A 461373-nucleotide genomic window follows, 5' to 3' on the forward strand; every position below is an offset into this window, starting at 1 on the left:
TTATGATGGACATTGCCGCCTGATAGTACACATTGATGTGTCCACTTCCAGGGGTTCACGCCCGGGAGTTCTCGGGGTGAATCTGCCCTGGTGGGCCTGTGCCCTCAGCGCCTGGGTGGTCGTCGGGGTCCTGGGGCTGAACCGGGTGGATCTGTCGATCAAAGTCCTGGGCGTGGTCGTCACGGCCGAGTTCCTGGTGGTCGTGGTCTACGACGTGATCGGCCTGGGGGCGGCACCCGAGGGGATCACGGCAGACGGGCTCCTGCCGGGTCAGCTCTTCGCGACTGGCGTGGGTGCTGCTCTCGTGTTCTCGATCGCAGCCTTCATGGGGTTCGAGTCGGGCGCGATCTACAACGAGGAGGTCAAGGACCCTCGCACGACGGCCGGGCGAGCGACGCTCATCGCGATCGTGCTGATCGGAGCCTTCTATGCATTCTCGGCCTGGGCCATGACCATGGCGGAGGGCCCTGGGAACGTCGTCGAGCAGGCGCAGCTCCACGGACCCGATCTGATGTTCGTCTTCCTCGCGCAGCACGTCCCGATCTGGTTCGTGGACCTGGCCAACATCTTGTTCATGACCAGCCTGGTCGCTGCTCTGCTGGCCTTCCACAACATCGTCGCTCGTTACTTCTTCGCCCTGGGGCGCGAGCGGATCCTGCCGGCTGCTGTCGCTCGGACCTCCAAGCGAACGGGCGCACCGATCGCGGGCTCGATGACACAGTCAGTGCTGGCCCTCGTCGTCATCGGGGTCTTTGCGCTGGCGGAGCCCCCCGATGCAGGACCGCTCTACCCCGTGGTCACGCTGTTCACGTGGCTCACGAACATGGGCGCCTTCGGACTGGTGCTGCTGATGGCCATGACGTCGCTGGCTGTCACGAGCTTCCTGCGCAATTTCGCCGGCGAGTACTCGGTGTGGACGCGACTCATCGCCCCCGGCCTTGCGGCTGCCGGACTGATCGGTCTTTTCGTACTGGTCATCGTCAACTTCTCCGTGCTGATCGGTGCCACCGGCCCCAATGTCCTGACCTGGCTGCTCCCGGCGATCGTGGTGCTGCCCGGTGCGTTCGGAACAGCGTGGGCCTAGTGGCTGCGGGCGCACCGTCCCGGCGTGTACGAACGCATCGCCACCGGAGGCGAGCTGACCTGACATCCCACGAGCTCCCTGTCACCCCTCCGTTCTGACCCGACCCCGCCCGTCCTGATGATGGGCCCCGCCCCCTCTGCCGAGGGCCAAGAAAGGACATCCCATGAATACGACGACCGGCTCCGCCCCCTCCCAGGCGTGTGCAGACCTCCTCCGCGCCGTTCAGGCGCCCGAGGGACAGGGAGCGGAGATCCACGATCCCGCCACTGGAGAGCTGCTCGGCCGCGCTCCGCAGTCGAGCACGTCCGATCTGGATGCTGCCGTGGAGCATGCACGCGCAGCGCAGATCGATTGGGCGGAGCAGCCCGACGAGCAGCGCCGTGATGTCCTGAGCCGTGTCGCGGACGCGATCGACGCGAACGCCGAGGCCCTCGCAGAGCTGCTGTCGCGCGAACAGGGCAAACCGGTGAAGAACGGCCCCAATGCGGCCTTCGAGGTCGGCGGCTGCTCGGCCTGGACCCGATCCGCTGCCTCCCTGGAGCTTGAGCCGGAGACGGTCGTGGACGACGAATCCGGTCATGCCGAGCTGCACTGGGCTCCGATCGGGGTCGTGGGGGCGATCGGTCCGTGGAACTGGCCCATGATGATCTCGGTATGGCAGATCGCGCCGGCCCTCCGTATGGGCAACTCGATCATCCTCAAGCCCAGCGAGCAGACGCCACTGTCGGTGCTGGCCCTGGTGCACGTCATGAACGAGGTGCTGCCCGAGGGCGTGCTGCAGGTGTTGGCCGGCGATGGGGAGCTCGGACGCGCCCTCACGTCCCATGCCGGGATCGACAAGATCACCTTCACCGGCTCGATCGAGACCGGCAAGGCGATCATGCGGGGGGCTGCTGATGACCTGAAGCGCCTGACCCTGGAGCTCGGCGGCAATGATGCGGGGATCGTCCTCGACGACGCGGATCCTCAGGCCATTGCGGAGGGCCTGTTCTGGGGCGCGTTCATCAACACGGGGCAGACCTGCGCTGCTCTCAAGCGCCTCTACGTCCCGGATTCGCTGTACGACGAGGTGTGCGACGCGCTCGTGGAGGTCGCCCGGCGCATGCCGATGGGCGTGGGGGTCGAGGAGCAGAACGTGCTCGGCCCGCTGCAGAACAAGGCGCAGTACGACATCGTGGCCAGCCTCGTCGAGGCGGCGCGCGAGGGTGGCGGCCGGGTCCTGCTGGGGGGTGATCCTGAGGAGGATCAGCCCGGTTTCTTCTACCCGACGACGCTCGTGGCCGATCTGGACAACGACAACCCGCTCGTGGCGCAGGAGCAGTTCGGCCCTGCGCTGCCGATCATCCGGTACTCGGATCTGGACCAGGCGATCGAGTGGGCGAACGGTCTCGAGGTCGGCCTGGGTGCCTCGGTGTGGGGCTCGGACATCGAGCAGGCGAGGGCGGTGGCCCGGCGCATCGAGGCCGGCACGGTCTGGATCAACAAGCACGGTGCCATCGATCCCCGCATCCCGTTCGGAGGGGTGAAGCAGTCCGGCTTCGGTCTGGAGTTCGGTGTCGAGGGCCTGAAGCACATGGCCCTGCCCAAGGTGATCGCAGGCTGAGCTCCTCGATCGGCAGGATCGAGCGGCCGGCACCTTCCATGACCAGGAAGGGGCCGGCCGCATCACGATGCACAGCTCGGTCGCGCGGCTCGGTCTCGGCGCTCAGAAGAGCATCCCGATGGGGATCAGGGCTGCCGCCGCACCTCAGCGGGCTCGGGCGGCGCCGTCCTCCGGCTGCCCGGACAGCGGCCAGGTCTTGGCCACGAGGGTCAGCACGTCGTACTGGGCGACGATCTCGTCGTGCTGGTTGTGCAGCACGGCGTCCCAGCGGACCTCGCCGTAGTCGTCGGTGACCCGCGGGGTGATCTGCTTGGCGGTCAGCGTGACGCGGATGGCGTCGTCGTAGGTGACCGGGGTGATGAAGCGCAGGTTCTCCAGGCCGTAGTTCGCCAGCACGGGGCCCGGTGCCGGCTCGACGAACAGGCCGGCGGCCCACGAGACGAGCAGGTAGCCGTGGGCCACCCGGCGGGGGAAGAACGGGTTGGCGGTCGCGGCCTCCTCGTCCGTGTGGGCGTAGAAGGTGTCGCCGGTCTCGGTTGCGAAGTCGTCGATGTCCTGGAGGGTCACGGTGCGCAGCTCGGAGGCGAACTGATCGCCGATGCACAGGGTCTCGAGCGACTTGCGGAACGGGTGGACGGCCTCGCCGGCCTCGACCGCGGCGCGGGTGGCCGTGTTCGCCCGGGCGCCCTGGTGCCACACGCCGGTGATGCCGGTCAGCAGATCGGGGCTGCCCTGGATGGCGGTGCGCTGCATGTAGTGCTTGACCGCGCGGACGCCGCCGAGCTCCTCGCCGCCGCCCGCGCGGCCCGGGCCGCCGTGGATCAGGTGGGGGACGGGGGATCCGTGGCCGGTCGAGGTCCTCGCGTCGTCGCGGTCGAGGAACAGCGTGCGGCCGTGGTGGGCGGCGATGCCCGCCGCGAAGCGCCCGGCGATCTGCGGATCGTGCGTGCAGACGGTGGCCACCAGGGAGCCCCCGCCCAGGGCCGCCAGGCGGACGGCGTCGTCGACGTCGTCGTAGCCGAGCACGGAGGTGACCGGGCCGAAGGCCTCGACCGCGTGGAGCTCGGGGGTCTCGGCGTCGTCGAAGGACAGGACGGTCACGGGGTAATAGGCCCCGGTCCCCGGGCGCGGAGCGTCCGGGCCGCCCACGCGGACCGTGCCGCCGGCGGCCACCAGCCGCAAGACGGCGCCGTCGACCTCCTGCTGCTGCTCGAGCGAGGCCAGCGCCCCCACGCCGGTGGCCTCGTCGCGGGGATCGCCCAGGACCCCCTTCTCGGCGATGCGCGCCGCCAGCGCCTCGATCACGGCCTCGCGGTGCTGCGAGGGCACGATCGTGCGGCGGATCGCGGTGCACTTCTGCCCGGCCTTCGCGGTGATCTCGAGGACCACGGACCGGATGAAGGCGTCGAACTCCGGTGTCTCCGGACCGGCGTCGGGGCCCAGGATCGCGGCGTTGAGCGAGTCCGTCTCGGCGGTGAACCGGATGCCGCGCTCCATCACGCCGGGGTGACGGCGCAGGGCGCGGGCGGTGTCGGCCGAGCCCGTGAAGGCCACGTGGTCGCGGTGATCGAGGTGATCGAGCAGATCGCGTGCCGAGCCCGAGACGAGCTGGAGGGAGCCCTCGGGCAGGATCCCGGAGTCGAGCATCAGACGCACGCACGCCTCGGTCACGTAGCCGGTGGGTGTCGCCGGCTTGACGATCGAGGGGACGCCGGCGATGAACGCCGGGGCGAACTTCTCGAGCATGCCCCACACGGGGAAGTTGAACGCGTTGATCTGCACGGCGACGCCGGGCAGGCGGGTGTGGATGTGCTCGCCCAGGAAGGAGCCGTCCTTCGAGAGCTGCTCGGGCGCGCCGTCGAGGATGACCTCCGAGTTGGGCAGCTCGCGCCGGCCCTTGGAGGAGAACGTGAACAGCGTGGAGATGCCGCCGTCCGTGTCGACGTAGTGGTCGCGCTGCGTGGCGCCCGTGCGGAACGACAGCTCGTAGAGCTCCTGCTTGTGCTCCGTGAGGTGCAGCGCGAGCTCCTTGAGCTTGAGGGCGCGCTCGTGCAGGGTCAGCTCGCCGAGCCCGCGCTGCCCGGCCGTCCGGGCGTGCTCGACGGCCCCGGCCAGATCGATGCCGTCGGTGCTCACCCGGGTGACGAGCTCGCCGGTCACGGCGTCCAGGACCTCCGCGACCCGCTGCGGGTCCTGCGGCGTCCACCACTGCCCCTGGAGATAGCTGGGCAGGACGGCGGCAGCGGACTGGCTCATGACGGGTTCCCTCCGGTCGCATGCAGTTTCCCGACTGTTCGGTCAGTTATTCTGACTATAACGTGGGCGTGAGTCGTGCGCCACAGTCCCGACGATCGCGAGGAGCCCCGCATGCCGCATCCGGAGCAGCCCGACAGGCCGTCCGCCGAGCCGCCGCCGCAGCCCCGGCCGTGGACGATCGAGCTCGGGGAGCTCGACCGCCGCATGGGGGTCGAGGTGCACGAGCAGTCGCCGCAGCGCGTGGTGATCTCGATGCCGGTCGAGGGCAACCGCCAGTCCTTCGGGCTGCTGCACGGCGGGGCCATGGTCGCGATGGCCGAGGCGGCGGGATCGTGGGCCGCGGTGATCCACGGCTCCCTGCTCGGCAAGGTCGCGGTGGGCCTGGACATCAACGCCACGCACCACCGCTCGAGCCGGCAGGGCCGGGTGGTGGCGACCGCCACGGCGATCCACCTGGGGTCGTCGACGACGACCCACGAGGTGATCGTCGAGCACGAGGACGGCGCCCGGCTGTGCACGGCGCGGATCACGAACTTCCTGAAGGACGCGCCGGCCGGGCCGCCGACGTCCTGACGCCCCGGCTGCGTCCGCCGGGCGCGGGTGCCGGGCGGTCGGCTCAGCGGCGCAGCCGACGCGGGTACTGGATGTCCTCGAAGATCAGGTGCGTCTGGGTCTCCAGCACGTACGGCAGCGGCTGGAGGTGCTCGAAGACGACGTCGCGCAGCTCCTGGGAGTCCCGGGCGCGCACCAGGACCATGACGTCGAACTGCCCGCCCACGAGCGCCACGTGCTCGACGGCGGGGACCTCGGAAAGGGCCTCCTCGAGCTCGCGCCACGCGTTCTGCCGCAGCTTGAGGGTCACGAACGCCGAGGCCTTGAGCCCGGCGCGACTGGGGTCGACGATCGCCGTGAAGCCGCGCAGGACGCGCGCCTCCCGCAGGCGCGCCAGACGCTCGTAGGCCTGCGCTCGGGAGATGTGGACCGTCCCGGCCAGGGCGGTCACGGACTGCCGCCCGTCGCGGGACATCTCGTCCAGGAGCGCCTGGTCCACGGCATCGGGCCGGAAGGCCTCCGTCGGCTCGGCGGTCTGCTTGGGGGTGCGGGTGACGGTCATGCGAGGGCTCTCCGGTCTCGTGGGCGGTCGCGTCGACGATGGACGCTTCGATATGTCTCATATCACACCATGGCGGATCGTCCGTGACGAGACCTTCTGCGCGATCGTTCGTCCTGCGATCGGCGGATCTGTGGAGACGGAGTGGCCTCCAGCTCCACACTGAACGGACATCTTGAACCCCGACCGCAGGAGGGCGCAGTGTCCGAGTCCATCGACACCCCCGCAGGCCCGCCGGTGCCGCCGATCGCCGAGCAGCTCACGCCGATCGAGCGCGTCAGCGCCCAGGTCGGCATCCGGCCCGAGGACTACATGCTCCCGGCTGAGCACGAGATCCGGATGCTCGCTCCCGACGGGACCCTGATCCCGGTCGAGGAGCAGGGCACCGGCCCCGGCCACGAGTACCCGCTGCCGCCGGACGACGTGCTGCTCGAGGCCTACGAGCGACTGGTCACCGGCCGGCGCATCAATGACCAGAACGCCGCGCTCGTCCGCCAGGGGCGACTGGCCGTCTACCCGTCGAGCCACGGCCAGGAGGCCTGCCAGGTCGCCGCCGCGCAGTGCCTGGGCGAGCAGGACTGGCTGTTCCCGACCTATCGCGACACCGTCGCGGTGATCTCGCGCGAGGTCGATCCCCTCGAGGTCATGGTCTCCTTCCGGGGGGACTGGCACTGCGGCTACGACCCGCTCGAGCACCGGGTGGCCGCGCAGGCCACGCCGCTGACCACCCAGCTACTGCACGCCGTGGGGGCGGCCCATGCCGCGGTGCTGCGGGGCGAGGACACCGTCGTGCTCGCGATGTGCGGCGACGGCGCCACCTCGGAGGGGGACTTCCACGAGGCGCTGAACTTCGCGGCCGTCTTCCGCCTGCCCGTCGTGTTCTTCGTGCAGAACAACGGCTACGCGATCTCGGTCCCCCTGACTCGCCAGTCGGCCGCGCCCACGCTGGCGCACAAGGCCGTCGGCTACGGCATGGCCGGCGAGCGCGTGGACGGCAACGACCTGGTCGCGCTGCTGGCCGCGCTGCGCCGGGCCGTCGAGCTCGCGCGCACCGAGCGCGTCCCGCTGCTCGTCGAGGCGCACACGTACCGCATGCAGGCCCACACCAATGCCGACGACGACACCCGCTACCGCGAGCGCGAGGAGGTCCGCGAGTGGGCCGACAAGGACCCGCTCGTGCGGATGGAGGCGTACATGCGCGGCACCGGCCTGCTGACCGACGAGGTCGCCCAGCGCATCCGGGACCGCTCGGAGGAGGTGGCCGCCGCGCTGCGCGAGGCCATGAACGCCGATGTCTCGCCGGACCCGCTCGAGCTGTTCGAGCACGTGTACGCGCGTCGGACGCCCCAGCTGGCCCAGCAGCGGCGACGACTCGAGCAGGAGCTGGCGGCCGAGGCCGACGCACAGGCCGCGGAGCCGGCCGGCGGAGCAGACAGGAGCGGACGATGACCGAGACGGCCCAGCAGACGACCGGAGCCGAGCAGCAGGAGCAGCCCGCGGCGCCCGCGCCCCGGCCGAAGGCGCTGACCTTCGGCGGCGCCCTCAACGCGGCCCTGGCCCATGCGCTCGAGGACACCCGCGAGGTCGTGATCTTCGGCGAGGACGTGGGGACCCTGGGCGGCGTCTTCCGCGTGACCGACGGCCTCGCGGCCGCCTACGGCCCCGAGCGCTGCTTCGACACCCCTCTGGCGGAGTCCGGGATCGTGGGCACTGCCGTGGGCATGGCCATGAACGGCCTGCGCCCCGTGGTCGAGATGCAGTTCGACGCCTTCGCCTACCCGGCCTTCGAGCAGGTCGCCTCCCACCTGGCCAAGCAGCGCAACCGGACCCGCGGATGCGTGAGCATGCCCGTCACGGTCCGCATCCCATACGGGGGCGGCGTGGGCGGCGTCGAGCACCACTGCGACTCCTCGGAGGGCTACTACGCCCACACCCCGGGCCTGAAGGTCTACACCCCGGGCACGGTCGAGGACGCCTACCTGATGCTGCGCGAGGCGATCGACAGCGACGACCCCGTCATCTTCTTCGAGCCCAAGAAGCTGTACTGGGCCAAGTCGGAGCTCACCGCGGACGAGCTGCGCTCCCGGTACGAGGCGGAGCGCATCCGCGAGGGGCGCGCGGCCGTGATCCGCGAGGGCGAGGACCTCACGCTGGTCACCTACGGTCCCTCCCTGCCGACCGCCCTCGAGGCGGCCGAGGCCGCGGCCGAGGACGGCACGAGCATCGAGGTCGTCGACCTGCGCACGATCGTGCCCCTCGACGACGAGACGATCCGCGCCTCCGTCGAGCGCACCGGCCGCGCCCTGGTGGTCGCCGAGGCCCAGGGCTTCGCCTCGGTGGCCTCGGAGCTCGCGGCGCGGATCCAGGAGCAGTGCTTCCACTCCCTGGCCTCGCCCGTGCTGCGCGTGACGGGATTCGACATCCCGTACGCCGCTCCCAAGCTCGAGAAGCATCACCTGCCCTCGGTGGACCGGATCCTGGACGCCGTCGACGACCTGCAGTGGGAGGACTGAGACCATGACCCGCACCTTCATGCTCCCGGATCTGGGGGAGGGCCTGACCGAGGCAGACCTGATCCGCTGGACGGTCGCCGAGGGCGATCGCGTGGAGATCGACCAGGTCGTCGCCGAGGTCGAGACCGCCAAGTCCGCCGTCGAGGTCCCGTGCCCGTGGGCCGGGACGGTCGTGACCCTGCACGGGCGCCCCGGCGAGGTCCTCGCCGTGGACGCGCCGCTGATCACGGTCGACACGGGGGAGGGCCCGTCCGAGCCCGACGGCTCCGCCGATGCCGCCGCCGGGCAGGAGCACGCGCAGTCCTATCGCGAGGAGGAGCGCGCCGGCGCCGTGCCCAGCGAGAGCGAGGACCCGGCGCAGGAGGGCTCGGGCAACGTCCTGATCGGCTACGGGACCTCGGCCTCGTCGGGGTCGCGCCGGCGCCGCGGTCGCCGGACCGCGGCCGACGCTGCGCAGCGGGGGGCCGCCTCGGCTCAGCAGGCCCACGACGCCCTGAACGAGGCGCCGAGGCTGGCGCCCAAGGTCACCTCGCCGCTCGTGCGCCGCCTGGCGCGGGAGCACGGCGTGGAGATCGGGAGCCTCCAGGGCTCCGGCGACGGCGGCCTGATCATGCGCCGCGACGTCCTGGCCGCGATCGAGGCGGCCGCGCCGGCCGGGGCTGGGGCGGCGTCGGCTCCGCCCCCCGCCGCCCCGGCGGGCGACGCCGCGGGCTCGGCTGCGCAGCCGGCCACGGGCGATCACGACGACCGCACCGGGCTGCGCGTGGCCGAGCGGACGCCGCTGGCGGGCATCCGCCGCACGATCGCCCAGGCCATGGTGGCCTCGCGCACCGAGATCCCCGAGGCCACGGTGTGGGTGGACGTGGACGTCACCGAGCTGATGAGCCTGCGCGAGCGGCTCAAGGCCAAGCGGGGCGCGGCTCCGGGGCTCATGGCCTTCGCCGCCCGCAGCGCGCTGGCCGGCCTGCGCCGGCACCCGGAGCTCAACGTGCGCGTGGACGACAGCGGCGGGCGCCAGGAGATCGTGCGCTTCGACGGGGTCAATCTGGGCTTCGCCGCCCAGACCGACCGCGGGCTCGTGGTGCCGGTGGTGCGCGATGCCCACCTCCTGGACGCCGAGGGCCTCCAGCGCAGCTTCCGCTCGCTGACCGAAGCGGTGCGCTCCGGGTCGAACGACCCGTCCGAGATCTCCGGATCGACCTTCACGATCAACAACTACGGGGTCTTCGGCACCGACGGCGCCACGCCGATCATCAACCACCCGGAGGCCGCGATCCTGGGCATGGGGCGGGTCATCGCCAAGCCGTGGGTCGTCGACGGCGAGCTGGCGGTGCGCCAGGTCATGGTGCTCACGCTGGCCTTCGACCACCGCGTGTGCGACGGCGGCACCGCCGGCGGCTTCCTGCGCTTCGTGGCCGACTGCCTCGAGGACCCGGAGGCCGCGCTGATCGGGTTCTGAGGCACCTGGGCAGCGGCAGCCCCGCTCGAGCCGGCCTCTGCGGGCTCGAGCGGGGCTGCGTCATGTCGCGCGGACGCTGGACGATCGCCGCGCGGGGTTGGTGACAGGAATGCGCCCCATCAGCGCTGATGGGGTGCATTCCTGTCACCAGCTCGCCGGGAGCCTGCTGGCCAGACGATGGGCGTCGGGGGGGGGGGGTCAGTCGTAGGTGTAGAAGCCCTGGCCGGTCTTGCGGCCCAGGTGGCCGCGCTCGACCATCTCGCGCATGAGCTGCGGGGGCGCGAAGCGCGGTCCGAGCTCGTGTTCGAGGTATTCGGCGATGCCCAGGCGCACGTCGAGGCCGACGATGTCGGTCAGGGCCAGGGGGCCGATGGGGAACCTGTAGCCCAGGACCATGGCGCTGTCGATGTCCTCGGCGGAGGCGACGCCGTCCTCGACCATGCGGATGGCCTCCAGGGCGATGGCCACGCCCAGGCGGGAGGAGGCGAAGCCGGGGGCATCGGCCACGGTCACGGCGGTCTTGCCGAGCCCTGCGACCCACTGCCCTGCCAGGGTCCTGAGCTGATCGCCGGTCCGGTCGCCGATGACGACCTCGACGAGCTTGGAGGCGGGCACGGGGTTGAAGAAGTGCAGTCCGCAGAACCGCTCGGGGCGCTTGAGCTGCTCGGCCAGTCCGTCGATGGACAGCGAGGACGTGTTGGTGGCCAGCCACCCGGTGGCGGGCAGCCCGGCTTCGAGGCGCTGCAGCGAGGAGATCTTCAGGTCCCAGTCCTCGGGCACGGCTTCGATGGCGAGCTCGCACTCGGCCAGGGCGGTGTCCTGGGCCGTGGTGGTCAGCCGGCTGGTCCACTGCGCGAGCTCGCCGGAGATCTTCCCGCGCTCGATCGAGGCGGTCAGATCGGTCTCGATGCGCCGGCGAGCGGCCTCGGCGGCGTCGTCGTCGATCTCGATCACGGTGACGCGGGAGCCGGAGGTCAGGAAGGCGTGGGCGATGCCGGCGCCCATGCGCCCGCCGCCGAGCACGGCCACGGCCGTGGGGACGCTGCTGGTGGTGGTCTCGGTGCTCATCGATCGGTCTCCTGCTCGGACGGCGTCTGGTCAGTCTGTGACTGGGCTGCCTTCTTCTCGCGGGCGGTGCGGCGCTTGTCGAGGAAGGCCTGCATGCGCTCGGTCTTGGCCTCGGATTCGAAGAGGATCGCCTGGGCGAGCTCGTCGACGTGGGGGTGGGCCTCGCGGGGCATGTGGAACACGCGCTTGGTGATCCGTGTGGCCAGGGGGTCCTGGGCGGTGATGCGATCGGCCAGGGCATCGGCGGCGGCCAGCAGCTGGTCGGGCTCGTGGATCTCGGTGATCAGCCGGGCGGCCAGGGCCTCCTGGGCATCGAGGGTGCGCCCGGCCAGCAGGATCTCCTTGGCCAGGGGCTCGCCGGCCAGCTCCTTGAGCCGCCACAGGGCGCCGGCGGCGGCGATGATGCCCAGCCCGGTCTCGGGCTGGCCGATCTTCACGGCGGGGGTCCCGATGCGGAAGTCGGCGGCCCAGGCCAGTTCCGCGCCGCCGCCGAGGGCGTAGCCGTCCAGGGCGGCGATCACGGGCATCGGCAGGCGGGCGATGCGCTCGAAGAGCTGGGAGTTGACCCCGCGCAGGGCGTCGTCGCGGCGTCGTTCGCGCAGCTGGGCGATGTCGGCCCCGGAGGCGAAGACGCCCTTGCCGTTCACGGCGGTGCCGGAGAGGATCAGGATCTTCGGGTCGTGCTCGAGGTCTCGGCAGAGCTCGTGCAGCTCATCGACCATCGCGGCGTCGATCGCGTTGCGCACGGCGGGGCGATCGAGCACGGCATGGACCCGGTCGGCGCCCCGTTCGATCCGCAGCGCGCTCGCGGTGCTGTCCTGGCTGCTCATGCCGATCACGCCCTCTCCAGCAGCAGGGCCGCGCCCTGCCCGACCCCGATGCACATGGTGGCCAGGCCGCGCGCGGCCTGCTCCTGCTCCATGCGGTTCATCAGGGTGATGGTGATCCGGGAGCCGGAGGAGCCCAGCGGGTGGCCCAGCGCGATCGCACCGCCCCAGCGGTTGACGATCTCCGGGTCCAGGTCCAGACGGCGGATCGTGCCCAGGGACTGGGATGCGAAGGCCTCGTTGAGCTCGACGGCGCCCAGGTCCTCGATCGCCCAGCCGGCGCGTCCCAGGGCCTTCTGCGTGGCCGGGACCGGGCCCAGGCCCATGATCTCCGGGGCGATGCCCGCGGCGGCGCCCAGCACGACCCGGGCCCGCGGGGTCAGGCCGTGCTTCTCGATCGCGGCCTCCGAGGCCACGATCACGGCGGAGGCCCCGTCGTTGAGCGAGGACGAGTTGCCGGCGGTCACCACGGAGCCGCCCTTCACGACCGGACGCAGCTGCGCCAGGACGTCGGGGGTCGAGCCCTCGCGGGGGCCCTCGTCGGTGTCCACGACGGACTCGCGGCCCTTGCGGCCCCTCACGGTGACCGGGACGATCTCGGAGTCGAAGCGGCCGTCGGCGACGGCCTTCAGCGCGAGCTCGTGCGAGCGGGCCGCGAAGGCATCGCAGTCCTCGCGGGAGATCGAGTCCACGCGCGCGACCTCCTCGGCGGTCTCCGGCATGGACAGCGTCATCTTCCCGTCGCGGGCGAGCTCGCCCTCCTGGAAGGCGGGGTTCACGAAGCGCCAGCCGATCGAGGTGTCGAACTGCTCGCCGGGCTTGGCGAAGGCGGTGGTCGGCTTGGCCTGGACCCAGGGGGCCCGGGACATGGACTCGACGCCGCCGGCCACCACGAGGTCCGCGGCCCCGGAGGCCACCATCTGCTGGGCCATGGTGATCGCGGACATGCCGGAGGCGCACAGCCGGTTGACGGTGATGCCCGGGACGGTGTCCGGGTAGCCGTTCAGCAGCCACGCCATGCGGGCCACGTTGCGGTTCTCCTCGCCGGCGCCGTTGGCATTGCCCAGGATCACCTCGTCGACGGCGGCCGGGTCCAGCCCCGAGGCCTCGATCTCCCGGCGGATCACCAGGGCGGCGAGGTCGTCGGGCCGCACCGAGGACAGGGCGCCGCCGTAGCGGCCGACCGGGGTGCGCGATCCGCCGACCAGGAAGGCCTGCGGGGCGGTGGGCGAGGTCGTCGGCATGGGGTCTCCTGGGTGGTGGTGTCGATGCGGCGGCCGCGGCGGCCGGTCCGGTCCGTGCCCGACGGACGTGGATTACTGACCGAGCGTTCTGCAAATCTACAGTGGCACGGCCCGGGGTGAAGATCAATGCTCGCCCGGCCTGGGGATGGGGGCGGGGCGAGCTCGGAGGGGCGAGGAGCCCCCCCCCGGGCTCGCGGGACGGGCCGACGGCCCGCGGGAGCGCCGAGGGCGCGCGCTCAGCGCCCGGGGCGCTCGATGATCGACGGGTCCCCGCCGCTGTTCTCGAGCAGGTGCTGGGCGTCCGTGGGGTGCTGCTCGACGAACTCGGGGTGCTGCTCGAGGTACTCCTCGTGCACCTCGGCCACGTGCAGGTCGGAGTCCTGATCCGACCGGCGCACGAAGGAGACCGCGATGAGCGAGACCAGGCAGATCCCGGCGATGTAGAGGCCGATCACCCAGCCCTGGCCCGTGCGGTTGAGCAGCAGCTGGGCGATCATCGGCGCGAAGGCCCCGCCGATGATCGAGCCGAAGGCGTAGCCGATCGAGACGCCCGAGAAGCGGACGCGGGCCGGGAACATCTCGGCGTACATGGCCGACTGCGGGCCGTAGGACGGGCCCAGCCCGATCGTCAGGACGAAGATCGCCAGGGCGAACAGCGGCAGGGAGGCGGTGTCCAGCAGGAACCACAGGGGGACCGCCCACAGGATGCAGATCGCGTAGCCCAGCTGGAAGGTCCGCACGCGTCCGAGGCGGTCCGAGATCCAGCCGCCGAGCATCGTGAAGACGAGCCAGCCGATGCCGCCGACCAGCGTGGCCACGAGGGTGTCCGCCCGCGACATGCCCAGCACCTTGGTGCCGTAGGAGGCGAAGAACGCGATCACCATGTACCCGGCCGCGTTGTTGCCCGCGAAGATCAGCGCGGCCAGGGCGACCTCGCGCTTGTTGGAGCGCAGCAGGCGGCCCAGCGGGGCCGAGGACTCCGCCCGGCGCAGCTGCATCTCCTGGAAGACCGGCGACTCGTCCACGCTGCGGCGGATGGCGAACCCGACGACGATCAGCACGACCGAGGACAGGAACGGGACGCGCCAGCCCCACGCCTCGAACTGCTCCGGGCTCAGCGCGGAGGTCATGGCGAACATGAACAGGGTGGCCAGCAGCATGCCCAGCGGGACGCCGATCTGCGGGAAGGCTCCGAAGAAGCCGCGCTTGCCGCGCGGGGCGTGCTCGACCGCCATCAGGGCCGCGCCGCCCCACTCGCCTCCGGCGGAGAATCCCTGCAGGACGCGCAGCAGGACCAGGAGGATCGGCGCCCAGATGCCGATCGCGGCGTAGGTCGGCAGCAGGCCGATGAGCGCGGTGGCTCCGCCCATGCCCACGAGCGTCATCACGAGCACGGCCTTGCGCCCGAGCTTGTCGCCCAGGTGCCCTGCCACGACCGCCCCGAGCGGTCGGAACAGGAAGCTGATGCCCAGGGAGGCCCAGGACACGACCTGCGCGAGCGCGGCGGACTCCTCGCCCAGGGGATTGAAGAAGTGCGTGGCCAGGATGAACCCGGCCGCCTGCGCATAGATGAAGAAGTCGTACCACTCGATGGTGGTGCCGATGAGGGTGCCGGCCAGGACCTTCTTCTCCTCGCGGGAGACGGTGCGGTCCGGCGTGGGCGCGGTGGTGGCCATGGGATCTCCCGGGGTGGGGCGGGGCCCGGCGCCGGAGTGCGCTGCGAGCCGACGGACGGCCGACCACTCCTGCTGAACGATCGGTCAGTAATCCGAGGATGCGCTGAGTGTAGGTGATCCAGGTCACTATGACGACGGCCCGCTCCCATGTTGCGGGAGCGGGCCGTCGTGCGGCGCGGTCAGGGCTCAGGCGCGCAGGAAGCTGCGCCCCAGGAACTCGCTGAGCTCGTCGGTGGCGTCGAGCGGCAGGACCGCCGCGACGTACATGTCGGGGCGCACGACCACGATGGCGCCGTCGCGGCTGATCTGGCGCTGCTCGAAGATGTCCTCCTCCTGGGAGAGCGTCGCGTAGACGTTCTCCCAGTAGTCGAGCTCGAAGCGACCGACCACCGGCCTGAAGGCGCGCGGCACGTCCGTGATCTCGAACTCGGTGTAGCGCTGCTGGTAGATCACGTCGATGTCGAACAGGCGGTTCTCGTCCTCGCCCTCGCGGCGGAAGGCGTTCACCGGCGAGTCGGGGTCCTGGTGCAGCCACTGCCCCAGGCGCTCGACGCCCGAGTCCTCGCCCGGGGCCGGGCGATCGGCGAACACGTGGATGCGCCAGCGGCCGTCCGCGACGAACTCGTGGCCCAGGTGGCGGTCCGTGGCGTCGCAGACCCGCTTCACGCGCGCCGAGCGGAAGCGCTTGCCCAGCGGATAGCCCGCCGCCAGGTCCTGGTGCTCGGCGCCGGCGGTGATCTGGGACGGCTGGTACTCCGTCATGAAGCCTGCCGGGAACTCCGCAGTGCGGACGTAGAAGTCCTCGAGGTAGCTCGGATCCGGCAGCTGGTCCTGCGGGGTGGCCATGAGGGTCGACCACTCGCGGTCGAAGTCGATGAGGTTCTTGGCCACGACCTGGCGCTCGGCGGAGTACGTGTCGAGCAGCGACTCCGGGGCCCGCCCGGAGACGACGGCCCCCAGCTTCCAGGCGAGGTTGAAGCCGTCCTGCATCGAGACGTTCATGCCCTGCCCGGCCTTGGCGGAGTGTGTGTGGCAGGCGTCGCCGGTGATGAACACGCGGGGGCAGACCCGGCCGCGCTGCTCGTCGTCGATGTCGTCGAAGTGATCGGTGAGGCGGTGGCCGACCTCGTACACCGAGGACCAGGCCACGGACTTCACGTCCACCGAGTACGGGCGGATGATCTCGTTGGCCCGGCGGATGATCTCCTCGACGGGGGTCTGGCGCACCTTGCCGGCGTCGTCCTTGGCCACGTCGCCCAGGTCCACGTACATGCGGAACAGGTGGCCGCCCTCGCGCGGGATGAGCAGGATCGAGCCGCGGCGGGAGTTGATCGCGCACTTGGTGCGGATGTCGGGGAAGTCGGTGTTGGCCAGCACGTCCATGACGCCCCAGGCGTGGTCCGCGCCCTTGCCCTCGAGCCTGCGCCCGATCGACCTGCGCACCCCCGAGCGGGCGCCGTCGCAGCCCACGACGTACTTGGCGCGCACGGTGCGCTCCTGGCCCTCGCGCTCGCCGCCGGTGTAGCGCAGATCCACCTTGACGGGGTGCTCGCCGGAGTCCTCGACCTCGAGGCCCAGGAACTCGACGCCGTAGTCCGGGGTGATCTTGGCCGGGGCCAGCTGGGCGGCCTCGAGGAAGTAGTCGAGCACGCGGGCCTGGTTCACGATCAGGTGCGGGAACTCCGAGATGTCGTGCGGGTCGTCGAGCGGGCGGCCGGTGCGCACGATGTGATCGGGGTTCTGCGGATCCGGGTTCCAGAAGCAGGTCTCGGTGATCTGGTAGGCCTCGTCCTCGATCTGGTGCGCGAAGCCGAAGGCCTGGAAGGTCTCGACCGAGCGTGCCTGGATGCCGTCGGCCTGGCCGATGATCAGCCGCTCCGGACGGCGCTCGATGATCCGGGTGCTCACCTCGGGGAAGCGCGCGAGCTGCGCCGCCGCGATCGCCCCGGCGGGCCCGGTCCCCACGATGAGCACGTCCATGGTGTCGGGGAGATCCTCCGGGCGGTCGATGCCGTACCCGGCGGGCTCGGTGACGCGCGGATCGGTCGAGACGTAGCCGTCTGTGTGGAAGTGCATCTCATCTCCTGGAGGCTGGGGCGGTGATCGCGCCGCCGCGCACGCGGCCGCGGCGGGAGGGGAGCGGGTGCGTCGGGCCCTGGGCCCTCAGGAGGGGCCCGACGAGGGGTGGCCTGTCCATGATCGTATATAATCCCCGCTCACTGTGACAAGGATCTCATGATATCGCGCGGCGGGCTCGCGGCCAGCAGGGGAAGGGGGTTCTCGGCGCAGCTCCGGCTCGTCGTCGAGGGCCGTTGCGGCCGCGTCCCATGACCCTTGTGCTCTTCGTCACTGACCATATACGATCTGGGTAGACGAGCATCAGGCCGATTCCTCTCGAGGAGGCAGCATGACGGAGACCCCCGACGACGAGACCCCGCGCGAGGCGCCGCTCCAGGCGCAGCCCGTTCCCGTGGCCCCCGGCAAGATCATCGCCGTGCACCTGGCCTACGAGTCCCGGGCGGCCCAGCGGGGCCGCCGGCCCGAGGCGCCCTCGTACTTCCTCAAGCCCGCGAGCTCGCTGGCCGGCTCGGGCGGCGAGGCCGTGCGCCCGGCGGGCACCGAGCTGCTGGCCTTCGAGGGGGAGATCGCCCTGGTCATCGGCCGGCCCGCGCGCGGTGTCGCGCAGTCCGGGGCCTGGGAGCACGTGGCCTCCGTGACCGCGGCCAACGACCTGGGCCTCTACGACCTGCGTGCTGCGGACAAGGGCTCCAACCTGCGCAACAAGGGCCGCGACGGCTACACCCCGCTCGGCCCGTCGCTGATCGACGCCCGCACGGTGCGCCCCGATCAGCTGCGCGTGCGCACGTGGGTCAACGGCGAGCCGGCCCAGGAGGACACCACCGCGGCGCAGGCCATGATCTTCCCCCTCGAGCAGCTCGTCGCCGACCTCTCCCAGCACGTGACCCTCGAGGAGGGCGATGTCATCCTCACGGGCACGCCGGCGGGGTCCTCCGTCGTGCAGCCCGGCGATGTCATGGAGGTCGAGGTCGATGCCCCGCAGGCCGACGGCTCGCCGTCCTCCGGGCGCCTGGTCACCCGCGCGGTCCAGGGCGAGCAGGGCTTCGACCCCGCCCTGGGATCGGTCCCGGCCGTCGACGACACCCAGCGCGAGGAGGCCTGGGGCTCCCGGGAGCTCGCGGGTCTGCCCGCCGAGGACGCGGAGGGCCGGGACGGCGCGCTGCCCTCCGGTCTGCTGGCGAAGCTGCGCCGAGCGCCGACCGCGGGCCTGTCGGCCGAGCTGCGCCGGCGGGGCCTGGACAACGTGGTGATCGAGGGCGTGCACCCGCAGCGCCGCGGCACCCGGATGGTCGGGCCCGCCCGGACCCTGCGCTTCGTGCCCAACCGCGAGGACCTCTTCAAGGCCCACGGCGGCGGGTTCAACGCGCAGAAGCAGGTCTTCGACACCGTCGGCGCCGGCGAGGTCATCGTGATCGAGGCCCGCGGCGAGTCCGGCTCCGGCACGCTGGGCGACATCCTCGCCCTGCGCGCTCGCAGCCGCGGTGCCGCCGGGGTGGTCACCGACGGCGGCGTCCGCGACGACGCCGCGGTCGAGGAGATCGGGCTGCCGGTCTTCTCGCAGACCGCCCACCCGGCCGTGCTGGGCCGGCGCCATGTGCCCTGGGAGGGCGATGTGGCGGTCGCCTGCGGCAATGCCACGGTCCTGCCCGGCGACATCGTCGTGGGCGACGACGACGGCGTCATCGTGATCCCCCGCGGGATCGCGGAGGAGGTCGCCGACGAGGCCCTGGCCAAGGAGCACCAGGACGAGTGGGTCGCCGCGCGCGTGGGCGAGGGCCATCCGATCGACGGCCTCTTCCCGCCCACGGGGCGCTGGAAGGAGGAGTACGAGCGGTGGGCCCAGGACAATCCGCCCGACGTACGCTGACGGGGCCCTGTGACATGCGCCCGAGAGAACGCGAGGCCCCCCATGGTCCAGTCCGGCCCGTCCCCCGCGGCAGCACCGGCGATCCCCGAGCACGTGAGCAAGGCGGACTTCGCCCACTCGTGGCTCGAGCAGCGGATCCGCAGCCAGGAGTACGCACCCGGGCACCGGCTGGTCCTGGCGGGCATCGCCTCGAGCCTGGGGATGTCGGTGGTCCCCGTGCGGGAGGCCATCCGCCGGCTCGAGGCGCAGGGCCTCGTGACGTTCCAGCGCAACGTCGGGGCCCAGGTGGCCATGATCGAGCCCGACGAGTACCGCAGCACGATGGAGGTGCTCGGGCTGCTCGAGGGCAAGGCGACCGCGGTCTCGGCCGCGCGTCTGGGCCCCCGCGAGCTGGAGCGCGCGCGGTCGATCAACCAGGAGATGGAGGCGCTGGCCGACGACCTCGACCCGGCGCTGTTCACCGAGCTGAACCACGAGTTCCACCGCACGCTGACCTGCCGGTGCGACAACGCGCGGCTGAGCGCGCTCGTGGAGGCCGAGTGGGTGCGCCTGGGACAGCTGCGGATGTCGACCTTCGCGTTCATCCCCGGCAGGGCCCGGGAGTCCGTCCAGGAGCACGCCCGGATCCTCGGGCTCATCGAGGCGCGCGCCTCCTCCGACGAGATCGAGCGGGCCTGCCGCGCGCATCGCCTCGCCACCGTGACCAGCTACCTCAGATCGCAGTCCGCGGGCTGAGCGGCCCGCAGCCGCCCGCGACGGGACTGCCGATCACGACGCATCAGACGGCGGGCCGGAGGCACCGGCCCGCGACGATCCGGAAGTGGAGATCATGACCGACAACACCGCAGCCCGTCCCCAGGACCTCCCCGACGTCCTCCGCCACTACATCGACGGCCAGTGGGTCGACTCGATCGACGGCGACACGTTCGAGGTCATCGACCCGGTGACCAACGAGCCGTACATCCGGGCCGCCTCCGGCAAGAAGGCCGATGTCGAGGCCGCCGTCGCCGCGGCCAGGAAGGCCTTCCAGGAGGGCCCCTGGCCCAGGATGCTCCCGCGCGAGCGCGCCCGGGTGCTCTACTCGATCGCCGACCAGGTCGAGGACCGCGGCGACGAGCTGGCCGCCATGGAGTCCTACGACTCCGGCCTGCCGATCACGCAGGCGCTGGGCCAGGCCCGCCGCGCGGCCGAGAACTTCCGCTTCTTCGCGGACCTGATCGTGGCCCAGACCGACGACGCCTTCAAGGTGCCGGGCCGCCAGGCCAACTACGTCAATCGCAAGCCGATCGGCGTCGCGGGTCTGATCACGCCGTGGAACACCCCGTTCATGCTCGAGTCGTGGAAGCTCGCCCCGGCGATCGCCACGGGCAACACCGTGGTGCTCAAGCCGGCCGAGTTCACGCCGCTGTCGGCATCGCTGTGGGCCGGGATCTTCGAGCAGGCCGGCCTGCCGCAGGGCGTGTTCAACCTGGTCAACGGCTACGGCGAGGAGGGCTACGCGGGCGATTCGCTGGTCAAGCACCCGGACGTCCCGCTGATCTCGTTCACGGGCGAGTCGCGCACCGGGCAGCTGATCTTCGCCAACGCCGCGCCGTGGCTCAAGGGCCTGTCCATGGAGCTGGGCGGGAAGTCGCCGGCCGTCGTCTTCGACGACGCCGACCTGGAGGCGGCGATCAACGCCACGGTCTTCGGCGTCTTCTCCCTCAACGGCGAGCGCTGCACCGCCGGCTCGCGCATCCTGGTCCAGCGCGGCATCTACGACGAGTTCGTCGAGCGCTACGCCGCGCAGGCGAAGCGGGTGAAGGTCGGCCTGCCGTCCGATCCCGCGACCGAGGTCGGCGCGCTGGTGCACCCGGAGCACTACGAGAAGGTCATGTCCTACGTCGAGATCGGCAAGGAGGAGGGCCGCCTGGTCGCCGGCGGCGGGCGCCCCGAGGGCTTCGAGACGGGCAACTACGTCCAGCCCACGGTCTTCGCCGACGTCGCCCCGGAGGCCCGGATCTTCCAGGAGGAGATCTTCGGCCCCGTCGTCGCCATCACCCCGTTCGACACGGACGAGGAGGCGCTCGAGCTGGCCAACAACACCAAGTACGGCCTGGCGGCGTACATCTGGACCAGCGATCTCAAGCGCGCCCACAACTTCTCCCAGTCCGTCGAGGCCGGGATGGTCTGGCTGAACTCCAACAACGTCCGGGACCTGCGCACGCCCTTCGGCGGCGTGAAGGCCTCGGGCCTGGGCCACGAGGGCGGCTACCGCTCGATCGACTTCTACACCGATCAGCAGGCCGTGCACATCAACCTCGACGAGGTCCACAACCCCGTGTTCGGCAAGCAGGAGGACGACGCGGCGCAGAAGGTCGACGCCTGAGCGGCGGCCGTCCCACCACCTCGGAAGGAACCAGGAGAGCATCATGAGCGAGACCACGCCGCAGCGTCCCGACGCCGCTGATCCGCAGCCGCAGCAGGGCGACCGCCCGGTCGCCCCGACCGAGCCCATCGCCGCCCCGTCGGCGCCCGCGCCGGACATCCTGCGCTGCGCCTACATGGAGCTGATCGTCACCGACCTCGCGAAGTCGCGGGAGTTCTACGTCGACCTGCTCGGCCTGGTGGTGACCGAGGAGGACGACGAGGCGATCTACCTCCGCTCCATGGAGGAGTTCATCCACCACAACCTCGTCCTCCGCAAGGGCCCCGTCGCGGCCGTGCGGGCATTCTCCTACCGCGTGCGCACGCCCGAGGACGTGGACCGCGCGGAGGCCTGGTACCGGGAGCTGGGCTGCCGGGTCGAGCGCCGGAAGGACGGCTTCGTCAAGGGCATCGGGGACTCGGTGCGCGTCGAGGACCCCCTGGGCTTCCCGTACGAGTTCTTCCACGAGGTCGAGCACGTCGAGCGGCTGGCCTGGCGCTACGACCTCTACGGCGCCGGCGCCCTCGTGCGCCTGGACCACTTCAACCAGGTCACCCCGGACGTCCCGCGGGCCTGCCGGTACATGGAGGGCCTGGGCTTCCGGATCACCGAGGATATCTCGGACCAGGAGGGAACGGAGTACGCGGCCTGGATGCGGCGCAAGGCCACCGTGCACGACACCGCCATGACCGGCGGCGATGGACCGCGGATGCATCACGTGGCGTTCTCGACCCACGAGAAGCACAACATCCTCTACATCTGCGACAAGATGGGCGCCCTGCGCATCTCGGACCGGATCGAGCGCGGCCCCGGGCGCCACGGCGTCTCCAACGCGTTCTACCTCTACATCCTGGATCCGGACGACCATCGGGTCGAGATCTACACGCAGGACTACTACACGGGCGACCCGGACAACCCGGTCGTGCACTGGGACGTCCACGACAACCAGCGCCGCGACTGGTGGGGCAACCCCGTCGTCCCGTCCTGGTACACGGAGGCCTCCCTGGTCCTGGACCTCGACGGCGATCCGCAGGAGGTGCGCCGGCGCGCGGACAAGTCCGAGATGGACGTGACCATCGGCGCCGACGGCTTCTCCTACACCCGCTCCGACGACGAGCAGGGCACCTATCGCGGCGAGGCCGCCAAGGGCTTCAAGCTGGGCCACCAGCTCTGATCCGCAGCAGCCGCCGGCGCGGGCCCTGCTGCGACCGTCTGCAGGCGGGGCGGCAGGGCCCGTGCCTCTCCCGCGAGCCGCGGCTCGCGGCCGGGGAACCGCCACGAGGAACGAGGAGCACATGCTGGACAAGGAGCGCGTGAGCGCGATCGCCGACGAGCTGGCCGAGGCCGAGCGCAGCCGGGGCATGATCCCGCTGCTGACGGCGCGCGATCCGGAGATGACCGTCGAGGACGCCTACGCCGTGCAGAACGAGTGGCGCCGCCGCGGCCAGGAGGCCGGGCGCCGCCTGGCCGGGCGCAAGATCGGCCTGACCTCCAAGGTCATGCAGGAGGCCACCGGCATCACCGAGCCGGACTACGGCGCGATCTTCGCCGATCAGATGCACGAGACCGGGGCGGTGATCGAGCACTCGCAGTACTCCTCGGTGCGCATCGAGATGGAGCTCGCCTTCGTGCTGAAGGAGACGCTGCGCGGGCCCGACGTCACGATCTTCGACGTCCTGCGCGCGACCGAGTGCGTCGTCCCGGCCCTCGAGATCCTGTCCTCGCGCATCGAGATGGAGGGCCGCACGATCGTGGACACGATCAGCGACAACGCGGCCCTGGGCGGCGTCGTCCACGGCGGCCGGCCGGTCGCACCGGACGCCCTCGACCTGCGCTGGGTCAGCGCCCTGCTCTACCGCAACGAGACGATCGAGGACTCCGGAGTGGCCGCCGCGGTGCTCGACCACCCCGCCCGCGGCGTGGCCTGGCTGGCCAACCGGCTGGCGGGGCACGACGACGCCTTGGAGGCCGGCGAGTTCATCCTGGCCGGCTCCTTCACCAAGCCCATGTGGGTCCATCCCGGTGACACCGTGCACGCCGACTACGGAGAGCTGGGGGTCGTCACATGTCGCTTCGCGTGAGGGAGCTGATGCGCGCAGAGCCGGCCGAGGGCGGGAGGCTGCCCGGGCTTCCGCCGAGCCTGCGCGACCTCATGGCCGTCGCCGGCCGCGCCGACGGGGACGGCTCGGAGCAGACTGCCCCCGAGACGAGCCCCGTCGTCGGGATGTTCGTGTCCTCCGGCGACCCGACGGCCGCGGAGATCTGCGCCGGCGCAGGATTCGACTACCTGCTGATCGACGGCGAGCACTCCCCGCTGTCGCTCGAGGCGATCCTGGCCCAGCTGCGGGCGATCGCGGCCTATCCGACGCTGCCCGTGGTCCGGGTGCCCGACAACGACGAGGCCCTCATCAAGCAGTACCTGGACCTGGGGGCGCAGTCGCTGATCGTGCCCATGGTCGACTCCGCCGAGGACGCCCGGCGGGCCGCCCGCGCGGTGTCCTATCCGGGGGAGGGCGTGCGCGGCGTGGGAGCGGCGCTGGCCCGCTCGGCGCGCTGGGGCAGGGTCCCCGACTACCTGCCGCAGGCGCGCCGCTCGATCTCCCTGATCGTGCAGGCCGAGTCGGCGGCGGCCGTGGAGAGCATCGGATCGATCGCGGCGGTCGACGGGGTCGACGGGATCTTCATCGGCCCGTCGGACCTCTCCGCGTCGATGGGGCTGCTCGGTCAGCAGACCCATCCCGACGTGGTGGCCGCGGTCGAGCACGTGATCGAGGCGGCGCATGCCGCCGGCCGGTTCGCGGGCGTCAACGCGTTCGCCCCCGAGCAGGCCCGGCGGTACGTGGAGGCCGGGGCCGATTTCGTGAACGTCGGCGCCGACGTTGCGCTGCTGGCCCGGGCGGCCGAGGAGCAGGCGTCGTCGTGGGGTCTGCGCCGCTGATCCGCTGCTCGCCGCCCACACGTGCGCCCCTGCCCCGGCGCGAACGGGCGATCTCATGCCCTGCAGCGACCTGCAGGGCATGAGATCGCCCGTTCGTCGGGGAGAGGGAGGGGTCAGAAGAGGCGGTCCGAGGCGATGCGGGCGCCCTCGGCGAGGGACTCGAGCTTGGCCGCCGCGATCTGCGGGTGGATGCGCCCGCCCAGCCCGCAGTCGGTCGAGGCCAGGACGCGCTCGCGTCCGACGACGGAGGCGAAGCGCTCGATGCGCTCGGCCACCAGCTCGGGATGCTCGACCACGTTGGTCGCGTGGGAGACGATGCCCGGGATGATGATCCGGTCCTCGGGCAGTGCGACGTCCTCCCACACGCGCCACTCGTGCTCGTGGCGGGCGTTGGCGGCCTCGAAGGAGAAGGCCCCCGCCTCGATCTGCAGCATCGTGCGCACCAGGTGCTCGAACTCGAGATCCGTGGTGTGCGGGCCGTGCCAGGATCCCCAGCACAGGTGGAAGCGCACCTGCTCGGCGGGGATGCCCTCGAGCGCGTAGTTGATGGCTTCGACGCGCTTCTGCGTGAACGCGAGGTAGTCCTCGACGGAGGGCTCGGGGTTGATCTGATCCCAGTTCTCGGCGATCGAGGGGTCGTCGATCTGCACGATCAGCCCGGCGTCGGTGATCGCGCGGTACTCCTCGCGCATGGCCTCGGCGCAGGCCTGGAGCAGCTCGTCCTCGTCGCCGTAGTGCTTGTCCTCGAGGCGGGCGCACGACCCCGGCGACAGCGACGCCAGGTATCCCTCGCTCGCGCCCGTCGTCTCGAGCGCGCGCTTCAGGTTGGCGATGTCGCGGGCCACGGCCTCCTGCCCGGCGTAGCGCACGGGCCCCACGAACTCGGGGAACGGCGGCTGCCTGCCGGTGGAGATGCCGCTGGCGGGATCGGAGTAGGCCTCGCGGAAGCGCTCCCGGTCGCGCCGGTCGCCGAAGCTCGTGAGCTTCACCTCGCCCGGTTCGGAGCGCACGGCCGGCTGCTCCCACAGCCCCACCGTGCCCTCGCCCAGGCCCTCGAGGCGGTCGAAGATGTAGTGCCACCACGCGCCGTAGTCCGTGTCCTCGGCCATGGCGTGGCCGTACTCGCCGTCGTTGACGACGTCGATGCCCGCGTCGCGCTGGCGCCGGACGACGTCGACGACGGACTCGCTGAGGAGCTGGTCGTAGTCCTCGCCGCCGGTGCGGGCGCGGTTGGCCTCGATGAGCTGGTCGGTGCGCGGCAGGGAGCCGGCATGGGTGGTCAGGATCCGGTGCTCGGAGCGCTGCATGGAGGGGTCCGTCCTGTCAGTGATGATGCGGGTGGGTGGCGCAGAAGGCGCGGACGGGCGATCTCATGCGCTGCAGGTCGCCGCAGGGCATGAGATGGCCCGCTCGGCGGGGCGGGGAGGGGTCAGAAGAGGCGGTCCGAGGCGATGCGGGCGCCCTCGGCGAGCGACTCGAGCTTGGCCAGGGCGATCTGCGGGTGCAGCCGCCCGCCCAGACCGCAGTCGGTCGAGGCGATCACGCGCTCCGGCCCGACGACGGAGGCGAAGCGCTCGATGCGCTCGGCCACCAGCTCCGGGTGCTCGACCACGTTGGTCGAGTGCGAGACGACGCCCGGGATGATGACCCGGTCCTCGGGCAGCGCGGCGTCGGCCCACTCGCGCCACTCGTGGCCGTGGCGCGCGGAGGCGGCCTCGAACGAATAGCCGCCGGCCTCGATCTGCAGCATCGGCTCGATCAGGTGCCGCAGCTCCAGATCGGTGGTGTGGGGGCCGTGCCAGGAGCCCCAGCACAGGTGGAAGCGGATCTGCTCCCGGGGCAGGCCGCGCAGGGCGTGGTTCAGGGCCTCGATCCGCAGCTGGATGAAAGAGCGGTAGTCCTCGAGGGAGGGCTCGGGATTGATCTGGTCCCAGGACTCCGCGATCGAGGGGTCGTCGATCTGCACGATGAGCCCGGCGTCGACGATCGCGCGGTACTCCTCGCGCATGGCATCCGCGCACGCGTAGACGAGCTCCTCGTCGCTCGCGTAGTGCTCGTTGCCCACGCGGGCGCATGAGCCGGGCGACAGCGCGGCCAGGAAGCCCTCCTGCGCGCCCGTCGCCTCCATCGCGGCCCGCAGGTTGTCGATGTCGGCCTGCACGGCGTCGTGGCCCGTGTAGGTCAGGGGCCCCGTGATCCTGGGCTGGGCCACCCGCTTGCGGGCGGTGAGGATCCCGGAGGACTCGTCCGCGTAGGCCTCGCGGAACCGCTGCCGGTCCCGGCGGTCGGCGAAGGACGTCAGGACGATGTTCCCGGGCGAGGAGCGGCGGGCGCCCGCCTCGGGATCCCAGCGGTCCTCGTCGGAGGGGCTCAGCCCGCCCAGCCGGGAGAACGAGTAGTTCCACCACGCGCCGTAGTCGACGGAGCTGGACATGGTGTGCCCGTACTCGCCGTCGTTGACGACGTCGATGCCGATCTGCCGCTGGGCGGCGACGATGTCCCGGACGCCCTGCTGCATGGTCGTCACGAGCTCCTCCCACGAGAGGTCCCCCGCCTGGTGCGCCTCGTTGGCGGCCAGCAGCTCGGGGGTGCGGGGCAGGGAGCCCACATGGGTGGTGCGGATGCGGTCGGAGTTCAGCATGCCGTCGGCACGTCCTTTCCATCGGTCCTGGCGGGAGCACCTCTGCGCGGGGGATCGAGCCCTGCATGGTTGCTGCGACGTCTTCGAGCCAAGGTCTCTCGGTCGCTCTTGATGGTGACGCGGCTCATCATGCCACGGATCACGGCGCGGACGTCAAACGGCGTCGGGCGGCGCGCGACGGCGGAGAGCGCACGACGGCGGAGGGGCTCCCGGGCGCATCGCCCGGGAGCCCCTCCGTCCAGCGGCAGCTCGTCAGTCCTGCTGCGTGGGCCGCGGCTCGGCGCCCTCGGCGAACTCCTCAGGGGAGCGGAAGCGGGTCACGCCGCGCCGCTTGGCGAGCACGGCGCCGATGACCCACAGCACCGCGAACAGCGCCGCGGTCAGCAGGATCTGCTGGCGCACGCCCGGCACGGTCATGCCCAGGACCACGACGGCGATCATGCCGGCCAGGGCCACGTAGGACAGCCACGGATAGCCCCAGGCCTTCAGCGGCAGCTCGCGCCCCTCGGCCTCGGCCCGGCGGCGCAGCACCAGGTGGGAGATGATCGTCATGGTCCAGATGACGATCAGGGTGGAGCCCACGATGTTGAGCAGGATGCCGAGGATCTCCTCGGCCCAGACGTAGTTCAGGGCCACCGTCACGAAGCCGAAGGCCACGGAGGCCAGCACCGCCATGACGGGCACGCCGCGGGCGTTCGTCGAGCTCAGCGCGGCCGGGGCCAGCGTCCGGTTCGACAGCGAGAAGATCATCCGCGAGGCGCCGTAGAGGTTGGCGTTGAGCGAGGACAGCAGCGCGACGGTCACGACGATCGCCATGATCGAGGCGACGGCCGGCAGGCCCGCGGTGTTGAGCACGGCCACGAAGGGCGAGGCGAGCAGGTTCTCGTCGTTCCAGGGCATGGCCAGGACCATGATCGCCACGGAGCCCATGTAGAAGATCAGGATGCGCCACACGATGGTGCGGATCGCGCGGCCCACGTTCTTCTCGGGATCCTCGGTCTCGGCGGCGGCCACGGCCACGATCTCGATGCCGCCGAAGGCGAAGGCCACGATCAGCAGACCTGCCGCGACGCCGGCGATGCCGTTGGGCATGAACCCGCCGTGGGCCGTGAGATTGCTCAGGCCCGGCGCCTCGGCGGTGGGCAGCAGGCCGAGCACGAACAGGCCGCCGATGACCAGGAAGACCACCACGGCCGCGACCTTGAGCAGGGAGAACCAGAACTCGAACTCGCCGAACTGCCCCACGCCGAACAGGTTGATCGCGGTGAACAGGATCATGAAGATCAGCGCGAGCAGCCACTGCGGGGCCACGGGCCAGGCGGAGACCAGGATCTGGGCGGCGGCCGTGGCCTCGGCGGCGATCACGATGATGAGCTGGACCCACCACAGCCAGCCGACGGCGAAGCCGGCAGCGGGGCTCACGGCGCGTCCCGCGTAGACGGAGAACGCTCCCGAGGTGGGGTGATCGGCGACCATCTCGCCGAGCATGCGCATGATCAGGATGATCAGCACGCCGGCCACGACGTAGGAGACGAGCACGGCCGGGCCCGCGGCGGCGATGCCGGCGCCGGAGCCCACGAACAGGCCGGCGCCGATGGCCGAGCCGAGGCTCATCATCACGAGGTGGCGGCCCTTCATGTGGGCCTTCAGGCTCGAGTCCTGCGGGTCGCCGTGCCCCTGGGGGGTCGCGCCCGGTGCGCTTCGAGGATGATGTTCGCTGCTGGTCGCTGGCGAGGATCCAGAACCCATTCGGGGCCTCCCGGTCTAGTGGGCGCTGCCCGCTCCTGCGGGGCGTCCGACGGCACCTGTGGTGCGCATCACAGATTGATGGCGCCACAGTAGAGCACAGGAGGCGCGGCGATCCGGCATCGGAGCGAACCGATCACAGAGGCGGACGAAATCCGCCGCACGGGCCCGCCGCAGCGCCGGCTGTCCGGGCGGGGGCGCGTCGGCGGCGCAGGCCGTCCGCCGCCGACGCGGATGTGACCTCAGATCGTCTCGGGGCCCTCGGAGCCGGCCGGGTACTCCTGGAGCGGGACCCGGCCCTCGGCCAGGGCGTCGATGGCCGGCTGGACGATGCGCCAGCTGTGCTCGGAGGCCTCGGCGCTGACGCTGAAGGACCGGTCGCCGTCGAGCATGCGGCGCACGACCGATCCGTAGGCGGCCAGCGGCGACTCGGGAGTGGCCGAGGACAGCGTCACGCGCGACGTGCCGCGGGGATCGAACGGCCCGGCAGTGCTGAGCTCGAGGGAGATCTCGCCGGTGGACAGATCCACGCGCAGGATGTCGCCGGCCGGGCTGCCGAACTCCTCGCCGCCGGCGGGGACGGGGCGGAAGCGCACCAGCACCTCCTGATGCGGGGAGCCGATGGCCTTGCCGGAGCGCAGGTGGACGGGCACGCCCTGCCAGCGCCAGCTGTCGACCGCGACCGTCAGCCGCGCCCAGGTCTCGGTGCCGTGGGCCGGGTCCACGCCCTCCTCGTCCGCGTACGACGGCAGGCGGCGGCCGTCGATGCTGCCGGCCGTGTAGCGGCCCGCGGCCATGCTCTCCTCGACCGGGCCGATCACGCTGGTGCGCGCGAGCACCTGCGCCACGAGATCCGGGATCTCCCCGTCCTCGATCGACGACGGCGGGTCCATCATGAGCACGCCCATCACCTGGAGCAGGTGGGACTGGTGCATGTCGCGGATCGCGCCGTTGGCGTCGTAGAACGCGGCGCGGCCCTCGAGGCCCAGCGTCTCGTCGAAGGTGATGCTGATGCTCTCGACCAGCTCGCGGTTCAGCAGCGGCTCGATGATCCGGTTGGCCAGGCGCAGCCCCACCAGATCGAGCACGGCCGGCTCTCCCAGGAAGTGATCGACCCGCAGGATCCGCGAGGCGGGGGCCAGGTGATCGGCCAGCCGGTTGAGCTCGCGGGCCGACTGCTCGTCCGTGCCGATCGGCTTCTCGAGGGCCAGCCAGAGGTCCTCGGGCAGCTCGATCTCCCGCAGGGCCTGCAGCGAAGCGGCCGTCACCGAGGGGGACAGCGCGAAGTAGAGGATCACGCGGCCGTCGTCGGCCTGATCGAGCAGGCGCGCCATGTCCTCGGGCGAGGAGGCGTCGGCCGTGACCCAGGCGGTCGATTCCAGGGTGCGCTCGACCGCAGGGCCCTCGGCCCCCGTCCCCCGGAAGGCCTCGGCGACCGTCCCCCTCCAGTCGTCCATCTCGGAGCGGGCGCTGCCCACGAGCGTGACCTGCCGCTGCGGCTCGAGGGCCAGGACGTCGCCCAGCCCGGGCAGCAGCAGGCGCGAGGTCAGATCGCCGGAGGCGCCCAGGATGATCAGGGTCACCGGATCGGCGCCCGAGGGCAGGGGAGAGGTCGTGTCGCTCATGGCTCCAGCCTAGACAGCCCCCCGCCCCCGGGGCCTGGCCCTTCAGCTCTCGGCCGAGGGCGCTCGCCGCCGGCTCCGAGGTGACGGGGGCGGAGGCGTCTGCTGGAATGAGCCCATGGCTTCCGATTCCGACCGCCCCGCCTCCACGCCCCTCGAGGACTACGCGCTGCTCTCCGACCTGCGCACCGCGCCGCTCGTCTCCCGGGAGGGCAGCGTCGACTGGCTGTGCTTCCCGTCCGTGGACTCCAGCGCCGTGTTCAGCGCGCTGCTGGGGGAGCCCGACGACGGCCGCTGGAAGATGAGCATCGCCGACGGCACCGTCGTCTCCCGGCGCTATCGCCCCGGGACCTTCGTGCTGGAGACGCAGTGGGAGTCGCCCACGGGGCGGGCCACCGTCGTGGATCTGCTGCCCACGGAGGACGACCGCGCGAACCTGGTGCGGGAGGTGACCTGCACCGAGGGGACGGTCAGGGTCGAGCACGATCTGCGCATCCGCCCCGACTACAACCGCTCCGCGCCCTGGGTGCACCTGCGGGAGCTGCCCGAGGGAGGCAGCGGGATCGCGGCGATCGCGGGCCCGGACATGCTCGTGCTGCGCGGCCCGCAGCTGTCGATCCGCGAGGACGGCGAGGCCCATCACGATCCCAGCGCCGAGGGAGAGGTCGGGCGGTGGCTCGGCGGCTCCTTCGAGCTCGGCGAGGGGGAGTCCCGGTCGTGGGTGCTGACCTGGTGCGAGTCCTGGGAGCCCGTCCCGCAGCCCGTCGACATCGAGGCCGCCATGGCCCGCACGGCGCGGTACTGGAGCGACTGGAAGGATGCTGTCTGCTCCCGGGGGCGGCTGAGCGAGGGCCGGGTCCGCTCGCTGCTCGTGTTGCGGGCGCTCACCAACGGCCTGACCGGCGGCATCGTGGCCGCTCCCACCGCGAGCCTGCCCGAGGACTTCGGGGGCGTGCGCAACTGGGACTACCGCTACACCTGGCTGCGCGACGCGTCGCTGACCATCGAGGCCATGGTGGATCACGGCTACACCGAGGGCGCCCGCGACTGGCGCGACTGGCTGCTGCGCGCGGTCGCGGGGGATCCGGACCGGGTCCAGATCATGTACGGGATCGACGGCCGCCGTCGGCTTCCCGAGCACGAGCTCGACCACCTCTCCGGCTACGAGGGCTCGCGGCCCGTGCGCATCGGCAACGGCGCCGTGGACCAGTACCAGGCCGACGTCGTGGGCGAGGTCATGCTCGCCCTGGGCGCCCTGCGCGATGCGGGCGAGCCCGAGGACCGCTGGTCGTGGGGCCTGCAGAAGAACCTCCTGCGCTACTGCGTGCGCAGGATCGACGATCCCGATCACGGCCTGTGGGAGATGCGCGGCGAGGCCGCGTTCTTCACCCACGGCCGCGTCATGATGTGGGCCGCCTTCAACGAGGGGCTGCGCGCGGTGCGAGAGCACGGCGCGATCCGCGGCGAGACCGGCCGGCACGACGGATGGCCCGACGGGGACGACCAGGACGCCGACAGCGAGCTCTCGGACGGCACGACGGCGGAGGACCGGGCGGGCACCGCCGTGCTGGCCACCCCGGGCGAGGTCCGCCTGTGGACCGAGCTGCGCGACCGCCTGCACGACGAGATCATGGAGCGGGGCTGGAACGAGGAGCTGGGCAGCTTCACGCAGACCTACGCCCCGGGCCACGGCAGCCAGGAGGTGGATGCCTCGCTGCTGCAGCTGACCCACACCGGGTTCATCGACGCCGACGATCCCAAGATGCTCAGCACGGTCGCGCGGATCGAGCGGGACCTGGTGGACGAGCACGGCTTCGTGGCCCGCTACCGCACCGCCTCCGGCTCCGACGGGCTGGAGGGCGACGAGTACCCGTTCCTGCTCTGCCTGGCCTGGCTGGCCGAGCAGTACGCCCGCTCGGGGCGGGTCGACGACGCCCGGGAGGCCCTGGACCGCCTGGAGTCCTGCGCCAACGACCTGGGCCTGCTGGCGGAGGAGTACTCGCCGGAGCACGGGCGCCTGGCGGGGAACTTCCCGCAGGCCTTCAGCCATCTGGGGCACCTGCGCGCCGCCCAGGCGGTCGAGCGCGCCGAGGGCGCCGGCCCGGAGAGCGATCGGGCCGGAAGCTGCCGCGCCCCGGATGCCCCGTCCGCCGACGGCCCCGCCGCCGACGGAGCGGCCGGGGATCAGGCGAACAGCCCCGCGTAGGCCGTCTCGAAGCGCTCGGCGACCCGGTCCCAGTGCTCGCGATGCTCCGGGGTCGGCTCGAAGGTGCGGGCATAGGGCGGGTCGACGGGCTCGATCTGCGGCGAGAGGACCTCGGAGGCCAGCATGGCCGTGCCGCGCAGGGTCGAGCGCTTGAAGGTCGCCTGCACCGCCGAGCGGTCCAGCAGGTCCGCGAGCTGCTGCTGCAGCGCCGGGACCGTCTGGGTCATGCCGCCTGCGGCGACCAGCCGCTCGACCTCGCCGGAGGCCTCGCCGAGCTGCCGTGCCACGCGGCCGTAGGCGGCCACCACGCCCTCCATCACGCCGCGGAGCAGGTCCTCGGGGCCGGTGGCCGCGGAGATCCCGAGCATCGCGGCGCGGGCGTCGCCCACCCAGCCGGTCGAGCGCTCGCCGGTGAGGAAGGGCAGGACCAGCGGAGTCGAGTCGTCGACGGGGCGCTGGGCCACGTCCTCCGCCGAGACGCCGTCGGGCAGCCGGAAGACGTCCTCGGCCCAGCCGATCGCGCGGCTGGCGTCGTTGATCGCGCCGCCGAGCAGGCAGCGGGTGTCGTCGATGCGATAGCACCACAGGCCCGACGGGATGCGCTCGGGCTGCTCGTGCAGCAGCACGCGCATGGCTCCCGAGGTGGCCATGGAGGTGACCATGGTGGTGGCGTCGCGCCCGCCGGAGCCCACGTTGGCGCTGAGGCCGTCGGCCACGGGCGGGAACCACTTGGCACGCGCCAGGGCCGGCCAGCGATCGGCGACCGCGGGCGGCACCTCGCGGATCGGCTGGTTGGGGCGGGCGATCAGCGACAGCGACTCGCGCTCGAGCTGGGCGAGCTCGAGCATCCGGTCCGACCAGTCGCCCGTGCGCCGGTCCAGCAGGCCGGTCCAGGCGGCCGACGACGTGCCGATCCGCGCCTTGCCCAGCAGCCGCAGGTGGAAGTACTCGCCCAGGGACAGCCAGCGGGTGGTCGCGGCGACGGCCTCCGGCTGGGTCTCGCGCAGCCACCGGAAGCGGGGGGTCAGGTACGAGGTGTGCAGGCGCGCGCCGGTCAGCTGCTGGATCTCGGCCTCGTCGGCCTCCTCCCGCAGGGCCGCCAGATGGGCGCTCGAGCGCGAGTCCGCGTAGGTGAAGCACACGGTCGTGGCGCGGCGCTTGGCGTCCGTGCCCACGAGCGAGGCGGCGAAGGTGTCGAGCGCGACCCCGCCGACCCGCCCGATCAGCTCGTGCCGCGTGCCGATGATGAGATCCAGCAGACGGCACAGCTCCTCGACGACCTGATCGGGATCGATCGTGCTCGTGCCGTCGGCGGCCGTCGTGAACTGGTGCGGGATCTTGCCGCGGTATCCCCGCACGGGAGTGCCCGTGGCGTCGTGGATGCTGCCGCGCGTGGCGGTCGAGCCGACGTCGAGGGCGAGGACCAGGGGGTCGACGGCGTCGTGCAGGGGGACCGCGAAGTCCACGTCGTCGTCGGTCTTGGGCGGACGGGGTGCGGACTTTGCCACGTGCGGGTCCTTCGACAGGGGTCACGATGCGATGCGCGTGCCGGGCACGGCCCGCGCGCCGTGGACTCATCGTATCCCCGCCGGCTCAGGGCACGGGAGGCGTCAGGGCCGCCGGGGGCGCCCCCCCCGGTGCCGCGCCGGGAGGGCGCGAGCCCGCCGGCGGGGTCGGGGCCCGCCGGCGGGCGGGGATCAGCCCCGGCTCTTCGAGGCGGTGACCCGGTTCACGATGATCAGGATGAGGCCGAGCAGGAACAGCAGGCCGCCGAGCGTGCCCAGCCCGATCGACGCCAGCGTCCCGCCGACCATGCCGCCGACGCCGGCGTCCGAGATGCGCATCTCGTCGTCCGCGACATAGGGCATGCAGCTGACGCGGTACTGGCCCTCCTCCTCCGTGGTGAAGGACCCGAGCATCCGGAAGGTCTGGTCGTCGTCCGTCATGGTCTGGCCCGAGTCGTCGGAGAGCTCGAGCTCCATCGAGTCGTAGCCCGGGGTGTAGACCGTGCACCGATCCACCGGGTCCGTGCCCGTGGAGTACACGTAGTACCGGGTCCCGTCGTCGAGCACCTGCTGGGTTCCCGACGGCGCGTTCGCGATGCTGCCGACCGAGCCGACGACGCTGGCGAAGAACACGATGATCGCGATCAGGCCGAGGGTCAGGCCGAGCAGCAGCGACGTCAGTCCGACCCACAGCGGCGGCCGTCCCCTGCCCTTCCGGCCGGTGCCGCCCTGCTGGTGGCCGCCGTACTGCGTGCCGTACTGGCCCCCGGCGGGGGTGTACTGCGGGGTGCCGCCGCCGGCGGGGCGGTACTGGGGCGCGCCGGAGCTCTGGGCCTGCTGGCCGTACCGGTCCTGCTGGCCGGAGGCCCCCGACGGGGAGCCCCCGAAGGACGGAGCGCCGTACGACGGGGCCGCCGACGAGCCGGTGCCGCCGTTCTGATCCTGCTGCCAGCCGCCGAAGTCCGGGGCGGAGTGCTGCGAGCCGGCGCCCGAGCCGGACCCGGCGGCGCGGCCGTCGTGCGGATCGTGGGGGGAGCCGTTGATGGGTGAGCTCACGGGAGGGGCCTTTCGCGACGATGCCGATGAATGCGTCGGTGATTCGCGATAGAAAATACTCTGCTTCCGGGCCCCGGCAAGAGTGAGTCGGAAGATTTCTGCCCCGGGCCGTGTTGACGAGAGAATCGGAGGCCGAGCGGGTCGCCAGCGCCCGCTCCCGTTCGCATCCATCGTCCCGTCGCCGCCCCGACGACGGCACCAGAGGAGACACCCGTGCCGCAGCTTCGTTCCGCCACCTCCACCACCGGCCGCAACATGTCCGGTGCCCGTGCCCTGTGGCGGGCCACGGGCATGGGCAGCGAGGACTTCGGCAAGCCGATCGTGGCGATCGCCAACTCGTTCACCCAGTTCGTCCCGGGCCACGTGCACCTCAAGGACATGGGCCAGCTCGTGGCCCGCGCGGTCGAGCAGGCCGGCGGCGTGGCCAAGGAGTTCAACACGATCGCCGTCGACGACGGCATCGCCATGGGCCACGACGGCATGCTGTACTCCCTGCCCAGCCGCGACATCATCGCGGACTCGGTCGAGTACATGGTCAATGCGCACTGCGCCGACGCCCTCGTGTGCATCTCCAACTGCGACAAGATCACCCCGGGCATGCTCATGGCCGCGATGCGCCTGAACATCCCCACGATCTTCGTCTCGGGCGGGCCCATGGAGTCCGGCGAGGGGGTCGAGGGGGTCATCGAGCACCGCGTGGACCTGGTGGACGCCATGGCCCTGGCGGCGGACGAGTCGGTGACCGACGATCAGCTCGCCCTGATCGAGGAGTCGGCCTGCCCCACGTGCGGCTCGTGCTCCGGGATGTTCACCGCCAACTCGATGAACTGCCTGACCGAGGCCCTGGGCCTGTCCCTCCCGGGCAACGGCACCACCCTGGCGACGCACATCAACCGCAAGCGGCTGTTCGAGGAGGCCGGGGCGCGGATCGTGGCCTCCGCCAAGCGCTACTACGAGGACGACGACGAGTCCGTGCTGCCCCGCTCGATCGCCACCCCGGAGGCCTTCGCCAATGCGATGACCCTGGACGTGGCCATGGGCGGATCGACCAACACCGTGCTGCACATCCTGGCCGCCGCGCAGGAGGCCGAGGTCGACTTCACGATGTCGGACATCGACGCGATCTCGCGCCGCGTCCCCTGCCTGTGCAAGGTCGCGCCGAACTCCACGCAGTACCACATCGAGCACGTCCACCGCGCCGGCGGCATCCCCGCGATCCTGGGCGAGCTGCGCCGCGGCGGGCTGCTGGACGAGAACGTGCACACCGTGCACGCGGCCACCATGGGCGAGTGGCTCGACGAGTGGGACATCCGCTCGGGGAAGGCCACCGACCAGGCCAAGCACCACTTCCTGGCCGCCCCCGGTGGGGTGCGGACCACGCAGGCGTTCTCGCAGGCCAACGAGTACGAGGACCACGACCTCGACGCCCAGGACGGCTGCATCCGCTCGGTCGAGGCCGCCTACACCAAGGAGGGCGGGCTCTGCGTGCTCTTCGGCAACATCGCCGAGGACGGCGCGATCATCAAGACCGCGGGCATCGACGAGTCTCTGTTCCACTTCAAGGGCTCGGCCTTCGTCGTGGAGTCCCAGGACGAGGCCGTCTTCGAGATCCTGTCCAAGAACGTGACCCCCGGCGACATCGTGGTCATCCAGTACGAGGGCCCCAAGGGCGGGCCGGGCATGCAGGAGATGCTGTACCCGACCTCGTACCTCAAGGGCCTGGGCCTGGGGAAGGAGTGCGCGCTGATCACCGACGGCCGCTTCTCCGGCGGCACCTCGGGTCTGTCGATCGGGCACATCTCCCCGGAGGCCGCCGCCGGCGGCGCCGTGGGCCTGATCGAGCAGGGCGACGAGATCGAGATCGATGTGGAGAACCGCATCCTGCGCGTGAACGTGGACGACGCCGAGCTCGCGCTCCGCCGCTCGGAGAAGGGCGAGGCGCCCTGGATACCGACCCGGCCGCGCGAGCGGAGGGTCTCCAAGGCCCTGCGGGCCTATGCGGCCATGGTGACCTCGGCCGACAAGGGCGCGGTGCGGGTGGTCGAGGACTGAGCCTCCTCCGCTCGAGCGCCGCAGGCGGCGGGTGACACGGCAGCCGGGCCCCGGACGGGGCCCGGCTGTTGTACATTGCTCCGACTGCTGGGAACGGCCTGGGATCGCTCCGGCAGGTTCCTAGGAGAATCGGAGTGGACATGGAGCAGCTCACCGCGCTCGTCGGCGACATCGGCAACTTCATCTGGAGCTGGATCGTCTTCATCATCCTGGTCGGCACGGGCCTCTACCTGACGATCCGCACCAGGGCCGTCCAGTGGCGGTCCGTCCCGGAGATGTTCCGGGTGCTGGGGGATCCCCCGGGCGAGGACCCCGACGGCAAGAAGTCGATCTCCTCGTTCCGCGCCTTCACCGTCTCGGCGGCCTCGCGCGTGGGCACCGGCAACATCGCCGGCGTGGCCATCGCGATCAGCGTGGGCGGGCCCGGCGCCGTCTTCTGGATGTGGGTCATCGCCGCGATCGGCGGCGCGAGCGCTTTCGTCGAGTCCCTGCTGGGCCAGCTCTACAAGCGCAAGGGCCACACCGGCTACTACGGCGGCCCCGCCTACTACATGACCCACGGGCTCAAGAAGCACTGGATGGGCGTCCTGTTCGCCGTCATCATCACGGTCACCTACGGCTTCGTGTTCAACTCCGTGCAGTCCAACGCGATCGTCGATGCGCTGTCGAGCTCCCTCGAGATCGACCCCTCGGCCGCCGGCGCCATGCCGTTCAAGCTCATCGTCGGCGCCCTCGTGGTCGCGCTGACCGGCGTCATCATCTTCGGCGGCGCGCGCCGCATCTCGGCCGTGACGCAGGCCGTCGTGCCGTTCATGGCGATCCTCTACGTGCTGCTCGGCCTGCTGGTCGTCATCATGAACATCGGGGAGGTCCCCGGCATGATCGCCGACATCGTCCTGGGGGCCTTCGGCATCCGCGAGTTCGTGGTGGGCGGCTTCATGGCCGTCTTCGTCCAGGGCCTGCGCCGCGGCCTGTTCTCCAACGAGGCCGGCATGGGCTCGGCGCCCAACGCCGGCGCCTCCGCCTCGGTCTCCCACCCGGCCAAGCAGGGCTATGTGCAGTCCCTCGGCGTCTACTTCGACACCTGGCTGGTCTGCTCGGTCACCGCGTTCATCGTGCTGCTGTCGAACCCGACCTTCGGCGACTCCGCCCAGGGCGCGGCCCTGACCCAGACCGCCCTCGGCGAGCAGCTGGGCACCTGGGCGGTCCACTTCCTGACCATTGCGATCTTCCTCTTCGCCTTCACCTCGGTGATCGGCAACTACTTCTACGGCGAGGCGAACATCATGTTCCTCACCGGGTCGCGCACGGCCATGAACGTCTACCGCCTCCTGGTGCTGGTCTCGGTGATGATCGGCGCGGTCGTGGCGCTGGACCTGGTCTGGGCCCTGGCCGACGTGTTCATGGCGATCATGGCCACGATCAACCTCATCGCCCTGCTGCTCCTGGCGCCCGTGGCCGTCAAGGTGCTGCGCCACTACGAGGCCCAGCGCCGCCGCGGCGAGGAGCCCACGTTCCACGCCTCGGACATCCCCGGCATCACGGGACTGGATGCCTGGGACGGCACCGACGTGATCACGACCGGCGCGTTCTGGACCCAGCAGATGAAGCGGGTCTCGCAGCGCTGACCGCCTGGCCGGCGACGCCCCTCGACGAGAGCCCGCCTCCCAGCCCTGTCGGGTCGGGAGGCGGGCTCTGCGCGCGGGTCGGGCGCGGCCGCCCGGAGCCGGGCACTCCTCGGCGCTGTCAGGCGGTCAGCACCAGGATCTGCGGCAGCAGGCCCAGGATGACGGCCGCCATGAGCGTGAGCAGGTGCAGGATCAGGAAGACCGTCGCGGCAGTCCTGGTCCCCGAGGACGGGAAGAGCTCCTTGGGCATCCGGACGCGGGGGAACATGGCCAGGAAGGCCCCGAGGATCGCGGGCAGGCCCAGGGGCGCGAAGGCCAGGAGCATCGCGACGACGAGATCGCCCGTCCCGCTGAAGTCGGGCTCGTTCACGAGGGAGGCCGATGCGGCCGAGAAGATCAGCGTGAGCGGCGAGGCCAGCACCGCAAGGACGAAGACGACGATCGACAGCGCGAGGGCCGTCACGGCGGTGCCCGGCGTCGGCACCTGCTGGACCGGCCAGGGCGCGGCCTGCTGATAGGAGGGGACGGCGTACGGCTGGGCCTGGGGGATGTAGGGATGCATCGCGGGCTCCTGAGTCGTGCGGGAGAAGGAGTTGCTGATGCAAATCTACGACGATCCCGCATGATTTGCAAGTGTGAATACCGATCCGCGGTCGGCACCGCACCGGCCCTGGCTGCCGACGGTCCGGAGGGCGCTGCCTGAGATGCGGCATGCGGGCGCGACGACGGGCGTCAGACGGTTCTCGCCAGCAGCCACAGCGCCAGCAGGCCCGTGATCATCAGCCCCGCGCCGTTCAGGACGAGCGCCGCGATGCCGAGCGTCTTCAGGCCGGTCGACGACGGCCAGCGCAGCCCGAGCGCCGCGCTGAGCGTGCTCGCTGCGGCAGGTGCCGCCGAGAGCACCCCGAACAGGGTCGCCGTGAGTCGGCCGACCCCGGCGGCCAGCGATGCCTCCGAGGTCAGGATGAGGGCCAGGAGCCCGAAGGCCGCGGCCGCCGGCAGGAGCAGCGCCTGGAGGCCGGTGATCAGCCACGAGCAGGTGATCCACAGCGCGGCCGGGGACGGCGGCGGGGGAGCGGTCCGAGGTGCTGCGCCCGGGGGCAGGGCGGCGCTCATGACGTGGCCTCCAGCGAGGCCCGGGCCATCGCCGCGAGCCCGGAGGTCACGGACAGCACGAGCATCCCGGTGTGGCACCAGAGCAGGACGTCCCCCGCCCGTGCTGCCGGAGCCGAGCCGGCCGCACGGGCCGCAGCCCGGCCGTAGCGCGCGAAGAGCGCGCCGAACGAGGCCGGCACCCCGATCGGCAGGCACCACCACAGCAGGATCAGCCCGATGACCGTCTTCGGGGTGCCCGGCGTGACCAGGAGCGAGCCTCCGTCCGCCGGCGGCTCCGTCAGGATCCCCCACGTGGCGGCCCCGGTGAGCAGTGCGCCCAGCAGCGCGAACGGGAGCAGCAGGCCCGCGACGGTCAGCCCCAGGGCGATCTGGCGCGAGGGGTCGGGGGTCCGTCCGGTCGCGGGCATGGCGGCCTCCGAGGCAGGGCGACGATGTGCTCCTGCAAACCTACCGGATGGGCGGGCCCGCTGGCAGACCCGGATTCAGCGCCGCTGGCCGCGCAGATGCTCCCGGGCCACGGCGGACAGGTTCTCGAGCGGCAGCCCGGCCGGGCAGACCTCCGTGCAGTCGCCCAGGGTCGAGCACGGGCCGAAGCTCTCCTCCGCAGCGTCGAGCACCTTTCCGGAGCGGGCGCGGCGGTCGTCGTCGTCCTTCGTCAGCGGAGGCAGCTCGGTGAGCAGCGAGCCGACGAAGAGCTGTCCCGAGCCGTTCGGGCACGCCGCGACGCAGGCCCCGCAGCTGATGCACCCGGCCTCGGTCAGGGCCTTCATGCCCACCGGGCCGCCGGCGGCCTTGACCACGCTGCGCAGGGCCGACTTCTTGTCCACGGACAGGTCGCGGGTCACGGGGAAGGCCTCGGCGCGCAGCGGCTCGATCCGCACGCGCTCGCCGTCGGCGAAAGCCGCGACGTGCTGGAGGCAGGAGGCCTGGTTGAGCTCGGGGCCGTGGGCGATGCCGTCGACCGTGACGCCGCACTTGCCGCACCTGCCCTCGCGGCAGCCGTCGTCGTAGGCCACCGGCTCCTCGCCGGCGGGCAGCTGATCATTGAGCAGGTCGAGCAGCTCCAGGACGGTGGTCTCGGGTGTCACCCCGCTGACGCTGTGGGTCTCGAACCAGCCGTCGGACGCGTCGGCGGGCTGCCGCCAGACCTCGACCTGGAGGGTGCGGGTGATGCGCATGGTGCTCCTTCGATGCGAGCGCGCGTGCTCAGCGCACGAGCCGCAGGGTCACGGCCACGGGGATGGAGGCGTTGCCCAGGGCCACGCCGGTGCCGAGGATCCGCCCGGCGAGCTCGAAGCGCTCGCGCGTGCTGCGCTCGGCGGACAGGCCGGTGTCGTTGCCGATCTGGACCAGGCCCTGGGAGGTGTGGGCCGCCAGCGCGAGCATGGCGGCCAGGTAGAGGGCGGCCGCGGGCGGGCGGCGCAGCGAGGCCACGAGGTTGTCGTAGGCCGCGCCCGGAACGTGCCGGGCCGCAGCGGGCCGGGCGCCGAGCGTGAGATCGGCGACGTGGAAGGCCGTGAAGAGCCCCAGCACCGTGCCGGTCGAGCGCATGGAGCGCCGCAGGGTCTGCCAGGGCGTGCGGCGCCTGCCCCGGGGACGGGGCCGCGGCCGGGCGGCAGGACGGCGCGCCGCCTGCTGCGCCCGCACGGTCAGCACGGCCGCGCAGCTCAGATGCGTCACGGCGTCGGCGGCCAGCACGGCGCGGAAGGCCCACAGCAGCGCGCGCGGCGGCAGGATCGGGGCCCCCAGCGTCCGCAGGCCGTGCGCATAGGAGTCGAAGCGCCGTCGGCCCAGGTAGACCTGGAGGTTCCCGAGCATGTGGACCACGGTGTAGCCGGAGAGCACGGCTCCGCTCGAGGCCATGGCCAGCTTGAGGTCCGGGGTGGCGGGGAAGCGCTCGGCGGCCCGTTCGGCCTGCGTCCGCGCCGCGTCGACGACGGCGGCGACGCGGCCGGTCCGGGTGCCCGGGGCCTCGTCCTGTGCGATCTCGGTCATGGTGGGACAGCCTATGCGGGTGGGTGGTGCCGGGACGGCCGGGCCGTGACGCCGCGTTACCCGGCGGCGGGATCCGGGCAGTCGAGCAGGGTGATGCGGAAGCGGGTGCCGGTGTCCCTGTCGGTCACCGTGCAGCCGTTCTTGGACAGATTGCTCAGCACGGCCTCGTGATAGCCGTTCTTCTTGTTCGAGACCACCGCCGTGGGCCCGACCGTGTCGATCTCCCACGATTCGTAGCCGGGGCGGTTGAGGCCGTAGAGGTTGTCCGCGCTGACGCGGTCCTTCTGGAGCATGGGGTCGGCGATCTCGTGCTCCGGCGGGTACGCGATCAGCACCGCGCGGGCGGCCCGGTCCATGAAGATCGCGGTGTCGGCCTGTTCCACGAGCTCGGCGGCGTCCTGGTAGTTGTCGGCCCTCTTCGCGTCGTAGGTGTTCTGCCCGAGCAGCGACGGCAGCGACAGCAGCAGCACGGCGGCCGTCAGGAGCACGATCGCCGGGAGCCATCGGACGGCGGCCAGGGACAGCGCCAGGGCCAGCACCAGGAACGGGAGGGCGTAGGTGAAGTAGCGCTCCTGGAACAGCTGCATGCCCAGCAGCTGGGCCACGAGCACGGAGGCCAGGGGGAAGACCGGGAAGGCCAGGGTCCACAGGATCGCTCGACGACCCGGCCCGCGCACCAGTCCCGCCGCGAGGATCAGCACGATCAGGACCATGAGCCAGGGCGCGAGCTCGGCGGCCACCGCGCCCATGGGGCCGCCGCGATTGACCGGGCTGATCGGGACGGTGCTCAGCAGCCCTCGCTCCACGACCTCGCGCACCGTCAGATCGATCCAGCCGACCTGCTTGCTCTGCGACATCGCGAGCAGGCCCAGCGGGATCACCGCGACGGCGATCGCGGCCGCCGCCGCCAGGACCTGCAGGAAGGGCCGGCGGCCCCAGGTCGCGGCGCGCACGACGTACAGCACGACGGCGGAGGCGGCGTAGAGCGAGAACCCGATGGCGCAGGCCTGCAGCAGCGCGAAGCCGACAAGGTTCCCCGGGCCGCCCTTCTCGCGGAAGCGCTCGAAGAACCACAGCGCGGCGACGGAGGCGAACACCGCCATCGCGTAGCCCCGGGCCTCCTGGCCGCTCCACGAGATGCCGGGCAGCACCGCGAAGACGAGACCCGCGCTGAGCCCGGTCGCCACGATCCGCTGCGGGAACCAGCGCCGGGCATAGGCCATGGCCACCCGCGTGAGCAGCAGGGCGGCGAAGGTCAGGGCGAGGGCCGACGGCGCCCGCATGGCGGTCTCGGAGACCCCGAACACGGCCACCCAGGGCTGCATCACGATGTAGTAGAGCGCGTGGACGGCGTCGACGTCCCGGAGCAGGCGCAGCAGCGAGCCGAACGGACGGTCCGTCGCGGAGACGGTCGCGGCCTCGTCGAACCAGTACTGGGGGACGGAGATGCCCCAGAAGGCGACCGCCCCCGTCACCGCGGCGGCCAGCACCGCAGGCCACCACGGCAGGGGGCGGGAGGCTGCAGGCGCCTCCGCGGCGGCAGAGCCGCTCCGTGGGGCAGGGGCGGGATCGCCCTGCACGGCGCGAGCGCTCTGAGCTGCCATCTGACTCCTCGATGATCCCGGGCTGCGGGCGGCGGGAACGATGCTGGGGGGTCAGCTCGTCGTCGGCCGTCCGCGACATGTCGGCCCCCAGGCTATCCCGGGGAAGCCGCCGGCAGCGGCGGGTCGACTCGGCCGGGTCCGGGCTCCGACCGGGCCGGGCCCTCAGACCCAGCCGGCCTCGCGGGCTCGCAGGGCGAGCTGGAAGCGGTTGCAGGCTCCGAGCTCGGCACCGAGCTCCATGAGGATCTGCCGGAGCTCGGCCAGCTCGACGCCCAGGCGGCGGGCGGCCATCTCGTCGTCGGAGCCCTCCGCGAGCAGCCGCAGCAGCTCGATCCGGCGCTCGTCGGGGGCCGGGTCCTGCCACTCGTCGTCGAGCGGCTCCTGCGGATGCTCTGCCTGCCGGCGGACGCGATGCAGCTGCGCCGTGGTGATCGACACGACGACCTCGTCCTTCTGCGTCCTCCTCCCGTTGGAGGGATGCAGGTCACGCGACAGGGGAGTCATGCCTCACATGATGGACCGAGCGGGGGCCGAATGCCATCTCGATGACGAGGGGCTCACCGCTGCTGGTCCCGGTGCAGCCAGAACTCGGCCTCCGTGCCTCCCGCATCGACGCGCGCGAAGCCGTGGCGCTGCAGGAAGGGGCCCAGGGCGGCCTGGTCCTCCGGGACGGAGGCGCGGATCGCGCGGACGCTCGGGTTCTGGAGGCCCAGGGCCACGAGATGCGGCAGGACCTCGGTCGCGTAGCCGCGCCCCGTGCGCGAGGGCACCAGGAAGCCCTCGATCTCGAGGGCGTCGTCGATGGGCGGCGCCGACCACCCGGCGATGCCGATGATCAGTCCGCTCTCGCGCTCCATGCAGGCCAGCGGCGAGTACACGGACTCGGTGAAGAAGAACTCCCCGGAGGCCCGGACCTCCTGCAGGACGTCGAAGGCGTCCGGGGTGGGGAAGTCGGCGTGGAACTGCGGACGGGTCTCCTGATGGCAGGCGGCGTCGAGCTCGTCGCGGGTCAGCGGGCGCAGCTCGAGCCGCTCGGTCGTGATGCTTCGGGCATCCAGCAGATGCGGGGACACATCGGTCACGGGGGGCTGCCTCCGTTTCGTCCGGCGGTTCGTGCAGGCCGATCCGAGAGCCCCGGCCCCGTGCGGGGCCCGACGGCTGGGGCGCCGGAAGCGGCGCGGCCCGGAAAGGTTGACTGGGCATGAGTCTACGTCAGGGGTCCGGCGGATCGGCGTCCCGGGCCCGGGCCCGGGACGCACGGCGACGGGCCGCCCTGGCCGGGGCGGCCCGTCGCGCGGAGGGCATCTGGGGCTCGGAAGGATCAGCCGAAGTGCCGCGGCAGCGTGGACTCGTGCGCCTCGCGCAGGCGCTCGAGCGGGATCTGCGCGTGCCCCATGAGGTCCAGGGCCTTCGACTCCGCGTCCACGACGCCGATGCGGGCGAACTCGTAGCGCCGCATGGTGCACATGTCCTTGAAGCGCACCTCCTCGGTGCGCGGCACGGCCACGACGGCGCGGCCCTGCGACTCCGAGAACAGGCACGTGAAGGCATCCAGCCCGTCGCGCTCGCAGACCTCGCCGAGCCCGATGCGCGCTCCCGTGCCGAAGCGCAGGCACATCTCGGACAGCGTCGCGGCCAGGCCGCCCTCGGAGACGTCGTGGGCGGAGTCGACCATGCCGTCGCGCGACATGTTGACGAGCAGCTCGCCGAGCAGCCGCTCGCGCGCGAGGTCGACGGCCGGGGGCAGACCGCCCAGGTGGCCGCGCACGCGCGCCCACTCGGAGCCGTCGAGCTCGTCGGCGGTCGTGCCCAGCAGGTAGATCGCCTGGCCGTCGGCGGTGTCGTCCCAGCCCGACGGGGTGCGCCGGCGGACGTCGTCGAGCACGCCCATCATGGCGACCACGGGCGTCGGGTGGATGGCCTCGGTGCCCGTCTGGTTGTAGAGCGAGACGTTGCCGCCGGTGACGGGCACGCCCATCTCCAGGCAGCCATCGGCCAGCCCGCGCACGGCCTCGGCGAACTGCCACATGACCTCGGGGTCCTCGGGGGAGCCGAAGTTCAGGCAGTCGGAGACGGCCACGGGCCGCGCGCCCGCGGTCGAGACGTTGCGGTAGGCCTCCGCCAGCGCCAGCTGCGCGCCGCGGTACGGGTCCAGGTAGGCGTAGCGGCCGTTGCAGTCCGTGGACAGGGCCACGCCCAGGCCGGTGCGCTCGTCGACGCGGACGACGCCGGCGTCGTCGGGCATGGCCATGGCGGTGTTGCCCTGGACGTAGCGGTCGTACTGGTCCGTGACCCACGCCGTCGAGGCCAGGTTCGGGGAGCTCATCAGCTCGAGCACGGCCTCGCCGAGCGCCTCGCCCTCCGGGCGGCCCGTGTCGGCGGACGAGCCCGCGAAGCGGTCGGCCTGCACGGCATCCGTGCGGGCGGGGCGGCGCATGGGGCGCTCGTAGACCGGGCCCTCGTGGGCCACGGTGCGCGGATCGACGTCGACGATGACCTCGCCCTGCCAGTCGATGACGAGCCGGCCGGTGTCGGTGACCTCGCCGATCCAGGAGAACTCGACCTCCCAGCGCTCGAGCACCTCCTCGAAGGCCGCGGCCTTCTCCGGGGTCACGACCGCCATCATGCGCTCCTGCGACTCCGACATCAGGATCTCGCCCGGGGTCAGGGAGGGATCGCGCAGCAGGACCGAGGAGAGGTCGACGTGCATGCCGCCGTCGCCGTTCGAGGCCAGCTCGGAGGTCGCGCAGGAGATGCCCGCCGCGCCCAGGTCCTGGATGCCCTCGACCAGCCCGTCGCGGAACAGCTCGAGGCAGCACTCGATGAGCACCTTCTCGGCGAACGGGTCGCCGACCTGCACGGCGGGGCGCTTGGAGGGCTTGGAGTCGTCGAAGGCCTCGGAGGCCAGCACCGAGGCGCCGCCGATGCCGTCGCCGCCGGTGCGGGCGCCGAAGAGCACCACGCGGTTGCCGGTGCCGGAGGCATTGGCCAGGCGCAGGTCCTCGTGGCGCATGACGCCCACGGCCAGCGCGTTGACCAGCGGGTTCGCCTGGTAGCAGGCGTCGAACTCGACCTCGCCGCCGATGTTCGGCAGGCCCAGCGAGTTGCCGTAGCCGCCCACGCCGGAGACGATCCCGTGCACCACGCGCTGGGTGTCCGGGTGGTCGATCGCGCCGAAGCGCAGCGGGTCCATGACCGCGACCGGGCGGGCGCCCATCGAGATGATGTCGCGCACGATGCCGCCCACGCCCGTGGCCGCGCCCTGATAGGGCTCGACGTACGACGGGTGGTTGTGCGACTCGATCTTGAAGGTGACGGCCCAGCCGTCGCCGATGTCGGTCACGCCGGCGTTCTCGCCCATGCCGACCATCAGGTTCCGGGACATCTCCTCGGAGACCTTCTCGCCGAACTGGCGCAGGTGGACCTTGGAGGACTTGTAGGAGCAGTGCTCGGACCACATGACCGAGTACATGGCCAGCTCGGCCGCGGTCGGGCGCCGGCCCAGGATCTCGACCACGCGGTCGAACTCGTCCTGCTTCAGCCCGAGCTCGGCCCAGGGCAGCTCGGTGTCGGGGGTCGAGGCGGCGTGCTCGACGGTGTCCAGGTGGAACTGCTGCTCGCTCATGCGCGGGCGCCTCCGTTCACGATCGAGGTCAGGGCGGAGACGAAGATGGCCAGGCCGTCGGTGCCCTCGCGCATGGCGACGGGCCCGGCGGCCGAGGAGTCCGGGCCGAAGCCGGGCTCGATCGCGTGCTCCGGGTGCGGCATCAGGCCGACGACGTTGCCGGCGGCATTGCGGACGCCGGCGATGTCGTGGCGCGAGCCGTTGGGGTTGCCCCCCAGGTACCGGAAGACGACGCGGCCCTCCTCCTCGAGCATGCGCAGGGTGTCGTCGTCGCAGACGTACTGGCCGTCCTGGTTCTTCAGGGGGACGACGATCTCCTCGCGGGTCCGGTACATCGAGGTCCACGGGGTGGTCGTGCTCTCGACGCGCAGGCGCTGGTCGCGGCACACGAACCTGAGGTGGTCGTTGCGGATCATGGAGCCCGGCAGCAGGTGGGCCTCGGTGAGGATCTGGAAGCCGTTGCAGATCCCGAGCACCGGCAGCCCGCCCTGCGCGGCGTCGATCAGCCGCGTCATCAGCGGCGCGAAGCGCGAGATGGCGCCGGAGCGCAGGTAGTCGCCGTAGGAGAAGCCGCCCGGCAGGATCACGGCGTCGACCCCCTGGAGGTCGTCGTCGGCGTGCCACAGGCGCACGGGGGAGCCGCCGGCGATCTCGACGGCGCGCATGGCGTCGCGGTCGTCGAGCGTCCCGGGGAAGGTGATGACGCCCACGCGGACGTCGCGCAGGCGCTGGTCGGGCATGGTCTGGCCGAGATCGGCCACCAGCGGGGTCTCGAAGGTGTTCGCGGTCATCGGGTCAGTTCTCCTCGTCCACGACGGCCACGTCCACGACGTCCTCGATCACCGGGTTGGAGAGCATGGTGGCTGCGGCGCGGCGGGCGGTCTCGAGCAGCTCGGGGGTCACCTCGCCGTCCACCTCCAGCTCGAAGCGCTTGCCCTGGCGGACCCCCGCGAAGCCCTGGATGTCCTGGTGGGCGAAGGCCCGGACGATCGCCTTGCCCTGGGGGTCCAGGATCTCCGGCTTGGGCATGACGTCGACAACGATGCGGGCCACGGGCACTCCTCGTGATGCGGGGCTGATGTGCGATGCGGCAGCTGGGGGCGTCGGCCGTGCTGGCCCCGATCGGACGGGGTGCGGCGACGGCTGCCGGAACGGCTCCGAGTCTATCGCCGCACCGCCCGTCCCCGCGCCGCGTCCCGGGAGCGGCCCGGCGCGTCCGGGCGCTGCGGGAAGCGCGCAGGATCAGCCGATCGGATCCCACATCCGCCACTGGGCGGGGTCCTCGATCTCGATCCAGCCGTCGACGATCTCGTGCGCCACTCGCTCGAGGTCCTTGGCGGGATCGCGAGGGGCCTCGCGGCCGGCGGCCAGAGCCAGGCGCGAGCCCGTGAACGTGCCGTCGGGCTCGAAGGTCCAGTAGTGGCTGGGGCACTCGAAGGTCTCCGCCGTGCCCGAGGACTCGCGGCACACCGTCGACTGCTGGTGCGGGCACGTGTTGACCAGGACGTGGAAGCCGTCGGCGTCGCGGGTCACGAGCAGCGGCATCCCCGAGGGGCGCAGCGTGACGAAGGCGCCGGGCTGCGGGAGGGCAGCGGTCTCGACGAGCCGGATGCGGGTCATGGGCGGGCTCCTTGGGCAGCGGCGGGTTCATCGGCGGCGGTCTCGGTCTCGGGCGGGCGCTGATGCGCCAGCAGGGTCGAGGTGACCTCGAGCAGCCGCTCCCGCAGCGGCTGGGCGCGCCGGGCGAAGGAGCGCTGGCGGCGCACGTACTCCGCCTTGCCCTCCGGGGTCTCCACGGCCACTGCGCCGTAGCCCCACTCCGAGAGGTCGTAGGGGGAGGCCTCCATGTCGGTGGCCCGGACCTCCAGGGCGAGCTCGAAGCAGTCGGCGATCAGCTCGGAGGGCACGGCCGGGGCGAGCTTGTAGGCCCACTTGTAGAGATCCATGGTCGCGTGCAGGCAGCCGGGCTGCTCGAGATCGCGCTGGGTCTCGCGCGTGGGCTCGAGCTCGTTGAGCGGGGCGGCCTCGGGGGCGAAGAAGCGGAAGGCATCGATGTGGGTGCACCGCAGCCGCTCGGCCTCCACGACCGCGTCCGTGCCCTCGGCGCCCAGGCGGAGGGGCAGCTGCTCGTGGCGCACGCCGTGCACCCGGGCGTTGTAGGCCATGGCCCACTCGTGCAGTCCGAAGCACCCGAACTGCGCCGGCCTGGCGGCCGTGCGCCGCACCAGCATGTCCACGAAGCCGACCGCGCTGCCGCGGGCGGCCAGGAATGCGGGCACATCGACGGTCGCGGCGCGGTCGTCGTCGCTCAGCCCGAGGGCTCGGGCCTCGTCGCCGACGACGGGGCGCCAGTGCCGCTGCCGGGCCCGGTCCGCGGCGTCGACGAGCACCGTCCCGGGTCCCGGGTGCCAGCGCTCCAGGCGGCCGGGGGAGTGGGAGTAGTACGTGAACAGGAAGTCGTTCACCGGGTGCCGCAGGTGCTGCGCGCGACGGGCGCGGAACGGCTCCGTCCACTCGCGCACCCGCTGCGCGTGCGCGGCCTCCCGCGCCCGCCACTGCTCGGGGTCCAGGACCTCCGGCACGGGCCTCAGCGGCCGGTGCCGCCGTAGACGGCGGCGTCCTGGCTGGAGTCCAGTCCGAAGGCCGAGTGCACGGCGCGCACGGCCTCGTCCAGGCGGTCGGCGGCGGTGACCACCGAGATCCGCACCTCGGAGGTGGAGATCATGTCGATGTTGATGTCGTGCTCGGCCAGGGCGTCGAAGAACGTGAAGGAGACGCCGGGGTTGGACTTCATGCCCGCGCCCACCAGGGAGAGCTTGCCGACCTGGTCGTTGTACTCGAGGCTCGCGTAGCCGATCTTCTGATCCGCCGCGCGCAGCAGCGACATGGCCAGATCGCCCTGGGCCTCCGGGATGGTCACCGACAGGTCGGTGGTCTTCTCATCGGCCACGGACACGTTCTGCACGATCATGTCGACGTTGACCTTGGCATCGGCGAGCAGGCGGAAGATCCCGGAGGCGATGCCCGGGCGGTCGGGGACGCCGACCACGGTGATCTTGGCCTGGGTGCGGTCGTGGGCGATTCCTGCGATCAGCGGCTGTTCCAAGGGGATCTCCTGGGTGTGCACTGGGACGGTCGTGTCATCGGGGCTGGGGATGACCCAGGTGCCCTCGTGGTGGGTGAAGGACGAGCGCACGTGCAGCTTCACACCGAAGCGGCGCGCGTACTCGACGCAGCGCAGGTGCAGGATCTTGGCGCCGTTGGCGGCCATCTCCAGCATCTCCTCGGAGGAGATCTCCTCGAGCTTGCGCGCCTTGGCAGCGATGCGCGGATCGGCCGTGAACACGCCGTCCACGTCCGAGTAGATCTCGCAGACGTCGGCGTCCAGGGCCGCCGCCAGGGCGACGGCCGTGGTGTCCGAGCCGCCGCGGCCCAGAGTCGTGATGTCCTTCGTGGCCCGGTGCACGCCCTGGAAGCCGGCGACGATCGCGATGTTGCCCTCGTCCAGGGACTCGCGGATGCGCTCGGGATTGACCTCCACCAGGGAGGCCGCACCGTGGTCGCCGTCGGTGATCATGCCGGCCTGGGAGCCGGTGAAGGACTGGGCGGGGGCGCCGTAGCCGCTGACCGCCATGGCCAGCAGCGACATCGAGATCCGCTCGCCGGAGGTCAGCAGCATGTCCAGCTCGCGCGCCGGGGGCTTCTGGGCGACCTGGTCGGCCAGATCGATCAGCTCATCGGTCGTGTCGCCCATGGCGGAGACCACGACGACGACGTCGTGCCCGGCATCCCGCGTCTCCACGATGCGGCGTGCGACGCGGCGGATGCTGGCCGCATCCGCGACCGACGATCCGCCGAACTTCTGCACGATCAGGCTCATCTGTTCAGGCACTCCCGGCTCGTTCCGACTGCTGCCCCGCCGAGGACCCCGCGAGGCATTCGCCTCATCCTACCGGCGCGCTCAGCTGACCGTCGTCCGGCCCTCGAAGGCCCGGCCCAGGGTGACCTCGTCGGCGTACTCGAGATCGCCGCCCACCGGCAGCCCCGAGGCCAGCCGGGTCACCGTGATGCCCAGGGTGCGCAGCATGCGCGCCAGGTAGGTCGCGGTGGCCTCGCCCTCCAGGTTCGGGTCTGTCGCCAGCACGACCTCCTGGACGGTCTCGTCCGAGAGCCGGGTCATCAGCTCCCGGATGCGCAGCTGGTCCGGCCCGACGCCGCCGATCGGATTGATGGAGCCTCCGAGCACGTGGTACAGCCCGCGGAAGGCGCGGGTGCGCTCGATGGCCATGACGTCCTTGGACTCCTCGACGACGCAGATCACCGAGCGGTCGCGGCGCGGGTCGCGGCAGATCCCGCACTGCTCCTGCTCGGAGACGTTGCCGCAGACCTCGCAGTGCTGGACCCGCTCCTTGACGGCCACGAGCGCATCGGCCAGGGACTGGACGTCGGCGCGTTCGGCGTCGAGCAGGAAGAAGGCGATGCGCTGGGCCGACTTGGGCCCCACTCCGGGCAGGCGACCGAGCTCGTCGATCAGGTCCTGGACTGCGCCTTCGTACACGGATCACTCGTTTCGGTGGGGAGGTCTGGGGACCGGGGCTCCCGCGCTCGCGGGGTCAGGCCCCGGGCTGGTGGGGGATCTCCTCCACGAGGCGGCCCCCCAGGACGCGCTCGATCAGCGCCCGGGTGCTCTGGTCGGTGTTCTCGACGGCCTCGTCGTCCTCGCTGGGGGAGAAGGTCGACTCCGAGTCTAGGTCCGGCGCCGACGACGCAGCGGCCGCCTCGGGGGCTGCCGCGCTGCGGGCCGCCGCGAAGTGCGCGGCATGGCGCTCGCGGAAGCTCTGCTTCCTGGGGGCGCCGCCTGCTCCGGCGGTGCTGGTCTCGGCGGGCGCCTGCTGCGGCGCCGGTGCGCCGGCGGCGCCGCCCGGAGGCGCGCCGCGGCCGGCCGGTGCCGAGGGACGCCACTGCTCCGGCGGGGCCTCGTCGGGATCGGAGGGCGCCGGGGGACCGGAGGGGCTGACGGAGGCGGTGGAGGCCCGGTCCGCCCCGGAGGCCGGTGCGCCGACGCCCTCCCCGGCGAGGTTCGGGGCCCCGGTGCCAGGGGCGGGGCCTGTGCCGCGAGCCGTGCTCGGGGACGGTCCGCCGGCCGGGCGGGGGACGTCAGATCGGGGCGGGCCGCCGCCGTAGCCGGGGTCCTCGAACGGGGGCTCGTCCTCGGGCGGCGGCTCGTCCGACCAGGGGATGTCGTCGTACGGGCTGGCGGGGATCACCGGATCCGGCGAGGGGTCCTCGCCGCTGCCCCGCGATGCGGGGCGCGGGCCGTCCTCCCGGGGGCCGCGCGCAGCGCCGCTGTCGTCAGTGCTGGAGTCCTGATCCCGAGGTCGCTGCTGGGACCGACCGGACGCGTTCCGCTCCGCCGGGGCAGAGGCCCCGGGCTCGGTGCTGTGCTCGGCGGGCGGCGCTCCGAGCGAGTCCGCCGACTCCGTCGTCTCCGCTGCGCCTGGCGCCGGATGCGACGGGGCGGCCTCATCGGCATGGCCCGCAGCCGCCGCGGACGCGGATTCCGCGGTGCTCTCGGAATCGGGCCCCGAGGGGGCGGAGGCCATCGGGTCCGAGTCGGGGATCGCGGCGACCTCCCAGGTGGTCACCTCCTCGGAGTCCTCCGGCGCGGCCTCGTCGCGGGCGGGCCTGCGCGGGGCGAGCGCGCGACGACCGGGCTGCGCTCGGTCATCGGGGCCCGGGAACGCCCGAGGGCCGGTCTCCCGGCCCCCGTCCCGCTGGTCCCCGCTCCGGCCGCGCTCCGGCGGCGCGTCCGTGGAGCGGCCGTCGTCGTGCGGGTGCCCGCCGGGCCTGCCGCCGCTCGGCGGATCGCCCCGTTCGGGAGCCGCTGCTCGAGGGGCCCGGTCCTGGCCGCGGCCGGCCGGCGCGCTGCCGGGCTCGCCGGCGCCCAGGCTGCCGCGGTCGGCCCCGGGGGTGTTCGAGCGCCCGGACGAGCCGGGGCCGCCCGGACCGCCGGGGCCCGCGCCCCGGCCGCCCCGGCCGTCGCGCGGACCGCCCCCGCGGGAGCCGCCGCCGGGCCCGCCCCGGGAGCCTCCCCCGGGGCCCACGGCCTCCACCCGGCACGAGACTCCGATGACCTGCTGGATCGCCTGGACGAGATTGCCCTCGAAGCGGGGGAAGTTCTTGCGGTCGCCCTCGCCCTCGAACATCAGCTGCAGCACGGAGCCGTCGAAGGCGACCGGCGTTCCGCGCATGACGGTCATCCACGAGACGCGGTGGATGTCGGCCAGGGCGGAGATCACCTCGGTCCAGGAGCTGCGGATCATGTCGATCTCGCCGCCGCTGGCCGGCCCCTGCGCCGCCGATTCGTCGGCGTGCGGAGGGCGCTCCGGGGTCTGATCGGGCGTGCGGACGCCCGGACGGGCGGCCCCGGCCGCGTCCGACGGGCCCTGCGGACGCGCCGGCCCGCCGGCCGGCGGCTGCCCGGGCCGCGAGGGGCCGGGCCCGGAGTCGACGGGTCCGGGTGCGGGCTGCTGGGGGCCGCGCCCGCGGAACTTCCCGAAGCCGCCCTCGACGGCGGCCAGCGGATCCTCGTCCTGCGCCGCGGCCTGGACGCCCGGGCCGGTCTCCTGCGCTCCGCCGTCCTGTCCTTCCGCCCCCGACTCCGTCTGCTCCGGCGCGGCAGGCCCGTGCGCGGCCTGCTCGTGCGCCGGCTGGTGATCGCGGTCCGGGGCTGCGGTGGCCTGCGAGGATTCCTGCTCACCCGAGGCGCGCCCCTGCACGGGCTGCTCGCCCGCTGCCTGCTCGGCGGAGCGATGCCCGGCGGCGCGGTCCTGCGCATCGTCCTGCGGTGCGGCCTGGCCCCGTGGCTGCGCTTCGTCGGCTTCGCGGCCGACGGGCTGCGCCGGCTGCTCGGCGGGGAGGTCCAGCAGCGGCCCGGTGGGGGCTCCCGTGCGCCCGATGCTGAGGCGGCGCTCCAGCCGATCCACCCGCACGCCCACGCCCCGCACCGTGTTCTCGGCCGACGGCAGCAGGAGCCGGGCGCACAGCAGCTCCAAGTGCAGCTGCGGCGAGGTCGCCCCGACCATCTCGGTCAGCGCCTCGTTGGTGATGTCGGCGGCGCGCGAGAGCTCGGCGGCGCCCATCAGCTGCGATTGATTGCGCAGCCGTGCGATCTGGTCCTCCGGCGTGCCGTGGAGGATGTTGCCCGCGCTGTCCGGGACGGCGTCGACGATCACGAGATCGCGGAAGCGCTCGAGCAGGTCCTCCACGAACCTGCGCGGGTCCTGGCCGGTCTGGATGACGCGGTCGACGGCGCGGAAGACCGTGGCGGCATCGCCGGAGGCGAAGGCGTCGACGACGTCGTCGAGCAGCGCGCCGTGCGTGTAGCCGAGCAGCGAGCTGGCCAGGTCGTAGCTGATCGCATCGTCGTCCGAGCCCGCCATCAGCTGGTCGAGCACCGAGAGGGAGTCGCGGACCGAGCCGCCGCCGGCGCGGACCACCATGGCCTGCACGCCGGGCTCCACCTGCACGCCCTCCTGCTCGCACAGCGCGCCCAGGTAGTCCATGAGCGGCTCGGGCGGGACCAGGCGGAACGGGTAGTGATGCGTGCGCGAGCGGATGGTCGGCAGGACCTTGTTCGGCTCGGTCGTGGCGAAGATGAACTTGATGTGCTCCGGGGGCTCCTCGACGATCTTCAGCAGCGCGTTGAAGCCGTCGCGCGTCACCATGTGGGCCTCGTCGATGATGAAGATCTTGTACCGGTCGCGGACCGGGGCGAAGGTCGCGCGCTCGCGCAGCTGGCGGGCGTCGTCCACGCCGCCGTGGGAGGCGGCGTCCATCTCGATGACGTCGAGCGAGCCGGCGCCCTCGCGGGCCAGGTCCCGGCAGGACTCGCACTGCCCGCACGGCGTGGGGGTGGGGCCCTGGGCGCAGTTGAGGCAGCGAGCCAGGATGCGCGCCGAGGTGGTCTTCCCGCATCCGCGCGGACCGGAGAACAGGTAGGCGTGGCTGACCTTGTTCTTGCGCAGCGCGGTCATCAGCGGCTCGGTCACATGGGACTGGCCGATGACGTCCTGGAACGTCTCGGGGCGGTAGCGGCGGTACAGGGCGGTCGTCACACGGACACCTTAGCGAGGGAGGGAGACGGCCCACGGCCGGTCTCCGGGCGGTGGATCGACGGGCGGGAGGGCATGAGAAGACCCCCCGTGCACCCGCCAGAGCTCAAGTACCCTTGCTGCCTTCCGGCCCTGGGGGAGTTCCTCAAGATGACGCCGCACGAGGGGCTGGGATCGAGTGTATCGGACCGGCCCGGGCCCGTGAAACCGGCGCCTGCCGGCCCCCGATTTCCGCACCCTTGCCGCATGGTCTACGATGGTCCCTGCACGTTCGCGCCCTGCGGTGCGAGCACGTGCCCGAGGAGGATTCGCCTAGCGGCCTATGGCGCACGCCTGGAACGCGTGTTGGGTTAACGCCCTCGGGGGTTCAAATCCCCCATCCTCCGCCGCACCGAAGGCCCCCGACCAGATGGTCGGGGGCCTTCGTCGTATCCGTCGGCGGATGCGTCTCGGCCGGTGAAGGTTAACGGAGTCTTTCTGTATACCCTGTTCTGCATGAACAGCAAGACTCCGCCCGGTGACGCCGCGGCCCCGCGCGTGCGCTGGACGGCTGTCGCGGGCTGCCTCCTCGTCATGGTCGTCGCCTCCGCGCTGTGCGCGTTCCTGCTCCAGGCATCCATCCGAGGGGACGAGGACACCTTCGGCGCCCTCCTCCAGCAGACCTCCCCGATCGACGTGCTGCTGATCTTCGTCGTGATGTCGTTCGTCTGGCTGGTCCTGGGGAGGTTCTGGGCCTCGGTGGGACTGGTCGCGGTGGCGATGGCGATCCTGGCGGTGGCCAGCCGGGAGAAGCTCGGCATGCGGCAGGAGCCCGTGTTCCCGAGCGACCTCGACTTCCTGGGCCAGGCCGGGTTCCTGCTCTCGATGGTCAGCGCGAGCACGATCGCGGGGCTCGTCGTCGCGCTGCTCGTGATCGTCGTCGCGATCCTGGCCATCGGCCGGCTGGCCGCCCGTCGCTTCCCCCGCCCCCGGCTGCACCGCCCCGAGGGCGGGCTCAACGGGCGGTTCCTCGGGCTGCGGGTGGTCGGCGTCGTCGTCACGGGGGCGCTGCTCGTGCACGCCACGAGCTTCAACGCGACCTCCAACCTCTGGCGATCCCTCTACGACGCCCGCAGCTCCGACTGGGCGAACTCCAGCCAGCTCTACAACTACCGCGTCCACGGGTTCATGGGCGGGTTCCTCTACAACATGCCCACCGAGCCCATGGCGCAGCCGGCGGGCTACGACGAGGCCGCCATGGACGAGGTGACGCAGCGCTACGAGGACCGCGCGCAGCAGATCAGCGCCGGGCGCGACGGATCCCTCGACGACACGAACGTGGTGGTCCTGCTCTCGGAGTCCTTCTCCGATCCGACGCAGATGGACGGCGTCGCCCTGGCGGAGGACCCCATCCCGGCCACCCGGCAGACCATGGCGGAGACGCTGTCGGGGACCATGTACTCGAACTCCTACGGCGGCGGCACCTCCACCATGGAGTTCGAGTCCCTCACGGGGCAGCCCGTGGGGCTCTTCGAGCCGCAGGCCAGCACCCCGTACCAGAACTTCGTCGCCGACGCCCACGGCTACCCCTCGGCCGTCGGGGCCTTCGAGGAGATGGGCCACGCCTCCGTGGCGATCCACCCGTACAACCTGCACATGTACAAGCGCCCGCAGGTCTACGAGAACCTGGGCTTCGACACCGTGATCGACGAGGAGAGCATCCAGGAGGACGCGCACATCGAGGGCAGCCCGTACATCAGCGACGCCTCCGCCTTCGACGAGGTGCTGCACCAGATGGATGCCGCGGATCAGCCGCTGTTCACGAACCTCGTCACGATGCAGAACCACGGCCCGTACCTGGGCTACTACGACGACCCGATCGACGTCGAGGTGGCCGACGGCTCCGACGACGGCCAGCTGGGCGATTACGCCCGGGGGCTGAGCCACACGGACGCCGCGCTGCAGGACTTCCTCCAGGACCTGCGCGAGCGCGACGAGGAGACGGTCGTCGTCTTCTACGGAGACCACCTGCCCGGCGTCTACTCGGACGCGACCCGCGCGCAGAGCGATCCCCTCACGAGCCTGCAGACCCCGTACTTCGTGTGGAGCAGCGAGACGAACGAGGCGGTCGAGGGCGGAGCGGCCACCCCCGCCATGTTCCTGCCCAAGATCTACGAGGTCGCCGACGCCCCGGTCCCGCCGTACATCGCCCTGCTCGACGAGGTCAGCCGCACCGCCCCGGTGATCCAGCAGGAGCTGCTCCTGGACCCGCAGGGGCGGCCCCTCGACCGGGACCACCTGGATGATGCGACCCGCGGGCTGCTCGAGGACCTGCAGCTCGTGCAGTACGACTTCTCCATCGGCGATCGGTACTCCGTCGACGAGATGTGGCCGGGGGCTGTGCAGATCGAGTGAGCCGGGACCGACCGGGCGCCCCGGACCGCAGCGGCGGACCGGGGCGCCCGCGTGCTGGCGGATGACTCGGCATGGAGGGAGCGCTCTTGGGCCCACATGCTCTCCCGCTCCCCGCAGGGGCATATCGCCCCAGGTCAGCGTCTTGTAGGTTCTGTCGCGGCATTGTTCAGCCGATTCCCAGCCGCTGCTCTGCGTCCCTGCCCGGACGCGAAAGGGGTGCCCCTCGTGCCGCACATCCGACATCGCCCGCGCCATCGTGCGGGTGTCCCGAGCCGCCGCGTCCTGTCTGCGGTCCGTCGGCTCGCCGCCGGGGCCGCCGCCGCGGCCATCGCTCTCACCGGGGCGGGGCTCGCCGCCCCGGGGGCCGCCGCCCAGACCGTCGCCACGCGCGACGCCTCCGGCCCCGGCAAGGTGGCCTATCTGCACGGCAACCAGCAGTCCCAGATCATGTGCCGGGGCGGTGCCCTGGTCGGTGCGGTCGACACCGTGGTCGTCGACCCCATCACCGCGTCCGGCAACCTGCCCGCCGGCTCCTGCAATCTCGCCGACATGCGGGCCGCCAACCCCGGTGTGAAGTTCTACGCGTACCTGGACATCGGCGGCATCTCCGAGTCCTCGTCCTGGACCCGGGATCCCTTCCACTCGACCTGCACCTCGCTCAACCGCGACGGGGCGGACCACACGGTGAAGCCGGGGAATCCGCGGGTGGCGACGGACTCCCAGGGACGGGCGGTCTACCCGAGGTTCTCGTTCATGCGCGTCGCGGACCTGTCCAGCGGCTACAACACCTCGTGCGCGGACCGCGCGGCCGACATCGTCACGACCGATTCGGTGCGCGGCGTGACGGGGGCCGCACCCACGCAGTTCGACGGGGTCTTCCTCGACGACATGGCGATGCCCCCTGCGCACGGGCAGAACATGCGCGACGTGGGAGCCTGGGGGCCGTGGGGATCGGACGACGGCTACGGTCGCGCGATGCTGCGCACGGTGGGGGCCATCGACGACGAGATCGCCCGCCGCGACGGCGGTGCGCGAGTGGCCGGGAATCTCGGGGTCTATTCGGACTATCCGAATCAGCAGGCCCTGGCCAAGGAGCTCGGCGCCTCCAGGGATCTCGACTGGATCTTCCGGGAATCGACCATCGGGGGCTCGGACGGCAGCCCCATGGGGCCCTGGTACGTGACCCAGCAGAACGGCGCGCTCATGAATGACGTGGCCGCCGCCGGAACCTCGGTGGTCATGCACAACTTCGCGGTCAATGCGACGACCACGCCCGCGCGCAGCGGCCCCGTCGGCGGCAGCTGCCTCCTGGACGGGACCTGGGGTGCCGCGGACCTCCAGGCCCGCGTCGATGATCGTCGCGCGCACGACATGTCGATGGTCCTGGCGACCACGCTGATGTCCCGCGAGGCCGGCAGCCACATGCAGACGGCCGTCGCCGAGGCCGAGCCGACCTGCCGCGAGACGCGGGACTCCGGCAAGCAGCTCCGGGAGACGGTCCTCCGATACTCGCTCGACGAGGACCGTCCCGAGACGGCCGACCTGCGCTATGCGGTGAACTGGAAGAGCCTGCACGCGGTGGGCGAGCCGCAGTTCTTCCATGACCGCCAGGTCCACGCGCGCAAGCTCAGCGACGGGCGCTGGGTCTGGATCAACTTCCTGGATCGCGACGTGACCGTCAACGGGCACCGCCTGCCCGCCCGCACGGGCCTGATGACCGGCTGAGCGGCCTCTGACGGAGCCGCAGCGCAACCGCCTCGTCGTCGACGGGGCGGGTCAGCCGGCCAGGCTCAGCGCGGGGGCCGGCTCGGCGAGGCGCACCGGGGCGCCGTCCTCGTCGAAGCGCGCGCCGAGCCCGCGCAGCACGAAGGTCACGGTGGCCCGGACATGGCGCTCATGGGCCGCGCGGTCCTCGTCGGACTGGGCCTCCCGATCGGCGGTCGATGCCAGGGAGCCGTGCACCAGCCGCCCCATCTCCTCGAGGTCGCCGTCGGGCAGCCAGCCGTCGGCCACGGCCTCGCGCAGGATCTCGATGAGCAGCAGGCGCAGCGATCCCACGTGCGCGCCCAGCTTCTCGAAGTCCTCGGGCGACAGCACGGTGCGCATGGCGGGGCCCGGCGGGATGTGGCGGCGGGAGAGGTCGTCGAGCTGGGCGCGGACGTAGAGCCCGAGCTTGTCCACGGGGTTGTCGACGTGCGCGAGCTCGGCCTTGAGCTCGGTCATGAAGCGGTCGGTCTCGGCCATGGTGAAGGCGATGAGCAGCTCGCCCATGTCGGCGAAGTAGTTGTAGACGGCCGTGCGGCCGATCCCGGCATTGCGGGCGACATGGGTCATGGTGAGTCCGGTGAGGCCCTGCTGGTACAGGAGCCGGCCGAAGGAGTCGAGGATGGCGCGCTTGGTGTGCTCGCGCTGCTCGGCGTTCGTGGCCGCTTGGATCTTGGGCATGATGACACCTTACTCGTGGATGTCGACAAGAGCCGCTGGATGAGGCGGCACTCACCCAGAGCTTCCTGGGCATGAGCTGAATGCGCCGCGCCCCGCCTGCTCGGGGAGCGGGCGGGGCGCGGCGCGTCGGGTGACGCTTCCGGTCAGCTCAGCCGGCGGGCGATCTCCCGGTTGAAGGCCTCGAGATCCTGGGGGCTGCGCGAGGTGATGAGGTTGCCGTCCACGACGACCTCCTCGTCGACCCAGTCGGCGCCGGCGTTCTTCAGGTCCACGGCGGTGGCCGCGAACGACGTCAGGCGACGTCCCTCGGCCACCCCGGCCTGGGCCAGGATCCACGGGGCGTGGCAGATCGCGGCCACAGGCTTGTCCGCGGCGAAGAACGCCTTGACCAGCTCGACCGAGTCCTCGTCCAGGCGCAGGGCATCGGCATTGAGCGTGCCGCCGGGCAGCACGAGCATGTCGAAGTCCTCGGCGCGGGCCTGGCCGACCGGGAGGTCGACGTCGAAGACGTCGCCGTGCTCCCAGTCGCTCTGCATGGCCTGCAGGGTGCCGTCGGAGGGCGAGACGAGCGTCGTGGTGGCGCCGGCCTCATCGAGCGCCTGGCGGGGGCTGGTCAGCTCGACCTGCTCCACGCCGCGGGTCAGCAGGAAGGCCACCTTCTTGTCGGAGACTGCCATGTCGTGCTCCTCTCATCGGGTTCGTCCGGCGCGCGGGATGCGGATCGTCTGCTCCCGCGCCGCTTCATCCGCGCATAACCGAAAAGCGTGCTGAGCGTATTCCCGCCTGCTGCGGTCCGTCAGGTGCGGTCGGCCGCCAGCCCGCCCTGCCACAGGGCGTCGAACGGGGCGTGGGAGCCCACGCGGTGGCGGATGCCCGCGGAGACGAACTCCTTGGCCGCACGGGCGGCCTCCAGCGGAGCGAGGCCCTTGGCGAGCTCGGCGGTGACCGCGGCGGCCAGGGTGCACCCGGCGCCCGCGACGGCGACCTCGCCGACCTTCGGGGCGGAGAGGATCTCGGTCGTGGTGCCGTCGTGGAACACGTCCACGGCGTCCGGGCCGGCCAGGCGCACGCCGCCCTTGGCCAGCACGGCCGCGCCGGAGCGCTCGTGGATGCGCTTGGCCGCCTCCTCGAGCTGCTCGACGGTCGTGATGTCGTCCATGCCGGCCAGGGACATCGACTCGAAGTGGTTGGGCGTCACGAACGTGGCCTTCGGCAGGATCCGGGAGGTCAGGGCCTTGTCGGTGTCCAGGGCCGCGCCGGGCTCCTGGCCCTTGCAGATCAGGACCGGGTCCAGCACGACGTGCTCGCTCGAGATGCCCTCGAGGGCGTCGGCGACGACGTCGATGGTCTGCGGGGTGCCGAGCATCCCGATCTTGATCGCGCTGAGGTCGTAGGCGCTCGAGGCCGCGTCGAGCTGATCGGCGATCACCTGCGGGTCCACGGGCGTGAAGCGGTGGCCCCAGTCGTTCCGGGGGTCGAAGGCCACGATGCAGGTCAGCGCGAGCGAGCCGAAGACGCCGAGCTCCTGGAACGTCTTGAGATCGGCCTGGGCTCCGGCGCCGCCGGTGGCCTCGTTGCCGGCGATCGTGAGGGCGAACGGGGGAGTCTGGGCTGCGGGTGCGGTAGTCATGGCTCGATTCTGCTCCTGCGAGCGGAGTCGCTCCAACACCGGGGCCGCGGGAGGTCGCACAGCGCCCGGCGGCGAGCCCGGGAGGGGCGCCGCGTCCGACGCCGACGGCAGCCGGGGTGCCTGTATCCTGGCGCGGTCGAGAGGGCCGACGCGCTGGGTGGCAGGCAGCGCGTCCCGGCCCCGCGGGTCCCGGAGGACCGGGCCCGCGCTCGTCGCATCGCGCGCAGGGCGCCCCCGGCCGCCCGGCGCCGCCGTCGTCCCCTCTTCAGGAGCCCTGCCCCATGTCCAGCGACACCTCCGGCGAGACCGGTGCGCGCGCGGCGCGTCCGCAGACCGCGCTGCAGTACGCCCGCCGCCCCCGCAGCCTGTTCGACCTCTTCGTGGCCGCCACGGCCGTCGTGCTCGTGCTGTCGAACATCGGCGCGACCAAGGGCGTGCAGATCGGCCCGATCATCACGGACGGCGGCTTCTTCCTCTTCCCCCTGGCCTATGTGCTGGGCGACGTCGTCTCCGAGGTCTGGGGCTTCCGCGCCGCTCGCCGCTCGACGCTCATGGCCTTCGCGGCCGGCGCGTTCGCGAGCCTGTGCTTCTGGATCGTGATCGCCCTGCCGGCGGCGCCGTTCTACGAGGGGCAGGAGGCGTTCGCCCAGGTGCTCGGGCCGGTCCCACAGATCGTGCTCGCCTCCCTGCTGGGCTTCCTGGTGGGACAGCTGCTCAATGCGTTCGTGCTGGTCAGGGTCAAGGCCCGCACCAGGGAGCGGCACCTGTGGGCGCGCCTGCTCGCCTCGACGCTCGTGGGCGAGCTCGTGGACACGATCGTCTTCTGCGCGATCGCGGCCCCCGTGATCGGCATCGAGACCCCCGGGCAGTTCGTGAACTACGTGGTGGTCGGCTACCTGTGGAAGTGCCTGATCGAGGTCGTCATGCTCCCGGTCACCTACGCGGTCGTGCGCCGGGTCAAGAAGGCCGAGGACTACGGGGTCGTCGAGGCCTGAGGCCCTCCTGCCGGGCATCCCGCGGGCGGGGCCCGGTCCCTCGAGCGCTCAGGGCCGGCTCAGGTGATCGAGCTGCGCTTCGATCGAGCGCTGCGCGGCGGGCCGGACCTCCTCCGGCACCTCCGGGTAGATGCGCCGGGCCAGCTCCTCGGCCGAGGCATCGGCGGCATCCGCGCCGAGCTCGGCCAGGGCCGCGCGGACCTCGTCCAGCCGCTCGTGCCGGTGGGCGCGCAGCTCGCGGCAGACTGCCGCCAGATCGGGCAGCGGCTCGCCGTGGGCCGGCAGCCCGGGGGCGCCGTCGGCCGCCGCCTCGAGCCGATCGAGCGAGTCGAGGTAGTCGCTCAGGGTCCCGTCGGGGTGGTCGAGCATGGTCGTGCCGCGGCCCAGGACGGTGTCGCCGGTCAGGATCGGGGAGACGGGCTGCCCGCTGCCGCCCGAGCCCTCCGGGGCCGGGGTCTCGTCGTCGAGCACGCGGAAGCTCAGCGAGTCCGACGTGTGCCCCGGGGTGGCCAGGACCTCGATCCCGACTCCCGCTGCGGTGATGCGCTGCCCGTCGATCAGGGGCGGGGCGTCCCGGCAGTGCTCGGGCAGCGCCGCGCGCACGGGGGCGCCGGTCAGCGCGTGCAGGGCGTCGATCGCATCGGTGTGATCGCCGTGGCGGTGCGTGATCAGCACCAGCTCCACGGGCCCCGCCGCTGCCAGGGCCCGCACGTGCTCGTCCAGATCGGGCCCCGGATCCACGACGACGACGCCGTCCGCCCCCGGTGCGCGCAGCAGCCAGGAGTTGGTGCCCTCGAGCGTCATGGGGCTCGGGTTCTCGGCCCGCAGGACCGAGGCCAGCCGGGTGATGCGGCGGATCTGCGGGCTCATCGGGGCTCCTCGGGGTCCAGCAGGGCGCGCAGGCGATCGAGCGAGGACTCCCAGGCGCCCTTGGCGGTCGGGTGCACGTCCTCGGGCAGCGGCCCCTGCCGCAGCTCGATCCGGGTCCCGCCGCCCACGGGCACGAGCTCGATGCGCAGCAGGATCAGATGCTCGGTCGGCTCGCCGTCGGGGCCGGGCAGGGCCTCGTGGATCTCGACCATCTCGTCCGGGACGACCGCGGCGTGCCGGCCGTGGAACGGGGCGCCCATCTCCGGGTCGTCGTCCATGATCATGGCGAAGCGGCGGATGCCGCCCGGGCGGGCGTCGAGCTCGATGGACTCGGGGTGCACGGTCCAGCCGTGCGGCCCGTACCAGCGCTGCAGCACGTCCGGGTCCATGAGGGCCCGGAAGATCGCCGGCGCCGTGTGCGGCAGGATCCGCTGCAGGCGCCAGCTCTGATCGTCGGGGACCCGGTCCAGGTCGGAGCGGGGTCGGTCGCCGGGCGTCTCGGTCATGTTCTCGTCCTCCGTGCGATGTGCTGCGGCGATGGGGTGATCCCCGGCGCCGTGCTCTGCGGTGCCGTGCTCACGGCCGGTCGCCGCTGTAGTAGTCGGCCAGGGTCGCATTGCGGTACTCGAGGTAGCTCCCGTCCTCCATGGCCTCGCGGGCCCGGTCCACGAGCCGCACCGTGAACCGCTCGTTGTGGATCGAGGCCAGGGTGGCGGCGATCCGCTCCTTGGCCCGGACCAGATGATGCACGTAGGCCCGCGAGTAGTGCGCGCATGTGTAGCAGTCGCAGTCCTCGTCGATCGGGCGGAAGTCGCGCTTGAAGCGGGCCGCCGTGATGTTGTACCGCCCCTTGGGGTGGTAGACGGCGCCGGTGCGGGCCACCCGGGTGGGCGAGACGCAGTCGAAGGTGTCGGCACCGGCCTCCAGGGCCACGAAGATGTCGTCCGGCTCGGAGATCCCCAGCAGGTGCCGGGGGTGGTCCTCGGGCAGCTCCTCCGAGCACCAGCCGACGATCGTGCCGAGGTTCTTCTTCTCGAGCGCGCCGCCGATGCCGTAGCCGTCGAAGTCCATGGCGCCCAGGTCGCGGCTGGCCTGCCGGCGCAGGTCCTCGTACTGGGCGCCCTGGATCACGCCGAACAGCGCCTGGTACGGGCGATGCTCCCGGGCCCGGGTCAGCCGGTCGTGCTCCTCGAGGCATCGCAGCGCCCACCGGCGGGTGCGCTCGAGGGCGCGCTCCTGGTAGCCGCGGGAGTTGTGCAGGGTGGTCAGCTCGTCGAAGGCGAACATGATGTCGGCGCCGATCCCGTGCTGGACCTGCATCGAGACCTCGGGCGTGAACCGGTGTCGGTCGCCGTTGAGATGGGAGATGAACGTGACGCCGTCGTCGTCGACGTCGGCCAGGCGCTCCTTGCCCTCGGCCACGTCGTCGTCGCCCACGGGCCCCTTGGGGGAGGGCCCGTCCATGTCGATCACCTTCTTGAACCCCGATCCCAGGGACATGACCTGGAATCCGCCCGAGTCGGTGAAGGTGGGCCCGTCCCAGTTCATGAAGCGGCCGAGACCCCCGGCTTCGTCGAGCAGGTCGTGCCCCGGGCGCAGGTACAGGTGATACGCGTTGGCCAGCAGCGCCTGGGCGCCGAGCTCCGCCATGGCCTCCGGCAGGACGGCCTTGACCGTGGCCGCGGTGGCCACGGGGATGAAGGCGGGGGTGCGGATGGTCCCGTGCGGCGTGGTGATCTCCCCGGTGCGTCCCAGCCACGGCGGGCGGGGGTCCCCGTGCGGATCGGTCTGCGGGGGCTGCTCGACCGTCTCCGAGAGCCGGGTGCGCACCCGGAACGAGAAGCTCTCGCGGCCCGAGCGGGGATGGGGCGCGCGCTGCTCGGGCGCCGGGGGCCGGTCTGCGGGGGAGTCCATCCGTCCATTGTGTCCGACGAGCCGCGGTGTTCCCGCACTCACACGGACGACCCCGGGGCTGCGGGCGCCTGCGGGGATAGCATCGCTGCGACGGGTCCGCCCCGCGCCCTCCGCGCCGCCGCCCCCGTCGCCAGATCCCCACCAGCACCGCCGGGCCCCGTCGCGCCCGCGAGAAGGAGGCCGTGTGCCCGCATCGTCGACCGTCAGAGGACTGTTCGAGGTGGGCCCTGCCCGGCGGGACCACGTGCCGGCCCTGCGGATCGCCCTGGCCGTGGGTCTGCCGCTCGTGCTGCTGATGGCCCTGGGCCGCCCCGATCTGACGATCTACGCGGCCTTCGGCGCCTTCACCTCGATCTACGCCCGGCACGAGCCCCTGCGCGAGCGCCTGACGCACGAGGTCCAGGCCGGCGCCCTCGTGACGGCCGCAGTGGGGATCGGAGCGGTGCTCTCGGCGCTCGACGCCCCGGAGCCGGCGGTCCTGGCGATCACCGCGATGGTCGCGGCGGTCGGAGCAGTGCTCGCGGCCGCCTGGAACCTGAAGCCGGCGGGATCCGTGTTCTTCATCTTCGCCACGGGCGCGATCGGCTCCCTGGGTCCCGACGCGGTCGCGCATCCGCTGGCGGCCATCGGGATCGCCGCCGGATCAGCGGCGCTCTCCGTGCTGCTGGCCTGGGCGTGGAGCCTGGTGGGCGAGGGGCACCCGGAGAAGTCTCCGGCCCCCGCGCCGCCGGCCGCGCGGCTCACCCGCGGGCAGCTCGCCGCCCACGGCGGGCGGTTCCTGGCGGCCACCGGGCTGGCCGCCGTCGTCGCCCTGGCCGTCGCGGAGGCCGCGGGGCTCTCGCACGTGTACTGGGCGCAGGTGGCCGCCGCCGCCCCGATCGCGGCCCCCACCCACCTGGCCCGCCTGCAGCGCGGCATCCACCGCATGGTCGGGACCCTGGGCGGGGTCGGCGTGGCCGCGTTCGTGCTGGCCTTCGAGCTCGGCCCCTGGCAGATGCTCTTCCTGGTGATCGTCTTCCAGCTGCTGGCCGAGCTGTTCGTGGGGCGCAACTACTCGATCGCGCTGCTGTTCATCACGCCGCTGGCCCTGCTGATGACCCAGCTCGCCCACCCGGTCCCCTCCGCGCCGCTGCTCGAGGCCCGTGCGGTGGAGACCGTGGTCGGCGCCCTGTGCGGCATGCTCGTCATCTACTTCTGGCGCAGCGACGAGGAGCGCCGCGCCGATACGCAGGCCATGCCGGTGATCCTCCAGCGCGAGGAGGGCGACGCCGGCCGCGCAGGCTGAGCCGCAGGGCGGCGGGGCTCAGCGCCCCCAGCCCACGTGGGCCAGCGCCTGCTCGATGAGCCGCCCGCGGCCGCCGGCGAACTCCGCCTGGATGTCGGCGCTGAGGGCCTCCTCGGGGGTGACCCACGACAGCTGCAGCGCATCGGCGCGCGGCTGGCACTCGCCGCGCACCGGCACGACGTAGTTCAGCGACACGGCGTGCTGGCGGTTGTCGGTGAAGCCGGTCTCCGACGGGTCCGGGAAGTACTCGGTGACCGAGAACGGGACGGTCGAGGCCGGCACCATGGGCATGGCGATCGGGCCGAGGTCCTTCTCGAGGTGGCGCAGCAGGGCCGCGCGGATGGTCTCCCGGTAGAGCACGCGCCCGGAGACCACGGCCCGCTCGAGCTCGCCGATCTCGTTGGGCTGCAGGAGCAGGCCGACCTCCGTGACGCAGCCCAGGGGATCGAGCTGCACGGGCACCGCCTGGACGTAGACGATGGGCAGGCGGCTGCGGGCCTCTCGGAGGTCGTCCTCGGAGAGCCAGCCGGGGTTCGGGTCCGGTGTGCGTACGGAGCTCATGGGGTCTGTCTACCTCAGGGCCTCGGGGTCGGCATAGATCGCGCCCGGCGTTCCGCGATCAGCGGATGCTGCGCTCCAGGCGGGCCGCGGCCTCCAGGACGGTCCAGGCCTGCACCTGCGTGGACAGGTCGACGGGCGCACCCACGCGGTGGGTGCGATCGGCCGGCTGCAGCGGGTCGGAGGAGAAGATCGCGCGGACGCGCCGCGGCTCCGGGCGGGCGTTCGGATCGTGGGGATCCAGCCCGGGGTCGAACTCGCGACGGCCGTCCCACAGGGCATCGGCGGTGTCGAGCACGAGGCGTCGAGCGGCGGCGCGGGCGCGCTCGGGGAGCTGGTCGTCCTCGGCGGCCTGGGCCAGGTGCCGCGCCAGGATGCCGGTGAAGAGCCCGGCATCGCCGCCGCCGTGCGTGCACAGGGTGCGGCGCTGCGCGCCGGACTCGGCCCGGGAGTCCCGTCCGAACTGCGCGTCCGCTCCGTCGATGATCTGCTCGGCCCACTCGAGCCACGGCTCGGCCCGCTCCCGCGGCAGCGCCGCGGCGAGCTCGAGGCAGGCGGTCAGGACGGGCCCGGAGTTGTAGCTGTAGACCGCGTCGTCGCGCTGGACGGTCTCCTTCCCGGAGCCGGCGGCCAGCAGCTTCACTCCGTCCAGGAGGACTCCCCGCTGGTCATCCCACAGGTGCTCGCGCAGCCAGCCGAGCAGCCGGGCCGAGGAGTCGTCGGACGAGGTGCGAGCGGCGATCAGGGCTCCGGGCCCGGTCGTGGCGGTGTTCTTGTAGGTGCGATCGCGGTTCCAGTACATGCCGCCGCCCATGTCCTCGGTGTGCGCCGAGCGCAGCTGGGCGAGCAGCAGCCGCCCCGCGCGCAGCACATCGGGCCCCTCGGCGCCGCAGACCCGGTCCAGGTCGCGCAGCCGTCCCAGGGCGAGCATGAGCCAGGCCATGTCGTCGTAGAAGTCGTTGAGCACGACCGCTCCGCCCGAGCGCAGGGCCATGCCGCGCAGGAGCTGGTGGGCGCGCCGGCGGCTCAGCTCCGGATCGCCCCCCGAGGCGGCCTCGCGCAGGGCCGCATCCACCAGGGCGTCGAGCAGGTGGGCCTGCCACCAGTAGTGCCAGGTCATCGAGGTCCGGGGCGGGGCGGGGAAGGCCACCGCCCCCAGCCAGGTCCCGGGGATGCCGAGGGCGCGGGAGCCGAAGAGCTCCTGGACCGAGCGGGCTGCCAGGGCCGCGCGGACGGCCCGATCGCCGGCGGCGTCGGTCAGGATCGAGGCGGCGGGGTCGTGGATCATGGATCTCCTGGACGGGGCGGCGCCGCGCCCGCCGGGGCGGGGGCGGCAGGGCGAATGGGCCTCAGCGTAGCGAGCGCTCCGGACGATGCGAGCGAGGCGGGCGACTCCGGCCGGTGCTGCTCGCCCGGGCGAGGAGGAGCCGGCGCGATGCGATGCTCCGCCCGGGCCGGGGCCTCCGAGCGGCGCGCTCCGGCCCGCCGCTGCTCATCCGCCGAGGTCGGACGCGGGTTCGGACCGGGGCCCAGGCAGGGTCTCGAGGCGCCGCCGGCTCTCGATCTCGATCGCTCGGCCGGTCACGGGGTGCTCGAGCCGCAGGCGGCGGGCCAGCAGCTGGAGCGGGCGCGTCACGTCGCCGGGATCGCGCGGCAGGACCTCGGGATACAGCGGATCCCAGCGGATCGGGGCGCCGAGAGCGGCCAGGTGCACGCGCAGCTGATGGGTCTGCCCGGTCCTCGGACGCAGCCCGAGGTGCGCCCAGCGGCCCTCGTCGTCCTCGAACGCGCCCAGCGGGTCCAGCGCCGTCACCGCGTTCGGCTGCCCCTCGACCTCGGCGGACTGCAGGATGCCGCGGGTCTTGACCAGACGGCTCGAGCGCTCGCGGGGCAGGTCCTCGAGGCGGCGCCGTCCGAGGCGGGCGACGGCCTCGTAGGCCTTCTCCACGGTGCGGTGCTCGAACTGGCGCTGGACGGCGGCGCGCATGGCCGGATCGCGGATCAGCAGCAGGACGCCCGCGGTGTCGCGGTCCAGGCGGTGGGCCGCCGCGAGGTCGTCCTCCCCGCGGGTCCGGCGCAGGACGGCGAGGGCGGTCTGGGCGATGAACCCGCCGCGCGGAGTGCTCGGCAGCCCGTGCGGCTTGTCGACGGCCAGCAGCCACTCGTCCTCGTGCAGCACCGGCAGATCCTGCGGCAGCGGCGGCTCGTCCGGCAGCTCGCGGTGGTACCAGACGCGCTGCCCCGTGCAGGGGGCAGCTGCGCGCACGACCTCGCCGTCGTCGTCGACGACGCCGTCGCGGGCGAAGAGGCCCTCGAGATCGGCGCGGGAGGCGGGGAAGCGGGCCAGGAGATGCTCGCCGACTCCGGTCGACGGCTCGTCCGGGAGCCGGACCGAGACCGGATCCACTCCCTCGTACAGGGGCAGGGGCCGGGAGCGGGTGCGGCGGCGGGACATGCGGGCATCCTGGCAGAATCATCCGGAGAGCGCCCGCCGGGGCCGTCCGTCGGGCCTGCCCCCGTCACCTTGGCGCCGCAGCCGGGACCCGGTGACGCCTCGACCGCGGCGTCGCCGAGGAAGGACCGCCATGACCGCCTCCCCGCACCCGGAGCACGTCGTGCTGCTCGACGAGGACCGCACACCGATCGGGAGCGAGCTCAAGTCCGCGGTCCACCACGAGCGGACTCCGCTGCACCTGGCCTTCTCGTGCTGGGTCCTGGACGACGACGGGCGGACGCTGCTCACCCGCCGGGCCCTCGGCAAGCGGACCTGGCCCGGGGTGTGGACGAATGCGTTCTGCGGCCATCCGGGCCCGGGGGAGGAGATGAGCCGGGCCGTCCGCCGCCGCGCCGATCAGGAGCTCGGCCTGGAGCTGGCCGAGCTGCAGGAGGTCGTCCCCGATTTCGCCTACCGGGCCGCGGATGCCTCGGGCGTCGTGGAGAACGAGTTCTGCCCGGTGTGGACGGCCCGCGCGGTCTCGCGTCCGGCGCCGCGGCCCGACGAGGTCATGGACCTGGCATGGGTGAGGCCTGCCGACCTGGTGCGGGCGGCCGAGGCGGTGCCGCAGCTGCTCAGCCCGTGGCTGGTCGAGGAGCTCGCGCAGCCGCGGCTGCGCACGGCGCTGGGCTGCTGACGCGCGACGACGAGCCGCGGCGGGTCCCGACGCGCGCCCGATCCGCCGACCGCCCGGTCCCGAGCGCCGCCGGGGTCCTCAGCGCTGGCAGCGCGGGCACCGGAAGAGGGGCCGCTGCCGGGCGGGCGCGGGCAGCCCGCTGCGGGGATCGCGCTCGCCGACGGCGTCGTCCCAGGTCCGCCTCACGATGGCCGTTCCGCAGCGCCGGCACGGCCGGTGCTCGCGACCGTAGACCCACAGCCGGCGCCCGGGGCGCGGATCGCCCGTGGTGATGCGCGGGCCCCGATCGCGGTTGCGCACCAGCAGGTCGCGGGCATCCTCGACGACGGCTGCCGGATCCGGCACCGAGCCCACGGGCGTCTGCGGGGCCAGGCGGTGCCGGAACAGCAGCTCGCAGCGGTAGATGCTGCCGATGCCGGCCAGGCAGGTCTGATCCATGAGCGCCGCGGCGACGGGGCGACCGGGCCGTTCGAGCAGCCGCCGCAGGGCCTCGTCCAGATGCCCGGGGGACCACTGCGGGTCGAGCAGATCGGGGCCCAGATGCCCCACCAGCCGGTCCTCGCGGGGTGTGGGCACCAGCGCGAGCTGCTGGACCGAGTGCCCGACGGCCCGATGCGCGGCCGTCTCCAGCACGGCGCGGACGGCATGCGGCGGGCTGGAGCGCCTGGCGCCCCTTCCGCTCGGAGCCCCGTCGCCGGCGGGTCCGCCGCCGAGCTCCGTCAGCTCCCAGCGCCCCTCCATCCCCAGGTGCGAGTGCAGCGTCACGGGCTCCGAGCCGGTGCGCGGATCGGGGCCCAGCCGAAGCAGCAGGTGCTTGCCGCGCGAGACCGACCCCTCGACGCGGCGCCCCGACAGATCGACGGCGGCCAGGGCGGGGACCCGGAGGTCGGTGCGGGTCAGCGACTGCCCGGCCAGGGCCCGATGCAGGGCCGCGGCCGCGCGGAAGACGGAGTCGCCCTCAGGCACGGCGTATCCTCAGGCCCTTGGGGGTGGTGGAGAATCCCGCGGCCACCAGCGCCTCGCGCACGGCGGTCTCGAGCGCGCCGTGGCCGAGGACGGGACGGCCGTTGGCCTTCTCGACCGTGAGCCGCTCGGCCGCCCCGGCCCGCACGACCTCGGCGATCGCGGGGCCGAGCATCCGCAGGCGATCGGCGTCGTCGTCGAAGACGAGCGCGGTGCGCCCGCCGCGCTCGAGGTACAGCACCGGGGCCCCGTCCACGAGGCCGACGATCGCGCCGGCTCGCCTGCCTGGTCGATGCCGACTCGCCGCCGGCCCGGGGTGCTCGGCGGCGGGAGCCCCCGCCTCCGAGGCTGCCGCGAGGTCGGGCCAGGGCAGGGCAGCGCCATAGGGGTTGGCAGGATCCGTGGCGGCCAGCGCCATGACCGCGGGGTCGCGCGGCGCGGTGCGCGCCTGCTCGTCGTCGGCGAAGCTGCGCAGCCGATCCACGGTCCCCGACTGCGCGAACTGCGCGGCTCCCAGGCCCTCGATGAAGTAGCCGCGCCGCGCATGACCGGCGTCCTCGACGGCCGCCAGCACCTTGTAGACGCCGGAGAACCCGCCGGGGACGTCCTCGGCCTCGACCGCGCCGCGGGTCACCACCCCGTAGCGGTCCAGCAGCAGCTCGGCCGAGGCGGTGGCCCGGAGCGCGGGCTCGAGCGGCTCGGGATCCAGCCGCGACCACCGCCCCGACAGGGCGGCGGGATCGTCCGCGCCGGTGGTCGCCACCCCGGGGGTCGCGGTGCGGCCTGCGCCCCGGGAGTGAGCGGACAGGGCGGCGTCGCGGGCCCGCAGACGGGCTGCGCCTCGGCGCCCGGCCGAGCGGCCCCGGGGCGTGCGGGGCTTCTGCCGATGCGCGGCAGCCCCGCCCGCGACGAGGGAGCGGATGGGGGCGAAGGTGTCGTTGGTGATGAGCCCCGCCCAGACGAGCTCCCACAGGGCCCGCGTGAGGGTCGGCGTGTCGAGGCCGGTGATGCCCGAACGGTTGTTCTGCTCGAGCACGGCAGTGCGCAACTGGTGGCCGAAGCGCGCGCCGCCGTCGCCCATGACCGAGAGCAGGGCGGCCTGCACGGCGTCGTCCACGCCGGCGGCCCTGGCCCGCAGATCGGCGCGCGGGGGCAGGGACAGCTCCTGGGACTCGGCCAGGTGGAGGCTGATCCAGCCGTCGTCGCCGGCCAGGGAGCCCGCCCCGGACCAGAGGACCTCCCCGGAGGCCAGCAGCTCGTCGAGCAGCGCGGGGCGGTAGTCCTCGATCCGCTGGCGCAGCACGAGCGGCTCGAGGGCCGAGGCGGGCACGGCCAGCCCGGCGAGCTGATCCACGACGGTGAGCAGCCCGTCGGCGCCCCGCAGCCGGCTGCCCGGTCCGGCCGACTGCCACGACGGCAGGAACCGGGCGTAGACCTCGGGGGCCACCGGCTCGACCTGCTGGCGCAGCGCGGCCAGGGACCGGCGGCGGATGCGATGCAGGACGTCCTTGTCGCACCACTCGGAGCGCGGCCCGGCCGGGGCCTCTCCGTCGGCGGCCTCCGGGCGGAACTCGCCCTCGACCACGCGCCGGTCGGCCGCCAGGCGCTCGAGGGCGCCCGCCACGACCGCCGGGCCCAGGCCGGTGGCGCGGGAGGCCTCCTGCACGGTGAAGGGCCCGTGGGTCCTGGCGAAGCGCGAGACCAGGTCCTCGACGGGGTGCTCGACCGGGTCCAGGAAGACGACCGGGACCCCGTGCGGGATCGGGGCGCCCACGGCGTCGCGCAGCCTGGCCGCGTCCTCGACCCCGGCAAGCACATCGGCCCCGTCGCGGCGGATCCAGAAGGCCCGGCGGTCCCGGACGAGCTCCTCCGCCCAGGTCGCCGCGGTCCCCGGATCCACGCGGGGTTCGTCGGCATCCTCCCCGGCGGGCCCGGTCGCCTCCTGCGGCCGCAGGCGGGCGGCGGCCTCGTCGACCCCCAGCGGCCCCAGCAGCCGCAGCAGGTCCGCGAGGCCCTCGCGCCCCTTGAGGCGGCGGCTCGGAGCCAGGTGCTGCAGCTGCGCCTCGGTGCGGGCGATGACCTCGGGGTCGAGCAGCTCGCGCAGCTGCGCCCGGCCCAGCAGCTCGGAGAGCAGCGTCGTGTCCAGCGAGAGGATCGCGGCCTTGCGCTCGGCCAGCGGGGAGTCGCCCTCGTAGATGAACTGCCCCAGGTAGCCGAACAGCAGGGTGCGGGCGAAGGGCGACGGCGTCTCGGTGGTGACCTCGACCACCCGCAGGCTGCGGCGCTCGATCTGCCGGTGCAGCTCCTGCAGCGCGGGGAGGTCGTAGACGTCCTGGAGGCACTCGCGCACGGTCTCCAGCACGATCGGGAACTGCGGGTGCTTGCGGGCCACGTCGAGCAGCTGCGCGGAGCGCTGACGCTGCTGCCACAGCGGCGTGCGGCGTCCCGGATCCCGGCGCGGCAGCAGCAGCGCGCGGGCCGCGCACTCGCGGAAGCGGGAGGCGAACAGCGCGGAGGAGCCCACGCGCTCGGTCACGATCTGCTCGAGCTCCTCCGGATCGAAGAGGAAGAGCTCCGCCCCCGGGGGCTGGTCGTCGGAGGCGGGGATGCGCAGCACGATCCCGTCGTCGGAGGCCTGGGCGGAGCCGTCCAGGCCCCAGCGCTCCTCGATCCGCGCCCCGACCGCCAGGGCCCACGGGGCGTGCACCGGCAGCCCGTAGGGGGAGTGCAGGACCACGCGCCAGTCGCCGAGCTCGTCGTGGAAGCGCTCGACGACCAGCGTGCGGTCCGACGGGACGTGCCCGACGGCCTCGCGCATCTCCACGAGGTACCGGTGCAGGTTGTCCTGCGCCCACTCGTCCAGGCCGTCGGCGGCCAGCCGGGAGCGCAGCTCGGCCTCGGGGGCGCCGGAGGCCTCGCGCAGGAACCTCCCCTGCGCCCGCCCGAGCTCGACCGGGCGCCCGATGCCGTCGCCGTGCCAGAACGGCAGCTTGCCGGCCTGGCCCGGGGCGGGGGTGACGAGCACGCGGTCGTGCGTGATCTCGGAGATGCGCCACGACGAGGCCCCCAGGGCGATGACGTCGCCGGTGCGCGATTCGTAGACCATCTCCTCGTCGAGCTCGCCCACGCGCTTGGGGGAGGAGTCCTCGGCCTGCCCGGCCAGGTGGACGGGGAACAGGCCGCGGTCCGGGATCGTGCCCCCGGAGGTCACGGCCAGGCGCTGGGCACCGGGACGGCCGGCGAGGGTCCCCTCCTCGCGGTCCCAGACCACCCGGGGGCGCAGCTCCGCGAACTCGTCCGACGGGTAGCGCCCCGAGACCAGATCCAGCACGGACTCGAACGCGCTGCGCGGCAGGCCCAGGAAGGGCGCGCTGCGGCGCACGGTGTCCCACCAGTCCTCGACCGGCACCGTCTCCGTCGCGCACACGGCCACGGTCTGCTGGGCCAGGACGTCCAGCGGGTTCGACGGGATGTGCAGGGGCTCGACCCGGCCGGCGAGCATCTGCTCGACCGTGACCGCGGCATCCAGCAGGTCGCCGCGGTGCTTGGGGAACATCCGCCCGATCGAGACCTCGCCCACCTGGTGGCCCGCCCGGCCCACGCGCTGCAGGCCCGAGGCCGCCGACGGGGGCGACTCGATCTGCACCACGAGGTCGACGTGCCCCATGTCGATCCCGAGCTCGAGCGAGCTCGTGGCCACGACGCAGCGCAGCGTCCCGCTCTTGAGGTCCTCCTCGATCAGCGAGCGCTGGTCCTTGGAGACGGAGCCGTGGTGGGCCCGGGCCAGAAGGGGCGCGGCGCCCTCGTACCGGTTGTGCTGCCGGTCGATGCCGCTGGGCTGAGCGGGCGCCGCCGGGGACCCCCCGCCGGCGGCGTCCGGGCCCGCGCCGTCGGGAGCCGGGGCCGCGGCGTGCTCGAGCCGGAACGCGTGGATCTCGTTGAGCCGGGCGGTGAGCTTCTCCGCGAGGCCGCGGGAGTTGGCGAAGACGATCGTGGAGCGGTGCGCCTCGACCAGGTCGACCACCCGCTCCTCGACGTGCGGCCAGATCGAGGCCGCGTTCGCCGGCTCCTCCGGGTCGCGGTCCGATTCCAGCAGGGAGCTCGAGGCCGCCGGACCGCCCAGCACGGTCATGTCCGGGAGGGGCACGCTGACCTCCAGGTCCCAGCGCTTGGCGGACTCCGGGCGCACGACGGCCACGGGCTCCCGCCCGCCGAGGAACCGGGTCACGGTCTCGACCGGCTCGACGGTCGCGGACAGCCCGATGCGCTGGGCGGGGCGCTCGAGCAGGTCGTCGAGGCGCTCCAGGGACACCGACAGATGCGCTCCGCGCTTGGTCCCGGCCACCGCGTGGACCTCGTCGAGGATGACGGTCTCCACGCCGCGCAGGCTCTCCCGCGCCTTGGAGGTCAGCATCAGGTACAGCGACTCGGGCGTGGTGATCAGGATGTCCGGGGGTGAGGCGAGCAGGGCCCGGCGCACCGCCTGGGGGGTGTCCCCGGAGCGCACGCCGGTGGAGACCTCCGGGGGCTCGAGCCCCATGCGCCGCGCCGTCTGGGCGATGCCGATCAGCGGGGAGCGCAGATTGCGCTCGACGTCCACGCCCAGCGCCTTGAGCGGCGAGATGTAGAGGACACGGGTCCGGCCGCTCCGGGACGAGGCCGCGGCCTTCTTCCGCAGGTCGGGCCCGGGGCGGTCATCCGACGATGCCGATGCCTGCCCAGGTCTCGCTGCCGATGCCGGGGGGGCCGGGCCGTCGGATCCCGCGCCGGGTCCCTGGGACATCAGCCGGTCGATGGCCCACAGGAAGGCCGCCAGCGTCTTCCCGGAGCCCGTGGGCGCGACGACCAGGGCGTGCTCGCCCCCGGCGATGGCCCGCCACGCGCCCTCCTGCGCTGCCGTGGGGGCCGTGAACGCCCCGGTGAACCACGTGCGGGCCGCCGGGGAGAACGCGTCGAGGACCGAGTCGTCGACCGGGTCAGGCACCGAAGCCCTTCACGGCGAGCTGGCTGATCTTGGGGTTGCCGCAGGCCTGGGCGGGGTGGGCGATGGTCAGCGCCTCGGTGCTCTCGGGCGGGTGGACGAGCAGCGCGGCGGCCTCGTGCGGGTTGCAGACCTGACCGTGGCCCGTCGCGCCGGTCTCCCGCAGGCCGGCGGAGGCCGACTGCCCCGGCGCCACGGTCATGGGGGATCCGACCCCCGGCGCGTGCGCCGCGGGGACCCCGATGGGCTGCCCCGAGGCGTCGAGGTAGGAGACGCCCGGGTACCCGGCGAGCACGCACGGCCGGGTGCCCGTGTTCGTCAGGACCAGGTCGTAGTACGTCGAGCCCATCCCGGCGCTCGAGGGCACCAGCGAGCCGCTCAGCGAGGCCGCATCGCAGACAGCGGGGCCGGCCGCCGGGGCGGCGGGAGCGGCGGCGCCGGCGGTTCCTGCGGGGGGCGCCATCTCCTGGACGGCGCTCGGAGCGCCGGGCCGGGCCTCGGCCCGGCCCGCGGCCGGATCCGAGGCTGCCGGCGCCGAGCTCTGCCCCGGGGCCGCGGCGTCCGCGGACCCGGCATCGGACGCGCCGGGAGCTGCCGCCGCCGGCGCGGCATCGGCGGGAGCCTGAGCGGGGGGTGCGGCGGGCCCAGGGGCCGCACCGGGCTCCGCTGCCCCGGATCCTGCGTCCTGCCGGGTCTCCGCGGCCTCCGGGGCCCCTGCGGCCGGTGCCTCGGCGGCCGGTGCCTCGGCGGCGGGCTGCCCGTCGCCTCCGGTCTGCCCGGAGGGATCGCCGCCTGCGGCCGCGGAGGCCTCGGCATCAGGGGCGTCCGAGCCGGTGCTCGCCGCGTCGTCGGCCGAGGGCTCGGAGGACGACGATCCGGCGGACTCCGAGCCCGTGGGCTCCTGGGACGCGGACTCCGGGGAGGCGGACGCCGACGACGCGGAGTCCGAGCTCGCTGCGGCGTCGTCCGCGGGGTCCTGGCCGTCCCCGGAGCCGCAGGCGCTCAGAGCGAGCAGGGCGGTGAGGGACAGCGCGCTCAGCGCGAGGGAGCGGGTGCGCAACGACATGAGGGCCTCCTGGCGAGGTGTCGCGGGTCCGAGCCGACGGTGGTCCGGGCCTCCAGGATCATCGTAGGACGGGGTCCGACAGCACAGCGTCGGGTGGCCGCCAGGGCGCGCGGACGTGATGGGACCGAGACCTCGCGTCCGCGTCGTGCTCAGCGATCCTCGGGCAGCGCCGAGCGCATGATCTCCGCCAGGGTCCTGCCCTCGGCGTCGGTGCCCTCGCGGATCTGGGTGCGGCAGGAGAAGCCGTCGGCCACCACGAGCGGGTCGTCGCCGGCCGCGCGGATCCGGGGGAACAGCTCGCGCTCGCCCAGCGCCCGGGAGACCTCCAGATGCCCGGGCTCGAAGCCGTAGTTGCCGGCCAGCCCGCAGCAGCCGCCGCCCACGACCTCCGCGTCCACGCCCAGGCGCTCCAGCACGGCGAGCTCGGCGTCGTAGCCGATCATCGACTTCTGATGGCAGTGCACCTGGCAGACGGCTTCGCGCGGTGCCTCGTCGTCGCTCGGCGTCGCGAACGGCCACGGGCCGCCCTCCGCCAGGTGGGCTGCCGCGAACTGCCCGAGCGTGACGGTGCGCTGCGCGAGCGTGCGCGCCCGGGGGTCGTCCGGCAGCAGCTCGGTGATCTCGTCCTGGAGCATCACGGTGCAGGACGGCTCGAGCCCGATCACGGGATACCCCGCCTCGAGCAGGGGCTCCATGACCCCCAGCGTGCGGGTGACCTCGCGCTTCAGGGTCTCGAGCTGGCCGGTCGAGTGCCAGGTCAGGCCGCAGCAGACGTCGCCGGCGGGCATCAGGACCCGGTAGCCCATGGCCTCCAGGACCTCGACGGCGGCTCTGCCGGGGCCGTCGGCCATGAAGTTCGTCCAGGAGTCCGGCCACAGCACCACCGACGGGCGCCCGTCCGGGTCCTCGCCGGGGCGCTGGGCGAACCAGCGCGTGAGCGGGCGGTCGGCGAAGCGGATCATGTCCCGCCGGGTCTCGACGCCGCCCAGGCGCATGACCGCCTTCTGCAGCGGCCGCACCCGCATGGCCGCATTGACCAGGCTCGGCATCCCCGGGGCGATGTTCATCAGCCGCGCGAGCACGGGAAGCCAGCCCATGGTCAGATGCGCCATGGGGCGGCGGCGCCGGCCCACGAAGCTGCGCAGGCCCTCGCCGTAGTGGTGGTGCAGGAACTCCGACTTGTAGGTCGCCACGTCCACGTTGACCGGGCACTCCGCGACGCAGGCTTTGCAGGACAGGCAGCCGTCGAGCGCCTCGAGGGTCTCCTGCGCCTGCCAGCCGTCCCGGAGGTGCTCGCCGCGCAGCATCTCGGCCAGCGAGCGCATGCGCCCGCGGGTCGAGTGCACCTCGTCGCGGGTGGCCTGGAACGACGGGCACATGGCCCCGGCGTCCGAGCGGCAGGCGCCCACGCCGACGCAGCGGTTGACCGCCCCGGCGAACGAGCCGCCGTCGCGGCTGAAGGCGTGCACGGGTCGGAGGTCGAAGGTCCGGGCGCCGGGGCCGGGCCGGATGCCGCGGTCGATCGGCTCGGGGTCCACGAGCACGCCGGGGTTGAAGAAGCCGTCCGGGTCGAACGCGCGCTTGAACTGCGCGAACGCCCGCAGGGCCTCGGGGGAGTAGATGATCCCGAGCAGCTCGGAGCGCGCGCGTCCGTCGCCGTGCTCGCCGGAGACCGAGCCGCCGTAGCGCCGCACGAGGCGCGACGCGCGCTCGATGAACTCGCGGTAGCGGGCCACCCCCTCCTCGGTCGCGAAGTCGAACGAGATGCGGATGTGCACGCAGCCCTCGCCGAAGTGCCCGAACGGGATGCCGCGCAGCCCGAGCTCGTCGAGCAGGGCGTAGAGATCGCGCAGGTAGTCGCCGAGGTGCTCGGCGGGCACGGCGGAGTCCTCCCAGCCCGGCCAGGCCTCGCCGCCGTCGGGCAGGCGGGTCACGATGCCCGCCGAGGCCTCCCGGATCCGCCACAGCCGCCGGGTCAGCTCCGGGTCCACGACGACGATGCCGTCCTGCACCGTCGCCCGCCCCGAGGCCGCCACGATCCCGGCGAGCTCCTGGGCGCGGGCCTGCGCTGCCTCGACGGTCTCGCCGCCGACCTCGCAGTACAGCCAGCCGCCGCCGGGCGGCAGCTCGGAGCCGGCGGTCTCCTCGCCGGGACGGGAGCGCAGCGCGTCGAGCAGGTCGCCGCCCATGCCCTCGACGGTCGTCACGTCGCGGACCCGCAGGGCCGGGGCGGCATGGGCGGCGGCGATCGCGTCCTCGAAGCCGAGCACCGCCAGGGCGGTGGCCGCGGGCTTGCGCACGAGCTTCACGGTCAGCCGCGTGATGATCCCGCACGTGCCCTCCGTCCCGGCGAAGGCCTTGGCGACGTCGACGCCGTTCTCCTCGAGGAGATAGTGCAGCCCGTAGCCGGAGACCTGGCGCGGGAACTGCCCGAGCTCGGTGCGCAGGAGGGCCCGGTGCTCGTCGCGGATGGCGCTCAGCGCGCGGGTCAGGGCCGGCTCGGACGTGCCGCCGGCGCGCAGCTCGACCTCGCGCCCGTCGGCGAGCATGACCGTCACCGCCACCAGGTTCTCGGCCGCCGTCCCCCAGGCCACCGAGTGGGAGCCGCAGGCGTTGTTGCCGACCATGCCGCCCACGGTGCAGCGGGCGTGAGTGGAGGGGTCGGGGCCGTAGGTGAGGCCGTGCTCGGCGGCCGCCGCGCGCAGGTCGTCGCAGATCACCCCGGGCTCGATGTCCGCGGTCCCGGCCTCCGGGTCGATGGACAGCACTCGATCGAAGTGCCGCGACGTGTCGATCACGAGCCCGTCGCCGATGGCGTTGCCGGCCACCGACGTGCCGCCGCCGCGGCTGACCACGGACCAGCCGCGCTCGTGCGCCAGCGCGAGCAGGTCGCGGATCTCGTCGACCGTGCGGGGCTCGGCGACCGCGGCCGGGAGCCGGCGGTAGATCGAGGCGTCGGAGACGTAGGCGGCCCGGGTCGTGAGGTCTTCGCGCAGCAGGGCCTCTGCGCGGCTGGTCCGGTGCTCGGCGGCGGTGGTCACGGGATCGGCTCCATCGTGGGATGCGGCGAGGACGCGCTCGTCGTGCGCTGCCCTCCGGGGTGCCCGCAAGGCGGATGCGCCTGTGGCGCGATCGCCGTGCGATCGCGCCACAGGCCCGCGGGCGGTCATGCTCCGGTGCGGGTCACCACTCCGGGGCGATGGTGATCTCGGCGCCCTGGAGGTCCTCCGACCACTCGACCTGGCAGGTCAGGCGGGAGTCCTCGTGGCGGGTGTCGTCGAGCATGTCGAGCAGGTCCTCCTCCTCGTCGCCGATCGGGGAGTTCTCCTGCGAGGCCGCGAACGCCCCGTCGAGGTAGCTGTGGCACGTCGAGCACGACGCGTTGCCGCCGCACGTGGCGAGGATGGGGAACTTGTGGCGCGTCAGCGCCTCCATCAGGGACTCGTGGGACTTCCACTCGACGCCCTCGGTGCGGACGCCCTCGCGGTCGGTCACGTTCACGGTGATGCTGCTCACGGCTCTTCTCCTGGCGGCACGACGGGCCGCGGGTCGGTCTCGGGGACTGCCCGCCCAGTCTAGGCGCGGCCCCCGACGACTCCGCCGCACGTGCCCGGAGACGGCCGAAGGGCCCTGCTTCCCCGGTCTCCCGGGGAAGCAGGGCCCTTCGGCTCTGCGCGGTGGCGGAGGGATTTGAACCCTCGTTGGCTTTTACACCAAACATCATTTCGAGTGATGCACCTTCGGCCGCTCGGACACGCCACCAAGGACAAAAGCATAGCGACGGGTGGCCGGGACGCAAAATCGGGGTGACCGGCAGCCTCGGATCACCCTCGCAGCGGGCGGAAGAATCCCGTCAGCAGGGCCGAGCACTCGTCGGCGAGCACCTGCCCGTGCACCTCGGTCCAGTGATTGAGCTGCGGGTGGCGCACCACGTCCATGACCGAGCCGCACGCCCCGGCCTTCGGATCCCACGCGCCGAGCACGATGCGGGGGATGCGGGCCAGCACGGCGGCGCCGGCGCACATCGCGCACGGCTCGAGGGTGACCACCAGGGTGCAGTCGTCCAGGCGCCGGCGGCCCAGGGCCGCGGCGGCCTCGCGCAGCGCCAGGACCTCGGCGTGGGCGGTGGGGTCCCCGGTCGCCTCCCGCTCGTTGCGCCCGCGGCCGACGACGGCTCCGCCCGGGCCCACGACGACGGCCCCGATCGGCACGTCGCCCGTGGCGGGGGCCTCCCGGGCCGTCTCGAGGGCCAGGCGCATCCACGCCTCGTGCCGGCGTGCGAGCTCCATGGGGGGCAGTGCCACGATCCACCGTCCTTCCCGGTGCCGCGCACCTGCCGGGGCGTCCTCTGTGTCGGCCGCCGATGCTAATTTTGCGCCATGCGCGTCACAGTCCTCGACCACCCCCTGGTCTCCCACAAGCTCACCGTCCTGCGCGACCGGAGCACCTCGTCGCCGGTGTTCCGCCAGCTCGTGGAGGAGCTCGTCACGCTGATCGCCTATGAGGCCACCCGCGGGGTCCGCGTGGAGCCCACCGAGGTCCGCACCCCCGTGGCGACGGCGGCCGGCACGGCGCTGAGCGCTCCGCAGCCCCTGGTCGTGCCCATCCTGCGCGCCGGCCTGGGCATGCTCGAGGGCATGACCCGCCTGGTCCCCACGGCGGAGGTCGGCTTCCTGGGCATGGCCCGCAACGAGGAGACGCTGGACATCGTCACCTACGCCGAGCGGCTGCCCGACGATCTCACGGGCCGCCAGGTCTACGTCCTCGATCCCATGCTCGCCACGGGCGGCACCCTCATCGAGGCGATCCGCTTCCTCCGCCGCCGCGGGGCGCAGGAGATCACCTGCCTGTGCGTGCTCGGGGCTCCGGAGGGCATCCGGGCCATGGAGGAGGCTCTGGGCGACGACGAGGTGCACGTGGTGCTCGCGGCGGTCGACGAGGGCCTCGACGAGAACTCGTACATCGTCCCCGGTCTGGGGGACGCTGGCGATCGCCTGTACGGCGTCGTCGGCTGAGCCCGCCGCGCTGAACGCGGCCGCACCTGCGGCGACGCGTCCCGGCCCCTCGATGCTCGGCATCGAGGGGTTTTCTCATGATGTGAGACGGTTGCCGGGCCGCGACAAGACTGCTTGACATTCAAAGTCAGTTCTGAACCGTTTTACCACTCGGTAATGGATGCGGAAGTCGCGGCAGGTCGGGGCGCATCGTCGCGCTCCGGATGAGGATCGCGGCCTCCGCGGGATTGCAGATGCATATAGGTGAGTTTACAAGTTATTCATCTCGCATCCTGAGACAGAAGGCGGTATGTGTCTTGCATCAAGCTTGGAACTGGCTGAGTATGGGGTCCTCGCATGACGTGCGCGACCTCACTCGCCGGAGCCTCCGGCGGCAGAGCCGAGCAAGGGGAGAGAGCCTCTCGGCGTGGGGATGCGGCGGCTCGCGGGCAGCGGGATCGACCTCCGATCCGGCAGCGGCTCCTGGCAGGGCCGTTTCAGAGCATGAGGAGCAGTCATGGCCGGAGCACCCGGGTATGTGCACATCTCGCAGAGGGCGCGCGCCGCGGCGGCGACCCAGATGGCGGCCGGCGCCGAGGGGATGCCCCTGCAGCGGCGCGGGGCCCGCCGGCCCGCGGGCCACGAGGCCGAGGGCGCACCCCAGCAGGTCCGCGCGGATCGCCGGCTCAACCCCCAGGAGCAGGGCGGCGTGAGCACCGAGGCGCGGGGCTTCGTGCTCTACGTCGGGCTCGACGAGTCCAAGGCCGCGGCCAACGGCACCACGCTGGTCGAGGTCGTCCAGCAGCTGCGCCGGGCGGTCGAGCGGATCGCCCCGGAGTCCGAGAGCTACGCCGCCGTGGCCCTGGCCCAGGCCGGCGCGGTCGGCAGCGACCTCCAGGTCGTGCGCAACGCGCTCGGCGATCCCACGGCCGCCGAGGCCCGCACGGAGGCCGCGGCCCCCATGGCCCTGCGCGAGCCGCGCTCCCCGCAGGCCGCCGCAGGCGTGCTGATCGACCTCTCCCGCCGGGAGGTCATGCTGGACGGCGCGGTCCTGAACCTGACCTACAAGGAGTTCGAGCTGCTGAACTACCTCGTGGAGAACGGCAGCCGCACCGTCGGGCGCAGCGAGCTGATCTCGAGCCTGTGGTCGGATGCCGATGAGACCCCCAACGAGCGCACGATCGACGTCCACATCCGCCGCCTGCGCTCCAAGCTGGGCCGCCTGGCCAACACCGTGCGCACCGTCCGGGGACAGGGCTACCGGTTCTACGACCACCCCGAGGTCGTCGTCTGGGCCGCCCCCGAGTACTCCATCTGATCGATCCGCCCGGCCGGGCGCCGCGTGAGACCATGGCGCCATGACGACGACCGACAGAGCCGGCGGCCGGGACGAGCGGACCCTGATCCTCATGCGTCACGCCCAGGCGGATGCCGGGTGGGGGGTGCAGGACTTCGACCGCCCGCTCGGCCGGCAGGGCACGGCCGAGGCCCCGGAGGCGGGTCGGTGGCTGCTCGAGTCGGGGATCCTGCCGGAGATGGTCCTGTGCTCGTCGGCGCTGCGCACGCGGCAGACCTGCACGTGGGTCTCGAGCGCCCTCGGGGACCGAGCCCCCACGGCGAGCCTGTCGGATCGGCTGTACGAGGCCTCCGACCGCGAGGTCCTCGCCGAGATCTGCGCGACCCCCGAGCGGGTGCGCAGCCTCCTGGTGATCTGCCATCAGCCGGCGGTCCAGGAGCTCGCCATGCGCCTGAGCGCCCCGGACTCCGACATGGATGCGGTGATGGACCTCTCGGCGGGCTTCCCCACCGCGGGCATCGCGGTCTTCCGCCTCGGCGGCGCCTGGGCCGAGCTCGACGGCGCCGACGCCCGGCTGACGCGCTTCCGCGCCCCGCGCGGCTGAGGGATCCCGGCAGCCGGGCCGTCTGCGGCTCAGTCCTCGGCGGCGCCGCTCTCCGGCGGGTAGGTGACCACGCCGTCGTCGGAGACCTCCGCGGCCGCACCCCACATGCCCAGCTCGTGGAGACGCGGCTCGGCCGTGGTGGACAGATGCCAGACGGTCCAGCCGCGTGCGGCGAGCGTGTTGGCGATCAGGGTGCGGTGGCAGCGCCACGGCATGGGCTCCCCGCACATCACCACGGTGCGCTTCCGCGTCGCCAGCTCGGTGAGCTCGCTCAGGCCCTTCTCGTAGTCCGGCGTCAGGGTGTGATCGGCGTAGTTCTTGAAGCTGCGGTTCTGCCAGCCCGCGTTGATCTCGGGCGGGACGTCGTGCTGCCGGCGCCGCCGCCCCGTCAGCTGATGGAGGTGGTGGTACTCGATCCCGGCCTCGCCCAGCCACCCGGGCATCGCGTCCCGGTCGAACTGCGGGCTGCGTCGCGAGCCGGGCTGGGCGCGCACGTCCGCGAGGGCTCGGATGCCGACGCTGTCCAGGGCCTCCAGGAACACGCCCTGCTCGCACACCCAGTGCCCGATGGTCCAGATCTCGCCCGCCTCGCTCATGCCTCGATCCTAGAACCGGGCTCGGACCCGGCGGGCCTGCGGCGGCCGGCGGTTGAGCCGGTCCGATGCGGGCGCCGCGCCCCCTCCTGGGTCCCGCAGCGCCACGGGCACGACGTAGCGTGTCCCACGACGAGCGCCGTCGTCGTGCTGCGGCCGGCGGCGGTCCGCCCACGGACGAGAAGAGGACGAGCCTGCGACAGGTGAGCTTCCCCGCGACCGGCGATCAGGTGGGCGCCGTGGGCTTCGGGGCCATGGGCATGAGCTGGGTCTACGACCGGCAGGGCCTGACCGAGCGGACGAAGCGGGACGTGCTGCGCGCCTCGGTGGATGCCGGGATGGACTTCATCGACACCGCGACGCTCTACGGCGGAGGCGCCAACGAGGAGCTCGTCGGCGCGGCCCTGAGGGACCGGCGCGACGAGATCTTCCTGTGCTCCAAGGCGGGGCTCGTCGCCGAGCAGCTGGATCCGCCGCGCACGGGCCGCTGCGGCCGACCCGAGCACCTCCGCGAGGCGATCGACGACAGCCTGCGCCGCCTGCGCACCGATGCCGTCGACCTCTACTACATCCACCGCCTGGACCCGGAGGTGCCCCTGGAGGACACGTGGGGCGCGATGGCCGAGATCGTGCAGGCCGGCAAGGCCCGCTCGATCGGGATGTCGGAGGTCTCGGTCGAGCAGCTGGAGCGGGCCCGGGCGATCCATCCGGTGGCCGCGGTCCAGTCCGAGTACTCGCTGTGGACCCGCGATCCCGACGGCTCCGGGACGACCTCCGACGGCGACGAGACCGGCGACGTGATCACGTGGTGCCGCGACCACGACGCCGCGTTCGTCCCTTTCTCCCCGGTGGGTCGCGGCTACCTCTCCGGGCGCCTGGCGGGGCGCAGCTTCTCGGACGGCGACTTCCGCAGCGGCAATCCCCGCTTCACCCCGGAGGCCCGGGCCGCCAACGATCGGCGGATCCTGCCGGTGCTGGAGCAGGTCGCGCGCAAGCACGGCGCGGCCGAGGCCGCCGTCGCGATCGCGTGGACCCTGCTGCCCGAGCGCCGGGGCGGCAGCGTCATCACGATCCCGGGCACCACGGATCTCGAGCACCTGAGGGAGAACGCGCGCGCTGCGGACCTGCAGCTCGACGACGAGGACGTCGCCGCGCTCGACGGGATGCCCGCCCCGGAGCAGCCTCGCTACTGAGGCCGCGCCGCACCGGCTCGGCGCACCCGCATCCGATCCGGCGGCGGGGCAGGCCGCGCGGTCAGGGGCAGGGCGGACAGCGAAGAGCCCGGGCCGCGAGATCGATGATCTCGCGGCCCGGGCTGCTGGTGCGCCAGGAGGGATTCGAACCCCCAACCTTCTGATCCGTAGTCAGATGCTCTATCCGTTGAGCCACTGGCGCCCGGTCTCTTCGGACCGCCGTCCGCTCGGACTCGCCGCGCGAACGAGGTATGAATATACGCCCCCGGGGAGCCGGCATGCAAATCAGCGGCGATCAGCTCTCCGCGCGGCCCCGTCGCCAGTAGCCCATGAAGGTCACCGCGTCCTTGGGGCAGCCCGCGGCCTCCACGGCGAGTCGGCGCCAGGCCTTGACGGAGGAGGCCTCGCCGGCCAGGAACACGTAGGTCCCTCCCCGGCCGGCGGAGTCCGCGAGCGTCCACAGCAGGCCGGTGTCCGTGTCATCCGCGGCGGGATCGGCAGAGCCGGCGGGGTCGGCTGCGCCGGTGGGCCTGTCCGGACCGGTCGCGACGCCGGCGAGGGACGACGGCCGCCGGCCCGCCATGACCTCGTCGACCGCGCCCGCCGGGACGCCCAGGGTCTCGGCCAGCCGGGTCGCCGCGAGCCGCCCCCGGTCCTCGTCCCGGCCTCGGGCCAGCACGTGCAGCCGCAGCCCGGCATCGCGGCGGGGCCGCTCCCGGGGGAGGCGGGCCGGGGGATAGGCCTCCGCGTCGGCGTCGTCGGGGACCTCGATGATCACGTCGGCCGGCCGCCCGGGGCGCTGCGCCTGCAGCTGCTCGGCGATCGACAGCAGCGCGGGCGCGGCCGTCTCGTCGCCGACCGCGACGACCCGCTCGGCCTGTCCCGGCGCCCAGGAGGCCCAGATCGGCTCGTCGGCGCCCGGCACGAGGAGGAAGGCGCTCGAGCCGACCCCCGCCGTGGCGAACCAGCGTCCGCCGGGGCCCTCGTCGGCGGCGTGCAGCGCGACGTCGACCGCGATCTCGGGCACCCTGCGCCCGTCGTGGTCGATCCAGCGGCAGCTGCGCGCGGTGTAGGTGCGCAGCCAGCCGCGCTGCTCGACGGGCAGGGCGAACCAGGCCGGCAGCCCGGCCTCGAGGTCCGGGCGCTGCGGCTCGCCCCCGGGCGGCGGGATCACGAGCTTGAGGTAGGCGTCGGAGCAGGTGATCTCCGGCCCGTCGCCGATCAGGCCGGGGGAGGCCTCCAGCAGGTCGGGCCCGGCCAGGCGGACGCGGCGGAAGGTCGGGGAGAGGTCCTCGATCGCCGTCACGCTCACGAGCGCCGCGATGGTCCGGGGGCCCCGTGCGGATGGGCGGGTCATGATCGCTCCTGGGGAGGGTCGGGGGGTGCGGGGGATGCGGCCGCCGGGCCGTCGGCGCGGGCGCGGGGCAGGATCACGGGATGCCCCTCCGCGGGGTCGGCGATCACCTCGGCCCGCAGATCGAAGATCTCCCGGAGCCGGTCCGGGGTGAGGACCTCCTCCGGGGTCCCGGTCGCCACGACCCGGCCGTCGGCCATCGCGACCACCCGATCGGCCACGCGGGCCGCGAGATTGAGCTCGTGCAGCACCGCGACCACGGTGGTGCGGGTGCCGTCGGGGCGGCGCAGGCCGTGGAGCAGATCGAGCAGATCGACCTGGTGCGCCAGATCGAGAGCCGCGGTCGGCTCGTCGAGCAGCATCACGGGGGTGTCCTGGGCCAGGACCAGTGCGATCCAGGCGCGCTGGCGCTGGCCGCCGGAGAGCTCGTCGACGCGGCGCTGCGCGACGTCCTCGAGCCGCAGCAGCCGCAGGGCGCGGGCCACGGCCTCGTCGTCGCCGGGGGCGGGGGAGCCCCACCACTGCCGGTGCGGGTGGCGGCCGCGAGCCACGAGCTCGGTCACCGTGAGCCCCTCGGGGACCACGGGCGTCTGGGGCAGCAGGGCCACCTCGCGGGCATAGGGCTTCGCGCGCAGGCGGGCGAGCACCTCGCCGCGGAAGGCGATGGACCCGGCGCTGGGCGCCATCTGACGGGACAGGCCCCGCAGCAGCGTGGACTTGCCGCAGCCGTTGGCGCCGATCAGCACGGTGGTCTCGTGCGGGCGGATCCGCAGGTCGACGTCGCGGACGGCCGCATGCCGGCCGTAGGACAGGCCGAGACCCTGCAGGTCGAAGACGGGATCGGTCACGACCGGGCTCCTCTCCGCTGCCGGATCAGCAGCCACAGCATGACGGGCGCGCCGACCGCGCCCGTGACGACTCCGGCGGGCAGGCGGGCGTCGCCCAGCAGCTCGGCCCCGATCATGTCCGCGCCGACGACGATCAGCGCCCCCACCGCCGCACTGGCCGGGAGGGACACGCGGCCGCCGCGCAGGGCGGCCGCGATCGGCGTCGAGAGCAGGGCGACGAAGGCCAGAGGCCCGCTCGCGGCGGTCGCCACGGCCGCCAGTACGACGCCCAGCCCCAGGGCGGCGGCGCTCGTGAGGGCCGGGCGGGACCCCAGGGCGGAGGCCAGCTCGGCGCCGAGCTCCGCGGGCTCCAGGGCCCGGTGCGCGGCCAGGGCGGCCGGCACGCCCAGGACCAGCACGACCGCGACCAGCAGGACCCGGTCCCACGTCGCGAGGTTCAGCGAGCCCGTGGTCCACACGGCGGCGTCCTGCGCGCTCTGCGCGGACAGGCGGGTCATCACGAACGAGACGACGGCGCCGCCGAGGGCCGCGACGCCGATCCCCGCCAGGAGGAAGCGCTCGCCCACGATGCCCGCGGCCCCGCCGCCGCGCCCCAGGGAGGTCGAGGCCACGGTGATCAGGGCCGCCGCGGCGAAGGCCCCGATCAGCGCGGTGACCACCATGCCGGCGCCGCGCATGCCCAGGAAGGCCATGCCCAGCACGGCTCCGGCCGCGGCGCCGTGGGAGATGCCCAGGATGTCGGGGCTGGCCAGCGGGTTGCGCAGCACCCGTCGGAACAGAGCGCCGGACAGGCCGAAGCACATGCCCACGCCCGCCCCGAGCAGAGCCCGGGGGAGCTTGTCGTGCAGGACGATGAAGGAGGCCCCGGGGATCGTCTGCCCGCCGAGGATGCGCAGGAGATCCGGGATGGTGACGGTGTAGTCGCCCAGCAGGACGCGGACCGCCAGCATGACGAGCACGGCCAGGAACAGCAGCGACACCAGGCGCAGGGCCCGCCGCGACTCCCGCCGGCGCGCGGCGGCGACGTCGACGCTCACAGCGAGACCTCCCTCCCGCGGCGCAGCAGCACGAGCAGCACGGGCACGCCCAGCACCACGGTCATGATGCCCACGTAGACCTCCTGGGGCGGGGCGATGACCCGGCCCAGGGCATCGGCCAGCAGCAGCAGCGCCGGCCCGAGCAGCAGGCACAGGACCACGATCCAGCGGTAGTCGCCGCCGACGAGGCGGCGGATCGCATGCGGGATCAGCAGCCCGACGAAGGAGATGGGCCCCGCTGCGGCGGTGGCCGCCCCGACCAGCAGGACGACGCCCGCGAAGACGATCAGCCGCTGGACCCGCAGGTCCACGCCGAGCCCGTGCGCGAGGTCATCTCCCAGGGCCAGGGCGTTGAGCCCCGAGCAGCCGAGGACCACGAGGGCCAGCCCCGCTGGGACGAGGGGCAGCGCGGCCGCGAGATCGGAGGCGTCGGCGCGCGTGACGGAGCCGACGTTCCAGTAGCGGAACCGGTCGAGGACCTCCGGGCGGGTCAGGACGATCGACGACGTCACGGCGACGCATCCGGCGTTGACGGCGGCCCCCGACAGCGTCAGCCCCACCGGGGTGGGACTGCCGCCGAGCTGGCTGAGCCCGAACACGAGCGCGGCCGCGACCAGGGTCCCGGCCAGGGCGGCCAGGCCCATCGCCCAGCTGGTGGCCGCGCCGAGCCAGCCCAGCCCGATCACCACTCCGGCGGCGGCGCCCGAGCTGAGCCCGAGCAGCCCGGGATCGCCCAGGGGATTGCGGCTCACGCCCTGCAGCCCGGCACCGGCCACGGCCAGGGCCGCACCCACCAGGATCGCGGTGATCGTGCGGGGGACGCGGCTGAGCACGACGGCGGTCTCGATGTCCTCGGCGCCCCCGGGGTCCGAGCCCAGCAGCATGCCGGGGACGCGCAGGAGGACCTCGGAGACGACGGCCGGGTCCACGGAGCGGCTGCCCAGGAACAGCGAGGCCGCCGCCGCCCCCGTCACGAGGACGAGGGACAGGGCCAGGGCCGTCCAGGGCGTCGCCGCGGCGACCCGATGGCCGGTTCCGGCGCTGCTCATGCGCTCGATGACTCTGCTCCCTGCCCGCCCTCGAGGGTCGAGACGATCTGCGGGACGACCCGCTCCAGGGCCCACGGCAGGCTCAGCGGCGAGATCGCCGAGACCGAGAGGGTCTCCTGGCCGTCGGTCTGCAGCAGCAGGCGGTCCGCGGCCACGGCCGGGATCCTGCGCAGCAGGCCGTCCGAGCCGATGGCCTCGCGGGTCGACTCGTCCGTCGCCCAGGAGATGAGGATGTCGGAGTCGAGCTCGTCGGCGCGCTCGGGCGACCAGGTCATGAAGAAGCTCTCCGGCTCCTCGCCCTCCTCCCGGGCCACGGCGGGAGCCTGCTCCATCTCCAGGGCGGACAGGAAGCGGGGCCGGTTGTCGATCGAGGTGTAGATCGAGATCTCGTCCTCGGCCTCCGGGTCGACGGTGCCGTAGACGAACGTCTTCCCCGACAGGACGGGGTTCTGCTCGACGGTCTCGGCCAGCCTCGCCTCGAGCTCGCCGACGATCTCCTCGGCCGCGTCGTCCAGGCCCAGGGCCGCGCCGACGCCGCGGGTGGTGTCCTGCCACGACGTGCCGAACGCCATGGTGCCCTCGGGATAGGCGACGGTCGGCGCGATCTCGGAGAGGCGGTCGTAGTCCTCCTGCGTCAGCCCGGAGTACACGCCCAGGATCACATCGGGGGTCAGCGCCGCGATCGCCTCGAAGTCGATGCCGTCGGTCTCCGAGTACTGCTCGGGGGCCTCGCCGCCGAGCTCGGCCAGCTTCTCGTCGAACCAGTCGGTCGAGCCGCTGTCGTTGCCGCCGAAGTCGACGGTCGGCATGCCGACGGGCACGACGCCCAGGGCGAGGGCCGCATCCTGATTGGCCCAGGACACGGTGGCCACGCGCTGCGGGGCCTGCTCGATCGTCGTCTCCCCGAAGGCGTGGGCGACGGTGCGGGGGAACTCGCCGCGCTCGCCGGTCTGCGCCGAGGGATCCTGGCTCGCGGAGTCCCCGGAGCCGGTCCGGCAGCCGGCCAGGGCGAGGGCGCCCGCGGCGGCCAGTCCGCTCAGCGCGGCGCGGCGGTCGAAGGACCGGCCGGCGAGGCCGGGGCGGCGGAGGGGATGCTGATCGGGCACGGTGCTGCTCCTGATGCTGGACGCGGCCGGAGGCGGGGCGGGCCCGTCGCCGGGAGCCGACCCGGCTCCCGTCGGGGGCCGGGCGCGGCAGTTGTTTAGGCAAGCCTAAGCTGCCAGCCGTTCACCCTAGGGTCCGCCGGGTGCCCGTGCAAGGCGGCCGGGCCTCCGGCGGCGGGCCGGGCGAGGCGGCGCCGACCGTCGCCGCGCCGCGCCGGTCCGGCCCGCAAGACACCGCGTGACCCGTCGCACTGCGTGACTCACATCGCGTTGCGTAGACTGGGGGCATACAGGAAGCGGCCGCCCCCGCACGCACGCCGACGACGACGGGCGCGCACCTCGACGACGAGGTCCCCGGGGCGGAGCGCACAGCACACGGCCTCAACGAGGAGACACGTCCATGGCTCAGCAGCCGACCGAGAACACCGCCGGGCTCACGGCCGAGACCCGGGCCGCCCTGGATTCCGCCCCCACCACCCACGAGCGACTCGTCTCCTGGGTCCGGGAGATCGCGGAGCTGACCACCCCGGACCGCATCCACTGGGCGGACGGCTCCGAGCAGGAGTGGAAGCAGCTCACCGACCAGATGGTCGAGGGCGGGACCCTCGTCCGCCTGGACGAGACCAAGTTCCCCAACTCCTTCGCCGCCTTCTCGGATCCCGACGACGTCGCCCGGGTCGAGGAGCGGACGTTCATCTGCACCGAGACCGAGTCGGGCGCCGGCCCGACCAACAACTGGCGCGATCCGGATGACATGAAGGAGGTCCTGCGCGGGCGGTTCTCCGGGGCCATGAAGGGCCGGACGCTGTATGTCATCCCCTTCGTGATGGGCCACCTGGACGCCGAGCAGCCGATGTTCGGCGTCGAGATCACGGACTCGCCCTACGTCGTGTGCTCCATGCGCATCATGGCGACCATCGGCACCGACGTCCTGCGCCGGATGGAGCAGACCCAGTCCGGCTTCGTGGAGTGCCTGCACTCGCTGGGCGCCCCGCTGGCCGAGGGCCAGGAGGACGTGCCCTGGCCGTGCAACCCGGACAAGTACATCGTCCACTTCCCCGAGGACCGAGCGATCTGGTCCTTCGGCTCCGGCTACGGCGGCAACGCGCTGCTGGGCAAGAAGTGCTACGCCCTGCGCATCGCCTCGGCCATCGCGCACGACCACGGCTGGCTGGCCGAGCACATGCTGATCCTCAAGATCACGGACCCGCAGCAGAACACCAAGTACATCTCCGCGGCGTTCCCCTCGGCCTGCGGCAAGACGAACTTCGCCATGCTCGAGCCCTCCATCCCGGGCTGGAAGGCGGAGATGGTCGGCGACGACATCGCCTGGATCCGGTTCAAGGACGATCAGGCGCGGGTGATCAACCCCGAGGCCGGGCTCTTCGGCGTCGCCCCGGGCACGGGCTGGTCCACCAACCCCAATGCCATGCGGGCGGTCGCGGCCGGCAACACGATCTTCACCAACGTCGCCCTGACCGACGACGGCGGCGTGTGGTGGGAGGGCATGACCGACGAGGTCCCCGAGCACCTGACCGACTGGAAGGGCAACGACTGGACCCCGGACTCCGGGCGCCCCGCCGCGCACCCGAACTCCCGCTTCTGCACGCCGATCAAGCAGGTCGACATGCTCGCCCCGGAGTACGACGACCCGGAGGGCGTCCCCCTCGATGCGATCGTCTTCGGCGGGCGCCGCAAGACCACCGTGCCGCTGGTCTCGGAGTCCTTCGGCTGGGAGCACGCCGTGTTCCAGGGGGCCACGCTGTCCTCGGAGACCACCGCGGCCGCCAAGGGCGCCGTGGGCGTGGTGCGCCGCGATCCCATGGCCATGCTCCCGTTCATCGGCTACAACGCCAACGAGTACCTGCAGCACTGGCTCAACGTGGGCGAGCGCCACGGCTCGGAGAACATGCCCCGCGTGTTCTACGTCAACTGGTTCCGCCGCACCCCGGACGGCGGCTTCGCCTGGCCCGGCTTCGGCGAGAACTCGCGCGTGGTCAAGTGGATCTGCGAGCGCATCGACGGCCGCGCCGAGGGCCAGGAGACCCCCGTGGGCATCGTGCCCACCCGCGATGACCTCGATCTCGACGGCCTCGAGTACAGCGAGGAGGACATCGACCACTCGCTGTCGGTCGACGTCCACGAGTGGGAGGACGAGCTGCCCAGCATCGACGCCTGGTTCGAGCGCCTGGGCCGGGTCCCGGAGGTCCTCGTCGAGCAGTCCGAGGGGCTCCGGGCGCGCCTGGAGGAGGCCCGCTGAGCCGGCTCCGGCCCGCCGGGCTCGGGCCCCGCTGAGGGCCGGCAGGCCGGACCGGGACGATGAACGACGGCCCCGCGGCCGCCCGGAAGGGGCGGGCGCGGGGGCGCCGGCCAAGACCGGGGGGCGGCAAGGGGCGGGCAGGGGGGACGGGAACGATGAACGAGGGCCCCGGGGCCGCCGGGAGGGGGGGCCCGCGGGGCCGTCGTCATGCGCCGGGCGGCGCGATCGGGCGGATCAGGCGCGCACGACGCCCAGCACGCGATCGCGCAGCTGCTGCATGACCGCCTCGTCGTGGGCCTCGACGTTCAGGCGGAGGAACGGCTCGGTGTTGGACGGGCGCAGGTTGAACCACCAGGTGCCGTCGGCGGCGGAGAACGTGGTGCCATCCGTGTCCTCGACCTCGACGTCCTCGCCGGCGAAGGCCTCCCGGACGCGGTCCACGGCCGCCGCCTTGTCCTCGATCTCGGAGTTGATCTCCCCGGAGGCGGAGTACGGGTCGTAGCTGGCCATGAGCTCGGACAGGGGGCGGTCCTGCTCGCCGAGGGCGGCGAGCACGTGCATGGCCGCGAGCATGCCGGTGTCGGCGTTGAAGAAGTCGCGGAAGTAGTAGTGCGCGGAGTGCTCGCCGCCGAAGACGGCCGACTCCCGGGCCATCACGGCCTTGATGAAGGAATGGCCCACGCGGGTGCGCACGGGGCGCCCGCCGCGCGCGGCGACCAGCTCGGGGACGGCGCGGGACGTGATGAGGTTGTAGATCACGACCGGGCTCTGCTCCCCCGCCTCGCGGGCCCGGGCGATCTCCCGCTCGGCGACGATCGCGGCGATCGCCGAGGGAGTGACCGCCTCGCCCCGCTCGTCGATCACGAAGCAGCGGTCGGCGTCGCCGTCGAAGGCCAGGCCGATGTCGGCGCCGTGCTCGCGCACGGCCTGCTGCAGGTCCATGAGGTTCGCGGGCTCGAGCGGGTTCGCGGGGTGGTTCGGGAAGGTGCCGTCGAGCTCGAAGTACAGCGGGACGATCTCCAGGGGCAGCCCGGCGAGCACGGTGTCGCCGAGCACGGCCGGGGTCGTCAGCCCGCCCATGCCGTTGCCGGCGTCCACGACGACCTTGAGCGGGCGGATGCCGCCGAGGTCCACGAGTCCCCGCAGGAACTCGGCGTAGTCCTTCAGGACGTCGCGCTCGGTCGCCCCTCCCCGGCGCTCGCCCGCGGGGACGCCGTCGGCCAGGTAGGTCTGAGCGCGGTCGCGGATCTCGTACAGGCCGGTCTCCGAGGAGACGGGCACGGCCCCCGGCAGCGCCATCTTCATGCCGTTGTACTGGGCGGGGTTGTGGCTCGCGGTGAACGTCACGCCGGCCGCGTCGAGCACGCCGCACGCGAAGTAGAGCTCGTCCGTGGAGATCAGGCCGATCTTGACGACGTCCGCGCCGCGGGCGGTCGCGCCGTCGGCGAAGGCGTCGATGAACTCGGGGGACGACGGGCGCATGTCGCCGCCCACCAGCACGGTCGAGCCGGCCAGCTCGAGGACGTCGACGAAGGCCGCGCCGGTGGCCCGGACGGTCTCGGCGGTGATGGTGTCGCCCACGATGCCGCGGACGTCGTAGGCCTTGAAGGACTGGGAGAGGTCGATGGTCATGCCCGGAACTCTAGTGGAGCGGGATCGCCGCCCCCGGTGCCCATCGGCCGTGCCGCCCGGATCCTGCCGCCCCGGGGCCCGAGAGGGGACAGCGGGGCCCCCGGCGCGGCGGGCCCCTGTGATTACATGGGCCCATGCCGGAGATCTTCGAGATGATCGACCCCATCCAGAACTACTCGTGGGGCTCGCACACCGTCCTGGCCTCCCTGCAGGGGCGCCCGTCGCCGTCGGAGCAGCCCGAGGCCGAGCTGTGGATCGGGTCGCACTCCGGGGGATCGTCGCAGCTGGTCCTGGAGGACGGGGCGCGCTCCCTCGACGAGCTGCTCCGGGAGGACCCGGAGCGCTTCGTGCGCGGCGGGGCGCAGGCCGTGTCCGAGGACGGCTCCCTGCCCTTCCTCCTGAAGATCCTGGCGATCGATGCCCCGCTGTCCATCCAGGTGCACCCCTCGATCGAGCAGGCCCGGGAGGGCTTCGAGCGCGAGGAGTCCCAGGGGATCCCGCTCGGCGCACCGCACCGCAGCTACAAGGACCGCAGCGACAAGCCCGAGACCGTCGTGGCGCTGTCGCGGCTGCAGATCCTCACCGGCATCCGCGACCGGGCGGAGCTCGCGCTGCTGGCCGAGAGCCTCGATCAGCAGTGGCTGCGCGATGCCCTGGAATCCCCCGAGCCGGTCCTGCGCACCGTCCTGGGCCTGTCCGAGGACCGGGCGGCCGAGGCCCTCGCGGAGCTCGAGTCCGCGGCGCGTCGGCTCCCCCCGGGCGATGAGCTCGGGGCCCTGCTGGGCTACGTCTCGGAATCCCACCCGGGGGACCGGGGGCTGCTCGTGGCGGCGTGCATGAACCACTTCGTCCTCGAGCCGGGGGAGTCCATGTTCACCCCCGCCGGGCAGGTGCACGCCTACCTCCAGGGCACCGCCGTGGAGATCATGGCGTGCTCGGACAACGTGCTGCGCGCGGGCCTGACGCCCAAGCACGTGGACGTCCCGGAGCTGCTGCGCGTCGTCACCGACGACCAGGACCCGGGCGAGCCCCAGGAGTCCTCGGCCGGCGCCGACGGCCTGCGCCGGATCCCGCTGTGGGACGACCGCCTGAGCCTGGTCTCGGGGAAGGCGACCCCGGCGCGCGACCTCTCGCTGGAGCCCGGGGTCTGCACGGTCCTGTGTGTCGAGGGCACGATCACCCTCTCCGTGCCCGGGACCGACCCCGTCCGGATCACCGCCGGCAGCTCCGCCTGGGTGCGCGCCGACGACGCCCGGATCACGGTCAGCGGACAGGGCGAGCTCTATGCCGTCGGCCTGAGCGCGTGAGCGACCGGGCGCCCGTCGGACCGGGATCGCACGAGCGGATCCGGATCCGCGGCGCGAACCTGCACAACCTGCGCGGGGTCGACGTGGACATCCCCCGGGAGCGGCTCGTGGCGTTCACCGGCGTCTCCGGCTCCGGCAAGTCCTCGCTGGCCTTCGGCACGCTGCACGGCGAGGCGCAGCGCCGCTACCTGGAGTCGGTGGCCCCGTTCGCCCGCCGGCTGATCGCCGGAGCGGTCGATCCCCAGGTCCGCTCCGTGAGCGGGCTGCCGCCCACGGTCGCGCTGGGACAGCAGCGCGGCGGCGGGACGGCCCGGTCGTCGGTGGCGACCATCACCGCGCTGTCGAACACCGTCCGCCTGCTGTACTCGCGGGCCGGGGACCACCCCGAGGGCCTCGAGCTCGATGAGCACGGGCGGCTGGACTCCGACGCCTTCTCCCCCAACACCCCCGTCGGCATGTGCCCGGCCTGCCACGGCCTCGGAGTGCAGCACGTGCCCACCGAGGCCTCCATGGTCCCCGACGACTCCCTGAGCATCGCCGAGGGCGCCATCGCCTCCTGGCCAGGGGCCTGGAACGGCAGGAACCTGCGCGACATCTGCCTCGAGCTGGGGATCGACATCGACGCCCCGTGGCGCGAGCTGCCCCGGCGGACCAGGGACTGGGTGCTGTTCACCGACGAGCACCCGGTCGTCACGGTCAAGCCCAAGCGCGGCGCGCATCAGGTCCAGCGGGAGTACCGGGGGACGTTCTCCTCGGCCCGCGCCCTGCTGCTGCGCACGCTCGCCGAGACCGGCAGCGCGAGCATGCGCGCCCGCGCCCTGCGGTTCGTCGAGACCCGGCCGTGCCCCGAGTGCGACGGCCGCCGCCTGACCCGGGCCGCTCTGTCCGTGACGTGGGCGGGGGAGCCGATCGATCGCCTCCAGGCCCGGCCGCTCGACGAGCTGCTGCCCCTGCTCGAGCACCGGCGCGCGCTGCTCGCGCGGCAGGTCGATGGCGGTGCCGAGCTGAGCCCCCGGGAGGAGGCCGAGCACCTCCTGCTCGAGGACGCCTGCTCGACCCTGCGCTCGGTCGTCGACCTGGGTCTCGGCCACCTGAGCCTGGACCGCAGCAGCCTGAGCATCTCCCCGGGGGAGATGCAGCGCCTGCGCCTGGCGGTGCAGCTGCGCTCGGGGCTCTTCGGCGTCGTCTACGTCCTGGACGAGCCGTCGGCGGGGCTGCGCCCCTCGGAGGCGCAGCAGCTGCTGGGCGTCCTGCGCCGGCTCGTGGCGGCGGGCAGCACCGTGTGCCTGGTCGAGCACGACATGGAGCTGGTGCGCCGCTGCGACTGGGTGGTCGACGTGGGCCCGGGGGCGGGCTCGCACGGCGGGGCGGTGCTGCACTCGGGGCCCGTCGACGAGCTCGAGCACGTCCCGGACTCGGTCACGGGCCGCTTCCTGCACGACTCGACCCCTCCCGAGCGGATCCGGGGGCGCGGACCCCGGACCCCGGCCGGCCGCCTCGCCCTGCACGGCGTGCGGCGCCACACGATCGACGGGCTCGACGTCGAGCTGCCCCTCGGCGCGCTCACCGCCGTCACCGGCGTCTCCGGGTCCGGCAAGTCGAGCCTGCTCGACGCCCTGGCCGAGGTCGTCTCCCGGCGCCTCCAGGGTGCGGGCGTCGTCGATCTCGACGACGGCGACGACCCGGACGAGCACGAGGACAGCGCGGCGGCCGAGGCCGGGGAGCCCGGCGCGGCATCGGCCGAGGGGCTCGAGGGCCTGCGCCGCCTGGTGCGCATCACCCAGAAGCCGATCGGACGCACGCCGCGCTCGAACCTGGCCACCTACACGGGGCTCTTCGACCACGTGAGGGCGCTGTTCGCCGCGACCGACGAGGCCCGGCGGCGGAGCTGGAGCGCCGGCCGGTTCTCCTTCAACACCACGCCGGGGCGGTGCGCGCACTGCCAGGGGCAGGGCCAGGTCGAGGTCGAGCTGGTCTTCCTGCCCGGCTCCTGGGCCGTGTGCCCCGTGTGCCGCGGGACCCGCTACGACGACGAGACGCTCTCCGTGCGCTGGGAGGGGCGCACGATCGCCGAGGTCCTCGACCTGACGGTCGATCAGGCGATCGAGGCCTTCGCGGAGCAGCCGCCGACCGCGGCCTCGGCGGAGCCGGCGGATGCCGCCGCGTCGCCGCGGGACGATGCGCGGATTCCGCAGCGCTCGGTCGCCGAGCGCCGACGGGTCGCCTCGATCCGCCGCCCGCTCGAGGCCATGGCGGCCCTCGGGCTGGGCTATCTGCGGCTGGGGCAGCCCGCCACGGAGCTCTCGGGCGGCGAGGCCCAGCGGATCAAGCTGGCCTCCGAGCTGCACCGCACCGGGCGGGCGGAGACGCTGTACCTGCTGGACGAGCCCAGCACGGGGCTGCATCCCGCCGATGCGCAGCGGCTGCTGCGCGTGCTGCACGACCTGGCCGATGCCGGGGCGACCGTCGTGATCGCCGAGCACCGCCCGGCGGCGATCCGCACGGCCGATCACGTGATCGACATGGGCCCCGGCGCCGGAAGCCAGGGCGGGACCGTCGTGGCCGCTGGAGCGCCCGAGCAGGTGGCCGCCGATCCGGCCTCCGTGACAGGCCCCTGGCTGCGGGGCTGACGGCGGCCGTCGCACTCGCGCCGCGGCAGCGGCCGACCGCCTCGGCTCCGGATCCGTAGGATGGGGCACCGACGCCCAGGCGGGCCCTGGCCCGCACCCCGCCCGATCTCCGAGCACACGCCCCGCGCTGCGCCGGCCGCAGGAGGATCCATGACCGCCGCCGTCCCCCGTCCGAGGACGCGAGCGCGCCCGGTCGCGGCCCTGAGCTGCATCGGCGCCCTCGGGCTCCTGCTGAGCGGGTGCGGGCAGGCCGAGCCGGAGCCCGAGGTCCCCGAGATGGCGGAGCCGCCGAACCGGGAGCTCGAGGGTCCGCGGCTGGTGGCCGGAGCGCAGATGCCCGTCTGGGGCCTGAGCGCGGCCTGCGACGAGCCGCGCCCGCAGCCGGACGAGGACGGGCTGCGGGTGCCCGCGCCGGCGCCCGACGAGGAGCACGTCGTGTTCTTCGTGCCCCCGGTCGAGGCGACCCTGTGCGCGATGCCCGCAGTGGCCTCGGCATCGCTGGCCGGCTCCTACACCGAGGACGGCGGCCGCGAGGGGGAGGCGGACCTGGGCCTGGTCTTCGCACCGGGCGCGGCGGCCGAGCAGATGGAGGCCGCCTGGAGCACGGGTGCCGCGGAGGCGCAGGCCCAGCTGGACGGCACCGGGATCGCGCTCGCGGACTCCACCCTGTTGCTCGACGACGGCTCGCTGATCACGGGCCCCACGGCGGATCCGGCCGCGCCGGCGGCCCCGGCCGATCCCTCGACGCCCGGGGCCTCGATCCCGCAGGCGATCTCGCTGCTCACGCAGCTGCGGGCGGCCTCGCCCATCCCGGAGGAGGAGCCGGGCACCGAGGAGACCGCGGCAGGCGCCGAGCCGACGTCCTCGGCATCCGGGACCCCCGGGGCGGAGCCGGGGGAGCAGGTGACGGGGGAGCCGGCGCCGGAGGAGCAGGAGCCCGTTCCGCGCTGGCGGATCGAGACGGGGCGCGGCCTCGAGGTCACCGCGGTGTACACGGGCGACCTCTCCGCCGAGGGCGCCCTCGAGGAGATGGCCGGGGTCCTGAAGGACACCCAGGACGTGCGGGGGGAGGACGCCGGAGCCGCCCGCACGGATGCGGTGAGCGTGATCGACGGCCGCCTGCAGCTCACCGTCGAGGCCCCGCGGCTCGAGCTGCTGAGCGAGGACCTCGCCCAGGACCTCGATGCGCTGGGGCTGGTCCCCGATCTGGAGGCGACCGCGCGGCTCGGGACCGGAGAGGACGGCCGGCCCGTGCTGAGCGTGCGCTCCCACCGCCTGCCGGAGTACTCCCAGCCGCAGTACGAGCAGGCCGCCGAGGAGCTCGAGGTCAGTGCCGCGGAGGCCGGGGTGGTCCTGGACCACCGCCTCGACGGCGAGCCGCTGCCGCTCGAGGAGCAGTGACCGGGCTGGGCGCTCGCGTCCGCTGATCAAGGCCGCTCGAGGGACGCCGGACGGGCTCAGCGCGGCCCGGGGGCCGGGTGCCGCTCGGCGGCCTCCTGGCGGCGGCGCAGCCGCAGGGCCATGCCGAGCCCCGTCACGGCGACGGCCGTCATGAGGCCGCCCAGGATCATGAGCAGGGGATCGGAGATCACGGCCCCCACGACGACGACGATCAGGCCCAGGACGACGAGTCCGAGCTGGAACGGGATCAGCATCTGCATGGACGAGCTCCTTCGAGGGGCGGGCGCCGGTGCACCGGGTCGGACCGCACGGGCATCCCGCGGCGCGGCGGTCCAGGCTATCGCGGCCGTCCGAGCGCACCCGTAGTCTGGGGCGGTGATCGCACACCGCGCGGCGCGTCGACGCCGCCCGACCCCGGGAGCTCCATGAACCCCTTCGCACCCGCACATCGGCGCGCGGCGGCCCTGCTGGCAGCCGGTGCGCTGCTGCTCACGGGCTGCCAGCAGTCGTCGGGAGAGCAGGACGGCGAGAGCCCGTCGGACGGGCAGTCGCAGCCCAGCGCGGCCAGTGCCGAGCAGTCCGAGCACATCGACCAGGCCGTCGAGCAGGGGTATGCGCTGAACGCCGCGGGCGAGGATCTCCCCGTCGTCACGATGTACACGGACTACGAGTGCCCGGCCTGCGGGGCCTTCCACCCGGCCGTCGAGGAGGCGGCCGATCAGCTCGACGGCGAGGTCACGGTCCGCGTCAAGAACTTCCCGCTGCCCATGCACGACGGCGCCCGTCCGGCGGCCCTGGCCGTCGAGGCCGCCGCCATGCAGGACGCCGGCGGCGAGTACGCGGATCGCGTGTACGGCGACGTCGAGCAGTGGTCGGAGCTGCCGGACGGCGAGCTCCAGGACCGCTTCGTCGAGCTCGCGGGTGAGCAGGGGCTGGACCAGGAGCGGTTCCGCGAGGACATGGGATCGGAGGCGGCCCGGCAGATCGTCGGCGAGCACGAGGCGCAGGCCGAGCAGCTCGAGCTGCAGGGCACCCCCAGCTTCGTGGCCGACGGGCGGGTCATCGATCTCGGCGACGTCCGGGGCCCCGAGGACCTCGTGGACGCCTTCCGGGAGGCGGCCGAGGGCGCCGGCGGCGCGCCGCAGGAGGGGACCGCCGTATGAGGCCCGGCGCACCCCGGACCTCGCGCCCCGGCCGGACCGCACGCCGCGGGCAGAGGCGGCGGGGACGGCGCGGCCGCGCCCCGGAGACGACGAGCCGACGGACAGCACCTTCGGAGAAGGAGACGAGATTGGACACGAGCGAGCAGCTGCGGGCCACCGCGATCGTGCACGGCACGGTGCAGGGGGTGGGATTCCGCTACTGGACCTGGAAGCAGGCGGAGAAGCTGGGGCTCGTCGGCTCCGCGCAGAACCTCGACGACGGGTCCGTGCGGGTCGTCGCCGAGGGCCCGCGCTGGGCCGTGCGGGATCTGCTCCAGCAGATCCAGGGCACCGACGCCCCGGGCGCGGTGCTCCGGGTGGACGCGCACTACGAGGACGCCGTCGGCGATCTGCGCGGGTTCACCACGTCCTGAGCCGTCACCGCCCCCGGTCCCCCTCGCGCAGCCAGTCCTCGAGCCCCATGCGGTCGAGGACCGCGGCCGGATGCGGCCCGGCTGCGCGCAGGGCCTCCAGATGCCCGCGGGGCAGGGGGGTCGGCGATCCGAGCAGGATCAGATTGCCGGCGCGGCCCCGGTCCAGCATCGTGGCGTCGGCCAGGCACCACAGATCCGCGAAGGCCGGGGCGTCGTGCTCGTCGCAGGCGGCGAGCACGCGCTCGGCCTGCTCGGCGAAGAAACCGAGACCCGGGTCGTCGCCCACATTGACGGCCAGTGCTCCGTCCGGGGCGAGCAGCGCCGCGATCTCCTCGTAGAACGACCGTTCGCGCAGATGCGGCGGCGCGTCGTCGCCGGCGAAGACGTCGAGCACCACGAGCTCGAACGGCGGCGCTCCCTCGGCGCGCAGGGCCGCGAGCTGCTCGCGGGCGTCGCCGATCAGCAGCCGGGGCTCATCGGGGCCGGGCCAGGGGAGGTGCTCGAGCACGAAGCCCGGCAGCTCGCGGGCCAGCTCGACGATCGTCTGCTGCGAGCCCGGCCGCGTCGCGCGCAGGTAGCGCGGGAGGGTCATGGCCCCGCCGCCCAGGTGCAGCGCGCGCACGGGCCGGCCCGCCGGGCGCAGCACGTCGGCCGCCCGGGCGATCCGGGCCAGGTACTCGTAGAAGACCCGGCTCGGGTCCGCGAGGTCGACGTGGGACTGCTCGGCGCCGCCGATGCTGAGGATCCACCCCCGGGTGAGCTCGTCCCAGGCGATCTCAGCGCCGGCGTCGAGGGCGGGCAGGAAGCGGGTGCGCGATGCGGCGTGCGGCATGGGCAGGATCGTCTCACCGATCCGGGGCCGGTGCGGGGCGATCTGCTCGTGCGATGAGCTCCCGCGATCCCGGAGCCGCGCCAGGTCGCGCCGGTCTTTTCCCAGACTCCGTGCAGTGATCGGACAGACAGGGGGCTGATCGCCTTCGGTAGGCTGTCCGTCGAAGTTCCGAGGACACCCACCCCCACGAGGAGACACCGTGGCGTTCAATCCCCTGAAGCACGCATTCGACGACGACGGCAAGCCGACCCCGGCTCTCAACAGCTTCCTCGACAACGCGCTCAAGGTGCAGCGGCCCGTCGTGCTGCACTGGGTCAAGAAGATGCGAGCCGAGCATCCCGACGAGACCCCCGACCAGATCGCCAAGCGGCTCGAGCGCATGTACATCCGCGCGAACACCGCCACCGGCGGCGTGGCCGGCGGGGCCGCCATGATCCCGGGCATCGGCACGCTCGCCTCCCTGGGAGTCTCGACCGTCTCCGTGGGCGGCTACCTGGAGATGACGGCTCTCTACGCCCAGGCCATCGCGGAGCTGCACGGCGTGCAGACGGAGGACCCCGAGCGGACCCGGGCCATGGTCATGGCGCTGATGCTGGGAGAGGACGGCGGCGACCTGATGAAGCAGGTCCTGGCCACCGGCTCCAAGTCCCGCGGCCTCACCAACCGGTGGGGTCTGGCCATGGGGAAGGGCGCCGACGACTCCGGGCGCCTGGACGTCGGCAAGAAGCTGCGGAACATGTTCGTCCGCCGCTTCATCCGCAAGCAGGGCACCGCCGCCCTGGGCCGTGCGCTGCCCTTCGGCATCGGCGCCGTGGTCGGCGGCGGCGCCAACCTGGCGATGTCGCGCAGCGTCGTGCAGAACACCCATGAGGCCTTCGGGCAGCTGCCGGCGAGCTTCCCGCCCGAGCTGGCGGAGGTCGACCGCGCCCCCAAGCTCTCGAAGGACGCCCGCGACCACTCGAAGAAGAGGAAGAAGGGCTCCGGGGACGAGGCGCCGGCGGAGATCGCCTCCGACGGCAAGGGCTCCGACTCCTGAGCTGAGCGAGCCGCTCCCGCGGCGCCGGCCGGCGCGGCAGACCCCGACGCAGACCCCGCGGGGCCTGAGGAAGGGGTTCACCGCGCCGGCCGGTCGCGTTCCCCGGGCGTTCACGGCCCGCTCCTACCGTCGGAAGCACTCGTGCTGCGCGCCGCCCGCCTCCCGGGCCGCGTCGCGGCTGCCGGAGACCGACCCGTCGGAGGCCGTGCTTGCGTCCCAGGATCATCGCCCACCGCGGCTCGAGCCGCGCGTTCCCCGAGCACACCCGAGCCGCCTACGTCCAGGCGCTGCTCGACGGGGCCGACGGCGTCGAGTGCGATGTCCACCTGAGCGCGGACGGCCACCTGGTGCTGCACCACGACGCCCAGCTGGGGCGCACGAGCACCGGGCGGGGCCCCGTGGGCGCCCACACCCTCGCGCAGCTGCGGCGGCTCGACTTCGTGAGCTGGAAGGGCGTCGAGATCCCGACGACCCACGGCGGCCCGGACGAGCAGCTGCTGACCCTGCCCGAGCTGCTCGAGCTGCTGCGCGGATGCGGGCGGCGGATCGGGCTGGCCATCGAGACCAAGCACCCGTCGCGGCAGGGGCATCGCCTCGAGGAGGCGGTGCTCACCGTCCTGATGAGGGCCGGCTGGGACCCGGAGTCCGGCAGGCTCGGGAACCTCCAGATCTCGATCATGAGCTTCCACCCGGATGCCGTGCGCTACGTCCTGCAGACCGTCGCGGCGCGGCACGTCTGCCAGCTCATCGAGGACGCGACCCCCGAATCCGTCGGGGCGGCCCTGATGGTCCCGCGCACGACGGCGCGGCTGCTCCACGCGAGCATGCGCTGGGTCGTGCCGCCCGCCGAGCCCGTCATCAGCCGTGGCCTGTGCGAGCTCGCCGGTCCCGGGATCCGCTTCGTGCGCGATCATCCCGGCCTGGTGCGCACCTGGCTGGCCCAGGGCTCGATCCTGCGGGTGTGGACGGTCGACAGCCGGGCGGATCTGGAGCTGTGCCTCGCGCTGGGGGTCCAGCAGATCACCACGAACCGCCCGGCGCAGCTGCCCGAGTGGATGGGCGCCCCCGGTGCGACGAGGGCCGTCGCCGCATCCGGCCCGGCTCTCGGGTGAGCTCGCCGCACCCCACCCGACCGTGAGGGGCGGATTATGCATGAAACGCCATCGTTCCAGGCCGGGTAGCCGGAAGTTTTTCGCACCAGGGCCTTGTGCCGCGATTACCGACTGGTAACGTTTCAGCTGTGCCGATGGCCCCCCAGCCTCCCCTCCTCGGCATCGTGCGCCGGCGTCGATCCGCACCGGCCCTCATCCGGTCCGGGCGCTCCGTCCCGCCCCACCCCCCCCCTCACGAGGTCCCGTCATGACCATGCCCCCCAGGCTCTGCCGCAGCGCCCCCGCGCTCGGCGCCCCGGACCCCATCCGCGCGATCGATCCCCTGACGCGCATGATCGCGGCGAGCATCGCCGATGAGGTCCTGGCCGACCTGTCGCGGGCCCTGAGCACCGAGCGCCCTGAGGCCGAGCTCCCGCTGCTGCTGGCCCGCAGCGCCGAGCACGACGTCTCCGCGCAGGTCTCGCCCGCCCTGGCCTCGATCATCTCGGCGGCTCGCCGCGCCCAGGCGATCTCGAGCGGCTGGTACCGCCCGATCCGGGTCGCACCGGGTCGGGGGGACGCGCCCGCGGTCGACCTCGACCCCGAGGCCCGGCGTGTGGTCCTGCCCCGCGGTACTCGCGCCGACCTGTGGGACATCGGCTGCGCGTGGGCCGCGGACCGCATCATGGCCCGCGTCCAGGAGACGGACCCGTTCGCCTCGCTGGCCGTCGTCGTGGGGCCGGCTGTCGTGGCCGTGGGGGCGGCCTGGGAGATCTCGGAGGCGCTCGACGGCGAGCACACGGTGCTCGACCCGGCGCTGCAGCGCGGAGCCCGCGCCTTCGCCGTGCTCACCGATCAGCGCGCCTCGGCCGGAGCGGAGGTCTGGGACTCGGTGATCGTCTCCGCCGACGACGCGGTCTCGGCCATGGCCTTCGCCGGCTCCGCCGAGGACCTGGGCCGCCTGGCCCCCGAGTGGACGGAGACCGTCGGGGCCCAGGCCGAGCTGCGTCCGGCGCGCCCGTCCCGGCTGTTCGGCCGCCGCCGCGTGCGCACCTCCGCCTGGGCTGCCAAGGGTCTGTGATCCGGCCGACGTCCGGTGCCGAGCGGCCCCGGACGTCGGCGCTCAGCGCCCGAGGTGCTCGACGAGCCGCGGGGCGATGCCGATGTAGGTCTGCGGCGTGAGCTCGGCCAGGCGCGCGGAGGCGGCCTCCGAGAGACCCAGCCCGGCCACGAACTCCTGCAGGCGCTGCTGATCCACGCGGTGACCGCGGGTCAGCTCCTTGAGGCGCTCGTACGGGTTGTCCATGCCGGGCGTCCCGGCGATGGCCTCGGCGCGCATGACCGTCTGGATCGCCTCGCCCAGGACCTCCCAGTTGGCGTCGAGATCCGCCGCGAGCACGTCGTGCGCCACGTCCAGGCGCTCCAGGCCCTTGGCGACGTTCGACACGGCCAGCAGCGAATGCCCCAGGGCCGTGCCGATGTTGCGCTGCGAGGACGAGTCCGTGAGGTCCCGCTGCCAGCGCGAGGTCACGAGCGTGGCTCCCAGCGTGTCCAGCAGGGAGCACGAGATCTCCAGATTGGCCTCGGCGTTCTCGAAGCGGATCGGATTGACCTTGTGCGGCATGGTCGAGGAGCCCGTGGCGCCCTCGACCGGGACCTGGCGGAAGACGCCGATCGAGATGTAGGACCAGACGTCCGTGCAGAGGTTGTGCAGGATCCGGTTGAAGCGCGCCGCGTCCGAGTAGAGCTCGGCCTGCCAGTCGTGGGACTCGATCTGGGTGGTCAGGGGGTTCCAGCTCAGCCCCAGGCCCTCGACGAAGGTCCGGGAGATCTCCTGCCAGTCCGCATCGGGCGCGGCCGTGACGTGCGCGGCATAGGTGCCCGTGGCCCCGTTGATCTTGCCCAGGAACGCGGTCGAGCGGATCCGCTCGAGCTGGCGGCCGAGCCGATGGGCGAAGACCGCGAGCTCCTTGCCCAGGGTGGTGGGGGTGGCCGGCTGGCCGTGGGTGCGCGAGAGCATGGGGGCCTGTGCGGCGTCCTGGGCCATCCGGGCGATCTGCTCCACGAGCGACTGCGCGGCCGGCGCCCAGACCTGCTCGACGGCGTCGCGGATCCCCACGGCGTAGGCGAGGTTGTTGATGTCCTCGGACGTGCAGGCGAAGTGCACGAGGGGCGTCAGGTGCCGCAGTCCCAGATCGGGCAGGCGGCGGCCGATGAAGTACTCGACCGCCTTGACGTCGTGGACCGTGACGGCCTCGATCTCGGCCAGCTCGGCGATCTCCTCGGCGCCGAAGCCCTCGACGATGCCGCGCAGACCGCGGCGCTGCTGCTCATCCAGCGGCTCGAGGCCCGGCAGGGCCCGGCGATCGCACAGGTGGATGAACCACTCGACCTCGACGTGCAGGCGATTGCGGTTCAGCGCCGCCTCCGAGAGATGGTCGATCAGCGGCGCGACGGCGGAGCGGTAGCGCCCGTCCAGGGCCCCGAGGGCGATGGGCGGCTCGACGCCGCCGAGCGGGACGCGGGCCGAGGGGGCGTCGGATGAGGGTGCGGATGACTGAGCCATGCGGACATTCTTCCATCATGGGACGGCCGCGGCGGGCCGCTCGCTCCGGGGCAGGGCGCCGGGGCGCCGTTCCGTCCGGAAGAGGGCGGGAGCCCGGCGCCTGCGACACGGCCCCGGCCTACAGTGGGACGCATGTCCGCCGTCACACCCCGCGCCGCCCTGTCCGCCCTCCCCGCCTACGCCGCGGGCAAGCCCCCGCAGCCCGTCGAGGGGCTCGAGGCCTTCAAGCTGTCCTCCAACGAGAACCCCTGGGGGCCCGTCCCCGCCGCGCGCGATGCCATCGCCGAGGCCGCGGGGCGGATGCACCGGTACCCCGACCCCACCGCCTCGGCCCTGCGCGAGCGCATCGGAGCGCACCTGTCGGTGCCCGCCGAGGACGTCGTGACCGGCGCCGGCAGCCTGGGCGCCCTGACCCAGATCATCGCGGCCTTCGCGGGGACGGCCTCCGACGGGCGGGGCGACGAGGTGATCTACGCCTGGCGCTCGTTCGAGGCGTACCCGATCGTCGTGGGCACCGCCGGCGCCACCGGCGTGCAGATCCCCAACCGGGCCGACGGCTCCCATGACCTCGAGGCCATGCTCGCGGCGATCACGCCGCGGACCCGGGTGATCCTGCTGTGCACCCCCAACAACCCCACCGGCCCGTCGCTGCGCCAGGACGAGACCGACCGGTTCCTCGAGCAGGTCCCGGAGCACATCCTGGTCGTGATCGACGAGGCCTACCAGGAGTTCCAGGGGGATCCGGAGCTGGTCGACGGGGTGCGGACCTGTCGCCGCCGCCCCAACGTCGTGGCGCTGCGGACCTTCTCCAAGGCTCACGGCCTGGCCGGGCTGCGCGTGGGCTACTCCGTCTCCCAGCCGGAGATCACGGCCTCGCTGCGCAAGGTCGCGACCACCTTCGCGGTCACGGACATCGCGCAGGCCGCCGCGATCGCCTCGCTCGATCACCTGGATCAGGTCGAGGAGCGCGTGGGCCGCATCGTGGCCGAGCGCGAGCGGATCCTGGAGCGGCTGGGCGAACTGGGCTGGGACGTGCCCCAGACGCGGGCGAACTTCGTGTGGCTGCCGCTGGGCGACGACGCCCGGCGCTTCGCGGAGATCTGCGCCGGGCAGGCCCTGTCCGTGCGGGCCTTCGACGGGGACGGGGTCCGCGTGAGCGTCGATGTGCCCGAGGCCAACGACAGGTTTTTGGAGATCTGCTCCAACTTCTCACCGGCGCCGCGTCACGTAGGCTCATGAGGCAGCCGCGCCCTCTCCGACGCGCTCGCGTCCGCTGAGGCGGGCGGGGCACGGAGCCGGTGCTCCGGGGTCCGGGCCGGGTGCGCAGACCGATCGCGTGACCACACCTGGAGGTGTCCCATGGCGCAGCCCGAACGGGCCTCCGAGCAGCAGACCTCCGAGCACCGGGCCCCCGAGCAGCAGGCCCGGGAGCAGGGCGGGGGAGCCGGCGAGGTCGGCGCCGGGGCCGCCGCCGACGTGGCCCCCGCCGAGGACGCGCCGGCCCAGGGGACCGCGGGCACGCCTCCGGCGTCCCCGGCCGGGGACGCCGCGCAGGCCGCGGCTCCGGAGGCCGCCGACGCCGAGGTCACGGCCCCCGACCCCCGCGATGCTCGCGCGACGGCGGGCACGGGCGCCCATCCGGCGGCCGTGGCCGCGGCGGTCCCGCTGGTGCAGCTGCTCGACGAGGACGGCGTCCGACACGACGACGAGCGGTTCTCCGCATGGGTCGAGGACATCGACGCCGCCGCCCTGCAGGACATCCACCGCTCGATGGTGCGGGCTCGGCGCCTCGATGAGATGGCCACGTCCCTCCAGCGCCAGGGGCAGCTCGCGCTGTGGCCGCCGCTGCGCGGGCAGGAGGCGGCCCAGGTGGGCTCCGCGCGCGCGATGGGCGAGCACGACCGCGTCTTCCCCTCCTACCGCGAGCACGCGGTCGTGCTGGAGCGCGGCGTCCCCGCGGATCAGGTGATGCTGCAGTTCCGCGGTCATGCCGCCTCCGGCTGGAAGCCCTCCGAGACCGGGACGCACGTGTACTCGCTCGTGCTGGCCTCCCAGGTCCCGCACGCCGTGGGGTATGCGATGGGCATCGATCAGGATCGCCGCCTGGCCGCGGCCGCGGGCGATCCGCTGCCGGAGCGCGGCGCCGTGACGGTCTACTTCGGCGACGGCTCATCGACCGAGGGCGAGGTCCACGAGTCCATGGTCTTCGCCGCCGCCTACGACGCTCCCGTCGTCTTCTTCGTGCAGAACAACCAGTGGGCGATCTCGGTCCCGTTCTCGACGCAGTCCCGCGTCCCCCTGGCGGCCCGGGCCGCCGGCTACGGGTTCGAGGGCGTGCGCGTGGACGGCAACGATCCGCTGGCCGTGCTGGCCGTGACGCGCTGGGCGACGGCCGAGGCCCGCGCGGGGCGCGGCCCGGTGCTCGTCGAGGCGGAGACCTACCGCCTGGGGGCCCACACGACGGCCGATGATCCGACCAAGTACCGGCTCTCGGCGGAGGAGTCCGAGTGGGCGCAGCGCGAGCCGCTGCTGCGCACCCGGGCGCTGCTCGAGCGGGAGCACGGCGTCGAGGCGGCGTGGTTCGAGCAGCTCGAGGAGGAGACCGCCCGGTGGCTGTCCGGGGTCCGCTCCGATCTGCTCGAGTCCGAGCCGGGCGATCTCGATCAGCGCTTCGATGTGGTGTACGCGCAGCACCACCCGCTGGTCGAGGAGGAGCGGGCCTGGTACCGCGACTACCGCGACTCCTTCCTGGACGAGGACGAGCCCGCCGACGCGGACGAGGCGACCGGAGCGCGCAGCGGCGACGAGGGGGAGAGGGCATGAGCGAGCAGCCGCGATCGGACGGGCCGAGCACCATCACCACCACCCTGGCCAAGGCCCTCACGATGGGGATGCGCCGGGCCATGGAGGACGACCCCCGGGTCATGCTCATGGGCGAGGACATCGGATCCCTGGGCGGGGTGTACCGCGTGACCGAGGGGCTCAAGGGGGACTTCGGCTCCCACCGCGTCCTGGACACCCCTCTGGGGGAGGCCGGGATCGTCGGCACCGCGATCGGGCTGGCCATGCGCGGCCACCGGCCGGTCTGCGAGATCCAGTTCGACGGGTTCACGTTCCCCGCCTACAACCAGATGACCACGCAGCTGGCCAAGATGCATGCGCGCACCGACGGCGACGTCGACGTGCCCGTGACGATCCGCATCCCGTACGGCGGGCTCGTGGGCTCGATCGAGCACCACTCGGAATCGCCCGAGGCCCAGTTCTCCCACGTCGCCGGGCTGCGCATCGTCTCGCCGTCGTCCCCTCAGGACGCGTACTGGATGATCCAGCAATCCATCGCCTGCCAGGATCCGGTGATCTTCTTCGAGCCCAAGCGCCGCTACTGGCTCAAGGGCGCCGTGGACCTCGAGCGGCCCAGCACCGAGGACCCGTTCAGCGCTCAGATCCTGCGCCAGGGCTCCGAGCTGACCCTGGTCGCCTGGGGGCCCCTGGTCCCGGTGGCCATGGCCGCGGCCGAGGCCGCCGGGCAGGAGGGCCGCTCGGTCGAGGTGATCGACCTGCGCTCGCTCTCGCCGATCGACACGACCGCGCTGGAGGCCTCCGTGCAGCGCACCGGGCGCATGGTGGTGGCCCATGAGGCGCCGGTGTTCTCCGGGCTCGGCGCCGAGATCGCCGCTCGCATCACGGAGCGCTGCTTCTACAGCCTCGAGGCACCCGTCATCCGCGTGGGCGGCTATCACATGCCGTACCCTCCGGCCGGTGTGGAGGCCTCCCACGTCCCCGATCTCGACCGCGTCCTCGACGGGATCGACCGGGCCTTCGCCTACTAGCCCGTCCCGCGGGCAGGTGCGCGCCGCTCTCCGGCCGCCCCGCCCCTCCGGCACCGCCGCCGACGCAGCACACCGACGAGCGGGTCCCTGCGCACCAGGTCCCGCTCCCGCCCCCAGAAGGATTCGCTCATGGCACAGATCTTCCGCCTCCCCGATGTCGGGGAGGGCCTCACCGAAGCAGAGATCGTCGCGTGGAAGGTCCGCGTGGGCGACGAGGTCGCCGTGGACCAGGCCCTCGTCGAGATCGAGACGGCCAAGTCCCTGGTCGAGCTGCCCTCGCCCTGGGCCGGCACCGTGACCGACCTGCTGGCCCACGAGGGGCAGACCATCGAGGTCGGGGCGGGGCTCGTGTCGATCGGCGAGTCTGCCGAGACCCCGGGCTCCCAGCCCGATCCGGGCTACTCCGCCGGGTCCTCCGGGCGCAGCCGGGTCCGTGCCGATCGCGGCGAGGACGCGGACCCCTCCGTGGCCGCATCCGCCGTCGGCGCCGGCAGCGCCGCGGACGACGCCGAGCCGAGCGGCGGCGAGGGGGAGGAGCCCGAGCAGAAGCCCCTGGTGGGCTCCGGGCCCGCAGCGGATCCGGTCGTGCGCCGCCGGCGCGCGCGCCGTCCCGAGCGGCCCGCGCCGGCGCCGCAGGCCGGCGCCGGGGCCTCGGACGAGGGCGCCGGCGAGCGACCGGTGGCCGAGCCGTCGGGCGGCGGACGGTCCTCGTTCGGCGACGGGATCGCGGACCTCCTCTCGCGCGCGGGGCTGGGGCAGGGCTCCGGGGGACTCGCCGATCGGCTCGCCCGTCAGCCGGGCAGCGGCTCGCGGTCCTCGTCCGGAGCGGCCTCCGACCGGGCCCGGGAGGCCGGGGCGGGCGGGCGCGCAGAGGCGCGGCCGGCGCTGGCCAAGCCGCCGGTGCGCAAGGCCGCCAAGGACATGGGCATCGATCTGCGCGAGGTCGCCGGCACGGGCGAGGCCGGGCAGGTGACCAAGCGCGACCTGCTGGCCTTCGCCGCGCACCTGCGGGAGGTCCCCGACGGCCCCGACGACTTCTGGGTCTCCTCCGGGTCGCCCGGCGCCGGCGACCGGACGCAGCGGATCCCCGTCCGGGGCGTCCGCAAGATCACCGCGCAGAACATGGTCAAGTCCGCCTTCTCGGCGCCCCACGTGTCGATCTTCGTGGATGTCGACGCCTCCCGGACCATGGAGTTCGTGAAGCGGCTCAAGGCGGCCGACCACTTCGAGGGCGTCAAGGTCACGCCCCTGCTGATCCTGGCGAAGGCCGTCATCTGGGCCGCGGCCCGCAATCCGCAGGTCAATGCGACCTGGACGGACCGCGAGATCGTCATCAAGCGCTACATGAACCTGGGCATCGCCGCGGCGACGCCGCGCGGCCTCATGGTCCCCAACATCAAGGACGCGCAGGACATGAGCCTGCGCGAGCTCGCGATCGCCCTCGACGAGCTGACCGCCACCGCACGGGCCGGGCGCACCCAGCCCGGGGACATGCAGAACGGCACGCTGTCGATCACCAACATCGGCTCGCTCGGCATCGACACCGGCACGCCCATCATCAACCCGGGCGAGGTCGCGATCGTCGCCTTCGGCACGATCAAGCAGAAGCCCTGGGTCGTGGACGGGGAGATCATCCCGCGCTGGATCACGACGCTCGGCGGCTCGTTCGACCACCGCGTGGTCGACGGCGATCTCTCGGCTCGGTTCATGGCCGACGTGGCGCGCATCCTGGAGGAGCCCGCCCTGCTGCTCGACTGAGGTCCGGGCAGCCGGGCGGCTGCCGGTCGGCAGCGGCGCCGGCGCTCACGGGTCAGCCGTCTGGCCGGCCTGCAGGCGCCCGGATTCATCCGCGGAAGCAGCCGGGCACGTGCGCCGGCGCCTGCCCCGTCCGCGCCAGCAGCCGCGCCGCGGTTCCGGGGCCCGCGTGGACGATCCCGTGCTGCCGCAGCCGGTGCACGACCGCCTGGACGTGGGCGGGGGAGCCGGGCTCGTCCACCGCGGCGACCACCTCCGCCCAGTCGGCCTCCTCCCATGACCCCACGGCCCTCGCGGCCAGCACCACGGCGGTGAGCTTGGCGCGGTTGCGGATCAGGCCGCGCTCCAGCAGCAGCTCGTCGACGGCCTCGTCGTCGAGCTGGGCCGCGGCGACCGGGTCGAAGCCGGCGAACGCCGCCTCCAGGGAGGCCAGGCGCGACACCGCGGCGCCGGGCGCCAGGCCCGCCTGGAGCAGCTCCAGGGTCAGCGCTCGGAACCACGCACGCACCGAGTCCGGCACGCGGCCCCACTGGTCGTCGTGGTCGGCGAGGACCGCCGCGCTGCTCAGCGCCCACGGGCAGCGGCTCCTGCCGTCGGCGCACCGCACCGCGGACTCGAGCACGGCCGCCGCGCTCTCGGCGGGTGGGCAGGGGCCGGGGCCTCCGGGTGCTCCGGGGCGCCGGCTGCTCTCGTCCGCGGGGGTGCTGAGGGTCTCCATGCCCGGGAGGCTAGGCCGCGGCGGGGCACGCCCCCGATCGGCGGCGGGGGCCTGTGGAGACCTGCGCCTCCCGGGCCCGACGGCCTCGCACTGTGGAGCCGGCTGCCGGGGCGCGAGCGAGCGGCTGCGGCCGCCTGCGTCCGCGACGCGCCCGGCGCCGCCTCAGAACTCGGAGACCTCGCCCGTGCCCTGCGCGATCTCGAGGGCGACGGCATCGTCGTCCTCATGGCCCGGATCATGGACGATCAGCACCGCGGTGGGGTCATCGGCCGTGAAGGCGCGGATCGTGACCGAGCCCGCCTGCGCGGCGTCGAGCACCGCGGCGGCCTGCTCCCCCACGATCCGCAGGATGCGCTGGGGCAGGACCGAGCCGCGCTCGTCGAGGATGTCGACCGAGACGCCGCGCTCGCGGGCTCGCCGGGTCGCCTCGAGCAGCTCGGGCGAGGCGATCGAGCGGCCGCGGATCGAATCGCGCAGCTGGGCCTCCACGAGGCGGAAGCGGGTGACCTCCTCCGGCTCGATGGGCGCCGAGTCGTAGGCGATGCGCTCGAGATGACCGCCGGCGAGCCTCCTGACCTCGTGCACGCGCCGGATCGAGGCGCTGACAGTGTCCTGCTCGGCGTCGTCGTCGGTCCGGGCCGATGCCCCGAGTGCCCGGGCCTCCCGGCGCCGGTCGAGCAGCCGCTCGACCTCGGCGATGAGGATGACGCCGATGACCAGGACCGCCGCGACGGTCGCCAGCGGGGCGGCCCCCATGAGCGGGCCGAGCTCCGAGCGGGCGCCGTGCGTCGCGGCGAGGGCCCCGGTGATGCACAGGAATCCCCAGGCCCAGGCGGTGCGCTGCCGCAGCGCGAGGACGACGACGAAGACATGGAGGCCCTGGAAGGACCAGTGCTCCGAGAGCACGCGGTAGCGGGCGGGATCCGCTTCCCGGGCGAGCGCGAGGCACACGGCCATCGCGAGCACCGAAGCGATCGTCGGCAGCTCGTCCAGGCGGCGCCGCCCGGGCCCGAGCACCAGCACCACGGCGATCAGATAGGCGAAGGAGGACAGCAGGAGGACCTCCGGGGACTCGACCCGCAGCCGCTCGGGCAGCTCGATGAGCAGCGACGGCAGCAGGAACGCCACGACCGCGCCGAGGCGCGCCGCGCTCGTCCTCGCGCGGCTGTCGTGCGACAGCCGCCGGGCGCCCTGGGCCCCGGCCGCGAGCAGCCGCCCGCGGATGCCGCCTCCGGCCTCCGCGCGGTATCGGGCGCCGCCGCGCCTAGTCCGCATGATGGGCATCGCGCGGCCAGACGATCCGGATCCGGGTGCCGCGGCCCGGCGACGACGAGATCTCGACGCGGCCGCCGGCGTTCTCCACATTGCCGATGATGGAGACCCGCACGCCGAGCCGCCGGGAGTCCATCGAGCGCATCTGGAAGCCCCGTCCCCGGTCCTCGATCTCGAAGACCAGGTAGAACCCGAAGGGGTTCAGCGCGGTCGGCGGGCAGGTCCCGCCGTCCATCGAGACGTACGTCGTCGGGGCCCCCGAGTGCCGGGCGCTGTTGGACACGGCCTCGGTCACGGCGTGGATCAGCGCCTCGGAGGTGTCCGAGGGCAGGAACGCCCGCGGATGTCCCATGGGCTGGATCTCGTGCACGAGGAAGCTGAAGCGCACGCGGGAGCGCCAGGGGGTGAGGGCGTCGAGCAGATCGTCCATGAGGGTGTGGACGTACGTCGTGGCGGTGCCCGTGGCGCGCTTCTCCTCGAACTCGAGGACGCTCAGCGCCCGCAGCGACAGCTCGCGGGTCCGCTTGGAGGCCGGACCCGGAGCGCGCGAGGCGTCGAGCAGCGCGGCCATGACGTTGTCGTGGATCAGCCGGTCCAGGCGCTCCTGCTCGTCGGACTGCGTGCGCGAGCGGCGCAGCGCCGTGGCATGGGCGATGGCCGTGCTGTAGTCCGTGTCCGCGTCGTCGGCGGTGCGCAGGATCAGCCTGATGGCCGCGATCAGCAGCAGTGCGTACACGATGTCGATCGCGGCCTGGGCGAGCTCGGCCTGCAGCGGCGGAGTCATCGGCATCCGGAGCACATAGACCCCTGCGGCCAGCACGGCCGCGGTCACCACCGCGATCGCGGTCCCGCTGCTCCACGTGAGCGCGGCGATGGCCGCCGCGATGATGAGGAAGACGGACAGCCAAGGGGGCATGATCTCCCCGGCGGGCCCCCAGACCGGGGCGAGCAGGGCGCAGCAGACCAGGGTCAGGGCTGCGGACAGCGTGGAGGGCCACAGCGCGGCGCGGCGGCGGGCCCCGAAGTAGAAGAGCAGGCCCGCGCAGAGCAGCTGGAGGGCCAGGAACAGCCCGCTCACGAGCAGGGGTGCGCCCGTGAGCGCGCGCATCGAGGGAAGCGCCGAGAGGCAGCCGGCGAAGAGCATCGCCGCCATGCACAGCTGCCCGGTCCAGTGCAGACGGTAGACATTGGGCCCCATGGCCCCGGCGGAGACCGGGGACGGCAGGCGGGAGCGCAGGGACGTCCTGCGGTAGCGCCTGAAGGTCTGCGGAGAGGACCCTGCGGGGTGGCTCATGAGGACGGCCCCGTCCCCCGTGATGGGGCGGATGCGCTGGTCAGCGACGGATCTCCACGTTGTTCACATCCGCCTCGGGATGGACCAGCCCGTCCTCGATCGCGCGGATGCGCAGATCGATCTTGGTCGGCGCCGGGCGGCCGATGCGCGCGTACTTCTCGCGGATCCGGTCGATGTTCGTCTTCACCGCGGACTGCTTGATGCCCATGCGGCGGGCGACCTGCACCTGGGCGAAGCCCGAGGCGTACAGGCGCAGGGTCTCCTGCTCGCGGGGGGAGAGGTTGGCGCGCGCGAACTCGGTGTCGCCGTCGATCGCGGCCGCGAGCTCCTTGGTGATCACCGGCTTGCCGTCGGCGATGTTGCGGGCCTCCTCGATCGCGTGCTCGAGGGGCTCGGACTTGCGCACGAGGCCGAGGGCGCCGGCGCGCAGGGCCTCGCGGATCAGCGCCGCGTTCTCGCCGATCGAGAAGATCAGCACCTTCATCCCGGCTTCGCGCAGGCGCTCGACGTTCTCCGCGGGCCGGGAGCGGTCCGTGAGCGAGAGGTCGAGCAGCACGACGTCGCACTCGATGCGCTTGGCGCCGTGCGCCGTGAGGGCCGCGTTGTCGGGATCGCGCCCGAGCTGGTCGAGCAGACCGGGGACGGTCGAGGCGGAGCCCACCAGCTTGACGTCGGCCTGGGACGTCATGGAGACGAGCCGGATGCCCTCGCGGACGACTTCGTGGTCGTCGACGACGGCGACGAGGGTGGAGGACATGTGACACCTCTGCAGGGTCGGCGGAAACGGTCGGCCTGCGGACCCCGCCCAGCGGACGGGTCGATGACCTCTCAGCCAGGAGGAGCTCATCTGCAGAGGACGGCGCCGCCCCGAACGGCGCGCCCCCGGGCGCAGGATCTCGGCTCAGTCTATGCCAGGGGCACCCCGCTCCAGGGAGCCCGGAGCGGTCATCTCATGAATATGACTTGGAATCTGCGACGAGCCCGCGGGGCCGCGGATGACCTCCCCCGCCCCGCGGCGGGCCCGGCAGCCGGGCTCGCGGCCGGGCGGCCGGTATCCTCTGTCCCATGCCTGAGCAGACAGACGATTCCGGAGCCGCCCAGGGCTCCTCCCGCGACTTCCTGGCCACCAGGCCGTGGACGGCGTCCTACGACGACGGCGTCGCCCACGACATCGAGCTCCCGGACACGTCGCTGATCCACATGCTCGAGCGCTCCGTGGCCGAGAACTCCCAGCGGACCGCCCTCGAGTTCTTCGGGGCGCGGTGGAAGTACTCGCGCCTGGGCGCCGAGGTCGAGCGGGCGGCCGAGGGGCTGCGCCGCCTCGGGGTGCGGCGCGGGGACCGGGTGGCCCTCGTGCTGCCCAACTGCCCGCAGCACATCGTCGCGTTCTACGCCGTCATGCGCCTGGGGGCGATCGCCGTCGAGCACAACCCGCTCTACACCGCGGCCGAGCTGCGCCATCAGTTCGAGGACCACGGGGCCCGGGTCGCGGTCGTGTGGGACAAGGCGGTGGAGACCGTGCGCGCGCTGCCCGGCGACGTCGCCGTGGAGCACATCGTCGCCGTCGACATCACCCAGGCCATGCCGCGGCACATGCGGGCCGCGCTGCGGCTGCCGGTGCGCCGCCTCAAGGAGCAGCGCGCCCAGCTGAGCACTCCTGTCTCCGGGCACACCTCGTGGAAGGAGCTGCTCGACGGCGGGCCGCTGGCCCACGACCATCCCCGTCCGGACGCCCACGACCTGGCGATCATCCAGTACACGTCGGGGACCACCGGGCTGCCCAAGGGCGTCATGCTGAGCCATCGCAACCTCGAATCGAATGCCGTGATGGGCCGCGAGTGGCTGCACACGGGCCACGACGAGGTCATCTACGGCGCCCTGCCCCTCTTCCACGTCTTCGGCATGACGCTCGGCATGACGTTCGCGATGTCGCTCGGAGCGACTCTCGTGCTGTTCCCCACGCCCCGGCCGGACCTCATCGTCGGCGCCATGAAGCGCACCCCGGCCACCGTGCTGCCGGCGGTCCCGCCCATCTACCAGAAGGTGATGGACGAGGCCGACCAGAAGGGCCGCTCCCTGGAGGGGATCACCGTGGGCGTCTCCGGGGCCATGGCGCTGCCCCACCACCTCGTGGAGCAGTGGGAGTCGCACACCGGGGGCATGCTGATCGAGGGCTACGGCCTCACCGAGTGCTCCCCGCTGGTCGCGTGCAATCCCCTCAACGACTCCCGGCGGACCGGCTCGATCGGCATCCCGTTCCCGTCGACCGACATCCGCACCGTCGATCCGGAGACCCTCGAGGACGTCCCCCGCGGCGGGGAGGGCGAGCTGTGGGTCCGCGGCCCGCAGGTCTTCCAGGGCTACTGGAAGCGCCCCGCCGAGACGGCCGAGATCCTGCAGGACGGCTGGCTGCGCACCGGCGACATCGTCACGGTCGACGACGACGGCTTCATCCGGGTCGTGGACCGGCTCAAGGAGCTGATCATCACCGGCGGCTTCAACGTGGCCCCGACCGAGGTCGAGCACGCGCTGACGACCGCCGACGCGGTCGCGGAGGCCGCGGTCGTCGGGCTGCGGGCCGAGGACGGCTCGGAGGTCGTGGTGGCCGCCGTCGTGACCGCGCCGGACCGCAGCTTCGACGAGGCCGCCCTGCGCGAGCACTGCTACGAGAAGGTCACCCGCTACAAGGTCCCGCGACGGGTGATCGAGGTCGAGTCGCTGCCGCGGACCATGCTGGGCAAGATCCAGCGCCGCGAGGTCCGGGAGCAGCTCGAGGAGCTCGACATCGACCTCGCGCGCCGCCGAGGCTAGGAGCCCCATGGAACTGCGCCAGCTGACCTACTTCATCGCCGTCGCGGAGGAGCGCCACTTCGGCCGCGCGGCCAAGCGGCTGCACATCGCGCAGCCGCCGCTGTCGCAGCAGATCCGCCAGTTCGAGGAGCAGCTCGGCGTCAAGCTCTTCGACCGCACCACCCGACGCGTCGACCTGACCGCGGCCGGGGCGCTCATGCTCGAGCGCGGGCGCAGCATCCTCAACGACGTCGAGGCCCTGCAGGCCGACGTCTACCAGGTCGGGCAGGGCGCCACCGGAGTGCTGCACGTGGGCTTCTCCGGGTCCTCGACCTACAGCGTCATGCCCCGCATCGTCCGCGCGGCGGGGGCCGCCTACCCCGGCCTGACCCTCGACCTGCACGGGGAGATGCTGACCCCGCCCATGGAGCGCGGCCTCCTCGAGCACACGCTCGACGCCGCGATCCTGCGCCCCCCGGTCACCAGCCCGGAGGTCGACTTCCGCATCGTGAACAGCGAGCCGCTCGTGGTGGCCCTGCCGGCGCACAGCCCGCTGGCCTCCGACCGGCCGCTGTCCATGGTCGAGCTGACCGAGCAGCGCTTCGTGACCTATCCGCCCGATTCGGTGCTGTACCGCATGACCGCGGATCTGTGCCGGCAGGCGGGCTTCCAGCACCGGGTCGCGCAGATGGCCCAGGAGACCTCCACGATCCTCTCGTTCGTGGCCTCGGGCGGGGGCGTGGCCCTCATGCCCGCCAGCGTGCGCAGCGTGCAGCTCAGCGGCGTGCGCTATCGCGAGCTCGAGGACTCCCCGCGCGCCGAGCTGGCGGTAGCGTGGCGACGCGACGACCGCTCCGAGCTGCTGTCCAACTTCATCCAGCTGGTGACCCAGCTGGCCGATGATCCGAGCGCCGACGACCTGCCCGGATCCGACCCCATCGAAAGGCCGATGCCCTGATGAAGATCGCGAAGATCGAGGCGATCCCGTACACGATCCCCTACGTCTCGCCCCTGCACTTCGCCTCCGGCGCGGTCCACGAGGCGAATCACGTGCTGGTCAGGATGACCACCGAGGACGGCGTGGTGGGCTGGGCCGACACCCCGCCGCGGCCCTACACGTACGGTGAGACGCAGAAGTCGATCGTGGCCGTGATCGAGGACATCTTCGCCCCGCAGCTGCAGGGGGTCTCGGTCTTCGACCGGGAGAAGGCGCAGACCATCATGGCGCGCACGATCCACAACGAGACCGCCAAGGGCGCCGTGGACATCGCCATGTGGGACTGCATCGGCAAGATCCTGGGGCGCCCGGTCTCGGAGCTGCTCGGCGGGTACGCCGATCACATGCGCGTCTCGCACATGCTCGGCTTCAAGCCCGCCCAGCAGCTGCTGGACCTGGCCCTCGAGTTCCGCGAGACCTACGGGATCGACACCTTCAAGCTCAAGACCGGGCGGCGCCCGCTGTCCCTCGACGTCGAGGCGGCCCGCGTGCTGCGCGAGGGCCTGGGGGAGGACACCGAGATCTACATGGACTCGAACCGCGGCTGGAGCGCGAACGAGGCCGCCGAGGTCCTGCGCCGCACCGCGGACCTGGGCCTCACCTTCCTGGAGGAGCCGGACGACGCCCGCGAGGTCCTCGGCCGGCGACGGCTCGTGGAGAAGTCCCCGATCCCGATCGCCGCCGACGAGTCGGCGCCGAACATGGGGGAGGCCGCACGCGAGATCCTCACCGGCGGAGCGAACCTGCTGTGCGTGAAGACCGCCCGCACGGGATTCACCGAGTCGGCCAAGGTCGTGGGCTTCGCGGAGGCCGCCGGCGTGGACGTCTACGTCGGCAACCAGATCGACACCCAGATCGGCTCCGTGGCCTCGGTCGTGTTCGGGGCGGCCTTCGCCCACACCCATCGCCGGGCGGGCGAGCTGTCGAACTTCCTGGACATGGCCGACGACCTGATCGCGCAGCCGCTGAGCATCCGCGAGGGCCGGATCATGGTCCCCGCCGTCCCGGGCGTGGGCACCGAGCCGGACCCGGAGAAGCTCGAGAAGCACCGCGACCGCTGAGCCTCAGAGCTCCCGCCGACCGGGGCCCTCGCCGTCGCGGGCGTAGACCGCGGCCAGCTCGCTGCGCGAGCGCACCCCGAACTTCGCGTAGATGCGGGTCAGGTGGTACTGGACGGTCTTCTCCGCGATGAACAGCGCCTGGGCGACCTCCTTGTTGGTCGACCCGCCCGCGACGAACTGCGCCACGGCCTGCTCCTGGGCCGTGAGCTGGACGGGCTCCGGGCCGCCGTGGGCCGGCTCGGGGATCGGGCGGCGCAGCTCGCTCAGGGCCTCCGGGCCGGTCTGCTCCGCGGCGACCACGAGGGCATTGGCCCCTGAGGCCTTGAGCTCCCGATTGCAGCGCGCCACGTAGGTGTGGGCGCCCAGCGAGGCGTAGAGCTCGCGCGCCGAGCGCAGGATCCGGGAGGCCAGCCGCCGCTTGCCGGCCCGGCGCATGCTCTGCCCGTAGGCGAAGCGGATCCGCGCCTCGAGGTAGGGGCGCCGGCGCGAGCGCAGCGCATCGAGGGCGCGCTCGTACATCTGCTGCGAGGCCTCGACCTCGCCGCGGGCGGCCAGCAGACGGCCCTCGGCCCAGGCCAGGCGCGCTGCATCGGCGGGGAAGGGGTCGGGGCGGGCGATGGACTTCAGCTCCCCCAGGAACTCCTCGGCCTCGTCGAGCTGATCCGACATGACCAGCGAGTTCACGAGGGTGTCCTGCCAGCTCCAGAACGGCTCCCGATCGGCCGAGACGGGATCCGCGGCGCGCAGCGGGCGCAGCGCCTCCAGCGCGCTCTCGTAGTCCGCGCGCGCCTCGTGGTACCGGGCGCGGGCCAGGGCCGCGGGCACCGTCATGCTGCGGTAGCCGTCGGCGGGGACCGCCGTCAGGGACAGGAAGTGCTCGGCGCGGTCCCAGTCCCCCCGCATGGCATTGAGCTCCGCGGCCGTCCAGTAGAGCAGCGGGCGCATCAGGCGCATCCCGGAGGACTCCAGGCGCACCGAGGCGTGCGCGATCGTGGCGGCCGCGGCATCCCAGTCGCCCAGCACGAGCTGGCAGCGCGCGAGCCAGGACTCGGCCCACAGGGACACGCGCAGCGAGCCGCCGCGGTACTCGGTCGGCACCGCCTCCTCGAAGCGCAGCCGCGCCGTCTCGACGTCGTCCGTGCGCAGCGCCAGCCAGGCGTAGCCCATGAGCAGCCGCTGCTCCTGGGCGTTGCCGGCGGTCGAGCCCAGGCCGCTCACGTACGAGCCCTCGGCCTCGTGCAGGCGCCGCGACGCGTACAGCCCCAGCCCGTACATGGCGCGGGATTCCACGTGCACCGGATGGGGGGCCTCGACGAGGGCCGAGGCCCGCTCGCCCCAGGAGACGATGCCCTCGCCGTCCCAGTCCGCCAGGCAGTGCAGCGTGCGGCGCAGGGCGATCCCGGCGGCATCGATCGGATCCATGTCCTCGCGCACCGTGCGCCAGGCCATCTCGAGCTGGGCGGCGGCGGTGGCCCGGCGCCCGGTGACGACGGCGAGATAGCCCAGGACCGAGGCGCGCAGGGGAGAGGGAGGCATGGCCTCGACCATGCCGACGAGGCTCGAGGCCTGGGTGATGTCACCGGCCCCGATCAGGGCGTCCACGCCGCGCAGCAGCCGCAGCTCGCCGTCGCGGCGGTCCATGGACAGCCGGGCCGCGGAGAGCATGGCCGAGGCGACCTCCGACCAGACCCCGTCGGCGGCCTGCTGCTGCGCGTAGGCCTCGAGGCGCCGGGCGAGCAGCTCCTGGGGGCCCGGCGAGGCGGAGACCAGGTGCCCGAGCCGCTCCCCCTCGTCGGTCGCGATCGAGGCCGCCGCACGATGCAGGGCGATGCGCCGGGTCGGGGCGATCTGCTCGTAGACGGCCGCCGCGGCGCTGGGCTCGACGAAGTTCACCGTCGAGGCGCGGCGTCCCGTGCTCAGGTGCAGCAGCCCCGAGAGATGGCCCTCGTCGACCACCGGGAGCAGGTGCGAGATCTCCGCGACCGCGGCGATGCGGTGCAGCGGCGCGTCCGCGCCCAGGACGGCGACGGCCTCGGCCGTGCGCACGAGCTCGGGGGAGGCCTGCTCGAGCTGCGAGGCGACTCGGGCCCGCATGCGCCGCGACGGGGGCAGCGCCGGCAGCCAGCCGTGCCACTGCTCGGCGGGGACCTCCTGCAGCAGCTCGACGATGCTCTGCGGGTGGCCCTGCGTGTGCCGCAGCAGCTCGTGGGCCGTGGTCATGCTCAGATCCGCCCCGATGATCTCCCGCCCCAGCGCCGCGACCGCCTCGACGTCCAGCGGCGGCAGATGCAGGACCTCCGTGGGGTAGCTCGTCAGGTGGTCGATGACCCCGGCGGGCAGCCGGGCGGACTGCTCCAGGTCCACGGCGAGGAGGAGCAGCACCTTGGACTGGTGCAGGCGGCGGGCCGTGAAGATCAGGATCCGCAGCGACGCCTCGTCGAGCCACTGGAGGTCGTCGACCACGACGACGACCGGGCCGCGGCGCTGCTGGGACTCGAGGTGGGTCTGCAGGGTCTGCGCGTAGTTCAGCGTCTGCTCGTGGTTCAGCCGCGTCGCGACGCGGGAGGGCGGCTGGGGCCCGCCGTCGAAGCCGGCGGGCCTGCGCAGCGGAGCGCTGCCCATGAGCTGGGTGTACCCGGCCAGCGGCAGATCGGCCTCCCAGTCGCTGCCGCTGGCGGAGAGCACGCTCAGCCCGCGCGACGGCAGCCGGTCCAGCAGCTCGCGGATCAGCCGGGACTTGCCGATGCCCACCGGCCCGGTGAGCACGGCCGTGCGCGGATGGCCGCGGCGCACCTCCTGGAACAGGCGCAGCAGATGCTCCAGCTGCGCGTCGCGTCCCGTGAGCGCGGCGTCGCCGAGGCGTCCGGGGGGATCCAGTGGCATGCGCCCGATCATAGCCAGGCAGCCCGGGGACGGTCCCGCCCGCCCGCGGGCGGGACGGGGCAGAGGCAGAGGGGCAGAGGTCCCGGGGCGCGGAGGCCGCAGGAGCCGGGCGCCTCGCGATGAGGCGCCCGGCTCCTGCGGGTGCGGCGGCCGCTGCGCGGCGAGGGAGCTCAGCCCTGGTCGCCGCCGCCCACCGGCAGCACGGAGCCGGTGATGTACGAGGCCTCGTCCGAGGCGAGGAACACGATCGGAGCGGTCTGCTCCTCGAGGGTCCCGTACCGCTTCATGAACGAGGAGCTGACGGTCTGATCCACGATGGTGCGGTACCAGGCCTCCTCCTGCTCGCCCTCGGGGCCCGGCCCCCGCTGGACCGCCCGCGGGGGCGCCAGCGTGCCGCCCGGGGCAGTGGCCACCACGCGGATGCCGCGCTCGGCCACCTCGAAGGCCAGCGCCTTGGTCAGCGCGTTGACGCCGCCCTTGGCCGCCGCGTAGGGCACGCGGTTGAGGCCTCCCGTGGCCACGGAGGACACGTTGACGATCGTCCCGGAGCCGGCCTCGAGCATGGGCGCGAGCACCGCATGGCACGAGTACAGCGTGGGGAACAGCGAGCGCCGGATCTCCTTGTCGATCTTCTCGACGTCGTACTCCTCGTACGGACGGGCCCAGATGGTCCCCCCGACGTTGTTGATGAGCACGTCGATCCGGCCGTGCGCCTCCAGCGCGGCGGCGACGAACTGCTCCGCGCCGGAGGCCTGCTCCAGGTCCACGCCGGTCACGGCCGTGGCCCGCCCGGAGCCCGCGTCCGCGCGCTCGTTGATGCCGTCGGCGACCTCCTCGGCGATCTCGGAGCGGTCCACGAGCACGACCGTGCCGCCCTCCGCCGCCACGCGCTCGGCGACGGCGCGCCCGATCCCCTGGGCGGCGCCCGTCACGACGACGACCTTGCCGTCGAAGCGCCCCGGGCTCAGGGCCGCGGGCCGTTGCGCGCCGGTCTCGGCGGTCGGCATGCCCGAGACGTCGGTGCCGGTCGCCCCGGGCGTCCCGGGATCCTTCTGCCGGTCCTGGCCCGCCATCATGCCTCCGGGCCGGCGGCGGCGTCCGGCTTCTCGGTCGCGGAGTCGTCGTGGGCGTCGACGGCGGTGTCCATGGTCTGCTTGGCCTGCACCGTGTGGGACTGGACCAGCTCCAGGACCTTGTCGAGCTCGCCGGCGCGCATGAGCTCGACGAGCTCGTGGTGATCCCGCACCACGGACTCGAAGATCACGCCGCCGTTGTCGAGCGCCTCGCGCATGTGGGTCGGGGTGTCCAGGCCCTGGTACGCGGTGAGCAGCGCCGGGTTGTCGGCGACCGTGAACGGGTACTCGTGGAAGTCGTAGTTGGCGTCCACGAAGGCCTGGGCGTCGACGAGCTTGCCGTCCTCGACCGTGCCGTCGCACTTGTCCGCCAGGCGAGCCCAGTTGTCGAGCTGCTCCTCCGTCAGCTTGCCGATCAGCAGCCGCGCCGCGGCCGTCTCGAGGCCCGCGCGGGCGTCGAGGTGCGCCGCGGTGTCGACCTTGCCGAACTTCAGCACGCCGGTCTCCATGGACGAGACGGCCGCCTCCTGCGAGGTGTTCTCGTCGATCTGGTCGGAGGAGACCGGGGCGCCCGTCTCGTCGTCGCCGCCCGTGGTGCCCTTGGGCGCGAAGCGCTCGAAGTAGAAGTTCGCCGGGTTCACCTGCTCGTCCTCGAGCCACTTGGACACGGCGTTGACCATGGGGGGCGGGCCGCACAGGTAGATGTCGACATCGCCGTCGGCGAGGTGCTCCGGCTCGGTGATCTGCGTGACGTAGCCGGTGTGCGGGGCGGAGGTCCCCTCCTCGGAGGCGATGTAGTCCCAGGTGAAGTCCGACAGGCGGTCCTCGTAGGCCTTGAGCAGGTCGAGCCCGACGATGTCGGCCTCGCGGGTCACGCCGTAGATGAGGTGCACGGGCTGATCGGTCCCGGAGTCCGCGAGCTTCTCGAGGATCGACAGCAGCGGCGCCAGGCCGGTGCCGCCGGCCAGCAGGAGCAGGCGGCGCTTGGGCTCGCGCAGGAAGAAGGAGCCGAAGGGGCCCGAGAACTCGATCTCGTCGCCCTCCTGCGCGCGGTCGCGCAGGTACTCCGACATGGCGCCCTTCTCCGAGATGCGGACCATGAAGGTGGTCTCGTCGGTGTCGGGGCCGCTGGACATCGAGTACGAGCGGACCTCGTCCGTGCCCGGGACCTTGATGTTCACGTACTGGCCCGGGAGGAAGGCCAGCTCGTCGCGGTTGGGGACGTCGATGCCGAAGGAGATCGTGGAGTCCGAGTGGCGCTCGATCCGGTCGACCTTCCCCTGGAAGGTCACGGCGGAGGTCTTGGCGATCTCGGACGTGCTCGGGATGTTCACCGACATGTCCGACTCGGGCATGGCCTGGCACGTGAGGACGTAGCCCTTCTCGAGCTCGTCCTCGGTCATCGCGTCGTCGATGAAGTCCCCGGGATCGAAGTCGCCCGATTCGCAGAAGGACTTGCAGGTGCCGCAGGCGCCGTCGCGGCAGTCGGACGGGATGTTGATCTTCGCCTTGAACGCGGCGTCCATGATGGTCTCCATGTCACCCACCTTGATGACCTTGGTGACGCCGTCCTCGAAGTTCAGTGCGACCTGGTTGGGCATGGTCTTCTCCTCGTCCTCTGCGGCGCTGCGGCCGCGTCAGGAAGTGCATGGGGCGGAAAGGGCGCGGAGGCGGTGCTGCGCTGCGCGCCTTCCGTGGTCTCGGATCGGCCCGGGGAGCTCCCGGGCCGGGGGCGGAGCGCCCGGCACAGGGGCGGCCCGCGGAACGGCCGACGCCCGACGGCCCACCGCCATGATCCCGGGGATCGTGGACGGCGGGCCGCGGGGCTCGGGGGCCTCAGATCATGTAGATGTCGATCACCTGGTGGATGTAGTCGTTCTTGAGCACGACCTTCTTCCTGGTGATCTGGGGCTTGTCGCCGGAGAGGTCGATGTCGACCTCGGTGTAGCCCCAGTAGTACATGTCGTTGTTGTAGCGGAAGTACCCGGTCAGCCAGTTGTACCGGACGTGGACGGTGTCCCCGTCGCGGCCCAGGACCTCGATGTCCGAGAGGTTGTGGCTGTGCCGCGGCTCCGGCAGCGAGGTGGCCGACGAGCGGTCCGTCTTGATGCGGAAGACGCGGTCCTCCAGGCCGCCGCGGTTGGAGTAGTAGATCAGCGAGATCTCGCTCTGCGGATCCGTGGTCAGCTCGTGGTCGTCGTCCCACGCCGGCATCCAGAACTCGGCATCCGGGTGGTAGCACTCGATCCACGCGTCGAAGTCGCGGTCGTCGAGCAGGCGGGCCTCGCGGTGGAGGAACGCTCGGACGGTCTCGAGGACCTGGATGTCCTCCGTGCTCATGAGCTCAGCCATGTGGTGTCTCCTTCGGGTATGGGGATCGGTCTGCGGGCGGGTCGAGCTCAGCGCGAGGCGGCAGCCGCCTCCTGAGCCTCCTCGGCCTGCAGGCCGTTCTCCATGACCTCGTGCCAGTAGCCGTGCTGGATCGGGTACAGGCCCTCGTCCTCGGTCTTCACGCCCGAGGCGATGACCCGGTCCATGCCCAGCGCCCTGGCCTGCTCGTCCGGGCCCTTGATCTCGTGCTCGGCGCCGCGGGTCATGTCGTTCCACTGGGCGTCCTTGGCCCAGTAGGTCTTGTTGCAGGAGCGGAACTCCTCCAGGTCGTCCGGCGTGGCCATGCCCGAGGCGTTGAAGAAGTCCTCGTACTGGCGGATGCGGTTGGCGCGCGACTCCTTGGACTCGCCCACGGGGGCGATGCAGTAGATCGTCACCTCGGTCTTGTCCGCCGACAGCGGGCGGAAGACGCGGATCTGCGACGAGAACTGATCCATCACGTAGACGTTCGGGTAGAGGCACAGGTTGCGCGAGATGTTGACCATGAAGTTGGCCATCTCCTCGCCGTACTTCTCCACGAGCTCCTCGCGGCGGTCCCACAGCGGGCGGTCCTGCGGGTTGCCCCACTCCTGCCACAGCAGCAGGTGGCCGTGCTCGAACGAGTAGAAGCCGCCCTTCTGCTTGCCCCACTTGCCGGCGTCCATGGCCTTGGTGGTGTTGGTGGAGTCGCCCGACGAGCGGCGCGACGTGGTCGCGGCGTAGTTCCAGTGCACGGAGGTGACGTGGTAGCCGTCGGCGCCGTTCTCCGCCTGGACCTTCCAGTTGCCGTCGTAGGTGTAGGTGGAGGCGCCGCGCAGGACCTCGAGGCCGTCCGGGGACTGGTCGACGATCGAGTCGATGACCTTGGTGGCGTCGCCGAGGTGCTCCTCGAGGGGCTTGACGTCCGGGTTCAGCGAGCCGAACAGGAAGCCGCGGTAGGACTCGAAGCGCGCGACCTTCGTGAGGTCGTGCGAGCCCTCCTTGTTGAAGCCCTCCGGGTAGGCGCCGTTGCGGCCGTCCTTGACCTTGAGCAGCTCGCCGCTGTTGCGGAAGGTCCAGCCGTGGAACGGGCAGGTGAACGTGGTCCGGTTGTCCGTCTTCCGGCGGCAGAGCATGGCGCCGCGGTGCGCGCAGGCGTTGATGATGCAGTGCAGCTGCTCGTCCTTGTCGCGGGTGATCACGACGGGGGTGCGGCCGATGTAGGTCGTGTAGTAGTCGCCGACGTTCGGGATCTGCGACTCGTGCGCCAGGTAGATCCAGTTGCCCTCGAAGATGTACTTCATCTCCAGCTCGAAGACCTCTTCGTCGGTGAAGATCTCGCGCTTGGCGCGGATGACGCCGTTCTCGCGGTCGTCGATCACGGCGTTGTCGATGACGTCGTGCAGATGGGTCAGGTTCTCAGTCATGGCTCCTCCTGGAGTGTCGACCGGCCGCGGCGGCGGCTGGGGCCGGGCGGCTGTGCGGCGCCACCGCCCGCGGCGATGTGATCGCGGACATGTGACGTGCGTCCAATGATGCCCCAAGTCTGGGGTTCGGTGATCACCCTCACATCAGGGGAATGCCTAGTGGGGGGCAAGGGGTCGGAATGCTGTCCAGCGAGAAGAGATGCCCTGGCATTCATATTTGTGATGTGAGCAATCCGAAGCCTAGGCTGGGTGTATCGCACATCACAGGTGCGCCCGGATCACCCGCTCCGGACAGCGCCGGCCGCCGGACGGCCGGCGCGCCGCGGCAGGCAGAACTACGTGGAGGTCGACATGACTGAATCCCGCAAGGAGAACGAGGGCACCGCCGTCGAGGCCGGCTCGCTCGCCACCCAGCGCTTCGCCGAGTCCGGCAAGCTCTCGGGTCTGCAGGTCCCCAAGGAGCGCGTCGACGCGATCGCCTCGGACCTGGTCAACGCCCTGAACGAGGTCGCGGTCAAGCACAGCGCGACCTACGAGGAGTACAACGCCTTCAAGGCCTGGCTCATCAAGGTCGGCGCGGACGGCGAGTGGCCGCTGTTCCTCGACGTCTGGCTCGAGCACACCATCGAGGACATCAACTCCCAGGACCGCCCGGGAGTCGTCGGCACCATCGAGGGCCCGTACTACGTCCCGAACGCCCCCCAGATGCAGACCCCTGCCACGCTCGAGATGCGCGAGGACGAGGAGGGCACGCCGCTGGTGTTCCAGGGCGACTTCACGGACACCTCCGGCAGCCCGATCAAGGACGCCACCGTCGAGATGTGGCACGCGGACGCCCTGGGCTTCTACTCGCAGTACGCCCCGGAGCTGCCCAAGTGGCTGTTCCGCGGCACCGTCTCGGCGGACGACAACGGCCACTTCGAGATCCACACCAAGCGCCCCGCGCCGTACCAGATCCCGACCGACGGCGCCTGCGGCCAGCTGATCGCCGCCGCCGGCTGGCACGCCTGGCGCCCGGCCCACATCCACATCAAGGTGCACGCCCCGGGCTTCCAGCTGGTCACCCAGCAGCTCTACTTCCCCGGCGACATCCACAACGAGGACGACATCGCCAGCGCCGTGAAGCCGGAGCTCATGCTCGATCCCAAGCCGGCCGAGAACGGCGACGGAGAGGTCGTGACCTACGACTACGTCCTGGCTCGCGAGGGCGAGACCAAGTGATCTGATCCCCCGCGGGGATCGGTCGTTCCCGCGCCGGCATCGTCGCCGGTCGAGGGGACCGCTGCGGCAGGCCCCCGCCTCCGACCCGTCCGCGGGTCGAGGCGGGGGCCTGTCGGCCGTTCGGAGCGACGGCGCTGGTCAGGCCGGGAGCGGGAGGGGTCGGACGGGGCGGTCCGGATGCCGGGGAGCGCGAGACCGATGATTCTTCGACCTCTTGTCGGGCGGGTGTCCGTCCCCTATATTGGTGATGTCGCGCGTATCGGCCCGAGGACGTCCCCCGAAGTGTCCTCGGATGATTCCCGCGCGCGATGGACGCGTCCCATTCCCCCGATGCGGACGCAGAACGGGCCCTGCTGATCCCCCAAGCGGCAGGGCCCGTTCGCATGCCCGGGCCTCGCTGCGGCAGGGCCCGGGCGGCGACGGGCCCGTCGCCGGTGCCGGGCGCGCTCGGCTCAGCGGCGCTCGCCGCGGATCCAGGACGAGTCGTAGCCGTCGCCCTCCGGCGGCCGCCCGGGCTCGTCGCCGAAGCGGCCGGGGTACTCCTCGTCCCAGTCCACGCGGCGCAGGGGCGCGTCGTCGTCGTCGTCCGGCACGGTCAGCCGGGAGGCCGCGACGAGCCCGAAGGCCAGGCCGGCGAACGTGACCAGGGTCGCGGCGCTCACGAGCCAGACGATGGTCCAGGGCGACCCGGTCTCGGGGGAGGCGGCATCCGTCCAGAAGGCCGCTGCCAGGAAGGCGATCGCCAGGGCGAGCACGAGGCCCGGGAGCAGCCAGAGGGCCCTCCCCGGTCGGTGCTCCCGGCGCGGCAGCCGCAGCACGGCCGGGACGCCCAGGGCCACGGCCAGGAAGCCGGCCGCCCCGAGGATCGCGGGCAGCAGCCCCAGGGCCCCCAGCAGAGCCCGGCCCGAGGCGCCGAAGGCGACCGCGAGCAGGATCCCCAGGCTGATCAGCGCGAAGGAGACGCCGCGCACGGCCCGACGGCGGGCGCGGATCGCCGGCCGGTCACCCGCGGACGGATCGTCCTGCCCGGGGCCGCCCCGCGCCGAGACGTCGCGCGCCGGGGGCGCGGGCGGCTGCTCGTCGCGCATGCGCCCCCACGGCCCGCGCGGGCCCGAAGGGTCGGCGGCGGCCCGCTCGTGCGGGTGATCGTGCGGGTGATCGGTCATGCCTCGTCGCCTCCTGCCGGTGCGCGGATCCGCCGGACCGGGCCGGTCGGCGATGGCCGGTGCCGAGTCCGTGGCTCCTCAGGATACGGCGGCCGGGGAAGGCCGCGCGGGCTCGACGTCCAGGCGGTAGAAGGTCGTCCCGTGCAGGGGCTTCCCCCCGACGCGCTCGAACTGCCGGGAGGAGCCGATGTTCTCGTCGACGATGAAGGTCACGAGCAGCCGTCGGCAGCCCTTGGCCTTGAGCCGGCCCATGATCTCCTGGCTCAGCAGGGAGAGCAGGCCCTTCCCCTCGTGCTCCGCCCGGGTCCCCTGCACGATCAGCAGGGCCTCCCTCCGATACCGGCGACGACGCAGCGCCAGCCCTGCCTGGTCGCGCAGGGCGAGCCGTCCGCGGGCCTCGCGCACGGCGGGGGAGATGTTCGGGATGCAGACGAAGTGCGAGGCGATCTCGCCCGTGTCCCGGGAGCGCAGCAGGCCCACGATGTCGAGGTCCAGCAGCACGGAGAGATCCTGCACCGAGGCGGCGAACTGCTGCTCGTCCATCTCGGTGAAGTAGTGCTGGCGCCCCATCGCCTCGTTCACGGCGGCCGCGAGCCGCGGGAGGGCGTGGGCGACGTCGCGACGGCGCAGCTGCACGAGCTCGACGCCGCGGTCCTCGAACTCGCTGCGCTCCGGTCGCCGGGGCTCGGCGCGGGTCAGGTCCACCGACCAGGTCGAGCCCTCGGACCAGCGCTCGTAGCCCAGCAGCTCGAAGCTCTCCGGCACGCGGCTGGGGTTCCAGGGCTGATCCAGGAACGTGGGCTCGGAGAAGCCGCTGGTGATCACGCCGCAGCGCTCCTGCGCATCCAGCGCGCAGGGGCCGAGCAGCTGCCGCTTGCCGAGGGAGCGGGCGCGCTCGACGGCCCACAGGGTCAGCGCCTCGAGGCAGGCGAGGTCCGCGAACTCGGTCGCGCCGAAGAAGAGGGTGGGCGTCCCGAGCCGGTGCTCGAGGGCGTCGTGGGTGTGGACCGTGGAGCGGCCCCGGGCGGCGCCCTCCTCGTCGCGGATCAGGACCAGGTCGATCCGCCCGGGATGGCTCACGGTGCCGTCGAACCAGCCGCGGATCGTCCCCTCCATGATCGGCATGTGCAGATGGGCCGGGTGCAGCTCCCAGGGCAGGGCGATGAACTCCCGCAGCTGGGACTCCGTGCGCACGATCTCCACGCGAAGCCTCTGGGTCACTGGCGGCACTTCCTCTCGCCCGCACGCGGCGGGGCCGGAATCGGCGGATGGTCGCAGCGCCCTGCCGGAGCCCCGGGTGCGGGCTCCGGCGCCCGCGGGCTGCCGGAGCATGCCGGGCGGGCATCGGCCCAGGCCGGGCGCAGCGGGGCCTGCGCCGCTCAGCCTACGTGCGGGCGGGGCCGCAGGCCGAGGCGTGAGAGGGACGCCACGGCCGGGGGGCTGGTCAGCCGGGTGTGCGTGACGTATCATCTAAACCGGGACAGGAGCCCGGGCCGCCGCGCGGCGCGCTCGGGACGGACCGCAGAGGCATTCGGAGGCAGCGATGAGCGACCTGAGCACCGCCGGGACCGAGCACAGCACCAAGGGCGCCTACGTGCACCAGGGTGCGGAGTTCGACCGCGACACCAACTACATCGAGGACCGCATCGTCGCCGATCCCGCAGCGGCGCAGCTGTCCGAGGGGGCGCAGGCCTGGCCGGTCGAGGCCGGGCGCTACCGGCTCGTCGCCGCTCGGGCCTGCCCGTGGGCCAACCGCACGCTGATCGTGCGCCGCCTGCTGGGTCTCGAGGATGCGATCTCGATCGGGCTGCCCGGACCGACCCACGACGTGCGCTCGTGGCGCTTCGACCTCGATCCCGACGGGCGGGATCCGGTGCTGGGGATCGAGCGCCTGCAGGAGGCCTACTTCGCGCGCTTCCCCGACTACCCCCGCGGCATCACCGTCCCGGCGATCGTGGACATCGAGTCCGGGGCCGTCGTGACGAACGACTTCCCCCGGATCACCGAGGACTTCGCCAAGCAGTGGACCGCCCACCACCGCCCGGGCGCCCCCGACCTGTGGCCGGCCGAGCTCGAGGACGAGATGGCCGCCGTGATGAAGCGCATCTACACCGAGGTCAACAACGGCGTGTACCGGGCGGGATTCGCGGGCTCCCAGGAGGCCTACGAGAAGGCCTACGATCGGCTGTGGACCGCGATGGACTGGCTCGAGCAGCGCCTGGCCGACCGCCGGTTCCTCATGGGGGACCGGATCACCGAGGCCGACGTCCGCCTGTTCACCACGCTGGTGCGCTTCGACCCCGTCTACCACGGCCACTTCAAGGCGTCGCGGAACAAGCTCAGCGAGATGCCGAACCTGTGGGCCTACGCCCGAGATCTGTTCACGACCCCCGGATTCGGCGACACCGTCGACTTCCAGCAGATCAAGGAGCACTACTACATCGTCCACGAGGACCTGAACCCCACGCAGATCGTGCCCGTGGGCCCGTCGCTGGAGAACTGGCTCGAGCCGCACGGCCGCGAGGCCCTCGGCGGCAGCCCGTTCGGCGACGGCACCGCCCCCGGGCCGGTCCGCCCGGAGGAGCGCGTGGACCCCGCGCACACTCCGCTGGGGGCGTGATCCCGGGCACCGGGCCCGCCGGCGCCGAGGCGGCGCCCGGTACGCTGATCCGTCGAATCCCCGCCGCGGCAGCGCGCCGCCGCCGCGGCCTCAGCTGCGCTTCCGAAGGACGATGCCCGTGACCCCGTACCGCAATCAGCGAGCCGCGGCCCTGCCGGCCCGGCTCTCCCGCTCCGTCCTCCTGGTGGGCGCCGCCGATCCCTCGGCCTTCGCGCCGGCTCTGGCCTCCGAGGCCGATTCCGTGATCTTCGACATCGAGGACGGCCTCCCGGAGGACCGGAAGGCGGAGGGCCGCGCCGCGGTGGTCGAGGCCCTGGACCAGGGGGCCGGGGCCTGGGTGCGCATCAACGACATCCACTCCGAGCACTGGCAGGCCGATCTGGACGCCCTCTCCGGGGCGAAGAACCTGCGCGGGCTCATGCTGGCCAAGACCGAGTCGGCCGATCACATCACGCGCACGGCCATGATGATGCCGGCGGGCACCCCCGTCATCGCGCTCGTCGAGTCGGCGCTCGGGATCGTGAACGCCACGGACATCGCCCGGGCCCCCGGGGTCTTCCGGCTGGCCTTCGGCGTGGGGGACTTCCGCCGGGACACCGGCGCCTCCGCCGAGCCCATGGCCCTGGCGCACGCCCGCTCGAGCCTCGTCGTCGCCTCGCGGGTCGGTCGGCTTCCGGGCCCGATCGACGGGCCCACGCCCGGAGCCTCCGGCGAGGCGCTGGCCGAGGCCTGCCGGGTGACCCAGTCGATGGGCATGACCGGCAAGCTGACTCTGGACCCGGGGCAGACCGAGGCGATCAACACCGGCCTGGCCCCCTCCGAGCAGGAGATCGCCTGGGCGCGCGAGCTGCTCGACGAGCACGAGTCCGGCATGGGCTCGGCCATGGACGGCAGCTATCTGCCGCGGCTGTCGCGCGCGCGCAAGGTCTCCGAGCTGGCCGCGACGTACGGCCTCTGGAACCGCTGAGCCGCCCCGCCCGCGCGGGCTCGGTGTGAGAAGGGCCTCGCCGGGTCCGGGAGGCCGGCGGATACGATGGCCGCATGGATCATCGTCATGACGGCTCGCCCCTGCCCAGCTCCGCGACGGGGTCCCCGGGGGAGGGGGCGACGGGCGCGACGCTGCGGCGGCTGGCCGAGCAGCTCGGGGTCAGCACCCGCTACGAGGGCTTCGACGGGCAGGAGGCCGAGGTCCCCGAGGCCACGCTGAGCTCGGTGCTCTCCGCGCTGGACATGGACGTCTCGAGCGAGGACGCCGCGCAGCGCTCGCTCCGGTCGCACCTCGATGCGCCGTGGGGCCGGATGCTTCCGCCCGTGGTGATCGCCGTCGAGGGCCGCGGGGACGCCTTCCGCGTCCACGTGCCCTCGGGCGCCTCGCCCGTGGTGGAGGTCGTCGTCGACGGCGAGCCGCGGACCCTCGAGCCCGAGGCCGGCGGGGCCGAGACCCGGGAGATCGACGGGCGGCGGATCGATCGCCTGTCCTACCGCGTGCCCGCCGACCTCGCCCCGGAGTGGTACGAGCTGCGGGCCAGCGCGCCCGAGGTCGACCACGGCGTCCCCACGGAGATCGAGCTCGCCGTGACCCCGGAGCGGCTGTCCACCACGGACCGCCTGCTCGACAAGCGCCGCTGGGGCTGGGCCGTCCAGCTCTACTCCGTGGCCTCGGACCGGACCTGGGGCGTGGGGGACGTCAACGACCTCGGCGGGCTGGCCGCGATCGGCGGCGAGCAGGGGGCCGACTACGTGCTGGTCAACCCGCTGCACGCCTCGGAGCCCGTCCCGCCGATCGAGCCCTCGCCCTACCTGCCCGTGACCCGCAGGTTCTTCAACCCGCTGTACCTGCGCATCGCCGACATCCCCGAGATGGTCTACCTGCGCCCCGGCGACGCCGAGATCGTCTCGACCCTGGACGTGATCCAGCGCCGCCGGATCCTGGACGTGGACGACGTCGAGCGCGACGAGGTCCACTCCGCCAAGCTCAAGGCCCTCGAGCTGCTCTACACGGTCCGCCGCTCGGCCCAGCGGCAGCAGCAGCTGCGCCGGTTCGTGGCGGAGAGCGGGCAGCAGCTGCAGGACTTCGCCCTGTGGTGCGCGATCCGCGAGGAGATCGGCCCCGACTCCCCGCTGTGGGAGGACGAGGCCGCCGGCCCGGAGGCGCCCTACGCCGTCGAGGCCAGGACCCGGCTGGAGGGCCGGATCCACTTCCACATCTGGCTCCAGTGGCTGCTCGACGAGCAGCTGGCCGGGGCCCAGCACGCGGCGAAGGCCGCGGGGATGTCGATCGGCGTGATGCACGACCTCGCCGTGGGGGTCTCCAAGGACGGCGCCGACGCCTGGTCCCTGAACCGGTCGCTGGCCCGGGGGGTCTCGGTGGGCGCGCCGGCCGACATGTACAACCAGCAGGGCCAGGACTGGAGCCAGCCGCCGTGGCACCCGTTCCGGCTGGCCGAGTCCGGCTACCGGCCGTGGCGCGAGATGCTGCGCAGCATCTTCCGCCACGCCGGGGGCATCCGGGTGGATCACATCATGGGCCTGTTCCGGCTGTGGTGGATCCCCGAGGGCAATGCGGCCTCCGACGGCGCGTACGTCTCCTACGACCACGAGGCCATGCTCGGCATCCTGGCCCTCGAGGCGCAGCGGGCCGACGTCGTGGTGGTCGGCGAGGACCTGGGCACGGTCGAGCCCTGGGTGCGCGACGAGCTCTCGGCCCGCGGCGTGCTGGGCACCTCCGTGCTGTGGTTCGAGACCGAGGGCGAGGGCCCCAAGGACCCCCGCGACTACCGGGTCGAGACCATGGCCTCCGTGGGCACGCACGACTTCCCCCCGACGGCGGGCTACCTCCAGGGCGTGCAGGTGGATCTGCGCGACGAGCTCGACCTGCTCGAGCGGCCCGTCGAGCAGGAGCGCGCCGAGGCGCAGGCCTCTGTGCGGCGGTGGCTCGATGCGGTGGCCGAGGAGGGCCTGCTGCCCGAGGACGCCGACGAGCAGCACACCGTCGAGGCGCTGCACGCCTACCTCGGGCTGGCCCCGTCGCTGCTGCACTGCGTCCAGCTCGTGGACGCGGTGGGGGAGCGCAGGGTGCAGAACCAGCCGGGCACCTCCGGGGAGCAGCACCCCAACTGGCGGATCCCGCTCGCCGACGGCGACGGGCGGCGCGTGCTGCTCGAGGATCTCCAGTCCTCCGAGCGGGCGCGCTCGCTGTCCCAGGTGATGAACAGGGCGCTCGGGCGGGCCATGCGCCGGACCGAGCGCGACGGGGCGCCGTCGCAGCCGCGCCGGGCTGATCCGGAGGCCCCGACGGCCGCCGGCGACGCCGATGCGGGCCCCGCGGACGCGGGCTGAGCCGGTCCGGGCGGGTGTGAGCCACGCCACCCGCACCCGCTTGGTCATCGGCGGCGCGTCGACTAGACTCGATCCTCGTTCCATCCCTGTCCTGGGCTCCGCCGCGCGTCCGGGACTCCCGGGGCGGGAGCGGCATCCGCCCTGGAGGGGAGGATGTGAAAAGTTGCGGGCAACCCGGCGCCAGCCTACGATGTGAGGCTGTCGTGTGGTGGAGTCCACCTTCCGGCACCACGATCTTCGCCGTCGTCATGGCGGACCCCTGACGGTTCCCCACCGTGCCGGGCCTGTGAGAGGGCCCTGGGTTCATGAACGGTGGCTGTACTCAGGTGACGGGACGCCCTGGCCGCTGCCGCAGCTGCATCCGTGCATCAGCGCGCACCACAGCGTGCCGTCATTCGTCGACATTTGGAGGAGAGCACAATGGCAGCGTATTGCCAGGTGACCGGGGCTCAGCCGGGCTTCGGACACACCATCTCGCACTCGCACCGCCGCACCAAGCGCCGGTTCGACCCGAACATCCAGAAGAAGCGCTACTGGGTTCCGTCCCTGCGCCGCAACATCACGCTGAACCTCAGCGCCAAGGGCATCAAGGTCATCGACGCCCGGGGCATCGACGCTGTCGTCGCTGAGATGCAGGCACGAGGGGAGAAGTTCTGACATGGCCAAGGATAAGGACGTCCGTCCCATCATCAAGATGAAGTCCACCGCCGGAACCGGGTACACCTACGTGACCCGCAAGAACCGTCGGAACAACCCGGATCGCATCGTGCTCAAGAAGTACGACCCGGTCGCCCGCAAGCACGTCGATTTCCGCGAGGAGCGCTGAGATGGCCAAGAAGTCCAAGATCGCCAGGAACGAGCAGCGCAAGCTCGTCGTGGCCCGCTACGCCGACAAGCGCGCGGAGCTGAAGAAGACCCTGGTCGACGAGAACGCCTCCGACGAGGCCCGCGAGGCCGCTCGCCTGGGCCTGCAGAAGCTCCCCCGGGACGCCTCCCCGGTCCGCGTCCGCAACCGCGACCAGATCGACGGCCGCCCGCGCGGCACCTTCCAGAAGTTCGGGATCTCCCGCGTCCGGTTCCGGAACATGGCTCACAAGGGCGAATTGCCGGGCATCACCAAGTCGAGCTGGTAACTTCCAGACCGACGGGCACCTCTGCTGAGGTGCCGGCGAGTAGACCCCAAACCCCAGGAGGACTGCAGTATGGCTAAGAACCGCAGCGAGATCGTCGCCGAGATCGCCGAGAAGGCGGACACCACCCAGGCTCAGGTGAACGGCGTCCTCGACGCCCTGTTCGAGGTCCTCGAGACCTCCGTCGCCCAGGACGAGAAGGTCACCATCCCCGGCTGGTTCTCCGTCGAGCGCACCGTCCGCAAGGCGCGCACCGGACGCAACCCGCAGACGGGCGAGTCCATCGAGATCCCCGAGGGCCATTCGGTGAAGCTCTCCGCCGGCTCCAAGCTGAAGGCTGCCGCCTCCAAGTGATGTCTCCGGGCTGAGCCGGTCTGCGCTCAGTCCGTCCGCCGCAGGGCGGCTCCCCCATCGGGAGCCGCCCTGCGGCGTTCTGCACGGTCCTCCGCCGCCGCAGGGCCCGACGCGGTTGCCACGGCGGATTCGCGGCCCCGCGCCGCGCGGCGGCATAATGACGGGACCCGGCAGCGGCCGCCCCAGTGCGGCCGCCCGCCCCGCCCCGCGCCCCGCAGCCGTCGAAGGAGGGCCCCGTGATCACCGCGCGCACCCTGCGCTTCGTGCGGGGCTGGACCGCCTCGACGGTCGCCACGGGCGCGGCGGTGCTGGCCCACACGGTGGCCGGCGGGCCGTGGCCGCCCGCGCTGCTCGTCGTGCTGTGCATGGCGCTGTGCGCACCGGTGTGCATGCTGCTGGCCGGGCTGCGCCTGCCTCGGGTGGGGCTGGTCCTGTCGGTCGCGGTCTCGCAGCTGGTGTTCCACGGGCTGTTCTCGATGTCCGGGGGCATGACCGCGGCGGTCGATCGCACCGGTCATGCCGGGCATGCGGGCCACGCCGTCGACGCCCAGGGCCCCGCCCTGGTGCTGCAGCCGGAGGCCGCCGCGGGACATCATCACGGCGGCCTCGAGGCCATCGGCACGGGGGCCGCCGCCGGGTCGTTGCTCATGCCGGTCCTGCACGTGGCCGCCGGCATCCTGACCGTCCTGGTCCTGCGCCACGGCGAGAGCCTCGTCCTGCGGCTGCTGGCCACCCTCCTGATCCGCGCCCGCGTGCTCATCGCCCGCGCGCAGCGCGCCGCGATCGCGCCCCGGCCCCGGTGGCGCTGCGCTCTCCCGATGGCCCCCGACGCCCCGCGGCAGGCGCAGGCGGTCCTCTCGTCGCTGCGGTACCGCGGGCCGCCCGCTGCCGGTCTCCTCGCCTGACCCGCGCCCTGTGCCGGACCGCGCGCCTGTCGCGGCGCAGCCGGTCCGCACCGAGGCGGTCTCGAGCCGCCGCGCGACGGCCGGGTCCGACGACGTCCGCCGCGCCCGTGCCCTTTCTCGGGAGCACCGCGCGGCCGACCGCGAGCCGAGCAGACCCTCGCCGCGGCGGCGCCCCGATCGGGTGCCGTGCGGCGCCACCGCAGCAGCAGCGCCGTGCCCGTCGCCCCTCGAGGCGGCGGGTCGGCGGCGCAGGAGGAATCACCATGTCGAACAGCAGGAACCACAGCACCGACGCCCGACCCGTCATCACGCGGCGGGGCACCGCCCGCGCGGGTCTCCCGACCGCCGGTCGAGCACGCCGCCGGGCAGGACGCGCGGCCGCGGGGCTGGCGGCGGCCGCGATCATCGCCGCCCCGGCGCCCGCCCTGGCCCACGACACGATGACCGGGTCGGTCCCGGAGGACGGGGCCTCGGAGGCGCAGGCCCCGCAGGAGATCGAGCTGAGCTTCACGGCCCAGCCCCAGGACGTCGGCGCGCAGATCCAGGTGACCGGACCGGACGGGGCCGACGTCACGGCGGACGAGCCGCAGATCGAGGGCACGTCCGTGATCCAGGAGCTCTCCGACGACGCGGATGCTCCCGGTGAGTACTCGGTCGCATGGCGCGTCGTCTCCTCGGACGGGCATCCCATCGAGGGCGCCTTCGACTACACGGTCGACGGCGAGGCGGGCGCCTCGGAGCAGCCCTCGGACGGGGCCTCGGCTGCGGAGCCCGGGGCGGGGGAGTCCGCTTCCGAGGGCTCCTCGCAGGAGGCATCCGAGGCGCAGGGCTCCCAGCAGGCCCCGGCCGAGGCGGGCGAGTCCGACACCGTCGAGGACCAGGGCTCCGGCACGGCCCTGTGGCTGATGATCGGCGGCGGCATCGTCGTGCTCGGAGCGGTCGCTGCGGCGATCGTGATGATGCGCAGGATGAGCCGATGAGCCCCCGGGGATCCGTCGACGCGCGCGGCGCCGGGTCGCTGCCGCTCCGGGGCACCGCGGTCGCGGCAGGCGCGGCCCTGTCCGCGCTGCTGCTCGCCTCGTGCTCCGGCGGCGCGGGGGGCGACGCCTCCGCTGCGGGCTCAGCGACCGGGGACCGGGCCGCGGCCGCCGACTCGGTGACCGTGGAGCAGCCGTGGCTCAAGGCCGCCGACTCCGGCATGACCTCCGCCTTCGGCGAGCTGCGCAACGACGGCGACACCGCCGTCACGCTCACGGGCGCCTCCGCGGACGGCATCGCGGGCGAGGTCGAGCTGCACGAGACCGCGGCCGATCCGCAGACGGGCGCCTCGAGCATGCAGGCCCGCGAGGAGCCGCTCCTGATCGGGCCGGGGGAGACCGCCGCGCTCGAGCCCGGCGGGGATCACCTCATGCTCATGGACCTGCAGTGCGCGCCCATGGCCGGGACGGAGCTGAGCCTCGAGCTGCAGTTCGACGACGGCTCGGCGACGACCGTCGAGCTGCCGGTGCGCGACTACGCCGGGGCCCAGGAGGAGTACGCCCCGGGCGAGCAGCCGAGCGGGGCCGAGTCCTCGGAGGCCGCGATGAGCGGCATGGAGGGCATGGCGCACGGCGGTGCGCACGACTCCGGCGGGCAGGACGCGCTGCCCATGTGCGAGGCCGAGCAGTGACCGGCCGCCCCGGGCCCGCCGGCTCGGGCCCGCAGGCCGATGGGGCTCGGGCTGTCGGCGGCCTGTCGCGGCGCGGGCTCTTCGCGGCAGGCGGCGGGGTCGGGGCGGCAGCCGCCGCGGGGCTCGGGGCCATGGGCCTCGGCGCCTCGCGGCTGCGCTCGGGGGGTCGGACGTCGTCGGCGCCCGGCCCCGGAGGCGCGGCCCCCGCGGAGCCGGCGTTCATCGGAGACGCGGCCGAGGACTTCCACGGCGCGCGGCAGGCGGGCATCGACACCCCGGTCCAGGGGTTCGCGGCATTCCTGGGGATCGACCTGGCGGAGGGCACCTCGAAGGACGACCTGCGGCGGATGCTCGTGGTGCTGAGCCAGGATGCCGCGGAGCTGACCGCCGGGAGCGCTCCCCTCGGCGACCAGGAGCCGGAGATGGCGCAGAACCCGTCGCGCCTCACGGCGACCTTCGGCTTCGGCCCGGGCCTGCTGCGGATCGCGGCCCCCGAGGCAGCCCCCGGGTGGCTCGCACCCCTGCCCGAGTTCTCGATCGACCGCCTGGAGCCGCACTGGAGCGACGGCGATCTGCTGCTGCAGCTGTGCTGCGAGGACCCGCTGAGCCTGGCCCACGCCCAGCGCGTGCTGCTCAAGGACGTCCGCGGCTTCGGGACGCTGCGCTGGGTGCAGAACGGCTTCCGCACCGCCCCCGGCGCCGAGCCCGCGGGCACGACGCCGCGCAACCTGTTCGGGCAGGTGGACGGGACCGTCGACACCGCCGCCGGCACCCCCGAGCACGAGCGGATCGTGTGGGGACAGGGGCCGGACGCGTTCGATCCCTGGATCCGCGACGGCACCTCCCTGGTGCTGCGCCGGATCCGCATGAACCTGGACACGTGGGACGAGGTGGACCGCGCGGGCCGCGAGGACGCCGTGGGCCGCACCCTGGACACCGGCGCTCCGCTCACCGGCCAGGAGGAGCACGACGAGCCGGACTTCGAGGCGAGGACCCCGGTGGGCTTCCCCGTGATCGCGGACTACGCCCACATGCGCCGCGCCCGCCATCCCGACGAGCGCGTGCGCATCCACCGCCGGGTCTTCAACTACGACCTGCCCGTGAACGGTGGGGCCGGCTCCTCCGCCCACGGCGAGATCGCGGGAGGGCTCAGCGACTCGGGCCTGCTGTTCGCGTCGTACCAGGCGGATCCGCACGAGCAGTTCGTGCCGATCCAGCGCCGGCTCGACGAGCTCGACATGCTGAACACCTGGACCGCTCCCATCGGCTCGGCGGTCTTCGCGATCCCCCCGGGCTGCCCGCCCGGCGGATTCGTGGGGGAGCAGCTGTGGTGAGACCCTCGGACAGGTCCGGCAGCGGGGAGCCCGCAGCCGGGGCCTGCCGTCGGGCCGGCGCCCGCGCGGGGAGCAGGCCGACGGCGGAGCAGGACGAGCGGCACGGACGACGACGGGGCGGGGCGGGAGCGCCGCCCGCCGGGAGGACAGCATGAGCAGCACCGCGGACACGACCGCCGCCGCGAGCGGCGAGACGGGATCTCGCACGTCCCCGGGCGGGGACCGGGCCCGCCCCTCGCCGAGCGGGGGCGCCGACGCCCGCCACGGGCTCTCGCCGTGGTGGCCGGCGGCCGCGCTGCTGGCGCTGCTCGCGGGCCTGATCGGCGCGCTCGCGTTCTCGGGGGCCGCCGCCCCGCAGGAGGTCGCCGATCCCGGCGCCCTCGTCCGCTGGGGCCTGCCGATCGCCGAGGCCGTGCGCGACGTCGGCCTGGTCGTGGCCCTGGGCTCGATCCTCGTGGCGATCTCCGTGGTCCCGCATCGGCTGGACGGGGGGCGCCGCGCCGGACCCCGCTCGGCGCGGCAGCGCGAGCAGGCTCCGCAGGATGCGGAGCACCCGCTGTTCGCCCGCACCGTCGGGCTCGCGGGCGCGGCCTCGGTCGTGTGGACGGTGGCCTCGGTCGTCGTCCTGATCCTCACCTACGCCGATGTCTCCGGGGTCCCGGTCTCGGCGAGCTCGGACTACACGCGCCAGCTCGTGAGCTTCGCGACCGAGATCCCCACCGGCCAGGCGCTCGCCGTCGGCGCGATCGTCGCCGCGGTGACCACGACGATGCTCTTCGGCCTGCGCTCGCGGCTGGGCCTGGCCGCGGCGCTGGCCATCGGCTGCATCGGGATCGTGACCATGGCGCTGAACGGGCACTCCGCCGGCGGCGACGACCACATGGGCGCGGTGAACTCGCTGGGCCTGCATCTGCTCGGCGTGTGCCTGTGGGCCGGCGGCCTGGCCGCCCTGGCCTGGATCTCCCGGCCGCTGGCCGCGGACACCACGACGACGCCCCTGCCGATCGGCTCCCGCCTGCGCCGCGGCGCGGATGCCCAGCACGCCGCGAAGGGCCGGCGCGTCCCCACGATCGCCGTGGTCCTGCGCCGCTTCTCCGCGGTGGCCCTGTGGTGCTACGTGCTGGTCCTGGCCTCGGGGATCATCAACGCGGGCGTGCGCATCGGGTCCTGGACCCAGCTCACGAGCGACTACGGGATCCTGGTGCTGGTCAAGGTCATCCTGACGCTGCTCGTGGGAGTGGCGGGCCTGATGCACCGCCGAGCAGTGATCCCGGCGCTGGACGAGGGCCGGATCTCCGGACGACGGGCGGTGTGGCAGGTCGTCCTGGGCGAGCTCGTGCTCATGGGCGCCCTGATCGGGGTGGCCGTCGCGCTCGGCAACTCCGCGCCGCCGGTGCCGGAGGAGCTGGCCGACGACGCGTCGCCCGCCCGCGTGCTCACGTTCTACGAGCTGCCGCCGGAGCCCACGGCCGCCGGACTGCTCACCATGTGGCGCTTCGACTGGCTGTGGGTCGCGATCATCGCGACCCTGGGCCTGTCCTACGGGTGGGCCCTGTGGAAGGTCTCGCGCGTCGGCGGCCGGTGGTCGCCGCTGCGGGCCGTGTCCTGGTACGTGGGCCTGGCACTGCTGATGTACGCGACCTCGGGCGGGCTGGCGATCTACGCCCGGGTGCTGTTCTCGGCGCACATGGTCGAGCACATGTCCCTGACCATGATCATCCCGGTCTTCCTGGTCCTGGGCTCCCCGGTCACCCTGCTGCTGCGGGCGCTCGAGCCCCGGCAGGACGGCACCCGCGGCCCCCGCGAGTGGATCCTGCGCCTGGTGCACTCCACCTGGGGCAGGGTCGTGACCCACCCGATCTTCGCCGGGGTGAACTTCGCGGCCTCGATCGTGATCTTCTACTTCACCCCGCTGCTGGGGATCACGCTGCGCACCCACGTGGGCCACGAGTTCATGATGGCCCACTTCCTGTTCACCGGGTACATGTTCGCCCTGGTGCTCGTGGGGCAGGACCCGATCCCGTACCGCCCGGCGCACTTCATGCGCCTGGTCCTGCTGATCGCCACGATGGTCTACCACGCGTTCGTCGGCGTCACGATCATGGGCATGGACACCCTGCTCGAGGCCTCGTGGTTCGGGAACATGGGCCGGGACTGGGGCCCGAGCGCGATCGAGGACCAGCAGATCGGCGGCGCGCTGATGTGGGGCATCGGCGAGCTGCCCACCGCCCTGCTGGCCGTCGTCGTGGCGATCCAGTGGGCGCTGCACGGCCGCAGGGAGAACCGCCGGGTGGATCGCGAGGCCGAGCGCACCGACGACGCCGAGCTCGAGGCGTACAACGCGATGATGCAGGACCTGGCCGAGCGCGATCGGCGCTGAGGGCCTCCCGCGGCCGTCGGGCGCGCGGCGGCCGCGGCGGAATACCCTGATGCGGCCCGGGGGTTGTGCCGAGCAGGGCCGCCCGGGCGGCTCGGCACCGGGCCGTCGTCGACGACGTGCCGAGCAGCCCCGCGGCACGAGCACCCCGCACCACGAGAGGACCTCCGCATGAGCGCGATCTCCCGCGTCCGAGCATCCACCCTGACCGGCCGCTCCTGGCTGAACACCGGCGGAGAGGAGCTGGACTGGCAGAAGCTGCGCGGCAAGATCGTCATCCTGGACTTCTGGTCCTTCTGCTGCATCAACTGCCTGCACGTGCTCGACGAGCTGCGCCCGCTCGAGGAGCGCTTCTCGGACGTGCTCGTCACGGTCGGCGTCCACTCCCCGAAGTTCGAGCACGAGGCCGACCCGGAGGCCCTTGCGGCGGCGGTGGACCGCTACGAGATCCACCACCCGGTGCTCGACGACCCCGAGCTCGTCACGTGGGACGCCTACACGGCCCGCGCCTGGCCCACCCTGGTGGTCGTGGACCCGGAGGGCTACATCGTGGCCCACCTCTCCGGGGAGGGCCACGTGCAGGGCCTGGTCCCGCTGGTCGAGGAGCTCGTGGGCAAGCACGAGGCCGCCGGCACCCTGCACCGCGGCGACGGGCCCTACGTCCCGCCCGAGACCGCGGACGAGGACCTGCGCTTCCCGGAGAAGGCCGTGCTGCTCGAGGACGGCACCGCGCTGGTGGCCGACACCGGCCATCACCGCCTCGTGCGCCTGGACGCGGACCTGCGCACCGTCCTGTCCACGATCGGCGACGGCACCCGGGGCCACGCCGACGGCGGCCCCCAGGAGGCGCGGTTCAACGAGCCCCGCGGCCTGGCGCTGCTGCCCGCAGCGGTCCGCGATGCCGTCGGCGCGGATCTGATCGTGGCCGACACCGTGAACCACCGCCTGCGCGGCGTGCGGCTGTCCGACGGGACGGTCACGACGCTGGCCGGCAGCGGCGTGCAGCGCCTCCTGGACTCCGAGCGCGCCCGGGGCGTGCATGCCGACTTCATCGCGGAGGGCGCCGATCCGCTCGACGTCGCGCTGTCCTCGCCGTGGGACGTCGTGTGGTCCGAGGCCGCCGACACCCTGGTGGTCGCGATGTCCGGCACGCACCAGATCTTCACCTTCGACCCGCGCACCGGGGCGCTCGCGGTCGCTGCGGGCACCGGCGACGAGGGCCTGGTCGACGGCCCGGCCGCGCAGTCCTGGTTCGCCCAGACCTCCGGGCTCGTCGAGGCCCCCGACGGCACGATCTGGGCCGCGGACTCGGAGTCCTCCGCGCTGCGCGCCATCGCGGTCGCCGACGGCGCCCCGGCGGAGGTGTCCACCGCCGCGGGCCTGGGCCTCTACGACTTCGGCTTCCGCGACGGCGACTCCGCCGGGGCCCGCCTGCAGCACCCCCTCGGGGTGGCCGTGCTGCCCGACGGGTCGATCGCCGTGGCCGACACGTACAACGGCGCCATCCGCCGCTGGGACCCCGTGCAGGGCGCGCTCTCGACGCTCGAGCGGGACTTCGACGAGCCCTCCGACGTGCTCGTGGACGCCTCGGGGGAGACCCCGATGCTGATCGTGGTCGAGACCAACCGCCACCGCCTGGTCCGCCTCCCGATCCCGGAGCGGATGCGCAGCGTCGACGAGGGTGCCTCCGTCTCGCAGCGCACGCGCACCCCGATCGCACCGGGCACCCTCACGGTCGACGTCCGCTTCGCAGCGCCCGCGGGGCAGAAGCTCGACGACCGCTGGGGCGATCCCACGCAGCTGAAGCTGTCGACCTCGCCGGCCGATGCCCTGGCCGACGGCGCGGGCACCGCACAGGGGCTCACGCGGGAGATCACGCTGGCCGAGGGCGTGACCGAGGGCGTCCTGCACATCACCGCGCGCGCCGCGGCTTGCGACGGGGAGCCCGGCGGGGAGATCCCCGACCATGCCGCCTGCCACCTGTACCAGCAGGACTGGGGCATCCCGTTCACGGTCGCCGACGGCGCCGAGGACGCCCTGGTGCTGGACCTGCGGGGGCTCAGCGGCTGACGGTCACCGTGTCGCCCGAGACGTCGAGGCTGCCGTCGTAGGTGAACGGGACCGACTCGGTGACCTTCTCGGTCGAGCCGTCGAAGAGGTCCACCGACGTGAAGGAGACCTCGGCGGTGCCGGGGGCGGCGGCCATGGCCCAGTCCCGGCCGCCGTCGGCGCCGATCGTGATGGCCGGGTCCGGCTGCTGCGTGATGCGCCACGTGACATCGCCCTGCACGCGGCCGTCGAAGTCGTGGGAGAACGGGCAGTCCGCCGGGTACAGGCTGCTCTGCTCGGTGCATTCCGCGAGGTCGGCGGCGATCTGCCGCGAGACCTCGGTCTCCAGGGCGGCGGACGGGGTGGCTTCGAGCTCGATGCTCTCGTGCTGGGCCTCGTCGGTCAGCACGACCGAGGCGGGTTCCGTGTCGATCCACCGGGAGGCGTAGGACGCCGAGTAGACGCCCGGGGGGAACGCCGCGAAGTCCTGCTGCGAGTCGGGCAGCGCGGCGGAGGTGCCGTTGAGGTCGGCGCTGCTCGCACCCGGCATGGACACCGAGACCGTGGGCAGGACCGACTCCTCGAAGCCCCACACCGTGAAGAACCCCCACTGGGTGTCCACCGGCACGAGGCGGTACTCGGAGGAGTGCGGCTGCCCGTCGAGGGTGAAGTCGGCGCGCACCACGGCCTCCTCGGAGCTCTGCGAGACGGTCGTGACCTCGAGGTCCTCGAGGCTCTCGGTGGCCCGGGCCAGGGGATCGCCGTCCAGCAGCACGGCGTCGTCGTCGATGTGGGCCTCGGCATTGAGCAGGCCCAGAGCGCGGCCGCCGTCGCCCTCCTGGAGGTTCTCGAAGTACGCCCGGACATCCGTCTCGGGGCCGTACATGTACTTGTTCACGAGCGAGATCGTGATCCAGGCGGCGATCATCGCGAGCACGAGCAGGACCAGCCACAGGCCGATGGCCCGGCGCACCGCGGTGTTCTGATCCATCCGGCTCACGGTAGTCGATGCCGTCGCCTCCGGGCGGGCGACGGGCGGATCCGCCCCGCAGATGGCGCAGGGCGGCATCCGGCCCGTTGCTAGTGTCGACGTGCGCCGGGCCGCCGCCCGCCCCGGCGACCGACCGCCCAGCAGGAGCCGCCATGGCCGAGTCCATCCGACAGATCCCCGCCCGGTACGGCACTCCGGAGAAGGTGCTGCACCCGCGCATCGGCTCGATGGGCCGGCGGCTGCTGGCCTGCCTGCCCGCGCTGCTGCTGGGGCTGCTGTGCCTGGCGGCGCTCGCGGTGCGCCGTCCGGCGCCGATCGCGGGCATCGTGCTCGCCGCGGCGGGCGCGGGCTGCGCGATCGCCGTGTGGCGCCGGCTGCGCCCCGTGACCGTGGCGATCACCCCGACCCACGTCCTCGGCTCGCGCACCATCGGCTTCCACACGATGGAGCGGGCGAGGATCGAGCGCCTCGTCGTCGTGGAGTCCCTGCGCCGCCCGGCAGCCGAGGGGGCCGACGGCCGCGCGAAGCGCGCGGGAGCCGCCCGGCCCTACCTGTGGGCGGCCGACGACTCCGGGCGCCGTCTGTTCCGCATGGACGGGACCATCTGGGACCGGCGGTCCATCGAGCAGCTCGTCGAGCACCTGGGCGTGCGGACCGAGCGCTTCGAGCGCGCCAGCCCCGCCCACATGGCGAAGGCCTGGCCGCGGCTCGTGGGCCCGTTCATGCGCTTCCCGTGGCTGCGGCCGCTGCTGTCGGGGCTGGCCGTGATCGGCTGCGTGCTGCTGCTGTTCTGGCTGGGCTGGAGCCAGAGCTGAGCCCGCGCCCCCGGCAGGCCCCGGGCCGGGCCGGGGCGGATGGGCGTCGGCGGGACGAGACAGCGGCCGGGCCTCCCAGAGGGGAGGCCCGGCCGCTGCGCCGCACGGGGAGGATCAGGCCTCGCGGGTGCGCATCCGCTCGATGTCGGCCTTGCGCTCCTCGTTGGCCTCGCGGGTCAGCTCGGCGCCGGCCTCCGCGTCGCGGGTGAGGTTCTCGCCGGTCTGCGGATCGAACACGTGCATCTTGGCGGTGTTCATCCACAGCCGGGCCTGCGATCCGCCGCGGACCCGGGAGCTGGCGGGCAGCTCCACGACGACCTGGGCGGGCATCTCGTCGGCGTCCAGGTCGCGGGCCAGCTCGTCGAGCTTCTCCTTGACGTCCCGGTCCTGCTCGTAGCCGACGTAGCCGTACTGCTGGCTGCCCAGCCACTCCGTGTGGGAGAGCTCGGCGTCGAAGGTCGCGCCCTTTGCCGACCACGGGGTGTCGTCCACGTCGCGCGCATCGGCGAAGTGCTCGGGGCGCAGCCCCAGCACGAGCAGCTCGGCGGCCGAGTCCAGGCGGCCCTGCGCATGCGCCGGCACGGGGATCTCGCCGATCGGGGTGACGAAGACGTCGCCGCGGCGCCGGGCGGGCAGGAAGTTCATCGACGGGGCGCCGATGAAGCCGGCCACGAAGAGGTTGACGGGCTGCTCGTAGAGCTCGCGCGGCGAGGCGATCTGCTGCAGCTCGCCCTTCTTGAGCACGGCCACCCGATCGCCCAGGGTCATGGCCTCGGTCTGGTCGTGCGTCACGTACAGCGACGTGATGCCCAGGCGGCGCTGCAGCTGCGCGATCTCGGTGCGCATCTGCCCGCGCAGCTTGGCGTCCAGGTTCGACAGCGGCTCGTCGAACAGGAACGCGTCCGCCTCGCGGACGATCGCGCGGCCCATGGCCACGCGCTGGCGCTGGCCGCCGGAGAGGTTGCCGGGCTTGCGGTCGAGGTGGTCGTCCAGGTCCAGCAGCCGGGAGGCCTCGCGGACCTTCGCGTCGATCTGCTCCTCGGAGAGCTTGTCGTCGCCCTTGGCCAGGCGCAGCGGGAACGCGATGTTCTCGTAGACGGTCAGGAACGGGTACAGGGCGTAGTTCTGGAAGACCATCGAGAGGTTGCGCTCGCGGGGCTGCTTCTCGTTGACGCGCTGGCCGTCGATCAGCAGCTCGCCGTCGGTGATGTCCTCCAGGCCCACGACCATGCGCAGGAGGGTGGACTTTCCGCAGCCCGACGGGCCGACGAGGATCAGGAACTCGCCGTCGGCGACGTCGATGCTGACGCCCTTGATGGCGGGGAACCCGTCGTCGTACCTCTTGATCAGGTTGTTCATCGTGATGGATGCCATGGTGCTGTGCGCCTCTCGTGGGGAGGAAGTGTGGGTTCTGGGACGCCCGGGCTCAGCCCTTGACGGCGCCCTGGGTCAGGCCGGAGACGATCTGGCGCTGGAAGAGCAGCACCAGGATGACCACGGGGATGGTCACGATGATCGCCGCGGCCGAGATGGCGCCGGCGGGGTCCTCGAACTGCGAGGCGCCGGTGAAGAAGCCCAGCGCGGCCGGCACGGGGCGGGCCGCCGAGGTCGAGGTCAGGCCGATGCCGAACACGAAGTCGTTCCACGCGATGAAGAACGCGATGATCGCGGTCGTGAAGATGCCCGGGGTCACCATGGGCACGATCACCTTGCGGAAGGACTGCAGGGTCGTCGCGCCGTCGACCTGGGCCGCCGAGTCCAGGTCCCACGGGATCTGCTGGAAGTAGGCCGCCAGCGTCCAGATGGAGATCGGCAGGGTCAGCGACAGGTACGGCAGGATGAGGCCCAGCCAGGTGTCGTAGAGCCCGATCTGGCGCCACATGTTGAACAGCGGGGTCACGATCGAGACGACCGGGAACATGGAGACCATGAGCGAGGTCGTCAGGATCACGGACTTGCCGCGGAAGTCCAGGCGCGCGATCGCGTACGCGCACAGGGTGGCCAGCACGACCGCGATGAGCGTGGCGATCAGCGTGATGCCGATCGAGTTGCGCAGCGCCGGGACGAAGAGATCCTGGGCCGAGCCCACGAAGATCATCTCGTAGTTCTCCCACGTGAACTCGGAGGGCAGGAAGCCGCCCGAGGTCAGGTCCGCGGCGGACTTGAACGAGTTCATGAGGATGGACAGCACCGGGAAGAGGCACCACAGCAGCACCAGGACGGTGATGAGCGCCCAGCCCGCCTTCTGCTTGCCGGTCATGGGTCAGCCCTTCCTTCCGGTGAGGTCCACCTTGAAGCCCTTGATGGCGATGAGGGCGATCAGCAGGACGCAGATGAACAGGATCACGGAGATCGCCGAGCCGAGGCCGATCTCGAGTCGGGTGATGGAGGTCCGGTAGGCCAGCAGCGAGAGCGACTCGGTGCCGTACTGGCCGTTGGTCATGATGTAGATGTTGTCGAAGATGCGGAAGGCGTCCAGGGCGCGGAACACCACCGCGACCATGATGGCGGCCTTCATGGACGGCAGGGTCACCTTGACCATGCGCGCCCACCAGCCCGCGCCGTCGACCTTGGCGGCCTCGCCGAGCTCGTCCGGGACCTGGGCCAGGCCCGAGAGCAGCAGCAGCGAGATGAACGGCGTGGTCTTCCAGATCTCGGAGGCCATGATCACCAGCAGCGCGGACCAGCCCTGCCCGAACCAGTTGAACTCCGGGCCGATCACCGGCAGCCACGCGAACCAGTCGTTGACGTAGCCGGTGTTGATGTCGAAGGCGTAGAACCACGCGAAGGCGGACACGACCGTGATGATGCCGTAGGGCACCAGGATCACGGTGCGCAGCAGGCCGCGCAGCTGCTTGATGGCGGAGTGCATGACCAGGGCCAGGGCGAAGCCGAGCACGAGCTCGACGGCCACGGTCACGACCGTGATCAGCAGCGTGACCGCCAGGTCCTGCCAGAACACGCTGTCCGTGAGGACGGTCCAGTAGTTCTGCAGGCCGACGAACTCGCGGTCGTCCGGTGCGGTGAGACGGTAGGAGAACAGCGAGTCGAACAGCGCCTGGAGGATCGGGTACATCGTCACGAGCAGCATCACGGCGAAGGCCGGGCCGGCCAGCAGCCAGCCGAGGCGCCGCTCGGACTTGAGCCGGTCGGAGACCGGGGCGGAGGCGGGCCGCGAGCGGCCGTGGGTCGAGGTGCTCACAGCAGCGACTCTCCCTTCAGGACGGAGCTGATGAACTCCTGCGACTGCGCAGGCGTGCTCTCGCTCACCTCATGGATCGGGGTCCACTCCTGCTGGATGCCGGAGGAGATCTCGTTGTAGTACGGGGTCTGCGGACGCGGCGCCGCGTTGTCCAGCGACTCCCGGATGGCCTCGTGCATGGGGTAGGCCTCCTGGACCGCGGTGTCCTCGTAGGCCGAGGCGGAGGAGGCGGGGTTGCCGTCGGAGACCATGTACTCCGCCTGGTTCGCTGGGTCCGAGATGCACTCGACGGCCTCCCAGGCGAGGTCCTGGTGCTCCGAGCTCGCGCCCACGCCGAGGTTGATGCCGCCCAGGGGCGGCCTGGCGGGGGTGTCCTCGTCGACGCGCGGCCAGGTGGTCCAGGCGATGTCGTCCATGACGGACTGCTCGATCGATCCCTCCTCGACCGCGGCCTGGGTCGCGGAGTAGACGAACGGCCAGTTGACCATGAACGAGCCGTCGTCGCCGCGGAACTGCTCCATGGCGGCGTTCTCGTCCTGGGTGTCGATGCCGGGTCCGCCGAGGCCCTCCTGGCCGATCGTCCCGACGATGTCGGCGGCCCTGCGGCCCTCCTCCGAGTCGAGGGCGAGCTCGAGGGTGTCGGCCGAGGCGGCGTCGCCCTGGATGATCGACCCGCCGGCCGACTCGACCAGGCTGTTGACCCACACGCTCATGGACTCGGCCTGGATGCCCTGGACGCCCAGGAACTTCTCCTGCTCCTGCGCCGCCGTGATGATCTGGTCCCAGGTCACGGGCTCGGACATGTCCAGCCCGGCCTGCTCGGCCACCGACTTGCGGTACCACAGCAGCTGGGTGTTGGCCCAGAACGGGATCGAGACGTACTCGCCGTCCCACTGGGCGCCGGCCTTGGCCCCGTCGAGGGTGTCGGACGTGGTCCGCTCGACGAGCTCGTCCGACGGGGTCGCGAGGAACCCCGGCTCGGCGAGCTCGGGGATGAACGGCGGGTCCAGGGACATGATGTCCATGGAGCGGTCGCCGGCCGCCAGGCGCCGGGCCAGCTGCTCGCGCTGTGTGGCCGCATCGCGGGGCAGCAGCGAGGTGGTGATGGTGTACTTCCCGCCGGAGTCGGCGGAGCACTGCTCGGCGATGGCCGCCTGCCCGCCGTCGTCGGGGTTGATGTACCACGTCAGCTCGGTGGGGCCGCCGTCATCCGATGCGCAGCCCGCCAGCATCAGTGCTCCGATCGAGGCGACCGCTGCGGTGCGCAGCCGTCGCCGATGGTGCTCTGCTCTCACGAGGTTCCTCCGTGTGCTCGATCCGTGCGAGGCGGCCCGCAGTCACGGTGCTCCTCGACGACACAGAGTACCTGTACGTGTGAACTCGCACACAATCGTCTGAGCGCGTCCCGCGAGTCCTCCGAACGTGAGGTGAACAGGCCCCCGGCTCAGGCCAGCAGGAGGGCCACGACGGCCATCGTCCCCATGGCCGCCACGGAGGTCACGAGGACCACGTCGCGCGTCACGGCCTCCGCGCTGCGGTAGCGCACGGCCGCGATGTAGACGTTCTGCGCGGTGGGCAGGGCGGCCATGAGCACGACGCCGTAGAGCATGACGTCGTCGAGGCCCATGGCCGAGCCCATGAGCCAGGCGAGCAGCGGCTGCACGATCAGCTTGAGGCCCGACAGGGCCGTGACCTCCACGCGATGGGCCGTCGTGCCGCGCAGCGGCCGGTGGGTCACCAGCGACATCCCGAAGGCGGCCAGCATGCAGGGGATCGCCGCACCGGCGATCAGCTCGATCGGCTGCCGGGCCACCGTGGGCAGCTGCCAGCCGGTCGCGGAGAACAGGACCCCCAGCAGGGAGCCGAGGATCATGGGGTTCGTCGCGACCGAGCGCAGCAGCGACAGCGGGTTGGGCCGGCGCCCGAGCACGGCCACGTCCATGAGGGAGAGGTAGATGGGCGTGTAGATCGCCAGCTGGAAGAGGATCACGGGCACCACGGCGGAGGCGTCGCCCAGCACGAACGTGGTCAGCGGGATCCCCAGGTTGGCGGAGTTGACCATCGAGGCGGACTGCCCCGCCATGATCGCCTCGCCCACGCGAGCCCGCGAGCCCTCGGCTCGGGGGCGCTCGACGTCCGGGCCCTCGGTGCTCGGGCGCGCTCCGGCAGGCGCGCCGGCGCTCGAGCGGCGGCGCAGCCGATGCCGCACGGCGACGAACCCCCACCACAGCGCGGCGGTGGCCCAGGCGGAGACGAGGGCCACGAGCAGCGGCGCGGAGAAGATCTGCGAGACGTCCGCCCCGGAGACGGTCAGGAAGAGCAGGCACGGGGAGGCCACCCAGAAGGAGAAGGCGCTCAGGGAGCGCTGGCCGGCCTCTCCCAGCACCCCGGTGCGGGAGACCGCCGCGCCCACCAGGATGATGATCCAGATGACCGCGAAGCCCGCCAGGACGCCGGCCATGTCAGCGCTGCGCGTCCATCGCCGCCCGGGCCTGGGGGGAGCTCACCGCATGATCGGGGGTCTTCACGCCCTCGACGACGGCCTCGGCCGGGTCCTCGCCCAGGTGCACGATGCGATTGCCCGCATCGACATGGACCACGCGGGGCTCGTACGTGCGGGCCTCGTCGTCGTCCATCTGCGCGTAGGCCATGAGGATCACGAGATCGCCGGCGGCCACCAGGTGGGCGGCGGCGCCGTTGATCCCGATCACGCCCGAGCCGCGCTCGCCGGGGATCGTGTAGGTCTCGAGCCGGGCGCCGTTCGTGATGTCGACGACGTGGACCAGCTGCCCCGGCAGGATGTCGGCGGCCTCGAGCAGGTCGAGGTCGACCGTCACGGAGCCCACGTAGTGGAGGTCGGCGTGGGTCACGGTCGCGCGGTGGATCTTGCCGGTGAACATGGTGCGCAGCATGGCTGCCTTTCGCGGGTGCGGTGCGGATGCGGGCTGGGGGCGGGGCGCGGCGAGCGGGTCAGGGCGCGAGCACGGCCACGAGGAAGCCGCTGTCGCGCTCGTGCGGGCGCAGGTCCCAGGTCGCGAAGCGCTGGATCCCGCCGAAGCCCGCGGCCGCGGCGTCGCGGACGAACTGCTCCGTCTCGTAGCCGCGTCCGGAGCCGAAGCCGATCACGGCGCGGCCTTCGGGGGCCAGGCGCTCGCGGAAGCCGCGCAGCACGTCCGGGGCGGTGCCCGGCGCCAAGAAGGTCATCACGTTGCCGGCGCACACGATGAGGTCGAAGCCCTCGCGGGGCAGCTGGGCGTCGAGCGCCGCCAGGTGGGCCAGGTCGCCGTGCAGCCACAGGGCTCCCGGATGATCGGCGCGCGCCGCCTCGAGCAGGGCGGGGTCGATGTCCACCCCCGTGACGCGGTGGCCGCGCCGGGCGAGCTCCCCGCCGATGCGGCCCGGACCGCAGCCGGCGTCGAGGATCCGTGCGCCGCGCGCGGCCAGGGCATCGATCAGGCGGGCCTCGCCGTCGAGGTCGGCGCCGTCGCGGCGCATGTCCTCGAAGCGGCGGATGTAGCGGCGGGAATGCTCGGGATCGCGGGAGACGACGCCCTCCCACAGGGTCAGGAGGCGATCGGAGGGAACGCTCCCGCCGGCGGACATGCCGCTGCCGGAATGCTCTGCGGCGGGCCGGTCGGGCCGGGATGCGCTGTCCATGTCGAGCTCCTGTTCTGCGCCGGCCGCGCTCGGATCCCGCGCGGGGCCGTCCTCCCACGAGAAGCGCCCGCAGGCCGGATGGGCTGCGGGCGCTGTGCCGGCGGGGACCGGCCGGAGAGCGGCTGACGGGAATCGAACCCGCGTATCAGGCTTGGGAAGCGTGCGCTCTACCATTGAGCTACAGCCGCGCGACAACGCTCGACTCTACCGCAGTCCCGGATCGGACGCCAACGCGGCCGATGCCGCGGGGGAGGCCGCCGGGAGGAGTGGGATACCGTGTCGCCGTGCTGCTCTCCGACCGCGACATCCGCGCCGAGCTCGAGGCCCAGCGGGTCCGGCTCGAGCCCTGCGACCTCGACCTCGTCCAGCCGTCGAGCATCGACGTCCGCCTGGACCGGTGGTTCCGCCTCTTCGACAACCACAAGCACGCCGTGATCGACCCGTCGATCGAGCAGCCGGGGCTGACCCGGCTCGTGGAGGTCGACCCCGACGAGCCGTTCGTCCTGCACCCGGGGGAGTTCGTGCTGGGCTCGACCTACGAGTGCGTCACCCTGCCCGACGACATCGCCGCCCGGCTCGAGGGGAAGTCCTCGCTGGGGCGCCTGGGGCTGCTGACGCACTCGACCGCCGGCTTCATCGACCCGGGCTTCTCCGGGCACGTGACCCTCGAGCTGTCCAACATGGCCACGCTGCCGATCAAGCTGTGGCCGGGCTCCAAGGTCGGGCAGCTGTGCTTCTTCCGGCTCTCCTCCGCGGCCGAGCACCCCTACGGCACCGGCGAGCACCAGAACCGCTACCAGGGCCAGCGCGGGCCCACGGCCTCGCGGTCGCATCTGAGCTTCCACCGGACCCGCCTGGAGCGCTGAGGCCGCTGCGCCGAGGCCCGGCGCAGGGGGCCTCAGCGCGAGGCGGTCGTCGTCAGGGCCTCGCCCGGGCGGGGCCGCGCCGGAAGCCCCCGCATCAGGAGCAGCCCCAGCAGGATCACGACGAGGATCCCCAGGATGCCGAAGCGCTGCTGCCCGAAGACGCCGATGGCGACCCCGAACAGCAGCGGCGCCAGGAAGCTGACGACCCGGCCCGTCGTCGCGTAGAGGCCGTAGAGGGCGCCCTCGGTCCCCGCGGCGGTCAGGCGGCCCAGGTAGGACCGCGACGACGCCTGGGCGGGCCCGACGGCCGCGCACAGCAGCAGGCCGCAGACCCAGAACGCGGCCTTGCCCTCGAGCAGCAGCAGCGGGGTCCCCGCGACGAGGACCAGGACCAGGGCGCCGGCGATCACCGCCCGGGGCCCCAGGCGGTCGTCGAGCTGGCCGCCCAGCAGCGCTCCGAGCCCCGCCACCAGATTGCCGGCGATCGCGAAGACCATGACCTCGCTCAGGCCGAAGCCGAACGTGCCCGCGGCGATCACGCCGCCGAAGGCGAAGACGGCGGAGAGGCCGTCGCGGAACACGGCCGAGGCCAGCAGGAACCGCAGCGCGGTGCGGTCCTCGCGCCACAGGTGCCCGATCATGCGCAGGACCTCCCGGTAGGGGGCCGCCGGGCCGCCGCCGGATCGCGGGGCCGGCGGGCGCGGGCGGCGGCTCTCGTGGCGGCGCAGGCCGAGGACCAGGGGCGCGGCGAGCACGGCGCACCACGCGGCGCAGAACAGGGCGACGGCGCGGACGTTGAGGGCGTCGTCGGTCGGCAGGCCCAGGAAGCCCGGGGCGACGAAGCCGAAGAGCACGAACGCGGTGGCCAGGATCGACCCGATGTAGCCGGCGGCCCATCCCCGGCCGCTCACGCGCCCGATCGACTCGGCGGTGGCCAGGCTCGGCAGGGCGGCGTAGTAGTCGACGACGGCCAGCTCCTTGGCCGCATTCGCGGCGCTGAGCAGCGCGATGCCGAGCACCAGGAGCTGCTCCTCGGGGCGGACCAGGAAACAGGCGGCGGTGCACAGCACCGAGATGCCGGTGAACACGGCGATGCCCGTGGAGCGTCGTCCGCTGCGATCCGACAGCCAGCCGATCATGGGCGCGGCCAGCGCGATGACGACGGCGGCGACCACCGTCCCCCGGGACAGCATCTGGGTGGTGCGCTCGGGGGAGCCGAAGGCCTCCGAGGTCAGGTAGGTCGAGAACACGAACGTGATCATCAGCGCATCGATCACGGAGATCGCGGCGTCGTAGAGGTACCAGGAGCGCAGGGCCCCGGCTCCGGCGGGGGAGAGCGGGGGCGCGCCCGCCCGGGAGGAGCCGGCCGCCCGGCCCGCGGTGGTGTCCACGCCCGGAAGCCTAGGGCGGACGGCCCCCTGGGCGGCGATTTCGCCAGAGGGCGAAGGGATCGCCCCGGCTGGGAGGCCGGGCGGGCCGCTTGGTACGGTATATGGCAGTTCCCACCTTGGCGCTGGTCGCGTCGGCTCGGGCGGTCATGCACGGCCGCCTGGGCCGCGCCGCCGATCCGCGTCGACTCCCCGAGCCGAAGCGGAGGCGCCCGTGCTGGCAGTGCTGATCGCCCACGCAGTCATTGCGCTCCTGGCGGCGCCGCTGTTCCAGCGACTCGGGCGGTCGGCGTTCTACCTGATCGCGGCGGTCCCGGCCGCCTCGTTCGTCTGGGTGCTCCTGCAGGGCGGGCGCGCCGCGTCGGGGCAGTGGGTCCAGGACATCCCGTGGCTGCCGACCCTCGATCTGTCGATCGCGCTGCGCACGGACTCCCTGGCCTGGGTGATGTCGCTGATCGTGCTCGGGATCGGCGCCCTCGTGCTGGCCTACTGCGCCCGGTACTTCTCGGACGACTCCCCGGACATCGGGACCTTCGGCGCCCAGCTCGTGGCCTTCGCCGGCGCCATGTACGGCCTGGTCGTGGCCGACGACCTCCTGCTGCTGTTCGTCTTCTGGGAGATCACGACCGTCCTGTCCTTCCTGCTCATCGGCTACGCGCGCACCCGGCTCTCGGCCCGCCGCGCCTCCATGCAGGCCCTGGTGATCACGACCGCCGGCGGGCTGACCATGCTCGTGGGCGTGATCCTGCTGGGGCAGACCGCCGGCACCTACCGGATCTCCGAGCTCGTCGCCATGGGCCCGCAGCTGGCCGTCGACGGGCCCATCGTCGACGTCGCGATCGCGCTGCTGCTCGTCGGCGCGGTGACCAAGTCCGCGCTGATCCCGTTCCACTTCTGGCTGCCCGAGGCCATGGCCGCGCCCACTCCGGTCTCGGCCTATCTGCACGCCGCCTCGATGGTGAAGGCCGGCATCTACCTCGTCGCCCGTCTCGCCCCCGGGTTCTCGGAGACCGCGGCCTGGCAGCCCATGCTGGTCACCCTGGGCGTCGGGACCATGGTCTTCGGCGGCTGGGTCGCCATGCGCCAGTACGACCTCAAGCTGCTGCTGGCCTACGGCACCGTCTCGCAGCTCGGCTTCATGGTCATCGTGCTCTCGGCCGACACCCCGGATGCCGCCCTGGCCGGGATGGCCCTGCTCGTGGGCCACGCCCTGTTCAAGGCCACGCTCTTCCTCACCGTCGGCATCATCGACCACGAGACCGGCACGCGCGACATCCGCAAGCTCTCCGGTCTCGGCAAGCAGATGCCGGTGCTGCTCGTCGTCGCGATCATCGCGGCGGCCTCGATGGCCGGCATCCCCCCGTTCGGCGGCTTCGTGGCCAAGGAGGCCGTCCTGGGCGCGCTCGTCGACGGCGTCGGAGCGCAGGGCGGCGATCCGGTCGCGTGGATCCGCCTGCTGGGCGTGATCCTGGGCTCGGTCTTCACCGTCGTGTACTCCGCGCGCTTCGTGTGGGGGGCCTTCGGGGTCAAGCGCAGCGCCTTCGCGCAGCTGCCCACGGGCGAGGACGGCCGGCCCATGCGCACCCCGGCCCATCGCGCCGCCCCGTCGTTCACCGCCCCCGCCGTGGTGCTGACCGTGCTCACCGTCGTCTACGGCTTCGTGCCTGGCCCGGTCGAGTCGGCCCTGATGCCCTGGGTCGGGGAGTTCGACGGCGAGGCCACCCTGCACCTGGCCCTCTGGCACGGCGTCACGCCCGCCCTGCTGATCTCCCTGGGGATCATCGCCGTTGGCCTGATCCTCCACGCCAACCGGCGCGTGCTCGCGCAGCTGCTCCACGGGCTGCCGCACATGCCCCCGGCGGAGCGGATCTACCGCGAGGTCATCGACGCCCTCGACCGCCTGGCGGTGTGGGTCACGGGCAAGACCCAGCGCGGCTCGCTGACCTTCTACCTCTCGGTCATCTTCGTGACGGCGATCGTCGTGCCGGTCACGGTGCTGTTCCTCCACGAGACCCCGCCGCTGGGCTCCATGCGCATCGCGGACTCCTGGGGCCAGCTCGTGGCGGCCGCCCTGATCATCGGCGCGGCCCTGGCCGTGCTGCGGGCGGGCAAGCGGTTCCTGGCCGTCCTGCTGGTCTCGGTGACCGGCTACGGCCTCGCGCTGACCTTCGCCCTGCAGGGCGCCCCGGACCTGGCCCTGACCCAGACGCTCGTCGAGACGATCGCGCTGGTGGCCTTCGTGCTCGCGCTGCGCACGCTGCCGGCGCCGGTGTGGGACCGCCGGGCGGACCGCTCCCGGCTCCCCCGGGCGATCATCGCCGTGGCGTTCGGCGTCTTCATGATGCTGCTGACGGCGTTCTCGATGGCCTCGCGCACGGAGTCCCCGATCTCCTTCGCCCTGCCGCAGATGGCCTACGAGGGAGGCGACGGCGAGAACGTCGTCAACACCCTGCTCGTGGACATCCGCGTGTGGGACACCTTCGGCGAGATCTCCGTGCTCGTGCTGGCCGCCACGGGCATCGCCTCGCTGATCTTCGTGCAGGGCCGCCGCGACCGCCCGCGGGCGGTCAGCCCGAGCACCGGGCAGATCCGGCAGATCCGCCGGCGCGCCGAGGTCACCGCGAGAGTGCACGAGACCGAGTACGACCGCGCCTCGCGCGGCTTCCGCGGTGGGTTCGACGACCCCTACATCGTGGCCGGGCGCACCCTGTCGCCCGAGCGGCGCTCGATCGTGCTCGAGATCGTGACGCGCCTGCTCTTCCACACGATCATCATGTTCTCGCTGTACTTCCTGATCGCGGGCCACAACCTGCCCGGCGGCGGGTTCGCCGGCGGGCTGACGGCCGGCCTGGCGCTGACGCTGCGCTACATCGCGGGCGGGCGCTACGAGCTGTGGCGCTCGACCCCGGTCAACGCCGGAACCATGCTCGGGCTCGGCCTGCTGATCGGGGCCGTGTACGCGATCGCTCCCGTGTTCTTCGGCGGCTCGATCATGCAGAGCTACACGTTCGAGGGGGACTGGCCGATCATCGGGCACGTGAAGTTCGTGACCGCGGTCATCTTCGACGTCGGCGTCTACCTGGTGGTCGTGGGCACGATCCTCGACGTCCTGCGCTCGCTCGGCGGGCAGATCGACCAGCACTCCGAGGACGACGCGCTGCGCCGCCGTCGCCGTGCCGCGGGCCGCGGCGGCTCGCGCATCCGCGTGGTCCGCCGCCCGTCCAGCGAGCCGGGCAGCACCGGGGCGATCACCGTCCTGCGCGAGGAGGCCAGCGACGACGTCGATCTGACCGAGTCCGACGCCACCCGGGATGTGACCGTCTCCCGGACGGACCTCAAGGACATCGGGGACCAGGACGACGCCTCCGGCGGGGGGCTGCGGCGCGAGCAGATCCTGAACACGGGCCGCGGTGCGTCGAGGACCGATCACGAGGCCGAGGAGGGACGACGATGAGCCTGAACCTCACGCTGCTGCTGGTCATGGGCGTGCTGTACTCCGTCGGCATCTACCTGGTCCTGGAGCGCTCGCTGACCCGCGTGCTGCTGGGCATCATGCTGCTGACCAACGGCACGAACCTGCTGCTGCTGCACGCCGGGGGCCTGCCGGGGCGCTCGCCGCTCTACGACTCGGGGCTCGACCCCCGGGCGTACTCCGATCCGCTGCCGCAGGCGCTGGTCCTGACGGCGATCGTGATCGGCTTCGGGCTCACCGCGTTCCTGCTGGGCATGATCTACCGCTCGTGGGTGCTCTCGCACCGCGACGAGATCACGGACGACGCCGAGGACCGTCGCGTGGCGACCCAGTCGTCCTACGACGAGGAGCTCGATGCCGACGTCGCAGAGCAGGACTCCGACTTCGACGACGAGGACATCGACAAGCACGAGAAGGAGAGGGCCGAGGAGCTGGCACGCCACCGCAGGGAGCAGGAGAACTCCGACAGGCGCCGGTCGCGGAAGGAGTCCCAGCGATGATCGATCTCGACGTCGCCCAGCTCGCGCCGCTGGCCATCATCCTGCCCTTCGTCGGCGCCGCGCTGTCGCTGATGCTGGTCCACCGCAACCGCGCCCAGCGGTTCGTGGCCATCACCTCGCTGACCGCGACCCTCGCGGTCGAGAGCTTCATCCTCGCGCAGGCCTGGGAGACGGCCCCCACCTCGGTGAACATCGCCGGCTGGGAGGCGCCGTTCGGCATCGTCCTGGTCGTGGACCAGCTCTCGGCCATCATGCTCGTGGTCTCCACCGCGGTGTCGCTGGCCGTGCTGCTGTTCGCGACCGGCCAGGGCGTCGCCGACGGCGATGACGACGGCCCCATCTCGATCTTCTACCCCACGTTCCTGATCCTGGTGGCGGGCGTGTCCAACGCCTTCCTGGCCGGCGACCTGTTCAACCTGTACGTCGGCTTCGAGATCCTGCTGGTGGCGTCGTACGTCCTGATGACCATGGGCGGCACGACGCAGCGCATCCGGGCGGGCGTGACCTATGTGGTCGTCTCGATCATCTCCTCGATCCTGTTCCTGATCGCGATCGCCATGATCTACGCCGCCACGGGCACGGTGAACATGGCGGACCTGGCCGTGAAGCTCGGCGACCTGCCCGAGGGGACCCAGATGCAGCTGCACCTCATGCTGCTCATCGCCTTCGGGATCAAGGCGGCGGTCTTCCCGCTGTCCTTCTGGCTGCCCGACTCCTACCCCACGGCCTCCGCCCCGGTCACGGCGGTGTTCGCCGGGCTGCTGACCAAGGTGGGCGTCTACTCGATCATCCGCACGGAGACGCTGCTCTTCCCCGGCGACGGGGTGGACCAGCTGCTGCTGTGGGTCTCCCTGCTGACGATGATCGTCGGCATCCTGGGCGCCCTGGCCCAGATCGACATCAAGCGCCTGCTGTCCTTCACGCTGGTCAGCCACATCGGCTACATGGTCTTCGGCATCGCCGTCGGCTCGCAGACGGCCCTGGCCGCGGTCGTGTACTACGTGGTCCACCACATCATCATCCAGACCAGCCTCTTCCTGGTGGCCGGCCTGATCGAGCGCCGCGGCGGGTCGACCAACACGGACCGCCTGGGCGGGCTGGTGCGGCTCTCCCCGGCGCTGGCCCTGCTGTACCTGATCCCGGCGCTGAACCTCGGCGGCATCCCCCCGTTCTCCGGCTTCCTGGGCAAGGTCGGCCTGATCCAGGCCGGCACCGACCAGGGCGGCTGGGTGATCTGGGTCGTGATCGCGGGCTCCGTGCTGACCTCGCTGCTCACGCTCATGGCGCTGATGCGCGTGTGGAACAAGGCGTTCCTGCGCTCTGCCGACGATGCCGACTACCCGGACCCCGTCCTGCTGGTCTCCCGGGAGGAGGCCCGCGAGCACGGCTCCGGCAACGCGGCCTCCGTGTCCATGGACGTCGACGGCGGCGGACGCTGGGCCGGGCGCAGCAACGTGCAGCTCATGCCGCTGTCCATGGTGGCCCCCACCGCAGGCCTGGTGGCGCTCGGCGTCGCGCTGACCGTCTTCGCCGGCCCGCTGTTCTCGGTGGCCGACAACGCCGCGGAGAACCTGGCGGATCCCGGCCGCTACGTCGAGTCCGTCCTGGGTGAGGACGGAGGGCCGCGCGGCGTCGTCGAGGAGGGCGGCTCGGGGGAGGGCGGATCGCCGCCCCCGGCCGATCTGCCCGAGGGCGAGCAGTACGGCGAGAACGTCGGCGAGGACAGCGGCGCGGGGATCCAGCGCGAGATCTACGACGGCACCGACTCCCGGCCCTCGGACGAGGGCTCCCCCGACCACGCCGGCGACCCGGAGGAGGCAGCGCAGTGAGCTCCACACCGACCGCACACGGGAGGGCGTCCTCCCGGCCGCCCCGCCGGCGAGAGCACCGGTGGGTCGTCGAGATCCCGCTGATCCTGTGGCTGATGCTCGTCTGGGCCATCCTCTGGGGCGAGATCAGCGTCAAGAACCTGCTCGTCGGGCTGATCTTCTCGCTGCTGGTCACCCGGCTGCTCGCGCTGCCTCCCGTGCAGCTGTCGAGCCGCTTCAGCGTGGTGCACGCCATCACCCTCTTCGCGACCTTCCTCTGGCAGGTGATCCGCGCGAGCTTCGAGGTCATGTGGACCGTGATCGCCCAGGGCCCGCGGGCGGAGTCCGCGATCGCCGGCGTGCAGATGCGCTCGCACTCCGATCTGATCCTCACCGCGACCGGCAACACGACGGGACTGATCCCCGGCTCGGTGCTGCTCGAGGTGGACCGGCCGGGGGCCATGCTCTACTTCCACGTCCTGGACGTGCACGACGACGAGGACATCCAGCACTTCCGCGAGAGCGTGCGCAACACCGAGGCGGCCTGGATCCGGATGATGGGCTCCCCGGAGGACTACGCCGCCCTGCGCCGCGAGGACGCCGCGGAGGGCCGCGCCCGCGATCCCCGCGCGGCCCTGCACAGCTGGACCGGCTACGCCCGGCAGGCGAAGGAGCGGCGCGAGCGCGGCGAGCGGCCGAGCACCGGTCCGCAGGCCCAGGCCGCCGACCCCCGCGGCGACCGCCCCGGGGCGCGACACGAGGAGGAGCAGAGCCGATGAGCACCGTTGTCATGGCCGTGTGCCTCGCGATGCTGGGCGTGGCCGCCGCGGGCGTGCTCTACCGCCTGGTGAAGGGGCCCGCTCTGCTGGACCGGGTGCTCTCGAGCGACGTCCTCCTCTCGGTCGTGGTCGCCGCGATCGCCCTGGAGATGGTCTGGCGGGATCACACCGACTACATGATCGTCGTCGTGACGGTCTCCCTGCTGGGCTTCATCGGCTCGGTCTCGGTCGCCCGCTTCGTGCAGCCCACCCGGCCCCGGAAGACGGGCGAGACCGACGGCGGCGCGACCAAGGAGCCCGCCGAGGCGGCCTCGGCGTCCAGCGGCTCCGACGAGCCCCTGGCACCCGGGCAGGCCGATGAGCAGACAGGAGGATCGCGATGAGTCCGATCGACATGGTGCTGGACATCGCCGTGGCGATCCTGCTGCTGGTGGGCTGCCTCATGTCCCTGACGGCGGGGCTCGGGCTGATCCGGCTGCCGGACATCCTCTCCCGCATGCACGCGGCCACCAAGCCGCAGGTGCTGGGGCTGCTGTGCATGCTGCTGGCCGTCGTGATCAACGTCCGGGAGTGGTCGCTGCTGCCGCTGGCACTGCTGGGCTGGGGCCTCATGCTGCTCACCGCGCCCGTCTCGGCGCACATGGTCGGGCGCTCGAGCTACCGCACCAAGCACGTGAGCGACGACGACCTGATCGAGGACGACCTCGCCGCGGCCCTCGAGGCCGCGGACAGCGAGGAAGCCGAGCAGGAGACCGGCCGCTCGCGCTAGGCTGAGGACCGAACCTCCGGCATCGGCAGCGACGCCGGACCGCGACTCCCGGGTGCTCCACCCGGACTAGGAGATGACATGAACCCGAAGATCCTGGGTCTGCTCGGCACCGGCGCCTCCGTCCTGGGCGTCCAGGTGGCCACCAAGGGCCTCGACGCCACGTGGAAGAAGGTCACCGGCCGCCAGGTCCCCTCCAAGGGCGAGGACCCCCGCGAGGACCGCTGGCTCGACATCGTGCTGTTCGCCGTGGTCAGCGGCGTGCTCACGACCGTCGTGCGCGCGCTGGTCAACCGCCAGGTCGCCGAGCAGCAGGAGAAGGCCGAGCGGAAGAAGGCCGTCGAGAAGGGCCAGGCCTGAGCCGCAGCCCCCTGCCCGCCCGGCGGCGCCGCAGCGGGAGCGGCCGCCGAGCATGACGAAGGCGCCGGGAGCCCGCGGGCCCCGGCGCCTTCGTCATGCCCTGATCCGGATCCGGCCCCGCCTGCGGGCCGCCGTCCCCCGGGACAGCCGTCCCCGGGACGGCCCTCCCCGGCCGATCCCTGCGGACCGGTTCCGAGGCGGTCGGCGGGCGCGGTGCGCGACACCCCGTCGAGTCCCGCGTAGACTTCCGGGCACACGACAGGGGAGCGCCCGCGGGCGCTGAGAGTGCGGTCCGCCGCTGACCCTCGAACCTGCTCCGGCTAGCACCGGCGAAGGGAGTCGAGCATCTCGGAGGTGCTGTCGCGGAGCGCGCAGGCCCACCGGGATGCCGCGATCCGCGCACAGCGCCTTCCCCCTCCTGCACCAGGGACGCCACGGCGTCCCCGACGCCCCAGGAGGAGCATCATGACCGATCGCAGCGCATCCGCCCGCCCGTCAGCGCAGCCCGCCGCGTCCGACCCCGCCGGCGCCGGCAGCCAGGTCGCGCACGGCCAGGGGCCTGACGGGCGGAGCCCCGAGCGGCAGGGGGCCGCGCCGCGCGCCGGGGGAGGCCGTCGGCGCCTGCGCTGGCGCGTCGTGGACCTCGTCGTCCTGGCGGTGCTGGCGGCCGCCTGCGGCGTCATCTTCTGGGCCTGGTCGTCCCTCGTGTACCCGATCTCGGAGGCCGCCACGGTCGGCTACCCGCCGGCCGGAGGGCTGCTCGTGGGCGGCTGGCTGATCGCCGGCCCGCTGGGCGCGCTGATCATCCGCCGCCCGGGCGCCGCGCTGGCCTGCGAGCTGCTGGCCGCCTGCTTCGAGGGCCTGCTGGGCACGACCTTCGGCCTCACGGTCGTCATCTCGGGAGTGGTCCAGGGAGCTGCGGCCGAGGCGGTCTTCCTGGTCACGGGCTACCGGCGCTTCGGCGCCGTGACCGCGATGGCCTCCGGGGCTGCGGCCGGGCTGCTCGGGACCCTCTGCGAATGCGTCCTCTACTACTACGAGTGGCCGCTGTCCCACCAGGCCGTCTACGTCGTGCTCGGAACGGTCTCCGGCGCCGTCATCGCGGGCCTGGCCATGTGGGCCCTCACCCGGGCCCTGCGCGCCACGGGTGTGCTCTCCGGCCTGGCCTCCGGACGATGACCCGCACGGCCGCGGAGACCGAGCCGACGGCCCCCGCCCTCGGCGCCTCCGTGCGCGCGAGCTGCTTCGGCTGGCAGCACGAGGGCCGGGACGCGCCCGCACTGAGCGGGATCGATCTGGAGATCCCGCGCGGCCAGCGCGTCCTGCTGCTCGGGGCCAGCGGCTCCGGCAAGTCCACCCTGCTGCACGCGCTGGCCGGAGTGCTGCCCGAGCCCGACGACGACCCGTCCGAGGCGGGCCCCGGCTCGCGGGGCGAGCTGCTCGTGGACGGGACGCCGGCGAGCGAGCGCCGGGTCGCGACCGGTCTGCTCCAGCAGGACCCCGAGTCCTCGATCCTGCTCGCCCGCGCCGGCGACGACGCGGCCTTCGGTCCCGAGAACCTGGCCGTGCCCGCGCCCGAGATCTGGCGGCGCGTCGATGCGGCCCTGGCGGCCGTGGGCCTGGACATCGCGCTCGAGCGCGACACCTCGGCGCTGTCCGGCGGTCAGCAGCAGCGCCTCGGCCTGGCCGGCATCACGACCATGCGCCCCCGGCTGCTGCTGCTCGACGAGCCGACCGCGAACCTCGATCCCGAGGGCGTGCGGACCGTGCGCGACGCCGTCGCGGCCGTGCTCGGGCAGACCGGTGCGACGCTGATCGTCGTCGAGCACCGCACCGAGGTGTGGGCCGATCTCGTGGACCGGGTGGTGGTCCTCGGCCCCGACGGGATCATCGCCGACGGCCCGCCCGGCGAGGTCTTCGACCCCCGGGCCCCGGGCCGGGACCTGCTGGACGCCGCCGGGATCTGGCGGCCCGGAGCGGACCCGATCGGGATCGCCGGGACCGAGGCCGGCGGCAGAGCCTGCACCGGCCGGGCCGTGCCCCACGGCGCCGATGCCGCCGGCGTCAGTCTCGCCCGCGCTGCCGGCGGCCGCAGCGGCCGGCAGCAGGGCCCGCTGCTGCTGCGCGCCCAGGCCCTCGAGGTCTCCCGCGAGCAGCCCTCGCAGCGCCTGCTCGCCCGGCGCCGCCGGCGGGTCCGCGCCGGGGGGCCCGCGCCGGCGGAGACCCGGGCGGGGGCCCCGGTCGCCGAGCCGGTCGATCTGGAGCTGCGCGGCGGCCGCGCGGTCGCCCTGACCGGGCCGAACGGCGCCGGCAAGTCCACCCTGGCGCTCACCCTGTCCGGGCTCCTGGCGCCCAGCGGCGGTCGGGTCGAGGCCTCGGAGATGCTGCGCGCCGGTCTGTGCTCCGACCCCTCCGCATGGTCCGGCCCCGAGCTCGTGGAGCGCATCGGCACCGTCTTCCAGGAGCCGGAGCACCAGTTCCTCACGGGCAGCGTCCGCGATGAGCTGGCGGTGGGGCCTCGGCGCGCAGGGGTCGGCGAGGAGGAGATCCGCCGCCGGGTGGACGCGCTGCTCGAGCGCCTGCGGCTCGCCGAGCTGGCCGAGGCCAACCCGTTCACCCTGTCGGGCGGGCAGAAGCGGCGGCTGTCGGTGGGCACCGTGCTCGCCGCGGCTCCCGAGATCCTGATCCTGGACGAGCCGACCTTCGGACAGGACGCCGTGACGTGGGCGGCCGTCGTCGATCTGCTCGCCGAGCAGGTCGAGCACGGGCGGTGCGTCGTGGTGGTGACCCACGACGCCGAGCTGGTCCGCGCCCTGGATGCCCAGCAGGTGGACGTGGTCCCGGCGCGGCCGAGCACGAAGGCCCCGGTCTCACCGGGGGACCGCCCCGCCGACCGCCCGGTCCACGAGGCGCATGACGGCGCCCGGCAGCCGGCAGCCGCACCCGCCCGGCACGGCGGCCCGCTCGCGCGGCGCAGCGCTATGGCCAAGCTGGGGGCCGTGGCCGTGCTGAGCCTGGCCCTGCTGCTGTCGGCCGATCCCGTGACCTCGGGCCTGATCCTGGCGGTCGAGGTCGCCGGGCTGAGCGCGATCGGACAGCGCCCCGGGGCGCTGCTGCTGCGGATCTGGCCGCTGCTGGCGGCCGCCCTGCTCTCCGGCTGGGGGACCGCGGTGCTCTCGGACGCGGGGGGACCGGTGTGGCTCGAGCTGGGCCCGTACGTGCTGACCTCGGGCTCCGTGGGCGCGGGTGCGGCGATCGCGCTGCGCGCCCTCGCCCTGGCCCTTCCCGGCGTCATGCTCCTGCTGAGCACGGATCCCACCGATCTGGCCGACGGGCTGGCCCGCACCCTGCGCCTGCCGGTGCGCGTCGTGCTCGCGGCCCTGGTGGGCATGCGGCTCGTGACGGTGATGATCGACCAGTGGCAGGTCCTCGTGACCGCCCGCCGAGCCCGGGGGGTGGGCGGTTCGCGCCGCCCCGCGGCGGTCGTGCGGGAGTTCGGCGGGCGGGCCTTCGGGCTGCTGGTCCAGTCGCTGCGCCGCGCCTCGCGGCTGGCCGTGACCATGGAGGTGCGGGGCTTCGGCGGCGTCGTGGCCGCGGATCAGCGGACGTGGGCGCGTCCCCGCCGCTTCACCGCCGCCGACGCGCTGCTGCTGGGCGCGGCGATCGGGATCGCGCTCGGGGCGCCGGCCGTCTCGGAGGCGCTGGGGGTCCACCGCTTCATCTGGCAGTGACCTCCGGGCCGCCGGCCCCGGCTCAGGAGCCGCCGGCGGGCTCGTCGGTGGGGCCGGGCTGGATGATCGAGGCGGACTCCCACACGGGGTCGCGACGGATGTAGTCGACCTCCTGCGCGGCCCACATCTCCCAGAAGGGCTCGAAGCCCGTGTCGCGGCGCAGGGCGCGGTCCCGCCGCTGCGACTCGGGCAGCTCGACCCACACGGAGACGTCGAGGGCCAGGCGGGCGGTCGCGTTGCACGCGCCGACGCCCTCCAGGACCACGATCTCCGCCGTGCGGGTCAGCCGCGGGCCGCCCAGCGAGCCCGCGAGCCAGTCCCAGGCGTTCCAGTAGGCGTCGCGGCCCTCGCGCAGGGGCGGGAGGATGCTCTCGTTGTAGATCTCGATGCCCTGAGCGAGGCCCTCCCAGCCCGGGTAGAGGTCCTCGAGGTGGAAGACGACCACGTCGCGCGTCACGGACAGCACCGCTGCGAGCTGCCCGGCCAGGGACGTCTTCCCGGCGCCGGAGCGGCCGTCGATGCCGATCAGGTGCGGCCGGCGGGTCGGCTCGGTGAGCTGGTGCATGAGCGCGATGCCCGAGCGGTTCCGCTCGGCCACCGCGGGGTCCATGTGCAGCTCGACGTCCTGCATGGCTCAGGCCCCTGCCCGGTCCCGGGCGTGGGCGACGATGCCGGGCAGCGCCCCGACGACCATCTCCCACGTGGTGTCGAAGCCTTCGTCCGCGCCGTACCAGGGATCCGCCACGCCCTGCTCGGACTCGGGCAGGTCCGCGGCCTCGGGATCGAACTCCCGGTACAGGCGCACCTTCCCGGCGGACTCCTGGTCCGGAGCCAGCCGGCGCAGGATCTGGGCGTGCTGCGGTGTCATGGCCAGCAGGAGATCGTGGTCCTCGAACCACTCGGGGGTCACCTGGCGCGCGCTGTGGCCCGAGGGATCGAGGTCCTCGCGCGCGAGCACCCGGACCGCACGGGGATCGACGGGATTGCCCTGCTCCTCGTCCGAGATGCCCCCGGAGTCCACGCAGACGGCATCGTCCAGCCCGGCCCGCTCGAGCTCGCGGCGCAGCGCGAACTCGGCCATGGGCGAGCGGCAGATGTTGCCGGTGCATACGACCCCGATGCAATACATACGCCCAGTGTAGGGCGAGCCAGGTCCGGGTGGGGGAGCCGGGCTCCCGCAGGGGTCGTGCCGCGGCCGATGCCATGAAAGTTGATAATAAGCGACTCAAGTCTCCTTGACACTCAGGGCGGCAGGACTATAGTTGAGCGCAGAAAGCTCAAGCAGTGAGGTCATACCGGGGCCAGACGCTCCCGCACTCACTCGAGGAGCAGAACGGCAACAGGTCCGTAGGCCCCGGAGGGCTTCGGCAGAGGAGGAATCACACATGGCTCGTGCAGTGGGAATCGATCTGGGCACCACCAACTCGTGCGTCGCAGTGCTGGAGGGCGGCGAGCCCGTCGTCATCGCCAACGCCGAGGGCGCTCGCACCACCCCGTCGGTCGTCGCGTTCTCCAAGGACGGCGAGACCCTGGTCGGCGCCGTCGCCAAGCGCCAGGCCGTCACCAACGTCGACCGCACCATCGCCTCGGTCAAGCGCCACATGGGCACCGACTGGACCGCGCAGGTCGACGACAAGAAGTACACGCCGCAGGAGATCTCGGCTCGCACGCTCATGAAGCTCAAGAGCGACGCCGAGGCCTACCTGGGCGACGACGTCACCGACGCCGTCATCACCGTCCCGGCGTACTTCAACGACGCCGAGCGCCAGTCCACCAAGGAGGCCGGCGAGATCGCGGGCCTGAACGTCCTGCGCATCGTCAACGAGCCCACCGCCGCGGCCCTGGCCTACGGCCTCGAGAAGGGCAAGGAGGACGAGTCCATCCTGGTCTTCGACCTCGGCGGCGGCACGTTCGACGTCTCCCTGCTGGAGGTCGGCAAGGACGAGGACGACTTCTCCACCATCCAGGTCTCGGCCACGGCCGGCGACAACCGCCTGGGCGGCGACGACTGGGATCAGCGCATCGTCGACTGGCTGCTGGAGCAGGTGAAGTCCAAGACCGGCGCCGACCTGTCCAAGGACAAGATCGCCCTGCAGCGCCTGAAGGAGACCGCCGAGCAGGCCAAGAAGGAGCTCTCCTCGGCCTCCTCGACCAACATCTCGCTGCAGTACCTCTCGGTCACCGCCGAGGGCCCGGTCCACCTGGACGAGACGCTCTCGCGCGCCAAGTTCGAGGACCTGACCTCGGATCTGCTGGCCCGCGTGGAGAAGCCCTTCCGCGACGTCATCTCCGAGGCCGGCATCAAGCTCTCCGACATCGACCACGTCGTGCTCGTGGGCGGCTCGACCCGCATGCCCGCCGTCGTGGAGAAGGTCAAGGAGCTCTCGGGCGGCAAGGAGCCCAACAAGGGCGTCAACCCGGACGAGGTCGTCGCGATCGGCGCGGCCATCCAGGCCGGCGTGCTCAAGGGCGACCGCAAGGACGTGCTGCTGATCGACGTGACCCCGCTGTCGCTGGGCATCGAGACCAAGGGCGGCGTGATGAACAAGCTGATCGAGCGCAACACGGCCATCCCGACCAAGCGCTCGCAGGTCTACACGACCGCCGAGGACAACCAGCCGTCGGTGTCCATCCAGGTCTTCCAGGGCGAGCGCGAGTTCACCCGGGACAACAAGAACCTCGGCACCTTCGAGCTGACCGGCATCGCCCCGGCCCCCCGCGGCGTCCCGCAGATCGAGGTCACCTTCGACATCGACGCCAACGGCATCGTGCACGTCTCCGCCAAGGACAAGGGCACCGGCACCGAGCAGTCGATGACGATCACGGGCGGCACCTCGCTGGCCCAGGAGGACATCGACCGCATGGTCAAGGACGCGGAGGCCAACGCCGAGTCGGACAAGAAGCGCCGTGAGGCCGCCGACATGCGCAACAACGCCGAGCAGCTGGCCTACTCGACCGAGAAGCTCGTCAAGGACAACGGCGAGAAGCTCTCGGACGACGTCCGCACCGAGGTCCAGGCCGACATCGACGCGGTGAAGACCGCGCTCGAGGGCGACGACGACTCCGCCGTGGAGTCGGCCGTCGAGAAGCTGCAGGGCTCCATGGGCAAGATCGGCGAGGCCGTCTACTCGCAGCAGGACGGCGAGGGCGAGGCCGCCGGCGCCGCCGGCGAGCAGACCGCCCAGGAGGACGAGGACATCGTCGACGCCGAGGTCGTGGACGACGAGAAGGACGACGACTCCAAGAAGTGATCCGCGACCGAGGCTCGCTCCGCGCGCCGCCGCGCTCCGTCGCCGAAGCGACCGGGGCCCTGCGGCGCCGGGGCGGGCCTCACCCGCATCCGGACGCCCGCGCCGCGTCCGACTCGCCGGCGCCCCGTGCGCCGGCCCGCCACCCGAGCCGTAGGAGCATCGCATATGACCAGCAATCCGGAAGACCCGCAGGCCGACGGCCCCGTCCCCGGCGACGAGGCCGGAGCCGAGCAGCAGCCCGAGCAGTCGGGCGATCAGCCTCTGACCCCCGAGGACGTCCTCGGGGCCGAGCAGACCGAGGAGGCGCGCCAGGCCGACCAGGGCGATGCCGCCGAGGGCGAGCAGCCCGAGGCCGAGGGCGACGCCCTGGCCCGGGAGCGCCTCGAGGACCTGCGCCGCCTCCAGGCCGAGTTCGTCAACTACAAGAACCGCACCGCCCGCGAGCGCGAGCAGCTGCGCGACCACGTGGTGGCCGACGTCATCACCTCCCTGGTGCCGGTGCTCGACGACATCGACGCCGGCCGCGAGGCCGGGGAGATCACCGAGGGCCCGTTCGCCCGCATCGCCGAGAAGCTCGAGGACTCGCTGCAGCGCAGCGGCCTGGAGCGCGTGGGCGTCGTCGGCGAGCCCTTCGACCCCAATGTCCACGAGGCGGTGCTCCAGCAGCCCGCCGAGGGCGTCGAGGAGGACCACGTCTCCCTCGTGCTGCGCTCCGGCTTCCGCGTCGGCGGACGCGTGGTGCGCGCGGCCCAGGTGGCCGTCGCCCCCTCCGCCTGATCGCGGCGCCGCGCACGGCGCGTCCGCGCACCGACCGACGGGGTCGTCCGCCGCGGCGGGCGGCCCCGTCGGCCATCGCGGCGACCGGCCCGAACGGACCGGCGTCGCCGCTCCACTCATCCGCACCTGCCCCTGAAAGGAGGCGTCATGGCCAGTCAGGACTGGATCGAGAAGGATTTCTATGGCGTCCTGGGCGTCTCCAAGGACGCGTCCGATGCCGAGATCAAGAAGGCGTACCGGTCGCTCGCCAAGAAGCACCACCCGGATCGCCACCCCGGGGACCCGCAGGCCGAGACCCGGTTCAAGGAGATCTCCGAGGCGCACGACGTCCTCGCCGATCCCGAGCAGCGGCAGCAGTACGACCAGATCCGCGCCATGGGATCCGGGGCCCGCTTCGCCGGGGGATCAGGCGGCGGCGGGTTCGAGGACCTCTTCGGCGACGTCTTCGGCGGCTCCGGGGGCCGCGCCCGCACCCAGTTCTCCACCGGCGGGGCCGGGGGCTTCAGCTTCGAGGACCTCTTCGGCGGCGGGGGCTTCGGCCCCGGCGGCTTCGACACGGGCCGCGGCGGCCCCACCCGCCCGCAGCCCCCGGCCAAGGGCGAGAACCTCACGACCAGCACGCTGATCTCCTTCGACGACATGATGCAGGGCACCACCGTGCGCCTGCGCCGCGGCGACGGGAAGACCACCACGGTCAAGGTCCCGCAGGGGGTGCGCGACGGGCAGAAGCTCAAGCTGCGCGGCAAGGGCCACAGCGGCCCGGGCGGCCCGGGCGACCTCATCCTGACCGTCAAGGTCGGCGGCCACCCCGTCTTCGCCCGGAAGGAGGACTCGGATGACCTGCTGGTCACCGTGCCCGTGTCCTTCCCCGAGGCCGCGCTCGGGGCCACGATCCAGGTCCCCAAGCCCGCCGGCGGCACCGTGTCGCTGCGGATCCCCGCCGGCACGTCGTCCGGCCGCCGCTTCCGCGTCAAGGGCGCCGGCGTGCCCGCGGCCAAGGGCGCCGGCAGCCTGATCGTCACCGTCGAGGTGGCGGTCCCCGCCGAGCTGGACGAGACTGCCCGCAGGGCGGTCGAGGACTTCGCGGCCGCCACGGCGGACTCCGATCCGCGTGCGCAGCTGCTGGAGCGCGCGAGGTCCTGAGCCCCGGCCGACCCTCCGGGAGCACCCGCGGATCGCAGCGATCCCCCACCGACGAGGAGCGTGAGCACTCATGGCACTGGATGCGGACAAGCCGCTGTTCGTGATCTCCGTGGCCGCCGAGCTGGCCTCCATGCATCCGCAGACCCTGCGGCAGTACGACCGGCTCGGCCTGGTCCGCCCGTCCCGGGCCCCGGGGCGGGCGCGGCGCTACTCCCAGCGCGACGTCGAGAAGCTGCGCCAGGTCCAGGAGCTGTCGCAGGAGGGCGTCTCGCTGCAGGGGATCAAGCGCATCATCGAGCTCGAGAACCAGGTGGCCGCGCTGCAGCACCGGGTCACCGAGCTCACGCAGGAGCGCGATGCGGCCCTCGAGCAGATCGAGGACGACAACGCGGTGTTCGCGGCGACGTCGTCGGGCGAGATCGTCCGCCTGCCCCGCGGCCGGCGCCGCCTGCCGCCCGAGCGTCCCAGGATGTCGAGCTCCCGGGCGCTCATGCTCTACCGCCCCGGGCGCGGCCAGGGCCCCTCGGGGGAGCCCGGCCGCTAGCACGCGCAGCCGCACGGGCCAAGGCTGTGACACCGGGGGATGGCCCCTCCGAAGGGGGCCGGGGGCCGCTTCGCTAGGGTGAGGCCTCGAGCGCACCCCACCGGAGGAGAGACCCCGCGTATGGCCACCAGGACGAACGACGGATCGCCCTCGGAGGGCGGCTCGACACGCCAGCGGAGCACGGGCCGCGGGGCGCCCCGTCGCTTCCTGGACGAGATCACCTACCCGCACAACATCCACCCGGCGCTCGTGCCGGGCATCTCGGTCGACGACCAGCTCAACCGCTACGGCGTGGACCGGGTCGTCACGGCCGTCGCGGGCGCCCTGATCCTCGCGTTCATCGCCTGGGGCATCCTGGACACCGACTCGCTCACGGAGATCTCGACCGCGGCGCTGCAGTGGACCAGCGTCAACATGGGCTGGGCCTTCAACTCGCTGGCCGTGGGCCTGCTGATCTACCTGCTGTGCATCGCCCTGTCGCGCTACGGCCGGATCCCGCTGGGCCTGGACACCGACGAGCCGGAGTACTCGACCGTCTCCTGGGCCGCGATGCTCTTCGCCGCCGGCATCGGCATCGGCATCATCTTCTTCGGGCCGTTCGAGCCCATGACCTACTTCCTCTCGCCCCGCCCGGGCTCCGTCGAGCCCGCCACCCAGGAGGCCATGAAGCTGGCCTCCGCCCAGGCCGCCCTGCACTGGGGCCTCAACGCGTGGGCCATCTACGGGATGGTCGGGCTGGCCGTCGCCTATGCCTCCTACCGCCGCGGCCGCGTCCCGCTGATGAGCTCGGTCTTCGCGCCGTTCTTCCGCAGCGGGCGCACCGACACCGCCGCCGGCCGGATCATCGACATCCTGGCGATCATCGCCACGCTGTTCGGGACGGCCGCGTCCCTGGGCATCGGCGCGCTGCAGATCGGCCGCGGCGTGGAGATCGTCGGAGGGCTCGGCGAGACGGGCAACGCCATGGCCCTGCTGATCATCGCGGTGCTGACGGCCGGGTTCATCGCCTCGGCGGTCTCCGGGGTGGCCCGGGGCATCCGCTGGCTGTCCAACATCAACATGGTCCTGGCCGTGGGGCTGGCGCTGTTCTTCTTCGTCGTCGGCCCGACGGCGTTCCTGGCCAACTACGTCCCCGCCGTCGTGGTGACCTACTTCGCCGAGCTGCCGACCATGCTCTCGGCCTCGATGTCCGACGGCCCCGAGATGCAGGAGTTCCTGTCCTCCTGGACGACCTTCTACTGGGCCTGGTGGGTCTCGTGGGCGCCGTTCGTCGGGGTCTTCGTCGCCAAGATCTCGCGCGGGCGCACCATCCGGCAGTTCATCTTCGGCGTGCTGTTCATCCCGTCCTCGATCGTCGTCCTGGCCTTCACGATCCTGGGCGGCACCGCGATCAAGGAGCAGCTCGACCACCGGAGCATCGCGCCCGACGGCACCGCCGCATCGCTGCCGGCCCCGGAGGAGATCTTCTTCGTGGTCGCCGACACCCTGCCCGGCGGGGTGGTCGTGACGGCCGTCGTGATCGTGATGCTCGCCGTCTTCTTCATCACGACCGCCGACTCCGCCTCGATCGTGGCCTCGCAGATGTCGCAGAAGGGCGATCCGGAGCCGCGGAGGATCGTCACGGTGTTCTGGGGCCTGTGCATGGCCGGGATCGCGGTCGTGCTGCTGCTCGTGGGCGGGGAGAGCGCCCTGACCGGGCTGCAGAACATGATCACGGTGACGGCGCTGCCGTTCACGCTGATCATCTTCGGCATGGTCGTGGCCTTCCACAAGGACCTGCGCAGCGACCCGTACATCCTGCGCAGCACCTACGGGCAGTGGGCCCTGGACAAGGCCGTGCGCCACGGCGTCGACGAGCACGGCGACGACTTCATGCTCGCCGTCGAGAAGGCCGACGGCCGCAACCGCGCCTGGGCCACCGCCGCGGACTTCGACTCCTCGGCGCCCGAGTACACGGACTGGTACCAGCGCACGGATGCCGACGGGAATCCCGTGGACTACGACTACTCGACGGGGGAGTTCCCGGCCCTGGACGAGACCGAGGGGACGACCCGCGGCGAGGATCAGCCCGAGAAGCGGTAGGTCAGATCGCGCGGGATGCGCCCGGCCTCGCGGGCCTTGCGCTCGAAGCTCGTCAGGACGCGGCCCTCCCAGCGCGGGGCCCAGCCCTGGTCCGGGTCCTCGTCCGTGGCCAGGGGGCCCGGGTGCAGGTTCTCGAAGCGCCCGTCGGCCTCGATGACCTCCCGCATCTGCACCGCGTACTCCTGCCAGTCGGTGGCCAGGCGCCAGGTGGCGCCGGGGCGCAGCACCCGGGCGACCTTCTCCACGAAGCCCGGGGAGATCAGCCGGCGCTTGTGGTGGCGCTTCTTGTGCCACGGGTCCGGGAAGAAGACCCACAGCTCGTCCACGGAGGCGGGCTCGAGGAAGTGCTCCAGCACCTCCGGGGCATTGGCCTGCACCGCGCGCACATTGGTAGCCCCGGCGGCATCGGACTTGGCCAGCAGATCGGCCAGCCCGGGCGTGTAGACCTCGACGGCCAGGAAATCGCGGTCGGGGACCTCGGCGGCGCGGCGGGCCATGGCCTCGCCCAGGCCCGAGCCGATCTCGACGACGAGCGGGGCCCGGCGCCCGTAGACGGCCTCCTGGTCGAAGGCGGCGTGCGCGGCCACCGACGTGTCCGTGACCTCGCGCGGGACCTCGAGGATCCGCTCGGGAGCCAGCTCGTCCCACGCGCGCTGCCTGCGGTTCGTCAGCCGGTCGCCGCGGCGCACGAAGGACAGCGGCTGCCGGTGGAAGCGGGTGCGGTCCTCGTCCTTCCCCGCCTCCGCTGCGGCTCCGGTGCTCCGGGCCGCGGGGGCCGCCTGCTCGGAGCCGTCGGAACGGGGGTCGTGCTCGGTGCGGGGATCGGTCTGCTCGGGGGGCCTGTGCTCGCTCATCAGGAGCAGAGTCTAGCCAGCGGCTAGGCTGATCCGGCCGCCGTCCCCGAAGCCGCGACCACCCGGGAGTCCCATGTCCTCGCCGACCAGGCTGCCGCTGGGCCCCGGCCCGCAGCGGGCGCTGTTCGTCATCGCGCTCGGCGTCATGGCGGCGGTCAGCCCCATGGCCACCGACATCTACCTGGCCTCGATCCCGGGCGCGGCCGAGCATTTCGGCACCCCCATCACCGCGGTGCAGCTCTCGCTGACGACCTACATGCTCGGGATGGCGCTGGGCCAGTTCGTGCTGGGGCCCGTCTCCGATCGGGTCGGGCGCTACCGCCTGATCGTGGCGGGGACCGTGCTCTTCACGCTGGCCTCGGCCGGGATCGCGCTGTCGACGAGCATCGGGATGATGCTCGTGCTCAGGGCGGTCCAGGGCATCGCCGGGGCGGCCGGCGTCGTGGTGGGCCGGGCGATGGTCTCCGACACCGTCTCCGGGGTGGCCGCCGCCAAGGTCTACACCCTGCTGGGCACCATCACGTCGCTGGCCCCGATCGTCGCGCCGCTGATCGGCGGCGTGATCGCCTCGCGCGCGCCGTGGCAGGTCGTGTTCTGGGTGCTCACGGGCTTCGGGCTGGTCATGCTCGCAGGGGTCCTGGGCGTGCTGAAGGAGACGCTGCCGCCCGAGCGGCGCAGCACCGCCGGCCCGGCGGAGATCTTCGCGGGCCCGCTGCGCATGCTGCGCGAGCCCGTGTTCATGGGCTGGGCGCTGTCGCTGGCCTTCGCCTTCGGCGCCCTGTTCAGCTACATCTCCGCCTCGTCGTTCGTGCTCCAGGGCATCGTCGGGCTCTCCGAGCTCGGGTACTCCGTCGTGTTCGCGATCGGCGCGCTGTGCGGGAGGCTCGGCGGGCTGGTCAACGTCCGGCTCCTGGACCTGGCGAGTCCCGGGGCGATCCTGCGCGCGGCCCTGTGCCTCATGGCGGGAGTCAGCCTCGCGGGGCTGATCCTGCTGCTGGCCGGCGCACCGCACTGGACGCTCGTCGTCCATGTGGTGCTGGCCCAGTCGTGCATGGGCTTCGTCATGGGCAATGCGATCGCCCTGGCCCAGGTGGAGGCGCGGCACCGTGCCGGGGCCGGGTCCGCCGTGCTGGGCCTGCTGCAGTTCCTGCTCGGCGGCATCGCCAGCCCGCTGTCCGGGCTCGGGGGAGACGGCACCGCGGTGCCGATGGCCGTCTGCATGCTGATCTTCTCGGCGCTCGCCCTGGCCTCGGCCGCCACGGCTCTGCGGCTCTCGCGCAGCCGTGGACCCGGCGGCAGCCCGGCTCCGCAGGTGTGACCCGCGACATCTTCCAGCCCGGTGCGCGCCCTGAGCCGCCTGGCAATCCGCTGTGTGCTTAGATGCCCTTCGATGGAGGATGTGACGCGAGTCTCCTCCCGGACCTCGTGGTGAGCGCCGCTGTGCGCATCACCCCTTCCCCTCGGAGAGGACTGTCTCGTGATCCAGGATCTGCTGGACCAGCTGTCGGGCGTCGGCTCGTACTGCTTCACCTCCGGCTCGCTGGATGCCGCCGAGTGCTTCGGCAGCCTCGGCGGCATCATCTGGGGCCCCTTCTGCCTGATCCCGCTGCTGCTGTGCACGGGCATCTACCTGACCATCCGGCTCACCGGGCTGCAGCTGCGCAAGCTCGGGCCGTCCCTGCGCCTGGCGCTGCTGGACCGCGCGGACGACGACGCCGTCGGCGGCGACGTCTCCCAGTTCCAGGCCCTCACGACCGCGCTCGCGGCCACGGTCGGGACGGGCAACATCGTGGGCGTGGCCACGGCGATCTCGATCGGCGGCCCCGGCGCGCTGTTCTGGATGTGGGTCACCGGCATCTTCGGCATGGCCTCCAAGTACTCGGAGGCGTTCCTGGGCGTGCGCTTCCGCACCGTCGATGCGAAGGGCGAGATCTCCGGAGGGCCGCAGTACTACCTGCAGCGCGGCATCCCCAACGGGTTCGGCAAGTTCCTGGCCCTGTTCTTCGCGGTCGCCGCGGCCCTGGCGTCGTTCGGCATCGGCAACATGACCCAGGGCAACTCGATCTCCTCGAACATCGAGGGCTCGTTCGGCATCCCCCTGTGGATCACCGGCGCCGTGCTGGCGATCCTGACCCTCGTGGTCCTCGTGGGCGGCATCAAGTCGATCGCCAGGGTCTCCTCGGCCTTCGTGCCGATCATGATCGTGTTCTACGTGGTCGGCGCGATCTGGATCCTCATCGTCAACATCGTCGACGTCCCGGCCGCGCTCGGGCTCATCTTCACCGATGCCTTCACGGGCACCGCAGCCGTGGGCGGCTTCACGGGCTCCGCGCTGATCCTGGCCGTCCAGATGGGTGTGGCCCGTGGCGCGTTCTCCAACGAGTCCGGCATGGGCTCGGCCGCGATCGCGGCGGCGTCGGCGCAGACCACCCACCCCGTGCGCCAGGGCCTGGTGTCCATGACCCAGACCTTCATCGACACGATCATCGTCGTGACCTTCACCGGCCTCGTCATCATCACCACCGGCGTGTGGCAGCAGGGCTCGGACTTCGCCGCCACCATGACGGGCGACGCCTTCTCGCACGGCCTGCCCGGGCAGTGGGGCCACTACGTCGTGACGATCGGCCTGGTGATGTTCGCGTACTCGACCATCCTGGGGTGGGCCTACTACGGCGAGCGCTGCATGGAGCGGCTGTTCGGACGCGGGGCGGTCATGCCGTACCGCGTCGTGTTCTCGATCGTCGTCTACATCGGGTGCACCGTCCCGCTGGCCGTCGTGTGGAACTTCGCCGACGTCATGAACGGGCTGATGGCCATCCCGAACCTGATCGGGCTGCTCGTGCTCTCCGGGCTGATCTACCGCGAGACCAAGCACTACCTGGACCACGATCCGCAGCTGCGCGCCGGCAAGGCGGAGATCGACGCGTTCATGGCCGGGCGCCCCGGCGGCATCGACACCTACGAGTCGACCGGGCGCTGAGCCTGCTCTGCCGCAGCGCAGGCCCCGTGCGGATCGCCCTCCCCCCGGTCGACCCGCACGGGGCCGGTCGGCATCCCGGGCGCCGGTGCTCAGGGCGAGGGGAGACGCGTCCGCGGCAACCGACGACGACAGCGCGGACTCCGGCCCGGCTCGTGCCTAGGGTGGTCCCATGAGCGAACTCCAGCACCCCCTGGCCCTGAGCACCGACGCCGGGATGGCCACGGTCTACGACCAGGGCGCGCACGTCGCGTCCTGGACCCCCTACGGGAACGACCCCGTCCTCTTCGTCTCCCGCCGCTCCGGCTTCACCGTCGGATCCCCCATCCGCGGCGGGATCCCCGTGTGCTTCCCCTGGTTCGGCCCGGGGCGCTCGGGCGATCGCACGCCCTCCCACGGCTTCGCGCGCATCGTGGAGTGGTCCCGGGTGCGCACCGAGGACAGCACCGCGGTCTTCGAGCTGAGCGATGCCGCTCTGTCCCCGGAGCACCGGGAGTCCTTCCCGCATGCGTTCCGCGCGCAGCTGCAGGTCACGGCGGGGGCCTCGCTCGAGGTCCGGCTGACGGTCGAGAACACGGGCGAGGAGGCCTTCGAGATCGAGGAGGCCCTGCACACCTACCTGGCCGTCGGCGACGTCCGGGAGGTCGTGGTCCACGGCCTCGAGGACGCCCAGCACCTCGACAAGACGCGCGGTCACGCGCTGACCCCCGCGGCCGGAGAGCCGCTGCGGCTCACGGGGGAGACGGACCGCGTGTACCTCTCCTCGGGCCCGGTCGCCGTCGAGGACCCCGTGCTGGGCCGGCGGCTGCGGATCACCACCCAGGGGGCTGCGAACACCGTCGTGTGGAACCCCTGGACCGAGAAGGCGGCCGCGATGCCCGACTTCGGTGACGAGGAGTGGCCGGCCATGCTGTGCATCGAGGGCGCCAATGCGCTCGACGACGCCGTGACCGTGGAGCCCGGTTCGGCGCACGCGATGAGCTACCGGATCGACGTCGAGACGGACTGATCCCCGCGGGCCGGTCCGCGGCCCGACCCCGGGGACGACGAGAGGCCCCCACCGGGCGGTGGGGGCCTCTCGCGCTGCTCCGGCTGCCGGGCCGGAGCCGGGGGGGGGTTCAGCTCACTTCTTGCCCTGGGCGATCAGCGCGGCGCCGATCGCACCCAGCCAGACGTCCTTGGACAGCGCGGTGCCCTCCTGCGACGGGCGGATGCCGTCGTCCTGGGTCATCTCGTCGTTGCGGAAGTACATGCTCAGCATGCCGGCGGAGAAGGTCAGCAGGGCTGCGCCCGCCAGGCGCTTGTTCACGATCGGGGTGACCAGCAGGGCGCCGATGCCGACCTCGGAGAGCCAGAGGAACTGGCCGAAGGTCTTGGCGTCCCACTCGCTGAACTGGGGGATGCCGGAGGCCGCCATGCTCTGCAGGCCCTCGTAGGCCTCGACGGGCAGGTCCTTCTTGCCCAGGCCGGACTGGATGAGGTAAGCGCCGGAGACGCCGCGCAGGATCGCGTTGGACAGTCGCATGTGATGCTCCTTCAAGCCGGGGGTCGCGGCGCTCCCGAGCCCGGGACGCGCCGATTGTTGATCCGTCACCATGTTACCAGGACCCTTCGCGGAAGGGATGAGGCCGTCGTCACGCGAGGTTGCCGCAACAAGCGCCCTCGGCGGAATGACGCAGGGCGGGTCCGCGCTCACCCTGATGAGACCCCGGGTCGGTCTCGGCGGCGGATCGCACGATCCGCGCCACGTGATCCGGCGGCCGCTGTGCCGCCGGGAACGGAAGGCGGAGCATGGCACGCATCAGGGATTTCGAGGACAGAGTCGCGCTCGTCACGGGCGCGGCTGCGGGCATCGGCCGGGCCGTGGCGGAGGATCTCGCCGCACGCGGCGCGAAGGTCGTGATCGCCGATCTGAACGAGGAGGGCGCGACGGCGGTGGCCGAGGCCATCGCGGCCGACGGAGGGGAGGCCGCGGCCTTCCGCATGGACTCCGCCTCCAAGGAGGACAACCGCGCGGCCGTCGAGTTCGCCGAGTCGACCTACGGGGCGCTGCACCTGGCCGTGAACAACGCGGGCATCGGCGGCGCGCAGAAGGCCGCCGGGGACATGGACCTGGAGCAGGACTGGGACCGCGTCATCGCGATCGACTTCGACGGCGTCCTGTACGGCATGCACTACCAGCTGCAGGCCATGGAGCGAGCCGGCGGCGGCGCGATCGTCAACATGTCCTCGATCCACGGCTCGGTGGCCACCGGCATGGGCAACAGCGCCTACACGGCCGCCAAGCACGGGCTGGTGGGGCTGACCAAGCAGGCGGGCATCGACTACGGCCAGCGCGGGATCCGCGTCAACGCCGTGGCTCCCGGCTACATCATGACCCCGCTGCTGGAGAACTCGCTGACCCCCGAGCAGATCACGGGGCTCGAGTCCAAGCACGCGCTGAACCGCCTGGGCCGCCCGGAGGAGGTGGCCTCGATCACGAACTTCCTGCTCTCGGACGCGGCCTCCTTCATCACGGGCTCCTACATCCTGGTCGACGGCGGCTACACGGCGGTCTGAGCCTCCCCGGCGCTGCACGGCACAGCAGGCGTCGGAGGCCTCGTGGGCCGCCGCCGTGCGACGCCGGCTCCGATCGATGCCGATCCCGTGAGGCGGGAGCGCGGTCCTCGGCCGCGCCCCGCCTCACGGCGCCTGCGGCGACGATGAGGTAGGGTCAGCGGGTTGCACATGGCACTGTCCGCCGCGCACCGGACCCGGAATGGCCGTCACCACGGCCCGGGACGTGAGATCTGAAGCGAGATGGACAGGCAGCGCGTCGAACACCCCGCCCAGGCGCGGAGGTCGGCGCAGGAAGCAGGCGGACCTTCCGAGGACAGCTCCTCGGGCTCCCGCCTGCGGCGGAGACAGGGGCGCGGAAGCCCCGCCGCCCCTGTGCCGGAGCCGAGCCGCCGTCGAGTGCGGGCCGTGAGATCGGCGCACCCCGGAGAGCCGACCCAGGCGCCGGGACATCCGATCGAAAGTGCTTTCCCCCGTGACTTCCTTCACCGACCTCGGCGTGCCCGAGGCACTGGCCCGCGTCCTGTCCCAGAGCGGGATCGACGAGGCCTTCCCCATCCAGACCAAGACCCTCCCGGACTCGCTGTCCGGGCGCGACGTCCTGGGCCGCGGCCGCACCGGCTCCGGCAAGACCATCGCCTTCGCGCTGCCCCTGGTCACCCGACTGGCGGGCCTGACCCAGGGCACCAGCAGGGCGCCGCGCCGCGCGGGGCGGCCCACCGGGCTGGTCCTGGCGCCGACCCGCGAGCTCGCGACCCAGATCGACCGCGCGATCGCCCCCCTGGCCGAGGAGGCCGGGCTGAGCACCACGGTGATCTTCGGCGGCGTCTCGCAGGTCCACCAGGAGCGCGCCCTCTCCCGCGGCGCCGACATCGTCGTGGCCTGCCCCGGCCGCCTCGAGGACCTGCTCAAGCAGGGCGTGCTCACGCTCGACGACGTCCGCGTGACCGTCATCGACGAGGCCGATCACATGGCCGACATGGGCTTCCTGCCCGTCGTGACCCGCATCCTCAAGCAGACCCCGGACGGCGGGCAGCGCCTGCTGTTCTCCGCGACGCTCGACGGCGGCGTGGACGTGCTGGTCAGGAAGTTCCTGCACGATCCCGTCACCCACTCCGTGGATGCGCCCAAGGCCGCGGTCTCGACCATGGAGCACCACGTGCTCGTCGTCGACGCCGGCGAGAAGCAGCAGCTCATCGAGACGCTGGCCTCCGGCACGGGCCGCCGCGTGATGTTCACGCGCACCAAGCACCGCGCCAAGAAGCTCGGCAAGAAGCTGTCCCAGCAGGGCATCCCGGCCGTGGACCTGCAGGGCAACCTCTCGCAGAACGCCCGCGACCGGAACCTGGCGAGCTTCTCCCAGGGAGACGTGCGGGTCCTGGTGGCCACCGACGTGGCCGCCCGCGGCGTGCACGTCGACGACGTCGAGCTGGTCGTGCACATCGATCCGCCGGCCGAGCACAAGTCCTACCTGCACCGCTCCGGGCGCACCGCCCGGGCCGGTGCCGCGGGGCAGGTCATCACGATCGCGACCCGCGAGGAGCGCCGCGACGTCGAGAAGCTCATGAAGCAGGCCGGCGTCACCGCGAAGTTCTCCGAGGTCTCGATCGGCTCGCCCGTCGTCGCCGAGCTGGTGGGCGAGCGCGCCGAGCGCGTGGCCTACGAGGCGCCGACTCAGGCGCAGGGCGCCGGGCGCGGTTCCCGCGGCCGCGGCAAGCCCTCGAACAATCGTTCGGGACAGCGCTCCGGCGGCGGCAGGAGCCAGGGCCGCTCGAGCGGCGGCCGCTCCGGGGGCCGCAGCGACGAGCGGTCCGAGGGGCGCCAGGACGGTCGCGGTCAGAGCCGTTCGAGCGGAGAGCGGTCGGAGCGCTCCGGCGGCCGCGCCCCCGAGGGACGCGGCCAGGGGCGTCGCGACGGCGGCCGGCCCGGACGCGGCGACCAGGGCGGCGCCCGCAGCGGCGGCCGGGCCGGCGGCTCCGGCCGAGGCCGCTCCGGCGGCGGTCGCAGCGCTGCTGCACGCACCGACGCCCCCGCCAGCGCCGTGGCGCTGCACGGGACGGCGGATGCCACGGCGGATCGCGCCACGCAGGCGGCGGCTCGTCGCCGCGGCCGCCGCGCGGACGCCGCCGGGTCCCAGCGCGGCTGATCTCCGGCCCCGCGGCCGAGGTCCTGGGACGTCGGCCGCGGCAGGCCGGTGCCTCAGGGGCGGTTGACGCGCAGGACCCGGCCGGCAGGACGGAGGGCCGGCTGCGTGTCGTCGTCCGGGGCCTCGTCCGACCGGGCGCCGTCGCCGCTGCCGTCGTCGGCGAAGCCGGCGACCTCCTTGCGGGGCAGATCGGGCACGAGCGGGCCGATGCCGCGCAGCAGCTCGAGCGTGACGTCCTCGTGCCGGTCGACGGGGACGAAGCCGGGCTCGAGCGGCACCTCGCGCTCACCCGGGACGACGACCACGGGCATGCCGGCAGCGCATGCCGACTGGGCGCCGGCGATCGAGTCCTCGACCGCGATGCAGTCCTCCGGCGCCGTCATGAGCCGATCGGCGGCGGTGCGGTACGGCTCGGGGTGCGGCTTGGCGTGCACGACGTCCTCGCGGGAGACCGCTGCTCGGATCGCGTGGGGTGCGGCGGCCGCGGTCCCGGCGACGACCGCGGCCAGGGCATTGGTGACGATCGCCGCGGGGATCCCGGCGGCGGCGAGCTCGTCGAGCAGCTCCGGGCGCGCCGGCAGGAACGGGACCCGCTCGGCCGTCGCGGCCGCGACCTCCGCCCCGATGCGGTCGGTGATCTCCTGCAGCCCGCCGTCGGCGCCGCGGTCGATCATCAGCTGCGCCGACTCCTGCACCGTCCGGCCCAGGGTGCGCTGATCGTCCGCATCGGTCCAGTCCTGGCCGAAGGAGCCGGCGACGGTGCGCTTGGCGACCGCCCACTCGGGCTCGGTGTCCACCAGGGTGCCGTCGTGATCGAGCAGGACCGCCTTGGGCCAGGAGCGCTGCTCCGGATCGAGCCATTCGAGCAGCGCGAGGCTGAGCTGGCGATGATCGGCCAGATGGACGGCCCCCTGCTCCGGGGGCACCGCGACCGTGCCGGGCACGACGACGACCGTCATGCCGGCGGCCTGGGCGGCTTCGACGCCGGAGGGGGAGTCCTCGATGGCCACGCACTGCGCCGGATCCACGCGCAGCCGGCGGGCGGCCTCGAGATAGCCCTCGGGGGAGGGCTTGGCGGCGATGCCGTCGGCGAGCTCCCGGTCCCCGATGATGACGTCGAACATCGACTCGGGGCCCTTGGACGCGGTGTGCTCGGCCATCTCGGTCGTGGCGTTCGTGACGATCGCCGCCGGGATGCCCGCGGCGGCCACCTCCTCGAGCAGCCGTGCGACCCCCGGGATGAAGCCGGGATCGTGCTCTCGGAGCACCTCCCGGGACAGCCTGACGAGGCGCTCGCCGATCTCGCGGTCCTCGAGGTCGACGCCGCGCTCGCGCAGCCGCTCGAGCGTGAGGGCGATCGACCTGCCCATGACGTCCGTCGAGTCCGACGACGTCCAGGTCCCGCCGTGCTCAGCGGCCAGCCGGCGCTTGGCGAGGTCCCAGAGGGGCTCGGTGTCGAGCAGGGTGCCGTCGTGGTCGAACAGGACGGCCTGGGGGAACGTGCGTGGGGCCATGGGCTCCACCCTATCGGCGCCCTGGCCGGGCGCCTCGGCGATCGGGCGGCGCCGGTTCCGAGGGGCTCGACGCATCGCGCGGCGCGGCGTCAGTCGTGGCCGTGGCCCAGGCTCTCGTGGCGGCGATGCGAGGCCGGCTCCAGCTGGAAGGTCGTGTGCTGCACCGCGACCGGGAAGTGCTCGACGGCGCACAGCTGCAGGGCGTCCAGGACGGAGGGCAGGGAGCCGTCGTGGAAGCACTCGTCCTCGACGACGACGTGCGCGGTGAGCACGGGGACCCCTGTGGCGACCAGGCTGGCGTGCAGGTCGTGGACGGCGACGACGTGCGGGACGGTCTCGAGGTGCTCGGCGACCTCGGCCACGTCCAGCCCGCGCGGTGCGGACTCGAGCAGCACCGAGCCGGACTCCCGCAGCAGGAGCAGGGCCCTCGGCAGGATCAGCACGGCGATCAGCAGGCCGGCCAGCGCGTCGGCCCCGGTCCAGCCCGTGAAGCGGATCGCGGCAGCCGCCGCGATCACGGCCACGGAGCCCAGGGCGTCGTTGAGCACCTCGAGGAAGGCCGCGCGCATGTTCAGGGACTGGCCGCGGCCGCCCGAGAGCACGAGCAGCGAGGCGATGTTGGCCGCCAGGCCCACGGCCCCGATCACGGCCAGGAGCACGACGTCGACGTCGTCGGCCGGCGGGGGATCGATCAGGCGGCGGATGCCCTCGACGATCGCGTAGACGCCGACCGCGAGCAGGACGGCGGCCTGCAGGCCCGCGGCCAGGATCTCGGCGCGCTGCCAGCCCCAGGTGCGGCGCGAGGACCGGGGGCGGGTGCTCAGCAGGGAGGCGACGAGGGCCACCAGGAGGCCGCCGGCGTCCACGAGCATGTGCGCGGCGTCCACGAGCAGCGCCAGGGAGCCGGTGATCGCCGCGCCGATCAGCTCGGCGATCAGGATCGAGGCCGTGATGCCGAAGGCGATCGCCAGGCGGGTCCGGCCGGCGCCGGCCGCATGATCGTGGCCGTGGCCGTGGCCGTGGGCGGGGCTCGTCCGGGCGGCGCGGCGGCCACCCGGCTCGTGCCGATCGGCCATGCTGCGCCCCCTCGTTCTCGCGGATGTCCCGGAATCTATCACGGGCTCGCCGGCCCCGGTCGGGCCCGTGCCGCGAGGTCCCCGGGGCCTCGTAGGATGGAGCCATGAGCGCTCCGCTGGACGACCCCCGACGCCGCGGAGCCGTGCCCGGGATCGTCGCGGTGCTGGCGCCCGCGGCCCCGCTGCTGCTGGCCGCCTGGCTTGCGCTGTCCTCGGCCCCCGTGGGCGGACCGGGTGCCCGGTGGGGGATCTGGCTGGGGGCCCTCGGGGCTCCGCTGGCCCTGCTGCTGTGGACCGCGACCGGGCTGATGCTCTCCGATGCCCGCCGCTACGCGCAGCGACGCCCCCGTCCGCTGACCTGCTGGCTGATGGTCGCCTCGTGGGCGCTGGCCGTCGTGCTGGGGACGCTGCTGCCGGATCTGGTGGACGGCGAGCCGGCCTCGATCTTCCTGAGCGCCTTCCCCGGGGCCACCGTGGGGCTGAGCTCGGGCTTCGCCAACACCATCGGCGTCCTCATGTTCGCGTCCGCTGCGGCCGCCCTCGTCGCCGCCGCCCTCGACGTCCGCCGCACTCGTCTCCTCGCCCGGGGAGAGCCCCTCGCGCCGGATCCCGAGGAGGAGGACCGGCTGAGGGAGCAGTGGCTCGAGTCCTTCCGCTGAGCCGCTCCGCCGTCCGCCCGTGGCACCCCTGACCGCCGCCCCTCACCTGCTGAACGGAACACCCGGATGAACAAGGCACTGGACGCACTGCGCGACGGCCTCGTGCCGCCCTCCCGGGGAGAGGAGCCCGCGCCGAAGCGCGACAGCGGGCTCCTGACCGTCCCCAACGCCGTGACCGTCCTGCGCTTCGCGCTGATCATCCCGGCGATCGCGGCGATCCTGCAGATCCAGGAGCGGCCGTGGATGCCGCTCGTGCTCGTGACCATCTTCTCGCTGACCGACTGGGTCGACGGCTTCCTGGCGCGGCTGCTCGACCAGTACAGCGACATCGGCGCCCGGCTCGACCCCATTGCGGATCGGCTGGGCCTGGGACTGGTGATCATCGCGCTGACCGTCGAGGGGATGCTGCCCCTGTGGGCGGTCGTCGTGATCGCGATCGTCGACATCACCCTGGGCATCGCGCTGGTCCGGCTCCGGGTCGCCGACCGGATGAAGGTCACCTGGGCCGGCAAGCTGCGCACGGCCCTCACGATGTTCGGCGTGGTCGCGGTGCTGGCCGGGCCGGCCTTCGACTGGGCCTGGCTGTCGGCGCTGGGCTCGGCGTGCGTGCAGGTCGGCGCCGTGCTGCACGTCCTGACGGGCATCGGCTACCTGCGCACCGCCCGTCGTCTCAGCCGCGGCGCATGACGGCCTGCTCGACGCCCAGCGCATCGGTCATCAGCTCGACGAGCTCGAACCCGCTGCGCTCGTAGAGGCGGCGGCTGCCCGGGGTCGTCGCCTCGAGCACCGCGGGCAGCCCCTCGGCGCGGGCGAGCCCGTGCTCGAGCAGGGTCGAGCCCACGCGGCGCCCCTGCGCCGCGGGTGCCACGGTCAGCATGGCCAGCCGCCAGTGCGGCTCCCGGGGGTGCAGGCGGTCCAGATCCCGGTGGTCCTGCGCCTCGATCTCCGGGTCGACCCCCAGGATCGCCTCGGCCCGCTCCTGGACGTCGTTGCGCGCCGGGCTGGGCGCCTCCGGATCGACGGGCCGGTCCCAGATCGCCACGCCGAGCAGCTCCGGGGCCTGCTGGCCCTGCCGACCCGACAGGACGGCAACGTCCACCTCGGCGCGCTGCAGCCAGTCCTCCTCGAGCAGCAGGCGGTAGTGCTCGTTCAGCCGCTTGGTGAGGTCGTCGCCGCCGGCCGCGTGCGCGCGGGTCCAGGGATCGTCGGTGAAGGCCAGGGCCATCACGGCGGCTGCCGCCTCGGCGTCCTCGGGAGTCGCTCGGCGCACGCTGATCTGCGCGGCGGCCTCCTGGCCGGCGTCGGCGGTGCGGGGGGAGTCCATGGCGGTCCTCTCGTCTCGACGGCGCAGCGCGCGGATCCGCCGGGCCCGTGCCGGGGACGGCTCCGGGAGCTCGTGCTGCGCGGCGCTGCGATGATGCTCGGACTCCACGGTAACGGCCCGCGCGCCGGCCGGCCGACCGCGCGGTCGCTCGGCAGGGACCCCGGCGGGCCGGGAGTCAGCGCTTCGACTCGGAGACCCAGATCGGGATCACGCCGCGCACCACCTCGGTGCCGTCGCGCAGCCGGGCCGTCACCCGCACGGGGATCTCGCAGGGCAGCGGCTGCTGCCAGTCCTGGGGATCCGTCTCGGCATGGCAGCGGACGTCGCCGGGGACCTTGGCCACGTAGTCCAGGCTGATGCCCTTGGGGATCCACCGCGCGCCGGGGGCGACCGTGGCCTCGGCGAGCAGGCCCATGGCGGCCTCGAGGCCGTTGCCCACGGCCAGGGCGTGGACCGTGCCGATGTGGTTCTGCACGGCCCGTCGCTTCCTGATCTGCACGACGGCCCGGTGCGGGGCCATCTCGATCACCTGCGGGCGCACGGAGGCGAAGTACGGGGCCTTGAGCATGTAGGCCAGGGAGAAGGCCTGCCGGCCCAGAGGGCGAGCCGAGAGCCGCTGGTACAGCTGATGCGTGGAGGTCATGGGGCGATGGTAGGCCGCGGGGTGGGGCAGATCACAGGCGGCCCCTCTGAGCCGCCGAGACGGCGCCCCGCAGCGGAATGAACTCTGGCGCAGAAAAGTTGATAAAGGTAGACTCAAGGCAAGCGATCACAGAGGCGTCAGGGTCCGCGGAGTCAGTGCAGCGGACGGGAGCGCCGGAACCGGAGGACTTCTTCATGGACACTCAGCTGACCACTCGCTCGCAGGAGGCCGTCTCCGCGGCGGCCACCGCGGCCTCGACCGGGGGCCATCCGCAGATCGAGCCCCTGCATCTGCTCGACGCCCTGCTCCAGCAGCGCGACGGCGTGGCCGACGCCGTGCTGGCGGCCGCCGGCGCGGACGTCGCCGCGCTCGCGTCCACCACGGCCCAGAAGCTCGGCGCCATGCCGTCCGTCTCGGGGGCCACCGCCAACCAGGCGCAGTTCAACCGCGCGGCCCTGCAGGCCGTCAAGTCCGCCGAGGCCTTCGCCCGCGAGCTCGGCGACGAGTACGTCTCGACCGAGCACCTGCTCTTCGGCATCGCCGACGGCCAGGGGGCTGCGGCCGAGGCGCTCGCCGCGGCCGGCGCGGATCCGTCGACCATCCGCGCCGCGATCCCGCAGGTCCGCGGCGACCGCCGCGTGACCTCACCGGATCCCGAGCAGACGTTCCAGGCGCTCGAGAAGTTCGGCACCGACCTGACGGCGATCGCCCGCGACGGCAAGCTCGATCCGGTGATCGGGCGCGACGGCGAGATCCGGCGCGTGGTCCAGGTGCTCTCGCGCCGCACCAAGAACAACCCGGTGCTGATCGGCGAGCCCGGCGTGGGCAAGACCTCGGTGGTCGAGGGCCTGGCTCAGCGCATGGTCGCCGGCGACGTCCCCGAGTCGCTGCGCGGCAAGACCCTGATCGCACTCGACGTCGGAGCCATGATCGCCGGCGCCAAGTACCGCGGCGAGTTCGAGGAGCGCTTCAAGGCCGTCCTGGACGAGATCAAGGCCTCGGAGGGCCAGGTCGTCACGTTCATCGACGAGATCCACACGATCGTGGGCGCCGGCGGCGGCTCCGAGGGCGCCATGGACGCGGGCAACATGCTCAAGCCCATGCTGGCCCGCGGCGAGCTGCGCCTGATCGGTGCGACCACGCTCGACGAGTACCGCGAGAACATCGAGAAGGACGCCGCCCTGGAGCGCCGCTTCCAGCAGGTCTACGTGGGGGAGCCGTCGGTCGATGACACCGTCGCGATCCTGCGCGGGCTCAAGGAGCGCTACGAGGCCCACCACAAGGTCCAGATCGCCGACAGCGCCCTCGTGGCCGCGGCCGGGCTGTCGAACCGGTACATCCCGTCGCGGCAGCTGCCGGACAAGGCCATCGACCTGGTCGACGAGGCCGCCTCTCGCCTGCGCATGGAGATCGACTCCGCCCCGGAGGAGATCGACCAGCTGCGCCGCCAGGTGGACCGGCTGACCATGGAGGAGCTCGCGCTGGACGGCGAGACCGATCCGGCGTCCGTCGAGCGGCTGGCCGCCCTGCGCAAGGACAAGGCCGACCGTCAGGCCGAGCTCGACGTCCTGAACTCCCGGTGGGAGCAGGAGAAGGCCGGGCTGAACCGCGTGGGCGATCTCAAGGCGCAGATCGACGACCTGCGCTCGCAGGCCGAGCGCGCCCAGCGCGGCGGCGACCTGGGGGAGGCCTCGCGGCTGCTCTACGGCGAGATCCCGTCCCTGCAGAAGGAGCTGGAGAAGGCCCAGGAGCAGGAGGACGCCGCGGGCGAGCGCGAGCTCATGGTCTCCGAGGAGGTCACGGCCGACGACATCGCCGAGGTCATCTCCGCCTGGACCGGCATCCCGGCCGGCAGGATGCTGCAGGGCGAGTCGGAGAAGCTGCTCGAGATGGAATCCATCCTGGGGCAGCGGCTGATCGGGCAGGACCGCGCCGTGCAGGCCGTCGCGGACGCGGTGCGGCGCTCGCGCGCCGGGGTCTCTGACCCGGACCGCCCGATCGGCTCGTTCCTCTTCCTGGGGCCCACGGGCGTCGGCAAGACGGAGCTGGCCAAGGCGCTGGCGGAGTTCCAGTTCGACGACGAGCGGGCCCTGGTGCGCATCGACATGTCGGAGTACTCGGAGAAGCACTCCGTCTCCCGCCTGGTCGGGGCGCCTCCGGGCTACGTCGGCTACGAGGAGGGCGGCCAGCTCACCGAGTCGGTGCGCCGCCGTCCGTACTCGGTCGTGCTGCTCGACGAGGTCGAGAAGGCCCACCCGGAGGTCTTCGACATCCTCCTGCAGGTGCTGGACGACGGCCGTCTCACCGACGGCCAGGGCCGGACCGTGGACTTCCGCAACACGATCCTGATCCTGACCTCGAACCTGGGCAGCCAGTTCCTGGTCGATCCGGAGCTCGACGAGACCGCCAAGCGCGACGCGGTGATGAGCGTGGTCAGCGCCTCGTTCAAGCCCGAGTTCCTGAACCGGCTCGACGAGACGATCATGTTCGACCCGCTGTCCACCGAGGACCTCTCGCACATCGTGGAGATCCAGGTGCGCCAGCTCGCGCAGCGCCTCGAGCAGCGCCGCCTGCGCCTCGAGGTCACGCCTGCGGCCACCGAGTGGCTGGGCCTGACCGGGTTCGACCCGGCCTACGGCGCCCGTCCGCTGCGCCGGCTGGTGCAGCAGCAGATCGGCGACCGGCTGGCCCGCGGCCTGCTCTCCGGCGACATCGTCGACGGCGACGTCGTGCGCGTGGATGTCGATCCCGGCATAGACAGCGACGGCCTGGTGGTCACGGCCGAGCGCGGCTGACCGATCGGCGGCGGCTCGACCCGGTGCGCTCGCGGGCGCACCGGGTCGAGCCGTTCCAGTCCGAACGTGTACCCTGGGGCCACGAATCACACGCACATCACCGGGGCAGCGCTGCGTGTCGACAGGCTGCCGACCGGAACCGAGAGACAGAGGGGGTCACGCTCATGGGGCGCGGCCGTCAAAAGGCGAAGGCAACGCGACAGGCTCGGGAGATGAAGTACTTCAGCCCCGAGACCGACTACAGCGCACTGCAGCGCGAGCTGCGGCAGTCGGGTCCGACCGAGCATCGGCCCCCGGCGGTCCGGGAGGACCAGGACGATCTCCTGGATCCCCACGCGGACGACCAGGACAGCTACGAGTACGACGACCGCCGTCGCTGATCCGGGCCCGTGAGGCGCCCGCGCGCCCCGGTGCCGCAGAGGCGGACGGAGCCGGCGGGGCCCCATCCCGGAAGCCGAGGACGAGGAGCCCCTCACCGCAGCAGCGGTGAGGGGCTCCTCGCATGTCCGGGCCGTCTGCGGGGACGCCGGCGCCTTCCGGTCCGGGCCCCGGTGCCGGTCGGGGCCTCAGGAGGCGTGCTCGCCCACCATGTGCACGGCGCCGCCGTCGACCCCCTTGGCGCCCTGGACCCAGTCGGGCCCCTCGCCGATGCCCTCGGCGGGCAGGTCCTCCACGCGCCCGAGCACCCACGAGTCCACGCCGCGGGACTGCAGGCGGGCCAGGGCGTCGTCGGCCGCCGAGGGGTCCACCACCGCGATCATGCCCACGCCGAGGTTGAGCGTGCGCTCGAGATCGGGCTGGGGGACCTTCCCGAGCGCCCCGATCAGCTCGAAGACCGGCGGCAGGGCCCACGTCGAGCGGTCCACGACGGCCAGGGCGCCCTGCGGCAGGACGCGGGCCAGGTTCGCGGCCAGTCCCCCGCCGGTCACGTGGGTGAAACCGCGCACGCCGGCCCCCGTCGTGCCGTCCGGGCCGTTGACGGGGAAGGCCCGGGCCAGATCCAGCACGTCGGCCGCGTACACGCGCGTGGGCTCGAGCAGCTCCTCGCCCAGCGTGCGGCCGAACTCCTCGACTCGGCGCTCGAGCGACCAGCCGGCGACGTCCAGGACCCGGCGGACGAGGGAGTACCCGTTCGAGTGGATGCCGGAGGAGGCCATGGCGATCAGCACGTCGCCGGAGCGCACGCGCTGGGGCCCGAGCAGCTCGTCGGCCTCGACCACGCCCGTGGCGGCGCCGGCGACGTCGTACTCGTCCGGGCGCAGCAGGCCGGGGTGCTCGGCGGTCTCGCCGCCCACCAGCGCGGTGCCGGCGGCCGAGCAGGCCTCGGCGATCCCGCGCACGATGTCGGCGATCCGCTCGGGCACGACCCTGCCGGTGGCGATGTAGTCCGTCATGAACAGCGGCTGCGCCCCGACCACGACGATGTCGTCCACGACCATGCCCACGAGGTCCCAGCCGATCGTGTCGTGGATGTCGAGGGCCTGGGCGATGGCGACCTTGGTCCCCACCCCGTCGGTCGACGACGCCAGGTACGGCGTGCGGTACCCCGTCAGCGCGGAGGCGTCCCACAGCCCGGCGAAGCCGCCGACGCCGCCGATGACCTGGGGCGAGTGGGTCGCCTGCACGGCGGCGCGCATCAGCTCGACCGCGCGGTCTCCTGCCTCGACGTCCACGCCGGCGGCGGCGTAGGTGATGCTCTGGGCCGGGGCGGCGGCCTTCGGATCGGTCACGATGCTCCTCGCTGCGGTTCTCTCGTCGGAGGCCGCGCCCTGCTCTGGCAGGACGGGGCCGGTGGGGGCGTGCTGACGGTGCGGTCGTTCGTGCGGGCTCAGCCCTGCGACGGGGAGCCCAGCTCCTCGGGGGAGCGGGTGTCGCGCTCGAGCACGAGGTCCTCGAGATCGGCATCGGGGCCGGGGTCGCAGGAGCCGGCCTCGGTCGAGCCCTCGGCGTCCTCGGAGAGGAGGACCTGCTCGCCGGAGGCCTCCTCGACCTCGTCGTCGCCGCGGTGCGCGGTCTCGGCCGCCGGCGCCGCGGCTCGTGCAGCGGACCGTCGGGACTCGACGACGGACTTGCCCAGGGCATCGGCGGCGGGCAGCTCGGTGGGATAGCGGCCGGAGAAGCACGCGGTGCACAGCTCGGAGGGCTCCTGGCGGGTCGCCTCGATCATCCCCTCCTCGGAGATGTAGCCCAGGGAGTCGGCGCCCAGGGAGGCGCGGATGTCCTCGATCGCGAGGCCGTTGGCGATCAGCTCGGCGCGGTTGGCGAAGTCGATGCCGTAGAAGCACGGCCACTTGATGGGCGGCGAGGAGATGCGCACGTGGATCTCGGCGGCCCCGGCCTCGCGCAGCATGCGCACCAGGGCGCGCTGCGTGTTGCCGCGCACGATCGAGTCGTCGACGACGACGAGCCGCCGCCCGGCCACGACGGACTTCAGCGGGTTGAGCTTGAGGCGGATGCCGAGCTGGCGGATGGTGTCCGACGGCTGGATGAACGTGCGTCCGACGTACGAGTTCTTGACCAGGCCGTTGCCGAACGGGATCCCGGAGGCGTCGGCGTAGCCGATCGCGGCCGGGGTGCCGGACTCGGGGGTCGGCATGACGAGGTCCGCCTCGACCGGGTGCTCCCGAGCCAGGGCCCGGCCCATGTCCACGCGCGACTCGTAGACCGAGCGGCCGTGGATGGAGGTGTCCGGGCGGGCCAGGTACACGTACTCGAAGACGCACGCGGCGCGCCGGGTCTCGGCGAAGCGGTGCGAGCGCAGCCCGTCCTCGTCGATCACGACGAACTCCCCGGGCTCGACCTCGCGCACGAAGGAGGCGCCCACGATGTCCAGCGCCGAGGTCTCGGAGGCGACGACCCAGCCGCGCTCGAGCCGGCCGAGCACGAGGGGTCGGATCCCCTGCGGGTCGCGGGCGGCGTAGAGGGCGTTCTCGTCCATGAAGGTCAGGCAGAACGAGCCGACGAGCTGGGGCAGCAGGGCCAGCGCCGCCTCCTCGAGCGAGTCGTGGGGGTGCTCGGCCAGCAGCGAGGTCACCAGGGCGGTGTCCGTGGTGTTGCCCCGGGCCATCTCGCCGCGGGAGGGGAAGCCGGACTTGTCGATGAGCTGGTCGTAGAGCTCGGCGGAGTTCGTGAGATTGCCGTTGTGGGCCAGGGCGACGGTCCCGTGGGGCGTCGCGCCCAGGGTGGGCTGGGCATTGGCCCACGTCGAGCCGCCGGTGGTCGAGTAGCGGCAGTGCCCGACGGCCATGTGCCCGGTGAGGGTGTTGAGCGTGGTCTCGTCGAAGACCTGGGAGACCAGCCCCATGTCCTTGTAGACGTTGATGCGCTCGCCGTTCGAGGTCGCGATGCCCGCGGACTCCTGCCCGCGGTGCTGGATCGCGTACAGGCCGAAGTACGTGAGCTTGGCGACGTCCTCGCCGGGAGCCCAGACGCCGAAGACGCCGCACTCGTCCTGCGGGCCCTTCTCGTCGGCGAAGGTGTCGTGGGTCAGTCGTCCATCAGGTCGCAGCACGGGCTCAGTCTCCCACGTCGGCGGAGCGGTCGTCGGCACGTCCGGGGGAGGACTCCGCGTAGGCCTGGACCTCGCGGGCGCGGCGCACGGAGACGCGGTCGGCGATCACGTAGGCGATCGCGCCCAGGGCCAGCCCGAGCAGGGCGAAGATCGTGGCCATGTAGCCGACGACCTGCCCGGTCGTGAAGCTGACGTTGCCCGAGCCCAGGACGCCCGCGACGATGCCGACGAGCAGGCCGAGCACGGCTCCCAGGACGAGGAACACGGGGGCCTTCGGCGCCCGGCGGTAGGTGAGGGTGGTCTGCTCGCGGCCGTCGTCGGCGGCCGCCGCTGAGCCGGCGTGCTGAGTGCTCGGGGAGTCTGCGGTGGGCATGGGTCTCAGGGTAGCGGCCGCGGCTGGGCGCGCGGTGCGCACTGGGCGGGGGCGGGCCTCAGGGCCCGAACAGCGGCAGGACCGAGGTGAGGTCGGTGCGGGTCCCGGAGGCGGAGACCCGGGCCGCGGCCACGGCCTCGTCCCAGCTCAGCCGGCCCGTGGCCAGCTCGAGCCAGGTCCCGGCGTCCGTCTCGACCACGTTGGGCGGCGTGCCGCGGGTGTGCCGCGGCCCCTCGATGCACTGGGTCACCCCCAGCGGCGGGACCCGGACCTCGACGGCATTGCCCGGGGCGCGCTCGGCGAGCTCCTCGAGGGTGAAGCGCACCGCGGTGGCCAGCTCCCGGCGGTCGAGCTGCTCCGGGCGGCTGCGCCACGCGGCCAGGGCCATCGTGCCGTCGGCCGGGGCGATGCGGCGCCGGGCCATCAGGCCTGCTCCCCTCGGGAGACGGCTCCGGGCTCCGCGGCGCCCGCGGCTGCATCGGGGCCGGCGGGCTCGACGGGCTCGTGCCCCCGGTCGCGCAGCAGCCGGGCCGGCTCGGGAGCCAGCTCGAAGCGCCCGACCGTCGCCGCCGCTCCGGTGATGGCCGGGGTCGAGCGCTCGATGACGGGGCGGGCCCGCTCGGGTTCGATCGCGCCCACGGCGATCAGCAGATTCAGCCCCACGAGGGCATTGGCGCGGCTCGAGCCGTCGAGGGTCTTGACCGCCACCGAGTACCCGTCGGTGGTGCCGAGTCCGAGCACGCCCTCCGCCCCGAGCTTGGCGATGACGTCGAGCTCCTCCATGATCACGGTGTTCGACCGGCCCGGGCCCTCCACGAACTCCGGGTAGTCGAGCATCGCCGTGGCGACCGTGGCCATGCGGGCCTCGGCGCGGATGTTGCGCGCGGCCGCGCCGAGCTGCGCATAGGCGCGGCCGAGCCCCGACAGGGAGACAGCCGCCAGCGGGGCGCCGCAGCCGTCGACCCCCACGAGCGCGGGCTGCTCGCCGGTGACCTCGGCGATCACGCGCAGGACCTCCCGCTGCAGCGGGTGGTCCGGGTCCAGGTAGGTCTGCTGATCCCAGCCGTTGACCGCGCATGCCGCCAGGAAGGCCGCGTGCTTGCCCGAGCAGTTGTAGAAGAGAGGGGAGTCCTGCTCTCCCTGCCGGTGCCGCCCGACGGCGGGGCACTGCAGCGCGGAGACGTCGACCCCGGCCTCCGCCAGGATCGAGCGCACCGCGGCGACCTGGTCGTCGTCTGCCCGATGCGACCCGGAGGCGATCGCGATCTGCCCGAGGCCGAGGATCGCCCCCGAGTTCATGGCGGCGATCGTCTGGAACGGCTTGAGGGTGGAGCGCGGGAAGATCGGCGTCTCGACGTCGCCCAGCTCGATCAGCCGCTGCCCGTCGGGGCCGGTCACGACGGCCGCGCCGAGGTGGCGCGTCTCCACGAAGCCGCTGCGGCGGATCCGGGCGAGCTCGACGGCATCGGCGGCCGCGAAGGTCTCCGCCGCCGCGGCGTCGCCGTCGGCGGCGGGGGTCGGGTTCTGCGTCGTCATGGTCCCCAGTATCGGGCATGGCGGGCCCGCGCATCGGCCGGTGCCCGCGACTAGGCTGTGCCCGTGAAGATTCTGGTCCTCGGCTCCGGCGGTCGTGAGCATGCCCTCGTCCGCACCCTCCTGCGCGATCCGGCCGTCCGGGAGGTGCACGCGGCCCCCGGCAACGCCGGGATCTCCCGGGACGTCCCGGTCCACGCGGTGGACCCGCAGGACGCGGCCGCCGTCCTGGACCTGGCCCGCTCGGTCGGCGTGGACCTGGTGGTCGTGGGCCCGGAGGCCCCCCTGGTGGCCGGGGTGGCCGACGAGCTGCGCGCCGCGGGCATCGACGTGTTCGGGCCCTCGGCCGCGGCCGCCCGGCTCGAGGGGTCCAAGGCCTTCGCCAAGGAGGTCATGGAGGCCGCCGGCGTGCCGACCGCACGGGCCAGGACCTGCGCCTCCGAGCAGGAGGTGCTCGAGGCCCTGGACGCGTTCGGCGCCCCGCACGTCGTCAAGGACGACGGCCTGGCCGCGGGCAAGGGCGTCGTCGTGACCGAGGACCGGGACGCGGCCGCCGCGCACGCGCGGGCCTGCCTGGAGGCCGGCTCGCAGGTCGTGGTCGAGGACTTCCTCGACGGGCCGGAGGTCTCGCTGTTCGTGATCTGCGACGGCTCCGAGGCCGTGGCGCTGAGCCCCGCGCAGGACTTCAAGCGCATCCACGACGGGGACGAGGGTCCCAACACCGGCGGCATGGGCGCCTACACCCCCCTGTCCTGGCTGCCCGGAGGCTTCGCCGACGAGGTCCTGGAGACCGTGGCCCGCCCCGTCCTCGCGGAGATGGACCGGCGGGGCATCCCGTTCAGCGGCGTGCTGTTCTGCGGGCTGGCCGTGACCGCCGAGGGGCCGAGCGTGATCGAGTTCAACGTCCGCTTCGGCGATCCCGAGACGCAGGCCGTGCTCGCCCGGCTGGAGTCCCCGCTCGGGCAGCTGCTGCAGGCTGCGGCCCAGGGCCGCCTGGCGGAGGCCCAGGCCTCGCCCGACGACGGCCCCCTGCCCCTGCGCTGGAGCCCGCAGTCCTCGGTCGACGTGGTCGTGGCCTCGGCGGGCTACCCGGGCGCGACCCGCACGGGCGATCCCATCACGGGGATCGAGGACGCCGAGGCCCTCGAGGGCGTCGAGGTCCTGCACGCCGGCACGGCCCACGGCACGGGAGAGCACGACGGCAGCCTGCTCAGCTCCGGCGGACGCGTCCTGTCGGTCGTGGCCGCCGGCGACGACCTGGCCCAGGCCCGCGAGCGCGCCTACCGCGGGGTGGCCGCGATCCGGCTGGAGGGCTCGCAGCACCGCACGGACATCGCGGCCGGGGCGCTGCGGGCCGGTGGGCGGACGCAGCAGGGGCAGCCGGCCCCGGGTGCCGGGCAGGAGGCCCCCGCGGAGGCGCCCCCCGCGTCGGGCGATCGCGCCGAGCACCCCGACTTCCCGGGCCATCCCGCGCCCCCCGTGCTCGAGGGCTGGCGGCACATCTACTCGGGCAAGGTCCGCGAGCTCTACGTCCCCGAGGACGAGCACATGGCGGCCACGGGCGCGTCGGTCGGGGACGACGCCGAGTACCGCGCCGGCAGCGTTCTGGTGCTGGCCACCGATCGCATCTCCGCCTTCGACCAGGTCCTGCCGAGCGAGATCCCGGACAAGGGGATCGTGCTCACCCAGCTGTCGCTGTGGTGGTTCGAGCAGCTCTCCGAGGTGCCGAACCACCTGTGGAGCACCGACGTCCCGGAGGAGGTCCGCGGCCGGGCGGTGATCTGCAAGAACCTGTCCATGTTCCCCGTCGAGTGCATCGTGCGCGGCTACCTCACCGGGTCGGGGCTCAAGGACTACCGCCGGGACGGCGAGATCTGCGGTGTCGCCCTGCCCGAGGGCCTCGTCGACGGCTCCCGGCTCGAGGACCCGATCTTCACGCCGACGGGCAAGGCCGAGATCGGCGAGCACGACCTGCCCATCACCTTCGAGGAGATGGCCGACGGCATGGGCACGGCCGTCTCGGAGCGGCTGCGCGAGCTGAGCCTGCAGATCTACGCCCGCGCCGAGGCCATCGCCCGCGAGCGCGGGATCATCCTGGCCGACACCAAGCTCGAGTTCGGCCTGGACTCCTATCGCGGCGCGATCACGCTGGGCGACGAGGTCCTGACCCCGGACTCCTCGCGGTTCTGGGATGCCGAGACGTGGGAGCCGGGCCGTTCGCAGCCGTCGTTCGACAAGCAGTACGTGCGCGACTGGCTGCGCAGCGAGGCCTCCGGGTGGGACGGCCAGGGTGCGGCTCCCGCGCTGCCGGAGGACGTCGTGGAGCCCACGCGGGCGCGCTACATCGAGGCCTTCGAGCGGCTCACGGGGAGGACCTTCAGCCCGGACGGCCCGTTCGCGGAGGTCGAGGACTGCGGCTGAGGCCGCGCCGAGCCCGGGCCGATCCCGCTCCCGGCGGGATCGGCCCCTCTCGTGCGGTCGGTCCGCCGCAGCGGGGACGACGAAGGCCCCGGACCGCGCTGGCGGATCCGGGGCCTTCGTGCTCGACGTCGGGATGACAGGATTTGAACCTGCGACCTCCTCGTCCCGAACGAGGCGCGCTACCAAGCTGCGCCACATCCCGATGTCCACAGGCCGTGGCCCGTGCAACCCGACCAGTGTATGCGCACACGGGAGGGAAGTGAAATCGGCGTCGCGGCACGGGACGCTCAGGGGCCGGGCGAGGGCCTCATCGTCCGGCGCGCCCGCTGTGGCGGGCCATGAGCAGATCCAGGGCGTACAGGTAGCCGTGGGCCCCCGCGCCGGCGATCACGGCCTCGGCCACGGGGGAGATGTAGGACAGGTGTCGGAACTCCTCCCTGGCGTGCGGGTTGGACAGGTGCACCTCGACGGTCGGCAGCTCGGAGGCTTTCACGGCGTCGTGGAGGCTCACCGAGGTGTGGGTGAGACCGGCCGCGTTGAGGATGCAGCCCAGATGCGTGCCCCGGGCCTGCTGCAGGGCGTCGATCAGCTCGCCCTCGTGGTTGGACTGGCGGAAGTCGATCTCGGCGCCGAGGGCCTCGGCGCGCTCGGCCGTCAGGGCCTCGATGTCGGCCAGGGTCTGGGAGCCGTAGATCGCCGGCTCCCTGGTGCCGAGCATGTTCAGGTTGGGTCCGTTGAGGACCAGGATGCGGGGTCGGGGCATTGCGGCGTCTCCTCTCGGGGCCGACGAGTCGGCGGGCTGCGGTGATGGGTCTCGCGGGCAGGCGGTTCGTCGGGGGCGACGGCAGGCGGCCGGGCTCAGGCGCGCGCCGTGAGCCTCAGGAGCACGGCCTCGGGACGGCAGAACAGGCGCACCGGTGCGAAGCGGGATTCGCCGAGGCCGGCGGAGATGCCGACCGGCATGCCCTTCTGCTCCGTCATGCCCCGGCAGCGCTCGGGCTCGATATCGCAGTTGGACACGAGCGCGCGCCCGCCGGGCAGGCACACCTGGCCGCCGTGGGTGTGTCCGGCCAGCACCAGGTCGGCGCCGTCGTCGGCGAAGCGCTCGAGCGTGCGCAGGTAGGGCGCGTGGGCGAGGCCCAGCCGCAGCGCGGGCTCCTCCGCAGCGGGAGCGAGGGCGGACGCGGGGGCGGCAGCTGCGGACCCCCCGGGCTGCACACCGGCCGGGGCCGCTGAGCCCTCCGGCCGCGGCAGGCTGAACCCGGGGTGGCGGTCCAGGCGCAGGTGGGGGTCGTCGACCCCCGAGACGTCCAGGAGCCGGCCGCCCACCCGGACCGACGTCGCACGGTTGACCAGGCCGACCCAGCCGGCGTCGTCGAAGGCCCGGTGCATCTGCCGCCAGGGGAGCAGCCGCAGCTGCGTGCGGTCCTCGTCCTGCGTGCTGCCCTTCCAGAGGTAGCGCGCAGGGTTCTTGAACGTGGGCGCGAAGTAGCAGTTGGAGCCCGGGACGTAGAGACCCGGGAAGCGCAGCAGCGGCTCGAGGATCTCGAGCAGGTAGGGCAGGGCCTGGGGATGGGAGAGGTTGTCGCCGGTGTCGACCACCAGATCCGGCTCCAGCTCGGCCAGTCCGTGCACGAAGCGCTTCTTGGCCTCCTGGCCGGGGACCGTGTGCAGGTCCGAGATGTGCAGCAGGCGCAGATCGGGGGTGCCGGGTGCGAGCACCGGCAGCGTCTCGGTGCGCACGCGGAACCGGCGCCGCTCGCCGAGCACCCCCCACGCGCCGACGGCCAGGCCGGCGGCCGCGACAGCGGCACCGGCCCGGCCGACGGGCTTCAGGGGGGAGGGGCTCACGGATCAGGCGGTGGGCGTCGAGGCGCCGCCGCCGGACTCGGTGGAGGGGGTCGACGGCGCGCTGCGGTCCGCGCTGCGGCTGCCCTCGATCAGGTTGTCGGGGGCGGAGGGGAACTCGTCCGTGTTGTAGTCCGGGGCGATCTCCTCCATGAACGCCTGCCACTGCTCGCCGGCGTAGGAGGAGCCGTCGACCCAGTCGTCCGGATCCGAGGTCTGGGAGGCCGGTCGGTCGCCGCCGATCGAGACGTCGTTGAGCGAGCGGCTGCCCTCGGCGTAGCTGCCGACCCACGAGGCGGTCGACAGGCCCTGCGTGTAGCCGAGCAGCCAGGTCTGGGTCGAGTTGTCCGTGGTGCCGGTCTTGGCGGCGGAGGCGTTCTCGAGCCCGATGCCGAGCTCATGGCCGGAGCCGCGCACGAGCACCTGCTCGAGCACATGGTTCACGGTGCGGGCCTCGTTCTCGCTGATCTCGCGCTCGCACGAGGACTCGGGCACGGCGTACTCGGTGCCGTCGTGGCCCTTGACGCTGCGCAGGGCCCGGGGCTCGCAGCGCACGCCGTCGTTGGCGAACGTGGCGTAGGCAGTGGCCATGGTCAGCGGGGAGATGTTGTCCGACGAGCCGCCCAGCAGCGACGAGAGGTGCGTGGTGTCGATCGGCAGGCCGGTCTGCCCGTTGTGCAGGCCGAGATCCGCCGTGAGCTCGCCGATGCGGCACAGGTCGAGCTCGTCGGCCATCGCATAGATCGCGGAGTTGATCGAGTTGTAGAGACCGAACTCGACGCTCATGTCCCGCTCGTAGCCGCGCGACGCGTTCTGGAAGGAGAAGCCGCTGCCGTCGTCGCCGGGCTCGAAGACCGAGCCGCCGTCGACGCACGAGGCCTCCCAGGCGTGATCGGCCGGGTAGCTCGTGCGGGAGGCGTCGATCGTCTGCCCCACGGACTTGCCCGCGTCGATCCACGCCAGGAGCACTGCGGGCTTGAAGGTCGAGCCCACCTGGTAGCCGCCGGTCCCGGCGTCCAGGGTGTCGGTGTTGAAGTTGTAGACCGTGTTCTGCTGGTTCTCCTCCTCGGCCGCGGAGTAGTTCGAGTTCTGCGCCATGGCCACGATCTCGCCGCTGTCCGGCTCGATCGAGACGAGGGACGAGCCGATGGAGTCGGGGTTGTCGTCGGCGGGCTGGGTGTTCTCGACCTCGTCCTGGGCCACGCGCTGGGCCTTCGGGTCCAGGGTGGTGACGATCCGGAGGCCGCCGCGCTGGAGGTTGTTGAGGCGCTCGTCGGGGGTCTCGCCGAACTCGGGCGAGGTGAGGATCTCGTTCTCCACGTACGTGCAGAAGTACGGGGCGTCCTCGGAGGCGGTGCAGCCCTGGTTCTCCGGGTGCAGGTCGAGATCGAGCGGGGCCGCGGTGGCCTCGTCGTACTCCGCCTGGGTGATCATGCCCTCGTCGAGCATGGTCCACAGCACGGTGTTGCGGCGGTCGATCGACTGCTCGGGGTTGGTCGCGGGGTTGTAGTACTCCGGGGACTGCACCAGCCCGGCCAGCGTGGCCGACTGCTGGAGGTTCAGCTCCGAGGCCGGGATGCCCCAGTAGTAGTTGGCGGCCGTCTCCACGCCGTAGTTGCGCGGGCCGAACAGGACCATGTTCAGGTAGCCCTGGAGGATCTCGTCCTTGGACAGCTCGTTCTCCATGGAGACGGCGAGCTTCATCTCCTGGAGCTTGTCCACGTAGCCCTTGTTGGCGCCCAGGGTGGAGGCCTCGTCGCCGGCGCGGACGTCGCGGTCGATGATCAGGTTGTTCACGTACTGCTGCGTCAGGGTCGAGGCGCCCTGGCGGCCCTCCGAGTTGGTCGCGTTGTTCGCCATCGCGCGGAGGATGCCGGTGACCGAGACGCCGCCGTGGGTGTAGAAGTCGCGGTCCTCGACGGCGACGATCGCGTCCTGCATGTGCGGGGAGATCTGGTCGAGGGACAGGGGGGTGCGGTTCTCGGCGTAGAACGTGGCCAGCTCCGTCTCCCCGTCGCGCGCGTAGGCGGTCGACGAGCGCGAGATCGGGCCGTTGGAGAGATCCTCGGGGAGGTCCTTCATCCAGGCGACCGAGCCGCTGGCGGCGATGCCCGCGGCCGCCGCGGAGGGGAAGATCAGCCCGGCCACGACGGCCCCGGCCAGGATGCTGGCGATGAGGAACGCGAGGACGCGGCCGACGGCGGAAGTCCCCTCACGGGCATCGGGGGAGCTCGGAGATGAAGCCATTCGGTCATGGTACAAGCGATGCCTGCCAGCGCAGGGCGGCGCGCGATGAGGTCTGCACCACGGGATGCGGCCCGGGCAGGCGCTAGGGTTGGCCTCATGACGACCTGGGAATACATGACCGCGCCCATCATGATCCACGCGACCAAGCAGATCCTGGACAACTTCGGCTCGGAGGGCTGGGAGCTGGTGGCCGTCCTCCCCGGCCAGCAGCAGGCCTCCACCCCCGACGCCGCGGTCAACGCGCCGCAGCAGACCAACCCGATCGCGTACTTCAAGCGCCCGAAGGAGTCCTGAGATGGCCCCCGAGAGCTCTGCCGGACGCGTCGAGGCCCGCCTCGCGGAGCTCGGCCTGGCCCTGCCCGAGACGGCCGCACCGGCCGGCACCTACATCCCGGCGCTGCGCAGCGGCTCGCAGGTCTGGACCTCCGGCCAGCTGCCGTTCGTCGACGGGGTCCTGCCGAGCACCGGGAAGGTCGGAGAGGGGGAGGGGCTGATCGCCCCGCAGCTCGCCCAGCAGCTCGCGGCGACCTGCGTCCTCAACGCCCTCGCGGCGGTCAAGGACGTGATCGGCGATCTCGACCGGATCGGCCGCGTCGTGAAGCTCGTGGGCTTCGTCGCCTCGGATCCCTCGTTCACCGAGCAGCCGGGCGTGATCAACGGCGCCTCGGACCTGCTCGGCGAGGTCCTGGGGGATGCCGGCGTGCATGTCCGCTCGGCCGTCGGCGTGGCCGTCCTCCCCAAGGACTCGCCCGTCGAGGTCGAGCTCGTTGTCGAACTGGCCTGAGCCCCCTGCGGCCGCCGACGGGCCGCCCGACGCCGCCTCCGCGCAGGGGGCGGCCGGGCGGCCCTCGTCGTCCCGTCTGACTGCGCCCGGCGCCGCCCCGAGCCCGGTGCCCGGGGCGGTGCGCGGGCTCCGCCGCTTCCCGGTGCCGCCCGAGTACCGCGCGGCGGCGCAGCTCTGGCTGGATCCGGAGCAGCACGTCGCACCGGTGACCCCGCAGGACGCCGCCTGCACCGTGCTCATCCGCGACAGCCCCCGCGGGGTCGAGACCTACCTGACGGCGCACGAGCACCGCTCCCCGTTCGGGCCGGTGTCCTTCCCGGGCGGGCGGGTGATCGCTGCCGACGACGAGCCCATCCCGTGGTCGGGGCTCTCGAGCCAGGAGTGGGCCGGGGTGCTGCGCGACGACGTGGGCAGCGCCCGCAGGACCGTCGTGGCCGCCGCGCGCACCCTGTTCGCGACCACCGGCGTCCTGCTGGCCGGGCGGCGCCGGGACACGACGATCGCCACGACCGGCGGCCACGACTGGATGTCGGTGCGCGAGGACGTCGCCGCCGGCGAGCAGTCGCTGTCCGAGGTGCTCGCCGACCGCCGCCTGCTGCTGCGCACGGAGCTGCTGCGGCCCATGGCCCGATGGATCACGGCGGAGTTCATGCACCGCCGCTGCGACATCCGGTATTTCCTGGTCATCCTCCCGGAGCGCCAGGAGCCCGGGCCGCTGGGCTCCCGGGGCAGGCCCGGCGGCTGGGTCTCCCCGGCCGAGGTCCTGCGGGGCCGGCCGGGCGAGAGCCCCGGCGAGCAGGGGTCCGCGCCGCCCCGGGTGCGCTCCGACCGGAGCCTGGAGCGCCAGGACCTGCGGCCCCTGCTGACGCCGGCGACCGTGCTGATCCTGGAGGACCTGGCCCGCGCGCCGTCGGCGATCGCGGTCGCCGCCCACCGCCCGCACCTGGAGCCGCGGATGGCGCGGCTCGAGCGGGCCGCGGACGGCTCGCTGGGGCTCGCGGTCGACCGGGCCGTCGCCGCGCGACGACGCTGAGCGCCGCAGCCCGGACAGCGGGCGAGGCCGCGACCCCGTGGGGGTCGCGGCCTCGTCGTGCGCGGAGCAGGGGGAGGTCAGCGCGAGCGCTGCTGCAGCCGCGGGGTGTCGAGGATGACCACGGCGCGGGCCTCCAGGCGGATCCAGCCGCGCTGGACGAACTCGGCCAGGGCCTTGTTCACGGTCTCGCGCGAGGCGCCGACCAGCTGGGCCAGCTCCTCCTGCGTGAGCTCGTGGGCGACCAGGACGCCGTCCGGGGTCTGCCGGCCGAAGCGCTCGGCCAGGTCCAGCAGCGCCTTGGCCACGCGGCCCGGGACATCCGAGAAGACCAGGTCGGCCAGGTTCTCGTTCGTGCGGCGCAGGCGGCGGGCCAGGGCCTGCAGCAGCTGCTGCGAGACGGCCGGGTTGCGCTCGAGGACCTTGAGCAGGTTCTCGTGGTTCAGGCCGGCGAGCTGGGTCTCCGAGACCGCCGTCGCCGCGGTCGAGCGCGGGGAGGGGTCGAACAGGGCCATCTCGCCGAAGACCTCGCCGGGGCCCATGACGGCCACGAGGTTCTCGCGGCCGTCGCTGGCCGTGCGGCCCAGCTTCACCTTGCCCGAGATGATGAAGTAGAGACGGTCGCCCTGGTCGCCCTCGTGGAACAGCGTGGCGCCGCGCGGGAGATCGACCTCGGTGATCTCGTCGGTGAGCGCGGCGAAGGCCTCGTCGTCCAGGGACGCGAAGAGGGGGGCCCTGCGCAGGACCTCGGTATCCATGGTGCTCCTCGGTGGTAGCTCGTCAGGGGGCCGATGCTGTGACGCATTCGACACCATCCCCACCACTGTAATGCGAGATACTCCGAATCCCAACGGACCGGTCACGACCGGAAGCGCCGGGCCCGCCGGGAGAGGGGAACCGGCGGCGCGATCCGGATCGCCGGGACGGGCCCGGGAGAGGAGGAGCCGATGACCTGGAGCCTGATGGACCTGATCATCCTGATCGTCCTGGTGCTCGGACTCCTGCACGGCCTGATGCGCGGGATCCTCCGGACGCTGGTCGGGATCGCGGGGCTGCTGGCCGGCGGGGCCCTGGCCCTGTGGGCGATCCCGCAGATCCCGCTCGAGTCGGCCGACCGGGTCGTGCGGCTGCTCGTCCTCGGCGGGGTGCTCGTGCTCGGGATGCTCGGCGGCCAGGCGCTGGGAGAGGCCCTGGCGGGCCGCGCGGCGGCGGCGGTCGCGGTGCGCTCGCGAGCGCTGCGGTTCCTGGACGCGCTCGGAGGAGCGGCGATCGGTGCGCTGGCCGCCGCCCTGGTCGTGCTGGCCGCGGTGTCCACGCTGGCCAGCGGGCCCGTGCCGGCGGTGGGCGCCCACGCCGAGCGCTCGCCCATGATGCGCCTGGTCGACCGCGCCGCCCCGCCGGTCGCCGTCGACGCCCTCGAGCGTGCTCAGGAGCGCGTGGCGGGAAGCACCGGTGCCCGCGAGCTCGACACCCTGCTCTTCGAGCCGGCGCCGCCTCCGGCCGGCGAGGTCGACGACCCGGAGATCACAGCGGCGGCCGGATCCACCCTGCGGATCGTGGGCTTCGCACCGCAGTGCTCGGCGCGGCTGAGCGGCTCGGGCTTCGCGGCGGCCGAGGGCCAGGCCGTCACGAACGCGCATGTGATCGCCGGCGCCGAGCGGGTCTTCGCCCACGACGCCCAGGGGCGCCGGCACGAGGCCGAGGTCGTCGTCTTCGATCCCGCGGCCGATCTGGCGGTGCTGTCGGTCCCGAGCCTGGAGGCCCCGGCGCTCGGGATCGCGCCGACCCCGCCGCCCGGGACCGCGGCCGCCTTCGCGGGCCACCCGGGGGGCGGCCCGCTCGAGATCGGCCCGGCCGAGGTGCAGGGCACGGCCCGCACCTCGATGAGCTCGATCGACGGGGACGCCCCGAGCCCGCCCGTCGAGGTCCTGCAGTTCGCCGGCGGGGTGCAGGAGGGCAACTCCGGGGGCCCGCTGCTGGACGGGGACGGACAGGTGATCGGGGTGGTCTTCGCCCGCTCGTCCTCGAGCTCGGCCGGCTTCGCCGTGACGACCGAGGCGCTGGGCGACGCGCTGACGGCCGCCGCGGGGGCCGAGCAGCCGGTCTCGACGCAGGAGTGCGAACCGGTCGACCGGTGAGCGGGAAGCGGCCGGCGGTGAGCGACGGGGCCGGACGATCCGCTCGGGATCGGCCGGCCCCGTCGTCGGGCATGCCGCTCTCAGCGGCGGCCGGTCACTTCTGCCCCAGCGACTCCACGATCTGGTCCATGACGGTCTGATCGGCCAGGGTCGAGACGTCGCCGACGGGGCGGTCCTCGGCCACGTCCTTGAGCAGGCGGCGCATGATCTTGCCCGAGCGCGTCTTGGGCAGCTCCGGGACGATCAGCACGCGCTTGGGCTTGGCGATCGGCGAGATCTCCCGGCCCACGTGTGCCCGCAGCTCCTCGGACAGCTCATCCTTCGAGCGGCCCTCGTCGACGGCCTCGTCGGTGAGGATCGCGAAGGCGACGACCGCCTGGCCGGTGGTCTCGTCGGCCGCGCCCACGACGGCGGCCTCGGCGACCGAGGGGTGCGAGACCAGCGCGGACTCGATCTCGGAGGTCGAGAGGCGGTGCCCGGAGACGTTCATGACGTCGTCCACGCGGCCCAGGACCCAGATGTCGCCGTCCTCGTCGAAGCGCGCGCCGTCGCCGGCGAAGTACATGCCCTCGAAGCGCGACCAGTAGGTGTCGACGAAGCGCTGGTCGTCGCCCCAGATCGTGCGCATCATCGACGGCCACGGCTCGCGGACCACCAGGAAGCCCTGCTCGCCGTTGCGCACCGTCTTCCCGGACTCGTCGACGACGTCGAGGCTGATGCCCGGCAGCGGGGTCTGCGCCGAGCCGGGCTTGGCGGCCGTGACGCCCGGCATGGGCGTGAGCATGTGCGAGCCGGTCTCGGTCTGCCACCAGGTGTCGACGATCGGGCAGCGGCCGTGGCCGATGTGCTCGTGGAACCACTGCCAGGCCTCGGGGTTGATGGCCTCGCCCACGGTGCCGAGCAGGCGCAGCGAGGAGAGGTCGTACTCGGCGGGGATGTCCTCGCCCCACTTCATCATGGTGCGGATGGCCGTGGGGGAGGTGTACATGGTGGTCACCCCGTACTTCTGCACGATCTCCCAGAAGCGCCCGCGGTGCGGCGAGTCAGGGGTGCCCTCGTAGATCACCTGGGTGGCGCCCATGACCAGCGGGCCGTAGGCGACGTAGGAGTGGCCGGTGACCCAGCCGATGTCGGCCGTGCACCAGAAGACGTCGGTCTCCGGCTTGAGGTCGAAGGTGGCCTTCATGGAGAAGGCGTCCTGCGTGAGGTAGCCGCCGGTGGTGTGCAGCACGCCCTTGGGCTTGCCGGTGGTGCCCGAGGTGTAGAGGATGAACAGCGGGTCCTCCGCGTTCATGGGCTCCGGCGCGTGCTCGGCCGACTGGTCATCGACCAGGTCGTGCCACCAGTGGTCGCGGCCCTCGGTCCACTCCACGTCCTCGCCGTTGCGCTTGACCACGACGACGTTCTCGACCGTCGGGGCGCCCTTGGCGAGGGCGTCGTCCACGACCGGCTTGATCTTGGAGGGCTTGCCGCGGCGGTAGGAGCCGTCCACGGTGATCACGAGCTTGGCCTCGCCGTCCTCCATGCGCGAGCGCACGGCGTCGGCGGAGAAGCCGCCGAAGACCACGGAGTGGATCGCGCCGATGCGCGCGCAGGCCAGCATGGCGATCACGGCCTCCGGGACCATGGGCATGTAGATGCCCACGCGGTCGCCCTTGGCGATGCCCAGCGAGACCAGGGCGTTGGCGGCCCTGCAGACCTCGTCCTTGAGCTCGGCATAGGTGTACGAGCGATCGTCGCCGGGCTCGCCCTCGAACAGCAGCGCCCTGCGCTCGCCGTTGCCGGCCTCCACGTGGCGGTCCACCGCGTTGTAGGCGGCGTTGAGGGTGCCGTCGGCGAACCACTTGGCGAACGGCGGGTTCGACCAGTCGAGGGTCTCGGTGAACTCCTGGGACCAGCTCAGCAGCTCGCGGGCCTGCTCGGCCCAGAACTCGGGTCCCTTGGACGCGGCCTCGTCGTAGATCTCGGCGGTGACGTTGGCCTGCGCCGCGAACTCCTCCGGCGGGGGGAACGTCTGCTGCTGATCGGTCATCTCGGCTGATCTCCTGTCCGATGTGCGGTGAATCACGGAATCTGCTCCGAGACTAGTTCACGCCCGGAGCCGACTCCAACGGAGACCGGGGCCGCCTCCGGGGGCTGGGCAGCGCGGATCTCGGTGCGCTCGCGGACGGAGGCCGTCGGGGCGCCGACGTAGCATCGGGAGCATGAGCCTGCCCGATCAGACCCCGGCATCCCCAGCGGCCTCCCCAGCGGCCTCCCCAGCGGCCGCGGAGCGCGAGCCGCATCCGCTGCACCGGTCGCAGGGCGGCCCGGTGCCGGATCACGTGCGGATCGTGGATCCCCCGAAGGCGCGGGCCGGGGCGGCCCGCCGGGCCAGGACGGGGCGGGAGGAGTCGCCGCTGGCGCTGAAGCGGCGCGCGCGGCGGATCGCCGCCGAGCTGGGGCGGACCTACCCGTACGCGGTCGCGGAGCTGGATTTCGACTCCGCCTGGCAGCTGCTCGTGGCCACGGTGCTCTCGGCCCAGACCACGGACACCCGGGTCAACGCCACGACCCCCGCGCTCTTCGAGCGCTGGCCGGATCCGCGGTCGCTGGCCGAGGCGGAGCGCGCGGAGGTCGAGCAGATGCTGCGGCCGCTGGGCTTCTACCGCTCCAAGGCGCGCTCGGCCCAGGGGCTGGCCCGGGCGATCGAGGACGAGCACGACGGGCGGGTCCCCGGCCGCCTCGAGGACCTCGTGAAGCTGCCGGGCGTGGGCCGCAAGACGGCCAACGTGGTGCTCGGCAATGCCTTCGACGTCCCCGGGATCACCGTGGACACGCACTTCGGGCGCCTGGCCCGCCGCTTCGGCTGGACCCACGAGGAGGACCCGGTCAAGGTCGAGCACGCCGTGGGGGAGCTGTTCGAGCGGCGCGACTGGACGGATCTGTCCCACCGCCTCGTCTATCACGGCCGCCGCATCTGCCATGCCAAGCGCCCGGCCTGCGGCGTCTGCCCCGTCGCGGATCTGTGCCCGTCCTACGGCACCGGCCCGGTCGAGCCGGAGGCGGCCGCCGCGCTGCTGGCCTACGAGTTCGAGCCCGGGCGCGAGGAGCTGCTCGAGGCCTTCCTGGCGGGGCGCTCGCGGCGCGAGCTGCGCGCGGCCGGGCACGGGCTGAGCGCATGAGCGCCGGGAGCTGCGAGGACGGCCGGCGGCGCGCCCGCGACCAGCTGCTCCGGGCCGTGGTCGCCCTGCGGGAGCAGGGGCCGCTGCGCGTCGACTCCCTGCGGCACCGCGGGACGCCGCGCGCATCGGCGGTGCTGATCCTCGTGGGAGTGCTCGACGACGTCGAGGCCGACTCCGCGGCGCGCGGCGACGGCCCTGCGGCGGACCTCGACCTGCTGCTGACCCAGCGCGCCCCGACCCTGCGCGCTCATCCGGGGCAGGTGGCCTTCCCCGGCGGCCGGCTGGACCCCGAGGACGGCGATCCCGAGGACCCGGGCGATGTCCTGGAGCTTCCGGGCGGCCCCGTGCAGGCGGCCTTCGTGCGGGCCGCGCTGCGCGAGGCGCAGGAGGAGACGGGGCTGGATCCGCGGGGCATCGAGGTCCTGGGGGCCCTGCCCACGACGCCCGTTCCGGTCTCCGGGCACGACGTCACCCCCGTGATCGGCTGGTGGGCGCGGCCGAGCCGCGTGGACGTGGTGGACCGCGCCGAGTCCGCGCTCGTCTTCCGCGTCCCGCTGCTCGACGTGGTGGATCCGCAGCGGCGCCACACGGCCGAGGTGCGCCGCTCCGGGCCGGACTTCCCGGTCAGGCGGCACCGCTCGCCGGCCTTCCGCATCCCCCGGACCGTGACCGACCCGGCCGGCGGGCGCGACGAGGTCGTCGTGTGGGGGTTCACCGGGATCCTGCTGGACCGGGTGCTCACCGCGGCCGGCTGGGCCCGGCCGTGGGACCGCCACGACGTCCGCCCGGCCCCGCAGGGCTGAGCCCCGCCGCTGCCGGCACCCGGGGCACCCCGTCCGTCACCCGGCCTGGTCGTAGCTCTCGACGACGGCGACCGTCACGGGGAACTCGACCGGGACCCGGCCGAACACGATGCGCGTGGCCTGCTCCGCGGCGTCGCGCACGAGCGCGGCGACCTCTTGGGCGTGCTCGGCCGCGGTGTCGACCATGATCTCGTCGTGCAGGAAGAAGACCAGATCGGCGTCCAGCCCGCGGCGCCGCAGCTCGGCGCGCACGCAGCCCATCCACGCCATGGCCCACTCCGCGGCCGAGCCCTGGACCACGAGATTGCGGGTGAACCGGCCCTGCGAGCGGCGCAGCTGCCCGGCGCGGCGCTCCTCCTCGGCCGTCGCGGTCCGGGCGACGGCCTCCTGCCAGCGCTCGTCGGGCCGGGGCGACCAGCGGCCGAGCCACGTGCACACCTGCGCGCCGTCCTCGCCCACGCGCGCGGCATGCTCGACGAAGGCGACCGCCTGGGGGAACAGCCGGGCCAGCTGCGGCATGAGCCGCCCGGACTCGCCGGTCGTGGCTCCGTACAGGGCCCCCAGCAGCGCCACCTTGGCCTCCGCTCGCTGCGTGAGCCCCGTGCTGGAGCGCCGGCCCCGCTCGGCGATCGAGAGGTAGAGGTCCTGCCCGCGGGAGGCGTCCGCCAGGGCGTCGTCGCGCGCCAGGACCGCCAGGACGCGGGGCTCGAGCTGCGCGGCGTCGGCGACCACCAGGCGGCGCCGCGGGCCCGGGCGCACCGCGGAGCGGACCACCTTGGGGATCTGCAGCGCTCCGCCGCCTCGTGCGGCCCAGCGTCCCGTGACCACGCCCCCGACGACGTACTCCGCGTGGAACCGGCCGCCGCGCACCCATGACTCGAGCCACTGCCAGCCGCTGGCGGTGAGCAGCCGGGAGAGCTTCTTGTAGGCCAGCACGGGCTCGATCAGCTGCTCGCGGCGCTGCCGCTCGCCGGGGGAGGAGACCGGCGCGGCCTCGGCCCAGCCCTTGAGCTCCCACTGGCTCGTGGAGCTCACCCCCATGCCGGCGCCGCGCAGCGCTCGCAGCAGGGACTGCGGGGAGTCGGGGTTCAGCTCCGGGGCGCCCAGGACCTCCCGGACGCGCTCGGCCGCCTCCTCCATGCGCGCCGGGCGGTGCCCCAGCGGCGGCTGCGGGCCCAGGGCCTCGACGAGCAGGTCGCGATGCACGCGCTCGTCCCACGGGATGCCGACCCGGTGCATGTCGGCCGCCAGCAGGGCGCCGGCGGATTCGAGGCCGCACAGCAGACGCAGCTTCTGCGGCGCCCGGGAGCCCTCGACGGCCTCGAGCTGAGCGCGCAGCTCCTGGACGAGAGCGGTCAGCCGATCGGCGGCCGCATCCCGCTGATCGGCGCCGGGGCCGTCGTCGAAGAGGCCCAGCTGGCCCTCGCCGGGGCCGTTCCACACGGAGCGCGGTGCGGGCTCGGGAGCGATCCCCGGGTGCTCGTGGCGGGGCAGGGGCTCCAGGACGGGGGAGTAGTCGACGGCCGCGGCCGGGGCGGTCGAGGCGGTGGACAGGATCGCCGAGACCAGGCGCAGGTCGTGCAGGTGCTGCAGAGGCGCCGACGGATCGGCGGCCAGCAGGCCCGGCAGGATCAGCGGGCCCCGCTCGAGGACCCAGCGCGGGCCGCGGCCCGTCTCGGCGCGGCAGCGCGCGTCCTGCGCATGCACGAACGCGGCCAGGCCGGCGGGATCCAGCTCCTGCGGCGGCCCGACGGGGCGGGCCCGGTCGTCGACGACCTGGACGGCGTGGACAGCGCCCCCAGCCGCGGGCGGCGCTGTGCCGTCGGGCGGGAGAGCGGTCACGACGATCAGCACCCTCGCATTCTGGCGGCGACGACCGACAGCGCAGGCATCGCGCGCGAGCGGGACTCCACAGGGGACGGTGATCCTGCCCGGCCCGCAGCCCGCGCCCCGGGCGGATCGCCGCTCCTGCCGGCGGCTGCCCGCACCCCGCATGGTCGGGGCATGACAGCACAGCAGCCCCCGCGCAGCTCGGGATCCCACCGCGCGGCCCGGCCCTCCGGTCGCCGGGCGGCCCTCCTGGAGATCGTCCCGCCGGCCCCGGCAGGGGCCGCCGCAGAGGCGGCGGCATCGGGCAGCCGTGCAGCGGGCGGGTCGGCTCCGATCGAGCCCCTCCGCGGCGCCCCCGCGGAGGGGATCCCCGGTGCGGAGATCCCCGCCGCCGGGCTCGTGCTCGAGGGAGCCGGTCGGCGCGTCGTCCTGGTCGGCTCGGACGATCGCCTGGTCGAGGAGATCACCGCGGTGTGCGCGGCCGCCGACGCGCAGCTGAGCCGAGCCCACGACCCGAGCCCCGCGCAGCTCGAGGCCGCCGGAGCGGCCTCGGCGCAGCTGCTGCTGCTGGCCGCGCGCGACCTCCGCAGCGCGGGGTCGCGGCCCGGCCCCTTCGGGATCCCGGCCGTCCTGCTCGGCACGGCAGAGGATGCGGATCTGTGGGAGCTGGCGGCGCGGATCGGCGGCGACTGCACCGTGGCGGTGCTCCCGGAGGCGGAGCCGTGGCTCGCGGACCGGCTGGCCGATCTGCGCGGCGAGAGCGCGCGCCCGGCGGCCGGCGTCCTGGGCGTGATGGGCGCGGTGGGCGGGGCCGGCGCCTCGACCCTGTCGTGCTGGCTGGCGGCCGCGGCGGCGCCGCAGCGCGAGGCGGCCCTGGTGGACGGCGACCCGCACGGCTGCGGCATCGACCTGCTGCTGGGCACCGAGCTCGAGCCCGCGCTGCGCTGGCCGGATCTGGTGGGCTCCCACGGGGCGCTGAGCTCTCGACGGCTGTGGGAGGTGCTCCCGGAGATCGACGGCCTCACCGGGATGAGGTGGCTGTCCTGGGATCGTCGCTCCCAGGAGGAGGCCCCGGTCGCGGCCGTGCTGCGCACCCTCCGGCGCGCCTGCGACCTCGTCGTCCTGGACCTCGGCCGGGTCGGCGAACGATCGTTCGGGGCGGCTCGGCTGTGCGATGCGGTCCTCGTCGTGGTGCCCCGCACGGCCAGGGCGCTGCTGTGCGCCCGGCGGATCGCCGATGCGCTCAGCGGCGTGCCGGTCGAGTTCGTCCTGGCGGGTCCGGCGATCGCGGACGTGGAGCCAGATGCCGCCGCCGAGGTCCTGGGGCTGCCGCCGCTGACCGGCATCCCCTTCGACGCCGGGGTCGCGGAGGCCTGCGAGATGCGCAGCCTGCTTCAGCGCGGGCGGCGCCGTCGGCACGCGAGCGCCGTGGCCTCGTTGTGGGAGCAGCTCGACGAGCTGCACGGCCTGCTGGATCGGGCCGCCCCCGAGACGGCCGCTGCCGCCGGATGGGACGGCCGGCCGTGAGCGCCCTCATCGCATCCGGTCCGGGCCGTGCGCGCGCGGCCGACGTGGACCCGCACCTCTTGCGCGAGGTCCGCGAGACGCTGCTGGCCGACGGCGGCGCGGTGGACGACGAGCGCATCGCCCGGGCCGTGCGCGAGTCCGGCCAGGCGCTCAGCGCCGCCGGCATCCTGCGCGCGGTGCGGCGCATCCGCGCGGAGCTCACCGGTCTGGGCGCCCTGCAGGGCATGCTCCCGGCCGAGGGGCTGACCGACGTCTGGATCAACGGGCATCGCGAGGTGTGGTGGGAGGCCGGGGCCGGCCCCGTGCGGGTGGACTCCCCGTTCCGCAGCGAGGAGGAGCTCCGGGAGCTGGCCGTGCGGCTGATCTCCTCGGCCGGGCGCCGGCTGGACGACGCGCACCCCTGTGCCGATGTGCAGACCGCCGACGGGATCCGCGTCCACGCCGTCCTGCCGCCGATCTCCACCGGCGGGACCCTGCTGTCCGTGCGCTTCCGGCACCGGGAGGTGCTGACCGTCGACGATCTCGTCGCCGCCGGGACGATCCGCCCCGAGATCCTGGAGCAGCTGCTCGCCGCCACGGCCTCGGGGGCCAACCTCCTGGTCACCGGGGCGACGGGCTCGGGCAAGACGACGGTGCTCAACGCCCTGCTCTCGGCCTGCCCCGTCCACGAGCGGATCGTGCTGATCGAGGACGCCGCCGAGCTGCGCCCGGCGCACCCGCACGTCATCGGGATGCAGTCGCGGCATGCGAACGTCGAGGGCAGCGGCTCGGTCGATCTCGCCGAGCTCGTGCGGCAGTCGCTGCGCATGCGCCCGGATCGGATCGTGATCGGCGAGTGCCGCGGGGCCGAGGTGCGCGAGCTGCTGACCGCGCTGAACACGGGGCACCGCGGAGCGGGCACGGTCCACGCGAACTCGGCCGATGCCGTGCCCGCCCGACTGGCCGCCCTGGGCGCGCTCGGCGGGATGACCCCGGAGGCGGTCGCGCTGCAGGCCGGCTCGGCCCTGGACCTGGTCGTGCACCTGGACCGGGAGGCCGGACGCCGCGTCCTGCGCACCGTGGCCCTGCTGGAGCAGCGCCGCGGCGCCCTGCACATGGTGACCGCCGTGGAGGAGACCCCCGACGGGCCGTCGTCCGGGCCCGGCTGGCCTGCCTTCGCCGCCATGGCGTCCGGACGCACGGCGGGGGCGGCGTCATGAGCGGGGCCCTGGGGATCTTCGCCCTCGTGCTCGCGGCCCTGGCGCTGCTGTGGCTGCCGCGTCCGCTGACGGTGCGGATGCCGGGTGCTCCCGGACCGGAGGGGGAAGCAGGGTCCTCGGCTGCCCCCGACGGGATCCTGACCGCCCTGGCTCGGCGGCTGCGTCGGCGGGACGACCCGGCCGAGGCCGGCGAGTGGGTGGACTGGATCCGGCAGCTGGCGGCCCTGATCCGGGCCGGGCAGTCTCCCACCGCCGCCTTCGCCGTCAGCGCCCGGACCGCGGCGCAGGCCCCGGTGCCCAGTCGAGCGGTGGCTCGGCAGGAGCGGCTGTGCCGGGCGGTGTCCGCTGCCGCTGCCCTGGGGCGCAGCCCCTCCGAGACCCTGCTGGCCGAGGCCGCCGCGAGCGGCCGGCCCCGAGGCAGGGCCGAGCGCACCGAGGCGGCCGTGCTGACGGACACCGCCCGGTGCTGGGAGGTCTCGCAGCGCACGGGCGCGCCCCTGGCGGCGCTGCTCGACGGCGTCGCGGCGGCCGCCGAGGGAGATCTCGACGCCGACGCCGCTCGCGAGACCGCCCTGGCCGGAGCGAGGGCGACGGTGCGGATCCTCTCGTGGCTGCCCGTGCTGGCGCTCGGGCTCGGGATTCTCATCGGAGCCGATCCCGTGCGCACCCTCCTGACGACCCCGTGGGGCGTCGCCGCCGGAGTCCTCGGCGCGGTGCTGAGCGTGATCGGGAGGCTGTGGACGCGGCGCATGGTGCACCGGGCCGAGGCGGCCGCGGGGCACCGCCCGGCTCCGTCCGCGCCCGCGGGGCCCGAGCCGCCGCGGGTCCCGGTCCGTCCCCGGGCCGAGGCCGGGAGGCGATCCGCATGAGCGGCGGACAGTCAGCGAGCGCCGCCGTGGTCGCGGGGATGCTGCTGCTGGCGGCCCTGGCCGTGCTCTGGCTCCCGCTCGCACGGCGGATGCCCGGACCGGGTGCTCCCGGCACGGGGCCGGGGGGCTCAGCGGCCCCCGAAGGGGTCTCGGCGCCGGCCGGCAGCGGCGTCTCGGCCGGGGTCCTGGTCGAGCTCGTGGCCTCGATGCTCGAGTCCGGGGTCCCCGTCTCCCGAGCGCTGGACGTGCTGGCGCGCACCGACGGCGGGGAGGTCGGCGCGAGCCTGCGGATCGTCGCCGCGGCGCTGGGGCTGGGGCTGTCGTGGCAGCAGGCCTGGTCGGCGGCCGGCGACGTCCCGCCCCAGGTCCAGGATCTGCGCGCCGCCCTGACCTTCTCCGCGGTCTCCGGGGCACCGTCGGCCTCGGCTCTGCGCGCGGCGTCGGCCCAGGTCCGGCGGGCCGAGCAGCGCCGCGCGGAGGCCGCCGCCGAGCGGCTGTCCGTCCACCTCATGGTCCCGCTGGGGCTGTGCTCCCTGCCTGCCTTCGTGTGCTGGGGCATCGTCCCGGTGCTCATCGGGCTCGTGCCCGACCTGCTCGGATGAGCGCCCGCCGCCGCCTCGTGCGCCGGCCCCGAGAACCTCGGGCGGACGTCCGTCCGCTCGATGCCGAGCCCCGCCCGGGGCACAACCGAGAGAAGGGGACATCATGTCCGTCATCACCCGCACCGCCGCTCACGCCGATCACGCGGCCCCCGAGAGCGCCCGCAGCGTCTCCTCGGAGCTCGAGCCGACCGATGGCCGGCGACCCGGCCGGGAGCTCGCCGTCCAGGATCCCGACCTCGGGGCCTCGACCGTCGAGTACGCGATCATCCTGCTCGCCGCGGCGGCCTTCGGGGGCGTGATGGCCGCGGTCATCAACTCCGACGGCGTCTCGAGCCTGCTGCTCAAGATCGTCGAGAAGGCCCTGGCCATCTGACCGACGGGCGGGCTCGTCCGTCGGTCGGCGGACGAGCCCGCCCGGACCCGGCCGGTCCGGTGCCGCGCGCACCGGACCGGCCGCTCACGAGAGGACTCGAGATCATGATCACGAATCGAAGCGCTCGCCCCACCCGCCGTCCGCCCGCGACGGGAGGCCCGCCGACACGAGCGCCGCGCACCGGGCCTCGTCATCGCCGGACCGAGGCGCGCGGACATGCGGCCCCGGGGGCCGGGGGCGGCGGGCTGGAGAGCGGTGAGAAGGAGCGCGGCCCGGGCGATGACGCCGGCGCCGTGACCGTCGAGACGGCCGTCGTCCTGCCCTCGATCGTCCTGCTGCTGGCCGTGCTGCTGGCCTGCGGCGGCGCCGCCATGCTCCAGGTGCGCTGCGAGGAGGCCGCCGGGGCGGCCGCGCGCGTGATGGCCCGCGGGGAGTCCGCCGCCGACGCACAGCAGGAGGCGCGCACGATCGCCGGCGATGCCGCCGACGTCCGGGTGGACCGGGACCCCGATCGCGCCACGGCCCGGGTGACGATGCCCGCGCCCGGGATCCTGGGGAAGTGGGAGTCGCTCGAGGTCACCGCGGAGGCCACGACGTTCAGCGAGGAGGTGATCGTCGATGGCGGGTGAGCGCCGGGCCGGCTGCGATGGGCACCCGGACCGCGGAGCCGGCACGGTCCTCGGGCTGATCCTCGCCCTGGTGGCCGTGTTCCTCATCACCGCGGCGCTGGGGGTCGGGCAGGCCGCGATCCTGACCCATCGGGCCGGCAACGCCGCCGATCTCTCGGCGCTCGCGGCGGCCGACACGGCGCGCGGGCTGCGGATCGGGGAGCCGTGCGAGGTGGCCGCCGAGCTGGCTCGGCTCAACGGGGCGCAGCTCACCGACTGCGCGATCGTGGGCCCGGATGCGACGACCGCAGATGTGTCCGTGGGGGTCGATCTGCCCTCGGCGCTGGCCGTCCTCGGGCAGGCCCACGGCCGGAGTCGGGCCGGGGCCCCGGAGGACAGTCCGCTGCGGTGACGAGCGCAGGCGGGGCGTCCGCACCGGTCCTGCCGCGGCGCCTGCGCGGTCCTGCCCGACCGCGCCGGCACCGCCGCCCTTCTGAACAGAAGTGGTACGAATGCATCACTATGGGCTAGTCTGATCGGCGGCCGTCGACCACGGCGTCGAGGCACTCTCCCCGCAGCGGGGCCTTTCCAGCGCAGAGGTCGACTCCTCGATGTCACAGCACTCCGCCGAGCACCCCGACCGACCGGATCCGTCGTCCGCCGCCCCGAGCGCGACGACCATCTCCGGGCCGATCAAGGTCATCCTGGGCGTCCTCGTCTTCACCGCATTCGTCATGATGGTCAACGAGACGACGCTGGCCGTGTCCCTGCCGTCGATCATGGCCGACTTCTCGATCGCCGCGGGCACCGCCCAGTGGGTGCTCACCGGCTTCATGCTCGCGATGGCGGTGGTCATGCCGATGACCGGGTGGCTGCTCGAGCGGTTCACCACCCGGTCCATCTTCTTCTTCGCCGTCGGGTCCTTCCTCGCGGGCACCGTCGTCGCCGCGGTCACCCCGTCGTTCGGCCTGCTGCTCGCGGCGCGCCTGGCGCAGGGCGCCGGCACCGCCGTGATCCTCCCGCTGCTGATGACCGTGGCCATGACCCTGGTGCCCGCCCCGCGCAGAGGTGCGGTGATGGGGCTGATCGCCGTGGTCATGGCCGTCGGCCCGGCGATCGGCCCCACTGTGGCGGGGGCGATCCTCGGCTTCACCTCCTGGCACGGGATCTTCTGGTGCATGATTCCGCTCGTGGCAGGGGCGGGAGTCCTGGGCGCCGTCCGGCTCACGAACGTCACCGAGCCGCGTCCCGTTCCGCTCGATCCGCTGTCCGTCGTGCTGTCGCCGCTGGCCTTCGGCGGGCTGGTCTACGGGCTGAGCTCCATCGGCGTCATCCTCGACGGCGGCCCGGGAGCCCGCACCCCGCTGGTGATCCTGGGGATCGGCGTGGTGGCCGTGGTCCTGTTCATCCGGCGTCAGCTGGCCCGGGGCCGTGACGATGAGGCGCTGCTCGATCTTCGGCCGCTGGGCGTGCGCAACTTCGCACTGTCCGTCGTGGTGGTCGTCGCGCTGATGGGGGCCATGCTCGGCGTCGTCAACACGCTGCCCCTGTACCTCCAGGGGTCCCTCCTGGTCAGTGCTCTGGTCTCCGGCCTGGTGATGCTGCCCGGCGGGCTGCTCGAAGGCGTCCTGTCCCCGATCGCAGGCCGGCTCTACGACCGTTTCGGGCCGCGGCCCCTCATCATCCCCGGCGTGCTGCTGATCACCGGGAGCCTGTTCCTGCTCTCGACCATCGACGAGAGCACGGCCCTGGGGACGGTGATCGCCCTGCACGTGGTGTTCTGCATCGGCCTGGCCGCATCCTTCAGTCCTCTGATGACCACGGCGCTCGGATCGCTGCCGACGCATCTGTACGGCCATGGCTCGGCCATCCTGAACACGCTGCAGCAGCTGGCGGGCGCGGCCGGCACCGCCGGGCTCATCACCGTCTGCAGCGAGGTCAGCGAGGCCGCGCGCGCCGGCGGCGCATCGGAGCCCGCGGCCCTGGCCGACGGGACGAGCTCCGCGTTCCTGACCGCCGCCGTCGTGGCACTGGCGGCGTCAGCGGTCTCGCTGTTCATCACCAGAGCGCCGGGCGCCGACAGCGGGCAGCCCGAGACCGTCGTGGAGACGACGGCGCAGCCCGCGGCCGAGGCGAAGTCCCGCTCGGGCGCACACCGTGCGCCGGAGGCGGGCGGCCGGCAGTCCTGAAGACACCCCTGCGGGGGGGGGGGGGGGGGGTCGCACGGGCCGCAGCCGACCCAGGCGGCGACCCGCGGCATGAGAGGAGAACGAGGCCATGAATGCCGTGCACCGGCTGATGACCGTCCATCACGAGTACTTGGCGCGCTGGCTGAGCGATGGCCGCCGCGCCGATCTGGACGCTTTCCTGAACGTGCACCATCCGGGCTTCTCCCTCGTGACGACGGACGGCGAGATCCTCGGCCTCGATGCGCTGCGCTCGGGACTCAGCGGCTCCGGGGGCTCTCGACCCGGGCTGAGCATCGCGATCAGCGGGCTGACGCGGCTGGGACCGGAGACCCATCGGTTCCTCGAGCAGCACGTGATGGGCTCCGAGGCGGTCGATGCGCGGATCGTCACCTGCGTCCTGCGCGGTGAGCACGTCATTGCGCTGCAGGAGACGACCAGACCGCTCGGGCACAGCTGCTCCGGGGACGAGCCGCCCGGGGCGGGATCGCGGCCATTCAGCGGACCGTGGTTCTCAGCCGCAGACCCGACGCGGAGGGCGTGAGCCCGTCGCGGCGGGCGATCCGGTTCAGCCCAGGCGGTAGGCCCGGAACGGCATGGCGTGGTCCACGCCGAGAGCCCTGCCCGCCCCGGCGGTGGCGCTCGTGATCAGATCGCGGGGCGCCGGATGGTCCGGCAGGTCGGCGAGGTACTCGGCGTGCTGCTCGAGCGAGGCGATGCCGCGCTCGAGCGGGGCCCCGCTCACGTCGACGGCGTGGGTCGGCTCGGCGGCCTCCGCGACCAGCAGCCAGGTCGTCCCCCACGGCTCGAGGCCCTCGTCCTCGGCGAGCTCGCGGAAGGCCCAGCGGTTGTCCGCGTCGCGCACGGCGTCGGCGGCGGCGAGCCCGGCCACGCGATGATCGGCCATGTTCAGGCCCCACGGGACTTCCTCGGCCCAGGTCATCGTCACCAGGGCGTCCGGGCGCACGCGGCGGATCTGCCGCGCGATGTCCCGCCGGAGCCCGAGCGAGGGCTCCAGATGGCCGTCGGGGAAGCCGAGGATCGTCAGGTCCTGCACGCCGACGGCCTCGCACGCGCGGCGCTGCTCCTGGGCTCGCAGCGGACCGGTCTCGGCGGGATCGCGCTGCATTCCGGCCTCGCCGCTCGTCAGCAGGAGGTAGGAGACCTCGATGCCGCGCTCGACCCAGCGGGCCGCGGCGGTCGAGACGCCGTACTCGAGGTCGTCGGGGTGGGCCACCACGCACAGCACGCGGCGGAAGTCGTCATCGGGCAGCGGCTCCAAGGATTGTCCTCCTCCGGTCGGGATCCCAGTCTCTCAGCCCGAGAGCCCCGAGTCCCAGGGGGGGGCATCCGCCGCAGACCCGACCCTGCGGGGGCGGCCGGCCGCTTCATCGATCGGCGTCAGCCTCCGGGGCCGCGTCGAGCAGCACCTCGAGCAGCCGCACCGCGGCCCGCTTGTCGAGCGGCTGGTTGCGGTTGCCGCACTTCGGAGACTGCACGCACGACGGGCAGCCGGCCTCGCAGCGGCAGGCCGTGATCGCGTCGCGCGTGGCGCCGAGCCAGCGGCGGGCGAGCTCGTAGCCGCGCTCGGCGAAGCCCGCGCCGCCGGGGTGCCCGTCGTGCACGAAGATCGTCGGCAGCTCGGTGTCGACATGCCGGGCGGTGGAGAGCCCGCCCACGTCCCACCGGTCGCACGTGGCCAGCAGCGGCAGCAGCCCGATCATGGCGTGCTCGGCGGCATGCAGCGCGCCCGGCAGGTCGGGCTCCTCGATGCCCGCGGCGGCCAGCTCGGGCTGGGGGGCCGTGAACCACACGCCCCGGGTCCGCAGCTGCGTGGGCGGCAGGTCCAGCGGCTCCTCGCCGAGCACCTCGTTGCCGGGGACGGCCCTGCGCTGGAACGAGACGACCTGCGAGGTCACCTGGACCTCTCCGAAGCGCACGGCCACCGGCCCCCACTGCCGGGAGCGCTCCTGCTCGATCACCGACACGGAGGTGACATCGCGCGCCGAGGTCCAGAAATCGGGCTGGGCCCGGGTCACGGAGACCACGTGCTGGTCGAGATCGAGGTCGTCCACCAGGTACGAGCGGCCCTGGTGGACGTAGACGGCCCCCGGGTGGGTCTGCCGGTGCGCCTGCGCGGCTCCGATCGAGCCGAGCAGCTGCCCGGTGCCCGTCTCGATGATCTGCAGCGGCCCGCCGCCGTCGCCGCGGATCGAGACCATCCCCGCGGGGTCCTCGGCATGGGTCCAGTACCAGCCGGTGGGACGACGGCGCAGTCGGCCCGCGGCCTCGAGCGAGTCCACGATCGAGCGCGCGCCCGGCCCGAAGAGCTCGAGCTCCTCGGCCCGCAGCGGGGTCTCGGCCGCGGCCGCGCACAAGTGCGGGGCCAGGACGTAGGGATTGCCCGGGTCGAAGACGGTCGCCTCGACGGGATCGTCGAACAGGGCCTCGTGATGATGGACCAGGTAGGTGTCCAGAGGGTCCTCCCGGGCGATGAACGCCGCGAGGGCGTCCTGCCCGGCGCGGCCGGCGCGCCCGATCTGCTGGAAGAACGAGCTGCGGGTCCCCGGCCACCCGGCCACGAGCACGGCGTCGAGCCCCGCGACGTCGAGCCCGAGCTCGAGCGCCGAGGTGGACGACAGCCCGAGCAGGCGGCCGTCGCGCAGCTGCTGCTCGATCTCGCGCCGCTCCTCGGGCAGGTAGCCCGAGCGGTAGGCGGCCACCCGGTGGGCCTGCCCCGGCTCGATCTCCTCGAGCTGCCGCCGAGCGATCTGCGCGATGGTCTCGGAGCCGCGCCGCGAGCCGATGAACGCCAGGGTGCGCACCTGCTTCAGCACGAGATCCGTGAGCATCTCGGCGGCCTCGACCGTGGGGCTGCGGCGCACCGGGGCCCCGTTCTCGCCCTCGGCGCCCGACTGCTCGGGCTCCCACAGCACGACCGTCACGGGCCCGTGCGCGGAGGTGTCCTCCTGGACGGCGGTCACCGCCGCGTCCGGGACGCCGATGAGCCGGGCGAACGACTCCTGCGGCCGGGCCGAGGTGGCCGAGGCCCCGATGCAGATCGGCTGCGCGCCGTAGAGCGCGGCCACGCGGCGCAGGCGGCGCAGCACCTCGGCGACATGAGAGCCGAAGACGCCGCGGTAGACGTGCGCCTCGTCGACGATCACCCAGCGCAGGCGGCGCAGGAACCGCGACCACTGCTGATGGTTCGGCAGCACGCCGGCGTGGAGCATGTCCGGATTGCACAGCACGGCATCGGCGTGATCGCGGATCCAGCGGCGCTCGGAGCCGGGGGTGTCCCCGTCGTAGGTCCGGGCGCGGACGTCGAGGCCCGGCCCCCCGGAGGCGCGGCCGGCTCCGATCAGGGCCTCGAGTGCGCTGAGCTGATCGGCCGCCAGCGCCTTGGTGGGGGACAGGTAGAGCGCCGTCGCCTCCTCGGGGTGCTGGAGCCGGCCGGGTTCGCGCCGTGCCGCCAGCCGCCCGCGGTGCAGGTCCGAGAGCACGGGGGCCTGGTACGTCAGGGACTTCCCGGAGGCCGTGCCCGTGGCCGCGATGACGTGACCGGCCTGCGCGGCCTCGATCGCCCGGGCCTGATGCGCGTACGGCTGCTGGATGCCGAGCAGCGCGTACGCGGCGATCACGTCCGGATGGATCGAGCTCGGCCAGGCGGCGCTCACGGCCTCGCGGCCCGGCAGCTCGCGGACATGGCGCACCTGCTCGGGAGCCGCGCCGCGGCCGAGCAGCGGGACCAGGGGATGGGGCTCGGTCATCCGCGCATTCTCCCACCGGCGGCGCGGGGGCGGGAGGATGCCGGGACGGATGAGGCCGCCGGAGCAGAAACTGCGGGCAAGGCCTCGCCTCCGGGGCCCGGCAGGACGAAGATGGGCTCATGGACAAGGACATCCTCCACCCCGAGCCGCTGCCGGAGCAGGACGGCCCCGCACAGGACCGCTCCGAGCACGACGGCGTCGTCACGCAGCTGACCGACGACGAGTGCTGGGACCTGCTCGAGGAGAGCCGCTTCGGCCGTCTGGGCACCCGCGACGGCGACGAGATCGAGATCACCCCGGTCAACTTCATCGCCGACGGCGGCAAGATCTTCTTCCGCTCGGCCCGCGGCTCCAAGCTGCTGCGCCTGACCCTGTACTCGCAGGTCGCCTTCGAGATCGACCACGTGGCCGGCGGGCGGGCCTGGTCCGTGATCGTGCGCGGGCACGCCCGGACGCTCACGGCGCCCGAGGACCTCGTGCGCTTCGAGCGGCTCGGGCTGCGGCCGTGGCTGGACACCGAGAAGCTCGAGATCGTGGAGATCGAGCCCTACCGCCTGACGGGGCGCCGCTTCACCCTGCAGGGCTGAGCCGCACTGCGGGCCCGGCCCTGCGGCGAGGCTGCGGCGCCCGGCGCCGCTAGCCTGGTGCGGTGACCGTGAACCGCATCCTGCTCCACTACCGGATCGTCGCCCTGCCGGATCCCCGGGCCGTCGCGCTGTGGCAGGAGGCCCTGTGCGAGCGCCTGGGCCTGCGCGGGCGCATCATCGTCTCGCCCCAGGGGCTCAACGGGACCGTCGGCGGGGAGGTCGGCGCGCTCAAGCAGTACGCCAGGTCCACCAGGCGCCACCCCGCCTTCGCGGACCTCGAGCCGAAGTGGTCGGACGGCTCCGCCGCCGACTTCCCCCGCCTGTCCGTCAAGGTGCGCGACGAGCTCGTGGGCTTCGGCGCCCCGGACGAGGTCGAGGTCGACGAGCACGGCGTGGTCGACGGCGGCGCGCGGCTGAGCCCCCAGGAGCTCGATGCGATGGCCGCGGCCCGCGACGACCTGGTCCTGTTCGACGGCCGGAATGCCTGGGAGGCCCGGATCGGGCGCTTCCGCGGGGCCGTGGTGCCCCAGGCCGAGACGAGCCGGGACATCGTCGCCGAGCTCGGCTCCGGGGCCTACGACCACCTCAGGGACCGGCCGGTCGTGACCTACTGCACGGGCGGCATCCGGTGCGAGTTCCTCTCGGCCATGATGCGCCGGCGGGGCTTCCGCGAGGTCTACCAGCTCGACGGCGGCATCGTGCGCTACGGCGAGGCCCGCGGCGATGCCGGGCTGTGGGAGGGGTCCCTGGCCGTGTTCGACGACCGGGGCGCCCTCGAGTTCTCCGAGGCCGCCTCCGTCATCGGCCGCTGCGACGTGTGCGCCGCCCCGGCCCGGCGCTTCATCAACTGCGCCCGCCCGCGCTGCCACCGGCGGCTGCTCGTGTGCACGGCGCACCGCGGCGCCCACGACGACGGCCCCGGGATCCTGTGCCCCCAGGGATGCCGCGACGCCCGCACCGGGGCGCCGCTGGCCCCCGTCCCGAGCGCCGCCGGTCACGCCGGCGAGGAGGCCCGATGACCGAGAGCACCGACAGCATCGACAGCGTCGTCCCGTCCGGTCGGGCCTTCGCGAACGTGGCCGACGCCCCGCGCTCCGATGACCCCGGACTGATCGGCCGGCTGGCCGAGGCCCTCGACGACGTGGGATTCCTGGCCGGCCCGATCACCGAGCTGCTCGGATCCGCCGCCGTGGAGGCCCTGGGCCGCGACCAGGCCGCCCCCGCCCTGCGGGTCCTGCGCCGGATCGCCGCCGACGGCGACCGGGCCGCCGCCGGCCCGCAGCGGCGGCTGGCCCTCGTCGTCGAGCTCTTCCTGCTGGCCCGCCCCGTGCCCCGCGCGGCCCTGGCGGCCGCGCTGCCGCAGATCTCCCCGGAGGAGCTGGCGCACCTGGGCCTCGTGGAGTGCCGGGGCGACGAGGTCCTCAGCCGCGTGGACCTCGACGTCCACGAGACCGAGGACATGCACCTGCGGGTGGCCGCCGATCTCACGGGCTTCCAGCGTCCGGGGGCTGCGCTGCGCCCGGATCACGTGCTCGGCATCGGGGGCGCCTCGCAGACCCTGGTGCAGATCGCCGATCCGCGCCCGGTGCGGCGGGCGCTGGATCTGGGGACGGGCTGCGGAGTCCAGAGCTTCCATCTGCTGCGCCGGGCCGAGCACGTGATCGCCACGGACCTCTCCGCCCGCGCACTGGCCTTCGCCCGCTTCAACCTCGTGCTCAACGCCGCGGCCCTGGGCCTGGACCCGCAGGACCCTGAGGCCCGCATCGAGCTGCGCCGGGGCTCGCTGCTGGAGCCCGTGGCGGGGGAGCGGTTCGACCTCGTGGTCTCGAACCCGCCGTTCGTGATCACGCCGCGCGTCCCGCACGAGGACGAGGCGCAGCGCTACACCTACCGCGACGGCGGCCGGCGCGGCGATGCCCTGGTGGCCGAGCTGATCGGGGCCCTGGGAGACGTCCTGGCCCCCGGCGGCAGCGCGCACCTGCTGGGCAACTGGGAGATCCCCGCGGAGGCCGTGCGGCGCGCCGACGGGCAGATCGAGCGTGCCTGGTCCGAGCGCGTGCGCTCCTGGATCCCCGCCGGGCTCGACGCCTGGGCCATCCAGCGGGAGATCGAGACCCCCGAGGGCTATGCGGAGACCTGGCTGCGCGATGCCTCCGAGCACACGGACCGCGCCCGCTTCGAGGCGTCGTACGACGCCTACCTGGAGGACTTCGCCTCCCGGGAGGTCGCGGGCGTGGGATTCGGCTGGCTGCGCCTGGACCGGCCGCGGGAGGGGGAGCAGCGGCCGCCGCGGCTGCGCTTCGAGCACCTCGGCCACCCCGTCCGGCAGCCCGTCGGGGCCGTGCTGGCCGAGACGGTGCGACGCGAGCGCATGCTCGACCGGCTGGGGGCGCAGTGGGAGCACCTGCATCTGGAGGTCCCCGAGCACGTCACCGAGGAGCGTCACGGCCGCCCGGGGGCGACGGACCCGTCCGTGATCCTGCTGCGCCAGGGCGCCGGGCTGCAGCGCACCTCGGTGCTGACCTCGGCCGCCGCCGGGCTCGCCGGGGCCTGCGACGGCGAGCTGAGCGTCGCGCAGATCGTCGGCGCCCTGGGGGCCCTGCTGGACTGGCAGGCGCCCGAGGGCGAGCGCCCGCGGGAGGCGCTCGCGCTGCTCGAGCAGACCCGGCACCTGCTGATCGACGGGTTCCTCGAGGCTCCGGCCGGGGACGATCCCGCGGGTTACGGGGGGAGCGGGGAGGTGCCAGGATGAGGGGCATGAGCGCTGAGAACCCGTACCGCGACCTGTCCCGCGACGAGATGTGGGAGCTGCTCGACTCCGAGCCCTTCGGCCGGCTGGCCGTCGAGGCCGGCGGCTTCGTCGACATCTTCCCGGTGAACTTCGTGGTCCGCGGCAAGAAGCTGTGGTTCCGCACCGCGCCGGGCTCCAAGCTGGCCACGCTGACGGTCAACGACCAGGTGGCCTTCGAGGTCGACCGCCGCGACGAGCAGCGGCTGATGGTCTCCTCCGTGGTCCTCCAGGGACGCGCGCGTCGCGTCGAGGACGCGCAGGAGCGGGAGCTGGCCGAGTCGCTCGAGCTGCGCCCGTGGGTCCGCGGCTTCAAGCCCGTCTTCGTGGTGATCGAGCCGGATCAGATCAACGGGCGCGCGTTCCCGGTGGGGCCGGCCGAGTCGGGCGCCTCCGACGACGGCGACGACTGACGCCGCCGCGCCGCACGGCCGTCCGGACGCCGCCTCCGGGCCCCCGCAGGCCCCTCCCCGTCCGCCGCGCCGCGGGCCCGCTGCGCCGGCCGGTCCTGTGAATCGGCCGCCGATCCGTGTGTCAGGGCGTGTCCGGCGGCGGCTATATGGTGGGATCCGTCGACGGGCCCGCGCCCGTATCCGATGCAGCCTCCCCGGCCCGTGCGCGTCGCCCGCGCACGAGGACCGGGACGACCCTGTCCGCTAGGAGTGACCGTGGCCCAGAAGAACCCGGGATCAGGCCGGAGCCTGCTCATCGTCGAGTCCCCCTCGAAGGTGAAGACCATCGCGGGGTACCTGGGCGACGCCTATGAGGTCGACTCCTCCATGGGCCACATCCGGGATCTCGCCCAGCCCTCCGAGTTGCCGGCGGAGATGAAGAAGGGGCCCTACGGGAAGTTCGCCGTGGACGTCGACTCCGGCTTCGACCCGTATTACCTGGTCAACGCGGACAAGAAGAAGAAGGTCACCGAGCTCAAGCGCAAGCTCAAGGAGTGCGATGCCCTCTACCTCGCCACGGACGGCGACCGCGAGGGCGAGGCGATCGCGTGGCACCTGCTCGAGGTGCTCAAGCCCAAGGTCCCGGTCTACCGCCTGACCTTCCCCGAGATCACCCGCGAGGCCATCGAGCGCGGGTTCGGCGAGCTGCGCGAGCTCGACAAGGACCTCGTCGACGCCCAGGAGACCCGCCGGGTGCTCGATCGCCTCTACGGCTACGAGATCTCGCCGGTGCTGTGGCGGAAGGTGTCCTCGGGGCTGTCCGCCGGGCGCGTGCAGTCCGTGGCCACCCGCATGGTCGTGCAGCGCGAGCGCGAGCGCATGGCGTTCGTCGCCGCGGACCACTGGGATCTGACCGGCGAGTTCGCCCCCGTCTCCGGGCCGGACGCCGGCAGCGCCTTCCAGGCCCGCCTGGCCTCGGTCGACGGGCGCAAGGTCGCGACGGGCCGCGACTTCGACGACCGCGGGCAGCTCAAGAAGCCCGAGGCCGTCGCGCATCTGGACGAGCAGCAGGCGCGCTCGCTGGCCGAGGGCCTGGCCGAGTCCCCGTTCGCGGTCGCGCAGCAGGAGACCAAGCCCTACGTCTCCCGCCCCAAGGCGCCGTTCACCACGTCCACGCTGCAGCAGGACGCCGCGCGCAAGCTGCACTTCTCGTCGCGCTCGACCATGCAGGTCGCCCAGCGCCTGTACGAGAACGGCTACATCACCTACATGCGCACCGACTCGGTCGCGCTGTCCCAGCAGGCGGTCACCGCCGCGCGCCAGCAGGCCCGGGACCTGTGGGGCGAGGACTTCGTCTCCGAGGCCCCGCGCGGCTACGCCAACAAGTCCAAGAACGCGCAGGAGGCCCACGAGGCCATCCGCCCCGCCGGCGACTCGTTCCGCACCCCGGACCAGGTGCGCTCGTCGCTGTCGGCCGACGAGTTCAAGCTCTACGAGCTGATCTGGCAGCGCACCGTCGCCTCGCAGATGGCCGATGCCCGCGGCTTCACCGCCACCCTGCGCCTGGCCGCCGACAGCGCCGACGGCCGCCGGGCCGAGTTCACCGCCTCCGGCACCGTGATCACCTTCCAGGGCTACCTCTCCGCCTACCAGGAGGCCCAGGACTCCGGCGAGGCCAAGGGCGAGGGCGACGGCAAGGGCCGCAGGGACCGGCGCCTGCCGCAGATGGAGGAGGGCGATGCCCTCCGCACCGAGGGGATCACCGCGGAGGGCCACTCCACCAAGCCCCCGGCGCGCTACACCGAGGCCTCGCTCGTGGCCGCCATGGACGAGCTCGGCATCGGCCGCCCGTCGACCTACGCGGCCGTCATCTCCACGATCACCGACCGCGGCTACGTCAAGGTCCGCGGCACGTCGCTGATCCCGTCGTGGACGGCGTTCTCGGTCGTGCGCCTGCTCGAGGAGCACTTCAGCGACTACGTCGACTACGACTTCACCGCCGAGATGGAGGAGGGCCTGGACCGCATCGCCCGCGGCGAGGAGGACCGCACGCAGTGGCTGCAGCGCTTCTACTACGGCGCCGAGGCGGAGGACAACGGGCTCAAGGCCATCGTCGACGACCTGGGCGAGATCGACGCCCGCGCCCTGAACACCATCCCGGTGACCGATGCGATCGACCTGCGGGTGGGCAAGTACGGCCCCTACCTGGAGTCCGGCGGCGGCGTGGACCCCGAGACCGGCGAGGTCACGGACCCGGTGCGCGCCAACGTGCCGGACACGCTGGCCCCCGACGAGCTCACCGCCGAGAAGGCCGAGGAGCTCATGGAGATCGGCCGCGCCGACGGCCGCGAGCTGGGTCGGGACCCGGAGTCGGGGCGCACGATCGTCGTCAAGGACGGCCGCTACGGCCCGTACGTCTCCGAGGTGATCCCCGAGCCCACGCAGGAGGAGCTCGACGCGATCCCCACGGAGTACTACAAGAACGGCAATCCCAAGCCCAAGAAGATCGAGAAGCCCAAGCCGCGCACGGCCTCGCTGCTGTCGTCGATGGACATCCAGGAGGTGAACCTCGATGATGCGCTGAAGCTGCTCTCGCTGCCCCGCGAGGTCGGCACGGACGAGGACGGCCAGGTGATCACGGCCCAGAACGGCCGATACGGCCCCTACCTCAAGAAGGGGAGCGACTCGCGCTCGCTGAGCAGCGAGGACCAGATCTTCGAGATCACCCTCGAGGAGGCCCAGCGCATCTACGCCCTGCCCAAGCAGCGCGGGCGCGGCGCGGCCAAGCCGCCGCTCAAGGACCTGGGCACCGACCCGATCACCGAGAAGCCCATGATCATCAAGGACGGGCGCTTCGGGGAGTACATCACCGACGGCGAGACGAACGCGACCATCCCGCGCTCGGAGTCCGTCGAGCAGATGACGGCCGAGCGCGCCTCGCAGCTGCTCTCGGAGAAGCGGGCCAAGGGCCCCGCGCCCAAGAAGACGTCCTCCCGCTCGTCGTCGGGCTCCCGGGCCAAGAAGCCCTCGGGCGCCTCGACGACCAAGCGGGCCGGGACCCGGAAGAAGACGACGACCGCGTCCTCCTGAGTCCTGCCGGGGCCGCACGGCCCCGGCAGCTCCATGCCGAGGCACACCGAGAGGAAGGGGACGCGCATGCGCCTGGGAGTGCTCGACGTCGGATCCAACACGGTCCACCTGCTGCTGCTCGACGTCTATCCCGGCTCGCGCCCCGAGGCGTTCGCCTCGCACAAGGACAGCCTGCGCCTGGTGCGCTACCTGGACGACGCGGGGCGCATCTCCGACGAGGGGCGCGATGCCCTGACGTCGTTCGTGATCGAGGCCCGCGACTTCGCCGCCGAGCACGGGGCCGACGACCTGCTGGCCTTCGCGACCTCCGCGATCCGGGAGGCCGGCAACGGCGCGGCGGTGCTCGATCACGTCCAGTCCCGCTCCGGGGTCACGCTGACCGAGATCGCCGGCGATCAGGAGGCCGCCGTGACGTTCTCCGCGGTGCGGCGCTGGTTCGGGTGGGGCGCGGGCACGATCCTGGACCTCGACATCGGCGGCGGGTCGTTCGAGATGGCCATAGGCCACGACGGCCTGCCCGCCGCGGCCGTGTCCACCCCGCTGGGAGCCGGGCGGCTCACCCAGAGCTTCCTCACCCGGCATCCCGCGATCCCGAGCGAGGTCCGTGCGCTGCGCAAGCACGTCCGACGCACGCTCGAGCCCGCGGTGGAGACGATCCTGGGACAGGGCAGCCCCGATCTCGTCGTCGGCACCTCCAAGACCTTCCGATCGCTCGCGCGCATCTGTGGGGCCGCTCCCTCGGGGGCCGGGCAGTTCGTCCGGCGCACCATGCATCTCGAGGACCTCCGGCTGTGGACCCGGCGCATGGAGGCCATGTCCGCGCAGGAGCGCAGCGATCTGCCCGGGGTCTCGGCCCACCGCGCCGAGCAGGTGCTGGCCGGCGGCATCGCCGCCGAGACCGCGATGGACATGCTGGGCGCCGCCACGCTGGTCATCTGCCCCTGGGCGCTGCGCGAGGGGCTCATCCTGCGGCGCATGGACCGCCTCGGCGCCGACCCCGAGACCGTCCTGAACCCCCCGCAGAGCCTGATCGGACGAGAGGTCCCCGCATGACCGCGCACGTCGCCATGTCCACGAGCTGCCTGTTCCTGGGCTCGCTGCCCGAGGTCTTCCGCACCGGGAGCGAGCTGGGCTACGACTCGATCGAGGTCCTGGTCACGCACCAACGCACGACGCAGCTGACCCACGAGCTGCTCGACGCCGTGCAGACCCACCAGATCCCGATCTCGACGATCCACGCGCCCACGCTGTTCTTCACCCAGCAGGTCTGGGGCCGCCCGTGGACCAAGATCCAGCTCGCCGCCAAGATGGTCGAGGAGGTCGGCGCGCAGGTCGTCGTCGCCCACCCGCCGTTCGCCTGGCAGCACCGCTATGCCGAGAGCTTCGTCGAGGGCATCCGGGCCGTCAGCGAGATGACCGGCGTCAGGATCGCCGTGGAGAACATGTACCCGTGGCGCGTGGCCGGGCGCGAGCTGCAGATGTACCGCCCCCACTGGGATCCCCGCCGCTTCGACTACGAATGGGTGACCTGGGACTTCTCGCACGCCTCGATCGCACAGGTCGATTCCCTCGAGGCGGTGCGCGAGCTGCTGCCGAGGCTGGGCCACGTCCACCTCACGGACGGCACCGACGGCGGGACCTCCGACGAGCATCTCGTGCCCGGCCACGGCCAGCAGCCCGTGGCCGAGACCCTGCAGCTGCTCGGCCGCAGCGGCTGGGACGGGGTGCTCGGCGTCGAGATCAACACCCGCGGGGCGGCCGACGACGACGCGCGCGATGCGATGCTCGCCGAGTCCCTCGACTTCGCCCGCCGCCACACGGCTCTGGGCGCCGAGGCCCGCGACGGCTCCTGAGCAGGGCCCTAGGGTGGGCATGGGCATCAGCCGATCGCACGCGATCGAACGACGACGAGAGGACCCCTCATGACCGACAGCGCATCCGCTGCGAGCACCGCCGCCGAGACCGGGGAGCAGCCCGTGATCGCCTTCCTGGGCAGCGGGTCCATGAACGGCGCGATCCTGCGGGGGGTCCTGGCCTCCGGCGTGCCCGCCGAGCGCGTGCGGGCCACGACCCGGTCCCAGGACTCCGGCGACCGCCTGGCCCGGGAGACCGGCGTGCAGGCCTTCGCCTCGGAGTCCGACGCGGAGGCCAACCGCCGAGCCGTCGACGGGGCGGACATCGTCCTGCTGGGCGTGAAGCCCTACGCGATCCTCGAGCTGTGCGACGAGATCCGCGACGCCCTGCCGTCGTCGGCCGTCGTGGTCTCGGTGGCCGCGGGCGTGGGCCTGGCCGCGATGGCCGCGCACCTGCCCGAGGGGCAGCCGCTCGTGCGCTGCATGCCGAACACGCCGTCCTCGGTGGGCCGCGGCGCCCTGTCGGTGACCCCGGGCGAGCACGTCTCGGCCGAGCAGACCCGGGCCGTCTCCGAGGTGCTCTCCGGCGTGGGCGTCGTCGTGCAGGTCCCCGAGGACCTCATCGGCGCGGTCACGGGGGTCTCGGGCTCCGGCCCGGCCTATGTCTTCCTGCTGGCCGAGATGATGCAGAAGGCCGGAGAGGGCCTCGGCCTGGACGCCGAGACCGCCAGGACCCTGGCGAAGCAGACCGTCACCGGCGCGGGCATGCTGCTCGAGCCCGACGACGCCGACCCCGAGGCCCTGCGCAAGGCCGTCACGAGCCCCGGCGGGACCACCGAGCAGGCCGTCCGGACCTTCCTGGACGGCGGCATCGAGGACCTCGTGTCCCGCGCCGTCGGCGCCTCGGCCGCCCGCGGCGACGAGATGGAGCAGGAGCACGCCGGCTGATCCGGATCGGCTCCTCGAGCGGGGCCCTGTGCGCCCCGCGTCCGGGGTCCGTCAGGGCCGGGCGGCGAAGCGCTCGATCAGCTCCACGTGCCCGGCCACGATCAGGGTGTCCCGGGCGGTCACGGTCGTGTCGGGCGCCGCATAGCTGAAGTCGTCGCCGGGGGCCTTGACCCCCACGACCGTCACGCCGTACTTGGCGCGCACGTCGGCCTGGGCCAGCGTGAAGCCCTGCGTCTCGCGCGGCGGTCGCATCTTGACGATCGCGAAGTCGTCGTCGAACTCCATGTAGTCCAGCAGGCGCCCCGAGACCAGGTGGGCAGTGCGCCGCCCGGCGTCGGCCTCGGGGAAGATCACGTGGTGGGCCCCGATGCGCGAGAGGATCTTGCCGTGGGCCTTGGAGATGGCCTTGGCCCAGATCCGGCCGACCCCCAGGTCGACCAGGTTCGCCGTGATCAGCACGGAGGACTCGACCGAGGTGCCCACGCCCACGACGGCCTGGGTGAACTCGGCGGCCCCGAGCTGGCGCAGGGCGTCGATGTCGGTGGCCTCGGCCTGGACCACGTGGGTCAGCTGGCCGGCGAGCTTCTGCACCAGGGCCCCGTCGCGCTCGACGCCCATCACCTCGCGGCCCTGGGAGACGAGCTGCAGGGCTGTGGCGGTGCCGAAGCGGCCCATGCCGATGACCAGCACGGGGACGGCATGGCTCTTGTCGCGGTGACGATGATCAGCCAATGATCAGCCTCTCCTCGGGGTACTGGTAGAGGCGCCGGCGCGAACGCAGGGCCAGGGCTGTGGCCACGGTAGTCGTGCCGATGCGCCCGATGAACATCACGATGATCAGCACCGCCTTGCCCGCCGGCCCCATCTCGCCCGAGAGGCCGACCGACAGCCCGCACGTCGCATAGGCGGAGACGACCTCGAAGAGCACGCGCTCGAGCGGCTCGCCGGTCATGATCAGGAGGACGCCGGCGGCCGCGAGCACGACCGTGGCGCCCATGGCGATCACGGAGATCGCGATGCGCAGGACGCCGTCGGGGATCGTGCGGTGGAAGGCGATGACGGCCTGATCGCCGCGCGCCTCGGCCAGGATGGCCAGCACGACGACGGCGAAGGTCGTCACCTTGATGCCGCCGCCCGTGGAGGCGGGGGCCCCTCCGGCGAACATCAGGGCGTCGGTGAGCAGCAGCGTCACGGGCTGCAGGTCCGACATGTCGACGATGTTGAACCCGCCGGAGCGCATCATGGCCGAGGCGAAGAATCCGTTGAAGAGCTTCTGCCCCGGGCTCTCGTCGCCGATCGTGGCCGGGTTCGTCCACTCCAGGCCCGCCCACAGGACCCACCCCAGCACGAGCAGGGCGAGGGTCGTCACGACCGTGACCTTGGTGTTCAGGTTCCAGCGGCGGAAGCGCAGCCACCCGACCTGGCGCAGCACCAGGATCACGGGGAAGCCCAGCGATCCGATGAGCACCCCCAGGCTGATCGGGAACAGGATCAGCCACATGTGGGCGGCGTCGGTGAAGTAGGGGACCAGGCCGTCGGAGTGCGGGGTGAAGCCGCCGTTGTTGAAGGCCGAGATCGAGTAGAAGATCCCGTGCCACGCCGCGGTGTGCGGCGGCTCCCCCTCGATCAGGAAGCCGAGCGTGAGGACCACCGCCAGCGAGCCCTCGATGACGATCGAGGTCAGGGCCACGGTGCGCAGCAGCGAGCCGACCTCGCCGAGGCGCCCGACGTTCATGGCGTTCTGCGTCACGAGCTTGGAGCGCAGCCCGAGCTTGCGCCCGATGGCCAGGGCCAGGATCGAGGTCATGGTCAGCGTCCCGAGACCGCCGATCTGCACGGCGACCAGGATGATGAGCTGCCCGGTGAAGGACCAGTGATCGGCGGTCGGCACCACGGTCAGCCCCGTGACCGTGACGGCCGAGGCGGCGGTGAAGGCCGCGTCGACGAAGCTCGTGGAGCGCCCGTCGTGGGTGGACCACGGCAGCCACAGCAGGACCGTGAACAGCGCCGCCACGGCGACGAAGACGAGCACGGCCAGGCGGGCGGGGGAGGACTGGGCCAGGCGGTCCACGAGGTCGCGCAGGCCGCCGATCCCGTCGCGCAGCGGCCGCGACTCGGCCTGGGCCGGACTGGCCCCGAGGGTGGCACGCACCGTGGGACCTCCAGATCGTGCGGACGGCGCCTCCCCGGGGCGGGGGCGGCGGTGCCCCGGCGTGCGGGTGCCCGCGCGCGGGGACGGGACCCGTTCGGATCCACGCACAGTATGGACCCCGACGGGCCCGGTTGCCGTCCGCATCGACGCGCGAGCCCCGCCCGGGGTCCCGGAGTGGTCTAATGGCCGTGTGACGCAGACGACACCGACCGCCCTGTTCTGGAGCCCGCAGCTGCTCCAGTACGACTTCGGCGACTACCACCCGATGCACCCCAGCCGCCTCGAGGCCACGTGGAGCCTGGTGCAGGAGTTCGGCCTGGACTCCCGCCCGGGCGTCTCCGTGGAGGTGCCGGAGGTCGCCGGGGACCAGGAGCTCGGGCTCGCGCACTCCGACGAGTACGTGCGCGCCGTGCGCTCCGTGAGCGAGGACCCGTCGCGGGAGATCCCGGAGTGCGGGCTCGGCACGGAGGACACCCCGGGCTACGCCGGGATCCACGAGGCCTCCGCTCGGCTGGCCGGAGGGACGCTGCAGGCGGCGGCGGCGATCCTGGACGGCTCCGCGGTCCGGGCCGTGAACTTCGGCGGCGGCATGCACCACGCGTTCGCGGACCGCGCCAGCGGCTTCTGCGTCTACAACGACTGCGCCGTGGGCATCGCGCGGCTGCTCGAGGGCGGGGTCTCCCGCGTCCTCTACCTCGACGTCGACGGGCACCACGGCGACGGCACCCAGTCGATCTTCTGGGACGACGACCGCGTCATGACGATCTCCCTGCACGAGACCGGAGCCGCGCTGTTCCCCGGGACCGGCTTCGCGACCGAGCTCGGCAGCGGCTCGGCCGAGGGGACCGCGGTCAACATCGCCCTGCCGCCCATGAGCGACGACGCGCAGTGGCTGCGCGCGTACTTCGCGGTCGTCCCGCAGCTGATCGAGCAGTTCCGCCCCGAGGCGATCGTCTCCCAGCACGGCTGCGACTCCCACTTCCGCGACGAGCTCACGCACCTTCAGGTCAGCGTCGACGCCCAGCGCGAGATCATGATGGACGTCAAGCGGCAGGCCGATCGCTGGTGCGAGGGCCGCTGGATCGCCACCGGCGGCGGGGGCTACGACTGCTACGACGTCGTGCCCCGGTCCTGGGCGCACCTCGTCGCGGTGGTCACGGGGGACCCGATCGGTCTCGTGCGGCCCGTCCCCCAGAGCTGGCTCGAGCACATCCGCCGGGACTACGGCGCGCAGCCGCACCCGTCGATGGGCGATGACGTCGATCTGTGGTGGCGCTCGTGGGAGGTCGGCTTCGACCCCGACGACGCGACCGACCGGGTCGTGATGGCCACCCGTCGAGCGGTGTTCCCCCTGTGGGGGCTCGACCCCTGGTACGACTGATCGCCCCGAGGACGCGCTCCCGGGGTCGCCCGGGTGTTGACCCGGACCGCCCCGGATCGCCGGTAGGATCCCAGGAATGACCCAGGACGTCTTCACCGCTCTTGCCGATCCCACGCGCCGTGCGCTGCTGGGCGAGCTCAGCTCGGGTGAGCGGGCGGTCGGCGAGCTGGTGGCGGCCGTGGCCGCCTCTCAGCCGACCGTCTCCAAGCACCTGCGCGTCCTGCGCGAGTCCGGTCTGGTGCAGCAGCGCGCGGTCGGCCAGAAGCGCTTCTACAGCATCGAGGCGCCCGTCCTGCTCGACGCCGCGGAGACCCTGCGCGGCCTGGCGGGGGAGTCCTCGTCGTCGCCCGAGCCGGAGCCCGCGGCCGCGGCGCCGGAGCCGGAGTCGACGCAGGAGCCGACGCGGACCGCTCCGGTCGTCGTGCCGGTTCCCGAGCCCGTGGCATCCCCGGAGCCCGTGATCGCACCGGAGCCGGTGGTGTCTCCCGAGCCGGTCGTCCTCCCCGGGCCCGCGGCCGTCGCCGAGCCGGCCGCGATCTTCGAGCCCGCGGCGGCGGAGACCGCAGCGGCCGCCGAGGAGGCCCCCTCCGCCGCGCGGCCGCAGACCGCGGCTGCGCCCGTGCCCGCCGAGCCGACGGCGGCCGAGCGGGCGGTGCAGGCCGAGCGCCAGGAGCGCCGCCGCGCCCCGGCCCACCGCGCCGAGACGTCCGAGCAGGCGCAGGTGCCGCGCCGCCTGGACCCGCTGAGCTCCCCGCAGGACGAGGCGCCCGCTCGCGTGCGCGGCGTCGGGGGATTCGTCTCGACGGTGCTGCACCGGCGCCGCCGCTGATCGCATCGCCGGTCGCCCCGATCTTTGCCGGGGCAAAGAATGGCCCAGCGGCCCCACAGCGGCCCCCGGTCTGCCAGACTCGCATCTGGCCGGAACGAACGGTTCCGCCGGAGAGGACATCATCGTGCATGAGAAGCTGCAGCCGGTCCGCGAGACCGTCGTCGCCCGCAACCCTGGCGAGAAGGAGTTCATCCAGGCCGTCGACGAGGTCTTCGAATCGCTCGGACCGGTCGTCGCCCGTCGTCCCGAGCTGCTCGATGCCGCGATCCTCGAGCGCATCTGCGAACCCGAGCGCCAGATCATCTTCCGCGTCCCGTGGGTCGACGACCAGGGGCACACGCAGATCAACCGCGGCTTCCGCGTCGAGTTCAACTCGGCGCTGGGCCCCTACAAGGGAGGCCTGCGCTTCCACCCGTCGGTCTACCTCGGCATCGTCAAGTTCCTGGGCTTCGAGCAGATCTTCAAGAACTCGCTCACGGGCATGCCGATCGGCGGCGGCAAGGGCGGGGCGGACTTCAATCCGGCCGGGCGCTCCGACGGCGAGGTCATGCGCTTCTGCCAGTCGTTCATGACCGAGCTCTACCGCCACATCGGCGAGTACACCGACGTCCCCGCGGGCGACATCGGCGTGGGCGGCCGCGAGATCGGCTACCTGTTCGGGCAGTACAAGCGGATCACCAACCGCTACGAGTCCGGTGTGCTCACCGGCAAGGGCCTCACCTGGGGCGGATCGCTCGTGCGCACCGAGGCCACGGGCTACGGCACCGTGGAGTTCGCCCACCAGATGCTCAAGACCAAGGGCGACGACTTCGACGGCAAGACCGTGGCGGTCTCCGGCTCGGGCAACGTGGCGATCTACGCGATCCAGCTCGCCCAGAGCCGCGGCGCCAATGTCGTCACGGCCTCCGACTCGAGCGGGTTCATCCACGACCCGGACGGCATCGACCTCGAGATCCTGCGCCAGGTCAAGGAGGTCGAGCGCGGCCGCATCACCGACTACGCGGAGCGCCGGGGCGGCCGGGCCCGCTTCACGCCGGCCGAGAAGGCCTCCGTGTGGAGCGTGCCGGCCCAGGTCGCGCTGCCGTGCGCCACGCAGAACGAGCTCGACGGCTCGCACGCCCGCCAGCTGGTGGAGAACGGCGTGCTGGCGGTGGCCGAGGGCGCGAACATGCCCACCACAGCCGAGGGCGTGCACATCTTCCAGGACGCCGGGGTGCTCTTCGCCCCGGGCAAGGCGGCCAATGCCGGCGGCGTGGCCACCTCGGCCCTGGAGATGCAGCAGAACGCCTCGCGCGACTCGTGGACGTTCGACTACACCTCGGACCGGCTCACGGAGATCATGAAGGGGATCCACGACACCTGCGCGGCCCACGCCGAGGAGTACGGCCAGCCCGGCAACTACGTCGCCGGCGCCAACATCGCGGGGTTCATCAAGGTCGCGGACGCCATGCTGGCCCAGGGCGTCATCTGACGAGGAGAGGTGAACGTAGGCTTAGCACATGGCAACACATCGACGGGTCCTCCAATGGCTGGAGAACGAGCTCTTCGACGGGAACCTGGTCCTCGGCCAGCAGCTCCCGTCGGACAAGGACCTCGCCGCGATCCTGGGCGTGAGCCGCGGGACCATGCGCGAGGCTCTCAAGATCCTCGAGGCGCAGGGCGTCCTGCGCCTCTACGAGGGGGGCCGGAAGTCGATCCTGCCGGTGCTCGTCCGCGAGCCCGCGTCCTCCGCGGGGCCCGCGCTCCAGCTGCACATGGCCACGGCGGCATATCCGCTGCGGGACATCGTGCAGACGCGCATCCTGCTGGAGACGTGGGCCCTGCGGGAGTCCGACTACCGCAGCCCTGCCATGCCGGAGCTGCGTGCGATCCTGCGGGAGATGGCGCGTGACGACATCTCCCTCAAGGAGTTCCATCACCACTACGTCAGCTTCCACATCGCGCTGGTCAAGACGGCGGGCAACACCCTCGTCGCCTCGCTGATGTCGGCGCTGCGCGACTCGATCTACGAGTACACGATGGCGCTCGTGGGGCACGTCCCCCTGTGGTCCAAGACCGTGGACCGCATCCGCGCCGAGCACCAGGCGATCTTCTCGGCCGTGCTGGCCGGCGATCGCACCCTGGCGGCGCGGCTGGTCGAGGAGCACATCGAGTACCAGTACGTCGAGGCCGGGGTGGATCCGGAGCGCGGCAGCCGCGAACCGGAGGCCGAAGCGGCCGGGCCCACGGCGGGCCCGACCTCCTCCGGGCGGGTCTGGGTCTCCGAGGGGGAGGACCGGGCCGCCGAGCCCGGATCCGGCGGCGACGGCCCCCGGGCCGACCCCGGCCGGCCGGGCGCGGAGGCCTCGGCGGCCGAGTCCGCGCCGGTGAAGGAGGCTCCCACCGGCGATCTGCCGGTCACGACGGCCACGCGCACCGCCGGTCGCGGGGCCGCGGGCGGGGCCCCCGCCGCAGCAGCGGCCGGGGAGCGGGCGGCCGATGGCTCCGACGTCGCCGACGGCGGCTCCGTCGACGAGGGCGCCGGAGCTCGCTCGGGCGCGCCGGAGGCCGGGACGCGGTAGGAGGTCGATCCCCGGGAGCCGGGGCCGATGTGCCGGGGCCGCGCGGCGCACCGGGTCGATGAACCCCGGAGCCCCCGGTGGGGCTCTCGCCCCGAATACCACCGGATGGTGCCGAGGAGGTAGACTTCCGGGGAACGAATTCTCGGTGGGCGTCGTTTCCGCGCGCCCCCGTCGTCATCCCGGTCGCGCACCGGATGGACGTCCCGTGCGACGGGCCGGAGGCAGCGCGCGCCGACGCGCCGCGCCGGCCGGACCAACGAAATGTGAGTGAGGGAAGCCCATGGGCTCTGTGATCAAGAAGCGCCGCAAGCGCATGTCCAAGAAGAAGCACCGCAAGCAGCTGCGCAAGACCCGTCACCAGCGTCGCAACAAGAAGTGACCCGCTGACGACGGCGATCAGGAGGGGCCCCGCATCCCGTGCGGGGCCCCTCCTGCGTCCGCGCGCCGGACGGGCGCCGTGCGCAGGGTGCGGCGCCCGTCCCGCGCAGCCGCGGCGTCGGCGCGCGGGTGCGCCGGGTCGCTACGATCGGACGATGACCCAGCAGCCCCGCCATGCCCCCGATCTCACGACGCCGCCGGTGCGCCTGATCACCCGCACCGGGTGCCATCTCTGCCAGGAGGCGCGCGAGACCGTCGGAGCCGCCGCCCGGCGCCACGGGCTGGAGTGGATCGAGACGGACATCGGCGAGCTGCCGGCCTCGGAGCAGACCGAGCGCTGGCAGATCGAGGTCCCGGTCCTGCTGATCGACGGCCGGCAGCGGGACTTCTGGCAGATCGACCCCCGCCGCCTCGAGCGGCTGCTGGCCCAGCGCGAGGCCTGAAGCGCCCGATTCGAGCCCCGAGGCCAGGTCTGGGACAATGGCGGACATGTCCTCCACGACCGTCCACCTGCTCCGCCACGGCCAGGTCCGCAACCCCGACCGGATCGTCTACGGCCGCCTGCCGGACTTCCGGCTGGAGCCCCGCGGCGAGGAGATGGCCCGGATCGCCGCAGATGCCCTGGCCGCGCGCCGGGACGAGCAGGGCGCGCGCATCGTCCACCTCGTGGTCTCGCCGCTGCTGCGCACCCGCCAGACGGCCGAGCCCGTCGGCCGGGCCCTCGGGCTGGAGGCGCACCTGGACGAGCGCGTGATCGAGCCCTGGAACCACTTCGAGGGCCTGCACGTGGATGCCGCCGAGATCGCCCGGCCGGTGCACTGGCGCCACCTGATCGATCCGCTGCGCCCCTCGTGGGGCGAGCCGTACCGCTCCACGGTCGCGCGCATGGCGGAGGCCGCGATCGCCGCGGGGCGCCGGGCGGTCGAGATCGGGGGCGACGGCGCGGAGGCCGTGATCGTCTCGCACCAGCTGCCGATCTGGCTGACCCGCCTCTCGGCGGAGGGCCGGCCCCTGCCCCACGATCCCCGCCGCCGGCAGTGCAACCTCGGCTCGCTGACCTCCCTGCACTTCGAGGACATCGACTCCGGCGCCCGCCCGTCGGTCACCTACACCGAGCCGGCGGCGCACCTGTACTCAGGGGTCAACCAGCTTCCGGGTTCATGATGGCCCGCGTCTTCCCGGGCCCCTCGCACCCGCTCCCGGCGCAGCCGCGCCCGCGCCGCGCCGGCGCCCACCGCTCATCCCGACCCCGTCATCAGGTGACAGCATCGTGATCCGTCCTCCCCGCCCCCACCGCCCCCGCGGCGCCGCCGCAGCAGCCCGGCGCAGCCCCTCCGGGCGGCCGACCACCCGGCGCGCGCTGCTCGGCGCCTCCGGGGCGGGGCTGGGGGCGCTGGTCCTGGCGGCGTGCTCGCCCCAGGAGGACGACCTCGCGCAGCAGGCGAACGCGGGCGGGGACACCGGGTACATCGCCGGGGACGGCTCGGTGACGGAGTACTCCGAGGAGGAGCGCTCGGAGCCCGTGGAGTTCGAGGGAACGCTCTTCGACGGCACGGAGGTCTCGGGCGAGCAGCTGCGCGGGAAGCCCGCGCTGCTCAACTTCTGGTACGCCGGGTGCGCTCCCTGCCGCAAGGAGGCTCCGGACCTCGTCGAGCTGGCGCACGACTTCGAGGACCGCGTCGCCTTCTACGGGGTGAACGTGCGCGACGAGCAGCCCACCGCCGAGGCCTTCGAGCGCACCTTCGAGATCCCGTACCCGTCCTTCGAGGACCGCGACGGCGGCGTGCTGCTGGACCTGTCCGAGCACGTGCCCCCGCAGGCGGTGCCCACGACCCTGGTGCTCGACGCCCAGGGGCGAGTGGCCGCCAGGATCCTCGGGATCGCGGATCCCTCGATCCTGCGCACCGTCCTCGACGACGTGACGTCGGCCTGAGCCCGCTGTGATCGACGGCAACCCCTTCGCGGAGACCATTCTCGACGGATCGCTGCTGGCCGCCCTGCCGGTGGCCGCGCTCGCCGGGCTGGTGTCCTTCGCCTCCCCCTGCGTGCTGCCGCTCGTGCCCGGCTACCTCGGCTACGTCACGGGGCTGACGGGCATCGATCTGCAGAAGCAGAAGCGGGGCCGGATGCTGGCCGGCATCGGGCTCTTCGTGCTCGGCTTCACCCTGATCTTCCTGCTCATGTCGGTCGTGCTCGCCCAGCTCGGGGCCCTGCCCTGGCTGCGGGGGCAGACCTGGCTCATGGTCGTGCTGGGGGCCGTCGTCGTGATCATGGGCCTCGTGTTCATGGGCGGCATCGGCGTCCTGCAGCGCGAGCGCCGGATCGAGCGCCGGCCGCCGCCCGGGCTGTGGGGCGCGCCCGTGCTGGGGATCACCTTCGGACTGGGCTGGGCGCCGTGCATCGGCCCCACGTTCGCGGCGGTCCAGGCCCTGGCCTACAGCGGCGGCGCCTCCGTGGGCAAGGCCGCCCTGCTGACCTTCGTCTACTGCCTGGGCCTGGGGATCCCGTTCCTGCTGGCCGCGCTGGCCATGCGCCGCGGCATGGGGGCCCTCGACTTCTTCAAGCGCCACCGCGTGGCCCTGCAGCGCATCGGCGGGGCCATGCTGGTGGTGATCGGGCTGCTCATGATGACCGGCGCCTGGACGGCGTTCGTGTCCTGGATCCAGGCGGAGCTGGTCCAGGACTTCGTCCCGGTGATCTGAGGCGCGGATGAGAGAGGACACCCGGCGCCCCGGCGGGCGCGCGCGGCACAGGCGCACCGGCCACGGCGGCGCGACGGACGAGCAGGGACGGGCGCAGCGCGCCGTCGGAGAGCGAGAGGACACCGTGAGCACATCGCAGAAGGGCTCCGGAGGCAGCTCGGCGCAGGACGTCGCGGTCCCCGCCCTGGGGCCGCTGGGCATGCTGCGCTGGGCCTGGGCCCAGCTGACCAAGATGAACACGGCGCTGTTCCTGCTGCTGATGCTGGCGGTGGCCGCCGTGCCGGGATCGATCTTCCCCCAGCGCGTCCAGGACGTCGGGGCCGTCAACGACTACATCGAGTCCAATCCGCGGATCGGCCCGATCCTGGACCGGCTGCAGATGTTCGACGTCTTCTCCTCGGTCTGGTTCGCGGCCATCTACCTGCTGCTGTTCATCTCGCTCGTGGGCTGCGTGCTGCCCCGGGCGCGCAAGCACTGGCAGGCGTGGCGGGCGAAGCCGCCGCGCACTCCGCGGCGCTTCTCGCGGCTGCCGGTGAGCCGCAGCCTGCGCATCGGCGGGCGCGACGGCGCCGAGGCACCGGATCCCACCGCCGTCGTCGAGCGCAGCGCGCAGCTGCTGCGCAAGCGCGGCTACCGCGTGGACGTGCGCGACGTCGGCACCGCGACGCCGTCCGTGGGCGCCGAGCGCGGCATGTGGAAGGAGGTCGGCAACATCCTCTTCCACCTGGCGCTGCTGGGCATCCTCATCTTCATGGCCCTCGGCTCGATGTTCGGCTTCAAGGGCCAGAAGATCCTGACCGTGGGGGAGACGTTCGCCAACTCCCTGATCAGCTACGACTCGTTCACCCCGGGCTCGAACTTCGACGCCGACTGGCTCGAGCCGTTCACCCTGACGGTCGACGACTTCGACATCGAGTACAACCGCGACAGCCAAGACCCGGCCAGCTACGGCCAGCCGCTGGGCTTCGACGCCGACGTCACCGTCCAGGACGGCCCGGACGAGCAGCCGCGCCAGGAGGTCCTGTCGACCAACCAGCCGGTGTCCTCGAACGGGGTGCGCTCCTACCTGATCGGCAACGGCTACGCCCCCTCGGTGCGCGTGACCGACGGCGACGGCGACGTCGCCTACGAGGGCCCCGTCATCACGGTCCCCGAGGACCTGACGAACATCTCCTCGTTCACGCTCAAGGTCCCGGACGCGCAGCCCGAGCAGCTCGGCTTCACCGGCACGTTCCTGCCGACCGGCTACGTCGACGAGGCCTCGGGGCAGCTGACCTCGATCGACCCGGACCTGGGCAATCCCATGCTGGTCCTCTCCGCGTACTCGGGCGACCTGGGGCTCGACGACGGCGCTCCGCAGAACGTCTACGTCCTGGACGTGGAGGGCCTCGAGGAGCAGGCCTCGCCGACCACGGAGGGAGGGCCCCTCGTGCTCTCCGAGCAGAGCCCCAAGGCGCAGCTGCCGGACGGGCTGGGGGAGATCGAGTACCTGGGCACGGAGCGCTACGTCGGGCTGGACGTGAACTACGATCCCGGCACGGCCGGCGTCTTCGTCTCCTTCGTCCTGGCCTTCGGCGGGCTGATCATGTCGCTGTTCATCGTGCGGCGCCGCGCCTGGGTCCGCGTGCGCACCGTGCAGACGCCCGACGGCCCGCGGGCCGAGCTCGAGTACGCCCTGCTGGCCCGCGGCGAGGACCCGCGGCTGGAGGCGGAGGACGAGGCCCTGCTCGAGCTGTTCACGTCCGAGTGGGAGCAGACCGGCGTCCGGGAGGCCGCCGACGATGATGATCCGGAGGCGCGCAGCGCCCGGAAGGTGGGAGAATCGCGATCATGAGCACCGAAGTCAACACCGCGCTGGGGACCTGGTCGGAGCTGTTCATGCTCCTGGCCGCCCTGGTCTACCTCTGCGTCTTCATCTGCTTCGCGTGGGACATGGCCTCCCACTCGAAGACCCTCGCCGAGGCCGAGAAGGCGTCGGCGGCGCGCAGCGGGACCGCGAGCCGGCGGCAGCTCGTGGGCGCGGGCGCCGGCGGCAGCACCGCCGCCGGGCCGGCCCGGGACGAAGCGGCGGACCGCGAGCGTCCGCGCGACGAGCGCAACGACTCCGGCGCCGGCACCCGCGCCGGCGGGTGGCGCAGCTCGGGAGCCGAGAAGCTCGAGGGCCAGGTGGCCGACCCGCGGATGAGCTACGAGACCTCGGAGCGCCGCCCGGCGGCCCGCGCGGCCATCGTGCTCATGGTCATGGCCTTCGCGATCCATCTCGTGGCCGTCGTCATGCGCTCGATCGCCGCCTCGCGCGTGCCGTGGGGCAACATGTACGAGTTCTCCACCACGAGCGCGCTGATCATCGCCGGCATCTACCTGGTCCTGCTGATCCGCCGCGACCTGCGCTTCGTGGGCGTGCTGATCTCCGGTCTGGTCACCCTGCTGCTGACCATGGCCACGATCGCCTATCCCACGCCGGTCTCTCCGCTGCAGCCGGCGCTGCAGTCCTACTGGCTGATCATCCACGTCTCGATCGCGGTGGCCGCCTCCGCGATCTTCGCCGTGACGTTCGCGATGTCGGTGCTCCAGCTGATCCAGGACCGCCGCGAGCGCCGGATCCTCGCCGGCGGCGAGCCGGGCTGGGCGTTCATGCGCTCGGTGCCCTCGGCCAAGACCCTGGAGAACTTCGCCTACCGCCTCAACAGCGTGGGCTTCGTCTTCTGGACCTTCACCCTGGCTGCCGGCGCCATCTGGGCTCGCGATGCGTGGGGCCGCTACTGGGGCTGGGATCCCAAGGAGGTCTGGACCTTCGTGATCTGGGTGGTCTACGCGGCCTACCTCCACGCCCGCGCGACCCGCGGCTGGACCGGCACCCGCTCGGCCTGGCTGTCGATCGCCGGCTTCCTGTGCGTGCTGTTCAACTACTTCATCGTGAACACCCTGTTCGAGGGCCTGCACTCCTACTCGGGCCTCTGAGCCGGCCCCCGGCTCCGGCCGCTTCCTGAGATCAGGGGCCCCGCGTCGCATGACGCGGGGCCCTGCTGCCTCTCGGGCGGGGCCCGCCGGCTTCTGCGGCCCGACGACGGGCACGGCCGCCGGTTCTCCGCGGCCCTGCGGGGAGCGGGTGACCGCGGCATCCCGGCGGGCCCAGCAGCGTCGGGGCTCGCTCTCGCGGCAGCGTCTGCTGCTCGCCTGGCTGGCCGGACGGGCCGACCCGCAGGAGGCCCCGCGGCTCGATCCCTGGGGCTGAGCTGCGAGGGGACAGCCCGGGCGCGACGACGCGGCGGGGCTCAGCGCGCGGAGGGACCGGGCCCGGGAGCGCTCGGCGCGTCGTCGTCCGGGTCCTGCGAGTCCGACGCCGGGTCCTGACCGGGCTGGCCCTGGCCCGACTGCTCACGGGCCTGCCGCTCGCGCTCGGCCTGGCGGCGCTGGCGATCCAGCTCGCGGAGGAACTCGGGGTCGTCGTCGGGGCCCCTGCCGCGGACCGGACCGGCGCCCGGGCGGGCATAGCGCGGGCGGCCCAGCGTCAGCCACAGGATGCCGCCGATGACCGGGAGCAGGAGGATGATCGCCAGCCAGGGGCCGCGGCGCAGGGCGCGGATGTCGCGGGGATCCGAGCGCGCGCAGTCGATCAGGGAGTAGATGATCACCCCGACGGCCAGGGCGATCACGCCGATGATGAGGATGGCTCGGATCATGGCCCCATCGTAGGCAGAGGCGCCGCCCGCTCCGGAATCGGAGCAGCCTCCGGCGACGGGGGACGTCACCGACGGGCGGCTCGCACGGGCTCATCGAGGCGCTGCGCGCTCGCGGGGACCGCGGCCTCCGCCGGGCTCCCGGCGCCGCGCGTCCGCTCCGGCCCCGAGGCGCCCTCGGGCCCCGCGGGGTCAGGATGGTCCGCGTCGCTCGGGCGGTGTGCTGCCTCCGGGCTCCTGCGGTGCTCGATGATCGACCAGACGACCGCGGCGCACCACAGAGCGGCGATGACCGCAAGAGCGGCCTCGACCGCGGGGGCGGGCAGCGCGAGCGCCTCCGGGCCCATGAGCGTTCGGGCGTTCGTGAGCACGATCAGGCCCCCGACGGCGGGGCCGAGCACGCGAGCCGGGACGAAGCGCACGAGCGCTGCGGCGATCGGGGCGGCGATCGCCCCGCCGATCAGCAGGGCCAGCACCCAGGTGAGCTCGATGCCCTGGCTGCCCAGCGACAGCAGGAAGCCGAGCGAGGCGGCCACCGTGACCATGAACTCGGCGGTGTTCACCGAGCCCACGACCCGGCGCGGCTCCAGGCGGCCGTCGGCCAGCAGCGCCGGGGTGCCGACCGGGCCCCATCCGCCGCCCCCGGCCGCGTCCATGAAGCCGGCGAACAGGCCGAGCGGGGAGAGGAAGCTCGCGGGGACCCGATGCCCCAGCCGGTCCCGGCGCGGCCCCTTGAAGGTGAAGCGCAGCAGGATGTAGACGCCCAGGGCCAGCAGCACCGTCGACATGAGGGGCCTGGCTGCGGAGGCGTCGAGGCTCGACAGCACGGTCGCCCCGAGGAAGCCCCCGACGGCCCCGGGGATGCCGATCCTGAGGACCACACGCCGGTCGACGTTGCCGAAGCGCCAGTGCGAGAGACCGGAGATGAGCGTGGTGCCGACCTCCGCCAGATGGACGGTGGCCGAGGCGGCCGCCGGGTTCGCGCCGATCATCAGCAGCAGCGTCGTGGTCGTGACGCCGTAGGCCATGCCGAGGCCGCCGTCCACGAGCTGGGCGGCCAGGCCCACCAGGGCGATGAGGACCAGAGTGCGCACGGGATTCTCCTGACGAGGACGGGCTGAGGGGCCGGAGGCCGGCCGGCCGGGGTGACCGCGGCGAAACCGGCAAATCCCATGGGGAAGATGGGAAATGCGCCGGACCGAGCGTCACAGGGCCCCGGGACCGTCGTCAAAGACCGTGAAACAATCGACACATGGAGATCTCCGCCCGTGCCGAGTACGCGATCAGGGCCATGCTCATGCTCGCCGAGGCCCATGCGGACGGGACCGCGGCGGTGCCCGCGCAGGTGCTGGCCCAGCGCCAGGAGCTGCCGGCCAAGTTCCTCGAGGTCATCCTGGGGCAGCTGCGCCGCGGGGGGCTGGTCGTCAGCCGCCGCGGGGCCGCCGGCGGATACCGGCTGGCGGCGGCGGCCGACGAGATCATGATCGGCTCGGTCATCCGCACGGTGGAGGGCCCGCTGACCGGGGTCCGGGGGCAGCGCCCGTCCGACACGGCCTATGCCGGCCCGGCCGAGCACCTGCCGGTCGTCTGGGTCGCCCTGCGCGCCGCCATGCGCCGGGTCCTCGACGAGGTCTCCCTGGCCGAGGTCCTCAGCGGCAGGTTCCCCGAGCACATCCTCGCCCTGGCCGACGAGCCCGGCGCCTGGACCGACCGCTGGCCCGTCTCCCGGGATCCCCGCGGCCCAGGGCCGATCCCATCCGAGCCGGCGCCCTGAGCCGACGTCCAGGGGCGGGGCCTAGACTGTCGCGGTGAGCTTCCTGAAGTACTCCGCCCTGCGCCTGGCCATCCTCGCCCTCGCGTTCGTGCTGTTCATGGCACTGGACCTCGGCCTGCTCTTCTCGGGCCTCGCGGCCGTGATCGTGGCCTTCGCCGTGTGCTACCTGTTCTTCCCCCGGCTGCACATCGCCGCGAGCGAGGACCTGCACCGCGCCGTCTCCCGCTCCCCGAAGCCGAGGGGCCGCGACCGGCTGCGCGACTCGGCTGAGGAGGACACCGAGGCCGAGGCCTACCGCCGCAGCAGGGACGACGAAGAGCTGCTCTGACCCGTCGTCCCGCTCGACCGGAGGTCGGCCGCCGCACGGGCTGACCGACGCGCCGACCGGGGTCTCAGACCGCCTGGTGCAGCACCACCGCGGCCAGGAACAGCAGCGACCACACGAGGTTGAGGATCCCGCACTGCTTGAGCACGGGGATCAGCGCCGAGCGCTCGGTCGCCCACAGCACCGTGCGGGAGGCGAGCACGCCGAGCGGGGCCGCCAGCAGCACCAGCAGGAACCACGGATTGCCCGGCAGCAGGAACAGGTGCAGCGCGAAGGCCAGCCCGATCTCCGCCGCGAAGACCACGCGGGCCCAGCGATCGCCGATCCGCACGGCCAGCGTCAGCTTCCCGACCTCGCGGTCGCCCGGGATGTCGCGGATGTTGTTGGCCATCAGCAGGGCGCACGCGAACAGGCCGGTGGCCACCGCGGCGATCCAGGCCTCCAGGTTCAGCTCCCCGGCCTGGGTGAGGGTCGTGCCGAGCACGGCCACGAGCCCGAAGTAGACGAAGACCGCCAGGTCGCCGAAGCCGCGGTAGCCGTACGGCCAGGGCCCGCCCGTGTAGCCCCACGCCGCGAGCACGGCCGAGGCGCCGATCACCAGGAACCACCACTGGCCCGACAGGGCGATCAGCACGAGGCCCGCCAGCATGGCCAGTCCGAAGCACGTCAGCGCCGCGGCGAGCACCTCCCGGGCAGTGGCCGCGCCTGAGCCGACCAGGCGCATGGGGCCCACGCGGTCGTCGTCCGTGCCCTTGATCCCGTCGGAGTAGTCGTTGGCGTAGTTGACGCCGATCTGCAGCAGCAGGGCCACCAGGAAGGCCAGCACCGCCCGGACGAGATCCGCGCCCCAGAGGGACTGCGCGGCGGCGGTGCCGGCGATGACCGGCGCCAGGGCCATGGGCAGGGTGCGCAGGCGCGCGCCCTCGACCCACTGGGCGGGTGTTGCCACGGTCAGGACCTCCTCGGGACGGCGGGGAACCGGCCCATCATTTCATGAGCGGCCGACGGCTCGGACCCCGCGGCCGGGGCGGCCGGCTCAGCCCCTGCGGCGCTCGAGCAGCGCGCGGATCGCGGCGCGGTCCGGCTTGCCGGTGGGCAGCAGGGGCAGCTTCCGCGCGAGCTCCCAGTGCTTGGGGACGGCGGGCGCCCCCAGGGCCTCGCGCACCGCCGCGGACAGGCGCTCGGTCAGCTCCCCGGCCGCCGCGGGATCGCCGTCGGCATCGCCGCCGGGACCGGGCTCGGGGACGATGAGGGCGGCGACCGCCTGGCCCCATCGCGGGTCCGGCAAGCCCAGGACGACGGCCTCGCGCACGTCCGGATCACGCAGCAGCTCCTGCGCCACGACGCCGGCCGAGACCTTGATCCCGCCCGTGACGACGACGTCGTCGGCCCGCCCGGACACGCTCAGGCGACAGCCGTCCCAGCGCCCGAGGTCATCCGTGCGATACCAGCGCCGGCCGTCGATCACGCGCACGTGCCGGGCCGTCTGCGCCTCGTCGTCGAGATAGCCGGGGGTGACGACCTCGCCGCCGAGCCAGATGCGCCCCGCCGCGTCCTCCGGCCCGGGGGCCTGCTCGCCCTCCGGCGGCCCGTCGGGCTCCACCCGGACCCCGACCCCGTCGAGCGGGCGGCCGTCGTAGACGCAGCCGCCGCAGGTCTCGGACATGCCGTACGTGGTGACCACGCGGGCCCCGAGGCGCCGCGCGCGCTCGAGCAGCCGCGCGGAGGCCGCCGAGCCGCCGAGCAGCACCGCGTCGAACGCGGCGAGGGCGGTCCGGACCTCGTGGCCGCCCGGCGCCTCGGCGGCCTCGACGAGCCGGGCCAACTGGGTCGGCACGAGGGAGACGTGGCGGACGGGGCCGTCCAGGCCCGCCGTCGCACGCGCGAACGCGGACGGGTCGAAGCTGCCCTCGGGCATCCCGACCGGGCGGGTGCCGGCCAGGGCGGAGCGGGCCAGCACCTGGATCCCGGCCACGTAGTGGGCGGGCAGGCACAGCAACCACTGCCCGTGCCCGCCGGTCCGCGCGGCCGTGGCCTCGCCCGAGGCCCGCAGCGACTCCGAGGTGAGCACCGTGCGCTTGGGGCGCCCGGTCGAGCCCGAGGTCGACACGACGACGGCCGGGCCCGGGCGCGAGAGCACCCCCTCGAGGCGCTCCAGCAGACCGGCGGGACCGCCCGGCTCGGCCGCCGAGCCGGGCCCGTCCAGGACCAGGACGTCGTCGGGCAGCCGGGCCGAGCGCGGCGCAGGAGCCGGGCTCCCGGGCAGGGCGGCGCCGCGCGCGTCATCCGGGGGCGGCGTCGGCATCAGAAGTGGTACGGGAACGCGGACCAGTCCGGATCCCGCTTGCCCAGGAAGGCGTCGCGTCCCTCGACCGCCTCATCGGTCATGTAGGCCAGGCGCGTCGCCTCTCCGGCGAAGACCTGCTGGCCGACCATGCCGTCGTCGGGCAGGTTGAACGCGTACTTGAGCATGCGGATCGCCTGGGGCGACTGTGCGCAGATCATGCGGCACCACTCGATCGCGGTGGCCTCGAGCTCGGCGTGGGGCACGACCTCGTTGACCGCCCCCCTGCGATGCATGTCCTCGGCGGTGTGCTCCCTGGCCAGGAAGAAGATCTCCCGGGCGTTCTTCTGCCCCACCTGCCGCGCCAGCAGCGCGGAGCCGTAGCCGGCGTCGAACGAGCCCACGGTGGCGTCCGTCTGCTTGAACATGCCGTGCTCGGCGGAGGCGAGGGTCAGATCGCACACGACGTGCAGCGAGTGCCCGCCGCCGGCGGCCCAGCCGGAGACCGCGGCGATCACCGGCTTGGGCATGGTGCGGATGAGGCGCTGGACCTCCAGGATGTGCAGCCTGCCCGCGCGGGCCGGATCCACCGACTCGGCGGTCTCGCCCTGGGCGTACCGGTAGCCGTCGCGCCCGCGGATGCGCTGGTCGCCGCCCGAGCAGAAGGCCCAGCCGCCGTCCTTGGCCGAGGGGCCGTTGCCGGTCAGGACGACGGCCCCGACGTCCGAGCTCATCCGCGCGTGGTCCAGCACGCGGTAGAGCTCGTCGACGGTCCCGGGGCGGAAGGCGTTGCGGACCTCCGGGCGGTCGAAGGCCACCCGGACCCACGGCAGATCGCGCTCGATCGAGCCGTCCTCGCCGCGGCTCACGCCGCGGTGGTAGGTGATGTCGACGAGGTCCTCGAAGCCCTCGACGGTGCGCCACTGCACCGGGTCGAAGATCTCGGAGACCTGCGGGGGGAGCTGGGATGCGGAGGAGTCGTTCACACGGGGCAGTCTACGAGCCGCCCGCATCGACCGCCCCGGCCCGGGCCCGCCCGATGCGGGTGGGAGACTGGAGCCCATGACCGATCTCGACCTGCAGCGCCTCGGGGCGCACCTGCCCTTCGCCGAGGCCGTGCCCCGGCTGCAGGAGGCTCTGCGCGGCCCCGGGATCGCGGTCGTGCAGGCGCCGCCCGGCACGGGCAAGACCACCCTGGCCCCGCCTGCCGCCGCGCAGACGCTCGACGCGGGACCGGACCGCCGGATCGTCGTCGTGCAGCCCCGCCGGGTGGCGGCGCGGGCAGCGGCTCGGCGCCTGGCGCACCTGAGCGGCACCCGGCTGGGGGAGCTCAGCGGCCTGACGGTGCGCGGCGAGCGCGAGACGGGCCGCGCCACCGCGGTGGAGTTCGTGACCCCGGGCGTGCTGGTCGGGCGCCTGCTGCGGGATCCGGAGCTGCCCGGGACGGCGGCCGTCGTGCTCGACGAGGTGCACGAGCGCGGCCTGGAGACCGACCTGCTCCTGGGGATGCTCCTGGAGCTGCGCCAGCTGCGCGAGGACGTGGCCCTGATCGCCATGTCGGCGACCCTCGACGCCGGGTCGTTCGCGGGGCTGATCGAGCAGTCCCTGGGGCTGCCCGACGTGCCGATCGTGGACAGCCGGGCGGTCGAGCACCCCCTCGAGGTCCGCTGGGCCCCCGGGCGCGGGCACCGGCTCGACGAGCGCGGCGTGTCCCGGGAGTTCCTGGACCACGTGGCGCGCACCGCGGAGCAGGAGCATCGGCTCGGGCTGGCGCAGGATCCCGAGCTGGACGCCCTGGTCTTCCTGCCCGGCGCCGGGGAGGTCGCCCACGTGGCCGCTCGCCTGCGGGAGAGCTCCCGGGCCGAGGTCCTCGAGCTGCACGGCAGGATCCCGGCCGCCGAGCAGGACCGGGCCGTCGCCGGCCGGGGGCCCGAGGACGGGCCGCGCATCGTGGTCTCGACCGCGCTGGCCGAGTCCTCGCTCACCGTGCCCGGGGTCCGGCTGGTCGTCGACGCCGGGCTCTCCCGCGAGCCGCGCCGCGATGCCGTGCGGCGGATGTCGGGCCTCGTCACGGTCTCCGCTTCCCGCGCCTCGGGGCGCCAGCGCGCCGGCCGCGCGGCGCGCACGGGCCCGGGCACGGTCGTGCGCTGCTACGACGAGTCCACGTGGGCCGCGATGCCCGAGCGCTCGGTCCCGGAGATCCGCACCGCCGACCTCACGTCGGCGGCCCTCGTCCTGGCGTGCTGGGGGACGCCGGGCGGGGAGGGCATGAGCCTGCTGGACCCGCCCGCCCCGCGGGCCCTGGCGGATGCGCATCGCACGCTGCGCTCGCTCGAGGCCCTCGACGACGAGCTGCGCCCCACGGGCACGGGGCGGCGACTGGCGGGGCTGCCCGTCGACCCGCGCTGGGGCAGGGCCCTGCTCGACGGGGCGGCGCTGGCGGGCGCGCGGTCCGCGGCCGACGTCGTGGCCGCCGCCTCCGACGACATCCGCACCCCCGACGGCGATCTCGTCCGCCTGCTGTCCCGGCTGCGCCGCGGCGACCACCCGGCGGCCGGGCGCTGGAGGGCCGAGGCGCGACGGCTGCGCTCGCTGGCCGGGGCCCCCGGCGGCGACCACGGCGCCGACGACTCCGAGCGCGGCGGGGCGTCCCGCGCCCCAGCCGACACGGAGCGGCCGGAGCCCGGCATCGGCTCGGCGCGCGACGAGGCGGGACTCGTCGTGGGACTGGCCTTCCCGGACCGGATCGCCCGCCGGATGGACCGGGCGGGGGAGCAGTGGCTGCTGGCCTCGGGGACCCGTGCGGGGCTGCCGGCCGGGTCGCCGCTGGCGCACGAGCAGTGGCTCGCGGTCGCCGACATCACCCGCTCGCAGGCCGCCGCCGCGGCCGGGACAGGCGCACTCATCCGCTCGGCCGCGGGCCTGGAGCGGGAGACGGCGGAGCAGGCGGCCGGCTCGCTGCATCGGCGGGAGCTGTCGGTGCGCTTCGTCGACGGCCGGGCCAGGGCGCGCGACGTGGAATCGATCGGGGCGATCGAGCTCAGCGCGACGCCGGCTCGTCCCTCGCCCCAGCAGGCGGCCCCCGCGATCCGGCGCGCCCTCGAGGAGCAGGGACTCGAGCTGCTCGCGTGGCCCGATCCGGCCGCGCAGCTGCGCGCCCGTCTGGCGGCCTGCCACCGGCACCTCGGGGCGCCCTGGCCCGCCATGGACGACGAGTCCCTGGCGGGCCGGGCGCAGGTGTGGCTCGGGCCCGAGCTCGACGCCCTGGCCCGCGGGGCCTCGGTGCGCTCGATCGACACGGCCTCCGCCCTGCGCCGCCTGCTGCCCTGGCCGGAGGCCTCTCGTCTCGACGAGCTCGCCCCGCAGCGCCTGACGGTGCCCTCCGGGGCCTCGCACCGGCTGATCTGGCCGCAGCGGTGGGAGCAGCCCGAGGTCGCGCTCAGCGATGCGGAGGAGCACGCCGGCGGCGGGCGCGGTCAGGTCCCGCAGCCGATCGTGCGGGTGAAGCTCCAGGAGTGCTTCGGGCTGGCGGAATCGCCGCGGCTGCTCGACGGGCGCCTGCCCGTGCTCTTCCACCTGCTCTCGCCGGCCGGGCGGGAGCTGGCCATCACCGCGGACCTGGCCTCGTTCTGGTCCGGGCCGTACCGCGAGGTCCGCGCCGAGATGCGCGGCCGCTACCCGAAGCACCCGTGGCCCGAGGACCCCTGGAGCGCCCAGGCGACGGCGAGGACCCGACGCCGCGGGTGAGCGCCGCCGCCCGGTGGAGCGGGCGGACGCGGAGGGGCCCGGGGCGGCCGATGCCGCCCCGGGCCCCTCGCGCGCTCAGCTCAGGCTGCGCGGATCAGTCGCGCTGCGTCCACGGAGCCGCGTCGGCGGAGCCGTGAGCCGTCGAGCCGCGGGCCGTCGAGCCGCCGGCCGGGGCGGAGCCCTGTGCCGCGGACTGCGGGGCCGCGGTCCCGGCCGAGGGGGCGCCGGCCGGCCGCGGCTGCGACAGGGCGGAGTCGTCCTCCGGCAGCCCCTCGCGGGAGCGGGCCACGGCGGCGTCGAAGTGGTCGTCGATCCCCGGCTCGCTGCGGTAGGTGGCCAGCGAGACCACCACGGCCACGATCAGGGCGGCCAGGAAGCCCGGGATGATCTCGTAGAGATCCGCCCAGGGGGTCGAGGGCCAGATCAGCACGACGGCCGCGCCGACGACCATGGCCGCCGTGGCGCCGTAGCCCGTGAGCTTCTTCCAGTACAGCGACAGCAGCACGATCGGGCCGAACGCGGCGCCGAAGCCGGCCCACGCGAAGCCCACGAGGGCGAGGATCGACTCGGACGGGTTCAGCGCCATCAGCGCGGCGACGAGCGCCACGACGAACACGGCGGCCCGGGAGACCCACAGCGACGAGCTGCCGGTCAGGGGGCGCCGCCGGATGAGCAGCATGAGGTCCTCGACGAAGGCCGAGGCGGTGACCACGAGCTGGGAGGACAGCGTGGACATGATCGCCGCGAGCACGGCGGCCAGCACGAGCCCGGCCAGGAACGCCGGGAACAGGCCGATGGCCGCGTCCAGGAACACCGTCTCGGCCGTCTCGGAATTGGTCAGGCTCAGCCGCCCGCGGTCCACCAGGGGCAGGGCGAACAGCGCGGTGAGGATCGCGCCGATGACGCACAGGGCCATCCAGACGATGTTCCAGCGGCGGCCGGCGACGGCCTCGTGGTGGCTGCGCAGGGCCATGAAGCGCACGAGGATGTGCGGCTGGCCGAAGTAGCCGAGGAACCACGCGAACAGGGAGATGACGCCGATGAGACCGCCGGCCGCGCCGATGTCGAAGAGGTTCCAGGCGCCGGGCTTGACCTCGGACACGCTCTGGACGATGTTCGACGGCCCGCCGGCGATGAACAGCGTCACGAGGGGCACCGCGAGCAGCGCCAGGAACATCAGCGTGCCCTGGACGAAGTCGGTGAAGCTGGCGCCCAGGAAGCCTCCGACCAGGGTGTAGAGGATCGTCACGCCCGCGATGATGAGCATGCCGATCAGGTACGTCTGGCTGTTCGACCAGCCGAAGCTGTCCTCGAGGGCCGCCCCGAACGCCGCGGCGGCGAAGTTGCCGCCGGCGACCATGCCGGAGGAGATGTAGAACGTGAAGAAGATGAGGATGACGAGCCCGGAGACCACGCGCAGCATCCGGCCGCCGCGCACGAGGCGGTTGCCGAAGAACGACGGCAGGGTGATCGCATTGCCGTACTGCTCGGTGAACAGGCGCAGGCGCGGGGCGACGATCTTCCAGTTCACCCATGCGCCCAGGGTCAGGCCGATGGCGATCCAGGCCTGGGCCATGCCGCCGATGTAGAGGGCGCCGGGCAGGCCCATGAGCAGCCAGCCCGACATGTCGGAGGCGCCGGCGGACAGCGCGGCGACGGGGGCGGGCAGGTCGCGCCCGCCGATCATGTAGTCGTCCTTGTCGTTGGTGCGCGCGGACGCCCAGAGGCCGATGCCGATCATCGCCAAGAAGTACAGGGCGATGGCGGCCATCATCCACCAGAAGCCCGAACCTGATTCGATCATGGGGTTCCTCTCGGTCCGGGCCGCGGCGATCGCCCAGCCCGGGTCGTGGTCGTGGTCGAGGGAGGCAGGAAGCGGGACCGGCGCCCGGTCCCGGCGGTGGTGCTGACATCTCGTCGGGTCGCGCTGCGCACGGCCCGGCCCGCGGGCGAGCACCCCTCAGGGCGATCGATGCGCGGGCAAACGAGCCAACAGTACGGGAGGGTGCCCCGGAAGTGGCATGAAACACTCTCGAACCTCCGCCGCGACCTGGGCGGATGACGCGCTTGACAGGTTCCGTGCAGGTCGCACCGGGGCGACGCACAGGCGCCCGGTCCGCGCGCTCAGTCCGAGTCCCCGGCTCGCTGCGGGGGATCGAAGACCCAGGGCCCCTGATCGAGCCGGACCTCGTCGAAGCGCTCCAGGACCTCGGCGGCCGAGCGGATGCCCTCGCCGAGGCCCAGGGAGGCCCCGATCAGGCCCATGGCCTCGCCCGGGCCGATCCCGAGCCAGCCGAGATCGGCCAGGCTCACCGCGCCGTCGCGCTTGGCCAGCCGGTCCCCGTCCGGGTTCAGCACGAGCGGCACGTGGATCCACTCGGGCTCGGGCAGACCGAGCAGGCCGGCCAGGTGGGCCTGCCGCGGGGCGGAGGAGAGGAGGTCGTCGCCGCGGACCACCTGGTCCACGCCCTGATGGGCGTCGTCGACGACCACGGCCAGGTTGTAGGCGGGACGGCCGTCGCCGCGGACCAGCACGAAGTCGTCGACGGCGCCCGTGTGCTCGCCCAGCAGGCGGTCGTGCACGGTCGCCGAGCCCGCCTGGGCGCGCAGCCTCAGCGCGGCGGGCCGCTGCTCGCGCTGTCGGGCCCTCTGCCGCTCGGTGAGGTGCCGGCACGTGCCGGGGTAGGCGCCCGGCGCCCCGTGGGGCGCGCCGCCGGCCGATGCGATCTCCTGGCGGATCTCCCGGCGCGTGCAGAAGCACTCGTAGACCAGGCCGCGCTCCTGCAGCTCGCGCACCGCCTCCAGATGCGCCGGGATGCGCCCGGACTGCACGAGCTCGGGGTGCTCCCAGTCGAGGCCCACCGCCGCGAGATCGTCGAGCTGGCGCCGCGCCGCGCCCTCCCGGACCCGGTCGAGGTCCTCGATGCGCACCACGAAGCGCCGCCCCTCCGAGCGGGCGAAGGCCCAGGCCAGCACGGCCGTGCGCAGGTTGCCCAGATGCAGATCGCCCGAGGGGGAGGGGGCGTAGCGCCCGGCTGCGAGGTCCACCATGGCGACCACCGTAGGCCACGGCCGGCCCCGGCCCGTACCCTGGGCCCGTGAGCACCCTGAGCGAAGTCGGCGACGACGTCCACGTCATCACCACGGAGAACTGGCGCCTGAACTCCGGCCTGGTCGTGGGCTCCTCGCGCGCTCTCGTGATCGACACGGGCGCGGGGCCGCGCCAGGGCCAGGAGATCCTGGAGGCCGTGCGCTCCGTGACGGACCTGCCGCTGATCGTGCTGAACACCCACGCCCACTACGACCACTTCATGGGCAATGCGGTGTTCGAGCGCGCGGGCGTGACCGAGTTCTGGTCCCACCGGGACGCGGCCGCGGCGATCGGGGCCCACGGCGACTACCAGCGCTCGTTCGTGGGCGTGCTGGAGCCCGAGATGGGCGAGGGCAAGGGCCTGGGAACCCGGCTCGTGGTGCCCCAGCGGCATCTGCCGGGCACGGGGCTGCGCCCCGCCCTGAGCCGGATCGACCTCGGCGGGCGGCAGGTCGTGGTCTTCTCGATGGGCCGGGCCCACACCGACAACGACGTCCTCGCCGGAGTGGACGAGGTCCTCTTCGCCGGCGACGTCGTGGAGCAGGGCGCGGATCCCGCCTTCGACGACTCCTATCCCCGGGAGTGGGTGCGGGCGCTCGAGCAGCTCGCCGATCTGGAGCGCTACGCGGTGATCGTCCCCGGCCACGGGTCGCCGGTCACCCGACCGGCGGTGCGCGAGATGGCCGCGACCATGGCCTCGGCGATCCGGCGCCTGGAGTCGCCGCCGGTCCCGGAGCGGCCCGGCCAGGCCTCCGCCGCCGGTCCGGTCACCGCCGCGCTGTACCAGCTGCCCTACGGGGCGGCCGCCTCGCGCATCCTGCTGGACCGGCTCTCCGTCATCGACGCCGCGGACGCATCGCGCGCACCAACTGGTGCGCCGAGAACAGACTGACCGTCAGCACCGCCAGCGCTCCGAAGGCCAGGGCGAGACCCGGGGCGGGCACCGTCTGCTGCGCGGTGAGCGCGAGCGCGGTCAGCCCGATCCCGGCCAGGGTCAGCAGCAGCAGGGTGAGCCCGCGCTGCGGCACCCACGGCTCGGCCGGCACGAGGGCGCGCAGCAGCAGCGAGCCGAGCACGAACCAGCCGGCCACGATGAGCACGGAGACCGCGGCATCCGTGGGGCGGTGCCACCCGTTGATGACGGTGCCGACCCCGGCGGCGGTGACGGCCAGGGTCCCCAGCAGCGCCCAGAGCTTCCGGGTGCGGGCCGGGGCCACCATCACGACGACGGCCGCGGCCGCCGCCGCAGCGGCCGTGTGCCCCGAGGGCAGCGAGTTCTGGGCGGCATCCTGGATGCCGTAGGCGGTCTTGTCGAGCAGGCCGTGCTTGAGGACCTGCACGCTCAGCAGCGCGGGGACCGCCGTGCACAGGGCCACGACCAGGGGGACCCAGCGGCGGTGCGCGGCGGCCAGGGCGACGGCGACGACGCCCGCCGCCAGGCACGTGAGCAGGGTCGCCGAGCCGAGCAGGCCGGTCGCCGAGCCCGGGAGCCGGTCGTGGACGGCTGCGGCCTGCTGCAGGGCGGCCTCGTCCACCCACTGCCCGCTCACGGTCCGCAGCGCGGCCCAGGACAGCAGCGCGGCCAGGGCGAAGAGCAGACCCGCGCGGATCAGGTGCGCGACGGCGATGCCGAGGCTCAGATCGCGGCGACGCTCCGGCCGGGACCCGCCGCCGTAGTGGTAGACGGCCTGGCCGGGGTAGCTCGAGCGGGCGTCGAGGCCCCGCGCCGGCCCGCTCGGCCGGGGCCGCAGCGGCGCGTGCTGCGCCGGGCCCATGGGCTCGACGTGCGAGCCGCGGCGCTCCGGCTGCGGCGCCCAGGCGGGGCGCCCGTCGTCTGCGGCCCCGTGCTGCGGCAGCCGGGCTGCGTCCGCGACGGGCAGGACCCGCGTCGCGGAGGAGCCGCGCCGCTCGTCGCGCGGGCGGTGAGGGCGTCCCGCGGAGGAGACGGCCTCGCCGCGCCCCCGCTGCGGATCGTCCTCGGCCGGAATGTACGTCACGCTCGTGGTCCCCTGATCGACTCTGCCGCCGGCCGCGGATGCGCGGCCGGCGGCCTCGGAAGGCCTCAGTGTGTCACCGGAGCCTTCGCGGATCCTGGGACGGGACCTCGGATTCCCGCAGTCCGGGGGCCCTGGCTGGGAGGTCCCCCGCCGCTGACTGGGCGCCGGCTGACGAGGGCGGAGGGGCGCAGCGGGCGGATCTAGGGTGGGGGCATGCCCTCGAACGCCCCGCCCCTGGCCTTCAGCGATCTCCCGCGCCCGCTGCCCTCGCTCGAGGAGGTGCTGGCCGAGGCCGTCGTCGTGGACCTGCCCATGACCGCGCGGTTCCGCGGCCTCGAGCGCAGGGAGGCTCTGCTGATGCGCGGCCCCCGCGGATGGGCGGAGTTCGGCGCCTTCCCCGAGTACGACGACGCCGAGTCGCTGGCGTGGTGGCGAGCCGCCCTGGAGGCCGGCTGGACGGGGCTGCCGGCCCCGCGGCGGCGCAGCGTCCCCGTCAACGCCACGCTGCCGGCCGTGCCCGCCGAGGAGGTGCCGCGCGTGCTGGCCCGCTACGGCGACGGCATCCGCGCGGTGAAGATCAAGGTCGCCGAGAAGGGGCAGACCCTGGCCGACGACGACGCCCGCGTGGCCGCCGCCCGCGCGGCGCTGCCCGACGCGGCGCTGCGGGTGGATGCCAACGCCGGGTGGGCTCCCGAGCGGGCGGTCGAGGCGCTGGCGAGGCTGTCGCGCCACGGGCTCGAGTACGCGGAGCAGCCGAGTCCGGGGATCGAGGGCCTGGCCGCGGTGCGAGCGGGTCTGCGCGAGCGGGGGGAGCCGCTGCCCATCGCAGCCGACGAGTCGGTGCGCAAGGCCGAGGACCCCCTGGCCGTGGCCCGGGCGGAGGCAGCGGATCTGGTCGTGGTCAAGGCGGCCCCGCTGGGCGGCGTCCGCCGGGCGCTGGCGGTGGTCGAGCAGGCCGGTCTGCCCGCCGTCGTGAGCTCGGCCCTCGACACGAGCGTCGGGCTGCGCGCGGGGGTCGCCCTGGCGGCGGCGCTGCCCGAGCTGCCGTACGCGTGCGGGCTGGGCACGGGAGCCCTGCTGGGGGCCGACGTCTCCCGCAGGCCGCTCGTGCCGCGGGGCGGGGAGCTGCCCGTCGAGGACCTCGAGGTCGATCCGGAGCTGCTGCGCAGCCGCCGGGCGGACCCGGAGCGCGAGCGCTGGTGGCTGCGCCGCGCGGCCCGGCTGCACGGCAGGCATCTCCGATGCACAAGTGCATCGCCCCTGATCGGAATGCCCTCCGCCGGCATTCGGGCAGGCTCATCTGCTCTTTTCCCCGCGTCGGCGGCCTGTTCATCCGGCGTTCCCCCGCGCGCACCCGTCCCCTCACATGGAGCGCGTTACCTGGGGCAGTCGAAGGACAGCCCCGCCTGTGACGGGCGGGGACCATGAGAGGGGAATCATGCGTCATCAGCTCCTGCCCATGCTGGGCCACACCAACGGGAAGCGCAGCCCGCTGACCTGCGCGCTGAAGTGCGGCTCGGCCTGCGCCTCGCCCGACTGCAACCAGTCCGACAACGTCTCGTTCCGCGAGGTCGCCTCGACCGCCCTGTCCCGCCGCTCGGCCCTGGGCCTGGGGGCCGCGGCTGCGGTGTCGGTCGGCGTCGTCGCCACCGGGACCCGCGCCGAGGCGACGTTCGCCTACTGGGGCGAGCGCGGCGGCCGGATGGACTTCGCGCCGATCGCGCCGGTCGACGCCGCGGTCGACGACGTCACCGTGCCCGAGGGCTTCGACTGGTCGCCGATCATCCGCTGGGGCGATCCGCTGTTCGCGGACTCGCCGCAGTTCGACCCGCAGAACCAGACCTACGAGGCGCAGAAGCGGCAGTTCGGCTTCAACAACGACTACCTCGACATCATGCCGGACCGCGGCGGCCGCACCGGCGTCCTCGTGTGCAATCACGAGTACACCAACGAGAACACCATGTTCCCGGCGGACCAGCGCGAGAACGACCTCGCGCGCACCGCCGCCGTCGGCATCGCCGCCCACGGCATGGCCGTCGTCGAGATCGAGCGCAGCGCACCGGGCCAGCCCTGGACCTACGTCGTGGGCGGGCGCCGCAACCGCCGCATCACGGCCGACACGCCGTTCGCCGTCGACGGCCCCGCCGCCGGCTCGGACCTGCTCAAGACCGTCGCGGACCCCACGGGCAAGCTCGTGCTGGGCACGCAGAACAACTGCGCCGGCGGCGTGACCCCATGGGGCACCGTGCTCTCCGGCGAGGAGAACATCAACAACGTCCTCACCGCCGCTCCCTCCCCCGAGGCGAAGCGCTACGGCATCGGCACCGAGCCGACCTCGCGCCGCTGGGATCTCGTGGACCCCCGCTGGGACGGCAACAACGACGGCTACGAGAACGAGATCAACCGCTTCGGCTGGATCGTGGAGATCGACCCGTCCGATCCGTCCTCCACGCCGGTCAAGCACACCTCGATGGGCCGCTTCAAGCACGAGGGCGCCAACGTCCACGTGGCCGCCGACGGCACGGTCGTGGCCTACTCCGGCGACGACCAGCGCTTCGACTACCTGTACAAGTTCGTCTCCGCGAAGAAGTACAAGCAGGGCGACCGCCGCCACAACATGACGCTGCTGTCCGAGGGCGACCTGTACGTCGCGAAGTTCACCGGCGACTCCGAGAAGGAGATCGACGGCTCGGGCAAGGTCCCGGCCGACGGCGCGTTCGACGGCAAGGGCGAGTGGCTGCCCCTGGTCGTCGGCGGGACGTCGAAGGTCGAGGGCATGTCCGTCGAGGAGGTCCTGGTCTTCACCCGCCTGGCCGGCGACAAGGTCGGCGCGACCAAGATGGACCGCCCCGAGGACGTCGAGCCGAACCCGCACACCGGCAAGGTGTACGTCGCGTGCACCAACAACACCGAGCGCGGCATGCCGGGCAAGGCCGGGGCCGACGAGGCCAACCCCCGCTCCAACAACCGCGACGGCCACGTCATCGAGCTGACCGAGGACACCGCGAACTCCGCGGGCACGACCTTCAGCTGGTCGATCCTTCTGGTCTGCGGCGATCCCTCGACCAACTCCTCGACCTACTTCGCGGGCTTCCCCGCGGATCGGGTCTCGCCGATCTCCTGCCCGGACAACGTGGCCTTCGACTCGGAGGGCCACCTGTGGATCTCCACCGACGGCGCCCCCGGCACGATCGGCTACAACGACGGCCTGTTCCGCGTGGGCCTGGAGGGCTCCGAGCGCGGTCTGGTCGAGCAGTTCCTGGCCGTCCCGCAGGACGCCGAGACCTGCGGACCGGTCATCCACGACAAGGAGCAGATGGCCTACGTCGCCGTCCAGCACCCGGGCGAGGACGGCACCTTCGAGCAGCCGCGGTCCTACTTCCCGGACTACGTGCTGCCGACCCAGCAGGGCGAGGGCAAGTTCGCCCTGTCCCGTCCGGCGGTCGTGCAGGTCTTCTCGACCGGCAAGGGCAAGGGCCAGTTCGGCCGCGGCAAGGAGCTGGCGCGCGAGCGGAAGTCCGCTCGCGGCATCGAGCAGTCGGGCTACAAGGGCCGGTCCACCAAGGACCTGCGGGACAAGGCCCGCCGCGCCCGTCGCTCCTACACCGACTGACGCGCCGCCGATCGCGCCGCTGCGGCGCTGATCGCATGCTGTCCGGCGCCCCGCCGCACCGTCCCCGAGGCGGCGCGGCGGGGCGCCCTCCGTTGTCCGTGCCCGGCCGGGGCGGCTCGTCGCCGGCCGCATGGGGGGCGAGGCCGACTCGGCGGCCACGCGGCGGCCGGGCCCGGTCGGTCAGTAGGGTGACCGGGTGACCTCCGATGCTCTGCTGACCGCCGCCGTCGTCCTGGATGCGCTCGAGCAGCGCGGGCTGCGCGAGCTCTTCGTGTGCCCCGGCTCCCGCTCCGCCCCCTTCGCCTACGAGGCCGCCGCGCGCGACGGCCGAACCCTGGGCGTCCACGTGCGCCTGGACGAGCGCTCGGGCGCCTTCCACGCCCTGGGGGCGGCCCGGGCCACGGGACGGCCCAGCGCGGTCGTCACGACCTCGGGCACCGCGGCCGGGAACCTGCTGCCCGCCGTCATGGAGGCCCACCACGCGGGGGTGCCGCTCGTGGCGATCACGGCCGACCGGCCGCCCGAGCTGCGCGGCACCGGTGCCAATCAGACCACCGTCCAGCCCGGGATCTTCGCCGGGTTCGTGCGCGCGCAGCTCGATCTCGTGGTCGAGGACCGGGGCCTGGAGCCCGAGGCCCTGCGCCGGGAGGTCATGCGCCGGCTCGAGCCCGCCCTGGCGGCGCTCGGGGGGCAGGCGGGAGGGGAGTCGCTGCCCGGGCCCGTGCACCTGAACGTCGCCCTGCGCGACCCCCTGCAGCCCGAGCCGCCCGAGCCTCCTGCGGACGCCGCCGACCAGGACGAGGCCGATCGGGCGGCTGCGCAGGGGTCCGCCCCCGCGGTGGGGCAGGAGGGCCCGGTGCGCGAGTCCGCGCCCGAGGAGCCTCCCCTCGGCCTGCCGGTCGAGATCCCGGCGCTGCGCGACGACGAGCTGGAGCCGCTCGCCCGGATCGTCGAGCCGCGCCGCAGCGTGGTCGTGGCCGGCGACGGAGCGGGGACCGGGGCCGCCCAGCTGGCCGCGGCGCTGGGCCTTCCGCTGCTCGCGGAGCCCTCCTCCCAGGCCCGGCGCGGGCCGACGGCCGTGGGGCCGTACCGCCTCCTGCTCGAGACGCCGCTCGGGCAGCGGATCGAGCGCGTGCTGCTCGTCGGCCGGCCCACGCTGTCCCGTCCGGTGGCGGCGCTGCTCAAGCGGCCGGGAGTCGAGGTCGCGGCATGGCGGCCGCGTCCGGTGCCGTGGTTCGAGGAGGGGCGGCGCCCCGAGCGGGAGCTCGCGGATGCGGCCGAGGCCGCGGCCTTCGCGGGGCGGGCTCCGCAGGAGTGGACCGAGGCCTGGCGCGCGGCCGGCTCCGACGGAGCCCGCCGGGCCGCGGAGGCCCTCGAGCGGGAGGCCGCGCGGCATCCGGACGGCCTCCCCGGGCCGCTCGCGGCCCGGGCCGTGTGGGCCGCGTGCCGCAGCGACGGGCGTCTGCTCGTGATGGGCTCGTCGAACCCCATCCGGGACCTGGACCTGCTGGGCGACCCCGACCCCGATCCGGCCGAGGGCGTCGATGTGCTGGCCAATCGCGGCCTCGCCGGGATCGACGGGCTCCTGGCCACCGCTTCCGGCGCGGCCCTGGCGACGGGGAGGCCGGTGCGCGCCCTCGTGGGGGACCTCACGCTGCTGCACGACGCGGGCTCCCTGCTGGGGCTGCGCGCCGAGCGCCGCCCCGAGCTGCAGCTCGTGGTGCTGGACGATCGGGGCGGAGGCATCTTCTCGACCCTGGAGCACGGGGCCCTGGGGGAGTCCGCGGCCTACCGGGATCCCGTGGAGCGGTTCTTCGGCACGCCCCCGACCGCGGACATCTCCGCTCTGTGCGCCGGCTACGGCGTCCCGGCGGTCTCGGTGCGCACGCCCCTGGAGCTGGCGGAGGCCCTGCGGCACCCCGAGCCGGGGCTCAGCGCGGTGGTCGTGTCGGCGACGCGGACCGGGCTGCGCGCCATGAGCAGGGAGCTCACCCGCGCCGTGCGCGGATGAGCTCCCTGCGGGGTGCGTCCCGGGATCGTGCGAGGGGTCAGGCGCTGTGCCGGGGCCCGGTCTCGGAGGTTCGGGCGTCGCCCTGCCCGATCGGGGACTCGGCCGCGGCGGCGCGGGCGGCCTCGACCTCCTCCTGGTCGGCATCGCCGTCGATGAGCAGGCGGCGCTCGATCAGGTAGGTGTTGTGCTTGCGCGGCACCAGGACGGTGACGACGCCGCCGAGGAGGGCGACCACGGCGAACACGTAGAACTGCTGCGAGGCGCCCAGGCCCGCCGCCACGAGCCAGCCGATGACCATGGGCCCGAAGACGCCGCCGGCGCGGCCGATCGTGGCGCACATCGCCACACCCGCGGCACGGGCGTTCGACGTGTAGTAGTTGGCCTGGAAGCCGTAGACGAGGACCTGGGTGCCCAGGATGCCGACGCCGGCCACGGCGATGAACAGGAACAGCAGCGGCAGCGGGAAGTGGAAGGTCACCAGCACCAGGGAGATCGCGGCCAGGGCGAAGGTCGTGGCGATGACGTTCTGCGGCTTGCCCAGCCGATCCGCGGCGCTCGCGGCGATCATGCCGCCGACCACGGCGGCGCCGTTGAGCACGAACGGGAACCACAGCTTGAGGTCCCCGTAGCCGTAGGACTCCATGATGCGCGGCAGCCAGGTGTTCATGCCGTAGGTCAGGAACAGGCCGGCGAAGGACATCAGGGCCATCAGCAGGGTGGCCAGGCCGAACTCCTTGGTCAGCAGCGTGGAGTAGCCGGTGCGGGCCGGAGCGGCCGCCGCGCGGGAGACCATGAGCTCCTCCTGGAGGGGCACGCCGGTCCGGTTGGCGATCTCGATCGCGCGCTGCTCGTGGCCGCGGGCCAGCAGCCAGCGCGGGGACTCGGGGAGCTTGGCCGCGGCCAGCGGGAGGAGGAAGAGGATCGGGGTCGCGCCGATCAGGAACAGTCCCCGCCAGCCGATGTGCTCGCCCAGGAAGATGCCGCACAGGGAGGCGAACATGCCGCCGGCGGGCACGCCCGAGTAGACGACGGCGTTGAACACGCCGCGCCGGTCCTTGGGAGCGAACTCCGCCATGATCGGGCCCGCCGTGGCGATGACCAGCCCGAGGCCCAGGCCGGTGATGAAGCGCATGAGCCCGAAGGCGAAGACCGTGCCGGTCAGGGCGGTGATCGCCATGCCGATCGAGAACCAGGCGATGCCGATCATCAGCATCTTCTTGCGGCCCAGGCGGTCGCCGATGAAGCCGGAGGCGAAGGAGCCCAGCAGCACGCCGATCAGCGCGAGGGAGCCCAGGACGCCGGCGGAGCCGGGGGTCAGCTGGCCGATCTGGGAGGGGTCGTTCATGAGCGTCGGCATCACGGTGCCGTACACCACGAGGTCGTAGCCGTCGAAGATCAGCGCGGTCGAGGCGATGGCGGCCACCCAGACGGCGGTCTTCATCTCGAGGGCACGGTTCTCCGTGGCGAGGGTGTGGGTCGTGGACATGGCTCCCTGGTCTCTCCGTCGTATCGGGGCGGCAGGTGGGATGCACGGCCGCCCGGGTGCCGACGGGACGCGGTCCCGTCGGGGTGACACGATGGTGCCAGGGGTGTGACCTGGTTCATATGAGGGGAATGCCTGGGAAATCACCAGGTGTCGACAATGATTCTAAAAATATTAATGACCGCCGATTATTCCGCTGGGGTCACGTTATGCCGTGGGTCGGGCATGTCCCGGCACGTCCCGGGCGGCTCGACCCGGCCTGTCCGGCCTCCTCAGGAGGCCCCGAGGGCCCCGAGGACGGGGCGCAGCTTGGCCCGGGTCTCGGCCAGCTCCTCCGCGGGGTCCGAGGCGCTCACGATGCCGCATCCGGCGAAGACCCGGGCGGTGGCCTCGTCGTCCTGGACGCCGCCGCGCAGCGCGATGCCGAAGTCGCCGTTGCGGCGGGCGTCCACCCACCCGACGGGCCCCGCGTACAGGCCGCGGTCCAGGCCCTCGAGGCGGGCGATCGCATCGGCAGCCGCGGTGGTCGGCGTCCCGCACACGGCGGCCGTCGGGTGCACGGCCTCCACGAGCTCGAGGGCCGAGGGCACGGTGCCGTCGGGACCGCGGCGCAGATCGCAGGTCACGTCCGAGGCCAGGTGCCACACGTTCGGCAGCTCGAGCAGATAGGGCTGCGAGGGCGAGCGGACGGCATCCGTGTACGCGGCGATCCCGTCCAGGAACGAGCCGATGGCGAACTCGTGCTCGGAGCGCTGCTTGGGATCGTCCATGAGCCGCCCGCGGGCCCAGGCCCGCTCCGCCTCGGTCGCGGGGCCCGACGAGGTGCGGGGCACGGTCCCGGCCAGCACGCGGGCGTGCACCGCCCCGTCCAGGACCCGGACGAGGCGCTCGGGGGTGGCGCCGAAGAGCCGCCCCGCCGCGGGGTCGCGGTCGTCCTGCACGTTGACGCTGTACGTCCAGCAGCGCTCGTAGTCGTGGGCCAGGCGGCGCAGCGCACGGGGCAGGTCCAGCCTCGCGCCCTCCGGGGCCGCGACGGGGACCGCGCGGGCGAGCACGAGCTTGTCGACGCCGCCGGCCCGGATCTCCTCGATGCCGGCGGAGACCGCGTCCGTCCAGCGGGCCTGCGCGGCGGGATCCTCCAGGGCGCGGGGGGATGCGGTCGCCGGGTCGCCGGCCGGGGCCCGGTCGTCGCCGGAGCCTCGGGCGGTCCGCGGCTCGGGCAGCAGGCGATGCGCCGCGGCCACGACGTCGTCGGCCCCCGGGGCGGCCTCCGCGCTCGTCACCAGGGTCGCCCAGGCGCCGTCGGCGTCGTGGCCGATCACGAGCTCGGGGACCACGAGTCCGGAGCGCCGCGTCGAGGAGCGGGCGAACGCGAAGGCGCCGAAGGCCACGGGCCCCGTGGCCGAGCGATGCAGCGGGTCCCGGATCGACAGCCCCTCGACGACGTCGTCCCACCAGGCGCGGGCCGCGGTGAAGCGGTCCTCGCCGACCGCGGCGAACGAGGCCGCGCGGCCGAAGCCGACCAGGCCCAGGCCGCGGGTGGTCCAGCAGGTCACGGACTCGGCGTCCAGCAGCGCCCGCAGGTCGGGCCGCTCCAGCAGCTCGGCCGGCAGAACATCGGAGAGCTCCCCGAGCGGCACGGTCAGGCTGTGCCGGAGGGAGGCGGTGGAGGTGGCGGTCGGGGTCGCGGACATCGCGGATCAGTGTAGGCCGCGCCCGCGCCCGGGCCGGCTGCGACCGCTCGGAGTGCGGGCGCCGGGCCGGGGCGCCGGGCGGAGGGGTCCGCGGGCGGATGCCACAATGGGGACCGTGAACCGTGCAGACCTGTCCAAGCGCACCGACGCCGTCGCCTCCATGTTCGACGAGGTGGCCCCGCGGTACGACCTCGCCAACGACATCCTCGCCCTGGGCCAGACCCGGGGATGGCGCCGAGCCGTGACCGCCGCCGTCGGCGCGGCCCCCGGGGAGAAGGTGCTCGACGTCGCCGCCGGCACCGGCACCTCGTCGGAGCCCTTCATGGAGGCGGGCGCGACCGTGGTCGCGGCCGACCTCTCCGAGGGCATGCTGCGCGTGGGCCGCGAGCGCCACCCCAGGATCGACTTCGTCCAGGCCGACGCCACGCGCCTGCCCTTCGCCGACGAGACCTTCGACGCCGTCACGATCTCGTTCGGGCTGCGCAACATCGCCGAGTTCCGGCAGGCGCTGCTCGAGATGCTGCGCGTGGCCAAGCCGGGCGGGCGCCTGGTGATCTGCGAGTTCTCCACGCCCACGTTCGGGCCGTTCCGCAAGGTCTACAGCGAGTACCTCGTCCGGGCCATCCCCGGCATCGCGCAGAAGGTGACCTCCAACCCGGAGGCCTACGAGTACCTGGCCGAGTCGATCCGCGCGTGGCCCGACCAGGAGCAGCTCGCGGCCCACCTGGCCGAGGTCGGCTGGCAGGACGTGCGCTACCGCAACCTCACCGGCGGCATCGTCGCGCTGCACCGGGCGGTGAAGCCGGCAGAGCCCGCCCGGGGCGTCCCCTCCATCGACCTGGCGTGAAGGTCCTGATCGTCGGCGGCGGCCCGGCCGGCAGCACCGCCGCGCACTGGCTCGCCTCCCACGGCCACGAGGCCGTCGTCCTGGAGAAGACCGCCCACCCCCGGGAGAAGGTCTGCGGCGACGGCCTCACCCCGCGCGCCGTGCGCGAGATGCAGCTCCTGGGCCTGCCCCACGGCCCGGATGACGGCTACCGGGCCAACCGCGGCCTGCGCCTGTGCGCCCGCGAGCGCTCGATCGAGGTGCCCTGGCCGGAGCTCACGGACTTCCCCTCCTACGGCCTGGTGCGCTCGCGCGCGGGCTTCGACGAGCACCTCGCCCGGCATGCCCGGAAGGCCGGGGCGACCCTGCACGAGCGCCGTTCCGTCACCTCGGTGATCCGCGACGACGACGGCCGCGTGATCGGCGCCGAGGCCTCCGTGGTCGGGGAGGACGGGCGCCGCACGGGCGAGACCGAGCAGCACACCGCCGATCTGGTCCTGGCCGCCGACGGCGTCTCGTCCCGGGCCGGCGTCAGCGCAGGGCTGCATCGCGACCCGCGCCGGCTGATGGGGGTGGCCGTGCGCGGCTACTACGAGTCCCCGCGCTCGGAGATCGACTGGATGGAGGGCTGGCTCGAGCTGCGCGACGGCACCGACCCCTCGGGCTCCCTGCTGCCCGGCTACGGCTGGGTCTTCGGCGCCGGGGACGGCACCGCCAACGTCGGTCTGGGCATGCTCAGCACCTCGGCGGCCTTCCGCGGCACCGACTACCGCCGCGTCCTGCAGGGCTGGGCGGCCTCGATGCCCTCCGCATGGTGCTTCGACGCCGAGCACCAGCGCGGCCGGGTGCTCTCCGCGGCGCTGCCCATGGCCTTCAGCCGCGCCCCGCACTGGACGCCCGGAATGCTCCTGCTCGGCGACTCGGCCGGGCTGGTCTCCGCCTTCAACGGCGAGGGGATCTCCAACGCCATGCAGTCGGCGCGCTTCGCCGCCGAGCAGATCGTGGAGGCGGCCGGCGCCAACGGCCCGGCCCAGCGCGATCTGGTGCTCGCGCGGTACCCGCAGCGGGTGCGCGAGGAGTGGGGGGAGCACTTCACCCAGGGCCGGGTGCTCGCCGAGCTGATCGGGCGTCCGCGGATCATGAAGGCCGCGGTGGCCACGGGGATGTCGGTGCCGGCGCTGATGCGCTTCGCGGGGCAGATCATGACCGAGCTCTCGGACCGTCCGGCCCGCACGTGGGAGGACCGGATCATCGCCCTGCTGGATGCGCTCACCCCGTCGACCTCCAACCGCGCGCCGTCGGCGCCGCGGACCGCGCCCGACGCGCCCCAGAAGAAGCCGCGGACGAAGTAGAGTGTCCGATCGTGACTGACTCCTCCCCGGCCTCCGCGCGCTCCGCCGACGACGCCGCCTCGCCCGTGGGCTTCCTGCCCCCGAGCTTCGCGGCGGCCGCTCAGGACGACGTGCTCGGACCACAGCTCGTCGAGGGCCTCCTGGCCATCGAGCGGCGCCTGAGCGAGGCCGTGCGCAGCTCGGACCCCCTGATCGAGATCACCTCCTCCCATCTCCTGCAGGCCGGGGGCAAGCGGGTCCGCCCGCTGCTCACCCTGCTCAGCGCCCAGGTCGGCGGCGGCATCAACGACGACGTGATCGAGGCAGCCGTGGTGGTCGAGCTGACGCACCTGGCCTCGCTGTACCACGACGACGTCATGGACTCCGCGCCCGTGCGCCGCGGGGTGGACGCGGCCCACACGGTGTGGGGCAACTCCGTGGCGATCCTGACCGGGGACCTGATCTTCGCCCGGGCCTCGAGCCTCGTGGCCGACCTGCCCGGCGATGCCTTCAAGGTCCAGGCCGACGCCTTCGCGCGCCTGGTCGAGGGCCAGCTCAAGGAGACCTCGGGCGTCCCGGAGGGCGCCGATGCCCTCGAGCACTACCTCGAGGTCCTCAGCGGGAAGACCGGATCGCTCATCGCCGCCTGCGGCATCTACGGGATCCAGCTCTCCGGGGCGGATCGGGAGGTCCGCCGGGCCATGGAGGCCTACGGCGAGAAGATCGGCGTGGCCTTCCAGCTGGCCGACGACATCATCGACATCACCTCCCCGTCGTCGGTCACGGGCAAGACCACCGGGACGGACCTGCGCGAGGGCGTGCCGACCCTGCCGGTGCTCATGCTGCGCCGCATGGCCGAGGCCGGCGACGACTCCGCCGTCCGCGTGCTCGAGCTCGTGGATGCGGATCTGACGAGCGACGACGCGCTGAGGGCGGCCGTCGAGGCGATCTGCGCCCACGAGGCCGTCGAGCGCTCCTGGGGCGTGGCGCAGGAATGGGTCGACGATGCCCTCGCGGCCCTCGCTCCCCTTCCCGAGACCCCCGCCAAGTCGGCCCTGCAGGCCTTCGGACGTGACATGGTTCACCGACGCTCCTGAGCATGGGGTATAAATGCACCGCTGAAATGCTCCCGATGCCGGGGAGATGACCTCGATCGCGAGGCGGCGGATGCGGTGCGCACCGTCGAGCCCTGAACCCTCGAGGTGGAACGTGTCCTCACCCCACGCCCCTGCGGCGCAGAATGCCGGCTCGAAGCACGAGCGCGAGGCCTTCTCCAGCCGCACCGTCTTCATCCTGGCCGCCATGGGCTCCGCCATCGGGCTGGGCAACATCTGGCGCTTCCCGTACATCGCGTACGAGAACGGCGGCGGCGCCTTTATGATCCCGTACCTCGTGGCCCTGCTGACGGCCGGGCTCCCGCTGCTGATGCTGGACTACGCCGTGGGCCACCGCTACCGCGCGTCGGCCCCGCTGGCCTTCCGCCGCCTGCACCCCAAGGCCGAGGTCCTGGGCTGGTGGCAGCTGGCCATCTGCTGCGTCATCGCCGTCTACTACGCCGCGATCCTCGCCTGGGCCGGGTCGTACACGATCTTCTCCGTCACGAAGGCCTGGGGCGATGATCCCGAGGGCTTCTTCATGGGGCAGTACCTCCAGGTCGCCGACACCGTGGCCCCCGGCTTCGACTTCGTGCCCCAGGTGCTCGTCGGCATGATCCTCGTGTGGGGCGTGCTGATCGCCGTGATGTCGCTCGGCGTGCAGAAGGGCATCGGGCGCTTCAACGTGATCTTCCTGCCGCTGCTGGTGGTGATGTTCCTGGTCATGGTGGTCATCGCGCTCACGCTCGACGGCGCGGCCATGGGCCTGGACGCGCTGTTCACCCCGAACTGGACCGCCCTGGCCGATCCCTCGGTGTGGATGGCCGCGTACGGGCAGATCTTCTTCTCGCTGTCCGTCGGCTTCGGGATCATGGTCACCTACGCCTCGTACCTCAAGCCGAAGACCGATCTCACCAGCTCCGCGCTCGTGGTCGGCTTCGCGAACTCGAGCTTCGAGATCCTCGCGGGCATCGGCGTGTTCGCCGCGCTCGGCTTCATGGCCACGGCATCCGGGGTCGCCGTCGGCGACGTCGCGACCAACGGCATCGGCCTCGCGTTCATCGCCTTCCCCACGATCATCTCCCAGGCCCCGGCGGGAACCCTGATCGGCGTGCTGTTCTTCGGGGCCCTGACGTTCGCCGGCTTCACGTCCCTGATCTCGATCGTGGAGGTCGTCATCGCGGGCTTCCAGGACAAGCTGGGCCTGTCCCGCGTCCCGGCCGTGCTCGTGGTCTCCATCCCGCTGGCGCTCGTGTCGCTCGTGCTCTTCCCCACGACCACCGGCCTGAGCCTGCTCGACGTGGCCGATGCCTTCGTCAACAACTTCGGCATCATGCTGGTGGCGCTGGTCGCGGTCGTCCTGCTCACGGCCGGCCTCACGGCGCTGCCCGTGCTGCGCGATCACCTGAACTCGGTGTCCACGTTCCGGCTCGGCCGCACCTGGATGCTGCTGGTCGGCGGGCTGGGCGTCGTCGTGCTGGGCTACTCACTCGTCGGGCAGCTCGGCACCACGCTGTCCGAGGGCTACGGCGGCTACCCCGGCTGGTACGTGGGCGTCTTCGGCTGGGGCATGGCCCTGGCGCTGCCCGTCCTGGCCTGGCTCATGACCCGCATCCCGTGGAGCGCGGGCTCGCGCGCCGCCCAGGAGTCCCCGGCGCCTCCCATCCTGGACCCCGTCCTGGACCGCCGCCTGCTCGGCACCAGCGGGCACTCGCCCCTGGGCCGCGGCACGGAGCCGTGGGCGGCCCGGCCGGAGCACGCGACGGACAGCACGACGGCGGCCCGGACCGGGAGCCGCACCGAGACCGAGGAGAGCATCCGATGAGCACCCCCGCACTGATCATGATGATCGTCGCCATGGTGATGGTCTGGGGCGGCCTGGTCGCCTCTCTGCTGCACCTTCGCAGGTCGCCGGAGGAGCAGGACGACTGATCGCCCCGGGCCGGCCCCGATCAGCGCGCGCCGTCGACGGGACCGCCGGGCGTGCTCGCGGCGCGCAGGCGGCGGCGCCGGCGATCCGCCAGGAGCGCGTCGGCGATCATGAGCGCGACCGCCGCCCAGACGACGAAGAACCCGGCCCAGCGCTCGGGCGGCATGTGCTCGTGCAGGACGGCCACGGCCACGACGAACTGCAGGATCGGGGCGATGTACTGCAGCATCCCCACCGTGCTCAGGGGCAGATTGGCCGCGGCCAGGCCGAAGAGCAGCAGGGGCACCACGGTGATCACCCCGGTGCCGACCATCAGCGCCGTGTGCCCCGTCCCGGCGGTCCCGAAGACCAGCGCGTCCTGCCGGACGAGCAGGCCGACGATGACCGCGGAGGGCACCAGCAGGACCAGGGTCTCGACCGAGAGGGTGGCCAGCGCGGGCCAGCTGCCGCCGACCAGGGACTTCACGAGGCCGTAGAACCCGAACGTGAAGGCCAGCCCGAGCGAGAGCCAGGGGACCTCGCCGTAGAAGACGGACATCACGAGCACTGCGAGCGCCCCGAGCCCCAGGGCGCCCCATTGGAGGGGACGCAGCCGCTCGCGCAGCACCAGGACTCCCAGCAGGATGGAGACCAGGGGGTTGATGAAGTACCCCAGAGAGGCCTCGAGCGTGCGCTCGGTGGTCGCGGCGACCGTGTAGAGGGTCCAGTTGAGGCCCACGAGCACCGCGGCCACCGCCAGGATGCCCAGCACCCTGGGGGTGCGCAGCGCCTCGAGGAAGCGGCCGAACTGGCCGAAGACCGCCAGCAGGATCAGGCACAGCACCAGCGCGAAGCCGATGCGCATGGACACGATCTCCCACGGGCCCGCCGGCAGCAGCGCGACGAAGTAGAGCGGCAGCACCCCCCACAGGGAGTACGCGGCCGCGCCCTGGAGCAGCCCGCGGCGGGGATTGCGCACCCGGCGGTCGTCGACGACGGCCCCCGGCTCCTCCGGGGAGTCGCTCACCGTCCGAAGAAGCGGCTGAGGAAGCCCTTCTTGCGGGGCTGGGCGGCCTCGGCGTCGGCGGGAGCCACGGTCTGCTCCTCCACGTCCGCCTCCTGCTCCCTGAGCTCGTCGGCGCCGATGCGGTCGATGACCTCGGCCTCCTCGGCCGTGCCGACGGCAGGCTCCCGCGCCTCGGTCTGCTCGGCGCGCTCGTCCGTGCGGACCTCCTCGCGCTCGACGACGCGGACGTCCTCGGTCTCGACGACGCGCTCGGCGACCGGCTCGCGGGCCGGCTCCGCATCGGCGACCGGCACGGTCGAGGTGGTGACCTCGCCCGGTTCCACGTCGCGGCGCGGATCCTGATCGAAGGGGAGGTCGTCATCGGCCGCGGCGCCGCCGTACGTGACGACAGGCTCCTCCCGGCGCTCGTCGTGGGAGACCTCGTAGGCCGGCTCGTCCTCCCGCGCCGCCACGGGCTGCTCGGAGCTCGGCACCGGGGCCTCGAGCTCCTCGCGGGAGAGCTCGGCGGGCAGCGGAGGAGCCTCGGCGGCCTCGACCGGGGCCTCGGCGGCCTCCGCCTCGGCGCGCTCCCGGGCGGCAGTGGCCTCGCGGCGGGCCTGCTCCTCGGCGTCCCGGGCGGCGCGGTCGCGCTCGGTCTGCTCGGCGGCGATCCGCAGCGCGTCGTCGCGGTCGGCCCGCAGGGCCTGGCGGCGGGCCGCGGCCTGCTCCTCCAGCGCGAGGAGCTCCTGCTCGCCCACCAGGGGGTCGGCGGACTCCGCGGCGTCGATCCTGCGGTCCTCGAACCACAGCCGCTGGGCGCCCGTGCGCGTGGTGATCACGCAGGTGGCCTCGGTGTCCCACTCGATGTGGGCTCCGCGCAGGCGGACGTAGGAGTCCACCGCGCGGCTGTGGTCCTCGGCGGTGCCGGTCTGCAGGGCCTCGGCGATCACGCGCATCATGGTCTCGACGCTCAGGGCCGGCAGCTCGAGCTCCGAGCCCTCCAGCAGCAGCCAGGCCGTGACATGGCCTCCCACGCGCGCGGGGTAGTGGGCCCAGATCCCGGTGACGGTCTTGGCCGCGAGGGTGAGCCGGCGGGCCAGGCCGTCCTCGCTGTCGATCTCGTCGGTGATCAGCTCGCGGACGTCGCCGCGGGCACCGGTCTGCCGGGCCTGGACAGCGGCGGCGACGACCTCGGGCGGGAAGTGGCCGAGCTCCTGCCAGGCCCAGATCCACGAGCCGCGGCTCGTGGAATCGGTGCCGAGCAGGTGAGGGGTCAGGACCACGGGCGGGTCGGACTGCAGCGTGAAGGACGGCGCGGAGAAGTCGACGTCCCACTCGACGCCCTGGCTCAGTTCGGCCAGACGCGCCTGGTGCTCGGTCGAGATGAAGACCGAATCGTCGATCAGCTGCTGCAGTGTTGTCGTCATGGGGCACAGGCTAGCAATGGCAGGGCCCGACCGCGCGGCAGACCGGTCTCGATAGGCTGATCCCATGACGCAGGAGCCGACCCCCGCACCCGCCCGCTCCGGACGCCGCTCCGGGGCCCACAGCGCCGAGCAGCTCTCGGATGCGCAGATCACGCAGATCCTCCAGGACGAGCTGCGCACGATCGGGCAGTGGGTCCTGGGGGTCGTCGACGCCCAGCCCGGCTGGCGGCGGATGATCCTGGATGTCAAGCCGCAGGGCGGCCGCGTCTGGGTGCGCATCTCGGAGGAGCGCGACGGCCGAGTCCGGCCGGGGACGGTCGGTCCGCTCAACGCCCAGAGCCCCGTCCTGCGCAGCATCGAGCGCCTCCAGTCGCTGAGCTACCGCCCGGGCCGGGGCACCTGGTTCGCCACGAGCGTCATCGTGATCGCCGACGGCTGGCCGGATCCCGAGCACCGGTTCACGGCCCAGCACTCCTTCGACGACCGCCCGGCGGTCTTCGGCGACGAGGGGCCCTACGAGATCGCCGACGCCCTCGAGCATCTCGAGCGCTTCCCGCGCACGGAGGACCGCGTCCCGGCCTGGCTGGGGGACATGGCAGCGGAGGCCGACGAGGCGATCCCGGTCCTGGCACCGGAGGACGTGGCCTCGGCCCAGTCGGAGGCCACGGTGAATCCGCTGCTGCGGGAGGCGGTGCTGAGCTTCGCGGCCGCGCCCTCGGACGAGACCATGATCGAGGTGCTGCGTCAGGCCATGCAGGGAGTCGTGGTGCTGGACGCCAGCGGCTCCGATCTGGTGCCGGGGCCCGGTGGCGAGCAGCCCGGGCCGGACTCCACGATCCGGCTGCAGAGCCTGCGCGAGGACGACGGCACCGTTGCCCTGGCCGTGTTCACGTCGGAGGAGGGGGCTCGCGAGGCCTACCGGAGGTTCGCGGGGGAGTCGGGCGAGCCCACGCTGCTGCAGCAGCCCTCGCTCGTCCCGCTGCGCATCATGCTCCAGGACGGGCAGTACGACCAGCTCGTGATCGACCCGGGGGCGGCCTCCTGCCGGATCCCGCGCCGGCAGATCGAGTGGGCCATGTCCTCGCCGCGCAACGACATCGTGAAGGGCGGACTCGTCAGCGGGAGCATCCCGCAGGTCCTGGGGGGCATGGTCGGGCGGGACTCCCGACTGATCCTGGCCACGGAGCCCCCGCGCGACGGGGCCGTGCCGCCGCCGGTCTTCGCCGCGAACGAGGACGGCACGGCGGACACGCTCTACGTCTTCACCTCGGCCGTCGAGGTGGCGGCGCTGGACCCCGCGCTCGAGGCGCGGGCGGCCTCGGGCCGCGACGTCCTGCGCCTGGCCCTGGACTCGGGGGCCCGGCGGATCCGGGTCAACGCCAAGGCGCCGATGGCCGTGTTCGAGATGGACGAGATCTTCCGCCTCCTGGCCTCCCTGGAGGAGTCCGAGCTGGCCGAGCAGCGCGAGGCCGAGGAGGACCGGGACCCCGCCTCCGCCGACGAGGACCCGGGCGCGCTGCCCGGTGATCAGCCGTTCTCCCCGGACGGGCGCTGACGCCCGGACTCGCGCGGACCGGGCCGCAGGAGCCGGACGGCAGCGGGCCCCCGACCGATCGGTCGGGGGCCCGCTGCCGTCGACACGGGCTCAGCGGCCCGCGCGGCGATCCGTCGGATCACACGTACTTGGCGTCGGAGCCGCGGTTGGCCGCCTCCGCCTCGCGCACGCGCCTGCCGAGCTCCGGGTGCACGTTCTCCCAGTACTGGAAGGCGCGCTCCTTGATCGTCTCGTCGTGGACGTCGCCGACGTGCCCGGCGATGTTGTCCACCAGGATCTGCTGCTCCTCGGCGTCCATGACCTCGGAGTACAGCCGACCGGGCTGCGAGAAGTCGTCATCCTCCTCGCGCAGGGTCGCGGCTGCGCGGACCATCTCGCCGTCGGTCTCCCAGGCCATCTCGTCGGCCGGCTTGACGCCCTGGCCCGCCACGGGCCCGCCGACGGAGTTGGGGGCGTACACGGGCTGGTTCGGGCCCTTGAAGGTGTAGCGCATGGGGCCGTCGTGCGAGTACGAGTTGTTCTGCGCGTAGTGCGGGTAGTTGACCGGCAGGTCCGCGAAGTTCGCCCCGATGCGGTGGCGGTGCGTGTCCGGGTAGGAGAACACGCGGGTCATCAGCATCTTGTCCGGGGAGATCTCGTGGCCCGGCACGGTGTTGCCCGGGGAGAACGCCGCCTGCTCGATCTGCGCGAAGTAGTTCAGCGGGTTCTGGTTGAGCACGAACCGGCCGATCTTCTTCCGCGGGTAGTCCTTGTGCGAGATCGTCTTGGTGACGTCGAAGGGGTTGACCTTGTAGGTCTTCCCGTCCTCGTACGGCATGATCTGCACCTCGACGGACCAGGCGGGGTAGTCGCCCTTCTCGATCGAGTCGTACAGGTCGCGGCGGTGGTGATCCGCGTCCTGGCCGGCGATCTGCGCGGCCTCTTCGCCGGTCAGGCCCTCGACGCCCTGCTCCGAGATGAAGTGGTACTTCACCCAGAAGCGCTCGCCGGCGTCGTTGACCCACTGGAAGGTGTGCGAGCCGTAGCCGTTCATGTGGCGCCAGGTCTTCGGGATGCCGCGCGAGCCCATGAGGTAGGTGACCTGGTGGGCCGACTCCGGGGACTGGGTCCAGAAGTCCCACTGCATGGTGTTGTCGCGCAGGCCCGAGCCGGGCAGGCGCTTCTGCGAGTGGATGAAGTCCGGGAACTTGATGCCGTCGCGGACGAAGAAGATCGGGGTGTTGTTGCCCACGATGTCGAGGTTGCCCTCGGTCGTGTAGAACTTCAGCGCGAAGCCGCGGGGGTCGCGCCAGGTGTCGGGCGAGCCCTGCTCGCCGGCCACGGTGGAGAAGCGGGCCAGCATGGGGGTCTTGGTCCCCTTCTGGAAGACCGCCGCCCGGGTGTACTGCGAGACGTCCTCGGTGATCTCGAGCTCGCCGAAGGCGCCGCCGCCCTTGGCGTGCACGACGCGCTCCGGGACGCGCTCGCGGTCGAAGGCCGCCAGCTTCTCGACGACGTAGGAGTCGTGCAGCGCGATGATGCCGTCCGGGCCGCCGCTCGTCAGCGAGTGGGCGTCCGACTGGACGGGCTTGCCCAGCTGGTCGGTCGTGAACTCGCCGGTGGAGCGCAGTCCCTCTTCGTAGATGTTCTTGTCGGCCACGGTGTTCCTCCTGGTGAGGTGATCTTGCGGTGGTCGTGGGGCGGTCCTGCGGGTGCAGGACCGTCCACGGCCCGGGTCAGTCGGCAGCTGCGACCGCTCCGGGTGTCGATGGGGCGGCTCCGGCCGGTCCGCCGGCTGCCGCCTCGGCGGCTCGGCACTCCCGGCAGATGCCGCGGTACAGGACGTCGGCGGAGAGCAGGACCATGCCGTGGTCCTGCGCGGGGGTGAGGCACGGTGCCTCGCCCACGGCGCAGTCGACGTCCTCGACGGTGCCGCAGCGCACGCAGTACGCGTGGTGATGGTTGTCCCCGGTGCGGGTCTCGTAGAGCGCCGGGCGGCCCGGCGGCTCGAACTTGCGCAGCATCTCCAGGCCCGTGAGGTCCGTGAGGACCACGTACACGGACTGGGTGGTGATGCTCGGCAGCTCCTCGCGCACGAGGCCTGCGATCCGCTCGGCCGAGCTGTGCGGGTGCGTCTGCACCGCCGCCAGCACCGCGAGGCGCTGCCGGGTCACCCGACGCCCCTGGGCCCTCAGCCGCCTGCTCCAGTCGTCCCTGGTCACAGCGGGGCCCTCGGTCGTCGGAGCCCGATCGGGGTCCGTGTCGAGTGCTCGTGTCCGCATGTCCGTCACTCTACCCGCAATTCTGAGGAAGTCACAACAAGTGCGTGTCCCGAGTCACATGACCTGCCGGCGTTCCGGGGGCTGATCTGGGGCGATTCCGCATGGCCGCGATCCGGCGCCCTCGGTCACAGGTTGGTCCGGGACTGCGGCGGTGCCTAGGATCGGCACGTGACGGCCGCTCTTCCGCCCGAGGCATGGCGGCCTGCCGGGACGAGGCCGCCGACGGCCGCCGGCTCCGCCGCGGAGCCTCGGCCCGGTGCCTCCCGGTGCCCAGACCGGAGGCGGGAGAGCGTGACCCCCTGTCCGAGAGCGATGGCGCGCCCATGAACCCTCAGCACGAGCATCCCGACCGGAGCGGCGAGCCGCAGGCAGACGACCTGCCCGCCGCCCCCGGCGATGGCGCGCGCCCTGGGGCCGGTCCTCAGGACGCGGGAGCCCCGGCGGATCCGGCCGAGCCGGCGCGGCAGGCCGGGTTCGAGGACCCGCAGGCCGAGGACGAGCCCCTGGCCGATGAGGTGCTGCTCGAATCGGCCCGTGCCGGCGACGACGGCTCCTACGCCGCGCTGTACGAGCGGCACCGATCGACTGCGCTGAACGTGGCGCGGATGCACACGCGCAATCTCCACGACGCGGAGGACCTCGTCTCGGAGGCCTTCGCCCGGGTGCTCAGCGTCATCCGCCGCGGCGGCGGCCCGCGCAAGCACATGCGCAGCTACCTCGTCACCACCATCGGGCGCCTGGCCGTCGACCACGGCCTGGCCCAGGGGCGGGTGCGGCCCTCGGACGACGAGCACGAGCTGGATCGGCCCGAGGAGTTCGACGACGTCGTGGTGCGCCAGTGCGAGGCCGCCGCCGTCGCCAGCGCCTACGGATCGCTGCCGGAGCGGTGGCAGGCCGTCCTGTGGCACACCGAGGTCGAGGAGATGAAGCCGGCCGCGGCCGCCGAGGAGCTGGGCATCAGCCCGAACGCGGTCTCCGCGCTGGCCAAGCGGGCCAGGGAGGGTCTGCAGAGCGCCTATCTCCAGGCCCAGGTCTCCGCCGAGGCCACCAACGCCTGCCCCGAGTTCGCCGGCGATCTCGGGTCGTTCGTCTCGGGCAGCCTGGCCTCGCGCCGCAGGACGCAGCTGCAGCAGCACCTCGACGAATGCCCGCGCTGCACGGCCGAGTACCTCCAGCTCGAGGACACGGGCGTCGGCATGCGGGTCTGGGTCCTGCCCGTGCTGGCCGCGCTGCCGCTGTGGGGCACGGAGTCCAAGGTCCTCGCAGCGCTGCTGGCCTCCGGAACGGGCCTGGCGGCCCCCGACGCCGGAGGGCCGGCCGAGGAGTCCGCGGCCGCCGGGGCTGCGGAGCCCGCCTCGGGCGATCCCGCCGGGGCCGAGGCCGGTGCGGATGCCGGGCCCGGCGACCCGGCGGCCGCGGCCGGTGCCGGAGCCGCAGGAGCGGGCTCCGAGAAGGCCGGCGGCACCGCCGGTGGTGCCGGGGCGGGTGCCGGTGCCGGCATCGCCGGCGGGATCGGGCTCAAGGTCGCCGTGGGCGCGATGGCCGCGGCGGCCGCCGTCTCGTTCGTCGGACTCGGAGTGATCACCCTCGTGCAGGACGACGAGGGCGGGGCCACGACGCTCGGCGGGCTGCCGTTCCCCGCCGGCGAGGGCTCGGCGGACGGCTCGGACGACGACGAGACCGCCGAGAGCGAGGAGCGCGACACCTCCGACGGCTCCCTGTTCGGCGACGCGGACGACGACTCCCGGGGCGTCATGCTGCGACGGGAGCCCACTGCCGCGCCCGAGAGCCCGAGCCCGGGAGATGCCGAGTCCTCCTCGGACGGGCTCCTGGCCTTCGGCGGCGGGGCCGGCGACGGCGCTCAGGGCGATGCCCCCGGCCCGGGGAGCGAGAACGCGGCCGACCCGTCCGAAGGCGGGGAGCAGGGCAGTGCGGACGGCGCCGCCGCGCCGGCCGAGTCCGAGACCGGCGGCGGCACCGGGCTCTCCGCCGGGGGCGAGGGGGCGGCGCCCGCACCCGCAGAGGGCGACCCGGCTCCGTCCCGGCCCGACGGCGCGGGAGACGGGGCTGCCGAAGGCGGCTCCGCCGCAGAGGACCGCCGGCCGGCGGAGGCCGAGGAGGGCGGCGGCATCGGGGCGGCAGGCCCGCCGCCGCGCGGTGAGGAGGGCGTCGAGCAGGCCCCGCCCGGCGAGGGCGGGGACGCGGGCGCGCAGGACTCCGGGACCGGAGGGGCCGCGCCCGAGGAGACGGGCGGCCCGGGGGCGGGAGACGAGGCTCCCGGCGACCCGGGCCCCCGGCCGGACAGCGAGGCCGATGCGCTCCTTCCGACCGCGGACCCGGGGGCCGACGCGCCGGGCAGCGCCGAGCCCGCCGAGTCCGCTCCGAGCGGCGAGACAGCCGAGGCGGAGGCCCCTGCTGATGACACTGCCGCGGCCAGCGAGGAGGATGCCGGCTCGGCGATGCCCCCGGCCGATGCCGATGGTGAACCGGCTCCGGAGCCGGGGCCCGAGCCGGAACCTGCGCCCGCTCCGAACCCGGAGCCTGAACCGGAGCCGGCCCCTGGACCGGGTTCGGAGCGGTCGGCTGACGCTGGTGCCGCCCCGCGCCCGGAGCCGGCTCCCGAGCCCACCCCCGACCCGGCCCCGGAGCCCAGCCCGGAGGCCACGTCGGAACCCGCGCCGCAGCCGAGCGGGGAGCCCTCGCCCGAGCCCGACCCGCGCCCGGAGCCGTCGCCCGAGCCGAGCCCGGGACCGTCGCGCGAGCCGAGTGCGGAACCGACCGCGCCGGCCCCCGACCCCACCACGACCCCGGCGCCCGCCCCTGAGCCCGGGTCCGAGCCGTCTCCGACGCCCACCCCCGCGCCGACGCCCGAGCCCGCTCCTGCGCCGGCACCCGAACCCACCGCGACGCCGACACCCGCCCCAGAGCCGTCGCCCGAGCCGACCCCGCCGCCCCCGTCGGAGCCCGCTCCCGAGCCGACCCCGGAGCCCACCGCTCCGGTGCCGTACGACGGAGGGACGGATCCCGGGCGGCCGCCGGCCTCCGAGGGCGGGAGCACGTGGATCTGGGTGCCCCGTTCGGAATGGGATGTGCTCTGGCAGACGCTCTTCCCGGACCTGGACGGATACTGGGCCCCGGCCCCGAATACGTCGGGCGGGGGAACAGCCGGCTGAGTCAGCCGGTTGCCGACTGACGGGGGCCCGCTCGGCGCGGGCCCGCCCGCAAGCGGCTGAGGCCCGCAGACCGGGCGCACGACCGACGTGGCCCGCCCGGGGCCGATCGAGAGGAAGACCTTCGCGGATGCACCGACATTTCAACGGCCTGAAGACCGCAGCCCTGCTCGGCGGGATGTGGGGGCTGCTCATCCTGATCGGCTACGGGCTGGCGGTGAGCTCGGGCAGCTCCGTGTTCATCCTGCTGTTCGCGCTCATCGGGCTCGGGACCACGGCCTACAGCTATTGGAACAGCGACAAGCTCGCGCTGCGCTCCATGCGCGCCGTCGAGGTCTCCGAGCAGCAGGCGCCGTGGCTCCACGCCACCGTCCGCGAGCTCTCCGATCGCGCCCAGCAGCCCATGCCGCGGCTCTACGTCTCGCCGACGTCGAGCCCCAATGCCTTCGCGACCGGCCGCAATCCGCAGAACTCGGCCGTGTGCGTGACCGAGGGCATCCTCCAGCTGCTCAGCCAGCGCGAGCTGCGCGGCGTTCTGGGGCACGAGCTGCAGCACGTCTACAACCGCGACATCCTCACGTCGTCGGTGGCCGCGGCGATCTCGGGCATCATCACCTCGATCGCCCAGTTCCTCCAGTTCGCCGCGGTCTTCGGCCGCGGCGGGGACGAGCGCGGCAATCCGCTGGCGGCCCTGGCCGTGGCCTTCCTGGCGCCGGTCGGGGCGAGCGTGATCCAGATGGCGATCTCGCGGACCCGCGAGTTCGACGCGGACGAGGCCGGCGCCCGGCTCACCGGGGACCCGCTGGCCCTGGCCAGCGCGCTGAACAAGATCGAGCACGGGGTGAACGCCAGGCCGCTGTCCACCGGGGACCAGTCCGTGGTCAACACGTCGTCGATGATGATCGCCAATCCGTTCCGCGGCGGCGGCCTGTCCCGCATGTTCAGCACCCACCCGCCCACGGCCGAGCGCATCCAGCGGCTGCAGGGCATGGTCGAGAACGGCTGACCCGGGGACACGGCGGAGCCGCACGCACGAGGGCGGCCGGGAGCATCGCGCTCCCGGCCGCCCCTCGTATGTGCTCGACGGCGCCGCCGTGCGGCCCGCCCGTCAGCGGAAGTTGATGAACTGCAGGTCCACGTCGAGGTCCTTGCCCTTGAGCAGGGCGATCGTGGCCTGGAGGTCGTCGCGGGACTTCGAGGAGACGCGCAGCTCGTCGCCCTGGATCGTGGCCTTGACGCCCTTGGGGCCCTCGTCGCGCACGATCCTGGTGATCTTCTTGGCCTCGTCCTGGGCGATGCCCTCCTTGATCGAGGACTCGATCCGGTACTCCTTGCCCGAGGCATAGGGCTCGCCCGGGTCCAGGGACTTGAGGGAGATCCCGCGCTTGGCCAGCTTGGACTGGAAGACGTCGAGCACGGCCTTGGCGCGCTCCTCCGAACTGGCCTTGACGAGGATCTTCTCGCCGGAGAAGTCGATCTCTGCTCCCACGCCGCGGAAGTCGTAGCGCTGGGCGACCTCCTTCTGCGCCTGGTTCATCGCATTGGACACCTCCTGCTTGTCGACCTTGCTCACGACGTCGAAGGTGGAATCGCTGGCCATGGTGCGCCTCCTGGGGCTCGGGTCATCGGAGCAGACCTCGGCGTCGGCATCCGCGGCAACAAGTCATCGCGGTTGCCGAACGGCCTCGGACGGGCTCCGGGGGCATCTCCCGCGTGATCACGGGCCTTTCGGGCCCCAGTCTAGGAGCCGTGATCGAATCGTGATGCAGCCCTCATGATTCGCACAGGTGAACGTCGGAGCATGGAGACATGGACCTGATCGACAAGCCCGCAGCAGCGCGCGCCGGGGCAGCGCACCTCCGCCGGCCCCCGTCCACCGGCCGCCGCGACCCCCGGTTGGACGGCGTCGCCGAAGAGCTCGCACAGGCCGTGGCCCGCGGCGACGTCTCGCGCGAGCAGGCCGATGCCTTCCTGGCCCGGCTGACTCCGAGGGCCGAGCGCCCTCGACCGCGGGGAGCCTCCTCGTCGGGGGATTTGGCCCGCGGGCGGTGATTCAGTAAAGTTGCAGTGCTCCCGCACAGGGAGCATCTCCTGCGCCGGTCCGCCGGCGCGGTCGCGGCAGATTACCCGAGCGGCCAAAGGGGGCTGACTGTAAATCAGCTGGCACTGCCTTCGGGGGTTCGAATCCCTCATCTGCCACCCGAGGTCCTCATGCTGCAGGACCCGACGGACGCCCCGGATCCCATGGGATCCGGGGCGTCCGTCGTCTCGGCGCGGACCGGCCCCGGGGACGACCGCGGCGGCCCGGCCGCCTTCGCAGCCCCCGTCCGGCGCGGAGGGCGGCGCGTCCACCGAGGGCGAACCGGGCCTGACGCGATCTCCACCGGTCCGTAGGGTGAGTGCCATGGCTACCGTTGAGATCACCCAGGAGAACCTGCAGGAGACCCTCACCCAGAACGACATCGTCCTGCTGGACTGGTGGGCCGACTGGTGCGGCCCCTGCAAGCAGTTCGCACCCACGTTCGAGGCGTCCTCGGAGAAGCACCAGGACGTGGTGCACGGCAAGGTCGACACCGAGGACCAGCAGATGCTGGCCGCCTCTGCCCAGATCAGCTCGATCCCCACGCTCATGGCCTTCCGGGAGGGCGTGCTCGTCTTCTCCCAGGCCGGTGCGCTGCCCGAGTCGAGCCTCGACGAGGTCGTCGAGGCCGTGAAGGGCCTGGACATGGAAGAGGTCCACCAGAAGGTCGCCGAGCAGCAGGCCGAGGCCGAGTCGGGCGACGACCGGTCCTGAGGCCGCCGACCGGCCGCCGACGCCCGTGCGGCGGCGGCATGGCAGCGACCCCGATCCGCAGAACACGGCGAAGGGCGCCCCCGAGCGGGGGCGCCCTTCGCCGTGCCTGGATCCGGCTCGCGTCCGCTGCCGGCTCACGGCGCGTCCTCGGCCGGAGGCCTCACATGCCGACGAGGGCGCCGATCGCGTAGGTGATCGCCAGGGCCGCGCCTCCGCCGAGCACCAGCCGGGCGACTGCGCGCATCCGGTGCGGAGCCCCGCCCAGATGCGCGCCCAGCCAGCCGGTCAGTGCCAGCGCCGCCAGCACGGCGACGAAGGTCAGCGGCACGGCGATCGACGCCGGCGGCAGGAGGATGGCCAGCGCCGGCAGGAGGGCGCCCAGCGTGAAGGCCAGCCCGGAGGAGACGGCCGCGCCGATCGGGGAGGGGATGTCCTCGGCGTCGAGCCCCAGCTCGATGTCCAGGTGGGCGCTCAGGGCGTCGGCCGCCGTCAGCTCCGTCGCGGCCTGCAGCGCGGTCGGCCTCGACAGGCCCTTGGCCTCGAGCAGGCCGGCGAGCTCGTGCAGCTCGGCCTGCGGCATCTGCTTGAGCTCGTCCCTCTCCCGGTCGATGAGGGCCTTCTGCGAGTCGGTCTGCGAGGACACCGAGACGTACTCGCCCAGCGCCATCGACAGAGCCCCGGCGCTCACGGATGCGAAGGCCGCCAGCGCGAGCCACCCCTTGTCCGTGGTGGCGCCCGCGATGCCCACCAGGGTGGCGGCCACCGAGATGATGCCGTCGTTCGCCCCCAGCACCCCGGCCCGCAGGCGGTTCATCCGCTCGCCGTAGCCCTCGAGCTGAGGCTCGGGGTGCTCGGCGACGACCTCGTCGTCCTGCTCGGGCATGGGGGAGGGAGTGGCTGCGGCGCTCATGAGGCCGATGCAACTCCGGTCCGGCCGGCCTGTCCAGACAGGACAGCCTGTGCTGACCTGTCCGCTCGGCGCATGTCCCGGCGCGGGCTCAGCGCTGCCGGTGGTCCTCCGGGGCCAGCCGCGGGCCCCTGCGCTGCGCGGACCAGCTCGAGCCGTGCAGCAGGCGCACGACGCGCTGCCGGTGCCCCTTCCAGGGCTCGAGGATCCGGAGCATCCGGGCGTCGTCGCCGCGGCGCCCGTCGAAGTACTCGGTGACGTGATGGGCGAGGTGGTAGTCGAGCACGCTGATCCGATCGGGATCCCCATGGCTGACCTGCAGGGTCTCGGCGATGGTCCAAGGACCCACTCCCGGCAGCGATGCGAGCGCCCGCTCGAGCTCCTCGTCCGGGGGGCGCCGGTCCCAGCGCGCCAGCGCCGCGGCGCGGCTCGCGACGACCTGCAGCGTGCGCGAGCGGGCGGGATCGACCCCGGCGCGGTGCCATGACCACGACGGGATGCGTCGCAGCCGCTCGGGCGCGGGCAGCACGGCCATCCCCTTCGGAGCGGGCCCCGGTGCGGGGTCGCCGTGGGCGCGCGCGAGCCAGCGCTGCTCCCGGACGGCCTCGTGGCCCGTGACGCGCTGCTCCAGCACGGCGCTCACGAGCGCGTCGTACAGCCGGCCCGTGGAGATCAGCCGCAGCCCCGGGCTGTCATGGCGGGATCGGCGCAGCTGCTCGGGAAGCAGCGACCACGAGGCGGAGTCCTCGAAGGCCCTCCAGTCGTCGTCCTGCCCGCACCACCGCGGCGCCTCCTCGAGGAAGGCCGCAGCGCCCGCCCCCCAGGCGTCGACCACGACGTCGCGGCGCAGCGGGTCGAGGTCCCCGGCGCGGGAGAACCGCGCCGTGACCGGGGTATCGCCCACGCGCGCGGTGATCCAGACGCGGTCCCGGGACTCCGCGCGAGCCGTGGTGTGGCGCTCGCCGCGGGTCAGTGGGCCGAGCGACTGCGCGAGATCCAGCGGGCCGTCGGGGCTCCAGCGCCGCCGGCGGCCCCCGTCGGCGCGCGGGGCCGCGAGGGCCTCGGGCGCCGATGCCGCGGCAGCGAGCCCCGTGCGGTCGGCGGGGGAGAGGGTGCTGGACATGGCGATGATCGTGGCACGAGCCGCCGACAGCGCAGCGCTCGGGGTGTCTCTGCTCACGATGGCCGCCGGGCCCCGCCGGAGGAGGGCGCCCGTGCGCTAGGCTGAGCCGACCATTCCGGTCCGATCCCTGGATCTGTCGTGCACCGACGTCGCATCGCCGGTGCTCAGCGGCCCGCCGAGGCCGCGCGAGTCCCACCGCACCCGCTCCGGCCCTCTTCGAGGCCGGCTGCCGTGCGGTTCACGGCGCAGGACGCCGTCCGCACTCGGGGAGCACCGGAGCCATGTGCAGCCCACTTCCGGAGACCGCATCGACTGCGGGGCTTCGTCGTGCGCTCTACCCCCGTGAGGAGCTCGGATGAGCGACAGGACCCCCGACCAGAACACCCGCGGCAGCCAGGGCGCCGAGACCGCCCAGGACGAGCCGCAGGACCAGCAGGCCGTCCCGGCCTTCGCCGAGCTCGGCATCGACGGCCGCGTGCTGGCGGCGCTGGAGGGCATCGGCTACGAGAAGCCCTCGCCCATCCAGGCCGCGACCATCCCCGTGCTGCTCGAGGGCCGCGACGTCGTCGGCATGGCGCAGACCGGCACCGGCAAGACCGCGGCGTTCGCGGTCCCCGCGCTGTCCCGCCTGGCCGAGCTCGCCGATCTCAACGGCCCGACGGCCGCGACCCAGGTCCTCGTGCTGGCCCCCACCCGCGAGCTGGCGCTGCAGGTCGGCGAGGCCTTCGCCTCCTACGCCGCCCAGCTGGAGGACTTCACGGTCCTGCCCGTCTACGGCGGCTCCTCCTACGGGCCGCAGCTGGCCGGGCTGCGCCGCGGGGCCCAGGTGGTCGTCGGCACCCCGGGCCGCGTGATCGACCACCTCAAGCGCGGGTCGCTGACGCTGCAGGACCTCCAGTACCTGGTCCTGGACGAGGCCGACGAGATGCTGCGCATGGGCTTCGCCGAGGACGTCGAGACGATCCTCTCCCAGACCCCGGAGGAGAAGCAGGTCGCGCTGTTCTCCGCGACGATGCCGCCGGCGATCCGCAAGATCGCGCAGAAGTACCTGCGCAGCCCGGAGGAGATCTCGGTCAAGGCGAAGACCTCGACCGCGACCAACATCCGCCAGCGGTACCTCCAGGTCATGGGCGCGCACAAGCTCGAGGCCATGACCCGCCTGCTCGAGGTGGAGGAGCACGACGGCATCATCGTCTTCGTGCGCACCAAGGCCGCGACCGAGGAGGTCGCCGAGAAGCTGCGCGCCCGCGGCCACGCCGCCGCCGCGATCAACGGCGACATCCCCCAGCAGGCCCGCGAGAAGTCCGTCGAGCAGCTGCGCTCCGGGAAGATCGACATCCTCGTCGCCACGGACGTCGCCGCCCGCGGCCTGGACGTCGAGCGCATCTCCCTGGTCGTGAACTACGACATCCCGCATGACACGGAGTCCTACGTCCACCGCATCGGCCGCACCGGCCGCGCGGGCCGGTCGGGCGATGCGATCCTCTTCATGACCCCGCGGGAGAAGTACCTCCTGCGCGCGATCGAGAAGACCACCCGCCAGCCGGTCGAGCAGATGGCCATGCCCTCGGTCGAGGACGTGAACCGCACGCGGGTGGACCAGTTCGCCCAGTCGATCACGGACACGATCGAGTCGCAGGACCTCGGAGCCTTCCGCAGCATGGTCGAGGCCTATGTCGAGAAGCACGACGTCGACCCGGTCGAGGTCGCCGCCGCCCTGGCCGTGATCTCCCAGGGCGGCCAGCCGTTCTTCGCCGAGGAGCTGCCCGAGCCGCCCAAGCGCAAGGACCGCGAGCGCGCAGAGCGCTCGGAGCGCGGCGGACGCGCGCCGCGCGCGGAGGAGGGCAAGGCCACGTACTGGATGGCCGTCGGGCACAAGCACCGCGCCCTCCCGGGTTCGATCGTGGGCGCGCTGACCAACGAGGGCGGGCTCAAGGGCTCGGACATCGGCGCGATCGAGATCAAGCCGTCGTTCACCCTGATCGGCCTGCCGGACGATCTCTCCCGCGGGGATCTCGAGCGCCTGGGCGCGATCGAGATCAACGGCCAGCGCCTCGACATCCGCCAGGATCGCGGCCCCAAGGGCGGCGGCCGCAGCGATCGCGGCGGCCGCCGCGGCGGCCGGTCGGCCCGCCCGGAGCACGGCGGCGGCCACAAGAAGTTCACCGGGGGCCGCAAGGGCGGCCAGCGCCACGGCTCGCGCTGAAGCCCCTCCGGCCGCGCCGGCCCGGCGCCGCCGAGCCGGCTCGTCCAGGCCCCGTCCGCGGCCGCCCCATCGCGGCGCGCACGATGACGGGGCCTGCTCGCCTGCGCCCTCGGACGCGGCGGGCCGTTCTCGTATCGTGAGCCCATGACCGCCGCCTCCTTCGCCGCCTCGCGTATGGCCGCCCTGCGCTCGCAGCTGTCGTCGGTGCGCGGACGGGCCCTCGTCGTCGTCGTGACGATCACGGCGCTGACGGTCCTGGCGATCGGCGCCGTCACGCACTGGGTGCGCCTGGGCCAGCTCGAGACCTCGGTCGTCCAGGGCACCGAGCAGGAGGCGGGAGAGCTGCAGCGGCTGCTGGATCGCGGGCCGGCCTCGGCCTCCGAGGACCAGGCGGACCGCGTCCCCACCGAGCTGCCGCCGGAGGACGCCTACGACAGCACCTTCGACAGCGTCGAGCACCTGCTGTGGACCTTCATGTCCACCTCCGTGCCGGCCCACAACGAGGTGATCGTGGGCGTGGTCGACGGCGACGTCCGCTACACGTACGACGGGCCCGCAGGCGAGGGGCTCAGCCCCGAGGCGATCGAGGAGGTCGTGCGGGAGCACGGGCAGCCGGGGCGGACGGTCCACACGATGGACGAGCACGACGACCGCGACATCGGCTTCGGGCTCATCCACGTGGACATCGCCGGCGACGAGCAGGAGGGGTACCTGGTCGTCGCCACGGACATCACCGCGGCCCGCGCTGACATCATCGACTCCTGGTGGCGCTACGTCCTGATCTCGCTGCTGTTCCTGGTGGCGGCCTCGGCCGTGGCGTACTTCCTGATCGGGCGGGTGACCGCGCCGATCTCCCGGCTGCGCGAGGCCACGGAGTCCATCTCGGCGCACGATCTCTCCGAGCGGGTCCAGGTGCCCGGCCAGGACTCGGACATCTCCAACCTGGCCGAGAACTTCAACAGCATGCTGGACCGGATCCAGACCGGCTTCGAGGAGCAGCGCCAGTTCCTGGACGATGCTGCGCACGAGCTGCGCACGCCGCTGACGATCCTGCAGGGCAATCTCGAGCTGATGGACGAGGACGACCCAAAGGACGCCGCGGAGACCCGGGACCTGATGCTCGACGAGATCGGGCGCATGAACCGGCTGGTCGAGGACCTCCTGCTGCTGGCCAAGTCGCGGCGCCCCGACTTCATCCGCCCCGCGCCGATGGAGGTGGAGGCGTTCATGGACGACGCCTGCGCGCGGGTCAGCGCCCTGTCCGCGCAGCGCCGATGGCTCGTGGACGTCTCGACCGACGGCGCCCTGTCCGCGGATCGGGAGCGGCTCATGCAGGCGGTCATCCAGCTGGCGGCCAATGCCGTGAAGCACACCGACGAGGGCGACACGATCGCGCTCGGGGCCATGTGGGTGGACGACGCCCGCCGGGCGGGAAGCCGCAGGCTCGAGCTGTGGGTCCGCGACACCGGCGAGGGGATCGCCCACGCCGATCAGCTGCGCATCTTCGAGCGCTTCGGCCGGGCGGCCGCCGGGCGCACCGTCGAGGGGTCGGGCCTGGGGCTGTCCATCGTCTCGGCCATCGCGGCCGGCCACGGGGGCCGGGTGGGGCTGCGCTCCTCGCCGGGCCGGGGGTCCTGGTTCACCCTGCACCTGCCCGAGCACGGGCCGTCGGCCGACGGCTCGGACCCGGCGGCCGTCGGCGGGGCGGTCCCCGAGATCCAGCTCGACAGCATGCCGGACAGCGCCGCAGGGGAGATCGAGCCTCGGCCGGCCGCCGGCCCGTGACGACCGGCGGGACTCTCCTGCGCCTCTCATCTGAGCGTGCGAGCCTGCCCGGGCGGGGACGGCCCGTGCACGGCGACGACTCCCGAGGGGGCAGGCACCGATGGCGAACATCCTGATCGCGGAGGACGAGGAGAGGATCTCCCGCTTCATCCAGAAGGGCCTGCGCGCCTCCGGCTACGAGACCACCGTGGTCGAGGACGGGGTCGAGGCCCTCGACCTGGCCAGCACCGGGATCTACGACCTGCTCGTGCTCGACATCGGGCTGCCCGGCCTGGACGGCTTCGAGGTGCTGTCGCGGCTGCGCTCCGGCGGCTCGGCCATGCCCGTGATCATGTGCACGGCCCGCGACACCGTCGAGGACACGGTCCAGGGGCTGGACTCGGGGGCCGACGACTACCTGGCCAAGCCGTTCCGCTTCGCCGAGCTGCTGGCGCGGGTGAAGGCGCGCCTGCGGCAGGTCGGCGCGGCCGGGGACAGCGACGGCCGCATCTCGTGCGGGACCCTGACCCTCGACATCGCCCGGCGATGCGCCTTCGTCGAGGACCGGGAGATCGCGCTGTCCGCCCGCGAGTTCTCCATGGCCCAGGTCTTCCTGGAGAACCCCGGCCAGGTCCTGACCCGCGACCTGCTGCTGAACAAGGTCTGGGGCTACGACTTCGAGGGCTCCTCGAACGTCGTGGACGTCTACGTCCGCTACCTGCGCAACAAGCTGGGGGCGCAGCGGATCATCACCGTCCGCGGCACCGGCTACCGCCTGGCCGAGATCTGAGCCGAGCCCGGGGGGGCTCCGGAGCACGTCGGGTCCTCATCGCCGTCTCATCGGCCGTCGGCACTGTGGGGGACATGCGATTCCTCTGGTCAGCCCTCGCTCTGGTCGCCGCTGCGACGATCGCCGTCGCGCTGTGGATCTCGATCGGCTCGGCCTCCGGCGAGCCCGATGTCCTGGGCGACGGCGTCGAGCAGCAGGCGCCGCAGGAGACGGCCGCGCCCGATCGGACCGCGCCTCCGGAGGACCGCGAGGCCGAGGACGACCCGAGCGGCGACCCGTTCCGGGACGGGCCCGGCGGGGCCTCGGACGGCGAGCCGAGCGGCACGGAGGCCGGGGGAGAGCCCGCGGCCGACGAGCCGGCCGCGGGCCCGGACGGGGGATCGGGGCCCGCGCCGGGCTCAGGGCCCGCGCAGGGCACCGCACCGGAGGCGGCCGGGCAGGAGCCCGGCCGCGGCTCCGGCGACACGGGCGCACCGGCTCCCGCCCCCGTCCCCGCACCGGCACCCGCGCCGGCCCCGGCTCCTGCGCCGGCCCCGGATCGGGGCACTGTGCCGGTCCCGCTGGAGCGTCCCCAGCCCTACTACGGCGGCGACGACGCGGACGACGACTGGGGCGATGACGACGGGGACGACGAGTGGGACGACGATGCCTGGGAGGGCGACGGGGACGACTGAGCCGATTTCACGTCCCGAGCAGGTGTGCTGTACAGTATTCGCCGTTGCCCCGATAGCTCAGTGGTAGAGCGCCATCTTGGTAAGATGGAGGTCCCGGGATCGATTCCCGGTCGGGGCTCTCGAGATGAGGGCCCGCATCCGCGTCATGACGGGGAGGCGGGCATCATCATCTCTCCTGGCGGTGTAGCTCAGCTGGTTAGAGCGCACGACTCATAATCGTGAGGTCGACGGATCGAGCCCGTCCACCGCTACGGACCAGGAAGCCCGTGATCCCCTGCGGATCGCGGGCTTCCGTCATTGCAGAGCCCCTCGGCTCTTCCGACCTGCTCGGCCGCTTCCGCACCGCGTCGTCGCCGGCGCCCCTGCGCGGCAGCGCGACCGGGTCCACGCATCGACCGGGAGGTTCCACCGCCATGGCCATCACCCCCGAGCTCGTCGGCCGGACGTATCCGGCCATCGAGCCCTACTGCGTCTCCCGCGAGGCGGTGCGCGCGTTCGCCGCCGCCGTGCGCGCCCAGGACCCAGCGCACACGGATCCCGAGGCCGCCCGGGCCCTCGGGCACGACGACCTGGTGGCGCCGCCCACCTTCGCGATCGTCGTCGCCCAGCGCGCCGAGGCCGCCGTCGTCGCCGATCCCGAGGCAGGGATCGACTTCTCCCGCGTGGTCCACGCGGACCAGCGGTTCACGCATGCCCGCCCCATCGTCGTCGGCGACGAGCTGAGCGCGGCCACCACGGTCGATGCCGTGCGATCCGTGGGCAGCGGCGCCATGGTGACGTTCCGCACCGAGATCACGGACCCTCAGGGGCGGCCGGTGTCGACCGCGCGCTCGTCCCTGCTGGTGAGAGGAGACGACCAGTGACCGCAGCGAACAGCGCCCCCGTGCTCGCCGAGCTCGAGAAGGGGCAGGAGGTGGCGCGCCGCGAGCTCGAGCTCTCCCGAGCCGATCTGGTGCGCTACGCCGCCGCCTCCGGGGACTTCAACCCGATCCACTGGAACCAGGCGTTCGCCCGCTCCGTCGGGCTGCCGGACGTGATCGCCCACGGGATGCTCACCATGGGCGCGGCCATGCAGGTCGTCGCGGACTGGGCCGGCGATCCCGCCCGCGTGATCGACGTCCAGACGCGCTTCACCAAGCCGGTCGTGGTGCCCGACGGCGTCCGGGAGGGCTCCGTCGAGATCGAGCCGTCCACCGCGCTGAGCGTCGTCGGCGTCGTCGGCGCCCTGGACGAGGAGGAGGGGACGGCCCGCATCGATCTCACGGTGACGGCCCCCGACCTCTCCGACCCGCAGGCCGATCCCGCCGCGGCGGCCCCGCAGAAGGTCCTGGTGAAGGCCCAGGCCGTGGTGTCCTGCCGTTGAGCGGCGGCTCCTCCGGCCCGAGCCTGCGCCCGTGGCGCCTGGCGGTCTTCGCCGTCTACTTCGCCTCCGGCATCGCGATCTCCGCGTGGCTGACGCGGATCCCCGCGATCTCCGAGCAGCTCGGCCTGGGTCCCGCGGCCATGGGCGCCCTGCTGCTGACGCAGACGATCGCGGCCTTCGCCTCCGTCTCCACCTCGGGCATGACCGTCATGCGGCTGGGGGCCAGGCGCACGATCGCGGTCACCGCGGGGCTGGTGGTGCTCGGGATGATCCTCATCGGGGTCGGGGTGAGCCTGCTCGGCTCCGTCGCGGCCACGGCCGTCGGGATGCTGCTGTTCGGACTCGGCTCCGCGACCTGGAACGTCGCCTCCAACGTCGAGGGAGCAGCGCTCGAGGGCGCCATGGGACGCAGCATCATGCCGCTGATGCACGCCTTCTTCTCGATCGGCACCGTCACGGGGGCCGTGGTCGGCTCCCTGGCCACCGCCGGGGGCGTGCCGGTGGTGTGGCACGTCGGCGGCATGGCACTGGCCATGGGCCTGCTCGTGGCGCTCGCGCTGCCGCGCTTCCAGGGCGAGCGGCGCGCCTCGGCGACCGCGCCCGAGGCGAATCCCGTCTCCTCCCAGATGCCGATCATCACCGGGACCCTGCAGCGGCTGGACCTCGACTCCGACGGGCGGGCCCGCGAGCCCGCCGCCGTCGCAACGGACCCCTCGTACGGGGTCGGCGACGCCTGGCGCGACCGGCGCACGATCCTGGTGGGCGTCTTCGTGCTCGGCATGGCGCTGACCGAGGGCGCGGCCAACGACTGGGTCGCCCTGGCGATCACCGACGGCTACGACGCCCCCGCCCACCTGGGCGCTATCGGCTACGGCATCTTCGTGGCCGCCATGACCACCGGCCGGCTCAGCGGCACGTGGCTGATCGACCGGTTCGGGCGCCTCCCGGTGCTGCGCACGGCCTGCGCCCTGGCCCTGGTCGGGCTGGGCGTGTTCGTCTTCTCCCCGTCGCTGCCCGTCGGCATGGTCTCCCTGTTCCTGTGGGGCCTCGGCGCCTCGCTCGGCTTCCCCGTGGGCATGTCCGCGGCGGCCGACGACCCGCGCCGCGCGGCGGCCGGCGTCTCGGTCGTGTCGACGATCGGCTACGGCGCCTTCCTGGGCGGACCGCCCCTGCTCGGGCTGCTGGGCGAGCTCGTGGGCGTGCGCCAGGCCCTTGCGCTCGTCATGCTCTTCGTCGTCGTCTCCCTGCTGCTCGTCTCCAACCTGCGCCCGCCTGCCGCCGCGGAGGGCCCGGCCGTCGCCGCAGGCCGGGGCGCTCGTCGTTAGGATCGATGCCATGACTTCTGCGGATCGTCCCGAGCTCTCGGAGCTGACCACCACCCGGATCGGCGGGCCCGCGGGGCAGTACCGCCGCGCGCGGAGCCAGCAGGAGATCATCGCCGCTGTGCAGGAGGCCGATGCCGCCGGGCGCCCGGTGCTGCTCGTGGGCGGCGGCTCCAACCTGCTCGTGGGCGACGACGGGTTCGACGGCGTCGTGGTGCACCTGACCTCCCAGGGGGTCGCCGTCGCACGGGATGCCGAGGGGACCGGGGCGCTCGTGACCGTTCAGGCGGGCCACTCCTGGGACGACGTGGTCGAGCAGACGGTCGAGCAGGGGCTCGTGGGCCTCGAGGCGCTGTCCGGCATCCCCGGCACCGCCGGGGCCACGCCGGTGCAGAACGTCGGCGCCTACGGCAGCGAGGTCTCGCGCACCATCGAGAGCGTGCGCGTGTGGGACCGCCGCGACGCCGAGGTGCGCGGCTTCACGGCCGACGAGCTCGAGTTCGCCTACCGGGACTCGCTGCTCAAGCGCACGACCGAGTCCGGCTCCCCGCGCTACGTCGTCCTCGAGGTCGCGTTCCGCCTGGTCGCCGGGACGGCGTCCTCCCCGGTCCAGTACGGCCAGCTGGCCGATGCCCTGGGGGTCGCGGTCGGCGAGAGCGCGCCCCTGCGGGCCGTGCGCGAGACGGTGCTCGGGCTGCGCGGCTCGAAGGGGATGGTCCTGGACCCGCAGGACCCGGACACGTTCAGCACCGGGTCGTTCTTCACGAATCCGATCGTGGCCGTCGACGACGCCGAGCAGCTGCTGCCGGCCGACGCCCCGCGCTTCCCCGTCGTCGACGGCGCCGGGGCGCCGGTCGAGGGGCAGACGAAGCTCTCGGCCGCCTGGCTGATCGATCGGTCCGGCTTCGGCAAGGGCTTCGGCCTGCCCGGCACGCGCAACGAGCGACTGGGTCTGGAGGGCGAGGACGTGGCACGGGGCCGCAGCGCGGTGTCCACCAAGCACACCCTGGCCATGACCAATCGCGGCGAGGCCAGCGCGGCCGACGTTGAGGCCCTGGCGCGCACCGTGCGCGACGGCGTGGCAGAGGCCTACGGCATCCGCCTGGTGCCGGAGCCGGTGATGGTGGGCTTCTCGCTGTGAGCGGGCCCGCCCCCGGGCCCCCGCAGCCGGATCCCGGGGCGCCCGTCCGGCCCGCCGCGGAGACCGAGGCCGCCGCCGACCCCCGTCAGCGGCCCGGGACGGAGCTCGGCGAGGAGATCCAGCGCGGCCAGGACGAGAACCATCCCCTCCGACGGCGGCTGCGGGCCTTCCAGGACTGGTCCCACCGCGGCTCCCGGCTGCGCCGAGTCCTGGTCATCGGGACGGTCTCGATCGTGGGCTTCGCGCTGCTGGCCGCCGGGGTGGTCATGTGGTTCATCCCCGGGCCCGGGTGGCTGTTCGTCTTCCTGGGCATCGGCGTGTGGTCGCTCGAGTTCACCTGGGCGGAGCGGCTCAACGGCTGGGCGCTGCGTCAGCTCGCGCGGCTGTGGGCGTGGTGGCGCGACACCCGTCTGGTGGGCTGGTGGCGCTGGTGCGTCTCCGGGCCCGCCGAGCGCTCGCAGAGGGCCGGGGAGGCAGCCGAGGCGCAGCGCAGGGGCCGCCCCGTCCGCAGCGGCGCGCGCAACGACCCGCCGGGGGCCTGACTCCCGCTGCGGCGGCGTGCCGGGGCTCCCCGGAGCGAGCAGGGATCAGCGGGAAGGGCTCAGAGGGCCCCGACCGCGATCCGGAGCATCCGGCGCAGCGGCTCAGCGGCCCCCCACAGGAGCTGGTCGCCGACCGTGAAGGCCGAGAGGTACTGCGGGCCCATCGACATCTTGCGCAGGCGCCCCACCGGGATCCGCAGCGAGCCGGAGGCCGAGACGGGGGTCAGCCCGCTCATCGAGGCCTCCTTCTCGTTCGGCACCACCGCGGCCCACTCGTTGTCGGCCTCCAGGAGCCGCTCGATCTCCTCGACCGGGATGTCCTCGGTCAGCTTGAGCGTCAGCGCCTGGGAGTGCGAGCGCATGGCGGCGATGCGCACGCACAGCCCGTCGATCGGGATGGTCCGCTCGCCGGAGCGGCCCAGGATCTTGTTGGTCTCCTTCTCGGCCTTCCACTCCTCCCGGGACCGGCCATCGCCCATGTCGGCGTCGATCCAGGGGATGAGCGAGCCGGCCAGCGGGACGCCGAACTGCTCGGCATCGAGGTCGCCCGAGCGCTGGGCCTCGAGGACCTTCCGGTCGATCTCCAGGATGGCGGAGGCCGGATCCGAGAGCTCGGCCGAGACGGCGTCGCCGAGATCGCCGAACTGCCGGAGCACCTCGCGCATGTGCCGGGCGCCACCGCCGGAGGCGGCCTGGTAGGTCATCGAGGTGGCCCACTCGACCAGGCCGCTGCGGAACAGGCCGCCCAGCCCCATGAGCATGCACGAGACCGTGCAGTTGCCGCCCACGAAGTCCTTGGTGCCCCCGGCCAGCGCGGCGTCGATGACGTCGCGGTTCACGGGATCCAGCACGATGACGGAGCTGTCCTCCATGCGCAGCGTGGACGCGGCGTCGATCCACAGCCCGTCCCACCCGCTCTCGCGCAGCCGACGGTGCATCTGCGAAGTGTAGCCGCCGCCCTGGGCGGTCACGATGATCGGCAGCTTCCGCAGCGCCTCGACGTCGTCCGCGTCCTGCAGGACGCCCGTGTCGCCGAGCCCCTCGATCGCCGGGGCCGGGGACCCGGGGGAGGAGGTCGAGAAGAAGACGGGCTGGATGTCGGCGAAGTCGCCCTCGGCGCGCATGCGGTCCATGAGGACGGAGCCGACCATCCCGCGCCATCCGACGAGGCCGACGGCGGGTGCGGAGCTGTGATCGGTGGTCATGGCCCCAGTGTAGGGGGGCCACGGCGGGCCCCGCGATGCGGGGCGGGCCGAAGATCGCGGCCGATCAGTCCGCGACGACCGCGCGGAACTGCGGGAACCGCTCGAGGTAGTCCTGGACGTAGGTGCAGGTGGGGCGCACCAGGACGCCGGCCGCCTGGCAGCTCTCGAGCAGCAGGGTGACCAGCGTGCGGGCGTAGCCCTGCCGGCTGCAGCGCTCGTCGATGATCGTGTGCTGCAGCTCGAGGGTGCCGTCCGTGCGGCGCTCGACGCCCTCGAACCCGATGAGCGTGTCGTCGAGCCACAGCTCGATCCGGCCGCTGCCGGTGTTGTCGACCAGATGCAGCTGCGGGTCCTCGTGGATCCGCGGCTGCGGGTGCTCGATGCCGTCCGGGGCATCCTGCGGGGCGCTCATGGGGGCCTCCTGTCCGTCGGATCCGGCCGGCTCCGACGGAGCCCCCGGACCGGCCGTGCTCGGCCGTCGGTGCGGTGCTGGGCACCATGCTACCGGTGCGGGCGCCGCGGGATCAGCGGCGCCAGTGCTCGACGCGCCAGCGCAGGCCCGTGCGCGAGACCCGGTCCTCGCCGCGCTCGACGCGCCGCCACGGGCTCTCCAGCACCGGCGCGAGGGTGTCGCCGGGCTCGTCGAGGTCGATGACCGTCACGACGGCGTGATCGACCCGCCGGTCGGGGTCCGCGAGGGCCTCCTCGTAGAGCCGGGCGCCGCCGATCACCCAGATGTGCTCGCCGCCCGGGGCCGCCGCAGCGGCGTCGACGGCCTCGGGCCATGATCCGGCCGCGACGACCGCGGTGCCGTCCGCGCGGGGCTCCGCGAGCAGCTCGGGGTCGTCGCGACGCGACGTGACCACGACGTTCGTGCGTCCGGGCAGGGGGCGGAACCGCTGCGGGAACGACTCCCAGGTGCGCCGGCCCATGATCACCGGCCGGCCCTGCGTGGTCGCCTTGAAGTGCGCCAGGTCCTCGGGCAGGTGCCACGGCATGCCGCCGTCGCGGCCCATGACGCCGCCGGGGGTCTGCGCCCAGATCGCGCTGAGCCGAGGCGCGGGCATCAGACCGCCACCGGAGCCTTGATCCCGGGGTGGTGCCGGTAGCCCTCGAGGACCAGGTCCTCGAGCTCGTAGCCGAAGACGTCCCGGGGCCGCCGTGCGAAGCGCAGCGTCGGGTACGGGTAGGGCGCGCGGGCCAGCTGCCGCTCGACCTGCTCGACGTGGTTGTCGTAGACGTGGACGTCGCCGCCGGTCCACACGAGGTCGCCGGGCTCCAGATCGGTCTGCTGGGCGATCATCATCGTGAGCAGGGCGTAGGACGCGATGTTGAACGGGACGCCCAGGAACATGTCCGCCGAGCGCTGGTAGAGCTGGCAGGACAGCCTCCCGGGGCCGTCCTGCTGCGGCTCGACGTGGAACTGGAAGAGGGCGTGGCACGGGGGCAGGGCCATCTCGTCCACCTCGGCCGGGTTCCACGCCGTGACCACGTGGCGGCGGGAGCCGGGGTTCGTGCGGATCGACTCGACCACCCGGGCGATCTGGTCGATCGTGCCGCCGTCGGAGGTGGGCCAGGAGCGCCACTGCACGCCGTAGACCGGCCCGAGATCGCCGTTCTCGTCGGCCCATTCGTCCCAGATGGTGACGCCGCGCTCCTGCAGCCAGCGCACGTTGGAGGAGCCCTGCAGGAACCACAGCAGCTCGAGGGCGACCGATCGGAAGTGCACCCGCTTGGTCGTCAGCAGCGGGAAGCCCCGGGAGAGGTCGTAGCGGATCTGGCGGCCGAACACGGAGCGGGTCCCGGTGCCGGTCCGATCGGGCTTGCGGGCGCCGTCGGCCATGACCTCGCGCAGCAGGTCCTCGTACGGGGTCGGGACGGTGTCGTCGGTCCCGTCGGCCGCGGTCGTCGCGGTGGTCTCGGTCACGTCGGTGTCGCTTCCTGCTGGGGGCGGGTGCTCAGTCGTCGAAGGGCTTGACGATCTCGACCGAGATCACGCGCCGGCGGTGGCGGCGCGAGACCTGGAGCACGATCATCTCGCCCGGGGCCAGATACGGGTCCTGATCCGGCAGGATGCCGCGCAGCTCGGGGCTCAGCCGGGACCTGAGGACCCGCAGGACCGTGGGCAGCACGGGGCGGTGGGTGCACAGGGCCGCGGAGGACTCCTTGTCGAACAGCGACTCCACGACCGCGGCGGCCTTGGCGGGCTTGCGCTTGTGCGCGGCCTCGGTGAGCTGCGGCTTCTCCTTGAGCTTCAGGCCCGCGTTCCGGGCGTACGGCGTGACCGTGGAGAGGCAGCGCAGCCACGGGGAGGTCACCACGCGCTGCGGGGTCCAGACATTGAGCAGGCGGGTCACGGCCATGGCCTGGCGCTTGCCGGTCGCGGCCAGGGGACGGTCGCCCTCGGGGCGCGACCACGACGAGCGCGGCTTGGCCTTGGCGTGGCGGACCAGGATCACCGGGCGGACGGCGAGATCGCCGGCGCGGTGCAGCTGCTCGAGCCGGTCCAGGGGGACGAGATCCGAGCTGTTGGTCAGCAGCTTCCGCGCGCGCTGCGGCGAGACCCACTCCAGGCGGTCGACCTCGTCGCCGTCGGCCCGCGCCGTCGTCTGGGGGCCGACCTCGGCGCTCCAGTAGTGGACGTGCTTCTCTGCGCTCTTGGCCCGGTACCTGATCCCCGGCAGCGAGACGCCCAGGCGGACGTCGAGCCCGACCTCCTCGAGGACCTCGCGGTGCGCGGTCTCGGGCAGCGTCTCCTGGTCCTCCTGCTTGCCCTTGGGCCAGGACCAGTCGTCGTAGCGCGGCCGGTGGATGATCAGCAGCTCGATGCCGCCGCGGCCCGCCGGACGCCAGCACAGGCAGCCCGCCGCGCGCACGGAGGCCTCGGTGTCGGGTGTGCGCTCCGTCGTGCGGTAGGCCAGCCGATCTGCGTTCTTGACCATGGCGGCTCTTCCGGGTCCTCTCCTCGTGCGGTGCGCCGTCCTGCGCCGGGCGCCGTGCGCTGCCGCCGGGACCGGACGGGTCCCGGCGGCGGGGCGCAGTCATGGTATCCGCCGAATCCCGTGGTCCGGGACCGCGGCTCGGAGGGGCCCTCAGGCGCGGGAGAACATCACGTCCACGTGCCAGCGCCCGAAGCCCATCGACTCGTAGAGCCCGAAGGCGGCGCGGTTCTCGGCATCCACGTAGAGCAGGATCTCGGCCAGGCCCTGATCGCCGAGATGACGCAGCCCCGCCGCGGTGAGGGCCCGGCCGAGGCTGCGTCCCTGCTGCTCGGGATCGACCCCGACCACGTAGACCTCCCCGCGGGCCGGCTCGCCGCCGGAGGCGGGGTGCCGCTTGGTCCAGTGGAAGCCGAGGATCCGCGCGGGGTCCTCCCGCTCGACGGCCAGCAGCAGCCCGGCAGGGTCGAACCAGTCCTCGGCCTCGCGCTCGCGCAGGTCGGCCAGGCTCAGCTGCCCCTGCTCGGGGTGATCCGCGAAGGCCGCGGCATTGACCCGCAGCAGCTCCTGCTCGTCGGCGCCGACCTCGAAGGGGCGGATGACGACGCCGTCGGGCAGCTCGACGGCCGGCTGCTCGTCATCGGCGCTCGTCGTGCGCAGCAGGCGGTGCAGCTCGCGCACCGGCTCGAATCCCAGGGCGCCGGCCAGCGCCCGGGCGGCGGGATGATCGCCGTGCGACCAGGCGTCGACGGGCCCGTCCGCGGAGCTCAGCGCGGTCTCCACGACCGCGCGGCCGAGCCCGGCGCCGCGGTGCTCGGGGCGGACCACGGCCTCGAGCAGAGCGGGGGCTCCGGCCTCCCGGGCGGCCAGGACGACGGCGGCGGCCCGGGGGATCGAGTCATCGGGATCCGGGGCGAGGGCCAGCGCGGCCCGCTCGGGCGCGGTGCGCAGGTCGATCAGGGTCTGCTCCGAGAACGGGGGGTCGCCGTCGGCGTCCTCGGCGGCCCTGGCGAGGGCGCGGACGCCGACGAGCACGTCCGGCTCGGGCGCAGGCTGCTCGACGGGGGATGCGTTCATGCGGTCCATGGGGTCCTCCTGGGAGCTCGTCGCGGCGCGGTGCGCGGCTCCCGGCCCGGGGCGGAGGGCCGCCGGGCCGCAGGCGACGCCGCGCACGGTCGTGACCATCTTCTCGCGGTCCGGGCCCAGCTTGGCGCGGAAGCGGCCGATGCGCACGTCGACGACGGGAGGCCCGGCGCCCAGGGCGCCGGGCCGCGAGACCGCGCGCCGCCGACGCCGGGGCCCTCGGCCGCACCCGACAGGGGCGGACGGTGTCACGGTCGGAGCGGGGCCGCGGGCGAACTATCGTGGGGTCCCATGACACGGGCGAAGAGTCCGCCGCGGGCGGGCACGAAGGTTCTCACGATCGCGGTCTGCGCGACCCTCGTGCTGGCCCTCGCGCTCGCCGCGGCCGTCGCCGGGGGGATCGCCCCGTTCCTGCTCGCGGCGGCCATGAGCGTGGTGCTGGCGCTGGGCTGGGCCCAGGCGGTGGGCATCCGCGCCCGCTACCGCCACAGCATCATCATCCTGGTCAGCGGGATCCTGGCGGCCGCCGTCTCCTGGCTGCCCAGCGGGGACCAGCTCACCTGGGCCCCGGCGATCGTCGCCATGGCGCTGATCGCGATCTTCCTGGCGGAGCTCGTGCGCGGCGAGGGCTCCGAGCACCGCCTCGAGTCCACGATCTCCTCGACCGCGGGGGTGCTGGCCGCCGTGTCCGCCTCGGGGTGGATCGCGCTGTCCCAGCATCTCCACGACCTGGGCGACACCCCGGTGGCCATGGTGGTCGTCCCGGGGCTGGTGACCGCCGTGATCATCGGGGTCGCGGGCTACCGCCTGCTGATGTCGGGCCCGGAGCGGGCGCCCAAGCGCGGGCTGCTCTCCCTGAGCGTCCTGCCGGTCGCGCTGCTGGGCCCCACCGCCCTGTTCGCGGGCCTGATCGTGGCGCACGTGGTAATTTGAGCCCATGCTTCTTGCCATCGAGATCTTCTTCCTGGTCCTGCTCGCGCTCGCGATCATCACGATCGGCGTCATCGGCGTCGTCGTGGTCAAGAACCTCTACAAGGGGCAGATGTAATCCGTGCCCATCGAGATCCCCACTGATCTCCCCGCCGAGCTCGTCCCCTTCGCCTGGCTCATCGGCGAGTGGCAGGGCGACGGATTCGTCGGCTACGGAGACGTCGAGCAGCGCCCCTTCCGGCAGCACGCCCAGTTCGCCCACAGCGGCCTCCCGTTCCTGGAGTACCGCGCGGAGACGCACCTGATCGGCGACGACGGCCTCCCCGAGCGCCTCATCGGCATCGAGCACGGGTTCCTGCAGCTGGACCGCCGCTTCCAGGACGGCGATCCCGGCCCCGGACTGCTGCCCGGCGCCGAGCAGCCGGTGCTGAGCACCGCCGAGCAGATCGAGGGCCTGCGCCGCGAGGACGGGGGATTCCCCGTGCTGGCCGTGATCAGCCGCCCGGGCGGCGTGAGCGAGCTCTACGTCGGGGAGATCGACGGCCCGCGGATGCAGCTGGCCACGGACGCCGTGGTCCGCGCGGAGGGCGCCAAGCAGTACACCGCCGCGACCCGCATGTTCGGCCTGGTGAACGGAGACCTCTTCTGGGCCTGGGACATGGCGGCCGACGGCCGATCGCTGAGCAATCACGCCTCGGCTGAGCTGAAGAGGATATGACGGACAGCACCGCAGACACGACCGACGCCGCCGCACCCGAGCCCCGCGCCCAGGTGCGGCGGTCCGCGCTTCTGGAGGCCGTGCACGGCGCGGTCGAGGCCTCGGGCCTCGACGCCGGGACGGCCGCCCACTACGGGGACCCCGTCCGCGAGCAGCGGGCCCTGGCCCGCGGCGCCGCCGTGGTGGACCTCTCCCACAAGGGCGTCCTGACCGTGACCGGCCCCGACCGCCTCTCCTGGCTCACGACCCTGAGCTCCCAAGTGCTCACGGGGCTGCGGCCCGGGGAGTCCGCGGAGACCCTGTTCCTCTCCGTGCAGGGCCGCGTCGAGCACGCTCCGCACGTCATCGAGGACGGACGGACCGCGTGGCTCGTGACCGAGCCGCACGAGACCGAGCCCCTGCGGAAGTGGCTCGAGTCCATGCGCTTCGCCCTGCGCGTCGAGATCGCCGATCGCAGCGACGACATCGCGGTCGTCGGCGCCGTCGAGGTCCCCGAGCACCTGCTGCCGCCTGCGCAGGAGCCCTCCGACGGGCGCTGCGCGCTGGTCTGGGAGGATCCGTGGCCCGGGGTCGCCGAGGGCGGGTGGGCCTACGGCGAGCAGGAGTCCCACCCCGGGCGGGACCGCCGCTGGCACGAGGTCCTGATCCCTCGCGACCGCCTCGTCGAGGCCGTGACCGGCCCCGCCGCCGACGGCCTGGAGCTCGCCGGCTCGTGGGCGGGGGAGGCCCTGCGCATCGAGGCCTGGCGACCGCGCCTGGGCGCGGACACCGATGAGCGCACCGTCCCGCACGAGCTGGACTGGCTGCGCACCGCGGTCCACCTGGCCAAGGGCTGCTACAAGGGCCAGGAGACGGTCGCGCGCGTGCACAACCTGGGGCACCCGCCGCGTCGCCTCGTGTTCCTGGATCTCGACGGCTCGGAGCACACGCTGCCGCGCGCCGGCGCGGAGGTGCTCTCGGGGGAGCGCGTCGTCGGGCGGGTGAGCTCCGCCGCGCTGCATCACGAGGCCGGGCCCATCGCCCTGGCGGTGATCAAGCGCTCCGTCGATCCCCAGGCGCCGCTGCGGGTGCGCGAGCGCGCCGACGACGCGGCCGAGGCCGCCGGATCGGCCGCCGACCGGGAGCAGGACAGCACGGCACCGCGCGAGGAGTGGGCCGCGGCCCAGACCGTCGTCGTCCCGCCGGACGCAGGCCAGGTCGTCCAGCGCGAGAAGGGCTTCCTGCGCAGGCCGGGCGGACGCTCCTGAGCCGATCCCCCGCCCGCGTCCGAGCGGATGCCCGCACGGCATCGGCCCCGCGATCCTCGTGATCGCGGGGCCGATGCCGCTGCGTGCGGCCGGGATCAGCGGCCGAAGAGCACCTTCGCCTCGTCCCAGCGCTCCTGGGGCACGGCCTTGAGCCCGGTCAGCGCCTCGTCGAAGCTGACCCGGGCCATGTCGGTCCCGCGCAGCGCGACCATGTAGCCCCACTGCTTGTCCTGGACCAGGTCCACGACGCTCATGCCGAAGCGGGTCGCCAGCACCCGGTCGTAGCCCGTGGGGGCGCCGCCGCGCTGGATGTGGCCCAGGATCGTGTTGCGGGTCTCGATGCCCGTGCGCTCCTCGATCTGCCGGGTGATGTACTCGCCGATCCCGCCCAGACGGGGCCGGCCGTCGGCCTCGGTGCCGTGCACGGCGGTGACGTCGTCGAAGCCCTCGGGGATGAAGCCCTCGGCCACGACCACCAGCGGGGAGCGCCCGCGCTCGTGCACCTCGCTCACCCAGCGGCAGACCTCGTCCATGCTGGTGCGCTGCTCGGGGATCAGCACCGCGTGGGCGCCGGCGGCCATGCCGGAGTGCAGCGCGATCCACCCGACGTGGCGCCCCATGACCTCGGCGACCATGCAGCGGTGGTGGGACTCGCCCGTCGTGCGCAGGCGGTCCATGGCGTCGGTCGCGATGGAGATCGCGGTGTCGAAGCCGAACGTGTAGTCCGTGCCCATGAGGTCGTTGTCGATGGTCTTGGGCACGCCCACCACGGGCAGCCCGTCGAGGGCCAGCCGGCGGGCCCCGGCCAGGGTGCCCTCACCGCCGATGGCGACGACGGCGTCGATCCCGTGCCGCTCGAGCATGATCGAGATCTTCTCCGGCCCGCCCTGCGGGTGCTCGTACGGGTTGGTGCGGGAGGTGCCCAGGATGGTGCCGCCCTCGCGGGCCAGGCCGCGGACCCTGGTGCGGGGCAGATCGATGATGTCCCCCTCGACCAGCCCGCGCCAGCCGTCGCGGAAGCCCACGAACTCGTGGTCGTAGGTCTTGATGCCGTGCAGGACGGCCGCTCGGATGACCGCGTTGAGTCCGGGGCAGTCGCCGCCGCTGGTCAGCAGACCGATCTTCATGGGTGTCGCTCCTCCTGCTCGTGGCCGTCCGGGGCGCACAGGCCCCCGGCGGCAGCCGCTGGGTCTGCCTCCATCCTAGGTGCGGGCGGGTCGGGCGGTCAGGCCGCGGCGCTGTCCCGGCGCAGTTCAGGAGCCGTTCACCTCGAGCGGACTAGAATGGGCCCAGGACAGCCACCGGTCCGGCGGCGATGTCAGTGCCGCGGGACCACCGCCACGATCGCGGCCCGTGCGCCGCGATCCCAGCCCACGGGAGCCGCAATGGCAGAAGCGCCGCAGGAGAACCTCCGCGAGTTCATCGACAAGCTCGTCGAGCAGGGCTACACCGTCACGGACGGGCAGACGGCCGATCCCGACCTCATCGACCCGGGCGGATCCGCGGTCGAGACCTGGCGGGAGGGCGGCTACCCCTACGACGAGCGGATGTCGCGGGAGGACTACGAGCTCGAGAAGTACCGGCTGCAGATCGAGCTGCTCAAGTTCCAGTACTGGGGCCAGGACAACGACCTCAAGCACATCATCCTGTTCGAGGGCCGCGACGCCGCCGGCAAGGGCGGCACGATCAAGCGCTTCACCGAGCACCTCAATCCGCGGGCGGCGCGCACCGTGGCGCTGAGCACGCCCACCGAGCGGGAGAAGGGGCAGTGGTACTTCCAGCGCTACGTCGAGCACTTCCCCACGAGCGGCGAGATCGTGATGTTCGACCGCTCCTGGTACAACCGCGGCAATGTCGAGCGCGTCATGGGGTACTGCACGGACGAGGAGTACGAGGTCTTCATGAAGCAGGCCCCGGTCTTCGAGAAGATGCTCGTGGACGCGGGCATCCACCTGACCAAGTTCTGGTTCTCCGTGACCCAGCACGAGCAGCGCACGCGCTTCGCGATCCGCCAGATCGACCCGGTCCGCCGCTGGAAGCTCTCGCCCAACGACCTCGCCTCGCTGGACCGCTGGGACGACTACACGCTGGCCAAGGAGGAGACGTTCCGCCGCACGGACACGGACCACGCGCCCTGGACCACGATCAAGTCGAACGACAAGAAGCGCGCCCGCCTCAACGCCATGCGCTTCTTCCTCAACCAGTTCGACTACGAGGACAAGGACGAGTCGGTCGTCTACCCTCCGGATCCGCAGATCGTCCGCCGCGGCCGCGACGCCGTCGACGACTGATCACCCGGCCGACGGCGAGCCCGCCCGCGATCCCGTGCGGACGGGCGGCGGCGGCGGCCGACGGGGACGAGATGACGGCAGGAGGGGCCGCGCACCGACGGTGCGCGGCCCCTCCTGCCGCGCGGGGAGCACCGGCGAGGCGGCCGGTCCGCTCAGGCGCGCCGCGGCTTCCGGCGCCGGTCGACGAGGGCCCAGGAGGCGGCCCCGGAGACGGCGGTGACCGCGAGCACCGACGGCCAGGCCCCGATGCTCCTGGCCAGGGGGTGGGACAGGCCGAAGCCGAGGACGTAGACGGTGCTCAGGACGCCCGCCTCGGCGGCCCCGCCCTCGTGCCACCAGGTGTGGGCGGCGGCCGCGCCGGCTCCGAGCAGCGCGGCCCCGCCGAGCCAGCGCACGCCGCTCGCCCGGGCGATGCCGTAGCCGCCGATCAGTCCGGCGGTGGTCCACGCGGCGGTCGGGATCCGCTCGAAGGCCCCGACGGCCGCAGCGGCGGCCTCGCCGAGGCGCTCCGCGCCGGTGCGGGGATCGGAGGCGGCGCTCATCGGGCCGACCCCAGGAAGTCCTGCAGGCGGGTCAGTCCCTCGCGCAGGTCCTCGTCGCCCAGGGCGTAGGAGAGCCGGAAGTAGCCGGAGGGGCCGAAGGCCTCGCCGGGCACGACGGCCACCTGGGCCTGCTCGAGGATCAGCTGGGCGAGCTCCGAGGAGGTCTGCGGGCGCGATCCGCCGAGATCGCGCCCCAGCAGGGCGCTGACGTCGGGGTAGACGTAGAAGGCGCCCTGCGGCTCCGGCACGGTCACGCCCTCGATCGCCGAGAGCATCTCGACGGCCATGCGGCGGCGGCGGTCGAAGGCCTCGCGCATGGCGGCCACCTCGTCCTGCGGCCCCGTGAGAGCGGCGACGGCCGCGCGCTGGGCGATGTTGTTGACGTTCGAGGTGAGGTGCGACTGCAGGTTGCCCACGGCCTTCACGACGTCGGCGGGGCCGATCAGCCAGCCCACCCGCCAGCCGGTCATGGCGTAGGTCTTGGCGACGCCGTTGACGACGACGACGTTGTCGCCCAGCTCGGGGCAGGCCCCGGCGATCGAGGTGAAGGGGGCGTCGTCGTAGGTCAGCTGCTGGTAGATCTCGTCGGCGATCACGAAGATCCCCTTCTCGGCCGCCCAGGCGCCCAGGGCCCGGGTCTCCTCGGGGGAGAACACGGCGCCGGTCGGGTTGGACGGGGAGCAGTGCAGGATCGCCTTGGTGCGCTCGGTGACCTTCTCCTCGAGCATCTCGGGCGTCACCTTGTAGCCGTGCTCCGCACCCGCCACGACCTCGACGGGGATGCCGCCGGCCAGGCGGATGGCCTCCGGGTACGTCGTCCAGTACGGGGCGGGCAGCAGGACCTCGTCGCCCTCGTCCAGCACGGCCTGGAACGCCTCGTAGACGGCCTGCTTGCCGCCGTTGGTCACGACGACCTGCGACGGATCGACCTGCCAGCCGCTGCGCTGCGCGGTGGTCTCGGCGACGGCCCGCCGCAGCTCCGGGAGGCCCGCGCCGGGGGAGTAGCGGAAGTTCGAGGGGTCGTGGAGGGCGTCGGCCGCCGCCTGGACGATGTGCGCGGGGGTGGGGAAGTCCGGCTCGCCGGCTCCGAAGCCGATGACGGGCTGCCCCTCCGCCTTGAGGGCCTTGGCCTGGGCGTCGACGGCGAGGGTCGCCGAGGGGGCGATCGCCGCGATGCGGCGGGAGATGCGTTCGGACATGATCTGCAGATCCTCCATCCGGAAGAGGGGGCGCGCCGGCGGTCCGCGGTGCGCCAGGGCACTGCCTCCCATGCTAGCCCGGTCCCTGCGGCGTCCTCCGAGGTGCGCCCCGAGCGCCCGGGCACCCGAGCAGCGGCGGCCGGTGCGCCGCAAGCGGCCCCCGCCGGCCGGCGGGGCGATGGGTCGTGCTCGGCAGGAAGGCGATCGCCCTTGCCGACCCTCGCGGGCTCGACTAGGATCGTCCGCTGGTGTCCATCCGAGCGCGTCGCCGCCCGCTGCGCAGCCCACCGGCCCCCGGGCCGGGTGCGCGAGCGGCGGTGGTAGGCTCATGGACCGGCGTGCGGGGCGCGAGTCCCGCAGGCTCGAAGGGCAGTGGCGCAATTGGTAGCGCAGCGGTCTCCAAAACCGCAGGTTGCAGGTTCGAGTCCTGTCTGCCCTGCGCAGCCCGCGTCCCCCTCCCGCGTGCGATGCCGGGCGCTCCCGGCGCCCGCGGGAGGGCGGAGGCGAACAGCGCAGACCATCATCCGATGGCGCGGACCATGCGCGAGTCCCTCTCGAGGAGATCCGATGTCGCAGAGCACAGCCGTCGACCAGCCGGGCGGTGAGCCGGAGCAGAAGTCGAACGGGGTGTTCGGCAGGCTCCTGCTGTTCCTGCGCCAGGTCATCGCGGAGCTACGCAAGGTCCACACCCCCACTCGTCGCGAGCTCGTGCAGTACACCCTCGTCGTCCTCGTGTTCGTGGCCTTCATGATGGCCCTGATCTCGGTGCTGGACTTCGGCTTCGGCCAGCTCGCCCTGCTGGTCTTCGGCGAGGGCACCGTCGCGGCCTGACGACGCCGAGGGCGACCGGCGCCCCCGTGACGACGGGGCAGGGCTCCCGTCGCACGACCGCACCGCGAGCAAGGCCTCGCACGCCATCCCAGAGCAGAGGAAAGCAGGACTCCCAGTGACCCAGCACGAAGCCGAGAACGACGTCGACCCGACGCCGGAGGACGCGACGCCCGCCCAGGGCGCCGCGGGGCAGACCGACGGCGTCGAGGCGCCCGCTGAGCAGGAGTCCGTGCAGGACGCCGATCTCGCGATCGCCGAGGGCGCCGAGTCGGAGGAGTCCGATCAGGCCCCGGCCGCCGAGGCGCCTGCCGAGGACCCCCGCAAGGAGTTCGCGGCCAAGCTGCGTCGGCAGGAGGGCGACTGGTTCGTCATCCACACCTACGCCGGCTACGAGAACCGGGTGAAGACGAACCTCGAGACGCGCATCCAGTCCTTGAACATGGAGGACGACATCTTCCAGATCGAGGTCCCCATGGAGGAGGTCGTGGAGATCAAGAACGCGCAGCGCAAGACCGTGCGCCGCGTCCGGATCCCCGGCTACGTCCTGGTCCGCATGAACCTCACCGACGCCTCGTGGGGCGCGGTGCGCCACACCCCCGGCGTGACCGGGTTCGTGGGGCAGGACGCGTACAACCCGAACCCGCTGCGCATCGACGAGGTCGTCGACATGCTCAACCCGGTGTTCGAGACCCCCGCCCCGGCCGCGGAGGAGACTGCGGCCTCGTCCGCGGGGACCGGCTCCGGGGGCCCGGCGGCCCCGGCCGTGACCGTCGACTTCGAGGTCGGCGAGTCCGTGATCGTCAAGGAGGGCGCCTTCGCGACCCTCCCGGCCACCATCTCCGAGATCAAGGTCGAGTCCCAGCAGCTGGTCGTGCTCGTGTCGATCTTCGAGCGCGAGACCCCGGTCACCATCTCGTTCGACCAGGTCTCCAAGATCTGATCCCGACCGGTCGCGGACCCCGCGCTCGCGCGGAGTCTGGCAGACTGGTCGATCGTCGTGCCGGGCGCAGGGCTCCTCCCGGAGGCCCTGCGCCGTCGGCCGTCGGCGGGCCCTGCGCCCGCCCCCATGCTTCGGCACCGTCGCGGGACGCGCTTTCCCGCAGCGGGCGCCGTCGGCCGCCGCGCCACGGCGGCCGCCCCACCGCCGCACGCTCCTGTGCGGCGGCACATCACGTCAGGAGGACCGCTCATGGCTCCCAAGAAGAAGAAGGTCTCGGGTCTGATCAAGCTGCAGATCCAGGCCGGCGCCGCCAACCCGGCACCGCCCGTCGGCCCCGCGCTCGGTGCGCAGGGCGTCAACATCATGGAGTTCTGCAAGGCCTACAACGCGGCCACGGAATCCCAGCGCGGCAACATCATCCCGGTCGAGATCACGGTCTATGAGGACCGCTCGTTCACCTTCGTCACGAAGACCCCTCCGGCCGCCGAGCTGATCAAGAAGGCCGCCGGCATCCAGAAGGGCTCCGGCGTCCCGCACACGGACAAGGTCGGCTCGATCACCTGGGACCAGGCGCGCGAGATCGCCCAGACCAAGGCCGCCGACATGAACGCCAACGACGTCGAGGCCGGCGCCAAGGCGATCGCGGGCACCGCCCGCTCGATGGGCATCGACGTCCTCTGAGTCCGGCTCCCGCCGGTTCACGACACCCCACGTAATCCCGTGGCAGGGCCGAGCGCGGCCCGCATGACCACGACTGCATAAGGAGAGCAAGCAGATGGCACAGCGCAGCAAGGCGTACCGAGCCGCGGCCGAGAAGATCGACCGCGACCGGCTCTACACTCCGGCCGAGGCGATCGCCCTGGTCAAGGAGATCCACGGCTCCAAGGCCGACTCCACGATCGAGGTCGCCATGCGCCTCGGCGTCGATCCCCGCAAGGCGGACCAGATGGTCCGCGGCACCGTCAACCTGCCGAACGGCACGGGCAAGACCGCCCGCGTCGTCGTCTTCGCGCAGGGCGACAAGGCCGCCGCGGCCGAGGCCGCCGGCGCCGACTTCGTGGGCGCCGACGACCTGATCGCCAAGGTCCAGGGCGGCTGGGTCGACTTCGACGCCGCCGTGGCGACGCCCGACATGATGGGCAAGGTCGGCCGCCTGGGCAAGGTCCTGGGCCCCCGCAACCTGATGCCGAACCCGAAGACCGGCACCGTGACCATGGACGTGGCCAAGGCCGTCGGCGACATCAAGGGCGGCAAGATCGACTTCCGCGTCGACAAGCACTCCAACCTCCACTTCATCGTGGGCAAGACCTCCTTCGAGCAGAACGCGCTGGCCGAGAACTTCGGCGCCGCCCTGGAGGAGGTCCTGCGCCTCAAGCCGGCGTCCTCGAAGGGCCGGTACATCTCCAAGATGACCGTGGCCTCGACCTGGGGCCCGGGCGTCCCGGTGGACCCGAACGCGACCGAGGTCGCCACCGAGGCCTGAGCCCGCAGACCCGCACCGGCTCGCCGCGCGCAGCCGGGATGACGGGTCGTTGCCCCGGCGATTGACCGCCGGGGGCGACGTGCACGATCCTGAGGGGTCCAGCCGCAGCCGGCTGGGCCCCTCGGCCGTTCCGCGTCCGACGGCCGCACCGACGGTCCTCGGCTCCGCAGCCGGCCCGGGACCGATCCCCGAAAGGCACCCGTGCTCCCCACCGCAGCGCTCAGCATCCGGCAGATCCGCACGCCGGCGGCCTTCGACGACGACGCAGCGCGGACCCTGGGGGAGGTGGCCGACATCGTGCGGCGCTCCCGAGAGGCCATCTGGGGCGCCGGGCAGCTCTCGAACGCCGCGGAGGACATCTTCCGGGACCTCCACGACCCGTGGGAGCGCGTGGTCCTGCTCGGCGCGTATCTCGAGGACCGGCTGGTGGGCCGGGCCGAGGTCCGGCTGCCGCTCGTGGTCCACACGCGCAGCGCCGGCGTGCTGCTCACGGTCGACCCGGAGGCCGAGGCCGGCGGCGTGGGACTCGAGCTGCTCTCGGCCGCCGAGCAGGTCGCCGCCGGGGAGGCCCGGCGCGTCATCACGATCCACACCGAGCACCCGGGCCCGGAGGATCTGCGCGGCGACGGACGCATCGGCTCGCCCACCGGGACCCTCCCGCAGATCCGCCCCGAGGACTGGATCACCGCCGCCGACGGCTCGGGGCGCCTGCCGCTGTCCAATCGGCAGACGCGGTTCGCCCGCAGCGCCGGCTACGATCTGCGCACCGTCTCCGACGTCAGCCGCCTGACGGTGCCGCTTCCGCAGGAGGAGCTCGACCGGCTCACCTCCGAGGTCCTCGCCAGCCAGGGAGCGGGCGACTACCGGACCCACGCCTGGCAGGACGAGGCCCCGGAGCACTGGCTCGACAGCCTGGCCCGGCTGCACGCCCGCATCCCGTCGGACTCCTTCGCGGGCCCGGAGGTCTGGGACCCGGAGCCCTGGGACGCGCAGCGGGTCCGCCGCACCGAGGCCCTGCGCCGGGAGGACGGCGATCGGTCGCTCATGTCGGTCGTCGAGCACATCCCCACCGGGGAGCTCGTGGGGATGACCGAGGTGGTGATCCCGCAGCCGCACCGGGGAGCCGGGCTGCAGGACGAGACGGTCGTGCTGCGGGAGCACCGCGGCCGGCGCCTGGGCCTGCGGCTCAAGCTCGAGAACCTCCGCCAGATCGCCCGGACGGCCCCGGAGGTCGAGGCGATCTTCGTGTGGACGCACAGCGGGAACACGCGCATGAACTGGGTCAACCGCAGACTGGGCGCGCGGGTCGTCGGGCGCTCCGCGGTGTGGCAGAGGGAGATCGGAGCCGCCTGAGCGCTCGGCCCGATCCCGCGGACGCCCCGGGCCGGCACCGCGCTTGCGGAACCGGCGGGGCGCCGGGTAGTCTCGGGGCATCCAAAGACCGCCGGTCGCGGATCCGTCGTGCCTGCTTCACCTCGAAGCAGTCGGAGCGGATCGCCGTAAGAGCCCGCAGGGGCGTCCAGCGCAGGTGTCCTGAACGTGATCGACCGCAGCGCTCCCTCGGGAGCGCGGCTTCCTCTCGCGCCCTGGCATCTGCCGGGGCGCTTCTTCGTGGGGCCGCACGGCAGGCGCCCGGCACACCAGGAAGGAGTGCCATGGCGAACCCTGAGAAGTACGCCGCGGTGGCCGAGCTGAAGGAGCGCTTCGAGTCGTCCTCCGCAGCCGTGCTGACCGAGTACCGCGGCCTCTCGGTGGCGCAGATCTCGCAGCTGCGCCGCTCGCTCGGCGAGAACGCCGAGTACGCCGTGGTGAAGAACACGCTGGCCGGCATCGCCGCCCGCGAGGCCGGGATCGACGCATTCGAGGGGCAGCTCGAGGGCCCCACCGCGATTGCGTTCGTCTCCGGTGACGCGGTCGCCGTCGCCAAGGGCCTGCGCGACTTCGCCAAGGAGAACCCGCAGCTCGTCGTGAAGAGCGGCTACATGGACGGCGCCGCCCTCGACGAGGCCGGCATCAAGAAGCTCGCGGACCTCGAGTCCCGCGAGGTCCTGCTGGCCAAGGTCGCCGGAGCCGCACAGGCTTCGCTGTCCCAGGCCGCGGCCCTGTTCCAGGCGCCGCTGTCCAAGACGGTCCGCACGGCCGAGGCGCTGCGCGCCAAGGTCGAGGAGACCGGCGCGGACACCGCCTCCGACGCCTGAGCGTCACCGAACCGCACGCCAGACCCACGAATCCCTCGTGCCGTGATCGCACGGCACGACGACCGACACGAGAAGGAGCCACATCATGGCGAAGCTGACCACCGATGAACTGATCGAGGCCTTCAAGGAGCTCTCCCTCATCGAGCTCTCCGAGTTCGTCAAGGCCTTCGAGGAGACCTTCGACGTCACCGCTGCGGCCCCGGCCGCCGTGGCCGCCCCCGCAGCCGGCGGTGCCGGCGGCGAGGCCGCCGCCGAGGAGGAGCAGACCGAGTTCGACGTCATCCTCGAGGCCGCCGGCGACAAGAAGATCGGCGTCATCAAGGAGGTGCGCTCGCTGACCTCCCTCGGCCTGAAGGAGGCCAAGGAGCTCGTCGACGGCGCTCCCAAGCCCGTCCTCGAGGGCGCCTCCAAGGAGGACGCCGAGAAGGCCAAGGAGCAGCTCGAGGGCGCCGGCGCCACCGTCACCCTCAAGTGATCCGCGCGGGCTCGGCCCGCGCCTCGCAGCGGACCGCCTCGGGCGGCCGCGATCAGCGCCCCGTTCGGCTCCGGCCGGACGGGGCGCTCGCCGTCCCCGGGGCTGCGCCCCTCCCTGCCCATTCCGGGGGTGGACAAGCGGCGCGGAGCTGACCTATCCTGTCTCTTTGCGTCGTCCCTGAGTTCTGCGTGCCTTCATATAGCGGTGGGCGCCCCTCGGCCGGAGCTGACGACTCTGCGATCCGCGTCGGATCGATCCTCGCACGGCCCCCTGCGCCCCGCACGAGCATCCCGGACGCGAACGAGGTCGCGGCAGTCGGGCCGGTCCGAGTCCTCCGGACGGGAACCGCGCGATTCACCTGCAGATCTGTGGAAGGAATCTCACTTTGGTCGCCTCGAGCACCGATTCGTCCGTCACCGCATCCCAGGCAGGAGGAGGCAGCGTCCCCCGCGTCACCTTCGCCAAGATCCACGAGCCGCTGGAGGTCCCGAACCTCCTGGCCCTCCAGACCGAGAGCTTCGATCGCCTGATCGGCAACGAGAAGTGGCAGGAGCGGCTGCGCGTCGCCCAGGAGGCCGGCCAGACCGGCGTCTCCACCACCTCGGGCCTGTCCGACATCTTCGAGGAGATCTCCCCGATCGAGGACTTCCAGGGCACCATGTCCCTGTCCTTCACCGAGCCGGAGTTCTACGACCCCAAGTACACGGTCGACGAGTGCAAGGACCGGGACGCCACCTACTCGGCTCCGCTGTACGTCAAGGCCGAGTTCATGAACAACACGACCGGCGAGATCAAGCAGCAGACCGTCTTCATGGGCGACTTCCCGCTCATGACGGACAAGGGCACGTTCGTGATCAACGGCACCGAGCGCGTGGTCGTCTCGCAGCTGGTCCGCTCCCCGGGCGCCTACTTCGAGCGCGGCCAGGACCGCACCTCGGACAAGGACATCTACTCGGCCAGGATCATCCCGTCCCGCGGCGCGTGGTTCGAGCTCGAGATCGACAAGCGCGATCAGGTCGGCGTGCGCCTGGACCGCAAGCGCAAGCAGTCCGTGACCGTCCTGCTCAAGGCCCTGGGCTGGACCGAGGCCAAGATCCTCGAGGAGTTCGGCGAGTTCGACTCGATCCGCGCGACCCTCGAGAAGGACGCGACCGAGACCCGCGACGACGCTCTGCTGGACATCTACCGCAAGCTGCGTCCGGGCGAGCCGCCCACGGTCGAGGCCGCCCAGCAGCTGCTGGACAACATGTACTTCAACCCGAAGCGCTACGACCTGGCGAAGGTCGGCCGGTACAAGCTCAACCGGAAGCTCGGGATCGACAAGCCCTTCACCGACCCCGACGCGTCGGTCCTGGCCGTCGACGACATCGTCGCGATGATCCGCTACCTCGTGACCCTGCATGCCGGGGGCGAGACCATCGAGGGCGTGCGCGACGGCGAGAAGCGCGACATCCGCATCGACATCGACGACATCGACCACTTCGGCAACCGCCGCATCCGCGCGGTGGGCGAGCTGATCGAGAACCAGATCCGCACCGGCCTGTCCCGGATGGAGCGCGTCGTGCGCGAGCGCATGACCACGCAGGACGTCGAGGCGATCACGCCGCAGACGCTGATCAACATCCGCCCGGTCGTCGCGGCGATCAAGGAGTTCTTCGGCACGTCGCAGCTGTCGCAGTTCATGGATCAGAACAACCCGCTCGCGGGCCTGACCCACAAGCGCCGCCTGTCCGCGCTGGGCCCGGGCGGGCTCTCCCGCGACCGCGCCGGCATGGAGGTCCGCGACGTCCACCCGTCGCACTACGGCCGCATGTGCCCGATCGAGACCCCCGAGGGCTCGAACATCGGCCTGATCGGCTCGCTGGCCACCTACGCGCGGATCAACCCGTTCGGCTTCATCGAGACGCCGTACCGCAGGGTCCGCGACGGCGTCGTCACCGACGAGGTCGTCTACCTCACCGCTGACGACGAGCGCGGCGCCACGATCGCGCAGGCCAACGCGCCGCTGACGGACGACCTGCGCTTCGCCGAGGACGCCGTGCTGGCCCGTGCCGCCGACGGCTCGGGCGAGGCCGTGCTGGTCGAGCCCTCCGACGTCGAGTACATGGACGTCTCGCCGCGCCAGATGGTGTCGGTCGCGACCGCCCTGATCCCGTACCTCGAGCACGACGACGCCAACCGCGCTCTCATGGGCGCCAACATGCAGCGCCAGGCCGTGCCGCTGCTCGTGTCGGAGGCCCCGCTCGTGGGCACCGGCATGGAGCGCAACGCCGCCATGGACGCGGGCGACTCCGTGCTGGCCGTCAAGGCCGGCGTCGTCACCGAGGTCGCCGCCGACCACGTCACCGTGGCCAACGACGACGGCACCGAGAAGGAGTACACGGTCGGCAAGTTCGTGCGCTCCAACCCGGGCAACACGTACAACCAGCGCGTGGTGGTCTCGGAGGGCGATCGCGTCGAGCAGCGCACCGTGCTGGCCGACGGCCCGTCGACCGATCACGGCGAGCTGGCCCTGGGCAAGAACCTGCTCGTGGCCTACATGTCCTGGGAGGGCCTCAACTACGAGGACGCGATCATCCTCTCCCAGCGGATGGTCTCCGAGGACGTGCTGACCTCGATCCACATCGAGGAGCACGAGATCGACGCCCGCGACACCAAGCTCGGCGCCGAGGAGATCACCCGGGACATCCCGAACGTCTCCGAGGAGGTGCTCTCGTCCCTGGACGAGCGCGGCATCATCTACATCGGCGCGGAGGTCCAGGCCGGCGACATCCTGGTCGGCAAGGTCACGCCCAAGGGCGAGACGGAGCTGACTCCCGAGGAGCGGCTGCTGCGCGCGATCTTCGGCGAGAAGTCCCGCGAGGTCCGCGACACCTCCCTGAAGGTGCCGCACGGCGAGTCCGGCACGGTCATCGGCGTGCGCGTCTTCGACCGGGACGAGGAGTCCGACGACCTGCCGGCGGGCGTCAACCAGGTCGTGCGCGTCTACGTCGCGCAGAAGCGCAAGATCACGGACGGCGACAAGCTCGCCGGGCGCCACGGCAACAAGGGCGTCATCTCCAAGATCCTGCCGCTCGAGGACATGCCGTTCCTGGCCGACGGGACCCCCGTCGACGTCATCCTCAACCCGCTGGGCGTGCCCGGGCGCATGAACCTCGGGCAGGTGCTCGAGGTCCACACCGGCTGGCTGGCCAAGCAGGGCTGGAAGGTCGAGGGCGATCCGCAGTGGCTGGACCGCCTGACGGACTTCCCTCGGGAGACCGGCCCCACGAACGTGGCGACCCCGGTGTTCGACGGCGCCCGCGAGGACGAGATCTTCGACCTGCTGGACCACTCGAACCTGACCCGCGACGGCGAGCGCCTGATCAACCACACCGGCAAGGCGCAGCTGTTCGACGGCCGCTCCGGCGAGCCGTTCCCGGACCCGATCTCCGTGGGCTACCAGTACCTCCTGAAGCTGCACCACCTGGTGGACGACAAGATCCACGCCCGCTCCACGGGTCCGTACTCGATGATCACCCAGCAGCCGCTGGGCGGCAAGGCGCAGTTCGGCGGCCAGCGCTTCGGCGAGATGGAGGTGTGGGCCCTCGAGGCCTACGGCGCGGCGTACACGCTGCAGGAGATCCTGACGGTCAAGTCCGACGACGTGCACGGCCGCGTCAAGGTCTACGAGGCGATCGTCAAGGGCGAGAACATCCCGGAGCCGGGGGTCCCCGAGTCGTTCAAGGTGCTCATCAAGGAGATGAAGTCCCTGTGCCTGAACGTCGAGGTCCTCTCGGCGGACGGCCAGACCGTCGAGATGCGCGATGCGGACGACGAGGTCTTCCGCGCCGCCGAAGAGCTGGGCATCGACCTGTCCCACTCCGAGCCGAGCTCGGTCGAAGAGGTCTGAGCACCTCCGACGTCGACCGCCCCCTCTTTTCGAAGACTGCTTAGAAAGGGATCAAGGATCCTCATGTCCAACGATTCTTCGCTCAACCTCATGCGCATCGGCCTCGCCACGGCCGACCAGATCCGCAGCTGGTCCTACGGCGAGGTCAAGAAGCCCGAGACCATCAACTACCGCACGCTCAAGCCGGAGAAGGACGGGCTCTTCTGCGAGAAGATCTTCGGCCCCACCCGGGACTGGGAGTGCTACTGCGGCAAGTACAAGCGCGTGCGCTACAAGGGCATCATCTGCGAGCGCTGCGGCGTCGAGGTCACCCGCGCCAAGGTGCGCCGCGAGCGCATGGGCCACCTCGAGCTCGCCGCGCCCGTGACCCACATCTGGTACTTCAAGGGCGTCCCGTCGCGCCTGGGGTACCTGCTGGACCTCGCGCCCAAGGACCTCGAGAAGGTCATCTACTTCGCGGCCTACATGATCACGAAGGTCGACGAGGAGGCCCGCCACGAGGACCTGCCGAACCTCCAGGCCGCGATCGACCGCGAGAAGAAGGCCCTCGAGGACCAGCGCGATGCCGACGTCGTCGCCATCGCCGGCGATCTCGAGACCGATCTCGCGGAGGTCGAGAAGGAGGGCGGCAAGGCAGCGGAGAAGCGCAAGCTGCGCGATGCCGCCGACCGCCAGATGGCCAACGTGCGCAAGCGCGCCGACCGCGAGATCGACGCGATCGACCGCGTGTGGGAGCGCTTCAAGACCCTGAAGGTCAACGACCTCGAGGGCGACGAGGCGCTGTACCGCCAGCTCCAGGACCGCTTCGGCATGTACTTCGAGGGCTCGATGGGCGCCGAGGCGATCAAGAAGCGCCTCGAGAGCTTCGACCTCTCCGCCGAGGCCGAGGCGCTGCGCGAGACCATCGCCACGGGCAAGGGCCAGCGCAAGTCCCGCGCCCTGAAGCGCCTCAAGGTCGTCAACGCGTTCCTGAGCACGGACAACTCGCCGCTGGGCATGGTCCTGGACGCGGTCCCGGTCATCCCGCCGGAGCTGCGCCCCATGGTCCAGCTCGACGGCGGCCGGTTCGCGACCTCGGACCTCAACGACCTGTACCGCCGCGTGATCAACCGCAACAACCGCCTGAAGCGCCTGCTGGATCTCGGCGCCCCCGAGATCATCGTGAACAACGAGAAGCGCATGCTCCAGGAGGCCGTGGACTCGCTGTTCGACAACGGCCGCCGCGGCCGTCCGGTCACGGGTCCGGGCAACCGCGCCCTCAAGTCGCTGTCCGACATGCTCAAGGGCAAGCAGGGCCGCTTCCGCCAGAACCTGCTCGGCAAGCGCGTGGACTACTCGGGCCGCTCGGTCATCGTGGTCGGCCCGCAGCTGCGCATGCACCAGTGCGGCCTGCCCAAGCAGATGGCCCTCGAGCTGTTCAAGCCGTTCGTGATGAAGCGCCTGGTCGATCTCAACCACGCGCAGAACATCAAGTCGGCCAAGCGCATGGTCGAGCGCTTCCGCCCGCAGGTGTGGGATGTCCTCGAGGAGGTCATCACCGAGCACCCCGTGCTGCTCAACCGCGCTCCGACGCTGCACCGACTGGGCATCCAGGCCTTCGAGCCGCAGCTCGTCGAGGGCAAGGCCATCCAGCTGCACCCGCTCGTGTGCTCGGCGTTCAACGCCGACTTCGACGGCGACCAGATGGCCGTGCACCTGCCGCTGTCGCCCGAGGCCCAGGCCGAGGCGCGCGTGCTGATGCTGTCGTCGAACAACATCCTGAAGCCCTCGGACGGCAAGCCGATCGCCCTGCCCTCGCAGGACATGATCATCGGCCTGTACCACCTGACCACCGTCCGCGAGGACGAGGTCGGGGCGGGCGAGAGCTACTCGTCCGTGGCCGAGGCCGTCATGGCCTTCGACGCGCACAAGCTGCACCTCAACGCGCCGATCAAGGTCCGGGTCGAGGACTTCGTCCCGGCCGAGGGCTGGGAGGCGCCGGAGGGCTGGAGCCAGGGCGACACCGTCACGGTCGAGACCACCCTGGGCCGGGTCATCTTCAACCAGCAGCTGCCCGCCGAGCACCCGTGGTTCGAGGGCATCGCCGACAAGAAGAGCCTGTCGCGCCTGGTGAACGACCTCGCCGAGGACTACTCGATGGGCGTCGTCGCGCAGACCCTGGACAACTTCAAGGACGCCGGCTTCTACTGGGCCGCCTGGTCCGGCATCACCGTCGCGATCTCCGACATCGCGACCCCGCCGTCCAAGCCCCGGATCATGGAGGGCTACGAGGCCCAGGCCGCCAAGATCCAGACCCAGTACGAGACGGGCCTGATCGACGACGACGAGCGGCGCACCGAGCAGATCGACATCTGGACCAAGGCGACCGACGAGGTCGCGGAGGCCATGCGCGAGAACCTCGGCCGGCTGAACAACATCAACCGGATGGTGTCCTCGGGCGCTCGAGGCAACTGGATGCAGGTCCGCCAGATCGCGGGCATCCGCGGCCTGGTGGCCAACCCCAAGGGCGAGATCATGCCCCGCCCGATCAAGTCCTCGTACCGCGAGGGCCTGACCGTGCTGGAGTACTTCATCGCGACCCACGGCGCCCGCAAGGGCCTGGCCGACACCGCGCTGCGCACGGCGAACTCGGGCTACCTGACCCGTCGCCTGGTGGACGTCTCCCAGGACGTCATCGTCCGCGAGGGCGACTGCGGCACGGACCGCGGCCTGACGCTGCCGGTGTCCGAGATCTCGGAGACGGGGACCCGCATCCTCGACGCCGAGGTGGAGAACACGATCCACGGCCGCGTGCTGGCCGTGGACGTGGCCGATGCCCAGGGCGAGATCGTGGCCCAGGCGGGGCAGGACCTCTCGGACGCGCTGATCCGGGCGATCTTCGACGCCGGGGTCGACCAGGTCCGCGTCCGCTCGGTGCTGACCTGCGACTCCGCCGTCGGCGTGTGCGCGGCCTGCTACGGCCGCTCGCTGGCGACCAACAAGCTGGTCGACATCGGCGAGGCCGTCGGCATCATCGCCGCGCAGTCGATCGGCGAGCCCGGCACGCAGCTGACCATGCGCACGTTCCACACGGGCGGCGTCGCCTCCTCGGACGGCGACATCACCCAGGGCCTGCCGCGCATCCAGGAGCTCTTCGAGGCCCGCACGCCCAAGGGCGTCGCGCCGATCTCGGAGGTGGCCGGCCGCGCCACCATCGAGGACACGGAGAAGGGCGTGCGCGTCGTCGTCACCCCGAACAACGGGGACGAGGACTTCGCGTACCCGGTGCTGCGCCGCGCCAAGCTGCTCGTGGCCGACGGCGAGTCCGTCGAGGTCGGGCAGCAGCTCGTGGCGGGCGCCGTGGACCCCAAGGAGGTCCTGCGCATCCGCGGCCGCCGCGCTGCCCAGAAGCACCTGGTGGACGAGGTCCAGGGCGTCTACCGCTCGCAGGGCGTGGGCATCCACGACAAGCACGTGGAGGTCATCGTCCGGCAGATGCTGCGCCGCAACACGGTCATCGAGTCGGGCGACACCGACCTGCTGCCGGGCGAGCTCGTCGACGACGTCCGCTACCGCGAGGCCAATCGCAAGGCCGTGACCTCGCAGCAGCGCCCTGCCGCCGGCCGCCCCGAGCTGATGGGCATCACCAAGGCTTCGCTGGCCACGGACTCGTGGCTGTCGGCCGCCTCCTTCCAGGAGACGACCCGCGTGCTGACCCAGGCCGCCATGGAGGCCAAGTCGGATCCGCTGGTGGGCCTGAAGGAGAACGTGATCATCGGCAAGCTGATCCCGGCCGGCACCGGTCTGGCTCGCTACAACGATGTCAGCGTCGAGCCCACGGAGGAGGCCAAGGCCGCCCTGTTCACGGACAGCGGCGCGTACTCGGACTTCTCCTACGCCGATGACTCGTCGCTCGGCGAGTTCCAGGCCATCCCGCTGGAGGACTACGACTTCGGCGCCAGCTGATCGGATGCCGGGCCCGGATGACCGGGTCCGGCGACCCGCGGCACCGCAAGGGCCCCGCTCCGTCGACGGAGCGGGGCCCTTGCCCGTCCGGCCGGGCAGGGCGGGGGAGCGCAGCGGGTCCGGGCGGGCGGGCGGCGCCGCAGATGACGGCCCGGCGGGCCCCGGGGGTCCCCTCAAGGGCGGACACCGCCGGCGCAGCTCTGCCTGGCGGCGCGGCCCGGTCCTAGCGTGGCTGCCATGCCCCAGCACAGCAGCGCCTCCGAGGCCGTCGCCGCCCGCCGCCCCGCCTCCGACGACCACGCAGGGCGGGTCCCGCACGAGGGCGGTGCCGCGGCCGACCCGCCGCTTCCCGACGGGCCCTCCCGACGTCAGCTGGGCCTCGGAGCCCTCGGAGCGGCGGCTGCGGCGACGGTGCTCTCCGGGGGCGCGGCGCCGGCAGCCCATGCGGCACCCGGGCAGGAGGGCGACGGCGTCTTCCTCATCGGGCGCGCCGTGCGCGACATCACCGGCGAGCCCGCCGGGGTGGGCTTCATGGGCTACGGGGACACGGCCCAGCTCGGGCAGGGCATCCACATGCGCCAGCACGCCCGCGCCTTCGTGATCGAGGATCCCGCCGACGGCGCGCATCTCGCCCTGGTGATCGCCGATCTGCTGTGCCCCACCGACGGGCTGCGGCAGGCGGTGATCCGACGGCTGCAGGCCCGGGCCCCGGGACGCTGGTCGCAGGCCTCGGTCGCCCTCGGCGGGACCCACACCCATCAGACCCCCGGGGGCACCGGGTACGACGAGCTGCACAACATCACGACCCTCGGCTTCCAGGCGGACTCGTTCGAGGCGCAGGTCGAGGGCATCACGGCGGCGATCCTGGCCGCCGATGCGGACCGCGCCGAGGGGACCCTGCGGCTGAGCCGCTCCGAGCTGTCGAACGCCGGCGCGAACCGCTCCATGGAGGCCTTCCGCCGCAATCCCGCGCACCTGCGCGATGCCCTGCCGGACGGTCTGGACACCTCCTCGACCACCCTGCGCTTCGAGCGCGGGGGAGCGGTCGACGCCGTCGTGAACTGGTTCGCGGTGCACAGCACGTCGCTGACGCATGGGAACCGGCTGATCTCCGGGGACAACAAGGGCTATGCCGAGTACGCGCTCGAGCGCCTGGACCACGGGGCGGACCTGACCGGCGATCAGCGCCCGGTCTTCCTGGCGGCCTTCGCCAACGCCAACTCCGGGGACATCAGCCCCAATCTGGCCCTGCGGCCCGGAACGGGGCCGACCGATGACCCGTACGAGAACGTGCGTCGGATCGGCACCCGCCAGGCGGATGCGGTGCGCGCCCAGCTCGCCGGCCCGGGGGAGCCGGTGGGCTCCGGGCTGCGCAGCCGCATCGTCTACGTCGACATGCGCGGCTACGAGGTCCGCCCCGAGTTCACCACCACCGGCCGCACGGAGCGCACGGGCTGGGCCATCCTGGGCACGTCCTTCGGCGCCGGCTCGACCGAGGACGGCGGCGGGGTGAGCTTCCTCGAGGAGGGGCTGTGGAACAACCCGTTCTCGGCCGCGCTGAGCTCGTGGCGCTACCGCACCGACCGCTACGAGGCCGCCGTCCACGCCCCCAAGTCCTCGCTGCTGCCGGTCGGGGCCATGGGCTGGGTCCAGCAGCAGGTCCCCGTGCAGCTGATCCGACTGGGCTCCGTGTGGATCGCCGTGATGCCCGGCGAGGTCACGGCCGCGGCCGGCGTGATGTACCGCCGTGCGGTGGCCGACGCCGCCGGAGCTCGGGAGCGCGACGTGATCATCCAGGGCACCTCCAACGGCTACACGCACTACGTCACGACCCCGTGGGAGTACGAGTCGCAGCAGTACGAGGGGGCCGCCACGATGTTCGGCAAGCACTCGGCCCCCGCGTTCTGCCAGATCCTCGCCGGGCTCGCCAGGGCCGTCGCGGCGGACGCGGAGGTCGCCCTGGGCCCCGTGCCCCGGGACGAGTCGGGCACGGCCCTTCGCTCGCTGCAGGGGGCCAGCGGCGCCGACGTGCCCATGCCGCTGCACGGCTTCGGCGACGTGTGGACCCAGCCCGAGGACGCGACCGCCGGGCAGACGGCCCGCGCCGTGTTCGTGGGCGCGAATCCCAACAGCGACGTGCGCCGCGGCGACACCTTCCTCTCGCTCGAGCGGCAGGAGAGCGGCGGCTGGGTCAGGGTGCGCGACGATCAGGACTTCGACACCAGATTCGTGTGGCAGGACCGGCAGTTCTCGCGCTCGCTCGTGAGCCTCGAATGGACCGTGCCGGCGGGGGCGGCCGGAGCCTACCGATTCGTGTACCGGGGAGCCCGACGGACGAGCCTGGGCTCCCTCCGCCCGATCTCGGGCACCAGCCGTGCCTTCCGGGTGAGCTGAGGCCCCGGCAAGGCCACCGCCCGCGCCCCGTGCGGACCGCGTCCGGGGCACAATGCCGTGCATGGCCAACTCGTCGTCGGGAGACTCCGTGCTCGCGCGCATCGACCGCGTGCTGGCAGCGTTCGGGCGCGACCGGCCCAGGATGACGCCGGCCGAGGTGGCCCGCGAGACCGGCCTGCCGCCGGCGACCGCCCACCGGATGTGCGCGGATCTCGCCGCGGCCGGATGGCTCGCCCGGAGCCCGGGCGGGACCTACGCGGTGGGGACGCGCCTCTGGGAGCTGGCGACGCGGGCAGCCCCGGAGACCACCCTCGCGGCGGCGGCCGCCCCCTTCCTCCAGGACGTGCAGAGCGCCCTGCAGCAGCATGTCCAGCTCGGCCGCCTCGAGGGCGACGAGGTCCTGTTCCTGCAGCGCGTGTCGCACCCCGGCTCCCGGCCCATCAGCTCCGCGGTGGCCGAGAGACTGCCCCTGCACCGCTCGGCCACGGGGCTGGTGCTGCTGGCCCACGAGCCGGCGGACGAGCGGGCGGCCTGGATCCGCAGGGCCCTGCAGCGCGGGGAGACCCTGCCGCAGGGCGGGCCGCGGGACCTGGAGCGGGTCCTGGCCGAGATCCGCGCCACGGGCCACGCGATCCAGACCGGCAATCTCGAGCCGGACCGCACGGGCATCGCGGTGCCGGTCATGACGCGCCCGGGGCAGGTGATCGCGGGCCTGGGGATCGTGGCTGATCGGACGCTGGCGCCCGTCGACCCCGGCGCGGTCGTGCAGGCCCTGCACACGGCCGCCCACGGCATCGCCCGCGTGGTCGAGCAGGCCGCGCATCCCATTGAATGAGCAGAGTGTGGCGCAGGACTCCTCGTGCGGCGGACACTGAGCGCACTGCCGTTCACCAGGAGGACAGCCCATGAGCCAGGATCCGCAGCAGCCGTCGTCGACCTCGCCCTCAGCCCCCGGCCCGGAGCCGATCGAGACCCAGGTCGCCATCGTGGGCGCAGGACCGGCGGGACTCATGCTCGCCCATCTGCTGCGCCGGGAGGGGCTCGAGGCCGTCGTGGTCGAGAAGCGCGATCCCGAGACCATCCGCGCGACGCACCGAGCCGGGATCCTCGAGGCGGGGACCGTGGACATGCTGGTGGACTCGGGCGTCGACGGCCGGGTCCTCAGCGAGGGCCACGAGCACGAGGGGACCACGCTGCGCTTCGAGGGGCGCAGCCACCACATCGACTTCCAGGACTCCGTCGGGCGCTCGGTGTGGCTCTACCCGCAGAACGAGGTGTTCTGGGACCTGAAGCAGGCCTCCGATCGCGACGGCGGCACGGTGTTCTGGTCGGTCGACGACGTCGCGGTCCACGACGTCGAGACCGAGCGGCCGCGCGTGAGCTTCACCGGCGCCGACGGAGCGGCCCGCGAGGTCCGGGCGCGGATCCTCGTGGGAGCCGACGGATCCCGCTCGGTGTGCCGGAAGGCGATCCCGGGGGAGGTGCGCACCGATCACTTCACCGAATATCCGTTCGCGTGGTTCGGCATCCTGTGCGAGGCCGCTCCGAGCCACCACGAGCTGATCTACACCCGCTCCGAGGCCGGCTTCGCGCTGATCTCGCAGCGCTCCGACACGGTGCAGCGCATGTACTTCCAGTGCGACCCGTCGGAGGACCCGGAGGACTGGACCGACGAGCGGATCTGGGCGCGGCTGCAGGAGTGCCTGTCCGGCCCGGACGGCTTCCGCCTCCAGGAGGGGCCGATCTTCGAGAAGACCGTCCTGCCCTTCCGGTCGTACGTGTGCGAGCCGCTGCGCCACGGGTCGCTCGTGCTCGTGGGGGATGCCGGGCACACCGTGCCGCCCACCGGGGCCAAGGGCCTGAACCTCGCCTTCTGCGACGTCCGCGTCCTGGCGCCCGCGCTGATCGCCCTGCTGCGCGACGGCGACGAGTCCGGGCTCGTCGCCTACTCGGCCGCGGCCCTCGAGCGGGTGTGGAAGGCGCAGAACTTCTCGTACTGGGTGACGCGCATGATGCACACCAGCGCGGAGGACTCCGCGTTCGACGCCCGCCGCCAGCTCGGCGAGCTCGCCTCCGTCACGGGCTCGCCCCACGGCCGCGCCTACTTCGCGGACTGCTACACCGGCTGGCAGTCCTGAGGCGCCGCCTCCCGCCGACCCGGCCCCGCTCCCGGGGCCGCCGCTCCCCGAATGTGTGCGCATAGCGCACAAGTGTTCATTCCCGGAGTGATCCACGTTATCCTCAGGTCCGAGAGCACGGGCAGGGGCCTGCCATGGGATGACGGTCCGCGCCGCAGGGCGCGGCGAGCTGTCGACTGCCCGTCGGATGAAGGAGATGACCATGGCCGACACCGTCACGTCCTCGGACGCGGCAGCGGACTCCCAGGCCGTCCTGGACGCGGAGATCGCCGCGATCTCGCAGGAGCACGCCTCCTCCGGGGCTGTCGAGACCCAGCCTCGCCTGGACTACCCGCCCTACCGCAGCTCGATCCTGCGCCACCCCACCAAGGACCTCCACCACGCGGACCCGGAGACGATCGAGCTGTCGGCTCCCGCCTTCGGCCCGCGCGACGTCCACGCCCTCGAGTCGGATCTGACCATCCAGGAGAAGGGCGAGCCGATCGGGGAGCGCATCACGGTCAGCGGCCGGGTGCTCGACGGCCAGGGCCGTCCGGTCCGCGGGCAGCTCGTGGAGATCTGGCAGGCCAATGCCGCCGGCCGCTACATCCACAAGCGCGATCAGCACCCGGCGCCGATCGACCCGGCCTTCACCGGCGTGGGGCGGTGCCTGACGGGGGAGGACGGGTCCTACTCGTTCACCACGATCAAGCCCGGCCCCTATCCGTGGAAGAACCACCACAACGCGTGGCGTCCCGCGCACATCCACTTCTCGCTGTTCGGCACCGAGTTCACGCAGCGCATGATCACCCAGATGTACTTCCCCGGGGATCCGCTGTTCGCCCTCGATCCCATCTACCAGTCGATCGTGGATCCCAAGGCGCGCGAACGGCTCGTGGCGAGCTACGACCACGACCTCTCGGCCCACGAGTGGTCCCTGGGCTACCGCTGGGACATCGTGCTCACCGGAGCGCACCGCACCCTGATGGAGGAGGACACCGATGTCTGAGCAGCTCACACCCACTCCGGGCCAGACGATCGGGCCCTTCTACGGCTACGCCCTGCCCTACGACGGCGGCGAGGCGCTCGTCGACCGCTCGCACCCCCGCGCCGTGCGGCTGCACGGGACCGTCTACGACGGGAACGGAGACCCCGTGCCCGACTCCATGCTGGAGATCTGGCAGGCCGACGAGCAGGGGAGGGTCTGCCAGGAGCCCGGCTCCCTGCTGCGGGACGGGTACACCTTCACCGGCTTCGGGCGGCAGGCGGTGGACAACGTCGGCGCCTACTCGTTCACCACGGTCGATCCCGGGCCGACGCAGCCGGGCGCGGCGCCGTTCATCGTCATGGCGGTCTTCGCCCGCGGACTGCTGAACCGGCTCTTCACCCGAATCTACCTCCCGGAGGACCGGGAGGCGCTCGAGAACGATGCGCTGCTGAGCTCGGTCCCGGCCGACCGCCGCGACACGCTCATCGCCCAGCGCGAGCAGGACGGCTCCCTGCGCTTCGACGTGCGGCTGCAGGGGGAGGCGGAGACCGTCTTCCTGCGCTATCCGCAGCACGCGGACTGAGCGGCCCGCGCTGCGCCGGCCCTCGGGCGGGCGCGGCGCGGGCGGCCCCCGCGGCGGCGGGGCCGCGCCATCGAGGACCGCAGGATCTCAGAAGGACGAGGAAGGAACGCATGAGCGCACAGGACGGCGACGTCGGTCTGCTGGTCCCCGGAGCCCACCGGGCCAGGGGGCTGACCGGCGACCGGCAGGTGCTGCGCTGCCTCGTGCGCGCCGAGGTCGACTGGGTGCAGGCGCAGGCCGAGGCCGGGCTCGTCCCATCCACGGCCGCGCAGGCGGCGCGGCGCGTCCTGGCGGACGAGCAGCTCGAGCGGTGCTTCGACCTCGCGGACCTGGCCGAGCGCGGCGAGCTCGGCGGCAATCCCGTGATCCCCGTGCTCGCGGACCTGCGGGCCGCTGTCCGGGATATCGATCCGCAGGCGGCGACCGCGCTGCACCGGGGGCTGACCAGCCAGGACGTCCTGGACACCGCGCTCATGCTGATGCTCGACGGCGCCCTCGCGGAGATCGGCTCCTCGCTCCGGCGCGCGGAGACCGCCCTGGCTCGCCGCGCGCAGGAGCACCGGAGCACGATCAGCGTGGCGCGCACCCTGACGCAGCATGCCCTGCCCTCGGTCTTCGGGCTGCGCTGCGCCCAGTGGCTCGAGGGCCTGCTAGATGCGCACGACCGGCTGCGGGCGCTGCGCCCGCCCGTCGCCGTCGGCGGCGCGGCCGGAACGCTGGCCGGCAGCTGCGCGCTGTTCCCCGATGCCGGCGACCCCGCCGAGCAGGCCCTCGGGCTGCACCGGCGATGGGCCCGTGCGCTCGGCCTGTCGGAGGCCCCGCACGTCTGGCACACCTCTCGCCAGCCCGTCCTGGATGCGGGCGCGGCCCTGGGATCCATGTGCGCGGCCCTCGGCAAGATCGCCGACGACGTCCTGCTGCTCTCGCGACCCGAGCTCGGGGAATTGCGCGAGCCCACCGGCCCGGGGCGCGGCGTCTCCTCGGCCATGCCCCAGAAGCAGAACCCGGTGCTGTCGGTGCAGCTGCGCCGCACCGCGCTGAGCGCCCCGCAGCAGGTCGCCGCCCTGTTCGCGGCCGCCTCGTCCTCGGTCGACGAGCGCCCCGACGGCGCCTGGCACGTGGAGTGGCCCGCCCTGCGCGAGCTGCTGCGCCTGAGCCTGAGCGCCGCCTCCCAGCTGGCCGAGCTGTGCGAGGGCCTGAAAGCCGATCCGCAGCGGATGGAGCAGAACCTGCGCGGCTCGGGGCCCGCCCTGCTCTCGGAGCGGATCGTGGCGGCGCTGAAGCCGCACGTGCCGGAGACCGCCGACGCCACGGCAGCCCAGCGGATCCAGCAGGCCCTCGCGGGCGCGGGGTCCGACGCGGGCCGCGTGGTCGACGCGCTCGAGGAGCTCACGGCCGGGCAGCGCGACGAGCAGGGCCGGACGTTCGGCCGCGAGCGGCTGGCGGCGCTGTGCGATCCCCGCGGGTACCTCGGCGCCGCCGAGCACCTCATCGACCGGGCCGTCGACCGGCAGGCGCGCAGCCTCCGCGAGACCCGGCAGCCCGCAGACGACCACGACCAGGGAGCCACCGCATGACCGTGCCCGCCATCCGCCTCGTCGACCTCTCCGTCGGCTCCGAGCGGGGGGAGGAGGATCTCCCCGTGCTCCTGCTCGGGCCCGCACTGGGGACCTCGGCGGCAGCCCTGTGGGGCGGCGTCTCGCGGGCGCTCGGCCCCGGGATGCGCGTCATCGGCTGGGAGCTGCCCGGCCACGGCGGCGCGCCCGCGGCCGCCGAGGACTTCTCGGTCGAGGAGCTCTCCCGCGGGGTCCTCGACTCCCTCGACGCGCGGACGGAGCAGCAGAACGGATCTTCGTTCGTCTGCGCCGGGTGCTCCGTGGGCGGCGCGGTCGGGCTGCAGCTGCTGCTCGATGCGCCCGAGCGCGTCCAGGGGGCCGTCGTGGTGGCCTCGACGCCGCGGCTGGGCGATCCCCAGGCCTGGCGCGAGCGCGCGGAGCTCGTGGCGGCGGCCGGGACCCCGACCCAGGTGATCGACAGCGCGCAGCGCTGGTTCGCCCCGGGATTCATCGACCGCGATGCGGCCTCCGGCGACGGCATCGCCACCGGCCTGCTGCATGCGCTGCAGGGTGCGGACCGCCACGGCTACGCCCAGGTCTGCCGGGCCCTGGCCGGCTTCGACGTCTCGGACCGGCTCGGGGAGATCGACGCCCCCGTGATCGCGATCGCCGGCGAGCACGACCCGTCCGTGCCGCCGCAGGCGGTCCGCGACTGGGCGCAGGAGATCGCCGGAGCGCGGTTCGTCCAGGCGGCGGACGCCGCTCACCTGGTCCCCGCCGAGAAGCCCGCGGCCGTCGCGGAGCAGATCCTGCGCCTGACGGGGGCGGAGCCGGCGGTCGACGGAGGCGCCGCCTGCGCCGGTCCCGCCGACCCGCCCCGCGGCCCGCAGGCGGCCGCGCAGGGCCGCGACGACCGGACCGCGGCCCAGGCCCATGCCGACGGGATGCGGGTGCGCAGGGAGGTGCTCTCGGACGCGCACGTCGATCGCTCGGAGGCTCGCAAGGACGACTTCACCGCGGAATGGCAGGACTTCATCTCCCGATACGCGTGGGGGGAGATCTGGACCCGTCCCGGCCTGGACCGCCCCATGCGCAGCGCGATCACGCTGACCGCCCTCATCGCGGCGGGGCACTGGGGCGAGTTCGAGATGCACGTGGGCGCCGCCCTGCGCAACGGGCTGACCCGCGAGCAGATCAAGGAGATCCTGCTCCAGTCGGCCATCTACCTGTCCGTGCCCTCCGCCAACAACGCCTTCTCGCACGCCAAGGCCGTGTTCGACCGCCTCGACGAGCAGGACGCGGAATCCGCCCACGGAACGCCCACCGACGACAACGACCACGAGAACGACGAAGGAGTCTCCTCATGAGCCAGCCGACCCGGAGTCTGCAGGACGCCTACATCTACGACGCCGTGCGCACGCCGTTCGCCAAGATCGGCGGCGCGCTGTCCACCCACCGCCCCGACGACCTGGCCGCCCTGGTGATCTCGACCATGGTCGAGCGCGCCCAGGGCCTGGACGCCGAGCGCATCGACGAGGTCGTCTTCGGCAACGCGAACGGAGCCGGCGAGGAGAACCGCAACGTCGCGCGCATGGCCACGCTGCTGGCCGGGCTGCCGACCTCCCTGCCGGGCACCACGGTCAACCGGCTGTGCGGCTCCTCGCTGGATGCCGCCATGATGGCCTCGCGGCAGATCGAGGTCGGCGAGGCCGAGCTCATGCTGGTGGGCGGCGTCGAGTCCATGTCGCGGGCGCCCTGGGTCCTGCCCAAGACGGAGCGCCCCTTCCCCATGCAGGACCTGCAGCTGGCGAACACGACGCTGGGCTGGCGCCTGGTCAACCCCGAGATGCCCGACGCGTGGACGGTCTCTCTGGGCGAGGCCACCGAGCAGCTGCGCGAGAAGCACGGGATCACCCGGGAGGAGCAGGACGAGTTCTCCGCGCGATCCCACCAGCTGGCCGCGAAGGCGTGGGACGAGGGCCGCTACGACGATCTCACCGTGACGGTCAGGGCGAACACCAAGCGCGGCTCGGACGTCTCCCGCGACGAGACCGTGCGCGCCGACTCGACACCGGAGACCCTCGGCGGGCTGCGCACCGTGTTCCGCCGCGAGAACGGCACGGTCACGGCCGGCAACGCCTCGCCCATGAACGACGGGGCCTCCGCCGCGTGGCTGGGCTCGGAGGCCGCCGCCGAGCTGCTGGGCCGGCAGCCGCTGGCGCGCATCGCCGGACGCGGCGCGGCGGCCAACGAGCCGCAGTTCTTCGGCGAGGCGCCCGTCGAGGCCGCGAACATCGCCCTCGAGCGCGCCGGCATCTCGTGGGACGACGTCAGCGCGGTCGAGCTCAACGAGGCCTTCGCCGCGCAGTCGCTGGCCTGCCTGCGGCAGTGGGGGATCGAGGAGTCCATCGTCAACGCGTGGGGCGGCGCGATCGCCATCGGCCACCCGCTCGGCGCCTCCGGGACCCGCGTGCTCGGCACCCTCGCGCGTCGGCTGCAGGCCGAGGGCGGCCGCTGGGGCGTGGCCTCGCTGTGCATCGGCGTCGGGCAGGGCCTGGCGGTCGTGCTGGAGAACCCGGACGCCGCCTGAGCCGCGGGCGTCGCCCCCGCACCGACACCGAACGACCATTCGCAAGGAGAGAGCATGCTGAGCATCGTGGACACCCCCGCAGAGGCCGTCGCGCAGATCGAGGACGGCTCGACCGTCATGATCGGCGGATTCGGAGTGGCGGGGCAGCCCGTCGAGCTGATCGACGCCCTGATCGAGCACGGCGCGAAGGACCTGACCGTCGTGAACAACAACGCCGGCAACGGCGATGTGGGACTGGCCAAGCTGATCCAGCTGGGGAGGGTGCGCAAGATCATCTGCTCCTTCCCGCGCCAGTCCGACTCGTGGCACTTCGACGAGAAGTACCACGCCGGCGAGATCGAGCTCGAGGTCGTGCCCCAGGGCAACCTCGCCGAGCGCATCCGAGCCGCCGGAGCGGGCATCGGCGCGTTCTACACGCCGACGGGCTACGGGACGCCGCTGGCCGAGGGCAAGGAGGTGCGCGAGTTCGACGGCCGCCACCAGGTCCTCGAGTACCCCATCGTCGCCGACTACGCGCTGACCAAGGCCCACACCGCCGACACGGCCGGGAACCTGACCTACCGCAAGACGGCGCGCAACTTCGGCCCGATCATGGCCGCCGCGGCCCGGACCTCGATCGTGCAGGTCTCCGAGGTCGTGGAGCGCGGCCGGATGGATCCGGAGTCGGTCGTGACCCCGGGCATCTACGTGGACACGGTCGTGCGCATCCAGGCGCCCGAGGTGCCCGCCGCGGGCTGAGCCCGCCCTTCCCGCGCCGCCGCCCGCCCCGACCGGGAGCCCGGGAGGCGGCCGGGCCCCGCCCATCCCGCAGACACGCCGTCGCAGCGGCCCCGCCGGCCGCGCAGAGAGCGAGAGAAGACCATGAGCACCCCGCAGACCCAGGACGCGCCGCTGGACAACCAGCAGCTCGCCGAGCTCGTCGCCCGGGACATCCCCGCCGGCGCCTACGTGAACCTCGGCATCGGCCAGCCCACGCTGGTCTCCGACTACCTCACCCCCGAGGACGACGTCACCCTGCACACCGAGAACGGCATGCTCGGCATGGGCGCGGCGGCCCACGGCGACGACGTCGACCCGGAGCTGATCAACGCCGGCAAGATCCCCGTCGTCGAGACCGACGGCTGCTCCTACTTCCACCACGCCGACTCCTTCGCCATGATGCGCGGCGGGCACCTCGACTGCTGCGTGCTGGGCGCGTTCCAGGTGGACCGCAGCGGCAACCTGGCCAACTGGAGCACGGGCAAGCCGGGCGCGATCCCGGCCGTGGGCGGGGCCATGGACCTGGCCACCGGGGCCAAGCAGACCTTCGTCATGATGGATCTGCGCACCAAGAAGGACCAGCCCAAGCTCGTGGAGGAGTGCGACATGCCCCTGACCGGCGTCGGCTGCGTCTCGCGCGTCTACACGGATCGGGCCGTCTTCCTGATCGAGGGCGAGGGCCGCGTGGTGGTCCGCGAGACCTTCGGGGCGACGTTCGACGAGATCCAGGAGCTCGTGCCCTTCCCGCTCGAGCAGGCCTGAGGCCCCGGAGCACGCCGATGGCGCAGCATCCGGTCGCCGGGCCCCCCGGCTCGGAGGGCGGCGTCCCCGCGGACGCGCCCCCGGGCCAGGGGTCCGGCGGCTCCCACTTCGTGCAGTCCCTGGCCCGCGGCCTCAGCGTCATCACGGCCTTCGACGCGTCCCGGCCCCGGATGACGCTCGCAGACGTCGCGCGGCGGACCGGGCTGTCCCGGGCCACGGCCCGCCGGCTCCTGCTCACCCTCGAGCAGCTCGGCTACGTGCGCACCGTCGGCCGCGAGTTCGAGCTCACGGCCAAGGTCCTGGAGATCGGCTACGCCTACCTCTCCTCGCTCGAGCTCCCCGAGATCGCCGCACCCCACCTTCGCCGGCTCTCCGAGCGCCTGGGGGAGTCGACCTCCGTGGCCGTCCTCGACGGCTCGGACATCGTCTACGTGGCCCGCGTGCAGGCGCGCCACATCATGAACGTCGCGATCTCCGTGGGCACGCGCTTCCCCGCCCACGCCACGTCGATGGGCCGGGTGCTGCTCAGCGAGCTGCCCGACGATGAGGTGCGGGTCCGGTGCGAGGGCCCGCTGGAGCACCCGCCCGCCGCCCGCACGGTCTCGACGCTCGACGGCCTGCGCCGACGCCTGGCGGAGGTGCGCCGCAGCGGGTACGCCGACGTCGACCAGGAGCTCGAGGCCGGGCTGCGCTCCGTGGCCGTCCCGGTGCGCGACGCCGGCGCCCGCGTCGTCGCGGCGGTCAACGTCTCCATGCGGGTCGGCGCCACCGCCGCCGATCCCGTCGCGGGGATCCTCCCCGCGCTGCGCGAATGCGCCGCTGGGATCGAGCGCGACCTGTCGGCCGCCGGCGCCTGACGCCCGCGACGAGCATCTGCTACAGTGACCGGGATTGGCTCGACCACCCGTGGTCGCTTCCAGTGGCAGATATGGACTCCGTCCTCAGGCACGCAGGGTGTGCCGAAATGCCACTTTTCGTCATGCCCGGACGCCTTCTCCCTGCAGCGCGTCGCTCTCACGCGCCGCGTGCGGTCCGGGCGATGACCGCGGGGCCCGGCTCGAGCGGCCTCGTCCGCGAGGCCGATCCACCACCGTCGCGCGCCGCACCGGCGCGCCACCATCAGGAGACGATGTGCCCACTATCCAGCAGCTGGTCCGCAAGGGCCGCACCCCGAAGGTCGTGAAGACCAAGGCGCCGGCCCTCCAGGGCAGCCCCATGAAGCGCGGCGTCTGCACCCGCGTCTACACGACCACCCCCAAGAAGCCGAACTCCGCCCTGCGGAAGGTCGCCCGCGTGCGCCTCAACAGCGGCATCGAGGTCACGGCCTACATCCCCGGCGAGGGCCACAACCTGCAGGAGCACTCGATCGTGCTCGTGCGCGGCGGCCGTGTGAAGGACCTCCCCGGCGTCCGCTACCGCATCGTGCGCGGTGCGCTCGACACCCAGGGCGTCAAGGGCCGCGGCCAGGCGCGCTCCCGCTACGGCGTGAAGAAGGAGAAGAAGTAATGCCTCGTAAGGGTCCCGCTCCCAAGCGCCCGCTCGTCGTCGACCCGGTCTACGGATCCCCGGTCGTCACGCAGCTGATCAACAAGGTCCTCCAGGACGGCAAGAAGTCCACCGCCGAGCGCATCGTCTACGGCGCGCTGGCCGGCGTCGAGCACAAGACCGGCGAGGAGCCGGTCGGCACGCTCAAGAAGGCCCTGGAGAACATCAAGCCGGCCCTCGAGGTCCGCTCCCGCCGCGTCGGCGGCGCGACCTACCAGGTGCCGATCGAGGTCCGCGCGGGCCGTTCGACCGCCCTGGCCCTGCGCTGGCTCGTCGGGTACTCGAAGGCCCGTCGCGAGAACACCATGACCGAGCGTCTGATGAACGAGATCCTGGACGCCTCGAACGGCCTGGGCGCCGCGGTCAAGCGCCGCGAGGACACCCACAAGATGGCCGAGTCGAACAAGGCCTTCGCCCACTACCGTTGGTGACACCAGCTCCGCTGGTAGCATCGGCCCGGTCTGCCGCCCCGCAGCAGGGGCGGCAGACCGCCGGCAACACCTCAGAAGGGACTCACCGTGGCACTTGACGTGCTTACCGACCTCAAGAAGGTCCGCAACATCGGCATCATGGCCCACATCGATGCCGGCAAGACGACCACCACCGAACGGATCCTGTTCTACACGGGCATCAACCACAAGCTCGGCGAGACCCACGAGGGCGCGTCGACGATGGACTGGATGGCTCAGGAGCAGGAGCGCGGCATCACGATCACCTCCGCGGCGACCACCTGCTTCTGGAACGACAACCAGATCAACATCATCGACACCCCCGGCCACGTGGACTTCACGGTCGAGGTCGAGCGCTCCCTGCGCGTCCTCGACGGCGCCGTGGCCGTCTTCGACGGCAAGGAGGGCGTGGAGCCCCAGTCGGAGACCGTGTGGCGCCAGGCCGACAAGTACGACGTCCCCCGCATCTGCTTCGTCAACAAGATGGACAAGCTCGGCGCGGACTTCTACTTCACCGTCGACACCATCGTGAACCGCCTCAAGGCCAAGCCGCTGGTCATGCAGCTGCCGATCGGCTCCGAGTCGGACTTCGTCGGCGTCGTCGACCTGATCTCCATGAAGGCCCTGGTCTGGGAGGGCGACTCCAAGGGCGACGTGTCCCTGGGCGCCTCCTACAAGACCGAGGAGATCCCGGCGGATCTGCTCGAGCGCGCCGAGCAGTACCGCGCCGAGCTCGTCGAGAACGTCGCCGAGGCCGATGACGAGCTCATGGAGAAGTACCTCGGCGGCGAGGAGCTGACCAACGACGAGCTCAAGGCCGGCATCCGCAAGCTGACGATCTCCTCGGAGGCCTACCCGGTCTTCTGCGGCTCCGCGTTCAAGAACCGCGGCGTGCAGCCGATGCTCGACGCCGTCGTGGACTACCTCCCGTCGCCGTTCGACGTCGACGACGTCCAGGGCCACTCGGTCAAGGACGAGGACGAGGTCATGACCCGCCCGGCCGACCGCTCGGCGCCGTTCTCGGCGCTGGCGTTCAAGGTCGCCGCGCACCCGTTCTACGGCCAGCTGACCTACACCCGCGTCTACTCGGGCACGGCCAAGGCCGGCGAGCAGGTCCTCAACTCGACCAAGTCCAAGAAGGAGCGCATCGGCAAGCTGTTCCAGATGCACTCCAACAAGGAGAACCCGGTCGAGGAGATCCAGGCGGGCCACATCTACGCGATCATCGGCCTCAAGGACACCACCACGGGCGACACCCTGTGCGACTCGGCGAACCCGATCGTGCTGGAGTCCATGTCCTTCCCGGCCCCCGTGATCTTCGTGGCCATCGAGCCCAAGACCAAGGGCGACCAGGAGAAGCTCTCCACGGCCATCCAGAAGCTCTCCGCCGAGGACCCGACCTTCACGGTGTCCCTCAACGAGGAGACCGGCCAGACCGAGATCGGCGGCATGGGCGAGCTCCACCTGGACATCCTGGTGGACCGCATGAAGCGCGAGTTCCGCGTCGAGGCGAACGTGGGCAAGCCCCAGGTCGCCTACCGCGAGACGATCAAGAAGCCGGTCGAGAAGGTCGACTTCACCCACAAGAAGCAGACCGGCGGCTCGGGCCAGTTCGCGAAGGTGCAGGTCTCCTTCGAGCCGATCGATCTCGAGGCCGAGGAGCTCTACGAGTTCGAGAACGCGGTCACCGGCGGGCGCATCCCGCGCGAGTACATCCCCTCCGTGGATGCCGGCATCCAGGACGCCATGCAGCTCGGCGTGCTGGCCGGCTACCCGGTCGTGGGCGTCAAGGCCACGCTGCTCGACGGCGCGTACCACGACGTCGACTCCTCCGAGATGGCGTTCAAGATCGCCGGCTCGATGGTGTTCAAGGAAGGCGCCAAGCGCGCCAACCCCGTCCTGCTCGAGCCGACGATGGCCGTCGAGGTCCGCACGCCCGAGGAGTACATGGGCGATGTCATCGGCGACCTGAACTCCCGCCGCGGCATGATCCAGTCCATGGAGGACGTCTCCGGCGTCAAGCTCGTCAAGGCCAGCGTCCCGCTGTCCGAGATGTTCGGCTACATCGGCGACCTGCGCTCCAAGACCCAGGGGCGCGCGGTCTACTCGATGTCCTTCGACTCCTACACGGAGGTCCCGAAGAACGTGGCCGAGGAGATCATCCAGAAGAACCGCGGCGAGTGATCCGCGGCGGCGGCCCTCCCGGGAGGCCCGCCGAAGGTCCCCAGGACCGCATCATCCCGGGCCCGCTCCGCCCTCGGAGCGCGGCGGGCCCGGAGCACGAACCGATTTCTCACCCCATAGGCCCCCGACTACACTTGCAGAGGATTGAGCTCGCTGAGCGCCTCTGGAAGCGTCACGAGGGCGAGCAAGTTCTCATCATTCTCTAGGAGGAACAACCATGGCGAAGGCCAAGTTCGAGCGCAGCAAGCCGCACGTCAACATCGGCACCATCGGTCACGTCGATCACGGCAAGACCACGCTGACCGCTGCGATCTCCAAGGTCCTGGCCGACAAGTACCCGGACCTCAACGAGGCTCGCGACTTCGGCGGCATCGACTCGGCTCCTGAGGAGCGCCAGCGCGGCATCACGATCAACATCGCGCACATCGAGTACCAGACCGAGAAGCGCCACTACGCGCACGTCGACGCCCCCGGCCACGCCGACTACGTCAAGAACATGATCACCGGCGCGGCCCAGATGGACGGCGCGATCCTCGTGGTCGCCGCCACCGACGGCCCCATGGCGCAGACCCGCGAGCACGTCCTGCTCGCCCGCCAGGTCGGCGTCCCGACCCTGCTGGTCGCGCTGAACAAGTCGGACATGGTCGACGACGAGGAGCTGCTGGACCTCGTCGAGATGGAGGTCCGCGAGCTGCTCTCCGATCAGGAGTTCGACGGCGACGAGGCCCCGGTCGTGCGCGTCTCGGCCCTCAAGGCCCTCGAGGGCGACCCCGAGTGGGTCGGCAAGATCGAGGAGCTCATGACGGCTGTCGACGAGTTCATCCCGGACCCGGTCCGCGACACCGACAAGCCCTTCCTCATGCCCGTCGAGGACGTCTTCACGATCACCGGCCGCGGCACCGTCGTGACCGGCCGTGCCGAGCGCGGCACGCTGCCGCTGAACTCCGAGGTCGAGATCGTCGGCATCCGCCCGATCCAGAAGACCACGGTCACCGGCATCGAGATGTTCCACAAGCAGATGGACGAGGCCATGGCCGGCGAGAACTGCGGCCTGCTGCTGCGCGGCCTCAAGCGCGACGACGTCGAGCGCGGCCAGGTCGTCTGCAAGCCGGGCTCGATCACCCCGCACACGGACTTCGAGGCGAACGTGTACATCCTGTCCAAGGACGAGGGCGGGCGTCACAACCCCTTCTACACGAACTACCGTCCGCAGTTCTACTTCCGCACCACGGACGTCACCGGCGTCATCACGCTGCCCGAGGGCACCGAGATGGTCATGCCCGGCGACAACACCGAGATGTCGGTCGAGCTGATCCAGCCGATCGCCATGGAGGAGGGCCTCGGCTTCGCCATCCGCGAGGGCGGCCGCACCGTGGGCTCCGGCAAGGTCACCAAGATCACCAAGTGATCCCGGCCTCCGCGCCCGGTCCGGTGATCGACTGATCGCCGCCGGCGACGGAAGCACCTGACAGAGGCCCCGCCTCCCGAGAGGGAGGCGGGGCCTCTGCTCGTCTCGCGACGACGCGCCGTCAGCAGGGGAGAGCCCCGCCACATCACGGGGTAGCGGTTGCGCGGCGGCTCGCGGTCATGGCAGGATGGACGCTGTTGTTCGCGCATCGGCGTGCTCCGCGGAGCCCATGGCCGATGCAGCGCGAGCCTCCAGGTGAGGCGCACAGCGCGGCGAACCCCTCTGAACGACCCTCCGATCCCGGGATCGATGCTGTCGCGTGCGCAGAGCGCATACCCGACACGCCCGACCCCGGGGGACGGTGCCCCGGCCGGCTGAGGAACCCGACGACGTCGGATTCAGCCCGTGCGGGGCGGCGCTGCCAGCAGCGCCACGCACAAGGAGCCCAGGCTCCGTCACAGGGAAGTACTCGAAGAAAGAGAGTCACGACGCCATGGCGGGACAGAAAATCCGCATCCGGCTGAAGTCCTATGACCACGAGGTCATCGACGTCTCGGCCCGCAAGATCGTCGAGACGGTGACCCGTGCCGGCGCGACCGTCGTCGGCCCGGTGCCGCTGCCGACCGAGAAGAACGTGTACACCGTCATCCGGTCGCCGCACAAGTACAAGGACAGCCGTGAGCACTTCGAGATGCGCACGCACAAGCGCCTGATCGACATCGTCGATCCCACGCCGAAGGCCGTCGACTCGCTCATGCGGCTCGATCTGCCGGCCGATGTGAACATCGAAATCAAGCTCTGATAAGGACCGCAGACGCAATGACTACGACTTACGAACGCCAGATGAAGGGCATCCTGGGCACCAAGCTCGGCATGACCCAGGTCTGGGACGAGAACGGGAACCTGGTTCCCGTCACCGTGGTCCGGGCTGACACCAACGTTGTGACCCAGCTGCGGACCCCGGAGAACGACGGCTACTCCGCCGTCCAGATCGGCTACGGCCAGATCGATCCGCGCAAGGTGACCAAGCCCCTGGCCGGTCACTTCGAGAAGGCCGGCGTGACCCCGCGCCGTCACCTCGTCGAGCTGCGGACGTCGGACGCCTCCGAGTACTCCCTGGGCCAGGAGCTCAGCGTGGACATCTTCGAGGCCGGCGCTCGCGTCGACGTCGTCGGCACCACCAAGGGCAAGGGCACCGCCGGTGTCATGAAGCGCCACGGCTTCGCCGGCGTCTCCGCCTCCCACGGTGCCCACAAGAATCACCGCAAGCCGGGCTCGATCGGCAATGCGTCCTACGCCGCGCGCGTCTTCAAGGGCATGCGCATGTCGGGCCGCATGGGCAACGAGCGCCACACCACCACGAACCTGAAGGTTCACGGGGTCGACGCCGACAACTCCCTGCTGCTCATCAAGGGCGCCCTGCCGGGCGCCAAGGGTTCGGTCGTCCTCGTCCGCACCTCCGTGAAGGGAGCCTGATACTCATGGCAACTGAGACCATCAATGTGGACCTCCCCGCCGAGATCTTCGACGCCAAGTCCTCGGTGCCGCTGATGCACCAGGTCGTCGTCGCGCAGCTCGCGGCCGCCCGCCAGGGCACCCACAAGACCAAGACCCGCGCCGAGGTGTCGGGCGCCGGCCGCAAGCCGTTCAAGCAGAAGGGCACGGGCCGCTCCCGCCAGGGCTCCATCCGCGAGCCCCAGATGACCGGCGGCGGCATCGTGCACGGCCCGGTGCCGCGCGACTACTCGCAGCGCACGCCCAAGAAGATGAAGGCCGCCGCTCTGCGCGGCGCCCTGTCGGACCGCGCCCGCCACGGCCGCATCCACGTCGTGTCGGCCCTGGTCGAGGGCGCGACCCCGTCGACCTCGGCCGCCAAGGCCGCGCTGGCCGGTCTGACCGCCCGCCGGCACGTCCTGGTCGTGCTGGCCCGCCACGACGACGTCGCGGCGCTGTCGGTGCGCAACCTGCAGAACGTGCACAGCATCTACGCCGATCAGCTGAACACCTACGACGTGCTGGTCAGCGACGACGTGGTCTTCACCAAGGACGCCTACGACGCCTTCGTCGAGGCCGCGACGCCCGGCAAGAAGCAGGAGGACGCCAAGTGAGCGTGACCTACAAGGACCCCCGTGACGTGATCGTCGCGCCGGTCGTCTCCGAGAAGTCGTACGCCCTGATGGATCAGGGCCAGTACATCTTCCAGGTGGCCCCGAGCGCGAACAAGATCGAGATCCGCCAGGCGATCGAGTCCATCTTCGACGTCAAGGTGGCCTCCGTGAACACGATCAACCGTGCCGGCAAGCGGAAGCGCACGCGCTTCGGCTGGGGCCAGCGCAACAGCACCAAGCGTGCTGTGGTGACGCTGTCCGAGGGCACCATCGACATCTTCGGCGGTTCCCAGGGCTGAGGCCCGGGGACAGAGTCAACGAGGAACTAGAACATGGCTATTCGCAATCACAAGCCCACGACGCCGGGCCGCCGCGGCTCGTCCGTCGCGGACTTCGCAGAGATCACGCGCTCGACCCCGGAGAAGTCCCTGCTGCGTCCCCTGCCCAAGAAGGGCGGACGCAACAGCTCGGGACGCATCACCACCCGGCACAAGGGCGGTGGGCACAAGCGCCAGTACCGCGTCATCGACTTCCGTCGCCATGACAAGGACGGCGTGGACGCCCGGGTCGCGCACATCGAGTACGACCCCAACCGCACGGCGCGCATCGCGCTGCTGCACTACGTGGACGGCACCAAGCGCTACATCCTGGCGCCGACCCGCCTGAAGCAGGGCGACCTCGTGGAGTCCGGCCCGTCGGCCGACATCAAGCCCGGCAACAACCTGCCGCTGCGCAACATCCCGGTCGGCACGACCATCCACGCCGTCGAGCTGCGTCCCGGCGGCGGCGCCAAGATGGCCCGCTCCGCCGGCGCCTCGGTGCAGCTGGTCGCCAAGGAGGGCAAGTACGGGCAGCTGCGCCTGCCCTCCGGCGAGATCCGCAACGTCGACGTCCGCTGCCGCGCGACCGTCGGCGCGGTCGGCAACGCCGAGCAGTCGAACATCAGCTGGGGCAAGGCCGGCCGCAACCGCTGGAAGGGCGTCCGCCCGACCGTGCGCGGCGTCGTGATGAACCCGGTCGATCACCCGCACGGCGGCGGCGAGGGCAAGACCTCGGGCGGCCGTCACCCGGTCAACCCGAACGGCAAGCCCGAGGGCCGCACGCGTCGCCCCAACAAGGAGAGCGACAAGCTCATCGTCCGTCGCCGTCGCACCGGCAAGAACAAGCGCTGAGGAGCCTGAACCATGCCACGCAGCCTGAAGAAGGGCCCCTTCGTCGACCAGCACCTGTATCTCAAGGTGGCCAAGGAGAACGAGAAGGGCACCAAGAACGTCATCAAGACGTGGTCCCGTCGCTCGATGATCGTGCCCGACATGCTCGGCCACACCATCGCGGTGCACGACGGCCGCAAGCACATCCCGGTGTTCGTCACCGAGTCCATGGTCGGTCACAAGCTCGGCGAGTTCGCGCCCACGCGCACCTACCGCGGCCACGTGAAGGACGACAGGAAGGGCAAGCGCCGCTGACCTCGCGGTCGCAGCGTTTGACTTCCCGATAAGACGAGAAGAGGAAAGCAATGGAAGCCAAGGCATCCGCGCGCTACGTCCGCGTGACGCCGATGAAGGCCCGGCGCGTCGTCAACCTGATCCGTGGCCAGCAGGCGCACGAGGCTCTGGCGATTCTGAAGTTCGCCCAGCAGGGCGCTTCCGAGCCGGTGTTCAAGGTCCTGTCCTCGGCGGTCGCCAATGCGCGCCAGACCGCCGATCAGAGGGGACTGCCGTTCCGCGAGGAGGAGCTCGTCGTGAGCGAGGCCTTCGTCGACGAGGGGCCGACCATGAAGCGGTTCCGCCCGCGTGCCCAGGGCCGCGCGTTCCGCATCAACAAGCGAACGAGCCACATCACCCTGGTCGTGGCCACCCCGGAGAACGAGGAGGTCCGCTAAGTGGGACAGAAGATCAACCCCAACGGCTTCCGCCTGGGAATCACCACCGACCACGTGTCGCACTGGTTCACCGATTCCAACAAGGCGGGCCAGCAGTACAAGGACTACGTCCGCGAGGACATCAAGATCCGCAAGCTGATGGACACCGGCATGGAGCGCGCCGGCATCTCGAAGGTCGAGATCGAGCGCACCCGTGACCGCGTCCGGGTGGACATCCACACGGCGCGCCCGGGCATCGTCATCGGCCGCCGCGGCGCCGAGGCCGACCGCATCCGCGGCGAGCTCGAGAAGCTCACGGGCAAGCAGATCCAGCTGAACATCCTCGAGGTCAAGAACCCCGAGACGGATGCGCAGCTGGTGGCCCAGGGCGTCGCGGAGCAGCTCGCCTCGCGCGTGGCCTTCCGCCGCGCGATGAAGAAGTCCATCCAGTCGGCGCAGCGCGCCGGCGCGAAGGGCATCCGCATCCAGTGCGCCGGCCGTCTCGGCGGCGCCGAGATGTCGCGCTCGGAGTTCTACCGCGAGGGCCGCGTGCCCCTGCACACGCTGCGCGCGAACATCGACTACGGCTTCTTCGAGGCCAAGACCACCTTCGGCCGCATCGGCGTGAAGGTCTGGATCTACAAGGGCGACCTGACCTCCAAGGAGCTCGCAGCTCAGGAGGCGGCGGCCCCGTCCCGCGGCCGCGGCGGAGACCGCCGCGGCGGAGGCGGCGACCGTCGTCGCCGTCCCGAGCGCAATGACCGCAATGATCGCGGTGGACGTCGTGGAGAGCGCTCCGGCGACGCCCCCGCAGCGAATGCAGAGGGTGGTAACTGATGCTCATCCCCCGTCGTGTGAAGCACCGCAAGCAGCACCACCCCAAGCGCGGTGGCACTGCCACGGGCGGCACCACGGTCTCCTTCGGAGACTGGGGCGTCCAGGCCCTGACGCCGGCCTACGTCACCAACCGGCAGATCGAGGCGGCTCGTATCGCCATGACCCGCCACATCAAGCGAGGCGGCAAGGTCTGGATCAACATCTTCCCGGACCGCCCGCTGACCAAGCGTCCGGCCGAGACCCGCATGGGCTCCGGCAAGGGCTCGCCCGAGTGGTGGGTCGCCAACGTCAAGCCGGGGCGCGTCATGTTCGAGCTGGGCGGCGTGTCGGACGAGGTGGCCCGCGAGGCCCTTCGCCTGGCCATCCACAAGCTCCCGATGAAGGCGCGCATCGTGCGTCGCGAAGGCGGTGAATGATCAATGGCCGTTGGATCCAAGGATCTGAACATGGAGAAGCTCGTCGAGCTCGATGACACCGCTCTGCGCAGCGAGCTGAAGAAGGCCAAGGAGGAGCTGTTCAACCTCCGCTTCCAGTCGGCCACCGGTCAGCTCGAGAGCAATGGCCGCCTCAAGGCCGTCAAGCGCGACATCGCGCGCATCTACACGGTGCTGCGCGAGCGCGAGCTGGGCATCCGCGGCGCAGCCGAGACCTCGAAGGATGGTGCCAAGTGACCGAGCAGGTTCAGCAGACCGAGACCCAGCGCGGGGACCGCAAGTCCCGCCGCGGCTACGTCGTCTCGGACAAGATGGACAAGACCGTCGTCGTGCAGCTGCAGGACAACATCACCCACGCCCTCTACGGCAAGGTGATCCGCCGCAGCCAGAAGATCAAGGCGCACGACGAGCAGAACGAGTGCGGTGTCGGCGACCTGGTCGTCGTCGCCGAGACCCGTCCGCTGGCGGCGCAGAAGAACTGGCGCGTCGTCGAGATCGTCGAGAAGGCCAAGTGACCTCCGCTCCCGCAGCGCGGGAGCGAACGGCCCCGGGCCGGGCATGAGCTGCGCCCCTCCACCGCCGCGAGCGGGGGAGGGGCGCAGCCGTGTCTGCACGGCCCCCGGGCGGCGGATCCTGCGGCGCCGAGCCGTGCGCCGCGCGCTCCGATGCGAGCGGGCCGACGTGATCGGACTCAAGCCCCGATCCGCGCGTCCGCGCCGATCGCTCCTGTGCACGCCGCCGTGATGTGCTAGGATTGCTCCCTTGTGTGGGCATCTCTGTGCCCCCATCCCTCTGCCTTCCGTGCCAGCGCATAATGCTCGCGGCATCGGCGCGCCCTCGGGCACACCGGCATGACCACGGGTCCAGATGCTTCTGGCACGGTGCGGCTGAGCCCCTGCCGGCGCGCCTCGCGCGATCCCGGTGGAGGGGAACCCATCCGACGGACTGTTCCGCAAGGCCCGCCCCTGCTTTTCGAAGGGTGCGAGAACCAGCGCGACGACAGGAGAACAACAGTGATTCAGCAGGAGTCGCGACTCAAAGTCGCTGACAACACGGGTGCGAAGGAGATCCTGACCATCCGCGTTCTCGGTGGCTCTGGTCGCCGCTACGCAGGCATCGGCGACACCATCGTCGCCACCGTGAAGGACGCCATCCCCGGCGGCAACGTCAAGCGCGGCGATGTGGTCAAGGCCGTCATCGTCCGTACGCGCAAGTCGCGCCGTCGCTCCGACGGCTCGTACATCCGCTTCGACGAGAACGCCGCCGTCATCCTCAAGTCCGAGGGCGGCGATCCCCGAGGCACGCGCATCTTCGGCCCGGTCGGGCGCGAGCTGCGCGACAAGAAGTTCATGAAGATCGTCTCCCTGGCACCGGAGGTGCTCTGATGCCCAAGTTCAAGATCAAGACCGGCGACCTCGTCCAGGTCATGACCGGCAAGAAGGAAAACAAGGGCAAGCAGGGCAAGGTCCTGCGTGTCATCACCGAGACCGAGCGCGTGGTCGTCGAGGGCGTGAACGTGATCACCCGTCACAAGCGCCCCACGATGCAGGGCGAGGCCGGCGGCATCGAGAAGGTCGAGGCACCGATCCACATCTCGAACGTCGCTCTGGTCGATCCCGAGACCAACAAGCCGACCAAGGTCGGCTACCGCACCGAGACGGTCGAGCGCAACGGACGGACGAAGACCGTGCGCGTCCGCGTCTCCAAGACCACCGGCAAGGATCTGTGATGACTGAGACCACCATCGCCCCGCGCTTCAAGACCAAGTACGACGAGGTCGTCATGCCGGCGCTGCAGGAGCAGTTCGGCTACAAGAACGTCATGGAGATGCCGCGCATCACCAAGGTCGTCGTCAACATGGGCGTCGGAGACGCCGCCAAGGACTCCAAGCTGATCGACGGCGCCGTCCGCGACCTCACCGCGATCACCGGCCAGAAGCCCGTGATCAACCGCGCCCGCAAGTCGATCGCGCAGTTCAAGCTGCGCGAGGGCATGCCGATCGGCTGCCACACGACGCTGCGCGGCGAGCGGATGTGGGAGTTCCTGGACCGCCTGGTCACGCTGGCCCTCCCGCGAATCCGCGACTTCCGCGGCCTCTCGGACCGCCAGTTCGACGGCAACGGCAACTTCACGTTCGGCCTGACCGAGCAGGCGATGTTCCACGAGATCGATCAGGACAAGATCGACCGCGTCCGCGGCATGGACATCACCGTGGTGACGACCGCCAAGACCGACGACGAGGGCCGCGCACTGCTCAAGGCGCTCGGCTTCCCCTTCAAGACCAACTGAACCGCTACGTCGCAGGTCCCGCCCGAGGGCGGGAAACCATGACGAGGAAGGGCTAGAGCCCACATGACCATGACAGATCCTGTCGCAGACATGCTGACCCGTCTGCGCAATGCGAATTCGGCCTACCACGACACCGTGGCCATGCCGTACTCCAAGCTCAAGGCTCGCCTGGCCGAGATCCTCAAGGCCGAGGGCTACATCGAGGACTGGACCGAGGAGCCCGCCAAGGTCGGCAAGACCCTGGTGATGACCCTCAAGTTCGGCCCGCAGCGCGAGCGCTCCATTGCGGGCGTGCGCCGCATCTCCAAGCCCGGCCTGCGCGTCTACGCCAAGTCGACCAATCTGCCCCGCGTCCTGGGCGGCATGGGCATCGCCATCATCTCCACTTCCTCCGGCCTCCTGACCGATCGTCAGGCCGCGAAGAAGGGCGTCGGCGGCGAAGTCGTCGCCTACGTCTGGTGACCCGCTAGCAGAGGAAGGAAGGAAGAGAACATGTCACGTATCGGACGTCTCCCCATCTCTGTGCCCAGCGGCGTCGAGGTGAAGATCGATGGCTCCCTGGTCACCGTCAAGGGGCCCAAGGGGGAGCACCAGCACCAGATCGCAGCACCGATCACCGTCGTCCAGGAGGACGGCGTGATCACGGTGTCGCGTCCCGACGACGAGCGCGAGTCCAGGTCCCTGCACGGGCTGACCCGCACGCTCATCAGCAACATGATCATCGGCGTCACCGAGGGCTACTCCAAGGGCCTCGAGATCGTCGGCACGGGCTACCGCGTGGTGCCCAAGGGCAAGGACCTCGAGTTCGCCCTGGGCTACTCGCACCCGATCACGTTCCAGGCCCCCGAGGGCATCGAGTTCGCGGTCGAGGGAGCCAACAAGGTGTTCGTGAAGGGCACCGACAAGCAGCAGGTCGGCTATGTGGCCGCCAAGATCCGCGCCCTGCGCGCCCCGGAGCCCTACAAGGGCAAGGGCGTTCGCTACGCGGGCGAGCAGATCCGTCGCAAGGCCGGAAAGGCAGGTAAGTGACCATGGCTCTCCAAGTGAAGAGGGGCAAGTCGAAGTCCGCGGCACGCAGCCGCCGGCACCTTCGCGTCCGCAAGCACATCTCGGGGACCGCCGAGCGTCCGCGCCTGGTCGTGAACCGGTCCAGCCGCCACATGTTCGTCCAGCTCGTCGACGACAAGGCCGGCGTGACGCTCGCGTCCGCGTCCACCATGGAAGCCGAGCTCCGCGCCGCGGAGTCGGACAAGTCGGAGAAGGCCAAGCGCGTGGGCGAGCTCGTCGCCGAGCGCGCGAAGGCAGCCGGCATCGAGGCCGTCGTGTTCGACCGCGGTGGCAACAAGTACCACGGTCGTGTGGCAGCCGTCGCCGACGGCGCCCGTGAGGGAGGTCTGGCACTGTGAGCGAGCAGAACACCGAGAACACCACCACCACCGAGGCGGCTGCGGGCACCGGCGCGGCCGGCGCCGAGCAGTCCGCCGGCCAGGGCCGCGGCGGCGAGCGCAGCGACCGCCAGGACCGCGGCGGACGCGGCGGCGATCGCGGCGGACGTCAGGACCGCGGCGGACGCGGTGACCGAGGCGGACGCGGCGGCCGCGGCGGTCGCGACGACGACAAGGACAAGTTCCTCGAGCGCGTCGTGACCATCAACCGCGTGTCCAAGGTCGTCAAGGGCGGCCGTCGCTTCAGCTTCACCGCGCTGGTCGTGGTGGGCGACGGCGAGGGCATGGTCGGCGTCGGCTACGGCAAGGCCAAGGAGGTCCCCGCAGCCATCCAGAAGGGCGTCGAGGAGGCGAAGAAGAACTTCTTCCGCGTCCCCCGCATCGAGAACCGCACGATCCCGCACCGCGTGCAGGGCGAGGCCGCCGCAGGCGTCGTCATGCTGCGTCCGGCGACCCCGGGTACCGGCGTGATCGCCGGCGGTCCGGTCCGCGCCGTGCTCGAGTGCGCCGGGATCCACGACGTGCTCTCGAAGTCCCTGGGCTCGTCGAACCAGATCAACATCGTGCACGCGACCATCGAGGCGCTGCGTCTGCTCGAGGAGCCGGCTGCCGTTGCCGCTCGTCGCGGCCTGTCGATGGAGGACGCCATCCCGGCGCCCCTGCGCGGCATCCAGCAGAAGGCAGGTGCGTGATGACCACTCCGAAGCGAATCCAGGCCGACGGCCGGGACATCCGGATCACCCAGACCCGGTCCGTGGTCGGTCAGAAGCAGAACATGCGCGACACCCTGCGCTCCCTGGGCCTCAAGCGCCCGGGCAACGTCGTGGTGCGCAAGGCGGATGAGGTGACCGTCGGCATGGTCAACACCGTGCCGCACCTCGTCCAGGTTGAGGAGGCCTGATCATGGCTGAGCAGAACAACGACAGCGTCGTGGCCGTGGACGGCACGACCTCCGACGCCCTGAAGATCCACCACCTGCGTCCGGCTCCAGGGGCCAAGAAGGCCCGCCAGCGCGTCGGCCGCGGTGAGGCGTCGAAGGGCAAGACCGCAGGCCGCGGCACCAAGGGCACCAAGGCCCGCTACCAGGTGCGTCCCGGCTTCGCCGGCGGGCAGCTCGCGCTGCACATGCGCCTGCCGAAGCTGCGCGGCTTCACCAACCCGTTCCGCGTCGAGTACCAGGTCGTGAACCTGGACCGCCTGGGGGAGCTCTTCCCCCAGGGCGGAGCGGTGGACGTCGACCAGCTCGTGGCCAAGGGCGCCGTGCGCCGCAACCAGCCGGTCAAGGTCCTGGGCGACGGCGAGATCTCGGTGGCCGTGGACGTCACGGCCCACCGGTTCTCCAAGTCCGCCGCGGAGAAGATCGCCGCCGCCGGCGGCTCCACCACCGCGCTGTGACCGGACGGGCGCGCCGAGCGGCTCCTGAGGACCCGCCCGGCGCCGCCCCCGACCACGGCATCCGCAGGGCCCGCTTCCCCCACCCCGGGGGGAGCGGGCCCTGCGCCGTGTCCGGGCCCGCCCGGGGTGCCGTCGGTGTGAGGAGCCGCTCCATCCGGCGATGCGGGGTTCACGGAGCAGATGGTTACACTTGCACGGGCTGTCATGGCCCACCACCGACTTCCGCCCTCCGCCGGGCGTTCGCCGGATGACGGAGGACCGGCCGACGGTCACCCCCACGACCAGAGGAGAGTCGATTGCTCAGCGCCTTCGGACGAGCGTTCAGGACTCCCGAGCTGCGGAACAAGCTGCTGTTCACCATCGGGATCATCGTGATCTACCGGCTGGGCACCTTCGTCCCCGCCCCCGGTGTGGACTACGGGAACGTCCAGCAGTGCCTCGCCCTGGGCAACGCCAGCGGCGGCGTGTACGACCTCGTGAACCTCTTCAGCGGCGGCGCTCTGCTCCAGGTCTCGATCTTCGCCCTGGGCGTGATGCCCTACATCACGGCGAGCATCATCGTGCAGCTGCTGCGCGTGGTGATCCCGCGGTTCCAGGAGCTGCACGAGGAGGGCCCCCAGGGCCAGGCCAAGCTCACGCAGTACACGCGCTACCTGACGATCGGGCTGGCGCTGCTCAATGCCACCACGGTCGTGTCCTTGGCCCGCTCCGGCCAGCTGCTGGGGGAGTGCCCGCTGCCGATCATCCCGGACGACGGCATCCTCACGATCCTCATCATCATCGTGACCCTCACCGCGGGCACGACCGTCATCATGTGGCTGGGCGAGCGGATCACCGAGCGCGGCGTGGGCAACGGCATGTCCCTGCTGATCTTCACCTCGATCGCGGCCTCCTTCCCCTCGGCGCTCGGCCAGATCCTGAACACCCAGGGCGGGCTCGTGTTCGGGCTCGTGTGCCTCGTGGGCCTCGTCGTGATCGTCTGCGTCGTGTTCGTCGAGCAGTCGCAGCGACGCGTTCCGGTGCAGTACGCCAAGCGCATGATCGGGCGTCGGACCATCGGCGGCTCCACGACTTACATCCCGCTCAAGGTCAACATGGCCGGCGTCATCCCGATCATCTTCGCCTCGTCGATGCTGATGCTGCCCGGGCTGATCACGCAGTTCGCGGCCCCGACCGACGGCTCGCCCATGCCGGGGTGGATCAACTGGATCAACACGTACCTGGCCTCGGGCGATCACCCGGTCTACATGGCCACCTACTTCCTGCTGATCGTGTTCTTCACCTACTTCTACGTGTCGATCACGTTCGACCCGGAGGAGGTCGCCGGGAACATGAAGCGCTACGGCGGCTTCATCCCCGGGATCCGCGCCGGGCGCCCCACGGAGAAGTACCTCCAGCACGTCATCAGCCGCATCACGCTGCCGGGCGCCCTGTACCTCGGCATCGTCTCGATGATTCCCCTCATCGCCCTCGTGCTGTTCAATGCCAATCAGAACTTCCCGTTCGGCGGCCCCTCGCTGCTCATCATGGTGGGCGTGGGGCTCGACACGGTGAAGCAGATCGACGCGCAGCTCCAGCAGCGCCACTACGAGGGGCTGCTGCGCTGAGCCGGTCCGGCTCCGGCGAGCACCGGGGCCGGGCGCACCCCACCACCCGTTCCAGACGAGGAGACATCATGACCCGCATGCTGATCATCGGACCGCCAGGGGCGGGCAAGGGCACCCAGGCCGTGCGCATCGCGGAGCGCCTGGGGATCCCGGCCATCTCCACGGGCGACATCTTCCGCGAGAACATCCGCACCGGGACGGAGCTCGGCAAGGAGGCCCAGTCCTACACCGACGCGGGCAATCTGGTGCCGGACTCCGTGACCAACCGCATGGTCCGCGACCGCCTCTCGTGGGAGGACGCGGTCGACGGCTTCCTCCTCGACGGCTATCCGCGCACGCGCGCGCAGGCCGAGGAGCTCGACCGCATCCTCGCCGAGGCGGGCGCGGAGCTCGACGTGGCACTGCAGCTGACCGCGGACAAGGAGGAGCTGGTCTCCCGACTGCTCAAGCGCGCCCAGGAGCAGGGCCGCGCCGATGACACGGAGGACGTCATCCGCCACCGCCTCGACGTCTACGAGCGCGAGACGGCGCCGGTCATCGACCTCTACGCCGAGCGCGGCGTGGTCACCCGGGTCGACGGCATCGGCGCGATCGACGACGTCACCGAGCGGATCGCGGCCGCGCTGGCCTGATCCGGCTCGGGCGCGGCACTCCGGTCACCGGGTGCGCGGGCGATCCCCCGGCCCCCGGCGGCACGACCGCCGGGGGCCGTCGCACCGGCTCGCAGGGCGGGCGTCGCAGCGGCGCCGCGCGAGAGCCTCGGCAGCACAGAGAGGAGGCGGCATGTTCGGCCGTCGCAGGATCGAGTACAAGTCCGATGCGCAGCTGCGCGGCATGGTCCGCGCCGGCATCGTGACCTCACGGGCGCTGGACGCCGCCGTGGCGGCCGCGGTGCCCGGTGCCACGACGGCAGATGTGGACGCGGCGTTCCGGGAGGTCCTCGCCGCGAACGGCGCGACGTCGAACTTCCTGGGCTACTACGGCTATCCGGCGACCGTGTGCGTCTCCGTCAACGAGGAGGTCGTCCACGGGATCCCGGGGGAGCGCGTGCTGGAGCCGGGGGACATCCTCTCGATCGACGGCGGCGCGATCGTCGACGGCTGGAACGGCGATTCCGCCCGCACGGTCGTCCTCGACCCTGCCTCGGAGGAGGACCGGCTGCTCTCCGAGGTCACCCGGGAGGCGCTGTGGCGCGGCATCGCGGCCGCTGCCACGGGCACCCGCGTGGGGGACATCGGGGCGGCCGTCGAGGACCATGTGCGCGAGCGCGTCGGGGACCGGCTGGGGATCCTGGAGGACTACGTCGGCCACGGCATCGGCTCCCAGATGCACATGGCCCCGGACGTGCTCAACTACCGCGCCTCGGGCGCTTCCCCGGCCCTGAAGCCCGGCATGTGCCTGGCCATCGAGCCCATGCTGGTCACCGGGGGCATCGCCACGACCACGCTGGACGACGACTGGACGGTCGTGACCGACGACGGCGGACGAGCCAGCCAGTGGGAGCACTCGGTGGCGATCCACCGCGGGGGCCTCTGGGTGCTGACCGCCGAGGACGGCGGCGCATCCGAGCTCGAGCCCCTCGGGGTGAGCCCGGTCCCGATCCCCGGGGCCTGAGCCCCGCCGCCCTTCCGCAGCCCGCACCCGATCCGCCCCGCCGGGGCCTGGAGACATCGTGACCCAGACCAGCCAGCCGCTTCCCGATCCCGCCGTGGGCCCTCCCGAGACGCCCGTGGCCCCCGTCGAGCAGCTCGACCAGCCGGAGATCCTGGGGGACGATGCCCAGGTGGAGATCACCGGTCTCGAGGGCGCCGCCGCCCCGGAGCACCAGGAGACCGATCCCGATGCCGGGACCCCGGACACCCCCCGCCCCGTCCCGGGGCAGCTGGTGTTCAAGGCGGCCCGGCGCGGCAAGCCGCCGCGCCACCTGGCGGACACCGACATGGCCGGGCGGCGCGAGCTGCTCCGGGAGATGGGGCACAAGCCGTTCCGCGCCGAGCAGCTCTCGCGGCACTACTTCGAGCGCTTCGCCTCGGACCCGGCGGACATGACGGACCTGCCCAAGGCCGGACGCGAGCAGCTCGTGCACGACACCCTGCCGCAGCTGCTGAGCACGGTCCGCACGCTGCAGGCCGACGGCGGCGACACGGTCAAGCGCGTGCACCGGCTCTACGACGGCGCCCTGGTCGAGTCGGTGCTCATGCGCTACCCCAACCGCGTGACCATGTGCATCTCCTCGCAGGCCGGCTGCGGGATGAACTGCCCGTTCTGCGCCACGGGGCAGGCGGGTCTGACCCGCAACCTGTCGGCGGCGGAGATCGTCGGGCAGGTCGTCGAGGGCATCCGGATGACCCGCGACGGCGAGGTCGGGCGCCGGGAGCAGGACCCTCTGCGGGTCTCCAACATCGTGTTCATGGGCATGGGGGAGGCCCTGGCGAACTACAAGGCCACGATGGAGGCCGTGCACCGGCTGATCGACCCGGCCCCGGAGGGCCTGGGCATCTCGGCTCGCGGGCTCACGATGTCGACGGTCGGGCTCGTGCCGGGCATGCGCAAGTTCACCCGCGAGGGGCTGCCGCTGACCCTGGCGCTGTCGCTGCACGCCCCCGACGACGAGCTGCGCGACGAGCTCATCCCGATCAACAACCGCTGGAAGGTCGACGAGGCCCTGGACGCCGCGCGCGAGTACTTCGACGCCACCGGGCGCAGGGTCTCGATCGAGTACGCCCTGATCCGGGACATGAACGACCAGGGGTGGCGGGCCGACCTGCTGGGCGAGAAGCTCAACGCGCGCGGCACCGGCTGGGTGCACGTGAACCCCATCCCGCTGAACCCCACCCCGGGCTCCAAGTGGACGGCCTCGCGCAAGGGCGTCGAGCAGAACTTCGTCGAGCGGCTGCGGGCGCACGGGATCCCCACCACCGTGCGCGACACCCGCGGCTCGGACATCGACGGCGCGTGCGGCCAGCTGGCCGCGGCGAGCTGAGCCGGCTCGTCCCGCCCCCGCCCTCCCGTCCCCGGGCGGGAGGGCGGGCGTCTTGTCCGCGACCGGGGATTGACGTACTATCTCCTGTTGGTTGTCTGCGTACTCGTCTGCGTACCCGGACACCGAGCCGCACCCCTTCCCCCGCGCCTCCGGCGCCGGGTCGAGTGCGCGCGCGATCAGGTGCCGCAGACGGCTGCAGACAGAGAACCGAGCCCCGCCCGCGTCCCATGGATGCGGGCACTGAAGTGAGCGGAGTACATGGCTAAGAAAGACGGAGTCATCGAGATCGAAGGCGGCGTGGTCGAAGCGCTCCCGAACGCAATGTTCCGGGTGGAGCTCGACAACGGCCACATCGTCCTGGCCCACATCTCCGGAAAGATGCGCCAGCACTACATCCGGATCCTCCCCGAGGACCGTGTGGTGGTGGAGCTGAGCCCCTACGACCTCTCACGGGGTCGGATCGTCTACCGCTACAAGTGAGTCGGAGCCCCGTCGGCGCAGCCGGCGGAGCCGACTCGTCCAGCTAACGCGAAGGAATGCGATGAAGGTCCAGCCGAGCGTGAAGCAGATCTGCGAGAAGTGCAAGGTGATCCGCCGCAACGGGCGGGTCATGGTGATCTGCGAGAACCCGCGCCACAAGCAGCGTCAGGGCTGATCCAGCCCCGATGCGAGATATCCGCCGCGCCCGCGGCGGATGACAGAGGCACCGCTCCCGACCGGAGAGATCCAGGCGGGCACCCCCGGCACGGAGGCCGGGGACCACGGGCCAGGGCTGCGGCCCCCCGATGGACAGCGATGCTCCAGACCTCCGTGACGAACCGAGGAGAACAGCCGATATGGCACGTCTCGCAGGCGTCGATCTCCCGCGCGAGAAGCGCGTCGTGATCGCACTCACCTACATCTACGGCGTCGGGCACACCCGGGCCAAGGAGGCCATCGCGGCCACCGAGATCCCCGCCGACGTCCGGGTCAAGGACCTGACCGACTCCCAGCTGGTCGCGCTGCGCGACTACATCGAGGGCAGCTTCAAGGTCGAGGGCGACCTCCGCCGCGAGGTCGCCGCCGACATCCGCCGCAAGGTCGAGATCGGCAGCTACCAGGGCCTCCGCCACCGCCGCGGTCTGCCTGTGCACGGTCAGCGCACCAAGACGAACGCTCGCACCCGCAAGGGCCCGAAGCGCACCGTCGCCGGCAAGAAGAAGTAACGCGCTCACCCAGCATGAACCGGTGCGGCCGCCCGCCGTGCCGACCGCACAGAAGACCACCACGCAGCAGGAGTAGAAATGCCCCCTAGGACTCGTGCGACCGCCGCTCGCAAGCCGCGTCGCAAGGACAAGAAGAACATCACTCAGGGCCAGGCCCACATCAAGTCGACGTTCAACAACACGATCGTCACGATCACCGACCCCTCGGGTGCGGTGCTCTCCTGGTCGTCGGCCGGCGAGATGGGCTTCAACGGCTCCCGCAAGTCGACCCCGTACGCCGCGCAGATGGCCGCGGAGGCCGCAGCCAAGCGCGCGCAGGAGCACGGCGTCCGCAAGGTCGACGTCTTCGTGAAGGGCCCGGGATCCGGCCGCGAGACCGCGATCCGCTCGCTCCAGGCCACCGGCCTGGAGGTCGGCTCGATCCAGGACGTCACGCCGAGCGCTCACAACGGCTGCCGCCCCCCGAAGCGCCGCCGCGTCTGATCACCGGCACGGCGGAGGCGCGCGGGGCCGACGGCCCCTCGCGCCCGCCGTGCGCTTCGCGGCCCACCGGTCCCGTCGCCGGCCGCCGCATCCAGAGAGTGCTCAACCACCAGCGTGCGTCATATAGCGGAGGCACGCCGAAAGGAAACAACAGTGCTCATTGCACAGCGTCCCGCCCTTTCCGAAGAGGTCGTGGCCGACAACCGCTCCCGGTTCACCATCGAGCCGCTCGAGCCGGGCTTCGGCTACACCCTCGGCAACTCGCTTCGCCGCACCCTGCTCTCGTCCATCCCCGGCGCCGCCGTCACCAGCGTGCGCCTGGAGGGCGTCCTCCACGAGTTCTCGACCGTCGAGGGCGTCAAGGAGGATGTCACCGAGCTCATCCTGAACGTCAAGAAGCTGGCCGTCTCCTCCGAGGAGGACGAGCCCGTCACCGCGTACCTGAACAAGCAGGGGCCCGCAGAGGTCACCGCCGCCGACATCCAGGTCCCGGCCGGGGTCGAGATCCACAACCCGGGTCTGCCGATCGCGACGCTCAACTCCAAGGCCAACCTCAACCTCGAGCTGACCATCGAGCGCGGGCGCGGCTACGTGACCGCCGCCCAGAACAAGCTGGCGGATGCCGAGATCGGCCGCATCCCGGTCGACTCGATCTACTCGCCGGTGCTCAAGGTGACCTTCCGCGTGGAGGCCACCCGTGTGGAGCAGCGCACGGACTTCGACCGCCTGGTCCTGGACGTGGAGACCAAGGAGTCCATCTCCCCGCGCGATGCCATGGCCTCGGCCGGCACCACGCTCGTGGAGCTGTTCGGCCTGGCCCGCGAGCTCAACGTCGAGGCCGAGGGCATCGAGATCGGCCCGTCCCCGACGGATGCCGCCATGTCCGCCGACATGGCGCTGCCGATCGAGGACCTCGAGCTGACGGTGCGCTCGTACAACTGCCTCAAGCGCGAGGGGATCCACAGCGTGGGCGAGCTCGTGACCCGCTCGGAGGCGGATCTCATGGACATCCGCAACTTCGGCGCGAAGTCCATCGACGAGGTCAAGGCCAAGCTCCAGGAGCTGGGCCTGGCCCTCAAGGACTCGCCCCCCGGCTTCGAGGCCGCCGCGCGGCCCGCGTCCATCGACGACGAGAACCCGTTCGACGTTCAGTAATCCTTCCGCCTTTCCTCTGCCGGACCGCCGGGCGCTCGCCGCGCCCGACGGCAACGGCTGAGTCACTTCCAGGAGACCAATCACCATGCCTGCACCCACCAAGGGACCCCGCCTCGGCGGCAGCCCGGCGCACCAGCGCCTGATCCTGCGCAACCTGTCGCAGCAGCTCTTCGAGCACAAGCGCGTCACCACCACGGTGACCCGCGCCCGCCGCGTGCGCCCCTACGCCGAGAACCTCATCACCTCCGCCAAGAAGGGCGATCTCAACGCGCGCCGCAAGGTGCTCGCGCAGCTGTCCGACAAGTCCGTCGTGCACGAGCTGTTCACCACCATCGCCTCGGCGATGGAGGACCGTCCCGGCGGCTACACCCGCATCACGAAGATCGGCAACCGCAAGGGCGACAACGCCCCCATGGCCGTCATCGAGCTCGTGATGGAGCCCGTGGCCACGAAGTCGACCGTGGCCGAGGCGGAGGCCGCCACGCGCTCCTCCGCGTCCCGCGCCGCGCAGCCGGCCGAGGCCCCCGCGGTCGACGTCGTCTCGGATCCGTCGGCCTCCCTGGACGAGGAGGGCGGCTCGACCGCCGCCGACGTCGACTCGCAGGCCGCCGAGGCGCCCGTCGAGGCGACCACCGAGGTCGAGGCCGACGAGTACCCCGGCTCCGCGAAGCCGCTGGTCTCGGGCGAGGCGCCCGAGGGCTACGCGATCAAGGGCAACAAGGACTCCATGAAGTTCCACGTGCCGGGCTCGCGCTGGTACGCCGGCACGCGCGCCGAGGTCTGGTTCGACACCAAGGCCAGCGCCGAGGCCGCCGGGTTCGCCCCGGCCGGCGGCGCCGCCGCCCAGAAGATCGACGGCGAGTGATCGCCGCGGTCCGAGCCGGCACGGCTCGGACCGCTCCCGGCCGCCGTGCGGATGCCTCCGCGTCCGCACGGCGGCTTTCGTCTGCCCCGGTGCGGCCGGGCGCTCACGGCCATGACCGCGGAGGACCCGGGAAGCAGGAGGACGACGGCGTGGACGGGACGGGACCCCGGGCAGGAGCAGTGCGCATCCGGCTCGATCTGGCCTACGACGGCGGGCCCTTCGCCGGATGGGCCGCGCAGCCGGGGCTCGAGACGGTCCAGGGCAGCCTCGAGGAGGCCCTCGAGCTCGTCGTGCGGGAGCCGACCCGGTTGGTCGTGGCAGGGCGCACGGATGCCGGCGTCCACGCGCGCGGGCAAGTCGCGCACCTCGATCTGAGCGCGGAGCAGGCGCAGAGGGCGTTCGCGGGGCGGCGGGGACCGCGGCCGGAGGGCCTCGAGCAGCGACTGGCCGGGGGGCTGAGCCGCGTGCTGGGCGCCTCCCGGCGGCAGCGCGGCCGGGACGAGGCCCCGGGCGCGATCGTCGTGCGGCGGGCGCGTCCGGCGCCCGACGGCTTCGACGCCCGGTTCTCCGCCGTGGCGCGCCGCTACGTCTACCGCATCGACGACGGCGCCGGGGGGCGCGACCCCCTGACCCGGACCTCGACCTGGGCCGTGCGCCGCCCGCTCGACCTCGAGGCCATGCGGGAGGCGGCCGGTCCGCTGCCGGGGCTGCACGACTTCCTGAGCTTCTGCCGGCCCCGGGCCGGGGCGACCACGGTCCGGGAGCTCCAGGAGATCGCCGTGCGGCGCACGGACGAGGGGCTGGTCGAGGTCCAGCTGCGGGCCGACGCCTTCTGCCACAGCATGGTGCGCTCGATCGTCGGCAGCCTCGTGCGCGTGGGGGCCGGCCAGCGGCCGCCGCAGTGGCTGCGGGGCCGGCTGGACGAGCGCTCCCGCTCCGCCGAGACGCCGCTGGCGCCCGCCCACGGCCTCGTGCTCGAGGAGGTCCTCTATCCCGCGGACGAGGAGCTCGCCGAGCGGGCGCGGGTGACCCGGGCCCGTCGGCAGGAGCTGTGACAGGCCCTTCCCGCGCTGGAAACCCGGGGCGGATTCGGGTAGGGTGGCCTGCTGTTGTGCGTGTCCCGCCTCGGCTCACGTGTACCCGGATCCGCCGCCCAGTTGCAGGGCACAGGGCGATCTGGTGCGCCGAGGTTCTGCGGACCCGGATGCTGCTCGGCTCTCACCCGAGCCCCGGCTGCACACGGAAACCGGCCCCGAGCCCGTCTCAGGGCCACTCTTCATCGAAACGAAGGCAGATCAACGTGCGTACGTATACCCCGAAGCCCGGTGACGTCCAGCGTGACTGGTACGTCATCGACGCGACCGACGTCGTCCTGGGCCGCCTGGCCAGCCACGCCGCAGTCCTGCTGCGCGGCAAGCACAAGGCGACCTTCGCCCCCCACGTGGACACGGGCGATTTCGTGATCGTCGTCAATGCGGACAAGGTCGCCCTGACCGGCGACAAGCTGCAGAAGAAGATCGCGTACCGGCACTCGAACCACCCCGGCGGCCTCACCGCGACCACGTACGAGGAGCTGCTCGCCAAGAGCCCCGAGCGCGCGGTCGAGAAGGCCATCAAGGGCATGCTCCCCAAGAACAAGCTGGCCGCCCAGCAGCTGTCCAAGCTCAAGGTCTACTCCGGCCCGGAGCACCCGCACGGTGCCAACAAGCCCAAGACCTTCGAGTTCAACCAGGTCGCCCAGTAATCCGGGCCTACGAGAACGACTGACACAAGGAGAACATCGTGGCTCAGAATACTGACGAGCAGTTCGCACAGGAGGGTGAGGAGATGACCTCCTACACCTCCGAGTCCACCGCGGCCGCCGGCGCGCCCGCCCCCGCCTCCGAGCGCCCCGCGCTGACCGTGCCCGGCCAGGGCACCGGCCGCCGCAAGGAGGCCGTCGCGCGCGTGCGCCTCGTCCCCGGCTCCGGCCAGTGGACGATCAACGGCCGCAGCCTGGAGGAGTACTTCCCCAACAAGCTGCACCAGCAGGAGGCCAGCGATCCCTTCACGCTGCTGGACCTGCAGGGCGCCTACGACGTGGTCGCCCTCGTGCACGGCGGCGGCCCGTCCGGCCAGGCCGGCGCGATGCGCCTGGGCGTGGCGCGTGCGCTCAACGAGATCGACGCGGAGCACAACCGCCCGGCCCTCAAGAAGGCGGGCTACCTGACCCGCGACGCGCGCGTCATCGAGTCCAAGAAGGCCGGCCTCAAGAAGGCCCGCAAGGCCCCGCAGTACTCGAAGCGCTGATCCTGCGCTGAACCGCGGTCCGCTCGGCGGCACCGCACGGGAAGGCCCCGCGGCCTCGGACGATGTCCGGGCCGCGGGGCCTTCGGCCGTCCCGGGCTCCGATCGCGGCGCCGCCGCGGGGCTGCCGCCGGAGCCCGGCGCCGGCCGGCTGGAGGGGCGCCGCTCCGACGCGGCCGCGCGCGAGGCGGATGGAATGCGTCCGCGCCGCGAGCAGGCCTAGGATGTTGGATCGATGACACGAATCTTCGGAACCGACGGCGTACGCGGTCTGGCCAACGACCTGCTCACAGCAGACATGGCCCTGGACCTCTCTCAGGCAGCGGCCATCGTGCTGGGCCATGACCAGGTGGCCGACGGCCGCCGTCCGCGGGCCGTGCTGGCCCGGGACGGAAGGGCCTCCGGGGAGTTCCTGGGCGCCGCCGTCGCCGCCGGGCTCGCGGCCTCGGGCGTGGACGTCGCGGACGCCGGGACCGTGCCCACACCCGCTCTGGCCTATCTGGTGGGCGACACCGAGGCCGACTTCGGGGTGATGATCTCCGCCTCCCACAACCCCGCCCCGGACAACGGGATCAAGTTCCTGGCCGCCGGCGGCAAGAAGCTCCCGGACGCGGTCGAGGACCGCATCCAGGAGGTCTACGACGCCAAGCGCTTCCGCCGCCCGACGGGCGCCGGCGTGGGCCGCATCAGCACCCTCACCGATGCGGAGGACCGGTACGTCATGCACCTCGTGGGGGCCATCCCGCACCGCCTCGAGGGGTTGAAGATCGTGCTGGACTGCGCTCACGGGGCCGCCTCCGGGCCGTCCCCGGACGCCTTCCGCGACGCCGGCGCGGACCTGGTGGTGATCGGGGCGCAGCCCGACGGCCTCAACATCAACGACGGCGTCGGCTCGACGCACCTGGGCCCCCTCAAGGAGGCCGTCGTGGCCCACGGCGCTGATCTCGGCATCGCCCACGACGGCGACGCCGACCGCTGCCTGGCCGTCGACGCGCAGGGCCAGGAGATCGACGGCGATCAGATCATGGGCATCCTGGCGGTGGCCATGCACGAGGCCGGGCGGCTCAAGGACGACACCCTCGTGGTGACCGTGATGTCCAACCTGGGGCTCAAGCTCGCGCTGCAGGAGCGCGGCATCCGCATCGCCGAGACCAAGGTGGGCGATCGCTACGTCCTGGAGACCATGGTCGAGCACGGCTACAGCCTGGGCGGGGAGCAGTCCGGGCACGTCATCATGGCCGACTGGGCCACGACGGGCGACGGCCTGCTCACCGGGCTCATGCTCGCCTCCCAGGTCGCCGGCACCGGTCTGCCGCTGTCGGAGCTGGGCACGGTGATGACCCGCCTGCCGCAGCGCCTGATCAACGTGAAGGGCGTGGACCGCTCCCGAGCCGCGGACGACGAGGGCATCGCCGCGGCGGTCGCGGAGTCCGAGCAGCGGCTGGGGGAGACCGGGCGCGTGCTGCTGCGCCCGTCCGGCACGGAGCCGGTCGTGCGGGTCATGGTCGAGGCCGGCACCCAGGAGCAGGCCGATCAGGAGGCCGAGGTCCTGGCCGAGGTCGTGCGGACGCGGCTGGCCCTGGACTGACCCGCCCTGGACCGCGGCGCCGGCCCGTCGCAGGCGGGTGCCGCGCTCAGGAGTAGTCCGGCGCCGGTCCCGTGCCGTAGAACTCCTCGAGGGTCGTCGCGGCGGAGTCGTGGAACTCCTGCGCTCGCTGCTCGCCGACGTAGCGGTAGTGCCACGGCTCGTACGCGTACCCGGTGATCTGCTGCCCGTCCTCGGGAAAGCGCAGCACGAAGCCGTGCTCGTGGGCGTGCTGCGCAGCCCACTTCGCGGCCTCGGTGTCCGCGAAGCACTCCTGCAGGTCGCAGCCCGTGCCGTCCGCCAGATCCATGGCCAGGCCCGTCTGGTGCTCGGAGTGCCCGGGCCGGGCGGAGATCGTGTCGGCAGTCTCCTGGCCGTTGACGTCGACCCAGTGCTGATACGTGCTCACCTGCTCGTCGTAGGAGCGGTAGGCGGAGGAGATGCTCACCGGGATCCCCTCGGCGCGCATCTGCGCGAGCATCTCCTCGGCCGCCGCAGCCGCGTCCTCGCGCAGCTGATGGCCCTCGACGTCGGCCAGGGGCTCGGGGGCGTAGTCCTGCGGCTCCAGCGGCCGCTGCTTGTTGACCACCGCGTCCGTCGAGGAGGCGGTGCCGGTGTCGGCGGCGGCCGGCCCCGAGCCGTCCTCCGCCGACCGGCCCTCCGAGGTCGGGCCTCCCGCCGAGGCCGTCTGCTCGGGGGCGTCCTGCTGCTGATCGGCGCCGCAGCCTGCCGCCCCCAGCAGCAGGAGCAGGGTCGCGGAGGCGGCGAGGCCGCGGGGTGCAGAGACCATGAGGAGCTCCCTATCCGTGGGTCTGCCGGCGGTTCCCGGCTCAGTTCTTGCGCAGCAGGACGCGGCGGATCGAATGGTCCGAGTCCTTGGAGAGGATGAGCTGGGCCCGCCCGCGCGTGGGGCGGACGTTCTGGACGAGATTGGGCTCGTTGATCCGCCGCCAGATGTCGGTGGCCATCTCCTCGGCCTCGCGGTCGCTGAGGCCCGCATAGCGGTGGAAGTACGACTCCGGATCCGTGAAGGCGCTGTGGCGCAGCTGCTGGAACCGCTCGACGTACCAGCGCTCGATGTCCTGGGTGCGGGCGTCGACGTAGATGGAGACGTCGAAGAAGTCGCTCAGGGCCAGCGCGGCGCGATCGTCGGGGCCGATCTTGGCGGGGGCCAGCACATTGAGGCCCTCGAGGATCACGACGTCCGGGGCCGTCACCACGACCTCCTCGTCCGGGAGGATGTCGTAGGTGACGTGCGAGTACTTGGGCGCACGGACCTCGACGGCGCCGGACTTGATCTCGGCCACGAAGCGCAGCAGGGCCCGGCGGTCGTAGGACTCCGGGAAGCCCTTGCGGTGCATGAGGCCGCGGCGCTCGAGCTCGGCATTGGGGTGGAGGAAGCCGTCGGTGGTCACGAGCTGGACATTGGGCGTCGACGGCCAGCGCGCCATCAGCTCGCGCAGCAGGCGGGCCGTCGTAGACTTGCCGGCGGCGACCGAGCCCGCGATCCCGATCACGAAGGGCGTCCGGGCGTGCTCCTGCCCCAGGAAGCGATTGGTGGAGTTGTTCAGCGCCGTGGCGGCGGTGTCGTACAGCGTGAGCAGCCGGGACAAGGGGAGGTAGACCTCGCGCACCTCGTCCGCGTCCAGATGATCGCCCAGGCCGCGGAGGCTCTCGATCTCGTCCTCGTCCAGGGGCAGCTCGATCTCATCGGACAGGCGCGACCACGTGAGCCGGTCGAGCTCGACGAACGGCGTCAGACGATGGATTCCGGGGGCTGTGCTCATCGGCGACCATCGTAGTCCGCCGGGCACCGCGGCCCGATCCGGGGCTCCGGCGCATGACGCACGGCGTCGCGGAGGCCCCGCCGACGCGGGGATACTCTGTGCCCATGATCATCGGCAGCGGCATCGACGTGGTGGACATCGGACGGTTCGAGCGGCAGCTGGAGCGCACGCCGCGGCTGCTCGAGCGGCTGTTCGTGCCGAGCGAGCGCGTCCTGCCCCTGCAGTCCCTCGCGGCGCGCTTCGCGGCCAAGGAGGCCGCGGCCAAGGCGCTCAAGGCTCCTCCGGGCATGATCTGGCAGCACTGCTGGATCGAGAAGACGCAGTGGGGGGCGCCCGTGCTGCGCACCGAGGGGACGGTGGCCCGCGAGGCCGCGCAGCTGGGCATCGACCGGTGGCACCTGACCATGTCCCACGACGGCGGGATCGCCATGGCCTACGTGATGGCCGAGTCGCTCGACGGCGCCGCCCTCGCGGCGCAGGCGCAGGCTTCCGGCCGGGGCGAGCAGATCGCGGTGACCCGCTGATGCGCCCCGGATGGACCGGCGCCGACGTCCGCGCGGCCGAGCAGCCCTTCCTGGAGCAGGGCCGCGGGCCCGCCCTCATGGCGACCGCGGCCCGAGCCCTGGCCATGCGCTGCCGCCGTCTCCTGCGCGAGCGCCGCGGCCGCCTCGCCGGAGCCCGCGCGGTGCTGCTGGCCGGCAAGGGGAACAACGGGGGCGACGGCCTGTGGGCGGCGGCCGACCTGCGTCGCGCCGGCGTCTCGGTCACGGCGATCCCCACGGCCGATCGGCTGCACGAGGAGGGCGCCCGGGCCCTGCGCGAGGCCGGCGGGATCATCGCGGAGCGCGCGCTGGACGAGGACGGCATCGAGGCGGCCCTCGAGCTGATGCTGGGTGCGGACCTGGTGCTCGACGCCGTGCTCGGCACCGGGGCCTCCGGAGGGCTGCGCGGACCCGTGGCCGATCTGGCGCAGGCCCTCGGCGATCGGCTCGGAGACAGCCGCGGCCGGGGCCCGATCGTCGTGGCGGTCGATCTGCCCTCCGGCCTCGGGGCCGATGGCGGGCCCCTCGAGGGGCCCGTGCTGCCGGCGCGCTGCACGGTGACCTTCGGCGCGGCCAAGGCCGCCCAGCTCTGCGCCCCGGGCGACCGGGTGTGCGGAGAGCTCGTGCTCGCTCCGATCGGCCTCGAGGACGAGCTGCCCCTGCCCGCCGCGCTGCGCCTGGAGGGCGCCGATCTGGACGCCCTGTGGCCGCGTCCCGACGCCGAGGACCACAAGTACACCCGCGGCGTGGTGGGGGTCGTCGCGGGCTCCGCCGACTACCCCGGGGCCGCGCTGCTCACCGTGCGCGCGGCCCAGGCCGCCGGCACGGGCATGGTCCGGTACCTGGGCGACGAGTCCACGCAGCGGCTGGTGAACCTCACGGCGCCCGAGGCCGTGGTGAGCGATCAGGCGCCGTCCGAGGCCCACGTCCAGGCTTGGATCGCGGGCCCCGGAGCCGTGGACGAGGCGCAGCGCCGCCGCGTCCGGGAGGTCATCGACGAGGCCCTCGACCGGGGGATCCCCGCGGTGCTGGACGCCGGCGCGCTCGAGACGGCCGGGCGCTGCCTGGCCGATCGGAGGCTGCGGCCCTGGATCGTGCTGAGCCCGCACGCCGGCGAGATGGCCGAGCTGCTGGCCTGGTGCGAGGCCTGGGGGCTGCTGCCGCAGGACGCGCAGCCCCCGCAGCGCGAGCAGATCGAGGCCGACCCGGGCCGCTGGGCCCGGATCGGCGCGGAGGCCACGGGGGCCACGATCCTGCTCAAGGGGGCCACGACCGTGATCGCCGCGCCCTCCGCAGAGGGGAGCGCCGGGGCCGAGGCAGCAGCCGGCTCCGAGGCCGATGACGGGCACACGAGCCGGGCGGGCTCAGATGAGCCGGGCGGGGGCAGGGGCGAGGGCTCGCGGGACAGCGGGCGCGCCCCGCTGGTCGCCGTCGGAACGGGCAGCCCATGGCTGGCCACGGCGGGCTCGGGCGACACCCTCTCGGGCATGATCGGCACGCTGCTGGCCCACGACGCCGGGCGTCCCGAGCGGCTGGAGGGGTCGCTGGGTCCGTGGCTCGAGGACGCGGGCCTGCCCGGGCATCTGGTCGACGAGACCAGGCACCTGCTGACCGGCCCGGGCCGGTGGGCCCTGCTGGCCGGGGTGGCCTGCACGCTCCAGGGCCGCGCCTCGCGGGCGCGGGGCGAGGGCCCCCAGCCCGCGCTGCCCGAGGACATCCGCGCCGCACTGACCCGGCCGAGCCGCTGAGGGCCGGCACCACTGCACAGTCCCGGTCGGCCGCTCCGGGCGGCGGCGGGTAGGCTCGACGGGAGACGCAGGACCGGCGGCGGGCCCCCACTCGCGCCCGGCGCCCCGACGCTGCGCACCGCAGTCCCCGACAACAGGAGCTATCCCATCGTGACCGAAGTCTGGCCCGGAACCGCATATCCCCTCGGGGCGACCTTCGACGGAACGGGCACGAACTTCGCGCTGTTCTCCGAGGTCGCGCAGAGGGTCGAGCTGTGCCTGTTCGACGACGAGGGTCACGAGCAGCGCATCGAGGTCGAGGCGGTCGACGGCTACGTCTGGCACTGCTTCCTGCCCAACGTCGAGCCCGGCCAGCGCTACGGCTACCGCGTCCACGGGCCGTGGGACCCGTCGCAGGGGCTGCGCTGCAATCCCGCCAAGCTGCTGCTCGATCCCTACGCCAAGGCCGTGGACGGCTTCGTGCGCGAATGGGGCCAGCCGCTGTTCTCCTACACCTTCGGCGACGAGGACTCCTTCAACGACGAGGACTCGGCCGAGCTGATGATGAAGGGCGTGGTGATCAACCCGTTCTTCGAGTGGCAGGGCGACCGGCCGCCCAAGGGCGACTACCACAAGTCCGTGATCTACGAGGCCCACGTCAAGGGGCTCACGGAGCAGCTGGCCGAGATCCCGGAGGAGGAGCGCGGCACGTACGCCGGCGTCGCCCACCCGGAGACCATCTCCCACCTCAAGAAGCTCGGGGTCACGGCCATCGAGCTCATGCCGGTCCACGAGTTCGTGCAGGACTCCACGCTGCTCGAGAAGGGCCTGCGCAACTACTGGGGCTACAACACGATCGCGTTCTTCGCCCCGCATCACGACTACTGCTCGACGACCACGCTGGGCGGGCAGGTCCAGGAGTTCAAGGCCATGGTCCGGGCGCTGCACCGCGCGGACATCGAGGTCATCCTGGACGTGGTCTACAACCACACCGCCGAGGGCAACCACCTGGGCCCCACGCTGTCGATGCGCGGCGTGGACAACAACGCGTACTACCGCACCGTCGAGGACGACGCGAAGTACTACATGGACTACACCGGCACGGGCAACTCGCTCAACGTCCGCCACCCCCACGCCCTGCAGCTGATGATGGACTCGCTGCGCTACTGGGTCACCGAGATGCACGTCGACGGCTTCCGCTTCGACCTCGCCTCGACCCTGGCCCGCGAGTTCTACGACGTCGACAAGCTCTCGACGTTCTTCGAGCTCGTCCAGCAGGATCCGATCGTCTCCCAGGTCAAGCTCATCGCCGAGCCGTGGGACGTCGGGCCCGGCGGCTACCAGGTGGGCAACTTCCCGCCGCAGTGGACCGAGTGGAACGGCATGTACCGCGACACCGTGCGCGACTTCTGGCGCGGCGAGCCCTCGACCCTGGGCGAGTTCGCCTCGCGGATCACGGGCTCGGCGGACCTCTACGAGAACAGCGGGCGCCGCCCCTTCGCCTCGATCAACTTCGTCACGGCCCACGACGGCTTCACGCTGCGCGACCTCGTGTCCTACAACGAGAAGCACAACGACGCCAACGGCGAGGACGGCAACGACGGGGAGTCCCACAACCGCTCGTGGAACTGCGGCGTGGAGGGCCCGACGGACGACGCCGAGGTGCTCGCGCTGCGCGCCCGGCAGCAGCGCAACTTCATCGCCACGCTGATGCTCTCGCAGGGCACGCCCATGCTCCTGCACGGCGACGAGCTCGGGCGCAGCCAGGGCGGCAACAACAACACGTACTGCCAGGACAACGAGATCTCCTGGATCGACTGGGACGCGGCGGACTCCCCGCTGATCGAGTTCACGGCCGCGGTCATCCACCTGCGCCGGGACCACCCGACGTTCCGCCGCGGGCAGTTCTTCGACGGCCGCCCCGTCGAGATGGGCGAGCGCTCGGACGAGGACCCGATGCCCGACATCGCGTGGATCAACACCGACGGCTCCGCCATGAACCCCTCCGACTGGGACGAGCCGCTGGCCCGGACCCTGGGCATGTGGCTCAACGGCAACGGGATCGCCGGCAAGGACGCCCGCGGCCGGCAGATCACCGACGTGGACTTCCTGGTGTGGTTCAACTCCTCCCCGGAGGACATCACCTGCACCATCCCGCCCGCGGAGTACGGCGCCCAGTGGGAGGAGCTGCTGGACACGGCCGGCGAGCACGGCGACGGCTCGGTGCTCGGGCACTCGAGCGAGTTCGTGCTCCGGGCCAAGTCCATGGTCGTGCTGCGCCAGTGGGACGAGCCGGAGGAGGAGCCCGACACCTCGGTGGCCGCCTCGGTGGCCGCCTACTCCGCCCAGGCCCAGCCGGACGAGTGATCCGCGGGCCGGGTCCGTCCCGGCCCGCACCCGACAGGGGCCGGTCCCGACCGACCGGGGCCGGCCCGCCCGCCGAAGGACCCGCCGCAGGAGAGGTGCTCCTGCACCAGCACACGAGGAGACGACGTGCGCATCCCCGCCTCGACCTACCGCCTGCAGATCACCCCCGACTTCGACCTGGACGCCGCCGCCGCGCGGCTCGAGGACCTGCGCTCGCTGGGCGCGGACTGGGTCTACCTCTCCCCGGTGCTGCGCTCCGTGGGCGGCTCCGATCACGGCTACGACGTGGCCGATCCCACGGAGGTCGACCCGGCCCGCGGCGGCCGCGAGGCCTTCGACCGCTTCTGCCGCGCCGCCCATGAGCTCGGCCTGGGCGTCATGGTCGACATCGTCCCCAATCACCAGGGGGTGGCCGCCCCGCCGGAGAACCCGTGGTGGTGGTCGCTGCTGCGCGAGGGGAGGGACTCCCCGCACGCGCAGGCCTTCGACGTGGACTGGGCGGCCTTCGGCGACCGGCTGATGATCCCCGTGCTCGGCGACGACGTCGACGAGGACGGCGCGCCCCGCAGGGGCGAGGCCGAGCAGGCCCTCGATCAGCTCGAGGTCCGGGTCCGCGACGGCGAACCCGTGCTGACGTACTTCGACAACGTCTATCCCGTGGCCGAGGGCACCGTGAGCCTGGACTCCGACGGCCGGGCGACCGAACCCGCCCGCACGGTCCATGAGCGCCAGCACTACCGGCTCGTGAACTGGCGCCGCGGGGACGCCGCCCTGAACTACCGTCGCTTCTTCACCATCGCCACCCTGGCGGGTGTGCGGGTCGAGGACCGCCAGGTCTTCGAGGACTCCCATGCGGAGGTCCGCCGGTGGATCGACGAGGGCCTCGTGGACGGGCTGCGCATCGACCACCCCGACGGCGTGCGCGACCCCGCCCAGTACCTGCGGTGGCTCGCCGAGCTCACCGGCGGGCGCTACACGCTGATCGAGAAGATCCTGGAGCCGGGGGAGCTGCTGCCGCGCGAGTGGCTCGAGTCCGGCCTCACCGCCGGCACCACCGGCTACGACGCCCTGGGCGTGATCGACCGCCTGCTCGTCGACCCGGCGGGCGAGTACCCGCTGACCACGCTGGATGCCTCCCTGCGGCAGAGCTCGAGTGCGCAGGCCGCCCACGAGGGCGACTGGCAGCGGATGATCCACGGCACCAAGCGCGACGTCGCCGACGGCTCCCTGCATGCCGAGGTCGAGCGCCTGGCCCGCGAGGCCGCCGCCGAGCCGGCCCTCTCGGAGCTGTCCCACGAGACGCTGGTCGATGCGCTGAGCGAGATCCTCGCCGGCTTCGGGGTCTACCGCACCTACCTACCGTGGGGCTCCGAGCACCTGCGCTCAGCGCTCGGGGCCGCCTCCTCCCGGCGGCCCGAGCTCGCCGGGGCCGTCGAGGCGCTGGGCCCGGTCCTGGGCCTGGACGCCCAGGACGAGTCGGAGCTGACGCCGGTCGCGCGCCGGCTGCAGCAGACCTCGGGCATGGTCATGGCCAAGGGCGTCGAGGACAGCGCGTTCTACCGGTACTCCAGGCTGACCTCGCTCACCGAGGTCGGCGGGGACCCGTCGGCCTTCTCGATCGACCCGCAGCAGGCGCACGAGGAGTTCGCCCGGCGCCAGCGCGACGAGCCGCTGGCCATGACGACGCTGTCCACGCACGACACCAAGCGCTCGGAGTCCGTGCGCGCGCGGATCAGCGTGCTCGCGGAGATCGGCGCCGACTGGGCCGCGATGGTCGCGGCCGTCCAGCGCGAGGCGCAGGCCGCGGGGATGCGCCCGCTGGCCGATCGCACCCTGGCGAACCTGGTCCTGCAGGCCATGGTCGGCGCCTGGCCCATCAGCCGGGAGCGCGCCGTCGACTACGCTCTGAAGGCCGCCCGCGAGTCCGGGACCGCGACCGCGTGGGTGGACGGCGACGAGGCCTTCGAGGCGGATCTGACGCGGCTGATCGACCTGGTCCTGACGCGCCCGTCGGTGCGCGGGATCGTCGAGGGCATGGTCCGGCGCGTCGAGGGCCCCGGATGGTCCAATGCGCTGTCCCAGAAGCTGATCCAGCTCACGATGCCCGGCGTCCCGGACGTCTACCAGGGCTCGGAGCAGTGGGCCCCCGCCCTCGTGGACCCGGACAACCGCCGGCCCGTCGACCACCGGACGATCGCCGAGCGCCTGAGCGCGCTCGACGAGCGCCGCGAGGACCCCTCGGTCGCGCGGGAGCACGGCGTGCCCCCGGTCGACGAGACGGGCGATGCCAAGCTGCTGGTGACCTCGCGGGCCCTGCGCCTGCGCCGCGACCGCCCCGAGCTGTTCTCCGACTACGCACCGGTCCTCGCCCGGGGAGAGCGAGCCGAACATCTGTTCGCCTTCAGCCGCGGCGATGCGCTGACGGCCGCGACGCGCCTCCCGGCGGGCCTGGCGGCGGCCGGGGGCTGGGGCGACACCGCGATCGAGCTGCCCGAGGGGGAGTGGACGGACAGCCTGACCGGCGGCCGCTTCAGCGGGACCGTGCGGGTCGCGGAGCTGCTCGATCTCCTGCCCGTGGCGCTGCTGACCCGCGGCTGAGCAGCCCCTCCGACCACCGAACGAGCATTCGCCGACACGGGCCCGAGACCTCTCGGACGCGCCCGCCGCCGCCCAGAACGGAGCACCGACATGTCCTACTCCGCAGGAAACGGCCGAGCCCACCTCGATCGATTCGACGTCTTCGCCCCGCATGCCGCGGGCGTCGTCGTGCGCATCGAGGGGCAGGACCACACCATGATGAAGGCGACGGACCGCCCGGGCCACAGCCCCCGCGGCCTGGAACCCGCCCCCGTGCACGCGAGCGGCGATCTGGGCCCCCTGGGCTGGTGGACCCTGCCCGACGATGCCGCCGACGAGGTCCCGACGACCACCGTGCGCTACGGCTACATCCTGTCCAAGGTCCTCGATCCGGGGACCCCCGAGGAGCGCACGATCGAATCGGCCGTGCTGCCGGATCCGCGGTCCATGCGCCAGCCGCAGGGCGTGCACGAGCTGTCGTGCACGCACGATCCCTCCGACTTCGAGTGGACCGACAGCGACTGGGGCGGCGCCGATCTCGAGGACTCGGTGCTCTACGAGATGCACATCGGGACCTTCACCCCCGAGGGCACGTTCGAGGCCGCGATCGAGCATCTCGACGCGCTCGCGGAGCTGGGGATCGACACCGTCGAGGTGCTGCCCGTCAACGGGTTCAACGGCACTCGCAACTGGGGCTACGACGGAGTGGCCTGGTACGCGACCCAGGAGGAGTACGGCGGCCCGCTGGGCCTGCAGCGCTTCGTGGACGCCTGCCATGAGCGCAACCTGGCCGTCGTCCTGGACGTCGTCTACAACCACCTGGGCCCGTCCGGGAACTACCTGCCTGAGTTCTTCGAGGTCTTCACGGCCGGGAGCTCGTCGTGGGGCGAGCAGATCAACCTGGACGACTTCGGCTCCGACGGGGTGCGCGATCACATCCTGGACAACGTGCGCATGTGGCAGGAGGACTTCCACATCGACGGCTTCCGGATCGATGCCGTGCACGCCCTCAAGGACTCCCGCGCCCGGCACATCCTCCAGCAGATCGCCGATCGGGTGGCCGAGACCTCCCAGCGCACCCGTCGTCGCGCGTTCACGATCGCGGAGTCGGATCTCAACGACGTCCGGATGATCGAGGACACGCAGCGCAACGGGCTGGGCATGCACGGGCAGTGGCTCGACGACTGGCACCACGGCGCGCACTGGGCGCTGTCGGGGGAGTCGCAGGGCTACTACTCGGACTTCGACTCGCTCGCGGCGCTGGCCAAGTCGATGACCGGGGCGTTCTACCACGACGGCTCCTACTCGTCGTTCCGCGGCCGCTCGCACGGCGGCCCGGTCGACCCGCAGCGCACCCGGCCGTGGCAGTTCGTGACCTACACGCAGAACCACGATCAGGTGGGCAACCGGGCGATCGGCGACCGCTTCTCCCAGACGCTGTCCGCCGACCGGCTGATCCTGGCCGCTGCCCTGCTGCTGACCCAGCCGTACACGCCCATGCTCTTCCAGGGCGAGGAGTGGGCGGCCTCGACGCCCTGGCCGTTCTTCACCGCGCACCCGGAGCCCGAGCTGGCCGAGGCCGTGCGCAGCGGGCGCAAGGCGGAGTTCGCGCGCATGGGCTGGGACGAGTCGACCGTGCCCGATCCGCAGGCGCAGGAGACCTTCGACTCCGCGGTCCTGCGCTGGGACGAGCGCGAGCAGGGCGATCACGCCCGGGTGCTCGCGGCGTACCGGGAGCTGATCGAGCTGCGCCGCCGCACCCCCGAGCTGCGCGGCGGCTTCGAGACGATCCGCACCGAGTTCGACGAGGACGGGCGCTGGCTCGCGCTGCACCGCGGCCCGGTCTCTGCCGTCTACAACTTCGGCGACTCCGAGGCAGAGGTCCCGCTGGGACGCTCCGGGGCTTCCGTGCTGTGGAGCCACGGCGCTCAGGAGGCGGCCGGGGAGTCCATCCGCCTGCAGGGCAGCGGTGCGGCGGTGCTGAAGGGCTGAGCGCGTCGGTCGGGTGCCCTCGGATCCGCCGGATCCGAGGGCACCTTCGTGCTGTGTCCGGGGGCGGTGCCAGACTGGGGCCATGCTGATCTACGGAGATGACACCCGCTGGACGCCCGCCGAGGACCGCTACGAGTCCATGCCGTACCGCACGCTCGGGACCTCGGGCCTGAAGCTGCCCGCGATCTCGCTGGGGCTGTGGCACAACTTCGGCGATGACAAGCCGATGGCCACGCAGAAGCAGATCCTGCGCCAGGCCTTCGACGCGGGCATCACCCACTTCGACCTGGCCAACAACTACGGCCCGCCCAACGGCTCGGCCGAGCTGAACTTCGGCCGCGTGCTGAAGGAGGACTTCGCCGATCTGCGCCAGGAGATCGTGATCTCCTCCAAGGCCGGCTGGGACATGTGGCCCGGCCCGTACGGCTTCGGCGGTTCGCGCAAGTACCTGATCGACTCGCTGGATCAGTCGCTCGAGCGCATGGGCCTGGATCGCGTGGACATCTTCTACCACCACCGCCCGGATCCCGAGACCCCGATCGAGGACACCATGCGCACCCTGGACCGCATCGTGCGATCGGGCCGGGCGCTGCACGTGGGCATCTCGTCCTACAGCGCCGACGACACCGCGCAGGCCCAGCAGATCATGCGCGAGCTCGGCACGCCGCTGGTCATCCACCAGCCGTCGTACTCGCTGCTCAACCGCTGGATCGAGCAGCCCGCCGAGAACGCGGACGGCCCCGCCGGCGGCAAGAACCTGGTGCAGGTGCTGGGGGAGGCGGGCATGGGCTCGATCGTCTTCACGCCGCTGGCCCAGGGCATGCTCACGGACAAGTACCTCGACGGCATCCCGGAGGACTCGCGCGCCGCGGCCTCCAAGTCCCTGAACCCCGAGTGGCTCACGGACGAGAACATCGAGCGCATCCGCGGGCTGAACGAGATCGCCCAGCAGCGCGGTCAGACCCTGGCGCAGATGGCGATCGCCTGGACCCTGCGCCCGCAGGACGGCGGCCAGGTGACCTCCGCGCTGGTCGGCGCCTCCTCGGCTCGCCAGATCGCCGACAGCGCGAAGGCCGTGGAGAACCTCGAGTTCTCCCAGGACGAGCTCGCCCGGATCGACGAGCTCGCCCAGGACGCCGGGGTGAACATCTGGGCCAAGGCCACGGAGTCCACCCAGCGGTGAGCCGCGGCCGCCGGCCTGCCGCTTCAGAGCGGCGGCAGCCCGGCGCGCTCGAGCACGAAGTCGGTCAGCGGGGCGTAGGCCTCGGGCGGGATGTTGTCGTCCATCGGCACGACCACCTCGATCAGACCCTGCTGCTCCCCGACGAACGGCGCGGGGTCGTTGCAGTCGGCGATCGCGATGACGCGCGCTCCCCGGGCGCCGGCGGCTCCGGCCATGCCGTGATCGGAGACCACCAGGTCGGGCAGGAAGGCGGGGTCGCCGGCCTGCTCGGCCAGGCGGCCCAGCGCGAGCTCCATGGGCTCCGGGCGGTGGGTGTGCCGCAGCCCGCCGTACTGCTCGACCATCATCACGTCGGAGACCTGACGGACCTGGCCGTCGTCCCAGGGGATGCCGCCATGCATGTGCAACACCTCGGCCCCGGCGGCACGGGCGGCCGCTGCCAGCCGCGAGTAGATCGGCGGCAGGGCCGCCGGGTGCGCGGTGGCGAAGAAGAGACGCGCCCCGGGGCGCACCGCGTCGGCGAGGACCGCGGCGTAGCGCTCGAGCGCCGCCACGCACAGCCGCGCGCTGATCGTGTCCACGCCCTCGGTGAACTCGGGATCGGCGCTGATGCCCACGCGCTCGACCATGAGGCGGAGGACGTCGTCATAGGACGTTCCCGGGCTCGGGGTGATCCCCATGTACTGGTGCTCGGAGGAGTCCAGGAAGCCCTGGATGCTGGCCAGATTCGCCTCCCGCGGCGTGGCCACCGGGCCGGTCGCGCGGACGCGGTCGAGGTGGGCTGCCAGGTCCTGGGGGCTCAGCGCAGAGGTCGTCACGCTCGCCACTCTAGGTGCTCGGCCCGTGGCGCGCCGCGCTGTCCTCAGCGGCCGCGGGAGCGCAGAGGGGCGTAGACGTCGTCCGCATGGGCCCGGGCCGTCGCGGACCAGGAGAAGCCGCGGGCGCGGTCGGCGGCGGCCTCGCCGCGGCGCGCCAGCTCCGCCGGGTCCGTCAGCACGTCGCGCAGAGCCCGGGCCCAGGCCTGCGGGGTCCGGGGATGGACGAGCCAGCCGGTGCACCCGTCCTCGACGGCCGCGGGCAGCCCGCCCACGCGGGAGGCCAGCACGGGCGTCCCGCAGGCCTGGGCCTCCAGCGCCACGAGACCGAACGTCTCCGACGACGACGGGACCGCCCACACGTCCGCTTCGCGCATGCGCTGCGCGAGGTCGTGGACGGGCAGGGAGCCGAGCCAGTCGACCTGGTGCTCGATCCCCAGCCTCCTGGCCCGGTCATGCAGGGCGGCCGAGAAGGCAGCATCGCCGACCCCGGCGATCCGCAGCCGCGGACGCAGCGGCCCCGGCTGAGCCGGCGCGCTCCCGGGGTCCTGGGGACGCTGCCCGCGACCGGAGGGCCGCGCTCGGTGCGGGCGATGCGCTCCGCCCGGGGACTGGGCTTCGTGCGAGGGCTCGGCCAGCAGGCCGAGGGCGTCGAGGAGGATCTGCGGGCCCTTGAGCGGCTGCAGCCGCCCCGCGAAGCCGATCACCGGGGCCGCCGTCGCCGCGGCGCGGCCGTCGCCGTCGCCGGCGTCGGCACCGTCGCCGTCGCCGCCGGCCACGGCAGCGGCACCTGGGTGGAAGACGTCCAGGTCCACGCCGGGGGCGATCACGCGCAGCCGTGCGGGATCCGCCCCGTAGAGCTGCCTCATCTGCTCGCCCTCGGCGGCCGTGTTGACCACCAGCACGGCGGCCTCGTCGATCAGGCGCTGCTCGGCGCGCTCGCGGATCTCCGGCTCGAGCGCCTCCCCGGGGGCGGCCAGGACGTTCTTGCCCCGCGCGCTCGTGTGCAGGCTCAGCACGAGCGGCAGGTCCCAGAGCCGAGCCAGCTCCCGCCCGACCTCCCCGGAGAGCCAGTAGTGCCCGTGGAGCACATGGGGGCGGGGGAGCAGGTCGGCGCCGGCATCGCGCAGGGCCTGCACGATGCCGGGAAGATGCCGCGGGAGCCCGTCCTTGGAGGCGGCGGCGGCCCCGGGCAGCGTGACCGTCACCAGGCGCAGGCCCGGCTGCCCGTCGACGTCCTGTACCGTCACGGCCGCCTCCGGCCGCGGCTCGCCCCGGTGCTCGGCATCGCGCCACAGCGTGACCAGGTCCACTGCCAGGCCCTGCCGGGCCAGATGGGCGGCCAGCTGCCGGACATGGACGTTCATGCCGCCGGCATCGCCCTGTCCGGGCTGACGCAGCGGAGAGGTGTGCAGGCAGAGCATCGCGATCCGCAGCTCGGCCTCCGGCCCCGCAGCGGCGTCGTCGGCGGGTGCTCGGTCGTGGTCGCGGACGGGTGGGGTGGGCACGGGATCACTCTAGGCCCGCCGCGGCCGCCGGGCGGCGGTGCCACAATGGCTCGGGTGAGCCCCGATCCCCAGACCCCAGACCCGGCCGCCGAGTTCGGCCCGAGCACCGTCCGCCGTGCGGGGGCGCAGCCCGAGCGCAGCGCCGTCGTCGATCTCGCGGCCGTCCGCCACAACGTGCGCCGCCTCGCGGAGCTGGCCCACCCGGCGCTGCTGATGGCCGTGGTCAAGGCCGACGCCTACGGGCACGGCGCTGTGCCGGTGGCTCGCGCGGCGCTGGCGGCCGGGGCCCACGGCCTGGGCGTGGCGCATGTGCGCGAGGCCCTCGAGCTGCGCGAGGCAGGCATCCGCGCCCCGATCCTGGCCTGGCTGCACACCGCGGACACCGATTTCGAGGCGGCGCTGCGCCAGGACGTCTCGCTGGGCGTCTCCGGCACCGAGCTGTTCGAGATCGCCGAGACCGCACGGTGTCTGGGACGCCGCGCGCGCGTGCATCTCAAGGTCGACACCGGGCTGGGGCGCAACGGCTTTGCGCTGTCCCAGTGGCCGCGGGTCGTCGAGGCGGCGGGCGGGCTCGAGCAGGACGGGGTCCTGCGCGTCGACGGGATCTTCACGCACCTGGCGGTCGCCGACGAGCCGCAGCGCCCGGAGACGGACGAGCAGGCCCAGGCCTTCGCGGATGCCGTGCGCACGGCCCGGGCGGCGGGGCTCTCGCCCCGGCTGCTGCACCTGGCCAACACGCCGGCCACGTTCTCGCTGGGCGAGCCGGGGACGCTGGCCGATCCGCAGACCGTGCGGGCAGACCTCGTGCGCACGGGCATCGGGATCTACGGCGTCTCGCCGTTCGCCGACCGCAGCGCGGCCGAGCTGGGCCTGCTGCCGGCGATGACCTTGCGCACGTCCGTGGCCAACATCAAGCGGGTGCCGGCGGGCCAGGGCGTGTCCTACGGGCTGAGCTACCGCACGGAGACGGCGACCACCCTGGCGCTGATCCCGGTGGGCTACGGCGACGGCGTGCCCCGCGTCGCGACCGGCGGCCCCGTGGCGATCGCGGGCAGGACCTACCCGGTCGTCGGGCGCATCGCGATGGATCAGATGGTCGTGGACCTGGGCACGACGGAGGACATGAGCGCCCTGCTGGGCGCCGAGGCCGTCCTGTTCGGCGGCGTGGGCGCGCCGTCGGTGCGCGCCTGGTCCGATGCCGCCGGGACGATCGACTACGAGATCGTCACCCGGATCTCGCAGCGCGTGCCGCGGGTGCACGTCGACACCCGGTCCGACCTGGCCCTCGAGCGGGTCGCCCAGGAGCGGGCCGCGGCGCAGGCGCAGGAGGCCGGGGGCGACCGCCATGACTGAGGCGCCCGAGGCCGGCGACGTGCGCTGGGAGCGCACGGTGCGCGCGGAGACGGCCGAGCAGACCCGCGAGCTGGCCGAGCGGCTGGGAGCGCAGCTGCGCGCGGGCGACCTGGTGCTGCTCGACGGGGAGCTCGGCGCCGGGAAGACCACGTTCACCCAGGGGCTGGGCCGCGGTCTCGGAATCGTCGAGGGCATCATCTCGCCGACGTTCGTGCTGGCCCGTCGCCATCCCAACGATCCGTCGGGGCCCCGGCCCGGCGGGCCCGGGCTCGTCCACGTGGACGCCTACCGCCTGGCCGGCGCCGCGCAGGTCGAGGACATCGATCTCGAGGAGACCCTCCCCGACTGGGTCACGGTGATCGAGTGGGGCCGCGGCAAGGTCGAGCACCTGAGCCCGTCCCGGCTGGAGATCGGCATCGAGCGGCCGCAGGGCGGCGACCGGTCCCTGGCGGATGTGCTGGCGGAGTTCGGCGCCGGAGACGACGGGGTCGACGGGGAGGACGCGCTCGGCGCGGGTGCGGCTGGGGAGGCCGGCGAACTGCCGCCCAGCGCGGAGACCGAGGCCCGGGCCCGCCCGGCCGAGGACCGTCTCGAGGAGCCCGGCGACGCGCCGCGGACGCTGCGGCTGCGGGGCATCGGCCCCCGCTGGGCCGAGCCGCCGGCCGCCGTGGCCTCCGCGCCGACCCGGGACGACGCCGCGCCGCGATGATGCGGCAGTATCGTCGGAGGCGACCAGAGCGCTCCCGCCCGCAGGCGGGAGCCGCGCCGCACACCGTGCCGCCAGGAGGACCCCATGAGTGATCGCAGCGCCGTCTTCGACGCCGTCGAGGGACAGCTCGAGTGGCAGCGGGAGGTCTACCGCGACCTGCACCGGAACCCCGAGCTGTCCATGCGGGAGACCCGCACGAGCGAGATCCTCTCCACGCGGCTGCAGGACCTCGGCTTCAGCGTCCAGCAGATCGGGGGCACGGGCGTGGTGGGCGTCCTGGACAACGGCGACGGCCCCGTGGTGATGAACCGCGCGGACATCGACGCCCTGCCGGTCGAGGAGAAGACGGGGCTGGACTACGCCTCGACCGCCACGACGACCGACGACGAGGGGCGCACGGTGCCCCTCATGCACGCGTGCGGCCACGACATGCACGCTGCGGCGCTGCTGGGTGCGGCCGCAGCCCTGGCGGCGCACCGGGACGCGTGGTCGGGCACGTTCGTCGCGCTCTTCCAGCCCGGCGAGGAGATCGCGGCCGGGGCTCGGGCCATGGTCGACGACGGCCTGGCCGAGAAGGTGCCGGCCCCCGAGGTGGTGCTGGGCCAGCACGTCATGGCGCACGAGGCCGGGACCGTCGGCACCCGGCCCGGGCCCATCCTCTCGGCGGGGGACTCCATCGAGATCACCCTGCACGGCTCCGGCGCCCACGGCTCGATGCCGCACCTGAGCGTGGATCCGGTGGTCCTGGCGTCCACGATCGTGATGCGCCTGCAGACCGTCGTCTCGCGCGAGATCCCGCCGTCGTCGTTCGCGGTCCTGACCGTGGGCTCGATCCAGGCCGGCTCCACGTCCAACATCATCCCCGCCGCGGCCACGCTGCTGCTCAACCTGCGCACGTACGACGAGGACGTGCGCTCGCGGATGATCGAGGCGATCGAGCGGATCGTGCGCGGGGAGTGCGAGGCGGCCAGCTGCCCGCAGGAGCCGGAGCTGCGCTTCTACGACCAGTATCCGCTCACGGACAACGACGAGGACGCGAACGCTGTGGTCACCGAGGCCCTCCGGGAGCAGTTCGGCGAAGCCGTGTTCGAGCAGACCCCGCAGACCGCCTCCGAGGACTTCAGCGTGGTGCCCGAGGCCTTCGGCGTCCCGTACGCCTACTGGACGATCGGCGGCGTCTCCCGCGAGCGCCTGGAGCGGGCCGCGCACAGCGACGACCCCGCCGATCAGGTCGCGCCGAACCACTCGCCGTTCTTCCACCCGGACATCGACCCGACCCTGGAGGTCGGCACCAAGGCGCACCTGGCCGCCGCCCTGGCCTACCTGGGCGGCTGAGCCGCCCGCCGTCGCCCGGCACCGGCGGCGGCCTAGAATGGCCCGGTGCTCCTGCTGTGCCTCGACTCATCCTCCGCCGCCTCCGTGGCGCTCGTCGCGACCGCCGACGAGACCCGGTGGCGCCCCGCCGACGACCCCTCGACCGACGTCCCCGGATCCGGCCGCGGCCGGGTGCTGTCGAGCTCGTCCACCGAGGACACCCGCACGCACGCGGAGGTCCTCGCCCCGGCGGTGCGGGAGGTCCTGGCCGAGGCGGGCGCCGGCCCGGAGGACCTGGACGCCGTCCTGGTGGGCACCGGGCCCGGGCCGTTCACGGGCCTGCGCGCCGGGCTGGTCACCGCCCGCGTGCTCGGCTTCGCGTGGTCCCTGCCCGTCCGCGGCATGACCAGCCTGGCCGCCCTGGCCCATGACGTCGCCGCCCTGCCCCAGGAGCAGCGGCCGTCCGCGTTCGCGGTGGCCGTCGACGCCCGCCGCCGAGAGGTGTACTGGGCCGTGTGCCGCCTGCCGCTGGGGGAGACTCCCGTGCTGGTGGACGGCCCCCATGTGGGTCCCGCCCGGGAGCTGCCCGAGCTGCCCGTGTACGGCCGCGGTGCCGGCCTCTACGCCGAGCAGCTGCCGCTGGCCGTGACCCGGCCGGTCCCGGGGGGCCCCTGGGAGGCGCCGTCGCAGTGGCAGCCGAGCGCGCAGTCCCTCGGCATGGCCGCGGCGGACCTGCTGGCCGCCGGGGGCGAGCTCTCCGCGGACGTCGAGCCGCTGTACCTGCGCGAGTCCGATGCCAAGGTGCCGGGGCCGCGGAAGCGGGCCGGGGCATGAGCGCCGCGCAGACCGGCGCCTCCTCGCGGGCGTGGAGCATCCGCCCCGCCCGGATCGGCGACGTCCCCGAGCTGCATCGCCTGGAGCTCGCGCTGTTCCCCGGGGATGCGTGGTCCGAGCACATGCTCGCCGCCGAGATCGCCCACGAGACCCGCCGCTACCTGGTGGCCGAGCAGCCGACGCGGCCCGACGGCGAGCGGATCGTCGGCTACGCCGGGGTCATGGCCGTGGCGGAGACCGCCGACGTGCAGAACATCGCGGTGGTCCCGCAGCTGCGCGGGCAGGGCCTCGGCTCGAGCCTGCTGCGCGCCCTGCACGGGATCGCTGCCGATCGCGGGGCGCACGAGATCCTGCTCGAGGTGCGGGAGTCCAACGAGACGGCGCAGTCCCTGTACCGCCGCTTCGGGTACCGGGAGATCGCCCAGCGGCCCCGCTACTACCCGGACGGGGAGACCGCCGTGATCATGCGCGCGCCGCTGGGCCCCGCCGACACCGGCCCGCCGCGCCCGCCGAGCACGACCGATCTGACCAGCCACATGGACACCCGCGCCGCGGCGCACGACGACTCCCGGGAGGACCCGCGATGACCACGAACGACGGCCCCCTGGTCCTGGGCATCGAGACCTCCTGCGACGAGACCGGCGTGGGCATCGTGCGCGGCCGGCGGCTGCTGGCGAATGCCGTGGCCTCCTCGATGGACCAGCACGCGGTGTTCGGCGGGGTGATCCCGGAGATCGCCGCCCGCGCCCACCTCGAGGCCATGACCCCGACGATCCGGCAGGCCCTGAGCACTGCCGATGTGTCCCTCGAGGACCTCGATGCGATCGCCGTGACGGCCGGGCCCGGCCTGGCCGGGGCGCTCATGGTGGGCGTCGCCGCGGCCAAGGCGCTCGCCCTGGCCGCGGGCAAGCCGCTGCATGCCGTGAACCACCTGGTCTCCCACGTCTCGGTGGGGCTGCTCGAGCTCGACGGGACTCCTTCCGACCTGGTCGCCGACGACGGCGCCCTGGTCCCCGGCCTGGGCGCGCTGCTGGTCTCGGGCGGGCACACGGAGATCCTGTCGGTGCGCGAGATCGCCGGCGATGTGACCATGCTCGGCTCGACCATCGACGATGCCGCCGGGGAGGCCTATGACAAGGTCGCCCGTCTGCTGGGCCTGGGCTATCCCGGCGGCCCGGTCATCGACGCCGCGGCCCGCGACGGCGACCCCCAGGCCCTGCGCTTCCCGCGGGGGCTCACCGCGGGGAAGTACATGGGCACGGCAGAGGACCCGGGGCCGCACCGCTACGACTTCTCGTTCTCGGGGCTCAAGACGGCCGTCGCCCGCGTGGTCGAGGCCTTCGAGGCGGAGGGCCGCGAGGTCCCGGTGGCCGACATCGCCGCCTCGTTCCAGGAGTCCGTGGCCGACGTGATCACCGCCAAGGCCGTGCTCGCCGCGCGCGAGCACGGGCTGAGCACCCTGCTGCTGGGCGGGGGAGTGGCCGCGAACTCGCGCCTGCGCGAACTGGCCGCCCAGCGCTGCGAGCAGGACGGCATCCGCCTGGTGGTCCCGCCGCTGAGCCTGTGCACCGACAACGGCGCCATGGTCGCGGCCCTGGGCTCGCGCCTGGTCTCGGTGGGGGCCGTGCCCACCGGGCTGGAGTTCACCGCGGATCCGGGGCTGCCGGTGTCCACCGTGTCCATGGCCGGCGTCGCCCCGGTCGGCTGAACCGCCCCGACGAGGGCCGGGTCAGTTCCGCCGGGCCCGCTGGACGACGTCCAGAGCTGCGGCCCGCAGGTCGCCGTCGTGGGCGGCCACGGCCTCGCGCTGGCGCGTGGAGCCGGTGCCCTCGGCCACGATCCGGGCCACGTCGGCGAGCTGCTCGACGCAGCCCAGATCGGCCGCGATGGGCTGGAGCCGCTCGAGCATGGCCGCCAGATCATCGGTCACGAGCAGCTCCTCGAGGGAGTTGTTCCGGATGATGATGGCCTCGAGGCCGTAGCGGGCGGCGCGCCACTTGTTCTCGCGGATGAGCCACGGGCGCATCTGCTCGACCTGGCGGCCGGCGTCGATCATGCGGGAGGCCTCCTCGGCCAGGCACTGCGTCAGCGCGACGATCGCGCCGAGGTCCCTCGTCGACGTCGGGGAGTCGCAGAAGCGCATCTCGACGGTGCCGTACTTGGGAACGGGGCGCACATCGAGGCGGTACTCGCTGATGTCGTCGATCACGCCGGTGGCCAGCAGATCGGAGACGCAGTGCTCGAACTCGGCCCAGTTCCGGAAGGAGTCCGGGATGCCGGCCGTGGGCAGCTGCTGGAAGAGCTGGGCGCGGTGCGAGGCGTAGCCGGTGTCGAAGCCGTTCCAATAGGGGGAGTTGGCCGACAGGGCGAGCAGGTGCGCGTAGTGCGCGAGCAGGTGATCCAGCACGGGGAGGGCCTTGTCCTGCGCGTCGACGCCGATGTGCACGTGCATCCCGAAGACGACCATCTGCCGGCCCCAGTACTGCGCGCGGTCCAGGACCGTGAAGTACCGGTCCTTCTCGACCACCGCCTGGTCCTGCCAGCGCGAGAACGGGTGGGTCCCGGCCGGGTGGATCTCCACGCCCATGGGGTCGGTCACCCTGCGGATCTTCTCGAGCAGCTGCTCGAACTGGGCCAGGGCCTCCTCGACGGTGCGGCACACGCCCGTGACCATCTCGACGGTGTTGCTGAGGAACTCGCCGGTGACGATCGGGTGGTCGCCGTCCGTCCCGAGCTCGGGATCGGCGCGGTGCACGGCCGCCAGGATCTCCTCGGCCCGCGGCACCAGGGCCCCGGTCTGCGCATCGACCAGGGCGACCTCCCACTCGACGCCCAGGGTCGACTGCGGGGAACTGCTGAATTCGATGTTCACGGCACCTCGCTGCGGGAGACCACGGATCCGCTCGGCGGCTTGCGAGCGGACCCCACTGTAGAACAGCGCGGGGCCCGGGGAGCAGGGATCGCTACCCTGGACGGCATGCCGCGTCATGATCCCTCCGCCTCCGCAGCCCGCCTCGCCGCCGAACCCGCGCCGCCGCGCGGCCCCGCCCGCGCGCCGCGGGACCGGAGGCGCGGCGGTGCGGGGCTGCGGCCGCGGCGCCCCGGTGCGGTCCTCGGTCTGGCCCTGGCGGCCGCCGTGGGGCTGTCGGGGTGCGGGACCGGCGGAGGGGCCGACGGCGACGCCGGGACCTCCGGGAGCGCCGAGGACGGATCCGCATCCTCTGCCGGGCCCGACGACGAGAGCGCGGCCCCGTCGACCCCCGAGGGGACGAGCCCGATGCTGCCGGACGAGCAGACGCGCGCCGAGGCCGAGCGGGCCGTGTCCGGGATGAGCGTCGAGGAGAAGGCCGGGCAGGTGCTCGTGGCGACGTGGGACGGCGCCGATCCCGCGGCCGTCGACGCCCAGGTCGAGCAGATCGACGAGCTGCACCTGGGCGGGGTGATCGTCATGGGGTCGAACATCCCCACCGCCACGGGACAGGGCACCACGCAGGAGGCCGGCGCCGGCGGGGGCGCCTCGGACGTGGACGTCGAGGCCATGCGCTCGCAGAACGAGCGGATGTCCGAGGCCCTGGCCGATGACGAGCGGTCCTGGCCGGGGATCATCTCGGTCGATCAGGAGGGCGGGACCGTGACCCGGCTGGGCGCTCCGCTGACGGTGTGGCCGGCGGCCCAGGCGATCGGCGCGGCCGATGATCCCGAGCTGACGCGGGAGGCCTCCGCGGCGCTGGGCTCCGAGCTCGCGGGGCTGGGGTTCACGATGGATCACGCGCCCGTGGCGGACGTGACGACCCCCGGAGACGCCGTGATCCGGGACCGCGCCTACAGCGACGATCCGGCCGAGGTCGGCGAGCATGCCGCCGCCGCGGTCCTGGGGCTCTCGGACGCGGGCGTCGTCTCCTCGCCCAAGCACTTCCCCGGCCACGGCTCCGTCACGACCGATTCCCACGTCGGGCTTCCGGTCCAGGAGACGGAGCCCGAGCAGCTGGCCGAGGTCGACTGGGCCCCGTTCCGGGACGTCGTCGATGCCGGGGCGCCGTCGATCATGATGGGGCACATCGCCGTCAGCGCGTGGGACGCCGAGGTCCCGGCGACCCTCGAGCCGCAGGCCTACGAGGCCCTGCGCGAGGATCTCGGCTTCGAGGGCGCGGCGGTCACGGACGCGCTGAACATGGGGGCGGTCACGGACGCTGTCGGCCCCGGCCGGCCCGTCGACCGGGGCGTGGGCACCCCGGCCGGCGCCGCCCTGCAGGCGGGCGCCGATCTGCTGCTGATGCCCGAGGACGAGGAGGCCGCCCACCGGGACATCGTGCAGGCGGTCGAGTCCGGGGCGATCCCGCAGCAGCGCCTCGACGAGGCCGCGGCCCGAGTCGTCGCGATGCAGATGGCCGGCGCCGCGCAGGCCGAGTCCGCGCCCGTCGAGCCCTCGGATCCCGGAGCGCATCGGGAGCTCGCCTCGCGCTTCGAGGGCTGAGGCGGCCTCTCGCCGCGCTGCAGGCGCGGCTCAGCCCAGCGGCTCGACCACCAGGACCGCTCGGCGCTCGCCGGTGCGGCCGCGGTCATCCGTCTCCCGCAGCCGGGTGACGATCAGGGTGGCGCGGTTCGGGCCCGACGGCCTGAGCTGCCGGCGCAGCTGCTCGGGGGTCACGTCGGTGCCGCGCTTCTTGATCTCCAGCGTCCCCACGCGATGCTGCTTCACCCAGGACTTCAGGACCTTGGCGGTGTGCGGCAGCACCTCGCGCACCCGATAGCAGCGGGCGAACGGCGTCGCCGGGTCCCGCCGGCCGGTGCCGTCGTCCTTCCGCGTCACGTACGCGATGCGCGGGTGGACCGGATGGGCGCCGAGGCGATCGGCGAGATCCCGGACCAGCCCGGCGCGGATCACGGCGCCGTCGGGCTCCCAGAGCAGATCGCCGGGGGCGACGGGCTCGATCCGCTCGTCCGGGTCCCCGGCGGCGGGCTCGGCCCCGGCCCGCGGCGCCGTCGGGTCCTCGGCCGGATCGGGGAACGGCGTCGACGAGACGAGCTCGTGGTGGCCGTCGTCGCCCATCACGAGCGCGGCCCGGCGGACGCCCGGGCGCGCGAGGGCGCCGAACCACAGGACGACCTCGACCACGTCGCGGCGGTGCGAGATCCACTGCGCCTCGCAGCCCTCGGGAACCGCGTCGTGCGGCAGCCCAGGGCCCATCTTCACGCCGATCGGGATCCCGGAGGCGGCGAGCCGCTCGACGAAGGACAGGGGAGGGGAGAAGGCCTCGGGATCGAAGAGCCGCTTCGGGCCCGCCGAGGAGTCGCGGCGGGCCGGGTCCAGCCAGAGGGCGTCCGGGCGCCCGCCGGGGAGGGCGTCGAGGTCCAGGTGCCGCACATCGGACTGGAGCACGAGGGCGTTCGGGAACGGGGTGAGATTGACGGTGGCCACGGCAGCCGTGGTCTCGTCGAGCTCCACGGCGGTGACGTCGAGCCCGGCCGAGGCCAGCGTCAGGGAATCCGCGCCGATGCCGCAGCCGAGATCGGCCACCCGGGTCAGACCGGCGTCTGCGAAGCGCTCGGCATGCACCGCCGAGACCGTGAGCCGGGTGGCCTGCTCGAGGCCGTCCTGCGTGAAGAGCATGTGCCGGGCGAACTCGCCGAACTTTCCGGCGGCCGCGGTGCGCAGGCGGGCCTGCGTCATGGCGGCGGAGATCAGCTCGGGGTCGAAGCCCTCGGCCCGGAGGCTCGTGATGCGCTGCAGCGCCTGATCCTCGCGGTAGTCGCCCAGCGAGTCCAGCAGGCGCATCCCCTCCGGGGTCAGCAGACGGGCCAGGGGATCGACGGGAGCGGGGGAATCGGACACGACTGCGACCCTAGCCGTCCGGCCGGGGCCGACGCGCCCGCGCGAGCCCGGCAGCGCCGCGGCCGCGGCGTCCCGCCCGGCGGCGTGCGCTCAGTAGCAGGAGGCCAGCCGGCCGTTCGGGCCGTCGATGACGGTGATCGGGGTGTCGAAGACATCGGTGAGCACCTCGTCGGTCAGGATCTCCTCGGGCGTGCCGAAGCGAGCGATCCGTCCGTCCTTCACGGCGCAGATGTGGTCGGCGTAGTGGCCGGCGAAGTTGATGTCGTGCAGCACGATGATGATCGTGCGGCCGAGCTCGCGGCAGGCGTCGCGCAGGAAGCGCATCATCTGCACCGAGTGCTTCATGTCGAGGTTGTTCAGCGGCTCGTCGAGCAGGACGTGATCGGTCTCCTGCGCCAGCACCATGGCCACGTAGGCGCGCTGGCGCTGGCCGCCGGAGAGCTCGTCCAGGTAGCGGTTCTGCAGCTCGATCAGGTGCAGGAACTCGAGGTACCGGGTGATGATCTCCTCGTCGTGCCGGTCGAGCCGCCCGCCCGAGTACGGGAAGCGGCCGAAGCCCACGAGCTGGCGCACCGTCAGGCGCGTGACGTAGTGGTTCTCCTGGCGCAGGATCGACAGGATCCGGGCCAGGTCCTTCGACCGGGTCGTGGAGACGTCCATGCCGGCCACGCGGATCACGCCCTCGTCCAGGGAGAGCAGCCGCCCGATCATGGTCAGCAGGGTGGACTTGCCCGCGCCGTTGGGGCCCACGAGCGCCGTCATGCCCCCGGTGGGGATCTCCAGGTCCACGGGCCCGATCCGGACGTCGTCGGTGTAGTCCTTGCGGACATCGGTCAGGGTGATCACAGCCGCCCCTTTCGCAGGATGACGTAGAGGAACACGGACCCGCCGACCATCTCGATGAGGATCGAGACGACGCCCTGGGCGTAGAAGACGTGGTTCATCACGAAGTACGCCCCCGACAGGACGACGAATCCCGTCAGCGCGGCGATCGGGAAGATCCTCCGGTGGTCGTAGGTGTCCGCGAACTGATAGGCGAGCGTGGCGACCAGGAACCCCAGGAAGGTCATCGGCCCGACCAGGGCGGTCGAGACGGCCATCAGGATCGAGATGAGGAACAGCACCCGGATGGTCTCGCCCCGGTGGTTCAGACCGAGGTTGTTCGCGACGTCGGCGCCCAGGGCCACCACGTTGAGGCGGCGGGAGGACAGCCACAGCGCGATGCCGGCGGCCAGGCACAGCGGGACCGCGACCGGCAGGAGGGCGTCGTCGGCATTGGTCACGGAGCCGAAGAGCCGGGCGTTGAGCACGTCGAACTCGCTGGGGCTGAGCAGCCGCTGCATGAACGTGGCCACCGAGCCGAGCCCGCCGCCGATGATGATGCCGACGAGCAGCATGACGTGCATGCTCCCGCGGCGCCCGGACAGCAGCCACGTGTAGAGCAGGGTGGCCAGCACGACCATGAGCCCGACCTGGACCAGGAACTGCGGGATCCCGGCGAAGGCCATGAGCCCGGCCGCGCCGGCGAAGTAGACCACGCTCGTCTGGATCGCCACGTAGAGCGACTCGAAGCCCATGATGGACGGGGTGATGATCCGGTTGTTCGTGACCGTCTGGAAGCTGACGGTGGCCATGGCCTGGCAGAAGGCCACGAGGGCCATCACGACCACGCTGCCGACCCGCAGCTCGGCCACGCGCCAGAAGCCCGCCGACCCGAAGGGCAGCGGGTTGTCCCACGCCAGCAGTCCGATCGCGAAGAGCGCGGACAGCGCGATGAGCACCGTCAGCACGATCAGGTAGCGGCGCCGCGCCGCAGGGGTCGCGAAGGCCCCCGCGCTCGAGGCCCCGGGCTGCGGGGCCGGGCGGGAGCGGTCCACGGAGGTCTCGTCCACGGTCCTGGTCATGACGGCGTCCCCCTTCACGAGCTCTTGCGCTGACGCAGCAGGATGGCCACGAACACGGCGGCGCCCACGATGCCCAGGATCACCGAGACCGGGATCTCGAAGGGCATGATCAGGGTGCGCCCGAGCAGGTCGCACACCGTGACGATCGCGATCCCCAGAAGGCACACCCAGGGCAGGTTCGAGCGCAGGTCGTCGCCGCGCACCATCGACACGATGTTCGGGACGATCAGCCCCAGGAACGGCAGGTTGCCGACCACCACGGTCACCACGCCGGTGGCGATCGCGATGAGGATCGTGCCGAAGAGGATGATCCGGTCGTAGTCCAGCCCGATGCTCGTGGCGATGTCCTCGCCCAGCCCCGCGGCCGTCAGGCGGTCCGCCACCACGAAGACCGCGAGGACGACGGCCGCCACGATCCACAGCACCTCGTACTGCCCGCGCAGCACCGAGGTGAAGCTGCCGGCGAACCAGACGCCGAGGCTCTGCAGCATGTCGGTCTGCAGGGCCACGAAGGTCGAGACCGAGCCGACGACCGCGCCGAGCATGATGCCCACGATGGGCACGATCAGCGACGAGCGCAGCGAGACCCGGCGCAGGAACAGGAAGAAGACCATCGTCCCGATGAATGCGAAGACGATGGCCCCGAGCATCCGGGACAGCAGCGAGGCGCCGGGGAACAGGATCATGACCGCCAGCAGCCCCAGCCCGGCCCACTCGGTCGTGCCCGTGGTCGTGGGCTCCACGAAGCGGTTCTGCGTCAGCAGCTGCATCACGAGCCCGGACATCGCCATGGCCGCGCCCGCCAGCACGAGGGCGATCGTGCGCGGCACGCGCGTGATGCCGAGGATCTCCGACCCGCCCTCCTCGCCGAGGTCGTAGACCCCCGTGAGCAGGGAGGCGACCAGCAGGGCCGCCACGCCGAGCGCGGCGAGCCAGAGCTTCCAGTCGAGGAACGCGGCGGCCAGCGAGCTGCTGCGGGTGCGGACCGCCGTGGCGCCGGATCGGGCTTCGGTCATCGGTGTCGCTCGTCTCAGCCCTGGCTCCCCTCGAAGGCATCGGCCAGGCCGTCGAAGATCTCGGTGTAGGCCTGGATCCCCTCGTTCGAGTAGGTGTCCGCGGGGGCGTAGTAGACGCTGCCCTCCTGGACGGCCGTCACGTCCTGGAGCGCCTCGGAGCCCTCGATGATCTCCTGGGCCGGGGGCGAGTCCTGCTCAGTGCTCACCCCGGCGTCGCGGTCCAGGACCAGGATCCAGTCGGGATCGGCCTCGGCGATCGCCTCGACCGAGATGTCGTCGCCGCGGTGGTCCTCGGAGGCGCCCTCGACCTCGAGGGCGGGCTCGAAGCCGAACTCGTCGAACATCGGTCCGAAGGTGCGGCCAACCCCCGGGGCGAGATAGCCGATCTCGCCGCCGGAGACGTTCACGGCCATGACGGTGTCGCCCTCCTGATAGGAGTCGCTCACGCGCTGGGCGGCGTCGTCGAGACCGGCGTTGAGCTCCTCGGCCTCGGACTCCTTCTGGAAGATCGAGCCCAGGGCGGTGTTCTCGCGCTTGAGCTCCTCGAAGAAGTCCTCGCCCTCGCGCGGCTCCAGCTCGACCAGGGCGGCGTCCGGGACGAGCTCCTCGAAGTCGCCGTAGAAGTCGCCGAAGCGCTGGCCGTTGATGAGCAGGTCCGGCTGCACCCCGGCGACCGCCTCGAGGTCCGGCTCGCGGTGGTTGCCGATGTCGACGACCTCCTCGCCCTGGAAGCAGTCGATCGTGTCGGGGATCAGCGGCTTGGGCGCTGCCGAGAGCTCCACGCCCCAGTCGCACAGCGACTCGAAGGTGCGGTTGTCGGTCGAGACGACGCTCTGCGGCGGGGAGGGGACGGTCTGGGTGCCGTGGTTGTCCTCGACCTCGACGCTCTCCCCGGAGGCCTCCTGCGACTGCTCCCCGGAGGGGGCGCCGCAGGCGGAGAGGCTCAGCATCAGAGCCAGGGGGAGGACGGTCAGTGCGGCGCCGGAGCGGCGGGAGGGAAGGGGCATGGGGCATCCTCTGGTCGGGGCGCGGTGCGAGCGGAAAGTGACCCTCGCCTCAGCAAGGTGAGGTTTACCTTATACGGGATTCCGAGGGATCTCACGCCGGGTTGCCAGGTGTTCCTGCGTCGCCGGTGGGGTCCGCGACCGGCAGGGGGCGGGCGCTCTCCCCGTCCTGCGCCGCGCGTCGGGGCGCGGGGTGCGGATCTGGCACTCGCCTTGACCGACTGCCAGGCTGAATCTAGGGTGGCGTTAGCACTCTCGACAGGGGGTTGCTAAAGGATTCGGGCCGATCGGCACCGCGACGACGGTTGGCAGATCCTCTGGCGCTCCGGCATCGGGGTCCTCGCGGCGCTGCGGCGCCGGAGCGAGGAGCAGCGCCCCGGCGGGTCGCCGTGACAGCTCAGCACCACTTTTCGAATCCATGAGAGAAGGAGACATCGTGTCGATCTCCATCAAGCCGCTTGAAGACCGCATCGTCGTCCAGGTCGTCGAGGCCGAGCAGACCACCGCCTCCGGCCTGGTCATCCCGGACACCGCCAAGGAGAAGCCCCAGGAGGGCAAGGTCATGGCCGTGGGCCCGGGCCGCGTGGACGACTCCGGCAACCGCATCCCGGTGGACGTCCAGGAGGGCGATCTCGTGATCTTCTCCAAGTACGGCGGCACCGAGGTCAAGTACAACGGCGAGGAGTACCTCGTCCTGCCGGCGCGCGACGTGCTGGCCGTCGTCGAGAAGTGACCCCGACGACCCCCTGAACGCTTCAGGCGGTCCGAGGGAGGGCGCCTGCCGTGTGCCCCGCGGCAGCGCGGGCGCACCCGGCAGGCGCCCTCTTCTCGTCGACCGCCCGTCCACGACATCCCGGCGGGCGCGCGCTCGCCGCTCTCAGAATGGAGAACCGGCTCATGGCCAAGCAGCTGCTCTTCCGCGAAGACGCACGCAACCAGTTGAAGGAGGGTGTCGACCGCCTGGCCGACACCGTCAAGGTCACCCTCGGCCCCCGCGGCCGCAACGTGGTCCTGGACAAGAAGTGGGGCGCCCCCGTCATCACCAACGACGGCGTGACGATCGCCCGCGAGGTCGAGCTCGACGACGCCTACCAGAACCTCGGCGCCCAGCTCGCCAAGGAGGTCGCGACCAAGACCAACGACGTCGCCGGCGACGGCACGACCACCGCGACCGTGCTCGCCCAGGCCCTCGTCGAGGAGGGGCTGCGCAACGTGGCCGCCGGCGCGGCCCCGGGTCAGATCAAGAAGGGCATCGAGGTCGCCGTGGAGGCGGTGGCCGAGCGCCTGCTCCAGGACGCCCGCGAGGTCTCCGGCGACGAGGTCGCCAAGGTCGCCGCGATCTCCTCGCAGTCCGAGGAGATCGGCGAGCTCATCTCGCGCGCCTTCGAGGTCGTCGGCAAGGACGGCGTCATCACCATCGAGGACGGCTCCTCGACGGAGATCGAGCTCGAGGTCACCGAGGGCATGCAGTTCGACAAGGGCTACCTGTCCCCGTCGTTCGTCAAGGACGCGGAGCGCCAGGAGGCCGTCATGACCGACGGCCTGATCCTGCTCTACCAGGGCAAGATCTCCTCGGCGCAGGAGCTCATGCCGGTGCTCGAGAAGGTCGTGCAGACCAAGAAGCCGCTGACGATCATCGCCGAGGACGTCGAGGGCGAGGCCCTGTCCACGCTGGTCGTCAACAAGCTGCGCGGCACCCTGGACGTCGTCGCGCTCAAGGCCCCGGGCTTCGGCGACCGCCGCAAGGCGATCATGGAGGACCTGGCGGTGCTGACCGGCGGCACCGTGGTCACCTCCGAGCTGGGCATCTCCCTGGACCAGGTCACGGTCGAGCAGCTCGGCTCCGCCCGCACGGTCACGGTCACCAAGAACGAGACCACGATCATCGACGGCGGCGGCACGAACGAGGCCATCTCCGACCGCGTGGAGCACATCCGCAGCCAGGTCGAGCGCACCGACTCCGAGTGGGACCGCGAGAAGCTGCAGGAGCGCCTGGCGCGCCTGGCCGGCGGCGTGTCCGTCATCAAGGTCGGCGCCGCGACCGAGGTCGAGGCCAAGGAGCGCAAGCACCGCATCGAGGACGCCGTCTCCTCGACCCGCGCCGCCCTCGAGCAGGGCATCGTCGCCGGCGGCGGCTCCGCCCTGGTCCACGCCTCCGCCGCGATCGAGGACGTCAAGGGCGAGCTCGACGGCGATGCCGCGGTGGCCGCGGACATCGTCGGCCGCGCCCTGCGCCAGCCGCTGCGCTGGATCGCGCAGAACGCCGGCCAGGACGGCTGGGTGGTCGTCTCCCGCGTCGAGCAGCTCGAGACGGGCCACGGCTACGACGCCAAGGCCGACGAGTACACCGACCTGATCGCGGCCGGCATCATCGACCCGGTCAAGGTCACCCGCTCGGCGCTGCAGAACGCGGCCTCGATCGCCGCGCTCGTGCTCACGACCGAGACCCTCGTCACGGACAAGCCCGAGGACGAGGACTCGCACGAGCACTGAGACCCGGCGGGCCGCACGGCCCCTGAGCGGAGCCCCCGCATCCAGCCCGGTCCCCGTCGCAGCCGCGACGGGGACCGGGCTCGTCCCAGGGGATCGTCTCCCGGCCTCGTTCCGCGGGGGCCTCGCAGGGCAGGCGCGCACCGGCCGGAGGGGATCGCGGGCGGATCACCCGCTGGCGCCCCTGGTTCGCTGGTAAGTTTCAGGCCGACCTTCCCCCGAGGCCCTGCCGCGTGCGGCGGGACCTCCGCACGCGACGCGGAGCCTCCGCAGCACCGAGGAGACCATGGCTGATCAGCAGGCATCCGGCGACGCCCTCAGCGGCTCGACCACGGCATCGGCCGCGGCGGCTCGTCCGGACGGACCGGATCGCCAGGAGACCCCGGAGGAGACCCGGCGCCGGGAGCGGGTGGCCCGCTATTCGGGATTCCGCCCCGAGATCCAGGGCCTGCGCGCCGTCGCCGTGCTCATGGTCGTGCTGTACCACGTCTTCCTCGGGCGGGTCTCCGGCGGCGTGGACATCTTCCTGCTGATCTCCGCGTTCTTCATGACGCTGTCCTTCGTGCGCAAGCTCGAGGGGGGCCGCCCGCTGCGGCTGGGGCGCTACTGGCTGCACACCTTCAAGCGGCTGCTGCCGCTGGCCGTGCTCACGGTCCTGGGCACGCTCGTGCTGGTGGCGGTGTTCTTCCCGCCCTACCGCATCGAGGAGACCCTCTCGCAGGCGGTCGCCACGCTGACCTACACCGAGAACTGGGCGCTGGCCTTCTCCTCGGTCGACTACTACGCCGCCGACCGGTCGACGGCCAGCCCGTTCCAGCACTTCTGGTCGCTGTCGGTGCAGGGCCAGGTCTTCCTGCTGTGGCCGCTGATCTTCGGGCTGACCTGGCTGCTGTGCCGGGGGCGCTCCCGGCTGCGGCCCGTGCCCGTGCTGGCCGTGCTCTTCTCGGCGATCTTCGCGGCCTCGCTGGCCTTCTCGGTCGTCACGACGGCCGCGCAGCAGGAGTTCGCGTACTTCGACACCCGGACCCGGCTGTGGGAGTTCGCGCTGGGGTCGCTGCTGGCCCTGGCGCTGCCGTACATCAGCCTGCCCCGGTGGAGCCGCGTGGTCCTCGGGTGGGCCGGCTTCGTCTCGATGATCCTCGTGGGGCTGCTCGTGGACGTGCAGGGCGCGTTCCCCGGCTGGATCGCCCTGTGGCCGCTGCTCTCGGCGGCGGCGATCATGGTGGCCGGGCAGTCGGGCTCCCGGTTCGGGCTCGACCGGATCTTCTCCTCCCGCCCCCTGGTCAAGCTGGGGGACGCCTCCTATGCGCTGTACCTGGTGCACTGGCCGCTGCTGATCACCTACCTGATCGTGCGCGACCGCCCCGAGGCCGGGCCCCGCTCCGGCGTCGTGCTGATCGTCATCTCGCTCGTGCTGGCGATCCTGGCCACCAGGCTCGTGGAGAAGCCGCTCAAGAGCTGGACCTGGCCCGAGGCCACCAAGCCGCGCCTGGCCGGGGCCATCGTCGTGTGCCTCGTGGTCGGCCTGGCCCCCGTGCTCGCCTGGCAGCAGAGCATCCGCTCCGACGTCGCGGCGGCCCCGGACGGGCCCACGGCGTCGAACCCCGGCGCGCTCGCGCTGCGCGACGACGTCCGGACGGCGCCGGACCCCGACGCCGAGCCGGTCCCGCTGCCGGCCCAGCTCGACGATCAGGCGCCGGACCGCGGCGCGGCCTGCCCGGCGGAATGGGACATCCCGGCCGAGTCCCAGGAGTGGTGCCGGGACTCGGTGCCCGCCGAGGACCCCTCGCAGACCGTCCTGCTGATCGGCAACTCGCACGCCGAGCACTGGCTCGAGGCCATGCGCCCGGTGGCGGAGGCGAACGACTGGCGCGTGGTCAGCTACATCAAGCCCGGCTGCTACTGGACGACCCCCGAGGATCAGCTCCAGGGGGACTGCGAGCCCTGGCTGGACGGGTCCATGCCTCTCGTGCACCAGCTCGACCCGGATCTGATCGTCACCCAGTCGACGTTCACGAACCAGCACGGCGAGTTCTACAAGCCGGACTACGAGCAGCGGGTGCGCCAGGTGACCGACGAGGGCTACCGGGTCCTGGGCGTGCGCGACGTCCCGCGCTTCGACCGGCCCCAGCCCGAGTGCGCCATGGACGCCGGCGACCCGGATGCCCCGCAGTGCCAGCGGACGCACCCGATGCTCGGGCAGCCCGATCCGATGCAGCCGCTGGCCGACGAGCTGCCGCTCTACGCGGAGATGGACATGACGGACCAGTTATGCCCGGACGGGGTCTGCCCGCCGGTCATCGGCAACATGTACGTCCAGTGGGACACCGGGCACCTGTCGATCCCGTACTCCCGGTCCCTGGCCTGGACGTTCGCCGAGCGGATGCAGGGGGCGCTGGCCGCCGACGGGGCCGCGGTCGAGCAGCTCCCGGCGCCGCCGCAGCCGCAGTGACCCGACGGCCCGCCGGCAGCCCGGCCCGCACGAGCACGAGGCGGGTCGGGCTCGTCGCAGCGGCGTCCTAGACTGTCTCCCGAATCCGCACCGCGCACCGATCGGGCAGCCTGCGCGCCGCCCGACGTGCCGCCGATCGAAAGGCCCTCCCCGTGCCCGAAGCCCCTGTCCCGACCGCGCTGTCCGAGGATCCGTTCGGATTCACCGGCCTCACCTACGACGACGTCCTGCTCCTTCCGGGCAGCACCGACGTCATCCCGTCGGACGCCTCCACGCGGACCCGCCTGTCGCGGCGGATCGAGCTCGAGACCCCGATCATCTCCGCGGCCATGGACACCGTCACGACCGCCAAGATGGCGATCCAGATGGCGCGCCTGGGCGGGATGGGCGTGATGCACCGCAACCTCTCGATCGCCGATCAGGCCGAGAACGTGGACCTGGTCAAGCGCAGCGAGTCGGGCATGATCACCGATCCCGTGACCATCGGCCCGGAGGCGACCCTGCGCGAGCTCGACCGGCTGTGCGGCTACTACAAGGTCTCCGGCCTGCCGGTGGTCGAGGACGGCACCCGGCTGGTCGGCATCATCACGAACCGCGACACCCGCTACCTGCCGGAGTCCGAGTTCGACACCCGCACGGTGGGCGAGATCATGACCCGCATGCCGCTGGTCACGGGCCGCGTCGGGATGCCCAAGGACGAGGCCTTCAAGCTGCTGGCCTCCAACAAGCTCGAGAAGCTGCCGCTCGTGGACGACGACGGCGCGCTCGCCGGGCTCATCACCATCAAGGACTTCACCAAGGCCGAGCAGTACCCGCGGGCCACGAAGGACGACGAGGGCCGCCTGCGCGTGGGCGCGGCGGTCGGCTTCTTCGGCGACGGCTGGGAGCGGGCCATGGCCCTGGTCGAGGCCGGGGTCGACGCGCTGTTCATCGACACCGCCAACGGCCATTCGCAGGGCGTCCTGGACATGATCGCCCGGCTCAAGAAGGAGCCCTCGGCCGCCCACGTGGACGTCATCGGCGGCCAGGCGGCCACCCGCGCCGGCGCCCAGGCCCTGATCGACGCCGGGGCCGACGGCATCAAGGTCGGCGTGGGCCCGGGGTCGATCTGCACGACCCGCGTGATCGCCGGCGTGGGCGTCCCGCAGATCACCGCGATCAACGAGTCCGCCCAGGCCGCGATCCCCGCCGGCGTGCCGCTGATCGCCGACGGCGGCCTCCAGCACTCCGGCGAGATCGGCAAGGCCATGGTCGCCGGGGCCGACTCGGTGATGGTCGGCTCCCTGCTGGCCGGCACGGACGAGTCCCCGGGCGATCTGATCTTCATCAACGGCAAGCAGTTCAAGGCCTACCGCGGCATGGGCTCCCTGGGCGCCATGCAGACCCGCGCGGGGGCCACGTCGTTCTCCAAGGACCGCTACTTCCAGGCCGACGTCGGCTCGGACGAGAAGCTGATCCCCGAGGGCATCGAGGGGCAGGTGCCCTACCGCGGCCCGCTGTCGTCGGTCGTCCACCAGCTCGAGGGCGGCCTGCGCCAGACGATGTTCTACACCGGCGCGCGCTCGATCGACGAGCTCAAGCACAAGGGCCGCTTCGTGCGGATCACCTCCGCCGGGCTCAAGGAGTCGCACCCGCACGACATCTCCATGACCGTCGAGGCCCCCAACTACAAGCGCTGAGCCGGCCGCGCCCGCTCCCGCGACACGGCACGAGAAGGACTGCGCAGTGAACCTGAACTACGACATCGAGATCGGCCGCAGCAAGCGGGCCCGTCGGACGTACTCCCTGGACGAGGTCGCCCTCGTGCCCTCGCGGCGCACCCGCGATCCGCGCGAGGTCTCGACCGACTGGAAGATCGACGCCTACACGTTCGGGACCCCGTTCCTGGGCGCGCCCATGGACTCCGTGACCTCCCCGGCCACCGCGATCGCCATGGGGCGGATGGGCGTGCTCGGCGTCCTGAACCTCGAGGGGCTGTGGACGCGCTACGACGATCCCGAGCCCCTGCTCGACGAGATCGCCGGGCTGTCCGCGGACGACCTGCCGGCGGCCACCCGCCGCATGCAGGAGATCTACCGCCGTCCCATCCGCCCCGAGCTGATCACGCAGCGGCTGGGCGAGATCCGCGAGTCCGGGGTCATCGTGGCCGGGGCGCTGACCCCGCAGCGCACGCAGGAGCACTACCGCACGGTCCTCGAGGCCGGGGTGGACCTGTTCGTGATCCGCGGGACGACCGTCTCGGCCGAGCACGTCTCCCAGGCCGATGAGCCGCTGGATCTCAAGCGGTTCATCTACGACCTCGACGTCCCGGTGATCGTGGGCGGCGCGGCCGGCTACACGCCCGCCCTGCACCTCATGCGCACCGGCGCCGCCGGCGTGCTCGTCGGCTTCGGCGGCGGCGCGTCCATGCGCACCGAGCAGGTCCTGGGCATCCACGCGGCCGGGGCCTCGGCGATCTCCGACGTCGCGGCCGCCCGCCGCGACTACCTCGACGAGTCGGGCGGGCGCTACGTCCACGTCATCGCCGACGGCGGTGTCGGCAACTCCGGGACGATCGTCAAGGCCCTGGCCATGGGCGCCGACGCCGTCATGCTCGGCACCGCGCTGGCGCGGGCCGACGAGGCGCCGGGCCGCGGCTGGCACTGGGGCGCGGAGGCCCACCACGGCGAGGTCCCGCGCGGCGTGCGCACCCGGGTCAGCAGCGCCGGGCCCCTGCAGGAGGTCCTGCACGGGCCGTCGTCGCAGGTCGACGGCAGCTCCAATCTCGTGGGCTCCCTGCGCCGGGCCATGTCGACCACCGGCTACCTGGACCTCAAGTCCTTCCAGCGCACGGAGGTCGTGGTCCACGGCTGAGCAGGACGCCGAGCCCTGCGGCCGGCCGGCGATTCGGCCCCGCCGCAGGGCGTCACTAGACTGGAACGGTGCTCAGGACCGCCCTCAGACCCAGATCCCTCGCCACCCTGGCGGTCTGTCTGGGCATCGCCCTGGCGTTCGTGCTGCTGAGCCGCTGGCAGATCGAGAGCAGCCGCGAGGCGCAGACGGTCTACGACCCGGGCAAGGAGATCGTCCGCCCGCTGGACGAGACCATGCAGCCGGGCACGGTGTCCACGCTCGACGAGGTCGACACCGCCGTGGAGGCCTCGGGCACGTACCTGCCCGAGTCCACGGTGCTCGTCGAGAACCGGCTCCAGGGCGATCGGAGCGGATGGTGGGTTGTCACGGGCCTGCAGGTCGCCGGCTCCCAGGAGCAGTGGGCGGATGCGGAGGCCGACGTCGTGATCCCCGTCGTGCGGGGCTGGACGGAGGATCCGGACCGGGTGCCGGAGGCCCCCCAGGGGGAGGTCTCCGTGGCGGGGCGCCTGCTGCCGCAGGAGGCGCCGCTGTCCACGCGGGACCAGGACCCCGGCACGTATGCGAGCCTCTCGCCGGCCCAGCTGACCAACGCGTGGGACGTGCCCGTCTACTCGGGCTTCGTCACGGCCATGGCCGAGGTCCCGGGCTCCGACGCCTCGCTGGCCGATGACGACGGCACCCTGCCCGACGACGGACGGCTGCTGTCCCCGGAGCTCGAGGCCGTGTCCGTGGACCAGCAGCCGACCGACACCTCGCTGGACCCCCTCAACGTGTTCTACGCGATCGAGTGGATCGTCTTCGCGGGCTTCGCGCTGTGGATCTGGTACTCCTCCGTGCGCGACGACCACCGCCGCCGGCAGGACCCGGCCGCCTGGTTCGAGCTCGAGGGCGAATCGCTGCCCTACGCCTGGGACGCCGCGGCAGAGCGCTTCTACTACTACGATCCCGTGGCCGGGGAGTACTACTACTTCGACGACCAGCCCGCCGCGGCGCAGACCGCGCAGACGTCGGCCGCCCCCCGCGAGGACGGCAGCCCCGGCGGCGGACAGCAGCACGACAGCGGGCGCACCGTCCCGCGGAGCGGAGAGCACCGATGAGCCAGGCAGCATCCCAGGGCGACGCGCCCCGGCCGAAGGAGCGCACCGACGGCGTCCGCGTGAGCGCTCCGCAGGGCGCCGAGCCGTCGAAGGCCACCGAGCCCGGTCGGCTGCCGCAGTACTCGGCGCTGCGGACCCGGCGGCGCTTCGGCGGCACCGAGTCGCAGATCCGGTGGTGGCTGAACTTCTACATGGTCTGCGCCTGGGTCTCCGGCACGTTCCTCCTGCTGCTCGTGGCCGAGATGATCCTGCGCTACGGGCTGGGCTACGACGTCATCGCCGGCGGCACCTGGGCGGCCACGGGGGAGTCGAACATCCTGGGCCTGCGCGACAACGAGCTCGTGGACATCGAGGGCGGAGTCAACATCTCGACCTGGATCCTGATCGTCCACGGCTGGTTCTACGTCGTGTACCTCTTCTCGTGCTTCCGGCTGTGGAGCCTCATGCGCTGGCCGTTCCCGCAGTTCATCGTCATGGCCCTGGGCGGCGTCGTGCCGTTCCTGTCGTTCATCGTGGAGCGCAAGATCCACCGCTCGACCTCGGCGGAGCTGGCGTCGTTCCCCAAGGCGGCCAAGCGCTACTGACCCGGGCCGACGGCTGCCAGGGGGCGCGGCGCCCCGTGTCCTAGACTGTCGGCCGTGACATCACAGCCCAGCACCGCATCCGCAGCCAACGCCGTCGACGCAGCCCACGGCCCCCAGGGCCCCGTCCTCGTCGTCGACTACGGCGCCCAGTACGCCCAGCTCATCGCCCGCCGCGTGCGCGAGGCCGACGTCTACTCGGAGATCGTCCCGCACACGCTGTCGACCCCGGAGATCCTGGCCAAGGAGCCGTCCGCGCTGATCCTCTCCGGCGGCCCGTCGTCGGTGTGGGCCGAGGGCGCGCCCGTCCGGGACGCCGAGCTCTTCGAGGCCGGGATCCCGGTCCTCGGGATCTGCTACGGCTTCCAGGTCATGGCCCACGCCCTCGGCGGGACCGTCGCCAAGACCGGGGCCCGGGAGTACGGCGCCACCACGGTGGACGCCACGCTGGGCGTGCCCGACACCGCCCCGCCCGGCGAGGACGTCCCCGGCCCGGACTCGATCCTCACCGGATCCCCGCGCATGCAGCGGGTCTGGATGAGCCACGGCGACTCCGTGACCGAGGCGCCGGAGGGCTTCCGCGTGCTCGCCTCCTCGGGCGGGGCGCCCGTGGCGGCCTTCGTCGACGAGCGGCGCCGACTGGCCGGCGTGCAGTGGCACCCCGAGGTGCGGCACACGGAGCACGGGCAGGCCACGATCGAGCACTTCCTCTTCGAGATCGCCGGGCTGAAGCCCACGTGGTCCACCGAGAACATCATCGACGCCCAGATCGCCAGGATCCGCGAGCAGGTCGGCGACGGCCGCGCCATCTGCGGGCTCTCCGGCGGGGTGGACTCCGCGGTCGCGGCCGCGCTCGTCCAGCGCGCGATCGGCGGCCGCCTGACCTGCGTCCTCGTGGACCACGGCCTGATGCGCCAGGACGAGATCGCGCAGGTCGAGACCGACTACGTCGCCTCGACCGGCGTGAACCTGCACGTGGCGCGGGAGGCCGATCGCTTCATCGACGCCCTGGCAGGCGTGAGCGACCCGGAGACCAAGCGCAAGATCATCGGCCGCGAGTTCATCCGCGCGTTCGAGGCCGCCGAGTCCGCCGTCCTCGAGGCGGCCGCGGACGAGGGGGCGAAGGTCAGCCACCTGGTCCAGGGCACGCTCTACCCCGACGTCGTCGAATCCGGCGGCGGCGAGGGCGCGGCCACGATCAAGTCGCACCACAACGTCGGCGGGCTGCCCGAGGACATCGAGTTCCAGCTCGTCGAGCCGCTGCGCGAGCTGTTCAAGGACGAGGTCCGCGAGGTCGGCCGTCAGCTGGGCCTCCCGGAGTCGATCGTCGGCCGGCAGCCGTTCCCCGGCCCGGGCCTGGGCATCCGCATCATCGGCGATGTCACCCGGGAGCGCCTGGACATCCTGCGCCGGGCCGATGCCATCGCGCGCGAGGAGCTCACGGCCTCCGGGCTGGACGAGGAGGTCTGGCAGATGCCGGTCGTGCTGCTGGCCGATGTCCGCTCGGTCGGCGTCCAGGGCGACGGGCGCACCTACGGGCACCCGATCGTCCTGCGCCCCGTCTCCAGCGAGGACGCCATGACGGCCGACTGGTCCCGACTGCCCGAGGACCTGCTCGCCGGGATCTCCAGCCGCATCACCAATGAGGTCGAGGAGATCAACCGCGTCGTGCTGGACGTGACCTCCAAGCCCCCGGGAACCATCGAGTGGGAGTGACGGGCGCGGCCCGCCCCGGGCCCGCGTCCGGCTCCCGAACGGGCGCTGCCCACGCCCGCCGAGCAACCCCCGACGACGCCGCGTCCGCGTGAGCGCGCGGCCGTCATCCCCTAGGAGAAGCATGTCCCCCTCGTCCGAGTCCGGAACCACCGCTCCGAGCGGCTCGTCCGCGGCCGGCCGCGGCGCGCCGGAGACCGTCTCGCTGCAGGCCTGGACGCGGCAGATGGACGCCTACACCGGTCCGGACACGCTGCTCGACTTCAATCAGGTCGACAACGTCTGCATCGACCTGACGGAGGCCAACTCCTCGGGGCAGGCGCAGCTGATGATGGGCCGGCCCACGCGCCTGTCCACGATCATGCGCGAGCAGGCCGGGCTGCAGCGCGCCTCCCGGGCCGCGCGCATCCTGCGCACCAAGATCCACGAGCTGTCCTCGCAGCACGGACTCGACGCGGCGTACCTGGCGGCCGGCACGGCCTCGTGGCTGCAGGGGCCGCCGCGCGGCCGCCCGGGCGAGGAGCATGGCCCGAGCGCCCGCGGCCACGCGGCGCGGGCAGATCGCCAGGGCGCCCAGCGGCGCTGCATCGCCCCCGTCCTGCTGGCCCCCGTCACGATCCGCCCGCGCTCCGACGGCGACGACTTCGACCTGCAGATCGTCGGCCCGGCCCAGCTCAACCCGGCCATGGTCCGGCGCCTGCTGGCGGATCACGGCATCGATCTGTCCACCGGGGAGATCGCCCGGCTCGCCTACGGCACCCGCCGGCTGGATCCGGCGCCGGTGCTCGAGTCGCTGCGGATGGCCGCCTCCGACGTCCCGGGCATGCACGTCGACCACCGGCTGCTGATCTCGACGTTTGCGGATCTGCACGACCGCCCGGCCGATGAGCACGTCCCGGTCCGGACCGACGTGATCCGGGACCTGGCCCGGCTCAAGTCCACCGCGGTGGGCAAGATCCCGCAGCCGCGTCCGCTGACCAACCGCTGCGCGCCCCTGGACGAGCGCGATCCGGCCTCCGAGCTGCTGCTGCTCGACGCCGACGGCTCCCAGCAGGAGGTCGTGGACCTCGCGGGCCAGGGCGAGTCGTTCGTGGTGACCGCCGCCCCCGGCACGGGGCAGATCGCGACCGCGGTCAACACCGTGGGCGCGCTGATGGCCCAGGGTCGCTCCGTGCTGGTGCTCGGCGAGCGGCGGGCGGCGCTGAGCGACTTCCACCGCGGCTTCGAGATGCTCGGGCTCTCGTCGTCCGTGCTCGAGCTCGGCTCGCACCTGACGGGCGAGGACGTCGCCGCGCAGCTGATCGAGTCCATCACCCGCGTCGAGCGGGCCCGGGAGCCGGAGCTGAGCGGGCTGCACGAGCAGCTGCGCTCGGTCCGCGACCTGCTGGCGGGGCACATCGACGCCCTGCACCGGCAGCGGCCGCGCGTGGAGGCCTCGGCCTATCAGGCCATGCAGGCCCTGGCCCGGCTCACGGCCCGCCCCGACGGCCCCACGACCCGGGTGCGCTTCTCCCGCGGCGTGCTCGATGCGGCCGCCCACCGCACCGAGATCACCCGGCAGCTCGAGCGCGCCGCCGAGCTCGGGGCCTTCGACGCCGAGACCCTCGACGGGCCCTGGGAGGGCGCTCGCCTGGTCAACGAGGAGGAGACCCGCCAGGCCCGGCACCTCGCGCAGTCGCTGCTGCTCGAGCTGAGCACTCTCGAGACCGGCATGCGCGGCGTCCTGTCCGTCTCGGGCCTGCGCCCCGGCTCGACGGTCCCCGAGTGGGGCCAGCAGCTGCGCCTGCTGCAGGAGGTCGAGTCCTCCCTGCGCTCGTTCACCCCCGATATCTTCGACCGGCCGGTCACGGACCTCATCGCGGCCACGGCCGGCGCCTCCTGGCGACGCGACCACGCGATCGAGATGTCCGGGCTGCAGCGCTCGCGGCTGCGCAAGGCGGCCAAGGAGTACATCCGCCCGGGCGTGCATCTGTCGGACCTGCATGCCTCGCTGGTCAAGGTCCAGTCCGAGCGCGACCGCTGGCGCTCGTGGTCCGCGACCATCGAGAAGCCCGAGGTCTCCGATGCCGTCGACGACGTCGCGGAGATGCAGCAGCGCTTCGTCGAGGACCTCGAGGGGCTGATGATCGCGCTCGAGGGCTCGCGCACCGGGGCCGGGCTGATGGATCTGGATGCGGCGCAGCTGCGCGACGTCCTCACCGCGCTGATCGACGACGAGACCAGCCTCGAGACCATCCCCGAGCGCACGCTGCTGCTCGAGGGACTGCGCGACCGCGGCCTGGGCGAGTTCGTCGACGACCTCATCGACCGGCGCGTGCCGGGCCGCCGCGTGGCGGAGGAGTTCGACCTGGCGTGGTGGCAGTCCTCGCTCGAGGCCATGGCCGCCGACGACGGCCTGCTGCCCATGACGGAGGGCTCGAGCCTTCGCCGGGCGGAGCAGGAGTTCCGCCGGGCGGACTCCGCCCACATCTCCTCCGGGCCCGCACGGCTGAGCTGGGCCCAGGCGCAGCGCTGGCGGCGGCTCCTGCAGGAGCAGCCCGAGGCCGCCGGCGAGCTGCGCGCCATGCTGCGCCAGGGCAGCGCGCCGCTGCCGCAGCTGCTGAGGGCCTGCGGGGATCTCACCCGCGCCCTCGCCCCGGTGTGGACGGCGAGCCCGCTCGTGCTCTCGGCCGCCCTGCCGGACGACGTCGAGATCGATGCCGTCGTCGTCCTGGACGGGGAGTCCACCCCGCTGGCGGCCGTGCTGCCCGCCGTGACGCGCGCCCAGCAGGTCATCGTCCTCGGCGACCCGGCGCTCGGGCGGCCGCAGCCCTTCACCGTCGCCCCCATGACGGGCCCGGAGCCCGGGCCGGTCGCCGAGGTGGACTCCGCCTTCGACGCACTGGCCCGCGTGGTCGATCGCCGCCGGCTGCGCGTGCTCTACCGGGATCTGGACCCCGAGCTGTTCGAGCAGCTCAACCAGGACTTCTACGAGGGCAGCCTGACCCGCCTGCCCTCGGGCGCCGCGCTGACCGACGGCGACTCCCGCCTGGAGGTCGAATACGTCGCCGACGGGTACGGCGAGCTCGCCGCCGGGCACGAGGGCGTGCAGTCGCCGAACGTCGAGGTGCGCCGCGTCGTCCAGCTCGTGATCCGCCATGCCCGCCTGCACCCGGAGCGGTCGCTGGCCGTCGTGACGCCGAGCTCCCGCCACGCGGCCCGGGTCGCCCAGGGCGTCAGCGCCGTGCTCGGGCAGCGGCCCGAGCTGCGGGAGTTCTTCCGGCCCGGCCCCGAGTCCTTCCGCGTGGTCGACCTGCACCGGGCGGTGGGGCTCCAGCGCGACACCGTGATCTTCAGCCTCGGCTTCGGCCGCACGGACCACGACCGGGTGCTGCCCTACCTCGGCCAGCTCTCGGACCGGGACGGGCGCCGCGGCTTCGTGCTGGGCATGACGCGCTCCCGCCAGAACACGGTCGTGGTCTCGTCGATCCGGCCGGAGGACGTCGAGCCCAGCTCGCTGCAGAACGGCGCCCGCGACCTGCACCGCCTCCTGCGCCGCGTCGAGGAGGCGGGCAACGTCCGCCGGGACGCGACCGACGAGCCCCTGCTCACGGGGGCCGCGGAGCAGCCCGATGCCGCTCCCGGGACGAGCGCAGGGCCCGACGGCGATGCGGAGGCCGCGGCCGGGGAGGTCCACGACGCGCGCGAGACGGCCGCGCAGCCGCACGGCGAGTCGGCGCCCGGGGGATCGGAGCGCGGCGGGCCGGCGCCGGGCGGCCGCCCCCGCCTGTCGCTCGTGTCCGATCCGGACGCCCGGCCGCAGGGCAGCGGGGGCTCCTCGGCCGGCGGGGGGGCCGACGGACCCGCGGACGACGGCCCCGGTGAGGAGGCCGAGCAGGAGCCCGCGGTCCTGGTGCACGATCCCATGGAGCTCGCCGATGCGGCCGTCCACGAGGACGCCCTGGTCCAGGACCTGTCGCGGCGACTGGTGCAGCGCGGCGCGGCCGTGCGCCATCACCACGAGGACGTCATCGACCTGGTGGCCTGGGCCGAGACGGCGGAGTCCCTGTCGGCCGGGGCCGTCGTCGCGCCGCGCTCCGACGACCGCCCCGTGCGGATCCCGGTCGCCGTCGTCTCCGACGGCACGGACGCCGTGGCGCGCATGTCCGTGCGCGAGCGCTCCCGGCTGCGCCCGCAGCAGCTCGAGCGCAGCGGCTGGAACCACCTCACGCTGTGGACGATCGAGGTGTTCACCCAGCCCGACGCCGTGGCCGATCTCATCGCCCGCTACCTGGGTCTGAGCGCCGATCGCTCCCAGCGGTCCGCAGGCGGCAGCGCGTCGGGCTCCCGCGGCCGATGACGCCGCCCGCCCCCGGGGCGCGTCGACCGCGCGGCTCGCGCCGGGCCGTCGGCGGCGTTCCTGCCGCGTCCTCGCCGCCGTCGGCTCGAGGCACCGACGCGGCGGGCGAGGACCGGCACGAGAGCGAGCCCCGCTCCGGGCGGCCCGCGCCGGAGACCCTCGACGAGGTCGCCGACGATGCGGAGCGCGACCGCTGGCTCGCCTCCCAGCGCCCGCCCCACTGGGGCTGAGCCGGCGGCCGGGCTCCGTGCCCCGCCGCGTCGCGGCGGGGGATGGGCCGGGGCCGGCTGCTCCCGTCGAGCGGCTGCGGGCGGGGCGGGGCGCTCAGGGAGGGCCGGGCCGTCCCGACTCCGCCGGGGCCGCGACGAGCACGGGGACGAGCTCGCCCTCGGGCGTCGAGGCGATGCGCTCGGCGGTGGCCGCATCGGCGCCGACCACGAGCAGATCGTCCTGGACCTCCTGAGAGGACTCGAGCAGGCCGTCCGACGGGGCGGCGGGGTCGGCGACCCACAGGACGGGAAGCCCCGCCGCCACCCGCGCAGCGCCGGGGTCGGCGGCATCCCCCGTGCCGCCGTCCTCCGGATCCGCGGGAGGATCGGAGGCGTCCGCGTCGTGCCCGGCCCCGTCCGAGGCCCGTCCGTCGGCGCGGATGAGATCCACGTGCTGTCCCGGGCGGACGTGGGCCAGCGTCCCGGGATCGGCCACGCGCAGGGTCACCGCCGTCGATCCCGGCGGCTGCCCGGAGAGCAGGTCGGGGCCCAGGACCGAGGGCCCCGTCAGCGGCTGCCCCTCGACCACGGCGGCGGCCAGCGTGCGCCCGACCCATGCCGCAGCGGGATCATCGCTCGGCCGCCTCTGCGCGACGGGGCTGTCCGCGGCCGCCCCGGCGGCGCTCGACGGGCGGGCTGCGGGCGCGGCCTCCGGGACCGCAGAGCCGGCCTCGGCGGCCGCCCCGCCGCTCGGAGGGGCGGCCCCGGCGGGGGCCAGCGCGAGGGGGTAGTCCACGACCCGCAGATCGTCGGCCGAGAGCACGGCGCCGGCCCCGAGGGAGCGGGCTGCCACCACGGTCGGGACGGTCTCCTGGGGCCCCGGGCTGACCTGCAGGACGGCGATCGCGGCCGCCGCGCTGAGCAGCACCGCGGCGATCAGACGACGGCGCCGGGACAGAGCCGTGCGCAGCGCGATGCCCAGGGGGTAGCGCGCTCGCCGGGGCGTGCGCGGCATGCGGCGCGTGCGGGACGCGGGGGAGCGGCCGAGGCGCTCTGACGGCGCGCGCCCGGCTCGGCCGGTGCGGCGGCTGTCGGAGGGGCGGACGGGCCGTCGGTGCATCATGCCGGCACGCTAGGGGAGGCGGTGCGTCCTCATGCGCGGCCGTTCTGCGCCGCGGGCGGGGTCCCCGGGACCGGGGCGGCATCGCCGCTGCTGTGGAGCCGCGGCGGCCCGGGCTCGCCCCTCGGGAGTGGGGCGGGCGGGAATCAGTCGGCGGAGCCGCCCGAGGTCCCCGAGGAGCTCGCGGAGCCGGCAGAGCCCGTGGCGCCGGACGAGCTCGAGGCACTGGACGTGCTCGAGGCCGCGCCCGAGTCGGAGCCCGGGCCGGAGGACCCCGACCCGGATCCGGACGCGCCGGAGCGGGAATCGGTCCGGTAGAAGCCCGAGCCCTTGAACACGACGCCCACGGAGTTGAACTGCTTGCGCAGATCGCCGCCGCACTCGGGGCACTCGGTCAGCGGGTCGTCGGAGAACGACTGGCGGACCTCGAGCTGGTGGCCGCAGCTCTTGCACTTGTACGCGTAGACGGGCACGGAAGACCTCCGAAGGCGGGTGCGGCACCTGTCGTGCCGACGGGGCGGTCGGTGCCGGCCGGGGCGCAGCGGCGCAGCCGGTCCGGCATCGGGGGAGCGGCCATGATTCTATGCCGCCCGGGCGGGCGCTCCCGCCGATGCGCAGCCGGCCCCGTTCGACGGCGCGAGCGTCCTCAGCCGCGCAGCTCGACGGTCCCGCGCTCCGTCAGCGCGATCGGGAGCCTGGCATCCCACGGCTCCCCGGGAACCGCGCCGGCCGGCAGCACCTCCCGGGCGAAGACGCACGCCGCAGCGGGGGTCCCCGGTCTCAGCCCCTCCAGGAACGTGTCGTAGAAGCCGCCGCCCATCCCCAGCCGCAGCCCCGAGCGATCGACAGCCAGTGCGGGCACGAGCACGAGCCCGATCTCCTCCGGCGCGGGCTCGCGGGGGCCGACGGGCTCGTGCAGCCCGCCGGGACCGGACGGGGCGAACCCGGTCGAGGGCAGCCAGCGGGTCCACAGCATGGCGCGCCGCGGCTGCGTCACCGGCAGCAGGACGGGTCGGTGCGACAGCTGCCGGCGCAGCGCGCTCGTGAGCGGGGGCTCGTCGGGCAGCGGCAGGAACGCGAGCAGGGCGCCGTCGGGGTGCCGGGCGAGCAGCTGCTCGAGCGCCTCGGCGAAGCCCGCGGCCGCCGCCGCGCGGGCGCGCGCGTCGGCCCGGGCCCGCCGGTCCCGCAGGCTCCGGCGGAGGTCGCGCTTGGCCTCGCGGGCCCCATCGGGCCGCGGTGGGCAGGACGGGCGGACGTCGTCGTCGGGGCGGGACATGCCGCCATCATGGCAGGCCCGCGCGGCCCCGGGAGGCCCCTTGCGGGCTGCCGGCTCCCGCCGCCCCACAAATGCGGGCGCAGCGGCTCGGGCGGCACGCGCCGCGACCGGCGGCCGGTCGGCTAGCCTTTCGGCATGAGCACTGAGAACCCGACGCGCACCGTCCGCAAGGCCGTCCTGCCCGCAGCCGGGCTGGGCACCCGTTTCCTCCCCGCGACCAAGGCGACTCCCAAGGAGATGCTCCCGGTCGTGGACCGCCCGGCGATCCAGTACGTCGTGCAGGAGGCCGTCGACGCCGGCCTGAGCGATCTGCTCGTGATCACGGGCCGCTCCAAGCGCGCGCTCGAGGACCACTTCGACCGGATCCCCGCGCTGGAGGCCCAGCTCAAGGAGTCCGGCAAGGACGAGCTGCTCGAGGCCGTCGAGCACGCCTCCGAGCTGGGCGACCTGCACTACCTCCGCCAGGGCGACCCCAAGGGCCTCGGCCACGCCGTCCTGCGGGCCAGGACGCACGTGGGCGACGAGCCCTTCGCCGTGCTGCTGGGCGACGACCTGATCGACGAGAAGGAGGATCTGCTCGTCGAGATGATCCGGGTCCAGGAGCGCACCGGCGGCTCCGTGGTCGCTCTGCTCGAGGTCCCGCAGGACAAGATCGGCTCCTACGGCTGCGCCGACGTCACCCCCGTCGAGGGCGAGGACTACGTGCGGATCAACGGCCTGGTCGAGAAGCCCGAGCCGGCGGAGGCCCCCTCCAACCTGGCCATCATCGGCCGCTACGTCCTGCACCAGGGGGTGTTCGATGTCCTCGAGCACACCGAGCCCGGCCGCGGCGGGGAGATCCAGCTGACTGACGCGCTCGCCGAGATGGCGGGCCAGGAGGGCGAGGGGGGCGGCGTCTACGGCGTCGTCTTCCGCGGCCGTCGCTACGACACCGGCGACAAGCTGTCCTACCTCAAGGCCAACGTCACCATCGCCTCGGAGCGCGAGGACCTCGGCCCCGAGCTGCGCGAGTGGCTGATCGAGTTCGCCGAGGGGCTCCAGGGCCGGGGGACCGGCCAGGCGTGATCCCGCGGGCTGAATGGCCCGTCACCCTGTCCTGGGGAGCCCTCGCCCTGCGTCCCCTCTCCGCGCGCGATCGCGGGGAGTGGGACGCCGTGCGGTGGGAGAACAGGGACTGGCTCGGGCCCTGGGAGGCGACGAATCCCGAGCCCTCGGAGGAGCTGCCCTCGTTCGGGAGCTTCGTGCGGCGGCAGAACCGGGAGGCCCGCGCCGGGCGCAGCCTGCCGTGGATCATCACCGAGCGCCGGCCCGACGGCCGCCGCGCCCTCGTGGGCCAGCTGAGCGTCTCGAACATCGTGGCCGGCGCATCGCGCAGCGCCTCGATCGGGTACTGGGTGGACGGCGGCAGCGCCGGGCGGGGCATCGCGCCGATGGCCGTGGCCATGGCATGCGACTACTGCTTCCAGCACCGCCGCCTCCACCGGATCGAGATCAACATCCGGCCCGAGAACGCGGCCTCCCTGCGCATCGTCGAGAAGCTCGGCTTCCGCGACGAGGGGCTGCGGCGGGACCTCCTGCACATCGCCGGCAAGTGGGCGGATCATCGCAGCTTCGCGCTCACAGCGCCGGAAGCCGGACCGGAGGGGCTCGTCCGGCGCTTCACGGGCACGTCGCAGCCGCTGGTCGTCGGCCGCTGACGGCCGCTGCCGCGGTCGAGCACGGCGCTTCCCTGCGGCCCATTCCGGGCGAAGTATGGGATCATGTCGTGCAGATCAGCCCCGCAGGAGCGCGCCGTCGGCCGGACGCGCCCGAACCTGACGCTCACCACGCACCCACGAGACCACCGAGGAGCCCGGACGATGCCGAGCAGCCGCACTCAGCCTTCAGCCGGTGCCTTCGACGGCCTGGTGATCAGGCGGGATCGCGTGGCCGTGGCCCTGCTGGGGGCGGCGTGCCTGGCGCTGGCCGTGATCACCGGCCTGCTGGCGCCCTTCACGGCCGTGAGCTGGCCCTGGCCCGTGTTCCTGCTCCTGCTCAGCGCGGGGAGCCTGGCGGCGCTCGTCTACCTGGCGGATCAGGAGCGGGCCGCCGGCGCGCTGCCCGCGGCGGAACCCGCCGAGGGCCGGGGCCGGGCCGTGATCGAGACCTCCGTGAGCGAGCAGGAGACGATCGAGGACCAGCTCTTCGACCACGAGGAGCACGTCGCGCGCGACACCGGGCTGCGGGAGCAGCGCGATCGCCGGGATCTCGACCTGCCGGACGACCGGCAGTTCATGGACGATCTGCGGTTCGAGGACGAGCAGGAGCCGGCGATCCGCCGCGCGCCGGCGGCGCAGTACATCCCGCCGCGCACCGGCGCCCACCCCGCGGACTCCCGGCGGGCCGTGGCCGCGCAGTCGGCGCCCACCCACGAGGAGCTGCGCGCGGTCGCCCGCCGTGTGGCGCAGCAGTCCTCGCAGGGCCGGGGCGAGTCCTGGGAGCCGATCACGGTGCCCAAGCCCACCTACACCCGCGCCGCCGTCGCCCCCCGGCGCGCGCCCGAGCCCCTGCAGTCCCCGTCCGCGCCCAAGTCCTCCGGCCGTCCGCTGCAGGAGGCCGCGCAGGCTCCGCAGCCCGAGCCGCGGACGGGATCCGCGTCGCTCGACCTCGACGACGTCCTGTCCCGCCGTCGGGCCTGAGCGGCTCGCCGCGGCACCGCGCCCCGGCATCACCAGCGGCCGCGTCGCCCCACGGCGATGCGGCCGTCGACCTTCCGCGCCGCCTCCTCCGGCTGACCGAGGAGCCGCGCCCACCGGCACCTGCACCGCCAGGACCCCCCCCAGAGAGGACGGATCAGGCCATGACCGCCAGCACGCAGCCCGAGATCGAGCGCAAGTACGAGGTGCCCGCGGGCGCGCAGCCCGACTGGGGCGAGCTCCCGCGGCTGCGCGTCGAGCCCGAGTCCGCGATCCGGTCCCTCGAGTCGACCTACTTCGACACGGCGGACGGCCGTCTGGCCGGTTTCGGCGTCGCCCTGCGCCGCCGCCGCGGCGGCCCCGACGAGGGCTGGCACCTGAAGTTCCGGGCGGACGGGACCAAGCACGAGGCGCACGTCCCGCTGCTCCGCACGGCCGATCGCCTGCCCGCGCAGATGCGGCAGCTCGTCACCGGCCTGATCGGCGACGCTCGGCTCGAGCAGCTGGCCGTGCTGCGCAATGAGCGCCAGGTGCTCGACGTCGTGGATCCCGAGCACGGCCGCGTGGCGGAGATCTGCCTGGACGACGTCCGGGGGACCGCCGGCGCGACCGGCATCACCCGCGTCTGGAAGGAGTACGAGGTCGAGCTCGTCAACGGCTCCGGAGCCGACGGGCGCGCGGTCTTCGACGAGATCGAGGCCGTCCTGCTCTCGGCCGGACTGACCCCCTCGACCTCGAGCGCCAAGATCGCCCGCGCCCTGGGCGCCGAGGACGGGGCCGAGGCGGTGTCGGTGATCGGCCCGGACGGGCAGGAGGTCGTCCCCGAGACCGAGACAGCCGGCCGCGACACGGCGGAGGACGCCGACGACCGCGGCGGCGATGGCAAGAGCAAGACCAAGAGCAAGGGCAAGGACAAGGGCAAGGGCAAGGACAAGGGCAAGGGGAAGAAGGCCGAGGATCGGAAGGGCTCCGGCAAGGGCGGCAAGAAGGGCAAGGACGGGAAGGGCGAGGACCGGAAGGATCGGGCCGGCGAGAACGGGGGGAAGGCCGCCGGGAGCGCGTCGCCGGAGCAGGGGGCCGACGAGGATCTGCGGCGCACGGTCGCCTCGGCAGTGCGCTCGTGCCTCGAGCAGGTGCTGTGGACGGACTTCCTCGTGCGGATCGGCGCCGAGGACTCCGTGCACGGGCTGCGCCGCGCCGCGCGCCGCTGCGAGGCGGTGCTGATCGGGCTGGGGCCGGATCTGCGGGATCCGGCGGCCGCCGAACGGGCCGTCGAGCTGCTGCGGGGGCTGAGCCAGGAGCTCTCGGCCGTGCGCGATGCCGAGGTCGTCGAGCAGCTGCTCCCCGTGCGCGCCCAGGAGGCCGGCTCCGCGGTGAGCCGCTCGGCGCTGGCCCACCTGGACTCCATGGCCCGCGAGCACCGCGAGGCGCAGGCCGCGGCCGCCGGGCGCCGCCTGGCCTCGGCGCGGCATCAGCAGAGCCTCCGCGAGATCAGCGACCTGCTGGGCGACGTCCGGCTCGGCGACGAGGCGGCGCAGCTGAGCCCCAAGAAGCTGGGCTCCCGCATGACCGAGCGGTGGCTCGGCGCCGTGCTCGAGCTCGGTCCCGTCCCGGTCGAGCTCGTCGAGCTGGAGCCCGTCCTGGAGCACGTGCACGTCGTCCGCCGCGCGCTGCGCCTGCTCGGCTTCGGCGCGGAGCTGTTCGAGCACACGCCCCTGCGCGCCAAGAAGTCCCAGCAGCCGCTCTTCCAGGGGATCGAGGGCTGCCTCGACGTCTGCGGGGAGCTGATGGACAGCCGCGTCATGGACCTCTGGTACGCCTCGGCGGCGCGCTCCCTCGTGCGCACGGGCGGCGACCGCTACGGCGTGGGCATCCTGCACGGCCGCGAGCGCGCAGTGCTCGAGGCCTCGTGCGAGGACAGCGTCCTGATCCTCGAGGAGCTCTTCGACCGGCTCGAGAGCCGGGACTGAGGCTCACTTCCGGCTCCGGCCGGGCCGGGCAGATGCGCTCGGCGGCAACACGGGACATGTCCCGCTGTTTCGCTCTCGGGGGACGGACCCGGCACCGCGCCGGTCCGGGCTGTTAGCGTAGGGCCAGACCCTCACCACCACGCCCTCGACTGCCCCATGGGACATATGCGGGCACAGGAAAGGACGATTGCATGAGCAATCCCATGCTCCGCGACTTCGGCGCCACGAGCGACGGGCGCCCCCAGCAGGGCCAGTACGCGCAGAACGGCAGGATCCAGGAGTACGGCCAGAGCGCGGGCCAGGTCGCCACGGCCGACAAGCTCCAGGGCATGTACGACCGCCCCGCGGCCGGCCCGGCCCAGACCGGCCGGATGACCATGACCGACGTCGTCATGCGCACCGCCATGACGCTCGGCACGGTCGTCGTCTTCGCCGTCATCGGGTGGTTCGTGCCCGCCCTGATGCTGCCGGGCCTGGTCGTCGGCTTCGTGCTCGGCCTGGTCAACGCGTTCAAGCGCGAGCCCTCGCCCGTCCTGATCATGACCTACGCGGCGGCCGAGGGCCTGTTCCTGGGCGGGCTGTCCATGGCCATGGAGTACTCCGCCTACCCGGGCATCGTGATGCAGGCCGTGATCGGCACGTTCGGCGTGGCCGCGGTGGTGCTGGTGCTCAACCAGATCGGCATCCTGCGCAGCAGTCCGGTGCTGACCAAGATCGTGCTGGTGGCCATGCTCGGCTACCTCGTGTTCGGCCTGGTCAACCTCGGTCTGTCGCTGTTCGCCGGCTTCAACATGCGCTACGACGTGACCATCCCGGGCACCGACCTGCCCATGGGCCTGCTCATCGGCGGCATCGCGATCCTGCTGGCCTCGTACTCGCTCGTGCTGGACTACGAGAACATCCGCAACGGGGTGGGCCGCGTGGCCTCGAAGTACGCCTGGTCGGCGGCCTTCGGCCTCACCGTCACGCTGATCTGGCTCTACGTCGAGATCCTGCGCATCCTCGCGATCTTCAGCAACAACGACTGACGCGTGACAGCGGGGGCGACCCGCACCCCACGAGGCCCGGCGCAGCGGCTGCTCCGCCGGGCCTCGTCGCGCGTCCGGGCTCATCGGCCGCGCCTCGAGCGCTGCGCGGTCGAGGCGCGGGGTCAGTCCCGGAACTCGAGCACCGACGGCCCCGGCCGTGCGGAGGAGCCGGAGACCGCCCGCGCCTCCTCGAGCGGGACGCGGCCGACGAAGAGCCAGCCGAGCACCTCCTCCTTCTCGTCCAGGCCGTAGAAGTCGTTGAGGACCTCGGCGTCGGGGGACTCCCTGGGGGACCACTGCACGCCCCATCCGGCACCGCACAGAGCGGCCTCGAGCACGGTGTGCATGGCGTGGGCCTCCATGCGCTGCCGCTTCCTGGACAGCTCCGAGCCGCGCACGGGCTCGAACACCAGGGCCAGGGCCAGGCCGCCGCGCATGGCGAAGGCCAGCGAGCCCCGGAACGCCGCGAGCCGACGCAGCTGCTTGCCCTTGAGGGGCGCGCTGCCGTCGCCGATCTCCGGCAGGGAGCGCAGCCCGGACAGGGCCGCGGCCAGCTGGGGGGCCTGCTCGCGGGTCGTGGCGATGACCCGCCACGGCGCGGGCTCGTCCTCCGAGGGCCGCCCGGCGGCGGCGCGGACGATCTGCTCGATCTCGGCACGAGTGGGGGCCTCCGGCACCAGGGACTGGGCGCGGCGGCGCTGCGACAGGATTCTCAGGAACGGGGCGGCCATGACGCCATCATCACATCTCTGCCATGCCCTGCGCGGACCTGCCGTGGATCGGGGCGACGCGGGGACGAGGAATCGCTCACAATGGGCCTGCGATCGCCCGTCAGGGCTCGGATCAGTGCCAGAATGCCCTTCATGACTTCCTCCCCAGCCTCTTCCGGCTCTGCTGCCGATGAGCAGCCCGGCAGCAGAACGCGGATGCCGACCGGCTCCATGAACGACGGTGCGAGCGTGCCCGCCGGAGTGCGGATGGCCGCCGCGTGGTCGTGGCGCCTCGTCGCGATCGTCGTCGGGCTCTACGTGGCGGGCCGGCTGCTCGGCGCCGTGACCGCCGTGCTGATCCCGGTGCTGCTGGCCGCCCTCGTGGCCAGCCTCATCTCGCCGGTCTCCCACGCCCTGCGCCGGCTGCACTTCCCGCCCATCCTCGCGTCGCTGACCTCGATCGTCGGCCTGATCGTGGTCGTCCTCGGTCTGCTCGGCCTGGCCGGGCAGCAGATGGTGACCGGTTTCAGCCAGCTGCGGGATTCCGCGGTGGCCGGCGTCAACGCCCTGATCGGGCTGATCGAGGACCTCCCGTTCGACATCTCGACCGATCGGCTCAACGAGCTCGCCGGGCAGGGCATGACATGGCTGCAGGACAACTCCGGTCAGATCGTCTCGGGCGCGGTGTCGTTCGGGGCCACGGCCGGCAGCTTCTTCACAGGCCTGTTCATCCTGATCTTCACGCTGATCTTCTTCCTGGCCGACGGGGAGCGGATCTGGCTGTTCGTCGTCCGCCTCTTCCCCCGGCCGGCCCAGGCCGCCGTGAACGGCTCCGGGCGCAAGGCCTGGGTCTCCCTCGGGCAGTACATGCGCGTGCAGGGCTTCGTGGCCTTCATCGACGCGGTCGGCATCGGCCTGGGCGCCTTCATCCTGGGCGTCCCGCTGGCGGTCCCGCTGGCGATCCTGGTGTTCATCGGCGCGTGGATCCCGCTGGTGGGCGCCGTGGTGACCGGTGCGATCGGCGTCCTCGTGGCGCTGGTCGCCAACGGGCCGGTGGCCGCGCTGGCCATGCTGGCCGTCGTGGTCATCGTCCAGCAGCTCGAGGGCAACATCCTCCAGCCGCTCATCATGGGCCAGGCCGTGTCCCTGCATCCCCTGGCCGTGTTCCTGGCCGTGGCCGCCGGCTCGGTCGTGGCCGGCATCCTGGGCGCGCTGTTCGCCGTGCCCCTGCTGGCGATGATCAACTCCGTGGTCCGGTACCTGGCCAGCCGGGGCTGGGAGCACGATCCGGACATCGCGTGGCAGCCGTACTACTTCCCCTGGGAGATCCGCCGCAAGGCGAAGTCCAAGGAGCTCACCCGCGAGGAGGTGCTCCAGCAGTTCCGCCGCTTCAGCCGCACGCGCCGCAACGAGGAGGCCAAGTCCCGCAACCGCGAGGTCGAGAAGGACGTCACCGAGCGCGAGCGCGACCGCGCCCTCGACGCCGCCGATCGCGTCCAGGAGGCCGAGCGCCGGCGCAGCGCCCGGCAGCGGGCGCATCACGTGGTGGCCAAGGACGCCGACGTGAACGAGCCGCGGCCCACGCAGGAGGCGGGCGAGCTGGAGGAGTCCTCCATGGCCCGCATGCCCTCCGGTCTGGGGGAGGACGTCGGGCTGCCGACTCCGGGCGACCGCGTCCTGGCCGGACGCGACGAGGGCGAGGACCCGCAGCCTCCCGAGCACTCTGGCCCCTCGGACGTCCTCGGCAGGCCCCTCGAGTCCGAGGACCGGCAGCGCGGCGGCTCCGAGGACGGGCAGCGCAGCGGCCCGTGGGGCTCGCACCGCGCCTGAGCGCGTCCGAAGCCCCCGGGCGGGGGCGGGGGCGGCGGCACCGGAGGAAGGGCCGGCCCGGCACCGAGCGGTGTCGGACCGGCCCTTCGCCGCGTCCTAGGATGGATCGCGGCCCGTTCGGGGCCGAACACCGTGCACCGGGCGCCGTCGCGCCACGACAGGAGGACCACATGCCGCTGTCCGAGCTCCCCGTCCGGCTCGCCGACATCGAACGCGCCGCGCAGCTGCTCGACGGCGTCATCGAGCGCACTCTTGTGTCCCATTCCCGGGCCCTGTCGCGGAAGATCGGCTCCGAGGTGTGGCTCAAGGCCGAGAACCTGCAGCGGGCGGGATCGTTCAAGGCCCGCGGCGCGTACGTGCGCATGGCCTCCCTGACGGACGAGGAGAAGGCCCGCGGGGTCATCGCCGCCTCAGCCGGCAACCACGCCCAGGGCGTGGCGCTGGCGGCCGCGAAGCTCGGCATCCGGGCGCGGATCTACATGCCCACGGTCGCGGCGCTGCCGAAGATCGCCGCGACCCAGGACCACGGCGCGGAGGTGATCCTGCACGGGGCGAACGTGGACGACTCCCTGGCGGAGGCCAAGCGCGTGGCCCAGGAGACCGGCATGGTCTTCATCCACCCGTTCGACAACGCGGAGATCGTCGCGGGCCAGGGCTCGCTGGGCCTGGAGCTGCTGGAGCAGCTCCCGGAGACGGACACCGTCATCGCGGGCGTCGGCGGCGGCGGCCTGCTGGCGGGCCTGGCCGTGGCGCTCAAGTCGCGGGAGGCGCAGGGCGGCCGGCCCGTGCGCCTGATCGGGGTGCAGGCGGAGAACGCGGCGGCCTACCCGCCGTCGCTGGCCGGCGATGCCATCGTCTCGCTGGACGGCGTCTCGACCATCGCCGACGGCATCGCCGTGGGCAAGCCGGGGGAGCTCCCGTTCGAGATCATCCGCGAGCTGGTCGATGACGTCGTGACCGTGTCCGAGGACCGGCTGGCCGAGGCGCTGATCTTCCTCCTCGAGCGCAACAAGCTCGTGGTCGAGCCGGCCGGCGCGGTCGGGGTGGCCGCGCTGCTCGACGGCAGCCTCCAGGAGGTCCACGGCGACCTGGGCACGACGGCGGTGGTGCTCTCGGGCGGCAACATCGATCCCATGCTCATGCTCAAGGTGATCCAGCGGGGTCTGGCCGCCGCGGGCCGCTACATGACCGTCAAGATGATGCTCCTGGACCGCCCCGGCGAGCTGACGCGCATCTCCAGCATCATCTCCGGCCTGGACGCCAACGTGACCGGCGTGGACCACACCCGGGTCGGCGGCTCGCTGTCCATGGGCGATGTCTCCATCACGATCGACATGGAGACCAAGGGCCACGAGCACTCCCGCGAGGTCATCGGGGCCCTGCAGGCCGCCGGCTACGAGCCGGTCGTCGTCCACTGAACCCTGCGGACGGCGCAGGCAGGACGGGCGCGGCCGCCGGAACGGACGAGGGCGCCGATGCCCCGCGGCATCGGCGCCCTCGCATGCCTGCACGGGACGGCGGCGGACTCAGCCGCGGAACGGCTTGGCCTCGAGGATCTCGACCTCGATCGACTTGCCGTTGGGGGCCTCGTAGGAGACCTTGTCGCCGGCCTTGTGGCCGCTGATCGCCGCGCCCATGGGGGAGCGCTCGGAGTAGACCTCGAGATCGGCATCGCCCACGAGGTCCTCGGCGACCTCGCGGGAGCCGAGCAGGAAGGTCATCTCGTTGCCGGCGACCTCGGCCTTGACGACCATGCCGGGCTCGACCACGCCGTTGTCCTCCGCGAACTCGCCGACCTTGGCGTTCTCCAGGAGGTTGGTCAGCTGCTGGATGCGGCCCTCGTTCTTGGACTGCTCCTCGCGCGCGGCGTGGTAGCCGCCGTTCTCCTTGAGGTCGCCCTCATCGCGCGCCGCCTCGATGCGGTCGACGATCTCCTGGCGGTACGGCCCGGAGATGTGATCGAGCTCCTTCTTGAGTCGGTCGTAGGCCTCCTGGGTGAGCCAGGCGCCCTCGGTCTCGGGGGTCTCGGACACGATGATCTTCTCTCTGTCTGCAGTGATGGTGCGTGCTCCGCGCGGCCCGGGCGGTGTCTGCCGCGGGCCGCCTCGGCGGGTCTCGCTCGTTCCGGGCGGCGGCGTCGCCGGAATGCCGGTGGAGGCATGCGGGGCCGCGATCGTCGGAGAGGACATTCTATCGGACCGGTGCGATCTTCAGCACACTCGACCGCGGCAGCCCCTGTCCGGCGCCGCTCAGCCGACGTTCCAGCACTCGGCCACCTGCGCGGTGTTCGCCTGATTGGTGGTGCGCAGGGGGAGGCGGTGGGCGGTCGTGCGCTGCCCGCCCTCCTCGGCCGACAGCGTGATCTCCCGGTAGCCGACGACGGCCCAGTCGTCGTTCAGGGCCTCGACGCCGCAGCGCACGGTCCGCCCCGGATCCCGGGTCACCTCGAAGTCCGCGGTGACCTGGGACGACGACACGAGGTCGAAGCCGACGTCCTTGTACGTCGGCGCATCGGAGCGGTCCGCCACCACCCAGATCACGAACAGCGTCGCGAGCAGCAGGGCCGCGCCGCCGAGCAGCCACCGCGTCCGGGAGCCGAGCCGGCGCCGGGACCGGAGGTCGTAGCGCTCCCGCAGCACCGAGGAGTCGCTCGCGGCGGCGGGCTGAGTGGTCTGCGGCATGCGGACCAGTCTAGTGCCGGCGAGGCCCGCATGCCCGGCCCGGGGCGCGGGCTCCGGGAGGCGCGGGCTGCAGAGGAGAGCCCCGGCCGGGACGCGTAGGATCGACGGCGGCGCAGCGCTCGGGCCGCAGGCCCGCGGGCCCGCCGCCGCGCGTCGGGAACCGCCGACGCCGCCGCACAGCATCCCTACCGGAAGGATCCTGAGCTCGTGCCCTCGTACTCCGACATGCGCCTGCTGGCCGTCCACGCCCACCCCGACGACGAGTCCTCGAAGGGCGCGGCCACCATGGCCCACTACCGCCGCCTCGGCGTCGATGTCATGGTCGTCACCTGCACGGGCGGCGAGAGCGGCTCGATCCTGAACTCGGCCATGGAGTCCGTGCCCCACGCCCGCCGGGATCTGGCGGGCTACCGCCGCCAGGAGATGGCGCGGGCGGCCGAGGCGCTCGACGTCCGCCACCGCTGGCTCGGCTTCGCGGACTCCGGCCTGCCCGAGGGCGATCCGCTGCCGCCGCTTCCGGAGGCCTGCTTCGCGCTCCAGCCGATCGACCGCGCCGCCGCCCCGCTCGTGCGGCTCGTGCGAGAGTTCCGCCCGCACGTGATCCTCACCTACGACGAGAACGGCGGCTATCCCCACCCGGACCACATCCAGGCCCACAACGTGGCCATGCGCGCATGGCAGAAGGCCGGGGACCCCGAGCACATGCCGGAGCTCGGGGAGCCGTGGGAGCCGCTCAAGCTCTACTACGACCGCGCCTTCGACCTGGCCCGACTCGAGGCGCTGCATCACGCGCTCGAGGAGAAGGGGCTGGAGTCGCCGTTCGCGGAGCGGATCGCCCGCCGGCTCGAGGCCCGCGACACCGAGGGCAACGACTCGGCACCGAACGAGCACGTGACGACCACCAAGGTCCACTGCGCCGAGTGCTTCGGCGTGCGCGACGACGCCCTGCGCGCCCATGCCACCCAGGTCTCCCCGGAGTCCTGGTTCTTCGCGATGTCCGCCGAGGACCAGGCCGCCGCGTGGCCGTGGGAGGACTACGTCCGCGCCGAGACGCGGGTCGAGGCCGAGCTGCCGGAGACCTGCGTCTTCGCCGGCATCGTCGACGAGGTCCACCCGGACCCCGAGGACGCCCCGACCTGGCAGATCTGAGCCGGCCCGCACCGGGCCGGACCGACGCCGCAGACGCCCCGCACAGCCTCCGAGAGACGAGATCGCCGCCGCCATGATCAGCCTGCCGCTGCAGAACTACTCCGATGCCACCGACCCGAACCAGCTGCGCCCCGGCCTGGAGGCGGAGCAGGTCAGCCCCGGGCTGATCGGGTTCCTCATCACCTTCGTCATGGTCGCGGTCGTCGTGGCCCTGATCGTCGACATGGTGCGGCGACAGCGCCGGCTGCGCTATCGGGCCGACTACGCCCGTCGCCGCGAGCAGGAGCAGGCCGCAGAGCCGTCCGAGGAGCAGGCGGCGGGCCGCGGCGGCTCGGACGGCGGCTCGAGGACGACCGGCTCGACGGCTGCCGGCGCACCCGGCGGCGCGGTCGACGAGACGACCGTCCGAGCCGAGGACCGCGCGCCGACCGGCCGCCGGACGCGGCGCACCGGGCGGGAGGAAGGCCCGGAGCACGAGGCGCCCGGGCCGCGGGGCTGACGGCTCGCCGACCGTCGGGGCAGCGGTGCTCAGGCCCCGGCGGGCATCGCGAGCATGATCGCGATGTAGTGGCACACGAAGCCGATCACGGTGCAGCTGTGGAAGACCTCGTGGAAGCCGAAGTGCAGCGGCGCGAGGGCGGGGCGCCGGAGCGCATAGACCACGGCCCCTCCGATGTAGGCGGCGCCGCCGACGGCCAGCATGACGGTGGCCCCCGGGCTCACGGGCCAGAAGACCGGGAGGTAGGCCACCGCGATGCAGCCCATGACGATGTACAGGGGCGTGTAGAGCCAGCGGGGTGCGCCCATCCAGATCAGGCGGAACGCGATCAGCCCGGCGGCGCAGCCCCAGATGATGATCAGCAGGGCCGTCGGCTCCTCGAGCAGGGCCAGGGCCAGGGGCGTGTACGTCCCGGCGATCAGCAGGGCGATGTTGCAGTGGTCGAAGCGGCGCAGGAAGCTCGTGAACCGCGGCGACCAGTAGCTGCGGTGGTAGATCCCGGAGACGCCGAACAGCAGCAGGCCGGTTGCCCCGTAGACCGCGCAGGCGATGCGCAGCTCCGGGCTCGGGGCGGCCAGCATCGCGATCAGCCCCAGGACGAACACGACCGGCGTGAAGGCGGCGTGGATCCAGCCGCGCAGCAGCGGCTTGCGCGGCACCGGGGGATGCTTCTCGGTGGCGCCGAAGCGGGCGAGCAGCCGCGAGCGCGCCACGGCGCCGCCGACGGTCGGATGCTGCTCGAGCGCCCTCCTGCTCCGAGCGGGGTCGCGCCGCTGCTGCCGTGCATCCGCCGTGTGAGGTGACATGGTGCCTCTCGAGAGGGGTCCGGGGCCCGGATGGCCGCTGCCGCGGGCCGCGGCGGGCACGGCTGCGGCCCGCGGCGAGCGCACCGGCCGGACGACGGCCTCGGCCCCTTCGATCGTAGCCGAGGACCTCGGGGCGCTGCCCCGGCCGGCCGCCCACCGCGGCGCAGCGCGCCCGGCACGTCGCCGACGTCGCGGCGCCGCCCGAGCACCAGGGCGGGGGACCCGCGATACATTTGCCGGAAGCCGTCCTGCGCCGCCTGCGCGCCCGCAGGACCGTCGGGACCGGGACCCCGGCCCGGACAGGACCGCGAGATGGAGGGGGACCGCGTGCCCAGGACCCGCCCGCTGTACCGCCTCTACGAGCAGCGGCTCGCGGCGGAGCTGCCGCCCGAGCGGCTCCCGGGCCATGTGGGGGTCCTCGTCGACGGCAACCGCCGCTGGGCCGTCCAGTCCGGCGGCTCGACGGCCGACGGCCACCGGGCGGGGGCCGAGAAGATCATCGAGTTCCTCGGCTGGTGCCGCGACCTGCGGATCCCCCACGTCACGCTCTACGTGCTGTCCACCGAGAACCTCAAGCGCCCGGCCGAGGAGCTGGGCCCCCTGCTGGAGATCATCGCGGAGCTGATGCGCTCGCTGAGCGTGCAGAGCCCGGGGCAGGTCCAGGCGGTCGGCGCGCTCGAGATGCTGCCCCCCGAGCTGCGCGAGTCGATCCGCGAGCTCGAGCAGGCCACGTCCGGCAACGACGGCCCCCACCTGAACATCGCGGTCGGCTACGGAGGCCGTCAGGAGATCGTGGACGCCGTCCGGGAGATCTTCACCGGGGCCCTCGAACGGGGAGAGGACATCCCCCGGCTCGTGCGGGAGCTGAGCGTCGAGGACATCTCGCAGCATCTCTACACGCGGGGCCAGCCCGATCCCGACCTCCTGATCCGGACCTCGGGGGAGCAGCGGCTCTCGGGATTCCTCATGTGGCAGTCGGCGTACTCGGAGTACCACTTCTGCGAGGCCCTGTGGCCGGACTTCCGCTACGTGGACTTCCTGCGGGCGCTGCGGGACTACGCGAACCGCAAGCGCCGCTTCGGCGGCTGAGCCGCCCGCCCCCTGACGGGGATCGGGCGGAGCGGGAATGACACCACTGCAATTCAGTTCGTGTTCATGTCCGCGGGGCTCGGGGGAGCCTCTCCTGTGCCAGGTTGGGGACAGGCGGCCCGCGGCACCCGCCGGGCCGCTGCCGAGCCAGGAGGATGAGCGCGATGACGACGACCACCACCCCGCAGACCGGTGTCGCGGACCGGGGGAGCTCAGCGAGCGGACCGGAGCGGGGCGGCGGCTCCGGGCCGGTCGCCTCCCGCGGCGTCCCGGCCGCGCAGCCGGGCGCGCAGCCGGGCGCGGCGCTGACCCCGCCGCGGGCCGGCGTGCGCTGCTATGTCGTGGACACCTCGGTCCTGCTCTCGGACCCCCGGGCCCTGCTGCGCTTCGCGGAGCACGACGTGGTCCTTCCGGTCATCGTGGTCACCGAGCTCGAGGCCAAGCGCCACGACCCGGAGCTGGGCTACTTCGCCCGCAAGTCCCTGCGGCTGCTGGACCAGCTGCGCGTGGAGCACGGCGGCCTGGACCGCCCCCTCCCGCTGGGCGAGGACGGCGGGCGGCTGATGATCGAGCTGAACCACGTCAGCGACACGGTCCTGCCGCTGAGCTTCCGGCTCAAGGACAACGACTCCCGCATCCTCGCGGTCGCCAAGAACCTGGCCGACGAGGGGCACGACGCCTGCGTGGTCTCCAAGGACCTGCCCATGCGCGTCAAGGCCTCGGCGCTGGGCCTGGCCGCCGACGAGTACCGGGGCGAGTGGATCGGCGGCGCCGAGGGCGAGTGGTCGGGCGTCGTCGAGCTCGACGTCGACGACGCCCTCGTGGGGCGCCTCTACGCCGATGAGGCCGTGCGGATCCCGGAGGCGCAGTCCCTGCCGGCCGGGACCGGGCTCGTCCTGCACTCCCACCGCGGCAGCGCCCTGGCCCGGGTCCGCGCGGACGGGACCTCCCGGGTCATCCGCGGGGACCGGGAGGTCTTCGGGCTCACGGGCCGCTCCGCCGAGCAGCGGATGGCCATCGACCTGCTGCTGGATCCGGAGGTCGGCATCGTCTCGCTCGGCGGGCGCGCCGGGACCGGCAAGTCGGCGCTGGCGCTGTGCGCCGGCCTGGAGGCGGTGCTCGAGCGCCAGGAGCATCGCCGGATCATCGTGTTCCGGCCGCTGCATGCGGTCGGCGGCCAGGAGCTGGGCTACCTCCCCGGCACCGAGGACGAGAAGATGAGCCCGTGGGGCCAGGCGGTCTACGACACGCTGGGCGCCGTGGTCTCGGACAACGCCATGGCCGAGATCGCGTCGCGGGGGCTCATCGAGGTCCTTCCGCTGACGCACATCCGCGGCCGGTCCCTGCACGACTGCTGGGTCGTGGTCGACGAGGCGCAGTCGCTCGAGAAGAACGTGCTGCTCACGGTGCTCTCCCGCATCGGGCAGAACTCGAAGGTTGTGCTCACCCACGACGTCGCCCAGCGGGACAACCTGCGGGTCGGGCGCCACGACGGCATCGCCGCCGTCGTCGAGGCGCTCAAGGGCCACGAGCTGTTCGGCCACGTCACGCTCACCCGCTCGGAGCGCTCGCCGATCGCGGCGCTGGTGACCGAGGTGCTCGAGCGCGCCGAGGTCTGAGCGCGGGGCTCAGCTCCGGGCGCCGTCCTGCACCGCGTCCCGCTCGGCGCAGCGCGCCGCGCGGGGGCGCAGGGCGAGCCAGGCCCCGGCCAGGATCGAGGCGAGGATCGGGACGGTGCCCAGGCGCTCGAGAGCCGGCGGGCCGTTGAAGACGACTCCGGCACCGTGATCGCCCAGGTACTCCGCGGCCATGACCGAGGGGTTGTCGCCGAAGGCCACGACGAGCACGAGCCCCAGCAGCGCCGAGACCGCCCACTCCCATCCCGGCGCCTCCCGGGGCCGCTCGGGCACCAGGGCCAGCAGGAGGGGCAGGACCCAGACCCAGTGGTGCTCCCAGGAGATCGGGGAGATCAGCAGCATCACGAGCGCGCCCAGGACCGTCGCCGAGAACCGGTCGCCGGCCCGCGCGGTGCGCCGGATGCCCAGTCCGCCGAGCACGATGATCGCGACGACCAGCACGAGCCACAGCGGCGAGGCGAGGGACTCGGGCACGCCCCACATCTGCACGAGCCCGTTGAGCGACTGGTTGCCGATGCGGCCGTCGTCGCCCACGCGGCCCGTGGACCACAGCTGGACGGTGAAGTAGTCGAGCACCTCGCGGGGCAGGACCAGCGCGGCGCCCAGGATCGACACGGCCACGCCGACGAGCATGCCCAGGATCGTGCGCCACTGTCCCTGCACGAGGGGGACCAGCCCCATGGCCGCGGGAGTCACCTTGATCCCGGAGGCCAGGCCCGTGAGGAAGCCCGTTCCGGTGCCGCCGGCCCGCCGCCGGCCGAGATCGGCCAGGATCAGCACTGCCAGCAGGAGGTTGATCTGCCCGAAGACGTAGGTGAACCACACCGGATACAGCTCCCACGCCAGCCCGAGCACGGCCGCGTAGCCCAGCAGGGTGGGGACGGGACGGATGAGGAACCAGCGGCGGGAGAACGGGGCCAGGCGCAGGGCGACGCCGGCGAAGGCCAGCAGCAGCACGCCGTTGGCGATCCGCATGGCGGACCAGGCCTGCTCGAGCCCCATCCCGCCCAGGGGGTAGAACAGCAGGGCCGCGGCCGGCGGGTAGGTGAAGGGCAGCTCCAGCGCTCCGGCCTCGACGAGGCTCGGGGCGTAGAGGTCGTCCGCCTCCGGGTTCAGGCCGTGCAGCACCTGGGCCGCGCGCCAGTAGACCTTCATGTCCAGGCCGGCGCTGTCCTGCTGGCCGTAGGCGAAGACCAGGAACAGAGCGCCGAGCACGACGAGGCCGCCCCACATGAGCAGGCGGGTGCTCGTGGGCACGGCCCGCCGGGCCGCCTCCTCGCGCTCGGCCTCCCGGGCCAGGCCGTCGCGCAGCTCGGGGCGCAGCCAGCGCTGCCCGGGCCGCGGGGCGGTGCCCGTCGCGCCCGCCGCCGGGGACGCTCCGGGGGTCTCGTCGGGAAGGGCGGAGGCGGCGGAGGATCCGGCAGGGGGCATGGGCGGCGGCTTTCGACGGGAGCTCCGGCGCGGGGCCGAGGACTGGGAGGCGGGCGGGGCGGACTGGGGGCTCAGCCCCCGACCGTCCACGGTAGGTGCTCGGAGACGTCCGTCAGCCGGAAGGACACGGGGGTGAACAGGTCGTCGTTGAGGTAGTCGTCGACCGCCTCGATGCGCAGCCGATGGCCGGTCCCGCGCTGCGGGCCCTCGAGGACCTCCGAGCGGGTGCAGATGCCGGTGCGCTCGTCGATGCGCACCCTCGTCGCGGCCGGTGCGAGCGGGTGCCCGGGCTCCACCGGGCGGTAGCCCACGAGCGGGCGGGCGACGGCCTCGCGCACGGCCCGGCCGTCCTCGTCGACCGAGGAGGTGATCCCGCTGAGCGCGGCCGGAGCGCGCTCGGCGAGGTAGAGCGGCTGCGGGGCGTCGCCGGCGAGCTCTACGGGGTCCAGGACGGCCTGCCAGCGGCCGCCGCCGAAGACGGGGTCCCCGTAGGCCGCCTCGGGGCGGCGCTCCACGAGCCCGAAGCGGGTGTAGACGGGGCTGACCAGGCGCGGGGGCACGAGCCAGGAGACGGGCCGGGAGGAGACGTAGAAGTCGTCGCGGGAGCGGGTGAGATCCGTGGCGGTGTACAGCGCCGAGCCGTCGAGGGACTCCACGCGCAGGTCCTCCGGCCTGCGGATCCAGCAGCGCACGGGGGCGGTCTCCGGGCCGATCCACTGCAGCGTGAAGCGCACCGTCTCCCACCGCCATGGAGAGGACCGGCACAGCGCGGCGAACTCCGCGGGGTCGGTGGCCGGGGCCTGGCGGGGCCGGCCGTGCGATGACGCGCTCATGCCGCCATGGTAGGGGGACGCGACGTCGCCGCTGTCCACACAGGCGCGGTCGTCGTCCCGCCGGGGCCGGTCCTGGGCTAGCTTCCCCTCATGGGGGAGATCCTGGGACGGGGACTCGAGGCGGGGACGGCGGGGTGGGCCGCGGCCATGCTCGTGCTGCTCACCCTCGGGACGCTGGCGGTCATCGGCGCCTGGCTCGTCGTCGTGGACCTGCGGGACCACCGGCTGCCCGGCGACGTCGTGCGCACGGTGTGGGCCGCCAGCGCGCTCGCCCTGTCGGGGGCGGCCCTGCTGGCGGATCAGCCGCAGCGCATCCCGGGCATGGTCCTGGGCTCGATCGCCCTGTGGGCGCTGTACTGGCTGCTGCGCCGCGGCTCCGGAGGAGCCCTCGGGCGCGGCGACGTCCGGCTGGCCGGGCTCGTGGGCACCGTCCTGGGCTTCGACTCCGCGTGGCACGTCCTGTGGGGCACCGCGCTGGCCTTCGCCCTCGGCGGCGCGGCCGCGATCGTCGTGCTGATCCGCGGCGGCGAGCTGCAGACGCGGATCCCCTTCGGCCCGCCCATGATCGGGGGAGCGGCCGCGGCGCTGGCTCTGCTCTGATGCGCCGCCGGCCGCACGCCGACGGCGTCGGTGCCGCCCCAGCCGCCCCCGGTCGCCCGGGGCGCGGCCACGCGGGACCGGACCGCTCTGTGACAGGCTGGAGGCCCCTGCGGAAGCTGCGAGGAGGCGCCCATGACCACGCCCGAGTACATCCTGTCCCTGCGCGAGCGGATCGGCCACGACCTGCTCTGGCTGCCCGGGGCGACCGCCGTGGTGCTCCACGAGGGCCGGATCCTGCTGGGGCGGCGCTCGGACAACGGGAACTGGGCGCCCATCACCGGCATCGTCGACCCCGGCGAGGAGCCTGCGGCCACCGCGGTGCGCGAATGCGAGGAGGAGGCCGGGGTGGTCTGCGAGGTCGAGGGCCTGGCCGCGGTGAAGGCAGGGGGAGAGGTCGTGTTCCCCAACGGCGATCGCTGCCGCTTCCTGGACCACACGTTCCGGTGCCGCTACGTCAGTGGCACGGCGCGGGTCAACGACGACGAGTCCACGGAGATGGCCTGGTTCGATCTCGAGGACATGCCGTCCCTGCGCCCCGATCTCCTGCGGCGCGTTCGGGCCGCCCTTGATTTCGACGGCACCACGCAGTTCTCCACCGATCCCGGGCCGTCGCAGGACCCCACGGGCGCGCACGAGCCGCCCCGCTCCTGACCGGGGGCGGCCCGGGGGCCGGCTCGCGGCGGGCGACGGCACCCGCCCCGCCTGCGACCGGCCGATTCCGCACCGCTTCTGCATCGAGAGGCCGAATCCTCACCGTTTCAGCGCTGAATCGGTGAGGATTCGGCCGGTCGAGGCGCGCGGCGGCATCGGCACCGCCCGCGTCGGGTCACCGCAGGGCGTTGACGTTGCGCAGGTTCGACCGCGCCATCGAGACGGCCTCGCCGGCGCCGCCGTTCATCACGACCTTGCTGATCGCGGTCGCGAAGCCGAAGACCTGGTCCGAGGAGATCTGCGGGGGCATCGACAGCGCGTTGGGATCGGTGATGATCTCCACGAGCGAGGGGCCCCGGTGCGCCAGCGCCTCCTTGAGGGCGCCCTCGACGTCCTTGGCCCTGGTCACGCGGCGGGACTGGAATCCCATGGCCGCGGCGACCTGCGAGAAGTCCGTGTCCGGGACGTCCACGCCGAAGTCGGGCTGCCCGTCCACGAGCTGCTCGAGCTTGACCATGCCGAGCGTGGAGTTGTTGAACAGCACGACGGTCAGCGGCAGCCGGTAGCTGGCGGCCGTGATCAGCTCGCCCAGCAGCATGGACAGGCCGCCGTCGCCGGACATCGAGATGATCTGGCGGTCCGGGTAGGCCATCTGGGCGCCGATCGCGTGCGGCAGGGCGTTGGCCATGGTGCCGTGCTTGAACGAGCCGATGACCCGGCGGGTGCCCAGCGGGCGGATGTAGCGGGCCTGCCAGACATTCGTCATGCCGGTGTCGGCCGTGAAGACGGCGTCGTCGGCGGCGACCTGGTCCAGGACGCTGGCCACGTACTCCGGGTGGATCGGGCTGAGGCGCTTCACATTGCGGGTGTAGGCGCCCACGGCGTGGTTCATGATCCGGTCGTGGCGCTTGAGGGTCTTCTTCAGGAAGGACCGATTGCGCTTGCGCTTGAGCAGCGGCAGCAGGCCCTCGACCGTCGGCAGGGTGTCGCCGTGGACCGGGTAGTCGACCTGCGTGCGGCGCCCGAGGACGGACGCGTCGCGGTCGACCTGGATGGTCAGGGTGTCGGGCAGGAACTGGTCGTACGGGAAGTCCGTGCCGAGCATGACCATGACATCGGCGTCCTCCATGCCCTCGGCGGCCGCGCCGTAGCCGAGCAGCCCGGTCATGCCGACGTCGAAGGGGTTGTCGAACTGGATCGCATCCTTGCCGCGCAGCGAGTGCCCGATCGGGGCGCCCAGCACGTCGGCGAGCTCGATGACCGCGTCGTGGGCGTCGCGGACGCCGTCGCCCACGAACAGCGCGACGTTGTCGGCCTTGTTGAGGACCCCGGCCAGCTCGGCCAGGCATGCGGTGTCCGGGACGACGCTGGCGCCCATGACCGGCTTCCACTCGGGGGCCTCGGCGGTGGCCTCGAGGTCGGCGACGTCGCCGGGCAGGGTCACGACGGACACGCCGTGCAGGGTGGTCGCCTTCTGGATGGCCGAGCGCACCACGCGCGGGGACTGGTCCGTGGTCGAGATCATCTCCGAGTAGACGGAGCACTCGTTGAACAGGCGGTCCGGGTGGGTCTCCTGGAAGAACGACTGTCCGATCTGCGAGGACGGGATGTGCGAGGCGATCGCCAGGACCGGGGCGCCCGAGCGCTGGGCGTCGTACAGCCCGTTGATGAGGTGCAGGTTGCCCGGGCCGCACGAGCCGGCGCACACGGCGAGCTCGCCGGTGAGCTGGGCATCGGCGGCCGCAGCCAGTGCGGCGCCCTCCTCGTGGCGGACGTGGATCCAGTCGATGCCGCCGCGGGCCGCACCGCCGGTGCGGCGCACGGCGTCGACCACGGGGTTGAGGCTGTCGCCCACGATCCCGTAGATCCGGCGCACGCCGGCCTGCTGGAGCTGGGCCACGATCTGGTCTGCGAGCTTCACATGTCCTCCTGAGGTGCGCGGATCGACGCCTGCGATCCGCGCGGTCGATGGAATGCCGTCATCGTAAGCACGCGAGCGGTCCGCGCAGGGCGCATCGTGAGGCGGACGACATCACGCTGAGAGCGGACGACGACGGCCGCCCCCGCGGTCGGCGGAGGCGGCCGTCGTCGGCCCCGGGTCGGACCCGGATCAGCGGGCGATCACCGGTAGCGGCCGATCATCGTGGTGACGTCCAGGGCGGCGTCGAGCTGCTCCTCGGTGAGCTTCTCGCCGTCGACGTAGCCGAGCTCGACGGCGGCCTCGCGCACGGTGACCTTGTTCGCCACGGCGTGCTTGGCGATCTTGGCGGCGGACTCGTAGCCGATGGCCTTGTTCAGCGGGGTGACGATCGAGGGGGAGGCCTCGGCCAGGAAGCGGCAGCGGTCCTCGTTGGCGGTGAGGCCGTCGATCATCTTCTCGGCCATGACGGTCGAGGTGTTGGCCAGCAGGCGGATCGACTCGAGCAGGTTGGCCGCCATGACCGGGATGCCGACGTTGAGCTCGAAGGCGCCGTTGGTCGAGGACAGCGAGACGGTCGTGTCGTTGCCGATGACCTGGGCGGCGACCTGGATCGCCGCCTCGCAGATCACGGGATTGACCTTGCCGGGCATGATCGAGGAGCCGGGCTGCAGGTCGGGGATCGCGATCTCGCCGAGCCCGGTGTTGGGCCCGGAGCCCATCCAGCGCAGGTCGTTGCAGATCTTCATGTAGGAGTACGCGATGGTGCGCAGCTGCCCCGAGGCCTCCACGAGGCCGTCGCGGTTGGCCTGGGCCTCGAAGTGGTTGCGGGCCTCGGTGATCGGCAGGCCGGTCTCCTCGCCGAGCAGCTCGATCACGCGGGCCGAGAAGCCGTCCGGGGTGTTGATGCCGGTGCCGACGGCGGTGCCGCCCAGGGGCACCTCGGCCACGCGGGGCAGCGAGGACCGGACGCGCTCGATGCCGTAGCGGACCTGCGCGGCGTAGCCGCCGAACTCCTGGCCCAGGGTCACCGGGGTGGCGTCCATCAGGTGGGTGCGCCCGGACTTCACGATGCCCGAGAATTCCTCGGCCTTTCTCTCCAGGGACGCGGCCAGGGTCTCCATGGCCGGGATCAGCTCGTGGGACAGGGCCGCGGTCACGGCCACGTGGACCGAGGTCGGGAAGACGTCGTTGGAGGACTGCGAGGCGTTGACGTGGTCGTTGGGATGGACCGCGACGTCGGCCGAGGCGAGCTCGTCCGAGGCCAGCTTGGACAGGACCTCGTTGGTGTTCATGTTCGAGGAGGTGCCCGAGCCGGTCTGGAACACGTCGATCGGGAACTGGTCGTCGAACTCGCCGGAGGCCACGCGGTCCGCGGCGCTGCGGATCGCCGCGGCGCGCTGCTCGTCCAGCACCCCGAGCTCCTGGTTGGCCTGGGCCGCGGCCTTCTTGACCTGGGCCAGGGCGCGGATGTGCTGGCGCTCCAGGGTCTTGCCCGAGATCGGGAAGTTCTGGACGGCGCGCTGCGTCTGGGCGCTGTAGAGGGCGTCCGCGGGAACGCGGACCTCGCCCATCGTGTCGTGCTCGATGCGGTACTCGGAGGTGTTCTCAGTCATGCCGGTCAGTCTAGGGCCACGACGGGCCGGTCGCAGGGCCTCCGGCCCGCCGTGATCCGGCCCCGCTCAGGCCGAGGCGCTCGCGGCCCGGCCGCCCTCCGGGACGTCGAGCCACGAGCCGTGGCCGAAGGTGAGCGCGGCGTGGCCGTGCTGCAGGTTGTAGCACATGCCCACGATCGCGACCCGGCCCATCGAGACGGCGCCCGCGATGGAGCGCGACTGGTCGAGGATGCGGTGGGCGACCATCTCGACATTGGCCTCGACGATCTCGTCGACCGAGTCCTTCCCGGCGCGCTGCGAGTCGAGCACGGCCGGCATGATCCGCTCGACGAGCGAGCGCTGGAAGCCGCGCGGCATCTCGCCGCTGCGCACGGAGTCGCGGGCCGCGGTGACCGCGCCGCAGCTGTCGTGGCCCAGGATCACGATGAGCGGGACGCCCAGCACGTCGACGGAGTACTCGAGCGTTCCGATCACGGCGTCGTCGATGACCTGCCCGGCCGTGCGGACCACGAAGGCGTCGCCCAGGCCGAGGTCGAAGATGATCTCCGCGGCCAGGCGCGAGTCCGAGCAGCCGAAGATCGTGGCGAACGGGTTCTGCGCGTGCGCGAGCGACTCGCGCCGCGAGGCGTTCTGGTTGGGGTGCTGAGAGGTCCCCTCCACGAAGCGGCGGTTGCCGGCCTGCAGCTTCTCCCAGGCCAGCCGGGGGGTCAGGCGGGCGCCCGGGGCGGTCGAGGACACAGGGGCCGAGAGGCCCTGCGCGATCGCCGCGCCCTGCTCCTCCTGCGCGTCCTGCGCGACGCCCGTGCTCTGCGCGTCCGCGGAGCTCGTGCTCGCGTCCTGGGCTGCGGTCCGGTCGTCCTGGTCGGCGGCGTCCATGTGGTCCTCCTGCGGTGTCCTGGGTGGGGCGGGTGCGGCGCCGTTCGGGCGCCGGGGATCAGGAGCCGTCGTCGGCGGCATCGACGACGGCGTTCGCGGCGTGGTCGAACTCGGCGTCGGGAGCGGTGCCCTCGAGGACCACGGTGGTGCCGTCCACCTCGCCGACCCACGCGGTGCGGGGCTCGTCGTCGGCGTCCTCGCCGAAGTGGACCTCCCACTGCCTGCCGGCGGCCTCCGCCGTGCCGGACTGCGGGATCCCGTCGATCCGGTCGAGCAGCCACGTGGGATTCGCCTGGTCCGTCTGCGTCATCGACAGGAAGCCGCTGCGGGGGGTCACCCAGCCGGCCTCCCAGTAGGCGACGCCCTCGGCGGACTCGCCGTTCCAGCGCGCGAAGTTCGGGCTCCAGCCCTCGCCCAGATCGGGGGCGATCGGATCGAAGCCGGCCACCTCGGCGGCATTGCCGGCCTCCTGCGCCACATCGACGTCCGGGCGGTAGGGCTCGGCATCCGGGCGGGGCATCAGCAGGAACAGCGGCAGGACGATCAGCAGCAGCGCGCCCATGGACAGGAGCATGGCGCGGGCGGGGGCATGGACCTTGTCGGCCTGCTTGCGGGTCAGCCGGGGGATCGGCGCCTGCTCGTCCGGATCGGCTCCGCCGTGCTCGCCGACGGGGTCGTCGGCCGTCGGGCGGGCCTCGTCCGCGGCCCCGTCGCGGTCCTCGGCGGGATGCGCGGGTCCGGAGGCAGGGGGCGCGGCGGCGCGGGCGGGGCTCGAGCCGGTCCTGGAGTGCTGATCATCCGTCACGGCCTCCATTGTGCCCCGCCGCCGGGGCAGCGCCGAACCGGGCGGCGCGCCCGCGGAGGAGGCGGCGCCGCCCGGGCGGGCCATGACGTCGCCGATCCGCTCGCCGGCGCCCGAGCGGACCGGTTCCGGGCTACTCTGAGGGGCGTATATCGATGACGACGATGTCCCCGATCACTCGACGGTGAGGAACACCAGTGGCAGATCAGACCACCACCCAGTCCGCCCCCGACCGCAACATGGCCCTCGAGCTGGTCCGAGTGACGGAGGCGGCTGCGATCGCCGCGGGTCACTGGGTCGGCGCCGGCGACAAGAACAGCGCCGACGGCGCGGCGGTCGATGCCATGCGCTCGTTCCTGTCCACCGTCGACTTCAACGGCACCGTCGTGATCGGCGAGGGGGAGAAGGACGAGGCCCCCATGCTCTTCAACGGCGAGCAGGTGGGCGACGGCTCCGGACCGGCCAGCGACATCGCGGTGGACCCGATCGACGGCACCCGCCTAACCGCGCTCGGCATGAACAACGCCCTGTCCGTGATCGCCGTGGCCGACGGCGGCGCCATGTTCGATCCCTCCGCCGTGTTCTACATGGAGAAGCTGGTCGTGGGGCCCGAGGCCGCCGACTTCGTGGACCTCCGCCTGCCGGTCAAGCAGAACCTGCACCTGGTCGCCCGCGCCAAGGGCGTGCCCGTCAATCAGCTCACCGTGTGCGTGCTGGACCGCCCTCGCCACCAGGACCTGGTCGACGAGATCCGGGCCACGGGCGCGCGGACGCGCATGATCCTGGACGGCGACGTCGCCGGCGCGATCGCCGCCTGCCGCCACGGCACCGGAGTGGACGTCATGATGGGCACCGGCGGAACGCCCGAGGGCATCGTGACCGCATGCGCGATCAAGGCCACCGGCGGCGTCATCCAGGGTCGTCTGGCCCCGATCGACGACGACGAGCGCCAGCGCGCGATCGACGCCGGCCACGACCTCGACCGCGTCCTCACCACGGACGATCTGGTCACCACCGACAACTGCTTCTTCGCGGCCACCGGGATCACCGACGGCGATCTGCTGCGCGGCGTGCGCTACCGCGGCGACCGCATCTCCACCCAGTCGATCGTCATGCGCTCGCGCTCCGGCACGGTCCGCGTCGTCGAGGCGGAGCACATGGCCGAGAAGTGGTCCAAGTACGCGCGCTGATCCGCGCCGCCGGGCCGCGGGCTCGGCGACCCGCCAGGCCACGGGCCCCGGACCGGCCGGTCCGGGGCCCGTGGCCGTAGACTGGGGACCACCCCCGCGCCCCGTCGCCTGCGCCCCCTGACGTGCGGCGATCGGGCATCCACCGCCTGCGGTGATCGGCACCGCCCTCGCGGGCGCGGCCCCCCCGCCTACGCGCAGAGGAGTTCTCCCCATCGTGGCTCTGTCCGTCACCGCCAGCCAGAACCAGAAGACCTGGGACGCCACCGTGCGCGTGACCGGAGGCCACCCTCTCCAGCTGTGGGGCATCGGCGAGTCCCAGCGCGCCGCGGAGCCCGACCTGCAGATCGACCGGGTCGTGGTCCGGGATGCCTCCGAGCGCATGGTCGGCTACGGCCAGCTGCAGATCCGCCGCGAGAAGGTCGGGCGCAACGGGGCCTCGGTCGTGGTCGCCGAATGCCTCAACGTCCACTCCAATCGCGCCAGCACGATCCCCGAGCTGCTCGACGCGCTCGCCGAGTGCGCGGCCACCCGCTGGGATGCCGCCCTCTTCAGCGCGGAGCTCGACGCCCCCAGCTCCCCGGAGCTCGTGGAGGCCGTGCGCTCGCGCGGCTGGCAGCGCACGGGCACGGTCGCCGAGGGCGACGGCGGGCCCCGCCGGCTGCGGGTGAGCCTGGGGACCTCGGAGGCGGATCTGGCCTCCCGGCTCTCGGAGGCCACGCTGGATCGCTGCCGCGCCGGTCTGAGGGTCTCGGACGTCGCCGTCCGCGAGGTCACCGAGCGCTCGGGCGACGTCCGGGCGGCGGGGCTGAAGACCCAGCAGATCAGCCATCTGCTGCACGAGCTCGGCCAGGACTCCCTGCTGCTCGTGGCGACGCAGGAGCGCCCCGGCCAGGAGCCGGTCGCGCTGGGCTACCTCTGGTTCGTGCACACCGTGGGCCAGGCGATGCTCTACCGGGTGGGCTTCACGCGCTCGGCCCGGGAGCTCGGCATCGACGACGCGCTGCTGCTCACCGGGGCGGTCGAGCTGCAGAAGCGCGGCGTCCAGCGGCTCGACGGCGGCGACGTGGCCGATCCCGACGTCCCCACGGTCGTGCGCGAGCTCGCGGACGTCGAGCGTGTGATCCTGGGCTCGTGGCGCAAGCCGCTGATCTCGGACACGATGGCCGATGCCCCGGCGGCCGGCACGGGCGCCCGGGGCGATTCCGACGAGTCCTCGGAGCCGTCGCAGGGCCGCGGCCGCCGCGGGCTCTTCGGCCGCCGGCGCGGGGCGCAGACCGCCGAGCGCGGCCCCGAGTCCTCCGAGGCCCGCGCCGCCGAGCCCGAGCGCACCGTGGCCGCCTCGACGGACGCCGCAGCCGATCGCGCCGCCGCCGAGCGCCGCCGCGACGCCAGGCGCCAGGTGAGCTCGGATCTGGGGGTGGACGCGACCGATCAGACGCCGGCCGTGACCTCCGACGCGGCCGCGATGGGGGCCGACTCCCGGGACGCTGCCGCGCGGGGGAGCCGAGGCCCTGATGCCGGAGCCGCTGGGACGGCGGCGGGGACGGCCGCCGGATCGGGATCGACGCCGGCGGCGCCCGGGCCGTCCGAGGCCGAGCGCGGCGGCGGCTCCAAGGCGGCGAAGAAGGCCGCGCGCCGGCAGGCCAGGGCGCAGAAGCAGCAGGAGCGAGCCGCGGCACCGGCCTCCGACCGGGACCGGGCTCCTGCGCAGGAGGCGGCGGCATCGGATGCGCGGGGGCCGGTGCGCGGCGGGGGCCCGGACGACGACGCGCGCCCGGAGGGCTCGTCCGCCGGAGTCGCCGGCCCGGTCGGCGCCGCCGGGGGCTCCCGCGGCGAGCAGTCGCCGGGACGGGGCGCGGCCGAGGGGCCCGAGCCGGTCGCTGCCGCGGTCCGCCCGGCGGAGGTGCGCGTCCAGCAGGCGCGGCGCGAGCGGGAGATGAAGGCGGAGCACCGCCGCGCCGAGCGCGTGGCGCTCAAGGCCGAGCAGTTCGAGGCGGAGCAGAAGGCGCCCAAGGAGCCTCTCGGCAAGCGGCTGCGCCGCGAGGCCGGCGGTGCCATCCGCGACGCCCTGGGGCGCTGAGACCAGGACCGGGACCGGCGGCGAGGTCGGCGCTGGGATCCGCGCTCAGGCCGGCCCCGGCGCCGCCGCGGGGCCGGGTCCTCAGGCCTTCGGCCCGCGCAGCCGATCGCGCACCGCGGACGCCCGCTGCGCTGCCGCGGAGGGCACCCGCCTGAGGGCCGCGGGGCCCTCCTCGCGCAGGGCGCCCGCGGCGGCACGGCCGCGGGACCTCGCGGCGCCCAGGCCCTCGCGCGCGGCCCGCAGCGTCGTGTACGCCGCGTACCCGCCGGTCGAGACGGGCAGGTCCCACGTCCCGGGGTACTCGACGGGAGTCCCGCCGAAGGCCTTCTTGAACCGGGTGAAGCCGTGCCACTCGTGCTCGGGGCCGGCATCATCCGGGGCCGTGCCGAACAGATCGAAGGTCGTCAGCCCCTTCTCCTTGGCATCCAGGATCATGCGCACGACCAGCGGGATGCCCGCGGAGAGCTTCCGGTGCTCGAGATCCATCGAGGCGTGGGCATAGGTCCGGGTGTCGTCGGAGTCGTAGACGAGCGAGGCCCCGATGGGCTCGCCCTCGAGGCGGGCCACGTAGAGCACGGCGGCGCCGCGCGGCATGAGGATCTCCGCGGCGGTGCGCAGGTAGTCGTCGTGCTGGCGGTGGAAGCCCTTGCGCTCGGCCGTCTGCTGCAGGAACCGGAGGAGGATCGAGATCGTCTCCGGCTCGGTGTGGGCGGTGAACGTCACGCCCTTCTTGTGGATGTTGCGGTGCAGGTTGCGGTTGGTGGACTTCATGTCCTTGAGGATCGCGTCCTCGTCCTGCCGCAGATCCACGAGCTGCGTGTGCCCCGGCTGGAGATGCCGCGGGGAGGGCCGGAAGCCGCGACGGCGCATGGCCTCGGACATGGACTCCTGACCGGAGCGGATCGCGGCGAAGGCCGGCTCGACGCGCACGAACCAGCAGCCGTGCTCGGCGGCGGCCGCGCGCAGCGACTCGACGGCGGCCTCGAAGGCCTCGACGGTCTCGGCGATCGGCCCGTACGGCGCGTAGAGGTAGCGGCCGGCGCGTCCGCCCTCGATCGTCGCCTGCCAGGACCACCCCCGGCCGGAGTCCTGGAGCACGGTGTGGCCCAGGGCCCGCTGGAAGTCCGCCCACGGTTCGGTCTGCAGAATATTCGTCACGCCGACACTGTACCGGCCGGGTCCCGCGGGCCCCGGCGTGCCCGCGGTCACGGCACGGAGCAGGTGCCGTTGGCCGAGAGCTCGGGGGTCTCCTCGCCGCCTCCGTCGTCGGCCGTCTGGGCCGGGACCGCGACCAGCGCCGATGAGCCGAGCGGGCCCCCGCCGACGCTCGGACCGGCGGCCTGCGGGTCCTCGCCCTGGGCGGAGTCGAGCAGCTCCTGGACATCGGCGTGCAGCTGGTCGTAGTCGGGGTAGGTGGGGAACACGGCGTCGTAGTAGGGCGGCCCCGCCGCGTACGGCACGAGGTCGTGGTCCTTGGCCTGCACCGCGAGGTCCACGAAGGAGCCCAGGGAGGCCTGGGGGATGTCGGTCTCGACGACCTGGGTGCCGGCGTCGGCGAGCTCCTCGAACTGGGTGACCACGTTGGCGGGGTTGAGCTGCTGGAGCATCGCCGCCTGCACGCAGCGCTGGCGCGCCTGCCGGTCGTAGTCCGAGGCGCCCTCCCGGGAGCGGGCGTACCAGAGCGCGTGGAAGCCGTCGAGCTCCTGGACGCCGGGCTCGATGTAGCCGTCGATCGGGTTGGGCTCCCCGGTGATCTCGTTGGTGCCGCCGCCGATCGGGACCTCGCCGCCGACGTCGATCGTGATGCCGCCGAGGGCGTCGATGAGCTGCTCGAAGCCGTTCATGTCGATCATCGCGTAGCCCTGGATGTCGATCCCCAGCGCTCCGGAGGCCGCGTCCTTCATGGCCTCGACGCCGGGGTCCTCGACGTCGTCGCCGTAGACGTCCGGGTGGTTCTGCATGACGTCCGTGTAGACGGCGTTGAGCAGGCACTCGTCGCCGCAGCTGTAGCCCTCCGGGTACACCTCGTGCATGGGGGAGTCGTCGGGGAACGGGACGTTCTGCAGGTTGCGCGGCAGGGAGATCGTGGCCGTCTGGCCGGAGTCCGCGTCGATGCTGAGCACGGTCATGGAGTCGGGTCGCAGGCCGACCCTGTCCTCGCCGGCGTCGGCGCCCATCAGCAGGATGTTGTACCGCCCGTCGGAGGGCCGGAAGGGCATGCCCCCGGCGAAGATCTCGCCGACCGTCCCGCGCGTGACGCTGAGCAGGTGCGCCGAGTAGAGCAGGCCGCCGGAGGTCACGACCATGAGCAGCGCGAGCCCCGCGCACGTCAGGGCCCGGGCGCGCTGCTCGAGCAGGCCCGGGCGGATCAGCCGCAGCGTGTCCAGGAACAGCACCGCCCACCAGATCGCGGCCGCCACGAGGCCCAGCCAGATGACGCGCCCGGACAGGCTGTTCGTCAGCAGGAAGACCAGGGGATTGCGCCACAGCAGACCCGAGAGCAGCACGACGATCGCGATCGCCCAGCACGCCACGGTGATGGGCAGCGCGATGCGGCCCAGGCGTCGATGCCCGGCGGCGATCTGCGCCGAGCCCGGGAACACGAGGGTCCCCAGGATCAGCAGCCACGCCCGCCACGTGCGCCGCCCGGGGGAGACGAACGACGGGTCCTCGAGCGCCCGATCCCACGAGCCGGCGCCCTGCCGGGACGACAGCCGGGCATCGGCCGGGACCTCGGCGGCGATGTCGTCGTCCCAGCCGTCGTCCTGCGGCCGGGCATCGTCGTCCCAGCCGCCCCAGTCATCCCGGCCGCCGCCGTACCGGCCGTCCCCGTCGTTCCAGCCGTCCTGACCGGGCCGGCCATCGCGACGGCCGCCCTGGCCGTCCCACCGCTGCTCGTCCTGACCCGCGGGGCCGGGGCGGCCGCCGTCCCGGGCCTGCTCCTGACCGGTGCGTCGGGCGCTGGGCGAGGCGTCGGCCCAGTGCCCGGCCGCGGTCGACCCGTCGCCGCGCGCGACGTCGAACGGGCGGTCGGCGGCGGAGCGGCCGTCGCTGCGGCGGCGCCGGGGGTCACGGGGAAGCTGAGGTCCAGTCACGGTGTCTCGCGCTCGGTGGGGAAGGCGGGGGAGCAGCTCATGCGCGTGAGCGGCGCGGCCGCCCGGAGGGGGCCGCCGGTGCGGGGGCTCACCGCGACAGGCGGCGGCGCAGCGACCGGCCCTTGTCCTGGGCCGAGGCATTGAGGTCGGCGGCGAAGGAGTTCAGGTCGCGGCGCAGGCGGGTCGCCTGGTCGTCCGTCCCGGAAGCCAGGATGCGCGCGGCCAGCAGTCCCGCGTTGCGCGCCCCGCCGATCGAGACCGTGGCCACCGGCACGCCCGCCGGCATCTGCACGATCGACAGCAGCGAGTCCAGGCCGTCGAGGGTCTTCAGGGGCACGGGCACGCCGATGACGGGCAGCGGGGTGGTCGCGGCGATCATGCCGGGCAGGTGGGCGGCGCCCCCGGCCCCGGCGATGATCACGCGCAGGCCGCGCATCTCCGCGGAGGAGCCGTAGTCGATCATCTCGCTCGGCATGCGGTGGGCGGAGACCACGTCGACCTCGCAGCTCACGCCGAGCTCGTCGAGGACCTGCACCGCGGCCTCCATGACGGACCAGTCGGAGTCCGATCCCATGATGACGCCGACATCGGGAAGCGCTTCGCTCACTGCTCACTCCTGGATCTGGGATCTCGCACGGGATCCTCGCCTGCGGGGCCGGACGCGCCGGGGCGTCCGGTCCTGATCAGCGCACACCGTACTCGCGAACCCTGGACATCCCGTGGAGGACCGGAGCACCGGCGATGGGGGACCGACGAGGGCCGCGGGCATCGGCCAGAGCGGTCGGGGCCGGTGCAGGCCGGGATCAGTGCGAGCGGGAGATCAGTGCGAGCCGGGGCCGTCGCGCAGCACGGCGGCGGCCGCGGAGGCCGTGCGGCGCACCTCGGCGGTCACGCCCTCGTCCGCGGGCTGCCCGGCGGCGGACAGCGCGTTCACGTGCCCGACCTTGCGCCCGGGCCGCACGGACTTGCCGTAGAGGTGGACCTTGGCCCGCGGGTGGGCCGCCATGGCCTCGGTCAGACCCGCGTGGAGGTTCGGCTGGTCGCCGCCGAGGATGTTCTTCATGACCGCCACGGCCGCCACCGGCTCGGGGCAGCCCAGGGGCAGGTCCAGCACGGCGCGCAGGTGCTGCTCGAACTGCCCGGTCACGGCGCCGTCCATGCTCCAGTGCCCGGAGTTGTGGGGGCGCATGGCCAGCTCGTTGACGAGCAGGGAGCCGTCGCGGGTCTGGAACAGCTCGACGGCCATCACCCCGGTCACGTCCAGCTCCGCCGACAGCCGCAGGGCGATGCGCTGGGCGGCCGCGGACTCCTCCGGGCTCAGGCCCGGGGCCGGGGCGATGACCTCGTCGCACACGCCGTCGACCTGGATGGACTCGACCACGGGCCAGCACCGCTGCTCGCCCGAGCGGCGACGGGCCACCTGCGCGGAGAGCTCGCGGGCGAACGGGACGGCCTCCTCGGCCAGCAGCGGGGCGGCGGAGCGGTCGAACCACTCGGCGGCGGTGCCCGTGCGGGCCTCCTGCTCGGAGTGCACGAGGAGCACGCCCTTGCCGTCGTAGCCCCCGCGGGGGGTCTTCAGCACCACGGGCCACTGGCCCTGCCCGGCGAAGGCCACGAGCGCGTCGGCGTCGGAGACCTCGGCCCAGCGCGGGTTCGGCAGGCCGAGACGGTCGACGGCCCGGCGCATGACGATCTTGTCCTGGGCGTGGATCAGCGCGTGGGGCCGGGGCTCGACCACGACCCCGTCGGCCAGCAGCGCCTCGAGGTGCTCGTTCGGGACGTGCTCGTGGTCGAAGGTCAGGGCGTCGAGCCCGCGGCTGAAGCCCCGCAGGGCCTCGAGGTCGTCGCCGGCGCCCACCCGGTGCGAGGCCGCCGCGGGCACCGCCGCCGCTTCCTCGGACTCGGCGAGCACGCGCAGCTCGATGCCGAGCTCGGCGGCCGCCGGGCCCATCATGCGCGCGAGCTGGCCGCCGCCGACGACGCCGACGACGGGGCCCGAGGCCGAGAAGCGCTCGGAGCCGGGGGCCTCGGAAGCGGGGGCGGAGGCAGTGGTCTGGGGGCTGTCGTCGCTCATCACGCTCCAAGGGTAGTCCGGGCGAGGATCAGCCGACTGCCAGGTTCGCAGGAGTACACTGCGGGACACCCCCGCCCGCCCGATCACGGCATCCTGCACTGCGGCGAGGGGTTCGCCGAGTTCCGGAGCCCTCTTCCATGACCGTTCGTTTCAAAGCCCTCTGGCACCTCTTCATCGCCGAGCTGATGAAGTTCGGCACCGTCGGGGGGCTGGCCTTCCTGGTGAACGCGGGCGTCGTGGCCCTGCTGATGGCCACGGTCTTCCAGGAGGAGGGCCACCTCAAGGCCAAGGCGATCGCCACGGTCGTGGCCACGATCTTCTCGTGGCTCGCCAACCGCTACTGGACCTTCCGGGACAAGCGCCAGGCCGACACCAAGCGCGAGGCCTGGCAGTTCCTGATCGCCAACGTGATCGGGCTGGCCATCGAGCTGTCCTGCATCGGCGTGAGCTACTACATCCTCGGGCTGACCAGCGGCACCGCCTCGTTCATCTCCGGAACGATCATCGGCACCATCCTCGGCACGATCTTCCGCTACCTCGCCTACCGCTTCTGGGTCTACGCCAAGCCGCTCGATCAGGAGCCCGGCTTCGCGCCGTCGACCGCCTCCGAGATGGCGGCGATCACCGGCAGCCTCCCCGTCGTGGGCCAGGACGGCCGGCAGGGTCGCGGCAGCACCGCGGCCGGCGCGAGCACCGCCTCGCGGGGCGACGCCGCGGCCTCCGAGGAGCGCAGCCGCAGCGCGAGCCCCGACGAGCGCGGCGGGGCGGGCGCCTCGTCCTCGGATGCGCCGCCGGCGGACGTCAGCGCCAGGTGAGGTGCACGCGCTCGGCGGCCAGATCCCGCTGCAGCGCCTCCGAGCCCGGCCGATCGCTGAGCACCGCCGCACCGCCGGCGGCCCACACGGCCAGCAGCCCGACGAGGCTGCCGCGGTCCCAGCCGTCGATGTCCAGGTGGACCACCGGCGCCTGGGGCAGCTCGGCGGCCCGGTCCGCGGCGGCCTCCTGGAGCCCCGCGAAGTCCAGGGCGCCCGCCGCGTCCTCGAGCGCGGCATCCGCGGGGCGCGGGCGCACCGCGCCCGGCCAGTGATCCCCGTGCGCCCGGATCTCGGCGCAGTAGTCGATGTCCCCGTCGGAGGCCGCCTCGGCCTCCGGCAGCCGCAGGGCCAGACCCGGATAGGCCAGCACGAGGCGGTCGTCGGCCTCGATCCCGGCGGCCTCCGCGGAGCCCTCCGGGCGGGGCCGCGCCTCGGGGCCCGCCCCTGTGCGATCCAGGACCGCGGTGACCTGGGCCTGCCCGGTCGTCGCCGCACCGGGCAGCGCGAGGACGGCGCCGATGCGCCAGGTCGCAGCCGCGAGCACGAGCGTGCGCCAGTGGACGGCCGGATCGAGCACCAGGCGGTCGCCGGGCATCATCCCCAGGTCGTCGACCAGGAGGTTGGCGGTCTTGGCGATCCAGTTCTCGAGCACGCGGCCCGAGAGCTCGACGCGGCCCCCGTCCGCGCCGTACCAGACGACGGCGGGGGTCGGGCGCTCGGCCAGCCGGGACAGCAGCCGGGTGATCTCGGTCTCGGTGCGGGGTGCGGGGCTCGTCGGCTCCATGGTCCTCCTCGGCGGACGGCTGCGGTGCTCGCGTGCTCTCGTCGATCCGGCGGTCGGATCCCGGGCGGGGCGCCGGACCCGCTCCGGACAGGGAGCATGTGCTCCACGGCGGCATCACTGCTGGTCAGAGGCGTTCTCTGGGCACGAGCGGCCGGATGTGGTACAGGGGATCCGCGCTTGACGCTGGGCACTTACAAGCGTGTAATTAGGGGGCCGAGCAGGTGGCCTCCCGCTGAGGGGAGTCCGACACCTGATGCCCCCACGTACTCATCGCCGCGATCCTACGACTCGCGCGTCGTCGCCGCACGGCCCGGTCCGATGACGCGGACTCCTGTCCTAGGGATCCCGTGCATGTCGGAAGGACCGTCATGGCAGAGCCCGCACGCCGTCGCGCCGCAGAGGTGCCGGAACCCGCACGCCGTCGTCGAGGCGCCCGTGCCGTGCCCCAGGACTGGTTCATGGACCCCGTCGAGGCGGATGCTCCCGCCGGCGCCGGCCTGACCGCGCTGCCGGATCTCAAGGAGGCCGATCTCGGCGATGCCGCCGCGGTCCCCGGCTCCATCTGGCAGGCCGTGGCCGGGGTGTACGGGGTCGACGGCGACGAGGGGGAGCTCGCCTGGCAGACGGATGCCCTGTGCGCGCAGACCGACCCCGAGGCCTTCTTCCCCGAGAAGGGCGGCTCGACCCGCGATGCCAAGCGCGTGTGCGCGGCGTGTCCCGTGCGCGACGAGTGCCTCGACTACGCGATGGCACATGACGAGAAGTTCGGCATCTGGGGCGGGCTCTCGGAGCGCGAGCGCCGGCGTCTGCGCCGCGCCGGGCGCTGAGCCCCCGGGAGGGTAGCGTTGTCGGAATGAGCACTGCAGATGCACCGCTGGCACGACTCTGCTCGCGTCAGACCTGCCGACGCCCCGCGCAGACCACTCTGACCTTCGTCTACTCCGATTCGACCGCCGTCATCGGCCCGCTGTCGGTGCATGCGGAGCCGCACGCCTACGACCTGTGCATCCCCCATGCCGAGCGCATGACCCCGCCCCGCGGCTGGGAGATCGTGCGGCTCGAGGGCGTCCTGGAGCAGGCGGACGACGACGCGTCCGCGGCGGCGCCATCGGGGCCCGTGGCCGACTCGGCGCCGCTCGCGCCGCTGTCCGCGCTGCCCGGGGCCGGCTCGCCCGGGGCAGCGGCCGCAGGCTCCGACGAAGCGCCCGAGGGCGGGTCATCCGCCGGCGGCCCCGACACCGGGTCGCCCTCCGGCGACGAGGCCTCGGAGGCCGATGCCCCGGGGAACTCCTCCGGCTCCGCCCCGTCGGGGTGGGGCCGCAGACGACGCGGAAGGCTCCGCTCGGTGACCTCCCCGGGGGCCGAGCCGGGCTCCGGCGAGTCCTCGGGGGCCGCCTCTCCGAGCGAGGACGATGGCGATTCCGAGGACGGGACCCCGTCCGGCGGCTCCGGTCCGGAGGCTGCCGCGGACGGGGAGGCTCCCCAGCGCCCGGAGCAGCCGAGCGGCGGCCTCGGCTCGCTGTCGGACGAGATCTTCGCGGGAGAGGGCACGGAGTTCGTGCAGGCTCGGGCCCGCCTCGACTCCCAGCCCCGCTCCATGCGCCGGCCGCACCTGCGCCGGGGCAGGGGCTGACGAGACAGGGGTTCCCGCCTCCGGCATCGCGAAGCAGCGCCGGCGAGACGCGGACGACGGACCGCGCGGGGACCGCCGCCTGCCGAGGGGGCGGCCCTACAATGGCCGACGGCGCCTGCACCCGCGGCCCGCCGCGACCATCCCGCCCCGCAGCCGAAGGCATCACTCCATGACCAGCGCTCCAGGCTCCCGTCCCTCCCAGCCCTCGTCCGGCGCTCGCACGAGCACCGGACGCCCGGCCCGCCCCGCCCGGAGCGCGACCACCGGCAATCCCCCGTGGCAGCGCACGCCGGCCGCGGACAGCGCGTCGGCGAGCACCCGCCCTCGGGGAGCGGGGATCTCGGACCTGTCGGCCGCCCTGCTGGAATGCCTGCGCTGCCCCCTGACCCGGGGGCGGCTGCTGTCCGTCGACGAGCATCGCCTCATGAGCGAGCTGCCGCACCGGGAGGGCATCCATCCCGTGTACGAGGTCGTGGACGGGATCCCGCACCTGCTGCCGGCCCAGGGCATGGCGGAGCGTCGGCAGCGGTGAGCACCCCCGCCTCGCCGAGCTCCGGGTCCTCGCACGGCGCCGGGCGGCAGTGGGCCCACCTGGGCCCGGCCGTCTCGCAGGACGGCGCCGAGCCGACGACCGCCGAACCGACCGCCACTGATCCGACAGTCGCCGCATCGCCGTCCGGCGAGCCGCCCGCGGGCGAGGGAACGCCGTCGTCGCCGTGGGCGGATCCCCCGGGCGACGGACCGGGCCGCCCCGGCTCGGCTCCGGCCCCCGTCCCCGGCCCGTCGGCCGGAGCCGACGAGCGCGGCGGGAGGTCCCGCCCCGAGCCGGGGCGCCCCGGTCGGCTGGGCATCGGGGGCGCGCTGACCCGCGCGCTCGTGGCACTGGCCGTGCCGCTGTCGCTGCTGGCCCTCGGCGTGCGCCTCGTGGCCACCCCGCTGTTCCTGTGGATCGAGTACCACCGCCCCGGGTTCCCGGAGGACGAGTACGGCTTCGGCGCCGAGGACCGCATGACGCTGGGGTCGCACGGCATGGACTACATCCTGAACTGGGCCCCGGGCTCGTTCCTCGGCGAGATCCGCACCCCCTCCGGGCGGGCGTGGTTCACCCCTGACGAGATCTCCCACATGACCGACGTGAAGTGGGTGCTGCAGATCGGGCTCTGGGCGGGCGTCGCCGTGGTCGTCCTGGCCCTCGTGATGGCCCTGCTGCATCGCCGCGACCGCGACGGGCTGCTGGGCGCGGTCGCGGTCGGGGGATGGCTCACCGTGATCGCCGCGGCGCTGCTGGCCGTCGTGGCCGCCGTGGCCTGGCAGCAGTTCTTCGCCGCCTTCCACGGGCTGCTCTTCGCCGACGGCACCTGGACCTTCAGCATGTCGGACACGCTGATCCGCCTGTATCCGACGCAGTTCTGGATCGACGCCGCGATCGTGATCGGCGTGATCGCGGTGGGCGGTGCCCTGCTGGCCGCGCTGCTCGCGCAGCGCGCTCGCACCTCCCGCGGCCGTCGCCGCCGCTGAGGCGCCGGGGGACGGGGGAGCAGGGGCCGCCCGGCTCAGATCCAGCTGTCGAACCACATGCGCGCGCGCCAGTCGTCGTAGGGCAGGACCTGGCCGCTCCACAGGGGCCAGAAGAACGCGGCCATGATCAGCACGACGATCAGCCACAGCCCCACGACGAGCCAGCCGAGCCTGGCCGGCCAGGTGCGGGTGCCGCGGCGGGGCAGCAGGAGCCCGGCGACCCCGGCCAGGAGCAGGACGAGGAACGGCATGTAGGGCAGGGCGTAGAAGAAGTACTTGGTGCGCTCGGGATGCAGCAGCCACGGTGCCCAGCCGGCGGCCAGCAGGCCCAGCAGGCTCAGCAGCCGCCAGTCCCGCCGCAGCGCCACCACGACGAGCGCGATCGCCGCGGCGAGCAGCCCGGTCCACCAGATCGCGGGATTGCCCTGGTTGAAGATCTGCTGGGCGCACTTGGCGACCTCGCAGCCGGCCTGCCCCTCGGTCGGGGACTCGTAGAAGTAGGACGTCGGGCGCCCCAGGACGAGCCAGTCCCAGGGCTGGGACATGTACGTGTGCTCCGTGGAGAGCCCGACGTGGAAGTCGTAGGCGGACACGTGGTACTCCCACAGGGACCGCAGGGGCCCCGGCAGCCACTGGACCCCCTGCCCCGGATGCTCCTGCGCCCACTGCCGGTGGTAGCCGCCCTGCCCGGCCAGCCAGCCGGCCCATGTGGCCAGATAGGTCACCAGTGCGACGGGGATCATGGCCAGGAACGCCGGGATGCCGTCCAGCAGCACCCCGGACAGCAGCCAGCGGCGGATGCCGGCCGTGCGCCGAGCCGTGACGTCCCAGATCACCGTGAGCAGCCCCAGCGCCGCGACGAAGTAGAGGGCGTTCCACTTCACGCCCACGGCGAGGCCGCAGGAGACCCCGGCGGCGACGCGCCACCAGCGCACCCCGAGGAACGGGCCCCACTGCCAGCGCCGCCGCGCCAGGCGGCGGGCCGCCCGGTCCTGGGCTGCGGTGGGCACCCGCGACGGCGGCGGCGCCCCCAGGCGCTCGGCCAGCCGGGTCCTGCCGTCCTGCCGGTCCACGAGCAGCAGGACGAAGGCCAGCAGGACGAACAGCGCCAGGAAGATGTCGAGCAGCGCCAGGCGCGAATGCGACAGATGCAGTCCGTCGACCGACAGGAGCAGGCCCGCGATGGCCGCGACGATCGGGGAGCGGAAGAGCATCGCCGCCGCGATCACCACGAGCGCGATCATCAGCGTCCCCGCCACCGCCGAGGAGAAGCGCCATCCGAAGGCCTCGCCGGCGCCGAACAGGCGCATGCCGAGCCCGATGAGGACCTTCCCCAGGGGCGGATGCACCGCGTAGGCGGGCTCGTCGAGCGGCTCCGGGGGCGTGCCGGCCGCGAAGCCCTCGTCGGCGTCCTCCGGCCACTTCCGCTCGTAGCCCGAGAGCATGATCGACCAGGAGTCCTTGACGTAGTACGTCTCGTCGAAGGCGATCTCCTGCGGCCGGCCCAGATGCCAGAACCGCAGGAATCCGCCGAGCACGATCGTCAGCAGCGGGAGCAGCCACATCCGGGCAGGGCTCAGCGGCGCGGGGGGCAGCAGCCGGTCCCGCAGATCCCGGCGGGTGGGGATCGAGCGCCGCGGCGTCCAGGCGGCCGAGTCGAGCGAGGCGGTCCCGGGGCGCCGGTCGTCCCGCAGGGCGGAGGACGGGCCGGGCTGACGGGCGGGGGAGGAGGGGGGCACGGGCCTCATGCTAGGTGACCGGCCGAGGGGCGCGCGGAGCGACCAGGGGCGTGACGCGGGACGGACCCGTCGGCCGACGAGGCCGCGCGAGCGCCTAGAGTGGTGCGGGTGAGCACAGATCCCACCGGGCCCGATGCGCCCCGCGGCGCCGCGCCGGGGGCTCGGTCCCCCCGGCCCGCCCGGTCGCCCGAGGACGGCTGCCTGGTGCTGGCCGGCACCCCGATCGGGAACCTGGGGGACGCCTCCGACCGGCTGCGGCAGGCCCTGGCCGCTGCCGATGTCGTCGCGGCCGAGGACACGCGCCGCACCCGCCGGCTGGCCGCCGGACTGGGGATCGAGATCTCCGGGCGCCTCGTGGCCCATCACGAGCACAACGAGGAGTCCGCGGCTCGGCAGCTGCTGGACGAGATCCGCGCCGGCGCCGTCGTGGTCGTGGTCTCCGACGCCGGCATGCCGACCGTCTCGGACCCGGGCTACCGGGTCGCCGCGGCCGCGGCCGCGGAGGGCCTGCGCGTCACGTCCCTGCCCGGCCCCTCGGCCGTGCTCACCGCGCTGGCGGTCTCCGGGCTGCCCAGCGACCGCTTCGCCTTCGAGGGGTTCCTGCCGCGCAAGGCCGGTCCCCGGGCGGCGCATCTGGCCGAGCTGGCCGACGAGAAGCGCACCATGGTCTTCTACGAGGCCCCGCACCGCATCGCGGGCATGATCGAGGCCCTGGCCGAGGCCTTCGGCGACGACCGTCCCGCCGCGATCGCCCGCGAGCTCACGAAGGTCTACGAGGAGGTCCTGCGCGGAGGCCTGCGCGAGCTCCATGAGCGGATCCGGCAGGACGGCCTGCGCGGTGAGATCGTCGTCGTGGTCCAGGGCGCCCCCGAGCCCGAGCCGGAGGCGGCCGCCGACCTGGTGGATCTGGTCGAGCAGGAGGTCGCCCGCGGCACCCGGCTCAAGGACGCCGCGGGGACGATCGCCCGCGCCCACGGCATCTCGCGCCGCGACCTGTACGAGGCGGTGCTCGGCGCCCGCGGCGCCGCGACCTGAGCCGGTCCGTCGTCGGCGGCCCGCGCTAGCCTGGCCCGGATGAGAACCTCCCGCCTGCACCAGACGCTGTGGCCCGAGCCGTCCCAGCGCCCCGCGACCGAGCCCGGGCAGACACCCGAGGCGTACCGGCCCGAGCACTACGAGCTGCCCGAGGACGCCCCGTCCGGTCCGGGCACGCGGCGCCGCGGCGAGTCCGCGGAGAGCGGCCGCAAGCGCGATCTGAGCTTCCCGGAGGCGCCCGAGCCGCTGCCGGTGCCGCTGATCGACGACCACACCCACATCGACATCCAGGACGGCCGCGTCCACATCGGCATCCCGGACGCCCTCGACGCGGCCCAGGACCTGGGGGTGCGCGGGATCGTCCAGGTCGGCTGCGACGTCCCGTCCTCGCGCTGGGCCGTCGAGGCCGCCGAGGCCGACCCGCGGATCCTGGCCGCGGTCGCGATCCACCCGAACGACGCCCCGCAGCTGGTCGAGGACGGGCAGCTGGACGAGGCGCTCGCGGTGCTGGACGAGCTCGCCGGGCACGAGCGCACCCGCGCGATCGGGGAGTCGGGACTCGACTACTTCCGCACCCGTCGGACGCGCCACGAGCTGCAGCACGAGTCCTTCCGCGAGCACATCCGCCTGGCCAAGCGGCACGGCCTGGCGCTGCAGATCCACGACCGCGACGCCCACGAGGACGTCGTGCGGATCCTGCAGGAGGAGGGCGCTCCCGAGCGGACCGTGTTCCACTGCTTCTCCGGCGACGCCGAGCTCGCGCGGATCTGCAACGAGCACGGGTGGTACATGTCCTTCGCCGGCACCGTGACCTTCAAGAACTCGCATGACGTGCAGGCGGGGCTGCGCGAGGCCCGCCGGGAGCTGATCATGGTGGAGACGGACGCCCCGTTCCTCACCCCGCACCCCTATCGCGGCCGCCCGAACGCGCCCTACCTCGTGGTGCAGACGGCGCGGTGGATCGCCGAGCACCTCGAAGCGCCCCTCGAGCAGCTGTGCGAGCGGATCGACGCGACGTCCCGCGAGGTCTACGGCGAGCACTGAACCGGCCAGGACCGGGCTGCGCGGACGGGAGTGCGGGCCCCGGCCGATAGCATGTCCGTCGTGCAGAGCCCCGAGGTCCCCGAGTCCGCCGTCCTCCCGCTGCTCGGCCCCGCCGAGATCAGGGAGCTGGCCGAGGCCGCCGGCATCCGCCCCACCAAGACGCTGGGGCAGAACTTCGTGATCGACCCGAACACGATCCGCCGGATCGTGGCCGCCGCTCGGCTCGATGCCGAGCACCCCGACGGGCCCGTGCGGACCGTGCTCGAGGTCGGGCCCGGGCTGGGATCGCTGACCCTGGGGCTGCTGGATGCCGTCGAGCACGTCGTGGCGGTCGAGATCGACCCGCCGCTGGCCGCCCGGCTCCCCGAGACCGTCGCCCGGTTCCGCCCGGAGGCCGCCGCTCGGCTCGACGTCGTGCTCGAGGACGCCCTCCGGGTCTGCGAGCTGCCGCTGCCCCCGCAGGCCCTGGTGGCGAACCTCCCGTACAACGTCGCCGTGCCCGTGCTGCTGAACCTGCTCGCGCGCTTCCCCTCGATCCGCCAGGGCCTGGTCATGGTCCAGGACGAGGTCGCCGACCGGCTGGCCGCCCGCCCCGGCTCCAAGGTCTACGGGGTGCCCTCGGTCAAGGCGGCCTGGCACGCCGAGGTCGAGAAGGCCGGCGTGATCGGCACCCAGGTCTTCTGGCCTGCCCCGAGGATCAGCTCCGGCCTGGTGCGCTTCCGCCGCCGGGCCGAGCCGCTCGTGCGCATCGGCGCCGCCGAGGCGCTCGGGCTGAGCGGGGCGGCGGCCGAGGCCGCCGATCGCGATGCCGTGTTCGCGGTGGTCGACGCCGCGTTCGCCCAGCGGCGCAAGACACTGCGCGCGGCGCTGTCCGGCTGGGCCGGCTCGGGCGCGGCCGCCGAGGAGGTGCTCGCGGAGGCCGGCATCCCGCCGACCCAGCGGGGCGAGAAGCTCGACGTCCTCGGCTTCGCCCGCATCGCGGCAGCCGGGGCCGGCCGGAGGATCATCGGCGGACCGCGCGGGGCGCGGGGAGACCGCTCATGAGGGCGTCCGCGATCACGGCCAGCGCGCCCGGCAAGGTCAACCTGCACTTCCAGGCAGGGCCGCCGCGCGCTGACGGGTACCACGCCGTGGCCAGCCTCTATGCGGCCGTCGACCACACGGAGACGGTCGAGGTCTCGCTGGATCCGCAGCGCCCGGCCGGGCGGATCGGGTGCGAGCTGCGCGTCGTGCCGGGCTCGCTGGTCGCCCAGCAGCAGGCCGCCGGAGCGTTCGATCCCTCCCTGGTCCCGCTCGACGAGCGGAACCTCGCGGTGCGCGCCGCCCGGGCCGTCCTGGCGGAGGCCTCCGCCCTGCCGTGCGGGATCCGGCTGCGGATCGACAAGTCCGTGCCCGTCGCCGGGGGGATGGGCGGGGGATCGGCCGATGCCGCCGCGGCTCTCGAGGCCGCCGGGCGCCTCGTCGAGCGCGAGACCGGGCACCGGATCGCCCCCGGACGGCTGCGGGAGATCGGATCCGGGCTGGGCGCCGACGTCCCGTTCGCCATGGCCGGCGGCGCCGCCGTCGGCACGGGGACGGGCACCGAGCTGGCGGCCGTGCCGATCAGCGCCGGGCAGTCCGTCGTCCTGGTGGCCGATGCCGGTGCGCTGTCCACCCCCGCGGTCTTCGCCGCGCTGGACCGCCTGCGCTCCGACGGCCTCCTGCCGACGCCGCTCGAGGCCGAGCTCGACGTGCCCGCGCAGCTGCTGCGCGCCCTGGCCGACGGCGATGCGCCGGCGGTCTCGGCCCTGCTGGCGAACGACCTGCAGGCCCCCGCCCTGGAGATGGCGCCGCACCTGCGGCAGCGCCTCGCGGAGCTGGAGGACCTGGGCGCTCGGGCCCTGATCTCCGGATCGGGGCCCACGATCGTCGGCTTCCCCCGCCGCCTCCGCTGGTCCGCCGACGAGGCGCAGGAGCTCGCCCGACGGCTGCGCTCGCGCGGCGCCTGCGCGGCGGCGGCCGTCCTCGGCTGAGGGCCGCCGGGCTCGCGCGACCGTCAGGAGGTCGGCGAGTGGGCGGCCAGGATCCGGCGGGGCGACTCATGACGACCGGGATCGCGTCTGCGTGGCTCAGAGAGCGTCCGCGGCTCGCAGGGCCTGCTGCGCCTGGCGCAGCCGCATCGCGGCCGCGTCATGACCCCCGCGGCGGCCGGCCGAGGCCACGAGGGAGAGCAGCACGCCGCTGATCCGCACGCGCAGGGAAGCGGGGTCCACGACCTGGTCGAAGACCGCGAGCGCCGCGGCGATGGGCGGCGCGCTCAGGGGGGAGCCGTCGTCCGCGGCAGGGGAGCGCTGCGCGCAGCGATGCGCGAGGCAGCAGGCCAGGTCGTCGTCCAGGCGCCCCGGCCCGATCGAATCCAGGTCCAGCAGCCCGGTGATCGGGCCCAGCGCGGGATCCAGCAGGCGAGGGCCGATCAGCACGTTGCCGGCGTGGAAGTCGCCGTGGCTCGGCACGAGCGCGGCGTCGTCCGCGGCGCGGCGCGCCGCGTCGATCGCGGCGGCCAGGCCGCCGATCTCCTCCGCCGCCTCGGGAAGGGCCGCGATCGCGGCCTGCGCGTAGTCCAGCACCCGCTCCGTCCACGACGGGCGCCGCGGCAGCTCCATGACGGAGGCCGGCAGCCGGTCGTGCAGCGCCAGCAGGTGCTCGGCCTCGAGCCGCGCCGCGCCGCCGCCGTCCGTCGCGCGCGAGGCAGGGACGCCGGGCAGGTGGGCCAGGAGCACGCCGCCGTCGCCGGTGGCGCCCAGCGGCCGGGGGACCGGGACGCCGCCCTCCCGCAGCATGGCGTGGCGCCGCGTCAGCTCGCCCTCGCGCTCGGGGCGCACGATCTTCAGCCATGCGGCCGGGTCCCCGGCGCCGGGGGCGTGCAGCCGCAGGACGGCGCGGCGGGTGGGCCGGTAGGACACGGGAGCGGGCAGCAGGCGTCCCGCGCCGTCGCGCCGGGCGGCCAGCTCGGCCGAGCTGCGCAGGCCCGGCAGCCACGGGTCGCCCTCCCACAGCCAGCCGGTCAGCGCGCAGCCCTCGGTGCGCACGCGCACGGCCCCCGGGTCCCCCCAGGATCCGCCGGAGGCATCCCCGAGTGCGCCGGGCCCCGGCATGGCGCCGGTGGACAGGCAGACCACGACCTCCTCCGGGTGCTGCAGGGGCAGCAGACCCGGCCACCGTGCCTCGGGGGCGAAGGGGCGGCCGCGCAGCCGGACCGCGAAGACCCCGGTCACCCCGGCCCCCGGCCGGTGGTGCAGCGAGAGGCGCCGCCACGGCCGGTCCGCGCTGCGCGCAGCGAGGCGACGGCGGTCCAGCGCGAGCCCGTGGGCGGCCAGCACGGAGTCCAGGGCCGCGCGCAGACCGGCGCTGCTGAGCAGCTCGACGGCCCGGCGCTCCTCGGCCTCGGCGGGTCCGGCGGGCGGTGCAGGGACCACGGCGTCTCCTGGGCTCGCATCCGATGCGGCCTCCTCGCCGCGGATCACCCCGACGATAACCCGGCGGCGCCCCGCCCGTCCGGTCCGCGGCGCCGCAGCCGGCCCGCGCACGGACCGGAGCGGATCAGCCCTCGAGCACCTCCGAGAGCTCGAGCCAGCGCAGCTCGAGCTCATCGATCTCGTCCCTGGCCTCGTTCATGCGGGCGGTGATCGCGGCCAGGCCCTCGAAGTCGGTCTGGTCGTGATCGGCCAGCTCCTGCTCGCGCTCGGCCACGGCGTCGCGCAGCTTGGACAGCCTGCGCTCGATCGATCCGACCTCCTTCTGGAGGGATCGCGACTCGGCGCCCGAGAGCGAGGCCTCGGAGCCCTGCTTCGAGGCCGCCATGGGGTTGGTCCGCGAGGTCTGCAGCGAGGAGCCGGCCGCCAGGCGCAGGTACTCGTCGACGCCGCCTGGCAGGTGCCGGAGGCGGCCGTCGAGCACGGCGTACTGCTGATCGGTCACGCGCTCGAGCAGGTAGCGGTCGTGGGAGACGACGAGCAGCGTGCCGGGCCAGGTGTCGAGCAGGTCCTCCATGGCCGCGAGCATGTCGGTGTCGAGGTCGTTGGTGGGCTCGTCGAGCACCAGGACGTTGGGCTCCTCCAGCAGGATCAGCAGCAGCTGCAGGCGCCGCTTCTGGCCGCCCGACAGATCCCGCACGGGCGTCGCCAGGTGCTCGCTGGTGAAGCCCAGCCGCTCGAGCAGCTGCCCGGGGGTCATCTCCTTGCCGCCGGCCGCGTACGAGCTGCGATAGCGGCCCACGACGTCGGAGACGCGGTCGTCGGCGACCTCGTCGAGCTCGCGCAGCTGCTGCGTGAGCACAGCCAGGCGGACGGTGCTGCCGCGGGTCACGGCGCCGGCGGAGGGCTCGACGTCGCCGGTGATCAGACCGAGCAGCGTGGACTTCCCCGCGCCGTTGCGCCCGAGGATCCCGGTGCGCTCGCCGGGGGCGATCCGCCAGGTCACGTCCTTCAGGACGGTGTGCTCCCCGGCGTCGCGATGGCCGGTCTCCTCGTCGTCGTGGGAGCCGGTGAAGGTCACCCAGGCGTCCTCGACGTCCACGACGCGCCTGCCCAGCCGCGAGACGGCCATCCGGGACAGCTCCACGGTGTCGCGCGGCGGCGGGACGTCGGCGATCAGCTCGTTGGCGGCCTCGATGCGGAACTTGGGCTTGGAGGTGCGGGCCGGGGCGCCGCGGCGCAGCCAGGCCAGCTCCTTCCGCATGAGGTTCTGCCGCTTGGCCTCGGCGGCCGCGGCCTGGCGGTCGCGCTCCACCCGCTGCAGGACGTAGGCGGCGTAGCCGCCCTCGAACGGCTCCACGGTCCGGTCGTGGACCTCCCACGTGTCGGTCGAGACCTCGTCCAGGAACCAGCGGTCGTGGGTGACGACCGCGAGCCCTCCCTGGGCGGCGGGCCAGCGGCGGTTGAGGTGAGCGGCCAGCCAGGTGATGCCGTCGACGTCCAGGTGGTTGGTCGGCTCGTCCAGGAACAGGATGTCCCACTCCTGGGCCAGCAGCGCCGCCAGCGCGGTCCGGCGGCGCTGCCCGCCGGAGAGGTCCCGCACCGCGGACTCCCAGTCCAGATCGGCGACGAGGCCGCCGATCACGTCGCGGACCTTGGCGTCGCCGGCCCATTCGTGCTCCGGGCGGTCCCCGACGACGGCCTGCCCCACGGTCAGCGCCGGATCCAGGACGTCGGACTGGTCGAGCATCCCGATGCGGGTCCCGGAGCGGGACGTCACGCGGCCCTGGTCGGGCGCGATCCGGCCCGCCAGGACCTTCATGAGGGTGGACTTGCCGTCGCCGTTGCGCCCGACGATGCCGATGCGGTCGCCGGCGTCGATGCCGACCGTGACGCCCTCGAGGACGGCGCGCGTGGGAAAGGACAGATGCAGGTTCTCCCCGCCGAGAAGATGAGCCATGATCCCGCCAGCCTAGTGTCCGCGGTCGGCCCGCTCAGCCCGCCCGGGCGCCCCCGGGCCCCGCCTCGGAGCTGAGTGCCGGCTGGTAGTGTGGCCCAGCACGCGCGGTGCCCGCGGCACCGGCCCGGATCGGCGCCGCCGCTGCTCCGCCTTGGTGTAATTGGCAGCACCCCGGCCTTTGGAGCCGTGGAGTCTAGGTTCGAACCCTAGAGGCGGAACGCCCGGACGCCTGCTCCCGGATCGGCTCGGCGCCGAACGCGGGACGGACGCCCTCGCCCCGGCGGGACCCCCATCCCGTTGCGTCCCCTCGACCGCACACCGTGAGGAGCACGACCGACGTGAGCACATCGGAACCCGCGCAGGGGCTGGAGCCCCCGGCCGCCGTCATCGTCCTGGCCGCCGGCAAGGGCACCCGGATGA

403 protein-coding genes, 10 tRNA genes, 1 other RNA gene, 1 pseudogene and 2 riboswitches (1 of these 417 only partly in view) are annotated in these 461373 nt (G+C 73.0%); of the genes and pseudogenes, 256 read left to right on the plus strand and 159 right to left on the minus strand.

Going from position 1 to position 461373, the window contains the following annotated elements; genetic code table 11:
• The first annotated feature begins 76 nt into the window (after positions 1-76).
• Together FSY66_RS02145 and FSY66_RS02150 are read left to right on the plus strand one after the other, a co-directional pair.
• On the plus strand, positions 77-1084 hold the full coding sequence (locus FSY66_RS02145) for an APC family permease (protein ID WP_260853374.1): 1008 nt from the start codon (positions 77-79) through the stop codon (positions 1082-1084).
• A gap of 163 nt (positions 1085-1247) precedes the next feature.
• The gene (locus FSY66_RS02150) at positions 1248-2687 is read left to right on the plus strand and encodes an aldehyde dehydrogenase family protein (RefSeq protein WP_144790858.1); all 1440 of its coding nucleotides are present in this window, start codon (positions 1248-1250) and stop codon (positions 2685-2687) included.
• Positions 2688-2831: 144 nt separating this feature from the next.
• Here the strand turns inward: FSY66_RS02150 and paaZ are convergent, their stop codons facing one another.
• Positions 2832-4943: a phenylacetic acid degradation bifunctional protein PaaZ gene (gene paaZ, locus FSY66_RS02155; protein ID WP_144790860.1), complete on the minus strand. Its 2112-nt coding sequence runs from the start codon at positions 4941-4943 to the stop codon at positions 2832-2834.
• Between the two features lie 111 nt (positions 4944-5054).
• On the opposite strand from paaZ, the gene FSY66_RS02160 reads away from it, so the two are divergent.
• A complete protein-coding gene (locus FSY66_RS02160) occupies positions 5055-5516 on the plus strand; it encodes a PaaI family thioesterase (protein WP_144790862.1) in 462 nt (153 codons plus the stop codon).
• Positions 5517-5559: 43 nt separating this feature from the next.
• On the opposite strand, the gene FSY66_RS02165 is transcribed toward FSY66_RS02160, so the two are convergent.
• Positions 5560-6057: an Lrp/AsnC family transcriptional regulator gene (locus FSY66_RS02165; protein ID WP_144790864.1), complete on the minus strand. Its 498-nt coding sequence runs from the start codon at positions 6055-6057 to the stop codon at positions 5560-5562.
• Between the two features lie 234 nt (positions 6058-6291).
• On the opposite strand from FSY66_RS02165, the gene FSY66_RS02170 reads away from it, so the two are divergent.
• Genes FSY66_RS02170 through FSY66_RS02180 form a run of 3 tightly spaced genes read left to right on the plus strand, consistent with a single transcriptional unit; the run spans position 6292 to position 10026 of the window.
• Complete coding sequence (locus FSY66_RS02170) at positions 6292-7503, plus strand: thiamine pyrophosphate-dependent enzyme (RefSeq protein ID WP_260853434.1); 1212 nt, start codon at positions 6292-6294, stop codon at positions 7501-7503.
• Positions 7500-8567 carry an alpha-ketoacid dehydrogenase subunit beta gene (locus tag FSY66_RS02175; protein ID WP_144790866.1) on the plus strand — a complete coding sequence of 356 codons (1068 nt, stop codon included), beginning with the start codon at positions 7500-7502 and terminating at the stop codon, positions 8565-8567. Before FSY66_RS02170 ends, FSY66_RS02175 begins: the two co-directional genes overlap by 4 nt.
• A 4-nt stretch (positions 8568-8571) precedes the next feature.
• Positions 8572-10026 carry a dihydrolipoamide acetyltransferase family protein gene (locus tag FSY66_RS02180; protein ID WP_144790868.1) on the plus strand — a complete coding sequence of 485 codons (1455 nt, stop codon included), beginning with the start codon at positions 8572-8574 and terminating at the stop codon, positions 10024-10026.
• A gap of 198 nt (positions 10027-10224) precedes the next feature.
• Here the strand turns inward: FSY66_RS02180 and FSY66_RS02185 are convergent, their stop codons facing one another.
• From FSY66_RS02185 to FSY66_RS02205, 5 genes are all read right to left on the minus strand, one after another.
• The gene (locus FSY66_RS02185) at positions 10225-11094 is read right to left on the minus strand and encodes a 3-hydroxyacyl-CoA dehydrogenase family protein (protein WP_144790870.1); all 870 of its coding nucleotides are present in this window, start codon (positions 11092-11094) and stop codon (positions 10225-10227) included.
• Positions 11091-11924, minus strand: coding sequence for an enoyl-CoA hydratase/isomerase family protein (locus FSY66_RS02190; RefSeq protein ID WP_144790872.1), 834 nt, complete (start codon positions 11922-11924; stop codon positions 11091-11093). The genes FSY66_RS02185 and FSY66_RS02190 overlap by 4 nt, the downstream gene beginning before the upstream one ends.
• 5 nt (positions 11925-11929) lie before the next feature.
• Positions 11930-13165: a thiolase family protein gene (locus FSY66_RS02195; protein WP_144790874.1), complete on the minus strand. Its 1236-nt coding sequence runs from the start codon at positions 13163-13165 to the stop codon at positions 11930-11932.
• 236 nt (positions 13166-13401) lie between these two features.
• Complete coding sequence (locus FSY66_RS02200; protein WP_144790876.1) at positions 13402-14841, minus strand: MFS transporter; 1440 nt, start codon at positions 14839-14841, stop codon at positions 13402-13404.
• A 186-nt stretch (positions 14842-15027) separates the two neighbouring features.
• Positions 15028-16917 (minus strand): FAD-dependent monooxygenase, encoded by a 1890-nt coding sequence (locus FSY66_RS02205; protein WP_144790878.1) that lies wholly within the window; start codon positions 16915-16917, stop codon positions 15028-15030.
• Between the two features lie 331 nt (positions 16918-17248).
• Between FSY66_RS02205 and FSY66_RS02210 the strand changes: the two genes are divergently transcribed.
• From FSY66_RS02210 to FSY66_RS02235, 6 genes are all read left to right on the plus strand, one after another.
• Positions 17249-18787, plus strand: a complete 1539-nt coding sequence (locus tag FSY66_RS02210; protein ID WP_144790880.1) for a fumarylacetoacetate hydrolase family protein — start codon at positions 17249-17251, stop codon at positions 18785-18787.
• A 42-nt stretch (positions 18788-18829) separates the two neighbouring features.
• Positions 18830-19522, plus strand: coding sequence for a GntR family transcriptional regulator (locus FSY66_RS02215; protein WP_144790882.1), 693 nt, complete (start codon positions 18830-18832; stop codon positions 19520-19522).
• Positions 19523-19616: 94 nt separating this feature from the next.
• Entirely contained in the window at positions 19617-21155 is a 1539-nt protein-coding gene (hpaE, locus tag FSY66_RS02220; protein WP_144790884.1) for a 5-carboxymethyl-2-hydroxymuconate semialdehyde dehydrogenase, read from the plus strand.
• 43 nt (positions 21156-21198) lie between these two features.
• A complete protein-coding gene (hpaD, locus tag FSY66_RS02225; RefSeq protein ID WP_144790886.1) occupies positions 21199-22368 on the plus strand; it encodes a 3,4-dihydroxyphenylacetate 2,3-dioxygenase in 1170 nt (389 codons plus the stop codon).
• A 121-nt stretch (positions 22369-22489) separates the two neighbouring features.
• Entirely contained in the window at positions 22490-23275 is a 786-nt protein-coding gene (locus tag FSY66_RS02230; RefSeq protein WP_144790888.1) for a fumarylacetoacetate hydrolase family protein, read from the plus strand.
• A 71-nt stretch (positions 23276-23346) separates the two neighbouring features.
• Positions 23347-24132: an HpcH/HpaI aldolase family protein gene (locus tag FSY66_RS02235; protein ID WP_144791552.1), complete on the plus strand. Its 786-nt coding sequence runs from the start codon at positions 23347-23349 to the stop codon at positions 24130-24132.
• Between the two features lie 113 nt (positions 24133-24245).
• On the opposite strand, the gene FSY66_RS02240 is transcribed toward FSY66_RS02235, so the two are convergent.
• From FSY66_RS02240 to FSY66_RS02255, 4 genes are all read right to left on the minus strand, one after another.
• Positions 24246-25439 carry a cobalamin-independent methionine synthase II family protein gene (locus tag FSY66_RS02240; RefSeq protein ID WP_144790891.1) on the minus strand — a complete coding sequence of 398 codons (1194 nt, stop codon included), beginning with the start codon at positions 25437-25439 and terminating at the stop codon, positions 24246-24248.
• 122 nt (positions 25440-25561) lie between these two features.
• On the minus strand, positions 25562-26773 hold the full coding sequence (locus tag FSY66_RS02245; RefSeq protein WP_144790894.1) for a cobalamin-independent methionine synthase II family protein: 1212 nt from the start codon (positions 26771-26773) through the stop codon (positions 25562-25564).
• Positions 26774-26788: 15 nt separating this feature from the next.
• Positions 26789-26891, minus strand: a riboswitch (SAM riboswitch).
• A gap of 134 nt (positions 26892-27025) precedes the next feature.
• The gene (locus tag FSY66_RS02250; RefSeq protein WP_144790896.1) at positions 27026-28411 is read right to left on the minus strand and encodes an amino acid permease; all 1386 of its coding nucleotides are present in this window, start codon (positions 28409-28411) and stop codon (positions 27026-27028) included.
• Between the two features lie 350 nt (positions 28412-28761).
• Entirely contained in the window at positions 28762-30144 is a 1383-nt protein-coding gene (locus tag FSY66_RS02255; RefSeq protein WP_144790898.1) for a glucose-6-phosphate dehydrogenase, read from the minus strand.
• A 115-nt stretch (positions 30145-30259) separates the two neighbouring features.
• On the opposite strand from FSY66_RS02255, the gene FSY66_RS02260 reads away from it, so the two are divergent.
• Positions 30260-32347: a glycoside hydrolase family 15 protein gene (locus tag FSY66_RS02260; RefSeq protein ID WP_144790900.1), complete on the plus strand. Its 2088-nt coding sequence runs from the start codon at positions 30260-30262 to the stop codon at positions 32345-32347.
• Here the strand turns inward: FSY66_RS02260 and FSY66_RS02265 are convergent.
• Together FSY66_RS02265 and FSY66_RS02270 are read right to left on the minus strand one after the other, a co-directional pair.
• Positions 32326-33855: a gluconokinase gene (locus FSY66_RS02265; RefSeq protein WP_260853379.1), complete on the minus strand. Its 1530-nt coding sequence runs from the start codon at positions 33853-33855 to the stop codon at positions 32326-32328. The genes FSY66_RS02260 and FSY66_RS02265 overlap by 22 nt on opposite strands.
• A gap of 189 nt (positions 33856-34044) precedes the next feature.
• Entirely contained in the window at positions 34045-34908 is an 864-nt protein-coding gene (locus FSY66_RS02270; RefSeq protein ID WP_144790904.1) for a hypothetical protein, read from the minus strand.
• 213 nt (positions 34909-35121) lie between these two features.
• Between FSY66_RS02270 and ilvD the strand changes: the two genes are divergently transcribed.
• Together ilvD and FSY66_RS02280 are read left to right on the plus strand one after the other, a co-directional pair.
• Positions 35122-36960 (plus strand): dihydroxy-acid dehydratase, encoded by a 1839-nt coding sequence (ilvD, locus tag FSY66_RS02275; protein WP_144790907.1) that lies wholly within the window; start codon positions 35122-35124, stop codon positions 36958-36960.
• Positions 36961-37100: 140 nt separating this feature from the next.
• The gene (locus FSY66_RS02280; RefSeq protein WP_144790909.1) at positions 37101-38588 is read left to right on the plus strand and encodes an alanine/glycine:cation symporter family protein; all 1488 of its coding nucleotides are present in this window, start codon (positions 37101-37103) and stop codon (positions 38586-38588) included.
• A gap of 118 nt (positions 38589-38706) precedes the next feature.
• Here the strand turns inward: FSY66_RS02280 and FSY66_RS02285 are convergent, their stop codons facing one another.
• From FSY66_RS02285 to ffs, 17 genes are all read right to left on the minus strand, one after another.
• Positions 38707-39150 carry a hypothetical protein gene (locus FSY66_RS02285; RefSeq protein WP_144790911.1) on the minus strand — a complete coding sequence of 148 codons (444 nt, stop codon included), beginning with the start codon at positions 39148-39150 and terminating at the stop codon, positions 38707-38709.
• Between the two features lie 170 nt (positions 39151-39320).
• Positions 39321-39704, minus strand: coding sequence for a hypothetical protein (locus tag FSY66_RS02290; protein ID WP_144790913.1), 384 nt, complete (start codon positions 39702-39704; stop codon positions 39321-39323).
• Positions 39701-40111: a hypothetical protein gene (locus tag FSY66_RS02295; RefSeq protein WP_144790915.1), complete on the minus strand. Its 411-nt coding sequence runs from the start codon at positions 40109-40111 to the stop codon at positions 39701-39703. Before FSY66_RS02295 ends, FSY66_RS02290 begins: the two co-directional genes overlap by 4 nt.
• 75 nt (positions 40112-40186) lie before the next feature.
• On the minus strand, positions 40187-40882 hold the full coding sequence (locus tag FSY66_RS02300; protein WP_144790917.1) for a 2Fe-2S iron-sulfur cluster-binding protein: 696 nt from the start codon (positions 40880-40882) through the stop codon (positions 40187-40189).
• A gap of 28 nt (positions 40883-40910) precedes the next feature.
• Complete coding sequence (locus FSY66_RS02305; protein ID WP_144790919.1) at positions 40911-41699, minus strand: succinate dehydrogenase/fumarate reductase transmembrane subunit; 789 nt, start codon at positions 41697-41699, stop codon at positions 40911-40913.
• A 56-nt stretch (positions 41700-41755) separates the two neighbouring features.
• Complete coding sequence (locus FSY66_RS02310; protein ID WP_144790921.1) at positions 41756-43303, minus strand: glycosyltransferase family 39 protein; 1548 nt, start codon at positions 43301-43303, stop codon at positions 41756-41758.
• Between the two features lie 162 nt (positions 43304-43465).
• Positions 43466-43807, minus strand: coding sequence for a helix-turn-helix domain-containing protein (locus FSY66_RS02315; RefSeq protein ID WP_144790923.1), 342 nt, complete (start codon positions 43805-43807; stop codon positions 43466-43468).
• 53 nt (positions 43808-43860) lie between these two features.
• Positions 43861-44385, minus strand: a complete 525-nt coding sequence (locus tag FSY66_RS12495; protein WP_186304364.1) for a GNAT family N-acetyltransferase — start codon at positions 44383-44385, stop codon at positions 43861-43863.
• Positions 44386-44624: 239 nt separating this feature from the next.
• Entirely contained in the window at positions 44625-46928 is a 2304-nt protein-coding gene (gene purL / locus FSY66_RS02325) for a phosphoribosylformylglycinamidine synthase subunit PurL (protein ID WP_144790927.1), read from the minus strand.
• On the minus strand, positions 46925-47719 hold the full coding sequence (gene purQ / locus FSY66_RS02330) for a phosphoribosylformylglycinamidine synthase subunit PurQ (RefSeq protein ID WP_144790929.1): 795 nt from the start codon (positions 47717-47719) through the stop codon (positions 46925-46927). Before purQ ends, purL begins: the two co-directional genes overlap by 4 nt.
• A gap of 4 nt (positions 47720-47723) precedes the next feature.
• On the minus strand, positions 47724-47981 hold the full coding sequence (locus tag FSY66_RS02335) for a phosphoribosylformylglycinamidine synthase subunit PurS (RefSeq protein WP_144790931.1): 258 nt from the start codon (positions 47979-47981) through the stop codon (positions 47724-47726).
• Between the two features lie 189 nt (positions 47982-48170).
• Entirely contained in the window at positions 48171-48548 is a 378-nt protein-coding gene (locus FSY66_RS02340; protein WP_144790933.1) for a Rieske 2Fe-2S domain-containing protein, read from the minus strand.
• A complete protein-coding gene (locus FSY66_RS02345; protein ID WP_260853380.1) occupies positions 48545-49510 on the minus strand; it encodes a 3-methyladenine DNA glycosylase in 966 nt (321 codons plus the stop codon). Before FSY66_RS02345 ends, FSY66_RS02340 begins: the two co-directional genes overlap by 4 nt.
• Positions 49511-49515: 5 nt before the next feature.
• Complete coding sequence (locus FSY66_RS02350; RefSeq protein WP_144791553.1) at positions 49516-50808, minus strand: aspartate kinase; 1293 nt, start codon at positions 50806-50808, stop codon at positions 49516-49518.
• A gap of 81 nt (positions 50809-50889) precedes the next feature.
• Positions 50890-51486: a recombination mediator RecR gene (recR, locus tag FSY66_RS02355; RefSeq protein ID WP_144790935.1), complete on the minus strand. Its 597-nt coding sequence runs from the start codon at positions 51484-51486 to the stop codon at positions 50890-50892.
• 55 nt (positions 51487-51541) lie between these two features.
• Positions 51542-55045, minus strand: coding sequence for a DNA polymerase III subunit gamma and tau (locus FSY66_RS02360; protein ID WP_144790937.1), 3504 nt, complete (start codon positions 55043-55045; stop codon positions 51542-51544).
• 73 nt (positions 55046-55118) lie between these two features.
• An RNA gene (gene ffs, locus FSY66_RS02365) (signal recognition particle sRNA small type) lies at positions 55119-55215 on the minus strand.
• Positions 55216-55343: 128 nt separating this feature from the next.
• Here ffs and FSY66_RS02370 point away from each other — a divergent pair.
• The 3 genes from FSY66_RS02370 to FSY66_RS02385 all read left to right on the plus strand — a co-directional run bounded on the left by FSY66_RS02370 (position 55344) and on the right by FSY66_RS02385 (position 59161).
• A tRNA-Ser gene (locus tag FSY66_RS02370) sits at positions 55344-55428 on the plus strand.
• Positions 55429-55537: 109 nt separating this feature from the next.
• Entirely contained in the window at positions 55538-57436 is a 1899-nt protein-coding gene (locus FSY66_RS02375) for an LTA synthase family protein (RefSeq protein WP_144790939.1), read from the plus strand.
• A gap of 225 nt (positions 57437-57661) precedes the next feature.
• Positions 57662-59161 (plus strand): hypothetical protein, encoded by a 1500-nt coding sequence (locus tag FSY66_RS02385; protein WP_186304366.1) that lies wholly within the window; start codon positions 57662-57664, stop codon positions 59159-59161.
• Positions 59162-59212: 51 nt separating this feature from the next.
• Here the strand turns inward: FSY66_RS02385 and FSY66_RS02390 are convergent, their stop codons facing one another.
• The 3 genes from FSY66_RS02390 to FSY66_RS02400 all read right to left on the minus strand — a co-directional run bounded on the left by FSY66_RS02390 (position 59213) and on the right by FSY66_RS02400 (position 61511).
• Complete coding sequence (locus FSY66_RS02390; RefSeq protein ID WP_144790945.1) at positions 59213-59881, minus strand: TetR/AcrR family transcriptional regulator; 669 nt, start codon at positions 59879-59881, stop codon at positions 59213-59215.
• Between the two features lie 143 nt (positions 59882-60024).
• Positions 60025-60558: a type 1 glutamine amidotransferase domain-containing protein gene (locus FSY66_RS02395; protein WP_144790947.1), complete on the minus strand. Its 534-nt coding sequence runs from the start codon at positions 60556-60558 to the stop codon at positions 60025-60027.
• 119 nt (positions 60559-60677) lie between these two features.
• A complete protein-coding gene (locus FSY66_RS02400; protein WP_144790949.1) occupies positions 60678-61511 on the minus strand; it encodes a hydroxymethylpyrimidine/phosphomethylpyrimidine kinase in 834 nt (277 codons plus the stop codon).
• Between the two features lie 281 nt (positions 61512-61792).
• Between FSY66_RS02400 and FSY66_RS02405 the strand changes: the two genes are divergently transcribed.
• Positions 61793-62506 (plus strand): queuosine precursor transporter, encoded by a 714-nt coding sequence (locus FSY66_RS02405; protein WP_144790951.1) that lies wholly within the window; start codon positions 61793-61795, stop codon positions 62504-62506.
• A 48-nt stretch (positions 62507-62554) separates the two neighbouring features.
• On the opposite strand, the gene FSY66_RS02410 is transcribed toward FSY66_RS02405, so the two are convergent.
• The 3 genes from FSY66_RS02410 to tgt form a co-directional block, all read right to left on the minus strand.
• Positions 62555-63376 carry an MBL fold metallo-hydrolase gene (locus FSY66_RS02410; RefSeq protein ID WP_144790953.1) on the minus strand — a complete coding sequence of 274 codons (822 nt, stop codon included), beginning with the start codon at positions 63374-63376 and terminating at the stop codon, positions 62555-62557.
• Positions 63373-63882 carry an SRPBCC family protein gene (locus FSY66_RS02415; RefSeq protein WP_186304367.1) on the minus strand — a complete coding sequence of 170 codons (510 nt, stop codon included), beginning with the start codon at positions 63880-63882 and terminating at the stop codon, positions 63373-63375. The genes FSY66_RS02410 and FSY66_RS02415 overlap by 4 nt, the downstream gene beginning before the upstream one ends.
• Before the next feature lie 70 nt (positions 63883-63952).
• Positions 63953-65290, minus strand: coding sequence for a tRNA guanosine(34) transglycosylase Tgt (gene tgt, locus FSY66_RS02420; protein WP_186304369.1), 1338 nt, complete (start codon positions 65288-65290; stop codon positions 63953-63955).
• A gap of 184 nt (positions 65291-65474) precedes the next feature.
• Here tgt and FSY66_RS02425 point away from each other — a divergent pair, with 184 nt between their 5' ends.
• Positions 65475-66575, plus strand: a complete 1101-nt coding sequence (locus FSY66_RS02425; RefSeq protein WP_144790957.1) for an FUSC family protein — start codon at positions 65475-65477, stop codon at positions 66573-66575.
• Between the two features lie 18 nt (positions 66576-66593).
• On the opposite strand, the gene FSY66_RS02430 is transcribed toward FSY66_RS02425, so the two are convergent.
• The 3 genes from FSY66_RS02430 to FSY66_RS02440 all read right to left on the minus strand — a co-directional run bounded on the left by FSY66_RS02430 (position 66594) and on the right by FSY66_RS02440 (position 69588).
• Positions 66594-67136, minus strand: coding sequence for an NUDIX hydrolase family protein (locus FSY66_RS02430; RefSeq protein WP_144790959.1), 543 nt, complete (start codon positions 67134-67136; stop codon positions 66594-66596).
• A gap of 58 nt (positions 67137-67194) precedes the next feature.
• Positions 67195-68421 (minus strand): glycoside hydrolase family 76 protein, encoded by a 1227-nt coding sequence (locus FSY66_RS02435; protein ID WP_144790961.1) that lies wholly within the window; start codon positions 68419-68421, stop codon positions 67195-67197.
• 204 nt (positions 68422-68625) lie between these two features.
• On the minus strand, positions 68626-69588 hold the full coding sequence (locus FSY66_RS02440; protein WP_144790963.1) for a pseudouridine synthase: 963 nt from the start codon (positions 69586-69588) through the stop codon (positions 68626-68628).
• A gap of 130 nt (positions 69589-69718) precedes the next feature.
• On the opposite strand from FSY66_RS02440, the gene idi reads away from it, so the two are divergent.
• Complete coding sequence (gene idi / locus FSY66_RS02445) at positions 69719-70264, plus strand: isopentenyl-diphosphate Delta-isomerase (RefSeq protein WP_144790965.1); 546 nt, start codon at positions 69719-69721, stop codon at positions 70262-70264.
• A gap of 78 nt (positions 70265-70342) precedes the next feature.
• On the opposite strand, the gene FSY66_RS02450 is transcribed toward idi, so the two are convergent.
• From FSY66_RS02450 to tadA, 7 genes are all read right to left on the minus strand, one after another.
• The gene (locus FSY66_RS02450) at positions 70343-71230 is read right to left on the minus strand and encodes a DNA-formamidopyrimidine glycosylase family protein (protein ID WP_144790967.1); all 888 of its coding nucleotides are present in this window, start codon (positions 71228-71230) and stop codon (positions 70343-70345) included.
• Positions 71223-76211 (minus strand): ATP-dependent helicase, encoded by a 4989-nt coding sequence (locus FSY66_RS02455; protein ID WP_144790969.1) that lies wholly within the window; start codon positions 76209-76211, stop codon positions 71223-71225. The genes FSY66_RS02450 and FSY66_RS02455 overlap by 8 nt, the downstream gene beginning before the upstream one ends.
• The gene (locus FSY66_RS02460) at positions 76204-77274 is read right to left on the minus strand and encodes a DUF4232 domain-containing protein (protein WP_144790971.1); all 1071 of its coding nucleotides are present in this window, start codon (positions 77272-77274) and stop codon (positions 76204-76206) included. The genes FSY66_RS02455 and FSY66_RS02460 overlap by 8 nt, the downstream gene beginning before the upstream one ends.
• A gap of 149 nt (positions 77275-77423) precedes the next feature.
• Complete coding sequence (locus FSY66_RS02465; protein ID WP_260853385.1) at positions 77424-80315, minus strand: FAD-binding and (Fe-S)-binding domain-containing protein; 2892 nt, start codon at positions 80313-80315, stop codon at positions 77424-77426.
• A 142-nt stretch (positions 80316-80457) separates the two neighbouring features.
• Entirely contained in the window at positions 80458-80790 is a 333-nt protein-coding gene (locus tag FSY66_RS02470) for a 2Fe-2S iron-sulfur cluster-binding protein (protein ID WP_144790975.1), read from the minus strand.
• A 159-nt stretch (positions 80791-80949) separates the two neighbouring features.
• Positions 80950-81036, minus strand: a tRNA-Ser gene (locus FSY66_RS02475).
• 62 nt (positions 81037-81098) lie between these two features.
• Positions 81099-81578: a tRNA adenosine(34) deaminase TadA gene (gene tadA / locus FSY66_RS02480; protein ID WP_396350871.1), complete on the minus strand. Its 480-nt coding sequence runs from the start codon at positions 81576-81578 to the stop codon at positions 81099-81101.
• A 75-nt stretch (positions 81579-81653) separates the two neighbouring features.
• Here tadA and upp point away from each other — a divergent pair, with 75 nt between their 5' ends.
• The 3 genes from upp to FSY66_RS02495 all read left to right on the plus strand — a co-directional run bounded on the left by upp (position 81654) and on the right by FSY66_RS02495 (position 84169).
• A complete protein-coding gene (upp, locus tag FSY66_RS02485) occupies positions 81654-82289 on the plus strand; it encodes a uracil phosphoribosyltransferase (RefSeq protein ID WP_144790977.1) in 636 nt (211 codons plus the stop codon).
• Between the two features lie 496 nt (positions 82290-82785).
• Positions 82786-83586: a winged helix-turn-helix domain-containing protein gene (locus FSY66_RS02490; protein WP_144790979.1), complete on the plus strand. Its 801-nt coding sequence runs from the start codon at positions 82786-82788 to the stop codon at positions 83584-83586.
• A 40-nt stretch (positions 83587-83626) separates the two neighbouring features.
• Positions 83627-84169 (plus strand): SixA phosphatase family protein, encoded by a 543-nt coding sequence (locus tag FSY66_RS02495; protein WP_144790981.1) that lies wholly within the window; start codon positions 83627-83629, stop codon positions 84167-84169.
• Positions 84170-84198: 29 nt separating this feature from the next.
• On the opposite strand, the gene FSY66_RS02500 is transcribed toward FSY66_RS02495, so the two are convergent.
• Positions 84199-84765: a DUF488 domain-containing protein gene (locus FSY66_RS02500; RefSeq protein ID WP_144790983.1), complete on the minus strand. Its 567-nt coding sequence runs from the start codon at positions 84763-84765 to the stop codon at positions 84199-84201.
• Positions 84766-84965: 200 nt separating this feature from the next.
• On the opposite strand from FSY66_RS02500, the gene FSY66_RS02505 reads away from it, so the two are divergent.
• Positions 84966-85955, plus strand: coding sequence for an aldo/keto reductase (locus FSY66_RS02505; protein WP_260853386.1), 990 nt, complete (start codon positions 84966-84968; stop codon positions 85953-85955).
• Positions 85956-86081: 126 nt separating this feature from the next.
• Here the strand turns inward: FSY66_RS02505 and FSY66_RS02510 are convergent.
• The 6 genes from FSY66_RS02510 to FSY66_RS02535 form a co-directional block, all read right to left on the minus strand.
• A tRNA-Arg gene (locus tag FSY66_RS02510) sits at positions 86082-86157 on the minus strand.
• Between the two features lie 93 nt (positions 86158-86250).
• Positions 86251-87312: a siderophore-interacting protein gene (locus FSY66_RS02515; protein WP_144790985.1), complete on the minus strand. Its 1062-nt coding sequence runs from the start codon at positions 87310-87312 to the stop codon at positions 86251-86253.
• On the minus strand, positions 87309-88157 hold the full coding sequence (locus FSY66_RS02520) for an ABC transporter ATP-binding protein (protein ID WP_144790987.1): 849 nt from the start codon (positions 88155-88157) through the stop codon (positions 87309-87311). Before FSY66_RS02520 ends, FSY66_RS02515 begins: the two co-directional genes overlap by 4 nt.
• A complete protein-coding gene (locus FSY66_RS02525) occupies positions 88154-89194 on the minus strand; it encodes a FecCD family ABC transporter permease (protein WP_144790989.1) in 1041 nt (346 codons plus the stop codon). The genes FSY66_RS02520 and FSY66_RS02525 overlap by 4 nt, the downstream gene beginning before the upstream one ends.
• Positions 89191-90243: a FecCD family ABC transporter permease gene (locus FSY66_RS02530; RefSeq protein ID WP_144790991.1), complete on the minus strand. Its 1053-nt coding sequence runs from the start codon at positions 90241-90243 to the stop codon at positions 89191-89193. The genes FSY66_RS02525 and FSY66_RS02530 overlap by 4 nt, the downstream gene beginning before the upstream one ends.
• Complete coding sequence (locus FSY66_RS02535; RefSeq protein ID WP_260853388.1) at positions 90240-91349, minus strand: iron-siderophore ABC transporter substrate-binding protein; 1110 nt, start codon at positions 91347-91349, stop codon at positions 90240-90242. Before FSY66_RS02535 ends, FSY66_RS02530 begins: the two co-directional genes overlap by 4 nt.
• Before the next feature lie 397 nt (positions 91350-91746).
• Between FSY66_RS02535 and FSY66_RS02540 the strand changes: the two genes are divergently transcribed.
• The gene (locus FSY66_RS02540; RefSeq protein ID WP_144790993.1) at positions 91747-93606 is read left to right on the plus strand and encodes a phosphoenolpyruvate carboxykinase (GTP); all 1860 of its coding nucleotides are present in this window, start codon (positions 91747-91749) and stop codon (positions 93604-93606) included.
• Between the two features lie 234 nt (positions 93607-93840).
• On the opposite strand, the gene FSY66_RS02545 is transcribed toward FSY66_RS02540, so the two are convergent.
• Entirely contained in the window at positions 93841-95238 is a 1398-nt protein-coding gene (locus tag FSY66_RS02545; RefSeq protein WP_144790995.1) for a phosphomannomutase/phosphoglucomutase, read from the minus strand.
• Positions 95239-95372: 134 nt separating this feature from the next.
• On the opposite strand from FSY66_RS02545, the gene manA reads away from it, so the two are divergent.
• From manA to FSY66_RS12500, 3 genes are all read left to right on the plus strand, one after another.
• A complete protein-coding gene (manA, locus tag FSY66_RS02550) occupies positions 95373-96545 on the plus strand; it encodes a mannose-6-phosphate isomerase, class I (RefSeq protein WP_144790997.1) in 1173 nt (390 codons plus the stop codon).
• On the plus strand, positions 96542-99175 hold the full coding sequence (locus FSY66_RS02555; RefSeq protein ID WP_144790999.1) for an excinuclease ABC subunit UvrA: 2634 nt from the start codon (positions 96542-96544) through the stop codon (positions 99173-99175). The genes manA and FSY66_RS02555 overlap by 4 nt, the downstream gene beginning before the upstream one ends.
• Positions 99176-99325: 150 nt before the next feature.
• Entirely contained in the window at positions 99326-100576 is a 1251-nt protein-coding gene (locus FSY66_RS12500) for a hypothetical protein (RefSeq protein ID WP_186304371.1), read from the plus strand.
• Between the two features lie 56 nt (positions 100577-100632).
• Here FSY66_RS12500 and FSY66_RS02565 read toward each other — a convergent pair whose 3' ends face one another.
• On the minus strand, positions 100633-100836 hold the full coding sequence (locus tag FSY66_RS02565; RefSeq protein ID WP_144791001.1) for a hypothetical protein: 204 nt from the start codon (positions 100834-100836) through the stop codon (positions 100633-100635).
• Between the two features lie 165 nt (positions 100837-101001).
• Here FSY66_RS02565 and FSY66_RS02570 point away from each other — a divergent pair, with 165 nt between their 5' ends.
• Together FSY66_RS02570 and FSY66_RS02575 are read left to right on the plus strand one after the other, a co-directional pair.
• Positions 101002-101739: a DsbA family protein gene (locus tag FSY66_RS02570; RefSeq protein WP_144791003.1), complete on the plus strand. Its 738-nt coding sequence runs from the start codon at positions 101002-101004 to the stop codon at positions 101737-101739.
• Between the two features lie 128 nt (positions 101740-101867).
• On the plus strand, positions 101868-102152 hold the full coding sequence (locus FSY66_RS02575; RefSeq protein ID WP_260853390.1) for an acylphosphatase: 285 nt from the start codon (positions 101868-101870) through the stop codon (positions 102150-102152).
• Between the two features lie 4 nt (positions 102153-102156).
• On the opposite strand, the gene FSY66_RS02580 is transcribed toward FSY66_RS02575, so the two are convergent.
• Complete coding sequence (locus FSY66_RS02580) at positions 102157-102984, minus strand: spermidine synthase (RefSeq protein WP_144791006.1); 828 nt, start codon at positions 102982-102984, stop codon at positions 102157-102159.
• A gap of 199 nt (positions 102985-103183) precedes the next feature.
• On the opposite strand from FSY66_RS02580, the gene FSY66_RS02585 reads away from it, so the two are divergent.
• The 3 genes from FSY66_RS02585 to FSY66_RS02595 all read left to right on the plus strand — a co-directional run bounded on the left by FSY66_RS02585 (position 103184) and on the right by FSY66_RS02595 (position 106192).
• Positions 103184-104020 carry a di- and tripeptidase gene (locus FSY66_RS02585; RefSeq protein WP_144791008.1) on the plus strand — a complete coding sequence of 279 codons (837 nt, stop codon included), beginning with the start codon at positions 103184-103186 and terminating at the stop codon, positions 104018-104020.
• Between the two features lie 209 nt (positions 104021-104229).
• Positions 104230-105132, plus strand: coding sequence for a glycerophosphodiester phosphodiesterase (locus FSY66_RS02590; RefSeq protein WP_144791010.1), 903 nt, complete (start codon positions 104230-104232; stop codon positions 105130-105132).
• Positions 105133-105385: 253 nt separating this feature from the next.
• Positions 105386-106192 carry a serine/threonine-protein kinase gene (locus FSY66_RS02595; RefSeq protein WP_144791012.1) on the plus strand — a complete coding sequence of 269 codons (807 nt, stop codon included), beginning with the start codon at positions 105386-105388 and terminating at the stop codon, positions 106190-106192.
• A 42-nt stretch (positions 106193-106234) separates the two neighbouring features.
• Here the strand turns inward: FSY66_RS02595 and purB are convergent, their stop codons facing one another.
• Positions 106235-107677 (minus strand): adenylosuccinate lyase, encoded by a 1443-nt coding sequence (purB, locus tag FSY66_RS02600; RefSeq protein WP_144791014.1) that lies wholly within the window; start codon positions 107675-107677, stop codon positions 106235-106237.
• A 132-nt stretch (positions 107678-107809) separates the two neighbouring features.
• Between purB and FSY66_RS02605 the strand changes: the two genes are divergently transcribed.
• The 4 genes from FSY66_RS02605 (at position 107810) to FSY66_RS02620 (ending at position 113265) form a co-directional block, all read left to right on the plus strand.
• Positions 107810-108916, plus strand: a complete 1107-nt coding sequence (locus FSY66_RS02605; protein WP_144791017.1) for a histidinol-phosphate transaminase — start codon at positions 107810-107812, stop codon at positions 108914-108916.
• 120 nt (positions 108917-109036) lie between these two features.
• Positions 109037-110500: a thiamine pyrophosphate-dependent enzyme gene (locus FSY66_RS02610; protein WP_222115500.1), complete on the plus strand. Its 1464-nt coding sequence runs from the start codon at positions 109037-109039 to the stop codon at positions 110498-110500.
• On the plus strand, positions 110497-111507 hold the full coding sequence (locus FSY66_RS02615; protein WP_144791019.1) for an alpha-ketoacid dehydrogenase subunit beta: 1011 nt from the start codon (positions 110497-110499) through the stop codon (positions 111505-111507). Before FSY66_RS02610 ends, FSY66_RS02615 begins: the two co-directional genes overlap by 4 nt.
• A gap of 129 nt (positions 111508-111636) precedes the next feature.
• The gene (locus FSY66_RS02620; RefSeq protein WP_144791022.1) at positions 111637-113265 is read left to right on the plus strand and encodes a dihydrolipoamide acetyltransferase family protein; all 1629 of its coding nucleotides are present in this window, start codon (positions 111637-111639) and stop codon (positions 113263-113265) included.
• An 85-nt stretch (positions 113266-113350) separates the two neighbouring features.
• Here FSY66_RS02620 and FSY66_RS02625 read toward each other — a convergent pair whose 3' ends face one another.
• The 4 genes from FSY66_RS02625 to FSY66_RS02640 all read right to left on the minus strand — a co-directional run bounded on the left by FSY66_RS02625 (position 113351) and on the right by FSY66_RS02640 (position 117303).
• Positions 113351-113980, minus strand: a complete 630-nt coding sequence (locus FSY66_RS02625; RefSeq protein ID WP_144791024.1) for a DNA-3-methyladenine glycosylase I — start codon at positions 113978-113980, stop codon at positions 113351-113353.
• 162 nt (positions 113981-114142) lie between these two features.
• Positions 114143-115255 carry a hypothetical protein gene (locus FSY66_RS02630; RefSeq protein WP_144791026.1) on the minus strand — a complete coding sequence of 371 codons (1113 nt, stop codon included), beginning with the start codon at positions 115253-115255 and terminating at the stop codon, positions 114143-114145.
• A complete protein-coding gene (locus tag FSY66_RS02635) occupies positions 115245-116546 on the minus strand; it encodes a sensor histidine kinase (protein WP_144791028.1) in 1302 nt (433 codons plus the stop codon). The genes FSY66_RS02630 and FSY66_RS02635 overlap by 11 nt, the downstream gene beginning before the upstream one ends.
• A 40-nt stretch (positions 116547-116586) precedes the next feature.
• Entirely contained in the window at positions 116587-117303 is a 717-nt protein-coding gene (locus FSY66_RS02640; RefSeq protein ID WP_144791030.1) for a response regulator transcription factor, read from the minus strand.
• A gap of 308 nt (positions 117304-117611) precedes the next feature.
• On the opposite strand from FSY66_RS02640, the gene FSY66_RS02645 reads away from it, so the two are divergent.
• Genes FSY66_RS02645 through FSY66_RS02655 form a run of 3 tightly spaced genes read left to right on the plus strand, consistent with a single transcriptional unit; the run spans position 117612 to position 121394 of the window.
• Positions 117612-119357, plus strand: a complete 1746-nt coding sequence (locus tag FSY66_RS02645; protein WP_144791032.1) for a long-chain-fatty-acid--CoA ligase — start codon at positions 117612-117614, stop codon at positions 119355-119357.
• A gap of 7 nt (positions 119358-119364) precedes the next feature.
• On the plus strand, positions 119365-120294 hold the full coding sequence (locus FSY66_RS02650) for a LysR substrate-binding domain-containing protein (protein ID WP_144791034.1): 930 nt from the start codon (positions 119365-119367) through the stop codon (positions 120292-120294).
• Positions 120294-121394, plus strand: a complete 1101-nt coding sequence (locus FSY66_RS02655; protein ID WP_144791036.1) for a mandelate racemase/muconate lactonizing enzyme family protein — start codon at positions 120294-120296, stop codon at positions 121392-121394. Before FSY66_RS02650 ends, FSY66_RS02655 begins: the two co-directional genes overlap by 1 nt.
• A 3-nt stretch (positions 121395-121397) precedes the next feature.
• Here the strand turns inward: FSY66_RS02655 and FSY66_RS02660 are convergent, their stop codons facing one another.
• From FSY66_RS02660 to benA, 5 genes are all read right to left on the minus strand, one after another.
• Entirely contained in the window at positions 121398-124277 is a 2880-nt protein-coding gene (locus FSY66_RS02660) for a helix-turn-helix transcriptional regulator (RefSeq protein ID WP_144791038.1), read from the minus strand.
• A gap of 170 nt (positions 124278-124447) precedes the next feature.
• Positions 124448-125353 carry a 1,6-dihydroxycyclohexa-2,4-diene-1-carboxylate dehydrogenase gene (locus FSY66_RS02665; RefSeq protein ID WP_313955530.1) on the minus strand — a complete coding sequence of 302 codons (906 nt, stop codon included), beginning with the start codon at positions 125351-125353 and terminating at the stop codon, positions 124448-124450.
• Positions 125350-126951, minus strand: a complete 1602-nt coding sequence (gene benC / locus FSY66_RS02670) for a benzoate 1,2-dioxygenase electron transfer component BenC (protein ID WP_144791040.1) — start codon at positions 126949-126951, stop codon at positions 125350-125352. The genes FSY66_RS02665 and benC overlap by 4 nt, the downstream gene beginning before the upstream one ends.
• A 235-nt stretch (positions 126952-127186) precedes the next feature.
• A complete protein-coding gene (gene benB / locus FSY66_RS02675) occupies positions 127187-127702 on the minus strand; it encodes a benzoate 1,2-dioxygenase small subunit (RefSeq protein WP_222115501.1) in 516 nt (171 codons plus the stop codon).
• A 47-nt stretch (positions 127703-127749) separates the two neighbouring features.
• Positions 127750-129126 carry a benzoate 1,2-dioxygenase large subunit gene (benA, locus tag FSY66_RS02680; protein ID WP_144791042.1) on the minus strand — a complete coding sequence of 459 codons (1377 nt, stop codon included), beginning with the start codon at positions 129124-129126 and terminating at the stop codon, positions 127750-127752.
• A 351-nt stretch (positions 129127-129477) separates the two neighbouring features.
• Between benA and catA the strand changes: the two genes are divergently transcribed.
• Positions 129478-130347, plus strand: coding sequence for a catechol 1,2-dioxygenase (gene catA, locus FSY66_RS02685; protein ID WP_144791044.1), 870 nt, complete (start codon positions 129478-129480; stop codon positions 130345-130347).
• A gap of 452 nt (positions 130348-130799) precedes the next feature.
• On the opposite strand, the gene FSY66_RS02690 is transcribed toward catA, so the two are convergent.
• Entirely contained in the window at positions 130800-131513 is a 714-nt protein-coding gene (locus tag FSY66_RS02690; protein WP_144791046.1) for a hypothetical protein, read from the minus strand.
• 78 nt (positions 131514-131591) lie between these two features.
• Positions 131592-132734, minus strand: a complete 1143-nt coding sequence (locus FSY66_RS02695; protein WP_144791048.1) for a hypothetical protein — start codon at positions 132732-132734, stop codon at positions 131592-131594.
• Positions 132735-133056: 322 nt separating this feature from the next.
• Between FSY66_RS02695 and FSY66_RS02700 the strand changes: the two genes are divergently transcribed.
• The 13 genes from FSY66_RS02700 to FSY66_RS02755 all read left to right on the plus strand — a co-directional run bounded on the left by FSY66_RS02700 (position 133057) and on the right by FSY66_RS02755 (position 147311).
• Entirely contained in the window at positions 133057-134133 is a 1077-nt protein-coding gene (locus FSY66_RS02700; RefSeq protein ID WP_144791050.1) for a glutathione S-transferase family protein, read from the plus strand.
• A gap of 118 nt (positions 134134-134251) precedes the next feature.
• A complete protein-coding gene (locus FSY66_RS02705) occupies positions 134252-135100 on the plus strand; it encodes an HpcH/HpaI aldolase/citrate lyase family protein (protein WP_144791052.1) in 849 nt (282 codons plus the stop codon).
• A gap of 74 nt (positions 135101-135174) precedes the next feature.
• Positions 135175-137472 carry a 4-alpha-glucanotransferase gene (gene malQ / locus FSY66_RS02710; RefSeq protein WP_144791054.1) on the plus strand — a complete coding sequence of 766 codons (2298 nt, stop codon included), beginning with the start codon at positions 135175-135177 and terminating at the stop codon, positions 137470-137472.
• A 420-nt stretch (positions 137473-137892) separates the two neighbouring features.
• Positions 137893-138129, plus strand: coding sequence for a 50S ribosomal protein L28 (gene rpmB, locus FSY66_RS02715; protein ID WP_144791056.1), 237 nt, complete (start codon positions 137893-137895; stop codon positions 138127-138129).
• Between the two features lies 1 nt (position 138130).
• A complete protein-coding gene (gene rpmG, locus FSY66_RS02720) occupies positions 138131-138298 on the plus strand; it encodes a 50S ribosomal protein L33 (RefSeq protein WP_006213876.1) in 168 nt (55 codons plus the stop codon).
• 1 nt (position 138299) lies between these two features.
• Positions 138300-138605 (plus strand): 30S ribosomal protein S14, encoded by a 306-nt coding sequence (gene rpsN / locus FSY66_RS02725; RefSeq protein WP_144791058.1) that lies wholly within the window; start codon positions 138300-138302, stop codon positions 138603-138605.
• A 69-nt stretch (positions 138606-138674) separates the two neighbouring features.
• Positions 138675-138956, plus strand: a complete 282-nt coding sequence (locus tag FSY66_RS02730; protein ID WP_144791060.1) for an HU family DNA-binding protein — start codon at positions 138675-138677, stop codon at positions 138954-138956.
• Positions 138957-139192: 236 nt separating this feature from the next.
• On the plus strand, positions 139193-139861 hold the full coding sequence (locus tag FSY66_RS12505) for a hypothetical protein (RefSeq protein ID WP_186304372.1): 669 nt from the start codon (positions 139193-139195) through the stop codon (positions 139859-139861).
• Positions 139862-140124: 263 nt separating this feature from the next.
• Entirely contained in the window at positions 140125-140841 is a 717-nt protein-coding gene (locus FSY66_RS12510; RefSeq protein ID WP_186304373.1) for a copper resistance CopC family protein, read from the plus strand.
• Complete coding sequence (locus tag FSY66_RS02740; RefSeq protein ID WP_186304374.1) at positions 140838-141530, plus strand: copper chaperone PCu(A)C; 693 nt, start codon at positions 140838-140840, stop codon at positions 141528-141530. The genes FSY66_RS12510 and FSY66_RS02740 overlap by 4 nt, the downstream gene beginning before the upstream one ends.
• A complete protein-coding gene (locus FSY66_RS02745) occupies positions 141527-142864 on the plus strand; it encodes a Dyp-type peroxidase (protein ID WP_260853403.1) in 1338 nt (445 codons plus the stop codon). The genes FSY66_RS02740 and FSY66_RS02745 overlap by 4 nt, the downstream gene beginning before the upstream one ends.
• Positions 142865-143015: 151 nt before the next feature.
• Entirely contained in the window at positions 143016-145244 is a 2229-nt protein-coding gene (locus FSY66_RS02750; RefSeq protein ID WP_144791064.1) for a bifunctional copper resistance protein CopD/cytochrome c oxidase assembly protein, read from the plus strand.
• 168 nt (positions 145245-145412) lie between these two features.
• The gene (locus FSY66_RS02755) at positions 145413-147311 is read left to right on the plus strand and encodes an NHL domain-containing thioredoxin family protein (protein WP_144791066.1); all 1899 of its coding nucleotides are present in this window, start codon (positions 145413-145415) and stop codon (positions 147309-147311) included.
• Here FSY66_RS02755 and FSY66_RS02760 read toward each other — a convergent pair.
• Complete coding sequence (locus tag FSY66_RS02760) at positions 147301-148281, minus strand: hypothetical protein (RefSeq protein WP_144791068.1); 981 nt, start codon at positions 148279-148281, stop codon at positions 147301-147303. The two genes, FSY66_RS02755 and FSY66_RS02760, sit on opposite strands and share 11 nt — an antisense overlap.
• A gap of 152 nt (positions 148282-148433) precedes the next feature.
• On the opposite strand from FSY66_RS02760, the gene FSY66_RS02765 reads away from it, so the two are divergent.
• Positions 148434-149096 (plus strand): hypothetical protein, encoded by a 663-nt coding sequence (locus FSY66_RS02765; RefSeq protein WP_144791070.1) that lies wholly within the window; start codon positions 148434-148436, stop codon positions 149094-149096.
• A gap of 114 nt (positions 149097-149210) precedes the next feature.
• On the opposite strand, the gene FSY66_RS02770 is transcribed toward FSY66_RS02765, so the two are convergent.
• The 8 genes from FSY66_RS02770 to FSY66_RS02805 all read right to left on the minus strand — a co-directional run bounded on the left by FSY66_RS02770 (position 149211) and on the right by FSY66_RS02805 (position 156143).
• Entirely contained in the window at positions 149211-150470 is a 1260-nt protein-coding gene (locus tag FSY66_RS02770) for an ABC transporter ATP-binding protein (RefSeq protein WP_144791073.1), read from the minus strand.
• 52 nt (positions 150471-150522) lie between these two features.
• A complete protein-coding gene (locus tag FSY66_RS02775; protein WP_144791075.1) occupies positions 150523-151356 on the minus strand; it encodes a carbohydrate ABC transporter permease in 834 nt (277 codons plus the stop codon).
• A gap of 3 nt (positions 151357-151359) precedes the next feature.
• Positions 151360-152298, minus strand: coding sequence for a carbohydrate ABC transporter permease (locus FSY66_RS02780; protein WP_144791077.1), 939 nt, complete (start codon positions 152296-152298; stop codon positions 151360-151362).
• Positions 152295-153593 (minus strand): extracellular solute-binding protein, encoded by a 1299-nt coding sequence (locus FSY66_RS02785; protein ID WP_260853406.1) that lies wholly within the window; start codon positions 153591-153593, stop codon positions 152295-152297. Before FSY66_RS02785 ends, FSY66_RS02780 begins: the two co-directional genes overlap by 4 nt.
• A gap of 149 nt (positions 153594-153742) precedes the next feature.
• The gene (locus FSY66_RS02790) at positions 153743-154759 is read right to left on the minus strand and encodes an AEC family transporter (protein WP_144791080.1); all 1017 of its coding nucleotides are present in this window, start codon (positions 154757-154759) and stop codon (positions 153743-153745) included.
• A gap of 1 nt (position 154760) precedes the next feature.
• Positions 154761-155210: an aspartate 1-decarboxylase gene (gene panD / locus FSY66_RS02795; RefSeq protein ID WP_144791082.1), complete on the minus strand. Its 450-nt coding sequence runs from the start codon at positions 155208-155210 to the stop codon at positions 154761-154763.
• A gap of 58 nt (positions 155211-155268) precedes the next feature.
• A complete protein-coding gene (locus tag FSY66_RS02800) occupies positions 155269-155955 on the minus strand; it encodes a class I SAM-dependent methyltransferase (protein WP_313955531.1) in 687 nt (228 codons plus the stop codon).
• Positions 155956-156072: 117 nt separating this feature from the next.
• Positions 156073-156143 (minus strand) — tRNA-Gly (locus FSY66_RS02805).
• Between the two features lie 96 nt (positions 156144-156239).
• Between FSY66_RS02805 and dcd the strand changes: the two genes are divergently transcribed.
• Positions 156240-156821 carry a dCTP deaminase gene (gene dcd, locus FSY66_RS02810; RefSeq protein WP_144791083.1) on the plus strand — a complete coding sequence of 194 codons (582 nt, stop codon included), beginning with the start codon at positions 156240-156242 and terminating at the stop codon, positions 156819-156821.
• A 32-nt stretch (positions 156822-156853) separates the two neighbouring features.
• On the opposite strand, the gene FSY66_RS02815 is transcribed toward dcd, so the two are convergent.
• Entirely contained in the window at positions 156854-158212 is a 1359-nt protein-coding gene (locus tag FSY66_RS02815) for an MFS transporter (protein WP_144791084.1), read from the minus strand.
• Positions 158213-158423: 211 nt separating this feature from the next.
• Between FSY66_RS02815 and FSY66_RS02820 the strand changes: the two genes are divergently transcribed.
• From FSY66_RS02820 to FSY66_RS02860, 9 genes are all read left to right on the plus strand, one after another.
• Positions 158424-161663 carry a Na+/H+ antiporter subunit A gene (locus FSY66_RS02820; RefSeq protein WP_144791085.1) on the plus strand — a complete coding sequence of 1080 codons (3240 nt, stop codon included), beginning with the start codon at positions 158424-158426 and terminating at the stop codon, positions 161661-161663.
• Positions 161660-162181 carry a Na(+)/H(+) antiporter subunit C gene (locus tag FSY66_RS02825; protein ID WP_144791086.1) on the plus strand — a complete coding sequence of 174 codons (522 nt, stop codon included), beginning with the start codon at positions 161660-161662 and terminating at the stop codon, positions 162179-162181. The genes FSY66_RS02820 and FSY66_RS02825 overlap by 4 nt, the downstream gene beginning before the upstream one ends.
• Positions 162178-164010: a Na+/H+ antiporter subunit D gene (locus tag FSY66_RS02830; RefSeq protein ID WP_186304375.1), complete on the plus strand. Its 1833-nt coding sequence runs from the start codon at positions 162178-162180 to the stop codon at positions 164008-164010. The genes FSY66_RS02825 and FSY66_RS02830 overlap by 4 nt, the downstream gene beginning before the upstream one ends.
• A complete protein-coding gene (locus tag FSY66_RS02835; protein WP_144791087.1) occupies positions 164007-164768 on the plus strand; it encodes a Na+/H+ antiporter subunit E in 762 nt (253 codons plus the stop codon). Before FSY66_RS02830 ends, FSY66_RS02835 begins: the two co-directional genes overlap by 4 nt.
• Positions 164765-165151 carry an MrpF/PhaF family protein gene (locus FSY66_RS02840; protein WP_144791088.1) on the plus strand — a complete coding sequence of 129 codons (387 nt, stop codon included), beginning with the start codon at positions 164765-164767 and terminating at the stop codon, positions 165149-165151. The genes FSY66_RS02835 and FSY66_RS02840 overlap by 4 nt, the downstream gene beginning before the upstream one ends.
• Positions 165148-165537 (plus strand): monovalent cation/H(+) antiporter subunit G, encoded by a 390-nt coding sequence (mnhG, locus tag FSY66_RS02845; RefSeq protein WP_144791090.1) that lies wholly within the window; start codon positions 165148-165150, stop codon positions 165535-165537. Before FSY66_RS02840 ends, mnhG begins: the two co-directional genes overlap by 4 nt.
• 78 nt (positions 165538-165615) lie before the next feature.
• Positions 165616-165894, plus strand: coding sequence for a DUF4235 domain-containing protein (locus FSY66_RS02850; RefSeq protein WP_144791092.1), 279 nt, complete (start codon positions 165616-165618; stop codon positions 165892-165894).
• 250 nt (positions 165895-166144) lie between these two features.
• A riboswitch (TPP riboswitch) is annotated at positions 166145-166249 on the plus strand.
• Positions 166250-166359: 110 nt separating this feature from the next.
• On the plus strand, positions 166360-167073 hold the full coding sequence (locus FSY66_RS02855; protein WP_144791094.1) for an ECF transporter S component: 714 nt from the start codon (positions 166360-166362) through the stop codon (positions 167071-167073).
• Positions 167070-169625: an ATP-binding cassette domain-containing protein gene (locus FSY66_RS02860; RefSeq protein WP_144791096.1), complete on the plus strand. Its 2556-nt coding sequence runs from the start codon at positions 167070-167072 to the stop codon at positions 169623-169625. The genes FSY66_RS02855 and FSY66_RS02860 overlap by 4 nt, the downstream gene beginning before the upstream one ends.
• A gap of 22 nt (positions 169626-169647) precedes the next feature.
• Here FSY66_RS02860 and FSY66_RS02865 read toward each other — a convergent pair whose 3' ends face one another.
• Positions 169648-170256, minus strand: coding sequence for a nucleoside/nucleotide kinase family protein (locus FSY66_RS02865; protein ID WP_144791098.1), 609 nt, complete (start codon positions 170254-170256; stop codon positions 169648-169650).
• A gap of 3 nt (positions 170257-170259) precedes the next feature.
• On the minus strand, positions 170260-170754 hold the full coding sequence (locus FSY66_RS02870; protein ID WP_144791100.1) for a low molecular weight protein-tyrosine-phosphatase: 495 nt from the start codon (positions 170752-170754) through the stop codon (positions 170260-170262).
• A gap of 256 nt (positions 170755-171010) precedes the next feature.
• Between FSY66_RS02870 and dnaK the strand changes: the two genes are divergently transcribed.
• From dnaK to FSY66_RS02895, 5 genes are all read left to right on the plus strand, one after another.
• Complete coding sequence (gene dnaK, locus FSY66_RS02875; RefSeq protein ID WP_144791102.1) at positions 171011-172876, plus strand: molecular chaperone DnaK; 1866 nt, start codon at positions 171011-171013, stop codon at positions 172874-172876.
• Between the two features lie 165 nt (positions 172877-173041).
• Positions 173042-173653, plus strand: a complete 612-nt coding sequence (locus FSY66_RS02880) for a nucleotide exchange factor GrpE (protein ID WP_144791104.1) — start codon at positions 173042-173044, stop codon at positions 173651-173653.
• Positions 173654-173800: 147 nt separating this feature from the next.
• Positions 173801-174796: a DnaJ C-terminal domain-containing protein gene (locus FSY66_RS02885; protein ID WP_144791106.1), complete on the plus strand. Its 996-nt coding sequence runs from the start codon at positions 173801-173803 to the stop codon at positions 174794-174796.
• A gap of 70 nt (positions 174797-174866) precedes the next feature.
• Positions 174867-175340, plus strand: a complete 474-nt coding sequence (locus FSY66_RS02890; protein WP_144791108.1) for a heat shock protein transcriptional repressor HspR — start codon at positions 174867-174869, stop codon at positions 175338-175340.
• 120 nt (positions 175341-175460) lie between these two features.
• Entirely contained in the window at positions 175461-177422 is a 1962-nt protein-coding gene (locus FSY66_RS02895) for a BCCT family transporter (RefSeq protein WP_144791110.1), read from the plus strand.
• Here FSY66_RS02895 and trmB read toward each other — a convergent pair.
• On the minus strand, positions 177404-178276 hold the full coding sequence (trmB, locus tag FSY66_RS02900; RefSeq protein ID WP_144791112.1) for a tRNA (guanosine(46)-N7)-methyltransferase TrmB: 873 nt from the start codon (positions 178274-178276) through the stop codon (positions 177404-177406). The genes FSY66_RS02895 and trmB overlap by 19 nt on opposite strands.
• 73 nt (positions 178277-178349) lie before the next feature.
• On the opposite strand from trmB, the gene FSY66_RS02905 reads away from it, so the two are divergent.
• The 3 genes from FSY66_RS02905 (at position 178350) to FSY66_RS02915 (ending at position 182262) form a co-directional block, all read left to right on the plus strand.
• The gene (locus FSY66_RS02905; RefSeq protein WP_144791114.1) at positions 178350-179594 is read left to right on the plus strand and encodes a multidrug effflux MFS transporter; all 1245 of its coding nucleotides are present in this window, start codon (positions 178350-178352) and stop codon (positions 179592-179594) included.
• A gap of 222 nt (positions 179595-179816) precedes the next feature.
• Complete coding sequence (locus FSY66_RS02910; protein WP_144791572.1) at positions 179817-181256, plus strand: alanine/glycine:cation symporter family protein; 1440 nt, start codon at positions 179817-179819, stop codon at positions 181254-181256.
• A gap of 169 nt (positions 181257-181425) precedes the next feature.
• Positions 181426-182262, plus strand: a complete 837-nt coding sequence (locus tag FSY66_RS02915) for a D-hexose-6-phosphate mutarotase (protein WP_144791116.1) — start codon at positions 181426-181428, stop codon at positions 182260-182262.
• 114 nt (positions 182263-182376) lie between these two features.
• On the opposite strand, the gene FSY66_RS02920 is transcribed toward FSY66_RS02915, so the two are convergent.
• Positions 182377-182778: a hypothetical protein gene (locus FSY66_RS02920; protein WP_144791118.1), complete on the minus strand. Its 402-nt coding sequence runs from the start codon at positions 182776-182778 to the stop codon at positions 182377-182379.
• Between the two features lie 275 nt (positions 182779-183053).
• On the opposite strand from FSY66_RS02920, the gene FSY66_RS02925 reads away from it, so the two are divergent.
• Both FSY66_RS02925 and FSY66_RS02930 read left to right on the plus strand, forming a co-directional pair.
• Entirely contained in the window at positions 183054-183812 is a 759-nt protein-coding gene (locus tag FSY66_RS02925) for an SDR family NAD(P)-dependent oxidoreductase (RefSeq protein WP_144791573.1), read from the plus strand.
• 472 nt (positions 183813-184284) lie between these two features.
• Positions 184285-185955, plus strand: coding sequence for a DEAD/DEAH box helicase (locus FSY66_RS02930; protein ID WP_144791120.1), 1671 nt, complete (start codon positions 184285-184287; stop codon positions 185953-185955).
• Between the two features lie 53 nt (positions 185956-186008).
• On the opposite strand, the gene FSY66_RS13005 is transcribed toward FSY66_RS02930, so the two are convergent.
• Together FSY66_RS13005 and FSY66_RS02940 are read right to left on the minus strand one after the other, a co-directional pair.
• Entirely contained in the window at positions 186009-187469 is a 1461-nt protein-coding gene (locus FSY66_RS13005) for an HAD family hydrolase (protein ID WP_313955532.1), read from the minus strand.
• Positions 187470-187558: 89 nt separating this feature from the next.
• On the minus strand, positions 187559-188545 hold the full coding sequence (locus FSY66_RS02940) for a cation diffusion facilitator family transporter (protein ID WP_144791122.1): 987 nt from the start codon (positions 188543-188545) through the stop codon (positions 187559-187561).
• 104 nt (positions 188546-188649) lie between these two features.
• Here FSY66_RS02940 and FSY66_RS02945 point away from each other — a divergent pair, with 104 nt between their 5' ends.
• Together FSY66_RS02945 and FSY66_RS02950 are read left to right on the plus strand one after the other, a co-directional pair.
• The gene (locus FSY66_RS02945) at positions 188650-189204 is read left to right on the plus strand and encodes a hypothetical protein (RefSeq protein WP_144791124.1); all 555 of its coding nucleotides are present in this window, start codon (positions 188650-188652) and stop codon (positions 189202-189204) included.
• 66 nt (positions 189205-189270) lie between these two features.
• Positions 189271-189891, plus strand: a complete 621-nt coding sequence (locus FSY66_RS02950; protein WP_144791127.1) for a CDP-alcohol phosphatidyltransferase family protein — start codon at positions 189271-189273, stop codon at positions 189889-189891.
• On the opposite strand, the gene FSY66_RS02955 is transcribed toward FSY66_RS02950, so the two are convergent.
• A complete protein-coding gene (locus tag FSY66_RS02955) occupies positions 189875-190528 on the minus strand; it encodes a GNAT family N-acetyltransferase (RefSeq protein ID WP_144791129.1) in 654 nt (217 codons plus the stop codon). The genes FSY66_RS02950 and FSY66_RS02955 overlap by 17 nt on opposite strands.
• A 175-nt stretch (positions 190529-190703) precedes the next feature.
• Complete coding sequence (locus FSY66_RS02960) at positions 190704-191171, minus strand: hotdog fold domain-containing protein (RefSeq protein ID WP_144791131.1); 468 nt, start codon at positions 191169-191171, stop codon at positions 190704-190706.
• Positions 191172-191365: 194 nt separating this feature from the next.
• Between FSY66_RS02960 and clpB the strand changes: the two genes are divergently transcribed.
• The gene (clpB, locus tag FSY66_RS02965; protein WP_144791133.1) at positions 191366-193966 is read left to right on the plus strand and encodes an ATP-dependent chaperone ClpB; all 2601 of its coding nucleotides are present in this window, start codon (positions 191366-191368) and stop codon (positions 193964-193966) included.
• A 164-nt stretch (positions 193967-194130) separates the two neighbouring features.
• The gene (locus FSY66_RS02970; protein WP_144791135.1) at positions 194131-194346 is read left to right on the plus strand and encodes a DUF3073 domain-containing protein; all 216 of its coding nucleotides are present in this window, start codon (positions 194131-194133) and stop codon (positions 194344-194346) included.
• 186 nt (positions 194347-194532) lie between these two features.
• Here the strand turns inward: FSY66_RS02970 and purM are convergent, their stop codons facing one another.
• The 5 genes from purM to FSY66_RS02995 all read right to left on the minus strand — a co-directional run bounded on the left by purM (position 194533) and on the right by FSY66_RS02995 (position 199386).
• The gene (purM, locus tag FSY66_RS02975) at positions 194533-195696 is read right to left on the minus strand and encodes a phosphoribosylformylglycinamidine cyclo-ligase (RefSeq protein ID WP_144791137.1); all 1164 of its coding nucleotides are present in this window, start codon (positions 195694-195696) and stop codon (positions 194533-194535) included.
• Between the two features lie 98 nt (positions 195697-195794).
• On the minus strand, positions 195795-197477 hold the full coding sequence (gene purF / locus FSY66_RS02980; RefSeq protein WP_144791139.1) for an amidophosphoribosyltransferase: 1683 nt from the start codon (positions 197475-197477) through the stop codon (positions 195795-195797).
• A 4-nt stretch (positions 197478-197481) separates the two neighbouring features.
• Positions 197482-197850: a hypothetical protein gene (locus FSY66_RS02985; protein WP_144791141.1), complete on the minus strand. Its 369-nt coding sequence runs from the start codon at positions 197848-197850 to the stop codon at positions 197482-197484.
• A gap of 58 nt (positions 197851-197908) precedes the next feature.
• Positions 197909-198274, minus strand: a complete 366-nt coding sequence (locus tag FSY66_RS02990) for a sterol carrier family protein (RefSeq protein ID WP_144791144.1) — start codon at positions 198272-198274, stop codon at positions 197909-197911.
• Positions 198274-199386 (minus strand): asparaginase, encoded by a 1113-nt coding sequence (locus tag FSY66_RS02995; RefSeq protein ID WP_186304376.1) that lies wholly within the window; start codon positions 199384-199386, stop codon positions 198274-198276. Before FSY66_RS02995 ends, FSY66_RS02990 begins: the two co-directional genes overlap by 1 nt.
• 63 nt (positions 199387-199449) lie before the next feature.
• On the opposite strand from FSY66_RS02995, the gene purD reads away from it, so the two are divergent.
• Entirely contained in the window at positions 199450-201804 is a 2355-nt protein-coding gene (gene purD / locus FSY66_RS03000) for a phosphoribosylamine--glycine ligase (RefSeq protein WP_144791147.1), read from the plus strand.
• 128 nt (positions 201805-201932) lie between these two features.
• Here purD and FSY66_RS03005 read toward each other — a convergent pair.
• From FSY66_RS03005 to FSY66_RS03020, 4 genes are all read right to left on the minus strand, one after another.
• A tRNA-Pro gene (locus FSY66_RS03005) sits at positions 201933-202006 on the minus strand.
• A 105-nt stretch (positions 202007-202111) separates the two neighbouring features.
• On the minus strand, positions 202112-202567 hold the full coding sequence (gene aroQ, locus FSY66_RS03010) for a type II 3-dehydroquinate dehydratase (RefSeq protein ID WP_144791150.1): 456 nt from the start codon (positions 202565-202567) through the stop codon (positions 202112-202114).
• A 95-nt stretch (positions 202568-202662) separates the two neighbouring features.
• Positions 202663-203655 (minus strand): metallophosphoesterase, encoded by a 993-nt coding sequence (locus FSY66_RS03015; protein ID WP_260853407.1) that lies wholly within the window; start codon positions 203653-203655, stop codon positions 202663-202665.
• Positions 203656-203658: 3 nt separating this feature from the next.
• A complete protein-coding gene (locus tag FSY66_RS03020) occupies positions 203659-205899 on the minus strand; it encodes a transglycosylase domain-containing protein (protein WP_144791152.1) in 2241 nt (746 codons plus the stop codon).
• Between the two features lie 96 nt (positions 205900-205995).
• Between FSY66_RS03020 and FSY66_RS03025 the strand changes: the two genes are divergently transcribed.
• From FSY66_RS03025 to FSY66_RS03035, 3 genes are read left to right on the plus strand one after another with little or no spacing between them, the layout of a single operon-like run.
• Positions 205996-206193, plus strand: a complete 198-nt coding sequence (locus FSY66_RS03025; protein WP_144791153.1) for a DUF4177 domain-containing protein — start codon at positions 205996-205998, stop codon at positions 206191-206193.
• A gap of 1 nt (position 206194) precedes the next feature.
• The gene (locus FSY66_RS03030; protein WP_144791155.1) at positions 206195-206683 is read left to right on the plus strand and encodes a RidA family protein; all 489 of its coding nucleotides are present in this window, start codon (positions 206195-206197) and stop codon (positions 206681-206683) included.
• Entirely contained in the window at positions 206667-207716 is a 1050-nt protein-coding gene (locus FSY66_RS03035; protein ID WP_144791157.1) for an NUDIX hydrolase, read from the plus strand. Before FSY66_RS03030 ends, FSY66_RS03035 begins: the two co-directional genes overlap by 17 nt.
• 77 nt (positions 207717-207793) lie before the next feature.
• On the opposite strand, the gene FSY66_RS03040 is transcribed toward FSY66_RS03035, so the two are convergent.
• Positions 207794-208471: a Crp/Fnr family transcriptional regulator gene (locus FSY66_RS03040; RefSeq protein WP_144791159.1), complete on the minus strand. Its 678-nt coding sequence runs from the start codon at positions 208469-208471 to the stop codon at positions 207794-207796.
• A gap of 189 nt (positions 208472-208660) precedes the next feature.
• Here FSY66_RS03040 and FSY66_RS03045 point away from each other — a divergent pair, with 189 nt between their 5' ends.
• Complete coding sequence (locus FSY66_RS03045; RefSeq protein ID WP_144791161.1) at positions 208661-209851, plus strand: MarP family serine protease; 1191 nt, start codon at positions 208661-208663, stop codon at positions 209849-209851.
• 94 nt (positions 209852-209945) lie between these two features.
• On the opposite strand, the gene acs is transcribed toward FSY66_RS03045, so the two are convergent.
• A complete protein-coding gene (acs, locus tag FSY66_RS03050) occupies positions 209946-211883 on the minus strand; it encodes an acetate--CoA ligase (protein WP_144791163.1) in 1938 nt (645 codons plus the stop codon).
• 172 nt (positions 211884-212055) lie between these two features.
• Here acs and nth point away from each other — a divergent pair, with 172 nt between their 5' ends.
• Positions 212056-213015 (plus strand): endonuclease III, encoded by a 960-nt coding sequence (nth, locus tag FSY66_RS03055; protein WP_260853408.1) that lies wholly within the window; start codon positions 212056-212058, stop codon positions 213013-213015.
• Positions 213012-213818, plus strand: a complete 807-nt coding sequence (locus FSY66_RS03060) for an NUDIX hydrolase (protein WP_144791165.1) — start codon at positions 213012-213014, stop codon at positions 213816-213818. Before nth ends, FSY66_RS03060 begins: the two co-directional genes overlap by 4 nt.
• A gap of 36 nt (positions 213819-213854) precedes the next feature.
• Here the strand turns inward: FSY66_RS03060 and FSY66_RS03065 are convergent, their stop codons facing one another.
• Positions 213855-215672: a bifunctional 3'-5' exonuclease/DNA polymerase gene (locus FSY66_RS03065; protein WP_260853409.1), complete on the minus strand. Its 1818-nt coding sequence runs from the start codon at positions 215670-215672 to the stop codon at positions 213855-213857.
• Positions 215673-215822: 150 nt separating this feature from the next.
• On the opposite strand from FSY66_RS03065, the gene ssd reads away from it, so the two are divergent.
• The 9 genes from ssd to FSY66_RS03110 all read left to right on the plus strand — a co-directional run bounded on the left by ssd (position 215823) and on the right by FSY66_RS03110 (position 223556).
• Positions 215823-217175, plus strand: coding sequence for a septum site-determining protein Ssd (ssd, locus tag FSY66_RS03070; protein ID WP_144791167.1), 1353 nt, complete (start codon positions 215823-215825; stop codon positions 217173-217175).
• Positions 217172-218374: a TadA family conjugal transfer-associated ATPase gene (locus tag FSY66_RS03075; RefSeq protein ID WP_260853410.1), complete on the plus strand. Its 1203-nt coding sequence runs from the start codon at positions 217172-217174 to the stop codon at positions 218372-218374. The genes ssd and FSY66_RS03075 overlap by 4 nt, the downstream gene beginning before the upstream one ends.
• Complete coding sequence (locus tag FSY66_RS03080) at positions 218371-219243, plus strand: type II secretion system F family protein (RefSeq protein ID WP_186304377.1); 873 nt, start codon at positions 218371-218373, stop codon at positions 219241-219243. The genes FSY66_RS03075 and FSY66_RS03080 overlap by 4 nt, the downstream gene beginning before the upstream one ends.
• Positions 219240-219845, plus strand: coding sequence for a type II secretion system F family protein (locus FSY66_RS03085; RefSeq protein WP_144791171.1), 606 nt, complete (start codon positions 219240-219242; stop codon positions 219843-219845). The genes FSY66_RS03080 and FSY66_RS03085 overlap by 4 nt, the downstream gene beginning before the upstream one ends.
• A 103-nt stretch (positions 219846-219948) precedes the next feature.
• Complete coding sequence (locus tag FSY66_RS03090; RefSeq protein ID WP_144791173.1) at positions 219949-220218, plus strand: DUF4244 domain-containing protein; 270 nt, start codon at positions 219949-219951, stop codon at positions 220216-220218.
• 293 nt (positions 220219-220511) lie between these two features.
• Complete coding sequence (locus FSY66_RS03095) at positions 220512-220847, plus strand: TadE family type IV pilus minor pilin (RefSeq protein ID WP_260853411.1); 336 nt, start codon at positions 220512-220514, stop codon at positions 220845-220847.
• Positions 220837-221238 (plus strand): Rv3654c family TadE-like protein, encoded by a 402-nt coding sequence (locus tag FSY66_RS03100; RefSeq protein ID WP_144791175.1) that lies wholly within the window; start codon positions 220837-220839, stop codon positions 221236-221238. Before FSY66_RS03095 ends, FSY66_RS03100 begins: the two co-directional genes overlap by 11 nt.
• A 199-nt stretch (positions 221239-221437) precedes the next feature.
• Positions 221438-223015 carry an MDR family MFS transporter gene (locus FSY66_RS03105; RefSeq protein WP_144791177.1) on the plus strand — a complete coding sequence of 526 codons (1578 nt, stop codon included), beginning with the start codon at positions 221438-221440 and terminating at the stop codon, positions 223013-223015.
• Positions 223016-223103: 88 nt separating this feature from the next.
• Complete coding sequence (locus FSY66_RS03110) at positions 223104-223556, plus strand: hypothetical protein (RefSeq protein ID WP_186304378.1); 453 nt, start codon at positions 223104-223106, stop codon at positions 223554-223556.
• A gap of 24 nt (positions 223557-223580) precedes the next feature.
• Here the strand turns inward: FSY66_RS03110 and FSY66_RS03115 are convergent, their stop codons facing one another.
• Both FSY66_RS03115 and FSY66_RS03120 read right to left on the minus strand, forming a co-directional pair.
• Positions 223581-224294: a PIG-L deacetylase family protein gene (locus tag FSY66_RS03115; protein WP_144791179.1), complete on the minus strand. Its 714-nt coding sequence runs from the start codon at positions 224292-224294 to the stop codon at positions 223581-223583.
• A gap of 106 nt (positions 224295-224400) precedes the next feature.
• The gene (locus FSY66_RS03120) at positions 224401-226782 is read right to left on the minus strand and encodes a DEAD/DEAH box helicase (protein WP_144791181.1); all 2382 of its coding nucleotides are present in this window, start codon (positions 226780-226782) and stop codon (positions 224401-224403) included.
• A gap of 119 nt (positions 226783-226901) precedes the next feature.
• Here FSY66_RS03120 and FSY66_RS03125 point away from each other — a divergent pair, with 119 nt between their 5' ends.
• The 8 genes from FSY66_RS03125 (at position 226902) to proC (ending at position 236440) form a co-directional block, all read left to right on the plus strand.
• Entirely contained in the window at positions 226902-227369 is a 468-nt protein-coding gene (locus FSY66_RS03125) for a pyridoxamine 5'-phosphate oxidase family protein (RefSeq protein ID WP_144791183.1), read from the plus strand.
• Between the two features lie 62 nt (positions 227370-227431).
• Positions 227432-228388 (plus strand): oxygen-dependent tRNA uridine(34) hydroxylase TrhO, encoded by a 957-nt coding sequence (gene trhO / locus FSY66_RS03130; RefSeq protein WP_144791185.1) that lies wholly within the window; start codon positions 227432-227434, stop codon positions 228386-228388.
• Positions 228385-230121, plus strand: coding sequence for a DUF7059 domain-containing protein (locus FSY66_RS03135; RefSeq protein WP_144791187.1), 1737 nt, complete (start codon positions 228385-228387; stop codon positions 230119-230121). Before trhO ends, FSY66_RS03135 begins: the two co-directional genes overlap by 4 nt.
• Positions 230122-230126: 5 nt before the next feature.
• The gene (locus tag FSY66_RS03140) at positions 230127-230570 is read left to right on the plus strand and encodes a pyridoxamine 5'-phosphate oxidase family protein (protein ID WP_260853412.1); all 444 of its coding nucleotides are present in this window, start codon (positions 230127-230129) and stop codon (positions 230568-230570) included.
• Between the two features lie 255 nt (positions 230571-230825).
• Positions 230826-233639 carry a type I DNA topoisomerase gene (gene topA, locus FSY66_RS03145; protein WP_144791191.1) on the plus strand — a complete coding sequence of 938 codons (2814 nt, stop codon included), beginning with the start codon at positions 230826-230828 and terminating at the stop codon, positions 233637-233639.
• A 66-nt stretch (positions 233640-233705) separates the two neighbouring features.
• On the plus strand, positions 233706-234692 hold the full coding sequence (locus FSY66_RS03150) for a Ppx/GppA phosphatase family protein (protein ID WP_144791193.1): 987 nt from the start codon (positions 233706-233708) through the stop codon (positions 234690-234692).
• On the plus strand, positions 234689-235492 hold the full coding sequence (locus tag FSY66_RS03155; RefSeq protein WP_144791195.1) for a sugar phosphate isomerase/epimerase family protein: 804 nt from the start codon (positions 234689-234691) through the stop codon (positions 235490-235492). The genes FSY66_RS03150 and FSY66_RS03155 overlap by 4 nt, the downstream gene beginning before the upstream one ends.
• Before the next feature lie 69 nt (positions 235493-235561).
• Positions 235562-236440 (plus strand): pyrroline-5-carboxylate reductase, encoded by an 879-nt coding sequence (proC, locus tag FSY66_RS03160; protein WP_144791197.1) that lies wholly within the window; start codon positions 235562-235564, stop codon positions 236438-236440.
• 51 nt (positions 236441-236491) lie between these two features.
• On the opposite strand, the gene FSY66_RS03165 is transcribed toward proC, so the two are convergent.
• Both FSY66_RS03165 and FSY66_RS03170 read right to left on the minus strand, forming a co-directional pair.
• Positions 236492-237172: a potassium channel family protein gene (locus FSY66_RS03165; RefSeq protein WP_144791199.1), complete on the minus strand. Its 681-nt coding sequence runs from the start codon at positions 237170-237172 to the stop codon at positions 236492-236494.
• Positions 237165-238544, minus strand: coding sequence for a TrkH family potassium uptake protein (locus FSY66_RS03170; RefSeq protein ID WP_260853439.1), 1380 nt, complete (start codon positions 238542-238544; stop codon positions 237165-237167). Before FSY66_RS03170 ends, FSY66_RS03165 begins: the two co-directional genes overlap by 8 nt.
• Positions 238545-238857: 313 nt before the next feature.
• Here FSY66_RS03170 and FSY66_RS03175 point away from each other — a divergent pair, with 313 nt between their 5' ends.
• The 12 genes from FSY66_RS03175 to FSY66_RS12765 all read left to right on the plus strand — a co-directional run bounded on the left by FSY66_RS03175 (position 238858) and on the right by FSY66_RS12765 (position 249678).
• Complete coding sequence (locus tag FSY66_RS03175) at positions 238858-239973, plus strand: acetoin utilization protein AcuC (protein ID WP_144791581.1); 1116 nt, start codon at positions 238858-238860, stop codon at positions 239971-239973.
• A 76-nt stretch (positions 239974-240049) separates the two neighbouring features.
• Positions 240050-240802, plus strand: coding sequence for an ArsR/SmtB family transcription factor (locus tag FSY66_RS12760; protein ID WP_144791203.1), 753 nt, complete (start codon positions 240050-240052; stop codon positions 240800-240802).
• Between the two features lie 124 nt (positions 240803-240926).
• Positions 240927-242273, plus strand: a complete 1347-nt coding sequence (gene gdhA / locus FSY66_RS03185; protein WP_144791205.1) for an NADP-specific glutamate dehydrogenase — start codon at positions 240927-240929, stop codon at positions 242271-242273.
• Positions 242274-242301: 28 nt separating this feature from the next.
• Positions 242302-243363, plus strand: a complete 1062-nt coding sequence (locus FSY66_RS03190; protein WP_144791207.1) for a FadR/GntR family transcriptional regulator — start codon at positions 242302-242304, stop codon at positions 243361-243363.
• Between the two features lie 280 nt (positions 243364-243643).
• Complete coding sequence (locus FSY66_RS03195; RefSeq protein WP_009882927.1) at positions 243644-243742, plus strand: 30S ribosomal protein bS22; 99 nt, start codon at positions 243644-243646, stop codon at positions 243740-243742.
• A 154-nt stretch (positions 243743-243896) separates the two neighbouring features.
• The gene (locus FSY66_RS03200; protein ID WP_144791208.1) at positions 243897-244184 is read left to right on the plus strand and encodes a glutaredoxin family protein; all 288 of its coding nucleotides are present in this window, start codon (positions 243897-243899) and stop codon (positions 244182-244184) included.
• A 46-nt stretch (positions 244185-244230) separates the two neighbouring features.
• On the plus strand, positions 244231-244905 hold the full coding sequence (locus FSY66_RS03205) for a histidine phosphatase family protein (RefSeq protein WP_186304379.1): 675 nt from the start codon (positions 244231-244233) through the stop codon (positions 244903-244905).
• 106 nt (positions 244906-245011) lie between these two features.
• The gene (locus FSY66_RS03210; protein ID WP_144791210.1) at positions 245012-245674 is read left to right on the plus strand and encodes a TlpA family protein disulfide reductase; all 663 of its coding nucleotides are present in this window, start codon (positions 245012-245014) and stop codon (positions 245672-245674) included.
• A 10-nt stretch (positions 245675-245684) separates the two neighbouring features.
• The gene (locus FSY66_RS03215; RefSeq protein WP_144791582.1) at positions 245685-246443 is read left to right on the plus strand and encodes a cytochrome c biogenesis CcdA family protein; all 759 of its coding nucleotides are present in this window, start codon (positions 245685-245687) and stop codon (positions 246441-246443) included.
• A gap of 199 nt (positions 246444-246642) precedes the next feature.
• Positions 246643-248277 (plus strand): cytochrome c biogenesis protein ResB, encoded by a 1635-nt coding sequence (gene resB, locus FSY66_RS03220; RefSeq protein ID WP_396350873.1) that lies wholly within the window; start codon positions 246643-246645, stop codon positions 248275-248277.
• Entirely contained in the window at positions 248274-249404 is a 1131-nt protein-coding gene (gene ccsB / locus FSY66_RS03225; RefSeq protein ID WP_144791213.1) for a c-type cytochrome biogenesis protein CcsB, read from the plus strand. The genes resB and ccsB overlap by 4 nt, the downstream gene beginning before the upstream one ends.
• Positions 249405-249552: 148 nt before the next feature.
• Entirely contained in the window at positions 249553-249678 is a 126-nt protein-coding gene (locus FSY66_RS12765; protein ID WP_260853415.1) for a hypothetical protein, read from the plus strand.
• A gap of 40 nt (positions 249679-249718) precedes the next feature.
• Here FSY66_RS12765 and FSY66_RS03230 read toward each other — a convergent pair whose 3' ends face one another.
• Both FSY66_RS03230 and FSY66_RS03235 read right to left on the minus strand, forming a co-directional pair.
• Positions 249719-250126 carry a PLD nuclease N-terminal domain-containing protein gene (locus tag FSY66_RS03230; RefSeq protein WP_144791215.1) on the minus strand — a complete coding sequence of 136 codons (408 nt, stop codon included), beginning with the start codon at positions 250124-250126 and terminating at the stop codon, positions 249719-249721.
• A 65-nt stretch (positions 250127-250191) separates the two neighbouring features.
• Entirely contained in the window at positions 250192-251217 is a 1026-nt protein-coding gene (locus tag FSY66_RS03235) for a sulfite exporter TauE/SafE family protein (RefSeq protein ID WP_144791217.1), read from the minus strand.
• Positions 251218-251375: 158 nt separating this feature from the next.
• On the opposite strand from FSY66_RS03235, the gene FSY66_RS03240 reads away from it, so the two are divergent.
• Positions 251376-251897, plus strand: coding sequence for an RrF2 family transcriptional regulator (locus tag FSY66_RS03240; protein WP_144791220.1), 522 nt, complete (start codon positions 251376-251378; stop codon positions 251895-251897).
• 34 nt (positions 251898-251931) lie between these two features.
• Complete coding sequence (locus tag FSY66_RS03245; protein ID WP_144791222.1) at positions 251932-252225, plus strand: DUF4229 domain-containing protein; 294 nt, start codon at positions 251932-251934, stop codon at positions 252223-252225.
• Positions 252226-252289: 64 nt separating this feature from the next.
• On the opposite strand, the gene FSY66_RS03250 is transcribed toward FSY66_RS03245, so the two are convergent.
• The 3 genes from FSY66_RS03250 to FSY66_RS03260 form a co-directional block, all read right to left on the minus strand.
• Positions 252290-253171: a 1,4-dihydroxy-2-naphthoate polyprenyltransferase gene (locus tag FSY66_RS03250; protein WP_144791224.1), complete on the minus strand. Its 882-nt coding sequence runs from the start codon at positions 253169-253171 to the stop codon at positions 252290-252292.
• Positions 253172-253258: 87 nt separating this feature from the next.
• A complete protein-coding gene (locus FSY66_RS03255; RefSeq protein WP_144791226.1) occupies positions 253259-254527 on the minus strand; it encodes an AMP-binding protein in 1269 nt (422 codons plus the stop codon).
• The gene (locus tag FSY66_RS03260) at positions 254527-255519 is read right to left on the minus strand and encodes a 1,4-dihydroxy-2-naphthoyl-CoA synthase (RefSeq protein WP_144791228.1); all 993 of its coding nucleotides are present in this window, start codon (positions 255517-255519) and stop codon (positions 254527-254529) included. The genes FSY66_RS03255 and FSY66_RS03260 overlap by 1 nt, the downstream gene beginning before the upstream one ends.
• A gap of 49 nt (positions 255520-255568) precedes the next feature.
• Here FSY66_RS03260 and hrpB point away from each other — a divergent pair, with 49 nt between their 5' ends.
• Positions 255569-258253: an ATP-dependent helicase HrpB gene (gene hrpB, locus FSY66_RS03265; protein WP_144791230.1), complete on the plus strand. Its 2685-nt coding sequence runs from the start codon at positions 255569-255571 to the stop codon at positions 258251-258253.
• Between the two features lie 94 nt (positions 258254-258347).
• Here the strand turns inward: hrpB and putP are convergent, their stop codons facing one another.
• Both putP and gluQRS read right to left on the minus strand, forming a co-directional pair.
• On the minus strand, positions 258348-260057 hold the full coding sequence (putP, locus tag FSY66_RS03270) for a sodium/proline symporter PutP (protein ID WP_260853416.1): 1710 nt from the start codon (positions 260055-260057) through the stop codon (positions 258348-258350).
• A 320-nt stretch (positions 260058-260377) separates the two neighbouring features.
• Complete coding sequence (gluQRS, locus tag FSY66_RS03275) at positions 260378-261304, minus strand: tRNA glutamyl-Q(34) synthetase GluQRS (RefSeq protein WP_186304380.1); 927 nt, start codon at positions 261302-261304, stop codon at positions 260378-260380.
• A 47-nt stretch (positions 261305-261351) separates the two neighbouring features.
• On the opposite strand from gluQRS, the gene FSY66_RS03280 reads away from it, so the two are divergent.
• On the plus strand, positions 261352-262236 hold the full coding sequence (locus FSY66_RS03280; RefSeq protein WP_144791234.1) for an MBL fold metallo-hydrolase: 885 nt from the start codon (positions 261352-261354) through the stop codon (positions 262234-262236).
• Here FSY66_RS03280 and FSY66_RS03285 read toward each other — a convergent pair.
• Positions 262181-263341, minus strand: coding sequence for a phosphatase PAP2 family protein (locus FSY66_RS03285; RefSeq protein WP_144791236.1), 1161 nt, complete (start codon positions 263339-263341; stop codon positions 262181-262183). The genes FSY66_RS03280 and FSY66_RS03285 overlap by 56 nt on opposite strands.
• A 213-nt stretch (positions 263342-263554) precedes the next feature.
• On the opposite strand from FSY66_RS03285, the pseudogene FSY66_RS03290 reads away from it, so the two are divergent.
• From FSY66_RS03290 to menD, 3 genes and pseudogenes are all read left to right on the plus strand, one after another.
• A pseudogene (locus FSY66_RS03290) lies at positions 263555-264568 on the plus strand (o-succinylbenzoate synthase); the annotation flags it as partial.
• Positions 264569-264779: 211 nt separating this feature from the next.
• Positions 264780-266954, plus strand: coding sequence for a PhoX family protein (locus tag FSY66_RS03295; protein ID WP_144791240.1), 2175 nt, complete (start codon positions 264780-264782; stop codon positions 266952-266954).
• Positions 266955-267150: 196 nt separating this feature from the next.
• Positions 267151-268965 (plus strand): 2-succinyl-5-enolpyruvyl-6-hydroxy-3-cyclohexene-1-carboxylic-acid synthase, encoded by a 1815-nt coding sequence (menD, locus tag FSY66_RS03300; RefSeq protein WP_144791242.1) that lies wholly within the window; start codon positions 267151-267153, stop codon positions 268963-268965.
• 37 nt (positions 268966-269002) lie between these two features.
• On the opposite strand, the gene FSY66_RS03305 is transcribed toward menD, so the two are convergent.
• A complete protein-coding gene (locus tag FSY66_RS03305; protein WP_260853417.1) occupies positions 269003-270451 on the minus strand; it encodes an MFS transporter in 1449 nt (482 codons plus the stop codon).
• A 269-nt stretch (positions 270452-270720) separates the two neighbouring features.
• Complete coding sequence (locus FSY66_RS03310) at positions 270721-272142, minus strand: isochorismate synthase (protein WP_144791244.1); 1422 nt, start codon at positions 272140-272142, stop codon at positions 270721-270723.
• 115 nt (positions 272143-272257) lie between these two features.
• Here FSY66_RS03310 and FSY66_RS03315 point away from each other — a divergent pair, with 115 nt between their 5' ends.
• The 5 genes from FSY66_RS03315 to FSY66_RS03335 all read left to right on the plus strand — a co-directional run bounded on the left by FSY66_RS03315 (position 272258) and on the right by FSY66_RS03335 (position 277325).
• Positions 272258-272989, plus strand: coding sequence for a demethylmenaquinone methyltransferase (locus FSY66_RS03315; RefSeq protein ID WP_144791246.1), 732 nt, complete (start codon positions 272258-272260; stop codon positions 272987-272989).
• Complete coding sequence (locus FSY66_RS03320) at positions 272986-274320, plus strand: geranylgeranyl reductase family protein (protein ID WP_144791248.1); 1335 nt, start codon at positions 272986-272988, stop codon at positions 274318-274320. The genes FSY66_RS03315 and FSY66_RS03320 overlap by 4 nt, the downstream gene beginning before the upstream one ends.
• Before the next feature lie 11 nt (positions 274321-274331).
• A complete protein-coding gene (locus FSY66_RS03325; RefSeq protein WP_144791250.1) occupies positions 274332-275396 on the plus strand; it encodes a polyprenyl synthetase family protein in 1065 nt (354 codons plus the stop codon).
• Positions 275397-275508: 112 nt separating this feature from the next.
• Positions 275509-277218 carry a sodium-dependent transporter gene (locus FSY66_RS03330; RefSeq protein WP_144791252.1) on the plus strand — a complete coding sequence of 570 codons (1710 nt, stop codon included), beginning with the start codon at positions 275509-275511 and terminating at the stop codon, positions 277216-277218.
• Entirely contained in the window at positions 277215-277325 is a 111-nt protein-coding gene (locus FSY66_RS03335) for a methionine/alanine import family NSS transporter small subunit (RefSeq protein WP_144791254.1), read from the plus strand. The genes FSY66_RS03330 and FSY66_RS03335 overlap by 4 nt, the downstream gene beginning before the upstream one ends.
• Before the next feature lie 20 nt (positions 277326-277345).
• Here FSY66_RS03335 and rarD read toward each other — a convergent pair whose 3' ends face one another.
• Both rarD and FSY66_RS03345 read right to left on the minus strand, forming a co-directional pair.
• Positions 277346-278329 (minus strand): EamA family transporter RarD, encoded by a 984-nt coding sequence (gene rarD, locus FSY66_RS03340; RefSeq protein WP_260853418.1) that lies wholly within the window; start codon positions 278327-278329, stop codon positions 277346-277348.
• The gene (locus FSY66_RS03345; protein WP_144791256.1) at positions 278326-279735 is read right to left on the minus strand and encodes a DUF6882 domain-containing protein; all 1410 of its coding nucleotides are present in this window, start codon (positions 279733-279735) and stop codon (positions 278326-278328) included. Before FSY66_RS03345 ends, rarD begins: the two co-directional genes overlap by 4 nt.
• A 64-nt stretch (positions 279736-279799) precedes the next feature.
• On the opposite strand from FSY66_RS03345, the gene FSY66_RS03350 reads away from it, so the two are divergent.
• Positions 279800-281290 carry an SseB family protein gene (locus FSY66_RS03350; protein WP_144791258.1) on the plus strand — a complete coding sequence of 497 codons (1491 nt, stop codon included), beginning with the start codon at positions 279800-279802 and terminating at the stop codon, positions 281288-281290.
• 118 nt (positions 281291-281408) lie between these two features.
• Here FSY66_RS03350 and FSY66_RS03355 read toward each other — a convergent pair whose 3' ends face one another.
• Both FSY66_RS03355 and FSY66_RS03360 read right to left on the minus strand, forming a co-directional pair.
• Positions 281409-282929 carry a catalase gene (locus tag FSY66_RS03355; protein WP_144791260.1) on the minus strand — a complete coding sequence of 507 codons (1521 nt, stop codon included), beginning with the start codon at positions 282927-282929 and terminating at the stop codon, positions 281409-281411.
• A gap of 76 nt (positions 282930-283005) precedes the next feature.
• The gene (locus FSY66_RS03360; RefSeq protein WP_144791262.1) at positions 283006-283551 is read right to left on the minus strand and encodes a Fur family transcriptional regulator; all 546 of its coding nucleotides are present in this window, start codon (positions 283549-283551) and stop codon (positions 283006-283008) included.
• Positions 283552-283874: 323 nt separating this feature from the next.
• On the opposite strand from FSY66_RS03360, the gene FSY66_RS03365 reads away from it, so the two are divergent.
• Positions 283875-286724: a sigma-70 family RNA polymerase sigma factor gene (locus FSY66_RS03365; protein WP_144791264.1), complete on the plus strand. Its 2850-nt coding sequence runs from the start codon at positions 283875-283877 to the stop codon at positions 286722-286724.
• A gap of 127 nt (positions 286725-286851) precedes the next feature.
• Entirely contained in the window at positions 286852-287727 is an 876-nt protein-coding gene (gene htpX, locus FSY66_RS03370; protein WP_144791266.1) for a zinc metalloprotease HtpX, read from the plus strand.
• A gap of 102 nt (positions 287728-287829) precedes the next feature.
• Here the strand turns inward: htpX and FSY66_RS03375 are convergent, their stop codons facing one another.
• Positions 287830-288321: a YajQ family cyclic di-GMP-binding protein gene (locus tag FSY66_RS03375; protein ID WP_144791268.1), complete on the minus strand. Its 492-nt coding sequence runs from the start codon at positions 288319-288321 to the stop codon at positions 287830-287832.
• Positions 288322-288530: 209 nt separating this feature from the next.
• On the opposite strand from FSY66_RS03375, the gene FSY66_RS03380 reads away from it, so the two are divergent.
• The 3 genes from FSY66_RS03380 to trxA all read left to right on the plus strand — a co-directional run bounded on the left by FSY66_RS03380 (position 288531) and on the right by trxA (position 289515).
• Positions 288531-288773 carry a hypothetical protein gene (locus tag FSY66_RS03380; RefSeq protein WP_144791270.1) on the plus strand — a complete coding sequence of 81 codons (243 nt, stop codon included), beginning with the start codon at positions 288531-288533 and terminating at the stop codon, positions 288771-288773.
• Positions 288774-288838: 65 nt separating this feature from the next.
• A tRNA-Tyr gene (locus FSY66_RS03385) sits at positions 288839-288920 on the plus strand.
• 205 nt (positions 288921-289125) lie between these two features.
• Complete coding sequence (gene trxA / locus FSY66_RS03390; RefSeq protein ID WP_144791272.1) at positions 289126-289515, plus strand: thioredoxin; 390 nt, start codon at positions 289126-289128, stop codon at positions 289513-289515.
• Between the two features lie 160 nt (positions 289516-289675).
• Here the strand turns inward: trxA and FSY66_RS03395 are convergent, their stop codons facing one another.
• Positions 289676-290425: a VIT1/CCC1 transporter family protein gene (locus FSY66_RS03395; RefSeq protein WP_260853419.1), complete on the minus strand. Its 750-nt coding sequence runs from the start codon at positions 290423-290425 to the stop codon at positions 289676-289678.
• Positions 290426-290513: 88 nt separating this feature from the next.
• Positions 290514-291545, minus strand: coding sequence for a DNA-3-methyladenine glycosylase family protein (locus FSY66_RS03400; RefSeq protein WP_260853420.1), 1032 nt, complete (start codon positions 291543-291545; stop codon positions 290514-290516).
• Between the two features lie 355 nt (positions 291546-291900).
• Here FSY66_RS03400 and FSY66_RS03410 point away from each other — a divergent pair, with 355 nt between their 5' ends.
• From FSY66_RS03410 to FSY66_RS12770, 11 genes are all read left to right on the plus strand, one after another.
• Positions 291901-293751, plus strand: coding sequence for a DEAD/DEAH box helicase (locus FSY66_RS03410; RefSeq protein ID WP_260853421.1), 1851 nt, complete (start codon positions 291901-291903; stop codon positions 293749-293751).
• Between the two features lie 144 nt (positions 293752-293895).
• Positions 293896-295536, plus strand: coding sequence for a sensor histidine kinase (locus tag FSY66_RS03415; RefSeq protein WP_144791274.1), 1641 nt, complete (start codon positions 293896-293898; stop codon positions 295534-295536).
• A gap of 100 nt (positions 295537-295636) precedes the next feature.
• The gene (locus FSY66_RS03420; protein WP_144791276.1) at positions 295637-296305 is read left to right on the plus strand and encodes a response regulator transcription factor; all 669 of its coding nucleotides are present in this window, start codon (positions 295637-295639) and stop codon (positions 296303-296305) included.
• 74 nt (positions 296306-296379) lie between these two features.
• Positions 296380-296979, plus strand: a complete 600-nt coding sequence (locus FSY66_RS03425) for a hypothetical protein (protein ID WP_144791278.1) — start codon at positions 296380-296382, stop codon at positions 296977-296979.
• 46 nt (positions 296980-297025) lie between these two features.
• Positions 297026-297097, plus strand: a tRNA-Thr gene (locus tag FSY66_RS03430).
• Positions 297098-297156: 59 nt separating this feature from the next.
• Positions 297157-297230: transfer RNA gene (locus FSY66_RS03435), tRNA-Met, on the plus strand.
• Positions 297231-297392: 162 nt separating this feature from the next.
• Positions 297393-297842 carry an FAS1-like dehydratase domain-containing protein gene (locus FSY66_RS03440; RefSeq protein ID WP_144791280.1) on the plus strand — a complete coding sequence of 150 codons (450 nt, stop codon included), beginning with the start codon at positions 297393-297395 and terminating at the stop codon, positions 297840-297842.
• On the plus strand, positions 297839-298342 hold the full coding sequence (locus FSY66_RS03445; RefSeq protein WP_144791282.1) for a MaoC/PaaZ C-terminal domain-containing protein: 504 nt from the start codon (positions 297839-297841) through the stop codon (positions 298340-298342). Before FSY66_RS03440 ends, FSY66_RS03445 begins: the two co-directional genes overlap by 4 nt.
• On the plus strand, positions 298339-299667 hold the full coding sequence (locus tag FSY66_RS03450) for an MFS transporter (protein WP_144791284.1): 1329 nt from the start codon (positions 298339-298341) through the stop codon (positions 299665-299667). The genes FSY66_RS03445 and FSY66_RS03450 overlap by 4 nt, the downstream gene beginning before the upstream one ends.
• A 10-nt stretch (positions 299668-299677) precedes the next feature.
• Positions 299678-300805 (plus strand): UDP-N-acetylmuramate dehydrogenase, encoded by a 1128-nt coding sequence (locus FSY66_RS03455; protein ID WP_144791286.1) that lies wholly within the window; start codon positions 299678-299680, stop codon positions 300803-300805.
• On the plus strand, positions 300802-301347 hold the full coding sequence (locus FSY66_RS12770) for a PGPGW domain-containing protein (protein ID WP_260853422.1): 546 nt from the start codon (positions 300802-300804) through the stop codon (positions 301345-301347). The genes FSY66_RS03455 and FSY66_RS12770 overlap by 4 nt, the downstream gene beginning before the upstream one ends.
• A 59-nt stretch (positions 301348-301406) precedes the next feature.
• On the opposite strand, the gene asd is transcribed toward FSY66_RS12770, so the two are convergent.
• From asd to mshD, 6 genes are all read right to left on the minus strand, one after another.
• The gene (asd, locus tag FSY66_RS03465; protein ID WP_144791288.1) at positions 301407-302552 is read right to left on the minus strand and encodes an aspartate-semialdehyde dehydrogenase; all 1146 of its coding nucleotides are present in this window, start codon (positions 302550-302552) and stop codon (positions 301407-301409) included.
• 64 nt (positions 302553-302616) lie between these two features.
• Entirely contained in the window at positions 302617-302964 is a 348-nt protein-coding gene (locus FSY66_RS03470) for a GNAT family N-acetyltransferase (protein ID WP_144791290.1), read from the minus strand.
• A gap of 112 nt (positions 302965-303076) precedes the next feature.
• Positions 303077-303619, minus strand: a complete 543-nt coding sequence (locus FSY66_RS03475) for a dihydrofolate reductase (RefSeq protein ID WP_144791292.1) — start codon at positions 303617-303619, stop codon at positions 303077-303079.
• Complete coding sequence (locus FSY66_RS03480; protein WP_144791589.1) at positions 303619-304395, minus strand: thymidylate synthase; 777 nt, start codon at positions 304393-304395, stop codon at positions 303619-303621. Before FSY66_RS03480 ends, FSY66_RS03475 begins: the two co-directional genes overlap by 1 nt.
• Before the next feature lie 115 nt (positions 304396-304510).
• Positions 304511-305494 (minus strand): NUDIX hydrolase, encoded by a 984-nt coding sequence (locus FSY66_RS03485; protein ID WP_144791294.1) that lies wholly within the window; start codon positions 305492-305494, stop codon positions 304511-304513.
• Between the two features lie 150 nt (positions 305495-305644).
• On the minus strand, positions 305645-306724 hold the full coding sequence (mshD, locus tag FSY66_RS03490; protein ID WP_472650218.1) for a mycothiol synthase: 1080 nt from the start codon (positions 306722-306724) through the stop codon (positions 305645-305647).
• 141 nt (positions 306725-306865) lie between these two features.
• Here mshD and FSY66_RS03495 point away from each other — a divergent pair, with 141 nt between their 5' ends.
• The 3 genes from FSY66_RS03495 (at position 306866) to ygfZ (ending at position 309469) form a co-directional block, all read left to right on the plus strand.
• On the plus strand, positions 306866-307507 hold the full coding sequence (locus tag FSY66_RS03495; RefSeq protein WP_144791296.1) for a hypothetical protein: 642 nt from the start codon (positions 306866-306868) through the stop codon (positions 307505-307507).
• 118 nt (positions 307508-307625) lie between these two features.
• Positions 307626-308222, plus strand: a complete 597-nt coding sequence (locus FSY66_RS03500; protein WP_144791297.1) for a heme-binding beta-barrel domain-containing protein — start codon at positions 307626-307628, stop codon at positions 308220-308222.
• Entirely contained in the window at positions 308219-309469 is a 1251-nt protein-coding gene (gene ygfZ / locus FSY66_RS03505; RefSeq protein WP_144791299.1) for a CAF17-like 4Fe-4S cluster assembly/insertion protein YgfZ, read from the plus strand. Before FSY66_RS03500 ends, ygfZ begins: the two co-directional genes overlap by 4 nt.
• Positions 309470-309564: 95 nt before the next feature.
• Here ygfZ and FSY66_RS03510 read toward each other — a convergent pair whose 3' ends face one another.
• Positions 309565-310596, minus strand: a complete 1032-nt coding sequence (locus FSY66_RS03510) for a 6-phosphofructokinase (protein WP_144791302.1) — start codon at positions 310594-310596, stop codon at positions 309565-309567.
• Positions 310597-310854: 258 nt separating this feature from the next.
• Here FSY66_RS03510 and ppk2 point away from each other — a divergent pair, with 258 nt between their 5' ends.
• A complete protein-coding gene (gene ppk2, locus FSY66_RS03515; RefSeq protein WP_144791304.1) occupies positions 310855-311760 on the plus strand; it encodes a polyphosphate kinase 2 in 906 nt (301 codons plus the stop codon).
• Positions 311761-311912: 152 nt separating this feature from the next.
• On the opposite strand, the gene FSY66_RS03520 is transcribed toward ppk2, so the two are convergent.
• Both FSY66_RS03520 and FSY66_RS03525 read right to left on the minus strand, forming a co-directional pair.
• Positions 311913-312302 (minus strand): hypothetical protein, encoded by a 390-nt coding sequence (locus FSY66_RS03520; RefSeq protein ID WP_144791306.1) that lies wholly within the window; start codon positions 312300-312302, stop codon positions 311913-311915.
• The gene (locus FSY66_RS03525) at positions 312299-313501 is read right to left on the minus strand and encodes a pyridoxal phosphate-dependent aminotransferase (RefSeq protein WP_186304382.1); all 1203 of its coding nucleotides are present in this window, start codon (positions 313499-313501) and stop codon (positions 312299-312301) included. The genes FSY66_RS03520 and FSY66_RS03525 overlap by 4 nt, the downstream gene beginning before the upstream one ends.
• 366 nt (positions 313502-313867) lie before the next feature.
• Here FSY66_RS03525 and FSY66_RS03530 point away from each other — a divergent pair.
• The 59 genes from FSY66_RS03530 (at position 313868) to glmM (ending at position 367141) form a co-directional block, all read left to right on the plus strand.
• Positions 313868-313940: transfer RNA gene (locus tag FSY66_RS03530), tRNA-Trp, on the plus strand.
• A gap of 128 nt (positions 313941-314068) precedes the next feature.
• Positions 314069-314332, plus strand: coding sequence for a preprotein translocase subunit SecE (gene secE / locus FSY66_RS03535; RefSeq protein WP_144791310.1), 264 nt, complete (start codon positions 314069-314071; stop codon positions 314330-314332).
• A 115-nt stretch (positions 314333-314447) separates the two neighbouring features.
• On the plus strand, positions 314448-315272 hold the full coding sequence (gene nusG / locus FSY66_RS03540) for a transcription termination/antitermination protein NusG (RefSeq protein ID WP_144791312.1): 825 nt from the start codon (positions 314448-314450) through the stop codon (positions 315270-315272).
• A 249-nt stretch (positions 315273-315521) separates the two neighbouring features.
• Positions 315522-315953, plus strand: a complete 432-nt coding sequence (rplK, locus tag FSY66_RS03545; RefSeq protein WP_144791314.1) for a 50S ribosomal protein L11 — start codon at positions 315522-315524, stop codon at positions 315951-315953.
• Between the two features lie 94 nt (positions 315954-316047).
• A complete protein-coding gene (rplA, locus tag FSY66_RS03550; RefSeq protein ID WP_144791316.1) occupies positions 316048-316755 on the plus strand; it encodes a 50S ribosomal protein L1 in 708 nt (235 codons plus the stop codon).
• Between the two features lie 201 nt (positions 316756-316956).
• Positions 316957-318108 carry a GNAT family N-acetyltransferase gene (locus FSY66_RS03555; protein ID WP_144791318.1) on the plus strand — a complete coding sequence of 384 codons (1152 nt, stop codon included), beginning with the start codon at positions 316957-316959 and terminating at the stop codon, positions 318106-318108.
• A 302-nt stretch (positions 318109-318410) separates the two neighbouring features.
• A complete protein-coding gene (gene rplJ / locus FSY66_RS03560) occupies positions 318411-318953 on the plus strand; it encodes a 50S ribosomal protein L10 (protein ID WP_144791320.1) in 543 nt (180 codons plus the stop codon).
• A gap of 85 nt (positions 318954-319038) precedes the next feature.
• A complete protein-coding gene (rplL, locus tag FSY66_RS03565; protein ID WP_144791322.1) occupies positions 319039-319428 on the plus strand; it encodes a 50S ribosomal protein L7/L12 in 390 nt (129 codons plus the stop codon).
• 385 nt (positions 319429-319813) lie between these two features.
• Positions 319814-323320, plus strand: a complete 3507-nt coding sequence (gene rpoB / locus FSY66_RS03570; RefSeq protein WP_144791324.1) for a DNA-directed RNA polymerase subunit beta — start codon at positions 319814-319816, stop codon at positions 323318-323320.
• A gap of 63 nt (positions 323321-323383) precedes the next feature.
• Positions 323384-327265: a DNA-directed RNA polymerase subunit beta' gene (locus FSY66_RS03575; protein ID WP_144791326.1), complete on the plus strand. Its 3882-nt coding sequence runs from the start codon at positions 323384-323386 to the stop codon at positions 327263-327265.
• Positions 327266-327502: 237 nt separating this feature from the next.
• Entirely contained in the window at positions 327503-329659 is a 2157-nt protein-coding gene (locus FSY66_RS03580; RefSeq protein WP_144791328.1) for a neutral/alkaline non-lysosomal ceramidase N-terminal domain-containing protein, read from the plus strand.
• Between the two features lie 61 nt (positions 329660-329720).
• Complete coding sequence (locus tag FSY66_RS13010; RefSeq protein ID WP_186304384.1) at positions 329721-330494, plus strand: IclR family transcriptional regulator; 774 nt, start codon at positions 329721-329723, stop codon at positions 330492-330494.
• A 70-nt stretch (positions 330495-330564) separates the two neighbouring features.
• Positions 330565-331797 (plus strand): 4-hydroxybenzoate 3-monooxygenase, encoded by a 1233-nt coding sequence (locus tag FSY66_RS03590; RefSeq protein WP_144791332.1) that lies wholly within the window; start codon positions 330565-330567, stop codon positions 331795-331797.
• Positions 331798-331999: 202 nt separating this feature from the next.
• On the plus strand, positions 332000-332785 hold the full coding sequence (gene pcaH, locus FSY66_RS03595; RefSeq protein ID WP_260853424.1) for a protocatechuate 3,4-dioxygenase subunit beta: 786 nt from the start codon (positions 332000-332002) through the stop codon (positions 332783-332785).
• Positions 332778-333347: a protocatechuate 3,4-dioxygenase subunit alpha gene (gene pcaG, locus FSY66_RS03600; protein ID WP_144791334.1), complete on the plus strand. Its 570-nt coding sequence runs from the start codon at positions 332778-332780 to the stop codon at positions 333345-333347. Before pcaH ends, pcaG begins: the two co-directional genes overlap by 8 nt.
• A 110-nt stretch (positions 333348-333457) precedes the next feature.
• Complete coding sequence (locus tag FSY66_RS03605; protein ID WP_144791336.1) at positions 333458-334924, plus strand: lyase family protein; 1467 nt, start codon at positions 333458-333460, stop codon at positions 334922-334924.
• Positions 334921-336270, plus strand: a complete 1350-nt coding sequence (pcaDC, locus tag FSY66_RS13180; protein ID WP_144791338.1) for a bifunctional 3-oxoadipate enol-lactonase/4-carboxymuconolactone decarboxylase PcaDC — start codon at positions 334921-334923, stop codon at positions 336268-336270. The genes FSY66_RS03605 and pcaDC overlap by 4 nt, the downstream gene beginning before the upstream one ends.
• Complete coding sequence (locus FSY66_RS03615) at positions 336267-337493, plus strand: thiolase family protein (RefSeq protein ID WP_396350872.1); 1227 nt, start codon at positions 336267-336269, stop codon at positions 337491-337493. Before pcaDC ends, FSY66_RS03615 begins: the two co-directional genes overlap by 4 nt.
• A gap of 54 nt (positions 337494-337547) precedes the next feature.
• Positions 337548-338231 (plus strand): 3-oxoacid CoA-transferase subunit A, encoded by a 684-nt coding sequence (locus FSY66_RS03620; RefSeq protein ID WP_144791340.1) that lies wholly within the window; start codon positions 337548-337550, stop codon positions 338229-338231.
• Between the two features lie 123 nt (positions 338232-338354).
• Positions 338355-339014 carry a 3-oxoacid CoA-transferase subunit B gene (locus FSY66_RS03625; protein ID WP_144791342.1) on the plus strand — a complete coding sequence of 220 codons (660 nt, stop codon included), beginning with the start codon at positions 338355-338357 and terminating at the stop codon, positions 339012-339014.
• Between the two features lie 17 nt (positions 339015-339031).
• A complete protein-coding gene (locus tag FSY66_RS03630) occupies positions 339032-339871 on the plus strand; it encodes an IclR family transcriptional regulator domain-containing protein (RefSeq protein WP_144791344.1) in 840 nt (279 codons plus the stop codon).
• A 274-nt stretch (positions 339872-340145) separates the two neighbouring features.
• The gene (rpsL, locus tag FSY66_RS03635) at positions 340146-340520 is read left to right on the plus strand and encodes a 30S ribosomal protein S12 (RefSeq protein ID WP_144791347.1); all 375 of its coding nucleotides are present in this window, start codon (positions 340146-340148) and stop codon (positions 340518-340520) included.
• Positions 340520-340990 (plus strand): 30S ribosomal protein S7, encoded by a 471-nt coding sequence (gene rpsG, locus FSY66_RS03640; RefSeq protein WP_144791349.1) that lies wholly within the window; start codon positions 340520-340522, stop codon positions 340988-340990. The genes rpsL and rpsG overlap by 1 nt, the downstream gene beginning before the upstream one ends.
• Before the next feature lie 87 nt (positions 340991-341077).
• Positions 341078-343192, plus strand: a complete 2115-nt coding sequence (fusA, locus tag FSY66_RS03645) for an elongation factor G (protein ID WP_144791351.1) — start codon at positions 341078-341080, stop codon at positions 343190-343192.
• Positions 343193-343409: 217 nt separating this feature from the next.
• A complete protein-coding gene (tuf, locus tag FSY66_RS03650; protein WP_144791353.1) occupies positions 343410-344600 on the plus strand; it encodes an elongation factor Tu in 1191 nt (396 codons plus the stop codon).
• Between the two features lie 493 nt (positions 344601-345093).
• Positions 345094-345402, plus strand: a complete 309-nt coding sequence (rpsJ, locus tag FSY66_RS03655; RefSeq protein ID WP_006213509.1) for a 30S ribosomal protein S10 — start codon at positions 345094-345096, stop codon at positions 345400-345402.
• 17 nt (positions 345403-345419) lie between these two features.
• On the plus strand, positions 345420-346076 hold the full coding sequence (rplC, locus tag FSY66_RS03660; protein WP_144791356.1) for a 50S ribosomal protein L3: 657 nt from the start codon (positions 345420-345422) through the stop codon (positions 346074-346076).
• Between the two features lie 5 nt (positions 346077-346081).
• The gene (gene rplD, locus FSY66_RS03665; RefSeq protein ID WP_144791359.1) at positions 346082-346708 is read left to right on the plus strand and encodes a 50S ribosomal protein L4; all 627 of its coding nucleotides are present in this window, start codon (positions 346082-346084) and stop codon (positions 346706-346708) included.
• Positions 346705-347007: a 50S ribosomal protein L23 gene (gene rplW, locus FSY66_RS03670; protein ID WP_144791361.1), complete on the plus strand. Its 303-nt coding sequence runs from the start codon at positions 346705-346707 to the stop codon at positions 347005-347007. The genes rplD and rplW overlap by 4 nt, the downstream gene beginning before the upstream one ends.
• 33 nt (positions 347008-347040) lie before the next feature.
• Positions 347041-347880, plus strand: coding sequence for a 50S ribosomal protein L2 (gene rplB / locus FSY66_RS03675; RefSeq protein WP_144791363.1), 840 nt, complete (start codon positions 347041-347043; stop codon positions 347878-347880).
• Between the two features lie 12 nt (positions 347881-347892).
• Positions 347893-348174 (plus strand): 30S ribosomal protein S19, encoded by a 282-nt coding sequence (gene rpsS / locus FSY66_RS03680; RefSeq protein WP_006213504.1) that lies wholly within the window; start codon positions 347893-347895, stop codon positions 348172-348174.
• 50 nt (positions 348175-348224) lie between these two features.
• Complete coding sequence (gene rplV / locus FSY66_RS03685) at positions 348225-348590, plus strand: 50S ribosomal protein L22 (RefSeq protein ID WP_144791365.1); 366 nt, start codon at positions 348225-348227, stop codon at positions 348588-348590.
• Positions 348591-349406, plus strand: a complete 816-nt coding sequence (gene rpsC, locus FSY66_RS03690) for a 30S ribosomal protein S3 (RefSeq protein ID WP_144791367.1) — start codon at positions 348591-348593, stop codon at positions 349404-349406. It abuts the gene before it with no gap.
• Positions 349406-349822, plus strand: a complete 417-nt coding sequence (rplP, locus tag FSY66_RS03695; RefSeq protein WP_006213501.1) for a 50S ribosomal protein L16 — start codon at positions 349406-349408, stop codon at positions 349820-349822. Before rpsC ends, rplP begins: the two co-directional genes overlap by 1 nt.
• Before the next feature lie 3 nt (positions 349823-349825).
• Positions 349826-350077 carry a 50S ribosomal protein L29 gene (rpmC, locus tag FSY66_RS03700; RefSeq protein WP_144791369.1) on the plus strand — a complete coding sequence of 84 codons (252 nt, stop codon included), beginning with the start codon at positions 349826-349828 and terminating at the stop codon, positions 350075-350077.
• A complete protein-coding gene (gene rpsQ / locus FSY66_RS03705) occupies positions 350074-350355 on the plus strand; it encodes a 30S ribosomal protein S17 (RefSeq protein WP_144791371.1) in 282 nt (93 codons plus the stop codon). Before rpmC ends, rpsQ begins: the two co-directional genes overlap by 4 nt.
• Before the next feature lie 498 nt (positions 350356-350853).
• Positions 350854-351225, plus strand: coding sequence for a 50S ribosomal protein L14 (gene rplN, locus FSY66_RS03710; RefSeq protein ID WP_006213498.1), 372 nt, complete (start codon positions 350854-350856; stop codon positions 351223-351225).
• Positions 351225-351569 (plus strand): 50S ribosomal protein L24, encoded by a 345-nt coding sequence (gene rplX, locus FSY66_RS03715; RefSeq protein WP_144791373.1) that lies wholly within the window; start codon positions 351225-351227, stop codon positions 351567-351569. Before rplN ends, rplX begins: the two co-directional genes overlap by 1 nt.
• Positions 351569-352129 carry a 50S ribosomal protein L5 gene (rplE, locus tag FSY66_RS03720; protein ID WP_144791375.1) on the plus strand — a complete coding sequence of 187 codons (561 nt, stop codon included), beginning with the start codon at positions 351569-351571 and terminating at the stop codon, positions 352127-352129. The genes rplX and rplE overlap by 1 nt, the downstream gene beginning before the upstream one ends.
• A 63-nt stretch (positions 352130-352192) precedes the next feature.
• Positions 352193-352591 carry a 30S ribosomal protein S8 gene (gene rpsH / locus FSY66_RS03725; RefSeq protein WP_144791377.1) on the plus strand — a complete coding sequence of 133 codons (399 nt, stop codon included), beginning with the start codon at positions 352193-352195 and terminating at the stop codon, positions 352589-352591.
• Positions 352592-352621: 30 nt separating this feature from the next.
• Complete coding sequence (rplF, locus tag FSY66_RS03730; RefSeq protein WP_144791379.1) at positions 352622-353158, plus strand: 50S ribosomal protein L6; 537 nt, start codon at positions 352622-352624, stop codon at positions 353156-353158.
• Positions 353159-353160: 2 nt separating this feature from the next.
• Positions 353161-353535: a 50S ribosomal protein L18 gene (gene rplR, locus FSY66_RS03735; RefSeq protein WP_144791381.1), complete on the plus strand. Its 375-nt coding sequence runs from the start codon at positions 353161-353163 to the stop codon at positions 353533-353535.
• Positions 353532-354266, plus strand: coding sequence for a 30S ribosomal protein S5 (gene rpsE, locus FSY66_RS03740; protein ID WP_144791383.1), 735 nt, complete (start codon positions 353532-353534; stop codon positions 354264-354266). Before rplR ends, rpsE begins: the two co-directional genes overlap by 4 nt.
• Entirely contained in the window at positions 354266-354475 is a 210-nt protein-coding gene (gene rpmD, locus FSY66_RS03745; protein WP_144791385.1) for a 50S ribosomal protein L30, read from the plus strand. The genes rpsE and rpmD overlap by 1 nt, the downstream gene beginning before the upstream one ends.
• A 2-nt stretch (positions 354476-354477) precedes the next feature.
• Positions 354478-354969, plus strand: coding sequence for a 50S ribosomal protein L15 (gene rplO / locus FSY66_RS03750; protein WP_144791387.1), 492 nt, complete (start codon positions 354478-354480; stop codon positions 354967-354969).
• Positions 354970-355265: 296 nt separating this feature from the next.
• On the plus strand, positions 355266-356576 hold the full coding sequence (gene secY, locus FSY66_RS03755) for a preprotein translocase subunit SecY (RefSeq protein WP_144791389.1): 1311 nt from the start codon (positions 355266-355268) through the stop codon (positions 356574-356576).
• 68 nt (positions 356577-356644) lie between these two features.
• Positions 356645-357208 (plus strand): adenylate kinase, encoded by a 564-nt coding sequence (locus FSY66_RS03760; RefSeq protein ID WP_144791391.1) that lies wholly within the window; start codon positions 356645-356647, stop codon positions 357206-357208.
• A gap of 151 nt (positions 357209-357359) precedes the next feature.
• On the plus strand, positions 357360-358190 hold the full coding sequence (gene map, locus FSY66_RS03765) for a type I methionyl aminopeptidase (protein WP_144791393.1): 831 nt from the start codon (positions 357360-357362) through the stop codon (positions 358188-358190).
• 268 nt (positions 358191-358458) lie between these two features.
• Positions 358459-359559, plus strand: a complete 1101-nt coding sequence (rlmN, locus tag FSY66_RS03770; RefSeq protein ID WP_186304402.1) for a dual-specificity RNA methyltransferase RlmN — start codon at positions 358459-358461, stop codon at positions 359557-359559.
• 258 nt (positions 359560-359817) lie between these two features.
• On the plus strand, positions 359818-360039 hold the full coding sequence (gene infA / locus FSY66_RS03775; RefSeq protein WP_006213485.1) for a translation initiation factor IF-1: 222 nt from the start codon (positions 359818-359820) through the stop codon (positions 360037-360039).
• A gap of 61 nt (positions 360040-360100) precedes the next feature.
• Positions 360101-360214, plus strand: coding sequence for a 50S ribosomal protein L36 (rpmJ, locus tag FSY66_RS03780; protein WP_006213484.1), 114 nt, complete (start codon positions 360101-360103; stop codon positions 360212-360214).
• A 181-nt stretch (positions 360215-360395) separates the two neighbouring features.
• Positions 360396-360764: a 30S ribosomal protein S13 gene (gene rpsM, locus FSY66_RS03785; RefSeq protein ID WP_144791397.1), complete on the plus strand. Its 369-nt coding sequence runs from the start codon at positions 360396-360398 to the stop codon at positions 360762-360764.
• A gap of 78 nt (positions 360765-360842) precedes the next feature.
• The gene (rpsK, locus tag FSY66_RS03790; RefSeq protein WP_144791399.1) at positions 360843-361247 is read left to right on the plus strand and encodes a 30S ribosomal protein S11; all 405 of its coding nucleotides are present in this window, start codon (positions 360843-360845) and stop codon (positions 361245-361247) included.
• Between the two features lie 153 nt (positions 361248-361400).
• A complete protein-coding gene (locus FSY66_RS03795) occupies positions 361401-362402 on the plus strand; it encodes a DNA-directed RNA polymerase subunit alpha (RefSeq protein WP_144791401.1) in 1002 nt (333 codons plus the stop codon).
• An 85-nt stretch (positions 362403-362487) separates the two neighbouring features.
• Positions 362488-363267: a 50S ribosomal protein L17, sunset domain variant gene (rplQ, locus tag FSY66_RS03800; RefSeq protein WP_144791403.1), complete on the plus strand. Its 780-nt coding sequence runs from the start codon at positions 362488-362490 to the stop codon at positions 363265-363267.
• A 179-nt stretch (positions 363268-363446) separates the two neighbouring features.
• On the plus strand, positions 363447-364322 hold the full coding sequence (truA, locus tag FSY66_RS03805) for a tRNA pseudouridine(38-40) synthase TruA (protein ID WP_144791406.1): 876 nt from the start codon (positions 363447-363449) through the stop codon (positions 364320-364322).
• Positions 364323-364567: 245 nt separating this feature from the next.
• Positions 364568-365011 (plus strand): 50S ribosomal protein L13, encoded by a 444-nt coding sequence (gene rplM, locus FSY66_RS03810; RefSeq protein WP_144791408.1) that lies wholly within the window; start codon positions 364568-364570, stop codon positions 365009-365011.
• Between the two features lie 38 nt (positions 365012-365049).
• On the plus strand, positions 365050-365556 hold the full coding sequence (rpsI, locus tag FSY66_RS03815) for a 30S ribosomal protein S9 (protein ID WP_144791410.1): 507 nt from the start codon (positions 365050-365052) through the stop codon (positions 365554-365556).
• Positions 365557-365788: 232 nt separating this feature from the next.
• Complete coding sequence (glmM, locus tag FSY66_RS03820) at positions 365789-367141, plus strand: phosphoglucosamine mutase (protein WP_144791412.1); 1353 nt, start codon at positions 365789-365791, stop codon at positions 367139-367141.
• Between the two features lie 46 nt (positions 367142-367187).
• On the opposite strand, the gene FSY66_RS03825 is transcribed toward glmM, so the two are convergent.
• Both FSY66_RS03825 and coaA read right to left on the minus strand, forming a co-directional pair.
• Positions 367188-367928, minus strand: a complete 741-nt coding sequence (locus FSY66_RS03825; protein ID WP_144791414.1) for a M15 family metallopeptidase — start codon at positions 367926-367928, stop codon at positions 367188-367190.
• Between the two features lie 40 nt (positions 367929-367968).
• A complete protein-coding gene (gene coaA / locus FSY66_RS03830; RefSeq protein WP_144791416.1) occupies positions 367969-368925 on the minus strand; it encodes a type I pantothenate kinase in 957 nt (318 codons plus the stop codon).
• Positions 368926-369029: 104 nt separating this feature from the next.
• On the opposite strand from coaA, the gene FSY66_RS03835 reads away from it, so the two are divergent.
• From FSY66_RS03835 to mgrA, 6 genes are all read left to right on the plus strand, one after another.
• The gene (locus tag FSY66_RS03835) at positions 369030-369449 is read left to right on the plus strand and encodes a holo-ACP synthase (RefSeq protein ID WP_144791418.1); all 420 of its coding nucleotides are present in this window, start codon (positions 369030-369032) and stop codon (positions 369447-369449) included.
• On the plus strand, positions 369449-371215 hold the full coding sequence (locus FSY66_RS03840) for an NAD(P)H-hydrate epimerase (protein ID WP_144791420.1): 1767 nt from the start codon (positions 369449-369451) through the stop codon (positions 371213-371215). The genes FSY66_RS03835 and FSY66_RS03840 overlap by 1 nt, the downstream gene beginning before the upstream one ends.
• Before the next feature lie 150 nt (positions 371216-371365).
• Entirely contained in the window at positions 371366-373561 is a 2196-nt protein-coding gene (glgX, locus tag FSY66_RS03845; protein WP_144791422.1) for a glycogen debranching protein GlgX, read from the plus strand.
• A 126-nt stretch (positions 373562-373687) separates the two neighbouring features.
• Positions 373688-376159, plus strand: coding sequence for a malto-oligosyltrehalose synthase (gene treY / locus FSY66_RS03850; protein ID WP_144791424.1), 2472 nt, complete (start codon positions 373688-373690; stop codon positions 376157-376159).
• A 90-nt stretch (positions 376160-376249) separates the two neighbouring features.
• Positions 376250-378130 carry a malto-oligosyltrehalose trehalohydrolase gene (gene treZ, locus FSY66_RS03855; protein ID WP_144791426.1) on the plus strand — a complete coding sequence of 627 codons (1881 nt, stop codon included), beginning with the start codon at positions 376250-376252 and terminating at the stop codon, positions 378128-378130.
• Positions 378131-378212: 82 nt separating this feature from the next.
• Positions 378213-379313: an L-glyceraldehyde 3-phosphate reductase gene (mgrA, locus tag FSY66_RS03860; RefSeq protein ID WP_144791428.1), complete on the plus strand. Its 1101-nt coding sequence runs from the start codon at positions 378213-378215 to the stop codon at positions 379311-379313.
• A gap of 23 nt (positions 379314-379336) precedes the next feature.
• On the opposite strand, the gene FSY66_RS03865 is transcribed toward mgrA, so the two are convergent.
• Both FSY66_RS03865 and FSY66_RS12800 read right to left on the minus strand, forming a co-directional pair.
• Positions 379337-380131 (minus strand): phosphatase, encoded by a 795-nt coding sequence (locus FSY66_RS03865; RefSeq protein WP_144791430.1) that lies wholly within the window; start codon positions 380129-380131, stop codon positions 379337-379339.
• A 44-nt stretch (positions 380132-380175) separates the two neighbouring features.
• On the minus strand, positions 380176-381636 hold the full coding sequence (locus tag FSY66_RS12800; RefSeq protein ID WP_144791432.1) for a glycosyltransferase: 1461 nt from the start codon (positions 381634-381636) through the stop codon (positions 380176-380178).
• 45 nt (positions 381637-381681) lie between these two features.
• Here FSY66_RS12800 and alr point away from each other — a divergent pair, with 45 nt between their 5' ends.
• The 6 genes from alr to tsaD all read left to right on the plus strand — a co-directional run bounded on the left by alr (position 381682) and on the right by tsaD (position 387554).
• Entirely contained in the window at positions 381682-382989 is a 1308-nt protein-coding gene (gene alr / locus FSY66_RS03875) for an alanine racemase (RefSeq protein ID WP_144791434.1), read from the plus strand.
• Positions 382982-383698 carry a tRNA (adenosine(37)-N6)-threonylcarbamoyltransferase complex ATPase subunit type 1 TsaE gene (gene tsaE, locus FSY66_RS03880; RefSeq protein WP_144791436.1) on the plus strand — a complete coding sequence of 239 codons (717 nt, stop codon included), beginning with the start codon at positions 382982-382984 and terminating at the stop codon, positions 383696-383698. The genes alr and tsaE overlap by 8 nt, the downstream gene beginning before the upstream one ends.
• 84 nt (positions 383699-383782) lie before the next feature.
• Positions 383783-385033: an amidohydrolase gene (locus tag FSY66_RS03885; RefSeq protein WP_144791438.1), complete on the plus strand. Its 1251-nt coding sequence runs from the start codon at positions 383783-383785 to the stop codon at positions 385031-385033.
• A gap of 45 nt (positions 385034-385078) precedes the next feature.
• Complete coding sequence (gene tsaB / locus FSY66_RS03890) at positions 385079-385846, plus strand: tRNA (adenosine(37)-N6)-threonylcarbamoyltransferase complex dimerization subunit type 1 TsaB (protein ID WP_144791440.1); 768 nt, start codon at positions 385079-385081, stop codon at positions 385844-385846.
• The gene (gene rimI, locus FSY66_RS03895) at positions 385843-386433 is read left to right on the plus strand and encodes a ribosomal protein S18-alanine N-acetyltransferase (protein WP_144791442.1); all 591 of its coding nucleotides are present in this window, start codon (positions 385843-385845) and stop codon (positions 386431-386433) included. The genes tsaB and rimI overlap by 4 nt, the downstream gene beginning before the upstream one ends.
• Complete coding sequence (tsaD, locus tag FSY66_RS03900) at positions 386430-387554, plus strand: tRNA (adenosine(37)-N6)-threonylcarbamoyltransferase complex transferase subunit TsaD (protein WP_144791444.1); 1125 nt, start codon at positions 386430-386432, stop codon at positions 387552-387554. Before rimI ends, tsaD begins: the two co-directional genes overlap by 4 nt.
• 21 nt (positions 387555-387575) lie before the next feature.
• On the opposite strand, the gene FSY66_RS03905 is transcribed toward tsaD, so the two are convergent.
• Positions 387576-388718: a glutamate--cysteine ligase gene (locus FSY66_RS03905; protein ID WP_186304385.1), complete on the minus strand. Its 1143-nt coding sequence runs from the start codon at positions 388716-388718 to the stop codon at positions 387576-387578.
• 105 nt (positions 388719-388823) lie between these two features.
• On the opposite strand from FSY66_RS03905, the gene FSY66_RS03910 reads away from it, so the two are divergent.
• Positions 388824-390320: a glycoside hydrolase family 3 protein gene (locus FSY66_RS03910; RefSeq protein ID WP_144791448.1), complete on the plus strand. Its 1497-nt coding sequence runs from the start codon at positions 388824-388826 to the stop codon at positions 390318-390320.
• A gap of 30 nt (positions 390321-390350) precedes the next feature.
• Here FSY66_RS03910 and FSY66_RS03915 read toward each other — a convergent pair whose 3' ends face one another.
• The 5 genes from FSY66_RS03915 to FSY66_RS03935 form a co-directional block, all read right to left on the minus strand.
• Complete coding sequence (locus tag FSY66_RS03915) at positions 390351-391622, minus strand: class I SAM-dependent methyltransferase (RefSeq protein ID WP_144791595.1); 1272 nt, start codon at positions 391620-391622, stop codon at positions 390351-390353.
• Between the two features lie 147 nt (positions 391623-391769).
• The gene (locus tag FSY66_RS03920; protein WP_144791450.1) at positions 391770-392525 is read right to left on the minus strand and encodes an iron ABC transporter ATP-binding protein; all 756 of its coding nucleotides are present in this window, start codon (positions 392523-392525) and stop codon (positions 391770-391772) included.
• Positions 392522-393583: an iron chelate uptake ABC transporter family permease subunit gene (locus tag FSY66_RS03925; RefSeq protein WP_144791454.1), complete on the minus strand. Its 1062-nt coding sequence runs from the start codon at positions 393581-393583 to the stop codon at positions 392522-392524. The genes FSY66_RS03920 and FSY66_RS03925 overlap by 4 nt, the downstream gene beginning before the upstream one ends.
• A 14-nt stretch (positions 393584-393597) precedes the next feature.
• Entirely contained in the window at positions 393598-394599 is a 1002-nt protein-coding gene (locus FSY66_RS03930; protein ID WP_144791456.1) for an ABC transporter permease, read from the minus strand.
• A 14-nt stretch (positions 394600-394613) separates the two neighbouring features.
• Entirely contained in the window at positions 394614-395606 is a 993-nt protein-coding gene (locus FSY66_RS03935) for a siderophore ABC transporter substrate-binding protein (RefSeq protein WP_144791458.1), read from the minus strand.
• Between the two features lie 433 nt (positions 395607-396039).
• On the opposite strand from FSY66_RS03935, the gene groES reads away from it, so the two are divergent.
• The 9 genes from groES to FSY66_RS03980 all read left to right on the plus strand — a co-directional run bounded on the left by groES (position 396040) and on the right by FSY66_RS03980 (position 411128).
• Positions 396040-396336, plus strand: coding sequence for a co-chaperone GroES (groES, locus tag FSY66_RS03940; RefSeq protein ID WP_144791460.1), 297 nt, complete (start codon positions 396040-396042; stop codon positions 396334-396336).
• 164 nt (positions 396337-396500) lie between these two features.
• Positions 396501-398096: a chaperonin GroEL gene (groL, locus tag FSY66_RS03945; RefSeq protein ID WP_144791462.1), complete on the plus strand. Its 1596-nt coding sequence runs from the start codon at positions 396501-396503 to the stop codon at positions 398094-398096.
• 283 nt (positions 398097-398379) lie between these two features.
• Complete coding sequence (locus FSY66_RS03950; protein ID WP_144791464.1) at positions 398380-400545, plus strand: acyltransferase family protein; 2166 nt, start codon at positions 398380-398382, stop codon at positions 400543-400545.
• Positions 400546-400697: 152 nt separating this feature from the next.
• A complete protein-coding gene (guaB, locus tag FSY66_RS03955) occupies positions 400698-402224 on the plus strand; it encodes an IMP dehydrogenase (RefSeq protein WP_144791466.1) in 1527 nt (508 codons plus the stop codon).
• A 52-nt stretch (positions 402225-402276) separates the two neighbouring features.
• A complete protein-coding gene (locus tag FSY66_RS03960) occupies positions 402277-403398 on the plus strand; it encodes a GuaB3 family IMP dehydrogenase-related protein (RefSeq protein WP_144791596.1) in 1122 nt (373 codons plus the stop codon).
• Positions 403399-403466: 68 nt separating this feature from the next.
• A complete protein-coding gene (locus tag FSY66_RS03965) occupies positions 403467-404495 on the plus strand; it encodes an SURF1 family protein (RefSeq protein WP_144791468.1) in 1029 nt (342 codons plus the stop codon).
• Positions 404492-405079: a DUF3817 domain-containing protein gene (locus tag FSY66_RS03970; protein ID WP_144791470.1), complete on the plus strand. Its 588-nt coding sequence runs from the start codon at positions 404492-404494 to the stop codon at positions 405077-405079. Before FSY66_RS03965 ends, FSY66_RS03970 begins: the two co-directional genes overlap by 4 nt.
• A gap of 54 nt (positions 405080-405133) precedes the next feature.
• On the plus strand, positions 405134-406792 hold the full coding sequence (gene guaA, locus FSY66_RS03975) for a glutamine-hydrolyzing GMP synthase (RefSeq protein WP_144791472.1): 1659 nt from the start codon (positions 405134-405136) through the stop codon (positions 406790-406792).
• Between the two features lie 121 nt (positions 406793-406913).
• A complete protein-coding gene (locus tag FSY66_RS03980) occupies positions 406914-411128 on the plus strand; it encodes a hypothetical protein (protein ID WP_144791474.1) in 4215 nt (1404 codons plus the stop codon).
• A gap of 324 nt (positions 411129-411452) precedes the next feature.
• Here FSY66_RS03980 and FSY66_RS03985 read toward each other — a convergent pair whose 3' ends face one another.
• From FSY66_RS03985 to FSY66_RS03995, 3 genes are all read right to left on the minus strand, one after another.
• Entirely contained in the window at positions 411453-412352 is a 900-nt protein-coding gene (locus FSY66_RS03985; protein ID WP_144791476.1) for an SAF domain-containing protein, read from the minus strand.
• Positions 412353-412603: 251 nt separating this feature from the next.
• Positions 412604-412930, minus strand: coding sequence for an FmdB family zinc ribbon protein (locus FSY66_RS03990; protein ID WP_144791478.1), 327 nt, complete (start codon positions 412928-412930; stop codon positions 412604-412606).
• Positions 412931-413103: 173 nt separating this feature from the next.
• Positions 413104-413733, minus strand: coding sequence for a 5-formyltetrahydrofolate cyclo-ligase (locus tag FSY66_RS03995; protein WP_144791480.1), 630 nt, complete (start codon positions 413731-413733; stop codon positions 413104-413106).
• 135 nt (positions 413734-413868) lie between these two features.
• Here FSY66_RS03995 and galU point away from each other — a divergent pair, with 135 nt between their 5' ends.
• The 5 genes from galU to FSY66_RS04020 all read left to right on the plus strand — a co-directional run bounded on the left by galU (position 413869) and on the right by FSY66_RS04020 (position 419406).
• Positions 413869-414798 (plus strand): UTP--glucose-1-phosphate uridylyltransferase GalU, encoded by a 930-nt coding sequence (gene galU / locus FSY66_RS04000; RefSeq protein WP_144791483.1) that lies wholly within the window; start codon positions 413869-413871, stop codon positions 414796-414798.
• Positions 414795-415430: a GNAT family N-acetyltransferase gene (locus FSY66_RS04005; RefSeq protein WP_144791485.1), complete on the plus strand. Its 636-nt coding sequence runs from the start codon at positions 414795-414797 to the stop codon at positions 415428-415430. Before galU ends, FSY66_RS04005 begins: the two co-directional genes overlap by 4 nt.
• Before the next feature lie 162 nt (positions 415431-415592).
• Complete coding sequence (locus FSY66_RS04010; protein WP_144791487.1) at positions 415593-416411, plus strand: hypothetical protein; 819 nt, start codon at positions 415593-415595, stop codon at positions 416409-416411.
• A 161-nt stretch (positions 416412-416572) separates the two neighbouring features.
• Positions 416573-418378 carry a CYTH and CHAD domain-containing protein gene (locus FSY66_RS04015; protein ID WP_144791489.1) on the plus strand — a complete coding sequence of 602 codons (1806 nt, stop codon included), beginning with the start codon at positions 416573-416575 and terminating at the stop codon, positions 418376-418378.
• Between the two features lie 191 nt (positions 418379-418569).
• On the plus strand, positions 418570-419406 hold the full coding sequence (locus FSY66_RS04020; protein ID WP_144791491.1) for a Bax inhibitor-1/YccA family protein: 837 nt from the start codon (positions 418570-418572) through the stop codon (positions 419404-419406).
• A 122-nt stretch (positions 419407-419528) separates the two neighbouring features.
• On the opposite strand, the gene FSY66_RS04025 is transcribed toward FSY66_RS04020, so the two are convergent.
• Positions 419529-420137: a nitroreductase family protein gene (locus FSY66_RS04025; RefSeq protein ID WP_144791493.1), complete on the minus strand. Its 609-nt coding sequence runs from the start codon at positions 420135-420137 to the stop codon at positions 419529-419531.
• A 132-nt stretch (positions 420138-420269) separates the two neighbouring features.
• Here FSY66_RS04025 and FSY66_RS04030 point away from each other — a divergent pair, with 132 nt between their 5' ends.
• Positions 420270-421946, plus strand: coding sequence for an AI-2E family transporter (locus tag FSY66_RS04030; protein WP_260853430.1), 1677 nt, complete (start codon positions 420270-420272; stop codon positions 421944-421946).
• 170 nt (positions 421947-422116) lie between these two features.
• Complete coding sequence (gene ilvA, locus FSY66_RS04035) at positions 422117-423364, plus strand: threonine ammonia-lyase (RefSeq protein WP_144791495.1); 1248 nt, start codon at positions 422117-422119, stop codon at positions 423362-423364.
• Between the two features lie 108 nt (positions 423365-423472).
• Here ilvA and greA read toward each other — a convergent pair whose 3' ends face one another.
• Positions 423473-423979 carry a transcription elongation factor GreA gene (greA, locus tag FSY66_RS04040; RefSeq protein ID WP_144791497.1) on the minus strand — a complete coding sequence of 169 codons (507 nt, stop codon included), beginning with the start codon at positions 423977-423979 and terminating at the stop codon, positions 423473-423475.
• 216 nt (positions 423980-424195) lie between these two features.
• A complete protein-coding gene (locus tag FSY66_RS04045) occupies positions 424196-424627 on the minus strand; it encodes a DUF4307 domain-containing protein (RefSeq protein ID WP_186304388.1) in 432 nt (143 codons plus the stop codon).
• Between the two features lie 225 nt (positions 424628-424852).
• Here FSY66_RS04045 and mca point away from each other — a divergent pair, with 225 nt between their 5' ends.
• Both mca and FSY66_RS12520 read left to right on the plus strand, forming a co-directional pair.
• A complete protein-coding gene (gene mca, locus FSY66_RS04050) occupies positions 424853-425776 on the plus strand; it encodes a mycothiol conjugate amidase Mca (protein WP_144791599.1) in 924 nt (307 codons plus the stop codon).
• 73 nt (positions 425777-425849) lie between these two features.
• On the plus strand, positions 425850-426275 hold the full coding sequence (locus FSY66_RS12520; protein ID WP_186304389.1) for a hypothetical protein: 426 nt from the start codon (positions 425850-425852) through the stop codon (positions 426273-426275).
• A gap of 29 nt (positions 426276-426304) precedes the next feature.
• On the opposite strand, the gene trhA is transcribed toward FSY66_RS12520, so the two are convergent.
• A complete protein-coding gene (trhA, locus tag FSY66_RS04060) occupies positions 426305-427081 on the minus strand; it encodes a PAQR family membrane homeostasis protein TrhA (RefSeq protein ID WP_144791501.1) in 777 nt (258 codons plus the stop codon).
• A 327-nt stretch (positions 427082-427408) separates the two neighbouring features.
• Between trhA and FSY66_RS04065 the strand changes: the two genes are divergently transcribed.
• A complete protein-coding gene (locus FSY66_RS04065) occupies positions 427409-428170 on the plus strand; it encodes an isoprenyl transferase (protein WP_144791601.1) in 762 nt (253 codons plus the stop codon).
• A 164-nt stretch (positions 428171-428334) separates the two neighbouring features.
• Positions 428335-429789, plus strand: a complete 1455-nt coding sequence (locus FSY66_RS04070) for a PhoH family protein (protein ID WP_144791503.1) — start codon at positions 428335-428337, stop codon at positions 429787-429789.
• A 9-nt stretch (positions 429790-429798) separates the two neighbouring features.
• Here FSY66_RS04070 and FSY66_RS04075 read toward each other — a convergent pair whose 3' ends face one another.
• Together FSY66_RS04075 and FSY66_RS04080 are read right to left on the minus strand one after the other, a co-directional pair.
• On the minus strand, positions 429799-431238 hold the full coding sequence (locus tag FSY66_RS04075; RefSeq protein ID WP_144791505.1) for a glycosyltransferase 87 family protein: 1440 nt from the start codon (positions 431236-431238) through the stop codon (positions 429799-429801).
• Between the two features lie 71 nt (positions 431239-431309).
• The gene (locus FSY66_RS04080; protein WP_144791507.1) at positions 431310-432071 is read right to left on the minus strand and encodes a hypothetical protein; all 762 of its coding nucleotides are present in this window, start codon (positions 432069-432071) and stop codon (positions 431310-431312) included.
• A gap of 90 nt (positions 432072-432161) precedes the next feature.
• On the opposite strand from FSY66_RS04080, the gene FSY66_RS04085 reads away from it, so the two are divergent.
• Together FSY66_RS04085 and FSY66_RS04090 are read left to right on the plus strand one after the other, a co-directional pair.
• Entirely contained in the window at positions 432162-432671 is a 510-nt protein-coding gene (locus FSY66_RS04085) for an A24 family peptidase (protein WP_144791509.1), read from the plus strand.
• Positions 432672-432803: 132 nt separating this feature from the next.
• Positions 432804-433322 (plus strand): NUDIX hydrolase, encoded by a 519-nt coding sequence (locus FSY66_RS04090; RefSeq protein WP_144791511.1) that lies wholly within the window; start codon positions 432804-432806, stop codon positions 433320-433322.
• A gap of 175 nt (positions 433323-433497) precedes the next feature.
• Here FSY66_RS04090 and FSY66_RS04095 read toward each other — a convergent pair whose 3' ends face one another.
• From FSY66_RS04095 to FSY66_RS04110, 4 genes are all read right to left on the minus strand, one after another.
• Positions 433498-435243 (minus strand): pyruvate dehydrogenase, encoded by a 1746-nt coding sequence (locus FSY66_RS04095; RefSeq protein ID WP_144791513.1) that lies wholly within the window; start codon positions 435241-435243, stop codon positions 433498-433500.
• A 200-nt stretch (positions 435244-435443) separates the two neighbouring features.
• Positions 435444-436856: a class II fumarate hydratase gene (locus FSY66_RS04100; RefSeq protein ID WP_144791515.1), complete on the minus strand. Its 1413-nt coding sequence runs from the start codon at positions 436854-436856 to the stop codon at positions 435444-435446.
• A 66-nt stretch (positions 436857-436922) separates the two neighbouring features.
• Positions 436923-437594 (minus strand): carbonic anhydrase, encoded by a 672-nt coding sequence (locus FSY66_RS04105; RefSeq protein ID WP_313955533.1) that lies wholly within the window; start codon positions 437592-437594, stop codon positions 436923-436925.
• A gap of 196 nt (positions 437595-437790) precedes the next feature.
• Positions 437791-438537 carry a DUF4245 domain-containing protein gene (locus FSY66_RS04110; RefSeq protein ID WP_144791519.1) on the minus strand — a complete coding sequence of 249 codons (747 nt, stop codon included), beginning with the start codon at positions 438535-438537 and terminating at the stop codon, positions 437791-437793.
• Between the two features lie 236 nt (positions 438538-438773).
• Here FSY66_RS04110 and glpX point away from each other — a divergent pair, with 236 nt between their 5' ends.
• A complete protein-coding gene (glpX, locus tag FSY66_RS04115) occupies positions 438774-439724 on the plus strand; it encodes a class II fructose-bisphosphatase (RefSeq protein ID WP_260853445.1) in 951 nt (316 codons plus the stop codon).
• Between the two features lie 214 nt (positions 439725-439938).
• A complete protein-coding gene (locus FSY66_RS04120; RefSeq protein WP_144791522.1) occupies positions 439939-441804 on the plus strand; it encodes a hypothetical protein in 1866 nt (621 codons plus the stop codon).
• Positions 441805-441885: 81 nt separating this feature from the next.
• On the opposite strand, the gene FSY66_RS04125 is transcribed toward FSY66_RS04120, so the two are convergent.
• The 4 genes from FSY66_RS04125 to FSY66_RS04140 all read right to left on the minus strand — a co-directional run bounded on the left by FSY66_RS04125 (position 441886) and on the right by FSY66_RS04140 (position 446973).
• Entirely contained in the window at positions 441886-442962 is a 1077-nt protein-coding gene (locus FSY66_RS04125; protein ID WP_144791523.1) for a lipid II:glycine glycyltransferase FemX, read from the minus strand.
• A 47-nt stretch (positions 442963-443009) separates the two neighbouring features.
• Positions 443010-444899, minus strand: coding sequence for an LCP family protein (locus FSY66_RS04130; RefSeq protein ID WP_260853431.1), 1890 nt, complete (start codon positions 444897-444899; stop codon positions 443010-443012).
• A gap of 88 nt (positions 444900-444987) precedes the next feature.
• A complete protein-coding gene (gene purE, locus FSY66_RS04135; protein WP_144791602.1) occupies positions 444988-445473 on the minus strand; it encodes a 5-(carboxyamino)imidazole ribonucleotide mutase in 486 nt (161 codons plus the stop codon).
• A gap of 246 nt (positions 445474-445719) precedes the next feature.
• Entirely contained in the window at positions 445720-446973 is a 1254-nt protein-coding gene (locus FSY66_RS04140) for a 5-(carboxyamino)imidazole ribonucleotide synthase (protein WP_144791526.1), read from the minus strand.
• Positions 446974-447110: 137 nt separating this feature from the next.
• On the opposite strand from FSY66_RS04140, the gene FSY66_RS04145 reads away from it, so the two are divergent.
• Positions 447111-447788: a GtrA family protein gene (locus tag FSY66_RS04145; RefSeq protein ID WP_260853433.1), complete on the plus strand. Its 678-nt coding sequence runs from the start codon at positions 447111-447113 to the stop codon at positions 447786-447788.
• Here FSY66_RS04145 and FSY66_RS04150 read toward each other — a convergent pair.
• Complete coding sequence (locus tag FSY66_RS04150) at positions 447775-448572, minus strand: TIGR03089 family protein (RefSeq protein ID WP_144791528.1); 798 nt, start codon at positions 448570-448572, stop codon at positions 447775-447777. The genes FSY66_RS04145 and FSY66_RS04150 overlap by 14 nt on opposite strands.
• A gap of 368 nt (positions 448573-448940) precedes the next feature.
• Between FSY66_RS04150 and FSY66_RS04155 the strand changes: the two genes are divergently transcribed.
• From FSY66_RS04155 to FSY66_RS04170, 4 genes are all read left to right on the plus strand, one after another.
• On the plus strand, positions 448941-449399 hold the full coding sequence (locus tag FSY66_RS04155; protein ID WP_144791530.1) for a WhiB family transcriptional regulator: 459 nt from the start codon (positions 448941-448943) through the stop codon (positions 449397-449399).
• Between the two features lie 26 nt (positions 449400-449425).
• Positions 449426-450205, plus strand: a complete 780-nt coding sequence (locus tag FSY66_RS13015) for a DUF3499 family protein (protein WP_144791531.1) — start codon at positions 449426-449428, stop codon at positions 450203-450205.
• A gap of 169 nt (positions 450206-450374) precedes the next feature.
• Positions 450375-450737 (plus strand): Trm112 family protein, encoded by a 363-nt coding sequence (locus tag FSY66_RS04165; RefSeq protein ID WP_144791533.1) that lies wholly within the window; start codon positions 450375-450377, stop codon positions 450735-450737.
• A complete protein-coding gene (locus FSY66_RS04170; protein ID WP_144791534.1) occupies positions 450734-451723 on the plus strand; it encodes a lipoprotein intramolecular transacylase Lit in 990 nt (329 codons plus the stop codon). The genes FSY66_RS04165 and FSY66_RS04170 overlap by 4 nt, the downstream gene beginning before the upstream one ends.
• Before the next feature lie 35 nt (positions 451724-451758).
• On the opposite strand, the gene FSY66_RS04175 is transcribed toward FSY66_RS04170, so the two are convergent.
• A complete protein-coding gene (locus FSY66_RS04175) occupies positions 451759-453471 on the minus strand; it encodes a dolichyl-phosphate-mannose--protein mannosyltransferase (protein ID WP_144791536.1) in 1713 nt (570 codons plus the stop codon).
• A 99-nt stretch (positions 453472-453570) separates the two neighbouring features.
• On the opposite strand from FSY66_RS04175, the gene rsmI reads away from it, so the two are divergent.
• The 4 genes from rsmI to FSY66_RS04195 are packed head-to-tail and all read left to right on the plus strand — an operon-like array spanning position 453571 to position 457553.
• Positions 453571-454497, plus strand: a complete 927-nt coding sequence (gene rsmI, locus FSY66_RS04180) for a 16S rRNA (cytidine(1402)-2'-O)-methyltransferase (protein WP_144791538.1) — start codon at positions 453571-453573, stop codon at positions 454495-454497.
• Between the two features lie 39 nt (positions 454498-454536).
• Positions 454537-455541, plus strand: a complete 1005-nt coding sequence (locus FSY66_RS04185) for a TatD family hydrolase (protein WP_144791540.1) — start codon at positions 454537-454539, stop codon at positions 455539-455541.
• A gap of 51 nt (positions 455542-455592) precedes the next feature.
• The gene (gene rsmA / locus FSY66_RS04190; protein WP_144791541.1) at positions 455593-456585 is read left to right on the plus strand and encodes a 16S rRNA (adenine(1518)-N(6)/adenine(1519)-N(6))-dimethyltransferase RsmA; all 993 of its coding nucleotides are present in this window, start codon (positions 455593-455595) and stop codon (positions 456583-456585) included.
• Entirely contained in the window at positions 456582-457553 is a 972-nt protein-coding gene (locus FSY66_RS04195) for a GHMP family kinase ATP-binding protein (RefSeq protein ID WP_144791543.1), read from the plus strand. The genes rsmA and FSY66_RS04195 overlap by 4 nt, the downstream gene beginning before the upstream one ends.
• Positions 457554-457649: 96 nt before the next feature.
• On the opposite strand, the gene FSY66_RS04200 is transcribed toward FSY66_RS04195, so the two are convergent.
• Positions 457650-458996 carry a phosphotransferase gene (locus tag FSY66_RS04200; RefSeq protein ID WP_186304393.1) on the minus strand — a complete coding sequence of 449 codons (1347 nt, stop codon included), beginning with the start codon at positions 458994-458996 and terminating at the stop codon, positions 457650-457652.
• A gap of 124 nt (positions 458997-459120) precedes the next feature.
• The gene (locus FSY66_RS04205; protein WP_144791545.1) at positions 459121-460953 is read right to left on the minus strand and encodes an ABC-F family ATP-binding cassette domain-containing protein; all 1833 of its coding nucleotides are present in this window, start codon (positions 460951-460953) and stop codon (positions 459121-459123) included.
• Between the two features lie 145 nt (positions 460954-461098).
• On the opposite strand from FSY66_RS04205, the gene FSY66_RS04210 reads away from it, so the two are divergent.
• Positions 461099-461171, plus strand: a tRNA-Gln gene (locus FSY66_RS04210).
• A 120-nt stretch (positions 461172-461291) separates the two neighbouring features.
• On the plus strand, positions 461292-461373 hold the 5' portion of the coding sequence (glmU, locus tag FSY66_RS04215) for a bifunctional UDP-N-acetylglucosamine diphosphorylase/glucosamine-1-phosphate N-acetyltransferase GlmU (protein WP_144791546.1). The gene runs 1469 nt beyond the window's last position; the window shows 82 of its 1551 coding nt (coding positions 1-82); it begins with the start codon at positions 461292-461294; the stop codon falls past the right edge of the window.

It is taken from the genome of Kocuria palustris, from assembly GCF_007666205.1.
GTDB lineage: Bacteria > Actinomycetota > Actinomycetes > Actinomycetales > Micrococcaceae > Kocuria > Kocuria palustris_A.

Bases quoted from the DNA above. Each gene is read 5' to 3' on its own strand.
- FSY66_RS02150 (WP_144790858.1), top strand. From the start codon at position 1,248: ATGAATACGACGACCGGCTCCGCCCCCTCCCAGGCGTGTGCAGACCTC.
- paaZ (WP_144790860.1), bottom strand. From the start codon at position 4,943: ATGAGCCAGTCCGCTGCCGCCGTCCTGCCCAGCTATCTCCAGGGGCAG.
- FSY66_RS02160 (WP_144790862.1), top strand. From the start codon at position 5,055: ATGCCGCATCCGGAGCAGCCCGACAGGCCGTCCGCCGAGCCGCCGCCG.
- FSY66_RS02165 (WP_144790864.1), bottom strand. From the start codon at position 6,057: ATGACCGTCACCCGCACCCCCAAGCAGACCGCCGAGCCGACGGAGGCC.
- FSY66_RS02175 (WP_144790866.1), top strand. From the start codon at position 7,500: ATGACCGAGACGGCCCAGCAGACGACCGGAGCCGAGCAGCAGGAGCAG.
- FSY66_RS02180 (WP_144790868.1), top strand. From the start codon at position 8,572: ATGACCCGCACCTTCATGCTCCCGGATCTGGGGGAGGGCCTGACCGAG.
- FSY66_RS02185 (WP_144790870.1), bottom strand. From the start codon at position 11,094: ATGAGCACCGAGACCACCACCAGCAGCGTCCCCACGGCCGTGGCCGTG.
- FSY66_RS02190 (WP_144790872.1), bottom strand. From the start codon at position 11,924: ATGAGCAGCCAGGACAGCACCGCGAGCGCGCTGCGGATCGAACGGGGC.
- FSY66_RS02195 (WP_144790874.1), bottom strand. From the start codon at position 13,165: ATGCCGACGACCTCGCCCACCGCCCCGCAGGCCTTCCTGGTCGGCGGA.
- FSY66_RS02200 (WP_144790876.1), bottom strand. From the start codon at position 14,841: ATGGCCACCACCGCGCCCACGCCGGACCGCACCGTCTCCCGCGAGGAG.
- FSY66_RS02205 (WP_144790878.1), bottom strand. From the start codon at position 16,917: ATGCACTTCCACACAGACGGCTACGTCTCGACCGATCCGCGCGTCACC.
- FSY66_RS02210 (WP_144790880.1), top strand. From the start codon at position 17,249: ATGACGGAGACCCCCGACGACGAGACCCCGCGCGAGGCGCCGCTCCAG.
- FSY66_RS02215 (WP_144790882.1), top strand. From the start codon at position 18,830: ATGGTCCAGTCCGGCCCGTCCCCCGCGGCAGCACCGGCGATCCCCGAG.
- hpaE (WP_144790884.1), top strand. From the start codon at position 19,617: ATGACCGACAACACCGCAGCCCGTCCCCAGGACCTCCCCGACGTCCTC.
- hpaD (WP_144790886.1), top strand. From the start codon at position 21,199: ATGAGCGAGACCACGCCGCAGCGTCCCGACGCCGCTGATCCGCAGCCG.
- FSY66_RS02230 (WP_144790888.1), top strand. From the start codon at position 22,490: ATGCTGGACAAGGAGCGCGTGAGCGCGATCGCCGACGAGCTGGCCGAG.
- FSY66_RS02235 (WP_144791552.1), top strand. From the start codon at position 23,347: ATGGCCGTCGCCGGCCGCGCCGACGGGGACGGCTCGGAGCAGACTGCC.
- FSY66_RS02240 (WP_144790891.1), bottom strand. From the start codon at position 25,439: ATGCAGCGCTCCGAGCACCGGATCCTGACCACCCATGCCGGCTCCCTG.
- FSY66_RS02245 (WP_144790894.1), bottom strand. From the start codon at position 26,773: ATGCTGAACTCCGACCGCATCCGCACCACCCATGTGGGCTCCCTGCCC.
- FSY66_RS02250 (WP_144790896.1), bottom strand. From the start codon at position 28,411: ATGAAGGGCCGCCACCTCGTGATGATGAGCCTCGGCTCGGCCATCGGC.
- FSY66_RS02255 (WP_144790898.1), bottom strand. From the start codon at position 30,144: ATGAGCGACACGACCTCTCCCCTGCCCTCGGGCGCCGATCCGGTGACC.
- FSY66_RS02260 (WP_144790900.1), top strand. From the start codon at position 30,260: ATGGCTTCCGATTCCGACCGCCCCGCCTCCACGCCCCTCGAGGACTAC.
- FSY66_RS02280 (WP_144790909.1), top strand. From the start codon at position 37,101: ATGGAGCAGCTCACCGCGCTCGTCGGCGACATCGGCAACTTCATCTGG.
- FSY66_RS02285 (WP_144790911.1), bottom strand. From the start codon at position 39,150: ATGCATCCCTACATCCCCCAGGCCCAGCCGTACGCCGTCCCCTCCTAT.
- FSY66_RS02290 (WP_144790913.1), bottom strand. From the start codon at position 39,704: ATGAGCGCCGCCCTGCCCCCGGGCGCAGCACCTCGGACCGCTCCCCCG.
- FSY66_RS02295 (WP_144790915.1), bottom strand. From the start codon at position 40,111: ATGCCCGCGACCGGACGGACCCCCGACCCCTCGCGCCAGATCGCCCTG.
- FSY66_RS02300 (WP_144790917.1), bottom strand. From the start codon at position 40,882: ATGCGCATCACCCGCACCCTCCAGGTCGAGGTCTGGCGGCAGCCCGCC.
- FSY66_RS02305 (WP_144790919.1), bottom strand. From the start codon at position 41,699: ATGACCGAGATCGCACAGGACGAGGCCCCGGGCACCCGGACCGGCCGC.
- FSY66_RS02310 (WP_144790921.1), bottom strand. From the start codon at position 43,303: ATGGCAGCTCAGAGCGCTCGCGCCGTGCAGGGCGATCCCGCCCCTGCC.
- FSY66_RS02315 (WP_144790923.1), bottom strand. From the start codon at position 43,807: ATGACTCCCCTGTCGCGTGACCTGCATCCCTCCAACGGGAGGAGGACG.
- purL (WP_144790927.1), bottom strand. From the start codon at position 46,928: ATGAGCGAGCAGCAGTTCCACCTGGACACCGTCGAGCACGCCGCCTCG.
- purQ (WP_144790929.1), bottom strand. From the start codon at position 47,719: ATGACCGCGAACACCTTCGAGACCCCGCTGGTGGCCGATCTCGGCCAG.
- FSY66_RS02340 (WP_144790933.1), bottom strand. From the start codon at position 48,548: ATGACCCGCATCCGGCTCGTCGAGACCGCTGCCCTCCCGCAGCCCGGC.
- FSY66_RS02350 (WP_144791553.1), bottom strand. From the start codon at position 50,808: ATGAGCCTGATCGTGCAGAAGTTCGGCGGATCGTCGGTCGCGGATGCG.
- FSY66_RS02375 (WP_144790939.1), top strand. From the start codon at position 55,538: ATGAACAGCAAGACTCCGCCCGGTGACGCCGCGGCCCCGCGCGTGCGC.
- FSY66_RS02390 (WP_144790945.1), bottom strand. From the start codon at position 59,881: ATGCCCAAGATCCAAGCGGCCACGAACGCCGAGCAGCGCGAGCACACC.
- FSY66_RS02395 (WP_144790947.1), bottom strand. From the start codon at position 60,558: ATGGCAGTCTCCGACAAGAAGGTGGCCTTCCTGCTGACCCGCGGCGTG.
- FSY66_RS02400 (WP_144790949.1), bottom strand. From the start codon at position 61,511: ATGACTACCGCACCCGCAGCCCAGACTCCCCCGTTCGCCCTCACGATC.
- FSY66_RS02405 (WP_144790951.1), top strand. From the start codon at position 61,793: ATGTCCAGCGACACCTCCGGCGAGACCGGTGCGCGCGCGGCGCGTCCG.
- FSY66_RS02410 (WP_144790953.1), bottom strand. From the start codon at position 63,376: ATGAGCCCGCAGATCCGCCGCATCACCCGGCTGGCCTCGGTCCTGCGG.
- FSY66_RS02415 (WP_186304367.1), bottom strand. From the start codon at position 63,882: ATGACCGAGACGCCCGGCGACCGACCCCGCTCCGACCTGGACCGGGTC.
- tgt (WP_186304369.1), bottom strand. From the start codon at position 65,290: ATGGACTCCCCCGCAGACCGGCCCCCGGCGCCCGAGCAGCGCGCGCCC.
- FSY66_RS02430 (WP_144790959.1), bottom strand. From the start codon at position 67,136: ATGAGCTCCGTACGCACACCGGACCCGAACCCCGGCTGGCTCTCCGAG.
- FSY66_RS02435 (WP_144790961.1), bottom strand. From the start codon at position 68,421: ATGATCCACGACCCCGCCGCCTCGATCCTGACCGACGCCGCCGGCGAT.
- FSY66_RS02440 (WP_144790963.1), bottom strand. From the start codon at position 69,588: ATGTCCCGCCGCCGCACCCGCTCCCGGCCCCTGCCCCTGTACGAGGGA.
- idi (WP_144790965.1), top strand. From the start codon at position 69,719: ATGACCGCCTCCCCGCACCCGGAGCACGTCGTGCTGCTCGACGAGGAC.
- FSY66_RS02460 (WP_144790971.1), bottom strand. From the start codon at position 77,274: ATGTCGTTGCGCACCCGCTCCCTCGCGCTGAGCGCGCTGTCCCTCACC.
- upp (WP_144790977.1), top strand. From the start codon at position 81,654: ATGCGCGTCACAGTCCTCGACCACCCCCTGGTCTCCCACAAGCTCACC.
- FSY66_RS02490 (WP_144790979.1), top strand. From the start codon at position 82,786: ATGGCCGGAGCACCCGGGTATGTGCACATCTCGCAGAGGGCGCGCGCC.
- FSY66_RS02495 (WP_144790981.1), top strand. From the start codon at position 83,627: ATGACGACGACCGACAGAGCCGGCGGCCGGGACGAGCGGACCCTGATC.
- FSY66_RS02500 (WP_144790983.1), bottom strand. From the start codon at position 84,765: ATGAGCGAGGCGGGCGAGATCTGGACCATCGGGCACTGGGTGTGCGAG.
- FSY66_RS02515 (WP_144790985.1), bottom strand. From the start codon at position 87,312: ATGACCCGCCCATCCGCACGGGGCCCCCGGACCATCGCGGCGCTCGTG.
- FSY66_RS02530 (WP_144790991.1), bottom strand. From the start codon at position 90,243: ATGAGCAGCGCCGGAACCGGCCATCGGGTCGCCGCGGCGACGCCCTGG.
- FSY66_RS02540 (WP_144790993.1), top strand. From the start codon at position 91,747: ATGGCTCAGCAGCCGACCGAGAACACCGCCGGGCTCACGGCCGAGACC.
- FSY66_RS02545 (WP_144790995.1), bottom strand. From the start codon at position 95,238: ATGACCATCGACCTCTCCCAGTCCTTCAAGGCCTACGACGTCCGCGGC.
- manA (WP_144790997.1), top strand. From the start codon at position 95,373: ATGCCGGAGATCTTCGAGATGATCGACCCCATCCAGAACTACTCGTGG.
- FSY66_RS12500 (WP_186304371.1), top strand. From the start codon at position 99,326: ATGACCGCCGCCGTCCCCCGTCCGAGGACGCGAGCGCGCCCGGTCGCG.
- FSY66_RS02565 (WP_144791001.1), bottom strand. From the start codon at position 100,836: ATGCAGATGCTGATCCCGTTCCAGCTCGGACTCGTCGTCCTGGGCCTG.
- FSY66_RS02570 (WP_144791003.1), top strand. From the start codon at position 101,002: ATGAACCCCTTCGCACCCGCACATCGGCGCGCGGCGGCCCTGCTGGCA.
- FSY66_RS02580 (WP_144791006.1), bottom strand. From the start codon at position 102,984: ATGCCGCACGCCGCATCGCGCACCCGCTTCCTGCCCGCCCTCGACGCC.
- FSY66_RS02595 (WP_144791012.1), top strand. From the start codon at position 105,386: ATGCCCCCCAGGCTCTGCCGCAGCGCCCCCGCGCTCGGCGCCCCGGAC.
- purB (WP_144791014.1), bottom strand. From the start codon at position 107,677: ATGGCTCAGTCATCCGCACCCTCATCCGACGCCCCCTCGGCCCGCGTC.
- FSY66_RS02605 (WP_144791017.1), top strand. From the start codon at position 107,810: ATGTCCGCCGTCACACCCCGCGCCGCCCTGTCCGCCCTCCCCGCCTAC.
- FSY66_RS02610 (WP_222115500.1), top strand. From the start codon at position 109,037: ATGGCGCAGCCCGAACGGGCCTCCGAGCAGCAGACCTCCGAGCACCGG.
- FSY66_RS02615 (WP_144791019.1), top strand. From the start codon at position 110,497: ATGAGCGAGCAGCCGCGATCGGACGGGCCGAGCACCATCACCACCACC.
- FSY66_RS02620 (WP_144791022.1), top strand. From the start codon at position 111,637: ATGGCACAGATCTTCCGCCTCCCCGATGTCGGGGAGGGCCTCACCGAA.
- FSY66_RS02625 (WP_144791024.1), bottom strand. From the start codon at position 113,980: ATGGAGACCCTCAGCACCCCCGCGGACGAGAGCAGCCGGCGCCCCGGA.
- FSY66_RS02630 (WP_144791026.1), bottom strand. From the start codon at position 115,255: ATGCGGACTAGGCGCGGCGGCGCCCGATACCGCGCGGAGGCCGGAGGC.
- FSY66_RS02635 (WP_144791028.1), bottom strand. From the start codon at position 116,546: ATGAGCCACCCCGCAGGGTCCTCTCCGCAGACCTTCAGGCGCTACCGC.
- FSY66_RS02640 (WP_144791030.1), bottom strand. From the start codon at position 117,303: ATGTCCTCCACCCTCGTCGCCGTCGTCGACGACCACGAAGTCGTCCGC.
- FSY66_RS02645 (WP_144791032.1), top strand. From the start codon at position 117,612: ATGCCTGAGCAGACAGACGATTCCGGAGCCGCCCAGGGCTCCTCCCGC.
- FSY66_RS02650 (WP_144791034.1), top strand. From the start codon at position 119,365: ATGGAACTGCGCCAGCTGACCTACTTCATCGCCGTCGCGGAGGAGCGC.
- FSY66_RS02655 (WP_144791036.1), top strand. From the start codon at position 120,294: ATGAAGATCGCGAAGATCGAGGCGATCCCGTACACGATCCCCTACGTC.
- FSY66_RS02660 (WP_144791038.1), bottom strand. From the start codon at position 124,277: ATGCCACTGGATCCCCCCGGACGCCTCGGCGACGCCGCGCTCACGGGA.
- FSY66_RS02665 (WP_313955530.1), bottom strand. From the start codon at position 125,353: ATGATGGCGGGCCAGGACCGGCAGAAGGATCCCGGGACGCCCGGGGCG.
- benC (WP_144791040.1), bottom strand. From the start codon at position 126,951: ATGCCCAACCAGGTCGCACTGAACTTCGAGGACGGCGTCACCAAGGTC.
- benB (WP_222115501.1), bottom strand. From the start codon at position 127,702: ATGGCTGAGCTCATGAGCACGGAGGACATCCAGGTCCTCGAGACCGTC.
- benA (WP_144791042.1), bottom strand. From the start codon at position 129,126: ATGACTGAGAACCTGACCCATCTGCACGACGTCATCGACAACGCCGTG.
- catA (WP_144791044.1), top strand. From the start codon at position 129,478: ATGACTGAATCCCGCAAGGAGAACGAGGGCACCGCCGTCGAGGCCGGC.
- FSY66_RS02690 (WP_144791046.1), bottom strand. From the start codon at position 131,513: ATGACCGATCACCCGCACGATCACCCGCACGAGCGGGCCGCCGCCGAC.
- FSY66_RS02700 (WP_144791050.1), top strand. From the start codon at position 133,057: ATGAGCGACCTGAGCACCGCCGGGACCGAGCACAGCACCAAGGGCGCC.
- malQ (WP_144791054.1), top strand. From the start codon at position 135,175: ATGGATCATCGTCATGACGGCTCGCCCCTGCCCAGCTCCGCGACGGGG.
- rpmB (WP_144791056.1), top strand. From the start codon at position 137,893: ATGGCAGCGTATTGCCAGGTGACCGGGGCTCAGCCGGGCTTCGGACAC.
- rpmG (WP_006213876.1), top strand. From the start codon at position 138,131: ATGGCCAAGGATAAGGACGTCCGTCCCATCATCAAGATGAAGTCCACC.
- rpsN (WP_144791058.1), top strand. From the start codon at position 138,300: ATGGCCAAGAAGTCCAAGATCGCCAGGAACGAGCAGCGCAAGCTCGTC.
- FSY66_RS02730 (WP_144791060.1), top strand. From the start codon at position 138,675: ATGGCTAAGAACCGCAGCGAGATCGTCGCCGAGATCGCCGAGAAGGCG.
- FSY66_RS12510 (WP_186304373.1), top strand. From the start codon at position 140,125: ATGTCGAACAGCAGGAACCACAGCACCGACGCCCGACCCGTCATCACG.
- FSY66_RS02740 (WP_186304374.1), top strand. From the start codon at position 140,838: ATGAGCCCCCGGGGATCCGTCGACGCGCGCGGCGCCGGGTCGCTGCCG.
- FSY66_RS02750 (WP_144791064.1), top strand. From the start codon at position 143,016: ATGAGCAGCACCGCGGACACGACCGCCGCCGCGAGCGGCGAGACGGGA.
- FSY66_RS02755 (WP_144791066.1), top strand. From the start codon at position 145,413: ATGAGCGCGATCTCCCGCGTCCGAGCATCCACCCTGACCGGCCGCTCC.
- FSY66_RS02760 (WP_144791068.1), bottom strand. From the start codon at position 148,281: ATGGATCAGAACACCGCGGTGCGCCGGGCCATCGGCCTGTGGCTGGTC.
- FSY66_RS02765 (WP_144791070.1), top strand. From the start codon at position 148,434: ATGGCCGAGTCCATCCGACAGATCCCCGCCCGGTACGGCACTCCGGAG.
- FSY66_RS02770 (WP_144791073.1), bottom strand. From the start codon at position 150,470: ATGGCATCCATCACGATGAACAACCTGATCAAGAGGTACGACGACGGG.
- FSY66_RS02775 (WP_144791075.1), bottom strand. From the start codon at position 151,356: ATGACCGGCAAGCAGAAGGCGGGCTGGGCGCTCATCACCGTCCTGGTG.
- FSY66_RS02790 (WP_144791080.1), bottom strand. From the start codon at position 154,759: ATGGCCGGCGTCCTGGCGGGCTTCGCGGTCATCTGGATCATCATCCTG.
- panD (WP_144791082.1), bottom strand. From the start codon at position 155,210: ATGCTGCGCACCATGTTCACCGGCAAGATCCACCGCGCGACCGTGACC.
- FSY66_RS02800 (WP_313955531.1), bottom strand. From the start codon at position 155,955: ATGGACAGCGCATCCCGGCCCGACCGGCCCGCCGCAGAGCATTCCGGC.
- FSY66_RS02825 (WP_144791086.1), top strand. From the start codon at position 161,660: ATGAGCCTGAACCTCACGCTGCTGCTGGTCATGGGCGTGCTGTACTCC.
- FSY66_RS02830 (WP_186304375.1), top strand. From the start codon at position 162,178: ATGATCGATCTCGACGTCGCCCAGCTCGCGCCGCTGGCCATCATCCTG.
- FSY66_RS02840 (WP_144791088.1), top strand. From the start codon at position 164,765: ATGAGCACCGTTGTCATGGCCGTGTGCCTCGCGATGCTGGGCGTGGCC.
- mnhG (WP_144791090.1), top strand. From the start codon at position 165,148: ATGAGTCCGATCGACATGGTGCTGGACATCGCCGTGGCGATCCTGCTG.
- FSY66_RS02850 (WP_144791092.1), top strand. From the start codon at position 165,616: ATGAACCCGAAGATCCTGGGTCTGCTCGGCACCGGCGCCTCCGTCCTG.
- FSY66_RS02855 (WP_144791094.1), top strand. From the start codon at position 166,360: ATGACCGATCGCAGCGCATCCGCCCGCCCGTCAGCGCAGCCCGCCGCG.
- FSY66_RS02860 (WP_144791096.1), top strand. From the start codon at position 167,070: ATGACCCGCACGGCCGCGGAGACCGAGCCGACGGCCCCCGCCCTCGGC.
- FSY66_RS02865 (WP_144791098.1), bottom strand. From the start codon at position 170,256: ATGCAGGACGTCGAGCTGCACATGGACCCCGCGGTGGCCGAGCGGAAC.
- FSY66_RS02870 (WP_144791100.1), bottom strand. From the start codon at position 170,754: ATGTATTGCATCGGGGTCGTATGCACCGGCAACATCTGCCGCTCGCCC.
- dnaK (WP_144791102.1), top strand. From the start codon at position 171,011: ATGGCTCGTGCAGTGGGAATCGATCTGGGCACCACCAACTCGTGCGTC.
- FSY66_RS02880 (WP_144791104.1), top strand. From the start codon at position 173,042: ATGACCAGCAATCCGGAAGACCCGCAGGCCGACGGCCCCGTCCCCGGC.
- FSY66_RS02885 (WP_144791106.1), top strand. From the start codon at position 173,801: ATGGCCAGTCAGGACTGGATCGAGAAGGATTTCTATGGCGTCCTGGGC.
- FSY66_RS02890 (WP_144791108.1), top strand. From the start codon at position 174,867: ATGGCACTGGATGCGGACAAGCCGCTGTTCGTGATCTCCGTGGCCGCC.
- FSY66_RS02895 (WP_144791110.1), top strand. From the start codon at position 175,461: ATGGCCACCAGGACGAACGACGGATCGCCCTCGGAGGGCGGCTCGACA.
- trmB (WP_144791112.1), bottom strand. From the start codon at position 178,276: ATGAGCGAGCACAGGCCCCCCGAGCAGACCGATCCCCGCACCGAGCAC.
- FSY66_RS02905 (WP_144791114.1), top strand. From the start codon at position 178,350: ATGTCCTCGCCGACCAGGCTGCCGCTGGGCCCCGGCCCGCAGCGGGCG.
- FSY66_RS02915 (WP_144791116.1), top strand. From the start codon at position 181,426: ATGAGCGAACTCCAGCACCCCCTGGCCCTGAGCACCGACGCCGGGATG.
- FSY66_RS02920 (WP_144791118.1), bottom strand. From the start codon at position 182,778: ATGCGACTGTCCAACGCGATCCTGCGCGGCGTCTCCGGCGCTTACCTC.
- FSY66_RS13005 (WP_313955532.1), bottom strand. From the start codon at position 187,469: ATGGCCCCACGCACGTTCCCCCAGGCCGTCCTGTTCGACCACGACGGC.
- FSY66_RS02940 (WP_144791122.1), bottom strand. From the start codon at position 188,545: ATGGCCGATCGGCACGAGCCGGGTGGCCGCCGCGCCGCCCGGACGAGC.
- FSY66_RS02945 (WP_144791124.1), top strand. From the start codon at position 188,650: ATGAGCGCTCCGCTGGACGACCCCCGACGCCGCGGAGCCGTGCCCGGG.
- FSY66_RS02950 (WP_144791127.1), top strand. From the start codon at position 189,271: ATGAACAAGGCACTGGACGCACTGCGCGACGGCCTCGTGCCGCCCTCC.
- FSY66_RS02955 (WP_144791129.1), bottom strand. From the start codon at position 190,528: ATGGACTCCCCCCGCACCGCCGACGCCGGCCAGGAGGCCGCCGCGCAG.
- FSY66_RS02960 (WP_144791131.1), bottom strand. From the start codon at position 191,171: ATGACCTCCACGCATCAGCTGTACCAGCGGCTCTCGGCTCGCCCTCTG.
- clpB (WP_144791133.1), top strand. From the start codon at position 191,366: ATGGACACTCAGCTGACCACTCGCTCGCAGGAGGCCGTCTCCGCGGCG.
- FSY66_RS02970 (WP_144791135.1), top strand. From the start codon at position 194,131: ATGGGGCGCGGCCGTCAAAAGGCGAAGGCAACGCGACAGGCTCGGGAG.
- FSY66_RS02985 (WP_144791141.1), bottom strand. From the start codon at position 197,850: ATGCCCACCGCAGACTCCCCGAGCACTCAGCACGCCGGCTCAGCGGCG.
- FSY66_RS02990 (WP_144791144.1), bottom strand. From the start codon at position 198,274: ATGGCCCGGCGCCGCATCGCCCCGGCCGACGGCACGATGGCCCTGGCC.
- FSY66_RS02995 (WP_186304376.1), bottom strand. From the start codon at position 199,386: ATGACGACGCAGAACCCGACCCCCGCCGCCGACGGCGACGCCGCGGCG.
- aroQ (WP_144791150.1), bottom strand. From the start codon at position 202,567: ATGCCCCGACCCCGCATCCTGGTCCTCAACGGACCCAACCTGAACATG.
- FSY66_RS03020 (WP_144791152.1), bottom strand. From the start codon at position 205,899: ATGGCTTCATCTCCGAGCTCCCCCGATGCCCGTGAGGGGACTTCCGCC.
- FSY66_RS03025 (WP_144791153.1), top strand. From the start codon at position 205,996: ATGACGACCTGGGAATACATGACCGCGCCCATCATGATCCACGCGACC.
- FSY66_RS03030 (WP_144791155.1), top strand. From the start codon at position 206,195: ATGGCCCCCGAGAGCTCTGCCGGACGCGTCGAGGCCCGCCTCGCGGAG.
- FSY66_RS03040 (WP_144791159.1), bottom strand. From the start codon at position 208,471: ATGGATACCGAGGTCCTGCGCAGGGCCCCCCTCTTCGCGTCCCTGGAC.
- FSY66_RS03045 (WP_144791161.1), top strand. From the start codon at position 208,661: ATGACCTGGAGCCTGATGGACCTGATCATCCTGATCGTCCTGGTGCTC.
- acs (WP_144791163.1), bottom strand. From the start codon at position 211,883: ATGACCGATCAGCAGCAGACGTTCCCCCCGCCGGAGGAGTTCGCGGCG.
- nth (WP_260853408.1), top strand. From the start codon at position 212,056: ATGAGCCTGCCCGATCAGACCCCGGCATCCCCAGCGGCCTCCCCAGCG.
- FSY66_RS03060 (WP_144791165.1), top strand. From the start codon at position 213,012: ATGAGCGCCGGGAGCTGCGAGGACGGCCGGCGGCGCGCCCGCGACCAG.
- ssd (WP_144791167.1), top strand. From the start codon at position 215,823: ATGACAGCACAGCAGCCCCCGCGCAGCTCGGGATCCCACCGCGCGGCC.
- FSY66_RS03080 (WP_186304377.1), top strand. From the start codon at position 218,371: ATGAGCGGGGCCCTGGGGATCTTCGCCCTCGTGCTCGCGGCCCTGGCG.
- FSY66_RS03085 (WP_144791171.1), top strand. From the start codon at position 219,240: ATGAGCGGCGGACAGTCAGCGAGCGCCGCCGTGGTCGCGGGGATGCTG.
- FSY66_RS03090 (WP_144791173.1), top strand. From the start codon at position 219,949: ATGTCCGTCATCACCCGCACCGCCGCTCACGCCGATCACGCGGCCCCC.
- FSY66_RS03100 (WP_144791175.1), top strand. From the start codon at position 220,837: ATGGCGGGTGAGCGCCGGGCCGGCTGCGATGGGCACCCGGACCGCGGA.
- FSY66_RS03105 (WP_144791177.1), top strand. From the start codon at position 221,438: ATGTCACAGCACTCCGCCGAGCACCCCGACCGACCGGATCCGTCGTCC.
- FSY66_RS03110 (WP_186304378.1), top strand. From the start codon at position 223,104: ATGAATGCCGTGCACCGGCTGATGACCGTCCATCACGAGTACTTGGCG.
- FSY66_RS03120 (WP_144791181.1), bottom strand. From the start codon at position 226,782: ATGACCGAGCCCCATCCCCTGGTCCCGCTGCTCGGCCGCGGCGCGGCT.
- FSY66_RS03125 (WP_144791183.1), top strand. From the start codon at position 226,902: ATGGACAAGGACATCCTCCACCCCGAGCCGCTGCCGGAGCAGGACGGC.
- FSY66_RS03135 (WP_144791187.1), top strand. From the start codon at position 228,385: ATGACCGAGAGCACCGACAGCATCGACAGCGTCGTCCCGTCCGGTCGG.
- FSY66_RS03140 (WP_260853412.1), top strand. From the start codon at position 230,127: ATGAGCGCTGAGAACCCGTACCGCGACCTGTCCCGCGACGAGATGTGG.
- FSY66_RS03150 (WP_144791193.1), top strand. From the start codon at position 233,706: ATGCGCCTGGGAGTGCTCGACGTCGGATCCAACACGGTCCACCTGCTG.
- FSY66_RS03155 (WP_144791195.1), top strand. From the start codon at position 234,689: ATGACCGCGCACGTCGCCATGTCCACGAGCTGCCTGTTCCTGGGCTCG.
- proC (WP_144791197.1), top strand. From the start codon at position 235,562: ATGACCGACAGCGCATCCGCTGCGAGCACCGCCGCCGAGACCGGGGAG.
- FSY66_RS03175 (WP_144791581.1), top strand. From the start codon at position 238,858: ATGCACCCCAGCCGCCTCGAGGCCACGTGGAGCCTGGTGCAGGAGTTC.
- FSY66_RS12760 (WP_144791203.1), top strand. From the start codon at position 240,050: ATGACCCAGGACGTCTTCACCGCTCTTGCCGATCCCACGCGCCGTGCG.
- FSY66_RS03190 (WP_144791207.1), top strand. From the start codon at position 242,302: ATGGCAACACATCGACGGGTCCTCCAATGGCTGGAGAACGAGCTCTTC.
- FSY66_RS03195 (WP_009882927.1), top strand. From the start codon at position 243,644: ATGGGCTCTGTGATCAAGAAGCGCCGCAAGCGCATGTCCAAGAAGAAG.
- FSY66_RS03200 (WP_144791208.1), top strand. From the start codon at position 243,897: ATGACCCAGCAGCCCCGCCATGCCCCCGATCTCACGACGCCGCCGGTG.
- FSY66_RS03205 (WP_186304379.1), top strand. From the start codon at position 244,231: ATGTCCTCCACGACCGTCCACCTGCTCCGCCACGGCCAGGTCCGCAAC.
- resB (WP_396350873.1), top strand. From the start codon at position 246,643: ATGCTGCGCTGGGCCTGGGCCCAGCTGACCAAGATGAACACGGCGCTG.
- ccsB (WP_144791213.1), top strand. From the start codon at position 248,274: ATGAGCACCGAAGTCAACACCGCGCTGGGGACCTGGTCGGAGCTGTTC.
- FSY66_RS03230 (WP_144791215.1), bottom strand. From the start codon at position 250,126: ATGATCCGAGCCATCCTCATCATCGGCGTGATCGCCCTGGCCGTCGGG.
- FSY66_RS03240 (WP_144791220.1), top strand. From the start codon at position 251,376: ATGGAGATCTCCGCCCGTGCCGAGTACGCGATCAGGGCCATGCTCATG.
- FSY66_RS03255 (WP_144791226.1), bottom strand. From the start codon at position 254,527: ATGCCGACGCCGCCCCCGGATGACGCGCGCGGCGCCGCCCTGCCCGGG.
- FSY66_RS03260 (WP_144791228.1), bottom strand. From the start codon at position 255,519: ATGCGGGCGGCTCGTAGACTGCCCCGTGTGAACGACTCCTCCGCATCC.
- hrpB (WP_144791230.1), top strand. From the start codon at position 255,569: ATGACCGATCTCGACCTGCAGCGCCTCGGGGCGCACCTGCCCTTCGCC.
- putP (WP_260853416.1), bottom strand. From the start codon at position 260,057: ATGATCGAATCAGGTTCGGGCTTCTGGTGGATGATGGCCGCCATCGCC.
- gluQRS (WP_186304380.1), bottom strand. From the start codon at position 261,304: ATGGTGGACCTCGCAGCCGGGCGCTACGCCCCCTCCCCCTCGGGCGAT.
- FSY66_RS03295 (WP_144791240.1), top strand. From the start codon at position 264,780: ATGCGTCATCAGCTCCTGCCCATGCTGGGCCACACCAACGGGAAGCGC.
- FSY66_RS03305 (WP_260853417.1), bottom strand. From the start codon at position 270,451: ATGTCCACGACCCACACCCTCGCCACGGAGAACCGTGCCCTCGAGATG.
- FSY66_RS03310 (WP_144791244.1), bottom strand. From the start codon at position 272,142: ATGTCCGCGACCCCGACCGCCACCTCCACCGCCTCCCTCCGGCACAGC.
- FSY66_RS03335 (WP_144791254.1), top strand. From the start codon at position 277,215: ATGAGCACCCCCGCACTGATCATGATGATCGTCGCCATGGTGATGGTC.
- FSY66_RS03345 (WP_144791256.1), bottom strand. From the start codon at position 279,735: ATGACGACAACACTGCAGCAGCTGATCGACGATTCGGTCTTCATCTCG.
- FSY66_RS03350 (WP_144791258.1), top strand. From the start codon at position 279,800: ATGACGCAGGAGCCGACCCCCGCACCCGCCCGCTCCGGACGCCGCTCC.
- FSY66_RS03360 (WP_144791262.1), bottom strand. From the start codon at position 283,551: ATGCGGACACGAGCACTCGACACGGACCCCGATCGGGCTCCGACGACC.
- FSY66_RS03365 (WP_144791264.1), top strand. From the start codon at position 283,875: ATGAACCCTCAGCACGAGCATCCCGACCGGAGCGGCGAGCCGCAGGCA.
- htpX (WP_144791266.1), top strand. From the start codon at position 286,852: ATGCACCGACATTTCAACGGCCTGAAGACCGCAGCCCTGCTCGGCGGG.
- FSY66_RS03375 (WP_144791268.1), bottom strand. From the start codon at position 288,321: ATGGCCAGCGATTCCACCTTCGACGTCGTGAGCAAGGTCGACAAGCAG.
- FSY66_RS03380 (WP_144791270.1), top strand. From the start codon at position 288,531: ATGGACCTGATCGACAAGCCCGCAGCAGCGCGCGCCGGGGCAGCGCAC.
- trxA (WP_144791272.1), top strand. From the start codon at position 289,126: ATGGCTACCGTTGAGATCACCCAGGAGAACCTGCAGGAGACCCTCACC.
- FSY66_RS03395 (WP_260853419.1), bottom strand. From the start codon at position 290,425: ATGAGCGCCGCAGCCACTCCCTCCCCCATGCCCGAGCAGGACGACGAG.
- FSY66_RS03400 (WP_260853420.1), bottom strand. From the start codon at position 291,545: ATGTCCAGCACCCTCTCCCCCGCCGACCGCACGGGGCTCGCTGCCGCG.
- FSY66_RS03410 (WP_260853421.1), top strand. From the start codon at position 291,901: ATGAGCGACAGGACCCCCGACCAGAACACCCGCGGCAGCCAGGGCGCC.
- FSY66_RS03415 (WP_144791274.1), top strand. From the start codon at position 293,896: ATGACCGCCGCCTCCTTCGCCGCCTCGCGTATGGCCGCCCTGCGCTCG.
- FSY66_RS03420 (WP_144791276.1), top strand. From the start codon at position 295,637: ATGGCGAACATCCTGATCGCGGAGGACGAGGAGAGGATCTCCCGCTTC.
- FSY66_RS03425 (WP_144791278.1), top strand. From the start codon at position 296,380: ATGCGATTCCTCTGGTCAGCCCTCGCTCTGGTCGCCGCTGCGACGATC.
- FSY66_RS03440 (WP_144791280.1), top strand. From the start codon at position 297,393: ATGGCCATCACCCCCGAGCTCGTCGGCCGGACGTATCCGGCCATCGAG.
- FSY66_RS03455 (WP_144791286.1), top strand. From the start codon at position 299,678: ATGACTTCTGCGGATCGTCCCGAGCTCTCGGAGCTGACCACCACCCGG.
- asd (WP_144791288.1), bottom strand. From the start codon at position 302,552: ATGACCACCGATCACAGCTCCGCACCCGCCGTCGGCCTCGTCGGATGG.
- FSY66_RS03470 (WP_144791290.1), bottom strand. From the start codon at position 302,964: ATGAGCGCCCCGCAGGATGCCCCGGACGGCATCGAGCACCCGCAGCCG.
- FSY66_RS03475 (WP_144791292.1), bottom strand. From the start codon at position 303,619: ATGCCCGCGCCTCGGCTCAGCGCGATCTGGGCGCAGACCCCCGGCGGC.
- FSY66_RS03480 (WP_144791589.1), bottom strand. From the start codon at position 304,395: ATGGCCGACGGCGCCCGCAAGCCCGATCGGACCGGCACCGGGACCCGC.
- FSY66_RS03485 (WP_144791294.1), bottom strand. From the start codon at position 305,494: ATGGTCAAGAACGCAGATCGGCTGGCCTACCGCACGACGGAGCGCACA.
- FSY66_RS03495 (WP_144791296.1), top strand. From the start codon at position 306,866: ATGACACGGGCGAAGAGTCCGCCGCGGGCGGGCACGAAGGTTCTCACG.
- ygfZ (WP_144791299.1), top strand. From the start codon at position 308,219: ATGACGGACAGCACCGCAGACACGACCGACGCCGCCGCACCCGAGCCC.
- FSY66_RS03510 (WP_144791302.1), bottom strand. From the start codon at position 310,596: ATGAAGATCGGTCTGCTGACCAGCGGCGGCGACTGCCCCGGACTCAAC.
- ppk2 (WP_144791304.1), top strand. From the start codon at position 310,855: ATGGCAGAAGCGCCGCAGGAGAACCTCCGCGAGTTCATCGACAAGCTC.
- FSY66_RS03520 (WP_144791306.1), bottom strand. From the start codon at position 312,302: ATGAGCGCCGCCTCCGATCCCCGCACCGGCGCGGAGCGCCTCGGCGAG.
- FSY66_RS03525 (WP_186304382.1), bottom strand. From the start codon at position 313,501: ATGTCCGAACGCATCTCCCGCCGCATCGCGGCGATCGCCCCCTCGGCG.
- secE (WP_144791310.1), top strand. From the start codon at position 314,069: ATGTCGCAGAGCACAGCCGTCGACCAGCCGGGCGGTGAGCCGGAGCAG.
- rplK (WP_144791314.1), top strand. From the start codon at position 315,522: ATGGCTCCCAAGAAGAAGAAGGTCTCGGGTCTGATCAAGCTGCAGATC.
- rplA (WP_144791316.1), top strand. From the start codon at position 316,048: ATGGCACAGCGCAGCAAGGCGTACCGAGCCGCGGCCGAGAAGATCGAC.
- rplJ (WP_144791320.1), top strand. From the start codon at position 318,411: ATGGCGAACCCTGAGAAGTACGCCGCGGTGGCCGAGCTGAAGGAGCGC.
- rplL (WP_144791322.1), top strand. From the start codon at position 319,039: ATGGCGAAGCTGACCACCGATGAACTGATCGAGGCCTTCAAGGAGCTC.
- FSY66_RS03575 (WP_144791326.1), top strand. From the start codon at position 323,384: ATGTCCAACGATTCTTCGCTCAACCTCATGCGCATCGGCCTCGCCACG.
- FSY66_RS03580 (WP_144791328.1), top strand. From the start codon at position 327,503: ATGCCCCAGCACAGCAGCGCCTCCGAGGCCGTCGCCGCCCGCCGCCCC.
- FSY66_RS13010 (WP_186304384.1), top strand. From the start codon at position 329,721: ATGGCCAACTCGTCGTCGGGAGACTCCGTGCTCGCGCGCATCGACCGC.
- FSY66_RS03590 (WP_144791332.1), top strand. From the start codon at position 330,565: ATGAGCCAGGATCCGCAGCAGCCGTCGTCGACCTCGCCCTCAGCCCCC.
- pcaH (WP_260853424.1), top strand. From the start codon at position 332,000: ATGGCCGACACCGTCACGTCCTCGGACGCGGCAGCGGACTCCCAGGCC.
- pcaG (WP_144791334.1), top strand. From the start codon at position 332,778: ATGTCTGAGCAGCTCACACCCACTCCGGGCCAGACGATCGGGCCCTTC.
- FSY66_RS03605 (WP_144791336.1), top strand. From the start codon at position 333,458: ATGAGCGCACAGGACGGCGACGTCGGTCTGCTGGTCCCCGGAGCCCAC.
- pcaDC (WP_144791338.1), top strand. From the start codon at position 334,921: ATGACCGTGCCCGCCATCCGCCTCGTCGACCTCTCCGTCGGCTCCGAG.
- FSY66_RS03615 (WP_396350872.1), top strand. From the start codon at position 336,267: ATGAGCCAGCCGACCCGGAGTCTGCAGGACGCCTACATCTACGACGCC.
- FSY66_RS03620 (WP_144791340.1), top strand. From the start codon at position 337,548: ATGCTGAGCATCGTGGACACCCCCGCAGAGGCCGTCGCGCAGATCGAG.
- FSY66_RS03625 (WP_144791342.1), top strand. From the start codon at position 338,355: ATGAGCACCCCGCAGACCCAGGACGCGCCGCTGGACAACCAGCAGCTC.
- FSY66_RS03630 (WP_144791344.1), top strand. From the start codon at position 339,032: ATGGCGCAGCATCCGGTCGCCGGGCCCCCCGGCTCGGAGGGCGGCGTC.
- rpsG (WP_144791349.1), top strand. From the start codon at position 340,520: ATGCCTCGTAAGGGTCCCGCTCCCAAGCGCCCGCTCGTCGTCGACCCG.
- tuf (WP_144791353.1), top strand. From the start codon at position 343,410: ATGGCGAAGGCCAAGTTCGAGCGCAGCAAGCCGCACGTCAACATCGGC.
- rpsJ (WP_006213509.1), top strand. From the start codon at position 345,094: ATGGCGGGACAGAAAATCCGCATCCGGCTGAAGTCCTATGACCACGAG.
- rplC (WP_144791356.1), top strand. From the start codon at position 345,420: ATGACTACGACTTACGAACGCCAGATGAAGGGCATCCTGGGCACCAAG.
- rplD (WP_144791359.1), top strand. From the start codon at position 346,082: ATGGCAACTGAGACCATCAATGTGGACCTCCCCGCCGAGATCTTCGAC.
- rplB (WP_144791363.1), top strand. From the start codon at position 347,041: ATGGCTATTCGCAATCACAAGCCCACGACGCCGGGCCGCCGCGGCTCG.
- rpsS (WP_006213504.1), top strand. From the start codon at position 347,893: ATGCCACGCAGCCTGAAGAAGGGCCCCTTCGTCGACCAGCACCTGTAT.
- rplV (WP_144791365.1), top strand. From the start codon at position 348,225: ATGGAAGCCAAGGCATCCGCGCGCTACGTCCGCGTGACGCCGATGAAG.
- rplP (WP_006213501.1), top strand. From the start codon at position 349,406: ATGCTCATCCCCCGTCGTGTGAAGCACCGCAAGCAGCACCACCCCAAG.
- rpmC (WP_144791369.1), top strand. From the start codon at position 349,826: ATGGCCGTTGGATCCAAGGATCTGAACATGGAGAAGCTCGTCGAGCTC.
- rplX (WP_144791373.1), top strand. From the start codon at position 351,225: ATGCCCAAGTTCAAGATCAAGACCGGCGACCTCGTCCAGGTCATGACC.
- rplE (WP_144791375.1), top strand. From the start codon at position 351,569: ATGACTGAGACCACCATCGCCCCGCGCTTCAAGACCAAGTACGACGAG.
- rpsH (WP_144791377.1), top strand. From the start codon at position 352,193: ATGACCATGACAGATCCTGTCGCAGACATGCTGACCCGTCTGCGCAAT.
- rplF (WP_144791379.1), top strand. From the start codon at position 352,622: ATGTCACGTATCGGACGTCTCCCCATCTCTGTGCCCAGCGGCGTCGAG.
- rplR (WP_144791381.1), top strand. From the start codon at position 353,161: ATGGCTCTCCAAGTGAAGAGGGGCAAGTCGAAGTCCGCGGCACGCAGC.
- rpmD (WP_144791385.1), top strand. From the start codon at position 354,266: ATGACCACTCCGAAGCGAATCCAGGCCGACGGCCGGGACATCCGGATC.
- rplO (WP_144791387.1), top strand. From the start codon at position 354,478: ATGGCTGAGCAGAACAACGACAGCGTCGTGGCCGTGGACGGCACGACC.
- FSY66_RS03760 (WP_144791391.1), top strand. From the start codon at position 356,645: ATGACCCGCATGCTGATCATCGGACCGCCAGGGGCGGGCAAGGGCACC.
- map (WP_144791393.1), top strand. From the start codon at position 357,360: ATGTTCGGCCGTCGCAGGATCGAGTACAAGTCCGATGCGCAGCTGCGC.
- infA (WP_006213485.1), top strand. From the start codon at position 359,818: ATGGCTAAGAAAGACGGAGTCATCGAGATCGAAGGCGGCGTGGTCGAA.
- rpmJ (WP_006213484.1), top strand. From the start codon at position 360,101: ATGAAGGTCCAGCCGAGCGTGAAGCAGATCTGCGAGAAGTGCAAGGTG.
- rpsM (WP_144791397.1), top strand. From the start codon at position 360,396: ATGGCACGTCTCGCAGGCGTCGATCTCCCGCGCGAGAAGCGCGTCGTG.
- rpsK (WP_144791399.1), top strand. From the start codon at position 360,843: ATGCCCCCTAGGACTCGTGCGACCGCCGCTCGCAAGCCGCGTCGCAAG.
- rplQ (WP_144791403.1), top strand. From the start codon at position 362,488: ATGCCTGCACCCACCAAGGGACCCCGCCTCGGCGGCAGCCCGGCGCAC.
- glmM (WP_144791412.1), top strand. From the start codon at position 365,789: ATGACACGAATCTTCGGAACCGACGGCGTACGCGGTCTGGCCAACGAC.
- FSY66_RS03825 (WP_144791414.1), bottom strand. From the start codon at position 367,928: ATGGTCTCTGCACCCCGCGGCCTCGCCGCCTCCGCGACCCTGCTCCTG.
- coaA (WP_144791416.1), bottom strand. From the start codon at position 368,925: ATGAGCACAGCCCCCGGAATCCATCGTCTGACGCCGTTCGTCGAGCTC.
- FSY66_RS03835 (WP_144791418.1), top strand. From the start codon at position 369,030: ATGATCATCGGCAGCGGCATCGACGTGGTGGACATCGGACGGTTCGAG.
- FSY66_RS03840 (WP_144791420.1), top strand. From the start codon at position 369,449: ATGCGCCCCGGATGGACCGGCGCCGACGTCCGCGCGGCCGAGCAGCCC.
- treZ (WP_144791426.1), top strand. From the start codon at position 376,250: ATGTCCTACTCCGCAGGAAACGGCCGAGCCCACCTCGATCGATTCGAC.
- mgrA (WP_144791428.1), top strand. From the start codon at position 378,213: ATGCTGATCTACGGAGATGACACCCGCTGGACGCCCGCCGAGGACCGC.
- alr (WP_144791434.1), top strand. From the start codon at position 381,682: ATGGCTCGGGTGAGCCCCGATCCCCAGACCCCAGACCCGGCCGCCGAG.
- tsaE (WP_144791436.1), top strand. From the start codon at position 382,982: ATGACTGAGGCGCCCGAGGCCGGCGACGTGCGCTGGGAGCGCACGGTG.
- FSY66_RS03885 (WP_144791438.1), top strand. From the start codon at position 383,783: ATGAGTGATCGCAGCGCCGTCTTCGACGCCGTCGAGGGACAGCTCGAG.
- rimI (WP_144791442.1), top strand. From the start codon at position 385,843: ATGAGCGCCGCGCAGACCGGCGCCTCCTCGCGGGCGTGGAGCATCCGC.
- tsaD (WP_144791444.1), top strand. From the start codon at position 386,430: ATGACCACGAACGACGGCCCCCTGGTCCTGGGCATCGAGACCTCCTGC.
- FSY66_RS03910 (WP_144791448.1), top strand. From the start codon at position 388,824: ATGCCGCGTCATGATCCCTCCGCCTCCGCAGCCCGCCTCGCCGCCGAA.
- FSY66_RS03915 (WP_144791595.1), bottom strand. From the start codon at position 391,622: ATGCGCCTGCTGGACTCGCTGGGCGACTACCGCGAGGATCAGGCGCTG.
- FSY66_RS03925 (WP_144791454.1), bottom strand. From the start codon at position 393,583: ATGACCAGGACCGTGGACGAGACCTCCGTGGACCGCTCCCGCCCGGCC.
- FSY66_RS03930 (WP_144791456.1), bottom strand. From the start codon at position 394,599: ATGACCGAAGCCCGATCCGGCGCCACGGCGGTCCGCACCCGCAGCAGC.
- FSY66_RS03935 (WP_144791458.1), bottom strand. From the start codon at position 395,606: ATGCCCCTTCCCTCCCGCCGCTCCGGCGCCGCACTGACCGTCCTCCCC.
- groL (WP_144791462.1), top strand. From the start codon at position 396,501: ATGGCCAAGCAGCTGCTCTTCCGCGAAGACGCACGCAACCAGTTGAAG.
- FSY66_RS03950 (WP_144791464.1), top strand. From the start codon at position 398,380: ATGGCTGATCAGCAGGCATCCGGCGACGCCCTCAGCGGCTCGACCACG.
- FSY66_RS03970 (WP_144791470.1), top strand. From the start codon at position 404,492: ATGAGCCAGGCAGCATCCCAGGGCGACGCGCCCCGGCCGAAGGAGCGC.
- FSY66_RS03980 (WP_144791474.1), top strand. From the start codon at position 406,914: ATGTCCCCCTCGTCCGAGTCCGGAACCACCGCTCCGAGCGGCTCGTCC.
- FSY66_RS03985 (WP_144791476.1), bottom strand. From the start codon at position 412,352: ATGCCGCGCACGCCCCGGCGAGCGCGCTACCCCCTGGGCATCGCGCTG.
- FSY66_RS03995 (WP_144791480.1), bottom strand. From the start codon at position 413,733: ATGTCCCGCCCCGACGACGACGTCCGCCCGTCCTGCCCACCGCGGCCC.
- galU (WP_144791483.1), top strand. From the start codon at position 413,869: ATGAGCACTGAGAACCCGACGCGCACCGTCCGCAAGGCCGTCCTGCCC.
- FSY66_RS04010 (WP_144791487.1), top strand. From the start codon at position 415,593: ATGCCGAGCAGCCGCACTCAGCCTTCAGCCGGTGCCTTCGACGGCCTG.
- FSY66_RS04015 (WP_144791489.1), top strand. From the start codon at position 416,573: ATGACCGCCAGCACGCAGCCCGAGATCGAGCGCAAGTACGAGGTGCCC.
- FSY66_RS04020 (WP_144791491.1), top strand. From the start codon at position 418,570: ATGAGCAATCCCATGCTCCGCGACTTCGGCGCCACGAGCGACGGGCGC.
- FSY66_RS04025 (WP_144791493.1), bottom strand. From the start codon at position 420,137: ATGGCCGCCCCGTTCCTGAGAATCCTGTCGCAGCGCCGCCGCGCCCAG.
- FSY66_RS04030 (WP_260853430.1), top strand. From the start codon at position 420,270: ATGACTTCCTCCCCAGCCTCTTCCGGCTCTGCTGCCGATGAGCAGCCC.
- ilvA (WP_144791495.1), top strand. From the start codon at position 422,117: ATGCCGCTGTCCGAGCTCCCCGTCCGGCTCGCCGACATCGAACGCGCC.
- FSY66_RS04045 (WP_186304388.1), bottom strand. From the start codon at position 424,627: ATGCCGCAGACCACTCAGCCCGCCGCCGCGAGCGACTCCTCGGTGCTG.
- mca (WP_144791599.1), top strand. From the start codon at position 424,853: ATGCGCCTGCTGGCCGTCCACGCCCACCCCGACGACGAGTCCTCGAAG.
- FSY66_RS12520 (WP_186304389.1), top strand. From the start codon at position 425,850: ATGATCAGCCTGCCGCTGCAGAACTACTCCGATGCCACCGACCCGAAC.
- trhA (WP_144791501.1), bottom strand. From the start codon at position 427,081: ATGTCACCTCACACGGCGGATGCACGGCAGCAGCGGCGCGACCCCGCT.
- FSY66_RS04070 (WP_144791503.1), top strand. From the start codon at position 428,335: ATGACGACGACCACCACCCCGCAGACCGGTGTCGCGGACCGGGGGAGC.
- FSY66_RS04075 (WP_144791505.1), bottom strand. From the start codon at position 431,238: ATGCCCCCTGCCGGATCCTCCGCCGCCTCCGCCCTTCCCGACGAGACC.
- FSY66_RS04080 (WP_144791507.1), bottom strand. From the start codon at position 432,071: ATGAGCGCGTCATCGCACGGCCGGCCCCGCCAGGCCCCGGCCACCGAC.
- FSY66_RS04085 (WP_144791509.1), top strand. From the start codon at position 432,162: ATGGGGGAGATCCTGGGACGGGGACTCGAGGCGGGGACGGCGGGGTGG.
- FSY66_RS04090 (WP_144791511.1), top strand. From the start codon at position 432,804: ATGACCACGCCCGAGTACATCCTGTCCCTGCGCGAGCGGATCGGCCAC.
- FSY66_RS04100 (WP_144791515.1), bottom strand. From the start codon at position 436,856: ATGACTGAGAACACCTCCGAGTACCGCATCGAGCACGACACGATGGGC.
- glpX (WP_260853445.1), top strand. From the start codon at position 438,774: ATGGCCCTCGAGCTGGTCCGAGTGACGGAGGCGGCTGCGATCGCCGCG.
- purE (WP_144791602.1), bottom strand. From the start codon at position 445,473: ATGGGATCGGACTCCGACTGGTCCGTCATGGAGGCCGCGGTGCAGGTC.
- FSY66_RS04140 (WP_144791526.1), bottom strand. From the start codon at position 446,973: ATGAGCGACGACAGCCCCCAGACCACTGCCTCCGCCCCCGCTTCCGAG.
- FSY66_RS04145 (WP_260853433.1), top strand. From the start codon at position 447,111: ATGACCGTTCGTTTCAAAGCCCTCTGGCACCTCTTCATCGCCGAGCTG.
- FSY66_RS04150 (WP_144791528.1), bottom strand. From the start codon at position 448,572: ATGGAGCCGACGAGCCCCGCACCCCGCACCGAGACCGAGATCACCCGG.
- FSY66_RS04155 (WP_144791530.1), top strand. From the start codon at position 448,941: ATGGCAGAGCCCGCACGCCGTCGCGCCGCAGAGGTGCCGGAACCCGCA.
- FSY66_RS13015 (WP_144791531.1), top strand. From the start codon at position 449,426: ATGAGCACTGCAGATGCACCGCTGGCACGACTCTGCTCGCGTCAGACC.
- FSY66_RS04165 (WP_144791533.1), top strand. From the start codon at position 450,375: ATGACCAGCGCTCCAGGCTCCCGTCCCTCCCAGCCCTCGTCCGGCGCT.
- FSY66_RS04175 (WP_144791536.1), bottom strand. From the start codon at position 453,471: ATGAGGCCCGTGCCCCCCTCCTCCCCCGCCCGTCAGCCCGGCCCGTCC.
- FSY66_RS04185 (WP_144791540.1), top strand. From the start codon at position 454,537: ATGAGAACCTCCCGCCTGCACCAGACGCTGTGGCCCGAGCCGTCCCAG.
- rsmA (WP_144791541.1), top strand. From the start codon at position 455,593: ATGTCCGTCGTGCAGAGCCCCGAGGTCCCCGAGTCCGCCGTCCTCCCG.
- FSY66_RS04195 (WP_144791543.1), top strand. From the start codon at position 456,582: ATGAGGGCGTCCGCGATCACGGCCAGCGCGCCCGGCAAGGTCAACCTG.
- FSY66_RS04205 (WP_144791545.1), bottom strand. From the start codon at position 460,953: ATGGCTCATCTTCTCGGCGGGGAGAACCTGCATCTGTCCTTTCCCACG.